Raw genomic sequence first — 405,359 nt, forward strand, 5'->3', positions numbered from 1 at the left:
ACCCGCGAGACCACAGAAACCGCCCGACAGGACGAAGGTCAGCAAGCGCGTCAGGGTGACGTCATAGCCCGATGCGCGGGCACGCATCTCGTTCTCCCGCACCGCTTCAATGACGGCACCGAAGGGCGAGGCAAGAATACGCGACATCACGAAGAATGCGGCGATCACAAAAGCCGCGATGACGTAATACCGGATCATCGGATTGATGAAATCGATCCGCAAGCCGAACAAATCGATGGTGCGGACATTGATGCCGCGGAGGCCATTCTCGCCGCCGGTCAAATCAACCGCCTGATAGAACAGGTAATAGACACACTGCGACAGAGCCATTGTGACCATGGCGAAGTAGATGCCGCGGGTCCTGATCGCGAGCACGCCGATCAACAGTGCCATGAGCAGGCCACCGGCGATCCCGGCCGCAATCGCCGCGTACCACGGCCAACCGAAGTGCACGATGGCGATGCCGCAGAGATAGGCACCGGTTCCGAACAGCGCCGCATGCCCGAACGACAAGAGACCCAGATAACCAAACACGAGGTTGAATCCGAGGGCGTACAGGCCATAGATCAGAATGTTCACGGCGAGCGCCGTGAACGGCATCACCAACGGGAAGATCAGGATGACCGCCGCAACAATGCTGGCGCGATGTCGCGTTGCGAACTCGTACCAGCCACCCGCCGTGGCACGAGGCTGTTTGATCGATTGAGTGGTTTCGGTCATGGCGGGCTCAGCTCATCAATCCGGCGCGGCCGAAAAAGCCCTGAGGACGGACAATGAGGACGATCGCCATCAGGGCAAAGATCGAGACCTTGGCCATCTCGGGGGCAAACAGCGAGGTCATGCTGACCACCACACCGACCAGGAGGCCCGCCAGTACGGCGCCGCCGATCGACCCCATCCCTCCAACGACCGTCACCACGAACGCCTCGGCGAGAATCGTGCCGCCCATCTCCGGAATGACGCCCTGAAGCGGGGCCGCCAACAGGCCGGCGAAGCCCGCAATCGCGGTGCCTATCCCGAACACGATCAACCAGACCCTGGAAACATCGACCCCAAGAATGCGAACAATCTGGGGATCGCGCGCACCTGCGCGGATGATCAACCCGAAGCTGGTCTTTTCCAGAAACAGCCACAACGCCAGCAGGACGACGGCCGTCGCGGCTATCACGAACAGACGGTAGAGCGGGAAATAGCCGACACCGATGTCGACGGCGCCCTGCAAAACCTCGGGCGTATCGAAGGGATAGCCGGTCTTGCCAAAGGCAATGCGCACGCATTCGACCATCACGTAGCTGAGCCCGAAGGTCAGCAACAACGGATAGTCGATACCGCGGCCGTAAAGCGGCCGGATCAGCACGCGCTCGACGACAAGGCCGAACAGTCCGATCGCGATCGGCACAGCCACGAGGCAAATCCAGAAATTGCCCCCGATCGAGATCAGATAGAGTCCGACATAGGCGCCGACCATGTAGAAGGCGCCATGGGCGAAGTTGACGACCGTCAACATCCCGAAGATCAGCGAGAGGCCGATCGCAAACAGCACGTAGATTGCGCCGAGCGCCAACCCGGCAAACAGCTGCAGCGCAATCAGGTCAAAGCTCAGGCCCGCCATTTGTCCCCCTCGGCACGACGCGCAGCGCCTTGCAGCGCGCGCCGGCGCATGGCTCAGCTCTTGTGACCGAGCGCCTCGCAGGCGCGCACGTACTTCTCGTTAGGTTCTTCGGTCGACAGGACCTCGAACACGTCGGACTCGTTCTTCATGTCCTTGGACTTCGACTTGATCACGAGCACCGACTGCACCGACTGGTGATCGCATTTGCGGTAGTATTGCGGTCCCTTGTAGTAGTCGTACTTCAGGGCTTCCAATGCCGCGACAACCTTGTCGGTCTCGACGCTGCCCGCGCCCTTGACCGCCTCGAGCGCGGTCCGCACGCCGCCATAGCCGAGCGCACCATAATCGGTGGGCAACTTGCCGTCATACATCTTGCGGAATGCGTCGTTGAACGCCTTGGTCGAGGCGAACTCGTCTTCAATGCCCCAGTAGAACGAGCAGCCGCCGACAACGCCTTCGAATGCCTGGGGGCCCGCGGCGACGCGGCTGGCATGCGAGAGCAGTGGCGCAATGATCTGGATCGATTTCTTGATGCCGAAGTCGGTTGCCTGCTTCAGCGCGATCTGCTGGTCGCGGCCGAAATTGCTGATGCAGAGGATGTCGGGCTTCAGCGCCTGGAGACGGGGCAGCAGGGTCGAGAAATCAGTCGTCCCGAGCGGATGGCGGATGTCGCCGAGGTTCTCGATGTTGAATTCCTTACCGACCTCGAGGAAGCCGCGAACCATCTCGTGACCATAGGCGTAGTCCGCCGTGAGGAACGCAACCTTCTTGCCGAACTTGGCGAAGGCATAGCGGCCGACGGCGCCTGAGGTCATGTGCGGGTTCAGCGCTTCGTGGAAGGTGTACTTGCTGAAGTCCGCCGCCTCATTGATGGCATCCGACTGGCTGATCGAATTGAAGATGACGCCGCGTTCCTTGGTCACGTTGTTGATCGCGAGCTGAACCGCCGCCGACAGACTGCCGACGACGAAATTCACCTTCTCCTTCTCGACCAGTTCCAACGTCCGCGTCGCGGCCTCTCCGGGATTGAGCTTGTCGTCGCGCACGACGAGTTCGGCCTTGCGGCCGTTGAGGCCGCCGGCGTCATTGAATTGGGCGATGGCCAGCTGACCGGCCCGCACCTGATCCTGGGCCTCAGCGCCATACGGTCCAGTCAGAGGAACAGGGAAGCCGATCTTGATCGGCGCTTCCTCGGCCTGCAGCAGATTGATGCGAAACGGCGAGACGGCGAGAGCGGCGCCGGCGCTTGCCGTCGTCAGCAGACGACGCCGCGATATCGATCCCGCTTTGGTGACCTTCTTCGTCATGACTATCCTCCCCAAGAACTGTCCGTGTTTTGCTTATCGCCCTGTCTTTGCCCGGAACGTCTCCACCTCAGATTCGTCCCAAGGAAGTCAGGATAACCTGAGGCGTGAGCGGAATCTCGGTAATTGTTGCGCCGAACGGCCGCAGCGCATCATTGACCGCGTTCGCAACCGCAGCTGCCGCACCGGCCGTGCCCGCCTCGCCCGCCCCCTTGGCTCCCAGCTCCGACTCCTGCGTCGGAGACACCACGTGCCCGATCTCGATGTCCGGCATTTCGCCGGACATCGGGACCAAATAGTCCGCCATGTTGGCGTTGGTCAGCTGACCACGCTCGTCGTAGATGCATTTCTCGAACAGCGCCGCGCCGAGCCCCTGCACGACCCCGCCCCGGATCTGCTCGTCGACCAGTTGCGGGTTGATGATGGTGCCGCAATCTTCGACAACCCAGTGCTTCAGCAGCGTCACGAACCCGGTCTCGTTATCGACCTCGAGCCACGAGGCCTGAACCCCGTTGGTGAACGCAAAGGGATACTGGCGCGGCACGAAATGCCGGGTCGCCATCAACTCAGGCCGGATGCCCGGCGGGAGGGTGTCCGGTCGAAAATAGACGATCCGCGCCAGCTCGCTCAGCTCGATCCGCGACACGCTGTCGGCGGCATTGACGATGCGGTTGTCGACGATATCGAGCCCGGCCGGCGTCGATTGCAGGATGGCCGCCGCGACATCCAGAATGTTCCGGCGCAGCGCCTTGGCGGCCTGCAACGCGGCTTCGCCTCCGATGCCGGCGCCGCGCGAGGCCCAGGTGCCGCCGCCGTAGGGTGTATTGTCGGTGTCGCCCAGGGTCACGCGGACCCGGTCCATCGAGACACCAAGCATGCTGCCGACGATCTGGGCCGTCAGCGCCTCCGACCCCTGACCCTGTTCCGTGATGCTGGTCTGGCAGATCACCGAGCCCTGTGCATCGAGCCGAACCGCAACACCATCCTGCGATGAAATCTTCGCGCCGCCGACGCCGTAAAAGGCGGCACTGGGATTAGTGACCTCGATGAAGCTGGCGATTCCGATGCCCCGATAGACGTTCTGGGCTCGCAAGGCTGCCTGCTCGGCACGCAATGCGTCGTAGTCCATCATCTGTAGCAGCTTGGCCAACGAGGAATGATGCGAAAGCTGCTCGAACTTCATGCCCGAGGGGGATGCACAGGGATAGGCGTCGTCGGCGATCAGGTTGCGCCGGCGGATCTCGGCGGGATCCATGCCGATCTTGGCCGCGGCAAGGTCAACCAGGCCTTCGGTGACCGAACAGGCAATCGGGTGTCCGACCGCCCGGTACTGGCACATCACGTTCTTGTTCTGGAATACGACGCGCGCTCGCGCCCGGTAGTTTGGCGTGACATACGGCCCGCCGACCAGATTGACCACCTGATTGGCCTCGATGGCGCTGGTGCGCGGATACATCGAATAAGGACCAATCCCCGTCAGATCGTCGATCTCGAAGGCCGTGATCGTACCGTCCGGCCTGACGCAGATCCGTCCCCGGCATCGATGATCGCGGGCGTGAATGTCCGTGTTGAAGCTTTCGATACGGTCAGCCACGAATTTGACCGGCCGGCGCAACAGCTTCGATAGCGCGTATGTCGCCATTTCGTCGGCATAGATGTGAACCTTGATGCCGAACGAGCCGCCGACATCCTTGCAGACCACCCTGACCTGCGCTTCCCTCAGCCCGAGATGCAGGGCCGCGATGTTCTGCACCATGTGCGGCGCTTGCGTGCCCTGGTAGATCGTGAGCCGCGCCTCAGCCGCATTCCAGTCGGCAACCACTGCACGCGGTTCAAGTGTCACGCCGGTGTGCCGCCCGAATACGAATTCGGCCTCGACGACTTCGGACTCCGACAATGCGTGGTCGACGTCGCCGGCATCGAGTGTCCGTTCAAAGGCAAGATTGTCGCCGAGCGAGGCGTGAATGACAGGGGTCGCGGGATCGAGCGCAGTACGCATGTCGGTGACCGCCGCAAGCTCCTCGTAATCGACGGCAATATGCTCCATTGCATCTTCAGCCGCTGCACGGCTGATCGCGACAATCGCCGCGACCGCTTCACCCTGCCAGCAGACCCGGTCGACTGCGATCGCGTGCTGCGGCGCCGACTTCAATCCCTTCAGATGCGAGAGCACGCCGACCCACGGCGTGATGACAGCCTCGAGCTCCCGACCCGTCACGATGGCAATGACGCCGGACATACGCCGCGCCGTGTCGGCGTCGATCGCCGCGATTCTGGCGTGAGCATGAGGCGACCGCAAGAAAACAACATGCGCCATCCGCGGCAATTCCAGGTCGCTGACGTATTGTCCGCGCCCTTGCAATAACCTGTCGAGGTTGGGCCGCGGCACCGTCTTGCCGATATAGGAATTCGGGCGATCGAGCACCGAAAGTGTCTCTGCAGGCGGATGGGTCACTGTCATGTCCCCCGCTCCGCACGCGTCTTGGCTGTCGCCTCCACAGCGTCCACGATCGCCTGATAGCCGGTGCAGCGGCAATAATTGCCAGAGAGATGCTCGCGGATCGCTTGCCGATCAGGTGCGGGCGAATGCTTCAGCAGATCCTGCGCCGTTATCAGCATCCCCGGCGTGCAGTAACCGCACTGCAACGCATTGCGTTCGCGGAATGCCACCTGGAGATCGGCGATTTCTCCGCTGTCGGACACCCCCTCGATGGTCTCGACCAACGCGCCCTGCGCCTGGACCGTCAGCATCAGGCAGGATCGAACGATCTCGCCGTCAACCCGGACGGTGCAGGCACCGCAAACGCCGTGCTCGCAACCAACATGCGTTCCGGTCAGCTTGAGATTCTCTCGGAGAAAATCGGCGAGATTGAGCCGCGGCAGCACAAAGGCATCGATCGGTTCGCCGTTGACCAGAAGCGAGACCGATACCGGAGCGCTCACTTGGCCACTCCCATTTCCAGCTCGGGCCGCGCGAGCAAAGCGGCCACGCAGCGTCGGAACAAGACGGTCGCGAGGTGTCGGCGCATGGCCGCGGTAGCCTGTTGATCCTCCTGCGGGTCGAGTTCGTTGGTCAGCGCTGTCGCAGCTTCCGCCAGCAATCCGGGATTCACGGATGCATTGATCAGCTTGCCAGCAGCGGCTGCGAGCAGAGGCCGATCGCCAACGGCAAAGAAGCCCAGCCGAAGATCCGAGAACCGGCCAGCAGCAACAACAGCGCGCGCGGCAAGACCAACGACGGCATAGTCGCCGTGCCGCCGGGCATATTCCTGAAAAAAGAACGTCGAGCCTTGGCCTATGACCGGCACCTCGATCGCGACGAGCAATTCGTCCGGCGATAGTGCCGTTTCGTAAATTCCTTTGAAAAATTCGGTCGCAGCAATCCGCCGTTCGCCCGTCGGACCGCGAGCAACGATCGTTGCGTCAAGCGCTACGACACAGGCCGGCAGCTCCGACGCGGGATCGGCGTGAGCGAGGCTACCGCCAATCGTTCCGCGGTTGCGGATTGCGGGATGGGCAACGTGGCTGACGGCATCCCGCAGCAGCGGAGCGTTCAGCGCAATCTCCGGCGATCTGAGCAAGTCGACATGCCGGGTCAGCGCGCCAACGACGAGGACATCTCCTCTCATGGCAATGCCGCGCAACTCGGCGAGGCCGCCGATATCGACCAAAATCTCCGGGGATAGAAGCCTCAGGTTCATCGCCGGCATCAGGCTCTGGCCGCCCGACAGAACCTTCGCCTTGTCGCCATGCACGGCGAGCAACTCCAGCGCATTCACGACGCTGGTCGCGCGGGCGTAGGCGAAAGCCGCAGCTTTCATGTGGGCGTGGCCTCCCGGCCTAATTTTGGTTTGCCAGATTAGAGGGCCGCCCTGTTCAAAGGTCAAGCTTGTTTATCGAGTGATTATTTGTGCGTCAGGGCTTGTCTTCGCCTTGGGAAGGCCGCAGGTTCCTTGCCAACTAAAGTTCAACGAGCAGGGAGGCGGATCATGAAGCTCGGGTTCTTTACGATGCCGATCCATCCTCTCGACAAGGACTGGCGGCAATCGCTGCGGGAGGATCGGGAAGCGTTCCTGCTTGCGGATGAGCTCGGGTTCACGGAGGCGTATGTCGGCGAGCATGTCACCGACAAGGCCGAGAACATCACTTCCAGCATCGCGTTCATTGCCTGGCTCGCAGCGGCAACCAAACAGATCAAGCTTGGGACCGGCACGATCAACATGCCGAACACCCATCCGGCGGCGGTCGCAGCATCTGTCGCCATGCTTGATCACATGCTTGATGGCCGCTTCATATTTGGAATAAGCCCTGGCGGATTGCTGTCCGACGCGGAAATCTTTGGCAATCTCGACGCTGACCGCAATGCCATGTTCCTCGAGGCAATCAATCAGGTCCTCGACGTCTGGGCCGGCAAGCCACCCTATGATCTGCAGGGCAAGTATTGGAATGTATCCGTCAAAAAGACGCTGATCGAGGACATCGGCCAGGGAATTGTCGCGCGCCCGTTGCAAACGCCTCACCCGCCGATCGTTGTGACCGCGGTCGCGCCATTCTCAAAGGGCGTCACGGAGGCCGCTGCGCGCGGCTGGGATCCGATCTCGGCAAACTTCCTGATGCCCGCCTGGGTGAAGAGTCACTGGCCCAAATACGTCGAGGGCTGCGAGCGTGTGAACCGGGCAGTCGACCCCGCTAAATGGCGCGTCGCCAAGAGCGTGTTCGTGGCAAAGGACGCCGCAACGGCGAAGGCCTATGCGACCTCGCCCGACAGCCCCTACGTGTACTATTATCACCAGCTGTTCACGAAGCTGAAGCGCGGCGGCCGGCTCGAGCTGTTCAAGACACGGCGGGACCAGCCCGACGCGGAGGTCACGCTGGAGTCGATCTGCGACAAGCTTATCATCTACGGCACACCCGAAAGCGTGGCTGACCAATTGCTAGCGTTCCAGCAGGAGATCGGCCCCTTCGGAACCTTGCTCTATGCCGGGAAGGACTGGAAGGATCGCGAGCTTGGCCGCCAATCGATGATCCTGATGGCCGAGAAGGTCTTGCCGCGCATCAATGCCGCCAGCGCCGGCTCATCGACGTGAAGGAGTTTCGACGTGGCTTTCACTGATCGTATTCCGTACCAGGCACAGGTCGACCGGCCGAAGCTGACGTTACCTAATGGCAAGAAGCTTGCCGTCTGGGTTATCCTCAATGTCGAGGAATGGCGCATCGGGAATCCGATGCCGCGTACTGTGCTGAGCCCGCCGATGGGCCAGCCGCTGCTGCCCGATGTGCCGAATTGGTCTTGGCATGAATACGGCATGCGTGCCGGCTTCTGGCGGCAGTTCAAGGCACTCACGGACCGAAAGGTACCAGTGACGCTGGCTGCGAATGCCAACGTCTGCAACAGCTATCCGCGCGTCGCGTCGGCGGCGCTCGAGGCCGGTTTCGAATTCATGGGACACGGTTTCGTCCAGGGACCGATGCACAAGGTGGAGAACCAGGCGGATGCAATTAGGCGCGCGGTCGACACCATTGCCGGATTCACCGGAAAGCCGCCGCGATCATGGGAGAGCCCGGGCCTGACCGAAACCGAAGAAACGCTCGACCTCCTGCGCCTCAATGGAATCGAATACGTAGCCGATTGGGTGATTGACGATCTTCCACAGGAGATCGCGACGCCGCACGGAACTGTCACGACAATTCCCTACTCGGTCGAGACCAATGACATTGTCATTCACGCGCTGCAGCACCTTCCGTCGGAACAGTTCCTGACGCGCTGCACCGACCAGTTCGATCGGCTGTATCTCGAAGGCGCGGAGAATGCCCGTATCATGGCGATTTCGGTGCATCCCTACATCACAGGGGTCCCACATCGAATCAAGTACCTTGAAGCCCTGCTCGATTACGTCATCGGCCATGACGGCGTGGCGCTCATGACGGCGAGCGAGATCGGCGACTGGTATCGGGATCAGATGGCGCCGAGGTAGCCCGGCTCAGCCGACGACCTTGATCGGCGCCCGCCGTCGATCGGTCGCGCTCTCCGCCATCCGCTCAAATCCCGCGAGGAAGATGTCCAGCGCGTCACTGATCATCTGCGCCTTGTCCTCGAGAACAGGCGCTTCGTAAATGTATTTGCGTACGCCGTAATAGAAAATGCCGCCGTGAAACACCCAGGCCAGCTCCAGTTCGGCAGCGCTGGGCCGGCTCTGTGTCGCGAGGCCGGCATCGTGGCGGCACTCCCTGAGAATGCGGGTCAGGATCTTGTCCTTGACCATGCCAACATACCAGCGATTGATATCGAGACCCTTCAGGCCTGAGTAAAGGTAGATCCTCAGCCATCTTCGATTGAAGATTGCGTCCGTATAAACTTCGTAGAACTCTTGCAACCGCACGCGGAGCGGACGAGATCGATCGGACAGCAATTTCTCCCAACCGATTTCAAGGGGTTCGAGATAGACCTTGCGGTAGACCTCCTTGATCAGATCGTCCTTGCTCGGAAAATAGCGGTAAAGCAACGGCTGGGTCACACCGAGTCTGCGAGCGAGGGCACGCGTGCCGCCGCCAAACCCCTCCTCCGCAAAGAGCTCGGTCGCCTTGGTGACGAATTCACTGCGACGGTCGTCAGCTGATAGTCGCTTCTGCTTGGTACGAACTCGCTTGACGGGCATCTTTCGATTCATGATGGCTTGTCACCATCGTCAGCCTGGAACCGGCCAAAACCTCCCCGTGAGAACAACAGCGGACTGTTCACGCTGTAGGCATAGGCTTCCACCGCTCCCAGGAAAATGACGTGATCACCGCCGTAGTAGCGGTTGGCGGCACGGCACTGGAAATTTGCGACCACGTCGGCAAGCACTGGAGCGTTCCCGAGGCCTGGGGTCCAGCTCACACCCGCGAACTTGTCACCCGACGATTTGGCAAACTGCATCGCCAACGTCTGCTGTGACGCATCGAGAACATTGACCGTGAAGTGGCTGGCATTCTGGAAGATCGGCAGCCCCTGCGAAAACATCCCCAGGCTCCACAGTACCAGCGGCGGATTGAGCGACACTGACGCAAAGGAATTGCAAGTAATTCCGTACGGCCGTCCTTCGGCCGACATTGCGGTGACGATCGTTACACCGGTGGCAAATGTACCGAGCGCATTGCGGAAGTCACGAGGATCGATCGCCGAACTGTCGCTTGCGAGCTCATTGGCCGGATCCGGTGGATGTTTGGGAGCGTCGGACATCCGGCTAGCCTCAAAGCGTCAGGTTTTCGGACGGCAGCCCAAGCGCTACCCGCCCGTAGTTGGTGCCTGCCGCGTCGAAATTGAAGGCAAGATGCGAGTTCACCGCATGAGCATCGCGGAATTGACGCTGCAACGCACCTGATGTGAACAGGCTGCGCGCCCCGCTCGCCGCGAACAGAAGAGACACCGCTTCAGTGCACAGATTGACCGCGAACGCGCCATCGCGCCGGAGCCTCGTCTTCGCAGCAATGCCCGGGATATCGCCACGCCGAAGCTCCGCAAGCACCTCGACGCAGTTGGTGCGCATGATCAGCCGCGCGGCATCTATCTTCGCCGACGCTTCAGCGATCTTGATTTGTGTGCTCTGCAGGTCCCCGATCTTGGCGCGGTTGTATGTCGAGGCGCGGTATCGCGCGATCTCGACATAATCATCAAGGCAAGCCTGGGCATTTCCCAGGCCAACTCCGGACAATACGTAGGGAAACAACGAGAAAACCGGAAGCATGTAGAGCGCGTTCGGATTGACAACGCTGCCCGGCGTTGCACCACCGGCAAGCTCGCTGACGGCAACCGTCATATGCTCGGGAACGAATGCGTCAGCTACCCGCACATCGTTCGACCCGGTTCCGCGCAAACCAGCCGCATTCCAGGTGTCATCGATGCTGTAGTCCCGCCTGTTCAGCAGGAACAGCCGATACTCGACACCATCGACCTCATCATCGGACGCAACCACGCTCGCGAGCATGTTCCACCCGCACGCTTCTACCCCGGATGAGAACGGCCAATGACCACTCAGCACGTACCCGCCACTCGTCTTCCTGGCGCGACCTGCCGGAAAAACAAAGGAAGACGCGATCAGCGTGGCCGAATCCTCCCCCCATACCGCGCTCTGCGCTTCCGGCGCGAACATACCCAGCATCCAGTGGTGGCTCGCAAGATTGGCAAAGTTCCACGAAACCGAAGCGTCGCCCTGCCCCAGGGCATCAGCGCAGTCGACGAGCGCAACGTAGTCGAGTTCGCTTCCTCCAACGCGCTTCGGCTGCAGGATTCGAAAGAGCCCGCTATCATGCAGATCCCGCTCGGTCTCCGCCGGCAACCGGCGCAGCTCTTCGGTCCGCGCCGCCCGTTCACGCAAGGCCGGCACAAGCCCTCTCGCTCGAGCGACCATCAGCGAGTAAAGATTCCGGTCCGGCCCTGGCGGCACCTTCACGTCGAGCCCGCGGCCAACCTCAACCATGGTCTCTTCCTTTGTTCGATCTCCAAGACATTCGCGCGATCGGGCCGATCGGCTCAGTTTATCGAGCGATCACCAGAGATCAAGACGTGCAAAGCTGCGTCACGCCAGTTCGAGGCACGGAATCGACAACCGCCGGCCGCCCGTTGAGGAAACGCGCGCCTCCGCGCGAGGCAGGTCACTCCAACACTCTCCCGCCGGAATTCGATGTGGGGTCCGAGCTCCGGCTGACAGCCTGGCTTGCCGAAGGAACCGCCTGCGAACCGGAAACGCAAAAAGAGCCCGGCGGCCATTCGACCACCGGGCTCGCTACGTCGCCGAACTGTTGCCCTATCCTCCTCCGAGGATTAGACGAGCTGCTTTCGCCAATACAGCGTGTGGTGCCATGCCCAGGGCGAGACCGGTTCGAAGAGCCTATAGCCCAGCCGGATAAAGTTATTGGCCGAAAAAATGTTATCGGTCGTGTCCGAAACTATCGTTTTGCAGCCGGCACGCCGCGCTCGCGCTTCCAGCGCGCGAGTAAGCCGCACTTGCAGGCCGTGGCCGCAATGCGGCATGGCAACGCCGACACGGCACAGATACCCCGCGTTGGCAACGTGCGTTGAGGGAATGACGCCAGCAAATGCAATTGGCTTCGCTCCGTAGAACGCAATCCACCAATGTCCCTGCTCGAAATCCGGCGCACGGGTCCCGTCGCAGAATATCAGCCGGTGGAGCTCGGCAAGCGAGTCGGCGACCTCTTCATCCTGCGCGTCGACCTCGCAAATCCGGTACATTGCCGCCCTCAAGAATTTCATTGTCGGCCAAGGGCCCAGATCTACGATCTGGGCGCGTCCGCCCGCGCCAGGGGGCGAGGCAAGTTACTTTCCGAGCGTAGCTTTGATGCCCAGCCAAACGGCTCCGAGAAAGCCCGTGGCGATGACAGTAATCACCGCCTTGAAAGTGTAACTCTGCGCCTGCTCGACGCTTCGCCGCCACCGCCGCAGGTGCTGAAAATCGGCGCGCAGCTCGCGTCGATCTCCCTCTTCAAAGCCGAATGAAGTCAGGACTGTGGCAATGGTCTTGACCACGACGGCGTCGATGTCACTTCTGCGCACCCGATCCTGCTCGATCAAGGTTGCCATCACGATTGCTTTGACATCGGGTTCGCGCATCGGGTCACCTTCGTATGATGTGGGCGACATTCTCAAACGTTCGCTTTCCGAAGTAGAAGCCCATGATCATGCCGGCCCAGGTGCTGATATCTCCGGCGAGTTGCGGCGTCGTCCCAAGCCCGAGAACCTTGTCCCAGATCACGCATTTGGCGAAAAAGACCAACGTGACATAAAAGGCCAACTTTTCGGGCTCCCAGGGGTGACCGATCTCGGCGATCTTGAGATGATTTTTCGCCTGTATCTCGGCTGTCTGTGCGGCGATCTCGCTTGCAGCAAGATCGGCAGCGATCTTGCTGTCAATGTTGCCGGCCTTCAGTTTGGCCTGATACGTATCGATCAGACCTTTGACGACAGGACCGCCAAGGAAGGAAAGAATAGCCATCCACATCGATCAAGTCTTTCCCATCGACCTCAACCGCGCAACGATCGTGATCGTCGAGATTCCGATCATGATGTAGGCGAGATATTGAGGATTGTTCTTCAGCGCTTCCATGATTTGGGCCTTGAGGTCCGGATCGCCGAAGGCCGACGCGATCGGGTCAAGCCACTGGAAAGCAGTTCCAATACCGGTCAGGAAGAGGCCCCAGATCACTGTCACCGATCGTCCCGTCAGCGCCCAGGCCTTACCCCAGAACGTATCTGCCTCGGCGTAAAACGACTTGAGGGCAGGAATCGCGTGCAGGATCGGCCGCAGGACGATGAAGTAAGCACAAAGCAGGCCGGGCAAGATGAGGAAGAGCCAGAGCATCGTCATTATTTTCCGAAGAGAGATTTGAAGAGGCCAACAAAAAAGGCTCCGAGGGAGCCTTTGGCAGGAGTGCGAATCGATGGGGTGGCCGGAGGTGGTTTCCGCGGCCGCGCAGGTGGGTTTGTTACGGGGATGATCTTCGCCTCCGAGAAGGTAATGGTCGGGTCGAGTTGCATCATTGCGGCCAACAGTCCGGCGCAGCCCGGCTGCTGATCCACGGCGCTGGCGTCGTAGACCCCGTCCCGAACGTATTTGCCCGAGACGTACTGATCCGTGCCGGACCAGATGTAGGGCGACGGCCGCCCCCGAGCGGCGTAACCGAGCCCGTTGTACTGCTCGAGCATAGTCAGCGTGCCGCCGATCGACCAATCATGGTTACGAGCGGCAAATGGGGCGCAGTTGACTAGCGCATCATAAGCGCCGTCCTCCCACGTCTTGAAAGGGCCCCTTCCCTTCGGCACGTGGACAGAGACGCTTCCGAGCGGGTCACCCTGCCCAAGCTGGGTGTTCCAGTTCTGGGAGGCCTCGCGCTCATGGACGACTGCGATGAAGAACCAGGGGACCCCGATCTTGGCTGATAAGGCTTGATAGCGGTCCTTGGCGTCCGGGTCGATAAGCCTCTTGGCGATACCGGAGAAATTCCGGGTCAGTTTGGCTTTTGTCCAGCGGGCCGTGTTCTCCGCCGTTAGGGCAACGAGGTCAGTCATGGCATCTCCAGCGAAAAGGCCGCCCGAAGGCGGCTTGGCTTGCGCTATTGAGAGTGCGGCCAGTGTGCTTGCGCGACTATCCCAAGAGCGTGCTATAGGTGGCGCATGAAAGCGGCCTACCGACCTGACATCGACGGCTTGAGAGCGGTAGCCGTTTCTGCAGTAGTCCTATTCCACGCATTTCCCGGATCGCTACCTGGCGGATTTGTCGGCGTGGACATCTTCTTTGTCATCTCGGGATATCTCATTACCGGAATTGTGACGTCAGAGCTGCGCGACAAGACATTCAGCCTTGCGACATTCTACCAAAGACGTATTCGGCGAATTTTCCCGGCCCTAATCGTTGTTTTGGCGGCGACCGTTTTTGTTGGGCTCCGCCTTCTCCTTCCAAACGAGTTGCATTCGCTCGGGAAAAACGCAGTCGCGAGCGCTCTGTTCGCTGCCAATCTGATGTTGCTATCCGAGGTCAATTACTTCGACATCGACGCACACCTTAAGCCGCTTCTACACCTCTGGTCTCTCGGCATTGAGGAGCAATTCTATTTGGTATGGCCTCTGATTTTGTGGGCGCTTCCACGACACAGAGCGCCGTGGGCAGCGAGCGTCGGCCTAGTTGCCTCGTTCGCTCTCAATCTGGCATTGGTTGGCGGGCATCCCTCAGCGGCGTTCTTTCTACCGTTTACTCGCGCTTGGGAACTGATGGCCGGCGCACTGTTAACGTTCGTCCCCGCTCCGTCAAAAGCCGTAAAGGAGCTTGCAGCAGTCGTGGGGTTCGTCGCCATCGAGGCGTCATTCTTTCTGTTTACCGACAAGATCACCTTCCCCGGCTGGGCCGCTGCGCTTCCAGTAGTGGGCACGTTCCTACTAATTATGTCCGAGGGCGCAACCGTAAACCGCATTCTTTCGCTTAGACCGTTCGTCGGCATAGGACTTATCAGTTATTCCCTATATCTGTGGCATTGGCCGGTTCTCGTATTCCTCCAAGTCTACCTTTTCAGGCAGCTCAACGACACTTTGGGACTTGTCGCTGTCGTGTTGGCGTCCATCCTCTCGGTGGTGACTTATTTTACGGTGGAGCGGCCATTGCGACGCCAGTCCAGGGTTGTGCCGATAGGCGCCGCCATGGCAGCGGCAGGGTTGTTCGGGCTATATGCCGCCCTGGTGAAGGTGCCGGACCTACCCAGCCAGCTCCAAGCCATGATTAGCGCACCCGATGGGGTGAGCGCGTGGCGTGTGCACGAATGCATATTGCTCGACGGCGAGGACGGCGATTTCCGAAATTGTTCGGAGAGCAAGCGACCATTGATCGCAATTTGGGGGGATTCAACGGCCTCAGCGCTAATTCCCGGATTTAGAAAGCTGCAACAGGACCACGAGTTCGGAATTGCACAGCTGACCGTGAGCTCCTGCCATCCGCTGTTGGTTCTGGCGCACTCTGCCAGCCCATACTGCCTGAAAAAGAACGCCGAGATTGTTCGACGCATTTCGGAGATCAAGCCGGATGTCGTAGTGCTTCACGCCATCTGGGACGTTAACGATAGGACCGGAACCACCAAGCCGACCATCGATGCTCTTCGCGTTGCCGGTGTTCCTCGGATTATTATTCTGGGACCAGTCCCCGTTTGGCGAGGCGGCCTCCCAAATGCCGCTGTGGACTACTATAGGCGAAACCGGCAGATAATTCCCGAGCGGACCTCCCAGTTTGTAGACAGCGACGCAGGTGACAAAGTCATGAGTGCCATAGCCGCTCAGTTAGGTGTCCAATACGTATCCGCAAGAAAAGCTATGTGTCGTGGTGACGAATGCTTGACCCAGGTCAACGGATCAATCACGGCGAGAGACATCATCCATCTTACAAGAGCTGGCTCGGAATTCTTAATTCAACAAATCGCACCACAACTCGGCATCGAGTGACGCGCAGCGCGCATTCTATATGATCCGAATGATGTAGTTGCAGAGAATGGTTGGCTGTAGGATCGCGTGAGCGGCGCTGCCACCCACTGCGGCGTTCGTGAGCGCGATGTTCGAAAGTCGTGAATCCGTCACTACGTTACCGTCAACGCCATTGCTGAGCTGCAAGCCTGCAACAGGAGATTGTGCATTGCCGTTGAACCCGCCGTAGACGCGACCTTGAACAACATGGCTGTGGCCGCTGTCCGACAGAGTATTCGCGTGCGTATGTGACGGGATCTCCGCTACGGTCAGAGTATGGGTTTCACTGCCCCCAATCCCGCCCAAGGCGGTGCTATTCACGGTGGCGCCGGATAGCCGCCCTACCCCACCGTCTGCCGCGGCAGAGACTCGACCGCGTTTGTCTGGGAGGTTGAACGTCGTAGCACCGTCACCGATGCCGAACGTGGTGCCCATCGCAGCGAACAGCGCCGCATAAGTCGCGCGTGAGATCGCCTGACCGATCGGAAAGACAAACGAACTGTTCGGCGCAGTGGGAGCCCAATAGTCCATTCCGGCAGCGAGCGGAACGTTATACGGGTTACCGAAAAAGCCATGCAGGTGCCCGACGTGTCAACCCGTTCTTGCGAGCTGAACGCGATCGGTAAAATATGATGCGTCGGCTTCGACGGTGAGAAACCTCCTTCACCGAAAGTCCGCGCATGATCCCGGAATCGTAGCACGAGCCGGCGCCGATCGCCCTATGCTTGTTGCGATGATGTCAGTGTGCCGCTGAGTTGCCCGACGCGTCAAGCGGATGAGCGGCTCGCAGCGCTTGTATCGACATCAGGGCAGTTTTGGCTCGCGTCAGTTCAACCGACCCGTGCCGCCGTTAGATTGCAGGGAGGGAAGCGCCGATGTATTTCGTTGCTGCCGTGCTCGCGGTCCTGTCCGGCCTGTTCTATGCCGCAGGCCATCATCAGATCGGCTCCATCGGTGCCACCATGTGCCAATATGGCGGCATCTTCTGCGACAGCCCGGTGCTGGTTCTCGTCGGTGCGGGGTTCGCCGCGGCGTGGGGCATGCTCGTCAGCGTGCGCTGATTATCCTACGAACGCCCGCACCTACTGCGGCGCGATCGGATTTGCCGGTTGAGCAGGCTTTGGGCCGGGCGGAGTAGGCTCAATCGGCGCCTTGGGCTCGGTCGGTATCACCTTTGCGCCAGCTGCACGTGCGGCCTCGCCGGTCGTCGAGTAATTGGCGGAAGCGGCCGGCTGCACCTTCGGCTTGCTCCACGGACCGTGGTCGACGACCAGCATGCCCAACACGCCGAGGATCGCAACCACCGCCGCAACCAGCAGCGGCGTGCCGCCATGCCGATTTCGATGCTCAACCGGACGGCTATCCGATATGCCATGCGCTTGCATTGTCATCATCGTCTCCTCCACGGAAACAAGCCGCGACCGGCGCGTAAGTTTCCGGTTCCGCGATGTGAAAGCGAGACATGTTGGTGGAACCAATCCATAGCCACCGAATTTCCACGATATGCGGCCGCTACCGGCCGTTCAAAGCACGCCCGGATTGCCAAAGGTGACGGGACCTGGCCTTCAGTGAAATCGCGGCACGGCACATGAGCTCCGAAATACCCGAGTCCCCTCTTCAGCCCACGCTCGGTGAGCGAGCGATCGACACCGCGACCGACGTTTCGCGAACCATCACGGAGGTGTCTGACGGACTTCGCGCGGCCGCCGATCGCCTCAGCGAGGCGATCGCAAGCTCGCGCCGGCCGGGCGGAGTCCTCGCCACGGTAAGCGCGGTCACGCGCGAAGCGCCGCTCGCAAGTCTGTTCGTTGCGTTTCTGCTCGGCATTGCCGTCGCGCGCCGGCGCTAGGCGTCGATGCGCCGCGACGACTGTCCTAGAACTTGCCCTTCGTGGCGTCCTTGGTTGCGGACATCACGCTTCCGCTGATCTGCCGCATATGTTCGCCGGCATTGGTGAACTGGCTGCGCAGGAATTCCGACTGGATCCGCATCGCCTCCTGCAGATCGGTCGCGTGCACGAGCTTGCGCGCATGCTCGAACGCCGCCTTCATGTTCTGCTCGGTGAACGACAGCGCCTGTTTGGAAATCTCGGTACCGGTGCCCGGCATCGCCGTCATCGACTTGCTTGCGGCATCAAAGAACAGGCTGAAGGCCTGTTCGGCCTGGTCAATGGTCTTTTCCGCGAGATCGCGCAACTCGGCGGGAACTTCAAGCTTCGGTTCAATCATGATCGCGCCCCCTGGAATAAGCGTCGACCAACGTTAGCATAGATTGTGACGGCGTCAGCGCGGTATCGCCAACGATGAGAGATCCCGTTCGCTCCAGTGATCGAGGAAAAATTACCTAGCGGCGACCGGACTGGGCCATCGCCGGATTCCAATCATGTCAGCACTGTGGCATAGTGATTCGGCCTCGTCGTTGGTCGCGTTCTCGTCTCGCGTCTCTTGGGGAATAAGGGGATCCGATGCTGCGCGCCGTTCGTCCGACACCGACCTGCACCCGCTTTAAGACCAGCATAGAGATGCCGTGCATGAAGTGCGGCACACAGATGCGGCTTGCCTTGGTCGAGCCGCGCGACCAAGTCTACGACGTGCTGACCTATCAGTGCGCGCCCTGCAATTCCGGCGAAAGCTTCCTGAACGCGCGCTAGGCTGCCGGCACGTTCAGTCGTTCAGCACCGCGGCTCCCGCTTCCGTCAGCTCGGGCTCGCCGTCATGCAATTCGACCAGACCAAGCTCGGTGAGGATGATCAGATCCTCGTCGCTGACCGGTGACAATTTGAGCCTGCCGGCCTGGATATCCCGGAGAGTCCAGCGCAAGCCGATGGCGCGCTCGAGTGAAAATTCAGCGAATGGATTGTTTGCCATTCGCTTCGACTAGTGCGGGATTTGGATCAGACTTTGTCTTTGCCGCGGCGGCTTCATGGACCGCACACATTGATGACGAGCTGGCGCGATCGGGGCATCCGGCGCCCGATCGCGCCATCGCTCCAGATGTGTCTCGCTGCGGCTTAGTAGCGGTAGGGATCGATATCGAGCAGAGGGAATGCGCTGAACACGCTCGGCAGATTCGTCGGCGTCGCCGGATGCAGATAGGACTTGTCCAGTTCGGCGAAGCTGGTGACACCGAGCAGCCCGAGGCAGCGGATCACCTCGTCCTCCAGCAATTCAAGCATCCGGACGATGCCCGCCTCGCCGGCCGCGGCGAGCGCCCAGCATTGCAGACGGCCGATCCCGACGAGGTCGGCCCCCGAGACGATAGCCTTGACGATATCGGTGCCGCGGCAGATCGAGCCGTCGACCATGATCTTGGCACGGCCGGCGACGGCCTGGACGATCTCAGGCAGGACATGCACGGATCCACGGCCGTGGTCGAGCTGCCGTCCGCCATGATTTGAGACGTAGATCCAGTCGACCCCGTGATCGAGCGCGATCTTCGCGTCTTCGGCGGTAGCTATACCCTTGAGGATCAGCGGAATCTTGAACTTGTCCTTGATCAACTTCACCGTCCGCCATTCCAGCCCCTTCTGGAAATCGCCGCCGGTGGCGCGGATGCGGCTTTCCCGGACGTAGCGCTTGGCGATGTCGCGCTCACGCCGGCTGTAATGGGCGGTGTCCACGGTGAGGCAGAACGCGGCGTAACCGTTGTCGATGCTGCGGCTGACCACATCCTCGACGAAAGCATCGTCGCCGCGCACATAGAGCTGGAAGATGCGCAAGGCATCCGGCGCCGCCTTGGCGGTATTCTCCAGCCCAGGCTCTGACACTGAGCTCAGCATATGCGCCGCCCCGAACGTTCCCGCGCCGCGCGCGACGGCCGCGCCCGCGTCGGGATCGAAGATCTCGAGTGCACCGACCGGCGCGATCATCACGGGAAGCCGGAGCTTGCGGCCGAAGACCTCGGTGGAGGGATCGACATTGATGACGTTGCGCAGGACGCGCGGCCGGAACGCAATCTCGTCGAGCGCCATCCTGTTGCGGCGCATCGTGGTCTCGGTCTCCGAGGCGCCGACGATGTAGTCCCAGGCGTTCTGATTCAGCTTGGCGCGGGCCTTTTGCGCGAATTCGTGCAGGTTCTGGTATTCCTCGCCGCTGGCGCCGAGCTCGACATTGCGCGCCTGCTGGATGGGGGTCCCGTCATTCATGGTGTTTCTTCTCCCGATTTGGCCGGCACATTAGCCGCAGACAAACCGGAAAAGCTACCACCTTGACCCACGAATCCGGCCAGCGAAGGCCAGCTATACGCCTGTGAGATAGATCGGATTTCGACGCGACGCCGCCGCCTCCGGATTGACGTTGCTCGCTACCTGCTAGCTGCCCGAAAACCGGTTTCGGTACTCGGTCGGCGACACGCCGAGATGGCGCAGGAAGGCCCGCCGCATGCGTTCATCATCGCCAAACCCCGCGCGCTTGGCGACCTCGACCACGCCGCCGATCTGGCGGCTTTCGAGCAGCAACCGCGCAGTCTCCACACGCAGCGCCTCGACGCCGCTCGCAGGTGTCATGCCGGTGCGGCTGACATAGGTCCGGGCAAAGGTGCGCGGCGTCATCCCGGCCTTTTCCGCCAGCGTCTCGACCTTGAGGTCGCTGGTGATGTTCTCGATGATCCAGGCATGCAGTGCGCTGAAGCGTCCCTCGACGTCCGACGCCTGGGCCGCAAGGACGGTCGAGAACTGGCTCTGGCCGCCCGGCCGCTTCAGAAACACCACAAGTCTACGAGCGACGTCGAGCGCGATGGTGTGTCCGAAATCCTCCTCGATCATCGCGAGCGCCAGATCGATGCCGGCGCTGACGCCCGCCGACGACCAGACATGTCCGTCCTTGACGAAAATCGCGTTGGGCTCGACGCGGATATTGGGAAAGCTGTCCTGCAAACGAGGACAATACCGCCAGTGCGTTGCAGCACGCTTGCCATCCAGAATTCCGGTCCAGGCCAGCGCGAATGCGCCGAGGCAGACCGATGCGATACGGCGCGCCTTCGGCAGCGCCTTCGCAATCCAGTCCATCAACTCGGCGTCGTTGCGGATCTTCCAGATGCCGGGCCCGCCGGGGATCACCAGCGTGTCGACCTCGGCAGGCGAAACACTGACGATCGGCGCTGTGTCGATCATCATGCCGACATCGGTCGGTACCAAGCCACCAGACGTCGACAGATAGGATAGCGAGTAGTCCGGCCCGGGCAGTTCGATCGCCTCCAGCTCTGCGAACACCTGGGCCGGCCCCGAGATGTCAAGCAAGGTCACGCCCGGAAAGGCAATGATCGCGATCCGCCGCGTCGCTTTCCTGTCGCGCGGCTCAGGCCGGGGCGGTTTGGCAGCTTTCGAGGGCATATTGTCCTTTAAGCCATTCGAGGGCGCCCTGTATAGCTCACGATGGAATTCTGGAGTTCTGCCATGTCGCGACATCTGGGCAGCGGATACGGGGCGATCAAATCGCCTTGGACGGATTACGCGATCTACAGTCTACCGGATGCCTCCCGGGTCGAAGCCTGCGATCGTCAGCCGCTGATGGACGCCATGAACGGCATCATCGCCGTCAACTGGCAGGCCACCGAGCCGCACTGGACCGCAACCTCCTCGCCCTTCGACAAGAAGTACAGCCTGATCCTCGTCTATGACGGCTCAGGCCTCGTGGCCTTCTCGGTCTACCGCATCCTGCAGATGTCGGCCGGACTAGGAATCTATCGCAGCGGCACCGAGGTGCTCCCGGCGCACCAGGGCCGCGGTTTGTACGGCTTCTTCACGGCGGAAGTTCTGAAATGCTCAGGCGCCACTGAACGAGCCGATGGCAACGTGCTCTACGGTTGGCGAACCCGCAACCCGATCGTCTGGGCAGCGAACGCTAAGATTTGCGAAAAAGTGTCTCCATCATTGCTCGATGATGCGCAGGACCTTGCTCTGCAAGCGGCCTGTATCGAGATGTGCACTTCGCTCTATCCGGGCAAGCCGCTCGAACTGCCCGATATGATCATGCGTGGCGCTTACGGCCACATTAAGCACCATCGGCAGGCCTATCATGGCACCGCGTCGCTGGTCGATGCCGCGATGTCGCGAAAGATTCCGAATTCAGCGGATGCCCTTTTCTCTGTGGGTTACGCGAGGGTGTGATGTCGATGCTCGGACAACAAGCCGTTTACGCCCCGACGTCGCGGTTCACCGATCGCGCTTATCTCGCCTGGACAGCCGTGGCGATCGCCTATGCCATCGCATTCCTGCAGCGCGTGTCGCCGCAATCGGTCAGCCTCAGCTTCATGCACGACTTCAAAACCGACGCGGCCGGTGTTGCGATGCTGGCCTCGAGCTACTTCTGGGGCTACACCTTGATGCAGATTCCGGCCGGCCTTCTGGTCGATCGTTACGGCGTCAAGCGCGTCGTGCTCGTCAGCATGGTCGCCTCGTCGCTCGGCAGCGCGGCGTTCGCGCTGGCGCCGAACCTGCTCGACGTCTTTGCCGCACGCCTGATCGTCGCCTGTGGCGATGCGCTGGTCTTTACCGCACTGTTGAAGCTCGTCGCGCAGAGCTTTGCCGATGAGCGGTTCGGCATGATGTCGGGCATTTCACAGGTCTCCGGCTATGTTGGCGGCGTGATCGCGACCACACCGCTCGCAGCCGCCGTCTCGGGGTTCGGCTGGCGGGCCTGCTTCCTGTTCATCGCCTGCATCGGCCTCGCCAACCTCGCCTTCGCCAAGGTCACGCTCAAACCTGATCCGGCCTCGCACAGCAACAAGACGCTGAAGGGCGTCGTGATCGCAGCGCGGCAATCGCTGGCTCATGTCGCGAACTGGGGTTGCGCAATGACGTTTGCGTCGCACTTCGCGGTCGTGACGACGCTGTCGGGCGTCTGGGGCATTCCGATGGTTGCCCACTTCTTCCATATCACCCCAACGGCTGCCGGCACGCCGCTGCTCGCCTTCATGATCGGCAATGCGCTCGGCTCGGTCTTCCTCGGTCACGCCGCCGATCATGCCGCCGCGGCGCTCGACCGCGCGCTGATCGGCATCTGCGCGTTGCGCATGCTGCTGATCGCGCTGCTGCTGCCGCCGGTCGCCCAGACATTCGGTCTCGCCTACGTCACCGTCGTGTTCACGATTTTGGGCCTCGTCGCCGGCGGCACCGTTCCGCTGGTGTTGAAATGCGTCAAGAAGCTCTACACCTCCGACTTGATCGGCGTGGGCGCTTCCGTGAACACCACTGCCGCCGGGATCTTCGCCGGCGTCTCGCAGCCGATCATCGGCTTTGCGATGCTTACCGCCAGCAACGTCTCCGGCACCGACGCAGTGCACAACGCGGCCGCGATCGGTGACGGCGGTTACAGCGCCTTGATCGTCATTCTGCTTCTGATGTCGCTGCCGGGCATTGCCGGGCCGCTGATGATGAGAAGCAAGTTGATAGCTCGTTAGTGTCGTTATGAGTGTAGGGGGTGTTATGGAGCGCTTGTTCTTGAAAAGAGGCGACGTTGCGTCGAACTTTCCGGTCAGCAGCTGGCAGAGCGTGATGTTCTCCGAGTTTGAAGCGCAGATGAGCAGCGAGGCAAGGCCGTTCCCTTGCGTGTTCGGGGTGACCGGACATCGCCAGGATCAGCTCCGCTACCTATTCCTCGATCCGTACGATGTCGCGGTGCTCGGCGAACAACTCGCACAATATGTTTCGGAGGCGCGTTCGTTCGGGCCCAACACCTCGTTGATCGTGTTCACGCGCCCTCGCCCGGTGCAAACGCTCGACGCCTATTATCGCAAGATGTGGCTGACGCTCGACCAGCTCGCGCGCCTGGACAAGAATCCGTGGCCATCAGACATTCCGGAACAGATCGACCACCCGATGTGGGAGTTCTCGTTTGCAGGCGAGCCGATCTTCGTCGTGTGCACGACGCCCGCCCATGTGATGCGCCAAAGCCGCCGATCCAGCGCCTTCATGCTCACGTTCCAGCCGCGCTGGGTGTTCGAGAAGATCCTGGGGACCGAAAAGGCGGCGAACGCCGCATTCGCCGAGGTGCGCAAGCGCCTGATCCCGTACGACAGCGCAAGCCCCTCTCCGCTTCTTGGCCGCTACGGCGCGACCGATGGCCGCGAATATCTGCAGTACTTCCTGCACGACGACAACGCCGCGAGCGGAGGCTGTCCGTTTGCCAAGCTCGCGCAGAACAAAACGCCACCGATCGCGAACAAGGAACAGGCAGCATGACCCAGATCATCGCCGGCACGAAGACTGAATTTGCCATCGATCCGGAGATCCTGAACCTGCTCCCGGCCCAGGGTTCCGTCGAGCTGCAGCACGATGCGGCCGGCAAGGTGCATCACTTCCATACTCATCCGGTCGATGAAATCCTGATGATCATCAGCGGCCGGCTGAACTTCATCTGGGACGACGGCGAGCGGGTCGTCGGTGCCGGCGACACCATCTTTCTGCCGGCCGGTACCCGACATCAATCCGAAGCGCTCGAGGGCGGCGCGATCTACGTAATCGCGACGCAGCCGCCTGCCAGGCCCATGACATTCAGGGAAAACGCGAACACTTCAGGACAGTGAAGGATCGCGCGGCGGGTTTACCGCCAAACGTTCGACCAGCTCGATGACCTCGGAACGCTGGCCGGGCGCAAGTCGAAGGAGAGCCTTCAATAGTCGCAGGCTTTCCAGTGTTTCGCTCGATGGAGCTCCGAGCTTCTTCTGCAGCTCCGCAACATATGTGGGATTTTTCATCTCGCACCTTAAGTGAGGATTACGAATGGCATACCCAGGTAAGCGTGAAGGCTTGGCCCAGAAGGTCGACACCGCAGCTCAAGAGGCCGAACGCCTCGGCCTGACCACGGCAACCTTGATACTCCGGATGGCACGCCTCGAGATCGATCGGGCGGAGCCCGAGGAAGTTGAAAGTATGACAAGGAACAACTTGCGCAGCAAGCCGAACTGAGCTCCCGACACGGGCCGGTTCCGGCTCCACGGGCCGCCGGCCCGCACCCAGGCCGTGAGCGACGTCGGACGAGGCGAGAGGCTTTGCTCTCGCCTGCGGTCAGGTTGTTTTACGTGTATTTGATCTTTGGTGCAGGCTGGCCGGCTAGCCGGTGTTGCCTGCCTTGCCGAACGCGCCCGCCTCGGCCAACGCGGCGATGCGCCGGTCGTCGTAGCCAAGCGTCTTGCTCAGCACATCCCTGGTGTGCTGACCGAGCAGCGGCGCCGCGACGGGATCGACCGTCGGCGTCAGGCTCATGCTGACCGGCGACTCGATGTTCGGAACCGAGCCGGCGGTTGGATGCGCGATCTTGCTGAGGCGATCACGATCGCGCACTTCGGGCGCGTTGAACCCTTCCTCGACCGTGCGCAGATATCCCACCGGGATGTTGGCCTTCTTCATCTTCGCCATCCAGTGCTCAAGCGTGTCGCCCGCGAATACGCTGGCGATGATGCCACGCAGCTTCTCCTTGTTGGCTGACCGCGCCTTGCGGTGAGCAAACTCGGGGTCAGTGACGAGATCCGGGCGTTCAAGCACGTCGGTGACAAGCCGGCGATAGAGCCGGTCGTTGGCACAGGCCATATAGAGCGGACCATCGGACGCCTGGTAGACGCCGACGGTCGGCGAACCGTTCGGAGAGTTGCCGAAACGGCCGGGGTTGTTGCCGTTGATGAGATAGGCCATGCCGTAGAAGCCGGTCATTGACACTGCGGTGTCGATCAGCGCGACCTCGACCTGCTGTCCGCGGCCGAGCCGATCCCGCGCAATCAACGCCAGCAGGATGGCGTTGCAGGCCGACATGCCGGTAGCCATGTCCACAATCGGCGGCCCGGTGCGCACCGGTTCTCCGTCCGGAAAGCCGTTGAGCGACATGAAGCCGCTTTCGGCCTGCGTGATCGGGTCAAAGCCCGGGCGCAGCGCGAAATCGCCTTTGCGGCCGTAGGCGGAGATCGAACAATAGATCAGCCGCGGATTGGTCTCCGCCACCGATGCATAATCGAGACCGAATTTCTTCATGACGCCGCCGGAGAAATTCTCCACCACGACGTCGGCCTTGGCAATCAGCGCGCGCGCGATTTCGAGCGCAGCCGGATTGTTGAAATCGAGCGCGATGCCGCGCTTGTTGCGGTTGAGGCTCAGATAGGCTGCACTCTCGCCGCCGATCTCCGCGTGCTCGTAGGCGCGCGTGTCGTCCCCGCCGTCCGGATTCTCGATCTTGATGACCTCGGCCCCGAAGTCGGCCAGCGTTTGGGTGCAGGCCGGGCCGGCGACGACGCGGGTGAAGTCGACAACCAGCAGGCCATCGAGCGCCGTCGGAACTCCCTCCCCGCGCGGCGCGCGCCCTGGCAATTCTGGTCTGGTCATGATCCGGCGCTTCCTCTGTTATTTTGTCAGGCGAAATACGACGGCCCTCGCCAGGACCGGCACTGCACGCCTTTTAGCGGAAGGCTGTCACCAAGACCAAACCCGGATTTTGCAGGGCGGGACCTTCGCCTGACATGGCTGTCGTCGGCAAACGACGGCCCGCAGTGCGGGCACGGCCGGACGACTTTGAATGTCAAGGAAAGCGGCAGCATACCGGAGCTGGAGGTGCGTCCGGCAAGCGGAAGGGGGAAGAATGTATGTCGGCGGGTAGCAACATTCCGTTGCCACCCGCTTTCGTCATCGAGAACCGCAGCGCTATTCGGCGATCATTTCGCCCGAGCCGCCGAATTCGGCCGGAAAGTCCTTCAGCTTCGGCAGGCCGTCGCGGATCGGCAGCACCGCCTCGGAATAGTTGACGTGAACGCCAGGGCTGAACTTCAGCGTCGGGATCGTCGCGGTGAATACGTCGACGAGCCCAAGCGTCGGGTGGTTGGTCATCAGGTGACCGCCGCACTTGGTGCAATATTTGCGCTGGCTCATCGCGGTCTTCTCGAATGTCGCGATGTGGTCGGCGCCCTTGGTGACCTCGACCGCCTCCGGCTTCCAGAGACTGAACGCATTTACCGGACCGCCGGACCAGGAACGGCATGAGCGGCAATGGCAGTAGCCCATCGCCTCAGGCTCCCCTGTGACCTTGAGCTCGACGGCGCCACAGAAGCAGTTTCCAGTGTGATTCATCGGTCGGTTCTCCTTGGGTGAAGTGATCGGATTCCGCGCCGGCATCGACCCACGTTGCTCGTGGTGTTCGCGATGCAGGATAAGACGTAGGCGGGCGTAGCCGCTGCGAACTCCCTTGTGGACGTACCAGACCATTTCCCACACAAGAGGCAACCGCATTGCACTCGCATGCAGGCAGGTCGTCGACGCCAGCGAAGTTACATGAGAGTCCGCGCTGCTGTCGACCATCTTCCGCCGGGCGCGGCCGAGCACATCGCCATCACCCAAGGATGGCGCTCAGTGTGAGGCAAGGCACAGTGCAGCAAATCTGATGAATCGCTGTCGTGCCGGTTGCCTGCACGGCAACCGGCATGTCAGCACCTCAGCCCGGATCAGCGTTGACGGTCCTTCACGGGAACCCGGCTCGGTGTGACAAGTCCATACGTCAGCGCCAGCCGATCCAGGCACTCCTTGAGGCGCCGCGCGAAATAGTCCTGCCAGCGCTGCGTCCGCAATCCGCGCCGCTGCCCGACCTGCTCCATGGTCATGCCAAGGATCAAGATGTCATGCACAAGCGCCGAGCCATCGGCGCCAAGCTCATGCTCAGCGCGATTCAAGCGCAAGGTCGCCTGCCACTGCCCCTCTGTGATCGGCTCACGCTGCAGTCCGCCGTCAACATATTCGCGCGTCGTATCCACCGCGCGGGGGCCACGCTCGGCCTTCTCCCAGTCATTCTGGAAGGCCCGGCCGCTCCGATATTGTGTGTCGTCGATCTGCCGGTGTGCATGCAGCCGGCCGAGCGGATCGTTGCGTATCGAGCGAAACGCAACGATCTTCTCGCCCGGCTCGATTGCAAGGGGATCGTCGACCTCGACGGTCGCCACTTCGGCATTGTAGGGCAGATCCTGGGAGCGCCGGTCAAGCGTTCCGGCGGGATCGTACGGCTTTCGGCGTTTTGCGCGCGGCATCGGTAACCTCCAAGATGTCTGATGATGGGCGCGCGGAATCTCTCCGCGCGATCGCGGTTGCAGACCGACACCCGTCGGCCGGGAGATGGGCTGTCTCAGATCGCCCCGACGGCTTGAAGCCAGGCGTCGTTCAGGACCGGCCTCGCCGAGGCCGCGGAATCGCGGCTCAAGTGAAAATGCGGGCTGCAGTAGCTCGAGCCCGGCCGGCGCGGATGACCACAGAAGGTCATGGTTTCGCCGTCGGTGTCGCCGCCATAGGGATAGCGGCAGTCTCCGGGTTGGAGATCGAGCAATGAGAGGTGCCGTGGCGCGACCGCCGCGCAGCGAAGTTGGGGCATCTCCACCGGTTCGGTGAAGATCTTGGGACAACGAAGCAAATCGAACTTCGGCTCGGCCTGCCCGTCTCGCAGTCGGCCGATCCGCGAGGACTCCGGCAGGACCGGCTTGGGTGGTTCGAGATGTCCCGGCAGGGACGGCTCGGGCCGATCGAGGCCGGCCATTCCCATGCGCTGCGCGCGGCTGAGCGCCGCGTTGCGCGTATAGGCCGTATTGAAGGTTGCGTTGATCGTGTCAGCTATTTCCGAATAGGACAAGCCGCGGGCGCGCAGGTCCTGCAAGGCAGCCGAATGCTCCGGCAGCCAGTTCATCATTTCCATTCCAAATTCCCATTTTTGTCATTCCGCCGGCGCCTCAAGCAACTTCCGATATTCCGAACAAAAAGGTCAAGCTTGATTTCTGATAATCGTAACGGTAGTAATGTATCCGGGTTTGGAGAGGATGGAACATGCTGGACGCGGCACTGATCGAACGAGCGCTGGAAAAGACAGGGAAGAGCAAAGGCGGGCTGGCCCGCGCAATGGGAGTTCGGGCCGGAGCGGTGTCCGAAATCCTGTCGGGAATACGATTGATCAAGGCATCGGAGATCGCCCCGATCATGGAATATCTGGAGCTGAACTCGGTGCCGATCGTGGGCCGGGTCGGCGCCGGCGCGTCGATTCAGCCGGAGCTCGAGCAGGTGCCGCCGGAGGGGCTCGGAGAGATCGAACTCCCGTTCCCGATGACGGAGGAGACCGTCGCTTTCGAGGTTTCGGGCGATTCGATGCTGCCGAAATATGAGAACGGCGACGTCATCGTGGTCTATCGCGAGCAGCGCTATCCGCTGTCGAGCTTCTACGGAGAGGAAGCTGCGGTCCGGCTGAAGAGCGGTGAGCGCTACCTGAAGACGATCGAGCGCGGCAGTTCTTCCGGAACCGTCAACCTCAAGAGCTTCAACGCCAAGCCGATCAACGGCGTCAAGCTCGAATGGATCGGCGAGATCTGCGTTACCCTGCCCCGCGGCCAGATCGAGCGGCTGCGTGGCAAGACGGCGGCGAAGGGACGCAAATCCGCTCCCAAAGGCGGCCGATCGTCCGAGAAATAGCAACGCTGCTGCCAGGGCCGGCCAGACCGATTCGAATGCCACCGCACCGAATCGGCCTGGGCATGCACGCTCGAATTCCGGTTATCGGCAATTTGTCCTCGACATAATTCCGATTATCAGAAACAATGGTCGAATGACAGTCAACGCATCGAACCACATCAGGCAATGCAGTATTTCGTCGTGATGATCGACTATGGCCGCCGTGGCCGCGAGGCGATCGTCGATCCCGAACTGACGCGACGCGAGGTCGTCTCGCGCGTCGCGTCGGGAGAATATACAAACGTCAGCTTCATTCACGAGATTGCCGGGTGTTCGGTTGAGGATGTTACGGACGATATCCTTTCCGAAGCCGCCCTGCCCGAGATCCCCCTGACCGGAGCCGAGCTGCAAGCCAATACGCTGGACCACGTCCGCGACCGGCGGAAGCACGAGCCTGTCTGACGGCGCTCACGTGATGATTGCGAAAACGTGATCTTTCTTGATCCGACCACTTGGCCGGAACCCGAAACGGACTAGATAGGGTTCACGCAGAGTCTATTCGGACCAGGCGTAGGTTCCCCTTAGATTAGCGAATCGTTTTCTCGGGCCGGCAGATTTCAGCTTCAGATGACTTCGACAACCAACGCCGAGATCGCGAGAGCCGATGGCGATCTCCGGATCGCGCTGCTGCTTGGCATCGCAAACTGGTTTCTATTCCTCGACCATATTCCGCATAACTTCGTCAGCGCTCTGACCATGCGCAATTTCGGCTTTAGCGGCGCCACCGACCTCTTTGTATTCATCGGCGGCTACGCGGTGACGCTCATCTACGCCCAGATGACGCTGGAGCGTGGATTCCTGGTTGCAGCAACCCGCATCTTCAAGCGCGTATGGCAGCTCTATGCCGCCTATATCGTTCTGTTCGTGATCTATGTCGAGTTGATCAGCTATGTCGCCGCGCGCACCGCGGCGCCCGAGATCATCAGCGAATTCAACATCACCGGCTTCATCGACCATCCGGTCCGGACGCTGATCTACGGCTTGTTCCTGCAGGCCAAGCCGCTCAATCTCGACGTGCTGCAACTGATCATCGCCCTGATGGCCTTCCAGCCGATCATCGTCTTCGGACTGCTGTATGTACCGAACGCGACACTTCTCGCGTCCGTGACACTGTACGCCGCCGCCCGCGTGCTCGACTGGAACCTGACATCCTATCCGTATGGAGCCTGGTATCTTAACCCGTTCTGCTGGCAATTGCTGTTCGTGATGGGCGGCTGGCTCGCGCTCATCGGCACGCGCTATGCCCCTGCGATCCGCGCGATGCAGGCCATTCCCGCGCTGCGCGCCACGGCGTTGCTCTATCTGCTGTTCGCGCTGACAATCGTTTCCAGCAACGAAATCCCGGCACTCGCCCAGATGATGCCAAGCGGACTGAGCGATATGCTGCTGCAGAACGACCGCGAGGATGTCGCTCCTCACCGCATCCTGCATTTCCTGACCCTGACATTCCTGTTCACCTGGTTGGTGCCTCGCGACTGGGCATACCTGCGATCGTATGCCTTGCAGCCGGTCATCAAATGCGGCGAGGAGTGGCTGGCCGTGTTCTGTGCCGGCGTGTTCCTCTCCTTCGCTGCGCACCTGATCCTGATCACTGGCCCGTATTCGCTGACAAGGCAGGTCGCGGTCAGCCTCGCCGGTATCGCGGCGATGACGGCCGTTGCCTATTACGTCTCGTGGTCGAAGCAGCAGGACAACAAATCGCCCGTCGGTGCTCATTCCTGAATCGCGCGGTCTCTGGAGCGTTTTCGAGCGAAGTGGACCCCGGTTCGCGCGAAGAAAGCGCGTCAAATAAGACTCTGGAGCTTCGGTTCTGATTCAATCCGAGCCGAAGCTCTAGTCGATCAGCTGTGCGTGCCTCAGCCGCGTCTCGCTGTCGTGCAACATCGTGGTATCGAGCCCGCCCCTCGCCGCTGCATCTGTCGCGCAAGCGAACAGGCGGTAGAACTGCAACCCGTCGTAAGCGACCAGCAAGAGATCGACGCCCGCATTCAACGCCTCCACCGCCGCGATGCAGACATCGTGCTGATAGATCGCGCCCATCACCAGATCATCCGTCATGACGATGCCTTGATAGTTCCAGGTCTTCCGGATCAGCCCGTCGACGACAGCTTTGGAATGCGACGCCGGTCGTCCGGGATCGAGCGCACTCACCGCCACATGCCCGACCATCAGACGCGCGCCGCTCGTTGACAGCACATCGCGGAACGGACGCCAGTCGGTCGCCTCGAGTTCGCCGACCGGCGTATCGAGATCGGCACTGAAGTGGTGCGTGTCGGCGCGCACCCGGCCCAATCCGGGAAAATGCTTCACGGTGGCACCGACGCCCGCGGACTCGAGGCCATGGACATAGGCGCCTGCAATCGCGCTCACCTTGGCCGGATCATCGGAGATCGCACGCTGGTTGGTCAGCGTATTGAAATCGAGCTGATTCTGTTTCGCGTCCGGCCGAAGGTCGAGCACCGGGGCAAAATTGAGATTGATGCCAAGCGACGCCAGCTCGCGGCCATGGATGCGCCCGAACTCCTCGGCCTTTGTCCTTTGCTCGTGCGGCGCCAGTTCCGCCAGTGAGGCAAGCGCGGGCAGCCTCGTCAGCGGCGGCGCGAGGTGCGAGACGATGCCGCCTTCCTGATCCGTCGCGACCATCAGCGGCGGCAGCCCCGCGGCCCGCCGCCTGGCCTGAAGTGCGGCGATTTCCGCCTTCAAGGCGTCAGCCGTCCTGCCGGCGACATTGCGCCGGGTGACATAGATGCCGGCAATGAAGCCCTTCTCCACAAGTGGCGCGACCTCGTCGAACGACCGATAGCCGACGACAAAATGCTGCCCGAGGGACCGGGCGAGCACCGGGTCCGTCTGAAGAACACGATGCCTTCGCACCTCGAACACGCCATGTGCGGCCAGCACTGCAAGCGGCGGTAGGCACCACAGGACGACCAGAAGCCTCCCCGCCCAACTCCGCCTGCGCCAGCCGGCGCGGCGAACCAGCATGAATACGACCGCGATGCTTGCGGTCACGAGGAGAAGGTTGCCGGTTCCGCGCAGCGGGACCAGATACGGATCGTTGTTGTTGATGCCCGCGAAGACGAAGACCAACCCGCCAATCCAGAGCAGGGCAATGCCGATACACTTGCTGACTTGCATGGGACCACGCGCGACTGAAGAGGCCGATCGGCTTCGTCCGTATCAGACGAGATTCGACGGCGCGAGCCGAGAAGTCGCCCCTGCACGCAATCTGCATAAAAATCCTGAACTCCTGCGGGTCGCGTTCTCATCCGCTGCACATGCACGGCTCAACCTCGCCAGGCTGCTGGCAGGACGTTGTCCGCCAGCGATGGACGAACCTGCACGAGCCCCTTCCCGACCGTCATGACGCCGATCCGTTCTTGTCTCCCGCCGCAGTTGCCTTGTAGAACAATTGCATCAAGCGAGAGCGAGGCGCGGCCAGGATGCCGCATTCGGAGATCCTGTTGACCCACCGTATTCTCGTCGTCGACGATGACCCGCATATCCGCGAGGTCATCCGCGTTGCTCTCAGGAAAGCAGGTATGAGCGTGACCGAGGCGCGCGACGGCAAGGACGCGCTGGCCCGCTTTGCCGGCGAACGGCCGGACCTGATCGTGCTCGACATCGGTATGCCGGAGTTCGACGGCCTCGACGTCTGCCGCGAGATCCGCAAAACATCCGACGTGCCGATCCTGTTCCTCTCCGCCCGTGACGAGGAGATCGATCGCGTCCTCGGCCTCGAAATTGGCGGCGACGACTATGTGACCAAGCCGTTCAGTCCGCGCGAACTGGTCGCGCGGATCAACGTCATCCTGCGGCGGCTCGCGCCGCGCGCGGCGGGCGCGATGCCGGAGACGACTGTGCTCTCGCGCGGGCAGCTTTCGATCGATCCCGAGCAGCACGTTGCGACGTTCGCGGGCACCGCGCTTCATCTCACTGCAATCGAATTCGGGATTCTGCGCGCCTTCCTGACGCGCCCCGTCGCGGTGTTCAACCGCGAGCAGATCATGAGCGCGGCCTACCAGCTCAACATCCAGGTGTCCGACCGCACGATCGACAGCCATATCCGCAACATCCGGGCCAAGCTTGCCGCCGCCAGGTGCGACAATGTCATCGAGACCGTGCACGGCGTGGGCTTCAAGCTCGGCCGATGCGAGCCGCAGGCATGACTTCTCACCGCGCCGACCAGAAGTGGCGACCATCGCTCGGTTTCGTGATCTTCACGGTGCTCGCTTTGGTCGCGGTGCTGCCGCTGATGGGGCTGTTCTTCTTCCGTCTCTACGACAACCAGCTGATTCATCAGACCCAGGCCGAACTGATTGCGCAGAGCCGCGTGCTGGCCGCGATCTATGCGCAGGACGTGCAGGCACGGCTCGCCAACGGCATCCCGCTCGGCGCGGCGGTGCCGCCGGAAGCGCTGCCCGACCCCGGCGATACGGTGACGCCGATCCGGCCCGCACTCGATCTCGCCGGCAACGACCTGCTGCGGCGACGGCCCGATGCGCTGCCGGCGGCGAAGCCGGCCGATCCGGCCTATGTCGAGATCGGCGCCCGGCTGATGCCGATCATCCTGGAGACCCAGAAGGTCACGCTGGCGGGTTTCCGCATCCTCGATCCGCAGGGTGTGGTGATCGCCGGACGGCAGGAGGTCGGACAGTCGCTTGCCCATATCGAGGAGGTGGCTGCGGCCCTGCAGGGCCAGTACAGCGCCGCGCTCCGGATCCGCGTGCCGGACAAACCTCCGCCGCCGATCTATTCGATCAGCCGTGGCGTCGGTGTCCATGTCTTTTCCGCGATGCCCGTCATCGTCAACGATCACGTCGCCGGCGTGATCTACACGTCGCGGACACCGAGCAACATCTTCGATCATCTCTATCAGGAGCGCGGCAAATTCCTGCTCGCCACATTGGCCGTGCTGCTGACGACGATTGCGATCGGGCTGACGTTCTCTCGCACGGTCACGCGTCCGATGCGCGAGCTCGTCGATCGCGCCGTGCGGATCGGCCGCGGCGACCGCAATGCGTTTCAGCCGCTACAGCATTATGGTACCCGCGAGCTCGCCCAGCTTTCCGACAGCTTTCTCGACATGGCCCAGCAGCTGTCGCGCCGCTCCGACTACATCGCGACGTTCTCCGCACATTTGACCCACGAACTGAAATCGCCGCTGACATCGATCCGAGGCGCGGCCGAGCTGCTGCAGGATTCGCTTCAAAGCAAGTCCGATACGTTGACGCGATCCGAACAACGGCGCTTCATCTCGAACATCCTCGGCGACGTCAAGCGGCTCGATGCGATGAGCCAGCGGCTACGCGAGCTGGCCCGCGCCGAAAGCGCGCCGCAGAATGAGCAGACCCCGCTCTCGAGCGTCATCGCAAGTTTGAAGAGCCGCTTTCCCGGGCGGACAATCGTGGCGAGCGGCTGCCTCGACCGCTCGATCGGGATGTCCGGCGAGAAGGCGCTGATCGTGCTGGCGCATCTGGCCGACAATGCGTTCCGCCACAACGCCAAGTCTCTGCAGCTCGAAGCGACCGCCGAAGCTGCAGCCATCAGGGCGACGGTGAGCAACGACGGCGACCCGATCTCCGCCGCCAACAGCGACAAGATCTTCGATGCCTTCTTCACCACCCGCCGCGACAGCGGCGGCACCGGCATGGGGCTCGCCATCGCACAAGCCGTCATGGTGACTCACGGCGGCACGATCCGCCTCCTGCCCTCCAGCCAGGGCGTCGTCTTCGAGCTGGCGTTTCCCGCGGTCTGACCGGTCCCGGACCCGAGCGATGATGATCGCGAGCACTGCGCAAAGCCGCCGGCCGCACCCGAGAAATTTCCCGCGCGGTGGACAAAGCAAATCGAGATGCGGGTGCTTCTGCAGGATCAGCCATCATCAAACTGCTGAGCCGAGCCCTGCTTGACGCGCAATTTTGTTTGTGCGCAGCTGCTTAAAACAACAAGGCTACTCAGGGGCAGGACATATGGGCGGGCTTCGACAGGCGTTGGCCGGTTACGGCTTCCTCATCGCATCGATCGATCTGGCGGCAGCGGCGGAACCGATCAAGCTGCGGGTCGCCGACTCCTTTCCGAAGGGACACTATCTCGTCCGTCTCGTGCTGGAGCCCTGGATGGCCGAGGTCCAGAAGCGCACCAACAACGCAGTGACGTTCGAGCACTATTCGGCGCAGCAGCTCGGCAAGGCCGCCGACATGCTGAAGCTGACGCAGACCGGCGTCGCCGATATCGGCTATGTTGCGCCCGCCTATGTCTCCGACAAGATGCCGGTTTCCGAAGTCGCGACGCTTCCCGGGGCGTTCGAGCATTCCTGTCAGGGCACGCTCGCTTATTGGAAGGCCGCGCGGAGCGGCGTGATCGCACAGCAGGATTATACCGCAAACGGCATCCGCCTGTTGCTCGCGGTGAGCCTGCCGCCCTATCGCATCCTGACTGTGAAGCAGCCGGTGAAGGACACAGCCGACATCAATGGACTGAAGCTGCGATCGACCGGCGGCGCGCAGGACCTCACCTTGCGCGCGATCGGCGCGGTGCCGGTGCGCATGGCAGCGCCCGACGCCTATGAGTCGCTGTCGCGCGGCACGATGGACGGCCTGCTGTTTCCGCTCGAGAGCGTCGTCGCCTATGGCGCCGACAAGCTCGTGAAACATTCCACCGATGGCTTCGGCTTTGCGAGCTTCGTGGTCGCCTATTCGATCAGCGAGAACGCCTGGAAGAAACTGTCGCCCGAGATCCAGAAAGCGATGATCGATGTCGCCGAGGAGATCCTGCCGTCCGCCTGCAAGGAGGTGCAGAAGCAGGACAGCGAGACCATGAAGTCGATGGAGGCCGCAGGCGTCCACTTCGATACCCTGCAGCCCGACGTCGTCGCCAAGCTCAAGGACCTGACCAAGGGCGTAGGTAAGGCATGGGCTGACGGGCTCGACGCACGCGGCAAGCACGGCAGCGACGCCTTGACGGAGTTCAGCGCTGCCGTTGCAGCCGTGCCGGCCCAGTGACGCGGACGGAGCCATACGTGATCAAGACAAGTCTGAAAGCTCTGACCGCCATCGAGAAGGTGACCTCGGCAATTGCCGCAGCCCTGATGTTCGCGATCATGATCATCGTCTTCTCCGACGTGGTGATGCGCTACGTCTTCAACCGGCCGTTCTCCTGGGCCTATGACCTGATCTCGCTCTACGTGATGGCCGGCGTCTTCTTTCTTTCGCTCTCAGGCACCTACGCGGTCAACGGCCATATCAGCGTCGATATCCTGCTGCCGCGCTTCTCCGCGATCATCCAGCGCCTTTGCGTCATCATCTCGAACGTCGTTGGCCTCGCGATCTTCGTTCCGATCACCTGGCTCGGTTATCAGCGCGCGCTCGACAATTACGTCTCGGGCGACGTGATGGCCGGTGCGATCCCGTGGCCGACCTGGGCGTCATCGGTTTTCGTGCCGGTCGGCGCGGGAATTCTCGCGCTGCGCCTTGCCATTCATCTCATTGCCAATATCGCAAGCCTCCTGACCGGCGAAAATCTGCTGCCGCTGCCGGCCATCTCCGGCCATTCGGACAAGGCTGCCGGAGGTTTCGAATGATCCCGACCTTCATCCTCGCGCTGCTGTTCTTCCTGCTCGCGATCGGAACTCCGGTCGCGTTCGCGATGGCCTTCTCCGGCGGGCTCGGCCTCTATCTGACCGGCGGCCTGCCGATCCTGCTCGGCGTGCTGCAGACCACGCCGCTGTCGGCCGTCACCTCCTACGAGCTGATCACGATCCCGATGTTCCTCCTGATGGCAGACCTCGTGCTGCTGTCGGGCGTCGCCGACGATCTGTTCAAGACCGCGGCAGCCTGGGTCGGACGCATCCCCGGCGGCCTCGGTATGGCAACCGCGCTTGCCGGCGCGGGCTTCGGCTCGATCTGCGGCACCAGCACGGCCTCGGCCGCGACGCTGTCCTCGACCAGCCTGCCCGCGATGATCCGCCAGGGCTACGAACCCAAGATGGCGGCTGGCGTCGTCGCGATCTCCGGCACGCTCGCGATGCTGCTGCCGACCTCGGTGGCACTGGTGATCTTCGGCCTGCTTGCCGAGGTGAACATCGGAAAGCTCCTGATCAGCGGCATCATTCCGGCGATCTTCGTCACCGTCATCATCATGTCGACAATCTATATCCTGGTGCTGCTCGATCCCTCGCGCGCGCCGACGATCTCGGCGGTGACATGGTCGGAGCGGTTCAGCCTGCTTTGGCAGGTCAGCCCGATGGTGATCCTGTTCTCGATCGTGACAGGCACGATCTACCTCGGAATCGCGACGCCGACCGAAGCCTCCGCCTTCGGCGCGTTCGGCGCCTTCTGCCTCGCCTGCTGGAAGCGCAAGATCAACTTGACCTCGCTCTACACGACGTTACGGCATGCCGCCCAGGGCACCTGCATGATCGTGCTGATCATCATGTGCGCGCATATCTTCGGCTATTTCTTTACCCTGACGCAGGTCACGCAGAACATCGTCGGCTGGGTCGGCGGGCTTGATGTCTCGCGCTGGATCATCATCACGCTGATCCTGTGCGGCTACATCGTGCTCGGCTCGTTCATGGATCAGATCGCGATCCTGGTGCTGACGGTTCCGATCGTGCTGCCGCTGATCAAGTCGCTCGGCTTCGATCCGATCTGGTTCGGCGTCATCAAGATCGTCACCGCCGAGGTCGGCATGATCACGCCGCCGATCGGATTGAATTGCTTCATTGTGGCGCGTTATGCACATCGCCCCGTGGGCGAGGTGTTCCACGGCACATTCCCGCATTTCATCGCGCATCTGATTGCCATCGCCATTTTCGTGGCATTCCCGGAGATCATCCTCTGGCTGCCGAACCACATGCAACATTGAAGAAGCCGTCGGTCGAGACGGCCATTTCTGGGAGACCATGATGAGTATCCATTCCCGTTTGCTCGCCGGCGTCGGCGCAGCCCTGCTCGCCGCTTCCACATCTTCGGCCTTTGCCCAGGAGAAGATCACGCTGCGCCTTGCCGACAGCCTGCCGTCCGGCCACGTGATCCATGAGCTCGTCGGCAAGCCGCTTTCCGAGCTCGTGACCAAGCTGACCAATGGCCAGGTCACCTTCCAGCATTTCCCGGCCGAGCAGCTCGGCAAGGCCAAGGACATGGCGCAGCTCACCGCGCTCGGCGTCGCCGATGTGTCCTACATCGTGCCGTCCTATTCGTCCGACAAGTTTCCGCTGACGGCGGTCGCCGAATTGCCCGGCATCTTCGACAGCGAATGCCAGGGCTCGCTCGCCTTCTACAAGATCTCGCATAATGGCGGCATACTGGAGACCAAGGAATTCGCGCCCAATCAGCTCCGGCCGCTGGTAACGCTTGCGCTGCCCGCCTACCAGGTTCAGCTTGCGACGAGCCGCGACATGAAGACGGCAAAGGACCTTGAAGGCCTGAAGATCCGCACCACCGGCGGCGCGATGGACCTCATGATGCGCTCGATCGGCGGCGTGCCGGTGCGGATGGCCGCGCCCGAGATCTACGAATCGCTGACCCGCGGGACGCTCGACGGGCTGATCTTCTCCTACCAGAGCTCGTCGTCCTACGACTTCGGCAAGATCCTGAAGTCGGGCACCGAGGGGCTGAACTTCGGCACCGCGATCTTCACCTATTCGATCGGCGAGCTGAAGTTCAAGTCGCTGCCCGAGAACGTACGCAAGGCGCTGATCGAGGCCGGGGAGCAGACCACGCGCGAGGCCTGCAAGCGGTTCGAGGACGGCGAGAAGGCCGCGGCCGACAAGATCAAGTCGCAGGGCATGAAGGTCATCAACTTCAGCACCGACGACAAGAAGGTGTTCGATACCGCCTTCAAGTCGGTGGCCCAGGATTGGGTGAAGGATGTCGACAAGCGCGGCAAGCCGGGCACCGACGTCTTCAAGGCCTTCACCGAAGCGCTGGCCGCCACCCATTGAGCCAGGCGCCGACGAGAGACGAACCATCCACGCCAGCGGGCCCGCTCGCCGGCGTCAGGATCATCGACCTCACGAGCGTGATGATGGGGCCCTACGCAACCATGATCCTCGGCGACTACGGCGCCGACGTGATCAAGGTCGAGAGCCCCGATGGCGACGTGATGCGGCACGCCGCCCCGATGCGCCATTCCGGGATGGGCGCGATGTACCTGCAGGGCAACCGCAACAAGCGCTCGATCGTGCTCGACCTGAAGAAGGCCGGCGGCCGCGCGGCGCTGCTGCGGCTTGCGGCGGCCGCCGACGTGTTCGTCCACAACGTCCGTCCTGCGGCAATGGCGCGGTTGAAGCTCGGCGCCGACGATCTCCACGCCGTCAACTCGCGGCTCGTCTATGCCAGCCTGCACGGCTTCGGCGAGACCGGCCCCTATGCGGGCCGGCCCGCCTATGACGACCTGATCCAGGGGCTGACGGCGCTGCCTGCGCTGACCGGCCAGATCACCGGTGAGCCGCGCTACTCGCCGGCGACCATGGCCGACCGCATCGTCGGTCTCAATGCCGTCCACGCCATCCTGGCGGCGCTGTTCCACCGTGAGCGCACCGGCGAAGGCCAGGCGATCGAGATCCCGATGTTCGAGACAATGGCGCAGTTCGTGCTCGGCGATCACATGGCCGGCCGCAGCTTCGAGCCGCCGATCGGACCGCCCGGCTACTCCCGTCTGCTGTCACCCGACCGCCGGCCGTATCAGACCAGCGACGGCTACATCTGCGCGCTGGTCTATTCCGATAAGCAGTGGAACGCGTTCTTCGCCAAGATCGGCCTCGCCAATGAGGCCGACCGCGACCCGCGGCTGAACAGCATCGCAGCCCGAACCCGGAACTACGATTTCGTCTACGACTGGTTTTCGCAGATGATGAAGGCCCGCAGCACCGCCGAATGGATGCGCTTCTTCGAAGAGGCCGACATTCCGCATGCGCCGCTACACGATCTCGACAGCCTGATCGACGATCCGCATCTGGCTGCAGTCGGGCTGATCCAATCGCTGGAGCATCCGACCGAAGGCACGCTGCGGGTCGCCGGCCCGGCTGCAACCTGGAGCCGGACGCCGCCATCGATCCGAACCTATGCGCCGAACCTCGGCGAACATGGCCAGGAGATCCTGCGCGAGGCAGGACTTGCGGATGCGGAGATTGCTGCCCTCATCGCGGAGGGCGCGCTGATCGAGCCCGGCTCCTCCTGACTATTTCCTGCGCGACGCCAGGATCTTCTCGGCAGCGCGCAGATGCGGCTTGTCCAGCATCTTACCGTCCATCTTGGCGACACCGGACGGATTATCGGCGAATGCGGCTATCACCCGCTCCGACCATGCGATCTCCTCGTCGGTCGGCATAAAGGCCGCGTTGACGACATCGACATGCTTGGGATGGATCACGGCCTTGGCCAGGAAGCCGTCCTGCCGTGCGGCGATCGCCTCTGCCTTCAGTGCGTCGAGATCGTTGATGTCGGTCGCGATGGTGTCGATCGCGACCACGCCGGCCGCGGCCGCGCCGATCAGGCAGAGATCGCGGGCGAGAATGAACGGTGAGTGATAGCGGCCGTCGGTGCGGTTGCGGGTTGCGCCAAGCGAAGCCGCGAGATCCTCTGCCCCCCACATCATGCCCCAGAGCCGCGGGCTCATATCTTCGAAATCGAGGATCTTCAGAACCGCGCGCGCCGTCTCGGTTGCGACGGTAACGATCCGTGTGGACCCCTGCTCGATGCCGGAGGCCGCCTCGAACGCGTCGAGATAGAGTGCGAGCTTGTTGACGTCGGCGGCGCCGGCGCATTTCGGCAGCACGATGCCGTCGGGCTTGCCGGGCATTACGGCGGCAATGTCGCCGAGCGTCAGATCGGTGTCGAGGGCGTTGACGCGGATATAGAGCTTCTGCTCCGGATTGCGCGCAGCAAGCATCTGCCGCGTGATCCCGCGCGCAACGACCTTCTGCTCCGGCGCAATCGAGTCCTCGAGGTCGAGGATCAGGGCATCGGCCGCGGTCTTCTTCGCGCTCTCGTATTTCCGGGTGCTGTCGCCGGGAACAAACAGGAACGATCGCATCGTCTACGCCTTCGGCTTGCAGTGCATCAGCCCGGTGCGGCGGCAGCTCGCCACCACCTCCCCGCGCTGGTTGGTCATGGTGTGCTCAAACTCGACGATGCCCTGGGTCGGCCGCGACTTGCTGGCGCGTTTGCCGATGATCTTGGTATGCGCTCTCAAGGTGTCGCCATGAAACACGGGCTTCGGAAACATGACGTCGGTCATGCCGAGATTGCCGACCGTGGTCCCGAGCGTCGTGTCGTACACGCTCATGCCGATCATGATGCCGAGCGTATAGAGGCTGTTGAACAGCCGCTGGCCGAACTCGGTCTTCTCGGAGAAATGCGCGTCGAGATGCAGCGGCTGCGGGTTCATGGTCAGCAGGCTGAACATGGTGTTGTCCATTTCGGTCACGGTCCGGCTGAACTCGTGATGGAATTCCCGCCCGACCTCGAACTCTTCAAAATACAATCCAGCCATTTATCGTCCCTTGTAGTTTGGCGTCCGCTTCTCGACGAACGCGTTCAGCCCTTCCTGGCAATCTTCTGTCGACGCGACCACCACGAAGCTTTCCGCCGTGTTCTCCACCGAACGGCGGAAATCGGCATCGACCGCGCGCATGAAGGCATCGCGACCGATCTTCATCACGATCGGTGATTTCGCGGCGAGCTTCCGCGCGATCTCGCGGGCCCGCTCGAGCGCAGTGCCCTTCGGCACCACCTCGCTGAGCAGGCCCATCCGATGAGCGGTCGCCGCATCGAAGGGCTCGCCGAGGAACAGCGGGCCGAACGCCTGGTGCTTGCCGACCAGCCGTGGCAGCTGCACGAAATGGATCGCCGGAATCAGGCCGACGTCGATCTCGGGATAGCCAAAGGTCGAGCCGTCGCCCGCGATGATCATGTCGCAGGAGATCGCGATCGTCATGCCGCCGGCGCGCACCGCGCCGTCGATCGCCGCAATCGTCGGCTTGCCCATGCGGTATTGCGTATCGTTCAACGCGAAATACAGCCGCTCGAGGAACTTTTTGGTCTCGATCGCGGGCTTGCCCCTGACGATATCGAGATCGAGGCCGGCGCAAAACACTTTGTGGGCACTGCTGACGATGACGGCGCGCACCGCCTCATCATCGCGCGCCTTCGCCAGCGCCGCCAGCAACGCGTCGATCAAGGGAATGCTGAGCGCATTGACTGGCGCACGATCCAGCACAATCTCCGCAATCTGCTCCGTGACCGAGTAACGAACGAGGTCCGTGCTCATATTGTCTAGTCTCCCGTCATCGCTTTGGCTTGCCGCACCGCGCCCGACAGCGAGAAGCCGTCGATTTCGGCGGAACCAAATCCAGCCTCTGTCAGCACGGCGCGGCTATCCTGCCCGATGTCCGGCGCGGGACAAAGATCGTCCTCGGACAAGCTCGCGATCCCCGGCGTCCGCGGCGAATAGACCGCGCCGACACCCGGCGTATCCTGACGTACCGCCGCCCTGGTCGCCTCGACATGAGGATTGCGCAGCCATTCGCCGGGATTGAGGATCCGCTCCGCGATGATATCGGCGGCATGGAGGCGCGTCAGCCAGGCATCCGTCGCCTGGGCCAGGAACTCCTCGCGCAATTGCGGGATCAACGTATCGGCCGCGTCGGCGCGCCGGGCGAAATCGGCAAAGCGCGGATCGGTAGCGAGGTCCTCGCGTTCGATCGCACCGCACAGCCGCTTGTATTGCGGCTCGTTCACCAGCGTCACCATCATCCAGCCGTCCTGCGTCTGGTAGGTGCCGGCCGGCACGTTCAGCGCACGCGGCACACCGCCCTCGAGAATGAACTCGGCGACCTTGTGGCCGAGCAGCGCCGACGTCGACTGGCAGAGATTGACGTCGATCCAGCGGCCGGTGCCGACGGTCGCGCGCGCGAACAGCGTCGTCGCGATGGCCTGGAACGCATAGACGCCGGTGACCACGTCGGAGATCGTGGTGCCGACCCGGTGCGGTACACCATCGGTACCGACATTGACCGAGACCAGCCCCGAGAACGCCTGCGCCACCGAGTCAGAGCCCGGCCGCTTGGCGTAAGGCCCGCTCTGCCCGAAGCCGCTGACCGAGAGATAGACGAGGCCGGGATTGTCTCGCGACAGGCTCTCATAGCCGAGCCCGAGCCGCTCGGCGACACCAGGACGGAATCCTTCAATCAGCACGTCGGCCTCGCGCGCCAGACGCTGCGCGATCGCGATGCCGTCTTTGTGCTTCATGTCGAAGGCAGAGGCTGCGCTTGCCGCGGTTATAGACCGCCGACAGGGTCGTGTGATTGCCATAAGTCGTGCCGAGATAGCGCGACCAGTCGCCCTCAGGGGGCTCCACCTTGATGACGTCGGCGCCATAGACCCCGAGCAGCATCGCGCAATAGGGCGAAGCGATCCCCTGCCCGAAATCGAGCACTTTCAGCCCGCGATACGGCGCTTCGTGCGTCGGCGTCAGCCTGCGTTCGCCCGCCATGTGTCCTCCCCGTTAGTTTCGAAGGGCCCTACAGCGCCAGGTAGCGCTGCCGGATGTTGTCGTTGGCCTTCAGCTCTTCGATGGAGGATGTGTAGACGATCTGTCCCTTGTCGATAACCGTCGCGTGGCTCGCAAGGCCAAGGCAAAAATGCATGTTCTGCTCGGCGATCAATACTGTGGCACCGGTGCCGCGGAGCTGCCGCAGCAGCTCGCCGATGCGTTGCACGATGATCGGCGCCAGTCCCTCGCTCGGCTCGTCCAGCAGTAGCAGCACCGGATTGCCCATCAGCGTACGGGCGATCGCCAGCATCTGCTGTTCGCCGCCGGAGAGCCTCCCTGCGATCCGGTGCCGTAGCGGCTCCAGCAGCGGAAACACGTCATAGACGCGGCGGATCGACCACTCGTCCTCGCCATCGGGCCCCTTCTTCTGTCCGATGACGAGGTTGTCCTCGACCGTATGCTCGGGAAAGATCTGGCGGTCTTCCGGCACGAAGCCGAGCCCGGCGCGCGCGATATGATGCGGCCGCATTCCCGACACGACCCGGCCGCGCAAGCTCACCTTGCCGCGGCGCGCCGGCGCCAGCCCCATGATCGCCTTCATGGTGGTCGACTTGCCGGCGCCGTTGCGGCCGAGCAGCGCCATGGTCTCGCCCTTGCGCACCGACAGGCCGACGCCGAACAGGATCTGGCTGGTGCCGTAATAGACGTCGAGGTCCTCGACCTGCACCACCGGCTGCGCGCTCATGCCACCGCTCCCGCGTGGTCGTCGCTGCCGAGATAGGCCTCGATGACCGCCTCGTTCCTGCGGATCGCCTCCGGCGTTCCGGTCGCGAGAATTCGCCCGTAGCACAGCACGACGATTGCGGGCGCGATCTTGAACACGATATCCATGTCGTGCTCGATGAACACCACGGTGATCTTCTGCTTCTCCCAGAGCTCGCGCACCTTGTCGATCATGCGCCAGCGCTCCTCGGTGCCCATGCCCGCGGTCGGCTCGTCGAGCAGCAGCACCTTCGGCTCGAGCACCAGCGCGAGCGCGATATCGAGCAACTTCTGGTCGCCGTGCGACAGCGTCGCCGCGGTCCTGTTGCGCTTGCCGGCAAGGCCGAGCAGCTCCATCGCATGCTCAGCGCGATCGCGCGTCTCGACCAATGGGAAGCGCCGACGCATCACGCCGGCTCGGCGCTGATCTGCGCCCACCGCCGCAAGCATCGTCTCCTCGACCGTCAGCGACGGGAAGATACTCGCGACCTGGAAGGCGCGGCCGATGCCGTGGCGCACGATCTCCGGCGGCGCCTTGCCCGCCATGTCGACGCCATTAAGCAGGATCTGCCCGGCGTCCGGCCGCAGCGCGCCTGTGATCAGATTGAAGAAGGTGCTCTTGCCGGCGCCGTTAGGGCCGATCACGGCGGTCAGCGAACCATCGGCAAAGTCGAGCGAGACGTTATCGGTCGCCTTGACGCCGCCAAAGGATTTCGAGAGGGCACGAATCTCCAGCATGGCTAGCCGCGCCCTTCGCCGCGACGCTGCGCGAACCATTCGACGACAAAATCCATCAGGCCCTTTCGCAGGCCGATAGCAAAGAACAGGATCACGACGCCGAGCACGATGCCGTGATACTCGGTCAGGCGGGTAACAGTGTCGTTAAGGATCAGCAGCAGCACTGTACCGACCATCGGCCCGAGAAACGTGGTCACGCCGCCGAGCATGTTGATGAAGATGCCCTCGCCCGAGATCGTCCAATAGGCGAATTCGGGATAGGCGCCGGAGACGAACAACGCCATGATCATGCCGCCGGTCGCGGCGAACAGCGCCGCCAGAACGAAGATCACAAGCTTGGCGCGCCAGACGTCGATCCCGATAAAGCTCGCCCGCGTAGCGTTGTCGCGGATCATGCGCAGCGTGTAGCCGAACGGCGACTGTGCGATCTGGCGCATCAGGAGCAGCCCGATCACCAGCAGCGCGCAGCTCGTGATGTAGAGATGCAGATGGTTCGACAGGTCGATGCCGAGGAACGGCGGCCGCGGAATGCCGCCGCGCAGGCCCTGGTCGCCGCCGGTCAGCGACTGCCATGACAGGATCGTCGAATGGATCAGCATCTGGAACGCCAGCGTGACGAAGGCGAAATAGATCTCCTTCAGCCGCACGCAGATCGCGCCGATGATAACGGCGATGACGCAGGTGATCGCCAGGGTGACGAGGAACGCCACCGGGATCGGCACACCGGTCTTCTGCATCATCAGACCGAAGCCATAGGCGCCGAGGCCGAAGAACATGCCGTGACCGAACGAGATCAGTCCGGTGTAACCGACCAGGAGATTGAGCGAGGTTGCGAACAATCCGTAGGCCGCGCAGCGGATCACGAAGTCGAGCAGCTGCTTGCTGCCGAACATCATCGGCAGCAGCGCGAGCACGACAAACGCCGCGAGCGCGATCAGCACATCGCGATAGCGCTGCGGTCTGGCTTCGATCCGGGGAGGCGCCAGGGTTTGCGCGCCCTGACCGGCCCGCAACTCGGTCATGCGACCTCCTTGCCGAACAGGCCGGTCGGCCGCGATACCAGCACGATCACCATGAAGAGATACATCAGTCCCTCGGTGAAGAGCGGGAAGCTGAGCGAACCGAAGGAGCGGATCAGGCCAATCAGGAGCGCGCCGATCAGTGCCCCCAGGATCGAGCCCATGCCGCCGATCACGGTAACGATGAACGACTCGATCAGAACAGAGAAACCCATGCCCGGCGTCAGCGAGCGCACCGGCGCGGCCAGCGCCCCGGCGAGCCCCGCCAGCATGCCGCCGAGCGCGAACACGCCGCCATAGATCAGCCCGGTGTTGATACCGAGCGCCGACACCATCCCCGGATTGTGCGCGGCCGCACGGATCACCTTGCCGATCCTGGAGCGCGCCAGCCCCAGCCCGAGAACCACGGCGGCAGCCAGCGCCACGCCGATCAGCAGCAGATAATATGGCGGCACCACGCCGCCGGCGATGAACAGCGGCGGCACCTGGAACGCAGCCGGCATGCCCATCGACTTGAACTCAGGCCCCCAGATCATGCGGACGACGTCATCGAAGATCAGCACGAAGGCGTAGCAGACCAGGAGCTGCATCAGCACATCGCGGCCGTAGACCCGACTCATGAACAGGCGCTCGAAGGTCAGGCCAAGGATCGCGGTGCCGGCCGCGCCCGCCAGGATCGCCAGCGCAAAGCTGCCGGTGAGCTGATAGGCCGTCATCGCGAAATAGGCGCCGAACATATAGAAGGCGCCGTGACTGAAATTGACCACCTTGAGCACGCCGAAGATCAGCGTCAGTCCGACGGCGACGAGAAACAGCAGCATGCCGATGATCAGACCGCTGGTGGTCTGCGTCACCAGACAGGCAGGGCTGGCGAGGCAACTGGCGAGCGCGTCGAGGTCCACGAGAAATAATCCATTACGGCGGGCCGCAACGCCGGCGCGCGACAAACATCGGATGAAAGGCGGAGACAGCTTGCGGCTTTCTCCGCCTGACATGTGGATCAGGTGTAGCCCTTGCTCTTCTTCCACTCGGCTTCGAGTTCGAAGATGGTCTTCCAGTCACCGGCCTTCACGTCAGGCACATAGGGCTCCTGCGGGATGGTGGTGCCCCAGCCGATCGCGTAGCCGACCAGCGTGCGGTCGTCGGCGCGCATGGTGACGGTGCCGTCGGCGCCGAACGGGCACTTGATGGTGAGCCCGGTGAGGACTTCCGCGACCTTCTTGCCGTCGGTCGAGTTGGCCTTCTTGACGGCTTCGTTGAGGAACATGACCGCCGTCGCGTTCTGCCACGACCAGTTGGTCGGGTACTCGTTGTACTTCGCCTTGTAGGCATCGCCCCAGGCCGCATTCTCCGGCGTGGCCGGGAACGTCTTGATGTAGCGGTCGCCGGAATGGATGCCTTTCGGCAGGTTCTTCACCACGGTGAGCGCGGTATAGTCGGCCATGTTCACCGCGAACACCTCCATCTGGGTGAACAGCGCGTAGATGTTGGCCTGGTCGATATACGACGTGAGATCGCCGCCCCACAGGCACGAATAGAGCGCCTGCGGCTTGGCCTGCAGGATCTTGGTCACGACCTCGGTGTAGTCGGGCTGGAACAGTTTCGGCCAGGACTCGCTGATGATCTCGACATCAGGCGCGAACTTCTTCAAGTACAGCACGAACTCGCCGGTGGTGTCGCGGCCATAGGCATAGTCGGGCGAACAGGTCGCCCATTTCTTCAGCCCCTTGGCCTTGGCGATCCCAGCCGCGTAGCCGGCACCGACGATCGAGTCATGAATGCCTTGCCGCACGCAGCGGAAGGCGTTCGGAATGTGCTGCTTGGGATCGGCGGTCAGCGACGACGCTTCCGAGCAGGTGTGGATGCAGAGCACGCCGAGATCGCGCGCCACCTCGTGAACCGCGAACGATCCCGATGATGCCTCGCCGTCGAGCAGCATCTCGCAGCCGTCGGTGTTGACGAGCTCGCGCGCGATCCGCGCGGCTTCCTGCGGCTGTCCCTTGGAGTCGCGGATCACCATCTCGATCTGCCGCCCGGCAAGGCCGCCGGCGGCATTGACCTTCTCGACTTCCAGCATCACCGCGTTGCGCGAAGATGTGCCGAGCTGCGCGACACGACCCGACAGAATCGTCGGCATGCCGATCTTGATCGTCTTGGCCTCTGCGCGCGCTACCCATGGCGCGGCAAAGGTCACCGCACCGGCGCCCATCAGCGCAAGCGTCGAGCGCCGGCTGATGCCCGGTTTCCGGGTCCTCGTCATACTCCCCTCCCTGTCGGGTTCGCGTTCCCAAAATCCCTTGCGGAGATCGTTCCGTCTCCATGCCCATGATGTTTTCAGAGCAAGGGGGGTGACGTCAAGCCAAATATGAATTATGACTCATAGTTCATCCAGGGAGAAAACGGCGCCGGAATCGGCCCGACGGACGGCAAATGATCAATCTTTCCAGCTTCATCGCATTTCATGCCAAGCGGACGCCGGATCGCTGTGCGCTGAAATATCGCGGCGAAGACGTCTCCTACGCGGATTTTGACCTGCGGATCCGTCAGGTCGGCAGCTGGCTCGCGATGCGCGGGATCGCGCCAGGCGATGTCGTCGCCGTCTTGATGAAGAACAGCACCGCTTTTCTCGAGCTGGTGTTTGCGACCAGTCATATCGGCGCGGTGTTCCTGCCGATCAATTATCGCCTGTCGGCCGATGAGGTCAGCTACATCGTCGGCAATTCCGGCGCGCGTCTGCTCGTCGCCGACGAGGAATTTGCTGCGATCGCAACCGGCGACGTGCCGGTGGTGCTGCTGGGTGAAGTCGCGCAATCCAGCCTCACCAACCTTGCGCCCGACATCGCGCCGGCGCCGATCCATGTGCGCCAGCCGCGCGACCTGATGCGGCTGATGTACACTTCGGGCACGACGGATCGTCCCAAGGGGGTGATGCTCACCTACGAAAACATCTACTGGAAATCCGCCGACCAGACCCTGGTGCTCGGATTGAACGCCGACACGCGGCTGCTCGTGGTCGGCCCGCTCTATCACGTCGGCGCGCTCGATCTGCCCGGCATCGCCGTGCTGTGGCACGGCGGCATGCTGTGCATTCACCGCAGCTTCGAGCCCGAACCGGCGCTCGCGGCGATCGAGCGCGAGAAGCTGAACGCGGCATGGTTCGCGCCGGTCATGACCACGGCCCTCCTCACCTGTCCGAACCGCGAGCGCTACGACGTCTCCAGCCTGCGATGGGCGATCGGTGGCGGCGAGAAGACACCGGAGGTTCGCATCCGCGCCTTCTCTGACTATTTCAGGAACGCGCGCTACATCGATGCCTACGGCCTCACCGAAACCTGCGGCGGCGATACGTTCATGGATGCCGGCCGCGAGATCGAGAAGATCGGCTCGACCGGCCGCGCCATCGCCCATGTCGAGATCGAGATCCGCGACGATACGGGCAAGCGCCTGCCCGCGGGCCAGGATGGCGAGATCTGCCTGCGCGGCCCGAAGGTCACGCAGGGCTACTGGAAGGATCCCGAGAAGACCGCCTCCGCCTTCTTCGGCGACTGGTTCCGCACCGGCGACATCGGCCATCTCGACGACGACGGCTTCCTCTATCTGACCGACCGCAAGAAGGACATGATCATCTCCGGCGGCGAGAACATTGCCACCTCCGAGGTCGAGCGCGTCATCTACGAAATCCCCGGGGTGCGCGAGGTCGCGGTGATCGGCCTCCCGGACGACCGCTGGGGTGAGAAGCCGGTCGCGATCGTGGTGCTGGCCGACGACGCCAAGCTCGACTTGCCTAATCTCACAGAATTCTGCCGCGCCCGGCTCGCCGCCTTCAAGGTGCCGCGGCAACTCATCATCCGCGACAGCCTGCCGCGCAATCCATCCGGCAAGGTGCTCAAACGCGTGCTCCGCGCCGAACTCGAGGACACCGCATGACACAAGCGACACCTGCCAAGGTGACAAAGCTCAACCGAGTCGAGCGCAACGCCTGGACGAAGCAGAAGATCTTCGACGCAGCGACCAAGGTTGTCGGCAGATACGGCTATGCCGAAGCCTCGGTCGCCCGTATCACCGAAGCCGCCGGCGTCGCACAGGGCACCTTCTACAATCATTTCGAGAACCGCCAGGAGCTGCTCGACCAGCTGCTGCCGAAGATCGGCCTCGACATGGTCCGCTTCATCCATGCGCGCACCGGCACCGCCAGCGAGGCCCGGCAGGAGATCGAGCGCTTCAGCGCCTTCTTCGATTTCATCCGCGAGGTGCCGGAGTTTCTGCGCATCCTCAACGAGGCCGAGTTCTTCGCGCCGACCGGCTACCAGAAGCATTTTGACAACATCTCGAACGCTTATGTCCGGATCCTGCAGCGTGCACGCGCTGCCGGCGCCACCAACACCTTCAGCGACGAGGAATTCGAAGCCATCGTTCAGGTCTTGATGGGCGCACGCGGTTATCTCAGCCGCCGCTATTCCTACTCCGAGCACGGCGTCACCGCGGTGCCCGATTATGTGATCACGGCTTACCAAAAGCTGGTCACCCGCGGCCTGTTCAATGCCGGCAACAATGGAAGCAAGTCATGAGCGCTGACGGCACCATCCTCGTCACCGGCGGCAGCCGTGGCATTGGCGCGGCGACCGCAACGCTGCTCGCCGATCAAGGGCACCACGTCGTCATCGTCGACATCGCGCCCGAGCCGCTGGTCGGCACGAACGCCATCCTCTGGCCGGCGCCGTTCGACGTCGCAAGCGAAGCCGCTGTCGTCGCCGGCATTGCCGATATCGAGCAGGCGCACGGTCCGATCACCGGCCTCGTCAACGCGGCCGGTGTTTTCGGCAAGATGCATACGATCGACCGGGTGCGGATGGAGCAATGGGACCGCGAGGTCAATATCGACCTGCGCGGCACCTTCCTGGTCGCGCGCAGCGTCGGCATCGGGATGGCGAAGCGGCGCCACGGCGCGATCGTCAACGTCGCCTCGGTGGCCGGCATGACGTCGGGTCCGATCCACGCCTATACCGCGGCGAAGGCCGGCGTCATCCAGATCACGCAGACGCTTGCCGCCGAATGGGGCCGGACCGGCGTCCGCGTCAATGCGGTGTCGCCCGGCTTCACCCGCACGGCCGCGCTCGAAGCCGGGATCGCGTCGGGCGCCCTGAACAAGGACCTGCTCGCCAGCCCGACGGCGATGAACCGGCTGGTCGAGCCGATGGAAGTGGCGCAGGCGATCGCCTGGCTGCTCTCACCGCGGAGCAGCGGCGTGACCGGTATCAACCTGCCGGTCGATGCCGGCTACATCGCGGGCACCACCTGGGCCGCCTATGGCGGCCTTCCGGAAGCGCCACGCAGCTGAGGACAACGCATGAATATCGAGCTTCCGCGCCAACACCTCCGCCTGTCCTCCGCGATCGCCGAGGGCGACATCCGCGTGCTGCTGATGGTGCTCGTGCACATGACCGGCGACGAGAAATGGCTCGAGCCGCCCTACAAGCCGAAACGCGACGTCCGCCTGATCCCCGATCCGGACGCCGGCGTGCCGAAGGAAATCCAGGACGAGATCCGCGCCGCGGTCCTGAACCTGTTCGCGAACGGGACGCCGAAGCCCGTCATCACCGATCCCGGCGATGAGCTGATGCTGCGGATGATGCGCGCGACGCTCGGCGAGAACGTCGCGCCGGAATACGCTCCGCTGATGCGCGAGGAGATGGGCTTCGTTCCCCGCGAGGCGCGCTGGCGCGAGCGCCCGTCCGGCGAGAAGCTGGCGCAGCAGCATGTGCTGATCGTCGGCGCCGGGGTCTGCGCGATTGCACTCGGCGTTGCGCTCGGGCGGCTCGGCATTCCCTACACCATCGTCGAGAGGCAGGACGAGATCGGCGGCACCTGGTATGTCAACCGCTATCCCGGCTGCGGCGTCGATACGCCGAACCACTCCTATTCGTTCTCCTTCGGCGCCCGCAATCCGTGGACCCGGTATTTCGCACAGCGCCAGGAACTGCTGGATTATCTGCTCAAGGTCGTGCGCGAACACGACATCCGCAGGCACGTCCGCCTCTCGACCGAGCTCGTCGCCTCATACTGGGACGAAGCCAAGCGCCGCTGGATCTCGACGCTGAAGACCGCGAACGGCGAGGAGACCTTCGAGTCCACCGCGCTGGTCAGCGCGATCGGGCAACTCAATGATCCCCTGCCCGCCCGCTTCGACGGCGACGAGGACTTCGAGGGCCTCAAAATTCATTCGGCGCTATGGTCCGACGACATCAAGCTCGACGGCAAGCATGTCGCCGTGATCGGCACTGGCGCGACCGCGATGCAGCTGGTGCCGTCGATCGCCGACCGCGTCGCCTCGGTCACCGTCTACCAGCGCACCGCGCAGTGGGCGCGACCGGTGAAGGGTTATTCCGATCCGATCACCGAGGGCGCGCAGTGGCTTCTGGCGCATCTGCCATTCTACGTGCAGTGGTATCGCTTCAACATGTTCTGGCGCTACGGCGACGGGCTGCTGCCGTTCCTGCGCAAGGATCCGGCCTGGCCACATCCCGAGCGCGCCGTCAACAAGGGCAACGACCGGCATCGCCAGGAGCTGGCTGACTTCATCCTCTCCGAGCTGAAGGATCGTCCCGATTTGATCGAGAAGTGCATGCCGACCTATCCGCCCTACGGCAAGCGCATCCTGCTCGACAACAACTGGTTCAAGACGCTGACCAAGCCGAATGTCGAGCTGGTCACCGAACGGATCGATCATTTCGCGGCAGACGGCATCGTCACGGCCGACGGCATGTCGCGGCAGCACGACGTCATCGTGATCTCGACCGGCTTCAAGGTCTCCGAGATGGCGGCGCGTCTCAACATCACCGGGCGCGAGGGCAAGAACCTGAAGCAGGCGTGGGAGCACGACAATCCGACCGCCTATCTCGGTCTCACCGTGCCTGACTTCCCCAACCTCTTTCTGATGCTTGGACCCAACTCGGGACCTGCGCATGGCGGCAGCGTGATCTTCCAGTCGGAATGTCAGAGCCGCTACATCTCCGCCTGCCTTGTCGAGATGATCGAGAACGACATCGCCGCGATCGACGTCGATCCCGACGCGCATGACGAATACATCCGCAATGTCGATGCCGAGCATGAGCAATTGATCTGGACGCATCCGGGCATGACGACCTATTACCGCAACAGGCGCGGCCGTGTGTTCTCGGCAATGCCGTGGCGGTTCGTCGACTACTGGAAAATGACGCACGACCCGGACTTCACGCAGTACCGAAAGACCAAGGCGCGACAGGAGAGCTGACCTGAAATAACCTGCTCGTTAACTTGACAGCAGGCCATAACTGCCGCAGCATTTCTGTGACTGCACCTGCAGGGGTGCTGGAGCGCCTGCTCCTCGCGTCGCAGGAATTGACGGACGATTATGGGATCGGCCGCCAGGCAGTAGAAGCGGACAGATGTCCGTCGGCCCACCCTTGGAGAGGAGCATGACGCCACCGGCGAAAGCCAGCGACCTTGCTCAGCGGCAAGGTCTCGGTGCACGTGAGGCGAACAGCAGCTGCTAGCTGCGTGCACTGCCGACAATCTGAACATATCCGCAGGACGAGAGCGCAAAGGCCACGCGCTTTTTGGTCCCGAAACACCACTGGTCTACACCAGAGATCCTTCGCTAAAACGAAGTAGCAGGGCCCCGCGATGCTTGGATGCACCGGGGCCCATTCGTTTGCGCGCCGTCTCCCCTTCATCACGTCGCATTGCGCGATCGCACCGGATCGGGAACAATTGTCCTGACGGAGTGAGGAACGCCGATGGAAAAGCCGAAGGTCAGGATCTACACCGACTACAAGTCTCCCTACGCCTATGTCGCCAACAAGCGGCTGTTCGAGCTCGAGGAGACCTGCGGCGTCGAACTGGAATGGCTGCCCTACACGCTGCGCATTCCCGAGTTCATGGGCACGGTCGAAGAGCGCACGCCGCATTTCTGGCGCAAGGTGCGCTATTCCTACATGGATGCGCGGAGGTTCGCCAACGCGCAGGGACTGACCATGAAGGGCCCGCGCCGGATCTACGATGCCTTCTATTCGAGCGCCGGGATGCTATTCGCGCAGCGCCATGGGCTGTTCCGGCCCTATCATGACACGGTATTCCGGAGGTTCTGGAACCATGAGCTGGAGATCGACGAGTTGTCGGAGATTGCCGGCGTGATCTCCGCGATCGGCGGCTCTGCCGGCGCGTTCGAGGCCTATGTCAACGGCCCTGCCCGCACCGAACACGATCGCATCATCGACGAGGCCGAAGCGCTCGGCGTGTTCGGCGTTCCCAGCATGGTGTTCAACGGCGAGCTGTTCTGGGGTGGCGACCGCATCGACCTGCTGATGGGACGGATCAGAAATCCGGAATCGATCGCGCTCGCACTCGGAAGCAGACATCGAACCTAAATTCACGCCGTTTTGAACCCGCTTGCCCTCTCCGATCGATCAGCCGCCATCCAGGATGGCCCAGCATCCGGTGCGCTCCAGCACGGGCTTCAACGCAGTGCGATCGCGGGCACCAAGCGCGACGAACTTCTCGCGCAACTGCTGCAGGCACTTCACCTGATATTTGAACGGCGCCAGCGCATAAGGCAGACCCCAGACGTTGATCTCGAGGCGCTTAAGGCCCTTCGCGAAGGCATCCGCATTGGCGGCGAGGAACGGCAGATAGAGTTCGCCCGCGATCCGCAGCAATGCTTCAGCGAACCCAAGCGCCTGCTCGCGCGGATGCCAGGCGCCCTCGACGCCGGATGCGTCGTCGAGCCGCCGCACCCAGTGATCGGTAAACGGCGCGCGCTCGCGCATGATCCGCATCGGGGTCGGGTCGGTCGCCATCTCGCTGAGTTGTCCGAACCAGGCAAAGTCCGCCAGCGACGGCCGGCTACCGAACAGATAGTTCGTCATGCCAACATGCGGCTCGAATGCCGCCAGCGTCCGCCGATAGCTCTCCTCGAGCAGTGGCCTGTTCTCATCCGTCGCGCCGAGAATGGCCATGCGCGAGATCTGGCGCTTCCGGAACTCCTCGATCTCCTCGCGGCTGCCGGCTTCGGCTTCCGAGGTCGACCATTCCTCACCCGCCCAGCGCGAGACGTAGGCCTGGTCTTCCGGATCCCACCAGCGATAGAGAAACAACGGCTTCACCGCCCATTCATCGGCAAGGTCCTCGAGCAGATCGCAGACGAATGCGACCGCCTTGTCCTTTGGAATCACCGAGCGCCCCTGGTGGCGCGCTTCCAGGTCATAGGCGAGCATCGTGGTCTCGCCGCGATAGCTGCCGTCGGGATATTGCAGCACCGGGATCAGCATCGGCTTCAGATGCGCAGTCGCCGCGCGCAGCGCCTTGGTCATGATGACCCAGTCGTGCGGGATTCGCCGGTAGCGCATCAGCGCGCGCAGCTTGATCGCATAGGGCGACGCGGTCGAACCGATCAGGCGATAGCGGCCCTCCGTCATGATGATGACTCCGAGAACGCTGGATTGCCGTAGGGATAGAACCGCGTGAGGTCGACATTTCTGTAAGGCAGCTTGTCGAGACGCGTGGTGCCGAGGAATGGCTGCTCCGGTTCAACCAGCAGGATCGTCTTGGCAAAGCCATTGTCGTCGAAGCCGCGCCGGAAATGCACCCGCGACTTGATCGCCATCACCTCGAAGCTGCCGATGTCGGGCACCAGCGCCTTCAGCGAAAACGGCTCCATGATCTGCACCAGATAGGTGGAGAGGATCAGCACATTGTTGCGGCCGAAGCGCACGCAGACCCAGAACTGGCCATAGCCCTCGCCGACAGCCGAAATCGTGCCATGGATCCGAACCGGATCGCCCGCCGACTCGTCGGCGAGCCCACCGATCTCCATGTCGAAGGCATCGCCGGCCTTGGCACCGGCCGCCTTCAGGCTTGCCGTCGCTTTGGCATCGGCGATGGTCGCGATCACGGTGTTGGCGAGGTCCTGCGCGATGATCTCGCGCAGCAGCCAGGTCGCCGATCCCGACCGGTCGCTGTGATCGGCGAGCACCACCGGCGTGTTGCGGCCAGGGACAGCCTGCTTCGCCAGCGCGACGCCCTCGGTGATGCTGTGGAGTTTCGTCGATTGCAGCAGGGCTTCGCGCAGCCGCCAGATCGTGCCGGCGAGATCGCGCGCGATCTGCTCGGCGAGCTTCGGGTTGGCGTTGGTCAGGACCTGCACGGTCATGCCGACATCCGGCACATCGGCGAACGGGAAGCCGAAGAAGATGTTGACGTAGACGTCGACCTCGCGGGCCTCCCACACCAGCGCACGCTGCACGAGATCCATCCAGGGACGCGCCCCGGTCCATTGCAGCACGGTGGGCGAGATCACCGGAACCCTGATCGTCCGGTGCACCGGCTGGTAGTCGCCGCGGATCGCCCGCACCAGCATGCGCGCCGCGCGCTCGCCCTGCAGATGCGCATCATAATGCGGGAAATATTTGACGGCGAACGCCATGTCCGCCTGTTCAAGGAACGCCTCGTCCTCGTTGCCGTGAGGATCGAAGGTCGCGGCGATGAACGCCGACCGGCCGACCACCTCGCGAACCTGTCGCGCCAGATCGGCCTCCGGCCGCGGCACGTCGCGCACCGCCATGGCGCCATGCAGGCACAGATAGACGCCGTCGAACGGCCCCTCCTCCTTCAGCCCGGCGATCATCTTGCCGGTGAAGGTGCGATAGGCCTCCTGGGTGATCCAGCCCGATCCGGTGTAGGTCTTCGGCCAGAGCGGCGATTCGATGCCGACCAGTTCGACTTCGGAGAACTCGCGCGCGACCTGCACGAAGCCGCCCATGTAGTTCTTGGGATCGAACTGGAGCAGCGCCTCGCCCTTGGCCGGCGAGCCCGGATAGATGAAGTCGTCGAGGGTGGTCTCGTTCGGCAGGAACGAGACGGTTTCGTGGGAGAAATGCAGGACGGCGATACGTATCTTGCGATCGCTCATTTTGACGCGCCTCGGCTGTTTTCCGCATAGTGGCATCGAAGGCGCCGCGCGCCAATCCGCATTCGGTTTTTGCCCGCCAGACCTGCAAATAAGCTGACGCGTCGCGGCTTGCCGCCGCGCGGATTCTGCTATGTTCCGGGCCAACAATCGGGCCCCGGCCTCGCAGACATCTCAAGGAGAGAACGCCATGAATCCCCCCATCAGCTCGCCCGCGATCAAGGTCGTGAAATCCGTTCGCGAGCAGGTAAGCGCCGAGGAGTGGCAGGCCCGCGTCGATCTGGCTGCCTGCTATCGTCTCACGGCGATGTACGGCATGACCGAGATGATCGCGAACCACATCTCCTGTCGCGTGCCCGGCACGACCAACCAGTTCCTGATCAACGCCTACGGCATGCTGTATGAGGAGATCGACGCCTCCAGCCTGATCAAGGTCGACGTCGAGGGCAACACGCTGCTCAACGCAACCGACTATGACGTCAACGTCGCCGGCTTCGTCATTCACAGCGCCATCCACATGGCCAAGCATGACATGGACTGCGTCGCGCACACCCACACACCGGCCGGCATGGCGGTCTCGGCGATGGAATGCGGCCTGCTGCCGCTGGCGCAGACCTCGATGCGCTTCCTGCACATCGCCTATCACGACTTCGAAGGCATCGCCGACAATGTCGACGAACGCGAGCGGCTGGTCCGCGACCTCGGCGACAACGAAGCGATGATCCTGCGCAATCATGGTCTCTTGGTGGTCGGCCGCACCGTACCCGCCGCCTTCAACGTGCTGTTCCGCCTCGAGCGGGCCTGCCAGACCCAGGTGATGGCGCTGTCCTGCAACACCAAGCTGATCTATCCGCCGCAAAGCATCCTCGAAGACACCTATGAGCGGATGCTGCCCAAGCCGGGCCGTGCCGCCCGCAACGGTGAGCTCGCCTGGCCGGCGCTGCTGCGCAAGCTTGACCGGGCGGATCCGTCGTATCGGGATTGAGGGAGTTGAGTGCGAGGCGCCACCCCCAACACCGGTGTCGTCCCTGCGAAAGCAGGGACCCATACTCCGCAGCAAGCTTTGTAAACGGAGCTCGCCGTTCCGACATCGCTCAACAATAGTCATTCGTGGTTATGGGTCCCTGCTCCCGTGCGCAATTGCGCACTAGGCAGGGACGACAGCGAGTGTGTTGCGCGGCCGGTGGGTCATGCGCCCGTATTTTCGCGACATCGCCGCGCCGGCTCACAGCTCCGCTGCCAGCTGCACCACCTGGTTTCGCAACCAGGCATGAGCCGGGTCGTGATCGTAGGAGGCGTGCCACAGCAACGTCGCCGGCATCTCGTTCAGCTCCACCGGCGGCGGGCTGAGGCTGAGCCCGAGCTCGGCCGAGAAGCGCGTGGCCAGCCGAGCCCCCATGGTGACGATGACGGGCGCCTGCGCCACCAGATGCGGGACGGTGAGGAAACGCGGCGTGGTCAGCGCAACCGTGCGCTGCAGGCCGAGCTTGTCGAGCGCTTCGTCTACGATTCCGCGCACGCTGCGCGCAGGCCGCAGGCTGGTCAGCACGTGCGGTAGCCTTACGTAGTCCTCGAGCGAGACCGGAGGCGTGATACCGGTCTTCTCGGCATTGAACATGCACACGAGCGCTCGGTCAACAGCGTGCGCCGTTTGTGATGGAATTGCCCTTGCGGGAGCAGCCCATGGGCAACGGCGAGATCCAGTTCGTCGGCGTCGAGGTCATCGAGCAGCCGGGACGAATCAACATTGTAAAGCCGGAAGTGAACGCCAGGTGCGATCTGGCGCATGCGCGCCAGCAGAGCGGGCATGATCAGGATCTCCATGCTGTCGGACAGTCCGAGCCTGAACGTCCGCACCGCCGTGGCCGGATCGAACGCCTGATCGCGCAACACCACCGCCTCGACCTGCGCCAGCGCACTCCGCACCGGCTCGCGCAAGGTCGCGGCGCGCGGAGTGAGACGCATGCCGTCGGCCCCACGCGTCAGAAGCTCGTCACCGAACAGCTCGCGTAGGCGGGCGAGGTTGTGGCTCATCGCGGATTGGCCAATCCCGACGCAAGCCGCCGCCTTGGTCACGCTCCGTTCGGTCAGCAGCGCATCGAGATGAACCAGCAGATTCAAGTCGATACGACCTAAATTAGCGACATCGATGGCCATTATCGATCCCATCTGTTTGATCGATGATCATAACCTGACCATGTCCTCAGACAAGGGAGCAGACGGGCCACCGCCCGCCGCCCAAGTCCACCCCAAGCCAACGGAGGATCCCATGTCGATCCGCAGCACAATTCTAGCCGCCGCCTTCAGCCTGGCCTCGCTGGGAGCAGCGCACGCAAGCACGCTCAGGCCGATCGAAGGTCAAAGCGTTCGTCTCGGCGACCTGTCGGGCGTCGTCTACTACACCGTCGAGCCCAACGGATATCGTGTCGTGACCACGCTGGCAGAGGGCGCGGCCGGGACACCGATCCGCTTCGTATCGGTGCTTGCGCCCGGTCAGCGCGCGCTGCTCTCGACGCCGAACCAGGCAGGCGCGCTGGAAATCAGCCGAAACGGCGATGGCCTGACCGTCCGCACGTCAGGCCCAGTCTCCAATTAGTTCCGACACCCTCGCCGTCTTTCCGTCACTCGTGCAGGAACCCCAGATGTCCACGATCCGTCTTCATCGAACGACGAGCCTGACGCCCGAGCAATACGTAGCCGGCCTCACCGACTTCGGCCCGGGCCGCTCCAAAGTCTTTGGCAACAGCGCCGACGCCTATCTCAAGGTGCATGATCGTGGCCCCTCGGACGCCGACGTGACGGAAGGCTCGGGCGGCATCTGGGAGCGCTTGTACTACGATTGGTCCGACCCCGATCACGTCGTCCTGACGACGATCGATTCCAATGTGTGGGGCGGCGCGTCAGGCCATACCTACAACTTCACGCGCCGGCCCGACGGCACCACCGACATCGACGTGATCGTGGTGCGCGACGGCAAGAACTTCAGGGGATGGATCCTCGGCCTCGTGCTTCGCACCGTGGGCAGAGGCGTGCTGGCGAAGGCGTTCGAAAACTCCGTCAAAGCCATCGAGCAGCGACATGCAGATGCGCTTCGGCGAGGCCGGATTGCTGCCTAGAGGCAGAGCAATCGGAGTATTGCACCGAGAACAATGTTTCTATTGTACCGACTATTTGTATCGGATCATATCTAGCTCAATCGACGGATTGCACCGGGGAAAGCCGATGCAATCCAGATGGAGGCAACTGAAATGGACGTGAACTATCTCGATACGTTCCTGGCATTCCTCGGAATGACCTTCGGACTGGTCTCAGCGCTGCCTGGCCTGTTCTTCCAACCCAAGGCAGAGGTGCACAGGGCGACAAGGCCGGCCTCGAGACGCGACTGACCGACACGCGGCCGCGCGTTACGCGCGCCGGGAGACTCCCATCGACGTCACTAGGATTGCTTCATGTCGACGCACAGCGCGCATCCCACCGCCGAGAGGCGACAAGAACCGCAGCCCTACTGCGACTTCTGGCAGGGCCGCGGCCCGACAAGACTGCTACTGTCCTCGATCGATCGAGGCTGGTCGGGCCTGTCGGCCGAGGTGCGGGCGCATGGCAAGAGCGAGATCCCCTGGCGGGGTACGCAATCCGCCACCGAAATCTGTGTCGATGTCCACGGCAATGGATCACCCGTCACCCGGCGGGCCACTGGAGTCTCGGATCGGACCATCACCCGACGCGACACGATCTGGCTCACCCCCGCGGGTTGGAGGGAAGGTTCACTCGATATCGGCGGCGATCTGCCGGGGATCGCGCATATCTATCTTGATCCGAGCCAGTTCTCCCCGGGCAAGCTCGGCGTCGAGGTCGATGCTTCGGCGCTCGGCGCGCTGCGATACGACAGCGCCTTCGAGGATCCGTTGCTGGGCGAAATGACACGCGCCATCGCATCAGAGCTGCAGAGCGAAACCTCCGCCGGCAGGCTGCTGGTCGAGTCGCTGGCGAGCAGCATGGCGATACGGCTTATTCAAAAATACACGAGCAGTCCGGCCGCGCGGCCGGCCGCCGCCTCTGCAAGCGGAGGGCTTGATCGGCGCCGGCTTTCCCGTGTGCTGGACTACATCGAAGCAAATCTGGAAGGCGATCTCTCGCTCGATCGCATGGCGTCGATTGCTTATCTCAGCCGATTTCACTTCGCCCGCGCCTTCAGGCAGGCCGTCGGCCAGCCTCCTCACCGTTACGTCGCCGCGCGGCGCCTCGAGCGCGCGAAGGCCCTGCTGATCCAGGGCGATCGGCCGCTGGTCGATATTGCACTTACGCTCGGCTTCTCCAGCCAGGCCAACTTCACCCGCGCATTCAAGCAGGCAGCCGGCATGGCGCCGGGCCAGTATCGCCGCGGGTCCGGATTGCCGCAGCCGGCGATGTCGCTGGCCGATATCCGGAACGCGATTCCGATCCTGGCATGATGCTGAAGCTCGCGACCTTCAGCAACGAATGACAAGACGACGGCATTCGACGCAAAGCGATCGGCCGCACGGATCGATATCTTGATCGGCAGCAAGCGACGAGGCGCGCGCCCGCGGGAGAGCGGACGCGCCACCGAATTCGCTTGTCGATCAGCAAGAGAGACCAACGTCATGAACCTGACCGACCTTCAAACACTCGCAACCCTTCTCGGACCAGCCTTCGGCTTGGTGCCGCTCATGGCCCACCGGCTGCGGCAGATCGGCGCGCGCAACGCGACAGTAGCGTTCGCAATCCGGCGTCGACAGCAAGCGATGACAACATCGCAGCAATCCGGGCAAAGCCTCAGAGCACCCGACTCTCCATAATTCGAGTCAGGCCGGAAACCCGCCCGGTCCAGCGAATGCCAGGAGTCCAGCATGCCCACCGTTGCACCTGCTCACGAGTTCGATGACCAGACGCTGCTGCGTGCGCTCACGCACCGCGTCCACAGCGACCTCGTCTCGTCGATCGATGCGGTCTCTGCCGCCGTGCTGCGCACAGATAACCCAGCGGTCAAGGTCGCGCTCGCCGGCGTCATCGAACTGCTCGAGCAGCATGCCGGCGTTCATCGCGTGCTGGCGATGCCGGATCACGACGGACTGATCGACGCCGCCGAATCCGTCCGCAAGCTTGCGCTCGGCCTGAGTCGATCGTCGCTGGAGCCGATCGGGATTCGTCTCGCGCTGAGCGCCGACAGCCTGCCGCTCGAAGCAGAACGCTGCTGGCGCCTCGCTCTGGCCGTCCATGAGCTGGTGACAAATGCTGCACGGCACGCGCATTTCGAAGGCCGGGATGGTGCGATCAAGATCAAGCTTTCGCTCGCCGGGACCATCGTCAATTGCATCGTCGCGGACAATGGTTCGCGCTCGGAGCGCTTGCGGCCGGGGCGCGGTCTCCAGATGGTCGGCGATCTGGCCCGTAGCCTCGGCGGCCGGATCGAGTACGGCTTCGGTTCGCAATTCTCGTCGTTCCTCGTCGTGTTTCCGCTCCGCGCACGCGAGCATCGCGCCAACCGGATCGTCGCGTCGCGTCGCCTGCGTAACGCGCGTCGGGCAGCGCCGCCGCGTGTGCGGCCGCAGCCGGCGCGCGCACCTGCTGTTGCCGTGCCGGCCGGCCTGCGCAGCGATGTCCCCGCCACGACGGGAGCTGCGCTGGAGCCGACATGAAGCGCATTTTCAGCCTCACACTGTTCGCGACCGGCGCGCTCGGCTTTGCGATGTTCCTGGCAGCCTTGCGGCCGGAACCCATCGGACGCCCAACACGCGTCGCCAGTGCCTTCACGCGATTTCTCATCTCAATCGAAGCCAACAATGCACCGGGAGAGAGCCATGATCACGAGCACAACTGACGAAATCATTGATCTGCGTCGCCGCCGGCTGCTGGGCACCGCCGCGATGGGGATCGCCGCCGTCGGCGCGGCCACCGTGCTTCCGCCGGGAATCCGCACCGCGGCTGCCAGCGAAGCCGTCCGTCCCTTTCGCATCGATATGCCGGAAGAGCAGCTGGTCGACCTGCGCCGGCGTGTAGCCGCGACGCGATGGCCCGACAGGGAAACCGTCACCGATCCATCCCAGGGCGTGCAGCTCAAGACCGTGCAGCAGCTCGCCCAATACTGGCAGGACGGCTACAGCTGGAGAAAGATCGAGGCGCGGCTCAACAGCCTGCCGCAGTTCATCACCGAGATCGACGGGCTCGACATTCACTTCATTCACGTTCGCTCCAGGCATCCGAACGCGCTGCCGATGATCGTGACGCACGGCTGGCCTGGCTCGATCATCGAGCAGATCAAGATCATCGATCCGCTGACCAACCCGACGGCGCATGGCGGGACCGCTGCGGATGCGTTCGATCTCGTGATTCCGTCGCTGCCGGGTCACGGCTTCTCCGGAAAGCCGACCGCACCCGGCTGGACTCCGGTTCGTATCGCGCGGGCCTGGACCACCCTGATGCGGCGCCTCGGCTACAAGCAGTTCGTGGCGCAGGGTGGCGATTGGGGCAACGCCGTCTCGGAGACGCTGGCGCTGCAGGAGCCGGTCGAGCTGCTCGGCATCCACACCAACATGGCGGCCACCGTCCCGGCCGACATCTCGAGGGCCCTCGCGTTCAATTTGGCGCCGCCGGTCAATCTTGCGGCCGACGAGCGCCGTGCTTGGGATCAGCTGCGCTTCTTCTACGACAAGGGGCTCGGCTACGCCAACGAGATGTCCAATCGCCCGCAGACCCTCTACGGGCTGGTCGATTCGCCGATCGGCCTCGCGGGCTGGATGCTCGATCACGATGCGCGCAGCCAGGAGATGATCGCCCGCGTCTTCGACGGCAAGGCGGAAGGGCTGTTGCGCGATGATGTGCTCGACAACATCTCGCTGTACTGGTTGACCAATACCGCGATCTCTTCAGCGCGGCTCTATTGGGACACCCATCAGGTGTCAACGGGCGGCTTCTTCGATGTGCGCGGCGTCAAGATCCCGGTCGCCGTAAGCGCGTTCGCCGACGAGATCTACACGGCGCCCCGGAGCTGGGCGGAGCAGGCCTATCCGAAGCTGATCCACTACAACAAGCTCGACAAGGGCGGGCACTTCGCGGCGTGGGAGCAGCCCGAACTCTTTGTCGCCGAAATGCGTACGGCGTTCCGCCCGCTTCGCAACGCCTAGTCATGCTGCCGGCGGTGCGCACGAAGATGCGCACCGCCATTACTTCCGGCCTTATGATGAACCAGCCTTCCTCATTCCTGTCGCGAAATTCCGCTTCCGTCTTCACAGTACGGACGTTTGCGGCAGCCATGGTGGCGCTTTCGATCGCGCTCCTGCTCGATATGCCGCGCCCCTACTGGGCGATGGCGTCGGTCTACATCACCTCCAACGAGCTGACGGGGGCGACGTCGTCGAAGGCGGTGTATCGCGTGCTGGGAACGCTGATCGGCGCAACCGGGACGATCGTGCTGATCCCGAATCTCGTCAACGCACCCGAGCTGCTAAGCCTTGCCGTGGCGCTGTGGGCCGGCGTTTTCCTGTATTTTTCGCTGATTGACGGCACCCCGCGCAGCTACGTGTTCCTGCTGTCCGGCTACACTGTCGCCCTGCTCGGCTTCCCGATCCTTTCGACGCCCGAATCGACGTTCGACATCGTCGCTGCCCGCGTGCAGGAAATCCTGCTCGGCATCGCCTGCGCGAGTGTCGCATCAAGGATCGTGCTGCCGCGCACCGTCGCCGGCACAATCGCCGCCCGCGCGGAGGCCTGGCTCGCCAACACGCGCCAGCTCACCGTGGACGTCCTCACCGGCCAGGGCAGCGACCAGGAGCACGATGGCGAACGCATGCGGCTTGCCGCTGCCGCCGCCGAGATCGACCAGCTGAGCCGGCATCTCGGCTTCGAAACCGTGACATCGGCGAATACGGTACGAGGCCTAGAACTGCTTCGGCAACGGATGCTGCTGTTGCACCCTCTGCTCGCATCAATCGAGGCCCGGAAGAACGCGCTCATCTCTCACGGCGGTGTGCCGCCAGCCATCGCCGATGTCAGCCTGCGGATCGCAAGCTGGCTTGCGAACGGCGATCAGGACGAACGGGACGCTGACGGATTGCGCGCAATACTCGATGAAGTCCAGCCGCAGCTTGACACAAATGCGAACTGGACCGAGATATCCGCGGTCGGCCTCGCCGTTCGGCTGCGCAATCTCATCGACGTCATGCGGGATTGCCGCCTGTTGCGCGAGGCAACTGCCGACGGCCGCGACCCGAGCTCGCTTGCGCTTGCCCTGACGCTTGACAGCCCGGTGCCTGGTGCCCGGCACCGTGACCACGGGCTCGCGTCGTGGGCCGCCGCGGCGACAGCACTCTCGGTTCTCGCTTGCTGCGCGTTCTGGATCGCCACCGGCTGGACCGATGGTGCATCGGCTGCGTTGTTCGCCGCACTTGTCGGGTCGTTTCTAGCCGGCCAGGACGATCCGCTGCCGGCATTCCGCAAGTTCTTCGGCGTCATCCTCGTCGTCATCGTGGTCACCGGAATTTGCACGTTCGGCATTTTGCCGCGCGTCACGACGTTCGAGATGCTCGTCGTCGCCCTCGCGCCGACGTTCCTGCTGTTCGGCTGGATGACGGCACGGCCGGCGACCGGATCCACCGGCTCTTGGCTTGCCATCTTCACATCGGTGCAGCTCGCGCTGCAATCATCCTACTCGGCGGACTTCGGTGCCTTCGCCAATTCCAGCATATCGCTCATGGTGGGTGTCGCGCTCACGGCCACAACCTGCGGCATCGTCCGCACGCTGGGCGCAACCTGGATCGCAAACCGCCTGGTGCGGAGCAACTGGCGTACGCTCGCCGCGGTAGCCGGGCGCAGCTCGCCCCAGAATCGCGCCGCTATCGGCAGTCTCATGCAGCATCGCCTGGCTCTGCTTGCCGCGCGCATCGCCGTGGTTCCAGCAGTGGCGCGGAGCGACGCCGCCAATCTTCGCCAGCTTCGAACGGCACTGAACATCGTCGACGTCAGGCACGCGAGCCTCGGTCTGTCACGCGCTGCCACAGCCGGCATCGACGCGCTGTTCGACCGTCTTGCATCGGCTGCCCGGACCCATACCGCCGGGCGGCTGCCGGATGGGCTGATCGGCCGGCTCGACGACGCGATTGCGTCGACGTTGCGGGAGCCCGCGAGCAAGAACCGCAGTGACGCGCTGATCGGCCTTTCCGGAATTCGCGCCGGCCTGTTTCCTGCCGCCGGGTCCTACCAGCCGCGCCCATCAGAGCAAGGGAGCATAGCCCCATGAGATACGAACTTGATCTGTTTGGCGTGATCGTTCCCAGTTTCCTGCTGTGGGGCGGTCGTCGCCTGCATCCTCACGCGCGTGGCCGCCAGGGTGTTGGCGCGGGCCGGCCTTTATCGCCACGTCTGGCACGGCGCGCTGTTCAATTTCGCGCTCTACGTCTGCCTGGTCGCCGGCCTCATCTTTATCTCCAGGGAGTTGGTCTCATGAAATCCGTTCTCAACGCGCTGCGCCGCGTCTCTCTCACCACACTCGTGGTTCTGGTCGCGGTCTGGGCCGGTTACAAGCTCTGGGACTACTACATGAACGAGCCTTGGACCCGCGACGGCCATGTCAGGGCTGACGTCGTTCCGGTTGCGCCCGATGTCTCCGGCTTCGTCACCGACGTGCTCGTCAAGGACAACCAGCCGGTCCAGCGCGGCGACGTGCTGTTCCGGATCGACCGGGCGCGCTACGAGATCGCGCTGAAGCAGGCCGAGGCGGTGCTGCTCGGCAAGGGCGCCCAGCTCGACGAGGCCAACGCGGACCTGAAGCGCTACAGCGCGCTCACGCCCGACGTCGTCGTCTCCAAGCAGCGGCTGGATCAGGTGATCGCGGCCCAGGGCGAGGCGCAGGCTGCCCATGACCAGGCCGTCGCGGACCTCAATCTGGCCAAGCTCAATCTCGAGCGCAGCGAGGTACGTGCCTCCATTAGTGGCGTCGTCACTAACGTGGAGCTGCGGCCAGGGACCTATCTCACCACCGGCAAGGGCGTGATGGCGCTGCTCGATTCCGACACCTGCGCGTCGAGGGCTATTTCGAGGAGACCAAGCTGCCGCGCATCCATCTCGGCGACCGCGTCAGTGTTCGGCTGCTGGGCAGCGACCACGTGCTGCGCGGGAGGGTAGACAGTGTCGCGGCCGGCATCGAGGATCGCGACCGCAGTTCCGGTACGACCTTGCTTGCCAATGTCAATCCGACCTTCAACTGGGTGCGGCTGGCGCAACGCGTTCCGGTCCGGATCGCGCTCGATCCCGCCGCACGAAGCGAGCTCGTTGCCGGCGCCACCGCGACCGTCGACGTGCTCGGATCTTCGTTGCACGGCGACCCGCGCGGGGCGCGGGACGCGCGCGGCGCCTCACACTCAAGCGTATGCCGGGCGGTGCAGGCCGCCCTCCGAGCTCCGCCGCCGTGTGGCTGATCGCACGCCGCGCAAGTGAAATACGGCCGACCTTGTGGCCCCGCACCGTGCCGGTCAGCTGCCAAGTTGAATGGTGCGCTCCAGCGCCGCGGCGAAGCCGTTGAGCGAAACATTGAAGACGACCGGCCCGGTGTTGATGTTCTGCGCGGCGACGGTGAGCGTCTTGGCCTTGCTCATGGTGTCGGTCACAACAGTGGGAAAGGACACCGGAAGCAGACAGCCTTGCACGGTGCAGGTGGAGAAGCGCGTCTGCTCCAGGTCCTTGCCGTCAAGCTTGACGACGGCCCCGGCGTCGAGCTTGAGTCCAAATGGCATCAACATGTTGCCTTCGGCCTTTCCGTTCCCTGGCAGCAGTTCGATGGCGAAGACTTGCTGGTTGGTCTCCTTGGAGGTCTGCGTCTGACTGAGGGTGCACAGCCTTGCGCCGCCGTCGAGCTGACATTTGACGATCCAGTCTCCGTAAGTCTCACTGATCGCGGACGCGCCCTTGGGAAGCTGGACCGGGTGGACCGCGCCATCCATCGCGGATGTCTGGCTCCGCGTGTCGATCGGAACAGAGACGGTCCCTCCGCCGGCGTCCGACATATCGGGCGGCCTGCGCCGAGCCGATGCCGACCATGATTGCGAGCGCGACGATTGCCCGACGTCTGTCTGCTGCACTGACCCTCACCATGCATTCACCCCGTCTCATCACGCCTCGAAGCCGATTTTGCTTTGCGTGGGTAATTTTCCCACGTAGACGAGACACATTTACTTGGAGAACCGCGGACATGCAAGAGATTATCGCCGCCAGCGTGATTATTGCGATTGTTGCATTCTGCGGCGGGTATTTTGGGCAATCGCGCGTGAAGTCAGGGCCTCGAACAGGCAACGGCGGAAATGACGCAGCACGGCTGGAACGCAGTCATGCCCATCCAGCGATTTGCCCGCGGCGTGTTTCTTACAAAGGCGCATGAAATCCGCTTGAACCGTCATCGCGCCTTGGTTTCTCGTTTAGGCATGATCTTTTCGGAAAACCGCTTCGCACTTTTCCGGATCATGCCTTAAGGTCGCCGGATGGACATGCTCGTCAAGCTCTATGCCCTGCCCGATTCCCGGCCCGCCTACGATCGATTGCAGCAGGCCGGAATTGTCATGCGCCGCGCGCTCGCCCCCGAAAAGCACAAGGTTACAGCCTGGGTACGGGAGACCTTCAGCGAGGCATGGGCCAGCGAAACCGAGGTTGCGTTCAGCCGCGAACCGGTCTCCTGCTTCATCGCGATCCAGCACAAGAAAATTGTCGGCTTCGCCTGCCATGACGCAGCCTGCCGCAACTTCTTCGGTCCGACCGGCGTCGCGCCGAAGGCCCAGCAGGGCGGAATCGGCAAGGCGCTGTTGTTCGCCTGTCTCGAGGACATGAAGCACCAGGGCTTCGGCTACGCCATCATCGGTGGCGTCGGGCCGGCAGAATTCTACGCGAAGGCCGTCGGCGCCGTGGCCATCGAAGGCTCCGCGCCAGGAATTTATCGGGGACTGCTGTAGACGGCCGGTTGCGCTTCGCTCGACCGATAGCAGCCTGCCTTCGAACCCTGCCTTGGCGGCTTCACGACGGAACCCGAAATCCGTTCAATCGCAATCGCTTACATACAGGCAAAAGTTGTACTGCGGTCGACGCTACTGCATCGCAGATGCACGCCACGCGCTGCGCTGCCGTGATCCCGCTCCTCGCATCGAGGCGGCACAATTATTTGGTGCCGGTCGCCACCGACACGACATGTGGACCTTGCGCTTGACATGCCGCCGATGGTCAACTCGCTGATCGGAATGTTCCTGCATCGTTGGGGGAAACATGAAGTTCAAGTTGATTGCGATCGCGGCCGGCCTGGGGCTCGCACTCGCCGCCACGGCGGCGGCAGCCCAGACACCGCGCAAGGGCGGGACCATTCGCATGACGGCGCCCTACGGCTCCAGCTTCACCAGCATGGACATCCACACGACACCACGCGCCCAGGACGAGATCTACGCCAAGGCCCTGCACCGGTCGCTCTATATCTGGGACTCCAGCGAGGGCAAGCCGGTTCTGGAACTTGCCAAGGAGGTCGCCGTCTCGGGCGGAGGCCTCATTTACACTTTCAAGCTGCGCGATGACGCCTACTTCCACAACGATCGCAAGATGACGGCGGACGACGTCATCTGGTCCTACAATCGCATCATGGACGGCACCAAGGCCTATCCCGGCGCGCGCTTCGTCCGCATCATCGAGGGTGCGGCCGAGGTCGAGAAGGGCCAGGCCAAGGAGATCTCCGGCCTGAAGAAAATCGACGACCTCACCCTCGAGATGAAGCTGACCGAAAAAGTCGATCCCGCCTTTTACTTCTTCACGGCGCTGACCTCGATCTATCCCGCCGACGAGGGCGCCAAGGAGAGCTTCATCCAGAAGCCGATCGGTCTTGGTCCGTTCAAGTTCGTCGAGCACGTGCCGGGATCGCGTATCGTGCTGGAACGCTGGGACCGGTTCTACAAGCCCGGCAAGCCATACGCCGACAAGCTCGTGATCTCGCTGATGGGCGAAGCCGCCGCACGCGACGTCGCCTTCCGCAACAAGGAGATCGACACCTCGGTGCTGGGGCCGGCGCAGTATGTCGCCTATCAGGTCGACCCCGACCTCAAGGGCACCATCGTCGAAGTCGCCGAGGTCTTCACGCGCTATATGGGGATGAATCCGGCGTTCAAGCCGTTCTCCGACAAGCGGGTTCGCCAGGCCATCAACCACGCCATCGATGCCGATCTGATCATCAACAAGCTGGTCAAGGGCAAGGCCTATCGCGCCACGAGCTGGCTGCCTTTGACCTCGCCTGCCTACGACAAGACGATGAAGCCCTACCCCTATGATCCCGCGAAGGCGAAGCAATTGCTCGCGGACGCGGGTTATCCCTCGGGCTTTGAATTCGAATGGACCACCAGTCAGAACGAAAGCTGGGGCCTGCCGATCGTCGAGGCCGCGATCCCGATGCTGGACAAGGTCGGTATCAAGGTGAAAGTGAAGCAGGTCGAGACCGCGGTGCTGGCGGAGGTCATTCGCAAGGGCGACTTCCAGGCCTTCATCTATTCCCAGGCGACCGGCCCGGATCCACAGGCCGCACTCAAATGCTTCCACTCGGCGACGCCACAATCGGCCTGCAACTACACGAACTTCAAGAACGCCGAGTTCGACAAGGTGATCGATGAAGCCGGGCAGACCGACGACGCCACCAAGCGCGTCCAGCTGCTGCAAAAGGCCAATGCGCTGCTCCATGAGGAAGCACCGGTCTGGTTCTTCAACTACAACAAGGCGGTCATGGCGGTGCAGCCCTGGCTCAAGGGAATTCAGCTGGACGCGACCGAACTGACCCATCAGAATGTCGAGGACCTCTGGGTCGACGAGACCTCGCCCGCGAAGTGACAGGTGCCATGCTCCTCCATCGCGAGAAACGATCGAGGGAGTGACGAAAGCGTCCCATGCTGTCCTTCGCGATCCGTCGAGTCCTGCAAACCATTCCGACCGTGCTGGCCGTCGTGATGCTGATCTTTGTGCTGTTCAGCGTCGTCCCGGGCAGCATCGTATCGAGCATGGGCGACGACGGCCGCGGCCCGACGGACCCGCAGGTCGTGGAACGGATGAAGAAGCAGCTCGGGCTCGACGATCCGGTTTACGTGCGCTTCGGCTCCTATATCGCCAAGCTCGCGACCGGTGATTTCGGCACCTCGTTCCGCACCAGCGAGCCGGTTACGACCATGATCGCCAAACGGATGTGGCCGACGCTGCAATTGATATTCGCTGCCCTGGTATTCGCGGTTGCGGTCGGCGTACCGCTCGGCTTCATCGCCGCGCTGAGGCCGGGCAGCATCGTCGACACGATCTCGATGGTGCTGGCGGTATCTGGCCTCTCGATGGCCAAGTTCTGGCTCGGGCTGCTGCTGATGTATCTGTTCGCATTGAAGCTCGGCTGGCTGCCGAGTTTCGGCTATGGCGATGGCGGGCTCAAATATCTGCTGCTGCCCGCCGTGACGCTCGGCGTCTCGCCGATGGCGCTGCTGGCGCGGACGACGCGTGCGGCGGTGCTCGAGATCATGACCGCGGATTTTGTCCGCACCGCGCGCTCGAAGGGCATGAGCGAGACCCGGGTCGTGACCTGGCACGTGATGCGCAATGCCCTCGTCATCATTCTCACGGCGATCGGCCTGCAATTCGGCGTCGTGATGGGCCAGGCGGTGGTCGTCGAGAAACTGTTCTCCTGGCCGGGCATCGGCTCGTTGCTGGTCGACAGCGTCCTGCAGCGCGACATTCCGGCCGTGCAGGGCACCATTCTCGTGGTGGTGCTGTTCTTTCTCGCCGTCAATACACTGGTCGACCTGCTCTACGGCGTGATCGATCCAAGGATCAGATACGCATGAGGGTCCGTCGGTCTCACCACACCTGTGCACGATGGACCGTCCAGCCCGTGACGGCGGAGCGGCCACGATGAAGCTTGGCACCAGCGCGATCATCGGCGGGATGCTGTTCGCGCTTGCGATCTTCGTCGGCCTGTTCGCGCCCTGGCTGGCCCATACCGATCCGGTCATGGGTGCCAACCTCGTGAATGCGGAAGAACCGCCGAGCTGGATCTGGTGGTTCGGCACCGATGCGCAGGGCCGCGATATCTATTCCCGCGTCGTGCACGGCGCGCGCATCTCGCTGACGGTCGGCATCGTCTCGCAGCTCGTCAACAGCGTCATCGGCGTGACGCTGGGCTTGACCGCGGGCTATTGGGGCGGCTGGTGGGACGATGTCGTCAACGGGCTGACCAATGTCATGCTCGCAATCCCTTCGCTGATTTTCGCACTCGCCATCATGGCGGTGCTTGGACCCGGCCTGACCAGCCTGCTGATCGCGCTCGGATTGACCAACTGGTCCTTCACCTGCCGGATCGCGCGGGCCTCGACACTGTCGCTCAAGAGCCAAGGCTATGTGCAAGCTGCGAGAGTGCTGGGCTACGGAGATCTGCGCATCATGATCACGCAATTGCTGCCGAACATGATCGGTCCCATTATCGTCATCGGCACGCTCGGCATGGGCGGTGCGGTGCTGGCCGAAGCCTCGCTCTCGTTCCTCGGCCTCGGCATCCGTCCACCCTATCCCAGCTGGGGCAGCATGCTGTCGGAGGCGCGCGACCAGATCACCACGGCGCCATGGCTGTCGGTCTTCCCCGGCCTTGCGATATTCCTGACGGTGCTCGGCCTCAATTTGCTCGGCGACGGCTTGCGCGACGTGCTCGATCCCCAATCGCGGAGCCGGCGCACATGACAGCCGCTCCGCTGATCGAAGTCGAGGGCTTGCGCATCGATCTCGCCGACGGTGCCAGGCATGTTGCAGCGGTCGAGGGCGTTTCATTCCGCATCGATCGTGGCGAGACCTTCGGCCTTGTCGGCGAGTCCGGCTGCGGCAAGAGCATTACGGCCCTTGCCCTGATCGGTTTGCTGCGCCGGCCGCTCTCGATCGCCGCCGGCGCCATCCGCTTCGAAGGCCGCGAGATCCAGGGACTTTCCGCGGCCGAGCAACGCGCGCTGCGCGGCAACCGGATCGCCATGATCTTCCAGGAGCCGATGACGGCGCTTAATCCGGTCTCGCCGGTGGGTCGGCAGATCGCGGAAATGTTTGTGCTGCACAAAGGCAAGAGCTGGCGCGAGGCAAACCAGCTCGCCGTCGAGGCGCTGGCGAATGTCCGAGTCCCCGCGCCGGAGCGGCGGGTGAAGGATTATCCGCACCAGCTTTCGGGCGGCATGCGCCAGCGCGTGATGATCGCCATCGCGCTGGCATGCGATCCGGATCTTCTGATCGCCGACGAGCCGACCACCGCGCTCGACGTGACGGTGCAGGCGGAGATCATCGAGCTGATGCGCAATCTGTGCGCCGAGCGAGGCACTGCGATCCTGATGATCAGCCACGATCTCGGTTTGGTCGCCAATGTCTGCAGCCGCGTCGGCGTGATGTATGCCGGCCGCATCGTCGAGGAACGCGGCTCGGACGACATCTTCCGCGCCGGCGCGCATCCTTACACGCAAGGTCTGGTCGACTCGCTGCCACGGCTGGGGAGCCGCGCCGCGCTTGGCCGGTCGCGGCTCAGGGAGATCGCCGGCGTCGTACCCGCGATCGCGGATTTCCCAAGCGGCTGCCGATTCAATCCGCGTTGCGCGCAGGCGACCGAGATCTGCCGGACCACCGTACCGGAGACGACATGGCTCGGTGCAGGCGGCCTCGTCCGGTGCCACCATCATGCTTGACCCCGCGGTGAGGCCTGACGACGACGTCATCCTCAGCGTGGAGGATCTCGCGGTGCATTTTCCGCTTGGCGGCGGCCTGCTCGGCGGCGGCCATCGGCTGCTGCGCGCGGTCGACGGCATCGATCTCGAGCTGAAGCGCGGCGAGTGCCTCGGCCTCGTCGGCGAATCCGGTTGCGGCAAGTCGACCGTCGCCCTTTCGCTGCTAGGGCTGCTGACGCCGACGCGAGGCAGGATCGTGCTGGACGGGCACGTCGTGACGGAGCGGCGGTCGGTCGATCGAAAGCGATTGGCCCGCATCGCCCAGATGGTGTTTCAGGATCCCTACGCCTCGCTCAATCCACGCCAGACCGTTCGCCGCACGCTTGAGGATCCGCTGCGCCTGCATGGCGTGACGGCCCGGAGCGAGATCGACGGACGCATCGCCGAGATGCTCAGGCATGTCGGTCTGCGCCCCGAACAGGCCGGCCGCTACCCGCATGAATTCTCGGGCGGCCAGCGCCAGCGCATCGGCATCGCCCGTGCACTGATCCTCAATCCGAAGATCGTCATCTGCGACGAACCGGTATCGGCGCTCGACGTCTCGATCCGCGCCCAGATCATCAACCTGCTGCTGGAATTGAAGGAGAGCCTCGGCCTCTCCTACATCATGATCAGCCACGACCTCGGCGTGGTCGAGCACATGAGCGACAGGGTCGCGGTGATGTATCTCGGCCGCATCGTGGAGACGGGCGGCTGGCGCGACATCTTCGAACGGCCGGCGCACCCCTATACGCAAACCCTGATCGCCGCGATTCCCGATCCGCTACGCCGCGCGCCGCTGGCGACGGCAAGGGGCGAGCTTCCCAATCCGCTCGATCCGCCGGATGGATGCGCATTCAGTCCGCGCTGTCGTTACGCCGAAGCGGTGTGTCGTCGCGAACCCGGGCCTTCGCTTGAAACGCGTCCGGACGGGCACGCGGTGCGGTGCTGGCGAGCCGACGAGATTGCCGGTCAGCTTCCAAGCTGAATAGTGCGCTCGAGCGCCGCATTTGCCTGCGGGGCGCGTTTTCCACTAAGGTCGCCGGATGGTGACAGGCGGGTTGAAGATCACGACCGGCATCATTGCCGCAGTACTGGTCACTGCGGCGGTGGCTCAGTCGCGCAGCGTGCTGGCCCCGCTTGCGGCCGCGCTGTTCATCATTGCGATCGTCTGGCCCGTTCAGGAACGGCTGCAGTCGTGGCTGCCGAAACTCTTCGCGCTCGCCATCACCGTCGTCGTTACGACCACCGTCTGCATCGCATTTGCCTCGCTCGCGGCGTGGGGATTCGGTCGTGTCGGGCGCTCCTTGCTTGCGGATGCGGCGCGATATCAAGCCTTCTACGACGCCGCGGTGATATGGCTGGACGGCCATGGCATCTCGTTTGCAGGCCTTTGGGCGGAGCATTTCAACGTAGGCTGGCTGCTGCGCGTCACGCAATACGTCACCGGCCGCGTCAACACCACGTTGAGTTTCTGGCTCATCGTGCTGGTCTATGTCGTGCTGGGGCTTCTCGAGGTCGAAGACGCCGGTCGACGAATCCAGCGACTGGAGAATCGCACAGCCGCGAGCGTCTTGCTCAAGGGCAGCAAGGCCACGGCCGCCAAGTTTCGCAAATATATGCTGGTGCGGACGCAGATGAGCGCGGTCACGGGTCTCCTGGTCGGCCTGTTCGCTGCCGTGACCGGACTGCCATTCGCGTTTGAATGGGGCGTCATCGCCTTTGTCCTCAACTACATTCCTTTCATCGGCCCCTTCATCGCGACATTGTTCCCCACGCTGCTGGCCATGACGCAGTTCGAGAGTTGGCCAGCCGTGTTTGGTGTGTTCGCCTGTCTCAACGTCATCCAGTTCGTGGTCGGCAGCTATATCGAACCGCGGGTGGCCGGCTCGACGTTGTCGATCTCGCCGTTCCTGGTGCTGTTTGCGATCTTCTTCTGGAGCTCGCTTTGGGGCCTGTTCGGGACTTTCATCGGCGTGCCGATCACGCTCGCCATTCTGACCTTCTGTGCCGAGAGTCCGTCGGCCGCATGGATCGCTGATTTGTTCGGCGGAACGCAGGAAGAAAGGCCGGAAACGTCTTAGCTTCCGGCAATTTCCACCCGCTCGGGCTCGGCGAGGCAGAGCTTCCTGTCCGGCCCGACCACCATTCTGTGGATATAGAAATAGGTGACCGCATCATCGGCCGCCGCCATCACCGGCGACGGGGCCGAGACGATCTTCGACGCACCGCATGTACCGATCCAATCGATATGCCGGTGACCGTGCATCACGACCGAGCGATCGGAAAACTTTTGCAACCTGCGTACAAACCAACTGCCGTTGATCAGGGCCGTCCCGATGCGTTCGGCAAACGTCTTGACCGGCATCGGATACTCCATCAAGTGATGATGCAGCGCGATGATCCAGCATGCCGTCGGGAAATGACGGATTGCAGCCTCCAATCGCCGCGTTTGCGCTTCCGAAACCAAACCGAGCGCGTTGGTGAAGGAAAAGTGGGTTTCTGCGTTGGAGTTGAGAATGGCGACTCCGAGGCCGCCATCCCGGTCCGGCGGCAGGATCATCGGGAATTGGTCATCGAACAAGCCGCGGACCGCCACAGCACGGCGCACACCCCCGTGCTGCGCAAATTGCACTATCCGGTCTTGGTAAGGTGCCAGCGCCTGGTTCAGCGTAGCCGACGGTTTGCCGGAATCGTCGATGACACGCACGCGATCGCCCTGGACGGCCGCAATCGCCGACAAGGTACGCATCTGCCGTAGCCGCTTGCCTGGGCTGAACGGCAGGTCGAGGCGCGCCGGATTGGCGCGATCCACGACATTAACGTCATGATTGCCCGGAAGCATGATGATGCGTGCTGCAAGCTCAGGGTGACCTGCCAATGCATCGAGAAATTCCGCCCATTCGCCGGGCCGGCCGGCATCCGTCATATCGCCGCTGATCAACACATGGTCGAGTGGATCGACGGCGTGAATTTCGGCGAGGCGAGCCAGCACGCGATGGAAGCGCTGGTTTCCCCGCGGACCGGCCGTCCCGCTTTCGATGCGGAAGCCGTATCGCTCGCCGACCACGTGAATATCCGACAAATGCGCAAGGCGCCAACAGCGGCCTCCGAGCGGCGTCGCGTCGAAGGCGGCAAGGTCGGCCGGTTGATCCATGCTGGCGTCGGCCACACTCCAGGCCAGTGATGCGACCGCAAGATAGCTGGACACCAGCACCACGGCGTTCGCGAATGTCGGCACCACAAGACGATGGATCAGAACAAGGTCATTGACGGTCGCAGTCCATTGCGAAGCAGGCCAAGACAGGACCGCGATCAATGCTGCACCTGCAGAGAGCAGCATGCCGGCGCCGATCGAACAATTGCGGCGCAGCCTTATGCGAGAAGCAGGAGTTGCGCCGGTTCGCCAGAGCAGTTCCGCCAGATGGCCCAGCGCCTCACGCGTGAAGGTGTAGCTCGGTTGCACCGCGAGCGCGTTCAATGACCAGAAGTTTGTTTCTGCGATTTGAAACAGCGGTCGCCCGCCGAGCCACCCTAACGCTACGATCACAACCAACGCCAGCACGGCCCCCACTTCGGACAGCGCCAGAACTTGTTGCGAAAGGCTCGAGATCCAGGCGGACGCGACCAGCGGCGCAAGGCCGAGCAGCAGGCCCGGAAGCAGAAGTGAAACCGTCCAGGCGAATAACAGCTTCGCCGGGCTTATCTCAACCAGAAGGCTGCCCACGATCGCGAACAACGAACGCTGTTCGGGACTGGCGGCATTGTCCTCGAAGTCGCCATCGCGGGGATCAAGCAGCACGCCGACGTTCCTCCGTTGCGCAGCGCATTGACACAAACGCAGCTAGCGCAGCTTCCCGAAAAACTCCCGCACCTCGCCAACGAACAGCTCGGGCTGCTCGAACGCGGAGAAGTGCCCGCCCTTCGGCATCTCGCTCCAGTGCTGGATGTTGGTGAAATTGGTCTCCATCCATTTGCGGACCGGCGTGACGATCTCCTTGGGAAACACGGCAACGCCGGTCGGCACATTGACCTTGTGCGGGGTTCGCTTGCCCGGCCCGAAGCTCTCCCAATAGAGCCGCGCAGACGATGCGGCCGTCTCGGTGACCCAGTACAGCATGACATTATCGAGCAGTTCGTCGCGGCCGAGGATGTTTTCCGGATGCCCGTCGCAGTCGGTCCAGGCCCAGAACTTTTCAAGGATCCAGGCCGCCTGCCCGCTCGGTGAATCCGTCAGGGCATAGCCGAGCGTCTGCGGCCGGGTCGACTGCTGCTTGGAATAGCCGGAGTCCCAGTCGGCGTAGTATTTGATGCCGTTGAGCGCGCGGGTTTCCTCCGGCGTCGGCTGGCCCTCGACATTGGGCCGGGTCGACATCGCAAGCGTGATGTGGATGCCGGCACAATGCGCCGGATCCTGCCCGCCGATCGCGGTCGTGACCGCGGAGCCCCAATCGCCGCCTTGCGCGAAATAGCTGGCATAGCCCAGCCGCTCCATCAGGACGGCCCAGGCCTTCGCGATCCGGTCGACACCCCAGCCCGTCGCGATAGGCTTGGCCGAGAAGCCGAAGCCCGGCAATGACGGGCACACCACATGGAATGCATCGGCGGCGCTGCCGCCATGCGCGGTCGGATCGGTCAGCGGTTCGATCACCTTGTGGAATTCGACCACCGATCCCGGCCAGCCATGGGTGATGACCAATGGCCGCGCCTCCGGATGTTTTGAGCGGACATGGATGAAGTGGATGTCGAGCCCGTCGATCTCGGTGGTGAACTGGCTGAAGCGGTTGAGCCGCGCCTCGCGCTGCCGCCAATCATACGTCTCGGCCCAATACTGGCAGATGTCCTTGATCCATTTCAGCGGCGCACCTTGGCTCCAATCGTCGACCAGCTCAGCTTCCGGCCAGCGGGTCCGGCGCAACCGGGTGCGGAGATCCTCAAGGACATCGTCGCTGACGGCGATGCGAAACGGAGTGATGGCGGTAGTCATGGCGTCTCCCCGGTGTGCTGAGCTTTCCGGGGAAGATAGGGACGGACCGTCAGCCGATCAAACCGTTGCGCGAGGCTATTTGCCGATCGCCGTCTCCAGCAGCGCCTGGGCCTGCCTGGTGGCTGCGGCGAATTCCGGCTGCTCCGGGGCGTGCTGAACGAAGCAGCGCTTGAAGGCGTCCTCGCCCTGCTGGCGCAGGTCGCCGAGCTTGTCATAGGCCGCTTTGGAAATCTGCTTGCGCTCGAGCTTCTCGGCCGCTGCGTCGGCCTTCTTGTTGTAGTCGGCGCGGATCGCGGTGCAGGCCGGCACCTGCACGGTGGGCTCGATCTCGCCATAGGCGATGTAGAACTTGCCGTTGGCGAGCGCTGCGACAAACACCTCGTCGGCCGCCTCTGGAAACGAATCCTGGGTACGGCCGGCCAGAAAACCGTAGGTCAGCGTGGCCGACGCCGGCTTGGCGACCGGCAGCTCATTGAAGTTGATCACGGCCGCATCGGTCGATATCGCCTGGGTGTAGAGGCCCTCGAACTTCAGCGCCGGTTCTATCTGCTGTGGCACGTTCTTGCTGCCCTTGTCCCACCAGGCCTTGTGCTCGTGCAGCCAGCGGGTGAACAGGGCTTCGGATGTGACGATGATGTGGGCCTTCGGCTCGACGAAACTGCCGTCGGCACGCTTCTCGCCGATCTTGCCGCCGTCCCTGCCGGTGTCGGCATCGAAGCGCAGGCCGTCGAGCATGCCGAACCCCATGTCGCCCTTATATAGAGTGTCGAGATTGAGCTGGGCGGGCGCAAAGCCCGGCCGGGCCGGCTGCGCCAGGATTGCGGCCAACTGGCCCGTGAGCTCGTCGCGCGCGGCCGCCTCGGCCCTGTCGACGGTCTCGTTGATCTTATTGTCGTTCGACAGCTTGGCAAATTTGGCAATCGCGGCGTCACGCGTCGCGATGTAGCGGTCTTCTGGTGACCCGGCACGGACCGGTGACAGGATCAGGATCGGGGACAGGACGAGGGCAAGGCGGAAGATAAAATGCATGCCCTATGGTCGCCCGCAGGGCATGCAAGGTTCAAGGTCACGGGTACTACCAGCATATCCGTCGCCGACAGGCCCTCTGCCGGCGACGAATCTCGTTAGGACGGACCGCTCAGGCCGGCCTTGTCGGCTACCTTGGTCAGCCCGCGCCCCTGTCAGGCCGCCTTGGATTTCGCCACGTGGGTCGCGATCGCGTCCATCAGCGCCGGCGACAGGCAATCATACGGCTCGAGTCCGAGCTCCTTCAGCCGCGACCTGATCCCCGCCATCTCGGCCGGCTTGACGCCGGACTCGATCACCGACGACACGAACGCGGCAAATCCCGGAGCCGCCGAGCCGGACTCCTGGAACAGCTCGGGATGGATGAAGTCGAGGCCATAGAACGGATGGCCCTTGTTCTCGATCCGGCCGTACATGTGGGTGCCGCATCCGGTGCAGGCATGGCGCTGGATCACCGCGGCGGCATCTACGATCTTCAGCTTGTCGCCGTTCTCCAGCACGGTGACGTTCTCGCGCGGGACCACCGCGACCACCGAGAAGATGGCGCCCGAGGGCTTCCAGCACTTGGTGCAGCCGCAGGCGTGGTTGTGGGCGACATCGCCCTTGACCCCGACCTTGACCTTCTTGTCCGCGCATTTGCAGACGAGCGTGCCGCCGGCAAAATTGCCGGAGCCTTGTTTGACGCCATTGTCGACCGACGGGTGGATATGAACAGTCATTGGTCTATCCTCCTAGTGCTTGGTGTTTTGATTTCAGAATACGACGACCGAACGGATCGATTTGCCCTCGTGCATCAGGTCGAAGCCCTTGTTGATCTCGTCGAGCTTCAGCACATGGGTGATCATCGGATCGATCTGGATCTTTCCGTTCATGTACCAGTCGACGATCTTCGGCACGTCGGTGCGGCCGCGCGCGCCGCCGAACGCGGTGCCCTTCCACACCCGCCCGGTGACGAGCTGGAATGGCCGGGTTGCGATCTCCTTGCCGGATTCCGCGACGCCGATCACGACCGAGACGCCCCAGCCGCGGTGACAGGCTTCCAGCGCCTGGCGCATCACGTTGGTGTTGCCGGTGCAGTCGAAGGTGTAGTCGGCGCCGCCGTCGGTCAGGCCCACCAGGTGCTGAACAATATCGCCGCTCACCTTGGTCGGGTTGACGAAATGCGTCATGCCGAACTGCTTGCCCCACGCTTCCTTGGAGTCGTTGATATCGACGCCGATGATCTTGTCGGCGCCGACCATCTTGGCGCCCTGGATCACGTTGAGGCCGATGCCGCCGAGGCCGAACACGACGACGTTGGCGCCCGGCGTCACCTTGGCGGTGTTGACGACCGCACCGACGCCGGTGGTGACGCCGCAGCCGATGTAGCAGCTCTTGTCGAACGGCGCGTCCTCGCGAATCTTGGCGACCGCGATCTCGGGCAGCACGGTGAAGTTCGAGAAGGTCGAGCAGCCCATGTAATGGAAGACCGTCTTGCCCTTGTAGCTGAAGCGCGAGGTGCCGTCGGGCATCACGCCCTTGCCCTGGGTCGCGCGGATCGCCGTGCAGAGATTGGTCTTCTGGCTCAGGCAGCTTTTGCACTGGCGGCATTCGGGCGTGTAGAGCGGGATCACATGATCGCCCGGCTTCACCGACGTCACGCCGGCGCCGACCTCGCGAACGATGCCAGCGCCTTCATGCCCGAGGATCGAGGGGAAGATGCCTTCGCTGTCGAAGCCGTCGAGTGTGTAGGCGTCGGTGTGGCAGATGCCCGTCGCCTTGATCTCGACAAGGACCTCGCCGGCCTTGGGGCTTTCCAGGTCGAGCTCGACGATCTCAAGCGGCTTCTTTGCTTCGAATGCGACTGCGGCGCGGGTCTTCATCTTGGTCTCCACAAAACATCAAACAGGTTTGTCATTCGCGCCGGTCACGCTCACTTCTTGTCGTTGTGGCCCATGCAGGCATCTTCCGCCTTACCGTAGGCTTCCGACTTGTCTTCGTGCTTGGCCGGCCGTACGCGCTCAACTGCATCATTGGAACGAGCGCGCAGGTACACATAGAGGTCGTCCATGTAGCAAGCAACGTTCGGATTGTCGCCGAACGCCGGCATGACGTTCTCCTGCGACGTCGAGACGTTCTTGCGTCCGCTCGCGACCACGCCGAGAAAATCGGCATAGTTCATGCTCTTCAGCGAGTCCTTCAGCGCAGGCGCGTACGTCGAACCCATACCGTCGGGCCCGTGGCAAACGTGGCATTCCGAATGGTATCGGCGATATCCGGAATAGGTGTACCAATCCACGGTCCCATCAGGTGCAACCTTGTAGGTCGGGTTACCGTCCTTATCGAGATACTTGCCGTCCTCGGATTTGACCGCAGTCGGGTCGCCGGGAGCTTCGGCAGAGGCAACTCCTCCCATTGCCACGACGAAGATCGCAGCAGTCACAAACCAGATCTTACGCAAAAGCATATCCTCGCGTGCGGATTGAAGACGGACCGGCGCATGGAGATCGCCCCATGCGCCGGAACGAGGCTTGCTCAGCTCACTGCTGCGGCAGCGAGAACACGGTGAGCGTTCCACCAAGCGCGGTGTAGTTGCTCAGCGCCGCATAGCCGCCGACTGCGCCAAGACCGGCGGTCGGATCAGTCAGACCGGCCGCGAGGCCGATGCCTGCCCAACCACCAACACCCGACAGAACCGCGACGTACTGCTTGCCGCCATTTTCATAGGTGGTGACGTTACCGATGATGCCGGACGGAGTCTTGAACTTGTAGAGCTCCTTGCCCGTCTTCGCGTCGACTGCCTTTAGGTAGCCTTCCAGCGTGCCGTAGAACACCACGCCGCCGGCCGTTGCGAGCGCGCCCGACCAGACCGAGAACTGCTCCTTGTTCGACCACACGATCTTGCCGGTCTTTCCGTCCCAGGCGATGAAATTGCCCATGTTGGTCTCACCGGGAGGCGGATACATCGACAGCGTCGCGCCGACATAGGGCTGACCTGCGGTATAGCTCACCTTGAACGGCTCGTAGTCCATGCAGACGTGGTTGGTCGGCACGTAGAACAGTTGCGTGTCGGGCGAGTAGGCCGCCGGCTGCTCGTCCTTCGAACCCAGCGCCGCCGGGCAGATGCCCTTGACGTTGTGGTCTTCGCCGGCCTTGTCGGTCGACGCTGCATCGAGAACCTTCGGACGACCATAGGTCGGCGAGCTCTTGTTCATGTCGACGCCGGAGGTCCAGTTCACCTTCGGATCATACTTGTCGGCGACCAGCAGTTCGCCGGTGGCGCGATCGAGCGTATAGCCGAGGCCGTTGCGATCGAAGTGCGTCAGCAGTTTGCGCGGCTTGCCGTCGATCGACTGATCCGAGAGGATCATCTCGTTGACGCCGTCATAGTCCCATTCGTCATGGGGCGTCATCTGGTAGACCCACTTGGCGACGCCGGTATCCGGGTTGCGTGCCCAGATCGTCATCGACCACTTGTTGTCGCCGGGACGCTGCTTCGGATTCCAGGTCGAGGGATTGCCCGATCCGTAGTACACGAGATTCAGTTCGGGATCGTAGGAGATCCAGCCCCAGGTCGCGCCGCCGCCGATCTTCCATTGATCGCCTTGCCACGTCTTCAGGCTGGAGTCCTTGCCGATCGGCTTTCCTAGCTCGGTGGTCTTGTCGTCGACCAGGATCTGGTCATCCGGACCTTCCGAGAAGCCGCGCCAGACCAGCTTGCCGGTCTTGAGGTCGTAGGCCGTCATGTGGGCCTGGACACCGAACTCGCCGCCGGAGATGCCGACCAGGACCTTGTCCTTGATGACCATCGGCGCCGAGGTACCGGTCGATCCCTTGCTCGGATCGCCGTTCTTGACGCTCCACTCAACCTTGCCGGTCTTCGCATCGAGCGCGACCAGCGTGGTGTCGGCCTGATGCAGGATGATCTTGCCGTCGCCATAGGCAACGCCGCGATTGACGGTGTCGCAGCACATCACCGGAATGACGTTCGGGTCCTGCTTCGGCTCGTACTTCCAGACGATCTGATTGTCCTTGGAAAGGTCAATAGCGTAGACCTTGTTCGGGAACGGGGTGTGCACGTACATCATGTCGCCGATGATCAGCGGTCCGCCTTCGTGACCGCGCAGCACGCCGGTCGAAAACGTCCAGGCGACCTGCAACTTTCCGACGTTCTGGGCGTTGATCTGATTCAGCTTCGAGTAACGCTGATTGTTGTAGTCGCCGGTCGGCATCACCCAGTCTTTCGGGTTCTGCGACATCTTGTGGAGTTCGTCATTGGCGCTGGCAGCTCCGACGGCAAACACCGCCATTGCCCCAAGGCCAGTCGCGTAAAGCATCTTGCGCATCGTGGATTTCCTCCCAGGTTCAAGAGCTCAAGGGTTTCCGCCGAAACGGCCCCACTTCTTCCATTTTGGTGTCCCAGTCGTAGTCCGATCGAACCCCGCTGACTTGCCCAATAGAGAAGAGCCGTTTGCTCAAAAGCGAAGCTGCGACAGATTTTTCAGGGTCCGCCCCGAATGGGTGGCAAAGTTTGCTTCATGCTGCAGGGCATCAATCGCGGCCGGCGCATTCGAAGCGCCAGGTTGACGCGTTCTAAGGTTGCGCTTGACGAGGCCAGAACTAAGTCGGAGGATCACCCGACATTAACCGGGAAGAAATCCCGCCACCTCCCTAAGCTGTTCAGAATCAGGGAGAAGGCGCATCATCCCGGGCCAGATTGAGCTCGGTGAGCAGTCGCGTTGGGGATCGAATCGGTGGCTGGAAAGATGTCCGATACAGTCCATTCACTCAGCACGAACGGATTGACGCCCAAGCGGCAAATCCAGCGCTGGTCGGATGCGCTCACTGACCTCTGTGGTCAGTTCGACGTCGATGCGCTGGAAGGATCCTCGCTCGAGGGCCGCATCAACTTCACGACGGTCTCGCGATTGAAGCTGTGCCAGATCGAGGCAAGCCAGCACCGGATCGCGCATACCATCTCGCGCATCAAGCTGAGCGAGCATCCGTACATCAAGATCGTCTTCCAGACCCACGGCGTCTCGCATTTCGAGCAGGACGGTCTGCACTTCGACATCATGCCGGGCGACTGCTTCGCCTACGACGTGTCTTGTCCGCATACGATCATCAGCCCGTCCCTGACCCGTCACGAGGTCGTCATCGTGCCGAAGGACCTGCTCAAGGAGCGCGGCTTCCAGCTCTCGAAGATGGCGCCGTGCAAGCTCTCGGCGCGCAACGGCACCGGCCGCATCGCCTATGATTTCGTGCACGCCGCGTTCGGCGAGGCGCCGACGCTGACCCCGGTCAATGCGGTCGGCGTCGCCGATGCGCTCATCGATTTGCTGCTGCTGCCGCTGCGCGAAACCGGCGTCATGTTCGACCGCGGCAGCGCCGAAGCGACCTATGTGCGGGCCCAGGGCTTCATCCGCGAGCACCTGCGCGATCCCGATCTCTGCATCGACCGCATCTCCGCGGCGCTCGGCTGCTCGAAACGGTATCTGCACATGCTGTTCAGCGATCGCGGCATGACAGTCAGCGACTACATCTGGAAGGCCCGGCTACAGAATTGCCGGCAGGAGCTGGAATCCCAGAACGGCAAGACCATCACCGATGTCGCCTTCTCCTGGGGCTTCTCGAGCTCTTCGCATTTCAGCCGCGTATTCCGGAAATATTTCGGCATCGCGCCATCGTCCGTCCACAAGGGTCTGCACAGCGGCATGCCGGTCGACGTGGTGCTGGAGTAGCGTTTCCGTCTGGCGTGCAGGCGTCACGCCATGCTGTCGACCTTCAAACCCTCATCAATCAAGCTGTCCTCAATCAAGGCTTGGGCCCGCAATCTCAAGCGGGACAGTGTTGCGCTGTATCTCGCTTCGCGTGACCCGCGCGTACCATGGTACGCCAAGGCCGTGGCGATCGCGGTGGCGGCCTATGCGCTGTCTCCGATCGATCTGATTCCGGATTTCATCCCGGTGCTCGGCTATCTCGACGATCTGATCCTGCTGCCGCTTGGAATCTGGCTCGCGATCGCGCTCGTTCCGGACGAGGTGATGGCGGAATGCCGCGCCGAGGCCAGCGCGGTATTGCAACGACCGATCAGCCGCGCCGGGATGATCGCAATCATCGTGCTCTGGATCGCCGGTGCACTGGCGCTGATGTGGGCCGCTTTCAGATACTGGCCGCGGTAGTAGCCTTCGGCACCAGCGCTTCGACCGTCACCCCGTCATCGGAGGAGTCGATTTTGAGCGTGCCGCCGAGCGCGAGGATCCGTTCCTGCATGCCGGTCAAGCCGCGGCCAAACCTGTGATCGGCGAGCATGCCGCGGCCATTGTCGCGAACCCGCACCAGCGCGCCGCGGCGGCTTCCGCGCAGGCCGGCCTGCCGCTCGACAGGCTCGATCGTGATAGCGACTGCCGTCGCGCCGGCGTGGCGGAACACGTTGGTGAGCGCTTCCTGGACGATGCGGTAGATCGTCAAATCGGCCATCTCTCCGCTATCGCCGAGATCAGGCGACACGTTACTCTCGATCTCCACCTCCGGGTGCGTCTCGCTCCACAGCCGCACCAGCGCGCCGAGTGCTTCCGCAAGCCCGAGCTCGGCCAGTCCCACCGGCCGCAATCGCTCCAGGATGCGGCGAGTGAACTGCTGGAGCGCATTGACCTGCTCGAGGATGGCGTTGCCGTGCTTGCGCAATGCCGCAGGGTCCGCCCTGTCCATCTCCGACAGCCGGGTCAGCGCACCGGCATGCGCGCGCAGCGCAAACAGATAGGGCCCGAACTCGTCGTGCAGTTCGCGCGCGATCTCCTTGCGTTCGGAATCCTGCAGCGAGACCGCGCGTTCGGCGAGTTGCCGCTTGCTGTCGACAGCCTCGCCAAGCGTCGCCGCCAAATGGTTCAGTTTGGCACAGATCGCAGCCAATTCAGGCGATCCGCCGGGTTCGACCCGTGCCTCGTAATCCCCCGCCTCGATGCCGGTCATGGCCTGCGAGAGCGCCTCGAGCGGCGCCAGTGCACGACCGACCACCAGCATGGTCACCAGCAGCAGCGCCACCGCGATCGCGGAGCCGATCTCGAGCTGGGTAACGATGCCGTCCCAGATCTCGGCGATCTCGTCGTCGGGATGCGAGGTGATGACAAGCGATTGCGGCTTGCCGTGAACCGAGATCGGCACCCGCACCGAGGTCTGCTCGGGATGGACCAGCGCGACGAACCACTCCGGCGGGGCGCGCGGATCGCCGGCGTCCTGCGGACGCTCGGGGGATATTGCGGCCGCGTCATCCTGCCGCGTGATGCTGACATGGCGCAGCCGGCTCAGATCCTCGACGATCTGATCGAGCCGCGCATCGGGATCCGGCGCCTCGTCGAGACCGGCCACGATCGCAGCAACAAACTCGCGCGCGAGCCGGATAACACTTTGATCTTCTGCGTGAACGCGAGGTCCCGCCTCGAACGCCAGCCGCGCGATATTGATGCCTAATCCAAGCGCGAGTATCAGCGCCAGCAACAGGTTGATACGTGCGCGCAAGGATAGCTTTTGCCACATGACGTTGCCCCCGACCGCGATCCCTCCTCCGAGAGGATCGTTGACAGCCAAATTTGCCCGGCTATCTAATCGCACCCTATCGCAATCCCGTGCGAGGTGCACAACCGGTCGGAACCGAGGTGTTCTTCGCGCAAGCCGATGTGATGACGCGTGAATCGATGAGGTCGCCGGAACAGCACCATGCGCATTCTGATCGTTGACGATCATCCCATCGTTGCCTCCGGTTGTCGCACCGTGTTCGCCGACGATCCCGAGATCACCCTGCTCGAAGCCGCGGATGCCGAAAGCGGTGAGCGGGCTTTCGTCGCGGAGAAGCCCGATCTCTGCGTGATCGACATCAACCTGCCGACCGTCTCCGGCTTCGAGCTGGCCCGGCGCATCCTGACCCGTGATGCATCCGCGCGCCTCATCATGTTCAGCATGAACGACGACCCGGTGTTCGCCGCCCGCGCCATCGACATCGGGGCCAAGGGCTACGTCTCGAAGACCGGCGATCCCAACGATCTGGTGGAGGCGGTGCGCGAGGTCGGCAATGGCGGCGTCTATCTGCCGCCGGCGATCGCACGCAACGTCGCCTTTGCGCGGCCGGGCTTTGCGCAGAATCCGCTTTCCAAGCTGACCTCGCGCGAGATGGAGATCCTGCGCCTGCTCAGTTCCGGCAAGAGCCTGTCGGAGATCGCCTGGCTGGTCCATTCGTCCTACAAGACGGTCGCGAACACGTCATCGATCATGCGCCAGAAGCTTGGCGTGCGCACTTCGGCCGAGCTGGTGCGCCTGGCGATCGAGAGCGGCGTCGGCTGACGCCGCGCACCAACACAGAGGAATACGACGATGCAGACGGTTTCCCAGAACAAGTCGCATGGCGGCACGCAGGGCGTCTACCGCCATCCCAGCCGCGAGACCAAGACCGACATGACCTTCTCGGTGTTTGTCCCGGAGCATGCGGCCGGCGCCAAATTGCCTGTCGTCACCTACCTGTCGGGCTTGACCTGCACGCACGCCAACGTCACCGAGAAGGGTGAATTCCGCCAGGCCTGCGCCGAGTTCGGCCTGATCTTCGTCGCACCGGATACCAGCCCACGCGGCGAAGGCGTCCCCGGTGATCCCGCCAATTCCTACGATTTTGGCCTCGGCGCCGGTTTCTATGTTGATGCGACGGAGCAGCCGTTCGCGACCAACTACCGGATGTGGAGCTACGTCACCGAGGAATTGCCGAAGCTGATCGCCGAGCAATTCCCGGTCGATACGACGCGGCAATCGATCCTCGGTCACTCCATGGGCGGTCATGGCGCGCTGACCGCGGCGTTGCGCCATCCCGATCGCTATCGCGCGGCAAGTGCGTTTGCACCGATCGTGGCGCCGTCGCAGGTGCCGTGGGGCAACAAGGCGCTCGGCGGCTATCTCGGCAGCAACAAGCAGGCGTGGCGCAAACACGACGCGGTGGCGCTGATCGAGGACGGCGCCCGCTTCTCCGATCTGCTGGTCGATTACGGCGACGCCGACGGCTTCCTCACCGAACAGCTGCGGCCCGAGCTGTTGAAGGCCGCCTGCGAGAAGGCCGACATCCCCCTCAACTTGCGGCGTCAGCCGGGCTACGACCACAGCTACTACTTCATCTCGACCTTCATGGCCGATCATCTGCACTGGCACGCCGCGCGGCTGAAAGCGTGATACTTCCCGCGCGAAAGCGGCGTGATACCAAAATGTCGAAAACAACCCCATGCAAAGTAGCCGGTTCCGGCGTTCGACCAGACGGCTTGACACGTCGGGCAACTCAGGCGTAAGTTTCTAATATTCAGAAATCATCCAAGCAACCGTCGCTCATCGTGCCTGCGGGGCGCCGTAGTTCGGCGCAAGCAGGCGGTTGCGCACGAGGTAGTCGGTGGCGCGCGACCAGGATTCGTCGGTGTTGCCGCGCATGTCGGCGCTTGCTGCGGCCACCAATTGCCCGGTGTGCACGTCGCGCAGATAGAGATTGATGTTGAGGATCAGGTTGGAGACCTTCTGCACCACGCCCGTCATCGCAAGGTCGGCGCCGAGCTCGCCGGCCAGTTTCACGTCGCATCCGCCGCAGGCCTGAAGATTGCTGCCGTGCGCCGCAGCATTGACGGGCGCGATGTCGATCACGCGGAACTTGCCGGAGTCCGCGAGCTGCTTGCGCACCTGATCGCCGGTGCGGAGCAGTCGCGCCTGTTCGTCGGTCCGCGGCCCGTTCATCTCCCCTTGCAGGCTGGTGTCGATCATCTCGAGGTCGAACACCGCGAGCTTCGGCGGCTCGGCGCGCGCGGCCGCAGACATCACCAGCAGGGATACGACAAAGGCAGATGCTGATCTCATCATTGCGAACCAATCGAAATTTGTAACCTCGCAACGACGAAAAGCGGGGTTGCAAGCCAGGCCAATTTCGTCATCTTGCATCTCAACGCATGGCCCGACAATGCCATGCCCGGTGAAGAAAGATTGCGGGAGGAGTTATGTTCCGATGGCTGATCGGCACGATCGCGCTCAGCATGGTGGCGACCGGCGCATTGGCGGCTGATCCAGTCGTGATCCATATCGGCTATCTCGGCCATGCCGGCATCAAATCGACGCTCTCGCTGGTCGAACAGCCGGCCGACAATGACGGCATCGCCGGCGCGCGCCTCGCGATCGAGGACAACAACACGACCGGGAAATTCCTCAACCAGCGCTTCGCGCTCGACGAGGTCAAGGTCAAGGACAGCGACGATGTCGCCAAGGTCGCGACCGATCTCGCCGGCCACAACGACTACATCATCACCGACCTGCCCGCCGACGCCCTGCTCAGGGTCGCCGACGCGCTGCGCGACCGCGGCACCGTTCTGCTGAACGCGGGCGCGATCGACGACCGGCTGCGCGAGCAGGACTGCCGCGGCAACGTCATCCATGTCGCGCCGACCCGCTCGATGCTGGCGGACGCGCTCGGCCAGTACCTGGTGTGGAAGCAGTGGAAGCGCTGGCTGCTGGTGACTGGTTCGCACGATCAGGACAAGCTCTATGCCGACGCGTTGCGCCGCGCCGCCACGCGCTTCGGCGCCAAGATCGTCCAGGAACGGACCTTCGAGGACACCGGCGGCGCGCGCCGCACCGACTCTGGCGTGACGCTGATCCAGCGTCAAATGCCGGTGTTCACGCAGCAGGCGCCGGCGTACGACGTGCTGGTCGCCGCCGACGAGAGTGAGGTGTTCGCGAACTATCTGCCCTACCGGACCTGGGACCCGCGGCCAGTCGCCGGGTCGGCGGGCCTGGTGCCGACCAGCTGGGACGCGGCGCATGACCAATGGGGCGCCGTCCAGATCCAGAACCGCTTCGTCAAGCTGAACATGCGCCGCATGACCGCGCTCGACATGCAGTCCTGGACCGCCGCGCGCATGATCGGGGAAGCCACGTCCCGCACCAATTCGGGGGACCCAAAAAAGGTCATCGCCTTCCTCAAGGGCAAGGATTTCTCGATCGCGGCCTTCAAGGGCACGCGACTGACCCTGCGAGACTGGAATCTGCAGCTCCGCCAGCCGATCCTGCTGGCCGATGGTCGTATGGTCGTTTCGGTCTCGCCGCAGGAAGGTTTCCTGCATCAGGTCTCCGAGCTCGACACGCTCGGAGTTGACCGGCCTGAAACGAAGTGCAAGCTGCAGTGAGGGAGATGAAACGTATGTGGCGCCGCTGTCTGTTGACCGGGATGCTGGTTTGGCTTGCCGCGACACCGGCGTCCGCCTTCGTTGCCTATGTCTCCAACGAAAAGGGCAACACCGTCACGGTGATCGACACCGATAGCTGGACGGTGACGAAAACCATCAAGGTCGGCCAGCGGCCGCGCGGCATCGAGTTCTCGCGCGACGGCAAGTTCGTGATGGTCGCGGTCGGCGACGACGACACGATCCAGGTGATCGACACCAAGACCCAGGAGATCGTCGACACCCTGCCCTCCGGTCCCGATCCGGAATTGTTCACCCAGGATGCCGCCGGCAAGACCATGTATGTCGCCAATGAGAACGACAACACGGTCACCGTGATCGATCTCGAGAAGCGCGCCCGGCTTGGCGACATCCAGGTCGGCGTCGAGCCCGAGGGCATGACGATCAGCCCGGACGGCAAGATCCTGATCAACACATCCGAAACCACCAACATGGCGCATTTCATCGACACCACGACGCGCCAGATCGTCGGCAATGTGCTGGTCGATTCGCGGCCGCGCTTCGCCCAGTTCAAGCGCGACGGCTCCGAATTGTGGGTCTCCTCGGAGATCGGCGGCACGGTGTCGATCATCGATCCGGTCAAGCGCGAGGTGACGGGCAAGATCACCTTCGAAATCCCGGGCCTGCGCAACGAGGCGATCCAGCCAGTCGGCATCGGCATGACCAAGGACGGCAAGACCGCGTTCATTGCGCTCGGCCCCGCCAACCGCGTCGCGGTGGTCGACGGTGCGACCCACAAGGTGCTCAAATATCTGCTGGTCGGCCAGCGCGTCTGGCACATGGATTTCACCCCCGACGAGAAATATCTGATGGTCACCAACGGCGTTTCGAACGACGTCTCGGTGATCGACGTCGCGGCCCAGAAGGTGATCAAGACCATTCAGGTCGGCGAATTGCCCTGGGGGATCACGATCGCGCAGCCATGACCGCAACCGACGCCCATATTGCGAGCCAGCCCTCGCCGGATGCAAGTCCTGCAGCAACCGCGCAGCCGGCGCTGTCGATCGGCAATGTCAGCCACAGCTACGGTCCACGGCGCGCCTTGATTGATGTCAATTTCACGGTCGCACCGGCGAGCTTCACCGCGCTGCTGGGCCTCAATGGCGCCGGCAAGAGCACGATGTTTTCGCTGGTGACGCGGCTGTTCGGCATCCAGAACGGCCAGATCAAGATCTTCGGCCACGACATCAGCCGAACGCCGGGTGAAGCGTTACGGCTGATGGGCGTCGTGTTCCAGCCGCGCACGCTCGATCTTGATCTGTCGCTGACGCAGAATCTGCTCTATCACGCCGCGCTGCACGGCATCTCACGGCGCGAGGCGCGGCTGCGCAGTGGTGAGGTGCTCACGCGCATCGGCCTTGCCGACCGCGCAACCAGTAAGGTGCGCGATCTCTCGGGCGGTCAGATGCGGCGGCTCGAGATCGCCCGCGCGCTGCTGCATCGCCCGCGGCTGCTGCTGCTCGACGAGGCCACCGTCGGGCTCGACGTCAAGGCGCGCGCCGACATTCTCGACCATGTCCGCCAGCTCGTCACCGAACAGGGCATCGGCGTGCTCTGGGCGACGCATCTGTTCGACGAGATCGTGCCGGGCGACGACCTCGTGGTGCTGCATCAGGGGCGGATGCTGGCGCACGGCCCGATGTCGCGCGTGATCGCGGACGCGGGCGCCCAGGACGTCAACACCGCGTTCATGCGCCTGACCGGAACGGCAACCCTCACCGGAAAACCGCCAACATGAGCAGCACGACGGTCACAACTGAGCGAAGCGGCTTCTCGGTGTCGGAATACATCGTCTGCCTGAACGGCATTGTCTGGCGCGAGGCGCTGCGCTTCCTGCATCAGCGCGAGCGCTTCGTCTCGGCATTGGTCAGGCCGCTGGTCTGGCTGTTCATCTTCGCGGCCGGCTTCCGTCAGGTGCTCGGCATCTCGATCATCCCGCCCTATGAGACCTACATTCTCTACGAGGTCTATATCGCGCCCGGCCTGATGGCGATGATCCAGCTGTTCAACGGCATGCAATCCTCGCTGTCGATGGTCTACGACCGCGAGATGGGCAACATGCGCACGCTGCTGGTCAGCCCGCTGCCGCGCGGCTATCTGTTGTTCTGCAAGCTGCTCGCCGGCACCGCGGTGTCGCTGCTGCAGGTCTACACCTTCCTGCTGATCGCGTGGTTCTGGGACATCACGCCGCCGACCATCGGCTACCTCACCGTGCTTCCGGCGCTGATGCTGTCGGGCCTGATGCTCGGCGCGCTTGGCATGCTGATCTCGGCCAGCATCAAGCAGCTCGAGAATTTCGCCGGCGTGATGAACTTTGTCATCTTCCCGATGTTCTTTGCCTCGTCGGCCCTCTACCCGCTCTGGCGGGTGCAGGAAGGCAGCCCGATGCTGTATTATGTCTGCCAGTGCAACCCATTCACGTACGTGGTGGAGCTGATCCGGTTTGCGCTCTATGGCAAGATGAACTGGGTTTCGCTCGCGGTGGTCGGCGGCTGCACGGTGGTGTTCATGATCGGCGCGATCCTGGCTTACGATCCATCGCGCGGCCTGGTGCGCCGCGGACCCGGCGGAGGCGAGGCATGACACGCTGGCGAACGGGACTTGGCGCGCTGCTCGCGATGGTGCTGTCGAGCCAGGTCGCATCGGCCGCGGACCCGCGCTATCCGGACTGGCCCTGCCAACAGGCCAAGGTGCCCGAGATCTCGCTGGCCGCGGTCTGGGCCGGGCCGCCGCTCGGCGATGCCGAGACCAAATGGAGGGACGATCCGAAGATCAGTGCACTCGCGACCAAGCTCGCGGCGCGCCGCGTCCCGCTCGAGGATGCGCAGAAGCAGATCACCGAGTTCCTGCAGGCCGCCGCGGCGGACAAGGCCAATGCGGGAAAATTGCTGTTCGCGGGCCTGTTCGATACGCTCAACGGGCAGCGCGCCTCGGTCATGAACGGGCTCGAGCGCGTGATGCGCAAGCAGCGCGAGGCCGCGGAGAAGATCCGCGACGATACGGTCAAGCTGCAGGCGCTGCAGGATGCCACCCCGCCGGACCAGGCCAAGGTCGACGAACTCGGCAACCAGCTGGTCTGGGAGACGCGGATCTTCGAGGACCGCGGGCGGGTGGTGAAATTCGTCTGCGAGGTGCCGACCACCATCGATCAGCGCCTGTTCGCGCTCAGCCGCACCATCCAGCAGGAACTGGATTGAGGCCTGCGACCGATCGCGCCGGCGAACATTAAACCTGCCGCCTCAGTGCCTCCTTTGGGCCGCACCGACCCGGAACCAACCGCGCTCCCCGTTCGTTGTCTCCAACTATATCTGAATTTGGGAGACCTCGATGAGAGCAGCCAAGATCGTCATGACCAGCCTCGCCGCTGCGAGCCTGATCACCTCAGCGGCTTTGGCCCAGCAATCCATGTCGGGAATGGTCACCAAGATTGACCGACTGCGCAGCACCATCTCGATCCAGCAGACGCAGAGCGGCACGGTGGGCGCGACCGGCGCTGCGATTCAGGAATACAAGGTGCCCAAGGGACAGTCGCTCGAAGCCTTCCACGCCGGTGACAAGGTGACGTTCACCGCGTCGGACAGCGACGGCGGCAAGACCATCGACAAGCTCGACAGGGAGAAATAACGCGCTGGAGCGTATGCGCTGGAACGTTTTCCTGGCCGTGCCGAGGACGGCGTCACTGCTCGCCCTCGCGCGGCTCGGGCTCCGCATCCGCCAGCGGCAGCTTGGCCCGTTCCCATCCGTCGGTTCCCTCCGGATACCACGCCACGTTGCGGTAGCCGTAGGAGAGCAAGCGCTTGGCCGCATTCCACGACATCCAGCAACTCTCCTGGCAGTAGATCACAAGCAACTTTGCTCTGTCGTCCCCGGAGGCACGCGCCAAGCCGCGCCGCAGATAGTCCTCGGTTGACGCGGCAAGCCTGCCGTAGCCGGTGTCAGGCAGCCAGATGCTGCCGGGGATGTCGCGATGCGGCCGCTCGCGCCACACCGTGCCGACCGGCAGTTTAGGCTTCGGCGCGCGTGGCAGCACATCGACGAAGGCACCGGACCTGTCGCGCCAGATCGCTGCCGCTTCCTCCGTCGTGAGCACGCGTGCGCCGGCAAGCGTGGCCGGCACCGGTGCGCGGTAATCCTCGGTGCGGTACCCCTCAGGCTCTGCGGGCTGGTCCTGCGCGCAGACAGGCGAAGCGGCGACCACCAACACCGCCACCATGACCGCGAGTCTGATCATGGCGACTTGGTTGCGGTCTCCGGCCCGATCGGACGGTCGTTCTCGTCAAGCAGTGGAACGCCGAAGTCGAGCAAGATCTTGTTGATCGCTGGCTGGTTCTCCTGGATCAGGCGGTTGAGCTGCCGCTTCCAGTTCTGGTCGGACCCGCGCACGCCCATGCCGATGCGATACACCAGCTTTGGTCCCGTGGTCTCCTTGACCAGCGGCGTGATATGCAGCGGCGGGTTCGCCTTCTTGGCATAGAAGCCCGCCATCGGCCCCCACAGGATGCCGGCATCGATCTCGCCCTTTTCGAGATCGTTCATCATCGCCTCGGCCGAGGAATCGTAGCGCGTATCGATCATCAGCGGATAAGGCTTCGCATTGCCCATCAGCCCGTTGATGGCCATGTTGGTCGCCGGCGGCGTTCCGGCGACGATGCCGATATGCTTGCCCTTCAGCCGCTCATCCTCGAGCGTCGTGACCTCGTCCAATCCGCTGCCCGGCTTGGCGACGATCGCATAGGCCGTACGGTAATACGGATTGGTGCCTTGCGCGAGGTCGTCGCCCTGCGGAAATCCCATGATCACGTCGCAGCGATGCGAGCCGAGGGTGACCCGCACGAAGCCGGTCGCCTGCGGGAAATACATGTAATCCAGCTTCTTCTGCAGCTTCTCAGCGAACAGCTCGCCGATCTTGTTCTCAAAACCCTCGCCCTTGTCGTTCGAGAACGGCAGGTTGCGCGGATCGGCACAGATGCGGAGCACTTTGGGATCGACCAGCTCGATGGAGAGTTCGCCCTGCTCATTGACCTGCGCACGCGCGATGTCGCGGCCGGCGAGACAGGCGATAAAGCCGACAAGCGCGAACAGGACTGAACGGCATCCGACAACTCTCATTACGCGGTCTCCTCTTGAGCGGACAGGTCACCGTCATCAAGCAATTGCCCGGCAAAGCATGACGTGCAACAGGGATAATGATCGCGACGGCGCCGCGTTGCTTGTTGCAGCGCAAACGGACGTGAGACGACATCGTTCGCGCGTCCCGGAGAAACTGAGGCGGAAACATGGCTCATGGCGGTTCGGTGCTTGCGCTGCTCCTGATGCTTTGGGCGCCGACCATAGCGCGGGCGCAAGAGGCGGAATTGCCTGTGAGCGAAGTCGCCCCCGGAATCTTCGTTCACACCGGCGTCACTGCATTGATGACGCGCGAGAACGAAGGCGCCATCGCCAATGTGGGCTTCGTGATCGGCGACAGTGCCGTTGCCGTCATCGACACCGGCGGCAGCCTCCGCGAAGGGCGGCAACTGCGCGCCGCGGTGCGCAGCCATAGCGACAAGCCGATCCGCTACGTGATCAACACCCACGCGCATCCGGACCACAGCTTCGGCAACGCGGCGTTCGTCGGCGACGGGACCAGCTTTGTCGGCCACAAGGCCTTGCCCCGCGCGCTGGCAGCGCGCGGGCAATTCTATCTCGACGGATTTCGGCGGACCATGGGCGATGCCTTGATCGACGAGGTGCGGATCATTCCACCGACCGTGCTGGTCGAGGACACGCTGAAGCTCGACCTCGGCAGACGGAGCCTCACTCTGAAAGCCTGGCCGCCCGCCCACAGCGACAACGACCTCACCGTCTTCGATGAGCGCAGCGGGACCCTGTTCGCCGGCGACATGGTATTCCTCGAGCATATTCCCGTGGTCGACGGCAGCCTCAAGGGCTGGCTGCGCGCACTCGATCAACTCGCGGCGATTCCCGCCGAGCGCGTGGTTCCCGGTCACGGACCCGTGAGCGCATGGCCTGCGGCGCTCGCCGACGAACGGCGTTATCTCGAGACGCTGGCCACGGATGTGCGCGCGCTGGTCAAAAGCGGCAAGCCGATCACGGCTGCGGCGGAGCATGCCGGGGCAGCTGAGCGGCCGCGCTGGCAATTGTTCGATGACTACAACGCCCGCAACGCAACTGCAGCATTCTCGGAAATTGAATGGGAGTAGCTGTTGGTCCTATGATAATGCGACTGCATAGGATCTCGTGAACATGACCGGACACCGCGCCCGCCTGCTCTGCATCGCCAGCCTGCTTGCGATCGTGCTGGGCACACCGGCCGCGCCCGCGGCCGAGACCTATGATCCCTGGCCGGGCCTCGTCCAGGACATCTTCAGCAATCGTCCGATGAATGACGGCAACGATGTCATCGGCATCGAGATGCCGGCGCGCGCGGAGGACGCGGCGATCGTTCCGGTAACGCTGCGCACCAAGCTGCAACCTAGCGACAGCCGCCGCGTCGTCGCCATCACCCTTGTTATCGACGAAAATCCCGCACCGATGGCCGCGAAATTCACGCTCGGGCCGGACGCCAACGTCACCGAGATCTCGACCCGCGTCCGCGTCAACAATTACACCAACGTGCACGCCGTCGCGGAGCTCAGCGACGGCAAGCTCTATGTGAGCAAGGTCTACGTCAAGGCATCCGGCGGCTGCTCGGCACCGGCCGGCAAGAACGTCGAGGAAGCCAAGAATCACCTCGGCCAGATGCGCTACCGGCAATTCACAAAGTCCGAACAGGGGCCGGCGACCAGCACGCGGGAAGCCCAGATCATGATCGGGCATCCGAACAATTCAGGCCTGCAGATGGACCAGGTCACGCAGCTCTATATCCCGGCCTTCTTCGTCAACGAGCTGCACATCTGGCAGGACGACAGTCCGGTGCTGGCCATGGAGGGCGGAATCTCGATTTCCGAGGACCCCAACATCCGCTTCACCTACGTCTCGAACGGCGCCAAGCACTTCCGTGCTGAGGCCAAGGATACCGACGGGCACGTCTTCGAGCACGAATGGAAGGTCGAGAATCCCGGGACCTGAAGGGCGACCTCGCGATCAACACTAGAAGCACCTGACTTCGGCTTCGGCCTGGGCGCGCCTGAGGTCGTTGAGCGCGTTCGCGGCCTGCTCGGACGAGCGGAACTGGCCGCCCAGATTGCCGCGCACCTGCGCCATGCTCAGCACGGTCTCGGCTGTGACGTACCGATCATAGGGGATGATCGAGGCGACGACGTCGATCGAGCAGGAGCACTGCTCGATCGACTGCCGGGATTCGCCATTGGCCTTCATGCAGCCGAACACATACTCCGCCCGCGCCGAGGTCGGATAGTCGTTGATCTCCTGAGCCCGCGCGTCGATCGTCGTCCCGGCGAGCACGGCCAGGAAAACCGCCAGGACGGCGACAATCGGTCGTAGCATGCCAGCTCCTGCCATGGTCGTGCTTCCTCTTCTCTTCCCGCAAGCTATGCTATGGGTGTTGATCAGAAAAGAAAACATTCGGGGAAGTGGCTCAATAAACGATGATCATGTCTGTACGCACGGTGTTGGCTGCGGCAGTTCTGGCGGTCATGCAGTTCGGCACCTCGTGCAACGCGGAGACCATCCGCGTTGCAGCGCAGAAGACCGGAACGCTGGCCTGGGAACTGGCTGTTATTCGCTCCCATGGTCTCGACAAGAAGGCCAATCTGTCGATCGATGTCGTCGAGCTCGCCAGCCCCGAGGCCGGCAAGATCGCGCTGCGTTCCGGCACGGCGGACGTCATGGTGTCCGACTGGCCCTGGGTGTCGCGCGAGCGTTCGCTCGGTGCCAAGCTGCAATTCTATCCCTATTCGAGCGCGCTGGGCGCCGTGATGGTCCCGGCCGCCTCGCCGGTCAAAACGCTCGCCGATCTCAAGGGGCGTAAGCTTGCCGTCGCCGGCGGCGCCATCGACAAGAACTGGCTATTGCTGCAAGCCGCCTTGAAGCAGGACGGCGTCGACCTGAAGTCGCAGGCAACCATCGTCTATGGCGCGCCGCCACTGCTCGCCGCCAAGACGCTGGGCGGCGAGATGGACGCGACGCTCAACTACTGGAATTTCTGCGCTGCCCTCGAGGCCAAGGGCTTTCGCCGTCTCGCCGGCATGGAAGAGATCCTGCAAAAGCTCGGCAGCAAGGGCCGCATCGCGATGATCGGCTATGTCTTCGACGAGGCTTGGGCTGGCGCCAACAAGGACCTGGTGGCCCGCTTCATTGCCGTGACGCGCGCCGCGAAGGAGATTCTGGCGACCTCGGACGCCGAATGGGAAGCAATCGCGCCGCTCACCGGCGCGCAGGATCCGGCGACGCTGCAGGCCTATCGCGATCGCTACCGGGAAGGCATCCCGCGCCGTCCGATCGCTGACGAAGAGGCGGACGCACGCATACTCTACCGGGTGTTGGCGCAGCTCGGCGGCCGCGACCTCGTCGGCACGGCAACCGAGCTCGATCCCGGCACATTCTACCAAGCGATCCCGGGAGACTAGCGGTGCTGCGCCTCCTGTCATTCGCGCTGTTCATCGCAACCTGGTGGATCGCCTCGCTCGTGATCGGCGATGCCAAGCTGCCGGCTCCGCCGGCGGTGCTGGCGGTGCTCATCGCCGAGGCACGATCGGGGGCGCTGTTCGTCAACCTCGGCGCAACGCTGGCGCGCGTCGCGCTGGCTTTCACGCTTGCAATGGCGATCGGCTCGGCGATCGGCTACCTGATGGGCCGCGTCTCGCTCGCCAATCGCCTTGGCGATCCCTGGCTGATCCTGCTGCTCAATTTGCCGGCGCTGGTCGTCATCGTGATGGCCTATATCTGGGCCGGGCTGACCGAGGTCGCGGCGATCGCGGCCATCGCCATCAACAAGCTGCCGACTGCCGTGGTCACGCTGCGCGAGGGTGCCCGCGCGCTCGACCCTGCGCTCGACGAGATGGCAACGGCGTTTGCCTTGCCGCGCGGCCGCGCGTTCCGGCATGTGATCCTGCCGCAGCTTGCGCCCTACATCGCGGCTGCGGCGCGCTCCGGGCTCTCGCTGGTCTGGAAGATCGTGCTGGTCGCCGAGTATCTCGGCAGGCCGAACGGTGTCGGCTTCGAGATCGGCGTCGCCTTCCAGCTGTTCGACATTCCGCTGCTGCTCGCCTACTCGCTGAGCTTCGCCGGCGTCGTGCTGGTCATCGAGACCCTGATGGTGCAGCCGTTTGAAACCAGGCTAACGCGGTGGCGGCTCCGTGCAGCTTGAGGTCAAGATCACAGGCAAGAGTTTTGCGAGCGTGGCCGGGAAGCGCCACGACGTGCTCGACAACGTCACCTTCACATTGAACGCCGGCGAAGTCGGCGTGCTGTTCGGACCGTCGGGCTGCGGCAAGAGCACCCTGCTCAAGATTCTCGCCGGGCTCGACGGCAACTATCAGGGCCACGTCACGCGCTCGCCCGGCATGCGCCTTGGCATGGTGTTCCAAGAGCCGCGGCTGTTGCCCTGGCGCACAGTCGAGGAGAACGTGCGGCTCGCCGCACCTGACGTCGACGACGGCACCTTGGCGGCGCTGTTCGAGGTGCTCGAACTGAGCGCGCATCGCAACCACTTTCCCGGCGAGTTGTCGCTCGGCCTCGCCCGCCGCGTCGCCCTCGCCCGCGCCTTCGCCATCGAGCCCGATTTCCTCATCCTCGACGAACCGCTGACCTCGCTCGACAATGCCCTCGCGGGCAGGCTGCGCGACCAGGTCGCGACGCTGGTGGCCAGCCGGAAGATGATGACGCTCCTGGTCACCCACGATCTCGACGACGCCGTCCGCCTCGGTGACCGCCTGTTCTTCCTGTCGCCGCGGCCGGCCCGAATCCTTCACGTCGAAACCATCGCCAAGCCGCGCGCGACGCGCAGCGAGCCGGAGATCGATGAACTCAAGCGGCAGCTCTCGCAGTTGGACCTTGCAAATATGTGAGACGCCGTCATCCTTGGACAAAGCGTTAGGGAGAAGTCGGATGTCGCGTTCGTCGATTGCCGTTGGAGTTGCCTTGCTCGTGCTGCCGGCCGCAGTGCTCGCCCAAAGCAAGGGCAAGGGCATCCGGTTGTGGAATCTGACCAGCGCCACGATTTCGAGCTTCGAGCTGTCGCCGGCGGGCAAGAATGAATGGGGTCCCAACCAGACGCTGAACGACAAGGACAAGGAAGTCGACCACGACGAGCGCTTGCGTATCACCGGCGTCGAGCCCGGCCGCTACGATGCCAAGGTCGGCTATAGCGGGGGCAAGCAGTGCTTGGCCCGCGACATCGAGATCAAGGCCGACGCGGTGTTTTCGGTGTCCGACAAGGACCTGAAGGACTGCAACAAATAGAGCGCTAGCCCGCGGGCGGCTTGCCGTCCGCGCTCGCGCGATCATTGGTGTGCGGATATTCGCACCGCCATCGCACCGCGGTCCATTTGGGATGTTCGCCGACCCACTGCGCGATGTAGGGCGGCGCGGCCATGACGCATTGCTGCAGCGAGCCGCTCCAGTTGAACACCAGATGCTGCTCCTCGCAGGTGGCGGGCGACAGCACGGCACATACAGTGACGATCAGATCAATCGGGTTCATGCATGAGACCTCGCGGGCGCCGTCAAAAAGATAACATAAGCGCTACGCCCACAGCAGCCGGAAGTTTCATATTCGCGCGAGATCAAGCGGAACCCGGCGGTCGCGGCCCCGCAAGCAGGCCGGCGTGACCCGAGCCAACAACCGTGAAACCGACGCCTTGCCGCCGGTTGATTTCGTCAATAAGCTGGTTCCCACAACTGCTAACAGGCTGATGGCTCTTACGGAAACCTCCCGGCGCGGCGTCGCGGTCGCCATATGCTTGCTGGCGCTCGCCGCCGGCGCTTGGGCTGTCACGGGTCAGGTTCGGCGCGCAGCGGCGGAGTTGCAGCCGGACAAGCCGGATTCGAGCCGCACCGAGCCCTCCCGCACCGCAAACAGCGACCAGGCACCGGTCAAGCTGACGCCCAGCCAGCAGGGACAGATCGGGCTCGAAACTTCGGTTCTGGAAGCCGCTCCGCACCCTGAGCAATTCCGCGCATACGGTGCAGTGCTGGACATCTCGCGCATCACGGAGCTCACCAACAGCTACGCCAATGCGCAGGCTCAACTCCAGACAGCGCAGGCCAAGCTCGAAGTCGCGAAGAGCGCATTCGACCGGACCAAGAATCTCGTCGACTCCGCCGCGCTCCCGAGAAAGGAAGCCGAAACCGCGGAGGGAACGCTGCGAACCGACAGGGCCGCGCTTGCCGCGGCAGAATCGCAGCTCAGGACTCTCGCAGCAACAGCACAGCAGGAATGGGGGCCGGTGATCGGCCGCGGAATCGTCGAGCGTTCGCCCACGGTCGTCAGGCTGATCGAGCGCGATCAATTCCTGGTTCAGGTGACGCTGCCGCCCGGCGTGAGTGTCACCGCGACTCCGGGAACGGCCCTCGCACAGGCGCCGACGCGAAATGCGAATATCGATCTGCAGTACATCTCCCCGGCGACACGCACCGACCCCCGGATTCAGGGATTGAGCTATTTCTTCTCCGCGCCTGGCGACAGCGGCCTGCTGCCCGGCATGAACACCACGGTCTATGTGCCGTCGGGCACCACTTACGAAGGCGTATTCATCGAGGATACCGCGATCGTGCGATGGCAGGGCCGATCGTGGGTTTACCTGCGCGTGAGCCCCGACAGCTTCCGACGGCATCCGATCAGCACGGATCAGCCGGTCTCGGATGACGACTACGTCGTCCGAGACATCCCGTCGGGATCCGAAATCGTCATCCGGGGTGCACAGGTCTTGCTGTCCGAGGAGGCCAAGAGCGAGCTTCGCAGCGGCGATGACAATGACTGACGGCACCGGCTCCGACCGTTCAGGACCGCAAGCCGCTCTCGTCGCGTTCGCCATCCGCTTCCGCGGCATCGTGCTCGCGCTTTCGTTCGCGCTGCTGGGCTACGGCCTGTTCGCGCTGGGCGAAGCCAAATACGGCGTCTTCCCCGAATTCGCACCGCCCCAGGTCACGATTCAGACCGAAGCTCCGGGCCTCAGCCCGGAGCATGTCGAGATTTTGGTCACGCAGCCGATCGAAACGTCGATCAACGGCCTAGCCGGCGTCGAAAGCCTGCGCTCGTCGTCGATCCAGGGCCTCTCCGTAGTGACAGTCGTCTTCCAGCCGGGCAGCGATATCTATCGGGCGCGCCAATTGGTGACGGAGCGTCTCTCAGCCGTGGCCGCGCGGCTGCCACAGGGCGTACAGCCGCCCTCGATGACGCCGTTGACTCCGCTGGCCGGCACGGTGCTGGTCATTGGCCTGACGTCCGACCGGCGCTCGCTGATGGAATTGCGCACCGTTGCGGACTGGACCGTGGCAAGACGGCTTCTGGCCGTCACGGGCGTGGCACAAGTATCCACCTACGGCAAAGACGTCAGGTCATTGCAAGTGCAGGTCCGCCCGGACGACCTGATCCGATTCCGGGTCAGCATGAACGATGTGCTGGCCGCCGCGCGCAAGGCCACCGGCGTACGGGGCGCCGGCTTCATCGATACCGCCAATCAGCGCGTCACGCTGCAGACCCAGGGACAGTCCTTGACCCCCGATCAGCTCGCCCGCACCGTTCTTCTGCACGAAGGCGGCGCGAGCGTGGTTCTGGGCGACGTCGCCACCGTCGTGACCGCTCCCGAGCCGCCGATCGGGGCCGCCCTCATCGACGGCGTGCCCGGCATCATGCTGATGGTGAGCCAGCAATACGGCGCGAACACGCGGGAGGTCACCGCGCGGGCGGAAGCCGCCCTGCAGGAGCTGCGACCTGGCCTTGAAGCCGACGGTGTCAAGCTCCATGCGGACATCTTCCGGCCTGCCAATTTCATCGACGCGGCGACCGAGAACGTGCTCAACGCCTTGTTGATCGGCGGGGCGCTCGTGGTCGTTGTCCTGTTTCTGTTTCTGTTCGACTGGCGCACCTCGATCATCAGCTGCACTGCCATTCCCCTCTCGTTGATTGCGGCCGTGCTCGCACTGCAATGGATGGGTGAAACGCTCAACACGATGACGCTGGGCGGCCTTGCGATCGCGATCGGCGAAGTCGTCGATGACGCCGTGATCGGCGTCGAGAATGTGGTACGTCGATTGCGCGAAAACCGCCGGGCGACGGCGCCGAGACCCGAGGCTCGCGTCGTGCTCGATGCCTTCCTCGAAGTGCGTACCGCCGTTGCCTATGCGACATTTGCGGTGCTGCTGGTCTTCTTCCCGATCCTGACGCTTTCCGGCATTGCCGGTCGCCTGTTCGGGCCCCTGGGCATCGCCTACATCCTGGCCGTGCTCGCCTCGCTGGCGGTCGCCCTTACGGTGACGCCGGCGCTCTCCATGCTGCTCCTCGTCGGCAGGACCGGCGGACAGCGCCTGCATGAACCGCCCGCGGTGCGGTGGTCCCGTCGCCACTACCAGTCCTTGCTGCGTCATATCGGCCGTTACCCGAAGCTGGTGATGGCGGCGGCCGCGGCTTTGACGATCGCCGGCGCGGCGATGCTGCCCTTCTTCGGCGGGACCTTCCTGCCGGATCTGCGCGAAGGCCATCTGATTCTGCACGTCTCCGCGATCCCCGGCACCTCGCTCGACGAATCGCTCCGTATCGGCAAGCTGATGACCGATACGCTGCTAAAAATCCCGGGTGTACGGCGGGTGGCGCAGCATGCAGGCCGGGCCGAGGCCGGCATCGACACGGTCGGTCCGCATTCCAGCGAGTTCGAGGTCGACCTGGAGCCCGGGCTCTCAGGCCGGGCGCAATCCGCGGCGGAAGCGCGCATCAGGGCCGCTCTTGCCGGCTTCCCCGGGGTTTCCTTCTCGAGCAAGACCTACCTGACGGAACGCGTCGAGGAGACCGTCTCCGGCTTCACCGCGGCGGTGGTCGTCAACATCTACGGGCCCGATCTCGATTTGCTCGAGCGCGCAGCGCGCGACGTCGCGCGGGAACTGGATGAGGTCGCGGGGGCCGCCGACGTGCAACAACGATCCCCGCCGGGCATGCCGCAGGTCAATGTGACGCTCCGCCCGACGGATCTGCAGCGCTGGGGGCTCGATGCGGTCGAAGTGCTCGAACTCATTCGCACCGCCTATCAGGGCGATGTCGTCGGCCAGGGATATGAAGGCAATGCCGTCTTCAATGTCATCGTGATCCTCGACGCACATGCCCGCGGCCGAGTGACTCAGATCGGCGACCTGCCTGTGCGGACGCCGAGCGGCGCTTACGTTCTGCTGAAGCAGATCGCCGACGTCTACGAGACTTCGGGCCGCTATCAGATCCAGCACCTGAATGCGCAACGCGTTCAGACCGTCACGGCGAACGTCAGCGGCCGCGATCTCGAATCCTTCGTGGCCGCCGCCAAACGCAAGCTGGCCCGCGAAGTCACGCTGCCGCCCGGTGCTCACGTGGAATTTGCCGGTGCCGCCGAGGCCCAGGCCAGGTCGCGGCACGATCTCATCGTCAACTCCTTGCTGGCCGGGACGGGCATCGTCATTCTGCTGGCGATGGTGACCGGTCATTGGCGAAACCTGTTGCTGGTGATGATCAACTTGCCGTTTGCGTTTGTCGGCGGCGTGTTCGCCCTGGCGTTGACCGGCGGCCTGCTCTCGCTCGGGTCAATGGTCGGGTTCGTCACGCTGTTCGGAATCACGCTGCGCAACTCGATCCTGATGATCTCGCATTACGAGCATCTGGTCCTGGTCGACGGTCGCGTGTGGGGACTGGATACCGTGATCGAGGGCGCGGCCGACCGCCTCGTCCCGATCTTGATGACATCTCTGGTGACCGGCCTCGGATTGCTGCCGCTCGCGATCGGCGCAGGAGAACCGGGACGTGAAATCGAGGGCCCGATGGCGATCGTCATCCTTGGCGGCCTGATGACCTCGATGGCACTCAGTCTGCTGGTGCTACCCACCCTCGCGCTTCGATATGCGCGCTTCAAGAACCGCCCGTGAGCACGCGCACGGCGCGTGACGATCTATTCGCCCCACAGACAGGCCGCGGTGCTGGCCAGGCATAGGCGCAGCACAATCCGGCAATGGACGGTTGATATCTTGGGCGGGATCGTCGAAGCCCGTTCAGGTGAGGCTTTGCGCGACGGACCGGAGCGATCATTTCGACCGGCGTCCGGAGATCGACGGACCCGCCGACACTGCCACGGCTCCGACGGGTTGCCATCGAAGCCGCGGCAGGTCGTCAGGTGGGACTTACTTGCGCGCTGCGCAGGCGTACATGTTGATTTCCATGCCGACCGGCACTTCGACGATCTTCGGTGTTTTCCAGGCCATTTCCTTCTCCCAAGTATAAGTTGGCGCAAGCCTCGCGCCGCGCGGCAAGCTAGGGCTGGCTTTTCCAGGGCGCAAGCCGGGCGGGTAAGGACCCGACTTCGCTGCTGGACATGCCGAAACGGACGACGGCTCGCAAGCGTCCGCCCGGTTTTGAAACGGCTGGGAAATTCCGACACTGATCTGTCAGGCATTTTCCGGCTGCCGAGCGGCGACGCACGCAGAAGCAAACCCGATTGCGCCGGCCGCGTCTTGCCCAAGAGCGAAATCGCAACTTTTTTTGTTATGCGCGGAATCCAGTGTTAATATCCGGAATCCGCCCGGCACAATTCGCGGACCCGCGACTATTTGAGCAGGCGCAGCAGCGCCCGGCCGGCACGCGACCTCAGCTCTTTCGTATCGATCGTTCCGTCATTGTCGGGATCGGCGGCCTTGAAACGCTGCTCGACGACCGCGAGGTATTCGTCGAGCGTCAGGGTGCCGTCGTGGTCCGGATCCGCCATCTTGAGCTCTTTCGCGGTCAGACGTCCGCGCAATTCGCGCACGTCGAGCGTGCCGTCGTGGTCGGAATCGAGCTTCGCGAACAGGTCGGCGGCAGCCTTCTTGGCTTCGGCAAGGTCGACGGTGCCGTCATTGTCGGGGTCGAGCATCTTGAGCGCGTTGCGACCACCGGATGCGGCCAGAGCGGGCCCTGACAGGACGGCAGCAGCCAAAGTCAAAGCAAGCGATCGGCGCGAGATCATCGTTCATCTCCCTTGATGCCGCTCCGGCGCGAGGTACGGAGCAGGTCCGCAATCGAAGTTCACCATAGCAGCTTCGGCGAAGCTTCCACAGCTAGTGCAGCCCCTGTCGGGTTTCGGGTGGAAAGAGACGGTCTGACGCATCATCGATGGCGCTCCGTCGATTGCATTTGCGCCAGGACGTGCGAGGTGACCCCATGAGCGATATTTGCAGGACCATCATGTTGGGCTGCGTCGTTGCGCTCGGTCAGATTGCGCCCGTCTCCGCACAGAACGGGGCCCCTGTCCCTTCGGCCGAGGCGGTTCAGCCGCGGGTGCTCACCGGCAAGGAACGGCTCGGACGCAAATGGACCGACGAGCAGCGCATCGACAATTGCAATGTGCCGCCGGACAAGCGCGGCACCAAGCCGCGGCCAAGTGCCTGCCCTCGTGCACCGTCGAGCTGATCGAGCCGTTCGCGCTGCGGCATAAGTGCGAACTGCGCGGTGGCGTTGTGTATTCCACGCGACGGTAAGCCACGGACGCATCAGCAAAAAACTGACACGTTCGACCGGCCTCCCGCGGTGGCTGGGGTTCGTTCACGTTTTCGTATTGACCCGTTTTGGTTTCAGGCCGATGGTTCCGTCCGCAACGTCAGGAATAGGCGTGCAGCAAAGGTTCATTGGGAGGATAGGATGAGACGCATTGCGCTGGCCGCAAGCCTCGTGATTCTTGCATCATATGGTGCAAGCGCTCAGACCAACGAGCAGTTGGTCAAGGGTGCGACTGATACGTCGAACGTTCTCAATTACGGAATGGGTTACAACCTTCAGCGCTTCTCGACGCTGAACCAGATCAACAAGGACACCGTCAAGAATCTGGTGCCGGTCTGGAATTACAGCCTGAACGACGACCGCAGCGAGGAATCGCAGCCGCTCGTCTACCAGGGCGTCCTCTACGTCACCACGCACAACGCCACGATCGCGATCGACGCCAAGACCGGCAAGCAGATCTGGAAGACCAAGGTCGAATATCCCGCCGAGACGCCGCGCATCGTCTGCTGCGGCATCATCAATCGCGGCGCCGCCCTCTATGACGGCAAGCTGTTCCGCACCACCCTTGACGCCAATGTGATCGCGCTCGATGCCAAGACCGGCAAGGAGCTGTGGCGCGAGAAGGCTGCGGACATCAAGGAAGGCTACTCGATGACGGTGGCGCCGCTGGTCGCCGACGGCGTCGTGATCACCGGCATCTCGGGCGCCGAATTCGGCACCCGCGGCTTCATCGACGGCTGGGATCCCGCGACCGGCAAGAAGCTCTGGCGGACCTACTCGATCCCGACCCCGGACGAGCCCGGTGGCGACACCTGGAAAGGCGATACCTGGAAGCTCGGCGGCGGGTCGACCTGGATCACCGGCTCCTACGATGCCGAATTGAACACGGTGTATTGGGGCATCGGCAATCCCGGACCGTTCAACTCGGCGGTGCGTCCCGGTGACAACCTCTACACCTGCTCGGTGCTCGCGCTCGATCCGAAGACCGGCAAGATCAAGTGGCACTACCAGTTCTCGCCGAACAACCCGTTCGACTACGACTCGGTGGCCGAGATGGTGCTCGCCGACATGAACGTCGAGGGCAAGCCGACCAAGGTGCTGATGGATGCCAACCGCAACGGCTTCTTCTACGTACTCGACCGCACCAACGGAAAGCTGCTCGCGGCCAATCCTTATGTGAACGTCAACTGGGCCACCGGCGTCGACCTGAAGACCGGACGGCCGATCGAGACCGACGTCGCCAAAGATGCACGTGACGGCAAGAAGGTCACGGTCTACCCGTCGATCCTCGGCGGCAAGAACTGGGAGCCGATGTCGTTCAATCCGCAGACCGGCCTCGCCTACGCCAACACCCTCGCCTTCGGCGGCAAGTACAAGGCCGAGCCGGTGACGTTCAAGCAGGGCGAATGGTATCTCGGCATGGATCTCACCGACCCCTGGGAATGGGGCACCGGACCGCGCGGCCATCTCAAGGCGATCGATCCGATGACCGGCAAGGCGAAGTGGGAAGCGCCGAGTGATATTCCGCGCTTTTCCGGCGTGCTCTCCACCGCCGGCGGCGTGGTGTTCTCCGGTCAGCTGACCGGCGAATTCGAGGCGTTCGACGCCGACACCGGCAAGAAGCTCTGGCAGTTCCAGACCGGCTCGGGCATCGAGGGACAACCCATCACCTGGCAGCAGGACGGCGTGCAGTACGTCGCCGTCAACTCGGGCTATGGCGGCGTCTATTCGCTGTTCTCGGGCGACGAGCGGTTGGCCAAGGTGCCGCCCGGCGGCTCGCTGTGGGTTTTCGCGGTCAAGAACTGAGCGCGGAGCACACGTGACTGAAAGAGTAACCCTGTTGACGGCGGCGATCTTCGCCGCCGTCGCGGCGGCCTTGATCACCTTGATCCCGGCAGCCGCACAGCAAGCCGGTGCAATCGACCTTGAAGGTCAGGCCGACCAAGGCAAGGTCACCTACGCCAAGAACTGCTCGCATTGCCATGGGCCCAACATGGTCAACTCCGGCACCATCACGCCGGACCTGCGCGCATTTGCCGGCGACAAGACCCGCTTCGTGACCACCGTGAAGCAAGGCAAGAACGGCAAGATGCCGCCCTGGGCCGATATCCTGAGCGAGCAGGAGATCGCCGACGTCTGGGCCTTCCTGTCGAGCCGGAGGCCCCAATGAGGGCCCTGCTTGCCGGCGTTGCGACGGCCCTGCTTGTCGGCATGACGGCGGCAGCGCATGCCGCCGACGCGCCGCTCAAGGTCTGCCTCGACGAGGATCTGCCGCCCCTGTCGGCGCATCATCGCGGCAAGCCGGATGCCGGCTTCGACGTGGCACTTGCGCAGGTGATTGCCGAGCGGCTCGGACGTCCGCTCAAGATCCAGTGGTTCGAGAGCAAGCTCGACGAGGATTCGAGCCCGGCGCTGGAAGCCAATGCCCTGCTGTCGGACGGACGCTGCTCGCTGGTGGGCGGCTATGCGCTCACCACGGATTCATTGAAGGCGCCCGGCGTCACGACGGCCAAGCTGCCGGACTTCGACGGCGCCACCCGCGACGATCGCCGCCGCCGGATCCCGATCGGGGTGCTGGTGCCGAGCCAGCCTTACATCTATTCGCCGATGACCGTCGTGCTCGGCCCGAAGGCCAAGGACAAGATCAAGGACAGCAAGATCACCGATATCGGCGACCTCGCCGGCCTTCGCCTGACGATCGAAAGCGGCACGCTGGGCGATGCCATCCTGATGACCTTCGACAAGGGCAAGCTGATCGAGGACATCACCCACCTCGTTCCCGGACGCAGCGACCTGCTGGGAGAGCTCGAGCGCGGCGAATTCGATGCGACGCTGCTCGACCTGCGCCGCTTCGACGCCTACCGCGCGAGCCATCCGGATACCAAGATCACGGCGTCGGGCTATTATTATCCGATCGGCGCCAATCGCGGTTACGTTGCGCTCGAAACCGACAAGGCGCTGCTGGAGGCCGTCAACAAGGTGCTGGCCGATCTGCAAGCCAAGGGCACCATCGCAGAGCTCGGCAAGGCCGCAGGCCTCACCTGGCTGCCTCCCCGCGAGCCGATCATCCTCGGCGATGTCTGGCTGAAGATCCTGAACCGCTGATGCCGGCGACGGCCGGCTATCTCAGATAGCTCGCCAGGTTCATGCTCTGGATCTTGGAGATCGCCGAATAGGACGCCGTCAGCTGCGCCTGATAGGTCGAAAGCTGCGCCGTCACCGCAGCGACGTCGACGCTGGTCAGGTTGGTCGACAGGGTCTTGGCAAAATTCTGGTAGTCGCTCTGGTCGGTGCTGGCGGTCTCGATCTGCGACGCCGCGGTCGAAAGCTTTGCCTGCACCGTGGACGTTGCATCCAGCGCAGCGCTGGCGAGGTCGAGCGCCTGCGAGATATCGCTCGACGTCAACGTCGTGCTGTGGCCGACGTATTTCAACAGCCGCATGACCTGCTCGAAGGCCGGATTGTCGGCGGTGACGCCGTAGGAGATCGACTGGCTGTCCGAGACGCGCACCGACGCGATCTCGCTGTCACCCTTGTAGTAGCTGGTATCCGACGTCGTCAGCGAGCCGGTACCGGTGTCGAAGCTCGACAGATCCGCGGGCGCCGTGTCGGTACGGGCGCCGCTGAAGACATATTCGCCGTCATACTGGGTGTTGAGCAGCCCCTGCATCTGCGACATGGCCTGCTGGGCGTAGTTGATCACCGATGCCGTCGCCGTGCTGCTGCCGGTGGTGGCCGCGCTGAGCTGGGTTCGCAGCTGCGTGATAATATCGGTCACCGAGCCGACCGCCGAATACATCGTCTGCACCTTGTTGTCGGCGAGATTGCTGGCATCGATATAGGACTGAGCCCGCGTCACCGAGACCTGCAGATTGATCACGCGGCCGGCGCCGGAACCGTAACCGCCGAAATCCTCGGATTGCAGCCCGGAGGATTCCTGCACCTGCTCCTTGGCCATCGCCGCCTGCAGGCACAGCGCGCTTGATATCATCTGATCCGACTGCGCGAAGGTGGCAACACGCATCAACATGACGACGACCTCATGCCTAGCCTGAGCTCATCGCGGTCATCAACGCCGAGAACATGGCGTTGATGGCCGTAACGATCTGGGACGCGGCGGCGTATTTGTTCTGCAACGCGCTAAGATTCGCGCTCTCCTGGTCAATGTTGACCCCGGATTGCGACGACAGTGAACTCGCATAGGTCGATTGCGCGGTCTGCTTGGCGGTGTAGGTCGCCGACGCCTGGGTCGCCTTGCCGGCGACGTTGGCGACGATCGCGGCCGCATAGTCGGTGAAGGAGCCGGTGGTGGCGCCGAGCCCGCCCGCCATGGCGAAATTGGTCGACCCCGTCAGCGCGCTCGAGAGCGCGTTCACGACCGTCGCCGAGCCCGCCGACAGCACCGAGTTTCCGACCGTCAAGGTCGACGACGCGTCGAGCGTCGACGTCGGCAACGCCGCCGTGCCGCTGAGGATATCACTGCGAACCGCAATGGTGGACGCGCTGATCCCCGTGATCAGGTCGTTGAGTCCGAAGTAATCCGAGAAGCCCTCGCCCGAACTGCCGACCGAGCTCGTCATCTCGTTGATCGCGATGCCGTTGCCGGAACCGGTGGCAGAGATCGTCAAATGTCCGTTGGCATCGACCGACGCAGATACGCCCGAAATCCCGTTGATCGCGGTGGCGAGAGCACCGACCGTCGTGTAGGACGCCAGATTGAGGTCCTGGTAGGATACGAGATTGCCGCTCTTGTCCGCGACCGCGATCCGCACCGTTCCCGTTGCCGACAGCGGTGTCGTGCTGCTCACGGTGGCAGTTCCGGTCAGGCTGGCCGGCGGCGGCACCGATGTGCCCTGGTTCGATACGGCGTTGACGCTCGCGGTAAACTGCTGGGCAAGCTCGTCGAGCTGCGATTGTGCGGCTGGCAACGTCTGGTCCCGCAGGGCGATCAGCGCGCTGACCTTGCCGGAGGTGATCTGCGAGGTGATGTCGACCCCGTTGACGGTGACGCCGCTGAAACCGCTCGTCGCCGATCCCGCGATATACGTCGTCGATGCCGTGACACTGGACGTCGGCGTGTAGCTCAACGGGTGCGCCGTACTGTCGACCAGCGCCTGGCCCGAGCCGCTATAGACCTGCAGATCGCCGCTCGACGTGGTGAAATAGCTCACATTCATTTGCGACGCGAGGTCCTGCAGCGCGCTGTTGCGCTGGTCCTCGAGATCGGCGGTCGGCTGGCCCGCGGCCGCTTCCTGCTTGATCTGCTTGTTGAGATCGGAGATCTGCTGCAGGTCAGTGTTGATGTCGCTGACCGACGAGGCGATGTCCTGGTCGGCATCGGCGCGCAGCTTCTGGATGCCGCTCGAGGTCTGCTGCAGCTGCGCCGTGACCGCGTTGAGCGCGCTGACGGCGTTCGACTGCAGCGACGCACTGCTCGGCGTGCTCGCCAGCGACGACAGCGCCGATTCGAATGCCGCCAGCGTATTGGCCAGCGAGGTGCCCGTCGTCGAGCTGTCCCCGTTCGATGTGCTGCCATAGAGCTGCTGGAGCTCGGTCAGATAGCTGTTGTTGGTGTCCGCGGCGCCAAGATCGGAATCGGCTCCGACCAGCGACTTCAGCAGCAGCTTGTCGACCGAGCTGCTGATCCCGGTGATCGTGACGCCGGTGCCGACGCCGGAGGTGACGCTGCTGCTCTGGTTGGCGGTCTTCTCGGTATAGCCCTTGGTGTCGGCATTGGAGATGTTGGCCGAAGCGATGCTGATCTGCACCTGGGTGGCTGACAGCCCGCTGAATGCGATGCTTCGTGCAATATCGAGCGACGACACGTCTCACTCCCTTCGGCGTCGGCCCGATCAGGCTCGCACGTTGGTGCCATACGACATCGCGGGCGTGACGCGACGGCCGCCGGCCCCATAAGGCGATACGTTGGCGATCTGCTCGCGGATCGCCTGCATGATCGCCTCGATCCTGCGGTTGCTGGCATCGATCGCCGCGCGCAGCCGCAACACATTCTCGTCCATCGCGACCCGGAGCTTCAGGATCCGATCCAACAGCTGCTCGCGCAGCACGCGATCCTGGACGTTGAGGTTTGCGGTCTTGCCGACCGCTTCGGCCACGCACTGCTCGAACAGGGTGGCAAGCCGGTTCTTCTCGTCGACCTGCTTCAGCCGCGAGGCCGGCAGGCCCCTGGCGAGCTCGACATTCTCCTCGTTCACGATCGCGATCAGATTGTCGATCAGCGCGATCAGCGACCTGGCGCGCTCGTCATTGCCCGCGGGATTGATCTTGATGTTGCGTTCCGGTGTCATGTCATCGCTCCCGTTCAAGCTAGTGTCCGCGACGCAGGGCGCGAACCGATTGTGCGCTGCGCCCATACGCGGCGATTGCCGTTACCCGGGCCGAAGCCCGGTTGAATTCCTGGTCGAGCCGCGCGCATTCGCGCATCAGCAGGTCTCGCAAGGTCCCGATGTCGTCGAGCAACGCGACGAGCTGCGCCCGATCGCCGGGCTTGACGGTGGCGGCTCGCGCGGTCAGGCGCCGCAACTTCCGCAACAGGGCATCCTCGCGGCTTGCGTTTGCCATCATCGCGACACCGCCGAGATCAGCGTATCGAACATCTTATTGACGGTGGTGATCACCTGCGACGCCGCCGAATAGGCCTGCTGCGCCGAGATCATGTTGGAGAACTGGCCGCTGGTATCGGTGGTGCTCGATTCCAGTTCGCTGCCGTAGATCGTGCCGGCGCCGTTGGTTCCGGAGGTCTGCAGCGTGGCGCTGCCGGAGGCCGCCGTCGCGGAATACAAGCCGTCGCTCGCGGCGTTCAATCCGTTCGGGTCGCTAAAGGTCGCAACCGCAATCTTGTAGATCGCGATGGTCTGCCCGTTGGAGTAGGTCGCATCGACCACGCCGCCCTTTCCGATCGCGATGCTGCTCAGCTTGCCGTACGGAAGGCCATCGGGCGTGATGCCGGTGAGATTGACTTGCGGCGTCGTCTCGCCCGACGCGTATTGGGTCAGGCCGTCGGTCTTGCCGACGGTACCGAGATTGAGCGCGATGCTGCTGTTGGCGGCTCCGTCGGTCCAGCCGGTCACCGAGATGGTAGGCGGGCTCGGATTCGTTGAGGCGAGCGAGCCGTCGCTGTTGAAGGTGATCGCCACGGTGCCGCTGCTCGTCGTTCCCGTCGTGGTGCTCGAATTCGAAGCAAGCGTCGGGTTTCCAAAACTCGCGGTCCATGCATTGGCGCCGGTCTTGGTCCAGGTGATCTGGATCGAATTCGCGGTTCCGAGCGAGTCGTAAGCGGTCATCGAGCTGGTGAAGGTGGCGCCGGTCGCGGCATCCGAGGGCAGGTTCGCTGCGATCGTGGCCTTTGTGGTGGCACTGCCGCTGGTCGAGGCGACCTGCGTGTTGATGGGCCCGAGACTCGCGGCCGAGGCGTTGCCGATGATGTTGCCTTGCGCGTCGGTGCGCCAGCCCTCGAGGTAATTGCCGTTGTTGACGAGGTAGCCCTGATTGTCGGTGGTGAACGCACCGTTGCGCGTATACGAGGTGGTGCCGCCGGCCGTAGCGTTGGTGGTGACGAAGAAGCCGCTGCCCTGGATCGCGACGTCTGTCGCATTGGTGGTCGCGGACAACAAGCCTTGCTGGGCGATGTTGGCGCGGCCGGACACCGTGACGCCGCCGGACGTGTACGAGGTTGCGGTGTTCGACGCCGTCACCAGGTCTTCGAACATCGCCGACGTGGTCTTGTAACCCGTGGTGTCGGCGTTGGAGATGTTGTCGGAAATTATTGCAAGCGACTGGCTCTGCGAATTGAGCGCCGAGATCGCCGAGGAAAGTGCTCCAGTAAGACTCATGATAATACTCCGGTAACAATCAGGACGTGACGCCGATGATGTTGGCGGCGCTGACCGGGACGCCGTTCACAAGCAGCGAGGGCGTCGAGCCGGAGGCATCGATCCCGGTCACCGTTCCCGTCATCGAGGTGTAGCTGAGCAGTGAGTTTCCGGCGGCGTCGGTCGCAGTCACCTGAATCGTGTACTGGCCGCCATTGCTGAGCTGGGTGCCGCTCGTGGTCTGGCCATTCCAGGTGAAGGTGTTGGAGCCGGCGTTTCCGGTCCCCTTGCCGCTCCACACCGTGTTGCCCGACGAATCCTGGATCGTGATCGCGACGTTGGAAGCTGCCGAGGTGAGCGAGTAGCCGAAGGTCGCCGAGCCGTTGGTCAGCTCCGCCGTGTTCGTCTTCGCCTCGACGGTGTGGCCGATATAGTTGACCGAGTTGAGCGTCACGAGGCTCGAGAACGAGCTCGCGAGCGACGTCATGCTGGCGTTGGTCGACTGCTGTTCGGTGAAGTTGGCGTAGGAGGTGAGCTGGTTGATGAAGTCGGTCGTGCTGGTGGCGTTCAGCGGATCCTGGTTCTGCAGCTCGCTGACCAGCAGGTTGAGGAAATCGGTCGAGCTCATCCCCATCGACGCGCTCGTTGACGAACTCGACGACGAGCTCGAGGCGGCGGAGGTTGCAGCAGAGATTGCCGAGGAGACGGTCATGACAAGGCTCTCTTCGCCGCGGGCTAAGGCGACGGAACGCGTTGGAACATCGGGATCGTGAAGTCGTTCGCAGATAAAACGGATGACGCGCCGATTTCAGGCGCGGATTCATCCGCGCGGAATCATTTGATTAATCGGCAGAATTTGCCGATCGGCCGCGGCCTCGACGCGCGCAGGCAACCCGGCGCGAGAACGCACGGCGTGTCATGAAGGGATGCGGAGAGCTTAGAGCGAGAGGCTGATCGGCAGATCCGGTTCGCCGGGCATCAATGCCGGCGGCGCCAGCGCGGGCAACAGGCACAGCGCCAGCAACAAGGCCGGCAGCACCTTTCCTTGCTGGGCGGACTCAGTCGGGCCTTGCGCATCTTTGGGCTGAGCCTCGGGCGAAGCCGGCTCAGAGGCCTGCGCTTGCGGCAGTCCCTCTTGGGGCAGTTTCTCTTGGGGCAGTTTCTCTCGCGGGAGTTTCGCCGCCGCGGTCACGATGCGGTCGGCAAGGCCCTTGGGGGCACGAACCGGCGGCGCCACGAGCGCCCGGCGCACCGCGCTGGCCTGCTCATGGAGCGTCCGCGCCTCGGCCGAGGCGGCGAGCAGCTGCGCGGCGGCAAGACGTTGATCGTCGGGCCAGCGGGACAGGTCCTCCCCCAGTCGGTCGATCAGGTCTTCGAATGTCGCAACGTCCATCCCGCGCGCAGATCCAGCCTCGTCGCCAAGGCCGTCATAAAGCATTCGCGGGACGGCGGAAATCAATTTCCGCCGCCGGCGCGTCAAGTCCAGCATGTGCGCACCGGGCGGCCATTTTCCGCACCAGGACGCCTGCCCGGGCGCCCTGCCCTCACCCGAAGAAGCCGCTTCGCCGGGTGATTCGCCTTCCCGCGCGCGCTCAGCGGCCGGCGGCTGATTCGGGCGTCTTGGCGGGTGTCTTGTCGAGCGTCCTGGCCTTGCCGGCGGTTGCCTCGACGTACTTCCAGGCATCGCGGAGTTCCGTCAGGCTGGCGATGATGCGCCGGAAATTCTCCTTGGCCTGCGGCCGGCCGTAGGAGCGCAGGCACGCAATGATCAGGGCGTTGTAGGTCCGGAACAGCCGATCGGCCATCGCGCCGCCGCGGGTGATGTCGAGATGGTGGCTCAGTCCGCGCAGGATCGCGGTCGCCCGCGTGAGATGGGCGTGCCCTTCCTCGAAACGCCTCGCCTCCTGCGCATCCAGCGCCTTCTGCAAAAACGTGATGGCGCCGTCGCACAGCATCACCACCGCCTTCAGCGGCGGCACCGCCACCGCGGCGGATCGGTAGGCATTGTTGGCATGGTAGGCGGTCGCGTTCTGGGTCATTATTTACTCGATGATGCGTTCAGGAGGGCGCTCAGGTAGCCCAGCGTGTTGTTCGCGCTTTCGATGGCGGCCTGGTAATTAGCGTATTGGAGCTGCAGCTGCGCCTTGAACGTCGCCGCATTGCTCTGGATGTCGCTGACCTGGGACTGCAGGTCGGTGTCGCGCGACTGCAAATTGGTGATCAGCGTCTGCAGCTGGCCGGTGGTCCCGGCACTGGTGTGCGCGAGCTGGTAGATCTGCGAGGCAAGACCCGATGTCGACGACACGGTGATCGATTGCGAGGTCGAGCCGGTGTAGGTGAACGCCATGCCAGCGTAGATCGTGCCCGAGTTGCCGATAATGGTGTTGCCGACCACCGAAAAGCCGGAACTGTCGCCGCCAACGGACGCGCCGCTCAACGCGCCGGTCGAATCCACCGCGACGTCAAGCGTGAAGGATTGCGGCGAGGTGCCGGTGTTGACGACGTTGAGCTGGCTCGACGACGTCGTGGTCTGCGCCGACAGCAGCTTGGTGACGCCGGTCAGATTCTGCGTCAGCACGGTCGACAGCGTGCCGGTGTCGAGCTGCAGCTCGTTGTTCTCATTGAACGACAGGCCGAGATCGGCCATCGTCATGCCGTTGACCGATCCGCTCAGCACCTGCTGGAGCTGGGTCATGATGTCGCGCATCGTGCTGTCGCCGAACAGCACCGCGCTCGATGCCGCCGTGCCGTCGGAATTCTGCGCAGACTGGGCGATCACTTGGTCGCGAAACGCGTTGTAGTTGGTGACGAAGGTCTGCAGTGCTGACGTGATTTGGCTGGTGTCGGTTTGGATGCTGATGTTCAGGCTGGTTCCGCTCGGCGTCGGCTGCAGCAGATCGAAGGTGACGCCCGACAGCACGTCGGAAATATCGTTTGTGTTGCGGGTAAGCGCGATGCCGTCGAGCGTGAATTGCGCGGACTGCGCCTTCTGCAGCACGTCGGTGAAGGCTCCCGTCGTGTCGGTGACGCCGAGCTTGTTCAGGATGTTGTCGCCCGAGGTCGACGAATAGGTGATGTTGGCGGCGTCCTGGGTCCCCGTCAGCACCATCTCGTAGGATCCGCTCGACACCTGGACGATCGAAGCCTGGACATTGGTGGTCGAGGTCTGGGCATTGATGGTGTCGACGACATCCTGCATCGACATGCCGCTGGTGATCGAGATCGCCGTGCTGCTGCCGCCGGCCAGCCCGAGCGAGAACGTGCCGGCGAGGCCCAGCGCCGTCGACGTGCTCGACTGGGCGGAGCCGATCACCTTCTGCGCGGTCGCGAGCTGGTAGATCTGGAGCGTGTGATCGCCGGTCGCCGAGCCGCTGTTGACGCTCATGTTGAGCGCCGAAGACGCGCTGACGTCGCCGGTGGAGGAAATCGTTGCCGAACGCGTGGCGAACGCGTTGGTGGCGATCGAATTGATGATCGAGCTGCTGAGCGACGACAGCCCGGTCGCCAGCGTCGAGAGCTCGGTCTGCAGGGATTGGTAGGCTGTGATCTTGGCCTGGTTGGCGGTGATCGACGTGGTGATCGTGGTCGCCGCGGCCAGCTTGGCGTTGACCTCGGCGTCGATCAGAGCAGTCCAGTCGATACTCGCCGAATTGGTGGTGCCGGTGGTGGTCACCGTGCTGGCGGAGCTCGCTGACATCGTGCTTGATGTGCTCGAGGTGCCCGAGGTGGCGCTGCTAACCGTCATATCGACACTTCCGCCGCAGTAGAAATCGGGCCGGCATCATGCCGGCCCGATTTGTTGTCCGTCGAATTAGCCGAGCAGCTTCAGCAGGTACTGCGGCATCTGGTTCGCCGCCGTTTCCGCCGAAACCGCGGCCTGGGTCTTCACTTCGGCCGAGGACAGCGTCGCCTGTTCGGAGGCGATATCGACGTCCTTGATCGCCGAATTGGCGGACTGCAGGTTCTGGGTCTGGGTCGAGATCGAGTCGGCGCTGAAGTTGAAGCGGGACTCCTGCGCACCGATCTCGGCGCGGGCGGACGACACGGTGTCGATCGCGCTGTCGAGGGCTGACATCGCGCTGGTGGCGCTCGACAGGCTGGAGACGTCGAGCGAGGTCACGCCGAGCGAGGACGCCGTCAGGCTGGTCAGGGTGATCGTGATGGTGTCGGCCGAGGTCGAGCCGACCAGCACGGAGACGCCCGAAGAGAACACGCTCGAACCATCAAGCAGGCTCTGGCTGCTGTAGCGGGTGCCGGAAGCGATGGAGTCGATTTCGCCCTTGAGCTGCGTGAATTCCGAGTTGATGTAGGCGCGGCTGGAGTCGGCGACGGTGCCGGAGGCGGACTCGGAGGCCAGCGACTTCATGCGGGCCAGGATGTCCGAGATGTTGGAGGCGCCACCGTCGGCGGTCTGCAGGATCGAGGTCGCCTGCGCGGCGTTGGTGGCAGCCTGCTGCAGCGTCGTGATGTCGGAGGAAATGCGGGTCGAGATCGCGAGGCCGGCGGCGTCGTCGGATGCCGAGGTGATGCGCGAGCCGCTCGACAGCTTCGACAGCGCGCTGGTTTCCTGCTGCGAGTTGATGTTGAGGTAACGCACCGCGGAGTTGGCGGCGGTGTTGGTGGAAATTGCCGGCATGAGTAGCTCCTGTGCTGATGGGGCATGACATGCCGCATCGTGAAAAGTGAGGTGACGCGGTTCCAGCCCCCGTCCGCCCGATCAAACGGGTCGGCCGCCGGTGGTCAGGCGCGAAATCTTCAGAAGCCGAAATTTATGGTTAGCAGTCGGTAAACGCGCCGCGCAGGTCACGTTCGTGCCGCTTGAGCATCTCGCGCAGCTGTTGCCGCCCGCGCTTCAAGAGCGACTCCACTGCGGCCACGGTCGTGTCCATCACCTCGGCGATCTCGCCGTTGCTCATGTTCTCGTGATACGAGAGGATCACCGCGACGCGCTGCTGCTCAGGCAGCCGCTGCATCGCGACCTCCAGCAGATTGCCGATCTCGTTGCGCTCGATGACGGTGCTTGCGTCGAGCTGCGTGTCTGCGACCTCCGGCACGACGTCAACATTCTCGGTGCGCGGCTTGCGGCGCAGATCGATGCAGCGGTTGCTGACGACGCGATAGAGCCAGGTCGAGAACTTGGCGCGGCCATGCTGCCAGCGACCGCGATGCGTCCACACCTTCAGCATGGTGTCCTGCACCACGTCTTCGGCATCTGCGGCGTTGCCGACGATGCGCAGCGCGATCGCGTACGCGCGATCGACATGGCGTTCGACGAGCGCACGAAACGCCGCCTCGTCGCCGGCGGCGAGGCGGTCGAGCAGTTCCTTGTCCTCGTCCTGGATCTCGACGGTGTCGAGTGGGCCCGCGTCGGCAACCGTGGGGACGCTGCTCCAGGGAGCAGCCGCTTCGACCGGCGCAGTCGCGGCCGCCGTGGCCTCCATCTCGACTGCCGCCATCACATCAAGCGCGTAACTCATCCGCCGCTCTCCAACCAACGCCGCAGGCACACATCCCATGCGGCTTCTGAGCGTTGAACGGAGGGCCCGAGCAAACCAGGCGAACTTTTTTCTTTATTTTTCAAATGCTTAGCTGGATTTTTTTGCCGACTGCCCGGCAAAAGCTGCCGCTCCGCGGAGGCGCAGCCAGCAATTCTACGGAGAATGGAGCAGTCGTTCAGCATCGCCTCGCATGCCCGCGGAAAAGTTCGTCGCGCCGGAAATCGCTGTTGTCACATCAACTAACGCCACGCGAACACATGCATGCGCGGAGCATGCGAGTGATCCATCGCCGTTGGTCGCCATCTTGCATTCGACGATTGCGACTAGGCAATTTTTTCCGAATCACCATTTCGACGTTATCGGATTTTTTGACTCTGTCAGTCGCGAAGCGCGCGTTTTCGAATCCCGCATCAACTTTTTTGAATCATCGCGCCTGATTTGTCTCACGCAGGCGTTCAACGCATGAGGACTGGCGGGAATTTCGCGCATGACGATCATGACGATCATGACGGTCGACGCAACGCGTCGAGCGCAGAATGTTTCTGCATGTTCATTCGATGTTTTCGATACATTTCTGTTGCGCGCCTGCACGACGCCGGATGGCGTATTCGAAAGGGTTTTTCAACTTTCGCGCATTGCTGAAAAATTTCCGAACATGTCCGGCAGTTTCGTTCAGCATCGAATCCAGGCGGAGGCGCGTGCGCGCAAGCTGGCGCTGGAGCGCAGCGGCTCCACCGAAGTGCGCATCGCCGACATCTATAAGTACTTTCCGTTCAGGCTGTTCGGCCTGAGCCGCGATGCGTTGCAGGATCTCGCGCAGATCGAATTCGAAGCCGAGCTCGAGCTGTGCCGCGTCAATCCGGAAATGCTCGAGCAATACATGGACATGAAGCGCGGCGGTTTCCGCACCGGTTTCATCTCCGACACCTACTGGAGCACCGACCAGCTCGCGCAGCTGCTGCGGTCCTGCAGCCCTGGACTGAGCTGGGATTTCCTCTACGCATCCTGCGATCACGGCAGCAGCAAGAGCGAAGCGCTGTTCGAGGCCTATCTCGCCGAGCAGGGCGTCGATGCGGCGAGATCGTTCCACATCGGCGACAATCACAACGCCGACATCAAGGGCGCGCGCCGCCACGGCATCCGTCCGCGCTACTATCCGCAGGCCGGCGCGGCGCTGGCATCGAAGCTCCAGCGCGAAACATCGATGTTCGAATTGCTGTGTCCCGATCAGCCGTCGCGGCTCGATTGCGGCGCGCGCACGCTGCGGCGCGTGGTGACGGCACGGAGCGCAGAGCATTCTCCGGCCTTCAATCTCGGCGTGACCGTGCTCGGTCCTGTCATGGCATCGTTCGACGCCTTCATCGAAGCGCGGCGGGCGGCGCTGGCGCGCGAGGGCGCGCGCGTCGCGGTCGGATTCCTCGGCCGTGACGGTCTGCTGCCGTATCGTGTCTGGCAGGCGAGCCATGGCGAGACCGGCGCCTATGTCGAGATCAATCGTCGTGTCAGCCTGGTCGGCTCCGCCGATACGCTCGAGCCTCTCAGTGAGCTCTTGAGCCGCGTCGTCAAGATCGACGCGCCGACCTTCATCGACATCGTCAAGGTGCAGCCACCTGCCGTGATGAATTTCTTCGCGCAATATCCCGACGGCATTGCGAGCGGCCGCGAGCTCGCCGACGCCCTGCCCGATCTGATGGACCCGTGCGAAATCACCGATATCGCCGCCGGTGTCCGCGAGCGCCTGCTCGCCTATCTTCGCGCCAAGATCGCGGATTTCGACGGCTGCACCGACCTGATCCTGGTCGATCTCGGCTACTCTGCAAGCGTGCAGAAGTCGCTGCGGCGCATCTTCGATCGCGAGGGCATTCGCATCCGCCTGCATGGCGCCTATCTGCTGACACTCGACGATGCCTTCGACGACATCGCCGATGACGACACCGCGGAAGGCCTGATCTCGGATCGGATCGTCACTCCGCACGTCAAGCGCATGCTGATCCGCAACGTCGCGTTGCTGGAGCAGCTTTGCTGCTCCGATCAGGGATCGGCGCGCGACTATCGCGGCGGCGAGGTATTGCGCGAAGGCGACCAGCGCCCGGTCGCTCAGCTCGCGCTGGCAAATGAGGTGCAGTCCGGGACGCTCGCCTATGCATCGCGCGCCCGCGAGCTGGCACCACGCTACGCATTGCAACCTGACGCGGACCTCTCAGTTGCGGCGCGCTGGGCCGCCGCCGTGCTCGGCCGCCTGCTGCTGCTGCCCGATGATGATGAGCTCGTGCTGCTCGGCGGCATCAAGCACGACGTCAACCTCGGCACGCAGGCGCTGGCACCGCTGCTCGACGCCGGCTTCATCAATGACTGCATCATCGCCCGCGGCCTCTCGACGGCATGCACGGCCCCGGCCCCGCCGATGTGGCTGGCCGGGAGCTTTGCTGCGCTGTCGCCGTCGCACGCCTATCTCTACACGTTGTTCGGCCCCAATCGCCTGCCCGCGAACGTGTTCGGCGAGGCGCAATGCGGGACCTTGCAGGTCGGCCTGTTCGGGCGCGACGGCCAGGCATCGCTGGAATCCGTCAGCGTCTATCATACCGGGCTCGGCGACCTCCGCCTGCGGATTCCGCTGTCGCGCCGCATGACGGTCGCGACCATCGCGCTGCCGTTGGCAAAACTCACCCGTCACGGAATGCTCCACGGCATCACGGTGCAGTACGGCGAGAGCGCCGCGAAGGCTGCTGAGAATTCCAACCTGAAGACGATCGCGGAGGGACGGCTCATGGACACCGGCCTCGAGAGGTTCGGTCGTCAGTTCCGCGCGGCCAGTGAGGACGGCATGCTGCTGATCCCGGTCGACGGCTTCGAAGACGATGTTGCGATCTACACAATCGCGCTGACCGCGCTTGACCATGACCGCATCCTTGCGATCGAGAACCGTGACGGCAACGGAGCCCCCTCGGCCACGCTGTCCTGGCGCGCGGGCAACGGCGCGCAGACAACCAATGGCAGCTGATTTGTCCGCCTGATCTGGCCGCCCCGCCCGTAGAAGGTTAACGAGGGGTAGCGCGGGCATGATTTCGGCTGACACGGTGCAAGCGGACGGCTTGCAGACGAAGTTCGATCAATTACTGGCGGCGGACGGCATCCGGATGAGCGCTGCACAGCGCCGGCGGCTCGCCTGGCTGTCCGAGCGTCTCGGAGACGCGACCGTCCATCGGGCAGGCTCGGTGCCGGGGCGAGACCATGGCGTCATCATCGTCGCTGAGCCGCCGAGCGGCCCGGCCGCCGAATGGCTCTACCGGTCGCTCCGCACCGATTGCGCGGTCGTTGTCCCGTTCGGCGAAAATCCGGCGTTCGATTTCCTGAAGTCCAAGCTCACCGACTTCGGGACGATCGGGCCGAGCTTCGACGGCCCGCACGAGATGTGGTGGGGCGGCCTGAACTGGCGCCCGATCGCGCCGGCGGAAGGCGCCCGATCCGAAGCAGCGCTGCGCGTGGTCTCCTGCTATCCGCGCGCCCGCGGCGACGATCATGCCCGCGCGCTCCGGGAGAAGCTGGCCGAATTCGAGATCGCCTGCGACATCGTGCCGATCGACACCGCCGATGGCGCGCACATGCGCCCATCCGAGAAGTCCGGCTTCATGCTGCGGATGTGGCAAGAGCACCGCGAGCCGCTGCTCTTCATCGAGGCCGATGCAACGCTCAGCGAGCCGCCGGTGCTGCCGTCATTCCTCGATTGCGACATCGCGCTCCACAAGTGGAACCGGTGGGAGATGTCGGCGCGCACCCTCTATCTCGGCCGCACCCCGGCCGCCGAAGCGCTGCTGCGCAACTGGCATCACATCGCGACCGCCTATCCCGCGGTCTGGGAGGGCTACCTGCTCGACCAGGCCTGGAGCCTGACGTCGTCGCAGATGGCGCTCGACACCGTCTGGCTGCCGCGCTCGTACCATGCTCCGACTGAGGACGCGGGCACGCCTCGCCACACCACGATCGTTCACAACCTGCCCACCGACAACAGCGATCTCGGACCAGACACCGAATTCGGCGTCGCAATGCGCCCCGCCCGGCGCGCCAGCCGCCGCGGCGGCCGCGACGCCATGATCGTGATCAAGTCGCGGGCGGCCTCGAATGACGCAATCACCGTGATCATGCGCGACATCGCAACCAGCGACGCGCGCGAGATGGCTGCCAGCATCGAGGCGGTCACCGGCGCGTTCGCCGCCGATTGCGGCGGGTTCGGCCGGCTCGAGCTGGCGCTCTGCCCGTGGCAGGACGATATCCGCGCGGCGAAATCGGCAGCCACCAACGCGAACAACCGGATCATCGAGATCGCGCCGTGGCAGACCTTGCCGGCCGACTTATTCCGCACCGTCGGCCAATCCCGCGATGCCGGCAGCGTCGTCGTCATGGCCGGGCAGCGCGGCTTAAATCAGAATAAGAGCGAGAGAAGGACATCGACATCATGAAGACCATCATCCTTCTCACCGGCGTCGCCAGTCAGCAATTCGCACTCACCGAGCTGTTGAAGGCTCACAATCCGGCGCTGTCGTTCCGCTGCGCGGTGTCGGCCGAGGAGCTTGCGGCGATCGAGCCCGAGGTGTTGCGCGAGGCACGCCTGCTGGCATTCACCACCAGCGTCATCGTGCCTGAGAGCATCCTGGCGGCGCTCGGCCACGGCGCCTATAATTTCCACCCCGGCCCGCCGCAATATCCCGGCTGGGCGCCGGCGCATTTCGCGCTCTATGACGGCGCACGCACGTTCGGCGCGACGGCCCATGTGATGGCCGCACGCGTCGATTCCGGTCCCATCGTCGGGGTCGAGTCCTTCATCATTCCCGACAAGATCGGCGTGCGCGGGCTCGAGCAAATCGCCTATGTGCGGCTTGCCCATCTGTTCTGGCGGATGTCTCGCGAACTCGCCCGTGATCCCTCGCCGCTGGCCGAGTTGGAGATCGCCTGGTGCGGCATCAAGAGCACCCGGCAGATGTACCGCGACATGTGCGAGCTTCCCGCCGGCATCAGCCCGGCCGAGCTGGCCCGCCGGATCCGCGCCTTCCACGACGACTTCCGCGCCATCCCGCTGACCGTCTCCGTGCACGGCATCCGCTTCCAGCTGGCGACGACCGCCACGCAGGCCCCCGAGACGCCGCAGGTGGTCTCGCCGCCGCTCGCCGCGGCTTCTTAGCCGCGCCAGAAAATCTCACCGGGAATCGGCGAGCATTCCATTCAGAAGCGCTTCGGCCCGCTGCAGCAGCGGCTTCGCGCCACTGTCCGATGCAATCGCGATCGCCGTGCGCAACTGATGGAGAACCAGGTTCCTCTCGTTCTCGTTCGTGGCTGGCGATATCGTTGCCTCGCTGAACAGAGCCTCGGCTTCCAGACCTGAAAAGCCCTGCTGCCGCGCGGTGTTGCGCACCTCGCGCACCATATTTAGCGCAGCCTGCACATCGCCGACCCGGCTCAGCGCGACGGCCTCAGCGATCGAAGTGCGCAGCACGATCGACGTATAGCCGACGGACCTGGCCTCCTCATGCGCTCCGGCGAGCGTCAGCCGCGCTTCATCGAGCCGCCCCTGCTCGAGATACGCGATGCCGAGATGGCACTCGACCACCGGCAAGAAGAGGCGGATTCCATATTTCTGCCCGAGCGCGAAAGCCTCCTCCAGGATGTCAGCGGCTCCCCCAGGGTTGCCCTGCCCGAGCATCAGGAAGCCGCCGCTATATCCCGCCGCAACGCGATCAAATGGCCGGTTGCTCTCATCGGCGATCGCCGCTGCACGCTGGTGAAATTCGATGCCGGTGTCGATCTCTCCCAGCGTCGTGTGGGTTACGCTCTTCATCATGCAACACAGCAACAGAAGTGTTCTCGGCGTCGTCCCGGGTGGCGCGCTGGCATCCGGCCCGGAAAGCTGGACGCAGGCTTGTCCCAGCATCTGCTCGGCCTCGCGAAACCGGCCGGCGATGAAGTAGGCTTGGCCAAGGGTGTATTGGGCGAGGTTGAGCCAGCCCGAATTCCCCCACTGCCCGGCCAGGCGCACGACCTTCTCGCCTGTCGCGATCGCTTCGACCGGCGTGCTGTAGAAGTTCTGCGTGCCCGATCTGACGGTCATGGCCGCGACCTTGCGTCCAATGTCCCCGATCGCATCGGCACGGCGCTCGGCTTCTCTGCCGAGATCGAATGATTCCGCGACCTTGCCCGACCACATGAACGCGACGCGCGCCTCGATCCGCAGATCGACCGCATCCGCTTCTCGCAACGTCGAGAACGGCATCTTGTCGAGCGCCGTCATCGCGGTCTCGAAGTAGCTGGCCGCACCGGCGAAGGCCGACCGTGTCAGGCTTCTTCTTGCGGCGGCGCGTCCGTAGGTAAACGCCTGCGGCCAATCCTTGGCACGCGTTGCATGATCACAAAGCCGGTTGGGTTCATCGTGCCAGCGTCCGCTGCTCTCCAGCGTCGCAAGAATTCGCGCATGGACGCTCTCTCGCAGCTTTTCGACCATCGAGTCGTAGGTCACCTGGCGAACCATCTCGTGCGGGAATTCGAGCAAGCCGTCCTGCTCGACATCGATCCTCACGAGAAATTCGACACGATCGAGCGCCGTCAGGCAGCGCTGAAAGGCCTCTTGCGGCAGGCCGGACACCTCACGCAGCAAGGATTCCGTCGACGACGGTCCCAACGCCGCCGCAATCTGCAACAGCGCGCGCTCCTCCTTCGATATGCGATCCAGACGCGTGGCGATGACGCCTTGGATGCTGCTCGGAATCCCGAGATCACCGACCGGACGCGCAAGCGCCAGTTCACCCCAATGGCCCCGGAGAATCCCGCTGTCCTTGAGGTTGCGACAAACCTCTTCAATGAACAGCGGCACGCTCGCCGTATGAAGAACGACGCGGTTCTTCAGGTCAGCCATGTCCGCCGATGAGCCCAGGATGTCGTCCAGCATCTCGCGTCCGGCATCCTCATCGAGTGAACGCAACGCCGTGATTTCAGCGTTGCTGCGCGCGACCCAATCCGGAATTCCGTTGGGCCTGCTGGTCAGCAGCACCAGAAGTCCGGGCGCCTTCAGCGAAGCGAGTGCGGCCATCACGGTCTCGCTGGCGCGATCGATCCAGTGCAGATCCTCGATGAGGATCACCGCGCGTCGGCGAACGACCAGGCCTTCGACAATCGCACAGCATGCTTCGCTGATCGCGCGGCCGCGTGCGTGCGGCTCGAGCTCGCCCCATTCCGGATCCGATATCGGGCGGTCAAGCACGGCATCGATGGCTGAGCGATGAATCGCGGTCAGATTGGTCAAGCCGTCCGCGTCCGCCGCAGCTCCCTCCAAAATCGAGAGCAACAGGGCCTTGAGTGTGCTGAACGGCGCGCCTTGAAGATTCGGGCTGCATTCGGCGTGGATGGGAAGCCACCCTTCCCGGGTGAGCTGGTCTACGAACTCATGCACCAGCCGCGATTTTCCGATGCCGGGATCGCCGATCAAGAGTGCCGTTTGCCGGTCCGGGTCGGTATCGTGCGCCAACTGCCTGAGCCGCGCCGTTTCCTTCAACCGGTTGACGAACCGCGCAACGCTTCGTGCCCTGCGGACCCGCCAGCTGGAGACATCCGTCGCACCGGCAACGCGGTAGATCGGTAAGGGTTCGCTAAATCCCTTGAGCTGCTTCCGTCCCAGATATTCAAACTGAACGTTGCCCTCGGCAAGGTTCTGACAGGCTTCGGACGCGTAGATCTGGTTCGGTTCGGCGACCGCTTCAAGCCGCGCCGCAAGATGCTGCGCCGCCCCGCCGATCTCGTAAACCTTGGAGTACTCGCTGGCGACCATGTAGGCCACCACGCGCCCCGAATGGAGCCCGACCCGAACCTGCAGCCCCGGATCGCCCAAACCGGCGACCCGTCGGACCAGTTCGATCGCCGCATGACAGGCCAGCGGCGCGTGGTTGTCGTCAGCGATCGGCGCGCCAAACACCGCGGCCAGGCCGTCGCCGAGCTCCTTGCTGACGATGCCGCCAAACTGGCGTACGGCCGCGCGCATAGCGGCCAAGGCCGGCTCCAGACGGGAGACCGCCTCCTCGGGCTCCAGCTCCGCAACGAGCCCTGTCGAGTCGACCACGTCGGCCCGCAGAATCGTGACGAACCTTCGTTCGCTATCGGGATCCGGGCGTTGCTGCGTGGCAGCTCCGCATTTCGAGCACCAACTATCGCCCTCTTCGATCGTCGACTGGCACGCGAAGCAATGCATTCCCTCGTTCTCAATGCCCAGCGTGTCCCGCCGGCCCAGCATTCCCGAGCCGCCCCAAGGTAATTTTACCTATCCGGACCAGCTTATCAATCGCGGGCTCGCGCATGCCCCTGCCCCGAATTCCCCAAGAGGTTGTTTTTCTGGACGGACCACAGGCTTGAGTGGTAGGTCGATTCCGCGCGAAAATGGACCCTTGCGGTCGGAATTCGTGAGACGTGCTTTTCTAAACCGACGACCTTTTGCAGAAGCGTCACCTTTCCAAGGCAAACTAAGTCATACTGAAGGGAAAATACGATGAGCGGACGAGTCTTCAATAATCAGCAATTCAAAGATCATATCAACGCGCACTACTATCCTTTGCAGAACATGATCAAGAGCGTCGCTATACTTAAAGCGTCGGAGCACATCGACATTGAAACGCTGGAATATGGCCAATACCAGCCGATCCTGTCGCCCCGGGACCAATGGCCGGGCGGAAGCGGCAAGCGATGGCAGCGGGAGATGGGCAAGGCGCGCCTGGACCTCGCCACGCAGGCAAGCACCGCTGCCCTCTCCAAGGACGAGCCCGGTGTCGTCCCGCTGACGAAGTGCGCACTGCTGGATGCCAGCGTCCGCAAGTGTTTCAACTCCGAACCGCCGATCCCGATCAAGATCGACGTCAAGGAGCAGGACAAGAATGCGCCGAACGCCGATCGGCACGACATCCTGCTGGTCTGGGAGCACGCCAACGGCGACGATGAGCCGCCGACGCTTCTGCTACTGACGATGGTCTGCCCGGCCTAGCTCCTGATCGCGGGCGCACCTCCTTACAATCGGCATTGCACCAACGGCGGCTGCCTGATGGCAGCCGTGCTGGCGTGCCCGCCACGATCATCTACCTCGCTTCAATCCACTTTCAGGTGCCGGCGCGCGGCGCTGATCTCGATGACGCCGAGCGGCGCTGCAAATGCGCCCTCACCGCACGCTCCGCGGCGCGCGCGGAGCCGAAATGGCCGCCGTCGAGGCCGTCAAAGGCGCGGTCGGAGGAAAAGAAGCAGAAGCCGCTGCTATCGGCGACCACGATACCCGCGGTGCGATCCGAGATTTCGATAATGTAGGCTTGGGACATGCGTGCTCACGCGCCGAATGACGGCGTTCCTGTCTGATTGTCGGGTGCTCTGGATTTTTGAAGCGATCAACAACAGACGCCGGTCGCCGCCGAGACACAGCGATGCTGCATGCGGCTTCGCATGTCGCACATCAAGCTGCGGTGGTTATGTCTCATGGCGGTGACCTTCAACACGGATATCGCGGATCAATATCCGGCCGAACCGCGCGGCGGTCAATGAAATGGCAGCCCAAAGATGACGGTCCGGCGCGATAGCGCATTCGCGACGGCCTGGAAAACAGCACAGATTTGGTGTGCGGCCGCTGAATTGCGACGCCGGCCGGGCACCCTTCGTCCTGGTGCCCGGCCGCGATCGTTCAGGGCAGGATCGGCGGGTGATAGGTGAAGGTCGCCATCAGGATCGCCGCCAGCAGCATCACGATCGGGAAGTGGATGAAGAACTGCACCGAAGTGTAGCCGATCAGATCCTTCGACTTCAGGCCGAGAATCCCGAGCAGCGGCAGCATCCAGAACGGGTTGATGAAGTTCGGCAGCGTCTCGGCGATGTTGTAGACCATGACAGTCCAGCCCAGATGCGCGCCGATATCGTTGGCCGCCTTCATGATGTAGGGCGCCTCGATGATCCACTTGCCGCCGGCCGACGGCACGAAGAAGCCGAGCAGCGCCGAATAGATGCCGACCAGGAACGAGAACACGGTGGAATTGCTGGAGGCACCGACGAACCAGTGCGCAATCGTGTCCGACAGCGTGGTGCCGCTGCTGTTCGGCACCTTGGTCAGGATCTGCGCGATGCCGGCGTAGAACGGAAACTGCAGCAGCACGCCGGAGACGCTCGGCATCGCCTTGGAAAAGGACTCGATCAGGCTGCGCGGCCGCCAGTGCAGCACGATGCCGAGAATGAGGAAGACGAAATTGTAGGTGTTGAGCCCCGACAGCGTGATCAGCGGATTGCCCGACTGGAACGTCTGCCACAGCCAGCCGGCGGCAAGCAGCGCGATCAGGATCGTCAGCAGAGGACTGAACTCCAGCCAGTCGCCCGGACGCGCCGGCTTCCTGGCCTCGATGCGATCATCGTCGAGCGCAACGCCGAGGTCTTCCGCCGTCTTCGCCTGCTCCGCCGCCGGCGTCGTGAAGTAGCAGATCGCCGCCGACACGACGCTCACCATCACGACCGTGACCATGTTCTGCCAGGTCAGGATGGTCTCCGAGAAGCCGATCACGCCGGTGATCGGCAGAAGCGACGCCGGAATGCTGCCGGCATTGGCCTGCAGCTGCGCGGCCGATGACGTGATGCCGAGGGTGAAGCCGCAGCCGAGCCCGAGATAGCCGGCCGCGCCGGCTGCCCGGTAGTCGAGCCGGATATCCGTGCGCCGCGCGATCTCCCGCACCAGGAGACCAGAGAAGATCAGGCTGAGGCCCCAGTTCAGCAGCGAGAGAAAGATACTGAGCATCCCGACGAAGACCACCGCGCCACGCCCGGTCTTCGGCACGCCCGCAAGCCGCGCCAGCACGGCCGCCACCGGCGGCGACATCGCCACGACATAGCCGCCGATCGCAACCAGGGCCATCTGCATCGTGAAGGGAATCAGATTCCAGAACCCGTCACCAAACGCGCGGCTGACGGCGAGCGGCGAACCGCCATGCAGGATCGCGCCCGCGGCAACCGCAATCACGGCGATCAGGACGAAGACATACGCATCCGGAAACCAGCGCTCGGCGAACGCCACCAGGGCTCGCGAAAATCGCGCCATGATGTTGTCCGCGGCAGGTTTTCGCAGGCTCACGGTGTGGTCGTGCGTTGCATTCGTCATTAATCTGATCCCCTTCCGGTGATGCGGTTCGTCGTCAATCCTGATTGGTCATTCAAAGTGCGAGCGTGAGATCGGTGAGCGGCACGGCCTGGCAGGCGAGGCATTGGCCCGCGCTGCCATCGACCGGACCGAGATGGGTGAATTCCCCATCGACCACCTCGACCGCGCAGCTTTCGCACTGCCCGACACGGCAGCCGCTCGGCAGCGCGACGCCCGCCGCACTCGCCGCATCGAGCAGCGTGCCCTGCTCCGGTCCCCACGAAAAGCTCTGCTTGCTGCTCGCAACCCGGATGGTGCGTGGCGCGAGGTCGCTCGGCACTGATGGCGGCGACACGAAGCTTTCAGCGAAAATGTCGAACCGCGGGATGCCGAGCGCCGCTGCGGCCTCGATTTGTGCCGTGACGAACTCCGGCGAGCCGCAGATGTAGACCAGCGGCCGGCGCGCCAGCAACGGCTTGACTTGCGCGAGATCGATCCGGCCCTTGCGCAACCAACGCGAGTCGACCGGGTCCTGCGCTGATGGCGCCGAGTAGAAGGTCACGCGCGTCAGCTCCGGCATGGCGGCTTCCAGCTCCACGAGCCGCTGCGCGAACGGATGCTCGCGGCTGCTCCGGCAGCCGTGGAGCAGCAGGACATCGGCGACGCGATCCTGCGGCGCTGCGTGTTGCAGCGTCTCGAGATGGCTGATGAACGGCGTAATGCCGATACCCGCCGCAAGGAAGACCAGCGGCCGCGGACCTTTCAATGGCGGGGTGAAGATGCCGCCGGGCGGCTCCAGCAGAACCTCATCTCCGACGGCAAGCCCATGCAGACGATCCGGCATGAAGAACGGCGCGTCGCCGACCTTGGCTTCGTCGAAGAAGCGTCCCTTCACCGCAATCGACAACGCCTGCGGCAGATCGCCCGATCCGGTCAACGAATAGGCCCGCGCCTCGGTCGCACCGGGCAGCGCGGTCATCACGTGCTGTCCCGGCAGGAAGTCGGGCAGCGGACCGCCGTCAAGCGGCAGCAGGCTGAGGGCAATGACGTTATCGGCCTCGGCCCGGCGCGCGCCGACCACGAACCGCCGCTGGCCGCTCCAGACGCCGCGGCTGGCCACGCCGTCGCGCCTGATATCGCAAACAATTGCGCGCAGCGGCACGGAGCCGCTGACCGGATCGCGCGCGTCGTCATGCAGGACCGCGTTGATGTTGCGCGTGAGCGCGCCTGCCGCGGCCGAGCGATCGCGGCCGAGCGGCGGGCAATCCTCCCACCAGCCGAATTCGGCGACGACGACCCGCGCGTCGAGCGCCGCATTGAGCCGCACCTTTAGGCGCACGGTACCGCCCTGTGTTTCCACCGCGGCCCAATCGCCTTCCACAAGCCCGCGCTGCGCGGCGAGTTGCGGGCTGATCTCGACGGCCGGATCGGGCGACTTCCGCCGCAGCGAGGCGACATGCCGCCAGGAGGAGTGAATGAACCAGCCGCTCTTGGCGGTGGAGAGCACGAACGGAAAGCGTTCGTCCGCGGCCGCCGTGAGCGGGCTGCCGACCGGTTCGACATGATCGGGCAACGGATCGTATCCGTGTCCCAGCATCAGCTCCGAATAGATCTCGACGCGGCGCGTCGGCGTCGCAAAGCCCGCCGCCGTGCCGTCCTCGCGCGTGACGGCGTATTTCTCATCGCGGAAGATCTGCGGGAAGCGCCGCCCTTCCGGATGCTCGCGCAGATCCTCGACACCAACGCCGAGCGGTGCCAGCTGATAATTCCAGCCGGCCTTGATGTCGCCACCGAAGAACAGCTCATCCATGCCAAGCTTCAGTGCCAGCTCCGCTGCGATTTCATAGTCGGCCTTCACCGCGCCGACCGGCTCAACCATGCGCGGGCGAAACTGCACGGTCTCGACGGCTTGTTGCGTGATCTCGAACCCGATCTTGAGCGCGTCGCGCTCCCACGGCGTGCTCGCAGGCAGAACGAAATCGGCGCTCTCCGCGGTCGGGTTCATGAACATGTCGATATGAACCTGGAATTCCAGCGCGTTCAGCGCGGCCTTGTTGCGCTCGGAATGTCCCTGCGAGACGACGAAGTTGGTGCCGAACGCGACCAGTGCGCGCACCCGGTAAGGTTCGCCCTCGAGCACCGCCTTGCTGAAATCGCGCGCCGTGATCCAGCCCTTCGCGGGCGGGCCGAGCGGCAATTCGGCAAGGCCGAGCGCCTTGGCCTGCTGCTCCGGCGGCAGGATGTTGTAGTCGTTGAGCGGACGTGTCGGCGGCGGCACCGGCCAGCGATTGCCGCCGGGCCGGTCGCAGGCGCCAGTCAGCGCATAGAGCGACGCGATCGCACGCTCGATCGAAGTTGCATTGGTGTGCTGCCCGACGCCGGTCCAGGAATGATAGGCGAGCCGCGGCCGCGTAGCGAGCAGCGCGTTGAACGCCTCGATGTCCGCGACATCAAGCCATGTCAGTTCAGCCACCCGTTCCGATGTGTAAGGCGCAGCGCGCTCGGCGAGCAATTCGAACGCGGTTGCCGCCGAGATCATCCGGCCATCGCGTGCGCGGATCGACAGCGCGCCGCGCAGCTGGCCGCCGCGCTCCGGCGCATGGCGCGTGTCGCAAGGCACGGGCGAACCCGACGCATCGAGGCGAACGAAAGCCTCAGCCGCGCCATCGGGCCACAACGCGTCGGCGCGCAGGAAACGCCCGGTCTCGCGATCGACCAGCAGCGATCCATTGGTCCACGCGTCGACGAAATCCGTATCGAAGCCGCCGGTCGCGATCAGATGGCGGATCGCCCCCATCGCGAGCGCGCCATCCGCGCCCGGACGGATGCGCAGCCAGAGATCGGCCTGCTGACCTGAGCCGTTCGGCTTGGGATCGATGACGACGACCTTGGCGCCGCGCCGCCGCGCGTCGGCGATCCGCGTCGCCTGGGCGAGCCAGGTGCGCGCCGGATTGTGGCCCCAAAGGATGATCGCATCGGCATTGTCGTAATCGGGAAAGCCGATGCCGCGGCCGAAGGTCAGCGCGTGCGCAAAGTCCTTGTGCCAGCCGCAGATCTCGACTGCGTAGATCAAATTTGGGCTGCCAAAGCCGCGGATGAAGCGCTCGACCCATTCGAAGCTGTCGACCATCGGCGTGCCGCTCGGCGTCGTCACACCGAACGCCACCGCCTCGGCGCCGCTCTCGGCGCGAATCGCGCGGAGCCGGTCGGCGATTTCGGTCAACGCCTCGTCCCAGGACACCTCGACCCAACTCGGATCGGCGGCGTCGCGCGGGCGGGTTCGCTTGAGCGGGACGGTTAGACGGCGCGGGCTGGCGACAATTTCAGGGGCGGCCCGGCCCTTGGCGCAGAGCGCGCCTCCGGTCGGATGGTTATTTAATACCTCCACGCCGACAAGGCGCCCGTCCTCGACCACGGTGACAGCACCGCAGCGCGAGCGACAAAGCGTGCAATAGCCCGGTAGCCGCTGTTTCACCGCCGTCTCACCGTCAAGTCAACCCATGTGACGCATTTTTGTAATGCGTTACACATTTACGTCATACGCTACCGGTCTCGTCAAGGCTAAGTAATAATCGGGGACGAATCGGAGTTCCCGGCGAGAGGCGGCTGCGACCACCCATGGACCAGAATTTGCGCGAACAGGTGCTGCAGCGGGTGCGCGCCGAGATCATTTCGGGGCAGAGCCTTCCCGGCACGATGTATTCGGTGCCGAGCCTCGCGGCGAGCCTCGGCGTCTCCTCCACGCCGGTGCGCGAGGCGTTGCTCGAGCTCAGCCGCGGCGGCCTGGTCGAGCCGATGCGCAACCGCGGCTTCAAGGTGGTGGAGCCGACGCTGACCGAGCTGCGCAATCTGTTCGACATGCGCGAGGTGCTCGAGCTGCACGCCGCGGTGCTGGTCGCCGCCAATCCGCCGAAGGATCTACCGGCCGTACGCCGCTGGGCCGATGAGATCGCAAGGGCCGTCGAGACCGACGACGTCCAGCTCTATCTGGAGGCCGACCGCGCCTATCATCGCGAGTTCATCGCCGCCGCCGGCAACGAGCTGCTGACCGAGATGGTGATGGGCCTGCGCGACAAGATGCGGCTCTACGGCATCAGCTCACGCGCCGGCCACGAGCGGCAGCAGGCCTCGGTGCCCGAGCACTACCGGCTGATCGAACTCGCGCTCGCCGGCGAGACCGAGGCGCTGCCGACCCTGCTGCGCAGCCACATCCGCTCCTGGGAGCCGATCTTCGTCGATGCATTGATGCGGTCCAAGGAGCACGCGCGCGAGCCGCTGCGGCAAGCGCGCGCTTGACGCGCGACCGGAGCTAGATCGTCTGCGGCCGCGCCCCGGCTAGTCCAGAATGCTCTTGTAGTGCTCCGAGAAGACATCGCGGCCGATGATCAGCCGCATCACTTCCGAGCTTCCCGCCAGGATCCGGTTGACGCGCGCGTCGGTGAACATCCGGCTGATCGGATATTCATCCATATAGCCCGCACCGCCGTGCAGCTGCACGCCGAGGTCGAGCATCTTCCACTCGACTTCCGACGACATCATCTTGGCCTTGGCGCCCATATTGCTGGTCAGGCGTCCTGCGTTGTGCTCGGACACGCAGTGATCGACATAGACCTGCACGAGATCGATCTCGGCATCCATCTCCGCCATGCGGAACTGGGTGTTCTGCTGTTCGGCCAGCGGCTTGCCGAACAGCTTGCGATCCATCACGTAAGCACGCGTGATGTCGAACGCCCTGCGGCCATTGGCGATCGATCCGACCGCGGAGATCAGCCGCTCCTCGGCAAGGCCTTCCATGAGGTAGTAGAAGCCCCTGCCCGGTTCTCCCAGCACGTTGGCCTTCGGCACCTTCACGTTCTGGAAGAACAGCTCGGCGGTGTCCTGCGCCGGCATGCCCATCTTCTTGAGATTGCGGCCGCGCTCAAAACCTTCCATGCCGCGCTCGACGATCAAAAGCACCATGGCGTGCTTCTTCTCGGCACCAGCGAGCTTGGCCGCCACGATCACAACGTCGGAATTGATGCCGTTGGAGATGTACGTCTTGGAGCCGTTGAGCAGGAAATGATCGCCCTTGTCTTCCGCGGTGGTCCGCATGCCGGCAAGGTCCGAGCCCGCGCCGGGCTCGGTCATCGCGATCGCCAGGATGGTCTCGCCACTGACGCATTTCGGCAGGAAGCGGTCGCGCTGCTCCTCGGTGCCGAAGCGCTTGAAGTAAGAACCAACCAGGCGGCTGTGCAGCGTATTGAACCAGCCCTTGCAGCCGGAGCGCGCGGTCTCCTCGATGATGATCTGCTCGTAGCGGAAGTCCTCATCGCCCATTCCGCCGTATTTTTCCTCAGGCCAGATCATCAGGAAGCCGAGATCGCCGGCTTTCTTGAACGCACTGCGGTCGACGATGCCGGCCTCCCGCCACGCCTCCATATGCGGCGCGATCTCGCTGGCGAGGAACTTGCGGTAGGAGTCGCGGAAGATGACCTGGTCTTCGGTAAAGCTGCGCATCATTCACCTAACAGCGCTCTCAAGCGGCGCGGAAGCCGGCCGGCGCATGGCGCGGCACGTGCAAAAAAACGGAGCGCCGGTTCTGCTGCAATCAAAACCGGCGCTCCCTGATCGAAACAGTCGCGGCCCTACTTGCCCTTCCAGTTCGGCGCGCGCTTTTCTGCAAAGGCAGCCGCGCCCTCGCGGGCATCCTCGGACACGAAGACAGGACCGACGATCTCCTGCTGCTTCTTCCACATCTGATCTTCCGGCCAGAGCCTGGATTCGACGATCACCTGCTTGGAGGCCTTGACGGCGAGCGGGCCGTTGGCGCCGATCGCGGCCGCAAGCTCGAGCGCGGCGTCGAGTGCCGGGCCGTCGGTGACGCGGTTGATGATGCCGAGTTGATAGGCGCGCTCGGCGCCGAAGAACTCGCCCGTCAGTGCGAACTCCATCGCCACACGGATCGGCATCTGCCGCGGCATGCGGATCAGCCCGCCGGCCGCAGCCGCCAGCCCGCGCTTCACCTCGGGGATTCCGAACTTGGCGTTGCGGTTGGCGACGATCATGTCGCACGACAGCGCGATCTCCATCCCGCCGGCGAGCGCGTAGCCGTCGACGGCCGCGATCAGCGGCTTCTTCGGCGGCGCCTCGGTGAGGCCGGCGAAACCGCGGCCCGGGATCGACGGCCGCTCGCCCTTCAGGAACCCCTTGAGGTCCATGCCCGAGCAGAACGTGCCGCCGGCGCCGGTGATGATGCCGACGCTGAGCGCATCGTCGGCATCGAGCCGGTCGATCGCCGCGGCCACGCCCTTGGAGAGGGCGAGGTTGGCGGCGTTCTTGGCTTCCGGCCGGTTCAGCGTGATGATCAGGATCGGTCCGCGGACTTCAGTGAGGACCGGAGTTTCTTCGGACATCGCTTTCTCCTGTTGCCGTGGCGATTGCCTAGCGCGGGGCCATGCGGATCGCGCCGTCGAGGCGGACGTCCTCACCGTTGAAGTAGCCGTTGGTGATCATGGTCAGCGCCAGCTGCGCATATTCCTCCGGCATGCCGAGGCGCTTCGGGAACGGCACCGACGCGCTGAGCGCGGCCTTGACGTTCTCCGGGGCGCCCTGCAGCAGCGGCGTGTTGAAGATGCCCGGCAGGATGGTGTTGACGCGGATGCCCTCGGCCATCAGGTCGCGGGCGATCGGCAGGGTCATGCCGACGACGCCGGCCTTCGAAGCCGAATAGGCCGCCTGCCCCATCTGACCGTCCTCGGCCGCGACGGAAGCGGTGTTCACAACCGCGCCGCGCTCGCCGTGCTCCAGCGGAGACAGCGACAGCATGCCCTGCGCCGACTTGGCGATGCAGCGGAAGGTGCCGACGAGGTTGATCTGGATGATGCGGTTGAAGGCATCGATCGGGAAGTGCGTGGGCTCGCCGGTCTTCTTGTCGCGACCGGCGGTCTTCACGGCGTTGCCGGTACCTGCGCAGTTCACCAGGATACGCTCCTGGCCGTGCGCCGCGCGGGCCTTGGCAAAGCCAGCGTCGACCAGTTCGTCGGAGGTGACATCGACCTTGCAGAACACGCCGCCGATTTCCTTGGCGATGGCTTCGCCCTTCTCTTCGTTGAAGTCGAAGATCGCGACCTTCACGCCCTGCGCGGCGAGCGCGCGCGAGGTCGCTGCGCCGAGGCCGGAAGCGCCGCCGGTGACGACCGCGGCGACCGATGAATCGAGTTTCATTGCGTTGTCCCTTCGCGATCAGAGGCGTTCGATGATGATGGCCGGCGCCATGCCGCCGGCGGCGCACATGGTGACGAGACCATAACGACCGCCGCTGCGCTCGAGCTCGTCGAGTGCGGTGCCGATCAGGATCGATCCGGTCGCGCCGATCGGGTGACCGAGCGCGATTGAGCCGCCATTGATGTTGACCTTCTCACGATCGAGCTCGAGGTCGCGGATGAACTTCTCGGCGACCACCGCGAAAGCCTCGTTGATCTCCCAGACGTCGATGTCGTTCTTGGTCAGGCCCGCCTTGGCGAGAACCTTCTTGGCGGCAGGCACCGGCGCGTTGAGCATCAAGGTCGGATCATCGCCCTGGTTGGCATAGGCCACGATGCGGCCGCGCGGCTTGAGGCCGTGCTTCTCGGCATATTGCTTCGACGTGATCAGGACAGCGGCGGCGCCGTCCACCACGCCCGAGCTGTTGCCGGCATGATGCACGCCCTTCCACTCGAGGCCCGGGTAACGACGCTGGATCTGCTTCTTGAAGGTCACGCCGTTGCCGAGATCGAAATCGGCAAGCTGCTCGAAGCTCGGCTTCAGCGAAGCGAGGCCTTCGGCGGTGGTCTCTGGGCGCGGAAACTCTTCACGACCGAGCGCAACGCTGCCGTCGTCGTTGAGGACGGGGATCACCGACTTGGCGAAGCGGCCTTCATCGATCGCCCGCTTGGCGCGCTGCTGGCTCGTCAGCGCCAGGGCATCGCAGGCCTCGCGGCTGATCCCCTCGCGCGTCGCGATGGCATCGCCGCAAACGCCCTGGTGCGACTGCGGATGAATCTCGTCGAGCGCCGGATTGCCCGAACCCATCATCCGGGCCGGCTGTCCGGCCTTGGAGCGTTCGGCTGCGAGGGTCTGCTGATAGCTCATCATCTCGGTACCACCGGCGATGACGCAATCCTCCATGCCCGACATCACCGACGCTGCCGCGAGATTCACCGAGGTGATGCCGCCGCCGCAGAAGCGATCCAGCGTCGTGCCGCTGGCATTGATGTCGTAGCCGGCTGCGAGCGCCGACATGCGTCCGAGATCGCCGCCCTGCTTGCCTTCCTGGGTCGACGTCGACCAGATGATGTCATCGACGGTCGAGGTATCGAGCTTGTTGCGCTCCTTGAGCGCAGCGAGCACCGTTGCCGCCAGATGCTGCGGATGCAGGTGCGACAGCGCGCCCTTGCCCGGCTTGCCGATGCCGCGCGGCGTGCGGACCGCGTCGATGATGTATGCTTCAGACATGCGTTTCCCTCTGCTTTGGATGTTTCTTGACTGTGGGCTCGCGCCGATTGGGCCCGACCGTTTCCGCTGAGTCTTTTACCCCGGAACAGGCCGAGGCGTCAGCGGTGTGGCGTCACCGCAAGCGGTGCGGCAACCGGATTGCGCTGATCTTCGAAGTAGCGCGAGTTGATCAACATGGACGGTTGCGCCGTCTCCCGCTCGTCGGCGCAGGCGGGTTTGTCGCCCCCTTCCGCAAACAGCGGGACGCTCGGCGCGGCGGCGTGCGGACCGAGAGCATATTTCTGCTCTTGCGGCAGGTAGATCAGCTGGCCGATCTGGGTGAGGGTCAGTGTGAGACGGGAGACCGTCGAGCGCGGAAGACCGCACCGGTCGGCGATTTCCCGATTGCCGAGGCGTATGCTTCGGCCTTCGAAGCAACGCACGATGTCGAATGCGCGTGATACCACCTGGATCACGCGCCGGTTGTCCGTGCCGGCGGCCTCTTGCGCCATCAGTACCTCAGATCGACGTCCCATCGTTTACGCCTCACTCCTCATTTTGTGTTCGGGTGAATGAACTCGCCCTGGTTCGGGCAGGACGTGCCGATCCGCGACAGCGCTGTCGCGCGCGCAACACCGCGCGGCGCTCGCGCGAGCGGACCTGCATCAAGGATCTGACCGCAGGCGCCCGGTCTTCCAGCCCTGGAAGCCGCGACCGCGGGGGTGGGCAGCTTCGAATATCGATGGCCGGCCGGCATCAGGCGGATTCTTTCCCTAGGGTTTCAGACCTTAATTAATTGATTAATTAGTCAGGTGATTAAAGTGGGCGCTCTCCCCTGTCAACTGCGGTTGCCGCAGGGCGCCCCGCGCGGATCGCACCGCGCTCGAACCGCTCGGGCCAGTTCGTCGGAAACAGCGTCGCCGCCGCGTCGCGACGACCTTCAAGCCATGATCGAACGGAACGCACCGACGGCGTCACCGGTCAGCGCGGCAATTGCCGGACGCGGCGAGATGAGCTGCAAGCAGACGGGATCGAAGATCAGGAGATTTCGTGAGAAGCGAACCGGGCAGCCGGATGGTCCGAAACGACGCGACTGCCGGTTGGGATGACCGTTACGAGGGCTAAACCTAAGCTTTGAAAGCTTGGTGGGCGCACCAGGGCTCGAACCTGGGACCCGCTGATTAAGAGTCAGCTGCTCTACCAACTGAGCTATGCGCCCGGAACTTGTCCGGAAATGACCCTCGCAAGAGAGGCCGTCGTTTAGCAAAGCGATTCCGCGATGTCCAGCAAGCTCGCGCAAGTTTTCCCGACTTTTGCGAACCATCGTGACAGCCGAAAGACCGCCGGATTCCGGCGACCTTTCATAGGCTTGGCGAGGATGCCGGCGGGCGGCGCTCAAAGCCTGCCCGAGCGCTCCTGATCCGACCCGTCGTCGCGGTCGAAATGGTGGTCGCGGCCGCCACGCTCCCAGCGGTCCATGTCGCGCTCGAGCCGATGGCGGCGCCAGCCCTCGGCGCCGAAGCCGCGGCCTTCCATGTGGGTGAGCATGGTCAGCCGTCGCTTCTGGTTGTCGTCGAGCGTCTTGTAGAGCGGATCGGCGGCATCGGCGATCTTCTTCAGCGAGGTTGCGGTCGCCGCCATGTTGTCGGCGCGCTCGCGCAGGCGCGCGACCGGATCATCCGGCTTCTCAGCCTTGTCCGCATCGGTCTTCTCCGCGGCCATCCGCGCATTGGCGCGATCGAGCCGCATCTTGGCGAAGTCGCGCACCGCGGCTTCGACCGGCGGCCACAGCTTCTCCTGATCGGCGGTCAGCTTCAGCCCGGCATGCACAGCTGCGATGCGCGCGTCGAGGAAGGCGGCGCGATCCTCGGGGCTCATCTGCGTATGGCCATGGAACCAGGGGCGATGCTGGGCATAGACCGCGGTCGAACCGGCTATCGTGAGCGCCGCGATGCCGGCGAGCAGAACGTTCTTCATGCAAACCTCCTTCAAGGGTTGCTTGAGGATGATGCCGCCCGCGACAGCCTTCAACTTACGGATTAGACAGAGAGACCTCTCTTACCAAGATGTAATCCGCTTCATTGCCGGGTCAGAAATATCCAAGGCGCGAGATCGCGCCTTGGATTTCTCGTTATCGCTAGATCATTCCCAACAGTCGCGGCAGCCACAGCGATATCTCCGGCACGTAGGTGATCAGGCCGAGGAACACCAGCATCGCGCACAGCCACGGCAGCACCGAGATCGTGATCTCAGAGATGCCCATCTTGGCGATACTGCTCGCGATGTAGAGATTGAGGCCGACAGGCGGATGGCAAAGCCCGACCTCGGTGTTGACGATCATCAGGATGCCGAGATGCACCGGATGCACGCCGAGCTTGGTCGCCAGCGGAAACAGGATCGGCGCCATGATCAAGAGGATCGACGACGGATCCATCACGTTGCCGGCGAGCAGCAGGATGACGTTGACGACCAGCAGGAACATCCACACCGAGAAGTTTTTGTCGATGATCCAGGCCGCCATCTCCTGCGGGATCTGCTCATGCGTCATCAGGAACGAGAACAGCACCGCGTTGGTGATGATGTAGAGCAGCATCGAGCTCATGCTCGCCGCCTGCAACAGCACCTTCGGCACCTCGGAGAGCTTCAGCTCCTTGTAGACGAACACGGTGATGAAGAAGGCGTAGGTCGCGGCGACCGCGGCCGCTTCGGTCGGCGTGAAGATGCCGCCATAGATGCCGCCGAGCACGATCGCGATCAGCAAGAGGCCCCAGATGCTTTCGCGGAACGCCGTGAACTGCTGGCCGATGGTCGCCCGCGGCATCTTCGGATAACCGTTGCGCTGGGCGACGAAGAAAGTCACCGCGGCCAGCATCAGCGCGAGCAGCACGCCCGGCACGATGCCGGCCATGAACAGCGCACCGATCGAGGTGTTGGTGGAGACGCCGTACAGCACCAGGATGATCGATGGCGGCACCAGGATGCCGAGCGCGCCCGAGGTCGAGATCACGCCGACGCCGAACCGCTTCGGATAGCCGTGATCGACCATCGCCGGCATCATGATAGAGCCGATCGCGACCACGGTGGCAACGCTCGAGCCCGAGATCGCCGCGAACATCGCGCAGGCCGCAACGCCGGCCAAGCCGAGGCCGCCGGGCAGATGGCCGACCAACGAGGTCGTGAACGCGATCATGCGCCGCGCGACGCCGCCGCGGGTCAGGAACGTGCCCGCCAGGATGAAGAACGGGATCGCCATGATGCCGAAATTGTCGAGGCCCGAAAACAGCTTCAGGCCGACGCTCTCGATCGGCACCTCGGTCATCGTGAACAGGAAGGTGAGCACGGTCAGGCCGAGCGAAATCGAGATCGGCATGCCCGTCAGCATCAGGGCAAACAGCAGTCCGAAAATAAGTGCGGCGCTCATCACGCTTCTCCAAGCGCGACGGGCGCGGTCTTGCTGGTCTCGACGCCGTCGACATGGGAGGCGTCATGGTGCGGCAGCTCGTCGGTCCACCAGTAATTCCAGCACACCTGCAGGAAGCGGAAGCACATCAGATAGGAGCCGAGCGGGATGCACGCATAGACGATCCAGCTCGGGATCTCCATGTCCGGCGAGACCTGATCGGTGTGCATCAATTCGAACACGAACTTGGCGCCCATGGTGCCGACGATCGCGGTGAACAACGCGCCCCCGAGCAGGCCGAAGGTGATGGTGCGCTTGCGCCAGGTGTCATTGAGGCGGTTGATCAGGACGTCGACGCCGACATGGATGCCGGTGCGCACGCCATAGGCGGCGCCGAACTTCGCCATCCAGATAAACATGTAGATGCAGAGTTCCTGCGACCAGGCGAGGTTGATGCCGAACAAATACGGATAGAGCACGGGAACGTCGACCAGAAAGCGGTGCACGACCGTGACGAAGGTCAGGAGCGTCGCCGCACCCATCAGGCTCGCGATGATGATTTCCTCGAGCCGGTCCAGAATCTTCAGCAGCATAAATCTCCCCTGTCATGGCCTGATGCGGCAACCGGCCACGGCACCCAGGCCGCGGCCTCACGCGGCCGCGGCGTTCGTTCAATTACCTGACGGTTCTCGGTCGAGAGACCGATCCGCAAACTCCTTCACCTCTCCCGCTTGGGGGAGAGGTCGTATCGCATCGGATATGGGTGGGGGCTCTCTCCAACTGAATGACTCGTGGAGAGAGCCCCCACCCCAACCCTCCCCCGCAAGCGGGAGAGGGAGCGCACCGCCTTCCCGGCGGCCATGAAGCGATCCGCCTTAGTTCATCGGGCTGCGACCCGTTTCCTTCAGGAATTCGTCGATCAGCGGCTGGCCAACGCGCGAGGCCACGTCCTTGTAGACCGGCAGCATCGCCTTGCGCATCGCCTCGTCCTGCTCCGGCGTCAAGGTCACGATCTCGGTCTTGCCGGCCTTCTTGATCTCGGCGAGGGCGTCGTCGTTCTCCTTGGCCGACTGGCTGTTGCCGAACTCGGTGGCTTCCTTCATCGCCTTGGAGAGCTCGTCGCGGACATCGCCCGGCAGGCCGTCCCAGAACTTCTTGTTCACGACCACGACGTAGCCGATGTAGCCGTGGTTGGTGACGGTGGCGTACTTCTGCACCTCATGCATTTTCTGGGTGTAGATGTTCGACCAGGTGTTCTCCTGGCCGTCGACCACGCCGGTCTGCAGCGCCTGGTAGACGTCGGAGAACGCCATCACCTGCGGAATCGAACCGAGCGCGCGGAACTGGGCCTCCAGCACCTTCGACGACTGGATGCGGAACTTGAGCCCCTTGTAATCGGACGGCGCGACCAGCTTCTTGTTCGCGCTCATCTGCTTGAAGCCGTTGTCCCAATAAGCGAGACCGGTCATGCCCTTGGCATCCAGCTTCTTGAGCAGCTGGGCGCCGAGCGGACCGTCGGTCACCTTGCGCAGCGATTTCAGGTCGGGGAGGATGTAGGGCAGATCGAAGACTTCGAATTCCTTGATGCCGATCGGGCCGAACTTCGAGTTCGACGGCGCCAGCATCTGCACCGCGCCGAGCTGCAGCGCCTCGAGCTCTTCCTTGTCCTTGTAAAGCGTCGAGTTCGGATAGACTTCGACCTTCACCTTGCCATTGGTGTACTTCTCGGCGAGCTCCTTGAACTTGTCGGCCGCCTTGCCCTTCGGCGTATCCGAGGCCACCACGTGGCTGAATTTGAGGACGATCGGCGACTGCGCCGAGGCCGGTCCGACAAAGGTCAAGGCCGCGATCGACGCCGCGACCAAAATGAGTTTACGCATGTTTCCTCCCGCGTAATTGCGGAGCACGAATACCGGCCCCGAGACATCCGGCCGCACCATTACAGAGAAGCAACGATGATTGCCATTGCCCCTTTAGCAGGGGCTGATCGCACCATTGCTGCACTGCAAAATCCGATACGGCGGTATCCCTTTCGGCTCTTGCGACCGTTCAATGACATCGCCCGAACGCTGTGCCCGGCTACGCCCGCAGGGTCAATGCGAGGTTTGGCAATGTCGAGTTCGCCGGGCGCGAATGCTGCGCGCGCTCTACTCTCATTGCGACGTTGCCTTCACCCTCCCCCTCCAGGGGAGGATGAAGCGAACTCGCGGAGAATGTTTCGATTCATCTGTCGAGCTACCGATCGGCAACATTTCTGAAGCAGCGCGGCCCGTGGCACGACCATACGAGCAAGATGGTATGCGCGATCTCAATGCCCGCTCAGCACCAGCGTCTTGACCGGCAGCAGCAAGGCCTGGATACGCAGCAGAAGCGCGTGCACGAGCCCCGTCGCGTCGACGACGTGCAAGGCGAATCCCTTGAGCGCGCCGGTTTTCGGATCGGCGATCACATCGTGGTTGCTGGTGTAGGCGTTGACGATGCAGCTGGAGCCCGGCGTGACGCCTTCCAGCCCACCCGCGTAGAGCGGCTCCAGGAAAGTGAGGATCGAGCCCGGCTGGCGCAGGGCCTGCGGGTCGACCAGCTGCTCGCCTGAACGGAATTGACCGGCCGCGATGTAGTCCTGCACGCCGGTCACGACGAGCGGGATGATCACCCAGGGTTTCGAGATGCAGGTCGCCTCCGCGATCATACCGGGCCGCATGACCTGGGCCTCAATCTGGCCAAAGCCGGCCTGCAACACGCTGCGGCCTGCGTCATCGGGAATCAATACGCCGGCCGGACGCATCATCTGGTTGACGACGTCGCCGGCCCGCAACAGGAACTGCTCGACCCGTCCGTCGACGCCGGCGCGGATATAGGTCTTGTCGAGATCGATCTGCGCTTCAGCCATCGATGCCTCCGCGCTCTCCTTCTCGGCGGGCAGCAGCGTGGAGACGCGCAAGCCCGCAGTCTCCCGCGCCGCGTTCGCGGCATCGATGCCGGCCTGTCTCTGATCGACGGCGACCTGCAGCTTCTCGATGTCGCGCTGCGGCACGATGCCCGGATTGCGGCGCTGCAGTTCGCTCTTGCTATCCAGCTCGTCCTTGGCCTGCTGCCAGGACGCCTTGGCCTCGCCGACCTGGGCTTCGGCCTTGACGATATCGGCCTGCGCACTGGCCAGCGACGCATCGACCTCCGCAACCTTGCGCTTCGCCGTTTCCAGCGCGGCCTGCTGCTTCGTATTATCGAGCCTGAACAGAACATCGCCCTTCTTCACGGCGGCGCTGTAGCCGACATTCACCTCGGCAACCCGGCCGGCCACTTCGGGGAGGATCGGCACGGTGCGGAAATAGATTGCCGCCGAGGTGGTGGAGGGATGGTAGTAGAAGATCATCGTGATCAGCGCGATCGTCAGCATCAGGCAGCCGGTGATGCCCCATCTGAGCTCGTGCCAGACCGAAAAGAACGTGATCTCCTTGCCGAAGCGCTTGCCCTGCCGGTAGCGGCGATAGAGATAGTCCGGGAGGATGGTGACGAGGGAGCACAGCAGGAGCTCAAGCATGGCCCTGTCCCTCCTCTGCGGCGGCAACTTCATCCGGCTCCGGTGGCGGCACGGGCCTCGGCGGCGTGGCGTCGGCAATCCGCTCCACCGATCCAGCGATGGTGCGCAGCGGCGTGCTGAAGTCCGGCAGGTCGATCATCGCAAGCAGCAGGCCGGCGATCCAGAAGATGTGCATGTGGGTGAACAGCGAGATCAGGCCGAGGACCGCGACGATCTCGAACTGCAGCTTCTGCGACTTGTGCGCCATCCGCTCCGGCAGGCTGTGCAGCTTCCAGTACAGCGTTCCCACGTACAGGACGGTCACGACCAGGAAGATCCCCATCACCACCATCAAGGTGTCGTCGCCATCGGGACCAGGAACGAAGAACGGCAGATGGTGAGGTGCTGCCGGGTGCATTTGTCCGTTCACGATCGTCCCTCCAACCCGAAGAGCGAGGGCCATGCGTCGGCCCGTGCAGCCATGGTTCCCTAATGCTGGCGTTTTATCAAGGACCGTAGTTCCACGGGTAGGTCAGCCGCAATCTTGGGTTGAGGTTACCGCCCGGCCTCGGCCGCGGCGGCTGACCTCTGTGTCAAGGGACCAAGCGACGCCACCATCACAACTGCCAACGACAAGGCGCTCCGTGTGGACGCAGCGAATTTGCTGCGCCCATGGATGCTAACGCGTCTCGCCTGTCCTCAGCGCGACGCCGTGCTGATGTTCTCGCCGAAGAACTTCCAGGTCTTGCCGTCGAACTTCGCGAGCTTGAACGTGTCGAAGGTGGAATAGTTGGTCGGTGACACCGACACCGTGATGCCGGGAAGCAGCAGCGGCAGCGAGACCTTGCTGATGTTGGTGGCCTGCTTCAGCAGGTTCTCGCGGGTCAGCTCGTCGCCGCAGTTCTTCAGGATGATGGCCGTGAACTGCGCGGAGAGATAGCCGATCTGGTTGCTGCCATCGATCGGATTGCCCTCGGGATACCACTGCTTCATGAAGGCGAGATAGTCCTGCACGCCCTTGTCGGAATCCCAGGCCGGGTCGCCCACCACCTTGGTGGCGAGCGCCGTCATCAGCCCGGTGGATGCTTCGAGGCCGGCGGGCTCGAGCACACCGCCGATCGAACTTGAGACCGACACGATGAAGTGCGTCGGCTTCCAGCCGAGATCGGCAACCTTGCGGATCGCCTGCGCGCCGAATTTCGGCGTCGTGATCGTCATCAGCACGTCGGCGCCCGAGGCCTTCAGATTGACGATCTGGGAATCGATCGTGGGATCGGTCACCTCGTAGCTGAGCTCCTTGACGATGAGACCGGCCTTGTCGCCGAGCGCCTCCTTGAAACCCCTGAGATAGTCCTTGCCGAAGTCGTCATTCTGATAGATCACGCCGATCTTCGCGCTCGGCAATTCCTTGAGGATATACTTGCCGTAGATCTTCGCTTCCTGCGCATAGGGCGGATAGAACGGCGTGGTCCACGGAAACTCCTTCGGATCGTTCCACTTCGAGGCGCCGGTCGAGATCAGAAGATGCGGGATCTTCTTGCCGTTCAGATATTTTTGAATCGACGAATTGGTCGGCGTGCCGAGCGAGCCGATATTGGCGAGGATCTCATCCTGCTCCACAAGCTTGCGCGTCTGCTCCACCGTCTTCGGCGGGCTATAGCCGTCGTCCATGCTGAGCAGCGTGATTTTGCGGCCGTTGATGCCGCCCTGGCTGTTGATCATCTTCCAGTACGCGGATTCCGCCCTGCCCTGCGTGCCATAGGCCGAAGCCGGACCACTGTAGGGCATGGTCTGCCCGATCTTGATTTCGGTATCGCTGGCGCCGGGATCGTATTTCTTGTCGGCACCAAGAACCGCCGACGTGGAAGCAAGGCTGAGTGCGGCGATCGCCGCGAGCGTGATGCAACGCATCTTGTTCTCCCCATTCGCGTCGCTGTTTGCCGCGACGTCCGGCGAGATAATGATCATGCCCGCGCGAGATGTCGTCGACCCCTCATGCCAAGCCATCAACCCGCAATGGAGTCGAAGGTCACAGCCCGATCCAGCTCATCACGGCTCCGAACGATGCCCAGAGCGTCCATCCGAGCCCGAGCAGGCAAATCAGCGCCGCCGCCATCGCAACGGTGAGCAGCAGACCGTCCTCCTGCAGATAGGCGATCGCGATCAGCACGACCACCATTCCGGGAATCACGTTGACCAACGGCAGCGGCCAGCCTGCCGAGAAGGCCAGCAGAAACACCACCAGGCCGACGAGGCGATCGATCACGTCGCGACGCGCATCCCACCGCGGCCGGCTGATGCGTTCGATCGCCTGCAGCATCGGGCGGACAAAGACGGTGAACCGCTTGAAGCGCTTGAAGTCGAACTGCCGCTTCGAGAGGAATCGCGGAAACGCCGGCGCGCTGCGGCCGAGCATCATCTCGACCGCGGGAAACAGCAGCGCCAGCGTCGCGATCGTCGCGACGCCGGGAATGATCACCAATAGCCCCAAAAGCAGCAGGAGCAGGCCGAACGACCGCTTGTCCAGGTTGCTGAGGAGCCATTCGAGATCGACGGGGCCATCCGGTGCTTGAGCGACGAGTTGCTCAAGAAGCTGGGACGTGTGCGTGGCGGCCAATGGGGCTCCGGACGAGGGGGACATGCCTGCAAAGTGGTCAGACTCGGCGTCGATTGCAACTGCTGCCGAAGCGGACTAGGAAGCATAGGTGACCAACGATTCCGATCAGGCATGGGACCGCCATGCGCCGACAAGCCCGATTCCTGCCGCTCGCCGCCGCTGGCCGTGGTTCCTGCTGGTGGTCGTCGTCGCCTGCGCAGGCGCCGGGGGCGTCTACGCCTGGCCCCAGATCGCACCACTGGTTCCGTCCCTCGGCAACGCGGCAGCCAGCGACAAGGCGGCCGCAGGCGACAAGGAAACATTGCCGGACCTGCTCGCGACCCAGCAGAAGCTCGAGGATGACATCGGCGGGCTCAGCAAGTCGATGGCCGACCAGCAGGACCAGTTGAAGACCATCGTCGACCAGCTGGCGGCCCTTACCTCGAAGGTCGACGCGCTACAGCGCCCCGCTCCGGCTTCGATGCCGGCACCGGCGGTCGCCGAGCAGCCGCATGCACCGGTCGCGCAGGCCGCCCCGAAGCCGCGAAAGCCGCCGGTTCGGGCGCCCAAACCATCAGGTCCGATTTCGACCGGCGGTGCGCCGCTTAGCGTCGCACCCAGCGATCGCTGAGTCGCAGCGACGCCGTTTCGCGATATGTAGACGGCGTCGCGGCCACGTTTGCGACGGCAATTATTCGCGAGGCCGCTCCATGCCTGCCCGCCTGATGGCCGTGAGCAAGAGAGAGGTATCCGAGGAAAGGAAATCGATCAGACGCCCGGCCGCTTCAGGCGCGGTGGAGTCGCTGACGACAGCGGCCGTGAAGGTCTGGACAAGCTGAAGATCCGGAGGCAGCAGACCCGCGACGTCGATGCCGGTCTCCTGCACCAACTCACTGGTCGGCCCGATCGAGAGATTCGCCTTGCCCTCTCGCAGTGCTGCGGCCGCCTCGGTGCCGCGCGCCTCCAGGGTGAGCGTCACCGTGTCCGGCAGGTTCAGCTTCGGGAAGACCTTGTCGCGGACGAACTGCCCGCTGGTGCTGCTTGGCGCCACCACCTGTCCTGCGTCGATCAGGGCCTTCCTGAGCGCGGCAGCGCTGCCGATGTCAGGCTTGGGCGAACCCGCCCGAACCGCGGCGGCGAGAGGCGCTGTCGCCAGGCCAGATTCGGATCCCGCGCGAATCCGGCCGTCTTCGTTCAACCCTCGAAGTCCTTCGCGCGACAGGATCACCACGTCCGCTTAGGCGCCGTGCGCAAGCTGATGCCGGATGGTTTTCGGGCCGGTGCCCTCCGACGCTCCGGATCCGGTTTCCACCTTGATGCCGCTGCTGCGCTCGAATTCGGGCAGCACCTCGCGGTAGACCGCGGCGAAGCCGCCCGAAATGATGACCTTGATCATATGGGCGGCCGGTCCGCTTATTTCTGCAGGTTCGCGGCGAACAGCTTGGCTGCCTCGGCCTTGGATTCCTGATCGGCCTTGGCGTCGTATCGGAGCGGCAGGTTGAACTTCTTGCCGAGCTCGGTGGATTCGGGGTTCGTGAACGCGTGCACGGCGCCGGGATACTCGATGATCCGGTAATCGGCCTTCGCCGCGTCGAAATCCTTCTTCAGCGCGTCGTACTGCTCGCGCTTCACGAACGGGTCATCCGCGCCGTTGAGAATCAGGATCTTCGCCTTGACGGTGCCCGGCGCCGGTGCCGGCGTGTTGAGACCGAGCGTTGCGTGGAAGCCTGCAACGGCGACAAGATCGGCGCCGGTGCGGGCCATGTTCAGCACGACCGCGCCGCCGAAGCAGTAACCGGCTGCGCCGATCCGCTGCGGATTGACGGAAGGCTGCTTGGCGAGTTGCTCGCGCGCCGCGTTGAAGCGCTGCTCCATCACCTTCGGGTTCTTCATCACCGCCCCGGAGAGCGCGCCGGCGTCCTTCGGGTTGTCGGCGGTCTTGCCGTCGCCATACATGTCCGCGATGAAGGCGACATAGCCCTGCTCCGCGAACTTGCGCGCCTCATTGTGCATGTGCTGGGTGATGCCCCACCATTCGGGCACCATCACGATGCCGGGCCGCTTGGCCTGGGTGGCGTCGTCATAGACCACGAAGCCCTTCATCGTGGTCTCGCCGTCGGAGTAGGTGACCGGCTCTTCCTTCACCGCAGCTTGCGCGCTCGCGACCATTGCGATGGCGCAAAGTGCTCCCACGATGATCGTTCGCATGCTGACCTCCCGCAGTTTTGGCCGACCAAGACAGGGCGGCGTATTCACATTCCGTGCCGGACGGCTATTCCGCCGCCGTCCGGATATCGATCTTCTCGGCGCGGACCGCGCAGAACTTGAACTCCGGAATCTTGCCGAACGGATCGAGCGCTGGATTGGTCAAGAGGTTCGCCGCCGCTTCCGCGTAGCAGAACGGCATGAAGACCATGTTCTCGGGCACGTCGCGGTCGGCGCGCACCTTGACCTCGACCGCGCCGCGGCGGGTCTCGAGCCGGATGAAGTCGCCGGGCGCGAGCCCCTTCTTTCGCATGTCCTTCGGCGTCATGAACGCGACCGCCTCGGGCTCGATCTGGTCGAGCACCTGGGCGCGACGCGTCATCGATCCGGTGTGCCAATGTTCCAGCACGCGGCCGGTCGACAGCACCATCGGATATTCGTCGTCGGGCAGTTCGTCCGGCGGGATCACCTTCGCCGGCACGATCTTGCCGCGGCCGCTCTCGGTCGGGAAACCTGTCGTGAAGATGATCTCGTTGCCCGGCTTGTCGGGATCGTCGACCGGATAGGTCACAGCACCCTCGCGCACCAGCCGCTCCCAGGTGATGTTCTTCAGCGACGGCATCAGCTCGGCCATCTCGGTGAAGACTTCGCCCGGCCCGGAATAATTCCAGGGCAATCCCATCCGCTTGCCGATCTCCTGGATGATCCAGAGATCCTGCCGCGCATCGCCCGGCGGCTTGATCACCTCGCGCGCCAGTTGGACGCGGCGGTCGGTGTTGGTGAAGGAGCCGGATTTTTCGGCGAACGCCGAGGCCGGCAGGATGACGTCGGCGTGGAACGCGGTCTCGGTGACGAACAGATCCTGCACGACGAGATGGTCGAGCTTGGCCAGCGCCTCGCGCGCGTGCTGCAAGTCGGGATCGGACATCGCGGGATTTTCACCCTCGACATACATGCCGTGGATCTCGCCGGCGTGGATCGCGTTCATGATCTCGACCACGGTCAGCCCGCGCACCGGATCGAGCTCCTGGCCCCACAGCTTTTCGAAGGCGCCGCGCATGTCGTCGCGGCCGACCGGCTGATAGTCGGGCAGGAACATCGGGATCAGGCCGGCGTCGGAGGCGCCCTGCACGTTGTTCTGCCCGCGCAGCGGATGCAGCCCGGTGCCGGGACGGCCGACCTGGCCGGTGATCAGCGCCAGCGCAATCAGGCAGCGCGCATTGTCGGTGCCGTGAACATGCTGGCTGATGCCCATGCCCCAGAAGATGATCGACGACTTGGCGCCGGCGTAGGCGCGCGCGACCTCGCGCAGCGTCTCGGCGGGAATGCCGCAGATCGGCGACATGCGCTCCGGCGTGAACTCCTGGATCTTGGCCTTCAGCTCGTCATAGCCCTCGGTATAGCCCGCGATGTATTGCTCGTCGGTCAGGCCTTCGGTGATGATGGTGTGGATCATCGCGTTCAGCATCGCGACGTCGCTGCCGGGCTTGAAGGCGAGGTGCTGCGTGGCATGGCGCGACAGTGTCTGCCGGCGCGGGTCCATCACGTAGAGCTTGGCGCCGCGCTTGGCGGCGTTCTTGATGTAGGTCGCAGCGACCGGATGGTTAATGGTCGGATTGGCGCCGATCACCCAGATCACTTCCGCATCGGCCGCGGCCGAAAACGGCGCCGACACCGCACCCGAACTCAATCCTTCGAACAGCGCCGCCACCGACGAGGCGTGGCACAGCCGCGTGCAGTGATCGACATTGTTGGAGCCGAAGCCGGTGCGCACCAGCTTCTGGAACAGATAGGCTTCCTCGTTGGAGCCCTTGGCCGAGCCGAACCCGGCGAGCGCCTTGGCGCCCTTTTCATCGCGGATTTTCGTCAGGCCCTTCGCGGCGAGATCGAGCGCCTCCTCCCACGTCGCTTCGCGGAAATGCGTGTAGGGATTGGCCGGATCGACCTGGTCGTTGGCGTCCTTCTTGACGCCGGGCAGCCGTACCAGCGGCTTGGTCAGGCGATTGGGGTGATGGATGTAGTCGAAGCCGAAGCGGCCCTTGACGCAGAGCCGGTTGTGATTGGCGGGACCATCGCGGCCCTCCGCGTAGATCACCTTCTCGTCCTTGACCTCGTAGGTGACCTGGCAGCCGACGCCGCAATACGGGCACAGCGAATCCACCTTCCGATCGGGCCAGGTGACCCGGGTCTGCTTGTCGTCGAGCATCACGGCCGGCATCAGCGCGCCGGTCGGGCAGGCCTGCACGCATTCGCCGCAGGCCACGCACGTCGACTCGCCCATCGGGTCGTCGAAGTCGAACACGATTTTCGAGTCGTGATTACGATAGGCCATGCCGATCACGTCGTTGACCTGCACCTCGCGGCACGCCCGCACGCACAGGCCGCACTGGATGCAGGCGTCGAGATTGACGCGCATCGCCGGATGGCTGGTGTCGGCATGCCAACGCTCGGCCGCGGGGAAGCGGCTTTCGGTGACGCCGGTCTTCTCGGCCCAGTGCCAGAATTTCGAGTCCGGATCGTGCGACGTCTCGCGCGCCGGCTGGTCCGCGACGAGCAGCTCCATCACCATCTTCTGCGCCGCGACGGCGCGCTGGCTCGCCGACTTCACCTTCATGCCGACCGTCGGCGTCCGCTTGCAGGATGCCGCCAGCACGCGCTCGCCTTCGATCTCGACCATGCAGGCGCGGCAATTGCCGTCCGGCCGATAGTCCGGCGCGGGCGAATAGCAGAGATGCGGGATCTCGGTGCCCTGCCGCTTGGCGACCTGCCAGATGGTTTCGCCGGCCCGCGCCTCGACCTGGTGGCCGTCGAGTTCGAACTGAATGATCTGGCCGGAGTTCTGATGGTTGCTCATTCGAATCCTCGTCGAAATTCGCCCTGCTCGCGCCGCCTATTCGGCGGCTTGCTGCGGATGAAAGCCGTCCGGAAAATACTTGATCACCGAGGTCAGCGGATTGGAGGCCGCCTGCCCGAGGCCACAGATCGACGCGTCGCGCATCGCCTGGCTCAATTGGTCGAGCAGTTCCTTGTTCCAGACCGGCTGCTGCATCAACAGCGCCGCCTTCTCGGTTCCGGCGCGGCAGGGCGTGCATTGCCCGCAGCTCTCGTCCTCGAAGAACTTCATCAGGTTCAGCGCGGCCTCCCTGACGTCATCGGCCTGCGAGAGCACGACCACGGCGGCGGAGCCGATGAAGCAGCCGTATTTCTCCAGCGTGCCGAAATCGAGCGGGATGTCGTCCATCGAGGCCGGCAGGATGCCGCCGGATGCGCCGCCCGGCAGGTAGGCCTGCAGGGTGTGCCCGTCAGCCATGCCGCCGCAGAACTCGTCGATCAGTTCGCGCAAGGTAATGCCGGCCGGCGCGAGCTTGACGCCGGGATCCTTGACGCGGCCCGACACCGAGAAGCTGCGCAGACCGTGGCGTTCGTTGCGGCCGTGGCTCTTCCACCAGTCGGCGCCCTTCTCGACGATGTCGCGCACCCACCACAACGTCTCGATGTTGTTGATCAGCGTCGGCAGGCCGAACAGCCCGACCTGGAACGGATATGGCGGCTTGTGCCGCGGCAGGCCGCGCTTGCCCTCGAGCGATTCCAGCAGCGAGGATTCCTCGCCGCAGATATAGGCGCCGGCGCCGCGCCGCATGTGCAGCACAGGACCGCCCGGCGGCAGCTTGGCGATCTCGCGCGCGAGGATCTCGCGGCAGGCCGGGTATTCGTCGCGGATGTAGATGTAGATTTCGGGCGCCTCGACCACGTGCGCGCCGATCAGCATGCCCTCGAGGAAGCGATGCGGATCGGTCTCGAGATAATACCGGTCCTTGAACGTGCCGGGCTCGCCCTCGTCGCCGTTGACCGCCATCAGCCGCGGACCGGATTCGCCGAGCACGGCGCGCCATTTGCGGCCGGTCGGGAAACCGGCGCCGCCGAGACCACGCAGCGAGGCATCGTCGAGCGCCTTCAGCAGGTCTTCGCGCGGCAACTCGCCGGAGCGCAGCCGCGTCAACAGTTTGTAGCCGCCGCCGGCGACATAGGCGTCGTAGTCGACGTAAGGCGACAGATGCACATGGGTGTCGCCGCTCTTCGCCGCCGCGAGCACATTGGTGACGGTCGCATGGTCGACGAAGTTGTGGCCGACCTCCGCTGCGGGCGCGGTGTCGCAGCGGCCGACGCACGGCGCCCGCACCACGCGGATGCCGGGACCGGCGCCGTCCTGGAGGTCCTTCAAAAGCTTCTCGCCGCCGAGCATCGCGCAGGTCAGAGAATCGCAGACGCGCACAGTGAGCGGCGCGATGTCGGGCTCGCCCTCCTTCACGATATCGAAATGCGCGTAGAAGGTGGCGGTTTCGAACACTTCGGCGAATGAGAGCTTCATCTCGTCGGCGAGTGCCGCAAGATGCGCCGCCGAGATCTGATGGTACGTGTCCTGGATCAGGTGAAGGTACTCAATCAGCAGGTCGCGCCGCCGCGGCCGGTCGGCGAGCAGCGCCTCGATCTCATGCGCGGCCACGGGGTCGACCTGGCGTCCCTTCGGGGTGGCCTTCGCCCGCTTCCTCCCCTGTCCGGGATGCTCGAACGCGCGGACCTTGTGAACGTCGCCTTGGCTCATGAATCCTCGCCTTGAAACCTCGTTCTGGAACCCAGCTTCGCGCGATTTGCGTTGGTTCAACCCAACTCTATTCTCTGGCATGCCACAGGCAAGCATATTTAGAACGCCTCTAGCAGCGTCGAGTTGCCACGCAGGCCGTTGTTAATGTTTGCCTATCGGGCGATCTGTCTTTCAAATCGCGCGTGGGCAGCTAGGGCTCGGCTCGCGCGATCGCGACCGCGAGTCCCTGCTCTCACAGCAGGTCGGCGTAGCCGAGAAAGCCGACGGCATCGCCCGGTTCGACCCGCACGATGGTTTCGCCGAGTTCGATCAGTCCATCCGTCTCGACCAGCGACGACAGCAGGCCGGCTCCTTCGCGGGGGAACTTGGTCGCCTCCAGCGCACAGTCCGCCGCCCGTCGCAGCGAGGCGCGGACATATTCGCGCCGGCCGCTCTTCTTCTTGTAGCTGAAGGCCGCCCGCACCGGCATCGGCAGCAGCGGAGACGGCACGGCACCCGCGAGCGCCAGCACGGTCGGCCGCACCACGTGCACGAAGGTGACGAAGCTCGCCACGGGATTGCCGGGCAAGCCGATCAGCGGCGTGCCGTCGATGATTCCCATCGCCACCGGACGGCCCGGCTTGATCGCCATCCGCCACAGCACCAGCGAGCCGGCCTGCTCGATGCCCGCCTTGACGTGGTCCTCCTCGCCGGTCGAGACGCCGCCGGTGGTCAGGATCAGGTCGTAGCTGCGTGCGACCTGTTTGAGCGCCGCGGCAAGCCCGGCCCGCTCGTCGCGCAGGATGCCGAGATCGCCGACCTCGCAGCCGAGCCTGCGCAACATCGCCATCAGCATGAAGCGGTTGGAATCGAACAGCTGCGCCTCGGCACGCGCGCTCCCCGGCGCGGCCAGCTCGTCGCCGGTCGAGAACACCCCGACGCGAAGCCGCCGCACCACGTCGAGCGTCGTGAGTCCGAACGCCGCGGCGACGGCGATGTCCTGCGGGCGCAGGCGCCGGCCCGACGCCAATGTGACATGGCCGCGTGCAATATCCTCGCCGGCCGGCCGCACATTGGCGCCGGCCTTCAGACCGGGCGGCAGGACCACGTTGCCGGAATCGTCGATCCGCACGTCTTCCTGCATGAACACGGTGTCGGTGCAACCGGGCATCGGCGCACCAGTGAAGATCCGCACCGCGTGGCCGGGCCGCGCGGGCTGCGCCGGCGCACCCGCCTGCACGCGTCCGGCGATAGGGAACGCGCGTTCGGCGCCTGCCGGCAGGTCCTTGGCTGACACCGCATAGCCGTCGACGGCGGAATTCATGAAGGGCGGCAGCGGCAGCGGCGCGGCGATGTCGCCGGCCAGGATGCGTCCGTCCGCGTCCACCAACGCAACGGCCTCGGTCTCGCCGACCGGCTTGACGCGCGCGGCGATGATCGCGACGGCCTCGTCGACCGACATCATCGGCCCGCCGAATGCGAAGCAGTCGTCCGAAAGCTGCGCCATTGTCTCTCTCAGTGCTCGGCCATCGACAAGATGTGTTCGACCCGGATCGCGAACTGCGGCGTTACTCCAAAGCCGGACCATCCGTGGCAGTTCCGGCGAAGCGGCGGAGAGTGGCCAGTCCATCTCCGATCGTGCTTATATCCCCAGCTCCATTGCCATGTGAACCCATTGGGACTGCGACCTGTGACCGCGAAAACCACCGCTCCCATCATTGTTCCAGACCCGGACGATCTGCGGCTGACGGAGCGCGTGGTCGGCGTCGACCAGACCGGCGCGCGGACCGAGATCAAGGTACCGGTCGAGCGGCCGTTGACGCTGTATCTCAACGCGCAGGAGATCGTCACGATGATGACGATCAACGACTATCCCGAATACCTCGCGCTCGGTTACCTGCTCAACCAGAACATGCTCAAATACGACGACGTCGTCACCGAGGTCGAATATGACGACGATCTCGAGGTCGTCGTGGTGCGCACCGCACACCACACCAATTTCGAGGCGAAGCTGAAGAAGCGCACGCAGACCTCGGGCTGCGCCCAGGGCACGGCGTTCGGCGACCTGCTCGAGGCCGTCGAGAAAGTCGCGCTGCCGAAGGCCGAATTGCGCACCTCCTGGCTCTACCAGATGACGCACACCATCAACACGATGCCGTCGCTCTATCTGGAAGCGGGCGCGATCCACGGCTGCGTGTTGTGCAAGGAGAGCACGCCGGTGTGCTACACCGAGGATGTCGGCCGCCACAACGCCGTCGACAAGATCGCGGGCTGGATCTATCGCCACAATGTCGATCCTTCCGACAAGATCCTCTACACCACCGGGCGGCTGACCTCCGAGATGGTGATCAAGACGGTGCGGATGGGCATCCCCATCCTGGTCTCGCGCTCCGGATTCACCGCATGGGGCGTCGATCTGGCGCGGCAGGTCGGATTGACGCTGGTCGGGCGCGCCCGCGGCAAGCGCTTCATCGCGCTGTCGGGCCAGGAGCGCATCGTCTACGACCAGAACCTCGACTATGTCGAAGAAGAATCGATGCGCCACAAACGCAAGGGCGAGACCGACCATGACTGACATTCCCGGCGTGCTGCTGGCCGGCGGGCTCGCGCGGCGGATGGGCGGCGGCGACAAGCCGATGCGCCAGATCGCGGGCCGCACCATCCTGCAACGGGTGATCGACCGGCTCGCGCCGCAATGCAGCGGGCTGATCATCAACGCCAATGGCGACCCGGCGCGGTTCGCCACGTTCGGCCTTCCCGTCGTCGCCGACGATGTCGCCGATTTTCCCGGTCCCCTCGCCGGCATCCTGGCCGCGCTCGACTGGACCGCGGCCAACCGGCCTGACGCAAAATGGGTGCTGAGCGCGGCGGGCGACTGTCCGTTTCTCCCGCGCGATCTCGTCGCACGCCTGGAACAGGCGCGGGTAGCCGAGAATGCCGAGCTCGCGGTCGCCTCATCCGGCGGGCAGACGCATCCGGTCATCGGCCTCTGGAGCGTGCGCCTGCGCGGCGAATTGCGCCACGCGCTGGTCGAGGAGGATGTGCGCAAGATCGATCGCTGGACCGCGCGCTATCCGCTCGCCACGGTCGAATGGCCGACCGAGCCGCTGGATCCGTTCTTCAATGCGAATACCGTCGAAGACATCGCAGAAGCCGATCGTCTCGCCGCGCTTGACGGCGGATGAGGCGCCTAGCCGACTCGCCCGCCCCGGTCCGTTTCAACCGCGCGCAGATAGTCCAGCATCAGGCGGCCGGTTGCGGACAGATGCGCGGCGTCGCGGACCACGATCTTCAGCTCGCGCCGTCCCCAATCGTCACGCAACGGGATCGCGCGCAGGCCCATGCCGGCGCCGACGACCGCGAAGGCGCGGTCGGGGATCAGGCCGAGCCCCATATTGGCCTGCACCATGCGGCAGACGGCGTCGAAGCCGGGCACGTTGATACGCAGTCGCATCGTCTTGCCTGCTTGGGTCGCCGCATATTGCGAGCGCAGATAGATCGAGCTCGCGGTGTGCAGCCCGATGTGGTCGAAATCGAGCGTCTCGGTGAACAGCAGTCTCTCGCGGCCGGCCAGCGGATGGTCCGGCCGCATCACGACCACCAGATTATCGTAGCGGTAGTGGAAGGCTTCGAGCGCGCGGCTGTCGGCCTCGGCCGCGCAGATACCGATCTCGGCTGCCCCCTCCTCGATGCCGCGCACCACCTGCCCGCTCGGCCGCTCCTGCAGATCGACGCGGAGCAGCTCATGTGCCGCGAAGAAGGCGGAGAGGTCCTCGGGCAGATACTGCACGATCGCCGAGAGGTTGGCGAGCATGCGGACATGCCCGCGCACGCCCTGCGAATATTCCGACAGCTCGACCGCGATCTTCTCGACATTCAGCAGCGTGACCCGAGCGTGATGCAGCAGCGCCTCGCCGGCCGGCGTCAGCGCCATGCCCTTGGCGAGCCGCTTGAACAGCGTGACGCCGAACGCCAGCTCGAAATCGTTCATCCGCTTCGACACCGCCGAGGCCGCGATCCCCTCGCGCTGCGCGGCGCGGGTGAGGTTCTGCTCGTCGCAGACCGCGACGAACAGGCGAAGCGTGGTGAGGTCGACGCGGCGGGTCAGCGCGGTCTCGGCCGGCGTTGGACTGCGTTGCGTGTCGACATTGAGGGAAGCGAGCGGCATCGGCGGCGTCCTTGCGCGAGCGACGCCAACAGGTTAGCGCCGGCGGTTGCGCAAAAAATCCCAAACCGCTCCGGAGACAGTCGGATTGTTGGGAACAGATTCCAACAGCGCCCCTTCAAGGGCAAACTTTATTCCAATCGAGCCATTCTCTTCAGCGATCAGATGACGCAGCTGCCGCCAAAATCTGGTACACTAGAGCTTTCGGGTGCCCCGATTAGCGTCAGCAATTGACAGGGCCCTGTTCCGACACGGACGCAGTACGCCCATCGGGCAGCCCTGATTTTTTGGATCAGGAGAGCATCATGCGTGACGAAGCCAAAATTAAGTTACGTGAAAATTTGCGCGGCGCGGTCATCGCGCCCGGCGAAATCGATTACGACGAAGCTCGCGCACTCTTTAACGCAATGATCGACAAGCGGCCATCGCTCATCGCACGATGTGTCGATGTCGCCGACGTCATCGCCGCGGTGAAGTTCGGCGGCGAGAACGACCTACGCATCGCAATTCGCGGCGGCGGTCATAATGGACCCGGTCTCGGCAGCGTGGATGACGGGCTGGTCATCGACCTGTCGGCCATGAGGGGCGTGCGCGTCGATCCGGTTGCCCGCACGGCGCGGGTCGGCGCGGGATGCACCCAGGGCGATGTCGACCATGCCACCCACGCGTTCGGCCTCGCCGTCCCGGCGGGCATCATCTCGACCACCGGGATCGCCGGCCTGACATTGAGCGGCGGCCATGGCTATCTCACCCGCAAATATGGCCTCACGATCGACAATCTGCTCGAAGCCGACGTCGTGCTCGCCGACGGCAGCTTTGCCGTCGCCAGCAAGAACGAGAACGCCGACCTGCTCTGGGCGCTGCGCGGCGGCGGGGGCAATTTCGGCATCGTCACGTCCTTCCTGTTCAAGCTCCATCCGGTCAATGCGGTGTTTGCCGGGCCGATCGCCTGGGATCAGCAGCACGCGCGCACCATCATGCAGCACTATCGCGACTTCCTGCCGACCGCGCCGGAGGAGCTCAGCGTCTTCCTCGGACTCAAGACGATCCCGTCAAGTCCGCCGTTTCCGCAAGAGCATTGGGGAAAGCGCATCTGCCTGTTGATGTGCTGCTACGACGGCGCCGAGGACAACGGCAAAGGAGCGTTGGCACCGCTGCTCGATGCCTTGCCGGCGCCATTGTTCAACTGGATGGGGACGATGCCCTATCCTGCCGTGCAGAGCATGTTTGACGGGTTCTACCCCAAGGGCATGCAGTGGTATTGGCGTGGTGACTTCGTCAAGACGTTGCCGGACGCTGCGATCGACGCCCATCTCGAGCAGGCCGCAAAGACCCCGAGCGAATTGTCGCTGATGCATCTCTACCCGATCGACGGCGCCGTCCACCGCGTCGGCAGCGGCGAGACGGCGTGGAATTGCCGCGACGCGACCTGGTCGATGGTGATCGCCGGAATCGATCCGAATCCGCAGAAGGCAGGGCCGATCACACGATGGACCAAGGCCTACTGGGAAGCCGTTCACCCGTTCGACCTCGGCGGCGCCTACCCGAATTTCATGATGGATGATGAGGGCGAAGCTCGCCTCAAAGCTACATACGGATCGAACTATGCGCGACTGGCTGAGGTGAAGCGCAAATATGATTCGGCCAATCTGTTCCGGGTCAACCAGAACATCAGGCCGGCCGCTTGACGCCGACTCACTAAGACGGCGCGAAGACGGCGCGCCTGGCAAATGAAAAACGCGGCGCCGAGGCGCCGCGTTTCGGAATGCTTTGAGCGACCGATCCGTCAGCCCGCGACCTTGGCCGCGGGGACGTCGCGCTGGCGCTTCATCACGATCTTGTTCAGCGCGCCGAGATAGGCCTTTGCGGACGCGACCAGCGTGTCCGGATCGGCGGCGCGCGCGGTCATGGAGCGGCCTTCATGCGCCAGACGCACCGAGACCTCGGCCTGCGCGTCGGTGCCCTCGGTCACCGCATGGACCTGATACAATTCGAGCTTGGCCTCGTGCGGCACCAGGCGCTTGATGCAGTTGAACACGGCATCGACCGGGCCGTTGCCCTCGGCTTCCTCGATCTTGATCTGGCCGTCGACGTCGAGCTTCATGGTCGCGCGCTGCGGACCGTGGGTGCCGGCGATCACGGTCAGCGAGGTCAGCTTGATGCGGTCGTGGGCGGCCGCCATCTCCTGGTCGACCAGCGCCTCGATATCTTCGTCGTAGATATCCTTCTTGCGGTCGGCCAAGGCCTTCATCCGCGTAAAGGCATCCTCCAGCTGGTTGGCGCCGAGCTTGTAACCCATCTCCTCCAGCTTGTGCACGAAGGCGTGACGGCCGGAATGCTTGCCCAGCACCAGCGAGGACTGCTTCAGGCCGACCATCTCGGGCCGCATGATCTCGTAGGTCGAGGCGTCCTTCAGCACGCCGTCCTGGTGGATGCCGCTCTCATGGGCGAACGCGTTACGGCCGACGATCGCCTTGTTGTACTGCACCGGGAACGAGGTCGCGGCCGACACCACCTTGGAGGCGCGGGTCAGCTGCGTGGTGTCGATCTTGTTCCAGTACGGAAACTTGTCGTTTCGTACATTGATCGCCATCACGATCTCTTCCAGCGCGGCATTGCCGGCGCGCTCGCCGATGCCGTTGACGGTGCATTCGACCTGCCGCGCGCCGCCGACGATGCCGGCCAGCGAATTCGCGACCGCCATGCCGAGGTCGTTATGGCAGTGCACCGAGAAGATCGCCTTGTCGGAGTTCGGCACCCGCTCGATCAAGGTCCTCATGAAGTGGGTATATTCCTCCGGCACCGTGTAGCCGACGGTGTCGGGGATGTTGACCGTAGTGGCGCCGGCCTTGATTACGGCTTCCACGATCCGGCACAGATAGTCCATCTCGCTGCGGGTGCCGTCCTCGGCCGACCATTCGACGTCGTCGATCTGGTTGCGGGCGCGGGCGACCATGGCGACCGAGGTCTCGATGACTTCCTCGGGGGTCTTGTTCAACTTCACGCGCATATGTAGCGGCGAAGTCGCGATCACGGTGTGGACGCGGCCGCGGCGCGCGAACTTGACGGCTTCGGCGCAGCGGTCGATGTCGGCCGGATGGGCGCGCGACAGGCCCGCGATGACCGAGTTCTTGGAGCGGCGGGCGATCTCGCTGACCGCCTGGAAGTCGCCTTCCGAAGTGATCGGGAAGCCGGCCTCGATGACGTCGACGCCCATATCGTCCAGCAGTTCGGCGACCTCGAGCTTCTCCTCGAAGGTCATGGTGGCGCCGGGGCACTGCTCGCCGTCGCGCAGAGTGGTGTCAAAAATGATGACGCGGTCCTTCTCGGACTTATCAGCGGTGGCCATGTCAGAAATTCCTTTAAGCTTTGCGCCCGTCATGTTTGCTCCTTGAGCAACTACTTGGGCGATTATCAGGGTCCGGTGATCTCGTACAAACCCCTGAGTGCCCAGGCGCAGACGCCCAGCCGGCCCTCAGGGGCAGGTAAGAAGCAGGCCGCCAATAAGGAGGGCGGGCGTTGCGGCCGGGATCGTGGCGGTAGCCTCAGCCACCTCCCCCGAAATCCCATCAATTTGGCCGCGAATCAGCATTGCCGGACCCTGTTGAGCGCCAAAACCCTCGGTCAAAACCATTGACGGTTGGTTTCCGGGACGCGCTTTGCGCCGACGTTCTAGACGATTATGGCGCGCCGCCGCAATGGGTAAAGATGGTCAGGGCAGTTGACCTATTGCGGCGAGACAGCTTGGCGCATCAGGGACGCACAAGCACTGGGGTCTCCTCCCCCCTTGCGGGACTGCCGCAGCCGCCGCGCCGCCAAATATCGCAAACAACCCCATGCAAAGGAGCTGGCGGCTGCCGGCGTTTCGGCAAGGCAACTTGACGCGTCGGGCAACTCAGCGGTACATTTCCAATATTCCGAAATCGTTCGAGCGCCTCGCGTCCGACCCGGCAAGGGGAAGCGAGCCCGCCCCATGGGCTCACCTCGCATCGGCTGACGATGCAGCTACCTCGCCCAGCGCTCGCCCCCTCACCTGCGCCCGCGCGAAGACGCGCGCAGGCTCGACGGCGAGCGGCCGTAGAGGTCGGCGAAGGCGGCGTTGAAGCGGCGGACGCTGCCGAAGCCGGCGCGGAAGGCGATCTCGGTCATCGCATCGTCTGTCGTGTCGATCAGGCGCTTGGCGCGCTGGACCCGGCGGGTGGTTGCGACCTGCTGCGGGCTCGCGCCGACATGGCGCTCGAACAGCCGCCCGAGGTGACGCGAGGTGATGCCGAGCCGGTCGGCCAGCGCGGCAACCGAGCCGCGCTCGAGCGCGCCGCCGTCGATCAGCTTCAGCGCGCGCGCAACCGTGGAGCGGGTGCCGTTCCACGCCGGGCAGAACGGTGCGGTTTCGGGACGGCAGCGCAGGCAAGGCCGATAGCCCGCCGCCTCGGCCGCGGCGGCAGTCGGGTAGTAGGTGACATTGCGCGGCAACGGATGCTTCACCGGACAGACCGGGCGGCAATAGATCCGCGTGGTCTTCACCGCGGTGAAGAAGCGGCCGTCATAGCGCGCGTCGCGCCGCAGCCGCGCAGCGTTGCAGACCTCGAAGCTGAGCATGGCTCGACACTAGCGCATCGCGCGATCGAGGAAAGGGGCCGGCGGTGATGAGGTCCGATTCCGGCCAGCAGGTCCCGCCGCGCCGGCCTAGATCGAGCCGACCGATCAACCCCGGAGACCTCGCAATGACCAGCCCGACCAACAAGGACATCGTCCTCGACGCCTGGCAGACCTTCAGGACCCGCGACGCCAAGCTGATTGCCGCCGCGTTCACACCGGATGCCGAATGGATCGCGCCGGCCCGCAACGCCACGGCGGTCGCGCTCGATCACACCGATCACATGATCGGCGCGGAGGCGATCGCCCGCTTCATCTCGACCGAGATGCACCGCCTGTTCACCGAGATCGACATCGCGTTCCACGCGGTTCATGCCGACGGCGACAGCGTGATCGTCGAGGAGCGCATGCGCGCGACGCTGCCGGGCGGCCGGCCCTACGACAATGACTATTGCTTCGTGTTCGTGGTCGAGGCAGGCCGCATCAAGCAGGTGCGCGAATACATGGACACGCGCAAGGGCTGGCAGATGGTGTTCGGAGAAGCTGCAGCGTGACGCGTGCGCGCGGCGCCGTCGCTCCGGCGCAGTTACGCACTCATGTAGGGACGCACCAACGGAAGGGTTCCCTCCCCCCTTGCGGGGGAGGGTTAGGGCGAGGGGTGGCCACACGACGAGCTCTGTCACTGAGCGTCTCGGCAACCAAGACTGCCATAGCTCCGCTTATCACGATGATCTCGCCTGGGGCTTACCCCTCTCCCCACCCTCCCCCGCAAGGGGGGAGGGAGCCGAACAGAGTGCTCACCTCACATCACGTGCTTTCACTATCCTGATCGATGCTCGGAACAGCGGCAAATCCGCTCACAGCTAAACCTCTCCTACACCATGACATCATGCGTGACGCTGACGGAGACAACCGTCGCCCGTGCGCGGCCGCTGAAGTCAATCTTTGCTCAACAGGTTGCATCTAGGGTGCGGACGGCGGCCGGGTGTTAAGGGCGCGATCTTGTTTGGTTAAGGAGATATGGGGATCATGCCCGCGACGAACGTGGCCGAAGGGCCCAATCAGCGACAAGCTGGCTTCAATCTCTTCCTCGTCGGATTCCTGATCCTGTTCCTCGAACTGGCCTGCATCCGCTGGTTCTCGGCCAAGGTCGTCTTCCTGCAATTCTTCACCAACATCGTGCTGCTGGCGGCCTTCCTCGGCATGTCCTGCGGCTGCCTTGCCGCGCGGCGGACCACCAACTGGCTTGCGCTGTTTCCCGGGCTCGCGCTCGTGACCTTCGCGGCGGTCGCCACGATCATGGTGCTGTATTTCCAATGGGGCGAGTTCGCGGTCGACGTCGGCCATCAGGCCTCGCCGCAGGAGGTGTTTTTCGGCACCGAGTATCGCAACCCGGATCTTGCCAAATTCGTCGTGCCGATCGAGGTGATCGCCGGGCTGTTCTTCGTGCTGATCGCACTGATGTTCGTCGGCCTTGGCCAGACGCTCGGCCGCGCCTTCGACGCCTACCCGAACCGCGTCGCCGGCTATTCGTTGAATATCGGCGGCAGCCTCGCGGGCATCGTGGGATTCTCGCTGCTGTCGTTCGCGCAGGCGCCGCCGGTGGTCTGGTTCGGCATCAGCTGCGCCGGCATCGTCTATCTGCTCTACCAGGACAAGGCGCTGTCGATGCTGCGCCTCGTGACGATCGTCTTCGTGGTGGGATTCACCGGATTCTACGCCGATCGTTCCGGCAACCATGACATCCGCTGGTCGCCCTATTACGCCGTCGACCTCAACAAGAAGAGCGGCGAGATCACCGTCAACAGCATCGGCCATCAGGAAATGATGCCGTTCAGCGAACGCGGCTCGTCCTATTCGCTGATCCATTTGCTGCAGAAACACAGCGGCGGCGCGCCGTTCAAGGACGTCATGATCATCGGCGCCGGCTCCGGCAACGACCTTGCGCACGCATTGCGCTTCGGCGTCGAGCACGTCGATGCGGTCGAGATCGATCCCGCGATCCAGGACATCGGCATCCACAACCATCCCGACAAGCCGTACCAGGATCCACGGGTAGTGCCGCATCTCGACGACGGCCGGCATTTCCTGCGCACCACGGACCGCAAATATGATCTCGTGGTGTATGCGCTGGTCGACTCGCTGATCCTGCACAGCGGCTACGCCAACATCCGTCTCGAAAGCTATCTGTTCACCGAACAGGCATTCCAGGACGTCCGCCGCGTGCTGAAGCAGGACGGCATCTTCGTGATGTACAATTACTATCGCCAGGGCTGGATCGTGCAGCGCGTCGCCGAGATGGCCAAGCAGGTGTTCGGCTGCGACCCGCTGGTGCTGCCGCTGCCCTACAAGGAAACGCTGACGTCGTCGGAACCGGTCGGCTTCACCACCATCATCGCGGGCTGCAATCCGCGCATCTCCACCGCATTCCGCGACCGCGGCAAGTTCTGGCTGAACAGCCTTCCGCCGGAGAACCTCTCGGTCGACGGCTTCGACAGGCCGCAAGACAAGCAGGACAAGGCGGCGCCCCAGCGCGGCGACTGGGTGCCGCTGGCGCCGGCCAAACTGGTGGTCGACAATGAAGGCGCCAAGCAATCGACCAGCGACGACTGGCCGTTCCTCTATGTCAGCGGACGGCTGATCCCCGACCTCACGGTTCGTTCGATGATCCTGCTCGGCGTGCTCGGGCTCGGCCTCATCTACCTGTTCAAGCCGAAGGGTGCCTGGCGGCCGAACAACCGGATGTTCTTCCTCGGCGCGGCCTTCATGCTGCTCGAGACCAAGGCCGTCGTGCAGATGGCGCTGCTGTTCGGCAGCACCTGGCTGGTCAACTCCGCGGTGTTCTTCACCGCGCTGCTGTTGATCCTCGCCGCCAATCTGTACGTGATCAAGGCGCCGTCGACCCGGCTGGTGCGGCACTATGCCGGGCTGCTGGCGCTGCTGGCGGTCTCGGTGCTGGTGCCGCTCGACACGTTCCTCAGCGGCGGCATCGTCTGGCGCTACGTGATTCCCTGCGCGCTGGCGCTCGGCCCGATGTTCTTCGCCGGCGTGATCTTCGCGCGCTCGTTCCGCGACGAAGCCAATCCCGATCAGGCGTTCGGCTCCAACATCGCGGGGTCTGTCATCGGCGGGCTCGCCGAGTCGTGCTCCACCCTGCTCGGCTTCCGCTATCTGCTCATCGTCGCGATCGGCTTCTACGTGCTGTCCGCCTGGATGCCGTCGCGCAAGGGTTAGCGGCCATAGCGATGTAAGGGACGCACCAGCGGACGGGTTCCCTCCCCCCTTGCGGGGGAGGGTTAGGGAGAGGGGCACCACACGGGGACTCTCTCGATTTAACTTCGACAACGCGCGATCGAGATTGCGAACGCAACGCTTCGCCTCGGTGATCTCGCCCGGGGCTTACCCCTCTCCCCACCCTCCCCCGCAAGGGGGGAGGGAGCCTGACCAACGTGCTCACCTTACGTCATCAGGCACGACCGCCAGCAACACGCCGCTACTTCTTCGCGGCCTCCTTCTTCGCCGCCATCTCCATCGCACCGCCCTTGCCTTCCGCTTCCAGCGCGGCGCGGACGCGCTTGAATTCGCTGAGGTCCGCCTTGTCGACCTCGGGGAATTTCAGATCGAGCCGATCGAGCGCATTGACGATGGTCGAACCGATCACGACGCGGGCAAACCATTTGTGGTCGGCGGGCACGATGTGCCAGGGCGCGTCCCTGGTCGCGGTGTGGTGGATCATGTCCTGATAGGCCGCCTGGTACTTGGCCCATAGCTGCCGTTCGGAAATGTCGGCCATGGAAAACTTCCAGTTCTTGGCCGGCTCCTCGAGCCGGTCGAGGAAGCGCTGGCGCTGCTCCTCCTTGGAGACGTGCAGGAAGAATTTCAGGATCATGGTGCCGTTGCGCGACAGATAGCGCTCGATCGCGGAGATGTCCTCGAAGCGTTCGCGCCAAATGTTCTTCGTCACCAGCTTCTTCGGGAGCTTCTGCTTGCCGAGCACCTCGGGATGCACCCGCACCACCAGGCACTCCTCGTAATAGGAGCGGTTGAAGATGCCGATGCGGCCGCGCTCCGGCAGCGCGATCATCGCGCGCCACATATAGTCGTGGTCGAGCTCCCGGCTCGACGGCTGCTTGAAGGAGGAGACCTCGCAGCCCTGCGGATTGACGCCCTCGAACACGCTCTTGATCGCACTGTCCTTGCCGGCCGCGTCCATGCCCTGGAAGATCAGCAGCAGCGACCAGCGATCCTGGGCGTAGAGCTTCTCCTGGAAGTCGTTGAGCCGCTTGCGGTTGGCCTCGATGATCTTGCCGCCGGCGTCCTTGTCGATGCCGCCCTTCTCGGCGGTCGGATACGACTTGAGGTGGAATTCGCCACTCCCGTCGAAGCGGAACGGCGCGACGTAGGGTTTCAGTTCATCGGCGAGCGATGGGGACGGTTTGCTGCTCATGGCCTCTCGACGGCTTGCGTGGCGATTTGATCCGGTCGATCACGCTACCAAGAATGCCCTTGGGCAGGAAGATGATGAAGAGCACCAGCAATATGCCGTAGACCAGGTTGTCCCAGCCGACCGCCTTGGTGCCGAACGAGATGCGCAGCACCTCCGCCAGCACGATGGTGATGACGGCGCCGACCGTCGGCCCCAGCGCGACATAGACGCCGCCGACGATCGCCGCGAACACCATCTGCAAGGAGACCGCGATGCCGCTCACGGTGTCCGGCGAGATGAACATCTGGTACTGGCAATACAGCGCGCCGGACAGCGCGGTCATCAGCGCGCTGATCAGGGTGATCTTGAGCTTCTCGGCGGTAACGTTGACGCCGGCCGCAGCCGCGGCGTCCTCGTCCTCCGAGATCGCCTCCATGGCATGGCGGATCATGCTGCGGTCGATCGCGCGCCAGATCACGAGCCCTGCGACCCAGACCGCGAGCGCGATCAGATACCAGGTGGTCTTGTCGTCGAATTGCAGCGCAAACAGCCCCTTGCCGCTTTGGGCGCGCTGCGGCGTGTAGCCGAGCGAGCCGCCGGTATAGTCGCGGGTCGCGGTGATGACCTGCAGCACGATGCCGGACAGCGCCAAGGTCACCAGCACGAAATAGTGCCCGGTGATGCGGAAGCGGAAGCAGGGATAGGCCACGATCAGCGCGAGCACGCCTGCGGTCGCCATGCTCAAGGGAATGCCGATCCAGGGCGACACGCCGAGGTGATTCCACAGCAGCGCGGTGACATAGGCGCCGATCCCCATGAAGCCGCCATGGCCGAGCGAGACCAGGCCGAAGCGGCCCATGATCGACCATGACGTGTAGGCGAACGACCAGATCAGGATCAGCACCAGCACGTGCAGGTGATAGGGATCGCGGTGCACGAATGGCAGCGCGACGAGCGCGAGCAGCGCAATGATCCAGCCGGCAGCATGCCTGTTCACGAGCGCCTCGCCAGGAGGCCCGCGGGCCGGATGAACATCATGACGATGAAGAAGGCGAACGCCAGCACGTAGCCCCATTCAAGATCGGAGAACAGGCCGCCGAGCGAGATGATCTCGGCGAACACGAAAGCGGCGATGAAGCCGCCGATGAAGTTGCCGAGGCCGCCGAGCACGCAGATCAGGAAGGTGATCGGTCCGAACGACAGGCCGACGAACGGATGCACGTCATATTGCAGCACCAGCAGGCACGCGGCGAGGCCGGCGAGCCCACCGCCGATCGCCGAGGTGACGAGATAGATGCGTTTGGGATCGACGCCCATCAGCGGCATGATCTGGCGGTCCTGCGCGATGGCGCGGATCGCGGTGCCGGTGAAGGTGCGGGTCAGGAACAGGTAGACGCCGACCATGCCGACCAGCGCGGCCGCGAACGACAGCAACCGCGCGTAACTGAAGTTCATCTCGCCGAGCGCAAGCACCGGCAGGCGGATGCCGAGATTGCGGAAATCGATCCCGAAGGCGACGGTGGCGAAGCTTTGCAGGATGAACAGCACGCCGCCGGTGGCGAGCAGCTGGTTGATCGGCGGTGCGGTCAGCAAGGGCGCGATGACGAAGAAGTGCAGCGCGGCACCCAGCAGCGCCACCAGCAGGATAACGAGCGGCGCGGCGGCCCAGTATGGCAGATGGAAGACCTGCACCAGATAGTACATGCCGTACATGCCGATCATCACCAGCTCGGCGTAGCAGATCCAGGTGACGTCGATGACGCCGAAGATCAGATTGAGCCCGAGCGCCAGCAGCGCCAGCACGCCGCCGAGCAGGATGCCGTTGATGACGGCTTCCAGCAGGTAGATGTCGAAGATGTCGAGGAAGGATTGCATGGCAGCCTCTCTCTTACCTCTCCCCGTCCGGGAGAGGTCGGCGCGTAGCGCCGGGTGAGGGCAACAGGTCCCACGAGAGAGCGTAACCCCTCACCCGGATCGCATCTAGCGATGCGATCCGACCTCTCCCACAAGGGGAGACGTGAACCGCCGATGCCGCAACACTTTCCGATATCGTCATCATCCCCTACACCCCCAAATACGCCTGCTTGATGGTGTCGCTGGCCGCGAGTTCCGCTGCCGTGCCGGCGGCGCGGATGCTGCCGGCTTCCAGCAGATAGGCACGATCGACCACGCGCAGCACCTGCTGCACGTTCTGCTCGACGATCAACACCGTCAGCCCTGAGGCGCGGATGCGCTTGACCAGCTCAAACACCTGCTGCACCACGACCGGCGCGAGCCCGGCCGAGGGCTCATCGAGCAGCAGCAGTTTCGGGTTCGACATCAGCGCGCGGCCGATCGCGCACATCTGCTGCTCGCCGCCCGACATGGTGCCGGCCATCTGCTGCAGGCGCTCCTTGAGCCGTGGAAACAGCTCGAACACGAACTCCAGCCGTTCGGCATAGTGCGCGCGGGCACCCGGCATGTAGGCGCCCATCTTCAGATTGTCCGCCACGGTGAGCCGCGGAAACAGCCGGCGATTTTCCGGCACATGCGCGATCCCGAGACTGACGATGCGATGCGCCGGCGTCGCGACGACATCGGTGCCTTCCATCGCGATGGTGCCTCTGATCGGGCGGATCAAGCCGGAGATAATGCGCATCAAGGTGGTCTTGCCGGCGCCGTTCGGGCCGATCACGCCGACCGCCTCGCCCGCCTTGACGTCGAGGCTGACGTCGAACAGCGCCTGGAAGCTGCCATAACCCGCATCGATCGATTTCAGCTCCAGCATGCCGCTCATGCCCCGATCCGGCGGCGCGCCTGCGCCGCGGCCGCCGCCGCCAGGCTCGCGTCCGCGTCGGTGCCGAGATAGACCTCGATCACCCGGGCATCGCCGGCAACATCGGCCGGCAAGCCCTCGGCGATCTTCTCGCCGTGATCGAGCACCATCACGCGATCGACCACGCGCATCAAGACGCCCATGATGTGCTCAACCCAGATGATGGTGATGCCGAGCTCGTCGCGGATCCGGCGGAGCATGTCGGCGGCCTGGTCCATCTCGGCCTCGTCGAGCCCGCCGAGGCTTTCATCCGCGAGCAGAAGCCTTGGACCGGTGGCGAGCGCCTTGGCCAGCTCCAGCTTCTTCAAGCCGGCGGCGCCCAGGCCCTCGACGCTGGCATGGCGATCGGTCGGCAGCCCGACCATCGCCAGCGCACGCTCGGCCGCCTCCTCGGCCTTGGCGCGGCTGTGACGGCCCTGCCCGTAGAAGCCGGCGAGCACGACATTCTCGAAAATGCTGAGCCGATGGAACGGCCGCGGGATCTGGAAGGTGCGGCCGATGCCGCCGACAATGATCCGGTGCGGCGCAAGCCCCGCGATCTCGCGGCCATCAAACAGGATCGAGCCCTCGGTCGGCGGCAAGGTGCCCGACAGCATGTTGAAGATCGTGCTCTTGCCCGAGCCGTTCGGCCCGATCAGGCCGAGGATCTCGCCCTGCTCGACGCGGAACGACACGTTGTTGACGGCGCGAAAGCCGCCAAACCGCTTGACCAGGCCTTCTACGGCGAGCACGGCATCCCTTTCGCAGCGCTAGAGCAGGACGGAGTCAGATGGAATCAGCTTGGCCGCGGACTCGCTGCACCTCTCCCGCTTGCGGGGGAGGTCGGAGCGCATCGAAGATGCGATCCGGGTGGGGGCTCTCTCCACGATACGATTCGTGGAGAGAGCCCCCACCCCAACCCTCCCCCGCAAACGGGAGAGGGAGCGCAGTTCCTTCGCGGCTGCTGTTCGACCTGATCTCATCTGGCTTGAACTATTTGTAGCTATAGGTGGTGCCGGCCGGCAGCGGCAGCACGGTCTCGCGCTGCATCTGGCTCTTCGGCCACACCACATAGGATTTGTCGTCGATATATTGCAGCACCACCGGGAACGAGCGCGCATTCTGCCCGGCATACTGCTCGCCCTCGCCGTAGAACTTCACGCCGTAGCCGAGCATGGTGCCGCCCTCGGGTATGTCGGTGTCAAGCGCGGCCTTGCGCAGCGCGTCGGGATCGACGCCGCCGTATTTCTTGATCGCGCGCGGCAGCACGTCGTCGAGGAAGACATAGGCGTTGGCCGCGCCGATGCCGACATGGGCGGAGCGGATCGGCACGCCCGGTTTGAGCTTGTCGAACTCCTCGCCGACCATCTTGATGACCGGCGGCAGCTTCGGGTCCATGGTCTTCTGGTTGGCGAGCCAGATCGAGATCGGATCGGTGTTGAAGAGATAGTTGGCATCGGCGCCGAGACCTTCCTTCAGCTTCTCGTAGACGCCATAGCCGGCGCCGTGGCCGACGATGGCGCCGAATTTCAGCCCCTGCTCGCGGGCCTGGCGGAACAGCAAGGTAATGTCCGGATTGTAGCCGGTGTGGAAGATCACGTCGGGCTTGGCGCGCTTCAGCTTGGTCACCAGCGCCGACAGATCGGGCGCGGTCGCCGAATAGCCCTCCTTGAGCACGATGTTGAAACCGGCTTTCTTGGCGCCGGCCTCGTTGCCCTTGGCGACGTCGACGCCATAGGCGCCGTCCTCATGGATGATCGCAACCCGCAGGTCCTTCGGCTCCTTGCCGAACTTCGACAGCGAATATTGCGCGATGAAGTCGGTCGTCATCATGCCGTACTGGTTGCCGGCGGCCTGCGGGCGGAACACGTATTTGTAGTTCTTGCCGTCGAACACACCCGAGGAGATGCAGGTGGTGATCCACATGAACTTCTTCATCTGGTCGACCCGGGCCGCCACCGGCACGCATTGCGCCGAGGAGAAGAAGCCCATCACCATGTCGACCTTCTCCTGCTCGAGCAGGCGGACGGCCTCGTTGATGGCGATGTCGGGCTTGCTCTGCGCGTCGGCATAAACAGCCTCGACCTTGTACCCCTCGACGCCGGTCTTGGCGTAATGGTCGAGCATGATCTTGACGCCGGTATATTGCAGCTCGGAGCCACCGCCGGCCAGCGGGCCGGTCAAATCGAAGATCACGCCGATCTTGATCTTCTTGTCCTGCGCCTGCGCGGCGCCAGCCACGCCGAACGCCGCGAGCGCGACAGACAGACCCGCGAGCCAGCGGGTGACCCTCCTGATCGGCATGCATCCCTCCCCAGAGATTGTGCACTGCATTTTTTGTTATCGTGCCACCCTATCACAGGGGGAGCGGCCGATGATGTCAAGCGCGATGGCTGCGTCGCCGCGGCGCAGGCTTGCGCAAAGTTTCGGCGGCACGGTGCCGACGACTTTTCGGACCGGAGAACTACGGAAGGCAGCTTCGCTGTTTCTGCCTTATCCTGAGGGCTGCGAAGTAATTGTCATTGGAGGCGACACATGACTCACATGCTTTGCAGAGCGAGACTCATTTCGTGGTTGGGTGCGTGCGTGCTTGGATTGGGAGCGTGGATTGCCGCTCCGTCGGGTGCGGTGGCGCAGAATTCACCGTCCGCCGAGGCCAGGCTGAAGGAGTTGAACATCACGCTGCCGGCCGTTCCGACACCGGTCGCCAACTACGTCGATGCGGTCCGGGTCGGCAATCTGCTCTTCCTCGCAGGGAACACTCCGGCCGCAGACTGGAACTACAAGGGCAAGGTGGGCAAGGACCTCACCGTGCAGGAAGGTTATGACACGGCCCGCCAGGTCGGCCTGATCATGTTGGCGAAGGTGCGCGTCGCACTTGGAAGCCTCGATCGCGTCAAGCGCGTGGTCAAGGTCTTCGGGATGGTCAATTCGGCCGACGGCTTTGGCGAGCAGCCGAAAGTCGTGAACGGATTCTCCGACTTGATGGTGGAGGTCTTCGGCGAGGCGGCCGGCAAACACGCGCGATCTGCGGTCGGGATGGCGGGTCTTCCGTTCAACAATGCCGTGGAGGTCGAGATGATCGTTGAAGTGGCCGAATGATCCGCCGCTACTCTGGCAGTGGATCGGCAATTTCATCAGCCAGCAGGTCCCCGGTATCAAGCGGCGTATGTGCCGACACAAACCACTCCTCGCGCGCCGCGGCCCTCCGGCGTGCGCGCTCGCTGATCGGCAGCCTTAACAGCTCGATGAGATGACACATCTCCTGTTGAGCCAATCGGTGCGACCGATCCGGGCGCTCACCGAGGATTGCTTCGTCCAGTGCATCGAGGACGGTGAGCCCGGAAGCGGAGAACTGGCGATACACGTTTCGCTCGGAACAACCGCCGAGATGCCTGAACGCCAGCCTTGTTCCTGCTTCGGCAAGGCTCCGCCGCACCAGCCGGCGCGCCGACGAGCGGTTGTGGATGACGACCCAATCGGCATGGCTCCGGTCGAATTGGAGGCGTCGCCTGCGGGCGTCGCAGACCAACTCCGCATAGTGACCGGTTCCCGTCATTTCGTGCGTGATGGGATCGGTTGAGGCCAGCGAGCCGAGGTCAAGAAAGCTGTCGGTGACGGGCGTTAGCAGCGTATCCGCCACGAGGTGGGCAAGACGCATCAGGTAAGTATCCGTTGAAGGGGTATCGATCACCAGGAAATCGAGAGATCCCTTGAGGCTGGAGACCGCCTCCCCGAAAGCCGCCAATTCGGCGGCTTCATTGTCGTCCAGCTTCGCGCCCTCCGCACGCCCGACGTAACGATGCAACGGAATTTCGAGTTTGATCCGTCGGTGGTTGGCCCAGATGCGCCGGTTTTCGATGTAGCGCGTCAGAGCCCTTTGATTGCTGTCCAGATCGATGGTGCCGACCCGCTGACCCTGCTTCAGAAGCGCGACAGCCAGATGCATCGCGATCGTCGTCTTTCCTGAGCCACCCTTCTCATTCCCGATGACGATCACGTGTGGCGCCCCCGGCACTGCGATCGGTGCCGTGTACAGCATCACGAGCCTGGCAAGTCTACAATTACCACTGAGAAATGAATGCGATAAACGGCGCCCGGTTCCAATGACGCGGCGGCAAAAATTCCGAAATGACGCGCGAACAGATTCGAACTCGTGATCCGGTTCGTCTGGCTCGGGTCATTAGCGTCGATTGGGACGTGCTCCCGCGATGTCCAGCCTGTCTCCAGCAGAAGAGGCCAAATCTACTCCGGCAGCTGCGTTTCGATGAACGCGGTGACGAAGCGTGGCATGGCCGGGGTGAGATCGGCGCGGCTGCGCACCAGATGGATGCCGGCGAGCTCGGGATTTTCCTGCCGCGCAAGGTTGGCCTCGATCTTTGCACGCAGCGCGTCGGCTTGCATGTCGACGCGCAGGATCTGCATCATCGCGAGCGCGACGCCAGTGTAGATGCAGTGCCAGTCGGCATCGCCGCGGCAATCCGATGGCTTGAGCCCGGTCTCCTCCTCGAGCTCGCGCATCACGCTGCCGGCGATGTCGACCGTCTCGCCCCTGATGTCGTCGAGATCGGGCGTGCCGGAGGGAAAATAGATTCGTCCGGCATTCGCGGTCTGCTCGCCCATCACGCCGCACACGAAGGCGCCGTCGCTCGAGAGCAGCGCGCCCATGCCGAAGCCGTTGAAGACCTCCTTGTCCGGAAAGCCCCAATCACGCCAGGCCAGAAAGCTTGCGAAATCGGTCTCGAAATAGCTCGCACTGAGCCGGGCATCGGCAAACACCGGATCGCGCCCGAGCAGGACGCGGCCGTTCCACAGGTTCGGGTTCAGCCGCTGCTGTTCGGCGAAATGCGCGTCGATCTCGGCGCGCCGCTGGTCGGCGAACGGCCAGGGACGCCGCGCCAATGCGAGGTCGAGCGCAGTGACGCGGCAAATGAGTGGAGACTCCATGTCGTCCGTGCGCGTTTACTTTGCGTTTCCGGTCGTCTTCTTGACCTGATCGACGAATTTGTTGGTGTAGGTCTTGGTGACGTCGATGCCGGCCTTCGCGACCTCGGGCGAGCCCTCGCTGAACACCGCGAGCACCGCCTCGGCGCCCTTGGGGTCCATCTTGCCGGTTTCCGAGAACATCGGGATCGTGTTCTTCAATGCGGCGAGATAGAGGTCCTTGTTCTTGCCGACGATCTCCTCCGGCATCTTGGCCATGATGTCTTCGGCGGAATGCGAATGGATCCAGGCGAGCGTCGCCATGATCGCATTGGTCAGCGCCTGCACTTCCTTCTCATGGCCGCTGACCCAGGCGGTGGTCGAATAGAGCGCGCCGCCCGGATATTCGCCGCCGAACACCGCGAGCGTGTCGTGCTGGGTGCGGGTGTCGCTGAGGATCTTGAGGTCCTTGTGGCTGCCTTGCAGCACGGTGACGGAGGGATCGAGCATCACGGCGGCATCGATCTGGCCCTGCTCCATCGCGGCCACCGCGGTGGCGCCGAGCCCGACGCCGATCACGGCGGTGCCGGCCGGATCGAGGCCGTTCTTCTTCAGCAGATATTTCAGGAAGAAGTCGGTCGAGGAGCCGGACGCGCTGACGCCGACCTTCTTGCCGGCGAGGTCCTTGACCGAGTTGATCTCGCCGGTGTGCTTCGGCGAGACCACCAGCACCAGGCCGGGATAGCGGTCATAGACTACGAAGGCCTGCAGCTCCTGCTTCTTGGCCGCGAGGTTGACGCAGTGGTCGAAATAGCCGGAGACGACGTCGGCGCTGCCGCCGAGCACGGCCTTGAGCGCGTCCGAGCCGCCCTTGAGATCGACCAGTTCGACCGCAAGCCCGGCCTTGTCATATTCACCGAGCTGCTTGGCCAGCACGGTGGGCAGATAGCACAGGCAGGCGCCGCCCCCGACCGCGATGGTGATCTTGCTTTGCGCCGCGGCAAGGCCCGTGGACAGGGTCAGCGCCAGCAGCGTTCCGGCAAGCTTGCCAAGCCATTTGTTCATGACGTTCTCCGTTCGACTGGCCGGCAAGATAGAGGAGCGGGCCTGCCTTGAGAAGGCGACTTTCCGGTATCTGGTCAAGCCTGCGGCCACGGCATAGCATCGTGGACGCAGGAAAACGCCGAAGAAGCACCAAAAGCCGAAGAAGCACCAAAAATAGAACCATCAAGAATACTTCAAGGGAAACACCAAGGGAGCCCTTCATGAATCGGGCTGCAACCGCTCTGTCGATTGCCGCGGCGTTCGCCGCCGGCTGCGGCGTCACCCATCTGCTGCGGCCGGCACTCGCGGCCGAGAGCATCACCGCGCAGGTCATCCACACCGGCGAGATGGAGGGCGACAAGCTCGGCGACGCCAACAAGACAGGCTTCCGCTCCAAGACGTTCGTCTCCGCCGACGGCGCCACCGTCTCGATCCAGGACGGCAACGTGCCGAAGCACATGCATCCCAACACCAACGAAATGCAGTTCATCCTCGAGGGCACCGGCACGGTGTGGCTCGGCGACAAGGAAGTGCCGGTGAAGCCGGGCGACCTGATCGTGATCCCGAAGGGCACGCCGCATGGCGGCACCAAGCCGAACGGCCGCCCGTTCAAGGCGATCGCGATCAAGACGCCGCCGCAGGCGCCCGATGATACCAAGCTGCTGGATTGAGGATGGCCACCTAAACGTCTTTGCGGGGAACGCATTTCCCACCAAACTTGTCACCGTCACCCTGAGGAGGCCGCGGAGCGGCCGTCTCGAAGGGGCGACGGCCCGACTGTGGCCGTCCATCCTCGCTCCGCTCGCACCTCAGGATGACGGAACTAACTCCGTTGGCCGTCACCCGTGGATTTGCACCTCTGTCCTCTTCCGGGATGTGCCCATTACATGACGATAGACATATAAATTGCTTGCTCCGCGTCCTGCCGCTCAATAATATGACGAACGTAATTTCATGGAGAGCAGGACCATGAGCCTCGACGATCACCCCACGGTCAGGGCTGTGCGGGCACGCAGCAGTCAGCCGGTCCACGACGTCCCGGTTTCGTCGGAGCTGATCAAGGAGATTGCGCGGAACTGCGGCGCCGATGACGTCGGCATCATCGAGTTCGAGCGTGCCGCCATCGCGCCGCAGCGCGACTTCATCCGAAAAGTCTATGGCCGGACGCGTTCCCTGCTGGCGATCGCCTGCCACATGAACCGCGAGCCGGTGCGCTCGCCGTCGCGTTCGGTCGCGAACGAGGAATTCCACGGCACCTACGACCACGTCAACGAGACCGCACGCGCCATCGTTCGCGCGCTCGACGAGCGCGGCATCCCGGCCTGCAACTCGGTCGCCGCCTTCCCGATGGAGATGGACCTGCCGAGGATCATGATGGTCCAGCACAAGCCGATCGCGGTCGAAGCCGGTCTCGGCCGGATGGGTATCCATCGCAGCGTGATCCACCCGAAATTCGGCAGCTTCGTCCTGCTCGGTACCGTCCTGCTCGGATGCGAGGTCGATGCCCACGACCATCCGATCGACTACAATCCCTGCCTGGAGTGCAAATTGTGTGTCGCCGCCTGCCCGGTCGGCGCCATCAAGCCGGACGGCGGCTTCGATTTCCTGTCATGCCACACCCACAACTATCACGACTTTCTCGGCAACTTCACGCAATGGGTCGAGAAGGTTGCGGATTCGAAGGACGCCAGGGATTATCGCGCCCGCGTGCCCCGCACCGAGACGCTGAACATCTGGCAATCGCTGTCGTTCAAGCCGGGCTACAAGGCAGCCTATTGCATCTCGGCGTGCCCCGCCGGCGAAGACGTGATCGGCCCGTTCCTCAGCGATCGCGACGCGCATTTCACCGAGGTGGTGCAGCCGCTGATCGACAAGGACGAGTTCGTCTACGTGCTCCCGGATACCGACGCCGAGGACACGGTGACGCGGCGCTTTCCGCACAAGAAGGTGCAGCGCGTTACGTCCGGCCGGCATACCGGCAGCCTGCAGGCCTACATCTTCTCGCTGTCGCTCGGATTTCAGCGCGGCCGGGCGCGTGGCCTGGATTTCGTCACGCATCTGCGCTTCACCGGGGCGAGCGCGCTCGACATGACGGTCGCGATCAAGGGCCGTGATCTGCAAGTGGTGCCGGGGCGCCTTGTCGGAGATGCGGCCCTGACCATCACCGCCGACACCCAGGCATGGCTGCGCGTGCAGAACCGCGACCTCGATCTTGCCGACGCGATTGCCTCAGAGCTGGTGAGCCATAACGACGAGAAGCTGTTCGCGGCCTACATGCGGTGTTTTCCACTTTAAGCAAGCTGCGTAGGGTGGGTTAGGCGAAGCCGTAACCCGCCATCTTCACTGCGGAACCTCGGCGGATTACGCTTGCGCTAATCCGCCCTACGATCTCTGAGCGCGCCCCTCACACCAACAGACCACCGCCATCCACGGCAAGCGTCTGTCCGGTGACGTAGCCGTTCAGCATGACATAGAGATAAGCCGTGGCCGCCTCCTCCGGCGAGGCCGCACGCGGCAACGGCAAGCCTGCCACATAGCCGCGCACCCGCTCTTCCGGCATCTGCCTGACGCGCTCAGTGAGAATGAGTCCCGGGCACACCGCGTTGACGCGGACCGGCGCGAGATCGACGGCAAGGCCGCGGGCCAGGCTCTCCATCGCGCCCGCAGCCGCGGTCACGAACGGCATGCCTTTTTGCGGACGATGCGCCAGCAGGCCGCCGGTCAGCGTGATCGATCCGTTCGGCGCGATCGCGCGGCTGGCGTGCTTGACCGCCGCGAGCGAGCCCCAGAAGCGGAGGGTAAGCGCCTCGCGTGCGACGCCAAGATCGAGATCGCGCACCGCGCCGAATGCCGGGAGGCCCTGATCGCCCGCCGTGATCGCGAGGTGATCGAAGCCGCCGACCTGTTCGAAGAAGCGCGACACGCCGGCTTCATCGCGCAGATCGACGGTCCGGCCCGAGGATCCCGGCAGCCGCGCGACGGCCGCATCGACATTGGCGGTGTTGCTGGACGCGATCACCACGTCAGCGCCCTGCTCGCGCGCCAGCGCCGCGACGGCAAAGCCGATCCCCGACGATCCCCCGATTGCGATCACGCGCTTGCCCTTGAGCGACATCATGGCGTCTGTCATGGCCCGTTCTCCGCCGCGCCTTACGCGAAATAAGCAGGGTGATCGATGTCGGCGAGCAGGCCCACCTGCTGCGGCTGCCAGTCGAGCCGCGACCGCGTCCGCGCGCTCGAAGCCGGCACGTCGGCGCCGGCAAACCTGCCGAGGAAGCCGAAATGCTCCAGCGCCTCCTCCGGCGACTTCGACACCAGCGGAATATTCAAACGTCGCGCGATCACCTCGGCGATCGCCCTGAACGGCACGCCCTCATCGGCGATGGCATGGAACGGGCCGCCTTCGACGCCGCGTTCGAGCGCGAGACGATAGAGCCGCGCCGCATCGAGACGATGCACGCCCGGCCAGCGATTGAGTCCTTCGCCGACATAGGCGGAGACGCCCTTCTCACGCGCGATGGTGATGAGGCGCGGCACGAAGCCGTGATCGCCATGGCCGTGCACCGACGGCGCAAGCCGGACGACACCTGCACGCACGCCGCGCGCAGCTACCGCTGAAGTGGCCGCTTCGGTCATGCGCGGCAAGGCCGGCGAAGGCGGATGCGGCGCATCCTCCTCAGTGGCGACGCGGCCCTGCGCCATGGTCGCGACGCCCGACGTGGTGATCAGCGGCCGGTTCGATCCTGCGAGCACGGCGCCGAACACCTCGATGGCGCGCCGGTCATCCTCGGAGTTCTGCGCGAACTTCGAAAAGTCGTGGTTGAACGCGCAATGGATCACCGCATCCGCCTGCGCGGCGCCGCTGCGCAAGCTGTCGAGATCCTCCAGCGTTCCGTAGTGAACCGCGGCACCGGCGGCGGCGAGCGCTTCCGCGCCCTTGTCGGAACGGGTCATGCCGAGCACCTTGTGGCCGGCAGCAATCAGATCATTGGTAACGGCCGAGCCGACCCAACCGGTCGCTCCAGTGACAAACACGCGCATCAGCAAGTCTCCAGGTTTTGCTGGAGACAAATCTGGGCCGCCGCGCTATCGTGGTAAAGTAGTGACCTTATCATGGTATAATGGCTAACAGGATGAGCGAACCGCTCGCGCATGAGAACTTGCTCGGCGCCTACCTGAAAGACCGCCGCAGCAAGCTCGATCCGGCAACCTTCGGCTTTCCGCCGGAGCGGCGGCGCACGCCGGGCCTGCGCCGCGAGGAAGTGGCGCAGCGCGCCAACATCAGCGCGACCTGGTACACCTGGCTCGAACAGGGCCGCGGCGGCGCGCCGTCGGCCGACGTGCTCGACCGCATCGCGCGGGCGCTGATGCTGACCGACGTCGAACGCGAGCATCTGTTCCTGCTCGGCCTCGGCCGCACGCCCGAGGTGCGCTACCAGAAGAATGAAGGCGTGACGCCGCGACTGCAACGCGTGCTCGATGCGCTGGAGCCGCGCCCCGCGGTGGTCAGAACCGCGACCTGGGACATCGTCGCCTGGAACCGGGCGGCGACCGTGATGCTGACGGATTACGGATCGCTGCCGCCGCGCGAACGCAACGTGCTGCGCTTCATGTTCCTCGATCCGCGCGTCCGCGCTGCGCAACACGACTGGGCCAGCGTGGCGCGCTTCGTCGTCGGCGCCTTCAGGGTTGACGCGATGCGCGCCGGCGCGGCTGCGGAGGTGCAACCCTTCGTCGACGAACTCTGCCGGCTCAGCCCGGAATTCGCGGCGCTGTGGCGCGACAACGACGTGCGCACCCATGGCGAGGGCGTCAAACAGCTCCGGCACCCGATCCTCGGCCCGGTCAAGTTCGAATATTCGGCCTTCGCCGTCGACGGCCGGTCCGATCTCAGCATGATCGTCTACAATCCGATCGACCCCGAGGTGACGGAGAAGATCCGCGGGCTGATGGAGGCTGCGCCGGCGAAGACCTAGTCCCGCGCCGCCGCCGTCGGCCGCCACACCAGCAGCCGCTTCTCCACCATCGTCACGCCCATGTCGATCAGGATCACGAACGCCGACAGCACGAACATGCCGGCGAACACGCCCGCGACGTCGAACACGCCTTCGGCCTGCTGGATCAGATAGCCGAGGCCGGCCGCAGATCCCAGATATTCGCCGACCACGGCGCCGACCACGGCAAAGCCGACCGAGGTGTGCAGCGAGGAGAACATCCAGGACAGCGCCGAGGGCCAGTAGACGTGCCGCATCAGCTGGCGCTCGTTCATGCCGAGCATGCGGCCGTTGTCGAGCACCGTGGTCGGCACTTCCTTGACGCCCTGATAGACGTTGAAGAACACGATGAAGAACACCAGGGTCACGCCGAGCGCGACCTTGGACCAGACGCCGAGCCCGAACCACAGCGCGAAGATCGGCGCCAGCACCACGCGCGGCAGCGCGTTGACCATCTTCACATAGGGATCGAACACCGCGGCAACGCGCGGCTGCCGTGCGAACCAGAAGCCGACCAGGATGCCGCCGGCCGAGCCGATCACGAAGGCGAGGATCGATTCCCACAGCGTGATCGCAAGATGCTTCCAGATCACCCCTGTCGAGAACCACTTTACAATCTGGCTGAAGACGTCGACCGGGTTGGAGAAGAAGAACGGCGGCAGCAGCACCTTGCCGAACAGCGGCACGGTGGAAAAGACCTGCCACAACGCCAGCGTGACGACGGCGACCAGGACCTGCAGGGCCAGCAAAGTCACGCGCGACATCAGGCGGCTCCCGCCTGCGTCGATTGCACGTAGCCCTTCATCACCTCGTCCTTCAGCACGCCCCAGATCTCGCGGTGCAGGGCATGGAAGTCCTTCTCCATCCTGACCTCGGCGATGTCGCGCGGCCGCGGCAGCGTGATGCGCCAGTCGCCAATGATGCGCGCCGAAGGGCCGGCCGACATGATCACGACGCGGTCGGCCAGCGCGATCGCCTCCTCGAGATCGTGGGTGACGAACAGCACCGCCTTGCGGTCGGCGGTCCACAATTCCAGCAGCAGATTGCCCATGATCTGCCGGGTCTGGGCATCGAGCGGGCCGAACGGCTCGTCCATCAAGAGGATCTTCGGATCGCGGATCAGGACCTGCGCCAGCGCCACGCGCTTGCGCTGGCCGCCCGACAGCATGTGCGGATAGCGGCCCGCGAAGGCGCCGAGCCCAACCGAGGTCAGCCATTTCTGCGCGCGCGCGAGCGCCTCAGCGCGCGGCGTGCCCCGGATCTCGAGCCCGATCGCGACGTTGTCGATCGCGGTCTTCCAAGGGAATAGCGCATCGGCCTGGAACAGGTAGCCGGCATCGCGGTTAAGGCCGTTCAGCAGCTTGTCGAAAATCCGCACCGTTCCTGCGGCGGGCTTCAACAGTCCCGCGGTGACGTTGAGCAGCGTCGACTTTCCGCATCCGGTCGGGCCGACAATGGCGACGAACTCGCCGTGATCGACCGCAAGATTGGCCTGCTCGACCGCGGTATAGACGCGTCCATCCGCCAACCGAAACGCCACCGTCGCACCGTCAAGCGCGACCGCCGTCGGCTCCGTCATCGCCACGATTCCTCCCGAAATTTTCGGAGATGGCTTACCGGTTCGGGCCAGCAAGTTCAACGCATGAAGATGGCGCAGGCCGTGGTCACGCGGTTTTCAGGCAAATCGGGTTGCGCATTGCAACAACATCGTCGAGGCTGCGGACCAACACGGTAGACAAGGAGATCATCATGCGGATCGCAGTGGTAGGCGCCGGAGGTGTCGGTGGCGGCTTTGGTGCGGCGCTGGCGCATGCCGGAGCCGACGTCACCTTTATCGCGCGCGGCGCCCACCTCGCGGCCATGCGCAGCGAGGGCCTGCAGGTTCAGGGCGGCCGCGGAGAATCCCATCTGGTCCCGACCCAGGCGACCGACGACCCCGCAAGCGTCGGGCCGGTCGATATCGTGCTGTTCTGCGTCAAGCTGTGGGACGTCGAAAGCGCCGGCGCGCACATCAAGCCGATGGTCGGTCCTGATACTGCCGTGATCCCGCTGCAGAACGGCATCGACGCGCCCGACCGGCTGATCCCGATCCTCGGCCGCAACGCCGTAATGGGCGGCGTGGCGCAGATCTCGGCCTCGATCATCAAGCCCGGCGTGATCAATCAGGTCGGCACCTTCATGCGCATGATCTTCGGCGAGCTCGACGGCCGCATCACGCCGCGCGGCAAGGCGCTGCTCGAGCTCTGCCTGAAGGCCGGGTTCGATGCGACGCTGAGCGAGCGGATCAACACCGAGCTCTGGATGAAGTTCGTAGGCCTCGCCACCAATGCCGGGATGACCGCGGTCACCCGCCAGCCGATCGGCAGGCTGCGCGACGATCCCGACCTGCGCCCGCTGTTCGTGTCGGCCTGCGAGGAGATCATCGCCATTGCCAATGCCAGCGGCATCAAGCTGCCGCCGGACCCGCTTGCGAAGGTGCTCGACTTCATCGGACACGCGCCGCCGGCGATGAAGGCGTCGATGGCGCTCGATCTCGAGCGCGGCAACCGGCTCGAGCTGCCCTGGCTGAACGGCAAGGTGGTCGAGCTCGGCCGCAAGCTCGGCGTGCCGACCCCGACGCACGATTTCCTTTATGCGGTGCTGAAGCCCTATACGATGGGCACACCTGCGTAGGCAGGCGGCTGCGGCCTGCAGCCGCAGCCTGCTCACGCATGTTGCGGCGGGGCGAGCGTTGCGACCTGATCGGGATGCACCGTGATGGCCGTGCCGCCATGTCCATCGCTCGCGGCGACGAAGGTGGATGCCATGTAGTTTCCGAGCAAGGCGATGCTGGCGGCGTGGACGCCGTCCGAGACCGCAATTGATCCGCCTGCGCCGTTGCCGGCGAAGCCAACGGTCTGCCCGGCCGCAAAATTGATGTTGGCGAAATCGATCGTGTCGGCTCCCGTCATGCCGGCGACGGTGCCGGAGAAGCTGGCGGGGTCATCGAGCCTGAGCGTTCCGGAGTCTGCCGCAAAGGAGATCTGAGCCGAGCTCGCTGATGGAAGCTCGAGGGTCTGTCCGGCTGCAATGATCGAGGGATCGCTGATCGTGAAGGCGCTGGACCAGGCGCCCCAGACGGTCCCGTCATTGGCCTTGATCCAGAGCGTGTCGGTGCCCGATCCGACGTGATAGGCAAGCTGGGAGAGCTGCGAGGCCGAGACGATGTTGTCCTGATTTGCGCCGAGCGTGACACCGTTCAGCGTGAAGTAGCCGTTCCCGCCGCCACTATTCCAGACATCATACGATGTCGCGGAACTGCCAAACGGATCCGAATAGCTGAAGAGCGAGGACACCGCGAAGGTCTGGCCTTGAACGGACAGCGCGCTTGAATTGGTCGGCGTCACGACCGGACCGCTATCGATCGGCGCGGTCACGGTGAAGGCACTCGACCACGCTCCCCAGACGGTGCCGTCGTTGGCGCGGACCCACAGCGTGTCCGCTCCCGAACCGGATTGATAGCTCAGCGACGCGAGCTGGGCAGCCGTGACGTAATTGTCCTGGTTGGTCGACAGCGCCACTCCGTTCAGAATGAAGTGCCCGCCACCTGCGCCCGTGTCCCAGACATCATATTGGGTCGCAGCGCTATTGAACGGATCGCTGTAGGTGAACAGCGACGAGGCCGCATAGTTCTGGCCGTGAGCCGCAACAATGTTCGACACCGCCTCGACGGGCCCGCTGTCGAGCGGCGCGGACACGGTGAAGGCTCTCGACCATGCTCCCCAGACGGTGCCGTCGTTCGCGCGGACCCACAGCGTGTCGATGCCGGAGCCGGATTGATAGCTGAGCGAGGCGAGCTGGGCAGCCGTGACGTAATTGTCCTGGTTGGTCGACAGCGCCGCGCCGTTGAGAACGAAGTGCCCGCCTCCCGTGCCCGTGTTCCAGACGTCGTATTGGGTCGCGGCGCTGTTGAACGGATCACTGTAGGTGAACAGCGACGAGACCGCGTAGCTCTGGCCGTGCGGCGCGACGATGTTCGATACCGTCTCGACGGGGCCGTTGTCGACCGGAGCATTGACGGTGAAGGGGCTCGACCACGCCCCCCACACGGTGCCGTCATTGGCGCGGATCCAGAGCGTGTCGATGCCGGAGCCGGATTGATAGCTCAGCGACGCCAGCTGTGCGGCCGTGATGTAATTATCCTGATTGGCCGACAGCACCACTCCGTTCAGAACGAAGTGCCCGCCGACGGTGCCGCTGTCCCAGACGTCGTACTCGACGGCCGGGCTGTTGAACGGATCGCTGTAGGTGAACAGCGACGAGCCCGCATAGCTCTGGCCGTGCGGCGCGACGATGTTCGACACCGTCTCAACGGGCCCGCTGTCAATAGGGGCGCTGACGGTGAAGGGATTCGACCATGCGCCCCACACCGTGCCGTCATTGGCCCGGATCCAGAGCGTGTCGGCGCCGGAGCCGGATTGATAGCTCAGCGACGTCAGCTGGGCGGACGTGATGTAGTTGTCCTGGTTGATCGACAGCGCCACCCCGTTCAGGACGAAGTGTCCGCCACCTGTTCCCTTGTCCCAAACGTCATATAGCGTTGCAGGACTGCTGAACGGGTCGCTGTAGGTGAACAGAGACGTGGCCGCATAACTCTGGCCGTGAGCCGCAACGATGTTCGACACCATCGCGACGGGACCGCTGTCGACCGGAGCAGTGACGGTAAAGGCGTTCGACCACTGTCCCCATACCGTCGAGTCGTTGGCCCGGATCCAGAGCGTGTCTGCGCCCGAACCGGACTGATAGGTCAATGACGACAGCTGCGCAGCCGTGATGTAGTTGTCCTGATTGGCGGCAAGCACCACCCCGTTCAGAACGAAGTGGCCGCCGCCGGTGCCGGCGTCCCAGACGTCGTATTCGCTGGCTGCGAGGCCGAACGGGTCATAATAGGTGAACAGCGACGACGCGGCAAAGCTCTGGCCGTGCGATGCCGTCATATTTGCGACCGTCACCACGGGCCCTTCCGGGACTGCCGTGAATTGGGCCCAGGTGCTCCAGAATACGCCATTGAACGCCCGCACCCACAGCTGGTCGCTCGCGGGACCGAACTGATAGGCAATGTTGGACCACTGTGAGGCCGCGACGTCGATCTCGACCCCGTTTGCCTGCGCCACTCCGCCCACGGTGAAGTGGCCGTTGCCGGTGGAGTCCCAAAGCGCATACTCGGTCACCGGCAGGCCGCCGCTCGTCACATAGAAGATGGACGATGCTGCAAGCGAGGTTTGCACGCGGCCGGTGATGTTGGATACGACCACGGTCGGCGCGACATCGACGGCGCCGGAATTGTCGATGACGAAGTCGCCGTCCTCGCTGGCGATCTGGGTGAGCGATACTTCGAATTGCACATCCCAGTTCTGGCCGGGATAGCTGTTGCCCCATGGATTGCGAACGATGAAATTGCCCGTCGCGCTGTCATAGCCGACGACTCCGAACGCGTGATCCGGGACCAGCTGGATATTTCCGGCGCTGTCATAGGTGTACGGCGACGTCGAGGGAATCTCGAGGATGACGTCATCGTAGCTGGCGAGCGCAGCGATATAGACGGACTTGTTGCTATACCAATCGGACGCGCTGCTCATGTAATAGTTGACGCTGGTCGCGTCGGTCAGATTCTCCAGGACGTTGGTCGGAGGATCCGCGGAGATGTTGTTGTAGCCGTTGACCGCCGGGTGCCCGATCTGCCCCGTTGCGCTGAGCTGCGCGTACGCCTTCTCCACCAATGCAACCCACATCGCAGTGGGTTGCTCATTGTAGTTGTGGGCATAGTCGAGTTCGGTCCCACTGACGACCGGAAACACGCTGTTGACGGTTTCCCATGTCTCCTGACCATTGACATAGAAGCGCACGCCATAGGTGCCGTTTCCGTTGTCCACGATCATGGAACTCATGACCTGGGGATGAAAGACGACGGCGTCGATCAATCCCGACATCAATTCGCAATCGCCGTCGGCTCCCTGACAGATGTCGTTGACGGTGGCTGCGCCCGCCGAGGAATACAACGGTCCGACAACCGCGCTGTAGCCCTGCAATGTCCAGCCGTTCGCATCCGGCGGCAAGGTCGGATCCGGAAGATCGGTTCCCAAGAACCACTTTCCGATCAGCTCGGACATCTGCGTCGACGTCGTGCCGACCTGCAGATTGCCTAGCGTGACATGTACCGTACTGCCCCCCGTCCAGGTGGCGTTCGCCGGATTCCCGTCAACGAGCTGGAGGAAAAGATGGGAGACATAGTCCGACGTGGAAAGACCGCTGTTCAGATTGGCCGCGATCACCTGCAGCGAGTTCAGCTCATTGGCGGTCACGCTGCCGCGATTGGCGACGTCGGCCAGCAAGTTATAGGCTTCGGCGTAGGTGAAAACCCCGTCCGCAGCAAAGTTGAGCATGTCGGACTTGATGCCGCTGTCGACCAGGGAATAGACCCAGCTTGCAGTCATGGAATTCCTTCGCAAGTCTTGACGCGATCTGATTGCTGCCGACCAGGCCGATCCTGGCGAGGGTGCGTGCGTCCCGTCGAGACGAATCCAGCAATGGAATACGTAACTATCGCGTTAGTTGTGGCCGAATTCGAGGCGTGTGTCGATCTTGCCGAACGCGGCCCTCAACCAAGGGAACCCGCATTATCGTCAGGATTCGTTAATGTCTGCCTGATACGGCGCCGCGGCCCGCGATGGCGGCTGGGTGCAGCTTCCCCGAGGCGCGGGCCTTGCGGCTGGTGTTCGACGCGCGAGACGGCCCCGCGTCAGCGCGCGTGATGCCGTCCGCGGTATGCCCGGCGTTTCGGGGGCGGCGGCGCGAAAAAGGGATTCTCCGAGCAGATCGCGCTCCGGCCCGAGGCGGTGGCCTGGCACTGCGGGATCGAGGTGAAGCTGCAATTGATGTAGTTTCCGCCCTGCCGGCCCTCATAAACATGCATGCACACTGGATAGTTCGGATCGTAGGCCTGCCCGGCGGCAGGTCCGGCCAGGGCGACCGCTGCTGCGGCGATCGCGAACAGTTTCAGGCGCATCGGTGCCTCCTTGTCGTGGCAGGAGGTTCCTCACAACTGCCGGAGTTAGTCAACATCAGGGGCGGCGCGACCGCCATGCGGACCAGCGCACGCTGACGACGTGCCGATGCGCGAGCGCGCTAGTTGGCAGGTTGACGGTGTCGCTTGACGCGCTCCCTGGGCTGCGGTCTCGGGCCCTTGTAGAAAGGATTGACCGAGCATTTCGCCGATCGTCCCGAGGCCGTTGCCTGGCATTGCGGAAGCGACGTGAAGCTGCAATCGATGTATTCGGGCGTCAGCCGGCCGCCATAGACTTCCATGCACACCGGATAATTCGGATCGTACATTTGCGCGGCGGCGGGCCCGGCGATGCCGACGCCGATGGCGGCGAGCATGGTGAGTTTCAAGCGCATCGCGTGCTCCTCCAGCTTGGTGCGGACCGGCGAGCGCCCGGCTAACGTTGCTCGCCGGCCGGCTTGCCATCGTCTTCCCCCAGACAGCGGATCATGAAGGCCGTCGTGTCCCGCGGCAGCACCTGCGCGGCACGCGCCTTGAGACGGCATTCGAGCTGCGCGATCTGCCGCGCCCGCTGCCGCTCCGAGGGTAGCGTCGATTGCCGCAACCGGCGCAGGGTCATCGGCGAGCCGTCCGACTCGAAGCTGAGATCGTACTTCCTGCCATTCTGGTCGGTGGCAGCGCAGGTGATGGTCGACACCTGCCGCGTGACGAAGCTTCCGACCTGGCGGCAGGAGCCTGTCGACATCTCGACCAGCGGCACCGGCAGTCCATCGACACGCGGACGGTCGCTCGACTTCAGCAACATGCGATCGACTGCAAGCTCGAACAGATTGTCCTGGGTGCGCTCGGTACTCTCGCCGGAGAACGAGACGATGTGGCTCTTGTCGGCGGGATCGTCGAGCACCACGGTGAATTCGGAACGGCCGCGCAGGGTGTGGAAATAGGCCACCGCCTTGCAGGTATAGTTGCGGCCGGCGACGGTGACGTTGCGGCAGGTGCCGGACATCAATGCATACAGGTCGACGTCGTAGACCGGGCCGGCGGCCACCGCGAGCGCAGGCCAGCAGACGACGGCAACCGCAATCAATTGAGCGAAACGGGAGATCATGCTGAAACGGTCGCGAACACGGTCGTTGGAGAAGTCCATGGCGCAAGGTCGCCGATTTCCACGGACTGTGCAACGAAGAAGCAGGCCTAAATGTGGAAGCCGCGCAATCGACCGGGGAACGCAGGGCAAGCCGTGCTGAAAGGCCGCGGCCCTCGCGCCTTGCGTCAGATTTGCGGGCCGGACAGAGTGACCTCGCGCTCCGCACGGAACACGTTGCTGTAGAGGTTCGCAATCCACTGACGGCCGCTTGCCGTCATGTTCAGGCAGTTGATGGCGCCCTGGATGTGCGGCGCAACCATATTCCAGTAGAATTGCGGATAACGGTCGACGATGTCCGCCGGCGATTCATAGCCGAGCTGACGGTTGATGCCGACTTCCTCGAACTCGTGATAGAGCGCGTTGGCTTTCCTGATGTAGTTGGGATCGCCGAGTTGCCCGATGAAATCGGCCGCCCGCACGATCGCCGCCTCGTCATCATATTGCTGGCCTTCGGGCGATGGAAACCGCGTGCCCTCGATGTTGCGCGCGACGCGCTCGCGATCGAGCGGCAGCACGGCCTCGAGCCTGTCCAGCACATAGAGCTTCGAGCGATCGACGTGATACGGCATCAGGCCGGCATCCGACGAGCCGCGCGGCAGCACGACCTTGTTGCCGGCGGCATCGATGACGTAGCCATCGGGTCCATCGCCCTTCAGCAGGCCGCGCACATAGCCGATGTCGTGCGTCAGGCAGGCGATGATGGTGTGGGTGTAATCCTCCGCGGTGACGTGGGTATGCAGCGCGCGGCCGCGGATGATGTCATGCCCGGCCAGCGTGACCAGCATCGTATGCTCGACATTGTGGTAGAGCGCATCGCTGTTGCCGATGCATTCCAGCGCGATGCGCGCGGCAGCCGGCAGGAGTTCGCCAAAGCGCGCCTGCGAGGCCCCGAAGGTGCGGCTGACGTGCGTGGCGAGAAACTTCTCCAAAGCACCTGCCGCCAACTCAGGTAACGTCATCATCGATGCAGCCCCCGACCGCGCAACGTTCCTCACTCGCCCCGATCTCACGTCGTAGTTGGGGAGCAATTATAGCGTATCTGCGGGCGTGCGGCTACGCGTTGGCGGGCACGTGATTCGTTCAGCCGTACCTTCCCGGTCTTGCCGGCTGCGACACCAAAGTCGCTGATAATGGCATGAACCGTGCATGATTCGGTTCAGACCGGGTTAATCCTACGGATAAACACCATCATGCTCGTTACGCTCGTCGCCATCCTCTGCAATGCTCAGCTCTGCATGGAAAAGGTCGTCACCAACAGCGACCAATCCGGCATCACCATGGGCGCCTGCGCCGTGAGTGCCCAAATCGGCATCGCCGACTGGCTCGCCAAGGGGCCGTATCACGATTGGCGCTTGCAGAGCTATAAGTGCATCATGGGCAAATACGTACCCAAGAACGAAGTGTGATGTGTGCTCACAGCCCCCGAGGGGGCTGACCCGCTTCGCTTGCCCAACTGGAACAGCCTGCGAAACCGCGTGATGCAGGCGCGTGCACCTCAAGTCAAAGTCCATTTTATGGGCTATCACTGTCGTTCACGATAGTGAGAGACCGGAGGTCCTCCAGGAATGGCTAGAGAATGCCCGCAACGCCGCTGATCGCCTACGCGCATGTCGGCAAGAGTTTTGACAATGGTCGCGTGGTGGCGGTCGACGACGTCTCGCTTGACGTCGCCGAGGGTGAATTTCTGGCTATCGTCGGCGGCTCGGGCTCCGGTAAGACGACGCTGCTCAGGCTGGCCAACCGCCTGATCGAAGCCGACCGCGGCCAGATCGCCGTCGAGGGCGAAGACGTCAGCCGCGTCGATCCGATCCTGCTGCGGCGCCGCATCGGGTATGTCTTCCAGAGCGGCGGGCTGTTTCCGCATCTCACCGTCGCCGGCAATATCGGCATCACGCCAAGGCTGCTCGGCTGGCCGCAGCCGGAGATCTCCGCGCGGGTCGACGAACTGCTCGATCTCGCGCGGCTCGACCGCGCCCAACATCGCGACCGCCTGCCGCACGAACTCTCCGGCGGCCAACGCCAACGCGTCGGCGTCGCGCGTGCGCTGGCTGCGAAGCCGCGCATCGTGCTGATGGACGAGCCGTTCGGCGCGCTCGATCCGCTGACCCGCGACGCGCTCGGTGACGACTATCGCACGCTGCACCGTAAGCTCGGCCTGACCACGGTCATGATCACCCACGACATGACCGAGGCGCTGCTGCTGGCCGACCGGGTCGCGGTGATGCGCGGCGGCAGGCTGCTCGCCTTGGGCACCGCCGCGGAGCTTGCGCGCAACACCGACGCCTATGTCGGCGAACTCCTGCGGACACCGCGGCGACACGCCGAGCGCCTCGGCGCATTGCTGCCGCGGGACGCCTCGGCATGAGCGATCCACGCTGGAGCGAAGCGCTTGCGCACCTGCCTGATTACCTCGGCAATCATGTCCGGGTCAGCGTCGCCGCGCTGGCGCTCGGGCTTCTGATCAGCCTGCCGCTTGCGATCATCGCCCGCAACCGGCCGGTGCTGCGCGGCGCGCTGCTCGGACTTGCCAGCATCGTGCAGACGGTGCCCGGTCTGGCGCTGCTCGCGCTGTTCTATCCGCTGCTGCTGGCGCTCACTGCCGTGACCGCGGCGTGGCTCGGCTTCAGCTTCTCCGCCTTCGGCTTCCTGCCCGCAGTGCTGGCGCTCGCGCTCTATTCGATGCTTCCGGTGTTGCGCAACACCATCACCGGCCTGTCGGGCGTCGATCCGGCGGTGCTGGAGGCCGCCGAGGGCGTCGGGATGACACCACGGCAATCGCTCACCATGGTCGAGCTGCCGCTGGCGCTGCCGGTGATGATGGCGGGGATTCGCACCGCCGCGGTGTGGGTGATCGGCACCGCGACGCTGTCGACGCCGATCGGCCAGACCAGCCTCGGCAATTACATCTTCGCGGGGCTGCAGACCCAGAACTGGGTGTTCGTGCTGTTCGGCTGCTTCGCCGCCGCCGTGCTTGCGCTGGTCGTCGACCAGTTGCTGGCGCTGATCGAGAACGGCTTGCGCAATCGCAGCCGCATCCGCGCCGCGCTCGGCGGGCTCGGTATTGCCGCGCTGATCGCGGCGACGCTGGTTCCGGCGCTCGCACGTCCGCAGGCGCGCTACGTGGTCGGCGCCAAGACCTTCACCGAGCAATATGTGCTGTTGGCGCTGATGGCGCAGCGGCTGCAAGCGGCCGGGCTGCCGACGACGACCCGCGCCGGCCTCGGCTCCAACGTGATCTTCGATGCGCTCGCAGCCGGCGATATCGACGTCTATGTCGATTATTCCGGCACGCTGTGGGCCAACCAGTTCCATCACAGCGACATCTGGCCCCGCGCCGAACTGCTGAGCGAGCTGAAGTCGACGCTGGAGAAGCAGGACATCACTTTGTTCGGCGAGCTCGGCTTCGAGAATGCCTATGCGCTTGTGATGCCGAAGACGCGCGCCGATCAGCTCGGCATCCATTCGATCGCCGACCTCGCCTCACACGCCGCGACGATGTCGATCGCCGGCGACTACGAATTCTTCTCGCGGCCGGAATGGGCCGGGATCCAGAAGGCCTATGGGCTGGCGTTCCGCGCCCAACGGACGATGCAGCCGGATTTCATGTATGCCGCGGTCGCCTCCGGCGAGGTTGACGTCATCGCGGGCTATACCAGCGACGGGCTGATCGCGAAATACGACCTCGTCGCGCTCGCGGACGACAGGCACGCGATCCCGCCCTATGACGCGATCGTGCTGCTGTCACCGAAGCGGCGTGACGACGAAGCGCTCAAGGCAGCGCTGCGGCCGCTGCTCGGCAAGATCGGTATCGCCGAGATGCGCGAGGCAAACCTGCGCGCGTCGGGCAATGACGCATCATCGTCGCCCGACGCCGTGGCGCGCTGGCTGTGGGAGAAGGTCGGGGGAAAATAATACACCCGCCGTCATTGCGAGCGAAGCGAAGCAATCCACCTCTCCGCATGCGAGGAGAGATGGATTGCTTCGTCGCTACGCTCCTCGCAATGACGGTGGAGAACGCGTGTGCGCCTTACAGTCCCTTGATGATCCCCGCGTCGATCAACAGGCGGTTGAAGCGGCGCGCTTCTGCGCCGTCCCTGCAGGAATAGAACGCGCCGTTGCAGCGAAGCATGATCGCCTTCTGCTCCTCGAACGAGGGATCGAGCGGAATGCCCGCGGCTTCCTGAATCACCAGCGGCAGATAGGCCGCATCGATGGTGTCCATCACCGCCGGGCTCTTCACCGGCTCGAAGTTGACGGCATCGATCGCGTAGTATGTCGCGTAGTAGCGCGGGTCGTAATCCATCAGCTTCTTGCCGATGCCGGCCTCGTCGAGTTCGGGATCGAGCAACTGCGGCGAGAACTCCGGCTGGTGATCGCCGTAGCGCACGATCAGGAACGGCTGCGCCGGGAATTTCTTCTTCAGCGCCGCGACGAAGCCGGCATAGTCGTTGGCGCTCATGCTCTGCCGGCGCAGATATTCGTCGACCGACGGCGTGTTGCCCGGCCGCTTCCATGCCGGCAGCAGCTCGGGACGGAATTTCGTCTCCCACGGGAAATGATTGGCGGCGAGATAGACGAAGGTGAACAGCGGCGCATTGAGTGTCTTCTGCTCGGCCATCAGCTTCAGCGCCTTGTCGTAGAAGAAGCTGTCGGGCTCGACGTCCTTCGCATGCAGATCATGCGCGTCGTAGAAATGCTGGATGCCGGTCGTGGTCTGGAAGCTGCGCGCACTCATGAAGGCGCCGAACGCCGGATACAGCGACAGCGTGTCGTAGCCGCAGCGGCGCAGCGCCAGCGGCAAGCCACGCTCGACCCGGCCTGACGCGATGCGGGTGACGAAATAGGCGAACCGGCCGAACGAGCGCGAGGACAATCCCGCAAGCACGTTGTACTCGGTGAACCAACTCGGCCCGCCATTGCTTTCGGCGAGGAATTTGCGCTCGACGCCGTCATAGGATTTGAAGTGGCTGCCATATCCGGGCGGGACCTTGACGCCGGGTGCGGTACGGATGTCGAAGCTCGATTCATCATGGATCATGATGATGTTCGGCCGCCGCCCGGCGGGATGGCAGGCTTCCACCAGCGGCATCTTGAGCTGATCACTCGCCGAGGGATCCGACTCCATGAAGCCATAGGCGACGAAGTCCGACACCGCCGTCACGCCGGAGCGCGCGAACTTCGACAGATAGCCGTCGTCATAGTAGCCGCGCCAGGCTTCATCCGGCCAGGCGAAGGCGTAAGCTGAGAGCGCTGCGGTGCAGGCAAGGCAGGCAGCCGCGGCCGGCAGGCGGCGGATGCGGAACGGATCGAGCCACCACAGCGCGTACATCAAGGGCAGCGTGACAAGGCCGGCGCCGATGATCGACCAGCGCAGGTTCGGAAAGATCGTGAGCAGGAACGCGGCGGTGTCGCGATCGATCACCATCAGGTCGACGAAGTTCGCGGTCATCTGCACCACGTCGTGCTTGAACCGCGACAGCAGCACCAGCACCACGACCAGCGTCAGCGACAGCGCGCCCGACAACGCGGGCCGGCGCAGCAGCGCGATGAACAGGAAGTTGAGGATTCCCCAGGTCAGCAGGAAGCAGAGCCGCGAGCCGAAATCGGTCTCGGTCCGCAACATCAGGATCAACGCGCCGAGATGCGGCGCGGCGACCGCCGTCAACCGCCAGATGCCGATCGCGGCAAGACCGCCGGCCAGTGCGGCGACGGAAGAGTTTTGCTGAGGCGCGGGCGCCATGGGCGGGACGCAATACTACCCGGCGCAATGCCACGGCCTTGACTGGCAAAGGCCAGGAGGCACACCGCACAGCCGGTGTCTGCGCCGTGTCATAAAATCGTAATTGAATCGTCATGAACGCGCAATGAATTTGCCCGCCCCGAAGTCCTCTTCGGCCAACGCGGTGCTTAGAATTGGGAGGTACGCCTTTTGATGCCCGCGATGAAGAGGTCGACGACATCGGCCGCCATCCGCTCGACCTCGGCTTCACCGACGCCCCAGCGCGGCATATGGCCGTCGATGTGCATCCGCGCAAAACCGTAGACCAGCGCGCGGCCGGCGATCTGGACCTGCTTCAGGTCGCGCGCGCCGAGCTGGCCGGCCGCAAATGCCTCCGCCAGCGTGCGCTCGGTCAGGCCGATCAACTCGGCATTGTCACTGGAGACCCCGGCCGAGCGGTCGTGGTCGAAGAAGCGGCGGCTGGAGATGATCTCGAAATGGGTCGGGTTCTTCATAGCCCAGCGCAGATAGGCGATCCCGAGGCAACGGAAGCGGCCGAGCGGATCGCCCGGCGGCGCATCGGCCAGCGCCGCCTCGATCTCGGCGCGGAAGCGGCGCTGCGCCTCCTCGGCCGCCGCATTCATCAGGGCATCGCGGCTCGGGAAATGCCGGAACGGGGCCCCCGGCGAAACCCCGGCGCGGCGCGCGGCCTCGCGCACGCTGACCGCCTCCGGCCCGCCTTCGCCGACCAGTTGCATGGCCGCATCGATCAGGACACGGCGCAGGTCACCGTGATGATACGGCTTGGCCGCCGGCGCCCGCGCCGCGATGGACGGACGCGGCTTGGCGGGTCGGCCTCCGGCAGGCGGGCTCTTGGCGGGACGGCGCATCTCACTTTGGCTCTTTGTTTGAGCATGATCTCCGCGCAAACGCTTCGCGTTTGTCGCGAGGGAAAACCGCTTCGCACTTTTCCGGATCATGCCCCTAGCATCACCCGCTTGTGAATGTAAGCACCGATTACACGGATTGACCGCACGCGATCGCGAAATGTAATTGGTGATTACATCAACATCAGGAGGCAGGACATGACGACACGTCGGAACTGGTTCGAGGGCTGGCGGCTGTTCGGCCTGCTCACGCTGACCCTGATCGGGCTTTCGATCTGGATCGCCGCGATGCGCCAATTCGAGGTCGAGGGCGTGCGGATGGTGATCCGTTTCACGGCGCGAACCTCGCTGCTGTTGTTCTGCCTCGCCTTCTCCGCCGCAGCGCTGGCGCGGCTCTGGCCGAGCGCCTGGACCCACTGGCAGCGCCGCAATCGCCGTTACCTTGGCGTCACCTTCGCCGCGTCGCACGCCATCCATGCGGTCGCGATCACTGCGTTCGCAATGCTCGATCCAGCCGGCTTCGCGGCCGCGACCTCCGCCGTCTCCTACATTTTCGGCGGCATCGGCTATCTCGTCATCATCGCGCTGACCGCGACGTCGTTCGACCGCACGGCTGCGCTGCTCGGTTCAGGCGCCTGGCGCAGGCTGCATCTGATCGGCGGCTACTATCTGCTGCTGCAGTTCACGGTCTCGTTCGGCAAGCGGATCCCGGAGATGCCGCTCTACGCGCTATTTCTCGTGCCGCTCGCCGCGGTGTTCGCGCTCAGGATGATCAGCATGGCCGCGCGGCCCGCGCCACGCGAGGCGCAGGCGGGCTAAGATCGGGCCACCTCACACCAAATGAAACTTGCGGCCGAGCCGGCGATGAACCGACAGCACCGCACGGTCGACGTCGCTGATCAGGCTGTCGCCGAGCACGACGTTCGGAATCTCCCAGTTGCGCCCGATCTGCGCGTCAGGGAGCGCTGTGACCGCCGGCACGCGCGCGGTCTCACAGCCGGGCTGGGCGCGCAGCGCCTCCTCCGCAAGCTGGGTCAATTCGTGCTGGCTCTTTCCGTCGGTCATGACCGCGGTCCTGACTCCGGAAGATGGCTCACTGATGGCCGAGATTCTCCAGTTCCTTGGCGCGGGCTTCTGTCATGCTGCGCATGCATTCGCCGGCATCGAGCCGGGCGATGGTGCCCTCGCCGAGGTCGTAATACAGGCAGTTGGCGTCGCGGTACTGGATCCATAGCCGCTGCGCGGTGCGCAGCTGCTCGCGCTGCTTGTCGCCGGCGGCATCCTTGAGCGCCTGCTGATAGCCGGCGTTCATCCGCTTGTCCCATTGCGCAGTCTTGGCCTTCAGGCACTCGACCATCTGGTAGGTGCTGCCGTCGCAGGACTGCTCGCCATCGCCCTGATCGCCGGCGAAGGCCGAGGAAGCGGCGATGATGAAAGCGGCCGCAACCAGGGCCCTCTGCCCGCGCGCGCCTGTTGTGAGAACCGATGTCATGCCCGACTTCCCTTTCCAATTGGTCCTGCAGCCGGACCATATATGAGTGCGCCTACGATGCATCCCGTTCACGTCAGGCCGCACCCCGGCTGGCCTTCCCGATCCGCGCGGGATATTTCATGGGCGTGGAGGAATCATGCGGCGCATCGTGACGCCTGTGATCATTCTGGTCGTGCTCGGCCTGCTCGTCGGCGGGCTGTTTCGCTATGCCTTCGATCGGCCCAACGAGGCTTCGGTCTCGAACTACGGGCGCAGCGCCATTGAGGGCGCCGCCATCACCCTGATTGTCTGGGCCACGCACCTCTATCTGGCCGCGCGTGGTGGCTGGCTGCGGCAACGGCCGCTCATCGTCGAGCTGCTTGCCCGCTCCGTTATCCTCGCCGTCACCGTCGCGGTTGCCGCGATCGTGCTGGAGGTCGTGCTCAACGAGCACGGGATCGACGCGAAATTTTTCCGCGAAACCTTCCTGAAGATCATCGGCGTCTCGCTGCTGCTGTCGATCCCGATCACAGCGATCTACGAGCTGGTGCGGATGATCGGCGGACGGACGCTGCTCAACGTCGTGCTCGGACGCTATCGCCAGCCGGTGCGCGAGGAGCGCGTGCTGCTGTTTCTCGATCTGGTCGGCTCGACGACGCTGGCAGAACAGATGGGCGAGTTGCGCGTGCAGGAGCTGTTGACGCGCTTCTTCTCCGACATCGACGCGCCGATCGTGGCGCATGGCGGCGAGGTGCACGCCTATGTCGGCGACGAGGTCATCGTGACCTGGCCGGTCGACGCCGGTCAGCCGCTGCGCTGGCTCGGCTGCGTGTTCGCGATCGCCGATCGCCTCGCCAAGCGAGCCGACTATTATCGCAAGCAGTTCGGCGTGGCGCCCGCGTTCCGTGCCGGAATGCATGCCGGTCCGGTGGTCGTCGCCGAATGCGGGGACTCGCGGCGGCAGATTGCCTATTTCGGCGACACCGTGAACGTCACGGCGCGGTTGCAGGCGCATTGCAAGGAGGCTGACCGGCCGCTGCTGATCTCTGGCGAACTGCTTCGCCTGCTGCCGTCGGAGCTGGATTTTGTGGTCGAGCCGCTCGGCGCGACGCAATTGCGCGGCCGCGCCGCGTCGATCGAGGTCTTCGCGGTCGCGCGGCGCGCAACGTCCTAAACAATCCCTTAAAGCGCACCCGCCTCGGCGGCTGCATCGAAAGCGCGAATTGAATCGTATCCGGTCGCGGCCCGTTAAGGATGGCAATGCACCCCGTATTTGCACCGGGTTCCACCTTAACGCAGGTGTAAGACCGCGCCGTGCATGGTGCCCGGACAGGTGTCAACAAAAACAAGGTTGCCCATCGATGGCGCAACAGGCGTCACAATCGATTATTGCCGAACTCGAGGATGCGGTCCGGGACGGAACATCGGCCAAGCGCGTGCAGACGCTGCGGCAGGTCACCGATCTGTTCCTGAACGACGGCGACCGCCTCAACGATGAACAGGTCAAGGTGTTCGACGACGTGCTCTGCCTCCTGGTGGCGCGCGTCGAGACGCGGGCACGGGCCGAACTCAGCAAGCGGCTCGCGCCGCTCGACTACGCGCCGTTTGATGTGATTCATCACCTTGCCTGGGACGACGATATCGGCGTCGCCGGCGAAGTGCTGACCCACTCCAGCCGCCTCTCAAACGCCGCACTGCGCGAGATTGCCAGCAGCAAGGGACAGGACCATCTGTTCGCGATCTCCGCGCGGGAAAACCTGCCCGCATTCGTCACCGACGTGATCATCGATCGCGGCGAGGACAGGGTGATCCGGCGCCTCGCCAAGAACGCCGGTGCGGAGTTCTCCGACAAGGGCTATTCCACGATCGTCGCCCGCGCCGAAGGCGACGACGAGCTGGTCGAGATCCTCGGACTGCGCATCGATATTCCGGCCAAGCTGCTGCGCGACCTGCTGCTGCGCGCCAAGGAGACGGTGCGCGCCCGCCTGCTCGCGATCGCCTCGCCTCGGGCGCGCGAGGAGATCAGCCAGGTGCTGAACGACATCGCCCAGGAAGAGGCCGCCGCTCCGCGCCGCAACTACGGCATCGCCGAAGAGCTGGTCAAGCTGATGAAGCAGCTGAACGAGCTCGATGATGTAGCGGTCTACAAATTCGCTGAGCAAGGCAAGTTCGACGAGGTCACGGTCGCGCTCGCCGTGCTCAACGACATGCCGATCGCGATGATCGAACGGCTGATGCTCGGGCTGCGCTCTGACCTGCTGTTGATCCCGTGCCGCTCGGCAAAGCTGAACTGGCCGACGGTGGAAACCATCCTGCGCAAGCGGCCGCTGCCGCATGCCATCGACCACGCGACGATCGAGATCGCGCAACGCGATTACCGGCGGCTGTCGCTGGAAACCGCCCAGCGCACCGTGCGGTTCTGGCAACTGCACAACAGGATCGAGAAGCAGCCGATGGCGGCGGGATAATCGCCGCCAGCGTCTTCGCAACAAAGAAAAAGGGTGGGCAATGCGCCCACCCTTTTTTTGTATCACCGTGTCATTCCGGGGCGCCTCGAAGAGGCGAACCCGGAATCTCGAGATTCCGGGTTCGGTCCGCGGACCGCCCCGGAATGACAGGCTTCGCCTGTCAGTTCTTGCTCTTGTCGACCAGCGCGCCCTTCTTGATCCAGGGCATCATGTCGCGCAGCTTGGCGCCGACTTCCTCGATCGGATGGGCGGCGAGCTTGGCGCGGGTCGCCTTGAACGAGGTCTGGTTGACCTTGTTCTCCAGCATCCAGTCGCGGGCGAACTTGCCGCCCTGGATGTCGGCGAGGACGCGCTTCATCTCCGCCTTGGTCTCGGCCGTGACGATGCGCGGACCGGTGACATACTCGCCGTATTCGGCGGTGTTGGAGATCGAGTAGTTCATGTTGGCGATGCCGCCTTCGTAGATCAGGTCGACGATCAGCTTCACTTCGTGCAGGCACTCGAAATAGGCCATCTCGGGCGCGTAGCCGGCCTCGACCAGCGTCTCGTAGCCGCCCTTGATCAGCTCGACCAGGCCGCCGCAGAGCACGACCTGCTCGCCGAACAGGTCGGTCTCGCACTCTTCCTTGAAGGTGGTCTCGATGATGCCGGCGCGGCCACCGCCGATCGCCGATGCATAGCTGAGGCCGAGGTCATGGGCGTTGCCCGAGGAATCCTTGGCGATCGCGATCAGGCAGGGCACGCCGCCGCCGCGCTGATATTCCGAGCGCACGGTGTGGCCGGGGCCCTTCGGCGCGATCATCAGCACGTCGAGGTCGGCGCGCGGATCGAGCAGGTTGAAGTGCACGTTGAGGCCGTGGGCGAACACGAGCGCCGCGCCGTTCTTCATGTTGTCGTGCAGATGCTCGCGATAGATGTCGCCCTGCAGCTCGTCCGGGGTCAGCATCATGACGAGGTCGGCCCACTTGGCGGCTTCAGCGACTTCCATCACCTTGAAGCCGGCGTTCTCGGCCTTCTTGGCCGAGGCCGAACCCTTGCGCAGCGCGATCGCCACGTCCTTGACGCCGGAATCCTTCAGGTTCAGCGCATGGGCGTGGCCCTGGCTGCCGTAGCCGACGATGGCGACCTTTTTGCCCTTGATCAGGTTCAGGTCGGCATCGCGATCGTAGTAAACTCGCATCGTGGTTTCCTCGTTTGAAGGGGGCCAAAATCGGCCGATGAATCAGGCTTTCGGAAGGTCAGAACCGCCGGGCGCCCGCGAATTTCCGGCGTTGTCTAGAGCATTTTCCCGCTCAGGGGAAACCCTCATCTCGCATGGCGCGGTGCGGCATCATGCGTCCATGAAGACCGGGTAGAGCGAGGCCAGCAGCAGGATGGCCATCACCACGTTGAAGGCGCGGATCGCCCGGGGTGAGGTTAGGACCGGCCGCAGCGCGGTGCCGAACAGCGCCCAGACGATGCAGGATACCGTCCCCAGGATCAGGCTGAGGCCGACCTGGATCGCGATGTTCCAGGGGAAGGCGGCAATCGCCGCATAGGCCGTGATGGTGCCGATCACCATCACCCAGCCCTTGGCATTGATCCACTGGAACATGGCCGCGCCCCAGAAGGTCATCGGGCCGCGGCCGGGCCTGTCGCCCTTGTCGGCCGAGGGCGGCTCGGCCATGGCGATGACCGCTGCGAGATACACCAGATAGGCGACGCCGCCATATTTGAGGATCGTCTGCAGCACCGGATAGGCGATGAAGACGGCCCCGAGCCCGACGCCGACCGCGCCGACCATGAAGGCGAAACCGACCGTGATGCCGGCGATGTGGGGCACCGTGCGGCGGAAGCCATAGGTCAGCCCCGACGACAGCAGCATGATGTTGTTGGGGCCCGGGGTGAAGAACATCACGACGGCAAACACGACAAAGGCGAACAGCAGCGAGCTCGACATGGTGCCCTCACGCAACTTTCGGCAGCGCTTTTGGCCGCTTCGACAGCAGCATCACGGCGATGCCGCCGATGACCGTGACCATGCCGGCGAGCCGCAGCGGCCCGAATGTCTCGCCGAACACGATGCTGGAGGCGGCCGAGCCGACGAACGGCACCAGCAGCGCGAACGGCACCACCTGTGCCGCCGGATAATCCCTGAGCAGCCGGCCCCACAGCCAATAGGCGATGCTGGTCGAGATGCCGCCGAGGCAGAGCACGCAGACGAACCCGGTCAGCGACATGTGGCTCAGCGCCTGCCAGGTCGGCTGCGGCCCGTTGCTGATCAGGGTCAGCACCGCGAGCGGCACCGCAGCGCACAGGCACAGCCAGGCGAACAGGTCGAACATCGGCGCTGTGTGCGCCTGCCGCAGCAGGAGATTGCCGATCGCAAAACTGACCGGACAGATCATCAGAATCGCAAAGGCTGTGACGCTGAAGTCATAGCCGACGGTGCCGCAGATCATCAACAGGCCGAGCGCGGCGATCGCGACGCCGATCGCCTGCGGCCGCGTCGGCATCTCGCCGAAGGCGATCGCGGCGAACGCGATGGTGAACAGCGCCTGGCTCTGCACCACCACGCTGGAAAGTCCGACCGGGACGCCGTGCGCGATCGCGAAGGCCTGCGCGAGGAACTGGCCGAGGAACAGCGTGGAGCTGATCGCGATCAATAGCGGCCAGGGGACATCAGGCTTGCGCAGGAACAGGCAGGGCAACGCGGCAATAGCGAAGCGCAGCGTCGTCATGAGCTCCGGCGAGAACTCATTGAGCGCGATCCGGCTTGCGACGAACGCAAGCCCCCAGATCACCGCAACCATGACGGCGATGCCAACATCGGCCGGCTTCATTGTTCTTCTTTTGCTTCCGTTTCGGTCGGGATCTAGATCTGTTCGTCCGGCTTCGGTTTGCGCAGCAGATAGGTGCCGTGCAGCGGCGCGTGGTAGTCGGCGGCGACCATCGTGAAGCCGGTCTCGGTCAGCATACGCTCCATCACCCAGCCGAAGGTCGAGTATTCGTCGCGCATATGGGTCATCACGCTTTCGCGCTCGAAACCGTGGTTCTTGATCGAGAAATCGGCCCAGCCCTCGACATCGCGATCGACACCGTCGGGCATGCTGACGAACACCATGTCGCGCAGATAGAAATTCGCGCCGGGCTTCAGCGCATTGAATATCCGCGACAGCGCCACCGCCTTCCAGAAGTCCGGCAGATGATGCAGCGTGAACTCGCTGACGATGAGGTCGTAGGAATTCGGCTGATAGGCAAAGGACAACAGCCCGGCCGGCTGGGTCCGGATCTTCGCCTTGCGGTCGCGCGCGTAGATTTCGGCGAGCCCGATCATCGCCGGCGAGATGTCGATGGCGTCGACCTCGGCGCCCATCAGCGCCGCCTCGGTCGCCAGCACGCCGTTGCCGCAGCCGATATCGGCGATCCGCCAGCTCGGCTTGACGCCGAGCATGGTCAGCGCCTGGCGGGCACGGACATCGCTGTCCTCGCTGACGTCATAGATCGAGGCAACCGCGGTATCGAGACCGACCTGCCGCCGTTGCGTGTAGTACCAGTCGCGCGCCAACATGACTCACATCCCTTCCGGCCCACGCGTGATCGCGGCCACCCCGGTTCGTGACACCTCGACCAGGCCCAAGGGGCGCATCAGGTCGATGAACTGACTGATCTTGGACGAATTGCCCGTGATCTCGAATACGAAGCTCTCGGTCGTGGCATCGATCACCCGGGCGCGGAACGCATCCGCGAGCCGCAGCGCCTCGACGCGGTGATCGCCACCGCCCCGCACCTTGACCATCGCAAGCTCGCGCTCGATCGAACTGCCGGTCAGCGTCATGTCGACGACGCGGTAGACCGGGATCATGCGGTCGAGCTGATGCTTGATCTGCTGGATCACCATCGGCGTGCCCGTGGTGACGATCGTGATCCGCGAGAGATGTTTCTGGCTCTCGGTCTCCGAGACGGTGAGACTTTCGATGTTGTAGCCGCGGCCGGAGAACAGGCCGATCACGCGGGCGAGCACGCCGGGCTCGTTCTGCACGAGCACGGACAGGGTGTGCGTCTCGTTCGGATCGTGACGCTCTTCGAGGAAGTAGGCGGATGCGGGCTGGTTCATGGTCGTCCCCTTACATTCTGTTCACGCCACCGCCCGCTGGGCGGCCGGCGCAGCATCCGTCCCGATCCAGGTCCGGAACAGATCGAAATCGATATTGCCGCCGCTCAGGATCAGGCCTACGCGCTTGCCGGCGAGCTTGCTCTTTTCCTGCAGCGCGGCCGCGAGCGCCGCGGCGCCCGCGCCCTCGGCGAGATTGTGGGTGTCGGTCCAGTAAGCGCGGATCGCCTGGCCGACTTCATCGTCGCTGACCTGCACGATACGGGATGCGCCCTTCTGGATCAGGGCGAACGCGTCCGCATCGGGAATCCGCGTCGCCATGCCGTCGGCGAGCGTATTGCTGGTCTCGGTGGTCACGATCCTTCCGGCTGCGAACGACAGCGCGTAGGACGGCGCCTCGGTCGACTGCACGCCGACGATCTCGGTCTTCAGCCCGAGCAGGTCGCGCGCTATGATGCAGCCGGAGATGCCGGAGCCCTGCCCGATCGGCACATAGAGAATGTCGAGGTCGAGCGCCGAGCGGAACAGCTCGAGCGCGTAGGTCGCAACGCCCAGCACCAGGTCGGTGTGGAACGACGGCACCATGTGCAGGCCGGCGAACTGGGCGCGGCGCTCGGCCTCTTCGCGCGCGGCCTGAAAGTCCTCGCCATGCTCGACAAGCTCGGCGCCGAACGCATGCATAGCGCGGTTCTTCTCGACCGAGTTGCCGCGCGGCACATAGATCACCGCCGGCACGCCGTGACGCCCCGCGGCAAACGCCAGGCTCTGGCCATGATTGCCGCGCGTCGCCGAGATGATGCCGGGCACATCGGGCCGCTCGCGCTTCAGCCGCTCGAGATAGACCAGGCCGCCGCGCACCTTGAAGGCGCCGGTCGGCGTGTGGTTCTCATGCTTGACCACGACCTCGGTACCGAGCCGCTCAGCCAGCAATGGCCAGGCATACGCCGGCGTCGCCGGCACTGCGGTGCCGACGATCCTGTGCGCGCGCTCGAGTTCGTTCAAGTCGAACATGGTAGCCCCGCTTGCGGTCTGCTCCCTCGCCCCGCTTGCGGGGCCGAGACGAGCTTTGCTCGCTCTGAGAGGGTTGGGGTGAGGGGGACTCTCCGCGGACACGGTGAGAGTTGGATTCGCGGAGACTCCCCCTCACCCGGATTGCGCTTGCGCGCAATCCGACCTCTCCCCGCAAGCGGGGCGAGGTGAAGAGAGAGTGCCTGCCGCGAACTCGACATCGTCACACCAGCGCCTTGCCGCCGGAGAAGGCCTTCGCGGTGGCCTCATCGGTGGCTTCTTCGGGCAGCAGCATCTCGTTGTGCGCCTTGCCCGACGGGATCATCGGGAAGCAGTTCTCCAGCGCGGCGACGCGGCAGTCGAACAGCACCGGGCGCTTGATCGAGATCATGTCCTTGATCGCGCCGTCGAGATCGGACGGCTTGGTCGCCTGCAGGCCGACGCAGCCATAGGCGTCGGCGAGCTTGACGAAGTCCGGCAGCGCCTCGGAGTACGAATGCGACAGGCGGTTGCCGTGCAGCAGCTGCTGCCACTGCCGCACCATGCCCATGTACTGGTTGTTCAGGATGAATATCTTGATCGGCAGCTCGAACTGAACCGCCGTCGACATTTCCTGGATCGTCATCTGCACCGAGGCATCGCCGGCGATGTCGATCACCAGGCTGTCCGGATGCGCCACCTGCACGCCGACCGCGGCCGGCAGGCCGTAGCCCATGGTGCCGAGACCGCCCGATGTCATCCAGCGGTGCGGTTCCTCGAAGCCGAAGAATTGCGCGGCCCACATCTGGTGCTGACCGACTTCGGTCGTGATGTAGGTGTCCTTGCCGCGGGTCAGCTCGAACAGGCGCTGGATCGCGTATTGCGGCAGGATGACATCGTTGTTCTTGCGGTAGGACAGCGAGTTGCGCGCGCGCCATTGCGCGATCTGCTGCCACCACGCCTTGATGTCGGGCTTCTTCGCCTCCGCCTTGAACACCTGAAGCAGGTCGCCGAGCACGTTGCCGCAGTCGCCGATGATCGGCACGTCGACGCGGATGTTCTTGTTGATCGAGGACGGGTCGATGTCGATGTGGATCTTCTTCGAGCCCGGCGAGAACGCATCGGTGCGGCCGGTGATGCGGTCGTCGAAGCGCGCGCCGACGCACAGCATGACGTCGCAATCATGCATCGTCATGTTGGCCTCGTAGGTGCCGTGCATGCCGAGCATGCCGAGCCAGTTGGCACCGGACGCCGGATAGGCGCCCAGCCCCATCAAGGTCGAGGTGATCGGGAAGCCGGTCGCCTCCACCAGCTGGCGCAGCAGCTGCGAGGCCTCGGGGCCGGAATTGATCACGCCGCCGCCGGAATAGATCACCGGGCGTTTCGCGTTGGCGAGCATCGCCACCGCCTTGCGGATCTGGGTCGCATCGCCCTTGACGCGCGGCGTATAGGAGATGTGCACGTCCGACTTGCGCGGCGGATGATAGGTGCCGGTGGCGAACTGCACGTCCTTCGGCACGTCGACCAGCACCGGACCGGGCCGGCCGGTGGTGGCGACATAGAAGGCCTCGTGCAGCACCTTGGCGAGGTCGTTGATGTCACGCACCAGCCAATTGTGCTTGGTGGCGGGCCGGGTGATGCCGACGGTGTCGCATTCCTGGAAGGCGTCGTTGCCGATCAGATGGGTCGGCACCTGGCCGGTGATGCAGACCAGCGGGATCGAATCCATCAGCGCGTCGGTCAGCGGCGTCACCATGTTGGTGGCGCCCGGGCCCGAGGTCACCAGCACGACGCCGGGCTTGCCGGTCGAGCGGGCATAGCCTTCCGCGGCATGGCCGGCGCCCTGCTCGTGGCGGACCAAGATATGCTCGACCTCGCTCTGCTGGAAAATCTCGTCATAGATCGGAAGCACCGCACCGCCGGGATAGCCGAAGACATGCTGCACGCCGTGATCGATGAGTGCGCGCACGATCATCGCGGCGCCGGTCATCTGATTGGGATCGTGGCTCTTGTCGGTCATGGTTCGCTCCGGATGCGCTTGTTTTTGCGCGGCTTTTGTCGGTTCTCGTCAGTTCGGCTTCGGGCAATAAAAAGGGGCCCCAGAGGCCCCATGCACACCGCCCGAATTTGGATGGCAGCTAGCCATCCCCGGCGGTGTGCCTGGGTACGACGGCGATAAGCAGTTTGGTAATAATGTTGCGCACGAGACGACCCAGTCTTCCCAAAGGTTGCGCGAACATAGCGGCCAAAGCCTGAATGTCAAGGCAAGGCAAGCACTTTCGCGATTTACGTACTCTACCGGGGTTCCGCTCGTTCGGCGAGTGTTTTTGCGGCAGCGAACGCGCATGGCTGACGGGCGTGCGGGCCGTCCGTAGCCCGGATGGAGCGGAGCGAAATCCGGGACCAGCGCGTCCTGGGGCGAGATTCGCGGATTGCGCTGCGCTCGATCCGGGCTACGGAATGCGGCTCTCCAGCCACGCCGTCGCCGCCTCCGGCGCCACCCATTCGAATTCCGGAAGCTGGTGGCGAAACCAGGTGAACTGGCGCTTGGCGTAGTGACGGGTGTCGGCACGGCCGATCTCGGCGGCCTCCTCCCTGCTGATTTCGCCGTTGATGTGCCGGATCAGCGCCGGCACGCCATGGGCCTTCATCGCCGGCAGCAGCGGATCGAGCCCGCGCGCCGCAAGCTGCCCGACCTCGTCGAGCGCGCCGGCGTCGAGCATCGCGCCGAACCGGGCGTCGATCCGCGCATAGAGCTTTTCCCGATCAGGCGCGAGAAACAGCGCGTGGAATTCGCCCTGCGGCAGCAGCGGCGGCAGCCCGTCGCGATGCCAGTCCGGCAGTGGGCGGCCGGTGGCCTCGACGACCTCGAGCGCCCGCGCGATGCGGGTCCGATCGCGCGGCTTCAGCCGTTCGGCCGACACCGGATCGCGCTGCGCCAGTTCGGCATGCAGCGCCTGGACGCCGTGCTGCTCCAGCCTTGCGCGAACAGCGTCGCGCACATCAGAGGGGATCGGCGGCACCGCCGAGAGGCCGCGCGTCAGCGCCTTGAAATAGAGGCCCGAGCCGCCGATGAAGATCGGCAACTGTCGCTGCGCGCGCGCCTCGCCGAGCACCCTCGCCGCGTCAGTCACCCAGGCGCCGGCGGAGAAATTCACGCCGGCGTCGACATGGCCGTAGAGCCGGTGCGGAACCTGCGCCTCCTCACTGGTCGTCGGCCGCGCGGTGATGATCCGGAGGTCGCGATAGACCTGCATGGAATCGGTATTGATGACGGCCCCGCCGGTCCGCTGCGCAAGCGCGAGCGCCAGGGCCGACTTGCCGCTAGCGGTCGGCCCTGCGATAAGCACTGCCTTGTCCAACAATCCCGAATGCGCCTGCATGTCCCTCGTTGCCACGCTGATCTGCAATCCTGCAAGCCCCGCGCTCGATTCCACCATCGTCGACGGGGCGCGGGCCGTGCTGCCCTCACCCGGCCCGGCGCAGTGGCTGTTCAACGAGGTCGCCGTCGACATTCCCTTTGAACATTCGGACGCCAGCAGGGATGACATCAAGGCGTTCGAGGAGCGCCTCCGCCAGGCCCGCGGCGACCTGCCGATCGACATCGTCGTGCAGCCTCGGATCGGCCGGCGCAAGAAGCTTTTTCTGGCCGACATGGATTCGACCATGATCGGCCAGGAATGCATCGACGAGCTCGCCGACTTCGCCGGGCTGAAGGCCCATGTCGCTGATATCACCGAGCGCGCGATGCGCGGCGAGATCGAGTTCGAATCGGCGCTGCGCGAGCGCGTGGCGCTGCTCAAGGGCCTGCCGGTCAGCGTGGTCGACGAGGTGCTGGACAAGCGCATCACGCTGACGCCGGGCGGCCGCGAGCTGGTCATGACCATGCGCGCGCAGGGCGCCTACACCTGCCTGATCTCGGGCGGCTTCACCCTGTTCACCAAGGTGGTCGCCGAGAAGGTCGGCTTCCAGGAGAACCGCGCCAACCAGTTGCAGGTCGAGAACGGCGAGCTGACCGGCGAAGTGATCGAGCCGATCCTCGGCCGCGCCACCAAGCTCGCCACCCTGGTCGAGCTGACCGAGTCCTTCGATCTCGACGACATCGACACGCTGGTGGTGGGCGACGGCGCCAACGATCTCGGCATGATCCAGGCCGCTGGCCTCGGGGTTGCCTATCACGCCAAGCCGGCCGTCGCGGCCGCAGCCGCAGCCCGGATCGATCACGGCGATCTTACCGCGCTGCTGTATGCGCAGGGCTATCGGCGGGATGAGTTTGCGGAGGGGTGAGGTCACAGTCATTCCGGGGCGATGCGAAGCATCGAACCCGGAATCTCGAGATTCCGGGTTCGGTCCTGCGGACCGCCCCGGAATGACGTCGGCAAATATTACTGCACGCCGAGCGCCACAAACCGCAGTTCGCCGTCGCCGTTGGAGACCAGCAGCAGCACGGACTTCTTGCCGTCCTTCTTGAGCTGGTCGACGCGCTTCTTGATGTCGCCGGCATTGGCCACCGCCTCCTGCGCCACCTCGACGATGACGTCGCCGGCCGACAACCGCTTCTCGGCGGCATCGGAGGCGTTGTCGACGCCGGTGACGACGACGCCCTTCACGCTGTCCTTGATCTTGTACTTGGTGCGCAGATCCTTGCTCAGCGCCGCGAGGTCGAGACCGAGCGCCTTCTGGGTCACCGGTTTCTCGGCGGTGTCATCCTTCGGCTTGGCGTTGGCCTGCTGAACCTTGTCATTGTCCTCGAGCCGGCCGAGCGTGACCTTGCGGGTCTCCTCATTGCCCTTGCGGATGATGACGACGTCGACTTCCTTGCCGACCGCGGTATCGGCGACGACGCGCGACAGATCCTTCGGGTCCTTGACGTCCTTGCCGTCAAACTTGACGACGACGTCGCCGGGCTCGATGCCGGCCGGCTTGGCCGGGCCCTTGTCGTCGACGCCGGCAACCAGCGCGCCGCGCGCCGGCTTGATGTTGAGGCTGTCGGCGATCTCGTCGGTGACCTGCTGGATGCGCACGCCGAGCCAGCCGCGGCGCAGCTCGCCGAATTTCTGCAACTGGTCGACGACGCCGGCCACCGTCTTCGACGGCACGGCGAAACCGAGGCCGATCGAGCCGCCGGTCGGGGAAATGATCAGCGTATTGACGCCGATCACCTCGCCCTCGAGGTTGAATAGCGGACCGCCCGAATTGCCGCGATTGATGGCGGCGTCGGTCTGGATGTAGCTGTCATACGGACCCTGGCTGATGTCGCGGTTCTTGGCCGAGACGATGCCAGCGGTGACCGTGCCGCCGAGGCTGAACGGGTTGCCGATCGCGACCACCCAGTCGCCGAGGCGGATCTTGTCGCTGTCGCCGAACTTGACCGCGGTGAGCGGCTTCGGCGGCTTGAACTTCAGCACCGCAAGGTCGGTCTTCTTGTCGACGCCGACCAGCTCGGCCTTGATCTTGGTGCCGTCGTTGAGGATCACGTTGATCTCGTCGGCGTCAGCGATGACGTGGTTGTTGGTGACCACGATCCCCGCGGTGTCGACGATGAAGCCCGAGCCGAGCGAGTTGGTCTTGCGCGGCTGGAACTCGCCGCTCTTGTCGCCGCCCTTGCCGGGCGGCCCGCGGCGGTTCTTGAAGAAGTCGTCGAAGAATTCCTCGAACGGCGAGCCCGGCGGCAGCTGCGGCATCGTCCGGTCCTTGGCCTCGATGGTCTGCGAGGTCGAGATATTGACGACGGCGTCGATCACCTTCTCGGCGATGTCGGCGATGCCCTCGGGACCGCGCGCGAACGCCGGCGCGGAGCTCAGCATGCTCGCAGCACCGATCGAGATCGCGGCCCCCATCATGCGGAGGCGACGGCTCAGGGCTGGTCTGGCAGCGATCATGTCGGAATTTCTCCAGGCAAACGGGTTCAAATTAGCTGGTCGCAGGTGTACGCCCGAGGTCGCAGGTGTGCGCCCGTGGTCAGAGAGTGCGCCCGAACGGGCATTTGGCGCAAGCATCACCCGGGCATTTCGGCGAAAAACCGGCTGGGGAAGGCTCACGATTGTGTTCAGTCTTGTTTGTCATTCCGGGATGGTCCGAAGGACCAGACCTCAGGGGCGTAATTGCGCCCCGGGGAATCTCGAAGTTCCCTCGGGCGCAATTGCGCCCTTGAGGTTCGTGCTTCGCATGCTCCGGAACGACAGGTTAGCTCAGCGGCGCACCGCCCAGATCAGGACAAGCCCCGCGACCGCCGAACCGATGCCGACGATGCGCAGGATGTTGTCGGGCGTGGCCAGCGCGCTCTTCATCGCCCGGCGCATCCAGGCGGGGCTTGCCGCGAACAGGATGCCTTCGAGCACGAACAGGATTCCCAGACCGATGAGGAAGTCGCCGAACGCTATTGACCTCATCGGATGGCAACCTCCCGCGCGATGATTGTTGTTCTTCAAGTGACGGCGGCGCGTTGTCCGCGCCGCCGTCGCGTCGTGAATTTACTGTTTCGGCGCAGCCGCCGCCTCGGCCGGCTTGCCGTTGGCACTGCCGAAGTATCTGAAGAATTCCGAGTCCGGCCGCAACAGGAAACGCGTGTCGCTGGACTTGAGGCCGTTCTCATAGGCCGTCATCGAGCGGTAGAACGCGAAGAAGTCCTTGTCCTTGCCATAGGCCTCGGCGAACAGGCGGTTACGTTCGGCATCGCCCGCACCGCGGGTCTGATCCGCGGCGGAGTTCGCCTCGGCGACGATCACGGTTGCTTCGCGATCGGCCTTGGAGCGGATCTCCAGCGCCTTCTGGTCGCCCTGCGCGCGGAACTCGGCCGCCTCGCGCTCGCGCTCGGTCTTCATCCGGTTGTAGACCGCCTGGCTGTTCTGCTCCGGCAGGTCGGCACGGCGGATCCTGACGTCGACGACCTCGATGCCGTAGCCGTCGGCCTCCCTGTCGAGCTGCTCGCGAATCCGCGACATCAGCTTCTCGCGGTCGTCACGCACCACCGTGATGAAGCTGACCTCGCCGAGCACGCGGCGCAAAGCCGCGTTCAGCAGCGTGGTCAACTGCAAATTGGCAGCCTGGATCGAGCCGACGCTGGTGTAGTAGCGCAGCGCATTCTTGATGCGGTAGCGCGCGAAGGCATCGACCACGAGCCGCTTCTGGTCGGAAGCGATCACTTCCTGCGACGGGTTCTCCAGATCGAGGATGCGCTTGTCGACATTGATCACCGAATTCCACGGCGCCTTGAAGTGCAGGCCGGGCTCGGTGACGATGTCGACCGGCTCGCCGAACCGCAGGACGATGGTCTGCTCGGTCTGCTGCACGGTGAACACCGAGCTGTAGCCGACGGCGAGAACGATGAAGAGAACGATCAGGGCCAGAATGCCGGTGACAGGGGACCTCATCGGGTGGCTCCCTGCTGCTGGCCGGTGGTGGCCGGCGCTGCCGACGGCGGACGCCGCGGCGTCAATTCGCCGAGCGGAAGGTAGGGCACGATGTTCTGGCCCTGGCCGTCGAAAACCAGCTTCTCGGAGCCGCCGAGCACGCGTTCCATGGTCTCCAGATAGATGCGCTCGCGCGTCACGTCGGGTGCCTTCTTGTACTCTTCATAAACCTTGAGGAAGCGCGCGCTCTGGCCCTTGGCCTCGGCGACCGCCTGCTCCTTGTAGCCCTCGGCGGCCTGCTGGATCTGCGCGGCACGGCCGCGTGCTCCCGGCACGATGCTGTTGGCGTAGGTCTGCGCCTCGTTCTGCTTGCGCTCGAGGTCGGCGCGCGCTGCCTGCACGTCGCGGAACGCGTCGATCACCTGCGCCGGCGGATCGACCTTCTGCATCTGCACCTGGGTGATCTGGATGCCCGCATTGTAGGTGTCGAGCGTCCTCTGCATCAGCTCCTGCACGTTCTGCTCGGTGACGTTGCGCGCTCCGGTCAGGATCGGCTGGATCTGCGAGCGGCCGATCACCTCGCGCATTGCGCTTTCGGCAACCGCCTTCACGGTGCCCTCGGGATTCTGGATGTTGAACAGATAGGCGCCGGCCCCGCCCGGCTTGATGCGCCACAACACGGTGAAGTCGACGTCGACGATGTTTTCGTCGCCGGTCAGCATCAGGCTCTCTTCCGGCACGTCACGCATCGAGCGGCCGCGCCGCGCGGGATCGTCGATCAGGGTCATGCCGATCGAGATCGTGTTGACGCGCAGCGCCTTCGGCAGCAGCACTGTCTCGATCGGATACGGCAGATGATAGCGCAGGCCCGGCTGCGCATCGCGGTCATACTTGCCGAAGCGCAGAACGACGCCGAGCTCTTCGGACTGGACGCGGAAGATTCCGGTCGCGAACCAGATCGCCAGCGCGGCGACCAGCACCAGCGCGATACCCATGCCGCTGAAATGGCCGCCGGGCAGCCACTGCTGCAGCCGGTCCTGGCCGCGCCGCAGCAGATCCTCAAGATCCGGCGGCCTTGGCCCGGCCGACTGCGGACCAGTGCCCCATGGCCCTTTCGGACCCGAGCCCCATGGCCCCCCGCCTTGATTTTTCCACGGCATCAAACATCTCCTCGGCAAGCCCGGACGGGACGCCCGGGCTCGAATGTCCGGCCCGGTTATAGGGGACCGCTGGGGCCCTTACAACGCAAGCTTCCTGAGCGGACGAGCTATGCGCCGGGCCATAATTGTCAATGCAAACATTGGTTAACGTTGGCCGCGCCGACGATATGTCACATAGGAGAAGTCGACGCTGTCATCCGGACCTGCCGGATTCCGGACGCGCGCGACCTCCTCCCACTCCTTCGCATCGATGTTTTCGAACCGCGTGTCGCCGTCCGGCCGGGCGTGGACCTCGGTAATCTCAAGACGATCGGCGATGCCCATCCACTGCGCGTAGATCTCGGCGCCACCGATGATTGCAATTTCAGTGGCGAAACGCCGCAGCGCGTCACCAAGCGCAATTGCGCGGGCGTTTTCGAGCGACGTCGTGACGATAGCTCCGCGCGCGCGGTAGTTCGCATCGCGCGTCACCACGATGTTGGTGCGCCCCGGCAGCGGCCGGCGCAGGGACTCAAACGTCTTGCGCCCCATCACGATGGGCTTGTTCAGCGTCATCGCCTTGAGGCGCTGCTGGTCGGATTTCAGCCGCCACGGAATTGCGTTACCGCTGCCGATCACGCCGTTCTCGGCGACCGCAACGAGGAGCACGATCTCCATCAGCGCGCTCCTTCCGCGAGTGCCGACAACGCCTCGCCGGAAACGCGACAGATCGTCCATTCGTCCATCATCTCGGCACCGAGCGATTTGTAGAATGCGATCGACGGCGCGTTCCAGTCGAGCACCGCCCATTGCAGGCGCGACCAGCCATTGGCGAGGCAGTGCCGCGCCAGATGCACCAGCAGCGCCTTGCCGATGCCCTTGCCGCGCAGCGCCGGGCGCACGAAGAGGTCTTCGAGGTAGATGCCGTGTCGGCCGGCGAAGGTCGAGAAGTTGACGAACCAGACCGCGAAGCCGGCCGGCTCGCCGTTCCATTCCGCGATGTCGCAAAACAGCCGCGGGCTTTCGCCGAACAGCGCTTCGGCGATGTCGGCCTCGCTGGCATGGACCTCGTGCAACAGCTTTTCGTAGTCAGCGAGCTCGCGGACCAGCGAGAACACCAGTCCGGCCTCATCGGGCCGCGCGCGGCGGATCAGGAGCGACATCAGACCGCGACTTCGGCCTTGATGTGCGGATGCGGGTCGTAGCCTTCGAGTTTGAAATCCTCGTAGCGGAACGCGAAGATATCCTTCACGTCGGGATTGATCGCCATCGTCGGCAACGGCCGCGTCGGCCGCGTCAGTTGCAGCCGCGCCTGCTCGAGATGGTTCGAATAGAGATGCGCATCGCCGAGCGAGTGCACGAAATCGCCGGGCTTCAGGCCGGTCACCTGCGCGACCATCATGGTCAAGAGCGCGTAGGAGGCGATGTTGAAGGGCACGCCGAGAAAGACGTCGCCGGAGCGCTGATAGAGCTGGCAGGACAATTTGCCGTTCGCGACGTAGAACTGGAACAGGCAGTGGCACGGCGGCAGCGCCATCTTGTCGACCTCGGCCGGATTCCAGGCGCTGACGATCAGCCGCCGCGAGTCCGGATTGCGCCTGATCATTTCGATGACGTTGCTGATCTGGTCGATGCTGCGGCCATCGGGCGCGGGCCAGGACCGCCACTGCGAGCCGTAGACCGGGCCGAGATCGCCATTGGCGTCGGCCCATTCGTCCCAGATCGTGACGCCGTTGTCGTTGAGATATTTGATGTTGGTGTCGCCGGCGAGGAACCAGAGCAGCTCGTGCACGATCGCCTTCAGCGGCAGCCGCTTGGTGGTCAGCATCGGGAAGCCCGCCGAGAGGTTGAAGCGCATCTGGTGGCCGAAGATCGACAGCGTGCCGGTGCCGGTGCGGTCGTGCTTCTCGGCGCCGTCGGCGAGGATGCGTTCGAGCAGGTCGTGATACTGGTTCATGACGGTCTTTTCGGAGCTTCGAGAGAACGGCGAACTTAGCGGCCGAGGCCGCCGGCCGACACGCCGATTCGGCTGAACGCACGGATTATACCCTGAAAAATGAGCACTCCCCCGGCAAACGACAAGGGCGGAACCCGCGTTCCGCCCCTCGCCTATCCAATTGATCGCGCTGGATTAACTTGCCGGCTTGAGCACCGGCGTCCATTTCGCGATCTCGTTCTTCACGAGCATCGCCAGGGCCTCCGGGGTGCGGTTGGCGGGCGCCGGGATCACACTGCCCAGTTCGAGCAGGCGCTTGCGGACGTTGTCATCGTCGAGCGCCTTGATCGCCGCCGCGTTCAGCGTGGCGATGATGGCGGGCGAAGTTCCCTTCGGTGCGAAGATCGCATTCCAGGCCTGAGCCTGGAAGGCCGGGAGGCCGGCTTCGGTCGTGGTCGGCACGTCAGGCAGCGACGGGTTGCGCTCGGGGGTTGCGACCGCATAGGCCTTGATGGTGCCGGCCTTGATCTGCGGCACCGCGTTGACGATCTGGTCGCACATGTAATCGACCTGGCCAGCGACCAGCGCATTCATGGCAGGGCCGGTGCCGTTGAAGGGCACGCCGACCGGCTTGACGTCGAGGATCGAATTCAGGAGTTCGCAGGAGGCGTGCGAGACCGAACCGATGCCGGCATGCGCGGCGTTGACCTTCTCGGCGTTGGCTTTCACGTAAGCGACGAACTCCTTCAGATCCCTCGGCGGGAAATCCTTGCGGGCGAGGATCAGGATCGGCGTGCCCGCGAGCAGCGCGACGGGCTCGAAATCCTTCTCCGGATGATAGGCGAGTTTCGGATAGAGCGGCACGGACGCGGCGTGCGTGCCCATGTGCCCTGTAATCAGCGTGTAGCCGTCATTGGCGGCGCGCGCGGCACGCGTCGTCGCCGTGGTGCCGCCGGCGCCGACCACGTTCTCGATCACGATGCTCTGTCCGAGCGTCTGCGCCATGTGCGCGGTGACGATGCGCGCGATGACGTCGGTCGGACCGCCGGCTGCGAACGGCACGATCATGGTGATGGTGCGAGTGGGATAGGTCTGCGCAGCCGCCGGTACGGCGAATGCGCCGAGCGCGGCAAATGCCGAAAGGCATGCGCCCGCAAGCGAGCGAATGGATCATCTCAATTCCTCCCGGGAACGTTTTGACCAAAAAAAATGCCGGCCAAATCGGCCGGCATTTTCATTTCATGAGACGACAGCGCGAGTCGATTCGACTTCCGCCTGCGGCGCGCCGACGCAGGGTTGGCGCTCCTTGTTTGAGCATGATCTATCCGGAAAACCGCTTCACACTTTTCCGGATCATGCTCTAGCCCTCCGACTCCACGAACACTTCGTCGCGCTTCGCACGCAAGGTCGGCAGCACGGCAAGCACCAACAGACCTGCCGCGATCGCGAGCAGCACCGCCGACAGCGGCCGCGACAGGAATACGCTCCAGTCGCCGCGCGAGATCAAGAGTGCACGGCGCAGGTTCTCCTCCATCAGCGGGCCCAGCACCATGCCGAGCAGCAGCGGCGCCGGCTCGAAATCGTGCTTGATCAGCCAGTAGCCGACGAGGCCGAACGCACCTGCGAGCACGACGTCGACCGGCGCGTTGTTCACCGAGTAGATGCCGATCGCGCAGAACACCACGATCGAGGGGAACATCAGGCGGTACGGCACGCGCAGCAGACGGACCCAGATGCCGACCAGCGGCAGGTTGATGATGATCAGCATCAGGTTGCCGATCCACATCGAGGCGATCATGCCCCAGACCAGGTCCGGCTGCTTCTGCATCACCTGCGGACCCGGCACGATGCCATGAATGGTCATCGCACCGACCATCAGCGCCATCACCGCATTCGGCGGGATGCCGAGCGTGAGCAGCGGGATGAACGAGGTCTGCGCCGCGGCGTTGTTGGCGCTTTCCGGCGAAGCTACGCCTTCGATCGCGCCGCGGCCGAACCGCGACGGATCCTTCGCCAGCTTCTTCTCCAGCGTATAGGCCGCGAACGACGCGATCACGGCACCGCCGCCCGGCAGGATGCCGAGGATCGAGCCGAGCACGGTGCCGCGCAGGATCGCCGGCGTGGAGTCGACGAGGTCCTTCCTGGTCGGCATCAGGCCGGTGATCTTCTGCTGCACCAAATTGCGGTCCATCTCCGCGCCATGGTCGAGATTGCGGATGATCTCGGCGAAGCCGAACACGCCCATCGCCACGGTGGCAAAGCCGAGGCCGTCGGCAAGCTCGGGGATGTTGAAGGCCATGCGCGAGGCGCCGGTCTCGATATCGGAGCCGACCATCGACAGCAACAGGCCGAACACGATCATCGCGATCGCCTTCAGCACCGAGCCCTTGGCGAGCACCACGGCGAAGATCAGGCCCAGCACCATCAGCGAGAAATATTCGGCCGGGCCGAACGCCAGCGCGAGCTTGGTCAGCGGCGCACCGAGCACGGCGATTAGCACGGTGGCGACGCAGCCGGCAAAGAACGAGCCGATCGCGGCGATCGCGAGCGCCGGACCGGCGCGGCCCTGCTTGGCCATCTGGTGGCCGTCGAGCGCGGTCACGACGGAGGTCGCCTCACCCGGAATATTGACCAGGATCGAGGTGGTCGAACCGCCATACTGCGCACCGTAATAGATGCCGGCCAGCATGATCAGCGCACCGACCGGCGGCAGGCCGAAAGTGATCGGCAGCAGCATGGCGACGGTGGCGATGGTGCCGATGCCCGGCAAGACGCCGACCAGCGTGCCGACCAGCGCACCGATCAGGCACATCAGAAGGTTGATCGGCGAGAATGCGACCGCGAAACCGTGGGCAAGATTGGCAAACAGTTCCATCACGCCCTCACTGAATCAGGAAACGCGGGAACATCGGCATCGGAAGTCCCAGCACATAAGGAAACAGAAGCGCGCAGCCGAGTGTCAGGCAGGCGCCGACGATGATGGCTTCGATCCATCTCGTCTCGTGCGAGCCCATCGCCGCGATCAGAAAGGCGGCAAAGGCGGAGACGACGAGCCCGAGCGGGCGGATCGCCAATGCGAAAAACACGATTGCCGCTGACACGAACAACGGGCCGCGCCAGGAATACGCCGCGATGTGCGGACCGTCCTTCAGAACTCCCATCAGCGCGACAGCGCCGCCGAGCAACAGCAGCAGCACGGCGAACATGCGCGGCGCGGTTCCGGCGCCGAACGAAAATCCGTGCATACCCTGCAAATCGCTGGAGGCCCACAAGGCAAACAGCGCAACCGCCACCATGGCGAGCCCGCCGACAAAGTCCTGCGGGCCGCGCACCCATTTCGGCAAGATCGATTTGACCGGCGCCTCGCTCGGCGTATCGCTCATGACTTCGCTTCCCCCCGTCAGGGCTGTCCCGCCCGTATTGATTGAATGGCTTGGCTTGTGGTGCGTTGACCGAAAGCCTTGCTAGCGATTTTCGTCAGACAACGCCAGCAAAACCCAAGAGACCTCCGGCAAGCAACATCCACAAAGGATTGATCCGCGTCGCAAAGGCAAGCGCGGCTGCGACAATGGTGATCAGGACCGCGATCCAACTTTGGTCTGATGTCTGTGCCACGATCAGGCCCGAGGCGGCCATCAGGCCGATCGACAGCGGAACCAATGCCGCCTGGATGATCGCCGGCCAGCGCGCATCGCGCGAACGATCGAGGAAACGGCTGACATAATAGGCAAGCAGCGCGGTCGGTCCGCACATCGCAACCGTCGCAGCCAGTGCTCCGGCAACGCCTGCGACAGAATAGCCTATCAGCGTCACAATCAGCACGTTCGGTCCCGGCGAGAGCTGCGAGATCGCGAATACGTCGGCGAACTGCTTGTCGGTCAGCCAGTGATGCACGTCGACGGCAGCGCGATGCATTTCGGGGATCGCCGAATTGGCGCCGCCGACCGCAAACAGCGACATCAGGCCGAAGGTCCAGAGCAGCGCCGCGATCGGGTTGGACTCCGAGTTCATGCCTTCACCATGCGGCGGGTCAGGATCGTGATCGCGAGGCTGAGCGGGATCGCCACCAGCAGCACGATCTGCAGCGGCCATCGGATCAGCCCGATCGCGACGAAAACCGCGGCCAGGATGACGAGGCCTGTGACATCACGCCGCTTCAGGAGCGGCAGCATCATCTTGAGGACGACGGCGAACAGCAGCCCGACCGCGGCACAGGCCACGCCGGCAAGCGTCCGGCGCAGCACGTCGATGTCGCCATAGCGGGCGTAGAGCGCGGCAAGGATGGTTGCGATCACCATCGGCGGCCCGACCAGCCCGGCAAAGGCCGCCAGCCCACCCGCGATGCCGCGAAAGCGCGAGCCGAAAACGACCGACAGGTTGACGATGTTCGGACCTGGCAGGAAATGGCACAGCGCGAAGGTCTCGTTGAACTCCTCCGCCGTCATCCAGCGGTGCTGTTCGACGATCCCCCGCCGGGCCCAGACCAGGACCCCGCCAAAGCCGGCCAGCGACATCTTGGCAAAGGCCAGGAACAGCTCGAGCAGGCCGGGCTGCAGGGGTGGCGACGGTGCGGAGGCATCCGGCGCCGGGGCGGCAACCGGCGGGGATTCCGGGGGCATGGCCAAAATCTAGAACGGCGTCAGGATGCCGGCCAACCCAAATCGGCGTGTTTTCACAGCAGAAAGGGTCTGAATCGGCTCTGTTTTTCTATCGCTTTGCCGCTATATTGGGGGTGCCGGTTCGCCGGCTATGGAAATAAATGACCGTCGCAATAAACCATTCGGACCCGGGGGCGGTACCCGGCGCCTCCACCAAAACCCATCTTGGGACCACCCTTCGGTGGCTTTTGGCGGGGGCGAAATAGGATCGACGAGGGCGTAAAGGGCGTGTTTTTTCTCGGTATGGTTCCGCCGACATCGGGCCAATGCAATAGTTGCCAACGACAACTTTGCTCCGGTTGCTCAGGCTGCGTAACGCAGTTTGAAAGACCATCTTAAAGTCCTAACGGGTTAAGCTCCGTTAGGCGGGGTTCGGAGGCACCTGGCAACAGAAGCCTCCACTTTATTTCCGATCGGGCGTCCGCCCCCTATTTCAGCTGCCAGCCCTGCTGATTTCCGGCTCCCGGCGAGGTAGCATGGGGCCAAAGCGGGCGAGTCGGATCATCCGGCGAGCCTCACCGGCTATTTTCGAAGCGACAGGATCACCATGGCGACCGATCACATCCGATATGACGTGCTGGCGCGCGACGCGCTGCGCGGGGTGCTGCGCCGGGTCCTGTCGGACGCGGCCGAACATGGCCTGCCGGGTGAGCATCATTTCTACATCACCTTCCTCTCGCACGGCGACGGCGTGAAGCTGTCGCCGCGGCTGCTCGCGCAGTATCCGGAGGAGATGACCATCATCCTGCAGCACCAGTTCTGGGATCTGGTGGTGACCGAGGACCGCTTCGAGGTCGGCCTGTCGTTCGGCGGGATTCCCGAGCGGCTCAACGTGCCGTTCGCCGCCGTGACGCGTTTCCTCGATCCGTCGGCACCGTTCGACCTGCGGTTCGACGTCTCGGACGCACTGTCGGAGGAAGCTCCTCCCGCGACGGCACCGGCCGCACCCCTCCCCGCACCGGCTGCCCGGGCGGCGGTCGAGCCCGAAACGGCCGAGACCGAGCAGGAGCCCGCGAAGCCCAGCGAAGGCGCCGAGGTCGTGCGGCTGGACCGCTTCCGCAAGAAATAATCTAAACGCAGATCGATCCTCGACCTTGTAGGATGCGCGCAGGAGCGGGATGACAGATCGTCATCCCGGACTATCTTTTGCATGAACGTGTCTTCGCGCGGCCGCTTTGGCGTTGCCGCGGCGGACAGCCGGCACCATGCCGGATCACGTGCTGATGACGCAACGGAGAGCATTCATGGCTCAATCGACGACACCATCCAACGCCGCCACCCGTAGCGAGACCGACAGCTTCGGTCCGATCGACGTCGCCGCCGATCGCTACTGGGGCGCGCAGACCGAGCGCTCGCGGCAGAATTTCAAGATCGGCCACGACCGGATGCCGATCGCGATCATTCATGCACTCGCCATCGTCAAGCTCGCGGCGGCCGAGACCAATCGCGAACTCGGCCAGCTCGATGCACGCCGCGCCGACGCCATCATCAGCGCCGCCAGGGAAGTGATCGAGGGCAAGCTCGACGATCATTTTCCGCTGGTCGTGTATCAGACCGGCTCGGGCACGCAGACCAACATGAACGTGAACGAGGTGATCGCCAACCGCGCCAACCAGATGCTCGGCGGCGAGCTCGGCGCCAAGCAGCCGATCCATCCGAACGATCACGTCAACATGAGCCAGTCGTCGAACGACTCGTTTCCGACTGCGATGCACATCGCTGCAGCGGACCGCATCATCGCCGACCTGATCCCCGCCCTCACCGAGTTGCATCAAGCGTTGCACCAGAAGCAGGAGGCGTTCGCCAAGATCGTGAAGATCGGACGCACGCACACCCAGGACGCGACACCGCTGACGCTCGGCCAGGAATTCTCCGGCTACGCCGCGCAGGTCGAGAGCGGCATCGCGCGGCTGCACACCGCCGTGAAGGAGCTGTTTCCGCTCGCGCAAGGCGGCACTGCTGTTGGCACCGGCCTCAACTCGAAGCCGGAATTCGCCAGCGCCTTCGCCAAGCATGTCGCCGCGATTACCAAGCTGCCGTTCACGAGTGCCGCGAACAAGTTCGAGGCGCTGGCTTCCAACGACGCCTATGTGCTGGTGCATGGCGCGATCAATTCGGTGGCGACCGGCCTGTTCAAGATCGCCAACGACATTCGCTTCCTCGGCTCGGGCCCGCGCTCCGGTCTCGGCGAGTTGATCCTGCCCGAGAACGAGCCGGGCTCCTCGATCATGCCGGGCAAGGTCAATCCGACCCAGTGCGAAGCCATGACCATGGTCTGCTGCCAGGTGTTCGGCAATCAGACCACGATCACCGTCGCCGGCAGCCAGGGCCATTTCGAGCTCAACGTGTACAAGCCCGTGTTGGCATATTGTATGATAAATTCCATTCAGTTGCTGTCTGATGTTGTCCGCTCATTTACTGAGCATTGCGTTGTCGGCATACGCGCCGACGAAAAGCGCATCAACGAGCTGATGCAGCGCTCGCTGATGCTGGTGACCGCGCTCGCGCCGAAGATCGGCTACGACAACGCGGCGAAGGTCGCGAAGTCCGCGCATGCGCACGGAACGACGTTGAAGGAAGAGGCTTTGCGGCTCGGATTTGTGTCCGCGGATGAATTTGATCGCCTCGTGCAGCCGGACAAAATGACACACCCCGGCTGAGCGGACGACGCGCAATGTCCGGATAATTACGGTCAGCGCGCGTGATATAATTATGGATCATAACGCCTAAAGACTAAGGCGAGCTGCCTATCAGCTCTGCGCCGGCGCATGGTACAGACGTCTAGTTTTCGCAGAGCGAAACGGATTCTTTGATGCTATCACAAGCATCAAACGGGGATTCGGGATGGGTATCGAGCCGGGCGCGCAGCGCGATCGCTCTTGCTTTCGTCACGATGCATCACCAATTCCGCTTTGGGGACGATGAGGACGACGAGCATGGGCGACGTGGTCAACTTGAAACGATTCAAGAAGCGCGGTGAGCGCGAACAAGCAGCGAAGCAGGCCGAAGCCAATCGTGCGCTATTCGGTCGCACCAAATCTGAACGAGCGCGTGACGAATTTCTCGGCGAGCGCAGCGCGCGTGCGCTCGATCAGCACCTCCTGGACCCGAAGCGTATCGACAGTGGAGACGCATCATGAAGTCTCCCGTCGTCAAGCGTTCGATCGTCGTTGCCGGTCACAAGACCAGCGTCAGCCTCGAGGAAGCCTTCTGGAACGGCATGAAGGAGATTTCCGGTTTGCGGAACATGACGCTGTCTGAATTGGTCGGCGAGATCGACAGCAACCGTCAGCAGGGCAATTTGTCCTCAGCTATCCGGCTTTTCGTGCTCGACTATTTCCGCTCGCGCGCCACTCCGGCGGTGCCGACGGATGTCAGGCCCCAGCAGGTCGACACGCGCCAGCAGGCCTGACGGCCCTCACCGACCGTCGCTGCAACAGACGGTCGTTCCACGGCGCGGACTTCAGCATGAAGGTCAACCGCATTGTCGCGAACGTTGCCGCATCTGACATCGCGGCAGCGCGGTCGTTCTATCGGGACATCCTTGGCCTCGAGCCGCTGATGGATTTCGGTTGGGTTGCGACTTACGGCTCATCCGAAACGATGCAGGTTCAGATCAGCTTCGCTTCCGAAGGTGGCTCCGGCACGCCGGTGCCTGATCTCTCGATCGAGGTCGACGACCTCGACGAGGCCCTGCGCCGAATGAAGGCAGCCCGCATCGCGATCGAATACGGACCGGCAAACGAGCCCTGGGGCGTGCGGCGCTTCTTCGTCCGCGATCCCTTCGGCCGGCTGATCAATATTCTCCAGCACCAATCGTGAGCCGGCGCGTCGTTTGACGCGTTTCTTCAAACGAACCGGCGCCTACTTCGCTTGAAAGCGCGTTTCTAGTTCTGCATCGCCGGTCGCGGCGGCGGATTGGCGACCTGTGGCGTCAGCGACAATGGCGGTCGCAGCGGTCTCGACCTGGCCGCGCCGGGCACCGGCTTGACCTCGATCGGCGGCGGCAACGGCGCCAGCTGCGGCTGGCTTACAACCGGCGCAGGCGGCGCAATGACGGGCGCGGCGGCGACCGGCGGGACAGCCGGCGGCCGCGGCGCAACGATCTTCGGCTTCGGCGGCACGCGGCGCGGATCGGGGCCGGGCGCCGGCAAGGTGGCGGAAGGCACTCCGGCCGAATTCGAGTTGGCCCCATCAGGCGCCGGCGCGGCGGGGGGCGGAAGGGCCGCCGGGGTCGGCGGCGGCGTGGGCTCGCCGCGTTCGATCGCATCGAGCCGCTTGGTCTCCCGGTCGATCGCGCGCACCGCGAGCCACGACGACAACGCCGCAATGTCGATGCTGCGCGACAATCCGTCGGGCGTGCCCACGGCGAGCAGCTGGATTTCCGGACGGCTGTTTGCGGTGCCGACCTGCGTCGATGCCAGTGCGGCGCGGATGTCGGCCTGGTCGGCCGGAATATCGTAGCCGCCGGACAGGATGACGTTGGCACCATCAGCCGCGAGCGTGGTGGCGCCGACCCGGATGCGGCCGTCGCGGATGTTGAAGGGAATTTGCGCCGAGGCGACCGACAGCGGACCTGCTGCGAGCGCCGGTTCGACGATCTGCCTCAACCGCGTATCGTCGGTCGCCTGCCCGGAATCGCTGGCGCGGATCGCGACGTCGAACGCGCGCGGATCGAGGCCAGGAAGGTTCAGCCCCTCGAGCGTCACGGCGCCGCTGCCGGACAACGCGCCGATCAACGCCGACGCGCTGCGGCCCTGCGTCAACAACGTCATCTGCATCGCGGCACGTCCCTTGGGCATCGCCAGACTACGGTAGCGCAAGGCTGAAGCGTCGACGCCCGACAGCTGCACATTGGCATTCAGCGCGAGTCCATTGACGCCCTGTCGCGCGTCGATGGAGGCGATCGCCTCGCCACCGCCGATCTTGCCCTTGATGCCGTCGAAGGTCAGCGACTGCCCGTCCGACCTGATGGTGCCGCTGACCGGCTGCAGTTCGACGCCGCCCGGCAGCAGTCCGTGCAGCGCTTCGAACGTCACCTTGCCGCGCCAGGCGCTCGTCAGCCCCTGGCCGAGCGGCTCCGTCGCATCGTGCCCAGCCGCGCCGATCGCAGCAACGAAGATCGGCGCGAGCGAGATCTGGTCGAGGCCGACTTCACCGTCGACGCTTTTCTGATCGCCGAGCGTCAGCGCCAGGCGGCCGCGTAGCCGCGAACCGGCGACGATGCTGTCGAGATCGTCGAAGGTCAGCTTGTCGCCCGCGAGCGTCAGCTTCGACGACAGGCGGATGTTCGCGGCGGAATCGGATGATTTCAGATTGAGCAGCGGACTGATGTCGGCGCTGCGGACGCGGAGGCTGACGCTCGATTTGCTCTCGCTGGCGCCGTCCTTGGTCCACGGTTCGGCAGTCCCTTCCGCATCCGCGTCAAGCCCCGCGCCCCAGAGCCTCGCCTTCAACCGCAGCGGCGCGTGCCACGCACCGGCCACGGTGCCCTCGAACTGCGTAGCGCCCGCGCCGGCTGCGACCGCATGGTCGAGCCCAAGCAGCGCCAGCAGCGCATTGCCCTCACCGGCCGAGAATTTCGCTTCGGCTGTCACGTCGCTGCGGCGAAGTTCGTCGAAATCCAGCGCGCGGATCGCAGCGACCGGCGGCGTCGCCGAGATCACCGTGTTGCCCTTGAGCTGCGGCGTATCGAGATCCAGCGTCGCGCGCGCGCTGACGCGATCCGCGATCTTGCCCTTGCCGAGGTCGAGTGCAAGCTTGGCGCGGACCGGACCGGCATCCGCGCGCAGCACGCCGAGCCGCGCGGCAAGCGCCGGCGCAAAGGGCTGAACGACGGCGGTCAGCCGGGCGAGCGAGGCGGCGGTCGCGTCGACCGCGAGCTTGCCGGTGGAATTGGCACGGTCGAAATTGCCGCTGCCATCCAGCGTGACGTTGTCGGGCTGACCGATCTTCACGCGCTCGAGCCCGATGCTCTTCGGGCTGTAGGCGATCTTCGCCAGCAGCGGCCGCAATTCCTGCCCCGAGGAGATTGCGCGACCGACGTCGAGCGACAGCTGCGCCTCGTCAGGCCATTCGGCTTGCGGACCAGCCAGCGAGCGGATGAAGGCCGCGGTCGCATCGAGATCGAGCCGTTCCGCCTTCAACTGTGCCTCGACCTTCGATCCGCTCGTCACCTCGCGATGCGCGACTGCGATGCGGCCCTCGAGCGCGCCGCCCTCGATCTCCGCCTTCATGGCGTCGATCGAAAAGCCTGATGGTGACACCGTGACGTCGCCGCGCAACCGCAACGGCTTCTGGCTGCGGTAGGCGATGTCGCCCCGCCCTTGCAGCCAGGTCATCAGCGTATCGGGATCGGACGATTCGATGTTGAGCGCGGTCTTGAAGCTGTTCGCGACCCCGGCTTGCGCGCTGGCGCCGCTCATCGAGACCCGCGTGGATCCCGGCGCGCGAAACTCCAGCCGGCGCACGGTCCATGATTTCGCATCCGATTGCAGCTCGGCCGAGATGTCCTGTAACGGACGGCCGCCGAGCATGACCTGCTCGGACGTGAACTCGACCTGCACCGGTATCGGGCTTTGCGGAAGACCCGACAACACCGCGCGCATGGCCGGCAGCACGCGCACCGGCTCGACATTGCCGTTGCCGCTGTCCTTGCCGCCGTCTTTGGCCGCGAACCTGTCGCCATCGAGCTGCCGCGCCGTGAGTGAGGCGCGCAGCAGCGGCGACGTGCCGAACCGCAGATCGCCATTGCCCGCGAGCTTCAGTGCGCGGTCCTCGGCGCCATAGCTCACCTCGACCTGGTCGAGACGTGCCGCCGAATAGTCCGACTTGACCTTGGCGGCGATCCGCCAGGACGGCATGTCGTTGCCGCCGCGCTGGCCCGGCGTGCCCGCCAGCGTCACGGTGCCCTCGAACCGCGGCGCGCGGGCTTCGAAGGTCAGGATGCCGTCGAGATCGGCCGACACCGGCCGCTGACCGGGATCGATGTTGAAGTGCAGGCGGGTGCCGCTGCCATCGGCGCTTTGCCCCGACGAGATCCGAAACGGGTAGCGGTTGCCGTCGAACATGAAATTGCCGTCGCCGCGGATCGCGCCGGCCAGCGAGCGGACATCGCCGCTGAAGGCAATGTCGTTCAGCTCGAGCGTGCTGCGGCTCGCGGCATCGTGCAGCGCGACGCGGCCGGTCAGATTGAGACGGTCGATCGCCAGCGACGCCAGATTGAAGGTCCCGCTCGATGGCGACCAGTCGATACGCCCCTTCGGGTCGAGCCCGAGATCGAGCGACAGGCCATTGATGGTGAGCTCGTTGGCGCGCACTTCGCCGCGCATCAGGGAGCTCAGGCTGAACTCGACGTCGAGATTGGCGGCCCGGACCTTGCCCATGTCGTTGGCGCCGCCGACGGTGACGGTTTTCAACCGCAGCGAGGGCGCGGGCAGCAGGCGCGCGTCGAGATTGCCGGCGACGCGAACCGGCGCGCCGATGATCTTGGACGCCTCCGCTTCGAACTGCGGCCTGAACTGGTTCCAGTCTACGAAATACGGACCGACCAGCGCAGCGACCAGTGCCAGAATGAAGGCGATTGCCAGGCCGAGCAGCGTCGTCTGCACGGTGTCTCCCTTTGAGCCCGCTCCGCGGCAGCCTCCTTATGCTGAACCCTTTGCCAACCCTTGGCCGGAGCAACCCAAATATAGAGACAAGTATGGCGAAGTCACAGCGGCTTTACCGCTGCGACGTCAACTGGAACGTGGATTTCCGTTCAAGCGTGCGTGCGCGCCGGCCGCAGCGGCAGGGATCGCCGCCCTGCCGCTGATCCTGGATGTCACCAGCTCGCGGGGAGCCGCTTCAGCCCGCGCAGCACGAAGGTCGGCCGCCACTCCGGATTTTCCGCGTCATCCAGCCGCAGGTCGGGGATCCGGCGCAGCAGCGTCGAGATCGCGATCTCGGCCTCGATCCGCGCCAGCTGGGCGCCGAGGCAGAAATGGATGCCGCCGCCAAACGACAGCGGCTTCACGTTCGGCCGCTGGATGTCGAGCTTTTCGGGATGGTCGGGATAGACCGCCTCGTCGTGATTGGCCGAGCCGAGCAGGCACAGCACGCTTTCGCCCTTCGGGATGCGCTTGCCGCCGAGATCCTCGATATCCTCCAGCGCGACGCGGCCGGTCAGCTGCACCGAGGAATCGTAACGCAGGAACTCCTCGATCGCGTTGGTGATCAGGCCCGGATTGGCCTTCAGCAGCGCGAGCTGGTCCGGGTTGCGGAACAGCGCGAGCAGGCCGTTGCCGATCAGGTTCACGGTCGTCTCATGACCGGCGCCGAACAGCAGGATGATGTTGGCGGTCAGTTCCTCGTTGGTCAGCTTCTGGCCGTTCTCCTCGGCCTGCACCAGCTGCGTGGTGAGGTCGTCACCGGGTTGCTTGCGGCGCAGCTCGAACAGCTGGTGGAAGTACATCGCGGCCATCGCATTGCCGGCATTGCCCTGCTTGATTTCCTCCGCCGAGAGCGGCACCGGCTCGAGCAGGCGGCCGCCGTCGCGCGAGCCGTTGTAGAAGGCCTCGCGATGCTCCTCCGGGATGCCGAGCATGTCGCAGATGATGGTCACCGGCAGGCGGAACGCGAAGTCCTCGATCAGGTCCATCTTCCCCTGCGGAATGATGCGGTCGAGCGTCTCGTCGACGACGTGCTGGATGCGCGGACGCATGTCCTCGACCCGGCGCGCAGTGAACGCTTTCACGACGAGGCCGCGCAGCCTTGTGTGATCCGGCGGATCCTGCTGCAGCATCCAGTGGCTCATGCTGCGGATCACCGGCTCGTCCATGATCTTGGGGCCGTAGCGACGGATCGAGCGCTCGACGTAATCCTTGCCGAACCGCTTGTCGCGCAGCACGAGGCTCGCCTCCGCGTGGCGGCTGGCGACGAAGGCGCCATGCGCGTTGACATGCATCGGGTCGAGGCGGCGCAGCCGCTCGTAATACGGATAGGGATTGCGAATGAATTCGGGTGCCAGTGGATTGAAAAGCGGATCGCCGCTGGCCGGCTGAACTTGCTCGTTCATGGTGACCTCGTTCGCTCGCTGCACCAGTGCATGTAGCGTGGTGCGCCTTGGTGTCATCCTCAAGACCGCACCACAAAATGTGCGGCTGTTCTGGTTTTGCAACTCGATACACTCTTGTATCGAGTTGCATTCTGCCCTAAAATGCGCCGATGTCAAGGGTTCGAACCAGACCGACACGGGACGACACCTGCGAAAAGCTGTTCGAAGCGGCGGCGCGGGTGTTCGAGGAACAGGGCATCGGCGGCGCCAGCATCGAGGCGATCGCGGCCGCGGCCGGCTTTAGCCGCGGCGCCTTCTATTCGAACTTCAAGAGCAAGGACGAGCTGATCTTCGCGATGCTCGAGGATCACGTCGAGCAATCGATCCGGCGTAATCTCGATCTGCTCGCCAAGCACAGCGACCTCGCCGACTTCCTGGAGGCACTGCGCACCGTGGATCGCAGCCGGCAGGATCCGCTCGGGCGCTCGCCTCTGCTGCATATGGAGATGATCCTGTTCGTGGCGCGCGCCGAGAAGCGCCGCCCCGAACTCGCCAAGCGTTTGCGCGCGCGGCGCAAGCTAATCGCGGACATCGTCGAGACCGCGCAGAAGAACAGCGGCAGGAACGCCAGACTCAATCCGGACTGGACCGGCGCGATCGTGCTGGCGCTGGAAGACGGCTTCCGCCTGCACCGCCTGATCGATCCGGAGACCACACCCGCCGACAGCTGCCTGCGCGCGATCACCGATCTGCGGCGGGCGATCGGCGTGTCATCTGCCTGATCTCTTAAAGCGCGATGAGATTGGATTGATCATCATCGGGCTTTAGCTCGTTGTCTAAGCATGATCTTTTCGGAAAACCGCTTCGCACTTTTCCGGATCATGCTTTAGGCCGCGCTGGCGACCTTGTGCATTTGCCCGGCGACGGCACGGACCTTGCGGGGCGAAGCCTGCCAGATCGCGAGCGCCGACAGCAGGCTGACGGCAATGCCGAGCAGGAACGCGCTGGTATAGCTGCCCGAGATATCATAGAGCTGTCCCGTGATCCACGGGCCTGCGGCGCCGCCGGCGAGCGCGGCCAGCATCACGGTGCCGAAGATGCTGCCGTAATGCTTGCCCTGGAAGATCTCGAGCACCACCGGTCCCATCACCGAAGTCAGGCCGTAGCCGAGCGCGCCCTGCGTGAAGACCATGAGATAGATCAGCGCCATGCTCGGCCAGTATTTCAGCGCTGCCAGCGCGGCAAAGCAGATCACGAAGCCGAAACACGAGATCGCCCACACCCATTCACGGCCGATGCGATCGGACAAATGCCCGAGCCAGATCTGGCCGGGAATGCCGAGCAGGCTGACGACGCCAAGCGCCCAGACGCCGACATTGGAGCTGAAGCCGATGTCGAGCAGGAATTTGGTCTGGTGCACCTGCACCGCGTACCAGATGTACAGGCCGCAGAAATAGCCGATCGCGATCCACCAGAACCGCGCGGTGCGCAGCGCACGCGGCAGCGTCCAATCGGTGCCGGCCCACTCCGGATCGACGACGTTCGATGCCGGCCTGGCCGACGTCGCGGTCGGCGCGGCATCGCCGTCCGGCCGCAAGCCGATGTCCTCCGGCCGCTTGTGCAGCAGCAGGTTGATCGGCGCGAGCACGACCAGCACCACGATCCCCATCGCGGTGCAGGCGGTGCGCCAGCCGGTGTGCTCGATCATGTGCTGCACCCATGGCAGCAGCGTCACCGAGCCGATGCCGACGCCGGCAAAGGCGAGTCCGATCGCCAGCCCGCGGCGGCGGATGAACCAGTTCGGCACGAACAGCGATTGCCCGGAATAACCGAGGCAGACGCTGCCCGAGCCGACCAGCACGCCGATGGTGAGATAGAGATGCCAGGGCTGCGTGGTCAGCGGCGCCAGCAGCAGGCCCGAGCCCATCAGCAGCACGCCGAGCTCCATCACCGCGCGCGGACCGCGGCGGTCCATCAACCGTCCGATCAGCGGGCTCGCGATCGCGGAGGCGACAAACCCGAACGAGAATGCGCCGGCTGTGACGCCGCGCTCCCAGCCGAACTCGGAGATGATCGGCGGATAGAACAGCGAGAACGCCGTGCGTGCGTTGACGCCGATCGCCATGGTGACGAAGGTCACCGCGACGATGATCCAGCCGTAGAAGGAAAGTCGCATGGGGGTCTTCGTTGCCGGGGTCAGAGGACGAATACCTGTTTCAGCCCGCGACCGGCGACGGTCAAGCCCCATGGACCGACTAGGTGGCTTCAGGGGCGGGTATTCCACCAGACCGCGTCAAATTCGCTCAATCAAGGGTCCGTATTGTGTGAAGCAATTCATAGACAGTCAGGCCGGACGCGGCAGACTTGCGCGCAATGTCGAACGCCTTCGCCATCTCAGCTGACCTTCCGTTGCCCGCGGGAATTCCGATCGCCCTCCATCGAACGACTGGCAGCGCCGGACGCGACGATGATGATCGCCCCAGCGGTAACGCCACGCTCCCAGCCAAACTTGCCGATCATTGTCGGCAAGAAACGAGAACACCGTTTCCTGCATTGACGCGGATCAATGGTGACGAGTTTTCGCCGCGAGATGATCCGGCCATGAAGTCAATGGACGCATCTGCGTTGCATCCGCAAGGCGCGAATGCCTGCTTGGCCCGCACCGTTCCGCCCGTTGGAGTATCGCGATTGCGCATCCACGAACACTCTCGCAGAGATTGCAAACACTGTGCTGTACCAACCGGTTCGGTTGGCACACTCTGCACACCCTGCCGGATGAAGCCTTCCTTTATGATCTTGATGACGATATTGTTTTCGCATTGGTGTCTTGTTGCTTGTGCCGGATTTTAGTCGCGTATCAGTAAAATTTTGCAGAAGTATCAATAATATGATGATGACCCCATCGGTCCCGGAAGTTCGCCGACGTCTTGCGGCAATCCTCGCGGCAGACGTGGTCGGATATACGCGCTTGATGGAGGCGCACGAGGAAAACACCCATACCCGGCTGATGCAATTGCGGTCGCAAGTACTCGATCCGGGCGTCACGGCGCAGAACGGAAGGATCGTCAAGAATACCGGCGACGGCTTCCTTGCAACATTCGATACCGCGCACGATGCAACGCGATGTGCGCTCTCCTTGCAGGAAAAGGTCGCGCTGAATACGGCAGGGATGCCCGCCGACGAGCGCATCAGCTTTCGCATAGGATTGAATGCTGCGGACATCATCGTTGAAGAAGACGACGTCTATGGCGAGGGCGTGAATATTGCGGCACGCCTGCAGAATTATGCGCCAGCCGGCGGCATTGTCGTTTCGGGCGCCGTCGCGGAGCAGATCGGCCAGGATTTCGGCGTCAGCGTGATTGATCTTGGCGATCTGCACCTTCGCAATATGGGCCGCCCCGTCCGCGTGTATGCACTCCACCCATCCATGCAACCCGCCAAGCTTGTCGGCGAGGCCTTGGTGGGCTCCGAACCTCGCCCCTCGATTGCAGTTCTGCCGTTCCGGATGAACCTGACCACTCCGGACGAGGGCTACTTCGCGGATGGTATCGTTGACGACATCATTCGCGGCCTTGCCGGGCTCAAGGAGCTCTTTGTCGTCTCACGCGGGTCCAGCCTTGGCTTTGGCGGCCGCAATATCGACGTGCGTGAGATCGGGCGTCAGCTCGGAGTTCGCTACGTCCTCTACGGAGGCGTGCAGAGGACGATGACCTCGGTCCGTATCGTGACCGAACTCAGCGACGCCGAGTCGGGCGAAGTCATTCGTTCGGATTTGCACGAAGGCGACCTTCGCGAGTTGTTTGCGCTTCAGGATCGGATCGCCATCAATGTCGTAAGACAAATCGCGCCGCAGGTTCGCGAGCGCGAACTCATGCGATCGATGCGCAAGCATCCGCAGAACCTGACCGCCTACGATCTCGTGTTGCAGGCGCTCGATTTGCTGTACCGGATGGACTACGATTCCTTTTCCAAGGCGCGTGGCCTGCTCGAGCAAGCCATTTCATACGACCCTAATTTTGCGTTGGCCTATTCCTACGTCGCGCTGTGGTATGTGTTCCGGATCGGGGAAATCGGATCGCCGGATCCCGAGGGTGATGTCATCGCCGGTGCCAGATATGCCAAGGAGGCTATCGATCGAGGCGGTGACGATGCGTTCGCGTTGGCGGTGTATGGTCACGTCCAGTCGTTTTTGCTGCATGACTTTCAAAGCGCAAGGATCGCTCTCGACCGAGCTATTGCCGCCGGCCCGAGTTCAGCCATGGCCTGGACCATGGCGAGCGCAACATCCGGCTTTCTTGGTGATGGCCCTGCCGCCCTGCGCCAGGGTGAGCAGGGCGTCCGGCTCTCGCCGCTCGATGCGCGCTCGTTCTGGCACGAGGGATTGTTCGGCCAGGCTCACTACGTGAATGGCGACTATGAACAGGCATTGGAGTGGGTGCGCGGCGCACTGAACCGCAACGGACTTATTCGCTTCAATCATCGCCTGTTCATCGTCACGCTCGGTGCCCTCGGCCGTCGTGAAGAAGCAGCGGAGGCTGCACGCCGCTACCTGGAAATCCAACCCGGATTCCGCATTTCATCCTATGCACCACACTGCCCGTTTCGCGGCGATGCATTGAAAACCTGGCTAGGCCACCTGCGATCGGCGGGGCTTCCTGATTGACTGCTATTGCTGACGACAACTGCCGAATGAGGGAGAGACGTCAATGACCGGCAACACAGGTAACACGGGCAATACGGGCAATACCGGAAACACCGGCAATACCGGAAATACCGGCAACGTTGGAGGGGGTGGTTGGTTTATTTCGGACCGCGTCGACTTGCCGTTCGTCACACGGCTCGACCCCTCGGGCACAGACGAGCTCGGCAGCCTGCGGCGGACGCCGCCGGCGCACTTTGGCAGCCGACAATGGTCTGCAGACTGGTACGCGTGGCGTGTCTTGCATCAGTTCATCGCCAACGTCTCCACCTGGGCCGCAACCATCGATGCTGACGCCACCCTCATCCAGATTCGGACCGACCTGGTTACCAACTACACCGCCCAAATAGACAACCTTGTGCTCGCTGCGCGCGATGAACGGCCGAATGCCATGGGCCTGATCCTTTCGCAGGACGTTGAATTTTTCACGGATTTCCTGGCTGTGCTGACCGCCAGGCCAGGCTCGCATACGCAAACCTGGCGCCTGTTGAATATCGCGAGTTTGATTGGGTCCTTTGCGGCATTGTATTTCAAGGACAGGTACGATTTGCCTCGGCCGTCGCAGATCTGTCCCGCATTGCTGCCGCCGATCCAGGTCCCCGGCCACGCATCCTGGCCGAGCGGACATTCCACCCAGGCGCATTTCATGAAGAACTGCATGCTCCGGGCGTTCGCCGCGACGGCGATGTCCGGGGCCGATCAGGCCGTATGGAAATCCGACCTGTCGATCCTGGCGGATTCGATCGCCCGAAACCGCGAGATTGCCGGCGTGCACTATCCGAAGGATTCGGAAGGCGGCGCCAGAATCGCCGATTTGCTGGACACTGTCATTCTGACTCCAGGCACCGTGCCGATGTTTGATAGCGCAATCGCGGCTGCCGCAGGCGAATGGCAATGAGCATCCGGGACGGGCGGAGCCCGACATACGACGCCGAAGGCCTCAAGCGGGCCATCAAGAATTCGACGACCAGCGTTCTTCCTCCCACCGGATTTCGCACCCTGGTCGCGTCGCAGGACGAACTGAGGGCGCTCGGTTTTCCAAGACGACCGGACCCGGCGCTTCAGCCGGCCGAGTATGCATTCTGGCAGAAGATGTTTAGCCCGACGGTGGCGTTCGAGGCCTTCGATTTCCAAGTGCTTTCCCCCGTCACGGCGGGCCGGCGCCGATCTTTCAATCAATCGCCGCAGCGGGAAAGCAGCCTCAACTGGTCCGGCGCCTACATCACGCCGCGGGATGGAACGATATTCTCGTCGGTCTGGGGGAAGTTTCAGGTGCCGACGCCAACCCAGCCGGCGAGCGGCCGGGCGACCGAGACATACCACAGTTCGACATGGGTCGGCCTTGATGGACAACGTCAGTATTACAGATCGACGCTGCCGCAAATTGGCACCGCGCAGAACATCGACCCTGCCACGGGCGCGGGCAGCCCGACGACATCGTTCTTCGCGTGGTGGCAATGGTGGGTAAGGGGCGACCCGGCCCAAGCGCATCCCATAATGCTTGTGTCGCCAAAGATTCATGCCGGCGATCTGATCATGTGCCTCATGCAGGTGTCGCCGGATCGCACCGGGGTGTCGTTCGTGATCGCGAACCTTACGACCAGTCGCTCCGTGCAGTTCTTTCAAACCGCACCGCTGACTCAGCTGGGGCAGCCCTTCAAGATTCCCGGCGCAACGGCGGAATGGGTGATGGAGAGGTCGGCCGCTCCGGGGAATCCAACCCCGCTGCAGCTCCCGGACTACGGTACGGTGGTCTTCCATGACTGCGGCGCGTCAGCGATCAACATGGATACCGGCGCGACGGTGGAGCGCAATCTCTCCGGCGCGAAGCTCGTCGACATGTACGTCGTGAAGGAGGAGAATCCGGAAAGGACCGAGAAGCCCTCCATTGCGAAGCCGATCGATTCGACGGAGTTCCTTACCTACTTCCGCTAGGCCGAAGAGGTTGGAACGCTTCCACTACGCGAGAGCGTGACTCTCATGGCCGAAATAGGCGCGCTCGAGCCGGTGCGCGAGGTCGCTCTCGCCGGTCACGGCCTCCAGCGCGATCGCACCCTGGACCAGCGCGTAGACCCGATCGGCACAGGCCAACGCCTTCTCGAGCAGTTGTTCGACCAGCAGCACGGAGGTGCCCTGCTCGCGCAACCGGCCGATGACGTTGAGGACCCGATCGACCAGCACCGGTGACAATCCCGCCGAGGGCTCGTCGAGCATCAGGAGCCGCGGACGGCGGACCAGCCCCTGCGCCACCGTCAGCATCTGTTGCTGCCCGCCCGACAGCGCGCCGCCGCGCTCATGCCGTTTCTCGGCGATCTCGGGAAAGAATGACAATGCCTCCTCGACGCGCACGGCACGTTCGGCGCGCGGCAGGTCGTAGCCGGCAAGCAGCAAATTGTCGGTCACGGAGATCTGCGTGAACACGCGATGGCCTTCGATCACGTGCACCAGCCCGGCGCGCGCGGCATCGCGCGGCGTGGCGTTGGTCATGTCGTGGCCGCCGAACCGGACCTGCCCGGCCGTGACGGGCAACAGACCCGACATCGCACGGAGCAGCGTGGTCTTGCCGGCACCATTGGGACCGAGCAGCGCCACGACCTCGCCGGCGGCGATCGTCATGTCGATGCCGTGCAGCACGCGGATCTTGCCGTAGCCGGACTCCAGCGCGCTCACTTTGAGCAGAGGTTCAGCCGCCGAGGTAAGCACTGACGACCTCCTTGTGGACGCGGATCTCCGCCGGCGTTCCCGCCGCCAGGGTGCGGCCCAGGTTGAGCACGGTGACCTGGTGGCAGATGTCGAAGATCAGATCGGCATGATGTTCGACCAGCAGCACGCCGGTGCCGCGGCCGCAGACCGCCTTGATCAGGCTGGCGAGCCGCTCGATCTCGTCGTTGGAGAGGCCCGCCGCGGGTTCGTCGAGCAGCAGGAAATCCGGATCGAGCATCAGCGCGCGTGCAATCTCGATGAACCGCAACTCGCTGTGCTGCAGGCGGTCGGCGCGCACATCGGCGAGTGCCTCGAGACCGACGACGCCGAGCAGCGCCCGGGCCTTGGCGGCCAGCACACGCTCGTCGGCGCCGTTGCGCGGCAATGCGAGCATCGCCTCGACGAAATTGGCCCTCCCCTCGATCGAGCCGCCGATCATAACGTTCTCCAGCACCGAGGCTTCGCCGATCACGCGCGGAGTCTGGAAGGTGCGCGCGATGCCGCAAGCCGCGCGTCTGACCGGCTGGCCCGCGGGCAGCGTCTCGTCCCCGAGCGTCATGGTGCCGGCCTTGGCGGCGTAATAGCCCGAGATCACGTTCAAGGTGGTGGTCTTGCCGCTGCCATTCGGTCCGATCAGGCCATGGATCTGGCCGGGCGCGACATCGAGATCGAGGCCGTCGATCGCCTTCACATTGCCGAAGCTCAGCGCGATGCCGCGCAGCTGCAGCGTCTTGCCGCCGTCGCGCCGGCGCACGATGTCGACGAGCGCCGCCGGGCGCGGGACAATGGCGCGGTTGCTGGCGAGCGGACGGCGGTTGCGGAAATCGAGCAGCGCCGCAATGCCGCCGGGCATCACCAGCACGATCAGGAGCAGCAGCACCGCGTAGAGGAACGTCGACCATGAAGCGAGTGGCGCGGCGATCTCGGGCAGGATGGTCAGAATGATGGTGCCGAGCATCGGCCCGAGGATCGAACCGCGGCCGCCGATCAGGATCGCGATGAAGAACAGCACCGACAGATCGAAGGTGAAGGCATCGGGCGTGATGTAGGTTTGCAGCGTCGCGAACAACCCGCCGGCGATCGCCGCCAGCGCACCCGCGAACAGGAAGATCGCGATCAGCATGTTCGGCTTGGAGATGCCGCTGGCCTCGGCGGCGACTTCGGCATCGCGCACCGCGATCAAAGCGCGGCCGAAGCGGCTGCGTGCGACGTTGGCGCTCATCCAGGTGGTGAACGCGGCAAACGCGATGCAGAGGGCGTAGAAGCCCCACGGCGTGTTGAACGGCGCCGGGAATTCCGGCCCGGAAATGCCGATGCCGCCGCCGGTCACGCTCTGCCAGGCCAGCGCGATCTGTGTCACGATGGTCGCAAAACCCAATGTGGACATGGCGAAGTAGAAGGTGCGCAGGCGCAAGGCGGGCAGGCCGACGATCACACCGAAGATCGCGCCGATCAGGCCTGCGACCGGCAGGGCGGCGAACACCGGGATGGCGGGCATCACATTGCCGGCGACCAGCACGCTGGTCGTGTAGGCGCCAAGCGTCAGCAGCGCGACATAGCCGATCGCGAGGTGACCGGCAAAGCCGACCACGAGATTGAGGCCGGACACCAGCACCCAATAGATCGCCATCCGGGTGCCGATCAGCACCCAGTAATCATTGCTGACGAACGGCAGCAGCACCGCTGCCGCCAGAATGCCGAGGAACGGCAGGATATGCGGCAGCGCGGCGCGCCAGGCGCCGCTGTCGGTTCGGGGCGGAACGGCTGCGACCGAGGTCATCACACCCTCCGCGCGGTCGACGCGCCGAACAGCCCTTGGGGAGCAGCGAGCAACACCACGATGAACAGCGTGAACACCGCGACCGAGGAGAAGATGCCGCCGACCAGGAAGTTCGCCGCCTGCTGGAACAGACCGAGCGCCAGCCCGCCGATGATCGCGCCGCGGTTGTTGCCGAGCCCGCCCAGCGCCACCGGCACGAAGCCGTAGAAATTGAGCAGCGCGCCATTGGCGAAGAAGGCGAGCAGCAGCTGCCCGCCGGAAAATCCGGCGATGCCGCCGACCATTCCGGCGAGCGCGTAGCTTGCGACGCGCAGATTGCGCTCGGGCAGGCCGAGCGCGCGTGCCGCGAAATTGTCCTCCGCAATGGCCAGGAAGGCGCGGCCGACTAGTGTGCGGCGGTAGAGATATTCGAGGCCGATGATGGTGACGGCGCAGGCAACGACCGGCAGCCAGAACTTCTCATCCAGCACGCCCTCGCCGAATCCCGCGATGCGCGGGAACGGCTGCGGCTCGGTGCCCCATTTGATCGCGGTGACCTGCTGGATCATCAGCGCGACCGCCAAGGTCGAGAGCACATAGAGATGCTGGTCGAGGCTCTTGAGCACCGGCCGCACCGCGACGAATTCGGTGACGATCCCGATCACCGCGCAGCAGAGCAAGGTCAGCACAAAGCCGACAGCGATCGGCAGGCCGAGCTTCAACGTGAACATCGAGCCGAACACGCCGCCGAGCATCGCAAGCTGGCCGGCGGTGAAGCTCATCACCCGCGAGGTGGAGAACATCGTGTTGTAGGTAACGCCGACCAGCGCGTAGATCGCGCCCGCCGCGAGACCGGATGCAAGAATCGAGGCCAGCATCGGCTGCGCCCTCGCCCTTTTATGTGTATCCCGGCGCCAGCGCGAACGTGCCGTTCTTGGCGGTGCTCGATTCCGACATCACGATCTCTTCGGTCAGATAGCCGTTATGCTCGGTCGGCGAGAAGCGGTAATTGCCGAAATAGCCGGGATAGGTCGACAGCGAATTCCAGTACTTGATGATCCCGGCGCTGTCGGTCGAGCCGCTTTCCGCGACTGCCTTCGCGATCAGCTCGATGCAATCGATGCCGCCGGCGACCCACCACAGCAGCGTATCGTTCAGTGCGACATTGGCCTTCGCCAGCCGCGCGACCAGGTCTTCGCTCTTCGGCGGCAGTTTGCCGGCGCTGTCATAGCTGCAGCTCTTGTAGCCGATCGCGTAGACCTTCTTCCAGTTCTCCGGCTTGGCGACCAGGCTCGCAAGTTCGCCCGACGCCATCGAGGGGTGGCCGACGAAGGGAACGTCCCAGTTCATCGCAGCGCGGGTGTTGAACATGCGCGCCTCCATGCCCGTCGAGACGCTCCACACCACGATCGCCTCGGCGCCAGCATTCTTGGCCCGCAGCATGTCCGGCGTCATGTCGGGCTGCGTGGCATCGACATTGGCCTGATAGACCACCTCTGCGCCGTCCTTCTTGAAAGCCGCAACGGAGGCGCCGACCGCGGTGACGCCGTAGCCGGTGGTGTCGCCGATCACCGCGACCTTCTTCACCTTGAAGATCTTGAGGCAATAATTGCGCACGGCGTCGTCCCATTGATTGTTCGACGGCGCGATGCGGAACGCATTGGGGTACTTGACCGGGTCGATCAGGGTCTCGACAACGCAGGGGTGCAGGTCCGGCATCTTGGCGCGCGCCATGATCGGCGTCGTCGCCAGCGCCTCGCCGGAATTCAGCGGCCCCCAGATCGCGTGCACCTTGGCCTGGCTGATCAGCTCCTGCGTGGCGTTCACGGCCTTGGTCGGATCGCCCTGGGTGTCGCGCATGACCAGCTCGATCTTGCGGCCCTTGACCCCGCCGGCGCCGTTGATGGCGTCGACAGCGAAATTGACGCCGCGGTTGAAGCCGACGGTCGGCGCCGAGCTCGGCCCGGTGATTGCTGCAAGGCAGCCGATCCTGATCGGTTCCGATTGTGCGATGGCGGGAGCCGGGAAGGAGAATGATGCGGCGCCCAGTGCGCCGGCGCTGCCCAGCAAGACGTCACGGCGTGAAATGGCCATGTGATGCACTCCCTGTTTCCCTCTCGGCGCCCGTCGTTTGTTGCGGGACGTCCGTTGATTGCTTGTCCGCGCGCTCAGCGGCCGCGTTTACGGGCGCAAGTTTGGGCTGGATGCGAAGCTCTTGTCCAGCCCCGCGGACGGCATTGCGCCTTGTTGAACTTTCATAGCCGCGGCCGCCGCGTCCAGCGCTCGGCATTGACGGCGCCGACAGGGATCTCGCCGGCGACGATCTTCGCCACCTGGCGCACGGTCTCCGAGGATTGATGCTCGATCGCCTGCGGCGTCAGGCCGCCGACATGCGGCGTTGCGATCACATTGGGCAGCTTCGCGAGCTCCGGCGTCGGCATCTGGTCGTGGGCGCGGCCGACATCCATCGCCGCGCCGGCAATGCGGCCATCGCGCAGTGCGGCCGCCAGCGCCGCCTCGTCGACGAGGTTGCCGCGCGATAGGTTGATGAAGAACGCATGCTGCTGCATCCGCGCCAATGCAGCCTGCCCGATCAGGTTCTCGGTCTGTGCGTTGGCGACCGCGAGGCAGACGACGTAGTCGGCGCGCGCCAGCAGGTCGTCGAGCGGCAGATGCGCGATCGCGGCGTCTTCGACCGCCGCGAAGGGATCGGCGACCAGCACGTTCATGTCGAGCACCCTGGCGATCCTGGCAAGATAGCGCCCGATGCTGCCATAGCCGATGATGCCGATCGTGCTTCCCGCAAGCTGGCGGCCCATCACGACCTCGGGCGCCCTGCCCGCGTGATAGTCGGCTGTCGCGCGGGAGACGCCGCGCGACAGGTCAACCATGAAGCCGAGCGCGAGCTCGGCAACCGACTGGACGAAGCCGGCGCTCGCCTGCGTCACCAGCACGCCGGCGGCGGACGCCGCGGCCACGTCGATGTTGCGGATATCGACCGCACAGCGCACGAAGGCACGCAGCTTTGGCAGAAGCGGAAAGATGTCGCCGGGTCCCTGGGTCATGCGATCGGCGACGATGATGTCGACGTCGGCGGCGGCTTCGACCAGTGCCGCCGCCTCGAGCGCCTCGTCCCCCTCGTGCAGCCTGACGTCGGCGACCGCGCGCAGGCCGCTCAGGCTGCGCTCGCCATAATAGTCGCGGCGCATCTGCGGTGTATGGGCGAGCAGCACCTTCATGAGTGTCTCCCCCTAATAGCCAAGCGCATGCGGCAGCGCCGTGCTGATCGCCGGCACGAACGCGATCACCAGGAGGCACAGCAGCAGCAGGCCGAGATAACCCGCGATCGGCTTGATGGTCTGCTCGATCGGCACATTGCCGATCAGGCAGGCGCCGTACAGCCCGAGACCAAGTGGTGGCGCAAAGAGCCCGAGCCCCATCGCGATGACGAGGACGACGCCGAAATGCAGCGGATCGATGCCGAGCTTGACCGCGACCGGCAGCAGCAGCGGGCCGAAGATGATCAGCGCCGCGGCGCCCTCGAGCACCGAGCCCATCACCACCAGCACCAGGATCGACAGCAGCATGAACAGCCAGACGCCGTGGCTGCCCGAGATCGCCAGCATGAGCTCGCCGACAGCGTGCGGCACCTGCTGCAACGTCAGGATGAAGGCGAGCGATTGAGCGGCGGCAACGATGAACAGCACCAGTCCCGAGCGGACAGCCGATTGCACGAAGCAGTGCGCGAGGCTCTTCACGCCGAGCTCGCGGAACAGCAGGCTGCCGACCGCGATGGCGTACACCGCGGCAAAGGCCGAGATCTCGGTCGCCGTGGCAAAGCCGCTCTTGAAGCCGAAGAAGATCATGAAGATCAGCCCGATTGAGGCGATCGCGCCGCTCCACAGGCCCGACACCGCGGCGCGTGGCTCGGCTTCCGCGTTCGAGGCAGGACGCTTGCCGAAGATGATCGACACCGCAATCAGGGCCAGCGCCATCAGCGCGGCCGGCAGCATGCCCGCGACGAACAGGCCGCCGATCGAGAGATTGGCGACGAAGCCGAGGATGATGAGGTTGATGCAGGGCGGAATGGTTTCCGCCATCACGGCGGAGGCGGCGAGCAGCGCCACGGCGCCGCCCGGATTCTGCCGCGAGCGGCGCGCCGCCGGGATCAGCACCGAGCCGACCGCTGCGACATCGGCCATCTTGGAGCCCGAGATGCCGGAGAACAGCACCATCGACATCACCATCACGACGTTGAGCCCGCCGCGCATCCGCCCGACCGCGCGCTGCAACAGCTCGATCAGCCGGACCGACATGCCGTTGGCTTCCATCAGATAGCCGACCAGGATGAAGAACGGGATCGCCAGCAGCACGAAATTGTCGATGCCGCGCGCCATCTGCTGGGCGAAGATCACGCCGGGCAGCGTGCCCTCGACCCAGATGAAGATCAGCGCCGCCAGCGCCAGCGCAAAGCCGATCGGCAGCCCGCCGAACAGTGTGAGGAAGAAGCCGATCAGCATCAGCGTCTGCGACGACGGCACCGACGACGGCGCAAATGCGTCCCAGGCCAGATAGAGACCGACGATGACCGCCGTCGTGATGATGCCGGCCACCATATCGCGCAACGGCCGGCTACAGAACGTCTCGAACGCGAACACCGTCATGAACGCGGCGCCGACGCCCATCGGATAGAACGTCCACTCCAGCGGCAAGCCGGAGCCGGAGGTCTGGCCGGTGGTCAGCCAGCCCATCTTGATGGCGTTGAACGCGACATAGGCGGCAATGACGGCGACAAGCAGCGCGCCGACCGCGTCGACGACCCGCCGCACGGCCGGCGGCAGCATGTCGACGAAGAAGGCGACGCCGAGATTCTCGCTGCGTGCGAGTGCGCTGGCCGCGCCGAAGAAGCTCGAGCCGACCATCAGGCCGCGGGCGACGTCGTCGGACCATTCGACCGGCGCATTGAACAGGAAGCGGGCCAGCACTGAGATGCAGACCACGACGAGATCGGCGGCGAGCAGGATCGCGGCGATCGCGTCACTGATGGCGAGCAGCGGCGCCGTGATCCGTTCACCGCTGCCTCTCGTCGCGACTGCGGCGACTGACATGCCGACCTCAGGCCTGGGTGGAACGGATCAGATCGACGACGGCCTTCGCCTCGGGCCGCGCCTTAATGAAATTGTCGGTCTGCGGCAGCACGCGCTTGCGGAACGCCTCCTTGTCGCATTCGACCACCGTCACGCCCTTCTCCGCCAGCGACGCCAGCGCCTCCTTCTCCACCGCGAGGCCGTGCGCGCGGGTCTCGGCCGCGGCCGTCTTCGCGGCATCAAGGAACCCCTCGCGCAGCTTGGGATCCATGCGGTTGAAGGTGGTGTCGCTGAAATAGACCGCGAGCGGCGAGAAGATATGCTGGGTCAGCGCGTAATTCTTCGACGTCTCGTAGAATTTGCTGGCGAGGATGGTCGGCGGATCATGCTCGAGACCGTCGAGCACACCGGCCTGCAGCGCCGTGTAGATCTCGCCGAACGCCAGCGGCGTCGCCGCCGCGCCCATCAGGCGCAGGCATTCGGTGATGATCGGGTTGGGCAGGGTGCGGATCTTCAGGCCGGCGAGATCTTCCGGTGTCTTCACCGGCTTCTTCGCCAGCACGCTGCGCGCGCCGAAATTATAGGCCCAGGCGATGATGCGGATATTGCCGCCTTTGAGCAGTGCATCCTCGATCGGCTTGGCGGCGCCGGCATCGAACGCCTTGGTCTGCTGCTGGTAGCTTGTGAAGAGGTAGCCGAGGTCGAACGTGCCGACCAGCGGCACGAGGTTCGCCGAGATCGACGAGCCCGAGACCATCAGGTCGATCACCCCGAGCTTCACCGAGTTGATGACGTCGATTTCCTGGCCGAGCTGGTTGTCGGGGAAGAAGGTGACCTCGATCTGCTCGCCGAGCCCGTTCGCCTTCAGGCTCTTGACCAGATTGTCGTAATAGACGCGGCCGTTGGCGTATTTGGCGTCGTTGGGAAGCGACGACGAGCACCGCATCTTCATGGTCGCAGCCTGCGCGCGGCCGATGATGGCGGGCGCTGCGGCAAGCCACGCCGCAGCAGTGACCGATGACCGCAAGACAATACGGCGGCTCACGCGCATCGACGTCATGATGATGCTCCTCCCCAGGAACGGATCGTTGTTGTGGCTGCGACGCTGGCTGGCGCGAGCTTGGCAGACTATTTGTCATAATGTATGACAAATGAAATGCGGTTGTGCAAGAGCGCGGCTCGGCGGCGGCGCAGGCACCAACCCCAGCGAGGCTTCCGATGTTCCAGACATCCAACGCGTTGCGCCGGAGCGTGCACAGCCAGGTCACCGACCGGGTCGGCAGCAGCATCGTGCGCGGCGAGATCGGCGTCGGCGAGACGCTGCCGCCGGAAATGCAGATCTGCGAGATGATGGATGTCAGCCGCACCGTGGTGCGCGAGGCGATCCGCACCCTGACCGGCAAGGGCCTGATCGAGTCGCGGCCCAAGAGCGGCACACGGGTGCGGCCGCCCGAGCAATGGAATCAGCTCGATCCGGACGTACTGCGCTGGCACCTCGAGACCGCGGAGATCGATCGCTACCTGGCCAAACTGTTCCAGCTGCGCTCCGCGGTCGAGCCGGCGGCGGCGGCGCTCGCGGCGATCCACGCCGGGGAACACGACATCGCGCGCATCCGCGCCGGCTGCGACGGCATGGACGCCGCCGCGACCAACGAGGACTTCGTCGCCGCCGACATCGCGTTCCACCAGGCGATCTATTTCGCGACCCGCAACGAGTTCTTCTGGCCGATCGCGCAAATGTTCGAGATCACCCTGCGCCAGAGTTTTACGATCGCCGCCCCCGGCTCGCACCGCCCGCGCGCGCTGCGCGAGCACCGCGCGGTGCTGGATGCGATCGTCGCCGGCGATGCCGAAGCGGCGCGCGAAGCGACGGTGGTGCTGTTGGCGCATTCCGCCGACGATCTGGTGCGGATTCGGGGGCGGGAATTCGAGACGCCGGCGGCGCGGGATAAGCGGAAGCGGTGATAAGCGCACCTGTCTCTCCACATCGTCGTCCCGGCGAAAGCCAGGCCCCCTACGCCGCGGCGGATGTTGCCGGTGGGACTCGTCGTTCCAGCATCGCGCAACTAGCAGCATTTGGGGTCATGGGTCCCGGCCTTCGCCGGGACGACAGTGAGGAGGGCTCTCGACTCAACATGTCAAACAACCGGTGTCATCACCGGCGAAAGCGGGTGATCCAGTATTCCAGAGACGGCAGTGCTTGAGCCGAGAGGCCTCGGCGTACTGGATCGCCCGGTCAAGCCGGGCGATGACAGTTGTGGTGTGGACGCAGGTTCGCACTCGACCGCGTCATTAGCTCTTCAGGACCTGCCAAACTTCCGGCCGACCAAAACGTGGGCGCCTTCGGCCTCGATCCACTCATCGTGCAATTCGCCCTCGGCAACGGAAAATACCTGCCCCGAGCGATAGGCGACGGGTTCGCCGGCTTGCCTGACAACGAAGGTTCCGGAGATCACCAGGCCGCGGATCTCGAAATGATGCCGGTGCCGTCCCTTGCCGGGCCGCGGATCAAGCTTCTGATGTTCGATGTCCTGGAAACCGTCGGTCTTCAATTGGCTTTCGAAATCGTGCTCGTTCATGCAGCTCTCCCGTGGATCGGCCGCGCAATCCGCGAACGATAGCGCCATTTTCCGCGAGCTGGCAAACCTTGGCCGCCTTTCACGCGCGGCGCCGTCGTGCCGTTCCCGCCGGTGCGCCGGACACGGGCCTGTGACCATAGTTGAAGGCTTTAGCGACGAAACTTCTGGATTGTTGGCGGCGTAGACGCCAAGACAGAACGGTTATTCTGCGAAGGTCCCTTGATGCACGACGTCTCGATACCGGCCGCCTTGATCGCCGGCCTAGTCAGCTTCCTGTCGCCCTGCGTGCTGCCGCTGGTGCCGCCCTATCTGATCTACCTGACCGGTGCGACCATCGAGCAGGTCAACCAGGACGGCGACACCGCCGCCTCCAAGCGCGCGGTGATGACGGCGGCGCTGATGTTCGTGCTCGGCTTCTCCACCGTGTTCGTCGCGCTCGGCGCCAGTGCGTCGTTTGTCGGCGGGCTGGTGCGGGCCTGGTCGGCCGAGCTCTCCATCCTCGCCGGCATCGTCATCATCATCATGGGCCTGCACTTCCTCGGCATCACCCGGATCGGCCTGTTGATGCGCGAGGGACGACTCACGGCGCCCAAGCCGGTCGGGCTGTGGGGCGCCTATGTCATGGGCCTCGCGTTCGCGTTCGGCTGGACGCCCTGCATCGGCCCGATCCTCGCCGCGATCCTTTCGATCGCAGCCGCGGAGGCCACCGTGACCAAGGGCGCAGGCCTGCTCGCGGTCTATTCCGCCGGGCTCGGCATCCCCTTCCTGCTCGCCGCCTTCATGGTCAAGCAGTTCTCTTCGCTGTTCGCACGGATGAAGCGCCATCTCGACACGGTCGAGCGCGTGATGGGCGTGCTGATGGTGGTCACCGGCATCGGCTTCCTGACCGGCGCGGTGTCCGGCGTCAGCGTCTGGCTGCTGGAGACCTTCCCGGCGCTGCAGAATATCGGCTGACTCTTCGCGCCTGCACACCCGCGTCCGCTGGCTTTTGGCCACGCGATGGCCGACTATTCCGGTCCCTTCGCCGCCAGATGAGTCGGAGACCGATGGCCCACCCCCCCGCGACGCGCGCCAGCTGGCCGATCTTCCGCTCGCTGGCCGGCTTTCAGCCGAGCAATTTGCCCGGAGATTTGATCGCAGGGCTGACCCTCGCCGCGATCGCGATCCCCGAGCAGATGGCGACCGCGCGGCTCGGCGGCTTCTCGCCGCAGATTGGCTTCTTCGCCTTCATGGCCGGCTCGCTCGGCTTTGCGATGCTCGGTGCCAACCGTTTCCTGTCCTGCGGCGCCGATTCCACCATCACGCCGATCTTCGCGGCCGGCCTGGCCCTGATGGCGACCGCAGGCTCGCCCGACTATCAGTCGCTGGCGATGGCCCTGGCGCTGATGGTCGGCGCGATCATGATCGCCGGCGGCCTGTTCAAGCTCGGCTGGATCGCCAATCTGCTGTCGACGCCGGTCACGGTCGGTTTCCTCGCCGGCATTTCCGTCCACATCCTGGTCTCGCAATTGCCCGGCGTGCTCGGCCTGACCACGCCGGACGGGCCGACGCTCTACAAGCTCGGGGTCCTCACCGAAAACATCGGCCAGACCAATGCCTACACGCTGGCGATCGGCCTTGGCGTATTGGCGCTGGTTGCCGGATCGGAGAAGATCAGCGCGCGGATTCCGGGCGCACTGATCGGCCTTGTCGTCGCCACCATCGCTGTCATCGCCGGCCATCTCGAAAGCAAGGGCGTCAAGGTGGTCGGCATCGTGCCCGGGTCGCTGCCAAAGCCATCGCTTCCGGACATCGCGCCGGAGCGATGGATCAAATTGCTGTCGCTGGCGATCCTGATCGCCATCGTCGTCATGGTGCAGACCGCGGCGACGACGCGCTCGTTTCTGTCAGATCCGGACAAGCCGGCCGATGTCGATCGCGACTTCCTCGGCGCCGGTGCCGGCAGCCTGCTCGCCGGCCTGTTCGGCGCTTTCCCCGTCAATGCCAGTCCGCCGCGGACCGGCATCGTGTCCGAAACCGGCGGACGCACGCAGCTCTCGGGACTGTTTGCTGCGGCCATCGTGCTCGCGCTGCTCGCCTTCGGCGCGACGCTGCTGCAGCACGTGCCCGACGCGGCGCTCGGCGGCGTGCTGCTGTTCGTGGCGTTGCGCATCATCCGCGTGAAGCAGATCATCACGATCTTCCGCCAGTCGTTCTATGAGTTCCTGCTGGTGGTGGCGACGGCAGCCGCGATCATCGTGCTGCCGATCGAGCAAGGCGTCGCCGTCGGCATCGCGCTGTCGCTGCTGCACGGCATCTGGACCACGACGCGGGGCCAGCTGGTGGAATTCGTCCATGTGCCCGGCACCACGATCTGGTGGCCGACGGGTCCGCACGTCGCCGGCGAGCGCAAGCCCGGAATTGCCGTCGTCGGCCTGCAGGCGCCGTTGTCATTCCTCAATGCGGAAGGGTTTCACGGCGGCGTGCTCAAGACCATCGGCCACGCAACGCCCAAGCCGAAACTGCTGGTGATCGAGGCCAGCGGCATGATCGAGATCGATTTCACGGCGGCACAGGCGCTGCGCGACCTGTTTCGCGAATGCCGCGACGACGGCGTGACGGTGGCGGTGGCGCGGCTCGAATCCTCCCGCGCGCAGGACGCATTCGAGCGGTTTGATCTCTACGATGTCCTGCAGAGGGACCACGTCTTCCGCAGCGTCGATGAAGCCGTCCGCACGCTGGGCCAGGGCTAGAGACTGACGAGGCCAGCGGTGCGTAGCCCGGATGAAGCGAAGCGTAATCCGGGACAGTCTATCAACACGCGATAGAACCCCGGATTGCGCTGCGCTCCATCCGGGCTACGGACCCCTCATCCCGCCTCTTGCTCCAGCGTCGGATGCTCCTTCAGCACCTCCGCCTTGATCGAGCCCGCATGGATGGCGCGGAACAGCGCCCGCCCCGTCTTGATGTTGTTGGCCTTCATGCACAGACTGACGATCTCGCGCACGGCGGAATCGCGCACCAGCTCGTCGGAGATCTTCATCGCGGTCTCCATCGCGACCTTGGCGGCGCGCTCGTAGCGATCGCGTTCGATCTGCTGGTTCTTCGCTGAACGCTTGTCGGGTGAGCCGACCGCCTCGGCGCAGCCGGCGGCATCGCGGCAGATCGCGCGGATCCTCTGCGCGGCCTCAATGTCGCCGAGCGGCTGCGCGACCGGAACGTCCCAGATATCCTTCCGCCTGGTCTTGTTGAACAACCACATCGCAAGGTCCGTGGCAGGAATATCCGACTGGTTAGACGGCGGGAACGATCTTTCCGGGATTGAAAATGTTCTGCGGATCGAGCGCCTGCTTCAGCGCCCGCATCGCGTCGAGCGCCTCGGGGCCGAGCTCGGCCTTCAGATATTTCTGCTTGCCCTGGCCGATGCCGTGCTCGCCGGTGCAGGTGCCGTCCATCGACTGCGCGCGCTCGACCAGGCGGTGCATGAACTCCTCGCCGCGCGCCATCTCGTCCTTGTCGTTGACGTCGCAGAGCAGCGAGCAGTGGAAATTGCCGTCGCCGACATGGCCGACGATCGGCGACAGCAGATTGAGCCGCTGCAGATCCTCTTCGGTCTCGGTCACGCAGTCGGCAAGCCGCGAGATCGGCACGCAGACGTCGGTGGCGACGACACCGATGCTGTCGCCGGGGCGCAGCGCCTTGACGGACCAGTAGGCGTCATGCCGGGCCTGCCACAGCTTGGTGCGGTCTTCCGGCTTGGTGGTCCAGGTGAAGTCGCCGCCGCCGCATTCGGCGGCGATGTCGCGGAAGTTCTTCGACTGCTCGGCGACCTCGACCTCGCTGCCATGGAATTCCAAGAGCAGCAGCGGCGTCTCCGGCAGCGACAGCTTGGAATAGCTGTTGCAGGCCTTGACCTGCGCGGCATTGAGCAGCTCAATCCGGGCGACCGGGATGCCGGTCTGGATCGCGAGGATCGTGGCCTGGCAGGCGCCGCGCACCGTGTCGAACGAGCAGGCGGCGGCCGCGATCGTGTCGGGAATGCCGCGCAGGCGGATGGTCAGTTCGGAAATGATGCCGAGCGTCCCCTCGGCGCCGACGAACAGATGCGTCAGATCGTAGCCGGCCGACGACTTCTTGGCGCGGGTGCCCGTCGTGATGATCTCGCCGTCGCCGCGCACCACTTTCAGCGCCAGCACGTTCTCGCGCATGGTGCCGTAGCGCACCGCGTTGGTGCCGGAGGCGCGGGTCGAGGTCATGCCGCCGAGCGAGGCATCGGCGCCGGGATCGATCGGGAAGAACAGGCCCTGGTCGCGCAGATGCTCGTTCAGCGCCTTCCGCGTTACGCCGGGCTGGATCACACAGTCGAGGTCCTCGGCATGCACCTCCAGCACCTTGTTCATGTCGCGCAGATCAATGCAGACGCCGCCCGCCGGCGCGTTGACCTGGCCCTCGAGCGAGGTTCCGGTCCCGAACGCGATGACGGGCACGCGGTTTGCCGCGCAAATCCGCACCACGTCCTGGATGTCGGCGGTTTCCTGCGCCATCACGACCGCGTCCGGCGGCTGGTTCGGCAGCCATGTGGTGGTATGGGCGTGCTGCTCGCGCACCGCCTGCGATGTGACGAGCCGGTTGCCGAACCGCGCCGCCAGCGCGTCGATCGCGCGCTTCAGGGCCTTCGGCTCAGGTCGCGTCACATTGCTCGAAATCGTTGTCGCCACGTCAATTTTCCTCCCGGCTTTAGCCGACCGTGGCAAAGCTTGTATAAGGGGTCAAGAGAGCCTGACTTGAAAAAGTGGTCGCGGGAGCCACAGAAAAGTTCATGCTCGCACGCCAACGAACCGGGGATGGAAGATGACGTCAGCGACTGCCACGAACGAGATGCCGCTTCCACCAGCCCCGTTCAAATCTTCCGTGATGCAGATCGACCCGCAATGGATTGACTATAACGGCCACCTCAACATGGCCTACTACAATGTGATGTTCGACCGCGCCATCGACGAGATGTGGCTGCAGCTCGGCATCGGGCCAGCCTACATGAAGGCGCGGCACTGCTCGACCTTTACTGCCGAGTGCCACGTCCGCTACATCAGGGAAATTCACCTCGGCGATCCCGTGCAGGTCTCGGTGTTCCTGCTCGGCGCCGACGAGAAGCGGCTGCATACATTCGAGGAGCTGCGCCATGCCACCGAGGGCTGGCTGTCCGCGACCTCGGAGAACCTCACGCTGCACATCGACATGGAGGCGCGCAAGGTGGCGCCGTTTCCGCCTGACATCCGCGCCCGCACCCGCGCCATCTTGGAAGGCTATGCGGGTGTGCCGCGTCCCGAGGGCATCGGCCGCAACGTGGCGATGCCCTCGAAGAAGTAACATTTCCAGCGAAGTGGCCGCCGGATCGCGTGAAGAAAACGCGTCAGAAGAAAGCCGCCTCGCTAGACCCTTGTGCGGCCGCGCACCAATCCGACCACCGCCGACACCAGGAACAGGATGATGGCGATGAAGAAGATCGCCTTGGCGATTTCGATCGAGGCGCCGGCGATGCCGCCAAAGCCCAAAATGCCCGCGATCAGGGCGATGACCAGGAATGTGACGACCCAGCTCAACATGATCAAACCTCTGCTTGGTTTCCTCGCGCCGCCTCTCGCCCGGCGCCATAGCTTGAGGAAACAAACCAGCAGCGAAACGCTGGTTCCTGAGCCCGAAACCGCGAAATTTTCGCCGATTTCAGGAACCAAGCTCGCGGTTGACTGCTGCCAAAACCGTTCCCGCCGCGCGGGATAAAACCTGTCAAAACGGCCGATCAGGTCCTATATGGCCTTCAATCCCTGTTAAGAAGGCTCCCCTTCACCGTCCCGCGGTGCCATCGTGGGGCCGAGACGATTCGCCAATGACCGAGCCGAGCAAATTGCCCCATCACGGCGTTCCCGAGCACCAGCCCGCGGCTGGCGGCATCGCCGCGCGTGCGCGGGCGGCCGCCGGTCCGCAATATCTCAACGGCCTCAACCCCGAGCAGCGCGAGGCGGTCGAGACGCTCGATGGTCCCGTGCTGGTGCTCGCCGGCGCCGGCACCGGCAAGACGCGGGTGCTGACCACGCGCATCGCGCATATCCTGAGCCAGGGCCGCGCGCGCCCGCAGGAAATCCTGTCGGTGACGTTCACCAACAAGGCGGCGCGCGAGATGAAGCTGCGGCTCGGCCAGATGCTGGGACAAGCGGTCGAGGGCATGCCGTGGCTCGGCACCTTCCACTCGATCGGCGGCCGCATCCTGCGCATCCATGCCGAGCTGGTGCAGCTCAAATCCAATTTCACGGTGCTCGACGTCGACGACCAGGTGCGGCTCTTGAAGCAGCTGCTGCAGGCCGAGAACATCGACGACAAGCGCTGGCCGGCGCGAATGCTGGCCGGACTGATCGACAGCTGGAAGAACCGCGGCCTGTCGCCCTCGCAGGTGCCGGCGGGCGAGGCCGCCTCGTTCGGCAACGGCAAGGGCGGCAAGATCTACGCGACCTATCAGGAGCGGCTGAAGATCCTCAACGCCGCCGATTTCGGCGACCTGCTGCTCGAGAACATCAGACTGTTCCGCGAAAATCCCGACGTGCTGCGGCAATACCAGAGCCGCTTCAAGTTCATCCTGGTCGACGAATATCAGGACACCAACGTCGCGCAGTATCTGTGGCTGCGGCTCTTGTCGCAGGCGCCGTCGCGGCCGGGCCGCGCGCTCGCCGACGTCATTCCGGGGCCAATCGACTCTCGCGTCATTCCGGGGCGCATCGAAGATGCGAACCCGGAATCCAGAGGTAAAGAGGACTCATCTCGAGATTCCGGGTTCGCGCCAAGCAGCGCGCCCCGGAATGACGGTGAACCTCAGGCTCCGCGAAACATCTGCTGCGTCGGCGACGACGACCAGTCGATCTATGGCTGGCGCGGCGCCGAGGTCGACAACATCCTGCGCTTCGAGCACGATTTCCCCGGAGCCAAGGTGATCCGCCTCGAGCGCAATTACCGCTCCACCGGTCACATCCTGGCCGCGGCCTCGCATCTGATCGCGCACAATGAGGGCCGGCTCGGCAAGACGCTGCGCACCGAGGATGTCGACGGCGAGAAAGTCACCGTCACCGGCTCCTGGGATTCGGAAGAGGAAGCGCGCGCGATCGGCGAGGAGCTCGAGGAGCTGCAGCGCGCCGGCGAGAACCTCAACGACGTCGCAATCCTGGTCCGCGCCTCGTTCCAGATGCGCGAGTTCGAAGACCGCTTCGTCACGCTCGGCCTGCCCTACCGCGTGATCGGCGGCCCCCGATTCTACGAGCGCGCCGAAATCCGCGATGCGCTGGCTTATTTGCGCACCATCAACTCGCCGGCCGACGATCTCGCCTTCGAGCGGATCGTCAACGTGCCGAAGCGCGGCCTTGGCGATGCCACCGTGCAGCTGCTGCACGACCATGCCCGCAAGCGCCGCATTCCGCTGTTCGAGGCGGCGCGCGCCGTGGTCGAGACCGACGAGCTGAAGCCGAAGGCACGCGGAAGCTTGCGCGATCTCGTGATGCAATTCGACCGCTGGCGTGCCCAGCGCGAGGTTACCTCTCACACCGAGCTCGCCGAGATCGTGCTCGACGAGAGCGGCTACACCGAGATGTGGCAAAAGGACCGCTCGGCCGACGCCGCGGGCCGGCTCGACAACCTCAAGGAACTGGTGCGGTCGATGGAGGAATTCGAGAACCTGCAAGGGTTTCTCGAGCATATCTCGCTGGTGATGGACCGCGATGGCGAGGCCGGCGACGAAGCCGTGTCGCTGATGACGCTGCATTCGGCGAAGGGCCTCGAATTCGACAACGTGTTCCTGCCGGGCTGGGAGGAAGGCCTGTTCCCGAGCCAGCGCACGCTGGACGAACAGGGTCGCGCCGGGCTCGAGGAAGAGCGCCGCCTCGCCCATGTCGGGCTGACCCGTGCCCGCCGCCGCGCCAAGATCTATTTCGCGACCAACCGTCGCATCCATGGCACCTGGTCGACCACGATTCCGTCGCGCTTCCTCGACGAGCTGCCGGCGCACAATGTCGAGATCACCGAATCCAAGGGCGGATCGGGCTGGGGCGGCAGCGGCGGCTACGGCGCCTCGCGCTTCGACAACCTCGAATCATTCGGCTCGAGCTATTCGACCCCCGGCTGGCAGCGCGCCCAGGCCAACCGCGGCCGCGGTGGCGGTGGCGGTGGCCGTAGCGGCGGCTTCGAGGAGCGGCAATCCTCCTTTTCGTCCGAAGGCTTCAGTCGCGCCAAGCGCGGTCCCATGGTGATCGAGGGCGAGCTGGTGGCGAAATCCACCGGCACGACGTCGGAATTTTCGCTGGACGATCGGGTGTTTCACCAGAAATTCGGCTACGGCCATGTGGTGAAGATCGACGGCAACAAGCTGACCATCGCCTTTGAAAAGGCCGGCGAGAAGAAGGTGGTCGACAGCTTTGTGGAGCGCGCGTGACAGAACAGCCTTCTCTGTTCGTAGCCCTTGACCCCAGTTGAATTCATGGGTTGAGATGGCTCCATGGTCCGGGGTGGGTTTTTCCTTTTTGTCGTCGCGCTCACTGCGCCGTCGCTGGCGGTCGCGGAGACGATCAGCTTTGGCGATTCCGCAGCGCAGCTCGCCAAGGCCTGCGGCGCCGACATCACCGCCAATTGCCGCGGCGTCAACCTCGACTCCAACCGTCTCAAGGAGTGCCTGTCGCGCAACCGCGACGTGATCTCGCCGCAGTGCAAGGAGAGCTACTTCTCCACCCTCGATGCGATCCAGAAGCGGATCGCGGCGCGCGTGACGGTTGCCAACGCATGCACCCGCGAGATCGTCAAGGTGTGCGGCGGCTCGACCAAGGAGACCAGCAAATCGGTGCCCTGCCTTGTCAGCGCCAAGGGCCTCAGCCGCAATTGCGCCCAGGCGATCAATGACGCGGGGTATCAATGATGCGCCGAGGCTTGCGCGATCTTGGCCTGCTCGGCACGCTGGCCCTGGTGGCGATGCCGCTCGCGCCGGCGCATGCGCAGACCGCCGTCACGCGCGATGACGTCATCGCCAAGTTGAACCATTTCGACACGGCCGCCGAGATCGACGTACCGGCGTTACGCCAGCAGGTTGCCGAACGATCGAAGTCGCGCTCGAAGAACGAGCCGCCTCCCTCGAAGCGGCCGCCGATCGCGCCCGACCTGAACAACCTGCCGGCGTTCAATGCCGACATCCAGTTCGACGTCGACACGCCGATCGTGCTGCCGGACTCCTACCAGACCGTCGGGCGCATCGCCGATGCGCTGACCCACTCCTCGCTGCTGCCGTACACCTTCCTGATCGTCGGTCACATCGAATCGACGGGCCGGCGCGAGAACAACGTGATCCTGAGCCAGCGGCGCGCCGACGCGATCCGCGACATCCTGGTCAACACCTTCAAGATTGCGCCCAAGCGCCTGCAGTCGGTCGGGCTCGGCGAGGAGCAGTTGCTCGACCCCGCCCGCCCCAACGCGCCGGCCAACAACCAGGTGCAGATCCTGCTGGTCGCGAAGGTCGCCGACGAGCCGCCCGCGCACTCCGCCCCGGCGGCGGCGGCCAAGAAGCCGACGAAACCGGCGAAGCGGCATTAGCGCGGCCTTTCCGCCACACCGCAGAACGATTTTTCTGCCCCGGCGGGTGATTGCAGAACGGAATATGCGTTCTTATCTGGGCTGAACCCGCATCACGCCCTCGCCCGGGCTCAAATCCGCGCGCGCCCTTCCCTCACGCTTCCGATCCCCGATGTCGCCGATCATTTCCGTATCCAATCTTTCAAAGACCTATGGCTCCGGCTTCAAGGCGCTGAAGGGCATCAATCTCGATATCGTCAAAGGCGAGATTTTCGCACTGCTCGGACCGAACGGCGCCGGCAAGACCACGCTTATCAGCATCATCTGCGGCATCGCCAATCCGAGCGAGGGCCGCATTTCGATCGGCGGGCACGACATCATCAGGGATTATCGCGCGGCGCGGTCGATGATCGGGCTGGTTCCGCAGGAACTGCACACCGACGCGTTCGAGTCGGTCTGGGCGACCGTCAGCTTCAGCCGCGGCCTGTTCGGCAAGCCGAAGAACCCCGACCACATCGAGAAGGTGCTGAAGGACCTGTCGCTGTGGGACAAGAAGGACAACAAGATCATCACCCTGTCCGGCGGCATGAAGCGCCGCGTGATGATCGCGAAAGCGCTGTCGCATGAGCCGCAGATCCTGTTCCTCGACGAGCCCACTGCCGGCGTCGACGTCGAGTTGCGCAAGGGCATGTGGGAAGTGGTCCGCACGCTGCAGGCGTCCGGCGTCACCATCATCCTGACCACGCACTACATCGAGGAAGCCGAGGAGATGGCCGACCGCATCGGCGTCATCAACAAGGGCGAGATCATCCTGATCGAGGATAAGGCGACCTTGATGCAGAAGCTCGGCAAGAAGGAATTGACGCTGCAGCTGCAGAACAAGCTCGACGCCATTCCCGAGGTTCTCGCTACCTACAATCTTGAACTGTCCGGCGACGGCCGCACCGTGACCTACGACTACGACACCAAGGGCGATCGTACCGGCATCACCAGCCTGCTCAATGATCTCCGCAACGCAGGCATCCGCATCTCCGATCTCGATACGAGGCAAAGCTCCCTCGAAGACATCTTCGTCAGCCTGGTGCGGCAAGTTTGAAGTTCCTATCAGTTTTGCCGCACCCTCTTCATAGGAACTTCAAACTCTAATGCCGCACCAGAATCATAAATTTTCTAGCGCTCCCTTGATTTCGAAGTTCGCATCGGGGGCTCCGCGAATGTATGCGAACTTCGAAATCAGAGCGCTAGTGAGGGCGCCATGAACTACCGCGCAATCCAGGCGATCTATCTGTTCGAAATGGCGCGCACCTGGCGCACGCTGCTGCAGAGCATCGTCTCGCCTGTGGTCTCGACCTCGCTGTATTTCGTGGTGTTCGGCGCCGCGATCGGCTCTCGCATCACCGAGGTCGAGGGCGTCAGCTACGGCACCTTCATCGTGCCGGGCCTCGTGATGCTGTCGGTCTTGACCCAGAGCATCTCGAATGCCTCGTTCGGCATCTACTTTCCGAAATTCGCCGGCACGATCTACGAGATCCTGTCGGCGCCGATCTCCTATTTCGAGATCGTCATCGGCTATGTCGGCGCCGCCGCCACCAAGTCGATCATTCTCGGCCTGATCATCCTGGCGACCGCCGGACTTTTTGTACCTTTGCACATCGCCCATCCGGTGTGGATGCTGACCTTCCTGGTGCTGACGGCGGTCACCTTCAGCCTGTTCGGCTTCATCATCGGCATCTGGGCCGACGGCTTCGAGAAGCTGCAGATGATCCCGATGCTGGTGGTGACGCCGCTCACCTTCCTCGGCGGCAGCTTCTATTCGGTGAACATGCTGCCGTCGGGCTGGCGCACCATCACACTGTTCAACCCGGTGGTCTATCTGATCTCCGGCTTCCGCTGGAGCTTCTACGAGATCGCCGACGTCAGCGTCGGGCTCAGCCTCGGCATGACCGCGGCCTTTCTGGTCGCCTGCATGGTGATCGTGGCGTGGATATTCCGGACGGGATATCGGCTGAAGAACTGAATAGGCTTCAGTAGCCCGGATGGAGCGAAGCGCAATCCGGGACCTTTATCGCCAGGCCTGCAGAACCCGGATTTCGCTGCGCTCCATCCGGGCTGCGTGCTCCCAACAATCAATAGCAGTGGAAATGGCCGTGGCGATAATAACCGCGGCAGCGGTGGCCCCGGCGATAGCCGCGATCCGGGATGCCGAACACGCCTTTGACCGCGCCCATGGCGCCACCGACCCCGGCACCGACGGCACCGCCAACGACGCCGCCCACCGGACCCGCGACCCGGTTGCCCTCATAGGCACCCTCATGGGCCCCGCGGACGATGCCTTGGGCATGGCCGGCATGGGGCACTGCGACCAGCGTCAATGCGAGGGCTGCGGCCGCAAGCAGGAACCGCGCGGAGAGGCCGGCGGGAGCGACGGCCGCGATCTTAACCTTGGTGTTGTTCATCTGGATTCCTTGATGCGCGACGCGAACGCGCCGCTGGGCGGGATTGTGAAACGCTCATGCGGCCAAATAGTTGCGCGTCGGCGACCAATTGGGGCCGTGGTCGCGGCTGCTCGCGAAAATGTCAGCCTGTCGTGACGGGCAGGCCTGCCTTCGGCCTTGTTTGCGCCGTGCGCGGGATTAACGATGCACCGGACCCTCACTGGAACCAAATTCGGATTCCATGCATATTGGTTGCCGGGGACGGAGAGCCGCTACTGCGACAGGCCTGGAGACCAAAGGTAAAATGCGTTCGTTCCTCATTGCGTTCACTTCCGTGATGCTTTTCACGGCCGGCGCCGCGCAGGCCAAGGTCGATATCACCATCGACAAGGACAACCAGCAGATGACCGTCGCCGTCGACGGTGTCGCGCGCTATCACTGGCCGGTCTCGACCGGGATCCCATCGCGCGAAACGCCGAACGGCAGCTTCCGCGCCTTCCGGATGGAAGAGGATCACTACTCCAAGGAATTCGACGACGCGCCGATGCCGCATTCGATCTTCTTCACCAAGATCGGGCACGCGATTCACGGCACCGACTCGGTGAACCGCTTGGGCTCGCCGGCCTCGCATGGTTGCGTGCGGCTGTCGCGCGACAACGCAACGACGCTCTACGCGCTGGTCCAGAAGGAAGGCGTGCTCAACACCACCGTGACGTTGACCGGCTCGTCCCAGGTCGCGCTGGCGCGCAATCCGCGCGGGCGCAACGGCACCGCGGTCGCCCGCCGCGCGCCGCAGCAGGAAGACGAGCAGTACGGCACCGCCGCCGCCGGCGATCCCGTCGTCCTGACACCGCAGCCGCGCGAATATCCGGCGCAGGCCCGCGTCGACGATGGCTACATCTATCCGGCCGACGGCAGCTCGACCGCGCAGCGCTACCCGGCGCCGCCGTCAAGCCGCCGCGTCTACGACGCGCAGGCCTACGGCCAGCAGCAGTACTACGGCAACCAGGGCTACGCCGCGGCGCCGCAAGGCTATTACCAGCCGCGGCCGTACTACCCGCGGCAGCGCGACTTCTACGGCAACAACTATCAGGATTGAGGCGCGCGCCTGAGCCGCCGGCGGTGCCATCATCGCGCGCCGCCAGGTCCCGAAGCCTCCTCACCCGCTTGTGACCGCCTCGAAGGGCACGCGACGTCCTGCGCCGTGGCCCGTCGTCGCGCTGTCATCTGATTGTAAAATTAGCCCGATATTCGGCGGCAATAGCGCCCGCCTTGGCCCCGGACGGCCGATCCAAGCGGAATGCCCGGTGAAATCAGGGCGAGAAGCGCGGGTCACGTAGGCAGTATCAGAGGTCAAAATGAAACGGGGCTTCGTTGTCCTTTGCCTGTGCATCGTGGCGATGGCCGGCTATTTCACGACGGACCGATGGGCCATCAGCCACACCACGCTGACGTTCCATGACGTGCTGCGCGACGACCGCAACGTCACGGTCGAGGTGGCGGTTCGCCGCGACCGGCAAATGCAGGCGATGGCCGAGATGATCGAGCTGCCGGTCGCGATCCTGAGCCACGGCAACACCGTCAAGAATACCGAGTACTCGTTCCTCACCAACGTGTTCGCGTCACGCGGCTACCTCGTGGTCAGCATTCAGCACGATCTCGACACCGATTCGCCGATGGTGACCAAGGTGGGCGAGGAATATGTCGGACGCCGCATGCAGTACAATCGCGGCGTCTTCAACATCATGTATGCGATCGACGAGCTCAAGAAGCTCTATCCGAATGCAAACTATCGCGCGCTGACGCTGATCGGTCATTCCAACGGCGGCGACATCTCGATGTTCTTCGCCAAGCAGCATCCCGACCTGGTCAAGAAGGTCGTGACGCTGGACAATCTGCGCGTCCCCTTCATCACCGACAGCAAGATCAAGATCCTCTCGTTCCGTTCCAGGGACCCGGTGTTCAAGGCCGATCCGGGCGTCGTGCCTGACGAGGAGACCTGCGCCAGGCTCGGCATCAAGGTGGTCCGAACCGAATTCCATCACAACGACCTCAGCGATCGCGGCCCCGAGAGCGCGAAGTCGTCGATCCAGGCGGGCGTGGAGCAGTTCCTCGACGAGGACGGCGGCGAGAGCACGCCGACGATGCCGCTGCTCGCCGCGTCGACACCCGCCTCCGCGGCGGCGGCACCGGAGAAAAAATAGCGATCGCGTAGACGCCGACGCGCGTTCTCCGGTGCTGCCGGGCAGCACTTACGCACGCGCGCTGCGATGAGCGCTGGCAACGAGCCAGATCGCCGAAAGCAGGAAATAGAACGCGCCGAATCCCGCATAGGGAGCGACGTCCAGAATTGTCGGCGCGACGGTGCCGATCGATCGGCTGATCATGTAGCCGCCGGCCAGCGCCGACTGCGCGCCGCTCAGGATCATCGCCCATTGCGCGCCGTAGTCGCGCCAGCGCCTGGCGCCGGTGACCAATTGCAGCACGCCCGAGAGGATCGCCCAAATTCCGAATACGGCGAGTACGGCATAGCTGCTGTGGCCGACCGCCACGATCACGGCGAGCGCGGTAATCGCGCTGACTACGGCATTCAAGGTCTGGGATGGATTGGCGATCAGCCCGCCATTGACCCGGGCGTCAGCCAGATTGGCGACGCCGTCCCATGCCGGGTAGATCACGAGCAGAAACGCGGCGGGGCCAGCTTGCGCGCTGAACAGGACGGCGGCGGCGACCCAGGCGATCGAGAAGACGGCGCGCCCGAAATAGTAGGATTGCAGCCAGCTGGATTGGGCTGAAAGTCGGCTTTGCATTGGGTGACTCCTGTGATTATCTACCTACTAGTAGGTAGATAATCGTTTCAGGTCAATCAGGCGGCGGGACACCTTCTTGTGTCGAGCAGAGGCGCTACCCCGCCTTGACAACTTACCTACCGGAAGGTAGGCGCGCGCACATGAACTCAATGATTTCGACTTCAGAGCGGATCCTCGATGTCGCGCAGTCTCTCATCGTCGCGGGAGGCTATAACGGGTTCAGCTATGCCGACATTTCCGATGCGATCGGCATCAGGAAAGCGAGCATCCACCATCACTTCCCGACCAAGGCCGAGCTGGTTTCGGCGCTGATTGATCGCTACAGGCAGCAGACTGAGCAGGGCCTGAAGTCGCTTCGAGAGCGGTCCGCGAGCCCGGCCGACCAACTGCAGTCCTACGTGAACTTCTGGCAGACGTGCATTCGAGACGGGTCACTGCCCTTCTGCGTCTGTGCGATGCTTGCCGGCGAGATGCCGATGTTGCCGGAACAAGTCGCCTCACGCGTCCGCGCCCATTTCCATCATCTCGCGGCATGGCTCACCTCGGTGCTGCAGGTCGGCGCAGAACAGCGCCTGCTCCGGCTGGACAAGCGGCCGGAAGAGGAGGCCCAGATGCTGATGGCATCGGTCCATGGCGCGATGCTCTCCGCGCGGGCGTTCGACGATCCCGCAGTGTTTGCCGCAATCGTCAAGCCGCAGATCGCAAAGCTGCTATTATCGGACAGCTAGCAACCAATCAGATCTGCAATCTCCGGAGGAGTCTTGACGTTGTTCCCGATTTGTTCTATTCTACGATCTCCCTTTTGTTGGTGTTGCTTTTGATGTCCGGTTCGTTTCCTCAAGCGCTGCGCGCTGCATGTCTCGTCGCTTGCCTGACAGTGTTTGTGCCGCCGGCTTCAGCAGACCCTGCGAATGCACAGGAAAGCCGTCAGTCGCCGCCCCCCACACCCGTTCCGACATTTGAATCGCTGCCTCACACCGCATTACCGAAGGTGCGCTTCCACGGCTGGTGTGGCCGGAATGACCGATATCTTCTCGACGAGAACGGACAACTGAATGCCTATGAGGCCGGTACCAAGGTCGCGGGAGTGGCCATTTCGCCCGATCGCTCATGGCAGTGTAGCCGCGACGGACGGCAACTGATCTACATCAGCATACCGCATGTTTTCCTGGTTGATATCGCAAGCGGCGACAGTCGATGGATTGCGTCATATGACGAACGGCCAAGTGAGGTGGCGTTCTCGCCAGATTTTGAGAGCGTCGCAAGCTCCAGTCCACTGGAACTAAAGCCGCAGGCGCCCCAGCTCAAGGTCATTCTGGTCAAAGAGAAGAAGACAAAAGGCAAGACGGAACGGCCTGAGTGGATCAAATGGAGCGAGAATGGCGCGGAGATAGCCGTGGTCTATCCAACATCCGTCGAAATTCTGGACCGCAACGGCGCCACTATCGTCTCTATGACGAAACCAAACACTGGATGGGTCAAGGACGGTTGGTTCGAAAAAGATCAACGCGCGCTGACGCTTTTTATGGAGACAGAGCAGCCTCCAGGATCAGTTCTCAAATGTAGCCTCGCCGGAAAAAGGTGCTTCCGCCGCCCGCGAATTGAGTCGATCTCGATCGGTGGGCGGGGAACGGTGGGCACCGTAATTCCCTTGGGCAAGCCTCCGGTGCGGGAAGACGACTCGATCCTCATCTCGGAGAAATACGCTGCCGAGATCAGAGACACCAATTCCAGACTTCTCGTACGTCAGGTGTTTTCAACCAGGACCGGCCTTTGGTCGTTTCACATTGCGGTGTCCCCTTCCGGAAAGTGGTCGATCCTGACGTGGGACAACGAGCACCAACCAGGATGCGTATCCAGAGAGGGCACCGCCAGCGTTTACAAATGCAGGCAGGGAATGCTCGTGGATTTAACCAAGGTGATTAAATGACCGATCGATATCGTCCCTACGTTCCTCCAAAGCCGACTCGCCCATTCGCACGAAGCTCCGGTTACGTGCCGAGAATACATCCCGTACTGCACAAGGAGAGATTCCATGCGGGCGTCGATTACGCTGCGCCTCAAGGAACACCCATTCCAGCTCAGGCCCCCGGCGAGATCGTTTATTCGGGCTTCAACGAAGGTTACGGAAACACGGTCATCGTGAAGACGACGAACGGCTACGGACTTTATGCACACATGGACGGGCCGCCTCAGGCGCGCATGGGCGACCGCATCTGGCCGGGTGACATTATTGGTCACGTCGGCAACACCGGCATATTTTCGAAGGGAAACCACTTGCACTATTCGACTATTCCGTCGCTGAGCAAGGAGGAGCAGGAAGCACTCAAAAAGAGTGGAGGCACCGGGAAGATTGGGTTCAATGTCGACAAACCGCATACGGAAAACCCGGACACGTTCGATACGGCGATCCACTATCCGAACGAGACGCTTGCGGCAGGCCGCGCAACGTTCGGACCGAATGATACGAATGACGCGCTGGCGTTCGGAAACCACCGTGGTCCGCTGATATCAGCTTCTCCGCTCCATCAGTTCGGATTGTCTCAACCGGATCGCGGGACGTCGTTTGCCGAGCGCTTCGGCGACAGGTCGGAGATTCGACGATTGTCGTCTCGGTGGGACTAGAGATCGACCAGCCCTACTGCTCGCCGTCGCGCAGGCGCCGGTAGACCGCCCCCAGCACGTTCGAATAATCGTCGGTCCAGACCCGCTGCTTCTCGTTGGCATCGGTCTCGATCCAGACGTCTGAGGACGCGAGCTTGCCGACATCTGCGTCCTCGCGGGCGGAGACCACGACCGAGGTCGAGAAGATGTACTCGTTGTCGCGGCCGGAATCCTCGCTGTAGACCCAGCTCTTCATGTCGTTGGCGTCCGCAATGCCGACCACGACGCTGGCAAGCTCGAGATGGCGGTTGGAGACGTGCATCACGACCGCACCGTGCGGCGCCAGCTTCTCCTTGTAGATCGCCATCGCCTCCTTGGTTGCGAGATGGATCGGGATCGCGTCCGACGAATAGGCGTCGACGATGATGAGATCGTAGGCGCCGTCCGGCTCCTTGGCGAGGGTCAGCCGCGCGTCGCCGATCACAGGCTTCAGGTTCGGCTCGCAGCTCTGGATGTAGGTGAAATATTTCGGATCGCGCGCGGTATCGACCATCGACTGGTCGATCTCGAAGAATCGCCAGTCCTCGCCGGGCGCTGAGGCGCAGGTCAGCGTCCCCGAGCCGAGCCCGATCACAGCCACTTTCAGCGGCGCGCCCTTGCGCGCGCGGATTGCGGTGATCGCCCGCCCGATGCCGCCGTCCTTGTAATAGTAGCTGATCGGCTCGGGCTTTCCGGTGACCGGGGTGCCGTCGTCGTTCTTGAATTTCTCGGCGCCATGGATCGTGGTGCCGTGCATCAGCACGTGATACTGGCCGTTCGGGGTCACCACGATCTTGTGCACGCCGAAGAAGCTGCGCACGGTTTCGACGCGGCCATCGTCGGACGGATAGGCGCGCAGCACCACCAGCGCGACGACGACGGTGGCGAAGATCTTCCAGCGATTGGCATTCAGTGCGAGCGCGAGCAGCGCCGAGAGCACGCCGACGGCGCCGATCACCCACACCCGGTGGTCGTCGAACCAGTTGAAGATGTCGCCGGCCGAATAGCTCGGCGCGATCAGCGCTACCGCCAGCACCGCAAAGAACGGCCAGTACCAGGCGCTCCAGCGCGGAAGCCGCTCCGCGCCGCCCGGCGGACGGCACAGCGCCGCCAGCGCCAGCAGGATCGGATATTCGGCGATCCATGAGAAGGTGAACGGCGCGATCAGGCCTGCAAACAGGCCGCCGACCATGCCGCCGAACGACAGTGCGACGTAGAAGCCGGTGAGGTATTTCGCGGCGGGGCGGGTGCGCGCGAGCTCGCCATGGCAGGCCATCGCGATGACGAAGAAGCAGAGCTGATGGCCGCCGAGCGTCAGCAGCAGGTTCTGCTCGCCGCCGAACGCCAGCAGGATCACGACGCCGGCGATCGCCAGCGGCTGCGCCAGCAGCATCCATTTGTGCGGCAGCAGCGGCCGCGACTGGAACACCAGCACCCAGGTCAACAGATACAGCGACAGCGGCAGCACCCACAGCAAGGGTGCGGCCGCGACGTCGGTCGAGATATGCGCCGTCACCGCGACCAAAAAGCCGGACGGCACCGCAGCGAGGAAGATCCAGCGCGCCCGCAGCGACCCGGACGGCGCCGCCGCGCTGGCGTCATCGACCGGCAGATTGAGCGCGCCAGCATTGGCCGGCGAACGCAACAGCAACACACCGCAACCTGCGATCAGCACAATCAGCACGCCATAGCCACAGGTCCAGATCAGGTTCTGGGTGCGCAATGTGAACATCGGCTCGAGCAGCACCGGATAAGACAGCAGCGCCAGGAAACTGCCGATGTTCGACGACGCATAGAGGAAGTACGGATCGGGCCCGCTGGGATGGCCGGTGCGCACGAACCAGGCCTGCAGCAGCGGATTGTTGGCGGCGAGCGCGAAGAACGGCAGGCCGATCGAGACCGCGAACAGGGCGAGCAGCCAGACCGCATAGCCCGAGGTCGGCGGCTCGCCCCAGCCGCTCCTGATCGTCAGCGGCAAGGTCAGCAGCGCGACGACGAGCAACGCCAGATGCACCATGACCGGAACGACGCGGCTGCTCAGCTTCATCAACAGATGCGCATAGGCGTAGCCGCCGAGCAGCAGCGACTGGAAGAACACCATCGCCACCGACCACACCGCCGGCGAGCCGCCGAGCCGCGGCAGCACCATCTTGGTGAACAGCGGCTGCACCGAGAACAGCAACAGCGCGCTGACGAAGATCGCCGCGGTGTAGACAACCAGCACCAGCCGGTTTCGCGATGCGGACGGCTCAGACGTCATAATTACTCCCGGTCACGATCCGGCAGATCAACACCGGGCACAGCATTGCATTGAATCATAGCGCCAGGCAGCGGGCAACACGCGCACCGGGTTGCTTGAACCGTTCACGTCATCCTGATGTCGCCGGCCTCGTGTTCCGCACTCGCGGCCGATGCGGATGTTTCCATTTGTGGCCGGAACGGCGTCCGCCCCATCCATGGCTGCAGCTCGATGTGCTGCAACCAATCCTTGACCGAGGGAATCCAGCCGAGATCGTCCTTGACGTGCTGCTCGCCGACCGTCCGCACCGGCACCTGCTTGCCGGCGCTGTTCGTCAGCGTGGCGCCGAAGATGGCCTCGCACAGGAAGATACCTTCGCTGTGGTGGCGCAGCGCGCGGTGACGCACGTCGGCGAGATGCGCCTTGCTCTCGTCGAACCAGTCGTGGATCGCGAGATAGTCCTCGGGCGTTCCGCCGAACAGGCGCGCGGAACGGACCGCATGATGATAGGGATGCGCCATCGCAGGCTACCTCGCGATCTCTCTGTTTCGGGTGACCGGATCCGCGCCGGGGTCGTCAACCACGGTGCCGGCATCGAAATCGACCGTGAACGCGCCGTAGAGGACATGTTCGCCGGTGCCGTAACCGCTACCGAGCAGCATGGCCGCAAACTCAGTGCACAGCCAGTCGTGCATGAAGGAGGCGACCTGCTTGTGCTCGCTCATGGCGTCGTACCGGCGCGTCACGCCGCGGGCGATCAGTCGATCGAGCAGCTTGTGCGCGACGAGTTGCTCGACCAGCGCCTCGCGATCGATGCGCGTACCGTCGCGAAGCGTGGCGCTGTCGAGCCAGGCAAATCCCTCGTCATTGCCGCCGTCATAGCGGCAGTAGAGTTGTCGGACGCCAAGCTCGCCGAGTGCCGGCACTGCCGCCGCGAGCAGACGCTGCCGAACAAAGGCGGCGTGCGCGGTGCGCGCGTCATGCCAGGCTGCGACTGCCGGTGCCCGTTGCGTAGCCGAAGGCTTTCGGCCTCGCAGGCGGTCCCACAGGCTCGGCCGCGGAAACGGCACGCTCTCGGGAGCCGGCGGTTCGGGTGGGACGTCCAGCGAAAAACGAACGGGCTCGTGTTGTCCGCCATATTCCGGCGCCGGCAGGTAGACGAACTGGTCGGCGCGCGGCTGCGGGTCGGAACCGTCGTCGGGCCACTCGATTTCAGATTGATCAAAAACAAACGGCATCGGCACCTCACTGCTCGGCCGCTTTCAGTGAACGAGACGCTGCGCTCGCCCTGCTGGCGGCTCACGGCCCGCACAATCGCGGCCGGACTATCGTATCCGGATCGGTACGGATTTGTGACCCGCCGCAGCCGGCAGTGGTGAGATGCGGACATTCGGCCTATAGAAGCGCCATGTCCAATCATGAAGTTGATGCCGTCATCATCGGTGCGGGGCACAACGGCCTCACTTGCGCGGCCTATCTTGCGATGGCCGGATTGAAGGTCAGGATCGTCGAGCGCCGCAAGGTGGTCGGCGGCGCCGCCGTCACCGAGGAGTTTTGTCCGGGCTTCCGCAATTCGGTCGCCGCCTACACGGTGAGCCTGCTCAACCCGCAGATCATCGCGGACCTGAAACTTGCCGACCACGGCCTCAAGGTCGTCGAGCGCCGCGCGCAGAACTTCCTTCCCGCGCCCGACGGCAGCTACCTCTTGACCGGCGAAGGCCGCACCCAGCAGTCGGTCGCAAAGCTCAGCCAGCAGGACGCGGCCACCATCGGCGCGTTCTCGGGGGAACTCGAAGCCATCGCCGACGTGCTGCGGCAATTCGTGCTGCGCGCACCGCCGAACCTCGTCGAGGGCTTTGGCATCGGCGCAATCAGCGAGGCCTTCAACGCGCTCGGCACCGCCAACATCCTGCGGCGGCTGTCGCTCGAGCAGCAGCGCAACCTGCTCGACCTGTTCACGCGCTCGGCCGGCGAGATGCTCGACGAGCGTTTCGAGAACGATCTCGTCAAGGCGCTGTTCGGCTTCGACGCCATCGTCGGCAATTATGCGAGCCCCTACGCCGCCGGCTCGGCCTATGTGATGCTGCATCATGCGTTTGGCGAGGTGAACGGCAAGAAGGGTGTCTGGGGCCACGCGATCGGCGGCATGGGCGCGATCACCCAGGCGATGGCGCGCGCCGCGCGCAGCCATGGCGTCGAGATCGAAACCGATGCGCCCGTCCGCGAGGTGATCATCGAAAAGGATCGCGCCACTGGGGTCATCCTCGACAATGGCGCGACGGTCCGCGCCAAATACGTCGTCTCCAACGTCAACCCGAAACTGCTGTACACGCGCCTGGTGCCGGCCGGCGCATTGGCGGGCGAATTCCGCACGCGCATCTCGCGATGGCAGAACGGGTCCGGCACCTTCAGGATGAACGTGGCGCTGAGCGCCCTGCCTTCGTTCACCGCGCTGCCGGGCCCCGGCGATCATCTCACCGCGGGCATCATCATCGCGCCCAGCCTCGGCTACATGGATCGCGCCTGGCATGATGCGCGCGACTTCGGCTGGAGCCGCGCGCCCATCGTCGAGGTGCTGATCCCCTCGACGCTCGACGACAGTTTGAGCCCGCCGGGCCGGCACGTCGCGAGCCTGTTCTGCCAGCATGTCGCGCCGCAATTGCCCGGCGGCAAATCGTGGGACGACCATCGCGAGGACGTCGCCGACCTGATGATCGCAACCGTCGACGGCTATGCGCCCGGCTTTGCGGGCTCCGTGATCGGCCGCCAGATCCTGTCGCCGCTCGACCTCGAGCGGGAATTCGGCCTGCTTGGAGGCGACATCTTTCACGGCGCGCTGACGCTGAACCAGTTGTTCTCGGCACGCCCGATGCTCGGCCATGCCGATTATCGCGGACCGCTCCGCGGTCTCTACCATTGCGGTTCCGGCGCCCATCCCGGCGGCGGCGTCACCGGTGCGCCCGGCCACAACGCCGCGCGGGCCGTCCTGGCCGACCATCGCGCGCTGTTCGCCTGACGCGGAGCGCGCATCAGCGGCAGGTGTGGACAGGCCTGTTGAGAAGCTGTGGGTCGACCGTGGTCAGACCTGGTGTCCCGTCGTGGGAAAAGCCGGTGAACATCCCGGTGGACTGCCTGTGGAGCAGAGGCCGACAACCCCGGGGACAACGCGGTTGATCGCTGGTTGACAAGCTGCGCAGAGCTCTGTGGACAACCAGTCAAAAAGAAAACACCGGGCGTCGTTGCCCGGTGCTTGCTTGAGAACGCAGTCGGCGAATTTACCTGAGGGAGCCGGCGATCGTGCTGAACGTGCCGCTCAGGTTCGTGCCGACGCCGTTCACCGCGGCGATGATGGCGATGGCGATGCCGGTCGCGATCAGTCCGTATTCGATAGCGGTTGCGCCGGATTCATCCCGCAAAAACCTAACGAAAAAAGCCTTCATTGCAGCCCTGCCCTTGGTTGTGATGCCTTGGAACGAAGGGAATTCCCCAGTTCCGCCTCCGTACTAGTACGGCGGTATCTAAGGTTGTCTGAATCAGGAACCTATCAGTTCGCACGAAATTCGATTGAATCCGGGTTGAACTTTTAACAAAAATCGCGCTAACGGCCTCCGATGACCCCGTCCACACACCGCGCCAGCCTCACCCTGCCCGACGAAACGACCGCAAAACGCGTGGTCGACGCGCTTTCCGAGCTGTTCTTCGAGGACCAGGCGGCTTTTGCGGCCTTTGAGCGGCCGGACGGCCGCTGGGACGTCACCGTCCATTTTGCCGAGCCGCCCGATCAGGCCTTGCTGCGCGAGCTGGTCGGCCAGGTGGTGGGGCAGGATGTCGCATCGACTTTGGTATTTGACACCATCGAGGCCAAGGATTGGGTCAAAGCGAGCCTGGAGGACCTGGTCCCGGTCGCAGCGGGCCGCTTTGTCGTCCACGGCCAGCATGACCGACACAGGATCCCCGCAAACAAGCTCGGGATCGAGATCGAGGCGGCGCTCGCCTTCGGCACCGGCCATCACGGCACCACGCGCGGCTGCCTCTTGCTGCTCGACCACGTCCTGAAGGCGTATCAGCCCCGGCGGGTGCTCGATCTCGGCACCGGGACCGGCGTGCTCGGGATTGCCGCCGCCAAGGCGCTGCATGGCAAGGTGCTGGCAAGCGACATCGACCCGCCCTCAGTGCGGGTCGCCGAGGAAAACGCCTGGCTGAACGGCGCAGGACATCTGGTGGACGTGATACGCGCCACGGGCTTTGCCGCGCCGCGCTTTGCCGCGGACGGGCCGTTCGATCTGGTGCTCGCCAACATCCTCGCCAATCCGCTGCGCCAGCTGGCGGGACCGATGACACGGCACCTCGCGTCATCAGCGCAGGTCATTCTCTCGGGCCTGCTGACCCACCAGGCGCCGGCCGTGATTGCCGCCTATCGCGCCCGCGGGCTGGTGCCGCTGCGGCATCTGAAGATCGAGGGCTGGAGCAGCCTGCTGCTGCGCTCGGTCAGGTGACATGACCGCGACCGGCAGACAGTGCGGCGACTGCACGCTCTGCTGCAAGGTGATGGCGATCGAGGAACTGGCGAAGCCGGCCAGCGCATGGTGTCCGCATTGCGCGCCCGGGCGCGGCTGCCGGATCTATCCGGACCGGCCGGCGGAATGCCGCACGTTCAGCTGCGTCTGGCTGGTCAACGAGCTACTGGAGGAGCACTGGAAGCCCTCGCGATCGAAGCTTGTGCTCACCACCTCCGAAGACGGTCTCGAGGTCCGCTGCGATCCGGGCTTCCCCGACGCCTGGCGCCGGGAGCCATTTCGGGGCGAGCTCAGGGAATGGGCGATATCCGGCGAGACGCTCGACATGACCGTCGTCGTCATCGTCGGCCAGCGCATGACGCTGCTGACGCCGGAGCGCGAATTCGACCTCGGTATCGTCGGCCCCGATGAGCGGATCGTGCGCGAGCTCGTCGGCACAAGGGTCGTCAACGCGACCGTGACGAAGGCCTCCGACCTCGAACGGTAAGTGCGATCTGCGGACTGGTTAGTCGGGCGCGACGGAATCGCGGCCGGCTGTCTCGACCTTGTCCTGAGCGGCTGCACGCCTGGCACGCGCCTCGACAAAGCGATCGAGCATTTGGACGATGACACCGCGCGGCTTCTGCTCGACCGGCGCGATCGGGCCGGGGGGCGCCGGCGGCGAGATCTTCTCAAACGTGAATGCAGGCATCGTGCATCTCCTCACCGTTGAGTTGAGACACTCCCGGCACGCTTTGACCGACGACGGTGGACATCGCCGGGTCACTTCCACTATGCCATGGTTCAAGCATAAGTGATGCCAAAAATGTGGTCATGCTGCTTGCGCTTGCGCGAAGATCATGCCGCATCCGACGAGAGTGCGAAGGCGATGTTCGAAGCCCATTTTCAGACGTTCGAAGAGCCCGAAGGCGGCGTCGCGCTGACCGCGCGCTTAAGCGCGCTGCGCGAGGAACTGGCGCGGCGCAAGCTGACCGGGTTTGTGGTTCCGCGCGCCGATCAGCAGCAGAACGAATATGTTGCGGCGTCCGAAGAGCGGCTCGCCTGGCTGACCGGCTTCACCGGATCGGCCGGGCTCGCGATCGTGCTGGGCCGGGAGGCCGCCCTGTTCGTCGACGGGCGCTACACGCTGCAGGCCGGCAAGCAGGTCGACGCTAAGGCCTGGCAGGTCGAGCCGCTGGTCGAGCCGCCGCCGGAGCACTGGCTGACCCGGCACCTGGCAGCCGGCGACCGCCTAGGATTTGACCCCTGGCTGCACACTTCTGCGGCAGCCGAACGGCTGGCGGCGGCCTGCGCCAAGGCCGGTGCCGAGCTGGTCGCCGTTGACGGCAACCCGGTCGATGCGATCTGGCACGAGCGGCCGGCACCACCGCTCGGCCGGGTTTCGATCCACGGCGCGCAGTTTTCCGGCGAGATCGAGGCCGAGAAGCTGAAGCGGATCCGGCTCGAGATCAACAAGCTCGGCGTCGATGCGCTGGTGCTCTCGGACAGCCACGCGGTGGCCTGGACCTTCAACATCCGCGGCGCCGACGTCTCGCATACGCCGCTGCCGCTGTCCTACGCGCTGGTGCCGAAGCACGGCCGGCCGCTGGTGTTCATCGATCACCGCAAGCTGTCCAACTCCGCGCGCGACCATCTCGAGCAATCCGCCGATGTCGAGGAGCCGGCGGCGCTGACCGGCAAGCTCACCGAGCTCGCCAAGCGCGGCGCCTCGATTGCGCTTGACAGCGCGACCGCGGCAGATGCCCTCAGCCGCCTGATCGCGGGCGCCGGCGGCAAGCCGGTGCGCGGCAACGATCCGGTCAGCCTGCTGAAGGCGGTCAAGAACCTCACCGAGATCGAGGGCACGCGCACCGCGCATCAGCGCGACGCGGTGGCGTTGACGCGCTTCCTCGCCTGGATCGACCGCGAGGCGCCCTCCGGCCACCTCACCGAGATCGACACCGTCGAGGCGCTGGAGACGTTCCGCCGCCAGACCGGCGCGCTGAAGGACGTCTCGTTCCCGACCATCGCCGGCACCGGGCCGAACGGCGCCATCGTGCATTATCGCGTGACGCGCAAGAGCAACCGCCGCATCACCCCCGGCGATCTGCTGCTGATCGATTCCGGCGCGCAGTATGAAGACGGCACCACCGACGTCACCCGCACCATCGCGATCGGCAAGCCGACCGACGAGATGCGCGACCGCTTCACCCGCGTGCTGCGCGGCCATATCGCGATTGCTCGCGCGATCTTCCCGGACGGCACCACCGGCGCGCAGCTCGACAGCTTCGCGCGGCAATATCTCTGGCAGGCCGGGATCGATTTCGAGCACGGCACCGGTCACGGCGTCGGCAGCTATCTCAGTGTCCATGAAGGGCCGGCGCGGATCTCGAAGCTCGGCACCACGCCGCTGAAGCGCGGCATGATCCTGTCCAACGAGCCCGGCTACTACAAGACCGACGCCTACGGCATAAGGATCGAGAACCTCGAGATCGTGATCGGCACCGACATCGCCGGCGCCGAGAAGCCGGTCAACGCATTCGAGACGCTGACCCTGGCGCCGATCGATCGGCGCCTGATCGAGGTGAGCATGCTGAGCGCTGACGAGCTGAGCTGGCTCAATGATTACCACGCCCGCGTTGCGCGCGTGGTGCGTCCGCATCTCGACGACAACGCTACCAAGCTGTGGCTCGACGAGGCGACGGCGGCGCTGAAGTAGCGGCGTCGGGTTTACGTTCACCCTCTCCTCACACTCGGTGTCATCCCCCGCAACCCGTCTTCGCCAAGGCTTCGCCGGGGTAAAGGCATTGGGCTCGCCGTAGCTTTAGCGAAGGCGGCAAGCGGGGGATCCAGTACGCCGCGGCCCATCGGCTCAACAACGACGGCCTCTGGAATACTGGGTCCCCCGCTTTCGCGGAGGACGACAGCGGAATGTATGGGGACGTCGCCTGCCTTATTGCGCGAGGCGAAACATCACTGCGGCGTCTCCCGAAATCGCATGGGCGTATGCCGAAACACCCGTATTCCGCGCGGACGGGCGCGCTACAGTCGTTCCACAATGCTGGATCGGACCTGAATGCACGGCGTGATGGGCAAGCCGCCCGGCGCGGCTAGAGACAACATCGCGACATCGAAGGTCATGCTGCTGATGCTCGTCGTGATGACGGGCGTCGCGCCGATCTCGCTCTACATGCTGGTTCCGGCACTGCCGGTGCTGGCGACCGATTTCGGCCGCGACATTTCCATCGCGCAGATGACCGTGTCGCTCTACATGGTCGGCATCGCGCTGTCGCAGCTGATCATGGGACCGCTGTCCGACAAGTTCGGCCGCCGCCCGGTGCTGCTCTCGGGCCTCGGCCTGATGGTGGTGGCCGGCATCGGCTCCGTGTTTGCCGAGACCCTGCCGCAACTGATCGCGGCGCGCTTCTTCCAGGCGCTCGGCGGCGCCAGCGGCATGGTGATCAGCCGCGCCATCATCCGCGATCTCTATCCGCGCGAGCGGGTCGGCGCCATGATCAGCCTGGTCGTGGCCGCGCTGATGATCGCGCAGATGGTGAGCCCGCTGACCGGCGGCCTGCTGGAGACCACGTTCGGCTGGCGTGCGATCCTCTATCTCATCACCGCAGCGTCGCTGATCACCACGATCTTCATCGCGCTGGCGCTGCCCGAAACCCGCCGCGACCGCACCGACAGCTCCAGCTTCCGCGGCGACCTCGGCAAGCTGATCCGAAGCCGCGCGTTCGTCGGCTATCTGTTGTGCCAGGTGCTGGCGTCGCAGATCATCTTCGCCTTCGCCGGCGGCGGCCCCTATATCGTGGTGACCCAGATGGGCCGCAGCAGCGCCGAATACGGCGCGTGGTTCGCGATGACGGGGTTCGGCTACTTCATCGGCAATCTCTTGTGCGTGCGCTTCGCGCCGCGGCACTCGCTGGAGAAACTGATCTGGTTCGGCCTCGCGCTGCAGCTCGGCGGCAGCCTGTTGAACCTGATCTGGAGCTTTGCCGGGCTGAACCAGGCGCCGCTCTGGCTGTTCGGCACCCAGATGATCGTGATGGTCGCCAATGCCTTCGTGATGGCCAATTCCGCCGCCGGCGCCATCAGCATCCGCCCCGAAGCCGCCGGCACCGCTTCGGGCGCGATGGGCTTCCTGCAGCAGGGCATCGGCTCGCTGATTTCGCAATTCGGCGCCTATCTCGGCGGCCACTCTACCACCACATTGCCGCTGACATCGGCGATCTTCGCGATCTCGATCGCCTGCGCCTGCACCATGATCTTCGTGGTGCCGCGGCGGAACGTGGTGGTGAGCGAGGAGCTGATCACGCAGGCCGAGGAGGATGAGCAGGGGATGATGTGACTTGCTTCGTCATTCCGGGGCGATGCGAAGCATCGAACCCTCAGGTGCGCAATTGCGCACCGAGAATCTCGAGATTCCGGGTTCGCCTCTTCGAGGCGCCCCGGAATGACGGACAACCTATTCCCCGATCAGCTTCAGCCACTCGTCTTCGGTCAATACCTGCACGCCGTGCTTCTGCGCTTCGGCAAGCTTCGAGCCGGCGCCCGGCCCCGCGACGACATAGTCGGTCTTCTTCGACACCGAACCCGCGGCCTTGGCCCCTAACCGCTCGGCGGTCGCCTTGGCCTCGTCGCGCGTCATCTTCTCGAGCGAACCGGTGAACACCACGGTCTTGCCGGCCACCACCGAATTGCTCTTCGGCTTCTCGGCGTCAACGATCTCGTCGAGCTCGGTGGTCAACCGCTCGACGATGCCGCGATTGTGGCTCTCGCCGAAATAGTCCGCGATGCTCTTGATCACAGTGTCGCCGATCTGGTCGAGCGCATCCATCTCGGCGATCGCATCTTCGTCGCCCTTGGCGACCCTCAGACAGGCCTCGTGGAATGCCTCCCACGAGCCGTAGCCGCGCGCCAGCGCCAGCGCCGTGGTCTCGCCGACATGACGCATGCCGAGCGCATAGATGAAGCGCTCCAGCCCGATCCTGCGCCGGCTGTCGATCGCGGCGAACAGATTGCGCACCGAGGTTTCGCCATAGCCCTCGATGTCCTCGAGCTTCAGCTTTGCGTTACGCTTCGGCAGCGTGAAGATGTCGGCGGGCTCCTTGACCCAACCCTTGTCGAAGAAATATTGCAGCTGCTTCACGCCGAGGCCGTCGATGTCGAACGCCCGTCGCGACACGAACAGGATGAGGTGCTCGATCTTCTGGAACGGACAGGCGAACTCGCCACTGCAGCGCAGCCGCGAGCCCTCCTCGCCGGTCGCGGTCTCCTCGCGCACCACGTCGGTGTGCAGCGGGCACGGGCATTTCTTCGGGAAATGGAACTCCTTGGCGCTCTTCGGCCGCTTGTCGATCACGACGTCGACGACCTGCGGGATCACGTCGCCGGCGCGCTGGATCACCACGGTGTCGCCGATCCTGATGTCGCGCCCCTCGCGCAGCACCTCGCCCTTGTTGCCGATGCCCTTGATGTAATCCTCGTTGTGCAGCGTGACGTTCTGCACGATCACGCCGCCGACGCCGACCGGCTCGAGCTTGCCGACCGGGGTGAACGAGCCGGTGCGTCCGACCTGGATCTCGATGTCGCGCAGCACGGTCATGGCGCGCTCGGCCGGGAATTTGTGCGCGATCGCCCAGCGCGGCGTGCGCGACACGAAGCCGAGCCGTTCCTGCCAGTCGATGCGGTCGACCTTGTAGACGACGCCGTCGATATCGTAGTCGAGCTCGGCGCGCTGCTCCTCGATCTTGCGATGGAAGGCGATCAGCTCCTCGACCGAGCGGCACAATTTGGTCAGCGGATTGGTCTTGAAGCCGCAGCGCTCGAACCAGTGGATCATGCCGGTCTGGGTCTCCTCCGGCATCGCACTCATCTCGCCCCAGGCATAGGCAAAGAAGCCGAGCGGCCGCGAGGCGGTGATACCGGGATCCTTCTGCCGCAGCGAGCCAGCCGCCGAGTTGCGCGGATTGGCGAAGATGGTGTCGCCCGCGGCCTTCTGTCGCTCGTTGAGCGCGAGGAACGCCTTCTTGGTCATGTAGACCTCGCCGCGCACCTCGCAGATCTCGGGCACGTTGCGCCCCTTCAGCTTCTGCGGCACATCCTCCAGCGTGCGGATGTTCGCGGTGACGTCCTCGCCTTCGGCGCCGTCGCCGCGGGTCGCTGCGGTGACGAGCTCGCCGCCCTCGTAGCGCAGCGACATCGAGAGACCGTCGATCTTCGGCTCGGCCGAGAAATCGATCTTGTCGTCCGGCAATTTCAGGAAGCGCGTGATGCGTCCAACGAAGTCGATCACGTCGGCTTCCGCAAACGCGTTGTCGAGCGACAGCATCGGCACCGAATGGCGGACCTTTTTGAAGCGCCCGGACGGCGCGGCACCGACCTTCTGCGACGGCGATTCTGCGGTGACGAATTCCGGGAAGCGCTTCTCGATCGCGTTGTAGCGCTGCCGCAGCGCATCGTACTCGGCGTCGGTGACGCTCGGCGCATCGTCCTGATAGTAGCGCTTGTCGTGCCCCTCGAGCTCGAGCGCAAGGCGCATCAACTCGACCTTGGCCTGGGCCTTGGTGAGCTTGTCGACGTCAGGAAATGATTTCTCTTTTGCTGCTTTGGCCATGCAAGGAGCGCGCTATAGTTCTTCGTCATTCCGGGGCGGTCCGTCAGGACCGAACCCGGAATCTCGAGATTCCGGCTTCGATGCTTCGCATCGCCTCGGAATGACGATGTAGGGAATGGGGCTCATGTCGTACTACGTCTACATTCTAGCAAGTCGACGAGACGGAGCAATCTATGTTGGGATCACCAACGATCTCGTGCGCCGGGTCTACGAACACCGAATGAAGGCCGTCCGAAGCTTTACATCCAAATACAACATCACGCAGCTTGTTTGGTTCGAAATCTACGACGATCCGATCTCCGCGATCTCTCGGGAGAAGGAGCTAAAGAAGTGGAAGAGAAGCTGGAAGACCCAGTTAATCGAGGCGACCAACCCGGAATGGAATGACTTGTATGAGTCGATCTGCGTCTGAGGTTGTCATTCCGGGATGGTCCGAAGGACCAGACCCGGAATCTCGAGATTCCGGGTTCGATGCTTCGCATCGCCCCGGAATGACAATGAGAAATTAACTCGCCGCCCGGAGCAGGCGTTCCGCCGCGGCCCTCGCCTCCGCGGTGATCTCGGCGCCGGCCAGCATGCGCGCGATCTCCTCGCGGCGATGGTCGGCGGCGAGCGCGTTGACGCGGGTGGCGACCCGCTTGCCCTTGTCGAGCGCGTCCTTGGAGATCAGAAGATGCTGGCTGGCGCGGGCTGCGACCTGCGGCGCATGGGTCACCGCCATCACCTGCACCTTGCCGGCGAGGCGCGCCAGCCGCGAGCCGATGGCGTCGGCCACCGCGCCGCCGACGCCGGTGTCGATTTCATCGAACACCAAAGTCGGCGCCGAGCCGCGATCGGCCAGCACGACCTTCAGCGCCAGCAGGAAGCGTGACAGCTCGCCGCCGGAGGCGACCTTCATCATCGGCCCCGGCTTGGTGCCCGGGTTGGTCTGGACCCAGAACTCGACACGGTCGATACCCTGCGGCCCCGGCGCGGCCGCGTTGGCCTCGACCTGGGTCATGAATTTCGCGCGCTCGAGCTTGAGCGGCGCGAGCTCGGCATTGACCGCCTTGTTGAGCTTCTCGGCCGCCTTGATGCGCGCCGCCGACAGTTTTGCGGCCGCAGCCGCATAACGCTTGTCGGCCTCAGTGGCGGCCGCTTCCAGCTTCTTGAGCTGATCGGCGCCGGCATCGATCAGCGCGACGTCGCCAGCGTATTGCGCCGCCAGCGCGGCCAGCAAATCCACCGGCGTCGAATATTTGCGTGAGGCGGCGCGCAGCGCGAACAGCCGCTCCTCGATCCGCTCGAGCTCGGCCGGATCGAAATCGGTCGCAGCCAGCGCCGCGCTGAGATGCTGATCGGCCTCTTCCAGCGCATTGATCGCGATATCGATCGCCTTCACCGCCGGCTCGATCAGCGCCGGCGCATTGGCGGCGCGCCGCTCCAGCCGCCGCACCGCGGCCGACAGCGCCGACACCGGCGAATGCGAGCCGCCGATCGCCTCCTGCGCCTCGCGCAGATCGGTCGCGACCTTCTCGCCCTGCATCATCGTGGTGCGGCGGTTGGCGAGTTCGGTCTCCTCGCCGTCCTTCGGCGCCAGCGTCTTCAATTCCTGCGAGGCATGGCGCAGATAGTCGGCCTCGCGCGCGGCACGCTCCATGCCGGCGCGATGCTCGTCGAGCGCGGTGCCCGCGGTCCGCCTGATTTCCCACAGCGCTTCCAGCGCCGTGACGTCCTTCTCGTGGCCGGCGAAGGCGTCGAGCAGCTGGCGGTGGGTGGAGGCGTCGACCAGCGCGCGCTCGTCATGCTGGCCGTGGATTTCGACAAGAACGGCGCCGACCGCCTTCAGGGTCTGCACGCTGATTGCCTGGTCGTTGATGAAGGCACGGGTGCGGCCGTCGGCGAGCTGCACACGGCGCAGGATCATCTCTCCGGTGTCGTCGAGGCCGTTCTCGGCAAGTATCCTCGCCGCCGGATGCCCCTTGGGGACATCGAACATCGCGGTGACCTGCCCCTGCTCGGTACCGTGGCGCACGAGGCCGGCATCGCCGCGGCCGCCGAGCGCCAGCGCAAAGGCATCGAGCAGAATCGATTTGCCGGCGCCGGTTTCGCCGGTCAGCACCGCCAAGCCACGGGAAAATTCGATATCAAGCCGTTCGATCAGGACGATGTCACGGATCGACAGACGGGCCAGCATGCGAGGACAATTCCTAGCCGAGACCTATCTTCTTGAAGGTCCTGCTGATCCAGGATCCCTGATTCTCGCTCGGCTCGAGACCGCCGGACTTTACTAGATTATACGCGTCCTTGTACCAGCGGCTGTCCGGAAAATTGTGGCCGAGCACTGCGGCCGCGGTCTGCGCCTCGCCGACGATGCCGATCGCCATATAGGCCTCGGTGAGCCGGTAGAGCGCCTCTTCGACGTGGCGGGTGGTCTGGTACTGCGTGACCACGGTCTTGAAGCGGTTGATCGCGGCGGTGAAGTCGCGCTTCTCGATGTAGTAGCGCCCGACCGCCATTTCCTTGCCGGCGAGCTGGTCGCGCGCCGCCTGGATCTTGTTCTTGGCCTGGGTGGCGTATTCCGAAGTCGGATATTTGCGCACCACCTCTTCGAGCGCCGCGATCGCCTTCTCGGTGCGGCCCTGGTCGCGCGAGATGTCCGGGATCTGATCGAAATGCGATGCTGCGATCAGGTACTGGGCGTAAGCAGCGTCCGGGCTGCCGGGATGCAGCGTGACGTAGCGGGTGGCGGAGCCGATGCAGCTGTCGTAGTCGCCGGCCTGGTAATACGAATAGGCCGACATCAGCAGCGACTTGCGCGCCCAATCCGAATACGGGTGCTGACGATCGACTTCCTCGAACTTCTTCGAGGCGGCCTTCAGGTCCTTCTTCTCGTTCATCATGTACAAGCCCTCATTGTAGAGCTTGTCCGCGGGCTCATCGACGAACGTATCGTCCTTGGCCATGAACTTGTCCCACAGCGCGCCGGTGCCGCAGCCTGAGAGCGGCAGTGCGAGCACGATCATGCCCGCCGCAAAACGCAGCGTGCGCGCGGCCTTGGTCAGGCCGGAGACGTCAGAAGAGGAGCGTGGTTCGAGCGCCATACGCATTGCCGACATGAATTGTAAAACCTGACGCCTTTGATGCGGTTAACGGCGACCCCACTCCACCCATGAACCGCGATCATGGATGCAATCTCTCTCGTGCCGTTGGCGCCATATCAAGGCAACCGCGGGCCTGTTTAACCGAAAAATGACCGTCGACCAACCGAATACGGAGCCAATCCGCCGGGAATAAGGCGACCCCGCGAAGCGCACAGCCTGCTGTGGTTATTACGGAAATTGGGACCTGACCGCCTGCGGCGATCAGGACACGTCCGGACCGTAGGCCGGGGCGACGAGACCGCCCACGGTGCCTGCGCCGGCTTCGACATGGCCGCGGACCGGCCGCCGGGCCGTCTCCGATTCGACCACCCGCCAAGCGCTGCGGTCAGCCAGCAGCGCCTTCAGCACCGCATTGTTGAGCTTGTGACCGCCCCGCTTCGAGCGATAGATGCCGAGCAGCGGCAGGCCGGCCAGCGAGAGATCGCCGATCACGTCCAGGACCTTGTGGCGAACGCATTCGTCGCTGTAGCGCAGGCCTTCGGTGTTGAGCAGCCGGGTATCGTCGAACACCACCGTGTTGTCGAACGACGCGCCGAGCGCGAAACCGGCGCTCCAGAGCCGCGCGGTGTCGCTGATGCAGCCGAAGGTCCGGGCCCGCGCGATATCGCGACGGAAGCTTTCCGGGGACAGATCGAAGGAGAAGCTCTGGCGGCCGATCACCGCATTGGCGAAGTCGATCTCGACCTCGGCACGGAATCCACCAGCAAACGGACGCAACTCACCGACCGATTGGCCGATCTTCACCTGTACCGGCTTCAACACCTGGATGAAGCGGCGCACGGCGGGTTGGGTGACGATACCGGCCTGCTCGATGGCGGCAACGAAGGCAGCCGAGCTGCCGTCCATGATCGGAACTTCGGGTCCATCGACTTCGACGGTGGCGTTGTCGATCCCCATGCCGCGCAGCGCCGCGAGCACATGTTCTGCGGTCGAAACCAGCGGCCCTTCGCGGTCACCGAGCACCGTCGAAAATTCGGTGGCGATCACGGCATCGGCGTCGGCGTGGATTTCGCGGTCGGCACCGTCGAGACCGGTGCGGACAAAAATATAACCTGCATCAACAGGTGCAGGTCCCAACGTGAGACTGGCAGGAAGTCCGGAATGAACGCCTACGCCAGTCACGGTGGCTTGCGACCGAAGCGTTGTTTGACGGCTGAACTTCATTCGATATTGCCCACTACCCGACTTCGCTCAATTCAAGTGGCCAAACTTCCCCAAGGCCGACTCGCTTGAGCTCCCCAAGTCACGGCAGACCATAGTGATTTCCTAAACCGCGCCAACTCACGCTTCTTTACCGATTGTTACCCCATCTCCGCCGCATTCACGCCCAAGGTTAACCAAATTGCGGCAGCGAAAACGGCCCTCGGCGGGTGGCCATCTGACCACCGAAAGAATAATTAATCATTTAAAATCAGTTGCTTGTTCGCAGAGCACAACTGCATGCCCGTCTAAGGCAGAAGGCCCCGGCGGTTCCCCGCCGAGGCCTTCTTCATCGCCAAGGTTGTAACAAACTTCAGTTTGCCTGCCGGCGCAGGAAGGCCGGGATATCAAGATGGTCGTCGCCCTGTGGCGCCGGGGCAACAGGGGCCTGACGGCCATGAGCGTCCAATCCCTGCGGGGCTGGGCGTTTTGCATATTCCGATACCGGCTGCTCGTTCGCCGAGATCTGCTGGGCGACGCTGCGGGCCGGCTTGCGCTCGGGCAGCGGCGGCATCGTCGGCATCGCAGGACCCGAGGCACGGGCCGCAATCGGCGGCTCGGTCTCTTCGTCGCGACGGCCGAGGCCGACATTGGCGAGCCGCTGCAGCAGCGACAGCCGGGTCTTCTGCGGATGTTCCGCCTCACCATCACCGCTGGCCTGACGAATCTCGGCCTGCGCCGGCATCGGCAGATCCTCGAACTTCGGCATCCGCGGGGCACGGACCGGCGACCGCTCTGCCGCCTGCGGGATGAAGGTCTCGGGCGGCATCGGCTCGTGCTGCTCGGCCCGGGCCGCTTCGTGATCCGGGAACAGTGTGGGCTTCTGGGCGATCGGCCGCACGGTGACGTCACCATAGGAGGCCGGTTGCATCGGCGCCTGAGCGGTCGGTGCGCTGTCCGGGGCAACCGCGGCGGCGATCGCCGCGAGTGCAGCGCGCTCGACTGCCGGACGCTGCTGGGGCGCCGCAGCCTGAGCCGCAATCGGAGCAACCGTCACGCCGGTCGGCGGCTCCAGCTTCTGGGCACGCTCGGCCATGCGCTGATTGTCGGCACGCAGGCGGGCGGTCAGGTCGGCCAGCCGGCTCTCCGGCGAGCCGCCCGGCTGCTGCGCGGGAGCCTGGGCACGGGAGGCGATCGCGGCCTGCTCGATACCGGTCGCGACCACCGAGACACGAATGATGCCGTCGAGCGATTCGTCGAAGGTGGCGCCGACGATGATGTTGGCGTCGGCATCGACTTCCTCGCGAATGCGGGTTGCGGCTTCGTCGACCTCGAACAGGGTGAGATCCTTGCCGCCCGTGATCGAGATCAACAGGCCGCGGGCGCCCTTCATCGAGCTATCGTCGATCAGCGGGTTGGCGATCGCAGCTTCGGCGGCAGTCAGCGCGCGCTTCTCGCCGGTTGCCTCACCGGTGCCCATCATCGCCTTGCCCATTTCGCGCATCACGGCACGGACGTCGGCGAAGTCGAGGTTGATCAGGCCTTCCTTGACCATCAGGTCGGTGATGCAGGCAACGCCCGAGTACAGCACCTGGTCGGCCATCGCGAACGCGTCGGCGAAGGTGGTCTTCTCGTTGGCGACCCGGAACAGGTTCTGGTTCGGAATGATCAGCAGGGTGTCGACCACCTTGTGGAGCTCGGAAATACCGTGCTCGGCGGTGCGCATCCGGCGCTGACCTTCGAAGTGGAACGGCTTCGTCACCACGCCGACGGTGAGGATCCCCATCTCGCGGGCAGCCTTGGCGATCACGGGCGCAGCGCCCGTGCCGGTGCCGCCGCCCATGCCGGCGGTGACGAACACCATGTTGGCGCCGGTGAGATGATCGCGAAGCTCGTCCATGACTTCCTGCGCGGCCGCGGCACCGACATCGGGCTGCGAACCGGCGCCGAGGCCCTGGGTGACCTGGGTGCCCATCTGGATGATGCGCTGCGCCTTCGACATGGTCAGCGCCTGCGCGTCGGTGTTGGCGACGACGAAGTCGACGCCCTGCAACCCGGCGGTGATCATGTTGTTGACGGCATTACCACCCGCGCCGCCGACGCCGAAGACGGTGATCCGCGGTTTCAGCTCGCTGATGTCAGGGGGTGTCAGATTGAGTGCCATGGTTGCCTCTCTCGATTATGCGCGCGTTGGTTCGTCCCGGCCGCTGGCCGCAGGAGCTGGTGAAAATGCAATGAGCCGGGGTGCGGTCATCAGAAGCCCTCGCGAAGCCATCGTCCGACCTTTCCGAAGTAACCGTCTGTCCCTGTCCTGAGCTGCCGCGTGCGCCGCGGTTCGACATGTTCAAGATGAGCGTATTGCGGATAGACCAGGAGGCCCGTCGGCACCGAGAACGAGGCGCCCTTCGCCTCGTTCGGCAGCCGGCCGAAGCCGAGCGGCCGGCCGATGCGGACCTGGCGGTTCAGGATGCGGGTGGCAAGCTCGACGGTCCCGGTCAGCTGCGACGCGCCGCCGCTGAGCACGACGCGCGCCCGCGGCTCTGCCGCAAAGGGGGAATCCGCGAGCCGGTCACGGACCATTTCGAAAATCTCCTCGGCGCGATGCCGGACAATGTTCGCAATCGTGGCGCGAGATACGATTTGCGGGGTCTCCCGATCATCGCCTGCAGTGGGAACGGACATCAGCTCGCGCGAGTCCGAACCGCCGGTCAGCACCGTGCCGTATAAAGTCTTGATTCGCTCGGCATCCGCAATGCACGCGCCGATGCCGCGCGCAAGATCCATCGTGATGTGTTGCCCGCCGAGCGCAAACCCGGATGCGTGCACGAGGCGGCCGCCGGAATAGGTCGCGATCGTCGTCGAGCCCGCGCCCATCTCGACGACGGCAGCGCCGAGGTCGGCTTCGTCATCGGTCAAGACCGACAGGCCCGCGACATAGGGGCTCGACGCCATAGCTTCGACGTTGAGATGGCAGCGCTCGACCACCAGCATCAGGTTCTTGGCAACCGTCGCATCCGACGTCACCACGTTCATGTCGACGCCGAACTGGCGCGCCACCATGCCCCTGGGATCGCGGATGCCCTTGACGCCATCGAGCGCGTAGCCGACCGGCAGCGCGTGCAGCACGGTGCGGCCGGCGCCGGCGGCGTGACGCATGCCGGCCGAAGTGACGCGGCTGATGTCGTCAGCGGTCACCGAGCCGCCGCGGATATCGGCCGCGGCCTCGACCAGCTGGCCGTGCTGCCTGCCGCCGGAGACCGACAGCAGGACGGATTCGACGCGGACCTTGGCCATGCGCTCGGCCAGCGCCACGGCATGGCGCACCGCCTTCTCGCATTCGGCGAGATCGACGACCGAGCCGGCCTTGACGCCGCGCGACTGGATCTGGCTGTAGCCGATCAATTCGACCGCATGGGTGCGGCCGCGCAGCGCCTCGTTCGGCGGCGACGGCTTGAGCCGCGCGATCATGCAGGCGATCTTGCTGGAGCCGACGTCGAGCGAGGCCACCATCGCGGTGCGCTTCTGCATCGGGCGGGTCTTCGGGGTCAGATTGCGATCGAGGCCGGTCATGCGGAGTCACCCGGCTTCTTCTTGGACTTCTTGTCCTTGAACAGCTCGTCGCGCGCCTTGCCGGCTTCCTCCGACAATTGCACGATCAACCGATCGGGCAGCCGCATGTCGACGGCGACAATGTCGCGCGAGAACAGCTTCTCGTCCTTGTCGAGCCTGGAGAGCGCGGCCAGCGCGTTGCCGACATCGTTCTCCGGCAGGCGGACGTCGAGGCCGTCCTTGAGGCGCAGGTTCCAGCGCCGCTCGCCGACGAAGATCGCCGCCTTGGTCACCGAACGCACCTGCGGATAACGGTCGAGCAGCGCCAGGAAGTCCTGGGCGCGGGTGTCAGCCCCCTTGCCCACCACCAGCGGCAGATTGAGGAAGCGGCGCGTGACGTAAGGCTCGAGCACCGCGCCGTCGGAGGCGATCACCGACAGGCGGCCGTTCTGCTGCCACAACGCGAAGGCGGTGCGCTCGACGATGTCGATCTGCAGCCGGCCGGGATAGAGCTTGAGGATCGTGGCATCCGCGATCCAGGGATTGGCCTTCAGCTTGGCGCGCACGGTATCGGCGTCGAGGAACAGCAGCGAGGAGCGGCCATTGACGCCACCGATCGCAAGCACCTCGTCCTGGCTCAGCTGCTTGCGGCCGTTGATGCCGACGGTGGTGATGCGGAAGCCCGCGGAATTGGCCAGCGCGTTGCGGGTGTCGCTCAGCGCGGTGGTGAATTCCTCGACATGACCGCCCCGGACGATGCCGAAGCCCAGGCTGCCGAACAGGATCGCGAGCGTCGCGACCAGCCCGATGCGGCGCGGCAGATAGCGTTCGACCATCTGGATGTAGCGATTCGGCGGCTCGCGATCGATCACCTGCGGCCGCTTGGCGGGACGCTGCCGGCGGCGAGCGAGATGGGCGCCGATATACTCGCGCAGCAGCACCGCCGCTCCAATAGCGGCTGCTCTCAGGTCAGCTTGAGGCCCCAGCGATCGCAGCGATCGGGTGAGGCGTCCTGCACCATCCATTGCACGAGCTCGTCACATGTTGTGCCCGCAAACCCCGCGGGTCCCGGCACAAATCACGTCTCGGCTAGACCGGTGGGATTAGAGTGGCCCCCTGTTCCCTGGTTGCGATCCTCGAAGCGGTAAATCCGCGACAGCTCACGCCCCGGCAGCCAAGCGCTACATGCGCCGCCAGCGTTAACCTTCGGGCTTCCTGGTAAACAAACGGTAAATGAGTTCGGCCCGGAGTGCATTTTGATCAACGCTTTGAGTACTTTGCCGCGAACCCGTTAGCATTTTAGCAACAGCGCCGGGTTCCATCCGGCCGAGTCGGGCGGGTTCCCCGTCTTGATGGCCTTAACTCCTGGCGCGGCGGCGGCCGAGCTCGATCTGGTCGCCCAGGAAGTCGGCAAAGGCGATCCCCTGTGCTTTCAAGGCCTTAGGGTACAGTGACGCTGCCGTGAGCCCGGGCAGCGTGTTGGTTTCGAGGTAGACCGGGCCATTGGCCGACACGATGAAATCGCTGCGCGAGTAGCCGGTGCAGGACAATGCGCGGTGCGCCCGCAACGCATGGTCCATGATCGCGGCACTGACCTCGGGCGCGAAACGGCCGGGGCAGATCTCCTGGGTCGATTTCAGGAGGTATTTGGCTGTGTAGTCGAAGCCCCCCTCCGCCGGCACGATCTCGATCGGCGGCAGCGCGAACACACTGCCATCGGATTGCTCGAGCACGCCGCAGGTCGCCTCCACGCCCGAGACGAACGGCTCGATTAGGTAGTCTTCATGCTTCGCGGCATTGCGGACGGCGACGAGGTCCTGCTTGGCGTTGACGAAGATCAGCCCGTAGCTCGATCCGTCCTTGGCGGGCTTTGCGATCAGCTTGCCGTATTGAGCGAAGGCGTCGTCGATCTGTTCGACGCTGATGCCCTGCGGCGCGTTGATACCTGCGATCGCGGCGAAGCGCTTCGCCGACGGCTTGTCGAAGGCCAGATGCGACGACGCCGAGCCGGAGCCGGTGAATGCGACGCCGCGCATTTCGCACATCGCCTGCAATTCGCCATTCTCGGCACGGCCGCCGTGCAGACCGAGCACCAGCACGCGCTGCTCGGCGCCTGCCTTGTCGAGCGCCTGGTCGAGCGCGATGCCGCGCCCCTCCGGCCTGAAATCGATCTCGAACGGCCGCGTGTGACCGAGCAGCTGTTCGGACGTCACCGCATGCACGGTGTCGTCGACGTCCCAGAACCAGAGCTCCGCGTCGGGCAGCGCGCGGTGTAGCGCCTGCGCGCTCGCAACTGAAACCAGCCGCTCCTTGTTGGTGCCGCCGAACAGAATGGTCACCTGCATCAGCTCTACTCTATCCTGTCATTCCGGGATGGTCCGAAGGACCAGACCCGGAATCTCGTTTCATTACCTCTGGATTCCGGGTTCGCGCTGCGCGCGCCCCGGAATGACGACTACGATGAATTCCCGATCCGCTTGATTTCCCAGTGCAGCTCAATTCCACTGTCCTGCTTGACCCGCTCGCGCACCGTCTCACCGAGGCTCTCGATGTCATGGCCGGTGGCATTGCCCGTGTTGATCAGGAAATTGCAGTGCATCTCCGACACCTGCGCGCCGCCGACCTTGAGGCCGCGGCAACCGGCGGCGTCGATCAGCTTCCAGGCGCTGTTGCCGGGCGGATTCTTGAAGGTCGAGCCGCCGGTCTTTTCGCGGATCGGCTGCGCGGTCTCGCGATGAGTCTGCACCTCGTTCATGCGGGCGCGGATCGCATCCGCATCGGTGATCCTGCCGCGGAAGCGCGCCGAGGTGAAGATAACGGACGGATCGACGCCGCTGTTGCGATAGACGAACTTCATGTCGGCATTGGAGAACGTATGCCTGGTGCCATCGCGGCCGATGCCGGTCGCCTCCACCAGCACATCCTTGGTCTCGCCGCCATTGGCGCCGGCATTCATGCGCAGCGCGCCGCCGACCGTACCGGGAATGCCGAAGAAGAATTCCATGCCGCCAATGTTTGCAGCCGCTGCCGTCTCCGCAACGCGCTTGTCGAGCGCGGCGGCGCCGGCGGTGACGACATCACCCGCCGCACTCGTCTCGCCAAAGGCGCGCGGCGCCAGCCGGATCACGACGCCGGGCATGCCGCCGTCGCGCACGATCAGATTGGAGCCGACGCCGACGACATAGACCGGCAACTCCTGCGGCAGGCGCTTCAGGAAATAAGCGAGATCGTCTTCATCGGCCGGCGTGAACAGCACCTGCGCCGGGCCGCCGACACGAAACCAGGTCAGCTCCGCCAGCGACTGATTGGCCAGCAGCCGCCCGCGCAGCTCCGGCATCGCGGCTTTCAGATCGGGCGTGATGTCGGGGAAGGTCACGTTCACCCCAGCGCCTTCAATTCGGCGGGCAGTGCGTAGGCCCATTGCGTGATGTTGCCGGCGCCGAGGCAGACGACAAGGTCGCCGGACTTGGCAAGGCCGTGAACGATCTTGGCAAGCTCACTTGCGTTCGGCAGCGGCACCACGTTGCGATGACCGTGGGCGCGCAGGCCGGCAGCAAAATGATCGCGATCGATGCCTGCGATCGGCGCCTCGCCGGCCGGATAGACCTCGGCAACCACGACCGCATCGGCGTCGTTGAAGCAGGTGCAGAATTCCTCGAACAGCGACTGCAGCCGGGTGTAGCGATGCGGCTGCACCACGGCGACGATCTTGCCGCTGGTGGATTCCCGCGCCGCCTTCAGCACGGCTGCGATCTCGACCGGATGATGGCCGTAGTCGTCGATCACGGTGATGCCATTGGTCTCGCCGGTCTTGCTGAAGCGCCGCTTGACGCCACCGAAGCCGGCCATGGCCTGGCGGATGACGTCGTCGGACACGCCGAGCTGATGCGCGACCGCGATCGCCGCCGTCGCATTCGACGCGTTGTGGCGCCCCGGCATCGGCAGCATGATGTCAGCGATCTCATGCGTCGCGCCGGTCTTGCGATCGCGGATCGCGACCTTGAATTTCGAGCCGCCGCCCATCGGGGTCAGATCCAGAAGCTGCGCATCGGCCTGCGGATTCTGTCCGTAGGTGATGATGCGGCGATCCTCGATCTTGCCGACCAGCGTCTGCACCACCGGATGATCGGTGCACATCACCGCGAAGCCGTAGAACGGAACGTTCTCGACGAAATTGCGGAATGCATCCTGGATCGCCTCGAAGGTCTTGAAGTGATCGAGATGCTCGGGGTCGATATTGGTGACGATGACGACGTCGGACGGCAGCTTCAGGAAGGTACCATCGCTCTCGTCGGCCTCGACCACCATCCAGTCGCCGGCGCCGAGCCGCGCATTGGAGCCATAGGCATTGATGATGCCGCCATTGATCACGGTCGGGTCGAGCCCGCCGGCATCGAGCAAGGTCGCCACCATCGTGGTCGTGGTGGTCTTGCCATGGGTGCCGGCGATCGCAACGCAACTCTTCAGCCGCATCAATTCGGCCAGCATCTCGGCGCGCCGCACCACCGGGATGCGCCGCTCACGCGCCGCCATCAGCTCGGGGTTGTCGCGCTTGATCGCGGTCGAGACCACGACGACATCGGCGCCGTCGACATTCTCGGCGGCGTGGCCGACCGAGATTTTTGCGCCCTTCTTGCGCAGCCGGTCGAGATTGTAATTATCAGACGCGTCCGAGCCCTGCACGGTGTAGCCGAGATTGATCAGCACCTCGGCGATGCCGCTCATGCCGATGCCGCCGATCCCGACGAAGTGAATGGGTCCGATCTCGCGCGGCAGTCTCATGATCCGGTTCCTGATATCGTCATCCGCCCCATGCGAACTGCGCTGCGGGGCGGCTGATTTAGCTTCGCTGTGCGCCTCACGTCGCTGGCGCAGACCACTGGATGCCCCGCTTTTCCCCTGCGTGACAAGGGCTTTTTCCACCCCGCGGCCGTGGAAATGTCGCTGTTGTCAGCTACCGGCCGGTGCTGGTGATCTGACGTCACGGATTTCTCCATGTTGGCCCCGGCGGCTACGCCGCTCCCGATCGCGCAGCGCGCGCGGCAATCTCGTCCTGCATCTCGATCACGCGAAGATAATTGCGCAGCCGGTTGGTCTCGAGCGCGCGCAGCAGCTTGTTCTGGTGATAGGGCAGCATGAGCTCGGCGAGTTGTGCGCTCCAGCCAGCGTTCATGTCGAACAGCACCCCTAAGCCGAACACGGCGGGGATCTCGGCGAAGCCGAACTCCCTGCCCTGCGCAAGCTCCTCCGCCAGGAAGTCATCGATCGCGGTCATCACGCCGTTGCGCGCGCCACCGGCCACACTTGCGAATGCCGCAAGGCCCGCGCCGCGAAATCCATGACCTTCGACCAGCGCCGGGCGATCCAGCGTGGCGCCGGCGTCGTAGCTGTGCGGATGGCGATACGCGGCGGGAATCTTGCCCGGCGCGTAATACATGTCGCGCCGCCCGCAGGGCCAGCCGACATCATGGAGAAACGCCAGCACGGGCTTGCCGGCGCGGCGGCTGATCGCCTCGATCTGCCTGAGCTCGTGATAGACCGTGTACCAATTGTGGTCGCCATCGACGATCCATGCGTCGGCGGCATCCAATTCGCCGAACGCATCAATACTAGTCTTCGCGACGTGACGCACATCCGGATTGGCATTGACCCAATCGAGGAATTCGCGCTTCGGCGCCGGATCGATGCTGGTGAGTTGACCGCCGCGGGCGCGGCAGTGACCGGCGAGCAACGCCGACATGCCGCCATATTCTGCGCCGATCTCGACGACATCGCGCGCATCCGCGATGCGCAGCGCTTCCAGGATCAGGTCCGAGAATTCCGAGACGGAGTGGATCAAAAGACCCGTCATCATCAAGTCTCCCCCGGCCTGCTGCTGGATTGGCGCATCAAATCCCGGCTACCTTGGCCACCAGATCAGCGAGCCGCTCGGCGGCATCGAGCCTGCCGACACTGCGCGCGGCTTGCGCCATCGCAGTCAATTTTTGAGGCTCGGCGGCGAAGGCCGAGACCTCGGCCGCGAGCCGTTGCGGCGTGAAGTCGTTCTGCGTGATGCGCAGCGCACCGTTCGCCTGCGACAGCACGCCGGCATTGGCGAACTGGTCCTGATCGATCGCGCCCGGCAGCGGCACCAGGACCGAAGGCCGGCCGATCGCGGCAAGCTCGGCGATGGTGCCGGCGCCGGAACGCGAGATCACGAGCTGGCTTGAGGCCAGCCTCGCCGGCAGGTCGGCGAAGAACGGCGCGAGCTCGGCGTTGATCTTGAGCCGGTCGTAGACCGCGCGGACCCGGTCCATGTCCTCTTCGCGCACCTGCTGGGTGATGATCAGGCGGCTCCACAACGCGGGATCGAGTTGCTCGATCGCCGGCGGCACGATATCGCTCATCACCCGCGCGCCCTGGCTGCCGCCGACGACGAGCAGGCGCAGCGGCCCGTTCACCTCGGGCGGCGTGTATTTCACCGCGGCCGCCGCGAGGATCGCCGGACGCATCGGCGTGCCGACGGTGGTGGCCTTGCCGGCGAGCGCGGGATCACGATCGAGCACGCCGGGCAGCGAGGTCGCGATCGCGTTGACGCGGCCGGAGAGGAACCGGTTGGCGCGGCCGAGCACCGCATTGGCATCGTGGATGATGCCGGGAACGCCGAGCATCCGCGCCGCCACCAGCGGCGGCAAGGTCGGGTAGCCGCCGAAACCGACCACGGCCGCAGGCTTCAGCCGGCGCACCACATTGGCGGCAACCAGCGTGCCGTAGCCGAGCATCAGCACGGTTCGCGCCAGCGAGATCGGGTTGCGGCCGCGCACGGTCGCGCTCGGTACGAGTTCGATGCTCTCTTTGCCGAACAGGCCGGAGTAGCGCAGCGCGCGGCCGTCGGTCGCAAGCCGCACCCGCAGGCCACGCCTGATCAATTCCACGGCGAGCGCTTCGGCCGGGAACAGATGGCCGCCGGTACCGCCGGCCGCCAGCAGAATCAGGGGCGGGTTGTCCATAGCTTCCAGATAACCGAGGCCGCAGTCACAGTCACCTACGCGTAGGCGCGCTGCGCGCTCGCTCCTTCCATCGATTCGATCTCGGTCCGCGGCCGCTGCCGCGTCAGCGCCAGCATCATGCCGACGCCGTAGGCGAGCGAGACGAACGAGGAACCGCCATAGGAGATGAACGGCAGCGTCATGCCCTTGGCCGGGATCAGTTGCAGATTGACCGCCATGTTGATCGTCGCCTGCACGCCGAACAGGATCGCAAGCCCCGATGCCGCAAAGCGCGAGAACATGTCCTCGGTGGCATAGGCGCGCGTCAGCGTGCGGATCACGATGAAGCCGAACAGCGCGACCAGCATCAAACAGAGGATGATGCCGAATTCCTCCGCCGCCACCGCAAACACGAAGTCGGTATGGCTGTCCGGCAGGCTGCGCTTGGCGATGCCCTCGCCCGGACCGAGCCCGAACCAGCCGCCGTTCCAGAACGCTTCCATCGCGGTGTCGACCTGGAAGGTGTCACCGGAGGCGGGATTCATGAAGCGCTTGATGCGGCCGGCGACGTGCGGCACCAGCAGATAGGCGCCGAACAGTCCGGCGCCGGCGGCGCCGGCGAGCCCGAACACCCAGATCATCCGCATGCCCGCGATGAAGAACAGCGCGCCCCACACAGTGAGGATCAGCATGGTCTGGCCGAAGTCGGGCTCCATCACCAGCAGCGTCACCAGCATCATCAAGAGTACCAGCGCCATCGAGGTCGCAGGCATCTCCGGCCGCTTGGTGGATTCCGCAAACAGCCAGGCCGCGACGATCACGAAGGAGGGCTTGGCGGCTTCGGAGGCCTGAATGTTGACGCCGAGCAGCGTGATCCAGCGTCGCGAGCCCTTGACCTCGGGCCCGACCAAGAGCGTCAGCACGATCAGCGCAATCGACACCGCGAACACGATCAGCGCCGTGCGCCGGATCTGCCGCGGCGTCATGAACGACACCCCGATCAGCACGATCAGCGACGGCACCAGGAACATGACGTGGCGATTGAAGAAATGAAACGGATCGAGCCCGATCCTGGTCGCAACCGGCGGGCTCGCCGCCAGCGACAGGATGACGCCGGCCAGCATCAACGCGGCGATCGCGACAAGCAGCAACTTGTCGACGGTCCACCACCAGTCCGAGAACGGGGTGCGTTGGTCACGGGCGAGCATGGGCGTCCCCAGATGGCAGAGATAACGTCCATTCGTGGCGCAGGATGGTTTCCAAGGGGTTAACGGGACGGGTAACTTTTGAGGGAGGCGGGTCGGTGCTCGCGGCGCGCTCGGTCGCCATCCGGACATGCGGGCGCCACACAATCGTCGTCCTGGCGAAAGCCAGGACCCATAACCGCCGCATTCGATATGAGCCGATCGTGGCCCTAGCCTCACGCAACAATCCGCGGCTCAACTCGCGCGCTGAACGGCGGATTACGCTGGCGCTAGTCCGCCCTACGGTCTCTGCTCACACCACCGGCGTGACGCCGGGCAGCGCCTGGACGATGTCGCGGAAGGCGGTGCCGCGGATTTCGAAATTGCGGTACTGGTCGAACGAGGCGCAGGCCGGCGACAGCAGCACCACGGCTTCCGCGAGTCCCGAAGCCTCCGCATCGCGCGCGGCACTCGATATCGCGACGTCGAGCGTGCCGGACATCTCGTGCGCCACGCGGTCGCCGAGCGTGCCGGAGAATTCGGCCGCGGCCTCGCCGATCAGATAGGCCTTGCGGATGCGCGGAAAGTATTCGGTCAGGCTGGTGATGCCGCCGGCCTTCGGCTTGCCGCCCGCGATCCAGTAGATGTCGGCGAAGGACGACAGCGCGTGCGCGGCCGCATCCGCGTTGGTGCCCTTGGAGTCGTTGACGAACAGCACGTTGCCGCGACGGCCGACCTGCTCCATCCGGTGCGCCAGACCCGGGAAACTGCGCAGGCCATTTTGCAGCACGTCGGTCGAGACGCCGATCGCCAGCGCGCAGGCCGAGGCGCAGGCGGCGTTCTGCGCATTATGCAGGCCGCGCAGCGAGCCGATGCCCCCTAACCGCGCGATCTCGCTGCGCGCCGCACCCGACGCACGCACGATGGTCTCGTGCTCGACATAGAGGCCGTCGGGCAGCGGGTTCCTCACCGAGATGCGCACCACGCGCTTGCCGGCGCGATCGAGCCGGTCGGCGATGTTGCGGCACCAGATGTCATCGACGCCGGCGATCGCGGTGCCGCCCTGCTGCACGCCCGCGACGAGGCGTTCCTTGACCGCGGCGTAATGCTCCAGCGTGCCGTGGCGGTCGATGTGGTCCTCGCTGATGTTGATCAGGATACCGACCGAGGGATCGAGCGACGGCGCGAGATCGATCTGATAGGACGACATCTCGATGACATGGACACGGCCCATCCGCGGCGGCTCCAGCGACAGGATCGCGGTGCCGATATTGCCACCCATCTGGGTGTCGTAGCCGGCGACCTTCATCAGATGCGCAATCAGCGCGGTGGTGGTCGATTTGCCGTTGGTGCCGGTGATGGCGACGAACGGCGCGTTCGGCGCATGACGGCGCCGCTCACGGCAGAACAATTCGACATCGCCGATCACCTCGACACCGGCCTCGCGCGCCTTCAGCACGCTCCAGTGCGGCGCCGGATGGGTCAGCGGCGCGCCGGGGGTCAGGATCAGCGCGGCGAAATTCGCCCACGACACGGCGCGCAGATCGGCGGTGGTGAAGCCGGCCTGCGCCGCCCTTGCAACGTTGTCGGCATTGTCGTCGGCCGCGATCACCTCGGCGCCGCCGGCCTTCAGCGCGTGGCAGCTCGCAAGGCCCGAGCCGCCGAGCCCGAACACCGCGACCGTCTTGCCTGCGAAAGAGGTGACCGGGATCATGATGCGACCTCCGTCATTCCGGGGCGATGCGACAGCATCGAACCCGGAATCTCGAGGTTCCGGGTTCGTGCTTCGCACGCCCCCGAACGACAGCTGTTTGGCTGCGACCTCATCAGCGCAGCTTGAGGGTGGAGAGGCCGGCCAGCGCCAGCATCACCGAGATGATCCAGAACCGGATCACGATCTGCGGCTCGGTCCAGCCCTTCTGCTCGAAATGATGGTGCAGCGGCGCCATCCGGAACACGCGTTTTCCCGTGAGCTTGAACGAGGTGACCTGCACGATCACAGAGACCGCCTCCAGCACGAACAAACCACCGATCACCGCGAGCACGATCTCGTGCTTCACCGCGACCGCGGTGGCCCCCAACATGCCGCCGAGCGCGAGCGAGCCGGTGTCACCCATGAAGATCGAGGCGGGCGGCGCGTTGAACCAGAGGAAGCCCAGGCCCGCGCCCAACACCGCGCCGCATAGCACCGCCAGTTCGCCGGTGCCGGCGACGTAATTGATCTGCAGATATTCCGAGAACACCGCGTTGCCGGTGAGATACGAGATCATGCCGAAGCTTGCCGCCGCGATCATGACCGGCACGATGGCAAGCCCGTCGAGGCCGTCGGTCAGGTTCACCGCATTGCCGGCGCCGACCATGACGAAGGCGCCGAAGATCACGAAGAACCAGCCGAAGTTGATCACGAGGTCCTTGAAGAAGGGAATCACGAGCGAGGTCGAGGACACGTCGCGCCCGAGCCGGACCAGCGCATAGGTGGCGGCGAGCCCGATCACTGCCTCGATCAACAGGCGGAGCTTGCCGGCGAAGCCGCTGTGTGACTGCTTTGTGACCTTCAAATAATCGTCATAGAAGCCGACGAAGCCGAACCCGAGCGTCACCGCGAGCACGATCCAGACATAGGGGTTGAGCGGGTTGGCCCACAGCAGCGTCGACACCACGAGCCCCGACAGGATCATCAGCCCGCCCATGGTGGGCGTGCCCTTCTTGGAGATCAGATGCGACTGCGGCCCGTCGGTGCGGATCGGCTGGCCCTTGCCCTGCCGCAACCTCAAGTGATCGATGATCCAGGGCCCGAACAGGAACACGAACAGCGCACCGGTCACCATCGCGCCGCCGGTGCGGAAGGTGATGTAGCGGAACACGTTCAGGGCGCTACGGAATGCCCCAAACCCCGGAACGGTGTTGGACAGTTCGATCAACCAGTAGAACATTCAAAGGGTCCTATACCGCTTCTTCGTGCGCGGCCTTGTCGGGGAAGCGCTTTTCCAGCGCGCTGACAATGAGCTTCATCTTCGATCCCAGCGAGCCCTTCACCATGATCACGTCACCGGCACGGACCGCGGCGACTGCCTGCGCCTCGAGCGCCGCCGAACTCTCGGCATAGCCTCCCCGCTTGCCGGTGGAAAGGGCATCCCACAAATTCCGCATCAGCGGACCACAACAATATACGAGGTCGATGCGGTTGGCGGCCACGGCCTCATTGAGGCTGCGGTGCAGCTCGGGCCCGGTCGGTCCGAGTTCGAGCATGTCGCCGAGCACGGCGATGCGCCGGCCGTGCGCCCCGGTCGGGGCCTGGCCGAGCACGTTGAGCGCGGCCCCCATGGAGGCCGGGTTGGCGTTGTAGCTCTCGTCGATCAGCGTCGCCTCGCCATGACCGACCTCGAGCGTGCGGCGAAAGCCGCGGCCGGTCGGCGCCTCGAGCTGCGACAGCGACAGCGCCGCGCGCGCGATATCGGCGCCGAGCAGCGATGCCCCCGCGAGCACCGCGAGCGAGTTCATCGCCATGTGGCGGCCGGGCATGCCGATCTTGTAGGTGATGTCGTGGTCCAGAATATCCGCATGCACCGCCGAGCAGGTCGCGTGCAGCGAGAGGTCGAGCAGCCGCGCTTCGGCGCGCTTGTCGCTGCCGAACGAGACGATGCGCGAGATGCCGGCCTTCTTGGCCTGCTTCTGCAGCCGCGCGAATTGCCCGTTGTCGCGGTTGAGCACGACCGCGCCATCGGGTTCGAGGCCCGCGAAGATCTCCGCCTTGGCGTCGGCGATCGCCTCGATGCCGGCGAAGAATTCCAGATGCACCGGCTCGATCGTGGTGATGATTGCGACGTGCGGCCGCACCATCTTCACCAGCGGCATGATCTCGCCGGCATGGTTCATGCCGATCTCGAACACCGCAAAGCGCGCGCTCGCGGGGCAGCGCGCCAGCGACAGCGGCACGCCCCAGTGATTGTTGAATGACGCGACCGAGGCATGGGTCTCGCCCTGCGCCGACAGCACGCGGCGCAGCGCCTCCTTGGTCGAGGTCTTGCCGACCGAACCGGTCACCGCGATGATTTTCGCGTTGAGCCGTTCGCGCGCGGCATGCGCGAGCTCGACGAGGCCGGCGAGCACGTCGTCGACCACCAGCAGCGGCGCATCAGCGGGAAATTTGTCGCGCTGCGCGGCCTCGACCACGGCGAGCCCGGCACCGGCCTTCAGCGCTGCCGCGACGAAGGCGTGGCCGTCATGGACGTCGCCCTTGATCGCGAAATACGCCTCGCCCGGGGCGATGGTGCGGCTGTCGATCGAAAGACCGGTGACGCCGTCCGGCAGCGCGCCTTGCGTCGTGGCGCGCATCGCCGTCGCCATCGCATCCGAGGTCCACAATAGCGTGCTCATGCGCCCTCCCCGGCCAATGCATTCGCGACGGCTTCATGATCGCTGAACGGCAACGTCGTGCCGCCGACGATCTGCCCGACCTCGTGGCCCTTGCCGGCCACGACCAGCGCATCGCCCGGCTCGAGGCCGGCGATGCCGGCGCGGATCGCTTCGGCGCGGTCGCCGATCTCGCGCGCGCCCTTTGCGGTCGCCATGATCGCGGCGCGGATCGCCTCGGGCTTCTCGCTGCGCGGATTGTCGTCGGTGACGATAATTTGATCGGCGTTCTCGGCCGCGATCGCGCCCATGATCGGACGCTTGCCGGCGTCGCGATCGCCGCCGGCGCCGAAGATCACGACCAGCTTGCGCTTCGCATAGGGCCGCAGCGCCTGCAGCGCCTTGGCGAGCGCATCGGGCTTGTGCGCATAATCGACAAAGATCGGCGCGCCATTGTGCTCGCCGACGAATTCCAGCCGGCCCTTGGCGCCTTCGAGATGTTCGAGCGTGCCGAACACGGCATCGGCCGCGCTGCCGGTGCCGATCGCAAGACCCGCCGCGACCAGCGCGTTCTCGATCTGGAATTCGCCGACCAGCGGCAGCCGGATCGCGTAGCTGCGCCCGCGATGCTCGATCATCAGCTTCTGGGCGAAACCCTCGATAGCGGCGTCAGTGAGCTTGATGCCCTCGCCTGCGTCGGCGTTGCGGCCGACCGTGATGATGCGCAAGGCCCGCGCGCGCGCCGCCTCGATCACCTCGACCGAACAGTCGTGATCGGCCGAGATCACCGCCGCGCCGCCGTCGGCGACGAGATCGCGGAACAGCCGCAGCTTGGCGTTCAGGTAGTGCGCGACATCGGGATGATAATCCATGTGGTCGCGCGACAGATTGGTGAAGCCGCCGGCCGCGATGCGCACGCCGTCGAGGCGATACTGGTCGAGGCCGTGCGAGGAGGCCTCGAACGCCAGATGCGTGACACCGTCGCGCGCGATTTCGTCGAGCTGGCGATGCAGCGCGATCGGATCGGGCGTCGTCAGCGAGCCGTAGACGGTGCGCTTGTCGGAGACGAGACCGATGGTGCCGATGCTCGCAGAGGAATGACCGAGCCGCTGCCAGATCTGGCGCGTGAAGGCGGCGACCGAGGTCTTGCCGCTGGTGCCGGTCACCGCGGCAATCGTCGCCGGCTGCCGGGAAAAGAATTTGGCCGCGGCAAGCGCCAGCGCGCGGCGCGGATGTGGCGTTGCGACAAACGGAACGCGAAGCGGCACATGCGGCGGATGGTCGCCGGCAATCGCAACCGCGCCCGCAGCGATCGCCGCATCGACGAAACGCGCGCCGTCGGTCTTGCTGCCGGCCAGCGCGAAGAACAGATCGCCCGGCTTCACCGCACGGCTGTCGACCGCAAGCCCTCCGACCATGACAGCGTCCGCACTTGGATCGATCCCTCGATCGATCGTGGCATCGGCGCTGAAGAGGTCGCGAAGTCTCATGATCTTCCAGTCTGGCCGGCGCCGTTCTGGCACCGCTATTTGAGCATGACCTGATCGGAAATCCGCTTCGCACTTTTCGCTAACGCGGCGGTTCCGGTCCGGATCATGCTGTGACTATACGCCTTACTGGGTTGTTCTGGATGCCGCAAGAATAAGGCGGTCGGACGGCGGCAGGTCGAAGCGCGGCTCGACGCCCAAAAGCGGCGCAATTCGGGCGATCACATTGCCGCCGGTCGGCACCGCATTAAAGCCCGAGGTGATGAAACCATAGGTTTCCTTCAGGGGCTGCGGCTCGTCGAGCATGATCAGGAGCTGATATTGCGGATCGTCGGCGGGCAGGATCGCGGTGAAGGAGTTGAGCACTCGCTTCTTGGCGTAGCGGCCGTTGATGACTTTCTCGGATGTGCCGGTCTTGCCGCCGATATAGTAGCCCTTGACGTCGGCCTTCTTCGCGGTGCCGATCTCGGCGTTGAGCCGCATCAGATAACGCATCTTGTCCGAGGTCTCCGGCTTGATCACGCGCTTGGCCAGCGCCATCGCCTCCTGCTCGGTGCGCTTCAGGAAGGTCGGCGGAATCAAATAGCCGCCATTGACCAGCGCGTCGATGCCCATCACCGCTTGCAGCGGCGCCACCGACAGGCCCTGGCCAAATGCGATGGTCACCGTGTTCAGGTCGCCCCAGCGGCGCGGCACCAGCGGAGCCGCGCTCTCAGGCAACTCGGTGCGCAGCCGGGTCAACTGGCCCATCTTAGCGAGAAACGCCTTGTGGGCCTCGACACCCTGGCTGAGCGCGATCCGCGCGGCACCGATATTGGACGAGTAGGTGAACACTTCCTTGGTGTTGATAAAGCGTCCGAGCGCATGGCTGTCGTGAATTGTGAACTTGCCGTAGTGCAGGTTTCCCCGCGCATCCCACGACGAGTTCAGGTTGATCTTGCCGCTATCCAGCGCCATCGCCAGCGTGAACGCCTTGAAGGTCGAGCCCATCTCGTAGACGCCTGTGGTCAGGCGGTTGATGCGATCGGGATCGTGCGCCTCCTTCGGATTGTTCGGATCGAAATCCGGCAGCGACACCATCGCCACAATCTCGCCGGTGCGCACGTTGGAGACGAGGCCCGAGGCGGCCTTGGCCTTGAACTTCTCTTTCGCCTTGATCAGCTCGTCGCGCAACGCATGCTCGACGCGCAGGTCGATCGACAGCTCGACCGGCTTCTGCAGCCGGTCGGTGGCGAAGCCCGCGCGGTGCAGATCGGCCAGACCGTTATTGTCCAGCCACTTCTCCATGCCGGCGATGCCCTGGTTGTCGATGTTGACGAGGCCGATCAGGTGGGCGACCTCGTTGCCGGTCGGATAGACGCGCTTGTTCTCACGCAGGAAGCCGACGCCGGGAAGGCCGAGGCGATGGATGTCGAGCTGCTGCTTCGGCGTGATCTCGCGCTTCAGCCAGACGAAGCCCTTGCGCGACGACAGGCGGTCGCGCACCTCTGAGGTGTCGAGATCGGGCAAGGCCCCGGTCAAGAGCTCGATCGCCTCGTCCTTGTCGATCAGGCGGCGCGGCTCGGCGAACAGGCTCGGCGCCTTGACGTCGGTCGCAAGAATTTCGCCGTTGCGATCGGTGATGTCGGGCCTGGCGGTTGCGATCGCGTCCTGCGAGGCGGTGCGCCGCGCGCCATGGCTGTCGGCGCCGACGGCGAACAGCACGAGCCGTCCGGCCAGCACGCAATAGACCGCGGCGAAAGCGAGGATCGCAAGACCGACGCGCGCACGCGCCTTGGCCGCACGGTCGACATTGCTTCCGTACAACAGCGAGCGGATCAGCCGCTGGCGCAGCGGCTCGGCGGATTTCGCCGTCGGTTTATTGGCGGGCGCCGGATTGCTCATGGCAGGTCCCGTCATTGCTGGTCTCCCCCGCCCTGTCCGGAATCGTCGGACACGGGCTGGTCGGCGGCGGGCTGGTCGGTCGCCGGCTTGTCGATCGATCCGGTCGTGCTGTCAGGCGCGGCGGCGGCCTCGATGGTGTCGATCATCGCGCCGATCGGATCGCGCGAACCGGGCCGCGTGAAGCTCGGCGGCCGCTCCGGCAGGTTCTTCAGGGAATCATACTGATTGGCGTTGAGCGGCTTCAGCGGCAGATGGCGTTCGGCCAGCCCCTGCAGCCGCAGCGGCGCATCGAGCTTGGCCCATTCGGCGCGCAATGTAGCGATCGCATTGCGCTGCTCGCGGATCTCGGCATTGAGCTGCAGCACGCGTTCGACGCGCGCGGTCGATTCCATCTTGATGCGGTAGACATAGGACGCCGCGAAGATCAGCATGCCGATGACGAGGAGATGGAGAAGGCGCATCGTCACCCTCCCCGCTTCAGATCGGACAGCCGCGGCCAGGACGGCAAGTCATCGTCCGCATGCGCGGGCGCGGCGGTGCGTTCGGCCGCGCGCAGTTTTGCGGAGCGCGCGCGCGGATTCGCTGCGATCTCCGCATCGGATGGCACAACCGGCCGCTTGGTCAGGATCTGAAAGCTCGGCGCCGCCTGCGCGACCTCGGGCAGATGCCGCGACCCGGCAGAGAGCTTGCCGCGCTCGCTGAGGAAATTCTTGACGATACGGTCTTCCAGCGAATGGAACGAGACCACGGCGAGCCGGCCGCCCGGCTTCAACACGCGTTCGGCCGCCGCGAGCGCCCGATGCAGCTCGTCGAGCTCTTCATTGACGAAGATGCGCAGCGCCTGAAACGTCCGCGTCGCCGGATGGATCTCGTTCGGCTTGGCGCGCACGACTTTCGCGACGATGTCGGCGAGCGCCTCGGTCGTCGTGATCGGCGCATCCTTGCGGGCGGCGACGATGGCGCGCGCAACGCCGCGCGAATGGCGCTCCTCGCCGAAGATGTAGATGATGTCGGCGAGCTGTTTCTCGGACGCGGTCGCCACCACATCGGCCGCGGTCGGGCCGCTCTGCGCCATCCGCATGTCGAGCGGACCGCTCAGGCGGAAGGAGAATCCGCGCTCGGCCTGGTCGAGCTGCATCGAGGAGACGCCGACATCCATCACGACGCCGTCGACCGCATCCACGCCCTGCGCGGCGCAGACCTCGGCGAGTTCAGAGAAGCGATCCTCGACCAGCGTCAGGCGGCCGCCCGCGCCGTCGACCAAATCGAAGCCGCCTGTGATCGCGGTGCGGTCGCGGTCGATACCGATCACGCGGGTATCGGCGACGTCGAGAATCATGCGGCTATAGCCACCGGCGCCGAAGGTCGCGTCGACATAGATGCCGCCGGCGCGCGGTTCGAGATAGGCGACCGCCTCGCGGCCCAGCACCGAAATGTGACGCGGCGCACGCTCGCTCATGCGCGGTCCCCGGACAGGGCCGCGTAACTGGCATGCAAGCTGGTTGCGCGCCGATCCATTGCGTCTCGAATCCCCGCGGGAGCCCTTTCCGTTCCGATCGGATCGGAACGGGGCTCCAGATTCTTGTCTTGACGCGTTTTCTTCACGCGAACCGGTATCCACTTCGCTCGAAAACGCTCTTGCCCGACCGTTCCGGCAAAAAAGCCGCCGCGTGAAGCCAGCGCCAACTCCCGTCCTCGGCCGCAAATCCTGATATCCGACCGGAATTGGGAGGGTTTCCATGGGATTTCGCGCAAACAGCGGGGCTCAACGTCCTTGGGCCGTCCCCCGAAACCGGTTCGGCACTTACCCTCTCAGTAACGGCACTTAACGTTAAGAAAACGTTGATGATCGGTTAGCGGAATCGCGCGAGTTTGATCCGCATTCGAGTGATGCCCTCGGCGCCCACTCCGGTCATAATGCACGCACCTGGAACCCGAGAGGCCGATTGCGCGCCCTGCACGGTAAAGGAATAGTAAACGCCTATTTGTTTATCCATATGTCAAAATGCGTACTCTTGGTTTGGGTTTGAGTGATTCGTATGGCTTCTGGTTCGTCCTCGTCCGGCAACGCTGATCCGAAGCGTCAGCGCGTCCTTCCTGTTCCGAAGGGCGTGGCCGACGTGGAGACGTTCACGCCGGATTCCTCGATCGCCTCCGACGTCATCCCGTCGGTGAATTTCGGCGACCGCGCGGGCGACCGGCAGCCCGACATGATCCTGCTGCACTACACCGGCATGCCCGATGTCGAGGGCGCGATCGCCCAGCTCTGCACCGCCGGCACCGAGGTCTCCGCGCATTACATCGTGCTCGAGGACGGCCGCATCGTGCAATGCGTGCCGGAGAGCAAGCGCGCCTGGCACGCCGGCGTCTCCGCCTGGGCCGGCGAGGAGGACATCAATTCCTGCTCGATCGGCGTCGAGATCGTCAATCGTGGCCACGATTGGGGTTATCCCGACTTCCCGCTGCGCCAGATCGCGGCCGTGATCGCGCTGTGTCGCGGCATCATGCTTCGCCGCAACGTGGTCTCGCATCGCGTGCTCGGCCATTCCGACGTAGCGCCGGGGCGCAAGAAGGATCCCGGCGAGAAATTCCCGTGGCACTCGCTGGCCAATTCCGGCGTCGGGCATTGGGTGCAGCCGGCGCCGATCGTGCGCGGCGACGCGCTGCAGCTCGGTGCGATCAGCGATGCCGTCTCCAACATGCAGGCCGCGTTCCGCCGCTACGGCTACAACATTCCGACCAACGGCAAGTTCGACGGCCCGACCATGGAAGTCGTCACCGCGTTCCAGCGTCATTTCCGCCCCGAGCGCGTCGACGGAATCGCCGACCGCTCCACCATGGCGACGCTGTATGCGCTGCTCGAGAGCCTGCCGCCGGATGCTGCGACGGCGATTGTGGCGAAGGCCAACTAGCGCCGCTTTTTTCCTGCCAAATGCGCGTGCGCAAATGGAACTTTTGACCACGTGCCGCCTTTTTTAGCTGGGGCGGTCTGAGTGGAGATTCGTCCATGTTCAAAGCACTGATCGCGGGAGCTGTCGCCGTTGGCCTGATCGCCGCTCCGGCAGCCGCTATGACGTCCCAAGGCAAGTCCACGTCGACTATGCACAAGACCCACAAAGTCCATCATGCGCAGAAGAAGATGGCACCTGGCACCACGACCGGCATGTCGACTGGAAAGACGACGACCGACAAGTCGACCGGCGGCGCCACCGGCGACACCAAGGCGAAGACCGGGTACTGAGCACGTTCAACACCGAACGGCACGCTGACGATCGCTGATTGGAGAGGCGTGCCGTCGCAGGCCGCGCACGAGATGAGGTGAGTTGCTCACCCCATCTCAGCGATCCTGCGTGCGTAGAGCCGCCGCAGCGGCTCGAGCTGCGTCGCGGCGGTTGCGGCGAGATAGGCCTGTCGTGCTTCGTCCTTGCGGCCGAGGCGGCGCAGCAGATCGGCGCGCACCGCGGGCAGCTGGTCGTATCCCTTCAGGGTGCCGCGCGCATCCAGCGCATCGATCAGATCGAGCGCGCGCGCCGGTCCGTCGACCATCGACACTGCAGCTGCGTGATTGAGCTCGATCACCGGCGACGGGCTGATGCGCAGCAACACCTCATAGAGACCGGCGATCTGCGGCCAGTCGGTATCCTTATAGCTCGGCGCCCGCGCATGCAGCGCGGCGATCGCGGCCTGCACGGCATAGGATTGCGGCCGGCCCGGCATCTGCAGCGCCTGCTCGACCAGCCTCACACCTTCCGCGATCTGCCTGACATCCCATAGCGAACGGTCCTGCTCCTCGAGCAGCACGATGTCGCCGCCGGCGGTCTGGCGGCCGGCGCGGCGCGCATCGTGCAGCAGCATCAGCGCGAGCAGGCCCTTGATCTCGCCGCGAGCCGGAATCAACCCATCGAGCAGCCGCGCCAACCGGATCGCCTCGCGCGCAAGATCGGGCCGCATCAAATCCTCGCCGGCGGTTGCAGCATAGCCTTCGGTGAAGACGAGATAGATCACCGCGAGCACGCCGGTGAGGCGCGGCTCAAGCGCCTCCCGCTCCGGCACCTCATAGGGGATGCCGGCGAGCTTGATCTTCTGCTTGGCGCGCAACAGGCGCTGCGCCATCGTGTCCTCGCTCACCAGGAAGGCGCGTGCGACCTGCGCCGTCGTCAGCCCGCACACCGTGCGCAGGGTCAGCGCCACCTGCACCTCGGCGGCAAAGGACGGATGGCAGCAGGTGAAGATCAGCCGCAGCATGTCGTCGTCGAGCGTTGCATCGGCGGGCTCCGGCGATGCGTCCGCGTCGAGCAAGATTTGATGCGTCAGCTCCTGCTGCTTGCCGCGAAAGCTGGAGGCACGGCGGACGCGGTCGATCGCCTTGTTGCGCCCGACATTGACGAGCCAGGCGCGCGGATTGGCGGGGAATTCACCGATCGGCCAGCGTTGCAGCGCGATCGCAAAGGCATCCTGAAGCGCATCTTCGGCCAGATCGAAATCGCCGACGAGGCGGATCAACGTGGCAAGCGCCCGGCCCGCCTCGTCGCGAAACACTTTTTCGATCTGGCTCGGGGTCATGACCATCGACCGTTGCTTAGCGGCCGCGCCGGGCGACGCGACCGCTGTGTCCATCGGAGATGACGGCGCTATCTCGGGTTATCGTAGATCATCACCGGCCTGACTTCGATCGAGCCGGTCTTGGCGCCGGGAATCCGTGCCGCGAGGCCGAGCGCGGTGTCGAGATCCTTGGCCTCGACCAGATAGTAGCCGCCGAGCTGCTCACGGGTTTCGGCGAATGGCCCGTCGGTCGTGAGCGTCTTGCCGTCACGGACCCGCACCGTGGTCGCCGTCGACACGGGCTGCAGCCCGTCGCCGGCCTTGAAGTGCCCGCTCTGGATGATGGACTGGGTGTAGGCTCCGTACTCCGCCGTCACCGCCTTGCGGTCGTCGGCATTCATGCGGCCATATTCCGCGTCGCTCCGATAGATCAGCAACAGGTACTGCATCTCATCTCTCCTCTTGATCGGCTGGATCGCCGACACCCAGTCGAACGGGCGGCAGGCGGGACGACATCTTCAGGATAAATTATTTTGGCGGCCTTGGCGGGGCTAATCCGCTTGACGGGACCGCCCGAAACGCCCATGGCATGGGCGTCAGTCGGCCGGACGGCCGCTCCCGCTGGTGCCGAAAGGCCGCGGGAGAGGAAAGTCCGGGCTCCATCGACATGCGGTGCCGGATAACGTCCGGCGGGGGCGACCCCAGGGAAAGTGCCACAGAGAACGAACCGCTTGCCCGCCCGAAAGGGAGGAGCGAGTAAGGGTGAAAAGGTGCGGTAAGAGCGCACCGCGTTTCCGGCAACGGAGACGGCTTGGCAAACCACACCGGGAGCAAAACCGAATAGGGACGGCAACGCGGTTAGTTCGCGCATGCGCGATAACACCGCAGGGCGATGTCAGGCCCGCTGTCCGGGTAGGTTGCTCGAGGCAAGGTGCAAACCTTGTCCCAGAGGAATGGCCGTCGCGTACCATTCGCGAGAATGGTGCCCTACAGAACCCGGCTTACAGGCCGGCTGATATTTTGGAGTATGAGGGGCTCGGCGGAACACGCCGGGCCCCTCGCCATATCGGACACCACAATCGCGCCTTATCTGCTAGATTACCTGCTTCGCGGAGGATCGCAGATGGATCTTCAGAAGATCATGGCGAAGGCCCGAGACGTCGCCAAGAGCAGCGGCACGATCACGACGGAGCAACTCAACGGGATGTGTCCCAACAATATGGAGCCCGAAGATATCGCGGCTCTCTTTGCGGCTTTACGGACTGAGGGGATTCGCCTCAAGGACGACGAAGCAGGAAGGTAACGACCACTCGCTGGAGCTGGACGTGTCCTTCTGCCCGAGATTTGAGCAATCAAACGGAGGAATGGTAATGTCGGTCGCCTGCAAGTTCGAGCGCAGCATTCTCAGCCACGAGGAATACGAAGCCATCCGCCCGACGCATCACCCCGCTATCTACAGCGTCGAGGTGGCTGAGCTCGAGGCCATGCGACCGCGCTTGCGCAAGATGCGCGACAAGGAGCGGACGGTTGGTCGCCACAAGCAGCGCGAGAGCCGCGGAAAGGGCGAAGCTCGCGGGACGAGCTTTCCGGGAACCGCCAAGCATGCATCGGAACGGAAGCAGGTGTTCGCCGCGGCGCTGAAGCGGGTCAACACGGAGCTCCGGCGCCAGCACAATCTGGCGGCCCGGACCGCGCATGTCGAAGCAGCACGAAAGGCCCTCGCGCTGCACCGGGCCGCGAACTTCACGACACGTCCCCCGGCCGGAGCCACCGCGAGCGAAGGCATGGCGCCGAAGCCGAGCGAACGCCGACGAAAGATCATTGCAGGCGCGAAGATCGGACGGGTGTCGCAGGCGACGAAAGTCGCTCAAGCCGTGCGCGACGCGCGCGGTGCATGAACACGTACACCTGATTGGTCCTGGCACGATGCTTGGCATCGCCCCAGAGTGACAGCCCGTCAGGAAACGATCTCCTGCAGCATCGCCATCAGCGCCTCGGGCGCGGTGACGTCCGCGAGTGGCTGGCGTCGATCTCGAAGACGCGTCAGCGGTCGCCGTCCTGCGTCGCCTGTCGCATTTGCGCGGCGGCCGGCTAAAACGACCCGAACGCAGTGCCGATTGCGATCACCGCGGTTAGCGCGATGACGGAATTCATGATCCCGACCATGACGATGTCGAGATAGCTGTCGCGATGCGTGAGGCCGCAGATCGCGAGCAGGCTGACAACCGCGCCATTGTGCGGCAGGATGTCCAGAGTTCCGGAGCCGATCACCGCCACGCGGTGCAAAAGGCCGGGATCGATGCCCGCCTGCGCGGCAAGGCCCATATACGTCGGCCCGAGCGCATCGAGTGCGATCGTCAAGCCGCCCGAGGCCGACCCCGTCAGCGCGGCAAGCATGTTCGTCGCCACGGCAAGTGACACCAGCGGGCCGCCTTCGATGCTCAGCACCCAGTCGCGCACCGCGCCGAAGGCGGGGAGCGACGCGATGACCGCGCCGAAACCAACCAGGCTCGCAACGCTCAACGCCGGCAGCACCGACGCATTGGCGCCTGCGTCCATGGTTCGCCGCAGCGCGGTCAGTCTCGTCCGGTTGCACAGGATGACGGTCGCGATCGCGGCCCCCAGCGCGACGACCACCGACCAGACGCCGGCGACCGCCGGCAGCGACGTGCTTCCCCAGCGCTGCTCGGCCAGGAATGCGAAATCAAGCCGCGGCAGGACGAGAAGCGACATCGCCAGGTTGACGGCGACGACGACGATCAGGGGCAGCACGGCGCTGAAGATCGGAACAGCGGCTTCGCTGCGATGTCCGTGGCGGATCTCCGCCGGGTCGAACTCCCGCGCCGTCGTCGCCCGCTCGCGCACCAGCTCATCGTCGGCTGCGTCGCTGGACGCCGGCGGCGGCTCGGCGCCATAGCCCTCGTTTGCGCGGCGCGCCGCCGTCTCCGCCCGCAGCAACCACCACAGCCCGATGCCAAGCATGACGATCGCGGCGATGATGCCGAGGCCGGGCGCCGCGAACGGCGTCGTGCCGAAGAACGGCATGGGAATCGCATTCTGGATCGACGGCGTGCCCGGCAGCGCCGACATCGTGAAGGTCGAGGTTCCGAGGATGACCGCCGCCGGCACCAGGCGGCGTGGAATCCCCGCCGTGCGAAACAGCGATTGAGCCATCGGCACGATAACGAAGAACGCAACGAACAGGCTGACGCCGCCATAGGTGACCAATGCACCGGCGAGCACGACCGCAAGGATGACACGGCGCTCGCCCAACCGCTCGGTCATGAAACGCGCGACCGCCGCCACGGCGCCGCTATCATCCATCAGCTTGCCGAACACGGCCCCGAGCAGAAAAATTGGAAAGAACTGCGCGAGAAATTCCGCCGCGCTGGTCATAAAGGTCTGCGTCCAGCTCGCGAGCAAGGGCTGACTGCCGAACGCCGCGGCAACCAGCCCGCAGAGCGGCGCCAGCAACAGGACACTCCAGCCGCGGAACGCGAGACCGACCAATAGGCCGAGTCCGACGAGAATGCCGAGCAGCCCCATCGCCTCAGCACTCCGTCAGCAAGATGTCGAGATCGGCAGTCGAACGCTGGCCGATATCCGCGCCGTGCGCGTCGAGAAATTCGCCGGCGGCGCGCCGTCCCTCCTCCTGCAGCTTGGCGACGAAGGCCCATTCGGCGTTGAGCTTGGATGACGAACCGAACGTCGCGAGCAAGTCGCTCTTGATCCGATGCGTCTTCATCTGCGACCAGCGGGCCCCCTCGCCGGTACCGGGATCGGCGACCTGACGGAGCAGCGCGATCATCCGCAGCTCCTTTGCCAGCGGCGAATTGAACGAGATTTCGTTGAGGCGGTTGAGGATATCAGCGGCGGAGCGCGGCTCCTCTGGCCGCTCGGTCGGATTGATCTGGACGATGACAGTGTCCTGGGCGTCGGTCTCACGGACCAGCGGCGTGATCGTTGGGTTTCCGGCATAGCCGCCGTCCCAATACGGCTCGCCGTCGATCTCGACGGCGCGAAACATCGTCGGCAGGCAGGCCGATGCGAGCAGGACATCGGCGGTAATCTCCGCATTGCGGAAGATCCGTCCGCGCCCGGTCCGCACGCGCGTGGCGGTCACGAACAGCTTGATCGGCGCCCGCGCGAGGCGCTCGAAATCGATGCTCTCTGCCAGGACCCGGCGTAGCGGATTGAAACCAAGAGGATTGAGGTCGTACGGCGAGAGCACCCGCGACATCAAATCAGTGAAGAAGTAGGCCGGAGAACTGTCGAGCGACCATCGTCCCATCAGGCGGTCGAATGGTGAGCGTTGCAGCGGACTGAATGCGGCGGCACGCGAAACGCTGCGCCAGTATTTTTCGAGGGCCTCGCGCGCGCCGGCAGCGCCGGCCGCGGCCCAGCCATCCGCCAGCACGGCGGCATTCATTGCGCCGGCCGACGTTCCGGAAATGCCCGCGATCTGAAACCACGGCTCTTCAAGCAGCCGGTCCAGGACGCCCCACGTGAACGCGCCATGCGATCCGCCACCTTGAAGCGCCAAGTCTACGAGTACGGGGCTTCGGTTCATCGGTCCACGCCCACATCGCGCCACGCCGCGCTCGGATTATGTCGCAGATCGGCTGAACAAGCGAGATCAAGTTGCCGTCACCGTTGATGTCAAAGGATGGCTCGTGACCGCAACGTTGCCGACATTGTTCAAAAACGACGCATGCATGCGGTGTAGCCATACCTGCTGCTATGCAGCTCAGGCCGTGATCTCCTGCAGCATTGCCATCAGCGCCTCGGGCGCGGTGACGTTCGGCGAATGGCTGGCATCGATCTCGAAGTAACGCCAGCCGGCTTCATTCTTCGTGCGTTTTGCAAACTGGCCGAACGTGTCGGCCTGCGTGGCGCGGGTGGCGTAGATGTAGCTGCGCGGCAGGCTGGTCTCGCCGTGTTGCAGCCTCAGTTTCTGCTCGAAGCATTTGATCGGCATGTCGACGCGGCGCGCGGTCAGCCATTCGAGGTCTGCCGGAGATGTGTCGGGCGGCGTCGGCATCGGCGGAATACGCCAGCCATCGCCATCGCTCGCGAGCTCACGCATGGTCTCGATGGCCGACTGGTTGAGATCGAACAGCGACTGGCCGTCACGCGGCACGAAGGCGTCGATATAGATCATTTGCGCGATGCGCTCGCGCACCCGGTCGGCGACGCCGGTCGCGACCATGCCGCCATAGGAATGGCCGATCAGTACGATGTCGCGCAGGTCCTCATAGGAAATGACGTTGAGCATGTCCTGGATATGCGCTTCGAGGTCGAGCCCCTGATGCGCAAGGTGCGCGCGCTCGCCGAGCCCGGTGTAACTCGGCGTCACGAGCCGGTGCCCTGCGGCCTGCATCAGGGGATGCATCTTCTTCCACGCCCATCCCGCCGACCAGGCGCCGTGACAGACCAAAAAGGTTTTTCGCGAGTTCGCAGTCATGGGCACGCCTCGATTCCGATTATCGTTGATGAGCAGTGATTTCGAATAGTACCTGCGATGCGCGTTGTGTAAACGTGGCGCCAAACACCACCGTCATTCCGGGATGGTCCGAAGGACCAGACCCGGAATCTCGAGATTCCGGGTTCGACGCTTCGCATCGCCCCGGAATGACGACAGAAGGACAATGATGAACCCGGCGAGCTACGCCATTCTGTTCTTCGGCGCGCTTGCCGGCGGTTTCGTCTCCGGCCTCGCCGGCTTCGGCACTGCGCTGATGGCGCTCGGCATCTGGCTTTATGTGCTGCCGCCGACGCTTGCGGTGCCGCTGGTGCTGGTCTGCTCGGTCATCGCGCAGGTTTCGACGCTGCCGTCGATCTGGAAGACGATCGATTTCCGCCTGGTCTGGCCATTCGTCATTTGCGGCCTCCTGGGTGTGCCGATCGGCATCCTGCTGATCGCGCGGGCCGACCCCGCAGTCTTCAAACTGACGGTCGGCGTGTTCCTGCTGGTGTTTCCGACCTTGCTGTTCCTGCAACGCAAACCGATGTCGATTTCGTTCGGTGGCAAATGGGCTGACGGCGCGATCGGATTTGCCGGCGGCATTCTCGGCGGCCTCGCCGGACTGTCCGGCCCGCTGCCGATCCTGTGGGCGAGCGTGCGCGGCTGGGGCAAGCAACAGCGGCGCGGCGTGTTCCAGATATTCAACTTCACCATTCTGGCCGCCGCGCTCCTGGTCCAGATCGCAAGCGGCCTGGTGAAGCCCGAACTGATCTGGCTCGTGGCTTGCGCGTTTCCGGGAACGCTGCTCGGCGCCTGGATCGGCGCCCGGCTCTATCACGCGCTCAGCGACCGCAATTTCTCCGACGTCGTGCTGGCGCTGCTGTTCCTGTCCGGCGTGGCGCTGGTGTGGAACGGGCTGGCGCCGCGATGATCAGCCGCCGTCGCACATCGGCTGAGCCGGTCATCCGACCGGCTCGAGACCAACGCGCTCCGCAGTAGCCTCCCGCGCCGGCGGCGCAAGACGCCTGCTGAATTCGCGACGCAGCAACCACAAGCTCAGATCAGCCTGCAGCCACGTCGACACGATCGACAGGTACCACACATGCTCGATCCGGAAGCCGGGCCGCGTCGAGAGCCAGATCACCGGCACCGCATAGGCGAAGAGGCGCACGAACGAGCTCAGCAGCACCGGCCGGGTGTTGCCGAGGCCCTGGAACATGCTGTTGCAGGTAAAGACCAGACCCTGTGCCACCAGATTCATGGAGACGAAGTGCAGGAACTGGGCGGCGACCGCCATGGTCTCGCGATCGTTCGAGAAGCCGTCGAGCAACAGCCCCGGCTTCCACTGCGCGAGGATCGTGATCGCGATCATGACGACGGTGCCAATCGACACCGCCTTGATGAAGGTCTCCCGCACGCGCCCAGCATTGCCGGCACCGAAATTCTGACCGGCGATCGGGCCGGCGGCGAGCGCGACCGCCAATGCCGGCATCTGGATCAGGCCGAGCACGCGCGTCCCGATGCCGAAGCCGGCCTGGGCCGCCGGGCCGAAATCGCGCAGCACGTAATAGATCATGCCCATCCAGGCAAAGATCAGCGCGAACTCGCCACCCGCAGGCAGGCCGACATTGAAGATGCGCGTCCACTGGCGCAGCTGCGGACGCCACTGCGCGGGATCGAACCCGACATAACGCTCCAGCTTGCGGAAATACACGAACAACATGAGCACGCCGATGAGGACGGCGATCGAACTTGCCAGACCCGCCCCGGCAACGCCGAACGCATGACCGGTGCCCCAGCCCGCGATCAGCACCGGCGCCAGTGCGATGTTGATGATGACCGCGACCGCCTGCACCAGCATGCTGGGCCGCACGATGCCGGTCGCCCGCAGCGCTGACGCCATCACCTGAATGAGGAATTGCAGCGCCAGCGCCGGCATGAACCACAACAGATAGGTGGTGCCCGCGTCAACCGTGGCCTGGTCGGCCGCGACCGAGCGCATGTAAGGGCGCGACAGCACGGCCCCTGCGCCCAGCGTCAACAGCCCGCACAGAACCGACAACAGGATCGACTGGTTGAACACAAGGTTGGCATCGGCGCGATCGGTGCGCCCCACCGCATGCGCGATCAGCGCGACGGTGCCGACGCCCAGCACCTGCATCAGCGCGTTGACGAGAAAGCCGGCATTGCCGGCGGCAGCCACTCCGGCGACGGCGGCCTCGCCGAGACCGGCGACAAAATACAAGTCGACCAATTGGCAGATCATGATCGTGATCATGCCGACCACGATCGGGGGAGCCATGGTCAATATGTGGCTCACGATGGAGCCGCGCGTAAGGTCCTTCATATCAATTCCATTCTCAAAATCGATTGTCGTATCGATTCCGGCGCGTGGCTGGCGGGCACTGCCCATCAGCCACGCGTCGTCGCTCTACTCGGCCGCCGCTTCCTGACCGAACTCGGTCGCCTGCCGCTCGAACAGGCCGCGGTAGATGCCGCCGGGACGCGCGGCAAGCACCTCGTGCGTGCCCTGCTCGACGATCTCGCCACGATCGAACACCAGAATGCGATCCATGCTGCGCACGGTCGACAGCCGGTGCGCGATCACGATCGAGGTGCGGCCCTTCATCAGCCGCTCCATCGCCTGCTGGATCAGCGCCTCGGATTCCGAATCCAGGCTCGAGGTCGCCTCGTCCAGGATCAGGATCGGCGCATCCGCCAGGAAGGCGCGCGCCAGCGCCACGCGCTGCCGCTCGCCGCCCGACAGCTTGACGCCGCGCTCGCCCACCAGCGTGCCGTAATCCTTCGGCAGACGCATGATGAAGTCGTGCGCATTGGCAAGCCGCGCCGCCTGCTCGATCGCCGCCATGCTGGCGCCGGGCCGGCCATAGGCGATGTTCTCAGCCAGCGTGCGGTGAAACAGGATCGGCTCCTGCTGCACGATCGCGATCTGACTGCGCAGCGATTGCTGCGTCGCCTTGGCGATATCCTGACCGTCGATCAGGATCTTGCCACCGGAGACATCGTAGAGCCGCTGCACCAGCTTGACGAAGGTCGTCTTGCCGGAGCCGGAGCGCCCGACAAGGCCGACGCGCTCGCCAGCATCGATGTCGATCGACAGTCCGTCATAGAGCGGCCGGCGATGGCCACCATAGTGGAACGTGACGTCGTCGAACACGATGCGGCCGCCCTGGATGTCGATCGTCCCGGCATCATCGGCATCGATGATGCCCAGCGGCTCGCCATGGATCTGCACCAGCTCCTCCATGTCGTTCACCGAACGTTGCAGGTTGTTGATGTGCATGCCGACATCCCGCAAATACGCGTGGATGATGTAGTAGCTGGTGAGCACGTAGGTGACGTCGCCCGGCGTGGCGGCGCCCTGCGCCCACAGCAGGATCGCGCCGCCGACCACCGAGGCGCGGAAGCACAACAGCACCAGCAGCTGCGCCGTCGAGGTGCGGTTGTAGCGGAGCCAGGTCCGCCGCACCCGCCGGCCCCAGCGGCTGATGACGCCGTCCAGCCGCATGTCCTCGCGCGTTTCGGCACCGAACGACTTCACCACCGCGTTGCAGGTCAAGGCGTCGGCCAGCGTGCCGCCGACTTTGGTGTCCCACGCATTGGAGACGCGCGCGGCCGGCGCGACGTAGCGCACCTGGAACACCATGGTCATCGCGACATAGATCACCGAGCCGACGGCAATCACCGCGCCGAGCTGCGGCCAGTGCAGCCCGAGCAGGATCATCGAGCCGACCAGCACGACGAGCGACGGCAACAGCGCCATCAGGATGGTGTCGTTCAACAAATCGAGCGCCCACATGCCGCGCGTGATCTTGCGCACGGTGGAGCCGGCGAACGAATTGGCGTGCCAGTCGGTCGAGAAGCGCTGCACGCGCATGAAGGCCTGCTGCCCGATATCGGACATCATCTTCAGCGTGAACGGCACGATGGTCTCGATACCGATCAGCCGCAGCAGCACCGACAGCGCGCCGAGACCGACGATCGCGCCGAACGCCAGCATCGCCGCATGGCGCGCGGCGGCGTCGGTGGCGCCCGCGGTCAGCGCGTCGACCAGATGGCCGGAATATACCGGCATGAACAGGTCGGCCGCGGTCGCGCCGAGGAAGCCCGCCGTCACGATGGACGCGCGGAACGGCTGCTCCAGCCAATGGCGAAACACGAAGGGAAGCACGATCCGGATCGCGGCCGGTCGCTTGGTCGTCAGAGAGCTCATGGTGCATCCCGGCCACGCACACGCTGCGCCGGCCGGCTCCATCTGAGGCAACGCGCGGACGGAATCCGGCCGCAGACGTCGCTGAAAACAATCGGTAAGGTGTTGGGAAGTTTGGATGATCGGGCATCAAGCCCAATCAGCGCTGGGACCTAATGCGCGAGAGCGCCCAGCAGCAACGAACGCGGGCGCACGGTCTGCGAAACAAACGACATCATGTGCATCTCCCCGGTTCGTGAAACGATGGCGCTGCTTATAAATGCATCACGCGCGATTGGCAAGATGACATCCGCGTGAGTGCGTCAATGTGTCGATCATGCAACGCTATTCACGCGACCGGGCGCACGCCGCGTGCGACACCGATGCGCTCAATGCGCGTCGCCGCCGCCTGCGGTCATCGACGGCGGCTTGTTGACGAACAGCACGAGGAGGCTGAGGCCGACATAGAACAGCGACAGCATGAAGAAGGCGTCGCCATAGCTCATCACCTGCGCCTGGCGATGCACGAGCTGCGAAAGCTGCTTCATCGCCATGGTGGTGGCATCGCCCATGCCCTGCAGGCGCTGGGCGAAATTGTTGAGGGTCTCGACCGCTGTCGCATTGCCCCAGGTGACGCGATCCTGCAGCCGCGAGATGTGCAGATCGGTGCGGTCGTTGAGCGCTTCGTTGATCAGGGCGAGCCCGACCGCGCCGCCGAGATTGCGCATCAGGTTGAACAGGCCGGAGGCGTTCTTGACGCGGTCCGGCGGCAGCGTCGCCAGCGCGATGTTGTTGGTCGGCACCATCGCGCACATCATGCCGATGCCGCGCAGGATCTGCGGCACCAGGAGCTCGTAGAAATCGTACTCGCGGGTGATCCAGGTCATCTGCCAGGAGCCGAGCGCAAAGGTGACGAGGCCGAAGGCGATGATGTAGCGCAGATCGACCTTCTGCATCAGCCGGCCGACCACCGGCGCCATGAGGAACATCGTCATGCCGGAGATGAACATGGTCTCGCCGATCATCAGCGCGCTGTAGCCGCGGATCTCGGCGAGATAGCGCGGATAGACGTAGGTCAGGCCGTACAGCCCGATACCGATGCAGAACTGCAGCACGCAGCCGACCGCGAAGTTACGGTTGGAGAAGGCATAGAGGTCGACGATCGGCTCCTCCGCGGTCAGCACCCGCCAGAAGAAGGCGATCGCCGAGACGAAGCAGATCGCGGCGCAGATCGCCACCGACGTGTCCTGCAGCCATTCATATTGCGGGCCTTCCTCGAGCACATATTCGAGCGAGCCGAGGAAGCCGCCCATGAAGATCAGGCCCCACCAGTCGAACCGATCGAGCAGCGCGAAATTCGGCTGGTCGAAATCGATCAGCCACAGCACGCCGACGGTGATGATGATTCCGGGCACGATGTTGATGAAGAACAGCCAGTGCCACGACATCAGATCGGTGATGTAGCCGCCGACGGTCGGGCCAACGGTCGGCGCTAGCGTAGCGACCAGGCCGATGATCGGCGCCACGATGTAGAACTTGGAGCGCGGGAAGATGGTGTAGGCCGAGGCGAACACCGTCGGGATCATGCCGGCGCCGAGGAAGCCCTGCAGCGCGCGCCACACGATCATCTGCTCGATCGAGGAGGCGAAGCCGCAGAGCAGGCTGGACGCCGTGAAGCCGAACGCCGAGATCGCAAACAGCAGCCTTGTGCCGAGCGCGCGCGACAGGAAGCCGGACAGCGGGATCGCGATCACCTCGGCGATCAGATAGGCGGTCTGCACCCATGACACTTCGGTCGACGACGCCGACAGGCCGGCCTGGATCTCGGTGAGCGATGCCGAGACGATCTGGATGTCCAGGATCGACATGAACATGCCGAACACCATGATGATGAAGGCGACCACCCGCTTGGGCTGGAGCCGCTCGGACTCCGAAGCGCCGGTCATCATCGAGGGCGAGGCAGTGGTCGCGTCGGCCATGGGCTCATCAGGCTCCGAGCCTCGGACCGCGTCCGAGGCTGCAAGACATCACTGCGGATGAATCATCATCGGCGAGTCGAGGTCGGTATCGGCGTCGGCATCGGCCGCGCCTTCGCGGGTGTCGACCGTGGTGTAGACCGACATGCCGGCACGCAGCAGGCCCTGCTTGGCGACGCTGTTCGGCACCCGGATGCGGACCGGCAGGCGCTGCACGATCTTGGTGAAGTTGCCGGTGGCGTTGTCGGGCGGCAGCAGCGTGAACACCGAGCCCGCCGCCGGCGAAATGCTGTCGACGATGCCGGTGAACTTGCGGAAGCCGTAGGCATCGACCTTGATCGTCACCCGCTGCCCGGTGCGGATGCGCTTGAGCTGGGTCTCTTTATAGTTGGCGTCGATGAAGACGCCGTCGAGCGGCACCACATTGCCGAGCCGCTGGCCGACATTGATGTAATCGCCGGTGTTGACCAGGCGGTTGGAGAAGGTGCCGTCGACCGGCGCGCGCACCTGGGTGAAATCGAGATCGCGCTCGGCCTTGGCGAGTTGGGTCTGCAATTCGGCGAGTTGGGCGCGGGCCTCGGCCTGCTGCGCCTTGGTCACCTCGACATTGTCCTTGGCAGCATCATAGGCCGCCTGCGCCGAGCGCACCGCCGCCGCACCCTGGTCGCGGCCGGCTTCGGACACCTCGAAGGTGGCACGCGAGGCAAAGCCCTTGGTGCTCAGCGCCTGCTGGCGATCGTAATCGAGATCGGCGCGCTTCAGGCCGGCCTGCGCGGACACCAGCTGCGCCTGCGCCTGCTCGACCGAGCTCACCGCGGCCGCAACCTGGCGGCCGATCCGCTCGATGGTCGCCTGCTGCGTCCCGATCCTGGTGCGGGCGGCGTCGACCGCGATGCGATAATCGCCGTCATCGATCCGGAAGATCACTTCGCCCGCGCGCACCAGCGCGTTGTCGCTGGGCAGGATCGCCGCGATATGGCCCGCGACGCGCGCGCCGAGCATGGTGTTGTTGGCGCGGACATAGGCGTCGTCGGTCGAGATGTAGAAGCGCCCGACCATCAGGTAATAGGCGGCGTAGCTCGCAGCCGCGATCGCGAGCAGGCCGACAATGCCCATCAACACGAATCTGCGCTTGCCGGATTTCGGCGCAGCGGCGGCGGGCGAAGCCGCCGGCTGCTCGGGCGCCGAAGCGGGCGGCGCTTCGGCGGGGCGCTTATCGGAGGGCGCCTTGGCTTCAAGCCCCTTGGCTTCGTCAGCCCGCGCCTGCTCGCCGGGATCGGCCGATGCGTCGCGCGCGATCGCGTCCCCGGCCATCTCAGGCCCGGAACGAACAATGCGTGCAGCCTGATCCCGTGCTGCGGCCATAGCCGAGGCTCCCCACAATTAATGTTGATGTCCGCCATGGCTGAAAAAGGGCCACGCGGCGCATCGTCACTCCCTCTAATACCATTGACCGAACGGTTCGGTCAATCTATATTCCCGCCACATGAATTATAATGGTTCGATTCTCCCATTGGCTCATTCTGGGTTGAGTTCTTTCGCGAGAAGCTAAATCAATGGTTGCAGCCCCCCGAACCTCCCTCCAGGCCGTCGGCGAGGAGGAATCCTCGAAACGCCGCCAGATCCTGGACGGCGCCCGCAAGGTGTTCCTGGAACTCGGCTTCGACGGCGCCAGCATGGGCGAGATCGCCCGCGCCGCCGCCGTCTCCAAGGGCACGCTCTACGTGTATTTCCCCGACAAGGCCGGGCTGTTCGCGGCGATCGTCGAGGAGGAGAAGCTCGAACAGGGCAAGGTCGCCTTCAATTTCGATCCGGCGCGCGACGTCGACACCACCCTCCCCGAATTCGGCCGCGCCTATGTCGCCTTGCTGTGCCGGCCCGGCGGCGGCTCGGCGATCCGCACCGTGATGGCGATCGCCGAGCGGATGCCCGAGCTCGGCAGCCGGTTCTATACTCACGTGATCGCCCACACCGTCGACCGCTTCGCCGCCTATCTGGAGGCGCGCGCCGCGCTCGGTGAACTCGTGATGGACGACACCCAGCTCGCGGCCTGGCAGTTCATGCAGATGTGCCAGGCGACGCTGTTCCAGGCGTTCATCTTCCAGGCCAACCCGTCGCCCTCGCCGGAGCGGATCGCAACCGTCGTCGACAGCGCGACGCGGGTGTTCTTCGCGGCGTACCGGCCGAAGGTCGGGTGAGATCGGCGCTCTTTTCGCGGACCACCGCACTCTTGGTCCCGTCATGCTGAGGTGCTCGCGTAGCGAGCCTCGAAGCATGCGCGGCCCGGCTGGTGGCCGTCGTGCTTCGAGACGGCCGCTGCGCGGCCTCCTCAGCATGACGGATGCCGGATTCCTCAGTCTGCCACCAGGGTCTTGTTCTTGCTCCGTTGATATGCACGATCGATAACTCCGGCGCGACGAGACTATTGGCCATGAGCGAGTTCATCATCCGCACGATGCGACCCGACGAGATCGTACTTGCGGTCGATTGGGCGGCGGCAGAGGGCTGGAATCCCGGCCTCGCTGACGCGCCGTGCTTTGCCGCCGAAGACCCGCAGGGCTTCTTCCTCGGCGAGCTGGAGGGCAAGCCCGCCGCGGTGATCTCCTGCGTCAACTACGGCACGCAATTTTCCTTCCTCGGCTTCTACATCGTGCGCCCGGATCTGCGCGGCCAAGGCTACGGCCTGAAGATATGGGACGCCGCAATCGCGCATGCTGACCGACGCGTGATCGGCCTCGATGGTGTGGTGGCGCAACAGGCGAACTACCAAAAGTCCGGCTTCGCGCTCGCTTACGCCAATGTGCGCTATGGCGGCACGGTCGCAGCCCCCCCGGCACCGAGCGGGCGTATCGTTGCGCTGACCGACGTGCCGATGGCGCTGGTCGAGGCCGATGACGCCACCGTGTTTCCGGCTCCCCGCCCGGCATTCCTGCGCGCCTGGATCGGCACACCAGGGCATATCGGGCGCGCGCTGCTGCGCGACGGCAGGCTGATCGGCTGGGGCGTGATCCGTCCGTGCCGCTCCGGCCGCAAGATCGGTCCGCTCGTTGCTGATGATCGCGCGAGCGCAGAGATCATCCTCTCGGCGCTGCTGGCGAGCGCAGGCGGCGGCGACATCTTCCTCGATGTCCCCGCGGTCAACCACGACGCCGTTGCGCTGGCGCAGGGCCTCGGGCTTTCACCGGTGTTCGAGACCGCGCGGATGTACACCGGCGCGATCCCGCCAATGCGGATCGATCGCGTGTTCGGCGTCACGACGTTCGAGCTCGGCTAGCGCCCTGGCGTGCGCCTGCGTGATTTCGGAATATTGGAAAATACCCCTGAGTTGCCCGACGTGTCAAGTAACCGGGTCGGACGCCGGCCGCCGGCTCCTTTGCATGGGGTTGTTTTCGATATTTTGGCAACGCGCCTCCCCCGCGAGCGGGAGAGGGAGCGCACCGCATTTGCTGCTGCCGGACTCCGGACCTAGTTCGCGGCCGCGTTGACCTTCGGCGCGGCGACGTTGTCCTGCTCCAGCTCCTCGGGCAGTCCCGCGAAGCGGCGCAGCGCCTTCGCCATCTTCACGCGGCCGGCGACGCCGGTGATGATGACATCGACCATCACGAACGACGAGTGGAAGTGGCCGTTGCCCTTGAGCTGCTCGACCTTGACGCCGGCCTTCGCGAGCGCGTCGCCATAGGCACTGCCCTCGTCGCGCAGCGGATCGAACTCCGCCGTCGCAATGAATGCCGGTGGCAGGCCTTCGAGCTTGCCGCGCAGCGGCGCAACCCGCGGATCGGTGCGGTCGGCCGGCGAGCAGTACAGGTCCCAGAACCAGAACATCAGGCCACGCGTCAGGAAATAGCCGGCCGCGTTGTCGACGTAGGATGGCCGGTCGAAGGTCGAGTCGGTGACCGGGCAGATCAGGAGCTGGCCTGCGATCTCGGGCCCGCCGCGGTCGCGCGCCAGCTGGCAGGTGACGGCCGCGATGTTGCCGCCGGCGCTCCAGCCCGCGACCAGCACCGGCCCTGCTTTGCCGCCGAGCTCGGCGGTGTGGGCGGCGATCCAGCGCGTTGCCGCATAGCCGTCCTCGGCCGCGGCCGGGAAGCGATGCTCGGGCGCGTGGCGGTAGCCGACGCTGACGATAATCATGCCGGTGCGCCGGCACAGATCGCGGCAGAACGGATCGTCCGACAGCTCGTCGCCGAGCACCCAGCCGCCGCCGTGGAAATACACCACGACCGGATGCGGCCCCGGCGTCGCCGGCCGATAAAGCTTGTAAGGCAGCGGCCCGTCCGCGCCCTGCAACAGGCCGGTGCCGACCTCGCCGACCGGTCGTCCCGCAGGACGGCCCTTGTTGAACTCGGTGAGGAAGTCACGCGCGCCCTGCGCGCCCATCGTTTCGAGCGGCGGCAGGTTCATCTCCGCCAGCATGCCGAGCACCAGCCGCACGTCCGGTTGCAGCCGCACCACCTCGCCGTCATTGCACTGCTCGGCAACGCCGGGACCCGAAAGCCTGAAGCCGAGCATGCCGCGGCCGACCACCTCGTTGCAGATGCTCCGATACGGACCGACGCCGCCCGTGTAAGGCATCACGCCCTGCGGCTTGCCGGGCACGTTGGCGCCCGTGTACCAGGTGTTGGCGAGCCGGTGCAGTGTCAGCATCGCGCAGTCGGCCATGTGGCGTTCCCAGCCGGCCTGCGCAGTGTCGGTTGCCTCCATCGTGGTGAAGCCGGCGTCGCGCAGCGCGGCGATGCGCTCGACCACCCAGTCGACATGCTGCTCGATCGAGACAGCCATGTTCGACAGCACCGACGGGCTGCCGGGTCCGGTGATCATGAACAGGTTGGGGAAGCCCGCGACAGTGACGCCGAGATAGGTCTGCGGTCCGTGCGCCCAGACATCCGACAGCGACTTGCCGCCGCGGCCGGAGATCGGATGCACCGCCATGATTGCGCCGGTCATCGCGTCGAAGCCGGTGGCAAACACGATGACGTCGACATCGAAGCTGCGTCCGCTGGTCGAGATGCCGCTGGCCGTGATCGCCTTGATCGGCTCCTGCCGCAGATTCACCAGCGTCACGTTCGGGCGGTTATAGGTCGCATAGTAATTGGTATCGAGGCAGGGCCGCTTGGCGCCGAACGGATGATCGTGCGGGGCCAGCGCGGCGGCGGTCTCCGGATCCTTGACCACGGCGCCGATCTTCTCGCGGATCAGGTCGGCGACGAGCTTGTTGCCGTCGACATCGACCGCCTGGTCGGCCCAGAGCTGGGTCAGGATGTGCACGAGGTCGCCGGCCGCCCACGCCTTCTCGAACCGCTCGCGACGCTCGGCATCGCTCAATTGCCAGCTCACCACGGTCTGCTGCGGATACGGCACGCCGGCCATCGACCAGCGCGCCTGCTCGCGATAGGCGGCGCGGTCGGTTTCGAAATAGGTCTTGCGATCCTCCGGCGCCGGACCGTTGCCGGCAGGCAATGCGAAGTTCGGCGTGCGCTGGAACACGGTGAGTTGCGCGGCCTGTTCGGCGATCAACGGGATCGACTGGATGCCCGACGATCCTGTGCCGATCACGGCGACGCGCTTGCCCTTGAGATCGACGCCCTGATGCGGCCAGCGGCCGGTGAAATAGATCTCGCCCTTGAAGTCCTTGACGCCGTCGATCTCCGGCGGCTTCGGCGATGACAGGCAGCCGGTCGCCATGATGTAGTAGCGGCCGGAGACGCTGGCGCCGTTGTTGGTCGAGATCTGCCAGCGCGCGGTCGCGTCGTCCCAGGTCGCCTGCGTGACCTTGGTGCCGAACCTGATATCGCGGCGCAGATCGTAGCGGTCGGCGACGAAGCCGAGATAGCGCAGGATCTCCGGCTGGGTCGCGTATTTCTCCGACCAGGTCCACGCCTGATCGAGCTCCGGATCGAACGTGTAGCTGTAATCGATGGTCTGGATGTCGCAACGCGCGCCGGGATATCTATTCCAGTACCAGGTGCCGCCGACATCCGCGCCCTCTTCGAGCGCGACTGCCGAGAAGCCCGCCTTGCGCAGCCGATGCAGCAGATAGAGACCGGCGAAACCGGCGCCGACGACCGCGACGTCGACTTGCTGCGTGGTTCCGCCGTGCGTGGAGTCCGAAGCGCGTGCTGCAACTGCTGCGTCTGGCATGCCATTCCTCCCGTATGTTTTGATTTTGCGGAAGGCTAGCCCTGTGCTTTCAGTTTGTCATCACGACAAACGCAATCTGAGGTCGCCGCAATTGTGACGTGCGCGGCCTGGAACGCGAAACGCAGCGCGTAGACGCAAGTGAGGGCGAGGGTCGTGGGGACGCAACGAACGGTGCCACGCACTTCAACGTGGTCCCGGCGAAAGCCGGGACCCATACTCCGCGGCGGATATTGTGGCGGGCCTCGTCATTCCACCGACGCGCAACAATGACCATCGGTGGTTATGGGTCCCGGCTTTCGCCGGGACGACATCGAACATTTGGTGCCGCTCGTGAACCACAGACTCACTCGCTCCGAGGATGGCGGTTCTACAAGTTCGATCAAATCGACCGCATCAGGCCGCCATCGACGCGGATGTTCTGGCCGGTGATGTAACCCGCGCCGTCGGAGACCAGGAAGGCGATGGTTGCGGCGATCTCCTCCGCCTTGCCGTAACGCTTCATCGGCACGCTGTCGCGGCGCTCGTCGGTTGCCGGCAGGCTGTCGATCCAGCCCGGCAGCACATTGTTCATGCGGACGTTGCTGGCAGCGTAGCTGTCAGTGAAGAGCTTGGTGAACGCGGCGAGCCCGGCGCGGAACACCGCTGAGGTCGGAAACATCGCGCTCGGCTCGAACGCCCAGGCGGTGGAGATGTTGACGATCGCGCCGGACTTCTGCGCTTGCATGTGAGGTGCGACCAGACGCGTCGGGCGGATCACGTTCATCAGATAGACGTCGAGACCGGTATGCCATTGCTCATCAGTCAATTCGAGCACGCCCGCACGCGGGCCGTGGCCGGCGCTGTTGACCAGCGCGTCGATGCGGCCCCAGCGCGCCATCACGCCGTCGACGGCGCGCTTCAAATCGTCGTTCGAACGGTTCGAGCCGGTGAAGCCGAGGCCGCCGAGCTCGCCGGCCAGCGCTTCGCCCTTGCCCGACGACGACAGGATCGCGACACGAAATCCATCTGCGGCCAACCGCCGCGCCGCTGCCGCGCCCATGCCGCTGCCGCCCGCGGTGACGAGTGCGACCTTCTCCAAAGCCATGACCGTTGATCCCATCTAAATGACGAAGCTGGCGCTAGGTCTACCATCAGGGAACGCGCGGCGCGACACCTTGGGTGTGGGCTCGCAACCGGTCATGACGAGGTTGATGAACCTGTTGGCAAGGTCGGTGCTCACGGCGAGGTCGCGGCAAGCGCGATCAAGACGGCAAAGACGCCAAGCGGTACGAGGTGCGAGAAGTCGCGGTGGCGTAGAACAGTGAAAATCGCAGCCACAATGATGGCCGCCCCGAGCGCCATGCCGACAATGCGGCTGACGGGAAGCGCAATCAGAATGGCGCAGATGATCTCCAGTCCACCGGTCATGATTCCCCACCAGCGCGGGTAACCCCACCGGGCGAAATCGCTTTGCGTCGCGGACGTGCTGATCGCGTTGAGGACGCCGGCGCCAAAGAAGCCGGCAACGAGCAGCCAGACTGAAATAGCATGCATCATCTCAGGCCACTCCCAAGATCAATGGGATGGCGGCAAGGATCATGACCACCGCCGTGAGACCGTGCATCCCGAAGGCGCTCTTGGCGGAGCCTTTCGCGGCGAGAATGAGCAGCATGTCGCCGACCGGGATGATGGCTTCAACAAGCAGGATGAGGCCGACATCTCTCGGCGTGCCGAATGCCATGAACGCCAGCACGACCAATCCCGCGACGATGTCGCGCACCCCTTTGAGGCGAAGCCACCAGGCGATGTTGCTGCCGCTTTCGGGAAGCGGAAGGCCGAAACTGCGTGTCATGGTCCTCGGGCTCGCGGCGTAGCCGATGCCGATCGCGATAATTCCCACGGCGACGAACAGTCCCGTCCCGGGCGAAAGCCAATGCATCACTCCGTACTCCTTCTAGCTGAAGAATATCTAGCATTGCTAGATAAATAGCATTGCTAAGTTGTCAAGCATCGGTATATTATTGAAATAGCTGAACCTTCCAGATTCGGGAGATCGAGGATTGGGTACCGCTGAGCGAAAAGGCAGGGACCGGGCTGCGCGCGAGCATCGCATTGTCGCGGCCGCGCAGGCGATCGCAGAGCGCGAAGGATGGGATGCCGTTACGGTCCGCCGCCTCGCCGACGAGATCGAATACAGCCAGCCCGTCCTCTACTCACATTTCAAGAACCGGGATGCGATTGTCGCGGCAGTTGCAGTCGAGGGCTTCAAGGAGCTCACGGCTGCACTTCGCGAAGCGGCGAGCGGATCGACAGGACGAAACGCACTCAAGAACGTCGCTCAGGCCTATCTCGCCTTTGCGCTGGATCGTCCCGCGCTTTACGACGCCATGTTTGTGCTGCCAACGGATTTGCGGTTCGCCGAAGCCGGCACCAGACCCGAACTACGGGCCGGTTTCGAAGCACTTGCGGCGGTCGTCACGCCGTTTTGCGTCGAGGTCGCGGACGTGACCGAGACTTTTTGGGCAGCCCTTCATGGGGTCGCCACACTCGAACGTTCAGGCAGAATTCGCCCCAGCGCGCGCAATGAGCGCATCGCGCTTGTTGTGCGAGCGATCGTCGTTTCAGGAAAGGGCCCGCGTGCTGGCGGCTGAAACCGTTCGCGCGACGGACTGCTTCGGCGCATTGGGATGACGGATGTGCGCTGATGACCCTACGCGCTGATCTGCCGCGCCGCGTTCCGCTACTTCCTGAACACCTGCTTCGACGCGGCGTCGAACCTGGCGACGGGCCGATCCAACTGCCACAGCTCGATATCGTGGTGGTCGACAAGACGGCCGGCCGATGCAATGGCCTGATCGTCATCGGTGCAATCCATGTTGACCACCCCGATGGATCGGCTGTGCGGTCCGACGATATAGGCACGATAGGTCGTCATCTTCATTCTCCGGCTGCTGCCCGAAGATGAAGCGTGAGGGCGTATGAATTCGAGAAGTATCGCGACGGCATCTTATAAAGACGGAATAAGCGCCCGCCGCGAACGGGCCACCACACGCGTCAGGTCGTTCGAAACAGCCGTCAGGCCGGCGCGCCGTTCTTCAGCAGCTTTGCCACCGCCGCAACCAGTTCATCGGGCGAGAACGGCTTGTTCAGCAACACGCTGTCGGGCACGCCCCTGGTCGGCCATTCGTCGCCGCCACCGCCGGTGATGTAGAGCACCGGGAACGACGGATCGATCTCGCGGGCGCCGCGTGCGACGCGCCAGCCGTCGAGCCGGCCGAGCAGGCGAATGTCGGTGACCAGTGCACTGTACTTGGTGCGGAACGCCTTCAGTAGCGTCAGGGCTTCCTCGCCCGAGCCTGCGATCGCCGGCTCATAGCCGCCATCCCTCAGGGCGTCCTCCACCATCATCTGAAGATCACGATCGTCTTCGATGACGAGAATGATCGGAGCGTCTTGCAAAGCTATCCCCCAGAAATCAGCCGGGTGCGCTCCCGGCTCCGAAGCATATGCAGAATAAAAGTGGCTACCGTTTGCACGGTGTCACCCAGTAAAAATACGGGTATCAGACGCGTCCCTATTCGTCGGCGAATTCGTCTTCTTCGTTGACCCCCGCCTTACCCCGCGAGGCCGGCTTTCTGCCGCCAAGCGATCCTGTGACATAAGGTTCGCGCGTTGCATAGGGGCTACGGCCGCCGGCGCGCGCCGCGACCTCTTCGCCGGAGACAGCGGCGGGCTGGCAGATCAGGCGCCGGCTAGCCCGGCGCATCAGGTCCACATGAATATGGTCGTAATGGTAGACGTTGGATCCCGGCGCCAGCACCGTGGTGAATTGCTGGCAGGCGGCGGCCTGAACGTCGCGCAGGAAGCCCTGCTCCTCCGGCAGACCCTTCCAGCCATCCTTCACCGAGATGCGGCGGCCGTCAGACAGCGTGAAGGCCGCGATATCGAGCGCGTTGCCGAAGGCGTGTTCGGAAATATGCGCGTGCGAATTGCCGTTCATGCCGCGGCACGAATAGGCCGAGATCTGCTTGATCTCGACGACGCGCGCGCCGAACCAGCGCTGTGCCGCCGGCTGCACGGAATCGGCGAGCCAGCGCTCGAGCACCGAGACGATCGGGCACGCCAGCGTCGCCGCTGGCTTCACCGCGACCGGACCGACCGTCCCCACCGGGTTGCCGCTCGACGGACCGAGCCGCGGCGGCGGCGCGTCCTGACGCTGCTGCGAATACGGCGCCGGCGAGTAAGGCGCGGCCGCGCCCTCGCGCTGCGGGTTGGACGGCAGGCCAGGATAATAAGGTCGCTCGCCGCTTGCAGCGGGCGAGCCTTCCGGCGGCAGGTCGATCTCGCCCTGTTGTGGCGGCACGCCGGGCGCCGACAGCGACACCGGTCCGTTCGGCTGGCGACCATAGCTCGGCTGGCTGACGGCCTGATCGGAATACGGCGCCTGCGCGGGCGGCGGGCTGGGCTGACGATTGATCGGCCAACGCGGCTGGTTGCCGACCGATGCCGGCGGACGCAGGCTGTCATCGGCAAATCCGTAAGCCGAGCTGGCTTCGCCGAGGGCTGCAACCTTGAGCGGGAACTCGGCACCGCAGACACCCGGGCCGGAAATCGGATCGATGCGGACGAGGTCGGGCCCTTCCTTGACCGCGCCTGATTTCAGGCAAGCAGCCTCGGCCTCGGCCCGCCACGGTTCGCGCTCGGCAGTCTGAAACAGACCGCGGCCGCAACCAGCAAGCGACACAAGGACAAGGGAGCCGACGAGATACAAACGTACTCCACGCGTCATGGCGCGGAGGTTCTGCGAATTTGATTAAAAGACTCTTCAACGCAATCGACGGGATGATTTCAGGCGGTCTTAACCATGCAGTGGAACCCGGCAACGCAACGCGCGCACCCTTGCCACACAGTGCATGTAGCGACGGCAACTGACGAACGCGCCGCATCACGCGACGAAGATGCGAGGAGATCTCCTCTAGTGTCGTGAGGGTGAATGCATTGGCATTCGAAATCCGTGCCGGGTTAAATAGAGGCTCATCTGGAGATAGCAGCTTCTATCACCACAACCGATAGTGGGACGTGAGGGACGGTATCCGGTACTGGTGACACGTACGTCCAGCGCAATCCCCCGGAATAAATTTGTGGTCGCTTCAACGCCTTGATTCAGCGTCTGTTTGAGCCACGCGCTGCAATGCGGCATCGCGCGGGAACACCGGGCCGGACAGCACCGCTGACTTTATCGGCCGGGAACCAGTTGCTAGCTTTTGCGTTAATGCGGGCAGCGTTGTGAACCGAGGGAGTTTCCCAATGGATTTCGCGAGTCCTCTGCTGAGCAAGCTGAGCATTGTGGCCGCGTACATCGCGTTAGCCTTTGTCGGCGCCATCATTCTCGGCGTGTTCTAGAACATTCGACAGGCAGTGAGTTCAGCGCCCGGCGGCCGCCCCCGCCGGGCGCTTTGCTGTTTTGTCGATGCTAACTCACGCGTCATCCTGAGGTGCGAGCGGAGCGATCCTCGAAGGATGCACGGCCACAGTCGGGCCATGCATCCTTCGAGACGGTGCTACGCGCCTCCTCCCGGTTACAAATTGGACACTTGCGCAGTCAGGAGCGGGGCTCGAGCCGGAGCTGCCCCTGCGTGATCACCCGCGCCCGCGAATGCGACACGCGGACCCAGTCGGCGCCGGTGCAATAGAAGCGGCCGAGCACGCAGGATTCGACGCGCAGCTTGTCCGCGCCCGTCAACGCGATCGTGCCGTAACGAATGCTGCCGCTGTCCCGGCTGTAGACGCCACCGGTCCAGCGCGCGTCCTGCTTCGGCTTCATGTTGATCAGCACCGCTTCACCGAGATCGCGCGTGGTCCTGTCGAGCGCATACCCGCACAGCGCGTTGCCGCAGAGACGAACGCGCACCAGGTTGTTGGCTTCGGTCTGCCAGTCGCCGACCGGGCCGTCGTCCGGCTCGTCCGCCTCGCGCGAGACGCGGGTCACCGGCGACGCTGGACGCACGGGCGCTGCAGGCACCGCGGCCCGAGGCGGAGGCAGAGCTGCGACAACCGGCGGCGGCTGGAGCGTCATCACGTGCGGCGGCGGTGGTGGCGCGGCAGCCGGCGGCGCCGCCGGAGCGGGCTTGTACACAATGACCGGCGACGGCGCGGGTGGTGCAGCCGGTGGCGGCGGCGGGCTTGCGGCCGGTGTGACGGGGATCGCTGCGGGTGCGGGCACCGGCTTCAGCGTGCGGCCATTGTCCTCGTCGCGTCTCGATCTATCCGACACCGAGACGCAGGAGAGCGAGCGGCACCGCGTCGAATCGAGATGGACGCGGTGACCGCCGATCGAAAACGAGATGCCATCGCCGGCATGGGCGAACGGCGCAATCAGCATCAGCGCGACGAGCAGGCAGGTGCGCTTCATCGAAACCTCCAGAACATCCGATGACGCTTAAGCAGGCGATGCTCATGGCGCAGTGACCTGCGTCACCGTGGCGATCGCTCGTGACGATCCTTCGGCTGCGTCCGCCGGCGTGATGCAGATCACAGAAGCTGGCCCTGCGGTCGCGTAGCGTCCGGACCAATCGATCCATCCCCTCCCAACGCCACGGAGACCCAGATGAAGAAGCTCGTTGCGATCGCCGCGTTGCTGATGGCCACCACGTCAGCGCATGCCGGCGGCACCGGCATCACCTTTGAGATCGACGGCCAGCGCGTCCATGTCGAGGCGCCGCGCAATTGCAGCGCGCTGTCCTGCATCCGCATCTCGGCGCCGGGCTATAACGGCACGATCGGCGGCATCAGCAAGACTCTCGGCTCGAAGTCCGACGATGATGACGTCGCCGCGACGAGCTCGCCGCCACCCGCGCCGCCGCAGGCGCCCGCCCCCGCACCGGTTCAGGCCGCCGCGCCGCAGCCGGCCGCGCCGGTCGCCGCTACTGTCCCGCCGCCTCCTCCGCCCCCTGCGCCACCGGCAAATGTTGCGACGGTGGCCCCCGCGCCGGTCGACGCCGCACCCGCTGCGCCTGCACCGGCTCCGGTTGCCACACGGCTTCCGCCGCAACCGCAGGCCGCGACAGTTGCCGCAGCGCCGGCAGCGGCACCGACCGGGCCGATCGGCGTCTGGGCCACCGAGGAGAACAAGGGCAACGTCCGCGTCGAAGCCTGCGGCGCCAATCTCTGCGGCTATTCCGAGAAGAGCAACGAACGCATCCTGATCAACATGAAGCCCGACGGCAGCAAGTGGAGCGGCCGCATCCACGATCCCGACTCCGGCCGCAACTACGACTCGACGATCGCGATGAAGGGTCCGAATGCGATGCGCGTGCAGGGCTGCGCCTTCGGCGGCATGTTCTGCGGCGGCCAGACCTGGAAGCGGGTCAGCTAGCACGTCACATTTTTCGGATCGCCTTGATGTCCGCAGCCGTGCAAACGGCGAGCGGACATCGGTTGTCTTGCCCGTTCGGCACCTCAGATGACGGTTCGTAGCGGCCCGGCGGTCGCTTCATGTCGATCGCCAGACGAGCTATAAGCGTCGCAGTGTCGAGGTTGATTTGAACCTGCGGGCGGCTTGCGATGGCGATGACGGCTCTTGAACTCGGTCTCCGCGGCGCGGTGGTCGCGCTGTTCCTGGTGGTTTGCGCGGTGCTGCTGCTGCGCTACGCGGCGGTGCATCGCGCCGCGCATCTCGGTGCCGCGATGGGCGCAGCCGGCGCGGCCTACGCGATTTCCACCGCGCCGTTCTTTCCCGCATCGTCATTCGGCTGGAGCTCTCCGTTCATCGCCTTCGCGATGGGTTCGCCGGTGATCTTCTGGCTGTGGGCGCGCGCGATGTTCGACGAACGGTTTGCACTGCGGCCCTGGCACGCGGCGGTGTGGACGCTGCTCGCCGGTCTTGGCGTTATCAGCCACAATTGCTGGACGATCTGGCCCGATCTCGCCGGGCCGTGCGGCCGCGCCCTGGCGCTGGCGACGATCGCCTTCGCCGCGCTCGGCATCGCGCAAATTCCGAAGGGATGGCGCACCGTCGCGGCGACGGCGCGCGGCCGGATCCTGATCGCGCTGATGATCGGCATCGGCCTGCAGATGATGTTCGCCGCGTCGGCTGGCATCGCCGCAATTCCAACCCGGTCGATCAACCTTAGCGCCGCGCTCGCCCTTGCCGCATTCGCGCTGATCGCGATCTGGATGATGCTGTTCGATCCGCCCGAGAGCCAGCCGGCCGTCGCCGGCGGCGGCAACGGCCAGGCCGCGCGAGAGGCACGCGCGCTCGCGCCTGCCGGCCCGCCGGCATCCAGCCAGGCCGCGCTCAATCGCCTACGGCACCTGATGGCGACCGAGCGGACCTATCGGCAGGAGGGGCTGACCATCGGCGTGCTCGCGGTCAAGCTCGGCATGCCGGAATACCGGTTGCGCAGCCTGATCAATGACGGGCTCGGCCACCGGAACTTCAATGCTTTCCTCAACCGCTATCGGCTCGACGAGGCCAAGGCGGCGCTCGCCGATGCCAGCCAGGCCGAGGTGCCGGTGCTGACGATTGCGCTCGATGCCGGGTTCCAGTCGCTGGCGCCGTTCAACCGCGCCTTCAAGGCGGACACCGGTCTGACCCCCACCGAGTTTCGCCGCCAGGCGATGGCCGGGCAAACCGCGGATGCGGTGGAAATCGCCCGGTCGGAGTGAGAATTCGCTCCTCGATTTCAGAAATCGATAGGCTTGCAGCCCCACAATCTGCCTAGCTGCGCCGACGCAGGCGCCGCGTCGCGGCAAGGCGTGATCAGGCGTGACAAAGGCAAGCGGAGCGCAACGGCCTATGAAGCATTTCCTCACCGCGGCAAGGCTGCTGGCCCTCGACCTGGCCTCGACCCTCGTCTTTCTTGTTCTGTTCCTGCTGACGCACAACACGGCGCTCTCGGTCGGCCTCGGCATCGCGTTCGGCGTCGTGCAGATCGGCCTCCAGATCATGCGCGGCAAGCGGATCGACACCATGGAATGGCTGAGCCTGTTCCTGGTGGTCACCGCGGGCACCGCGACGCTCCTCACCAATGACCCGCGCTTCGTGCTGTTCAAGCCGAGCGTGATCTACGCCATCGTCGGCGTCGTGATGCTGAAGCCCGGCTGGCTCAACCGCTATCTGCCCGCGATCGCGCAGAAAGTGGTACCCGATGTCGCCGTCAAGGTCGGCTACGTCTGGTCGGGGCTGATGTTCGTCTCCGCCGCGGTGAACGCCTTCGTCGCGCTCACCTGCGAGATCACGACCTGGGCCGTTGTGATGCCGATCTTCGGCATCGTCAGCAAGATCGTGGTGTTCCTCGGCGGCTTTGCCGCGCTCCGCCTCACCGCAAGGCGCCGCATCCGCGCCATGCCCGAAGCCGAGCGCGAAGCCGTGCTCGCGCTCGAGGGGGCTCCGGCGGCCCGCGGTGCCGTAACGGCGGATCTCACGCCGTCCGCGAGTGGTTAACGAAACAAACCGGCGCACGACGAAACCATTTTGCCGGACGCACGAAGAATCGCTGAAACCAAGTCTCCCTAGTGATGCGTTCGACGACGCGCTGCATCGGCGCGATCACCACAAGGGGGACATGATGGCTTTCACCGCTTCCGCGCTTCGTCACGGCAAACTGCTGGCGGCAACCGCGTTTACGCTCGGTCTGTTGACCTCGGCGTCCTATGCCTACACCGATGAGCAGCAGCAGATGTGCACCGGCGATGCGATGAGGCTGTGCGGCTCGGAAATCCCCGATGTCGATCGCGTCACCGCCTGCATGGTTCGCCAGCGCGCGCTGCTCAGCGACGGCTGCAAGGCCGTATTCCACTACGTGCCGCCCGCCACCGCCGCGCAGCCCGCGAGCTATTCGCCCGCAGCCAAGCCGGCGAAGCCGCTCAACATCACCCCGCACAAGCGCGGCTGATCCAACCCCTTCCCGACCAACGAATGAGCACCGCCTCCCGGAGGGAGCGCGGTGCTTGATCGTTCCGGTCCGCCATGACAACAAGGCAGGACCGTTCATTCGGCATTCAGCCTGACGCGGCTCAATTGCCGGTCCCCAATGCCTCCCCCGGGAATCGATGGTGATGCGCCGCACCTTTTTCTTTGCGCTTCTGCTGGGTGCCGGCGTCACCATGGGTTGGCATACAATGGCCAATGCCGCGCCGGACCTGACGCAACTCGCGCAAGCGCAGCCCGCACCTACGGCCGCCCCGGCGCCGGCTGCAACACCGGCTGCTCCCGCGACACCTGTGCCTGCAACTCCGGCGCCAGGTACGAGTGCGCAACCCACTGCGCCCGAGCCGATCGGCAACGTCGCGACGCTGACCGGAACCGCGACCGTCACGCGCAACAACACCACGACGCCGCTGCAGATCCGCGACGACATCTTTGCCAATGACGATGTCGCTACGTCGGCGACCTCCTCGCTCGGCATCACCTTCAACGACGGCACCACCTTCAACCTGCGCGCCAACGCCAGGATCACGATCGACAACTACGTCTACGAGGATGGCGGCCAGCAGAACGCCGCGCTGTTCAACGTCGCCAAGGGAACGGCGGCCTTTGTCGCCGCTGCTGTCGCCAAGACCGGCGACATGAAGATCTCGACGCCGACCGCAACCCTCGGCATCCGCGGCACCACCGGCCTTGTCGAAGTGCCCGAAGGCGCGAATGCGACCAGCAACAATGTCGGCATCAAGCTGTATCCCGACGCCGACGGGCATGTCGGCCGCATCGAAGTCAACGATCGCGCAGGCGCCTCGCTCGGCGTACTGACGCGCGGCGCGAGCGGTTTTGCGATTCGTCCCGGCAGCGGCGGCGCTCGCTTCGCCGCGGTGCCGCTGACGATCTCGCCGCAACAGATGACGCGCGACCAGGGTTTCGTGCGCGCGGTGCATTCCGCGCAGACGCTGGGCCGCCAGGTCGTGACCGAGCAGCGCGACTTCCGCAGAGCCAATCCGGACTTCCGCAGGACCAATCCGGCCGCGCCCTATCCGAACCGCGGCCAGCCGGTGCAGCCGAACCCGCAGCGCCAGAACGGCCTGCCGGGCCAGAACCGCAACGCTCCGCAGCAGCCGGGTCAGCAGAATCGTCCGGGCCGGTTGCAGCAGCCCGGTCAGCAAAACCGTCCGGGCCAGCCGCAGCAACCCGGCACGCCCGGCCGGCAAGGTGCGCAACAGCCAGGCTCGAAGCAGCCGGGTACGCAGCAACAAGGCGGCGCGCAGCACGCGCTGCCCGGCCAACCCGGCGGCACCACGCTGCCGCACGCGCCCGGCGTCCGGACACCGGCCGGACAGCAGCCTGCGGGACAACAGCCCGCACGTCAGGGCGGCGCGACGCAGCCCGGCGGACAACAGTCGCCGGCACGTCAAGGCGGCCTGCAGCCCGGACGCACACAGCCGCCGGGCGGCGTGCGCCAGCCAGGACAGCCAGCGGCTCAACCCGGCGTGCCGCGACAAGGCGCAGCGCAGCCTGCACCGCAGGCACCGGGCCAGACGCGGCCGGGCATTCAGCAGGCTGCACCGGGCGTCCGCCCCGGCATGCAACGGCCCGCCGTGCAGGCACGCCCAGCCTTCCAGCAACGACGTGCACCGCCGCCGCGTGCGGCGAGGCCGCAGCCCAAGGACAGGCGCCATAACTGATGTGGCAGCGCGCGGCGTCAGGCCGCGCGGCGCAGCCAGTCGCGCACGCGTTCGATCAGGTTTTTGCGCGGGATCGGCTGAACGGCCGTGGCAACGGGTTCGATCTCGCGCGCAGATGGGAGCGGCTGCTCGGATGCAGCCACCTCTGTCACGGCATGTTCGGTCTCGACCGCTTCGCCGGCATTCGCGGCTAGATCGTCCAACACCACGGTCGGCTGATCCGGTTTGACATTCAACGCCGGCGTCTCCACGACATCGGACGCTTCAGCCATCACTTGCACCTCAACAGGCAGAGGTGCGTCAACGACGCTCGAAGTTTCGGCGGCCACTGCCGCTTCATCAACCACGGACCTATCACTGCCCGCAGGCATCTCAGCGGCAACGGGCTCCACAGCGATCGCGGGCTGATCGACGATGGGCTCTTCCGCGGCAAGGCGCGCACGCCGGCGCTCTGCGGCCGCAACGCGCAAGCGCGCGCGCCGCTCGCGCGCCGCATTCGCCGCGGCCTGCAACGCGATCGGGCCGACATTCTCCAGGAACGCGCGTTCATAGCCGCGTGACAGCCGCTCCAGCGCCGCATCGAGCGGCAGCCAGTCGACTTCCCTGATGTCGCTCATCAATTCCCGCACCGGCTTGCCGCCGGCATCCATGCGCCAGTAATGCACCACCTTCGAGCGCCCGCCGGAATCATAGACCAGCGTACCCAGGAACTCGTGCACGTCGACGTCGTGACCGGTTTCCTCGAGCACCTCGCGCTCGGCGGCGGCGCGCGCCGTCTCGCCATCGTCGAGCTTGCCCTTCGGCAGCACCCATTCATTGCGCTTGCGCAGGCGCACGACGGCAAAGCGCGGCGGCGCCTCCCGCCGCAGCACAATGCCTCCCGCCGCCAGAACAGGCGTCCGCGCCATCTCGTATCCCAAAGGTTTGCGATTTAGGATCGTCGCACGACGATCGCAGCCATTCTAAAGCATGATCCGGAAAAGTGGAAACCGCTTTTCCAAGCAGAACATGCTCAAACAATGACGTGCGAAGGAGAAAGCGACATCAAAATTCCCATTTGACGCGCTTTCTTCACGTGAACCGGTGCCCACTTCGCTCGAAAGCGCTATGAGGGTTTTCGCATCAAAGGTTCGCCGCATTTGATCCGCGTTCCCTCGGCGACATTGTCGCAGAACTCGAAATTGTCAGGCGCGAGCACGATAATGGTCGAGCCGTGCTCGAACCAACCGAGTTCATCGCCTTTCTTCACATGCGCGTCACATGGGAAATCCACCGGGCCGCGCGACTGCGCATTCAGCGTGACGTCGAGGAAATGCAGGCGAAGGCTGGCGACCAGGATCGCTGCGACCGGAACCAGCGTCAGCGCCTCGCCGGTCGGGAGTTTTGTGCGCAGCACCGCGCGCTCATTCTTGCAGAACAGCCGCTCGATCCGCTTCAACGCGATCGGATTGACGTTCCAGACATCGCCATGGATGAACGTCACCTTGTCGATGGCAAGATCATACGGCGCGTGGAAGCGGTGATACATGCTCGAGGTCAGCCGCAGCGTGACGAAGCGGCCGTTGCGATGCTGCTCGACCAGCGCGGGATCGCCGAGCAGGTCGAGCAGCGAATAGGGCGCGCCCTTGACCTGGAACAATTGCCCGTCCTCGATCCGGCCATGCGCGCCGACGATCGCATCCGACGGGCTCGCGATGATGGCGGGATCGGCCGCCGCCGGGCGCAGGCCGGGCTTCAGCTCACGGGTAAAGCAATCGTGCAAACTCTTGAATTCGGTCTTCTTTGCTTCCGACAGATCGAGGTCGGAGAATAGCTTCCAGCAGGCGATCGAGGCATCGCGCACCAGCGGGTTCTCGATCTTGGAGAACCAGCCCATGAAGCGGGTCAGCGCGGCCCGTGGAATCCGGTTGGTGAGCAGGAAATTGAGGTCTTCCTGCTGGGTGAATGCCGAGATCAGGCCCTTGACTGTCATGAATTTGTTAGGTGCTGAGGCTAGCGCTTCTGTCATGGAAACATCCCTTCCGATTCTCTCGCTGTCCGCCGCCGCACTTGCCGGCGCCGCCGCAGCTTTCCCCAAAATTCAGGCCCGCATCGCGCTGTCGCGCGCCAAGCACCGCTCGCTGACCGGACATTCCAAGATGTCCAAGATGGTGGCGCGAATGGTGCCGCACTACGAATTCGACATCGACCAGTTCTTCTGCTCCGACGGAGCGCCGAAGGACATCGCGATCCAGCGCCAGGACGGCTTCTTCCGCCTCGCCGGCCTCTACCAGGATCGCTACCCCAAGGGCCGCGCGCTGACCGCCGAGGTGACGGAGCGGATCTCCGACCTGCAGTTCACCGAAAGCTACCGCGTGCCGTTCCAGTACAGCCGCCTGGTGCGCGAGCATCTCGGCACCTCGGCCTTCGTCGAGGCCTCCCGCGGCGTCACCGTCACCGACCTCGACGGCAACGTGTCCTACGACCTGACCGGCTCCTACGGCGTCAACATCTTCGGCAACGACTTCTACAAGGAGTGCATCGCCGAGGGTGAGAAGCGCGCCCATGCGCTGGGTCCGGTGCTCGGCCCCTACCACCCGATCATTGCCGACAATGTGAAGCGGCTCTGCGAGATCTCCGGTCTCGACGAGGTCTCGTTCCACATGTCGGGCACCGAGGCCGTGATGCAGGCGGTGCGGCTCGCGCGCTACCACACCAAGCGCACGCATCTGGTGCGCTTCGCCGGCGCCTATCACGGCTGGTGGGGCGAGGTGCAGCCCGGCGTCGGCAATCCGGTGTCGCCGCACGAGACCTACACGCTCGCCGACATGTCGGAGAAGACGCTGCACGTGCTGCGCACCCGCAAGGACATCGCCTGCGTGCTGGTCAATCCGCTGCAGGCGCTGCATCCGAACGGCAACGCGCCCGGCGATTCCGCGCTGGTCGATTCCTCGCGCTCTTCCCGGTACGACCGCGCCGCCTACACCGAATGGCTGAAGAAGCTGCGCGAGGTCTGCACCGAGCGCGGCATCGTGCTGATCTTCGACGAGGTGTTCGTCGGCTTCCGCCTCGCCGCCGGCGGCGCCCAGGAATATTTCGGCGTCAAAGCCGACATGGCGACCTACGGCAAGAGCCTTGCCGGCGGACTTCCGGTCGGCGTGGTGTGCGGCCGCAAGGACCTGATGCGCCGCTTCCGCGACGACCGTCCGGCCGACATCTGCTTCGCCCGCGGCACCTTCAACTCGCACCCTTACGTGATGACGGCGATGGACGAGTTCCTGAGCCGGCTCGCCAGCCCGAACTTCCGCTCGATCTATAACGGGCTGGACGAAACCTGGAACGGCCGCGCCAAGTCGCTCAACGACCGGCTCGAAGCACAAGGCTTGCCGGTTCGCGTCGGCAACATCTCGTCGATCTGGACCGTCTATTACACCGAGCCGTCCCGCTATAACTGGATGCTGCAATACTACCTGCGCGCCGAGGGACTGGCGCTGAGCTGGGTCGGCACCGGCCGCCTGATCTTCAGCCTGAACTACACCGACGCTGATTTCGCGGAGGTCAGCGACCGCTTCGTCGCGGCTTGCGACAAGATGAAGCGCGACGGCTGGTGGTGGCACCAGGAAGGTCTCACCAACAAGAACATCAAGCGGCAGATCCTGAAAGAGATGGTCGCTGTGAGGCTTGGGCGCTGACGGCTGCCCCTGCTCTCTCCCCCCCTCGCCCCGCTCTTGCCCTTCCTTCACCTCTCCCGCTTGCGGGGGAGGCCGGGTCGCATCGGCAGATGCGATCCGGGTGGGGGTTCTCTCCTCACAATGAGTGCCGCAAGCGGCGACACCCCCACCCCAACCCTCCCCCGCAAGCGGGAGAGGGAGCGCAGTCCCGTTGTGGCCAGCAGCGCGGCGTAAGATCTTCACGAGAGCCCTAAGAACGGTGATGCCCGGGACAAGCCCGGGCATGACGCAATTTGAAGACGCTGGGAGCAACGATCAGGCGTGCTTGACGTGCTTCTCGAGACCCGGATCGATCAGCTCGCCTTTCATCAGGAACAGCGGCGCCTTGTGATAGAGCTTCAGGTCGTGGAACGGATCGGTGACGATCTTGGTCATCCAGACGAGGCCGGTCTCGACGTCGCGGATGAAGAACAGGTGGATGGTGCGGAACAGCAGGCCGCCGACGCCGACCGCAAGCCAGATCTTGGCGACCTGACGGGTGAAGTCGCCCATCGTGACCCAGGGCTTGAACAGGCCGAACAGGGTCGGATCGAAGTACAGCACCATCGGCGACAGCGCCCAGATCGCCATCAGCACGACCTTGCGCTGCAGGTTGTAGCCGACCTTGATGTCTTCCTTGTGCTCGTGGGTCGCCTGGTTGACGTGGTCATACCCCTTCGGCTCGAAGAAGAAGTGACCGGCCTGGCGCGAGGTCATCGAGACCAGCCAGCCGACCAGCGCCGACACGACCGGATCGAAGAACAGCATCACATAGGCGAACAGGAAGCTCAGCGCGCTGACGAAGTGCAGGCTCTGGTTGATCCGGCTGTGGTGGTAGAAGCGATGGTCATCCCAGCGCTGGGTACGCAGCTCTTGCAGAAAATTCTTGATCATTGGTTCCCCCAACATCTTTCGGAACAGGATTTACAGGGATTCGATGTATCGCGTGTGACATCATCATAATGACATATGACAACGCGGAGCGACGCCTTGACGCGACTGGAGAAGGGTCTCGCCTCATCCCGGAGATTTGCGGGGATGAGGCAGAGGAGATCGTAGCCTTCCGGTTTGCGGCGCACTGTGCGCCGCCTCACCCGGAAGGACCGGCGGGCTGAGCCGCCTCAGGCAGCGCTTCAGGCCGCCGCTTTAAGCCGCCTTGGCGACGTCGGCCTTGCGGAAGCGGACCAGCGAGAAATGGCCGAGCGGCGGGATCAGGCGGCGTTCCGCGAGCTCCATGCCGTGCGCGCCAGAGAGCCACTTGGTGTAGCGCGACCAGGCGAATTCAGCGGTGCGGAACCCGAGCGGGCGCACCACCGGCTGCAGCGTCTGCTCGATGAAGCGGCGGACGCCGGCGTCGGCGCTGACCCGGGTCAGGATGATCAATTCGCCGCCCGGCCGCACCACGCGCGCGAACTCGTCCATCGCGGCTTCCGGGTTCGGCACTGCCGAGAGCACGTACTGCGCCATCACCACATCGAACGAATTGTCGGGGAATTCGAGCTTCTCGGCATCCATCACCGCAAGGCCCTCGACATTCTTCAGGCCCTGCTCGGCGACGCGCTTCTTGGCCTTCTCGAGCATCGCCTCGGAAATGTCGGTGCCGAAGATGCGAACGTTCTGGCCATAGAGCGGCAACGAGATGCCGGTGCCGACGCCGACTTCGAGCACGCGGCCGCCGATCTTGTTGGTGGCCTGGATCGCGGCCTGCCGGCCCTTGCTGAACACGCCGCCAAACACGAGGTCGTAGATCGGCGCCCAGCGGTCATAGGCCTGCTCGACCGTTTCGCGGTCGAAGTCCAGGGAACGGTCTGCGCCCAGCTTGATAATTTCAGCCATAGATAGTCTCTCGTCTTTCGTTCGATTGAGCTGTTAATTCGGAACCGCACTGCGGCCGGCAACGCGGCGGGCGGGCCGCGGCGCGCGGCTCGGCTGCAACGTGGCCAGATTGCCGATGAACTGACGCGCACTGTTTTCCCAGGAACGCTCCAACGCAAAATTGCGGCAGTCTGCGCGCGACATGTTCAGCGCGCGCAGGCAGGCGGCGCGCAGATCATTGTCGATCGCGCCGATCGGATGATCCGCGATGACGTCCTTCGGCCCGGTGACCGGGAACGCCGCGACCGGCGTGCCGCAGGCCAGCGCCTCGAGCTGCACGACGCCGAAGGTGTCGGTCAGGCTCGGGAACACGAAGACGTCGGCGGCGGCGAGGTGCGAGGTCAAATCCTGGCCCTTCTTCTCGCCAAGGAAAATCGCGTCGGGATATTTCTGTTCCAGCGCCGCCCGTTGCGGGCCATCGCCGACCACGACCTTGGAGCCCGGCAGGTCCAGCGCCAGGAAGGCGTCGAGGTTCTTCTCCACCGCGACGCGGCCCATCGTCATGAAGATCGGCCGCGGCAGGTCGAGCACCGCCGGTTGGTCGGGATTGAAGATCCTGGTGTCGACGCCGCGGGTCCAGAAGCCGAGCCTGCGGAAGCCGCGCTCGGCAAGCTCGGACCGCAGCGAGTCGGTCGCGACCATGGTCATCGAGCCTGCCGCATGGAAGTGGCGAAGCACGGCGTAGCCGACGCTGTCGGGAATTCCGGTGCGCACCGAAACATATTCCGGGAAGCGCGTTGTATATGACGTGGTGAAGGCGAGCTTGTTGCGCTGGCAAAAGCCGCGCACTGCCCAGCCGATCGGACCTTCGGTTGCGATGTGGATCGCCTCGGGTGCGGCCTCCTCGATCCGGCGCGCGATCTCGCGCCGGTTCGGCAGCGCCATCCGCAGCCCCGGATAGGTCGGCACGCCGACCGAACGGAAGCCGTCGGGAGTGAGGAATTCGATCTCGGCGCCGAGGGCCGCTGCGCTGCGCGCAAGCGACGTCAGCGTCCGGACCACGCCGTTGACTTGCGGATGCCAGGCATCGGTCGCAACGAGTATGCGCATCGCAGGAGACCCAAATCGTTAATCTTGATTCTGCTCGCACGACGTTCTGACATGGATGTTTCAAACGTATGACGTCATCGAAATGTTAGGTTGTTTTTCACGGCAAACGGCCGGTTTTTCGTGTAACATGACAGACAGATGTCAGAGCAGAGCGAACATCCCGGCACCACGCGCCGCAGGCTCAGACGGCGAAACTCGTCGCTCCTGATCCTCGCGGTCGGCATCCTTGTGTTTGGCGCCGCCGCCGGCGCGCTGTCATATGCGCTGCGTCCAGTGACGCTGACGATCGCCGTCGGCCCGACCGGCAGCGACGACGTCAAGCTCATCCAGGGCTTCGCGCAGGCGTTTGCGCGCGACGGGAGTGCGGTGCGGTTGAAGCCGGTCCCGACGCAAGGCGCCGCCGAAAGCATCGCGCTGTTCACCGCCAACAAGGTCGATCTCGCGGTGGTGCGCGGCGATCTCAGCCTACCGGCGAGCGCCGAGTCGGTTGCGGTCCTGCGCAAGAACGTCGTCGTGCTGTGGGCGCCGTCGGGCGGCAAGGGCAAGCAGCGGCCTGCGAAGATCAAGAGCATCGACGATCTTGCCGGTCACCAGGTCGGCGTGATCGGCAGCACCCAGGCCAATGTCACGCTGCTGCGCGTGATCCTGACCGAGTCCGGCGTCAATCCGGACAAGGTCGCGGTCAGCCAGTTCGCCGTCAACAAGGTCGCCGACCTCGCGCGCGATCCATCGCTCGACGCCTACATGACCGTCGGCCCGCTCGACAGCAAGGTGACGGCGGATGCGATCGCCGCGACGGCGGCCGCGCGCGGCGAGCCGAAATTCATTCCCATCGAGGTCTCTGAAGCGATCGCGCAGAAGCATCCGCTTTACGAATCGGAAGAGATCGCCGGCAGCATCTTCTCCTCGTCGCCGGCACGCCCCGAAGACAAGGTCGAGACCGTCAGCGTCAATCACCTGATCATCGCGCAGCACAGCCTGCACGAGTCGACCGTCGGCGCGCTGGACCGGCAGCTGTTTACGCAGCGCCTCCAGGTCGCGCGCGATCTGCCGGCGGCGGCCAAGATCGAGAAGCCGGACACCGACAAGGACGCCTCATTGCCGGCGCACCAAGGCGCCGCAGCCTATATCGACGGCACCGAGCGCACCTTCCTCGAAAAATACTCCGATTACATCTGGGGCGGCATCCTGCTGATCTCCGGCCTCGGCTCGGCCGGCGCCTGGCTGCGCCACCACATGAAGCGCGACGAGCGCGAGCAATACATCACCCATCGCGACAATCTGCTGACGCTGATCTCGCGAGTACGCAGTGCCGAGACGCCGGAGCAGCTCGCGGCGATGCAGAGCGATGCCGACGCATTGCTGCGCGAGGCGCTCGATTGCTACGACGACGGCGCGATCGAGGAAGGCGACCTGTCGGCGATCGGGCTGACGCTCGAGCAATTCCATCACGCCGTCTCCGATCGCCGTTCCGTGATCAACGGCGACCGGCCGGGCCTGCCGAGGATGCGCACCGGCTAGAGCGCCACGCCGATTGCACCGAGAGCAATGTGCACCGAGAGCAATGTTTGGATTGCGCGTGCAGGCGCGCGTGGCCATGTATGAGCACGACCACAACGCGCCGCGCGACACCATGATCACGTCCATCATTGCTGACCTGCCCGCGCCGTTCGTGCTCGCGGTCGCGCTCGCCGGCGTCTTCCTGATCGCCTTCATGAAGGGTGCGTTCGGCGGCGGCTTTGCCATCGTCGGCATCCCGCTGCTCTCGTTGGCGATGGATCCAATCGCGGCCGGCGCGCTGCTCGCGCCGCTGTTCGTCGTGATGGACATCACGGCGCTGCGGTTCTGGCGGCCCAATACCTGGTCGCGCACCGACCTTGCGATGCTGCTGCCCGCGCTCGTCGTCGGCATCGGCCTTGGTTATTTCGTGCTGCGCGATCTCGACCGGCATGCCGTCGAGATCGTAATGGGCGTGGTAACGCTGGTGTTCGCCGCGCTGTGGTTCATCGGCGGCGGCGAGATCAAGCCGCGTCCGCGCTCGACGATCAAGGCCACGTTCGCCGGGCTCTCCTCCGGCGTCACCACGATGGTCGCGCATTCCGGCGGGCCGCCGCTTGCGATCTATCTGCTGCCGCTCGGCATGTCGAAGGCGCTTTACGCCGGCACCACCAGCCTGTTCTTCACGGTCGGCAACCTGCTGAAGGCAGGTCCCTGGCTGGTGCTCGCCACGCCGTCGCGGAGCCTGTGGGTGCTGATGGCGCTGTGCGTGCCGGCCGTGCCGGTCGGCGTCTGGGCCGGCTGGCGGCTGCACGAACGCCTCGACCAGCGCGCGCTGTACCGCGCCTGCTACGCCATTCTCGTCGTCACCGCGGCCAAGCTGCTGTGGGACGGACTGGCCGGCTACATTCACCTCTGAGTGCCGCCGGCGCTGTTGCTTCTCGTCAGGAAGATCGCGCGCTCACGCTGACCGCAAGCGGCCCGATCCCCTCGAGCGGTTTGACCTTCTCGTCCGGCTCGAGCCGCTTGCGCGCCACGAAGGAGAAATGGCGGCGCAGCTTCAGGATCGGCTTCTCGATGCAGTGCCAGGAGAACGCCGCGAACGCCGTGATCAGCACCAGCGCGACGGCGAACTGGACAATCAGCGACGCATTCGGCAGCCACACTTTCACCACCTGCTGCATCGGAAAGCCGTACAGATAGATGCCGTAGGAGTAGTCGCCCTTCGAAAACAGCGGCAGCCGCGGCAGATTGGAGACGCCGAGGAACACGGTGATATAGATCAGCGCCGGCGCGATGATGGCATTGAGGACCGGCTGGGTCATCCAGGCCGCCGGCCCAAGCAGTGCTGCGCCGAGGCAGAGCGCACAGCAGGCGGCGAGAATCCGCCCGTCATAGGGAATGCGGTCGCGGTAGAGGTAGACCACGATGGCGAGCAGACAGGCGACCGGCAATTTCGCACCGCGTCCGAGAAACAGCGCCGTGCTGAAGATCTTGTCGTACAGCGTGCCCGCAACGCCGGGAGGGAGTTGCGACGGATTGGCGGTATGCCCTGTGATCTGCACGGCAAAGCCGATGCCGACCAGAATGACGACGCCAAGCACGATCAGCAGCGGCTTGCGCAGCAGCCCCAACATCATGATGACCGCCATCACAGCGTAGCAGCCGTATTCGAACGGCACGGTCCACAGCGAACTGTTGACCTCCGGCGCGGGATTGCCGCTGAACACGCCCGGCAGCGTGTAATTCACCAGGCCGACGACGTTCGTAAAGTATTTCCAGGTGCCGGCGCTGGTGAAATAGTCCGAGAGCGGCAGCGTCGTGAAGATCGGCCCGAGGATCAACGCCGACAGCACGATCTCGACCGCAAGCGCCGGAATGATCCGCAAGCCGCGATTGATCAGGAATTCCTTAACGCTGAGCCGCAGCCCGCTCGCGGCGATCAGAAACCCGCTCAGCGCGAAAAACATCACGAGGATCGCAAATTGCGGAAACCAGAGGATCCACGTCGGATCGGAATCGCCGCGACCGGTGGCAACATAGGGCGTATGCCCTGCGACCACCGCGATCGCGAGCGCAACGCGGAGAAAATCGAACCCGGGACCAAAGCCTTTCTGCCGATCCAGCATGCTCCCGATCGAAGGCGCTGGCATGATTTCCACTCCATTCCGAACCACGCCTTCGGATGGCAAGGGCCATGCCAGGAAAAATGTCTTGGGACGGGACACCTCCCGGCAACCCGCCCTTAACCGTTCGACGAAACACGGACGAAACAAACCCCTAACGGCACGAAACCATTTTGGCGATTTCGTGCAAACGTCCTGAAACGCCTCACCTGTACTGGTTTGACCCAACGACGCGCCGGAACTGGCGCGCAGGGCGCAAACAACAGGGGTCGACAATGTTCAATTCCATCAAGCTGAACGCACGTCTCGCTGCCGCCGCCTTCGGTGCGCTGGCGATTGGCACCGTTGCCTTCTCGAATTCCGCCGCGGCCGCGCCGCTGCCGATCTTTCCCTTCATCCTGACGCCGCCGACCGAGGCCGTGCAGCCGCCGGTGCAGTCGATGCCACAGGCGCAGGAAGAAGACCGCTCCGTCGAGCTGCCCGCCCGGCTCCGCCGCCAGGTCGTCGCCTATCCGACGCGCGAGGCGCCCGGCACCATCATCATCGACACCCCGCACACCTATCTCTATCTCGTGATGGGCAATGGCCAGGCGATGCGCTACGGCATCGGCGTCGGCCGCGACGGCTTCACCTGGTCGGGCACCCAGACCATCACCAAGAAGGCAGAATGGCCGGATTGGACCCCGCCGCCGGAAATGATCGCCCGCCAGCCCTATCTGCCGCGCCACATGGCCGGCGGCCCCGGCAACCCGCTCGGCGCCCGCGCCATGTATCTCGGCGGCACCGTGTACCGAATCCACGGCACCAACGCGCCGGAGACGATCGGCACCCACGTCTCCTCCGGCTGCCTGCGCCTCACCAATGAGGACGTCACCGACCTCTATTCGCGGGTCAGCGTCGGCACCAAGGTGATCGTGCTGCCGATGACCGACCGCCGCGCCGATCTCGGCTCGGCCGTCCGCTAAACCCGACATATTCAGACATCGACGACGGCTCCGGCATCATGCCGGGGCCGTTGTCGCGTTCACAATCGTTAACGCAGGGATCGTTAACGTCTGGGTGATCGCGGGCGGGCGGCGGGCTTCCGCCCCTGAAGCAGCTTGATCCCGCCACACTGGCGCCCTCGTCGGCGGGCCTGTACAACCCGTCAAAGTTGATTTTCATCCGGGGGGACGATGCGTCTACCGATGCATCCAAGGACAATCGCGCTCGGGCTCACGGTGGTGCTGGTCTCGTTCGCGATCAGCCTCAAGGCCATGGACTGGCTCGCGCCGAGCGTCACCGTGCAGACGCCGCCGCTGGTGCAACTGCCGCCGCTGCCGCAGGCGCCGCGCTCCTCGACGGTCGTGGCGCAGGTCTCGGTCGCGCTGTCGGCGATCCGCGATGCCGCCGAACGCGGCGCGCCGAAGACCTTCGGCGGCAAGGCCGACAACCCGGTCCAGCAAATCCTGCAAAATGCCGACATCGGCTGGACCGCGTCGCGCGGACCGATCGCGGCCACCGGCGCGCAGGACGTGCTGACGCTGACGACCCCGATCAACGGCACGCTCAAGGTCACCGGCTCGCTGTCGGATAAGGCGACCGGCGCCGTGACCAACGCGCTCGGTAACCTGCTCGGCGGCAATGTCGCCAAGCAGATCGGCGCCGTGAACATCAAGAACATCAACGCCAATGCCGACATCAAGGGCAGCGTCACGCTGACCGCGCGGCCGAAGCTCGGTGCGTCCTGGCGGATCGAGCCGAACCTGCAGGCGCAGGTCAATCTCGGCGACACCGGCCTGTCGGCCGCCGGCGTCCGCATCAGCGTACCGGCCCAGGTCAAGCCCGTCATCGACAAGGCGGTCGCCGACCAGATCTCCGTGGTCGAGGCGCGGTTGCACAACGACCCGGTGTTCCAGAATACCGCCCGCACGCAATGGGCCAAGGCCTGTCGCTCGATCCCGCTGCAGGGCACCGGCGGCACCGCGTCGATGCCGCCGATGTGGCTCGAGCTGCGGCCGACCCGCGCGATCGCCGCGCAGCCGAAGGTCGATGCGTCCTCGCTGATCCTGACCATGGGGATCGAGGCCGAGACCCGGATCACGGAGGCGCAGACCACGCCGAACTGCCCGTTCCCCGACAAGCTCGCGATCGTGCCGCCGATGCCGAGCCAGGTCTCGGTCGGCCTGCCGGTCGACATGTCCTTCACCACGCTGACGCAACTCGTCGAGGCGCAGTTGAAGGGCAAGACCTTCCCCGAGGACGGCTCCGGCCCGGTCGACGTCACCGTCAAGAGCGCGAGCATCGCCGCCTCCGGCGACCGGCTTCTGATCTCGCTTCTGGTGCACGCCAAGGAGAAGAAGAGCTTCTTCGGCCTCGGCGCCGAGGCGACCGTGCACATCTGGGGCCGGCCGCGGCTCGACCAGGCGGCCCAAACGCTGCGGCTCGCCGATGTCGAGCTGGCGGTCGAGTCCGAGGCCGCGTTCGGCCTGCTCGGCGCCGCCGCGCGCGCGGCGATCCCGCACATGCAGCAGGCGCTCGCCGACCGCCTGGTGGTCGACCTCAAGCCATTCGCGAGCAACGCGCAGCGCAAGATCGCCGCCGCCATCGCCGACCTGCAGAAGAACGAGGAAGGCATCCGGGTCGACGCCGACGTCAACAGCATCCGCCTTGCCGGCATCGCGTTCGATTCGAAGACGCTCCGGGTGGTCGTGGAAACCGACGGCACCATCAAGGCCGCCGTCACCGCGCTACCGGCGCTGTAGCTAGATTGTCACGCGAGTTGGATGGCAGCCGCGACAGCGGTTGAGCCCCCTCTCCCGCTTGCGGGGGAGGGTTGGGGTGGGGGCTCTCTCCGCGAGTCATATTGTGGAGACGACCCCCACCCGGCGCTACGCGCCGACCTCCCCCGCAAGCGGGAGAGGTGCACTAAAGCCGTCGCTCGACCCAGCTCATCCAACTCGTCCCGCGCCCCTCGCCGATCCCGGCGTTCCATCCGCTGCATGCCCAAAAAGTCGTCTTTGCGACAGGTTGCCGCACCGGATAGAAGGTGCCCCGTGGAAGCAATCTTCGACGAAAAATCAGGGAGAGAAACACGATGAAATCGCTCTTGGCCGCAGCGGCGGCCAGCCTCGCGCTTGCGGCCTCCGGCACCGCAGCCAACGCCCAGATCTCCGACGACGTCGTCAAGCTCGGCGTGCTCACCGACATGTCGAGCCTCTATGCGGACGCCACCGGCAAGGGCTCGGTCGCCGCGGTCGAGATGGCGGTCGCCGATTACGGCGGCAAGGTGAAGGGCAAGCCGATCCAGGTCGTCGTGGCCGATCACCAGAACAAGCCCGACGTCGGCGTCAGCATCGCGCGCAACTGGTACGACAACGACAAGGTCGATGCGATCCTCGACGTGCCGACCTCGTCGGTCGCGCTGCCGATCTCGGCGCTGACGCGCGAGAAGAACAAGATCCACATCAATTCCGGCGGCGGCTCCTCCGATATCACCGGCACCGCCTGCTCGCCCAACACCGTACACTGGACCTACGACACCTACGCGCTGTCGAACGTCGCCGGCAAGGCGATGGTCAAGCGCGGCGAGGACACCTGGTTCTTCGTCACCGCCGACTACGCCTTCGGCATGGCGCTGGAGCGCGACGCCGCCAACGTCGTCAAGGAGACCGGCGGCAAGGTGCTGGGCGACGTGCGCCATCCGCTCAACTCGTCGGACTTCTCGTCCTTCCTGCTGCAGGCGCAGGCCTCCAAGGCCAAGGTCGTGGCGCTGGCCAATGCCGGCGGCGACACCACCACCGCGCTGAAGCAGGCCGCCGAGTTCGGCCTGACCCAGGGCGGCCAGAAGCTGATCGCGCTGTTGATGGAGATCACCGACACCCATGCGCTGGGCCTGAAGGCGACGCAGGGCCTGATCGTCACCGACGCCTTCTACTGGGACATGAACGACGAGACCCGCGCCTTTTCGAAGCGCTTCAACGAGAAGGTCGGCCACATGCCGACCATGATCCAGGCCGGCCTCTACTCGGCGACCATGCATTACCTGAAGGCGATCGAGGCGATCGGCACCGACGAGGCGCCGAAGGTGATGGAGCAGATGCGCAAGACGCCGATCAACGACTTCTTCGCCAAGAACGGCCATATCCGCGTCGACGGCCGCATGGTGCACGACATGTACCTGTTCGAGACCAAGAAGCCCGAGGAATCCAAGAACGAGTGGGATCTCTACAAGCTGATCGCCACCGTGCCCGGCGACGAAGCCTTCCGCCCGCTCGACAAGGGCGGCTGCCCGCTGGTGAAGTCGAACTGACGACGCGCCGCTGCGGGCGATCGGCTCGCCCGAGCCTCGCGCCTGATGACTGCGAACAAGAAAACGCGCCCGGCCACACCGGGCGCGTTTTTCTTTGCGCAACAGGCTTCGATCACCGCCTCGTCAGCCGCGATCGCGTTTAGTCGCCGTTCGCCCCCGGGATCATCCAGGTCGAATAGGTCTGCCAGACGCCATCGCCGAGATTGCGTTGATAGGCGATGAAATCCGCGTGGTCGCCGTGCACGAGCTCAAAGCGATAGAACCTTGAGAGGTCGTCGGTCTGCTTGGTCATGGAACGTCTCCGTCGTGAGGAAAGTCTCTGTAGTTCGACGTAGTCGGCGCGCGCCCGTGGTCAATAGCATGTTGATTATCATTCAATCACAGGCGCGCGAGCGTTAGCGGCCGGCGCGATACCCGCGGGTGCGGGGCCCGCGAACGATGCCGATGCCGCTCTCCTCCGCCTGAAGCCTCTGCAGCACCGCCGGCGGCTCCAGCACGAGTTTGGCCGCGGGCGTCGGCGCGCCGTTGTTGAGCACGTCGCGATACGGATAGAGCGCCTGGAAGGCGGCCGGCTCGGAGATCGCGGCCTGGGCCGACGCAGCCGTCGCCGCGATGGCCGACAGCGCCGCAGCCAGCGCGATAGTCTTGAACGAAATCCTGGTGATCATGGTAACGCTCCCGCGATTTACATCGCATACGATTAATTCGCTCGCGCCTGATAAAGGCATGACGCGGCCAAGCTTCAAGTATCCCGATTTAATCGGATGCGATTTATTCGAGCGCGGGGCTTCAACTATCCGTGTGATCGGCGCGGCCATGCGCAGCCGGCAAGGCCGGTTTGTTCGCATCGCACCGCTCGCGCCGCCGGCGCATCAAACCGGTGATCGCAAGCGTAGATCGATATGGAACATTGAAGCGTGATGGCAGCACCGAATGCGCGCGCGGTTGAACCGGACAGATTCGGGCAAGATTGGACAAGCGGCCGAGGTTGGCAGGATTTAACATCCACGCCATAGTGAATGACTATCCTGGTCATGAGCCAATGTGGGGTCAGCTATGGACGTGTCACCTTCTGGTAGCGAGAGCCAAAGCACGCCGCAGCCGCCACAAGCAACGCCCCAGGAGAATGCACACGCCGCAACGCGCATGCCGGCGATCATCGTCGGCGTCGTTGCCACCATCATCGTCGCGCTGTCTGCCTATTATCTGCTGCGGCCCGAGCCGCTGCTGGTGCAGGGCGAGGTCGATGCGACGCGGCTCGACATCGCCGCGCGCGTCGACGGTCGCGTCAAGGACATCCCGGTCGAGCGCGGACAGAACGTGACGGCGGGCGCCGTCCTGGTGCAGATCGACAACCCGGAGACGCTTGCCAAGCAGGACCAGATGCGAGCGGCAAAGGCCGTCGCCGATGCGCAACTCGCCAACGTGCTGGTCGGCACGCGGGTCGAGACCATCGCCGCTCGGAAGGCGGAGATGGAGCGCGCCGAGGCCGCGCAGGTGCTGGCCCAGAAGACCTTCGATCGCGCCAAAACGTTGACCGAGCAAGGCAACGCGCCGCAGGCCCGCCTCGACCAGACCACCGACGCATTGCACGAGGCCGAGCGCGGGCTCGATCAGGCCAAATCGGCCTATGAGCAGGCGGTCAACGGCTACACCAAAGAGGAGCGCGCGATCGCGAAGGCCAATGTCGAGAAGGCCGAAGCCGACATCCAGAGCGTCCAATCGGTGATCGACCAGCTTGCGGTCTACGCGCCGGTCGCGGCGCAAGTCTATCAGCGCAACGTCGAGCCGGGCGAATTTGTCTCGCCGGGCGTGCCGCTGGTCACCCTGATCAATCTCGCCGATCTGTGGATTCACTTCGATCTGCGCGAGGATCTGGTCAAGGGCCTCAAGGTCGGCGACAAGTTCGACGTCCGCATTCCCGCGCTCGACGACCGTCATGTCACGGTCGAAGTCAAGCTGATCGCGACCAAGGGCGAATATGCGAGCTGGCGGGCGACGCGCGCCACCGGCGATTTCGACCTGCGGACCTTCTCGATCCGCGCCTATCCGGTCCAGCCGGTGCCCGAGCTGCGGCCGGGCATGAGCGCCTATCTCGACTGGCGGTCGCGCCAATGAGGCTCGCCTCAAAGCCCGGATTCTGGCAGGTCGCACAGCGCGAGTGCCGGTGGCTGTTCCGCGACCGCGTGGCACTGCTGCTGATCTTCGGCGTGCCGCTGTTTGCCTTCGTCGTGCTCACCACCGTGTTCAGCCAGCCGGTGATCCGCGGCCTCGGCGTCACCATCGTCGACACCGACAAGTCGGATACCTCGCGCGCGCTGACGCAGCACGTGGCCGCATCTCCGAGCCTGAAAATCGTCGACGACTCCGGCTCGCTGTCCACCGCCGTGCAGGACATCCGCTCCGGCAAGGCGATTTCGGCGATCTTCATTCCGCCGAACTTCGAACGCGACCTGAAGGCCGATCGCCGCCCGCAGGTCGTGGGCTTCTACAACCAGCAATTCCTCACGGCGGCCGGCATCGCATCGTCGGGGCTGAACGATGCGCTGACGGCAGCGGCGAACGCGGCCGCGCCCGCCGGCCGCGCCGCACCGGCGCCGGCGTCGATCGGAACGCTGAGCGCGGAGACCATCGCCTTGGTCAATCCGCAAAAGAACTACGCGCAATTCCTGCTGCGCGCGCTGCTGCCGACCATCATCCATGTCGTGATCACGCTGGCCGCGGGCTACTCGGTCGGCTCCGAATTCCGCCGCCGCAGCGGGCGGGAGTGGCTCGCAAGCGCAGGCGGCGATCCGGTCGCAGCGCTGGCCGGCAAGCTGGCGCCGCTGTTCTGCATCTTCGTCGTGATCATGCTGGCGGTGACCCTCGTGCTGGAGGGCGCACTGCAGATCCCGTTCAAGGGCGACATCCTGCTGATGATCGCCGCCGGCTCGCTGCTCATCATCGCCTATCTGTCGATCGGTGCGCTGTTGCAGCTCGTGGTCGGCGACCTCGCGACGGGACTGGGACTTGCCGGCCTGATCGCCTCCCCCGCGTTCGGCTATGCGGGTGTCGGTTTTCCGACCATCGGCATGAACACGTTTGCGCAGGTCTGGAGCGCGATCCTGCCGCTGCGCTGGTACATGGCGGTGCTGATGGGACAGGCGGCGCGCGGATTGCCGGTCTCGGAATCCGCAACTCCCTTCGCTGCGCTCGCCGGGCTCACACTGCTGTTTGCCGCTCTTGCATGGCTGCGCATGGCAGGCCTCACGCGCAAGGGCTTCTTCGAGACGGCTCGGCCTGCCGAAGCGCCGGAGCGCGGCCCGACGCCGCCCGGCATCGGCGGCGCCTTCCTGACGGAGTGGCGGCGCGTGCTCGGAACGCGCAGTGCCTTCACCTTGCTGTTCCTGGCGCCCCTGATCTACGGCATCTATTATCCGCAACCCTATCTGAACCAGATCCTGCGCAAGCTCCCGATCGCGGTCGTCGACAATGATCTCAGCGATCTGTCTCGCCAGGTCGTCGAAACGCTCGATGCCAGCGGGGCATTGAGCGTGACGGTCCGCGCCCGCACGCTTGCGGAGGCGCGGAGCGCGATCGATCGCGGCGAAGCGTTTGCCGCGGTGCAGATCCCGCCCGGCACCGAGCGCGACGTGCTCAAGGGCATCACCGCCCACATCCCGGTCTACGCCGATGCCACCTATCTGTTCATCTTCCGCTCGACCGCCGGCGCCGTCGCCACCGCGATCGGCACGCTGACATCCGAGCTGGTGTCGCGCGGCGCCCGCTCCGACGGCAGCCTTGTCAAGGCGAAGCTGGCGAGCCTCAGCCCGGCCAATGTCCTGCTGCAACCGATCTTCAATCCGGTCGGCGGCTACGCCAGCTACATCGTCCCGGCGGCGTTCATCCTGATCCTACAACAAACGCTGCTGATCGGCGCGGCAATGCTCACCGGCACGGCGCTGGCGAACTCCCGCAACACCGTTGCCGGCGTGTTCGGGCGCGGCATCGCCCACCTGACCATCTATTTGCCGGCGCTCGCGCTCTATCTGATCGTGCTGCCGCGGGTCTACGGTTTCTCGACGCTCGGGCATCTGCCGCAGGTCTTCGCGCTGGCGACCGTCTTCCTGCTGGCGACAAGCTTCCTGGGACAGGCGATCGGCGCCTGGTTCACGCGGCCGGAGAATGCCACCATCCTGCTGCTGGCGACCAGCCTGCCGCAATTCTTCACCGCCGGCTTCGCATGGCCGCGCGAGGCGATTCCCGATGCGGCCACCGCGCTCGGCCGGCTGTTCCCGGCCGACTCGGCGATCGACGGCCTCGTGCGCATCAACCAGCTCGGCGCAAGCATCTGGGAGGTCTCGCACGACTGGTTCAGATTGTGGTGTCTGGCACTGGGCTATTTCGTGCTCGCGGTGATCTCCGCGCTGGTGTTCAAGAGAGGACAGCAACATGCCCAACACTAGGCGCGTCGCCATGGCAGCGATCCCGCTGGTGCTCGTCGCGGGCGCGCTGGTCTACGCCGGGAGCCGCGCGACGCCGGCCCCCGCGATCGTCGGCGTGGTCCGCTCGACCGAAGTCAGGATCGAGCCGGAGGTGAACGGCCAGCTGGTGTCGATCGCGGTCGAGAAAGGCGCCCAGGTGCACGCCGGCGACGTCCTCGCCAGGCTCTCCGCCGTTGAACTGACCGCGCAGGCGGACCAGGCGCGGGCGGCGCTCGCCTCCGCGGTCGCGAGCCGCAACAACGTCTATGCCGGCGTGCGCCGCGAGCAGGTCGATTCACTCAAGGCAGCAATCTCCAAGGCCAATTCGCGACTCGACTATGTCGAGGCCCAGCTCAAGCGGATCAGCACGCTGGCGGGACAGAATTTCGAAACCCAGCAGGCGCTCGACCAGGCCGAGAATGATGTTGCCGCGGCCCGCGCCGGTGTGGCGGCGGCCCAGGCGAATTACGACGCCGCGGTGGCGGGGCCGACCAAGGAGGAGCGCGCCATCGCCGATGCGCAGGTGCAGGCTGCCACGGCCGCCGTCGCGGTGCTCGAGCGCCGGCTCGACAAGATGGTGCTGCGCGCGCCGGTCGACGGCGTGGTCAGCGTGATCGCCGCGGAACTGGGCGAGAACGTTCGTGCGGGTCAGACGATCATGGCGGTCGCGGCGGCCGGTCAGCAATGGCTCTCGTTCAACGTGCGCGAGGACCATCTCAACGGTCTTGCGATCGGAAACACCGTGAACGTGACACGAAGCGCCGCCAATGGCGCGACCAAGGCCCTCGTCACCGAGTTGCGGCCGCTCGGGGTGTTCGCCACCTGGCAGGCCGAGCGCGTGATCGGCGATCACGACCGCAATACGCTGCGGCTGCGCCTCGATCCCGCGGGCGCTGCGGAAGGTCTCGAACCCGGCATGGGCGTCCGGATCGAGCGTTGAAGCAAACGACCCCCGGCCGTCATCGGACTGTCAGGAGCTTGAGACTAAGAAGGCAGCCGGACCGGCCCTGTCCGGCTCTGCCCTTGCGGCATTCGACCCGATACCGCACAAAAGATGGAGCGTTGGCCGTGAAGCAGATTCGTTCACGACGGAAGATACATGTTGGAGCGATGCTGCTCGGTGCGGCGGCCCTGGCGGTGCTGCTGCCGTCGATGGCGTCGGCGCAAACCGGTTCGGCGCCATCAGGCGCCAAACCCTTCCTCACCGTGGACGGCAAGCAGCCGCTCGTGATCGGACATCGCGGCGTGCCGGGCCTGGTGCCCGAGGAGACCGAAGCATCGTATGAGCTGGCCGCCGACCTCGGAACGGACTCGCTCGAGGAGGACCTGCATCTGACCAAGGATTGCGTGCTGGTGGCGCGGCACAATCCATGGCTCGGCGACAACACCAATGTCGCCGAGGTGGCCAAGACCAACGCCGAGGTTGCGGCTCGCAAGCGCACGGCGCCGGGCGTTCCCGTCAAGGTGAAATGGCCGCAAACCCCCACCAGCGGACCGGCCGAGTATCCGACCGATCTCATCGATCCAGCCGATCCCAAATCGGTGCTGAAAGCCCTGATCGTCGACGGCGATGACCACACCAATGACTGGTCGATCACCGATTTCACCATGGCCGAGCTGAGGCAGTGGATCGCCGGCACCACCTATGATGCGGCCAACGAACGGCCAAAACTGTTCAACGGCAAATTCCCGATCATCAGCTTCCAGGACATCATCGACATCGCCAAGGCCAAGAGCAAGGCGACGGGGCGCTCAATCTCGGTCTATCCGGAAACCAAGAATCCAACCTGGAACAATGCCCAGGCGATCGCCAATGGCTGCGGCGTGCCCGGCAGCCATCCGCTCGAGGATGCCCTGATCAAGATCATCAAGGAGAACGGCCTCAATTCGAAGGACGCGCCCATCATCGTGCAGAGCTTCGAGCCCGGCAGCCTGAAATACATGCGCAGTCACGGTCTGGAGACGCGGCAGGTCCAGCTGATCGACGGCAACGGCGTCGACTTCAAGACCGGCAAGGTGCTGCTCAACAACATCGCCAATTCCCGCCCCTACGACTGGACGGTTGCGGGTGACAGCCGCACCTTCGATGCGATGCTGACGCCGGATGGCCTCGCGGAGATCAAGACCTATGCCGACGGTATCGGTCCGTGGAAGGCCTATATTGTTCCCTACAAGATCGCGCCCTGGAAGGACGCTGGCGCTGACGGGAAGCCCTACAAGGGATCGACGGCGGAGGCCTCGACGCAGGATGCGACCAGCGTGATTGCCGACGCGCACAAGCTCGGCCTGTTCGTGCACGTCTTCACGTTCCGGAACGAGAAGAAATATCTGGCTAGCGATTATCGCAACGATCCAAGCCTCGAGTATCTGAAGTTCTTCCGTCTCGGCGTCGATGGGGTATTCACCGATTTCACCCACACCGGCGTTGCCGCCCGCGCGGCCTACTTGCGCGAACTGGGCTGGTGAGGCCAGCAGCCGAGCGCAGGTTTGTGGCGCAACAAGACGCGCCCGGCATCACCGGGCGCGCTTGTCTTTCATATGATGCGATCCGCGTTATTCGGTCGAATATTTGAACTCCGGCATCGCCTTCAGCTCATCCTTGGTCGCATTGAACACCGCGTGGTCCGGATACCAGGGATTGGGCTTTGACGCCGTCGCGGGCGCTGCCGGCGCAGTACCCGTGGTGCTTGTCGGCGACATCTTGTTGCTGCTGCCGCCGCCGGTGTTCGAGGCGCCGGTATAGGCGATCGGCTCGTCGACGAACTTCACCTTGTCGAGCGGCACGGCGACCAGATGCTCGCCGACGCCAAGGAAGCCGCCGACACCGATCACGACCGCCTTGATGGTACCGCCCTTCTCCATCAAGAGATCATTGATCGAGCCGACGCTTTCGTTCTTGTCGTTGTACACGCTCAGGCCGACGACCTTCGACGCGCGCCAGTTGCCCTTGAACTCGGTCGACGTGGCTGACGTCGATGCCGCAGGAGCCGGCGACGCCGCGGGAGACTTGTCGCCCTTGTCGGTGGGCGTCTGCGCAAAGGCGACGGTTGCGAGCAGCGCGGTGCCGGCGGCGCCGGCGATGATGGATTTGACCAACATGATGGCTCTCCTCATTTCGCAAAATCGATGCATGGAGAACCCGTCATCTCCACAACCGTTCCTAACGGAACTGCGGTCAAACGCCGCTTCGGTCTGTGGCAGCGCCGAACATGCGATGCAGCAGGCTTGGCGCGTGGACTTTCCGGCGCACGCAGCGTCGCGGTCCCTTGACGAAAGTAATCGTCGCCTCTCAAGTAAGCCGCGGTTGAGCCTCACGACTGCGCCGGATGCAGTCCCCGATGTGACGATGTTCGGCGCACTAAGTTGTCCCGGCGAACCGCGCTGCGCAAGCGGACACGCGCCCCCGCAGCCGCATCATCGATCGACACGCGTCGATCATGCGCACATCTGACCCCGCGCTCAGAAGCCGCCCCAATAGGGCGGCACGCCGTAGAAGCGATGCAGCTCGACCTCCTGCGAACGGTCGCCCCAATCGAAATCCTTGTCGGCGCGGAATGACGGCGCGCGCTTCAGCTCATCATCCTCGATATCGAGCTCGTAGGCCTCGAACTTCGGGTTGTAGTGCAGCCGGCCCCACGGCAGCGGAATCAGATTGGTTCCGATCCCGAGGAAGCCCCCGAAGCTCAGTACTGCGTACGACACCTTGCCCGAGATCTTGTCGATCATCAGCCGCTCGATATGGCCGATCATGTCGCCATTGGCCCGGCGCACCGCCGTCCCCTCGACGCGATCGCTTGCAATGAGCTGATGCGGCCTTGTCCTGACCTCGACAGCCATCTCATCCTCCCTGACCTGAAAGGGAAACAACGCATCGCCGGGGGAGCGGGTTCCGGCCCTGGATATGACAGCCGCCCTTCCCTTTTCCGGGCCGGCACGGCGGCTCGGAGCGGAGCCCGGCCTGGGAGAGATCCACTCGTATTTCAACGCATTAGGCTTGATGACGGAACGATAACTTTTCTCCGCACCGCCGACCTGCTAACTCGTTCTGCCGGGCAAGATTTCAGACATACACTGAAACAAAATTCCTGAGCCGCTTTCCCCGAATCACGGACAAAAGATCGGTATGACCCAGGCTGCGCCCAACATCCTCGTCGTCGAGGACGACCGCGAAACGCGGTCCCTCATCGCAAAATACCTCCGCACCAATTCCTGCCATGTCACGACCGCCTCCGACGGCCGCGAAATGGCCAAGGCCATGACCGATCACCGGGTGGATCTCCTGGTGCTCGACGTCATGCTGCCCGGCGAGGACGGCCTCAGCCTGTGCCGCAAGGTGCGGGCCGAGTCGCAGACTCCGATCATCATGCTGACCGCGCGCGGCGAGGATGTCGACCGCATCCTCGGCCTCGAGATGGGCGCCGACGATTACCTGGCCAAGCCGTTCAACCCGCGCGAGCTGCTGGCCCGGATCAATGCGGTGCTGCGCCGGCAGGCCGCCGCGCGCAATGCCAGCGCGATCGAGGGGGCAACCATGCTGACCTTCCTCGGCTGGCGCATCGACATCCGCCTGCGCGAGCTGCGCAACCCCGAAGGCGCGCGCGTCGCCATGACCAGCGCCGAGTTCGACCTGCTGCGCACCTTCTGCGAGCGGCCCGGCCGCGTGCTGTCGCGCGACAGCCTGCTCGACTTGACGCAGGGCCGCAGCGCCGGCTCGTTCGAGCGTTCGATCGACGTGCTGGTCAGCCGCATCCGTCGCAAGATCGAGCCCGATCCGCAGGAAGCTACCATGATCAAGACGGTGCGGTCCGGCGGCTATGTGTTCACGCCGAGGGTGGAGGCGGTTGCCGCCACGAGCAACTGACCATGAAGCTGTTGCGTGTGCTGAGTCTGCGGGGGATCGGCGCCCAGATGGCGGCGCTGGTCGTCGTCTCGATCGTCGCGCTGCACCTGATCATCACCGCCACCTTCCTGATCCATCGCCCTGATAGGCCGGAGCCGTCCGATCGCTGGCACACCCAGCTCGCCGCCGCCGCGCAATTGCTCGGGCATGCTCCGGCATCGGAGCGGCCGCGGCTGCAGGCCGACATCATCAGAGCCTTCCCGCAGCTTGCGATCGGCGACTTCACGTCCGATGCCGGCGGTCTCACCGAGACCGCCCCGCCGAGCCTGCATGCGCTGCGCCGGCTCGGCGCCGGCTATCATGTCTACTCCCTACCCCGCGAGGCGGGCAGCACGCCACGCGACGCCGAGATCCGCCGCGTCGCGATCCGCTTGCCTGACGGCGCCATGTTCGCCGCCAACCTGATGCCGGACCAGCACATGCGGCCGTTCTGGGGCGGGCCCTGGATGATGACGGTGCTGTTCGCCGTCATCAGCGTCACCCTGCTCGGCCTGTGGGCGGCATGGGCGCTGACCGCGCCGCTGTCGTCCTTCGTCAAGGCCGCCGAGACCTTCAGCCTGAACGGCGCCGCCGCGCCGCTGCCGGAGCGCGGCCCCGAGGAGATCCGCTCGCTGGCCAAGGCGCTGAACCGGATGCGCGAGCGCATCACGGCATTGATCGACGACCGCACCAAGATGCTGGCCGCCATCAGCCACGACCTGCGCACGCCGATCACGCGGATGCGGCTGCGCGCCGAGTTCATCGAGGACGAGACCCATCGCCACCGCATGCTGCGCGACCTCGACCAGATGCGCTCGATGCTGGAGTCCGTGCTGTCGTTCCTGCGCAACGACCGCAAGCTCGAGGAGATGACGCTGGTCGACATCGCCAGCACGCTGCACCTCGTCACCGACCAGTTCGCCGACATGGGACACAAGGTCAGCTACGAGGGTCCGCAGCACGCGATGGCGACCGCGCGGCCCGCCGACCTGCATCGCAGCATCACCAATCTGGTGGACAATGCCGTGCGCTTCGGCGGCGAAGTCGCCGTCCGCCTGGACGTCAAGCCGGATCGCCTCGTCATCGACATCGAGGACGACGGCCCCGGCATTTCGGATGCGCACAAGGCGAGCGTGCTGGAGCCGTTCGTGCGCGGCGACCAGGCGCGCAACATGGATGAGGCCGAGGGCTTCGGCCTCGGCCTGTCGATCGCCAACGCCATCGTGCTCGCGCATGGCGGCACGCTGTCGCTGCACGATCGCAAGCCGCACGGGCTCGTGGTCCGGATCGAATTGCCGGCGCGGCAGCAGATGCAGTTGCCGCGGAAGTCCGCGGCCTGATCAGGCTGATCTGATCGGCGATGACGCTGACCGGTAACGACGCTGACCGATAATTAAGCCATCAGGCGGCGAGCGGCGTGAGCTGCGCCGTGTCGTAGATCGCGATCGCCTCGAAGCGGTAATCGCAGGCGCGGCAATGCCACAGGAACGACGTGCGCCCCTCGCTGTGCTCCACCCAATCGGGGCGGGCAATCGGCTTGCCGCATTGCGCGCAGGGATTTTCGCGAGGCATATAGCCTGTGTCCTGACGGACCATGGCGCATCTCCCGAGTGATGTTTGTTTTTTGCGTGCTTTGGACTGGACAGATGTGCTGACTGAACGCGCCCACTCTGTCGTGAGACGAAGTGTAAACCTTCGCTCCGTCGTTTGCACGAAAAACTGTTGTGGATCGCGTGCGGCAAAATCGATCGAGAAAATTAGCGGCGAAAATTTAGCCGATGACAATTTTCAGTCGAGACGATTGATGCGAACAATTTGAAGCATGCGTGTTGCGATCGCATGCTCCGGTCACCTGCATCCGGATAATCACGGACGCACAACGTTCGCCGATGCGAAGGTTTTGCCACATTCCTGCCCGCTCGCCGTACCAATGAGACCGCAGAACCGACGCGCGTTTGATCACCCCGAGCGACCCGAGATGAAGACCCTTCAGAGCCTTAGCTACCTTGCCGCCGCCATCGCGGTGCTGGCGTTCTGCGGAAGCGCAAGTGCACAATCGCGTGCGCAATACGAGGCGATGGTGGCTGCCGAGGCCCAAGCCAATCTGGTGCCGGTGGAGCTGGTGCATCGCGTCATCGTGCGCGAGAGCAAGTACCATCCGCAGCTGATCGGGCGCGGCGGCACCATCGGGCTGATGCAGATCAAGCTCGGCACCGCGCGCGGCCTCGGCTACACCGGTACCGCCGAGGGTCTGCGCGACCCCGGCACCAACCTCAAATACGGCGTGAAGTACCTCGCCGGCGCCTATCGCGCCGCCAATGGCGATCACGACCGAGCCGTGCGTTATTTCGCGGGCGGGTATTACTACGTCGCAAAGCGGCAGCGCGGCGGTCACCTCAAGGAGGCGAAGCATGGCGGCGCGGGTGCGCCGCCGAAGGAGCTCGCCAAGCAGGAGCAGATGCCGGCCGATAGCGCCGAGCCGCAGCCGGAACAGGCTTCCAAATAAGTGCTTTCATGTCCCGGACGCGGTGCAACGCGCAGCGTTGCTCCACGGAGCCGGGACCCATGTTCGACGAGCGGTAGACCCCGGCTCAGCAGGGCACCGCTGTCGCGCTGCGCTGCGTCCGGGGCACGCGCGCTTTGCGTACGGCGCGTTCCCAACCCTGGCATACAAGTTGACACATCCGCCCATCCGCCTACATTAGGGGCGTTCCGAGGGGTGCTCCGAAGGAGGAGCTGAGATACCGCAAGCTTGGACTGGCCAGTAGGCGAACAGTCCGGGACCGCGGTGACCCTTTGAACCTGATCCGGGTCATGCCGGCGAAGGGACAGGGATGTATCAGACGTCAAGACCGCGGGGGGATTCCCCCGTCACCATCATCGGCGCAGGCATAACCGGCGCCTGGCATGCGCTATTGCTCGCAGAGGCCGGACGTGCCGTCACCCTGCATGAGCGCAGTGACGCTGCGATGACGGAATCCACAAGCCACTGGGCCGGCGGAATGCTGGCGCCCTGGTGCGAGGAGGAGGCCGCCGAGCCCGTCATCACGCGGCTCGGCATCCGGTCGCTCGCGCTGTGGCGACAGCATCTCCCGGAAGCGGCGTTCAACGGCTCGCTGGTGGTGGCGCATCCGCGCGACCGCGCCGATTTCGAGCGCTTTGCCCGCCTCACGTCAGGCCATCGCCGGCTCGATGCCGAGGGCGTTCGCGCGCTCGAGCCGGCGCTCGAGGGCCGCTTCGGCGCCGGCCTGTTCTATCCTGAGGAAGGTCATGTCGAGCCGCGCCGCGTGCTGCCGCGGCTGCATGCCGCGATCGCCAAGGCCGGCGGCGCCATCAAGTTCGGCAGCGATGCCGAGGCTGATGATCTCGACGGCCTCGTGATCGACTGCCGGGGACTAGCCGCACGCGACCGCGAGCCGAGCCTGCGCGGCGTCAAGGGCGAGATGATCGTCATCGAGACCGCGGAGGTCGAGCTGTTGCGTCCGGTGCGGTTGATCCATCCGCGCTGGCCGCTTTACGTGATCCCGCGCGGCGACGGCCGCTTCATGCTGGGTGCGACCTCGATCGAGGCCGAGGACAACGGCGTCAGCGTGCGCTCGGCGCTGGAGCTTCTGGGCGCCGCCTATGTGGTGCATCCGGCGTTCGGCGAGGCCCGCATCGTCGAGTTCGGCGCCGGGCTCAGGCCCGCCTTCCCCGACAATCTGCCGAAAATCAGGATCGAGCAGGAACGCATCACGGTGAACGGACTCTACCGTCATGGCTTCCTGCTGGCGCCCGCGCTGGCCGAGCTGACGCTCGCCTATCTTGCGCGCGGCGAAATCGACAACGAGGTGATGCAATGCGCGTGATCGTCCAATGCGTGTAATTGTTAACGGCGAGCAGCGGGAGATCAATGCAGCCAGCGTCGACGCGCTCTTGGCCGAGCTCGACTACGAGGGCAGCCATTTCGCGATCGCAGTGAATTACGACGTGGTGCCGAAAGGCCGCTGGGCCGAGACGGCGCTCAAGGCCGGCGACGAGATCGAGATCATCACGCCGCGGCAGGGAGGGTGATGATGATGAATATGCGCATTCCAAATACTCCGGTGTCATCGCCCGGCTTGACCGGGCGATCCAGTACACCGCGGCTTCTCCGTATCACAGCGCGGCCTCTGGAATACTGGATCCCCGCTTTCGCGGGGATGACGAGTTGTATGCGCGGCAGCGAACACGACCACGAGGGATAGACGACATGGTCACCTTCTACGGCAAAACCTTCCCCTCCCGCCTGCTGATCGGCACCGCGCTGTATGCATCGCCTGCGATCATGCAGAACGCGATCCGGGCCTCCGGCGCCAGCATCGTCACCGTATCGCTCCGCCGCGAAGCCGCGGGCGGCAAGACCGGCGATGCGTTCTGGTCGTTGATCCGCGAGCTCGGCGTCACCGTGCTGCCGAACACCGCCGGCTGCCGCAGCGTGCGCGAGGCAGTCACCACAGCCAAGCTCGCGCGCGAATTGTTCGGCACGCCCTGGATCAAGCTCGAGGTGATCGCCGACAACGACACGCTGCAGCCCGACGTGGTCGGCCTGGTCGAGGCCGCCAGCATCCTGATCAAGGACGGTTTTGAAGTGTTCCCCTATTGCACCGAGGATTTCTCGGTCGCTTCGCGGCTGGTCGAGGCCGGCTGCAAGGTGGTGATGCCGTGGGCTGCACCGATCGGAAGTGCCAAAGGCATCACCAATCGCGACGCGCTAAAACTGCTGCGCGACCGCCTGCCCGACATCACGCTGGTGGTCGATGCCGGCTTGGGCGCGCCGTCGCATGCGGCGCAGGCGCTCGAGCTCGGCTATGACGCCGTGCTGCTCAACACCGCCGTGGCCAAGGCCGCCGATCCCGTCGCCATGGCCAACGCCTTCCGCCTCGGCGTCGAGGCCGGCCGCACCGCCTATGAAGCCGGGCTGATGGAAGCCCGCGACTTCGCCTCCCCCTCCACCCCTGTCGTTGGGACCCCGTTCTGGCATGCCGTATCCTGATCCGTTCTATCCCGTCGTCGACAGCGTCAAGTGGGTCGAGCGACTGACAAAGCTCGGCGTCGGCACCATCCAGCTGCGCGCCAAGGAGCTCGACGATGCCGAGGCGCTGCAGATCGTCAGCGACGCGCTGGCGGTGACGAAGGGCACGGGCACAAAGCTCGTCGTCAACGACTACTGGCGCGCGGCGATCGTCGCCGGCGCCGAGCATCTGCATCTCGGCCAGGAAGATCTGGCTGGCGCCGACCTCGGCGAGATCCGTAAAGCGCGGCTGACGCTTGGCGTCTCCACCCATGACGATGCCGAGCTTGCCACCGCGCTCGCCGCCAAGCCCGACTATGTCGCGCTCGGCCCGATCTTCTTCACCACGCTGAAGTCGATGCGGTTCGAGCCGCAGGGCATTCCGAAGATCACCGAGTGGAAGAAGCGGATCGGCTCAATCCCCCTTGTCGCGATCGGCGGCATCAAGTTCGAGCACGCCGCCGAGATCTTCGCCGCAGGCGCAGATTCGATCGCCGTCGTCAGTGACGTCACCCAGAACGCCGACCCCGACGCGCGGGTGCGGCAGTGGCTCGGCCTCCGTGCGGAGGCTGCGTGATGCAAACTCTCGTTCCACACACCCTGCCGTCATCGCCCGGCTTGACCGGGCGATCCAGTACGCCGCGGCTTCTCCGTATCCCATCGCGGCCTCTGGAATACTGGATCCCCGCTTTCGCGGGGATGACAGCGGTAATTGTTTCTCGCGCAGCAATGCCAACGAATTGAAGTAAGGAGGATCCCTCATGAACATCCGCTCCAACCCCGACACCACCCGTCCCGCCGTCACGACAGGCTCGCTGCCTGCCTCACGCAAGATCTTCGCGACGCCGGCGAGCGCGCCGGACGTCCGGGTGCCGCTGCGCGAGATCATCCTGTCGGAAGGCGCCGGCGAGCCGAACCTGCCGGTCTATGACACCTCGGGCCCCTACACCGATCCCAACGTCACGATCGACGTCAACAGCGGCCTGCCGCGCAATCGCCTCGCCTGGGTCAAGGAGCGCGGCGGCGTCGAGGAATATGAGGGCCGCACCATCAAGCCGGAGGACAATGGCAATGTCGGCGCATCCCACGCCGCCAAGGCGTTCACCGCGCATCACAAGCCGCTGCGCGGCCTCGACGGCCACAAGATCACCCAGCTCGAATTCGCGCGCGCCGGCATCATCACCAAGGAGATGATCTACGTCGCCGAGCGCGAGAATCTCGGCCGCAAGCAGCAGCTCGAGCGCGCGGAAGCAGCCCTTGCCGACGGCGAAAGCTTCGGCGCCTCGGTGCCGGCCTTCATCACCCCGGAATTCGTCCGCGACGAGATCGCGCGCGGCCGCGCCATCATCCCCTCCAACATGAACCATGCCGAGCTCGAGCCGATGATCATCGGCCGCAACTTCCTGACCAAGATCAACGCCAATATCGGCAACTCGGCGGTGACTTCGTCAGTGGAAGAAGAGGTCGACAAGATGGTGTGGGCGATCCGCTGGGGCGCCGACACCGTGATGGACCTCTCGACCGGGCGCAACATCCACACCACGCGCGAATGGATCCTGCGCAACTCGCCGGTGCCGATCGGCACCGTGCCGATCTACCAGGCGCTGGAGAAGTGCGACGGCGATCCCGTCAAGCTGACCTGGGAGCTCTACAAGGACACCTTGATCGAGCAGTGCGAACAGGGCGTCGACTATTTCACGATCCACGCCGGCGTGCGGCTGCCCTACATCCACCTCACCGCCAACCGCGTCACCGGCATCGTGTCGCGCGGCGGCTCGATCATGGCGAAGTGGTGCCTGGCGCATCACAAGGAGAGCTTCCTCTACACCCATTTCGACGAGATCTGCGACCTCATGCGCAAGTATGACGTCTCGTTCTCGCTCGGCGACGGCCTGCGTCCCGGCTCGATCGCGGATGCCAACGACCGCGCCCAGTTCGCCGAGCTCGAGACGCTCGGCGAACTGACGAAGATCGCGTGGGACAAGGGCTGCCAGGTCATGATCGAGGGCCCCGGCCACGTGCCGATGCACAAGATCAAGATCAACATGGACAAGCAGCTCAAGGAATGCGGCGAGGCGCCGTTCTACACGCTCGGGCCGCTGACGACCGACATCGCACCGGGCTATGACCACATCACCTCGGGCATTGGCGCGGCGATGATCGGCTGGTTCGGCTGCGCGATGCTCTGCTACGTCACGCCGAAGGAGCATCTCGGCCTGCCTGACCGCAACGACGTCAAGGTCGGCGTCATCACCTACAAGATCGCGGCCCACGCAGCCGACCTCGCCAAGGGCCATCCTGCGGCGCAGCTCCGCGACGACGCGCTCAGCCGCGCCCGCTTCGACTTCCGCTGGCAGGACCAGTTCAACCTCGGCCTCGACCCCGAGACCGCGAAGAACTTCCACGACGAGACCCTGCCGAAGGAAGCCCACAAGGTCGCGCATTTCTGCTCGATGTGCGGCCCGAAGTTCTGCTCGATGAAGATCACCCAGGACGTCCGCGACTACGCCGCGACGCTCAACGACCCGACGGGCGTCGGCGCATCGATGTCAGGCACCATCGAGGACGGCATGGCGACGATGAGCGCCAAGTTCAAGGAGATGGGCGAGAACCTGTATCTCGACGCGGACAAGGTGAAGGAGAGCAATCGGGTGTTGTGAGGATGCGCCCTCTCCGCTCGTCATACGTGGCCTTGACCGGGCATCCGTCAAGAACGAAGAGGCCGGGCGAAAGCCCGGCCCTTTTTACTTCTAGGCTTTGTACTCACATTGCGCGTACAAACTGGTCATTCCGCAAGGTCCAACCATCCTGCGGACTCCGGACGATTGTCAGCGAAGCCCGATGCAGTCGCCGATTTCCAATATCTCAAATCGCTCAGCGTAGATTCGTATGACGCTAGCTGTCGAAGACGTCTCCAGCCGGTAGCAGCGCAGCATATCCAGCGGCACACCGAGCGGCCTCCAGCGATCTCGAATCGAGATCAGACCTTGATCATCTTCGATCAACGAAGCGCCTGCGATTCGCTCTTCTGCGATGACGCCGAAGTTCATCTCAGCCTTCATGCCATAACAGTCGCGGAATAACAAAGCTGCTTGACGACCATCAGGCCAGACTACTTGAAGCCGAACCTCATCCCGTGCTCCAGGACTGCGTCGATCTATCGACAGTTCCTGCAACTCGGCATCGTGCCACGGCAAAGAGTTAAAGCTATCGTTCATAGTCCAGCCCCGGATCCATTTCTTCGCAGTACGCGTAGTGCGCAGGGAACCATCCTACTACATGACGTTCCCCTAGCCGATTAGGAAAGTGATTGCGCTGACTTTAATCCAGCAAGCGTAACCCGAATGAGCGGAGCGACATCCGGGGTTAGCATCAGTTCCGCATATCGCTCCGCTCATGCAGGCTACGGGCTTGCTGCTATGTCCGCTTCGCGTGCCACGCCTTGTGCACGAACTCAAGACGGTTGCCGTCGAAGTCGGCGACGTTCGCGGCGTAGTAGCCGGGGGCGAAGTAGGTGCGATCTGCCGGTTTCCCCTCGTCGGTGCCGCCGGCCTTGATTGCAGCTGCGTAGGCGGCGTCGACGAGCTCATTGCTGGCGCAGACGATCCCGAGGTACAGGCCGGTCTCGCCAGGCTTGCGTTGACGTAGCCAGATGCTTGACCCGACCGCCTTGCCGCTGCCGTAGGCGTCGTCAACAATGCCGTAGAGATCAGGGACATCCTCCGGGCCAGAACGGGAGTCGTAATTGCCAAAGACCTTCCAGCCGAGCTGCTTCAGGGCTTCGGCGTAGAAGGCCAGTGACTTCTCGATGTTATTGACGGAAATGTAAACGTGATCGATCATTGGGCCGCCTTCCTGATGGACGGCATGCTTGTATTTTGCGTTAGCGAATTCGACAAGTCAGCGGCTGCCGCATGCACACCGCTTCGCGCCACCGCCCCAAACTCAATCTCCCGATACCCCTCCTCCGCCACGCCGTTGATGATCCCCAAGAACTTCGGCGTGCCGCCGTTGTAAACGAAGTAGCGCACCGTCCCCTCTTCGTGGCCGGGGACGTTGGAGTTGTAGCCGGTAAACCAGCCCTTGGCTTTGCGCATCAGCATGATCTCGTACATCTTGACGACATGCGCGGTCCAACGCTCTTGCGCTTCGAGCGTGGCGTCGGCGCGGGTCAGACCGCGGTCCCACATGTATTGCAGGAGGTTGGTGCACCAGTTGACGCCGTTCTCGATGCCGCGCGGGAAGTTCGTGGATGCGGACGCGCTTTGCGGGCCGGTCGGCATCAACAGGTTGGGGAAGCCGTGCACGAGCATGCCGAGGAAGGTCGACGGCGCCCGCTTCCATTTGTCGGCGAGCTTCTCGCCGCCGATGCCCCGGATGTCGATCAGATCATAGGCGCCGGTGATGGCGTCGAAGCCGGTGGCGTAGACGATGATGTCGAAGTCATAGTCGCGCGCCGTGGTGCGCAGGCCGGTCTCGGTGATCCGCACCAGCGGCGTCTCGCTGAGATCGACGAGATGGACGTTGTCACGGTTGTAGGCCTCGAAATACCGGGTCTCCAGCGGCAGGCGCTGCACGCCGAAGCCGTGATCCCTGGGGATCAGCTTTTCGGCGACCTTCGGATCGTTGACGCGCTGGCGAATGCGGCCGGCGATATATTCGGACAGCTCCGCGTTGGCGGCTTCATCCATGAAAATCTCGCGGAAATTCGCGAGCCAGATGCCGAAGCCGGGCTCGTCGTAGAGCTTGTCCCAGGTCTTGAGCCGCTCCTCGCGGCTCACCTCGTAGAAGCCGCGCTTGTCGGGGCCATGGACAAAGCTGCCCGGCGTCAGCGCGCAGGCGGCGAAAATCTCGTCATAGCGCGCGCGGATGTCGGCCATTTCAGCGTCCGATATCTCGCTGTTGTTGAGCGGCGCGCTCCAGTTCGGCCGGCGCTGGAACACCGTGAGCTCGCCGACCTTGTCGGCAATCTCGCCGATCAATTGGATGCCGGTGGCGCCGGTGCCGATCACCGCGACCTTTTTGCCGGCGAGATCGACCGGCTCGTGCGGCCAATAGTAGGTGTGGAAAGAAAGTCCCTTGAAGTCGTCGATCCCGGGCACCCGCGGCATGGTCGGCGCCGAGAGCAGCCCGATCCCCAGCACCACAAAGCGGCAGGTCAGCGTGCGGCCGTCACTGATCCCAAGCTGCCAGAGATCGCGCGCCTCGTCGAACTGCATGGCCTCGACCTTGCAATTGAACTGCATGTGCCGGCGCAGGTCGAACTTGTCGGCGACGTAATTGAGGTAGCGCAGATTCTCCGGCTGGCCGGAAAAGCGCTCCTTCCAGTGCCACTCGTCGAGCAGCTCGCGCGAGAACGAGAAGCCGTAGGTGTAGCTCTCCGAGTCGAAGCGGCAGCCGGGATAGCGGTTCCAGTACCAGGTGCCGCCGAGATCGGGCGCCGCTTCGAGCACGGTGGCGTCGATGCCGAGATCGGCGAGCCGCTTGATCTGGTAGATGCCGGCGACGCCGGCGCCGACCACGATCACCTCGTAATGGGTTTTCGCCTCTCCCGTCATTGTCAGCTCCCAAAATTCTTCTTGATCTGTTGGGCTGGATTACAGACCCTTTTGCCTGATCAGGCAACCGGGGCGCGGCGCGCGCGACTTGCGTTGAGGCGCTGCCTGCACCACATCGATCACTGCATTTCAACGCGCGGAAATCTGGACGACCACCATGACCGACAATCTCACCGGCGTCTGGGACGGCAGCTATATGCAGCCGAGCGGCATGGTCACGTTCCTGGCGACGCTGATCGACGCCGGCGGCGCGCTGGGCGGCAGCGTGACCGAACCTTGCGTGATGCCGGGCTGCCCGCTCAGCACCCACAATGCCTCGCTTGCCGGTCACCGCTCCGGCAGCGCGGTCACCTTCGTCAAACGCTACGAGCCGCCGGGCTATGGCTATGACACCGTCCACTATGAAGGCGCGGTCAACGCCGACGCGACCGAGATCGACGGCCGCTGGAGCATCCGAGGCTCACGGTTTTCGGGAACGTTCTTGATGGTGCGTTCGACGGGACCGACACAAGCGGTGGCAGCCGAGGAAGAGGTTAAGGAGCCGGTGCGGTAGAATAAGAGGCCTGCTTCACCTCGCCCCGCGTGCGGGGAGAGGTCAGATCGCATCGGAGATGCGATCTGGGTGAGGGGGAGCCTCCGCAAGCGCAGCTATCACCGGATACGCGGAGACAGCCCCTCACCCCAACCCTCTCCCCGTAAGAACGGGGCGAGGGAGCGCAGCGCCGTCGCGATCGCTATCCGACCTCATCTCATCACGCCTTGGGCCAGTCTCGCGCAGCCGCGCGAGCTCAGCCCAGCGACGCCAATTCACGCGCGAGGTTGGCGCGGGCGCGGCGGTCGTAGGTCGCGGCGAAACCGGGATCGGGGAAGATCACCGGGCGCTCGGCGAAGTGGCGAAGCACCTTGGCACGGCCGGCGCGGTAGTCGGCATCGCCGACATGGATGAACTCCTGCCGGATCGCAGCCGCATAGGCATCGTAGCGCGCGGGCTCGGCGCCGAGGATGCAGAGGTCGATCGAGATCAGGATCGCACCGAGGCGATCGCCGGCCTGCACATCGTGCGTCTTCGTCAACCGGATCAGGCGGCCGACCTCACGGCTGATCTCGGCGCGGACATGCCGTTCGGCGAGCTGCGCGCTGAGCTCTTCATTGTCGGGCCGGGTCGGATCGTAGACGACATCGTGCCACCAGATCGCCTCCGAGAGGATCTCGCGCTCGGCCGCCGAGAGGCCGTCGACGCGCGCGAGCGCCGCGAGGCAGTCCTCGATATGCGCGAGGTTGTGATAGTGGCGGCCCGCCGCCGTGTAGGCGGCGACCAATTCGTCGCGGTTCATCGCCGAATGATAGAACGACAGCGGCGGAAATGGTAGGCAGGAGACCGGATGAGCGACTTGCGCGACACCAACCTTCACCGCCTCCCCGACCAGCTCCGCGCCAATCTGCGCCTTGTCTTTGTCGGCACCGCCGCGAGCACGCGCTCGGCAGCCGTCGGGCACTACTATGCGCATCCCGGCAACCGCTTCTGGCGTGCCTTGCACGAGACCGGCATCACGCCGCAGCGCTATCGGCCCGACCAGTTCGCAGCGCTGCTCGCACTCGGCATCGGCTTCACTGATCTCTCCAAGACCGGCGTCGGGATGGATCATGAGATCGCGCAGGGCTCGTTCGATGTGATCGGCTTCAAGGCAAAGATCGAGACGTTCCAGCCGAAGACAATCGCCTTCACCAGCAAGAAAGCGGCGAGCCTGTTCTACAGCAGGCCGACCAGCGCGCTTGCGCTGGGGCGACAGCCATCAACGAGCGGTTGCCCTGACGTATTCGTGCTGCCGTCGCCATCAGGCGCGGCTTCCAGGCATTGGAGTCTGCAGCCGTGGCGTGAGCTGGCCGATTGGATCACGAAAACGTAGGGCAACCGTGCCTATTCATCGCGTTGCCGTTCCTTCCCCGCAAGCGCAAGGCAATCGCATATGGCTACGGCCACGTCCCATCGCGCGCGGAGATGGCACACCTGAAAAATTTCCGAATAATAGAATTATGCCGCTGATTTGCCCGACATGTCAAGTTGCCGTGTCGAACGTCGGCACGCCGCCGGCTACTTTGCATGGGGTTGTTTTCGAGATTTTGGCAGTGCGCCCTGCGGAGGCTATATGCGATGGCCTTGCCTCAGGCGGGGGGTGAAGAGAACCCCCACCTACTCCTTCAACGTGATCGCGAGCCCGCTGAGGTCGACATTGGCCATCAGCCCGATCTGCTTGCCGCTCAGTTCGAGCACCGCGCCGTTCTGGTTGGTCAATAGGATGCCGCGCACGCCGGCGCCGAGCGCAACGCCCATGCCCGCCGCTGCGTAGACGCCGGCGATGTCCTGGGCGCGGCGGATATTGCGCACCCGGCCCTGCAACGTGGTCTGGGAGCCGCCGAACACGAGGCCGTAGTCCAGCCCGCCGGCGGTGAGGCCGTAGGTCTGGCCATGGAAGGTCAGCACGCCCTTGCCGGCCGAGCCGCCGAAGATCCAGCCGCCCTTGAAGATCACGAGCGTCACCGCGCCCTCGTCAGCCAGGGCGGCGGACGATCCGGTGAGCAGCGCCAGTGCGAACAGCACGGCGCGGGCGGCGGATGACAGTCTCATGGGGGTTCTCCGGACGAAGTGAGGGCGAGACGCGAATCGCGGCAATCCAGCCGACGGGCAGGCATCGTTGAAACGCCTGCGAAACATGCGGGATTGCGCTTGTTCCTGATCCCGCGAAGTCTATCATCGGCCGTGCAGCCGCGCGACGTTGGCGCATGCGCGCGGACCGCTTTGCCGGATCGCTGAGGAGTTTGCGCAACAGGGATCTGCACAGATGCACGATTTCACCCCAATTTCCGGCTTCGCCGGCGGCGCGCTGATCGGCCTCGCCGCGGCGCTGCTGATGCTGCTGACCGGACGAATCGCAGGGGTCACCGGCATCGTCGGCGGCCTGCTCCAGCCCGATACCGCCGACCGCTCTTGGCGCATCGCGTTCATCTTGGGGCTGATCGCGGCGCCCTTGATTGCAGCGCTGTTCGGTGCCCCGCTGCCGCGGCCGGCGATGAACGGAAGCCTCGTCGTGATCGCGATCGCGGGCCTTCTGGTCGGGTTCGGCACCCGCATGGGCAATGGCTGCACGTCGGGCCACGGCGTCTGCGGCTTCGCCCGGCTGTCCGGCCGCTCGATCGTGGCGACGTTCATCTTCATGACGGCGGCGATCGCGACGGTTGCGATCGCAAGACACGTGATCGGAGGCTAGCGATGCCCGTTCTCGCAAGCTTCATCTGCGGCCTGATCTTCGGCGCGGGCCTTTTGATCTCCGGCATGACCGATCCGCAGAAGGTGCTCGGCTTCCTCGATCTGTTCGGCGCCTGGGACGCGACGCTCGCCTTCGTGATGGCGGGCGCCGTCGCGGTCGCGGCGTCAGGCTTTGCGATCGCGCAGCGCCGCGCTGCGCCCACCTTCTCGGCACGCTTCCTGTGGCCCGACCGCAACGACATCGATGCGCCGCTGGTCGGTGGCGCCATCCTGTTCGGCATCGGCTGGGGCCTCGCCGGCATCTGCCCCGGCCCCGCGCTGGTCAATCTCGCCGGCCTTTCGTTGCCGATCGTGGTGTTCGTCGTCGCGATGCTGGCGGGCATGATCGGCCAGAACCTGTTCGGCAAGAATCTCTGGCGCCCGCGCACAATGGCGCCGGGCGCCGCCGAAACCGCTTCCCTTCCATCTCGCGCAGACGGGTGACACATGACAGCGATCAAGCACTTCCCACCTCCGCCCGGCATCCAGGCGCCGCCGCTCTCGTTCGGCGCCCGCGTCGGCGATCTCTTGTTCATCTCGGGCATTCCCGGCTTCGACGCCAACCGCGAATTACCCGACGGTTTCGAGGCGCAGTTCGCCAATGTCGTGACCAATATCAAGCGCGTGCTGAATGAGGCGGGCGCGACGATGCGCGATCTCGTCAAGGTCAACGTGCTGCTGACGCGCGCCAGCGACGTCGCCGCGATGAACGCGCTCTATGCCGGCGCGTTCGGCCCCGCGCCCTATCCCGCACGCACCACCTGCGTCGTGGTGGCGCTGCCCAATCCGAAGATGCTGATCGAGATCGAGGGCGTGGCGTCAGTGAAGGGGTGACAGAGAGGCGAGAACGACGATGTGGAGAAACATAGGCCGATATCTCACCGCGCATTACGCGGCTTCAGCCGGCCGCTAGAACAACGACCCCTGCCCGTCATCCTCGCGCGGCGTCACCTTGCGCGGTGCTACCTTCTTCGCCGCCGGCGCATCCTCCGCCGCGATCTCTTCCGCGGTCATCGGCAGCAGCAATTGCGCATCGTCATTGGCGACGGCATTGACGCGCATCGTCACCTGGTGCCAGGCGAACTCGCCGGCATCGGGCCCTTTCAGCATCGGCATCACGTCGTCGACATCGTTGGGCAGGCAGTCGAGCCAGCGCGCGAACTGCTCGGGCCGGATCGTGACGGGCACGCGGTGATGCAGTTGCGCAAGATCGGGGCTCGCCGGCGCGGTGACGATAGCGACCGTGTCCTGCTCTTCGCCGTTCGGCCCCATCCAGGTCTCGGCGAGCGCGGCGAAGGCGAGCGGGTGGCCGTCGCGGCGATGGATGAAGAACGGCCGCTTGCGGCCGCCGGCATCCTGCCATTCGTAATAGCCGTCGGCCGGGATCAGCGCGCGGCGCCGCTTGATCGCGTTCTTGAAGGCGGGCTTTTCCCGCACCGTCTCGGAGCGCGCGTTGATCAGCAGCGAGAACGTGCGGGGGTCCTTGACCCAGGACGGGATCAGGCCCCAGCGCATCAATTGAAAATGCCGGCCGCCATTCTGCAGCAGCACCACCGGGATCGGCTGGGTCGGCGCAACATTATACTGCGGCGGAAAATTCGGCTGCTCGATGTAGCCGAACATTTCGCGCAAAGCCGCCGGCGGCGAGGTAATGACAAAGCGTCCGCACATATCCCGTCCAGAGTGGTATCCGTTTATTCAGCCTTAACTTGGACCGTTAAAGACTGCGACCAATGACCTCAACGGCCGCCATAGCGGGCTCTTCCCCGCGACCGACGTACCCCGACGAGGCGCGGGCGGCTTTGTTGCGCGCCGCCAACATCAATCCCCGCACCGGGCTTGCGACCGACTACCTCAATCACTTCAACGAAGCCATCATGTTGCTGGAGATGGTCCCGGACCTGCCGGAATGCGCCGACGATTTCCTGGAATGGCAGCCGCTGTCCTATGCCGAGCATTTCACCGCGTCCAATTTCAAGGCGCGTGATCTGGCGATCGAGTCCTATGAGACCGCGGATGCCGGGATCCGGGCCGAATTCGACCAGCTGACCGACAGCATGACCAGGATCCTGACCGAGGTCGGCGCGGCGATGCGGCAATTGCGGCAGGACAAGAGCCGAGTCGCGCTCGCCGAGCAGGCCATCGTCTGGGTCAAGCCGCTGGTGATGCAGACCGCCGGTATCATCAACGGCGCCGCCGAGGCCGATGTCGACAGCATCATGGCAAGCGCCTGATTTATCGGGCAGGATGATGGTCTTGAAACCGGTGCCCTGACTGCCTTGACCTCACCCGAACCTCCGATCCGCCCGCAGCTCGCCGTATCAGGCGTGATCTTCCGCGACGGCCGTGTGCTGCTGGTCCGCCGCGCCCGCTCGCCCGGCAAGGGCTTCTATTCGCTGCCCGGCGGCCGGGTCGAGTTCGGCGAGACGCTGCACACCGCCCTGCACCGGGAGATCGACGAGGAGACCGGCCTTCGGGTCGAGATCCTGGGCCTCGCCGGCTGGCGCGAGGTGCTGCCGACCGGTCCCGGCACCGGCCATTACCTGATCATGACGTTCGCGGCGCGCTGGGCCTCCCGCGAGCCCGTGCTGAACGACGAGCACGACGATTTCAAATGGCTGGCGCCGGAGGAGATCGGCGACCTCAAGGTCACCGGCGGCCTCCACGAGGTCATTGCGGCCGCCCGGCGGCTGGTTTGAGGCCTGTTTAAGGGGCGATATTGCAGGTGCCTTGCGCCTTGCCTCGGGCGCATTGAGGGGGCATACCACGGCCATTCCGGAACCCCTGATGATCAGAGCCTTTCTCGCCGTTGTGATCCTGATGTCGGCATGCCTTGCGACGCCCGCCCGGGCGCAGGACGCGGCTGCGCCGTTCGACGGCGATTTGCAGCGGCTGGCCGAGATCCTCGGCGCCCTCCACTACCTGCGCGGCATCTGCGGCTCCAACGAGGGCGCCAAATGGCGCAACGAGATGCAGGCGCTGATCGACGCCGAGACCCCCTCCGGCGACCGCCGCGCCCGCATGGTTGCCGGCTTCAACCGTGGCTACAACGGCTTCCAGCAGACCTACCGGACCTGCACGCCGGCAGCCACGGTGGCGATCCGCCGCTACATCGAGGAAGGCTCGAAGATCTCCCGCGACCTGACGGCCCGCTATGCCAACTGAACGGGCGATCTTCTTCGATCTCGACGGCACCCTGACCGACCCGAAGCCCGGCATCACCGGCTCGATCCAGTATGCGCTGGCAAAGCTCGGCCGTCCGGTTCCCTCGCAGGACGAGCTGACCTGGTGCATCGGGCCGCCGCTCAGGGCGAGCTTTGCGATGCTGCTCGGCGGCGAGGAGCTCGCCGACCACGCCGTCGAGCTCTACCGCGAGCGGTTCGGCGACGTCGGTCTGTTCGAGAACAGCGTCTATCCCGATATCGCTGAGGTGCTGGCCGAGCTGCGCGGACGGCCTGGCCGGATCTTCGTGGCGACCTCGAAGCCGCACGTATTCGCGACCCGGATCGTCGCGCATTTCCGCCTCAACGGGTATTTCGACCACGTGTTCGGCTCCGAGCTCGACGGAACCCGGGTCAACAAGGTCGACCTGCTGGCCTATGCGCTCGAGCAGACCGGGGCCGATCCGGCCAAGGCCGTGATGATCGGCGACCGCAGCCATGACGTGATCGGGGCGAATCGCAACGGCATCCGCGCCGTCGGCGTCACGTATGGTTACGGCACGGCGCAGGAGCTGACCGAGGCCGGCGCCAGCCATCTCTGCGCCTCGCCGCGCGCGGTGCTGGACCATATCCACAGCTCATTCGGCCGATCGGGGCCACGATATCCGGAATACCCGTTTAAATGCCGTGGCGGCCGTTAACCTTTTCGAAAGAAGTGGGCTAGGCGGTACCCGCATGCGTGATACATCTCGCGGGTCGCAGTGGTTCGCTCCTCGAACCGCGCGCATCCATTTTGCAGAGTTTCATGCGCCATCCAGCGTCCTTCCATCACCAAGACGATCCGCGTCCCGATCACGAGCAGAAGCAGGCCGCGCTGAGCTATCTGAACGAGGCGTGGGCGGAAGCTCGTCACGATGGCGTCGACGGCGACTGCCTCGCGCAGGCGAGCCTGTTCGCGGCGCTCGCCGAACTCGTGAACACCTATGGCGAGGACGCGGTGGCGAAGTTCGCCGAGGGCCTCGCCGCGCGCGTGCGCAACGGCGAGTTCTCGCTGGCATTGGCGCGGCAGTAACCGCCGCGATCCTTACGCCTTCAGCGTCTCGAGGAACCGGACCGGTTCGCCGGTCGACGGCGTGGTAACCTCGCCCTGCCACATCACCCGCCTGCCACGCACGAAGGTGCCGACCGGCCAGCCCTGCACCCGCACGCCATCGTACGGCGTCCAGGCCGCGCGCGAGGCGATCCATTCGTTGGTGATGGTCTCGCTGCGCTTCAGATCGACGACGGTGAAGTCGGCATCATAGCCCGCCGCAATACGGCCCTTGCAGGCCATGTTGAACAGCCGCGCGGGGCCTGCGCTGGTGAGATCGACGAACCGCGCCAGCGACAGCCGCCCGGCGTTGACGTGATCGAGCATCAACGGCACCAGCGTCTGCACGCCGGTCATACCCGAGGGCGAAGCCGGATAGGTCTTCGCCTTCTCCTCCAGCGTATGCGGCGCGTGGTCCGAGCCGAGCACGTCGATGATGCCCTGATCGATGCCGTACCAGATGCCGGCGCGGTGATCGGCCGAGCGCACCGGCGGGTTCATCTGCGCCAGCGTGCCGAGCCGCTCATAGCATTCGGGCGCGGCCATCGTCAGGTGATGCGGCGTCGCCTCGCAGGACGCGACATCCTTGTGGTCGCGCAGATAGAGGATCTCTTCCTTGGTCGAGATGTGCAGAACGTGGATGCGCTTGCCGGTCTCGCGCGCGAGATTGACCAGCCGCTCGGTCGCCATCAGGGCGGCGGTCTCGTCGCGCCACACCGGATGCGAGCGCGGATCGCCCTCGATCCGCAGCGGCTTGCGCTCGTTGAGGCGGTATTCGTCCTCGGCGTGGAACGCGGCGCGGCGCCGGATCACCTTAAAAATCCGCCGCAGGCTCTCGTCGTCCTCGACCAGCAGCGCGCCGGTGGAGGAGCCGATGAACACCTTGACGCCGGCACAGCCCGGCGCGCGCTCGAGCTCCGGCAGGTCCTGCACGTTCTCGCGGGTGCCGCCGATGAAGAACGCGAAATCGCAATGCATGCGATGGTGGCCGCGCTTGATCTTGTCGGTGAATGCTTCCTCGGTGACGGTCAGCGGGTTGGTGTTCGGCATCTCGAACACAGCGGTGACGCCGCCCATCACGGCGCTGCGCGAGCCGGTCTCGAGATCTTCCTTCTGCGTCAACCCCGGCTCGCGGAAATGCACCTGGGTGTCCATCACACCGGGCAGGATGTGCAGGCCCTTGCAGTCGATCACCTCGCCGGCCGAGGCCTGACCGAGCGATCCGATCGCGGCGATGCGGCCATTCGTGATGCCGATATCGCGCACGCCCTCGCCGTCCTGATTGACCACGGTGCCGGATTTTAGAATGGTGTCAAAATGCTGATTCATCGGTCCTCGGCGCCCGCTTTCGGCTGTCGCGCGGGCCTTGTTCGGCGCACTCTAGCGCCTTAGCTTGGCAGGGGATATCCGCGAGGACCGCGTTTCCCAAGGAACTTGGAAAAAGAGCCAATTTTGCGAATGAAAGCAGCGTTTCTTCCAGATCGGGGCGTGGTCAAAGTCTCTGGCGAGGACGCCCGCAACTTCCTCAACGGCCTCATCACGACCGATGTCGAGCAGCTGGCCCCGGGCCAGGCCCGGTTCGGCGCGCTCTTGACGCCGCAGGGCAAGATCATCGTCGATTTCCTGATCACCGAGGTGCCCGCAGGTCATGGCGGCGGCTTCCTGATCGACGCGCCGCGCGCGCTCGCCAAGGGGCTTGCCGACAAGCTCGGCTTCTACAAGCTGCGCGCCAAGGTCGTGGTGGAAAACCTCTCCGACAGCCTCGGCGTGCTGGCGGCCTGGGATGGCGAGCCGGCGGCGACGCCCGATCTCGCTTTCGCCGATCCACGCAACCCAGCGCTCGGCTGGCGCATCCTGATCCCGGAAGATTTGACGCAGAAACTCGCCGATGTGATCGGCGCCGATGTCGTCGACTCCAGCGCCTATGAGGCGCATCGGATCGCGACCGGCGTGCCGCGCGGCGGGCTCGACTTCATGTATGGCGACGCCTTCCCGCACGAGACCAACATGGACCGCCTCAACGGCGTCGATTTCGACAAGGGCTGCTATGTCGGCCAGGAGGTGGTGTCGCGCATGCAGCACCGCGGCACGGCGCGCACCCGCACCGTGAAGATCATTCTCGACGGTCCCTCGCCCGAAGCCGGCGCAACCATCCTCGCAGGCGACAAGCAGGTCGGCACCATCGGCTCGACCGCCGGCGAGAAAGGCCTCGCGCTGGTGCGCATCGACCGCGTCGCCGACGCGCTCGATGCCGGCCTGGCGCTGACCGCGGGCGGGCTGTCGCTGCATCTAGCCGAACCGGACGCTGTCCGCATCCCACCAAAGCAGACCGTCGCATGAGCCGTACCGCGCAACTGCATCCCGACGGCAAGACGCGTTGCCCCTGGCCGGGCGAGGATGCGTTCTATGTCGCCTATCACGACAATGAATGGGGCGTGCCGGAATATGACGATCGCGCGCTCTATGAAAAGCTGATCCTCGACGGCTTCCAGGCCGGATTGTCCTGGATCACGATCCTGCGCAAGCGCGACAATTTCCGCAAAGCCTTCGACGATTTCCAGCCCGAGAAGATCGCGCGCTACACCGACAAGAAGGTGCATGCGCTGATGAACGACGCCGGTATCGTCCGCAACCGTGCCAAGATCGAAGGCGCGGTGGCGAGCGCGAAGGGCTATCTGGAGATCATGGAGAAAGGTCCCGGCTTCTCGAAATTCCTGTGGGACTTCGTCGACGGCAAGCCGAAGGTCAATCAGTTCAAGACCACCGCGAGCGTGCCGGCCTCGACGCCGGTCTCGATCAAGGTCTCCAAGGAGCTCGGCGCGCGCGGCTTCAAATTCGTCGGCCCCACCATCGTCTACGCCTTCATGCAGGCGACCGGCATGGTCAACGATCACCTCGTCACCTGCTTCTGCCACGAGTCTTGCAGCGGCAAGCTCCGCACGCTGCGGCTCAAGAAGAAATGACGGCGCGCAGATCGACCGAGACAACCCGCGCCTGGCAGCGGATGTTGTCGGGACGCCGGCTCGACCTGCTCGACCCGTCGCCGCTCGATATCGAGATCGTCGACATCGCGCATGGGCTGGCGCGCGTTGCGCGCTGGAATGGTCAGACCTCGGGCGCGCACATCTTCTCGGTGGCGCAGCACACGCTGCTGGTCGAAGCCGTGATGCGCCAGCAGACGCCGCGGGTCGACATCAGCCATCGTCTCGCCGCGCTGCTGCATGACGCACCGGAATATGTCATCGGCGACATGATCTCGCCGTTCAAGGCGGTGCTGGCGGGCGAATACAAGATCGTGGAAAAGCGGCTGCTGTCCGCGATCCATATCCGCTTCGGCCTGCCTGCCGTGCTGGCGGATGAGATCACCCAGCAGATCAAGGCCGCCGATCGCGGCGCCGCCTATCTCGAGGCGACGCATCTGGCGGGATTCTCGCAAGCCGAAGCCAAGCGGCTGTTCGGCCGCGATCCGGAATTGCCCGAAGCGACCGAGCGCGACTATCTGACGCCATGGACCGCAGCGCGGGCCGAGAAGCAGTTCCTCGAACGCTTCGGGGCATTGCACGCGTCGTAGGCGCGGCATCGCGAGCCGTGCCGCCGGTTGCGCCGCAAAACGAACAAATGGGCACGGCTCCGCCGCCTTTGCCCACCCGGCAGCAGCCGTTATAATCGGGCACACCCAATACCCAAGGACCATCATGCTTCACGTCTGCTCGCTCGCCGCGCTCTCCGACACGGTTCGTGCCACCGGCGCCAGCCATGTGCTGACCGTGATGGCCAATGTCGACCAGGTGCAGCGGCCGCCCTCCGTGCTTCCGGCCAATCATCTGAAAGTGTCGATGGACGACATCGTCGAACAGATGGACGGCTTCGTTGCGCCCAACGAGACGCATATCGAGCGGGTGCTGAGCTTCGTGCGCGGCTGGGATCGCCGTGCACCGATGGTGGTGCATTGCTACGCCGGCATCAGCCGCTCGACCGCGAGCGCATTCGCCACCGTCTGCGCGCTCAATCCGCACCGCGACGAAATGTCCATCGCCCGGCTGATCCGCGAGGCCTCGCCGATCGCGGCGCCCAACCGGCTGATCGTCAGCCTCGCCGACAAGGCGCTGGGGCGCGAGGGCCGGATGCTGCGCGCACTCGATGCGATGGGCCCCGGCAGCATGAGCGTCGAAGGCCGACCCTTCCACATCGATCTGGAATAGCAAGGCCTGCGCGCCCGGATCGCTTGAACTTCCAGTCCCCTCGACTGCACTACTAGGTTGCGACGGACGGCCGGCCAGCCGATGGTCCGGCGCGTCCCGCCGGAGGCCCAATGTTCGATTCGCCGTTCGATTTCCTCACGCTCGTCATCGCCATTGTCGCGATCATTTTCTCGCGCAAGGCGCTGGGCCAGATCGCGGTGCTGCAGCGCCGGCTGGATGCGATCGAAGCGGCGGGCACGGCCGCCGCGCGCGCAGCCATGCCGTCTCCGCTGGCCCCGCAGGAGTTCAAACAGACGCTTCCGACGGCGCCTCCCATCGCGCCGCCACCGCTCCCCGAAGCGATCGCAAGCGAGCCGGATACGCATGCAGCGCCAGCCACAGACGCGCCAGCCGCCGCCCCACCGCCGCTGCCCGAACCGCCCGCCCCGCCGCAGCCGGCGCCGGGCTTCGAGGAGACGCTCGGCACGCGCTGGGTGGTGTGGATCGGCGGCCTGACGCTCGCGCTCGGCGGCTTCTTCATGGTGCGCTATTCGATCGAGGCCGGACTGCTCGGGCCCGGCGTGCGCACGATGCTCGGCGGATTGTTTGCGCTGGCGCTGCTCGGCGCCGGCGAATGGACGCGGCGCAAGGAGAGCATCTCCAACATCGCGGCACTGCCGATCGCCAACATTCCGGCGATCCTCACTGCCGCCGGTACCGCGGTGGCGTTCGCCACCGTCTACGCCGCCTATGCGCTGTACGACTTCCTCGCGCCGGCAACCGCCTTCATCCTGCTCGGCATGGTCGCGCTCGGCACGCTCGCGGCCGCGCTGCTGCACGGGCCTGCGCTGGCCGGGCTCGGCATCGTCAGCGCCTTCGTCACGCCGATCCTGGTGTCCTCGGACAAGCCGGACTTCTGGTCACTCTACATTTATCTCGCAATCGTCACGGCGGCGGCGTTCGGCCTCGCGCGCATCCGGCTCTGGCGCTGGCTCGCGGTCACGACAATCGCATTCGCGCTGCTATGGACCTTCCCCTGCCTGCAATGCGGGCCCGAGATGATCGCGCCGCACGTCTTCCACGTCATCGCGGGCTTCGTGCTGGCGGCGCTGCTGGTGGTCTGCGGCTTCATGTTCGGCCCCGACGGCGATGGCGAGGAGATCGAGCCGATCTCGTCCGGTTCGCTCGCCGCCTATCTGTTCGGCGCGATGCTGATCGTGCTCAACAGCGCCCACGCCGACACCGCGATGATCGGCTTCGCACTGCTGACGGCCGCGAGCCTTGCCGTGGCCTGGCGCGCACCTGCCGCGACCGGCGTGATCGCCGCCGCCTCGGTCTTCGTCTTCATCGTGTTCGGCGAATGGGCCGTCCGCCGCAACGTCGACATGCTGGTGCTGCCGGGCGGTGCGATCCCCGGGATCGGGCCGTCCGCGACCGACGGATCGGTGTCGCTGCATCTCGTCACGGCTGCACTGTTCGCGGCTGCGTTCGGCATCTCGGGCTTCCTCGCGCAATTCCGTTTTGCCACCACGAAGGTCACGGTGAGCTGGGCCGCGGCTGCCGTGTTCACACCGGTCGCGCTGCTGGTCGCGCTCTACGCGCGCATTGCGCATCTCGATCGTTCGATCCCGTTCGCGGTTCTCGCCATGCTGCTGGCCGCAGCCTACGCCGCCGCGACCGAAGCACTGACCCGGCGCGGCGAGCGGCCCGAGCTGTCGCCCTCGATCGCGCTCTCGGCCACCGGCGCTCTCGCCGCGCTGGCGCTGGCGCTGACCTTCGCGCTCGACAAGGGCTGGCTCACCATCGCGCTGGCGCTGGTGTCGATGGGCACTGCATGGCTGTCGGTGCAGCGGCCGATCCCGTTCCTGCGCTGGCTTGCCGCGATCTTCGCCGGCATTGTGGTGCTGCGCATCGGATATGAGCCGCGGATCGCGGGCGATGTCGTCGGCACCACGCCGATCTTCAACTGGCTGCTGTGGGGCTATGGCGTTCCGGCGCTGTCATTCTGGACCGGAAGCCATTTCCTGCGCCGCAACGGCGACGACGTGCCGCTGCGCATGGTCGAATCCGCGGCAATCCTGTTCACAGTGCTGCTGGCCTTCATGGAGATCCGCCACTCGGTCAATGGCGGCGATGTCTATTACGCCAGCGCCGGACTGACCGAGGTCGCCTTGCAGGTCGGCGTGGCGCTTGCGATGGCGATCGGGCTGGAGCGGCTGCGCCTGCGCAGCGGCAGCATCGTCCACAATGTCGGCGCGGTGCTGCTGACCGCGTTCGCCGGGCTTGCCAGCCTGTTCGGACTGCTGGGGCTGGAGAACCCGATGCTGTGGTGGCAGGACGTCGGCGGCAGCTTCATCAATCTGCTGTTGCTCGGCTATGCATTGCCGGCCGTGCTGGCGCTGCTGCTGTCCTACGCGGTAGCGGGTCATCGTCCCGCTTCCTACGCCAACACGATTGCGGCCGGCGCGCTGGTGCTAGCACTCGCTTATGTCACCTTCGAAATCCGCAGGCTCTACCATGGACCGGTGCTGACGCACGGAGAGACCACGGGCGCGGAGCAATATACCTATTCGATCGCGTGGCTGATGTTCGGCGTCGCGCTGCTCGGCATCGGCATCGTGGTCAACTCGGAGCGCGCGCGGCTCGCCTCCGCCGCGGTGATCGGGCTGACGATCCTGAAGGCGTTCCTGGTCGACATGTCGACGCTTACCGGGGTCTACCGGGCGCTGTCGTTCATGTGCCTCGGCATCGTGCTGGTCGCGATCGGCTGGCTGTACCAGCGGATCCTGTTCCGCAGGCGCGCGGCTCCGCCTGTGCCGCAGACCGAGGCTTGAAGCTGATGGTCCTGAACGGCGAGAGCCTCAGTCGACGGATTCAGCAACCAGGCGAATCCGAAACACCGGCTTTCTGCCCTCGTCGAGCAGCTCCATGTGCCACTCACTGTTCTGCTTCATGTTGCGCGAAATGCTGCCGAGGAAATTACCGCAGACCTTGGTCATCTCGGCCCAGGCCACGTCGCGGCTCTCGAACTCGGTCGCGTGATCGGATGCACCAGCGTAATCGCCATCGCTGATGCGGAAAAAATACTGCGCCATATGACTACTCAAATCGGTGTCCCCACCATCTCGCCTCTCGGCGATGAACGCTAGGTATTGAGTAGCTATCAACGCGTGGCGACCGCCATCCGTATGACTACGGCTCGGAGCGTATTCCCGCTAGCGCGCAGATGAGAAAGTTAGAGCGTTTTCGAGCGAAGCCTGTCCCGCACTCGATGCGGGATGGATACCGGTTCACGTGAAGAAAACGCGTCAAAACAAGAATCTGGAGCCTCGTTCCGATTCAATCGGAACGAACGGGCTCTAGTCGGTGGAGCGGCGCAATTCCGGTGCGCTCTCGACCTTTGCCGGCTCGGCCTTGGCAGGCTCGAGCTTCGCGCTTCCGACCTGCGGCGTCTCAACGCGCGACACTTCGGTCGGCGTCGCATCGGCGGACCGGGTGCGCGGGTGCAGCGTGCGCGGACGCGCCGCCGCGCGCGCCATCAGCATCTGCTGGCCGCCCTGGTGATGGAAATCGCAATAGGCGAAGCCCATGCCGGAGACCGAGCCGCGGAACGAGCGGTCGTCCTGCTTGTCGAGATTGAAGCAAGGTTCGAACGGAATGCCCTTCAGGGACGCGCAAACGCTCTGACCGCGGATTTGCAGCGTATTACCGGGCAGGCGCACGTGGCGGATCGGGCCGGAGCCGGAGAACTGGATCGAGCCTGCCGCGCCGAGATCGTCGAGGATGCGGCCGGCGCCACGGGTGCCATCGAAACAGGTGAACGCGAATACCTTGCCGGCGACAAATCTGCGGGCCTCATCGGCATTCATGCTGCCTGCGAATGCCGGCACGACCATCGCTCCGGCCGTGACGGCCCCCAACACCAAACGCGCAAGCATGAGCTACTCCACTTACGAGCGCGGGCACCCGCTCCTTGTTGAGCATGATCCCGCTACCGACGCTTCTCGGCGTCTGCGCGAGGACACCCGGCCCCCCGGGATCATGCTGCAAGCCTCTTTACCCGCTGCTTACCATACCAACAGTGGCAACATTGGAGCAGCTTCGTTGGTAAAGTCTGAACGTCCTCAGACTATTTTTACCACGATCCGCCCGCGGACCTGGCCACCGAGGATCTTCGCGCCATAGGACATGACCTCGTCCAAGGCGATTTCATGAGTGATATCAGCCAGTTTTGCCTTGTCCAGATCGCGGGCAAGGCGCTGCCAGGCGGTCCTGCGGAGCTCGATCGGGCACATCACGGAATCGATGCCGAGAAGGCACACACCCCGCAAAATGAAAGGCGCGACCGACGACGGCAGGTCCATGCCGGCCGCCAGGCCGCAGGCCGCGATGGCGCCGCCGTATCTAGTCATCGAAAGCAGATTGGCGAGCGTGGTCGATCCGACGCTGTCGACACCGCCGGCCCAGCGCTCCTTCGCGAGCGCCTTCGGCGCACCCGACAACTCGGCGCGGTCGATCACCTCGGTGGCGCCGAGCCCCTTGAGATAGTCGGCCTCCGACATCCGGCCGGTCGAGGCGATGACGTGGTAGCCGAGCTTCGACAGCACGGCGATCGCGACGGAGCCGACGCCGCCGGCCGCGCCCGTCACCACGATCGGGCCGCTCTTCGGGGTCAGACCGTGCTTCTCCAGCGCCAGCACCGACAGCATCGCGGTATAGCCGGCCGTGCCGACCGCCATCGCGTCGCGGGCCGAGATGCCGTCAGGCAGCCGGACCAGCCAGTCGCCCTTGACGCGGGCCTTTTCGGCATAGGCACCGAGATGGGTCTCGCCCATGCCCCAGCCGTTGCAGACGACCTTGTCGCCCGCCTTCCAGTCGGGATGGCTGGATTGCTCGACCGTGCCGGCGAAATCGATACCGGCGATCATCGGGAAGCGACGCACCACCGGCGCCTTGCCGGTCAGCGCCAGGCCGTCCTTGTAGTTCAACGTCGACCATTCGACGCGGACGGTGACGTCGCCGTCCATCAATTCCGCGTCGTCGAATTGGGTCAGTGCGGCGGTGGTACCCTTGTCCGCCTTGTCGATCCTGATTGCCTTGAACGTCGCCACGATGAGCACTCCCCGTAATCTTGGTTTCGGGGAGTGTTTAGAGCATGATCCGGAAAAGTGGAAACCGGTTTTCCGGACAGATCATGCTCACTTGAAAGAGCATCAGGCAGGCTGCGCAACCGGGCGGGCGACCGGCGCCTCGACGATCGGCAGGTTGATCAGCGCCGACAGCACGCCGAACAGCACCGAGAGCCACCAGATCGGGGCGTAGGAACCGAACTGCTCGAACACGACACCGCCGAGCCAGACCCCGAGGAAGCCGCCGACCTGATGGCTGACGAAGGCGAAGCCGTACAGCGTGGAAAACCAGCGGGTGCCGAACATCAGCGCGACCAGCGCCGAGGTCGGGGGCACGCTCGACAGCCACAGCAGCCCTGAGACCGCGCCGAATGCAATCGCCGAGAACGGCGTGACCGGGAACGAGATGAAAGCGACCGTCGCCAGCGCGCGCGACAGGTAGATCACCGAGAGCAAATAGCGCTTCGGAAAGAAGTTCTGCAGCCAGCCGACGCTGAGCGAGCCGACAATATTGAACAGCCCGATCGCCGCGACCACCCAACCGCCTGTTGTCGCCGGAACGCCGCGATCCGCCAGATAGGCGGGCAGATGGATGGTGATGAAGGCGAGCTGAAAGCCGCAGGTGAAGAAGCCGAGCACCAGCAGGACGTAGGAGCGATGGCCGAAGGCCTCCGCCAGCGCAGTCTTGAACGATTGCTGATCGGCGGGCGCCACATCCTTGGTCGCCGCGGGCGGCGTCGCCAGCGCGAGCGAGAGCGGCAGGATCAGCAGCATCAGCGCGCTGAACACGACCAGCGCAGTCTGCCAGCCGAAATTGTCGATCATGGCGACGCCGAACGGCGCAAACAGGAACTGGCCGAACGAGCCGGCGGCCGTGCCCGCGCCAAGCGCGATGCCGCGCCGCTCGGGCGGCAACAGCTTGCTGAAGGCCGCCAAGACGAGATTGAACGACGACCCCGACAGGCCGAACCCGATCAGCACGCCGGCGCTGATGTCGAGCGACACTGAGGTGGTCGAGTAACGCATCAGCAGCAGGCCGGCGGCGTACAGCAAGGCGCCGACGATCATGACGCGCAGCAGCCCGAAGCGGTCGGCAATGGCGCCCGCGATCGGCTGACCGAGACCCCACAGCAGGTTCTGTAGCGCGATGGCAAGGCCGAACACGTCGCGACCCCAGGCGAATTCGCGGCCCATCGGCTGCACGAAGAAACCGAGGCTGGAGCGCGGGCCAAAGCTCAGCAGCGCGATCGCGCAGCCGCAGACGATGATGACGAGCGGCGTGCGCCAGGTGCCGGACGCCGGCCGAAGATCTCCGGTGGTAACAGCCATCTTGCCTTCCCCCGCGACTGGCGGGGGAACCGCCCCGCAAACGTTACGGGGAGTTAATGCAGCTGCATGCAAATCCCAAGAGGCGCCGGAGAAAAATATTCGCCTGCAGGGCTGCCCTGCAGAATCCGAGAGGATGATGAGCGTCATTCCGGGGCATGGCGAACCCGGAACTGGGAAGTGACCGGCTATCGCTTGGCGCTGGCCTGCTCGGCCGAGCTCTGGGCGGCCTCGGCGAGCTGCGCCGAGATCTTGGCGGTCTCGGCCGCGCTGCCCCAGCTCGGCGCGTCGCTGCCGTCGCCCCAGGCGCGCGGGCGATAGAAGGTATGGACGCCGAACTTGTACATCTTCTTCATTTCGCTGACCCAGGACGGCCGCACCCAATAGGCGTGGTAGTGGGTCGAGCGGTCGACTTCCGGCAGCCACAATTTGCCGTCGAGCATCGCCTTCGCGATCTTTTTCGCGCGGTCCCACATGTCGGGCTCGCGGACGACGTCGGGGATGTTGTCGCAGGCGAAGGTGAACTGGCAGGCGTAGTGGCGGTTCTTGTTCTGATAGACCACGCCGCACACCGTCTCAGGATACTTGCCCGAGAAGGCGCGATTCAGCACCACCTGGGCGACTGCGATCTGGCCGCGCACCGCCTCGCCGCGCGCTTCGAAGTAGACCGCCTCGGCGAGGCACTTCTCCGACTTGGCGCGCGACTTGTCGTCGAACAGGCCGAGCCGTTCCGCCGGCGTCTTGCTGTGCTGGTCGTCGGCGTTGACCTCGCCCTTCGGCGCGATGCTCTCGCCCATCTCGCCGGCCTTGACGGGACCGTCGGCATCGACCGGCAATGACGCCATCACCTTCATGTCGGGATCGGGCTGAACGGCCGGCATCACGACGACCGGCGCCTCGCCGGGCTGCCAGCGCTCGAGATTCTCGGGCGTGCCGAGCGACGAGCCGAAGAACAGGCTGGCCGTCTTGAATGCGAACGGGTCGCGCTCATGCGTTGCATCGACAGGCGGCGCAGCGGCAGGCTTCGCGGGCACAGGCTTCATATCGTCGAGCGGGTTGGCCTCGAGCGACATCGATACGTCGTATTGCTGCGGCGACGGCTTGGCATATTGCGGCAGCGGCGGCGCACGCAGCGCCTCCTGCAATTCGGGATCGAGCGGCGCGTTGTCTGCCGGTGCGGTCGCCGTCTTCATGCCCTTGACCGACGAATTCGACGTCGCGGGATCCTCGTTCGCCGGCGCCGGGTTTGCGGGCTGCGCGGGATCGACCTGGTCCGGCCGCCGGACGACGAGACGATCGCCCTTCAATGTGCGATCGACCTTGGGAAAATCGGATGCCGCATAGCGCGGCGGTGGCGTGGTGATCGGATTGCGCGTCACGGCGCCGGTGATGTCGGTGCTCGGACTGTCCAGCCTTGCGAGCAGGATTTGCGGATCCTGCGGCGCCGAGGTTCCGATCGGACGGCCGAAGCTATAGGTCGCGACCTGGATGGAGCCGACTGCGGATGCGAAGACGCGCTTCTGCCAGCGCTCGGCCACGCCCGGCTGTCGGGCCAGGAGCGAGGCAATATCCTGATATCCGAGCTCGGTCGGCATCAGTGCGAAGATGCAAAGACCGAGACCGAAGAGCGCGAGCCGTGCGCCCTTCGGCTGGTTACGCGACACAAACATCGTACGCTCACGCAACGCTTACTGAGTGCAATCGAACGCGGTACATCCGCGCAATTCGACCTTTCCCGTTGCTAACTTGTTTAGGTTGCCGCGGAGTTAATCGGCGTTGCCCGCGCGCTACACTCAAGCGATCACGCACATGTCGCGCGCTGCATCGCGCGCCTTGGTAAATGCGCGGCGCATGAAAGTCGTAAACATCTGGTCAACGCAGATGATGAACGAAGTGTTACCCATCCTTCAGTCGTCATTGCGAGGAGCGAAGCGACGAAGCAATCCATCGCTTCGCACATGCGGTGAGATGGATTGCTTCGCTCCGCTCGCAATGACGCTGTTTGCTGACTGCCTCAACAAAACAAAAATGGCCGGGACGTGGTCCCGGCCATTGCACATTCTGAACCTGCGCGATCGCTCACGCCTGGCTGGCGATCTCCTTGCCGAGCGCGGCCTGCGCGGCCGCGAGGCGCGCGATCGGCACGCGATAGGGCGAGCACGAGACGTAGTCGAGCCCGACCTCGTGGCAGAACGCGACCGACGCGGGGTCGCCACCATGCTCGCCGCAGATGCCGACCTTGAGGCTCGGCCGGGTCTTGCGGCCGCGGATGACGCCGATCTTGACCAGCTCGCCGACGCCGTCGCGATCGACCGAGATGAACGGATCGATCTCGAGGATGCCCTTGGCGACATAGGTGCCGAGGAAGCTCGCGGCGTCGTCGCGGCTGATGCCGTAGGTGGTCTGCGTCAGGTCGTTGGTGCCGAAGGAGAAGAACTCCGCGGTCTCTGCCACCTCGCCGGCCATCAGGCAGGCGCGCGGCAGCTCGATCATGGTGCCGACCTGGTAGGTCAGCTTGGCGCCGGTTTCCTTCATCACCGCGCCCGCGGTCGCATCGATCCGCGCCTTGACCAGATCGAACTCGGCCTTGGTCGCGATCAGCGGCACCATCACCTCGAGTCCGACCGGCTTGCCGGTGCGCTTGCCGGCTTCGACGGCGGCCTCGAAGATCGCGCGTGCCTGCATCTCGGCGATCTCGGGATAGGCGATCGCAAGACGGCAGCCGCGGAAGCCAAGCATGGGGTTGAACTCGGACAGTTCGCGGGCACGGTCGGCGAGCTTGCGCGGATCGGTGTTCATGGCACGCGCCACTTCCTCGATCTCGGCCTGGGTATGCGGCAGGAACTCGTGCAGCGGCGGGTCGAGCAAGCGGATCGTGACCGGCAAGCCCTTCATGATCTCGAACAGCTCGACGAAGTCGGCGCGCTGCATCGGCAGCAGCTTCGACAGCGCGGCGCGGCGCGACTGCTCGTCTTCGGAGAGGATCATCTCGCGCACGGTGCGGATGCGGGTCTCCTCGAAGAACATGTGCTCGGTGCGGCAGAGGCCGATGCCTTCGGCGCCGAACTTCACCGCGGTGCGCGCGTCATCGGGCGTATCGCCATTGACGCGGACGCCGAGCTTGCGGACCTCGTCGGCCCAGCCCATCAGCGTACCGAACTCGCCGGACAGCTCCGGCTCGATCATCGGCATGCGGCCGGCCAGCACCTGCCCGACCGAGCCGTCGATGGTGATGACGTCGCCGGTCTTGAAGGTGCGCTGACCCACGCTCATGGTGCCGCGGCCGTAATCGACACGAATGGTGCCGCAGCCGGAGACACAGGGCTTGCCCATGCCGCGCGCGACCACCGCCGCATGCGAGGTCATGCCGCCGCGGGTGGTGAGGATGCCTTCGGCGGCGTGCATGCCGTGGATGTCCTCCGGGCTCGTCTCGATGCGGACCAGGATCACCTTGCGGCCGTCGGCCTGCAGCTTGGCGGCTTCGTCCGACGAGAACACGATCTCGCCGGAGGCAGCACCGGGCGATGCCGGCAGGCCGGTCGCGATCACGTCGCGCTTGGCGGCCGGATCGATGGTCGGGTGCAGCAGCTGGTCCAGCGACGCCGGATCGATCCGCGTCACCGCGTCCTTGCGCGAGATCAGGCCTTCATTGGCGAGTTCGACCGCGATGCGCAGCGCCGCCTTCGCGGTGCGCTTGCCGCCGCGGGTCTGCAGCATCCACAGCTTGCCCTGCTCGACCGTGAACTCCATGTCCTGCATGTCGCGGTAGTGCTTCTCGAGCAGCGTGTAGATCCGCGTCAATTCCTTGAACGCGGCCGGCATCGCGGCTTCCATCGACAGCTTGTCGGAGCCGCTCTCCTGTCGCGCCTCTTCGGTGATGTCCTGCGGCGTGCGGATGCCGGCGACGACGTCCTCGCCCTGCGCGTTGATCAGGAACTCGCCGTACAGCTTGCTCTCGCCGGTCGAGGGGTTGCGGGTGAACGCAACGCCGGTCGCCGACGTCTCGCCCATGTTGCCGAACACCATCGCCTGCACGTTGACGGCGGTGCCCCACGACTCCGGGATGTCATGCAGCTTGCGGTAGGTCACCGCGCGCGCGTTCATCCAGGATGAGAACACCGCGCCGATCGCGCCCCACAGCTGGTCATGCGGATCCTGCGGGAAGTCGTGGCCGGTCTCCTTGGCGACCGCCTCCTTGTACTTGCCGACCAGCTCGACCCAGTCGTCGCCGGTGAGATCGGTGTCGAGCGAATAGCCCTGGCCGTCCTTGAAGGTGTCGAGGATGTCCTCGAAGTGATGATGCTCGAAGCCGAGCACCACGTCCGAATACATCGTGATGAAACGGCGATAGCTGTCATAGGCGAAGCGGCGGTCGCCGGAGAGTTCGGCGAGTGCTTCGACGGTGCGGTCGTTGAGGCCGAGATTGAGCACGGTGTCCATCATGCCCGGCATCGAGGCGCGCGCGCCCGAGCGCACCGAGACCAGCAGCGGGTTCTTGGCGTCGCCGAAGGTCTTGCCGGTCAGCTTGCCGACATAGTCGAGCGCCTTCTCAACCTGTGCTTTCAATTCCTTCGGATACGTCTTGTCGTGGTCGTAGAAATAGGTGCAGACCGAGGTCGGAATGGTGAAGCCGGGAGGCACCGGCAGGCCGAGATTGGCCATTTCCGCGAGGTTGGCGCCCTTGCCGCCGAGCAGATCGCGCAGGGTCGCCTGGCCCTCGGCCTTGCCGTCGCCGAACGTATAGACCCACTTGCCGGCCTTGATCGCCGGCGGAGCCGCCTTCTTCGCAACGGCCTTCGCCGGCGCCTTGCTGGCAGGCTTTGCGGCCGGCTTCACAGCAGCTTTCGGCGCCGCTTTCGGGGCGCTCTTCTTCAATGCCTTGCGCGCCGCAGCGGCCTTGCGGGCCGCGGCGGAGGGCTTTGATTTCGCTGCAGTTTTCGCGGCAGTTTTCACAGCAGGTTTCTTGGACTTCGCGACGGCTTTGGCCATGTCAGACAACAATCCGGAAGGAGGGGTCGAAGATGCGCGCCTTACACCATTTTGAGGGGTTCCGCGCAAGCCGCGAAACCCCGCTTTCCCGCTACAGGTGCAGCCAGCGCAGCAGGCCCATTCCCACGAGGCCGACGAAGATCAGGTAGATCGCGACGATGTAGTTGAGGAGCCGCGGCATGATCAGGATCAGGACGCCTGCAGCCAGCGCCACGATGGCAGGCAGATGCCCAGCGGTGATGGTCATTGAAGTTTTCTCCGGCAGTTTTTGGAGGTGCGAATCGAGCGGCAGTTTATCCGCTGAGGAGGTTCCCACATCAAGACGCCTGCACGGCCTGAGAGTTCCCGTCACTCACGAAAATTGCTCCAAATTGCCGCGTATGTGGCAGTGGTTTTTCCGGAACATCACCACGTCAGATGCATTGGCCCGACGTGCGCTTCGGCGATGGCCGGCGCGCGCCATAAAGAATGGAGCGAGCCATGCGAAACAGAATACTTGCCGTTGCAGCCGTTGCTGCTGCGATCACGGTGCCGGCTGTTGCCGCACAGGCCCAGACCGTTGGCGTTGTCCGCGGTGGCCCGCCGGTTGCAGTCGAGGAGGATGGCGGGATTGCAGTCGATCAGCGACCCGCCTTCCGCGAATACATCGTGCGCGAGCGCGTACCGAATTACACCATTCCAGATCGCGTCGTGGTCGGCACCGTGCTGCCGGACGCCGGCGTGACCTATTACGACGTGCCGCAACGGTTCGGCGCGACGCCGTATCGCTACACCGTCGTGAATGGTGAGACCGTTCTGGTGGAGCCGCGTTCGCGACGGATCGTTCAGGTGGTCGACTAGAGCAAACGTCAGCGCGATAGCCTGAACGAACAGTCCGGGCGCCGCGCAAGCGGATCTGCGCGAAGATCGACCGGACCAGAAAGCCCCGCCCGGCCTTCCCACCGGGCGGGGCTTTTCTGTCGTGGTGGAATGTCGCGCCGGCTTACGATTTCAGGATCGAGAGCAGCGTCGAGGTCGACTTGTAGCTCTTGATCGCAGCGTCCTGGAAATCCTGCGTCCAGTTGGCCGCCCGGCGTTCCTCCGCGCTCATCGATGAATACTGCTTGAGGATGCCGAGTGAGAACTGGCGCGGATCGCCGGCCGACTGGCTCTGCTTCAGCGCATCGAGCACCGCAAGCCGCGTCCGCGTGTTGAGTTCCTGCTTGGCCGCGAAGATCTCCTCGGCGGAAAACTTCTTGTCCTGGTTCAGCGAGATCGCCGACAACGAGCGGTTGTCGAGCGAGGACAAGTCGGCGAGCTGTCCGGTCTTGCGCCTGGCATCGTAGACCAGTTCCTTGCCGCTCTTCGCCGCATCGCTCTTCTGCCGATCGAGGAAGGCGCGCACGTCGCTTGCCACGCTAGAGAAGTCGCGCGTGTTGCCGGTCGTGGGCGGGGTGGTCCCGGCCAGCGCGGCGGCGATCGGATCGCCCGTGATCCCACTTGGCGCCTTGTTCGGATCCTGCTGCGTCGCCTGATAACCCTTGAGCACGGCGGCGCGCTGGCTGGCCCAGGTCGCGGTGGCCTTCTCCTCGTCGCTGGCATCATCGAGCCAGTCGAGCGCCGCCTTGTAGCTGACGCTGTAGTCGCCGGTCAGACGCGTGGTCGCCAGCGACGGCGCCAAGGCCTTGTCGAAGCGCTGCTTCAGTTCGCTCGCGGCAACCGCCTGCTCGTCCGGCGTGAACTTGCCGCCATTGTTGGTCGAGATCGCAAACAGCGAGCGACGATCCAGGGTCGAGAGATCGATCGTGGTCTTGCCGTCGACGATCGGCTTCTTCACTCCCGCGACGGTGTAGAGCCGGTCGAGCGTTGTGCGCGCATCATTGGTGACAGTCGCAAAGTCCGGCAGCGGCGCCTTGGCGAGTTGCGCGCGGGCGGCGTCCGACAGCGTGAGGTTGGTTGCCGCGCTCGGTGTCGAGGACGCCGAGAGGTCGCCGGCCGTGCCGTCGCCCGACAAGGTCGCCGCCAGCGAAGGCGTCGCAGCGGCCCGCGCATAGGCCGAGCCATATTGGGCGTAGGGATTGGGCGAGGTGCCGATCGAGGTCATCGGGCAGGTCCCTGCATTGGCGCGAGGGGCGATTTCTTAAGAAATCGTTGATCCGGCGCGACCTTTCGCAGGGCGTGGTTAACAAATTGCAAATTGTGTCTAAACATTTCCCGGCCGGAACGAGCGCGCCCCGATCCGTCAGATGTCCGCCGCCCAGCCGTGGCGGCGCTCCTTGTGGATCACGACGGAAGGTGCCGGAAAATCCGGGTCCGCGAATGCACCGACCGCAACCGCAACGAGGTCGGGCATCCGCGCCGGCTCCCAATAGACCGACGACCCGCAATTCGGGCAGAAATGGAACACCACGGAGGAACCGCTGTCGCCAGGCCTGGTGTATTGCTGCGCCTCGCCCTGCGGCTCGACATCAGCGCGCGGAAAGAACGCGGCGACGCCATAGCTGCTACCGGTTCGCTTCTGACATTCCAGGCAATGGCACAGCGCGACCGTCGCCGGTTCGCCCTGACAGGTCGCGCGAAGCTGTCCGCAGGCACATGTCGCAAGCCGCGTCATCGTCACCTCCTCTTGCTGGCGACCAGACGGTGAATGATCTTGCCGGAGGACGCGCTGACGACCTCCGTATCGAGCAGCAATTTAGCCGGAGCCAGCTCAGCCCGCACCAGCGCCGCGTCGAACGCCGCATAGAGCCGGCCGTGCGCATCGCGCGCATCGTCGCCTCTGGTGACGCGCCAGCTCAGGTAGAAGATGCCGCCGGGCTTCACGAGGTCGAACATACGGCGCACCGACGGCGCGATCAACGCGGGATCGAGGTGCATGATCACAGTCTCGCACAGCACATTGTCGAAGCTATCGGCCGCGATCCCTGAGAGTTCCGGCAGCTCGGCGAGCACAAAGCGCAACGCCGGATAGCGCGCGCGGGCCTCCGCGAGCAGGCCCTCGGAGGCATCAAAACCTTCGGCCGGAAAACCATTGGCACTCAGCCAGGCGACCTCGCGCCCGCTGCCGCAGCCGATATCGGCGGTCGCACCGCCCTTGATGAAGAATTGCCCGACGATCTCCTGCAGATCGGTTGGCGCCGGCTGCTCGTGCCAGTCCTGCGCAAACGCCGCCGCCTCCTTGTCGTAAGCGGCGAGCGTTGCGCGGTCCATCGGTCAGCCTTCGATCCTGGAGAAATCCGCCACCGCACGCGTCGCGGCGCGGATCTCGTTGAGCAGCTTCAGGCGGTTTTCGCGCACCTTGGGATCGTCGTCGTTGACCTTGACCTTGTCGAAGAACGCATCGACCGCCGGGCGCAGCTTGGCCATCGCGCTCATCGCGGCGGCGAAGTCTTCCTTGGCAACCGCAGCGGAGGCCTCGGCCTTCACCTGGTCGATCGCCGCAGCCAGCGCCTTCTCTTCGCCGAGCTTGTACAGCGCGGCATCAGGCGCGCCATCAAACGTACGCTTGTCCTTCTTCTCCTCGATGCTGAGGATATTGCTGGCGCGTTTGGTGCCCGCGAGCAGGTTCTTGCCGTCGTCGCTGTCGAGGAACTTGCCGAGCGCCTCTACGCGGCGGACCACGAGCAGCAGATCGTCTTGGCCGCCGAGCGAGAACACGGCATCCACGAGATCGTGACGGGCACCCTGGTCGCGGAGCTGGACCTTGAGGCGGTCGGCGAGGAAGGCGCCAAGGTCCGTGGCCAGGCGGTCCATTCCAAGCTTTGCAAAAGGTTCGCTTTGCAGTTGCTGCCGGGCGTTAGAAACAGCGGACTTAGTCCGCGCTGGCTCGAGAGGGGCATCCTCAAACATGAAGTGAACTGCGACTAGTTCAAGATGCTTCAGCCTACGTTCAAATTCAGCGTAGGCAGAAGCCCTTGCATCGTACGCTTCTCGATCGTCATCGCCGCCCAGATCAGGATTTCCCATCTGCTCCATCCCAATTTCTTCGAGATGGCGAGCGATAAACCCATCGCTATCGAGCAAGGCCAAATATCGAGCGTCGTTCCACTCAGACTTGCCGTCCTCCACCTGCGGGCTCCATCGCCGCGCTAGCTGCGGATATCCAAGATCAGGACGGAAACTGAAGTACAACAGCAACGTCAGAGCAGACGAGAATAGAGTTCCTAGCTGAAGGCGCGACTCGTTAGTCAATATGAGTCTGATTACGCCTAGCGCCGCACGGCGCAGTGCGTAAGGGTCCTTCGACCCCGTTGGCTTCTCGTCGATCGCCCAGAACCCCACCAGCGTGTCCAGCTTGTCCGCCAACGCCACCGCAACGCTCACCGGATCGCTCGGCACGCGATCGGTCGGCCCCTGCGGCTTCCAGTGCTCCTCGCTCGCGGCGGCGACCGACGCATCCTCGCCCTGCGCCAGTGCGTAATACTTGCCCATCAGGCCCTGCAGCTCGGGGAATTCGCCGACGACTTCGGTCAGCAAATCCGCTTTCGCGAGGCGCGCGGCACGTTTTGTCTTCTCAACGTCAGCACCGACCAGCGGCGCGATTTCGGCGGCGAGCCGCTCGATCCGTTTGATGCGCGCGGCCTGGGTGCCGAGCTTCTCGTGGAACACGATCTGCTCGAACTTCGGCAGCCGGTCTTCAAGCTTGGTCTTCAGGTCGGTCTCGTAGAAGAACTTTGCGTCGCTCAACCGCGGGCGGATCACGCGCTCATTGCCGGCGATGATGGTCTTGCCGCCGTCGGGCGCCTCGATGTTCGCGGTCAGCACGAACTTGTTGGTCAGCTTGCCCGTCTTGGGATCCCTGACCACGAAGCACTTCTGGTTGTTGCGGATGGTGGCGCGGATCACCTCATCCGGGATCGACAAAAATTCCTTCTCGAACGATCCCATCATCACCACAGGCCATTCGACAAGGCCGGAGACCTCGTCGACCAGCACCTGATCCTCGACCAGTTCGAGGCCCTGCGCGAACGCCAGCTCCTTGGCGTCCTCGACGATGATGTCCTTGCGCGCCTGCGGATCGAGGATCACTTTCGCGGCCTTCAGCTTGGCCCCGTAGTCCTCGAAGCGGCGCACCGAGATCGCGCTAGGTGCCATGAAGCGATGGCCGTAGGTGGTCTGCCCGGCCTCGATGCCGTCGACCGAGAATTTCACGACATCGGGCTCCTCGGTCTCCAGACCGAAGGTCGCGGTGATGGCGTGCAGCGGGCGCACCCAGGTGAGCGAGCCCGACTTGGCCGAGCGCGCGCCCCAGCGCATCGATTTCGGCCAGGGGAAGGTGCGGATGATGACCGGCAGGATCTCGGCGATGACGTCGATCGCAGCGCTGCCCGGCTTTTCGATCAGCGCGATGTAGAAGTCGCCCTTCGCATCCTTCTGGATCTTCGCTTCATCCAGCGACTTGAGACCGGTCGCTTTCAGAAAGCCCTGCACCGCCGCATCGGGGGCGCCGATCTTCGGGCCGCGACGCTCCGTCTTCAGGTCGGGCTGGCGTGCAGGGATGCCGTGCACGGTCAGCGCCAGGCGCCGCGGGGTCGCGAACGCCTTGGCGCCCTCATAGACGAGGCCTTCGGCGACGAGCTTGTCGGTCACCATGCGGCGCAGATCATCCGCCGCCTTCGCCTGCATGCGCGCGGGAATTTCTTCGGAGAACAGTTCGAGGAGAAGATCGGGCATCAGACCGCCCTGCCCGTTTCAGTGTGGATCCATGCCTCGCCGCAGGCCTTCGCCAGATCGCGGACGCGGGCGATGTAGCTCTGCCGCTCGGTCACCGAGATGACGCCGCGGGCGTCGAGCAGGTTGAAGACATGGCTCGCCTTGATGCACTGGTCGTAGGCCGGCAAGGCCATCAGATGTTCCTTACTGTTGCTCCCCTCGCGCCAGCCGGCGGCGAGATACTTGCGGCAAGCCTCTTCCGCCATCCTGAACTGCTCGAACAGCATCGTGGTGTCAGCGTACTCGAAATTGTGCCGCGAATATTCCTGCTCGGCCTGCAGGAAGACGTCGCCATAGGTCACCTTCTCGGCGCCCTCGCGGCCGTTGAAGTTGAGGTCGTAGACGCGGTCGACGCCCTGCACATACATCGCGAGCCGCTCGAGCCCGTAGGTGAGCTCGCCCGCAACCGGCGCGCATTCGACGCCCGCGACCTGCTGGAAGTAGGTGAATTGCGAGACTTCCATGCCGTCGCACCAGCATTCCCACCCCAAGCCCCAGGCGCCGAGCGTCGGGCTCTCCCAATCGTCCTCGACGAAGCGGATGTCGTGGATGGCCGAATCGATGCCGATCGCGGCCAACGACTTCAGGTACAGTTCCTGAAGGTTCGGCGGCGACGGCTTCATGATCACCTGGAACTGGTAGTAGTGCTGCAGCCGGTTGGGATTTTCGCCGTAGCGGCCGTCCTTGGGCCGCCGCGAGGGCTGCACATAGGCCGCGTTCCAGGGCTTCGGCCCCAGCGCGCGCAGCGTGGTCGCGGGATGGAAGGTGCCGGCGCCCATTTCCATGTCGTAGGGCTGCAGGATGACGCAACCCTGCTCGGCCCAGAATCGCTGGAGGGCCAGGATGAAGCCCTGGAACGAACGTTCCGGGCGCATGTGGTCAGGCAGGGCGTCCATCGTTGGAATCGATCTCGCGAGGGGGTGGGAAAACGCGCGGGACCGTATCGGCGGCGGCCAATGGAATCAAGGCGATGGGGTCGCGTTCGTCATTCCGGGATGGTCCGAAGGACCAGACCCGGAATCTCGAGATTCCGGGTTCGATGCTGAAGCATCGCCCCGGAATGACATGAGTGGCTAGCCCGGGCGATACGCCCCGGTCACGGGGTCGCGGCGCAGGGTCTTGATTTCGCTCGCACGCGAGGCCTCGGCCACGCGGGACAATCGCGCCTCTTCCAGTTCCTGGTTGATCCGGACGGCCGTCTTGTATGCCCAGCGGACCACGGCCAGGCCACCCAGGACGCCTGCGAATGCAATCAGCGGCGGCATCGGTCGATCCTTGTCGTTCACGTCTGTCAGGCCCCCAATACCCTCATTGTCGCGCAAGGCGGCCTGCGCCGCAATCGCGGTTTTGGGGCTAAATGGCGCGCTCAAATCCCCGTGTTCACAGCCCGAATCTGGCCCAAATCGCCCGTGTTTCCACCGCCGAGATCAGATCGTCCGGCAGGCCAGCGATCCCGTCCAGCGCCGCCATCGAGCCCGCCCCGGGCGCCCTGCGGCCGAGCAGGCCGGACAGCATGCCGCTGGCGGGCGCGATCACCGGGGTCAGCACCTTCTCGCCATAGCGGGCCCGCAGCGTGGCGCGGAGGTCGCCGATGCCGTCGGCAAGCCCGAGGCCAACAGCGGTCTCGCCCGCCCAGTATTCGCCGGTGAACAACTCGTCGTCGGGTCCGTTCAGGCGGCTGCCGCGGCTCTGCTTCACCAGGTTGATGAAGATCGCGTGGATCTCGCGCTGGATCGACTTCAGCCGGGCGACGTCGTCGGGGTTTTCGGGGAGGAACGGATCGAGCATCGCCTTGTGCGCGCCCGCCGTATAGAGCCGCCGCTCGACCCCGATCTTCTTGATCAACCCTTCGAGGCCGAAGCTGCCGCCGACCACGCCGATCGAGCCCAGGATCGAGGACGGGTCGCAATAGATCTCGTCACCCGCGCAGGCGATCATGTAGCCGCCGGAGGCCGCGACGTCCTCGACGAACACCAGCACCGGCAGCTTCTTCTCGGCCGCCAGCTGGCGGATGCGCAGATAGATCTGGCGCGACTGCACCGGCGAGCCGCCCGGCGAATTGATCACCAGCGCCACCGCCTTGGCATTACGCGTGCCAAACGCGCGCTCCAGCATCTTGGCAACGCCGGAGAGCGTCATGCCGGGCCGCAGCGGCGTCACCGCGCCGATCACGCCCGACAGCCGCACCACCGGCACGACCGCCGTGCCGCGCCGGAAACGTGCCGGCAACATTCCCTGCACGCGATCGAACACTGCCGAACGTCCTCCAGAATGGCCTTGGCGATCACTTATTTGTTCACTCATGCCGTTACCTCGGATTAACCACTTTTTATCACGCCACTGTCATTGGATTCCGTGGAACGCGTTTTGCATTTTGTCCTTGGAGTTGCAATTCGCGGCGGAGAGGGGACTCATGAAGATCTATCTGCTGATTATGCTGATCGGTACGCTCCTGACGGCGATCCGCTTCACATCAAGGCCGGAACGCCAGTCGGAAACGGCTTCGCAGTGATTTAGTGCCCGTGACGCGGGCAGTTCGCCTGCCCGTCAGCGCCGCGCCAGCGGCAATTCTCCTTTCCCAGCCAAAACCTCCTGCACCCATTTATTGGGCACACCTGACTCTTCATTGAGCAGCAGCGCGGCATGGAGTCGTGTCGGCGCCCGGCCACCCTTGGTGGCCCGCACCAGGATTCGGATCGCCGGCGAGGTCCCGTCACCATGAACCGGCAGCAGTTCGAGGCTGCCGAAGCCGCGGTCCAGCGCGGCCAGCACGTCGGCAATCCCGTCGGCCCGCCAGATCATCGCAAGCTGTCCGTTCGACTTGAGAATCCGCCGGGCCGCATGGACCCAGGCCGCAAGCGTGGTCGCGGTCGCGACATGGGCGCGCTGGCGGACGCCGTCCGGCGAGGCGCGGTGCCGCGACGGATCGTTGAACGGCGGGTTCATCAGCACGACATCGGCGCTGTCGGGCGCGAGGCCGGCATGGTCGAAGGCTGCGGCGCCGGCCTCGACATCGAGCACGATCACGTCGGCCATGATCGCGTTGGCGCCGGCATTATTCCGGGCCAGCTCGGCCATCGTGGGGTCGATTTCGACCAGGACGAGGTCGATCCCCCTTACCCGCCACGCCACCGCAAGCCCGGCGGCGCCGACGCCGGCGCCGAGATCGACCACGCGGTCGCCTGACCGAGCCGGCGTCGCCGCGGCGAGCAGGATCGCGTCATGGCCGGCACGGTGGCCGCCGCGGGGCTGCCGCAGCCGCAACTGCCCGCCGAGGAATCCGTCCTCGGTCATCTCAGCGGCCGGCGACTGCTTTTTTGACGCGTTTTCTTCACGCGAACCGGGGCCCACTTCGCCTGAAAACGCTCTAGTCATCGGCCCGCAATTCGTGGCCGAGGCCGGCATCGGTCAGGAGCTGGCGGGCCTCGTGGTTGTCGTCCTCGTGCACCAGGATCCGCCGCGGCAACATGCCGAGTGAGCCCTCGACGACGCTCATGTTCTGGTCCAGCACCAAATGGTGGATGTTAGCGCTGTCGAGCAGCGCGCCGATGGCGGAGACCAGCACCATGTCATTGGTCCGTACCAATTCCCGCAAAATACGCTCTCCTGTCGCCCCGGCAGTGCAGCGAATGCGTCATATGTCAACAGCTTCGAGGCCTTGCCGCTGCACCGCGCAGTTTCTATTGTTATAGCTGAGCATAATGCGTATTCGGCAAAATTGGAGACCAGCGTGGCGGTTATTGTACCCTTCGAAAGCCCGTCCAATGCTTCGATCGACGGGCTGGTGGGACTTGTCGCCGCCGACATGGAGCGCGTCAACGCGACCATCATTTCGCGGACCGGCTCCGAGGTCACCATGATCCCCGAGGTCGCCAATCATCTGATCTCCTCCGGGGGCAAGCGGCTGCGCCCGATGCTGACCCTGGCGATGGCCCAGCTGTCGGAATACTCCGGCGACGGCCATATCAAGCTCGCCGCCGCGGTCGAGTTCATGCACACCGCGACCCTGCTGCACGACGACGTGGTCGACGAGAGCGAGCTGCGCCGCGGCAAATTGTCCGCGCGGATGCTGTGGGGCAACGAAGCCAGCGTGCTGGTCGGCGACTTCCTGCTCGGCCAGGCGTTCCGGATGATGGTCGAGGTCGGCTCGCTGCGCGCGCTCGACATTCTCTCGGCGGCCGCAGCCACCATCGCCGAGGGCGAGGTGATGCAACTTGCCGCCGCCAAGAACACCGCGACCACCGAGGACGAATATCTCGCCGTGATCCGCGGCAAGACCGCGGAGCTGTTCGCCGCGGCCTGCGAGGTCGGCCCGGTGATCGCCAACCGGCCCAAGGCCGAGCAGACCGCCTGCCGCTCGGTCGGCATGAATCTCGGCATCGCGTTCCAGCTCGTCGACGACGTGCTCGACTATGGCGGCAAGTCCGCAAAACTCGGCAAGAATGTCGGCGACGATTTCCGCGAGGGCAAGATCACGCTGCCGGTGGTGCTCGCCTTCCGCCGCGGCAACGACACCGAGCGCAAGTTCTGGATCCGCGCGCTCGAGCGCGGCGAGATCGGAGAAGCCGACCTCGATCACGCGATCGGCCTGATGACCAAGCACCGCGCCCTCGAGGACACGATCAGCCGCGCCCAGCACTACGGCGCGATGGCGGTCGACGCGCTGGCGCTGTTCCCGCCCTCGCCGATGAAGACGGCGCTGGAAGAGGTCGTGGCGTTCTGCCTCGCACGCACGCACTGATCAAGGCAATTTCGCGCATCAAAGACGG

389 protein-coding genes, 1 tRNA gene, 2 other RNA genes, 5 pseudogenes and 1 riboswitch (1 of these 398 only partly in view) are annotated in these 405,359 nt (G+C 64.5%); of the genes and pseudogenes, 169 read left to right on the forward strand and 228 right to left on the reverse strand.

Going from position 1 to position 405,359, the window contains the following annotated elements; translation table 11 throughout:
* The 6 genes from QDT69_RS12120 to QDT69_RS12145 all read right to left on the reverse strand — a co-directional run.
* Positions 1-720 carry the 5' portion of a branched-chain amino acid ABC transporter permease gene (locus QDT69_RS12120; protein WP_279706775.1) on the reverse strand. 267 nt of this gene lie to the left of the window's left edge, so 720 of the gene's 987 nt are visible here — the first part of the coding sequence; its start codon is at positions 718-720; its stop codon lies off the left edge, out of view.
* Positions 721-727: 7 nt separating this feature from the next.
* Complete coding sequence (locus QDT69_RS12125; RefSeq protein WP_279706776.1) at positions 728-1,612, reverse strand: branched-chain amino acid ABC transporter permease; 885 nt, start codon at positions 1,610-1,612, stop codon at positions 728-730.
* 53 nt (positions 1,613-1,665) lie between these two features.
* A complete protein-coding gene (locus QDT69_RS12130; RefSeq protein WP_279706778.1) occupies positions 1,666-2,919 on the reverse strand; it encodes an ABC transporter substrate-binding protein in 1,254 nt (417 codons plus the stop codon).
* A gap of 67 nt (positions 2,920-2,986) precedes the next feature.
* Positions 2,987-5,377 (reverse strand): xanthine dehydrogenase family protein molybdopterin-binding subunit, encoded by a 2,391-nt coding sequence (locus QDT69_RS12135; RefSeq protein WP_279706780.1) that lies wholly within the window; start codon positions 5,375-5,377, stop codon positions 2,987-2,989.
* Complete coding sequence (locus QDT69_RS12140; RefSeq protein WP_279706781.1) at positions 5,374-5,859, reverse strand: 2Fe-2S iron-sulfur cluster-binding protein; 486 nt, start codon at positions 5,857-5,859, stop codon at positions 5,374-5,376. Before QDT69_RS12140 ends, QDT69_RS12135 begins: the two co-directional genes overlap by 4 nt.
* Entirely contained in the window at positions 5,856-6,737 is an 882-nt protein-coding gene (locus tag QDT69_RS12145) for a xanthine dehydrogenase family protein subunit M (protein ID WP_279706782.1), read from the reverse strand. The genes QDT69_RS12140 and QDT69_RS12145 overlap by 4 nt, the downstream gene beginning before the upstream one ends.
* Before the next feature lie 168 nt (positions 6,738-6,905).
* On the opposite strand from QDT69_RS12145, the gene QDT69_RS12150 reads away from it, so the two are divergent.
* Positions 6,906-8,003, forward strand: a complete 1,098-nt coding sequence (locus tag QDT69_RS12150) for an LLM class flavin-dependent oxidoreductase (protein WP_279706783.1) — start codon at positions 6,906-6,908, stop codon at positions 8,001-8,003.
* Positions 8,004-8,015: 12 nt separating this feature from the next.
* A complete protein-coding gene (locus QDT69_RS12155; protein WP_279706784.1) occupies positions 8,016-8,891 on the forward strand; it encodes a polysaccharide deacetylase family protein in 876 nt (291 codons plus the stop codon).
* A gap of 6 nt (positions 8,892-8,897) precedes the next feature.
* Here the strand turns inward: QDT69_RS12155 and QDT69_RS12160 are convergent, their stop codons facing one another.
* From QDT69_RS12160 to QDT69_RS12195, 8 genes are all read right to left on the reverse strand, one after another.
* The gene (locus QDT69_RS12160) at positions 8,898-9,572 is read right to left on the reverse strand and encodes a TetR/AcrR family transcriptional regulator (RefSeq protein WP_279706785.1); all 675 of its coding nucleotides are present in this window, start codon (positions 9,570-9,572) and stop codon (positions 8,898-8,900) included.
* 8 nt (positions 9,573-9,580) lie between these two features.
* On the reverse strand, positions 9,581-10,135 hold the full coding sequence (locus tag QDT69_RS12165) for a flavin reductase family protein (RefSeq protein ID WP_279706786.1): 555 nt from the start codon (positions 10,133-10,135) through the stop codon (positions 9,581-9,583).
* Positions 10,136-10,145: 10 nt separating this feature from the next.
* Entirely contained in the window at positions 10,146-11,372 is a 1,227-nt protein-coding gene (locus QDT69_RS12170) for an acyl-CoA dehydrogenase family protein (RefSeq protein WP_279706787.1), read from the reverse strand.
* Positions 11,373-11,716: 344 nt separating this feature from the next.
* The gene (locus QDT69_RS12175; protein ID WP_279706788.1) at positions 11,717-12,145 is read right to left on the reverse strand and encodes a GNAT family N-acetyltransferase; all 429 of its coding nucleotides are present in this window, start codon (positions 12,143-12,145) and stop codon (positions 11,717-11,719) included.
* A gap of 84 nt (positions 12,146-12,229) precedes the next feature.
* Positions 12,230-12,523, reverse strand: a complete 294-nt coding sequence (locus QDT69_RS12180) for a hypothetical protein (RefSeq protein ID WP_279706789.1) — start codon at positions 12,521-12,523, stop codon at positions 12,230-12,232.
* Positions 12,524-12,527: 4 nt separating this feature from the next.
* Positions 12,528-12,905 carry a hypothetical protein gene (locus tag QDT69_RS12185; RefSeq protein ID WP_347952035.1) on the reverse strand — a complete coding sequence of 126 codons (378 nt, stop codon included), beginning with the start codon at positions 12,903-12,905 and terminating at the stop codon, positions 12,528-12,530.
* A 9-nt stretch (positions 12,906-12,914) separates the two neighbouring features.
* Positions 12,915-13,277, reverse strand: coding sequence for a hypothetical protein (locus QDT69_RS12190; protein WP_279706791.1), 363 nt, complete (start codon positions 13,275-13,277; stop codon positions 12,915-12,917).
* The gene (locus QDT69_RS12195) at positions 13,277-13,978 is read right to left on the reverse strand and encodes a hypothetical protein (protein ID WP_279706792.1); all 702 of its coding nucleotides are present in this window, start codon (positions 13,976-13,978) and stop codon (positions 13,277-13,279) included. Before QDT69_RS12195 ends, QDT69_RS12190 begins: the two co-directional genes overlap by 1 nt.
* 105 nt (positions 13,979-14,083) lie before the next feature.
* On the opposite strand from QDT69_RS12195, the gene QDT69_RS12200 reads away from it, so the two are divergent.
* Complete coding sequence (locus QDT69_RS12200) at positions 14,084-15,892, forward strand: acyltransferase family protein (protein ID WP_279706793.1); 1,809 nt, start codon at positions 14,084-14,086, stop codon at positions 15,890-15,892.
* 15 nt (positions 15,893-15,907) lie between these two features.
* Here the strand turns inward: QDT69_RS12200 and QDT69_RS12205 are convergent, their stop codons facing one another.
* The gene (locus QDT69_RS12205; RefSeq protein WP_279706794.1) at positions 15,908-16,441 is read right to left on the reverse strand and encodes a tail fiber protein; all 534 of its coding nucleotides are present in this window, start codon (positions 16,439-16,441) and stop codon (positions 15,908-15,910) included.
* A gap of 344 nt (positions 16,442-16,785) precedes the next feature.
* On the opposite strand from QDT69_RS12205, the gene QDT69_RS12210 reads away from it, so the two are divergent.
* Positions 16,786-16,971, forward strand: a complete 186-nt coding sequence (locus QDT69_RS12210) for a hypothetical protein (RefSeq protein WP_074125408.1) — start codon at positions 16,786-16,788, stop codon at positions 16,969-16,971.
* Between the two features lie 21 nt (positions 16,972-16,992).
* Here the strand turns inward: QDT69_RS12210 and QDT69_RS12215 are convergent, their stop codons facing one another.
* Entirely contained in the window at positions 16,993-17,301 is a 309-nt protein-coding gene (locus QDT69_RS12215; protein ID WP_347952036.1) for a hypothetical protein, read from the reverse strand.
* A 197-nt stretch (positions 17,302-17,498) separates the two neighbouring features.
* Here QDT69_RS12215 and QDT69_RS12220 point away from each other — a divergent pair, with 197 nt between their 5' ends.
* A complete protein-coding gene (locus QDT69_RS12220; protein WP_279706795.1) occupies positions 17,499-17,759 on the forward strand; it encodes a hypothetical protein in 261 nt (86 codons plus the stop codon).
* A gap of 25 nt (positions 17,760-17,784) precedes the next feature.
* On the opposite strand, the gene QDT69_RS12225 is transcribed toward QDT69_RS12220, so the two are convergent.
* From QDT69_RS12225 to QDT69_RS12240, 4 genes are all read right to left on the reverse strand, one after another.
* Entirely contained in the window at positions 17,785-18,138 is a 354-nt protein-coding gene (locus QDT69_RS12225) for a phasin (protein ID WP_021080362.1), read from the reverse strand.
* Between the two features lie 435 nt (positions 18,139-18,573).
* Entirely contained in the window at positions 18,574-18,777 is a 204-nt protein-coding gene (locus QDT69_RS12230) for a hypothetical protein (protein ID WP_279706796.1), read from the reverse strand.
* Positions 18,778-18,920: 143 nt separating this feature from the next.
* A complete protein-coding gene (locus tag QDT69_RS12235) occupies positions 18,921-20,054 on the reverse strand; it encodes an alpha-hydroxy acid oxidase (protein ID WP_279706797.1) in 1,134 nt (377 codons plus the stop codon).
* A 165-nt stretch (positions 20,055-20,219) separates the two neighbouring features.
* Positions 20,220-21,239, reverse strand: a complete 1,020-nt coding sequence (locus tag QDT69_RS12240; protein WP_279706798.1) for an AraC family transcriptional regulator — start codon at positions 21,237-21,239, stop codon at positions 20,220-20,222.
* A 63-nt stretch (positions 21,240-21,302) separates the two neighbouring features.
* Between QDT69_RS12240 and QDT69_RS12245 the strand changes: the two genes are divergently transcribed.
* From QDT69_RS12245 to QDT69_RS12260, 4 genes are read left to right on the forward strand one after another with little or no spacing between them, the layout of a single operon-like run.
* On the forward strand, positions 21,303-22,016 hold the full coding sequence (locus QDT69_RS12245; RefSeq protein WP_279706799.1) for a hypothetical protein: 714 nt from the start codon (positions 21,303-21,305) through the stop codon (positions 22,014-22,016).
* A complete protein-coding gene (locus tag QDT69_RS12250; RefSeq protein ID WP_279706800.1) occupies positions 22,016-23,308 on the forward strand; it encodes an MFS transporter in 1,293 nt (430 codons plus the stop codon). The genes QDT69_RS12245 and QDT69_RS12250 overlap by 1 nt, the downstream gene beginning before the upstream one ends.
* Before the next feature lie 40 nt (positions 23,309-23,348).
* Positions 23,349-24,089: a YqcI/YcgG family protein gene (locus tag QDT69_RS12255; RefSeq protein WP_279706801.1), complete on the forward strand. Its 741-nt coding sequence runs from the start codon at positions 23,349-23,351 to the stop codon at positions 24,087-24,089.
* Complete coding sequence (locus tag QDT69_RS12260) at positions 24,086-24,433, forward strand: cupin domain-containing protein (RefSeq protein ID WP_279706802.1); 348 nt, start codon at positions 24,086-24,088, stop codon at positions 24,431-24,433. The genes QDT69_RS12255 and QDT69_RS12260 overlap by 4 nt, the downstream gene beginning before the upstream one ends.
* On the opposite strand, the gene QDT69_RS12265 is transcribed toward QDT69_RS12260, so the two are convergent.
* On the reverse strand, positions 24,422-24,604 hold the full coding sequence (locus QDT69_RS12265) for a hypothetical protein (RefSeq protein ID WP_279706803.1): 183 nt from the start codon (positions 24,602-24,604) through the stop codon (positions 24,422-24,424). The two genes, QDT69_RS12260 and QDT69_RS12265, sit on opposite strands and share 12 nt — an antisense overlap.
* Before the next feature lie 25 nt (positions 24,605-24,629).
* Here QDT69_RS12265 and QDT69_RS12270 point away from each other — a divergent pair, with 25 nt between their 5' ends.
* On the forward strand, positions 24,630-24,815 hold the full coding sequence (locus tag QDT69_RS12270; protein ID WP_279706804.1) for a hypothetical protein: 186 nt from the start codon (positions 24,630-24,632) through the stop codon (positions 24,813-24,815).
* Between the two features lie 144 nt (positions 24,816-24,959).
* Here QDT69_RS12270 and QDT69_RS12275 read toward each other — a convergent pair whose 3' ends face one another.
* The 4 genes from QDT69_RS12275 to QDT69_RS12290 all read right to left on the reverse strand — a co-directional run bounded on the left by QDT69_RS12275 (position 24,960) and on the right by QDT69_RS12290 (position 28,554).
* Positions 24,960-26,222 carry a CoA transferase gene (locus QDT69_RS12275; protein WP_279707113.1) on the reverse strand — a complete coding sequence of 421 codons (1,263 nt, stop codon included), beginning with the start codon at positions 26,220-26,222 and terminating at the stop codon, positions 24,960-24,962.
* A gap of 312 nt (positions 26,223-26,534) precedes the next feature.
* On the reverse strand, positions 26,535-26,957 hold the full coding sequence (locus QDT69_RS12280; RefSeq protein ID WP_024582032.1) for a GFA family protein: 423 nt from the start codon (positions 26,955-26,957) through the stop codon (positions 26,535-26,537).
* A 371-nt stretch (positions 26,958-27,328) separates the two neighbouring features.
* Positions 27,329-27,904, reverse strand: a complete 576-nt coding sequence (locus tag QDT69_RS12285) for a DUF6456 domain-containing protein (protein WP_279706805.1) — start codon at positions 27,902-27,904, stop codon at positions 27,329-27,331.
* A 95-nt stretch (positions 27,905-27,999) separates the two neighbouring features.
* On the reverse strand, positions 28,000-28,554 hold the full coding sequence (locus tag QDT69_RS12290; protein WP_279706806.1) for a GcrA family cell cycle regulator: 555 nt from the start codon (positions 28,552-28,554) through the stop codon (positions 28,000-28,002).
* A gap of 134 nt (positions 28,555-28,688) precedes the next feature.
* Here QDT69_RS12290 and QDT69_RS12295 point away from each other — a divergent pair, with 134 nt between their 5' ends.
* The 3 genes from QDT69_RS12295 to QDT69_RS12305 all read left to right on the forward strand — a co-directional run bounded on the left by QDT69_RS12295 (position 28,689) and on the right by QDT69_RS12305 (position 31,085).
* Positions 28,689-29,324 carry an XRE family transcriptional regulator gene (locus tag QDT69_RS12295; RefSeq protein ID WP_050419158.1) on the forward strand — a complete coding sequence of 212 codons (636 nt, stop codon included), beginning with the start codon at positions 28,689-28,691 and terminating at the stop codon, positions 29,322-29,324.
* Positions 29,325-29,489: 165 nt separating this feature from the next.
* Positions 29,490-29,765 (forward strand): hypothetical protein, encoded by a 276-nt coding sequence (locus QDT69_RS12300; RefSeq protein WP_279706807.1) that lies wholly within the window; start codon positions 29,490-29,492, stop codon positions 29,763-29,765.
* Between the two features lie 165 nt (positions 29,766-29,930).
* Positions 29,931-31,085: an OpgC domain-containing protein gene (locus QDT69_RS12305; protein WP_279706808.1), complete on the forward strand. Its 1,155-nt coding sequence runs from the start codon at positions 29,931-29,933 to the stop codon at positions 31,083-31,085.
* A 111-nt stretch (positions 31,086-31,196) separates the two neighbouring features.
* On the opposite strand, the gene QDT69_RS12310 is transcribed toward QDT69_RS12305, so the two are convergent.
* Positions 31,197-32,501, reverse strand: a complete 1,305-nt coding sequence (locus QDT69_RS12310) for a glycoside hydrolase family 3 N-terminal domain-containing protein (protein ID WP_279706809.1) — start codon at positions 32,499-32,501, stop codon at positions 31,197-31,199.
* Between the two features lie 326 nt (positions 32,502-32,827).
* Here QDT69_RS12310 and QDT69_RS12315 point away from each other — a divergent pair, with 326 nt between their 5' ends.
* The 7 genes from QDT69_RS12315 (at position 32,828) to QDT69_RS12345 (ending at position 40,547) form a co-directional block, all read left to right on the forward strand.
* Positions 32,828-33,532: a response regulator transcription factor gene (locus QDT69_RS12315; RefSeq protein ID WP_279706810.1), complete on the forward strand. Its 705-nt coding sequence runs from the start codon at positions 32,828-32,830 to the stop codon at positions 33,530-33,532.
* On the forward strand, positions 33,529-35,121 hold the full coding sequence (locus tag QDT69_RS12320) for an ATP-binding protein (RefSeq protein ID WP_279706811.1): 1,593 nt from the start codon (positions 33,529-33,531) through the stop codon (positions 35,119-35,121). The genes QDT69_RS12315 and QDT69_RS12320 overlap by 4 nt, the downstream gene beginning before the upstream one ends.
* A gap of 214 nt (positions 35,122-35,335) precedes the next feature.
* On the forward strand, positions 35,336-36,367 hold the full coding sequence (gene dctP / locus QDT69_RS12325; protein ID WP_279706812.1) for a TRAP transporter substrate-binding protein DctP: 1,032 nt from the start codon (positions 35,336-35,338) through the stop codon (positions 36,365-36,367).
* Between the two features lie 17 nt (positions 36,368-36,384).
* Complete coding sequence (locus tag QDT69_RS12330; protein ID WP_279706813.1) at positions 36,385-36,945, forward strand: TRAP transporter small permease; 561 nt, start codon at positions 36,385-36,387, stop codon at positions 36,943-36,945.
* On the forward strand, positions 36,942-38,231 hold the full coding sequence (locus QDT69_RS12335) for a TRAP transporter large permease (protein WP_074125386.1): 1,290 nt from the start codon (positions 36,942-36,944) through the stop codon (positions 38,229-38,231). The genes QDT69_RS12330 and QDT69_RS12335 overlap by 4 nt, the downstream gene beginning before the upstream one ends.
* Positions 38,232-38,271: 40 nt before the next feature.
* Positions 38,272-39,309 (forward strand): TRAP transporter substrate-binding protein DctP, encoded by a 1,038-nt coding sequence (gene dctP / locus QDT69_RS12340; protein ID WP_279706814.1) that lies wholly within the window; start codon positions 38,272-38,274, stop codon positions 39,307-39,309.
* Positions 39,306-40,547 (forward strand): CoA transferase, encoded by a 1,242-nt coding sequence (locus QDT69_RS12345; RefSeq protein WP_279706815.1) that lies wholly within the window; start codon positions 39,306-39,308, stop codon positions 40,545-40,547. The genes dctP (QDT69_RS12340) and QDT69_RS12345 overlap by 4 nt, the downstream gene beginning before the upstream one ends.
* On the opposite strand, the gene QDT69_RS12350 is transcribed toward QDT69_RS12345, so the two are convergent.
* The 10 genes from QDT69_RS12350 to QDT69_RS12395 form a co-directional block, all read right to left on the reverse strand.
* Positions 40,548-41,402, reverse strand: a complete 855-nt coding sequence (locus QDT69_RS12350) for a CoA ester lyase (RefSeq protein ID WP_279706816.1) — start codon at positions 41,400-41,402, stop codon at positions 40,548-40,550. It abuts the gene before it with no gap.
* Positions 41,403-41,405: 3 nt separating this feature from the next.
* Positions 41,406-41,861, reverse strand: coding sequence for a MaoC family dehydratase (locus QDT69_RS12355; RefSeq protein ID WP_279706817.1), 456 nt, complete (start codon positions 41,859-41,861; stop codon positions 41,406-41,408).
* Positions 41,862-42,638 carry an enoyl-CoA hydratase/isomerase family protein gene (locus QDT69_RS12360; RefSeq protein WP_279706818.1) on the reverse strand — a complete coding sequence of 259 codons (777 nt, stop codon included), beginning with the start codon at positions 42,636-42,638 and terminating at the stop codon, positions 41,862-41,864.
* A gap of 5 nt (positions 42,639-42,643) precedes the next feature.
* Positions 42,644-43,618, reverse strand: a complete 975-nt coding sequence (locus QDT69_RS12365) for a CaiB/BaiF CoA-transferase family protein (RefSeq protein ID WP_279706819.1) — start codon at positions 43,616-43,618, stop codon at positions 42,644-42,646.
* Positions 43,554-43,862, reverse strand: coding sequence for a CoA transferase (locus QDT69_RS12370; RefSeq protein ID WP_279706820.1), 309 nt, complete (start codon positions 43,860-43,862; stop codon positions 43,554-43,556). Before QDT69_RS12370 ends, QDT69_RS12365 begins: the two co-directional genes overlap by 65 nt.
* Positions 43,863-43,890: 28 nt before the next feature.
* Positions 43,891-44,607: an ABC transporter ATP-binding protein gene (locus QDT69_RS12375; protein WP_279706821.1), complete on the reverse strand. Its 717-nt coding sequence runs from the start codon at positions 44,605-44,607 to the stop codon at positions 43,891-43,893.
* Positions 44,604-45,362: an ABC transporter ATP-binding protein gene (locus QDT69_RS12380; RefSeq protein WP_279706822.1), complete on the reverse strand. Its 759-nt coding sequence runs from the start codon at positions 45,360-45,362 to the stop codon at positions 44,604-44,606. Before QDT69_RS12380 ends, QDT69_RS12375 begins: the two co-directional genes overlap by 4 nt.
* Positions 45,363-45,364: 2 nt before the next feature.
* Positions 45,365-46,384: a branched-chain amino acid ABC transporter permease gene (locus tag QDT69_RS12385; protein WP_279706823.1), complete on the reverse strand. Its 1,020-nt coding sequence runs from the start codon at positions 46,382-46,384 to the stop codon at positions 45,365-45,367.
* The gene (locus tag QDT69_RS12390; protein WP_279706824.1) at positions 46,381-47,283 is read right to left on the reverse strand and encodes a branched-chain amino acid ABC transporter permease; all 903 of its coding nucleotides are present in this window, start codon (positions 47,281-47,283) and stop codon (positions 46,381-46,383) included. The genes QDT69_RS12385 and QDT69_RS12390 overlap by 4 nt, the downstream gene beginning before the upstream one ends.
* 98 nt (positions 47,284-47,381) lie before the next feature.
* Positions 47,382-48,641 carry an ABC transporter substrate-binding protein gene (locus QDT69_RS12395; protein WP_279706825.1) on the reverse strand — a complete coding sequence of 420 codons (1,260 nt, stop codon included), beginning with the start codon at positions 48,639-48,641 and terminating at the stop codon, positions 47,382-47,384.
* Positions 48,642-48,811: 170 nt separating this feature from the next.
* Between QDT69_RS12395 and QDT69_RS12400 the strand changes: the two genes are divergently transcribed.
* The 5 genes from QDT69_RS12400 to QDT69_RS12420 all read left to right on the forward strand — a co-directional run bounded on the left by QDT69_RS12400 (position 48,812) and on the right by QDT69_RS12420 (position 54,786).
* Positions 48,812-50,308, forward strand: coding sequence for an AMP-binding protein (locus QDT69_RS12400; protein WP_279706826.1), 1,497 nt, complete (start codon positions 48,812-48,814; stop codon positions 50,306-50,308).
* Positions 50,305-50,949, forward strand: a complete 645-nt coding sequence (locus QDT69_RS12405; RefSeq protein ID WP_279706827.1) for a TetR/AcrR family transcriptional regulator — start codon at positions 50,305-50,307, stop codon at positions 50,947-50,949. Before QDT69_RS12400 ends, QDT69_RS12405 begins: the two co-directional genes overlap by 4 nt.
* Positions 50,946-51,719 carry an SDR family NAD(P)-dependent oxidoreductase gene (locus QDT69_RS12410; protein WP_279706828.1) on the forward strand — a complete coding sequence of 258 codons (774 nt, stop codon included), beginning with the start codon at positions 50,946-50,948 and terminating at the stop codon, positions 51,717-51,719. The genes QDT69_RS12405 and QDT69_RS12410 overlap by 4 nt, the downstream gene beginning before the upstream one ends.
* 9 nt (positions 51,720-51,728) lie before the next feature.
* The gene (locus tag QDT69_RS12415) at positions 51,729-53,651 is read left to right on the forward strand and encodes an NAD(P)/FAD-dependent oxidoreductase (protein WP_279706829.1); all 1,923 of its coding nucleotides are present in this window, start codon (positions 51,729-51,731) and stop codon (positions 53,649-53,651) included.
* A 505-nt stretch (positions 53,652-54,156) separates the two neighbouring features.
* On the forward strand, positions 54,157-54,786 hold the full coding sequence (locus tag QDT69_RS12420) for a DsbA family protein (protein WP_279706830.1): 630 nt from the start codon (positions 54,157-54,159) through the stop codon (positions 54,784-54,786).
* Between the two features lie 39 nt (positions 54,787-54,825).
* Here the strand turns inward: QDT69_RS12420 and QDT69_RS12425 are convergent, their stop codons facing one another.
* Complete coding sequence (locus tag QDT69_RS12425) at positions 54,826-55,833, reverse strand: glutathione S-transferase N-terminal domain-containing protein (RefSeq protein ID WP_279706832.1); 1,008 nt, start codon at positions 55,831-55,833, stop codon at positions 54,826-54,828.
* The gene (locus QDT69_RS12430) at positions 55,830-57,326 is read right to left on the reverse strand and encodes a M81 family metallopeptidase (protein WP_279706833.1); all 1,497 of its coding nucleotides are present in this window, start codon (positions 57,324-57,326) and stop codon (positions 55,830-55,832) included. The genes QDT69_RS12425 and QDT69_RS12430 overlap by 4 nt, the downstream gene beginning before the upstream one ends.
* A 187-nt stretch (positions 57,327-57,513) precedes the next feature.
* On the opposite strand from QDT69_RS12430, the gene QDT69_RS12435 reads away from it, so the two are divergent.
* Positions 57,514-58,308, forward strand: a complete 795-nt coding sequence (locus QDT69_RS12435) for a class II aldolase/adducin family protein (RefSeq protein ID WP_279706834.1) — start codon at positions 57,514-57,516, stop codon at positions 58,306-58,308.
* A gap of 240 nt (positions 58,309-58,548) precedes the next feature.
* On the opposite strand, the pseudogene QDT69_RS12440 reads toward QDT69_RS12435, so the two are convergent.
* Positions 58,549-59,492 (reverse strand): annotated as a pseudogene (locus tag QDT69_RS12440) (LysR family transcriptional regulator).
* Positions 59,493-59,592: 100 nt separating this feature from the next.
* Between QDT69_RS12440 and QDT69_RS12445 the strand changes: the two are divergent.
* From QDT69_RS12445 to QDT69_RS12490, 10 genes and pseudogenes are all read left to right on the forward strand, one after another.
* Positions 59,593-59,919 carry a hypothetical protein gene (locus QDT69_RS12445; protein ID WP_279706835.1) on the forward strand — a complete coding sequence of 109 codons (327 nt, stop codon included), beginning with the start codon at positions 59,593-59,595 and terminating at the stop codon, positions 59,917-59,919.
* A gap of 46 nt (positions 59,920-59,965) precedes the next feature.
* Positions 59,966-60,439 (forward strand): hypothetical protein, encoded by a 474-nt coding sequence (locus QDT69_RS12450; protein ID WP_279706836.1) that lies wholly within the window; start codon positions 59,966-59,968, stop codon positions 60,437-60,439.
* Positions 60,440-60,571: 132 nt separating this feature from the next.
* Entirely contained in the window at positions 60,572-60,709 is a 138-nt protein-coding gene (locus QDT69_RS12455; RefSeq protein WP_279706837.1) for a hypothetical protein, read from the forward strand.
* 63 nt (positions 60,710-60,772) lie between these two features.
* Positions 60,773-61,774 (forward strand): AraC family transcriptional regulator, encoded by a 1,002-nt coding sequence (locus QDT69_RS12460; protein WP_279706838.1) that lies wholly within the window; start codon positions 60,773-60,775, stop codon positions 61,772-61,774.
* 417 nt (positions 61,775-62,191) lie between these two features.
* Positions 62,192-62,980 (forward strand): sensor histidine kinase, encoded by a 789-nt coding sequence (locus QDT69_RS12465; RefSeq protein WP_279706839.1) that lies wholly within the window; start codon positions 62,192-62,194, stop codon positions 62,978-62,980.
* Positions 62,977-63,162: a hypothetical protein gene (locus QDT69_RS12470; RefSeq protein ID WP_279706840.1), complete on the forward strand. Its 186-nt coding sequence runs from the start codon at positions 62,977-62,979 to the stop codon at positions 63,160-63,162. Before QDT69_RS12465 ends, QDT69_RS12470 begins: the two co-directional genes overlap by 4 nt.
* A gap of 46 nt (positions 63,163-63,208) precedes the next feature.
* A complete protein-coding gene (locus tag QDT69_RS12475) occupies positions 63,209-64,465 on the forward strand; it encodes an epoxide hydrolase family protein (protein ID WP_279707114.1) in 1,257 nt (418 codons plus the stop codon).
* Positions 64,466-64,521: 56 nt separating this feature from the next.
* Positions 64,522-66,576 carry an FUSC family protein gene (locus tag QDT69_RS12480; RefSeq protein ID WP_279707115.1) on the forward strand — a complete coding sequence of 685 codons (2,055 nt, stop codon included), beginning with the start codon at positions 64,522-64,524 and terminating at the stop codon, positions 66,574-66,576.
* Positions 66,577-66,654: 78 nt separating this feature from the next.
* Positions 66,655-66,783 carry a DUF1656 domain-containing protein gene (locus QDT69_RS37210; protein WP_347952037.1) on the forward strand — a complete coding sequence of 43 codons (129 nt, stop codon included), beginning with the start codon at positions 66,655-66,657 and terminating at the stop codon, positions 66,781-66,783.
* Positions 66,780-67,753 (forward strand): annotated as a pseudogene (locus QDT69_RS12490) (HlyD family secretion protein). Before QDT69_RS37210 ends, QDT69_RS12490 begins: the two are co-directional and overlap by 4 nt.
* 54 nt (positions 67,754-67,807) lie before the next feature.
* Here the strand turns inward: QDT69_RS12490 and QDT69_RS12495 are convergent.
* The gene (locus tag QDT69_RS12495; RefSeq protein ID WP_279706841.1) at positions 67,808-68,338 is read right to left on the reverse strand and encodes an invasion associated locus B family protein; all 531 of its coding nucleotides are present in this window, start codon (positions 68,336-68,338) and stop codon (positions 67,808-67,810) included.
* A 294-nt stretch (positions 68,339-68,632) separates the two neighbouring features.
* On the opposite strand from QDT69_RS12495, the gene QDT69_RS12500 reads away from it, so the two are divergent.
* The 8 genes from QDT69_RS12500 to QDT69_RS12535 all read left to right on the forward strand — a co-directional run bounded on the left by QDT69_RS12500 (position 68,633) and on the right by QDT69_RS12535 (position 76,134).
* On the forward strand, positions 68,633-68,800 hold the full coding sequence (locus QDT69_RS12500; RefSeq protein ID WP_279706842.1) for a hypothetical protein: 168 nt from the start codon (positions 68,633-68,635) through the stop codon (positions 68,798-68,800).
* A 9-nt stretch (positions 68,801-68,809) separates the two neighbouring features.
* Positions 68,810-69,274 carry a GNAT family N-acetyltransferase gene (locus QDT69_RS12505; RefSeq protein ID WP_279706843.1) on the forward strand — a complete coding sequence of 155 codons (465 nt, stop codon included), beginning with the start codon at positions 68,810-68,812 and terminating at the stop codon, positions 69,272-69,274.
* Between the two features lie 307 nt (positions 69,275-69,581).
* Complete coding sequence (locus tag QDT69_RS12510; RefSeq protein ID WP_279706844.1) at positions 69,582-71,174, forward strand: ABC transporter substrate-binding protein; 1,593 nt, start codon at positions 69,582-69,584, stop codon at positions 71,172-71,174.
* A 56-nt stretch (positions 71,175-71,230) separates the two neighbouring features.
* On the forward strand, positions 71,231-72,166 hold the full coding sequence (locus QDT69_RS12515; RefSeq protein WP_279706845.1) for an ABC transporter permease: 936 nt from the start codon (positions 71,231-71,233) through the stop codon (positions 72,164-72,166).
* Positions 72,167-72,233: 67 nt separating this feature from the next.
* The gene (locus tag QDT69_RS12520; RefSeq protein WP_279706846.1) at positions 72,234-73,055 is read left to right on the forward strand and encodes an ABC transporter permease; all 822 of its coding nucleotides are present in this window, start codon (positions 72,234-72,236) and stop codon (positions 73,053-73,055) included.
* Positions 73,052-74,032, forward strand: coding sequence for an ABC transporter ATP-binding protein (locus QDT69_RS12525; protein ID WP_279706847.1), 981 nt, complete (start codon positions 73,052-73,054; stop codon positions 74,030-74,032). Before QDT69_RS12520 ends, QDT69_RS12525 begins: the two co-directional genes overlap by 4 nt.
* Positions 74,025-75,038, forward strand: coding sequence for an oligopeptide/dipeptide ABC transporter ATP-binding protein (locus QDT69_RS12530; protein ID WP_279706848.1), 1,014 nt, complete (start codon positions 74,025-74,027; stop codon positions 75,036-75,038). The genes QDT69_RS12525 and QDT69_RS12530 overlap by 8 nt, the downstream gene beginning before the upstream one ends.
* Before the next feature lie 58 nt (positions 75,039-75,096).
* Positions 75,097-76,134: an AI-2E family transporter gene (locus QDT69_RS12535; protein WP_279706849.1), complete on the forward strand. Its 1,038-nt coding sequence runs from the start codon at positions 75,097-75,099 to the stop codon at positions 76,132-76,134.
* Here the strand turns inward: QDT69_RS12535 and QDT69_RS12540 are convergent.
* From QDT69_RS12540 to xoxF5, 7 genes are all read right to left on the reverse strand, one after another.
* Complete coding sequence (locus QDT69_RS12540) at positions 76,131-77,852, reverse strand: metallophosphoesterase (RefSeq protein ID WP_279706850.1); 1,722 nt, start codon at positions 77,850-77,852, stop codon at positions 76,131-76,133. The two genes, QDT69_RS12535 and QDT69_RS12540, sit on opposite strands and share 4 nt — an antisense overlap.
* A 42-nt stretch (positions 77,853-77,894) precedes the next feature.
* Positions 77,895-79,037 carry an epoxide hydrolase gene (locus tag QDT69_RS12545; protein WP_279706851.1) on the reverse strand — a complete coding sequence of 381 codons (1,143 nt, stop codon included), beginning with the start codon at positions 79,035-79,037 and terminating at the stop codon, positions 77,895-77,897.
* A gap of 75 nt (positions 79,038-79,112) precedes the next feature.
* On the reverse strand, positions 79,113-80,066 hold the full coding sequence (locus QDT69_RS12550; protein WP_279706852.1) for a hypothetical protein: 954 nt from the start codon (positions 80,064-80,066) through the stop codon (positions 79,113-79,115).
* Between the two features lie 152 nt (positions 80,067-80,218).
* Positions 80,219-80,782, reverse strand: a complete 564-nt coding sequence (gene gfa / locus QDT69_RS12555; protein ID WP_279706853.1) for an S-(hydroxymethyl)glutathione synthase — start codon at positions 80,780-80,782, stop codon at positions 80,219-80,221.
* Positions 80,783-80,815: 33 nt separating this feature from the next.
* Positions 80,816-81,925, reverse strand: coding sequence for an S-(hydroxymethyl)glutathione dehydrogenase/class III alcohol dehydrogenase (locus QDT69_RS12560; RefSeq protein WP_279706854.1), 1,110 nt, complete (start codon positions 81,923-81,925; stop codon positions 80,816-80,818).
* 50 nt (positions 81,926-81,975) lie between these two features.
* Positions 81,976-82,458, reverse strand: coding sequence for a c-type cytochrome, methanol metabolism-related (locus QDT69_RS12565; protein ID WP_050419327.1), 483 nt, complete (start codon positions 82,456-82,458; stop codon positions 81,976-81,978).
* Between the two features lie 124 nt (positions 82,459-82,582).
* Positions 82,583-84,388, reverse strand: coding sequence for a lanthanide-dependent methanol dehydrogenase XoxF5 (xoxF5, locus tag QDT69_RS12570; protein WP_279706855.1), 1,806 nt, complete (start codon positions 84,386-84,388; stop codon positions 82,583-82,585).
* A gap of 420 nt (positions 84,389-84,808) precedes the next feature.
* Between xoxF5 and QDT69_RS12575 the strand changes: the two genes are divergently transcribed.
* Together QDT69_RS12575 and QDT69_RS12580 are read left to right on the forward strand one after the other, a co-directional pair.
* Positions 84,809-85,783, forward strand: a complete 975-nt coding sequence (locus QDT69_RS12575) for a helix-turn-helix domain-containing protein (RefSeq protein WP_279706856.1) — start codon at positions 84,809-84,811, stop codon at positions 85,781-85,783.
* 30 nt (positions 85,784-85,813) lie between these two features.
* Positions 85,814-86,224 (forward strand): YkvA family protein, encoded by a 411-nt coding sequence (locus tag QDT69_RS12580; RefSeq protein ID WP_279706857.1) that lies wholly within the window; start codon positions 85,814-85,816, stop codon positions 86,222-86,224.
* On the opposite strand, the gene QDT69_RS12585 is transcribed toward QDT69_RS12580, so the two are convergent.
* On the reverse strand, positions 86,205-87,578 hold the full coding sequence (locus QDT69_RS12585) for a histidine kinase (protein WP_279706858.1): 1,374 nt from the start codon (positions 87,576-87,578) through the stop codon (positions 86,205-86,207). The genes QDT69_RS12580 and QDT69_RS12585 overlap by 20 nt on opposite strands.
* Positions 87,579-87,758: 180 nt before the next feature.
* On the opposite strand from QDT69_RS12585, the gene QDT69_RS12590 reads away from it, so the two are divergent.
* Both QDT69_RS12590 and fghA read left to right on the forward strand, forming a co-directional pair.
* Positions 87,759-88,379, forward strand: coding sequence for a response regulator transcription factor (locus QDT69_RS12590; RefSeq protein ID WP_074125352.1), 621 nt, complete (start codon positions 87,759-87,761; stop codon positions 88,377-88,379).
* A gap of 30 nt (positions 88,380-88,409) precedes the next feature.
* A complete protein-coding gene (fghA, locus tag QDT69_RS12595; RefSeq protein ID WP_279706859.1) occupies positions 88,410-89,249 on the forward strand; it encodes an S-formylglutathione hydrolase in 840 nt (279 codons plus the stop codon).
* A gap of 150 nt (positions 89,250-89,399) precedes the next feature.
* Here fghA and QDT69_RS12600 read toward each other — a convergent pair whose 3' ends face one another.
* Positions 89,400-89,915, reverse strand: a complete 516-nt coding sequence (locus QDT69_RS12600; RefSeq protein WP_279706860.1) for a DUF3280 domain-containing protein — start codon at positions 89,913-89,915, stop codon at positions 89,400-89,402.
* A 137-nt stretch (positions 89,916-90,052) separates the two neighbouring features.
* Between QDT69_RS12600 and QDT69_RS12605 the strand changes: the two genes are divergently transcribed.
* The 6 genes from QDT69_RS12605 (at position 90,053) to QDT69_RS12630 (ending at position 94,915) form a co-directional block, all read left to right on the forward strand.
* The gene (locus QDT69_RS12605; protein WP_279706861.1) at positions 90,053-91,234 is read left to right on the forward strand and encodes an ABC transporter substrate-binding protein; all 1,182 of its coding nucleotides are present in this window, start codon (positions 90,053-90,055) and stop codon (positions 91,232-91,234) included.
* 5 nt (positions 91,235-91,239) lie between these two features.
* Positions 91,240-92,217: a YVTN family beta-propeller repeat protein gene (locus QDT69_RS12610; protein ID WP_279706862.1), complete on the forward strand. Its 978-nt coding sequence runs from the start codon at positions 91,240-91,242 to the stop codon at positions 92,215-92,217.
* Positions 92,214-93,029: an ABC transporter ATP-binding protein gene (locus QDT69_RS12615; RefSeq protein ID WP_279706863.1), complete on the forward strand. Its 816-nt coding sequence runs from the start codon at positions 92,214-92,216 to the stop codon at positions 93,027-93,029. Before QDT69_RS12610 ends, QDT69_RS12615 begins: the two co-directional genes overlap by 4 nt.
* Positions 93,026-93,874: an ABC transporter permease gene (locus QDT69_RS12620; protein WP_279706864.1), complete on the forward strand. Its 849-nt coding sequence runs from the start codon at positions 93,026-93,028 to the stop codon at positions 93,872-93,874. Before QDT69_RS12615 ends, QDT69_RS12620 begins: the two co-directional genes overlap by 4 nt.
* Positions 93,871-94,488, forward strand: a complete 618-nt coding sequence (locus QDT69_RS12625) for a hypothetical protein (RefSeq protein ID WP_279706865.1) — start codon at positions 93,871-93,873, stop codon at positions 94,486-94,488. Before QDT69_RS12620 ends, QDT69_RS12625 begins: the two co-directional genes overlap by 4 nt.
* Positions 94,489-94,618: 130 nt before the next feature.
* Positions 94,619-94,915, forward strand: a complete 297-nt coding sequence (locus QDT69_RS12630) for a copper-binding protein (RefSeq protein WP_279706866.1) — start codon at positions 94,619-94,621, stop codon at positions 94,913-94,915.
* Between the two features lie 52 nt (positions 94,916-94,967).
* Here the strand turns inward: QDT69_RS12630 and QDT69_RS12635 are convergent, their stop codons facing one another.
* Together QDT69_RS12635 and QDT69_RS12640 are read right to left on the reverse strand one after the other, a co-directional pair.
* Positions 94,968-95,504 (reverse strand): PQQ-dependent catabolism-associated CXXCW motif protein, encoded by a 537-nt coding sequence (locus tag QDT69_RS12635; protein ID WP_279707116.1) that lies wholly within the window; start codon positions 95,502-95,504, stop codon positions 94,968-94,970.
* A 14-nt stretch (positions 95,505-95,518) separates the two neighbouring features.
* Positions 95,519-96,400: a substrate-binding domain-containing protein gene (locus tag QDT69_RS12640; protein ID WP_279706867.1), complete on the reverse strand. Its 882-nt coding sequence runs from the start codon at positions 96,398-96,400 to the stop codon at positions 95,519-95,521.
* A gap of 167 nt (positions 96,401-96,567) precedes the next feature.
* Between QDT69_RS12640 and QDT69_RS12645 the strand changes: the two genes are divergently transcribed.
* Both QDT69_RS12645 and QDT69_RS12650 read left to right on the forward strand, forming a co-directional pair.
* Positions 96,568-97,494, forward strand: a complete 927-nt coding sequence (locus QDT69_RS12645; RefSeq protein WP_279706868.1) for a quinoprotein relay system zinc metallohydrolase 2 — start codon at positions 96,568-96,570, stop codon at positions 97,492-97,494.
* A gap of 43 nt (positions 97,495-97,537) precedes the next feature.
* Positions 97,538-98,362 carry a quinoprotein dehydrogenase-associated SoxYZ-like carrier gene (locus QDT69_RS12650; RefSeq protein WP_279706869.1) on the forward strand — a complete coding sequence of 275 codons (825 nt, stop codon included), beginning with the start codon at positions 97,538-97,540 and terminating at the stop codon, positions 98,360-98,362.
* Between the two features lie 21 nt (positions 98,363-98,383).
* Here the strand turns inward: QDT69_RS12650 and QDT69_RS12655 are convergent, their stop codons facing one another.
* Positions 98,384-98,755 carry a hypothetical protein gene (locus QDT69_RS12655; RefSeq protein ID WP_279706870.1) on the reverse strand — a complete coding sequence of 124 codons (372 nt, stop codon included), beginning with the start codon at positions 98,753-98,755 and terminating at the stop codon, positions 98,384-98,386.
* 134 nt (positions 98,756-98,889) lie between these two features.
* On the opposite strand from QDT69_RS12655, the gene QDT69_RS12660 reads away from it, so the two are divergent.
* Genes QDT69_RS12660 through QDT69_RS12675 form a run of 4 tightly spaced genes read left to right on the forward strand, consistent with a single transcriptional unit; the run spans position 98,890 to position 101,656 of the window.
* Entirely contained in the window at positions 98,890-99,822 is a 933-nt protein-coding gene (locus QDT69_RS12660) for an ABC transporter substrate-binding protein (protein WP_279707117.1), read from the forward strand.
* A 2-nt stretch (positions 99,823-99,824) separates the two neighbouring features.
* Entirely contained in the window at positions 99,825-100,562 is a 738-nt protein-coding gene (locus tag QDT69_RS12665; protein WP_279706871.1) for an ABC transporter permease subunit, read from the forward strand.
* A complete protein-coding gene (locus QDT69_RS12670; RefSeq protein WP_279706872.1) occupies positions 100,552-101,262 on the forward strand; it encodes an ABC transporter ATP-binding protein in 711 nt (236 codons plus the stop codon). Before QDT69_RS12665 ends, QDT69_RS12670 begins: the two co-directional genes overlap by 11 nt.
* Positions 101,263-101,302: 40 nt before the next feature.
* Entirely contained in the window at positions 101,303-101,656 is a 354-nt protein-coding gene (locus QDT69_RS12675) for a hypothetical protein (protein WP_279706873.1), read from the forward strand.
* A gap of 4 nt (positions 101,657-101,660) precedes the next feature.
* On the opposite strand, the gene QDT69_RS12680 is transcribed toward QDT69_RS12675, so the two are convergent.
* Complete coding sequence (locus tag QDT69_RS12680) at positions 101,661-101,897, reverse strand: hypothetical protein (RefSeq protein WP_279706874.1); 237 nt, start codon at positions 101,895-101,897, stop codon at positions 101,661-101,663.
* A 124-nt stretch (positions 101,898-102,021) separates the two neighbouring features.
* Here QDT69_RS12680 and QDT69_RS12685 point away from each other — a divergent pair, with 124 nt between their 5' ends.
* Positions 102,022-103,176: an efflux RND transporter periplasmic adaptor subunit gene (locus QDT69_RS12685; RefSeq protein ID WP_279706875.1), complete on the forward strand. Its 1,155-nt coding sequence runs from the start codon at positions 102,022-102,024 to the stop codon at positions 103,174-103,176.
* The gene (locus QDT69_RS12690; RefSeq protein ID WP_279706876.1) at positions 103,169-106,297 is read left to right on the forward strand and encodes an efflux RND transporter permease subunit; all 3,129 of its coding nucleotides are present in this window, start codon (positions 103,169-103,171) and stop codon (positions 106,295-106,297) included. Before QDT69_RS12685 ends, QDT69_RS12690 begins: the two co-directional genes overlap by 8 nt.
* Positions 106,298-106,549: 252 nt before the next feature.
* On the opposite strand, the gene pqqA is transcribed toward QDT69_RS12690, so the two are convergent.
* The gene (gene pqqA, locus QDT69_RS12695; RefSeq protein WP_009031067.1) at positions 106,550-106,630 is read right to left on the reverse strand and encodes a pyrroloquinoline quinone precursor peptide PqqA; all 81 of its coding nucleotides are present in this window, start codon (positions 106,628-106,630) and stop codon (positions 106,550-106,552) included.
* 341 nt (positions 106,631-106,971) lie between these two features.
* A complete protein-coding gene (locus QDT69_RS12700; protein ID WP_279706877.1) occupies positions 106,972-107,370 on the reverse strand; it encodes an EF-hand domain-containing protein in 399 nt (132 codons plus the stop codon).
* 194 nt (positions 107,371-107,564) lie between these two features.
* On the opposite strand from QDT69_RS12700, the gene QDT69_RS12705 reads away from it, so the two are divergent.
* From QDT69_RS12705 to QDT69_RS12720, 4 genes are all read left to right on the forward strand, one after another.
* Positions 107,565-107,813, forward strand: a complete 249-nt coding sequence (locus QDT69_RS12705) for a hypothetical protein (protein WP_279706878.1) — start codon at positions 107,565-107,567, stop codon at positions 107,811-107,813.
* Between the two features lie 228 nt (positions 107,814-108,041).
* Positions 108,042-109,706 (forward strand): methanol/ethanol family PQQ-dependent dehydrogenase, encoded by a 1,665-nt coding sequence (locus QDT69_RS12710; protein ID WP_279706879.1) that lies wholly within the window; start codon positions 108,042-108,044, stop codon positions 109,704-109,706.
* 70 nt (positions 109,707-109,776) lie between these two features.
* Positions 109,777-110,070, forward strand: a complete 294-nt coding sequence (locus tag QDT69_RS12715) for a cytochrome c (protein WP_245321019.1) — start codon at positions 109,777-109,779, stop codon at positions 110,068-110,070.
* A complete protein-coding gene (locus QDT69_RS12720) occupies positions 110,067-111,005 on the forward strand; it encodes a transporter substrate-binding domain-containing protein (protein WP_279706880.1) in 939 nt (312 codons plus the stop codon). The genes QDT69_RS12715 and QDT69_RS12720 overlap by 4 nt, the downstream gene beginning before the upstream one ends.
* A 16-nt stretch (positions 111,006-111,021) precedes the next feature.
* Here QDT69_RS12720 and QDT69_RS12725 read toward each other — a convergent pair whose 3' ends face one another.
* From QDT69_RS12725 to QDT69_RS12775, 11 genes are all read right to left on the reverse strand, one after another.
* Positions 111,022-111,930, reverse strand: coding sequence for a flagellin (locus QDT69_RS12725; protein ID WP_279706881.1), 909 nt, complete (start codon positions 111,928-111,930; stop codon positions 111,022-111,024).
* A 16-nt stretch (positions 111,931-111,946) separates the two neighbouring features.
* Positions 111,947-113,725, reverse strand: a complete 1,779-nt coding sequence (gene flgK / locus QDT69_RS12730) for a flagellar hook-associated protein FlgK (RefSeq protein WP_279706882.1) — start codon at positions 113,723-113,725, stop codon at positions 111,947-111,949.
* Positions 113,726-113,752: 27 nt separating this feature from the next.
* Complete coding sequence (locus tag QDT69_RS12735; protein WP_279706883.1) at positions 113,753-114,208, reverse strand: flagellar protein FlgN; 456 nt, start codon at positions 114,206-114,208, stop codon at positions 113,753-113,755.
* Positions 114,209-114,227: 19 nt separating this feature from the next.
* On the reverse strand, positions 114,228-114,482 hold the full coding sequence (locus QDT69_RS12740; RefSeq protein ID WP_279706884.1) for a hypothetical protein: 255 nt from the start codon (positions 114,480-114,482) through the stop codon (positions 114,228-114,230).
* Positions 114,482-115,753 carry a flagellar hook protein FlgE gene (gene flgE / locus QDT69_RS12745; protein ID WP_279706885.1) on the reverse strand — a complete coding sequence of 424 codons (1,272 nt, stop codon included), beginning with the start codon at positions 115,751-115,753 and terminating at the stop codon, positions 114,482-114,484. Before flgE ends, QDT69_RS12740 begins: the two co-directional genes overlap by 1 nt.
* 19 nt (positions 115,754-115,772) lie before the next feature.
* Complete coding sequence (locus tag QDT69_RS12750; protein ID WP_279706886.1) at positions 115,773-116,444, reverse strand: flagellar hook capping FlgD N-terminal domain-containing protein; 672 nt, start codon at positions 116,442-116,444, stop codon at positions 115,773-115,775.
* Between the two features lie 225 nt (positions 116,445-116,669).
* A complete protein-coding gene (locus tag QDT69_RS37215) occupies positions 116,670-117,221 on the reverse strand; it encodes a hypothetical protein (RefSeq protein ID WP_347952038.1) in 552 nt (183 codons plus the stop codon).
* Between the two features lie 103 nt (positions 117,222-117,324).
* Positions 117,325-117,771 (reverse strand): flagellar protein FliS, encoded by a 447-nt coding sequence (locus QDT69_RS12760; protein ID WP_279706887.1) that lies wholly within the window; start codon positions 117,769-117,771, stop codon positions 117,325-117,327.
* Entirely contained in the window at positions 117,771-119,477 is a 1,707-nt protein-coding gene (fliD, locus tag QDT69_RS12765; protein WP_279706888.1) for a flagellar filament capping protein FliD, read from the reverse strand. The genes QDT69_RS12760 and fliD overlap by 1 nt, the downstream gene beginning before the upstream one ends.
* A 66-nt stretch (positions 119,478-119,543) precedes the next feature.
* Positions 119,544-120,368, reverse strand: coding sequence for a flagellin (locus QDT69_RS12770; RefSeq protein ID WP_029080085.1), 825 nt, complete (start codon positions 120,366-120,368; stop codon positions 119,544-119,546).
* A 139-nt stretch (positions 120,369-120,507) separates the two neighbouring features.
* On the reverse strand, positions 120,508-121,209 hold the full coding sequence (locus QDT69_RS12775) for an RNA polymerase sigma factor (RefSeq protein WP_279706889.1): 702 nt from the start codon (positions 121,207-121,209) through the stop codon (positions 120,508-120,510).
* Positions 121,210-121,885: 676 nt separating this feature from the next.
* On the opposite strand from QDT69_RS12775, the gene QDT69_RS12780 reads away from it, so the two are divergent.
* Genes QDT69_RS12780 through QDT69_RS12790 form a run of 3 tightly spaced genes read left to right on the forward strand, consistent with a single transcriptional unit; the run spans position 121,886 to position 126,406 of the window.
* Complete coding sequence (locus QDT69_RS12780; RefSeq protein WP_347952039.1) at positions 121,886-124,231, forward strand: hypothetical protein; 2,346 nt, start codon at positions 121,886-121,888, stop codon at positions 124,229-124,231.
* Positions 124,232-124,289: 58 nt separating this feature from the next.
* Positions 124,290-125,687 carry a hypothetical protein gene (locus QDT69_RS12785; RefSeq protein ID WP_279706890.1) on the forward strand — a complete coding sequence of 466 codons (1,398 nt, stop codon included), beginning with the start codon at positions 124,290-124,292 and terminating at the stop codon, positions 125,685-125,687.
* Positions 125,681-126,406, forward strand: a complete 726-nt coding sequence (locus tag QDT69_RS12790) for a formyltransferase family protein (protein ID WP_279707120.1) — start codon at positions 125,681-125,683, stop codon at positions 126,404-126,406. Before QDT69_RS12785 ends, QDT69_RS12790 begins: the two co-directional genes overlap by 7 nt.
* Positions 126,407-126,421: 15 nt before the next feature.
* Here QDT69_RS12790 and QDT69_RS12795 read toward each other — a convergent pair whose 3' ends face one another.
* The gene (locus QDT69_RS12795) at positions 126,422-129,457 is read right to left on the reverse strand and encodes an adenylate/guanylate cyclase domain-containing protein (protein WP_279707121.1); all 3,036 of its coding nucleotides are present in this window, start codon (positions 129,455-129,457) and stop codon (positions 126,422-126,424) included.
* 294 nt (positions 129,458-129,751) lie between these two features.
* On the opposite strand from QDT69_RS12795, the gene QDT69_RS12800 reads away from it, so the two are divergent.
* Positions 129,752-130,240, forward strand: a complete 489-nt coding sequence (locus QDT69_RS12800) for a hypothetical protein (RefSeq protein WP_279706891.1) — start codon at positions 129,752-129,754, stop codon at positions 130,238-130,240.
* 112 nt (positions 130,241-130,352) lie between these two features.
* Here QDT69_RS12800 and QDT69_RS12805 read toward each other — a convergent pair whose 3' ends face one another.
* The 3 genes from QDT69_RS12805 to QDT69_RS12815 form a co-directional block, all read right to left on the reverse strand.
* On the reverse strand, positions 130,353-130,565 hold the full coding sequence (locus QDT69_RS12805; protein WP_279706892.1) for a hypothetical protein: 213 nt from the start codon (positions 130,563-130,565) through the stop codon (positions 130,353-130,355).
* A 356-nt stretch (positions 130,566-130,921) separates the two neighbouring features.
* Positions 130,922-132,376, reverse strand: a complete 1,455-nt coding sequence (locus QDT69_RS12810) for a TIGR00366 family protein (RefSeq protein WP_279706893.1) — start codon at positions 132,374-132,376, stop codon at positions 130,922-130,924.
* Between the two features lie 52 nt (positions 132,377-132,428).
* Positions 132,429-135,830: a molybdopterin-dependent oxidoreductase gene (locus QDT69_RS12815; RefSeq protein ID WP_279706894.1), complete on the reverse strand. Its 3,402-nt coding sequence runs from the start codon at positions 135,828-135,830 to the stop codon at positions 132,429-132,431.
* Positions 135,831-135,973: 143 nt separating this feature from the next.
* Here QDT69_RS12815 and QDT69_RS12820 point away from each other — a divergent pair, with 143 nt between their 5' ends.
* Positions 135,974-136,651: a GntR family transcriptional regulator gene (locus tag QDT69_RS12820; RefSeq protein WP_279706895.1), complete on the forward strand. Its 678-nt coding sequence runs from the start codon at positions 135,974-135,976 to the stop codon at positions 136,649-136,651.
* 39 nt (positions 136,652-136,690) lie between these two features.
* Here the strand turns inward: QDT69_RS12820 and QDT69_RS12825 are convergent, their stop codons facing one another.
* The 14 genes and pseudogenes from QDT69_RS12825 to QDT69_RS12890 all read right to left on the reverse strand — a co-directional run bounded on the left by QDT69_RS12825 (position 136,691) and on the right by QDT69_RS12890 (position 150,343).
* Entirely contained in the window at positions 136,691-137,851 is a 1,161-nt protein-coding gene (locus QDT69_RS12825) for an acyl-CoA dehydrogenase family protein (protein WP_279706896.1), read from the reverse strand.
* A gap of 128 nt (positions 137,852-137,979) precedes the next feature.
* Positions 137,980-138,747 (reverse strand): crotonase/enoyl-CoA hydratase family protein, encoded by a 768-nt coding sequence (locus tag QDT69_RS12830; protein ID WP_279706897.1) that lies wholly within the window; start codon positions 138,745-138,747, stop codon positions 137,980-137,982.
* A 28-nt stretch (positions 138,748-138,775) separates the two neighbouring features.
* Positions 138,776-139,558, reverse strand: a complete 783-nt coding sequence (locus QDT69_RS12835; protein WP_163156503.1) for an SDR family NAD(P)-dependent oxidoreductase — start codon at positions 139,556-139,558, stop codon at positions 138,776-138,778.
* A gap of 18 nt (positions 139,559-139,576) precedes the next feature.
* The gene (locus tag QDT69_RS12840; RefSeq protein ID WP_279706898.1) at positions 139,577-140,827 is read right to left on the reverse strand and encodes an acetyl-CoA C-acetyltransferase; all 1,251 of its coding nucleotides are present in this window, start codon (positions 140,825-140,827) and stop codon (positions 139,577-139,579) included.
* 245 nt (positions 140,828-141,072) lie between these two features.
* Positions 141,073-141,342, reverse strand: a pseudogene (locus QDT69_RS12845) (helix-turn-helix domain-containing protein); the annotation flags it as partial.
* Between the two features lie 607 nt (positions 141,343-141,949).
* A tRNA-Lys gene (locus QDT69_RS12850) sits at positions 141,950-142,025 on the reverse strand.
* Positions 142,026-142,201: 176 nt separating this feature from the next.
* Positions 142,202-142,783 carry a Spy/CpxP family protein refolding chaperone gene (locus tag QDT69_RS12855; RefSeq protein ID WP_279706899.1) on the reverse strand — a complete coding sequence of 194 codons (582 nt, stop codon included), beginning with the start codon at positions 142,781-142,783 and terminating at the stop codon, positions 142,202-142,204.
* Between the two features lie 160 nt (positions 142,784-142,943).
* A complete protein-coding gene (locus tag QDT69_RS12860) occupies positions 142,944-144,227 on the reverse strand; it encodes a TRAP transporter large permease subunit (RefSeq protein ID WP_095735788.1) in 1,284 nt (427 codons plus the stop codon).
* Entirely contained in the window at positions 144,227-144,799 is a 573-nt protein-coding gene (locus tag QDT69_RS12865) for a TRAP transporter small permease (RefSeq protein WP_279706900.1), read from the reverse strand. The genes QDT69_RS12860 and QDT69_RS12865 overlap by 1 nt, the downstream gene beginning before the upstream one ends.
* Positions 144,800-145,081: 282 nt before the next feature.
* On the reverse strand, positions 145,082-146,086 hold the full coding sequence (locus QDT69_RS12870) for a TRAP transporter substrate-binding protein (protein WP_279706901.1): 1,005 nt from the start codon (positions 146,084-146,086) through the stop codon (positions 145,082-145,084).
* A gap of 428 nt (positions 146,087-146,514) precedes the next feature.
* On the reverse strand, positions 146,515-147,747 hold the full coding sequence (locus QDT69_RS12875) for an HlyD family secretion protein (protein ID WP_279706902.1): 1,233 nt from the start codon (positions 147,745-147,747) through the stop codon (positions 146,515-146,517).
* Positions 147,740-148,156, reverse strand: coding sequence for a hypothetical protein (locus QDT69_RS12880; protein ID WP_128970367.1), 417 nt, complete (start codon positions 148,154-148,156; stop codon positions 147,740-147,742). Before QDT69_RS12880 ends, QDT69_RS12875 begins: the two co-directional genes overlap by 8 nt.
* 269 nt (positions 148,157-148,425) lie before the next feature.
* Complete coding sequence (locus QDT69_RS12885) at positions 148,426-149,637, reverse strand: ABC transporter substrate-binding protein (protein ID WP_279706903.1); 1,212 nt, start codon at positions 149,635-149,637, stop codon at positions 148,426-148,428.
* Positions 149,638-149,755: 118 nt separating this feature from the next.
* On the reverse strand, positions 149,756-150,343 hold the full coding sequence (locus tag QDT69_RS12890) for an exopolysaccharide biosynthesis protein (protein WP_279706904.1): 588 nt from the start codon (positions 150,341-150,343) through the stop codon (positions 149,756-149,758).
* Between the two features lie 88 nt (positions 150,344-150,431).
* On the opposite strand from QDT69_RS12890, the gene QDT69_RS12895 reads away from it, so the two are divergent.
* Positions 150,432-150,953 carry a hypothetical protein gene (locus QDT69_RS12895; RefSeq protein ID WP_279706905.1) on the forward strand — a complete coding sequence of 174 codons (522 nt, stop codon included), beginning with the start codon at positions 150,432-150,434 and terminating at the stop codon, positions 150,951-150,953.
* Between the two features lie 60 nt (positions 150,954-151,013).
* On the opposite strand, the gene QDT69_RS12900 is transcribed toward QDT69_RS12895, so the two are convergent.
* The 6 genes from QDT69_RS12900 to glp all read right to left on the reverse strand — a co-directional run bounded on the left by QDT69_RS12900 (position 151,014) and on the right by glp (position 158,616).
* Positions 151,014-151,553: a substrate-binding domain-containing protein gene (locus QDT69_RS12900; RefSeq protein ID WP_347952040.1), complete on the reverse strand. Its 540-nt coding sequence runs from the start codon at positions 151,551-151,553 to the stop codon at positions 151,014-151,016.
* Positions 151,554-151,559: 6 nt separating this feature from the next.
* Positions 151,560-151,718 (reverse strand): hypothetical protein, encoded by a 159-nt coding sequence (locus tag QDT69_RS12905; RefSeq protein ID WP_279706907.1) that lies wholly within the window; start codon positions 151,716-151,718, stop codon positions 151,560-151,562.
* 17 nt (positions 151,719-151,735) lie between these two features.
* Entirely contained in the window at positions 151,736-152,530 is a 795-nt protein-coding gene (locus QDT69_RS12910; protein WP_279706908.1) for a dienelactone hydrolase family protein, read from the reverse strand.
* Between the two features lie 64 nt (positions 152,531-152,594).
* Positions 152,595-155,381, reverse strand: a complete 2,787-nt coding sequence (gene fdhF / locus QDT69_RS12915; protein ID WP_279706909.1) for a formate dehydrogenase subunit alpha — start codon at positions 155,379-155,381, stop codon at positions 152,595-152,597.
* Between the two features lie 36 nt (positions 155,382-155,417).
* Positions 155,418-157,130, reverse strand: coding sequence for an NADH-ubiquinone oxidoreductase-F iron-sulfur binding region domain-containing protein (locus tag QDT69_RS12920; protein WP_279706910.1), 1,713 nt, complete (start codon positions 157,128-157,130; stop codon positions 155,418-155,420).
* Between the two features lie 232 nt (positions 157,131-157,362).
* Positions 157,363-158,616 (reverse strand): gephyrin-like molybdotransferase Glp, encoded by a 1,254-nt coding sequence (gene glp / locus QDT69_RS12925; protein WP_279706911.1) that lies wholly within the window; start codon positions 158,614-158,616, stop codon positions 157,363-157,365.
* Between the two features lie 183 nt (positions 158,617-158,799).
* On the opposite strand from glp, the gene QDT69_RS12930 reads away from it, so the two are divergent.
* Positions 158,800-159,684 (forward strand): formate dehydrogenase accessory sulfurtransferase FdhD, encoded by an 885-nt coding sequence (locus tag QDT69_RS12930; RefSeq protein ID WP_279706912.1) that lies wholly within the window; start codon positions 158,800-158,802, stop codon positions 159,682-159,684.
* The gene (gene mobA, locus QDT69_RS12935; protein ID WP_279706913.1) at positions 159,677-160,294 is read left to right on the forward strand and encodes a molybdenum cofactor guanylyltransferase MobA; all 618 of its coding nucleotides are present in this window, start codon (positions 159,677-159,679) and stop codon (positions 160,292-160,294) included. Before QDT69_RS12930 ends, mobA begins: the two co-directional genes overlap by 8 nt.
* 5 nt (positions 160,295-160,299) lie before the next feature.
* On the opposite strand, the gene QDT69_RS12940 is transcribed toward mobA, so the two are convergent.
* The gene (locus QDT69_RS12940; RefSeq protein ID WP_279706914.1) at positions 160,300-161,277 is read right to left on the reverse strand and encodes a LysR substrate-binding domain-containing protein; all 978 of its coding nucleotides are present in this window, start codon (positions 161,275-161,277) and stop codon (positions 160,300-160,302) included.
* A 302-nt stretch (positions 161,278-161,579) separates the two neighbouring features.
* On the opposite strand from QDT69_RS12940, the gene QDT69_RS12945 reads away from it, so the two are divergent.
* Complete coding sequence (locus QDT69_RS12945; protein ID WP_279706915.1) at positions 161,580-162,962, forward strand: FAD-binding oxidoreductase; 1,383 nt, start codon at positions 161,580-161,582, stop codon at positions 162,960-162,962.
* 98 nt (positions 162,963-163,060) lie between these two features.
* Here QDT69_RS12945 and QDT69_RS12950 read toward each other — a convergent pair whose 3' ends face one another.
* Together QDT69_RS12950 and QDT69_RS12955 are read right to left on the reverse strand one after the other, a co-directional pair.
* Positions 163,061-164,623, reverse strand: coding sequence for a 2-isopropylmalate synthase (locus QDT69_RS12950; RefSeq protein ID WP_279706916.1), 1,563 nt, complete (start codon positions 164,621-164,623; stop codon positions 163,061-163,063).
* 680 nt (positions 164,624-165,303) lie between these two features.
* On the reverse strand, positions 165,304-165,873 hold the full coding sequence (locus tag QDT69_RS12955) for an Ada metal-binding domain-containing protein (protein WP_279706917.1): 570 nt from the start codon (positions 165,871-165,873) through the stop codon (positions 165,304-165,306).
* Between the two features lie 125 nt (positions 165,874-165,998).
* Between QDT69_RS12955 and QDT69_RS12960 the strand changes: the two genes are divergently transcribed.
* A complete protein-coding gene (locus tag QDT69_RS12960; RefSeq protein ID WP_279706918.1) occupies positions 165,999-166,424 on the forward strand; it encodes a nuclear transport factor 2 family protein in 426 nt (141 codons plus the stop codon).
* Between the two features lie 475 nt (positions 166,425-166,899).
* Positions 166,900-169,104, forward strand: a complete 2,205-nt coding sequence (locus QDT69_RS12965; protein ID WP_279706919.1) for a hypothetical protein — start codon at positions 166,900-166,902, stop codon at positions 169,102-169,104.
* Between the two features lie 259 nt (positions 169,105-169,363).
* On the opposite strand, the gene QDT69_RS12970 is transcribed toward QDT69_RS12965, so the two are convergent.
* The 6 genes from QDT69_RS12970 to QDT69_RS12995 form a co-directional block, all read right to left on the reverse strand.
* Complete coding sequence (locus tag QDT69_RS12970; RefSeq protein WP_279706920.1) at positions 169,364-170,317, reverse strand: polyphosphate kinase 2 family protein; 954 nt, start codon at positions 170,315-170,317, stop codon at positions 169,364-169,366.
* Complete coding sequence (locus tag QDT69_RS12975; RefSeq protein WP_279706921.1) at positions 170,283-171,293, reverse strand: branched-chain amino acid ABC transporter permease; 1,011 nt, start codon at positions 171,291-171,293, stop codon at positions 170,283-170,285. The genes QDT69_RS12970 and QDT69_RS12975 overlap by 35 nt, the downstream gene beginning before the upstream one ends.
* Positions 171,290-172,171 carry a branched-chain amino acid ABC transporter permease gene (locus tag QDT69_RS12980; protein ID WP_074125711.1) on the reverse strand — a complete coding sequence of 294 codons (882 nt, stop codon included), beginning with the start codon at positions 172,169-172,171 and terminating at the stop codon, positions 171,290-171,292. The genes QDT69_RS12975 and QDT69_RS12980 overlap by 4 nt, the downstream gene beginning before the upstream one ends.
* Before the next feature lie 187 nt (positions 172,172-172,358).
* On the reverse strand, positions 172,359-173,063 hold the full coding sequence (locus tag QDT69_RS12985; RefSeq protein ID WP_279707122.1) for an ABC transporter ATP-binding protein: 705 nt from the start codon (positions 173,061-173,063) through the stop codon (positions 172,359-172,361).
* A 5-nt stretch (positions 173,064-173,068) separates the two neighbouring features.
* On the reverse strand, positions 173,069-173,842 hold the full coding sequence (locus QDT69_RS12990; protein ID WP_279706922.1) for an ABC transporter ATP-binding protein: 774 nt from the start codon (positions 173,840-173,842) through the stop codon (positions 173,069-173,071).
* Positions 173,843-174,083: 241 nt separating this feature from the next.
* Positions 174,084-175,394 (reverse strand): ABC transporter substrate-binding protein, encoded by a 1,311-nt coding sequence (locus QDT69_RS12995; RefSeq protein ID WP_279706923.1) that lies wholly within the window; start codon positions 175,392-175,394, stop codon positions 174,084-174,086.
* A gap of 231 nt (positions 175,395-175,625) precedes the next feature.
* Here QDT69_RS12995 and QDT69_RS13000 point away from each other — a divergent pair, with 231 nt between their 5' ends.
* On the forward strand, positions 175,626-176,192 hold the full coding sequence (locus QDT69_RS13000; protein ID WP_279706924.1) for a RidA family protein: 567 nt from the start codon (positions 175,626-175,628) through the stop codon (positions 176,190-176,192).
* 7 nt (positions 176,193-176,199) lie between these two features.
* On the opposite strand, the gene QDT69_RS13005 is transcribed toward QDT69_RS13000, so the two are convergent.
* From QDT69_RS13005 to QDT69_RS13015, 3 genes are all read right to left on the reverse strand, one after another.
* Complete coding sequence (locus QDT69_RS13005; RefSeq protein WP_279706925.1) at positions 176,200-177,132, reverse strand: division plane positioning ATPase MipZ; 933 nt, start codon at positions 177,130-177,132, stop codon at positions 176,200-176,202.
* Between the two features lie 203 nt (positions 177,133-177,335).
* Entirely contained in the window at positions 177,336-178,037 is a 702-nt protein-coding gene (locus tag QDT69_RS13010; RefSeq protein WP_279706926.1) for an NUDIX hydrolase, read from the reverse strand.
* A gap of 15 nt (positions 178,038-178,052) precedes the next feature.
* Positions 178,053-179,078 (reverse strand): ABC transporter substrate-binding protein, encoded by a 1,026-nt coding sequence (locus QDT69_RS13015; protein ID WP_279706927.1) that lies wholly within the window; start codon positions 179,076-179,078, stop codon positions 178,053-178,055.
* 200 nt (positions 179,079-179,278) lie between these two features.
* Here QDT69_RS13015 and QDT69_RS13020 point away from each other — a divergent pair, with 200 nt between their 5' ends.
* Both QDT69_RS13020 and QDT69_RS13025 read left to right on the forward strand, forming a co-directional pair.
* Complete coding sequence (locus QDT69_RS13020) at positions 179,279-179,728, forward strand: cupin domain-containing protein (protein WP_279706928.1); 450 nt, start codon at positions 179,279-179,281, stop codon at positions 179,726-179,728.
* Positions 179,729-180,026: 298 nt separating this feature from the next.
* Positions 180,027-181,352 carry a 4Fe-4S binding protein gene (locus QDT69_RS13025; protein ID WP_279706929.1) on the forward strand — a complete coding sequence of 442 codons (1,326 nt, stop codon included), beginning with the start codon at positions 180,027-180,029 and terminating at the stop codon, positions 181,350-181,352.
* 109 nt (positions 181,353-181,461) lie between these two features.
* On the opposite strand, the gene QDT69_RS13030 is transcribed toward QDT69_RS13025, so the two are convergent.
* Together QDT69_RS13030 and QDT69_RS13035 are read right to left on the reverse strand one after the other, a co-directional pair.
* The gene (locus QDT69_RS13030; RefSeq protein ID WP_279706930.1) at positions 181,462-182,187 is read right to left on the reverse strand and encodes an SDR family oxidoreductase; all 726 of its coding nucleotides are present in this window, start codon (positions 182,185-182,187) and stop codon (positions 181,462-181,464) included.
* Positions 182,188-182,207: 20 nt separating this feature from the next.
* The gene (locus QDT69_RS13035; RefSeq protein ID WP_279706931.1) at positions 182,208-183,098 is read right to left on the reverse strand and encodes an SDR family oxidoreductase; all 891 of its coding nucleotides are present in this window, start codon (positions 183,096-183,098) and stop codon (positions 182,208-182,210) included.
* Positions 183,099-183,190: 92 nt separating this feature from the next.
* Between QDT69_RS13035 and QDT69_RS13040 the strand changes: the two genes are divergently transcribed.
* Entirely contained in the window at positions 183,191-184,033 is an 843-nt protein-coding gene (locus QDT69_RS13040) for a helix-turn-helix transcriptional regulator (protein ID WP_279706932.1), read from the forward strand.
* Here QDT69_RS13040 and QDT69_RS13045 read toward each other — a convergent pair.
* Both QDT69_RS13045 and QDT69_RS13050 read right to left on the reverse strand, forming a co-directional pair.
* On the reverse strand, positions 184,030-184,815 hold the full coding sequence (locus tag QDT69_RS13045; RefSeq protein WP_279706933.1) for an ABC transporter permease: 786 nt from the start codon (positions 184,813-184,815) through the stop codon (positions 184,030-184,032). The genes QDT69_RS13040 and QDT69_RS13045 overlap by 4 nt on opposite strands.
* Positions 184,815-185,630 (reverse strand): ABC transporter ATP-binding protein, encoded by an 816-nt coding sequence (locus QDT69_RS13050; protein WP_279706934.1) that lies wholly within the window; start codon positions 185,628-185,630, stop codon positions 184,815-184,817. The genes QDT69_RS13045 and QDT69_RS13050 overlap by 1 nt, the downstream gene beginning before the upstream one ends.
* Positions 185,631-185,800: 170 nt before the next feature.
* Here QDT69_RS13050 and QDT69_RS13055 point away from each other — a divergent pair, with 170 nt between their 5' ends.
* On the forward strand, positions 185,801-186,724 hold the full coding sequence (locus tag QDT69_RS13055; protein ID WP_279706935.1) for a 2-dehydropantoate 2-reductase: 924 nt from the start codon (positions 185,801-185,803) through the stop codon (positions 186,722-186,724).
* A 32-nt stretch (positions 186,725-186,756) separates the two neighbouring features.
* Here QDT69_RS13055 and QDT69_RS13060 read toward each other — a convergent pair whose 3' ends face one another.
* From QDT69_RS13060 to QDT69_RS13080, 5 genes are all read right to left on the reverse strand, one after another.
* Positions 186,757-190,524, reverse strand: a complete 3,768-nt coding sequence (locus QDT69_RS13060) for a C2 family cysteine protease (RefSeq protein ID WP_279706936.1) — start codon at positions 190,522-190,524, stop codon at positions 186,757-186,759.
* A 305-nt stretch (positions 190,525-190,829) separates the two neighbouring features.
* Complete coding sequence (locus tag QDT69_RS13065; RefSeq protein WP_279706937.1) at positions 190,830-191,096, reverse strand: DUF3551 domain-containing protein; 267 nt, start codon at positions 191,094-191,096, stop codon at positions 190,830-190,832.
* Positions 191,097-191,215: 119 nt separating this feature from the next.
* Complete coding sequence (locus QDT69_RS13070; RefSeq protein WP_279706938.1) at positions 191,216-191,488, reverse strand: DUF3551 domain-containing protein; 273 nt, start codon at positions 191,486-191,488, stop codon at positions 191,216-191,218.
* Between the two features lie 41 nt (positions 191,489-191,529).
* Positions 191,530-192,240 (reverse strand): hypothetical protein, encoded by a 711-nt coding sequence (locus tag QDT69_RS13075; RefSeq protein ID WP_279706939.1) that lies wholly within the window; start codon positions 192,238-192,240, stop codon positions 191,530-191,532.
* Positions 192,241-192,365: 125 nt separating this feature from the next.
* Entirely contained in the window at positions 192,366-193,202 is an 837-nt protein-coding gene (locus QDT69_RS13080) for a hypothetical protein (RefSeq protein ID WP_050628434.1), read from the reverse strand.
* Between the two features lie 228 nt (positions 193,203-193,430).
* Here QDT69_RS13080 and QDT69_RS13085 point away from each other — a divergent pair, with 228 nt between their 5' ends.
* The 3 genes from QDT69_RS13085 to QDT69_RS13095 all read left to right on the forward strand — a co-directional run bounded on the left by QDT69_RS13085 (position 193,431) and on the right by QDT69_RS13095 (position 196,152).
* On the forward strand, positions 193,431-193,646 hold the full coding sequence (locus QDT69_RS13085) for a hypothetical protein (protein ID WP_074131807.1): 216 nt from the start codon (positions 193,431-193,433) through the stop codon (positions 193,644-193,646).
* Positions 193,647-193,816: 170 nt separating this feature from the next.
* Entirely contained in the window at positions 193,817-194,605 is a 789-nt protein-coding gene (locus tag QDT69_RS13090; RefSeq protein WP_279706940.1) for an ATP-binding cassette domain-containing protein, read from the forward strand.
* Positions 194,602-196,152: an ABC transporter permease/substrate-binding protein gene (locus tag QDT69_RS13095; protein ID WP_279706941.1), complete on the forward strand. Its 1,551-nt coding sequence runs from the start codon at positions 194,602-194,604 to the stop codon at positions 196,150-196,152. Before QDT69_RS13090 ends, QDT69_RS13095 begins: the two co-directional genes overlap by 4 nt.
* A gap of 115 nt (positions 196,153-196,267) precedes the next feature.
* Here the strand turns inward: QDT69_RS13095 and QDT69_RS13100 are convergent, their stop codons facing one another.
* Together QDT69_RS13100 and QDT69_RS13105 are read right to left on the reverse strand one after the other, a co-directional pair.
* Entirely contained in the window at positions 196,268-197,980 is a 1,713-nt protein-coding gene (locus QDT69_RS13100; protein WP_279706942.1) for a sulfatase-like hydrolase/transferase, read from the reverse strand.
* Positions 197,981-198,147: 167 nt separating this feature from the next.
* Positions 198,148-198,849: a TetR/AcrR family transcriptional regulator gene (locus QDT69_RS13105; protein WP_279706943.1), complete on the reverse strand. Its 702-nt coding sequence runs from the start codon at positions 198,847-198,849 to the stop codon at positions 198,148-198,150.
* A gap of 195 nt (positions 198,850-199,044) precedes the next feature.
* Between QDT69_RS13105 and QDT69_RS13110 the strand changes: the two genes are divergently transcribed.
* On the forward strand, positions 199,045-199,665 hold the full coding sequence (locus QDT69_RS13110; RefSeq protein ID WP_279706944.1) for a hypothetical protein: 621 nt from the start codon (positions 199,045-199,047) through the stop codon (positions 199,663-199,665).
* 12 nt (positions 199,666-199,677) lie between these two features.
* Here QDT69_RS13110 and QDT69_RS13115 read toward each other — a convergent pair whose 3' ends face one another.
* Positions 199,678-199,911 (reverse strand): hypothetical protein, encoded by a 234-nt coding sequence (locus QDT69_RS13115; RefSeq protein WP_279706945.1) that lies wholly within the window; start codon positions 199,909-199,911, stop codon positions 199,678-199,680.
* 28 nt (positions 199,912-199,939) lie between these two features.
* Positions 199,940-200,338 carry a lysozyme inhibitor LprI family protein gene (locus QDT69_RS13120; RefSeq protein WP_279706946.1) on the reverse strand — a complete coding sequence of 133 codons (399 nt, stop codon included), beginning with the start codon at positions 200,336-200,338 and terminating at the stop codon, positions 199,940-199,942.
* A 136-nt stretch (positions 200,339-200,474) separates the two neighbouring features.
* Between QDT69_RS13120 and QDT69_RS13125 the strand changes: the two genes are divergently transcribed.
* The gene (locus QDT69_RS13125) at positions 200,475-201,491 is read left to right on the forward strand and encodes an adenylate/guanylate cyclase domain-containing protein (protein ID WP_279706947.1); all 1,017 of its coding nucleotides are present in this window, start codon (positions 200,475-200,477) and stop codon (positions 201,489-201,491) included.
* Between the two features lie 49 nt (positions 201,492-201,540).
* Positions 201,541-202,785, forward strand: coding sequence for a DUF2336 domain-containing protein (locus QDT69_RS13130; RefSeq protein ID WP_279706948.1), 1,245 nt, complete (start codon positions 201,541-201,543; stop codon positions 202,783-202,785).
* Positions 202,786-202,945: 160 nt separating this feature from the next.
* On the opposite strand, the gene ilvC is transcribed toward QDT69_RS13130, so the two are convergent.
* The 8 genes from ilvC to miaA all read right to left on the reverse strand — a co-directional run bounded on the left by ilvC (position 202,946) and on the right by miaA (position 211,248).
* Positions 202,946-203,965 (reverse strand): ketol-acid reductoisomerase, encoded by a 1,020-nt coding sequence (gene ilvC, locus QDT69_RS13135; RefSeq protein ID WP_279706949.1) that lies wholly within the window; start codon positions 203,963-203,965, stop codon positions 202,946-202,948.
* 150 nt (positions 203,966-204,115) lie between these two features.
* Positions 204,116-204,724 (reverse strand): LysE family translocator, encoded by a 609-nt coding sequence (locus tag QDT69_RS13140; RefSeq protein ID WP_279706950.1) that lies wholly within the window; start codon positions 204,722-204,724, stop codon positions 204,116-204,118.
* Between the two features lie 7 nt (positions 204,725-204,731).
* The gene (locus tag QDT69_RS13145; protein WP_279706951.1) at positions 204,732-205,607 is read right to left on the reverse strand and encodes an EamA family transporter; all 876 of its coding nucleotides are present in this window, start codon (positions 205,605-205,607) and stop codon (positions 204,732-204,734) included.
* Between the two features lie 32 nt (positions 205,608-205,639).
* A complete protein-coding gene (locus tag QDT69_RS13150; RefSeq protein ID WP_279706952.1) occupies positions 205,640-206,335 on the reverse strand; it encodes a class I SAM-dependent methyltransferase in 696 nt (231 codons plus the stop codon).
* 3 nt (positions 206,336-206,338) lie between these two features.
* Positions 206,339-206,881: an acetolactate synthase small subunit gene (gene ilvN, locus QDT69_RS13155; protein WP_016841057.1), complete on the reverse strand. Its 543-nt coding sequence runs from the start codon at positions 206,879-206,881 to the stop codon at positions 206,339-206,341.
* Positions 206,882-206,902: 21 nt separating this feature from the next.
* The gene (locus tag QDT69_RS13160) at positions 206,903-207,889 is read right to left on the reverse strand and encodes a threonine dehydratase (RefSeq protein ID WP_279706953.1); all 987 of its coding nucleotides are present in this window, start codon (positions 207,887-207,889) and stop codon (positions 206,903-206,905) included.
* Between the two features lie 220 nt (positions 207,890-208,109).
* Positions 208,110-209,885 carry an acetolactate synthase 3 large subunit gene (locus QDT69_RS13165; RefSeq protein ID WP_279706954.1) on the reverse strand — a complete coding sequence of 592 codons (1,776 nt, stop codon included), beginning with the start codon at positions 209,883-209,885 and terminating at the stop codon, positions 208,110-208,112.
* Between the two features lie 433 nt (positions 209,886-210,318).
* Positions 210,319-211,248 (reverse strand): tRNA (adenosine(37)-N6)-dimethylallyltransferase MiaA, encoded by a 930-nt coding sequence (miaA, locus tag QDT69_RS13170; protein WP_279706955.1) that lies wholly within the window; start codon positions 211,246-211,248, stop codon positions 210,319-210,321.
* Here miaA and serB point away from each other — a divergent pair.
* Positions 211,247-212,152 carry a phosphoserine phosphatase SerB gene (gene serB / locus QDT69_RS13175; protein WP_279706956.1) on the forward strand — a complete coding sequence of 302 codons (906 nt, stop codon included), beginning with the start codon at positions 211,247-211,249 and terminating at the stop codon, positions 212,150-212,152. The genes miaA and serB overlap by 2 nt on opposite strands.
* 98 nt (positions 212,153-212,250) lie before the next feature.
* Here serB and QDT69_RS13180 read toward each other — a convergent pair whose 3' ends face one another.
* The 12 genes from QDT69_RS13180 to QDT69_RS13235 form a co-directional block, all read right to left on the reverse strand.
* Positions 212,251-213,747, reverse strand: coding sequence for a Do family serine endopeptidase (locus QDT69_RS13180; RefSeq protein WP_279706957.1), 1,497 nt, complete (start codon positions 213,745-213,747; stop codon positions 212,251-212,253).
* A gap of 309 nt (positions 213,748-214,056) precedes the next feature.
* Positions 214,057-214,257 (reverse strand): DUF2065 domain-containing protein, encoded by a 201-nt coding sequence (locus QDT69_RS13185; RefSeq protein ID WP_050421088.1) that lies wholly within the window; start codon positions 214,255-214,257, stop codon positions 214,057-214,059.
* An 81-nt stretch (positions 214,258-214,338) separates the two neighbouring features.
* Entirely contained in the window at positions 214,339-215,238 is a 900-nt protein-coding gene (locus QDT69_RS13190) for a protease modulator HflC (RefSeq protein WP_279706958.1), read from the reverse strand.
* The gene (hflK, locus tag QDT69_RS13195) at positions 215,235-216,377 is read right to left on the reverse strand and encodes an FtsH protease activity modulator HflK (protein WP_279706959.1); all 1,143 of its coding nucleotides are present in this window, start codon (positions 216,375-216,377) and stop codon (positions 215,235-215,237) included. Before hflK ends, QDT69_RS13190 begins: the two co-directional genes overlap by 4 nt.
* A gap of 144 nt (positions 216,378-216,521) precedes the next feature.
* On the reverse strand, positions 216,522-217,034 hold the full coding sequence (locus QDT69_RS13200) for a dihydrofolate reductase (RefSeq protein WP_279706960.1): 513 nt from the start codon (positions 217,032-217,034) through the stop codon (positions 216,522-216,524).
* Complete coding sequence (locus QDT69_RS13205) at positions 217,034-217,519, reverse strand: GNAT family N-acetyltransferase (RefSeq protein WP_279706961.1); 486 nt, start codon at positions 217,517-217,519, stop codon at positions 217,034-217,036. Before QDT69_RS13205 ends, QDT69_RS13200 begins: the two co-directional genes overlap by 1 nt.
* Positions 217,519-218,313 carry a thymidylate synthase gene (locus tag QDT69_RS13210; protein ID WP_279706962.1) on the reverse strand — a complete coding sequence of 265 codons (795 nt, stop codon included), beginning with the start codon at positions 218,311-218,313 and terminating at the stop codon, positions 217,519-217,521. Before QDT69_RS13210 ends, QDT69_RS13205 begins: the two co-directional genes overlap by 1 nt.
* Positions 218,314-218,487: 174 nt before the next feature.
* Positions 218,488-219,459, reverse strand: coding sequence for a tripartite tricarboxylate transporter substrate-binding protein (locus QDT69_RS13215; protein ID WP_279707123.1), 972 nt, complete (start codon positions 219,457-219,459; stop codon positions 218,488-218,490).
* Positions 219,460-219,652: 193 nt separating this feature from the next.
* Positions 219,653-221,167, reverse strand: a complete 1,515-nt coding sequence (locus QDT69_RS13220) for a tripartite tricarboxylate transporter permease (RefSeq protein WP_279706963.1) — start codon at positions 221,165-221,167, stop codon at positions 219,653-219,655.
* 7 nt (positions 221,168-221,174) lie between these two features.
* Positions 221,175-221,675, reverse strand: coding sequence for a tripartite tricarboxylate transporter TctB family protein (locus QDT69_RS13225; protein ID WP_279706964.1), 501 nt, complete (start codon positions 221,673-221,675; stop codon positions 221,175-221,177).
* 94 nt (positions 221,676-221,769) lie between these two features.
* Positions 221,770-222,303, reverse strand: a complete 534-nt coding sequence (locus QDT69_RS13230) for a chromate transporter (protein ID WP_279706965.1) — start codon at positions 222,301-222,303, stop codon at positions 221,770-221,772.
* Positions 222,300-222,911 (reverse strand): chromate transporter, encoded by a 612-nt coding sequence (locus QDT69_RS13235; RefSeq protein WP_279706966.1) that lies wholly within the window; start codon positions 222,909-222,911, stop codon positions 222,300-222,302. Before QDT69_RS13235 ends, QDT69_RS13230 begins: the two co-directional genes overlap by 4 nt.
* 76 nt (positions 222,912-222,987) lie before the next feature.
* Here QDT69_RS13235 and ssrA point away from each other — a divergent pair.
* The 6 genes from ssrA to QDT69_RS13265 all read left to right on the forward strand — a co-directional run bounded on the left by ssrA (position 222,988) and on the right by QDT69_RS13265 (position 226,772).
* Positions 222,988-223,353: a transfer-messenger RNA gene (gene ssrA / locus QDT69_RS13240) on the forward strand.
* A gap of 144 nt (positions 223,354-223,497) precedes the next feature.
* Positions 223,498-224,019 carry a ClpXP protease specificity-enhancing factor SspB gene (locus QDT69_RS13245; protein ID WP_279706967.1) on the forward strand — a complete coding sequence of 174 codons (522 nt, stop codon included), beginning with the start codon at positions 223,498-223,500 and terminating at the stop codon, positions 224,017-224,019.
* 175 nt (positions 224,020-224,194) lie between these two features.
* On the forward strand, positions 224,195-225,610 hold the full coding sequence (gene fumC / locus QDT69_RS13250) for a class II fumarate hydratase (protein ID WP_279706968.1): 1,416 nt from the start codon (positions 224,195-224,197) through the stop codon (positions 225,608-225,610).
* Between the two features lie 276 nt (positions 225,611-225,886).
* Positions 225,887-226,090, forward strand: a complete 204-nt coding sequence (locus QDT69_RS13255) for a DUF4169 family protein (protein WP_074128041.1) — start codon at positions 225,887-225,889, stop codon at positions 226,088-226,090.
* Positions 226,087-226,362, forward strand: coding sequence for a ribbon-helix-helix domain-containing protein (locus QDT69_RS13260; RefSeq protein ID WP_021077181.1), 276 nt, complete (start codon positions 226,087-226,089; stop codon positions 226,360-226,362). The genes QDT69_RS13255 and QDT69_RS13260 overlap by 4 nt, the downstream gene beginning before the upstream one ends.
* A gap of 56 nt (positions 226,363-226,418) precedes the next feature.
* Positions 226,419-226,772 (forward strand): VOC family protein, encoded by a 354-nt coding sequence (locus tag QDT69_RS13265; RefSeq protein ID WP_279706969.1) that lies wholly within the window; start codon positions 226,419-226,421, stop codon positions 226,770-226,772.
* A 65-nt stretch (positions 226,773-226,837) separates the two neighbouring features.
* On the opposite strand, the gene QDT69_RS13270 is transcribed toward QDT69_RS13265, so the two are convergent.
* Both QDT69_RS13270 and QDT69_RS13275 read right to left on the reverse strand, forming a co-directional pair.
* Positions 226,838-230,560, reverse strand: a complete 3,723-nt coding sequence (locus tag QDT69_RS13270; protein ID WP_279706970.1) for an AsmA family protein — start codon at positions 230,558-230,560, stop codon at positions 226,838-226,840.
* Between the two features lie 212 nt (positions 230,561-230,772).
* On the reverse strand, positions 230,773-232,005 hold the full coding sequence (locus tag QDT69_RS13275) for a cytochrome P450 (protein WP_050421122.1): 1,233 nt from the start codon (positions 232,003-232,005) through the stop codon (positions 230,773-230,775).
* A 149-nt stretch (positions 232,006-232,154) separates the two neighbouring features.
* Here QDT69_RS13275 and QDT69_RS13280 point away from each other — a divergent pair, with 149 nt between their 5' ends.
* Positions 232,155-232,766 (forward strand): TetR/AcrR family transcriptional regulator, encoded by a 612-nt coding sequence (locus tag QDT69_RS13280; RefSeq protein ID WP_279706971.1) that lies wholly within the window; start codon positions 232,155-232,157, stop codon positions 232,764-232,766.
* Positions 232,767-232,870: 104 nt separating this feature from the next.
* On the opposite strand, the gene QDT69_RS13285 is transcribed toward QDT69_RS13280, so the two are convergent.
* Positions 232,871-234,160: an MFS transporter gene (locus QDT69_RS13285; protein WP_279706972.1), complete on the reverse strand. Its 1,290-nt coding sequence runs from the start codon at positions 234,158-234,160 to the stop codon at positions 232,871-232,873.
* Between the two features lie 711 nt (positions 234,161-234,871).
* On the opposite strand from QDT69_RS13285, the gene QDT69_RS13290 reads away from it, so the two are divergent.
* From QDT69_RS13290 to QDT69_RS13300, 3 genes are read left to right on the forward strand one after another with little or no spacing between them, the layout of a single operon-like run.
* A complete protein-coding gene (locus QDT69_RS13290; RefSeq protein WP_279706973.1) occupies positions 234,872-236,647 on the forward strand; it encodes an adenylate/guanylate cyclase domain-containing protein in 1,776 nt (591 codons plus the stop codon).
* 43 nt (positions 236,648-236,690) lie between these two features.
* Positions 236,691-237,581 (forward strand): hypothetical protein, encoded by an 891-nt coding sequence (locus tag QDT69_RS13295; protein ID WP_279706974.1) that lies wholly within the window; start codon positions 236,691-236,693, stop codon positions 237,579-237,581.
* Positions 237,578-238,618: a G1 family glutamic endopeptidase gene (locus QDT69_RS13300; RefSeq protein WP_279706975.1), complete on the forward strand. Its 1,041-nt coding sequence runs from the start codon at positions 237,578-237,580 to the stop codon at positions 238,616-238,618. The genes QDT69_RS13295 and QDT69_RS13300 overlap by 4 nt, the downstream gene beginning before the upstream one ends.
* A gap of 24 nt (positions 238,619-238,642) precedes the next feature.
* Here the strand turns inward: QDT69_RS13300 and QDT69_RS13305 are convergent, their stop codons facing one another.
* The 7 genes from QDT69_RS13305 to QDT69_RS13335 form a co-directional block, all read right to left on the reverse strand.
* Positions 238,643-239,386 carry an ABC transporter ATP-binding protein gene (locus QDT69_RS13305; protein ID WP_279706977.1) on the reverse strand — a complete coding sequence of 248 codons (744 nt, stop codon included), beginning with the start codon at positions 239,384-239,386 and terminating at the stop codon, positions 238,643-238,645.
* Entirely contained in the window at positions 239,367-241,166 is a 1,800-nt protein-coding gene (locus QDT69_RS13310) for a branched-chain amino acid ABC transporter ATP-binding protein/permease (RefSeq protein ID WP_279706978.1), read from the reverse strand. Before QDT69_RS13310 ends, QDT69_RS13305 begins: the two co-directional genes overlap by 20 nt.
* Positions 241,166-242,023: a branched-chain amino acid ABC transporter permease gene (locus QDT69_RS13315; RefSeq protein ID WP_279706979.1), complete on the reverse strand. Its 858-nt coding sequence runs from the start codon at positions 242,021-242,023 to the stop codon at positions 241,166-241,168. Before QDT69_RS13315 ends, QDT69_RS13310 begins: the two co-directional genes overlap by 1 nt.
* 19 nt (positions 242,024-242,042) lie before the next feature.
* The gene (locus QDT69_RS13320; protein WP_279706980.1) at positions 242,043-243,239 is read right to left on the reverse strand and encodes an ABC transporter substrate-binding protein; all 1,197 of its coding nucleotides are present in this window, start codon (positions 243,237-243,239) and stop codon (positions 242,043-242,045) included.
* A gap of 161 nt (positions 243,240-243,400) precedes the next feature.
* Positions 243,401-244,384: an NAD(P)-dependent oxidoreductase gene (locus QDT69_RS13325; RefSeq protein ID WP_279706981.1), complete on the reverse strand. Its 984-nt coding sequence runs from the start codon at positions 244,382-244,384 to the stop codon at positions 243,401-243,403.
* 12 nt (positions 244,385-244,396) lie between these two features.
* Positions 244,397-246,253: a TRAP transporter large permease subunit gene (locus QDT69_RS13330; protein WP_279706982.1), complete on the reverse strand. Its 1,857-nt coding sequence runs from the start codon at positions 246,251-246,253 to the stop codon at positions 244,397-244,399.
* Between the two features lie 7 nt (positions 246,254-246,260).
* A complete protein-coding gene (locus tag QDT69_RS13335; protein ID WP_279706983.1) occupies positions 246,261-247,292 on the reverse strand; it encodes a TRAP transporter substrate-binding protein in 1,032 nt (343 codons plus the stop codon).
* A gap of 158 nt (positions 247,293-247,450) precedes the next feature.
* On the opposite strand from QDT69_RS13335, the gene QDT69_RS13340 reads away from it, so the two are divergent.
* On the forward strand, positions 247,451-248,197 hold the full coding sequence (locus tag QDT69_RS13340) for a FadR/GntR family transcriptional regulator (protein WP_279706984.1): 747 nt from the start codon (positions 247,451-247,453) through the stop codon (positions 248,195-248,197).
* 335 nt (positions 248,198-248,532) lie between these two features.
* Here the strand turns inward: QDT69_RS13340 and QDT69_RS13345 are convergent, their stop codons facing one another.
* The gene (locus QDT69_RS13345; protein ID WP_279706985.1) at positions 248,533-248,811 is read right to left on the reverse strand and encodes a hypothetical protein; all 279 of its coding nucleotides are present in this window, start codon (positions 248,809-248,811) and stop codon (positions 248,533-248,535) included.
* A gap of 222 nt (positions 248,812-249,033) precedes the next feature.
* Between QDT69_RS13345 and QDT69_RS13350 the strand changes: the two genes are divergently transcribed.
* Both QDT69_RS13350 and QDT69_RS13355 read left to right on the forward strand, forming a co-directional pair.
* Positions 249,034-249,765 carry a cytochrome c biogenesis protein CcdA gene (locus tag QDT69_RS13350; RefSeq protein WP_279706986.1) on the forward strand — a complete coding sequence of 244 codons (732 nt, stop codon included), beginning with the start codon at positions 249,034-249,036 and terminating at the stop codon, positions 249,763-249,765.
* A gap of 92 nt (positions 249,766-249,857) precedes the next feature.
* The gene (locus QDT69_RS13355; RefSeq protein WP_279706987.1) at positions 249,858-251,543 is read left to right on the forward strand and encodes a SulP family inorganic anion transporter; all 1,686 of its coding nucleotides are present in this window, start codon (positions 249,858-249,860) and stop codon (positions 251,541-251,543) included.
* A 116-nt stretch (positions 251,544-251,659) separates the two neighbouring features.
* Here the strand turns inward: QDT69_RS13355 and QDT69_RS13360 are convergent, their stop codons facing one another.
* Together QDT69_RS13360 and QDT69_RS13365 are read right to left on the reverse strand one after the other, a co-directional pair.
* Complete coding sequence (locus tag QDT69_RS13360; RefSeq protein ID WP_279706988.1) at positions 251,660-252,052, reverse strand: hypothetical protein; 393 nt, start codon at positions 252,050-252,052, stop codon at positions 251,660-251,662.
* A 31-nt stretch (positions 252,053-252,083) separates the two neighbouring features.
* Positions 252,084-253,508, reverse strand: coding sequence for an FAD-linked oxidase C-terminal domain-containing protein (locus tag QDT69_RS13365; protein ID WP_279706989.1), 1,425 nt, complete (start codon positions 253,506-253,508; stop codon positions 252,084-252,086).
* A 160-nt stretch (positions 253,509-253,668) separates the two neighbouring features.
* On the opposite strand from QDT69_RS13365, the gene QDT69_RS13370 reads away from it, so the two are divergent.
* Positions 253,669-254,157, forward strand: coding sequence for a thioesterase family protein (locus QDT69_RS13370; protein ID WP_279707124.1), 489 nt, complete (start codon positions 253,669-253,671; stop codon positions 254,155-254,157).
* A 62-nt stretch (positions 254,158-254,219) separates the two neighbouring features.
* Here QDT69_RS13370 and QDT69_RS13375 read toward each other — a convergent pair whose 3' ends face one another.
* Positions 254,220-254,393 carry a DUF1328 domain-containing protein gene (locus QDT69_RS13375; protein WP_279706990.1) on the reverse strand — a complete coding sequence of 58 codons (174 nt, stop codon included), beginning with the start codon at positions 254,391-254,393 and terminating at the stop codon, positions 254,220-254,222.
* A gap of 281 nt (positions 254,394-254,674) precedes the next feature.
* Here QDT69_RS13375 and QDT69_RS13380 point away from each other — a divergent pair, with 281 nt between their 5' ends.
* From QDT69_RS13380 to QDT69_RS13400, 5 genes are all read left to right on the forward strand, one after another.
* On the forward strand, positions 254,675-257,257 hold the full coding sequence (locus QDT69_RS13380) for a UvrD-helicase domain-containing protein (protein ID WP_279706991.1): 2,583 nt from the start codon (positions 254,675-254,677) through the stop codon (positions 257,255-257,257).
* Positions 257,258-257,320: 63 nt separating this feature from the next.
* On the forward strand, positions 257,321-257,734 hold the full coding sequence (locus QDT69_RS13385; protein ID WP_279706992.1) for a hypothetical protein: 414 nt from the start codon (positions 257,321-257,323) through the stop codon (positions 257,732-257,734).
* Entirely contained in the window at positions 257,731-258,402 is a 672-nt protein-coding gene (locus tag QDT69_RS13390; RefSeq protein ID WP_279706993.1) for an OmpA family protein, read from the forward strand. Before QDT69_RS13385 ends, QDT69_RS13390 begins: the two co-directional genes overlap by 4 nt.
* A 151-nt stretch (positions 258,403-258,553) precedes the next feature.
* Positions 258,554-259,477 (forward strand): ABC transporter ATP-binding protein, encoded by a 924-nt coding sequence (locus QDT69_RS13395; protein ID WP_279706994.1) that lies wholly within the window; start codon positions 258,554-258,556, stop codon positions 259,475-259,477.
* Between the two features lie 159 nt (positions 259,478-259,636).
* Positions 259,637-260,398 (forward strand): ABC transporter permease, encoded by a 762-nt coding sequence (locus tag QDT69_RS13400; protein ID WP_279706995.1) that lies wholly within the window; start codon positions 259,637-259,639, stop codon positions 260,396-260,398.
* A gap of 109 nt (positions 260,399-260,507) precedes the next feature.
* On the opposite strand, the gene QDT69_RS13405 is transcribed toward QDT69_RS13400, so the two are convergent.
* Positions 260,508-260,837, reverse strand: a complete 330-nt coding sequence (locus tag QDT69_RS13405; protein WP_279706996.1) for a hypothetical protein — start codon at positions 260,835-260,837, stop codon at positions 260,508-260,510.
* Between the two features lie 283 nt (positions 260,838-261,120).
* On the opposite strand from QDT69_RS13405, the gene QDT69_RS13410 reads away from it, so the two are divergent.
* Positions 261,121-261,915: a L,D-transpeptidase gene (locus QDT69_RS13410; RefSeq protein WP_279706997.1), complete on the forward strand. Its 795-nt coding sequence runs from the start codon at positions 261,121-261,123 to the stop codon at positions 261,913-261,915.
* A 259-nt stretch (positions 261,916-262,174) separates the two neighbouring features.
* On the forward strand, positions 262,175-263,020 hold the full coding sequence (locus QDT69_RS13415) for an alpha/beta hydrolase (RefSeq protein WP_279706998.1): 846 nt from the start codon (positions 262,175-262,177) through the stop codon (positions 263,018-263,020).
* Positions 263,021-263,068: 48 nt separating this feature from the next.
* On the opposite strand, the gene QDT69_RS13420 is transcribed toward QDT69_RS13415, so the two are convergent.
* Complete coding sequence (locus tag QDT69_RS13420) at positions 263,069-263,626, reverse strand: DUF308 domain-containing protein (protein ID WP_279706999.1); 558 nt, start codon at positions 263,624-263,626, stop codon at positions 263,069-263,071.
* Between the two features lie 140 nt (positions 263,627-263,766).
* Here QDT69_RS13420 and QDT69_RS13425 point away from each other — a divergent pair, with 140 nt between their 5' ends.
* From QDT69_RS13425 to QDT69_RS13435, 3 genes are all read left to right on the forward strand, one after another.
* Positions 263,767-264,354, forward strand: a complete 588-nt coding sequence (locus QDT69_RS13425) for a TetR/AcrR family transcriptional regulator (protein WP_279707000.1) — start codon at positions 263,767-263,769, stop codon at positions 264,352-264,354.
* Positions 264,355-264,446: 92 nt separating this feature from the next.
* Entirely contained in the window at positions 264,447-265,556 is a 1,110-nt protein-coding gene (locus tag QDT69_RS13430) for a hypothetical protein (protein ID WP_279707001.1), read from the forward strand.
* Positions 265,553-266,251, forward strand: a complete 699-nt coding sequence (locus QDT69_RS13435; protein ID WP_279707002.1) for a M23 family metallopeptidase — start codon at positions 265,553-265,555, stop codon at positions 266,249-266,251. Before QDT69_RS13430 ends, QDT69_RS13435 begins: the two co-directional genes overlap by 4 nt.
* Before the next feature lie 13 nt (positions 266,252-266,264).
* Here the strand turns inward: QDT69_RS13435 and QDT69_RS13440 are convergent, their stop codons facing one another.
* The 3 genes from QDT69_RS13440 to QDT69_RS13450 all read right to left on the reverse strand — a co-directional run bounded on the left by QDT69_RS13440 (position 266,265) and on the right by QDT69_RS13450 (position 269,746).
* Positions 266,265-268,529 (reverse strand): fused MFS/spermidine synthase, encoded by a 2,265-nt coding sequence (locus QDT69_RS13440; protein WP_279707003.1) that lies wholly within the window; start codon positions 268,527-268,529, stop codon positions 266,265-266,267.
* Positions 268,530-268,633: 104 nt separating this feature from the next.
* Positions 268,634-269,029, reverse strand: a complete 396-nt coding sequence (locus tag QDT69_RS13445) for a hypothetical protein (RefSeq protein ID WP_146990610.1) — start codon at positions 269,027-269,029, stop codon at positions 268,634-268,636.
* Positions 269,030-269,035: 6 nt separating this feature from the next.
* A complete protein-coding gene (locus QDT69_RS13450) occupies positions 269,036-269,746 on the reverse strand; it encodes a hypothetical protein (RefSeq protein WP_279707004.1) in 711 nt (236 codons plus the stop codon).
* Between the two features lie 170 nt (positions 269,747-269,916).
* On the opposite strand from QDT69_RS13450, the gene QDT69_RS13455 reads away from it, so the two are divergent.
* On the forward strand, positions 269,917-271,524 hold the full coding sequence (locus QDT69_RS13455; RefSeq protein ID WP_279707005.1) for an NAD(P)/FAD-dependent oxidoreductase: 1,608 nt from the start codon (positions 269,917-269,919) through the stop codon (positions 271,522-271,524).
* Between the two features lie 259 nt (positions 271,525-271,783).
* On the opposite strand, the gene QDT69_RS13460 is transcribed toward QDT69_RS13455, so the two are convergent.
* A complete protein-coding gene (locus QDT69_RS13460) occupies positions 271,784-271,948 on the reverse strand; it encodes a Flp family type IVb pilin (RefSeq protein ID WP_279707006.1) in 165 nt (54 codons plus the stop codon).
* 171 nt (positions 271,949-272,119) lie between these two features.
* Here QDT69_RS13460 and QDT69_RS13465 point away from each other — a divergent pair, with 171 nt between their 5' ends.
* Positions 272,120-273,004, forward strand: a complete 885-nt coding sequence (locus QDT69_RS13465; RefSeq protein WP_279707007.1) for a 50S ribosomal protein L11 methyltransferase — start codon at positions 272,120-272,122, stop codon at positions 273,002-273,004.
* 1 nt (position 273,005) lies between these two features.
* Positions 273,006-273,512, forward strand: a complete 507-nt coding sequence (locus QDT69_RS13470) for a hypothetical protein (protein ID WP_279707008.1) — start codon at positions 273,006-273,008, stop codon at positions 273,510-273,512.
* A gap of 18 nt (positions 273,513-273,530) precedes the next feature.
* Here the strand turns inward: QDT69_RS13470 and QDT69_RS13475 are convergent, their stop codons facing one another.
* Entirely contained in the window at positions 273,531-273,716 is a 186-nt protein-coding gene (locus tag QDT69_RS13475) for a hypothetical protein (RefSeq protein ID WP_279707009.1), read from the reverse strand.
* 177 nt (positions 273,717-273,893) lie between these two features.
* On the opposite strand from QDT69_RS13475, the gene QDT69_RS13480 reads away from it, so the two are divergent.
* Both QDT69_RS13480 and QDT69_RS13485 read left to right on the forward strand, forming a co-directional pair.
* Positions 273,894-275,723: an aminopeptidase P family protein gene (locus QDT69_RS13480; RefSeq protein ID WP_279707010.1), complete on the forward strand. Its 1,830-nt coding sequence runs from the start codon at positions 273,894-273,896 to the stop codon at positions 275,721-275,723.
* A gap of 357 nt (positions 275,724-276,080) precedes the next feature.
* Positions 276,081-277,358 carry a multidrug effflux MFS transporter gene (locus QDT69_RS13485; protein ID WP_279707011.1) on the forward strand — a complete coding sequence of 426 codons (1,278 nt, stop codon included), beginning with the start codon at positions 276,081-276,083 and terminating at the stop codon, positions 277,356-277,358.
* Between the two features lie 117 nt (positions 277,359-277,475).
* Here QDT69_RS13485 and ligA read toward each other — a convergent pair whose 3' ends face one another.
* Positions 277,476-279,626 (reverse strand): NAD-dependent DNA ligase LigA, encoded by a 2,151-nt coding sequence (gene ligA, locus QDT69_RS13490; RefSeq protein WP_279707012.1) that lies wholly within the window; start codon positions 279,624-279,626, stop codon positions 277,476-277,478.
* A gap of 124 nt (positions 279,627-279,750) precedes the next feature.
* Between ligA and QDT69_RS13495 the strand changes: the two genes are divergently transcribed.
* Complete coding sequence (locus tag QDT69_RS13495) at positions 279,751-280,038, forward strand: GIY-YIG nuclease family protein (RefSeq protein ID WP_279707013.1); 288 nt, start codon at positions 279,751-279,753, stop codon at positions 280,036-280,038.
* 93 nt (positions 280,039-280,131) lie between these two features.
* Here QDT69_RS13495 and recN read toward each other — a convergent pair whose 3' ends face one another.
* From recN to rsmH, 20 genes and pseudogenes are all read right to left on the reverse strand, one after another.
* On the reverse strand, positions 280,132-281,802 hold the full coding sequence (gene recN, locus QDT69_RS13500; RefSeq protein ID WP_279707014.1) for a DNA repair protein RecN: 1,671 nt from the start codon (positions 281,800-281,802) through the stop codon (positions 280,132-280,134).
* A 13-nt stretch (positions 281,803-281,815) separates the two neighbouring features.
* Positions 281,816-282,709: an outer membrane protein assembly factor BamD gene (locus QDT69_RS13505; RefSeq protein WP_279707125.1), complete on the reverse strand. Its 894-nt coding sequence runs from the start codon at positions 282,707-282,709 to the stop codon at positions 281,816-281,818.
* A 261-nt stretch (positions 282,710-282,970) separates the two neighbouring features.
* Positions 282,971-283,933, reverse strand: coding sequence for a UDP-3-O-acyl-N-acetylglucosamine deacetylase (lpxC, locus tag QDT69_RS13510; RefSeq protein ID WP_279707015.1), 963 nt, complete (start codon positions 283,931-283,933; stop codon positions 282,971-282,973).
* A gap of 349 nt (positions 283,934-284,282) precedes the next feature.
* The gene (ftsZ, locus tag QDT69_RS13515) at positions 284,283-286,073 is read right to left on the reverse strand and encodes a cell division protein FtsZ (RefSeq protein WP_279707016.1); all 1,791 of its coding nucleotides are present in this window, start codon (positions 286,071-286,073) and stop codon (positions 284,283-284,285) included.
* Positions 286,074-286,162: 89 nt separating this feature from the next.
* Entirely contained in the window at positions 286,163-287,479 is a 1,317-nt protein-coding gene (gene ftsA / locus QDT69_RS13520) for a cell division protein FtsA (protein WP_074131536.1), read from the reverse strand.
* On the reverse strand, positions 287,476-288,483 hold the full coding sequence (locus QDT69_RS13525; protein WP_279707017.1) for a cell division protein FtsQ/DivIB: 1,008 nt from the start codon (positions 288,481-288,483) through the stop codon (positions 287,476-287,478). Before QDT69_RS13525 ends, ftsA begins: the two co-directional genes overlap by 4 nt.
* Positions 288,423-288,691 (reverse strand): annotated as a pseudogene (locus tag QDT69_RS13530) (hypothetical protein); the annotation flags it as partial. The pseudogene QDT69_RS13530 and the gene QDT69_RS13525, both read right to left, overlap by 61 nt.
* 125 nt (positions 288,692-288,816) lie before the next feature.
* The gene (locus QDT69_RS13535) at positions 288,817-289,803 is read right to left on the reverse strand and encodes a D-alanine--D-alanine ligase (protein ID WP_279707018.1); all 987 of its coding nucleotides are present in this window, start codon (positions 289,801-289,803) and stop codon (positions 288,817-288,819) included.
* 110 nt (positions 289,804-289,913) lie between these two features.
* Positions 289,914-290,834, reverse strand: coding sequence for a UDP-N-acetylmuramate dehydrogenase (murB, locus tag QDT69_RS13540; RefSeq protein WP_279707126.1), 921 nt, complete (start codon positions 290,832-290,834; stop codon positions 289,914-289,916).
* A 2-nt stretch (positions 290,835-290,836) separates the two neighbouring features.
* A complete protein-coding gene (gene murC / locus QDT69_RS13545; RefSeq protein WP_279707019.1) occupies positions 290,837-292,240 on the reverse strand; it encodes a UDP-N-acetylmuramate--L-alanine ligase in 1,404 nt (467 codons plus the stop codon).
* A 229-nt stretch (positions 292,241-292,469) separates the two neighbouring features.
* Positions 292,470-293,309 (reverse strand): class I SAM-dependent methyltransferase, encoded by an 840-nt coding sequence (locus QDT69_RS13550; RefSeq protein WP_279707020.1) that lies wholly within the window; start codon positions 293,307-293,309, stop codon positions 292,470-292,472.
* A gap of 37 nt (positions 293,310-293,346) precedes the next feature.
* Complete coding sequence (murG, locus tag QDT69_RS13555) at positions 293,347-294,447, reverse strand: undecaprenyldiphospho-muramoylpentapeptide beta-N-acetylglucosaminyltransferase (RefSeq protein ID WP_279707021.1); 1,101 nt, start codon at positions 294,445-294,447, stop codon at positions 293,347-293,349.
* 35 nt (positions 294,448-294,482) lie between these two features.
* On the reverse strand, positions 294,483-295,634 hold the full coding sequence (gene ftsW / locus QDT69_RS13560) for a putative lipid II flippase FtsW (protein ID WP_212022077.1): 1,152 nt from the start codon (positions 295,632-295,634) through the stop codon (positions 294,483-294,485).
* 289 nt (positions 295,635-295,923) lie between these two features.
* Positions 295,924-297,324, reverse strand: coding sequence for a UDP-N-acetylmuramoyl-L-alanine--D-glutamate ligase (gene murD, locus QDT69_RS13565; RefSeq protein WP_279707022.1), 1,401 nt, complete (start codon positions 297,322-297,324; stop codon positions 295,924-295,926).
* Between the two features lie 112 nt (positions 297,325-297,436).
* Positions 297,437-298,543, reverse strand: coding sequence for a phospho-N-acetylmuramoyl-pentapeptide-transferase (mraY, locus tag QDT69_RS13570; protein WP_021077241.1), 1,107 nt, complete (start codon positions 298,541-298,543; stop codon positions 297,437-297,439).
* 10 nt (positions 298,544-298,553) lie between these two features.
* On the reverse strand, positions 298,554-299,987 hold the full coding sequence (locus tag QDT69_RS13575) for a UDP-N-acetylmuramoylalanyl-D-glutamyl-2,6-diaminopimelate--D-alanyl-D-alanine ligase (RefSeq protein WP_279707023.1): 1,434 nt from the start codon (positions 299,985-299,987) through the stop codon (positions 298,554-298,556).
* A complete protein-coding gene (locus QDT69_RS13580; protein WP_279707024.1) occupies positions 299,984-301,453 on the reverse strand; it encodes a UDP-N-acetylmuramoyl-L-alanyl-D-glutamate--2,6-diaminopimelate ligase in 1,470 nt (489 codons plus the stop codon). Before QDT69_RS13580 ends, QDT69_RS13575 begins: the two co-directional genes overlap by 4 nt.
* A 123-nt stretch (positions 301,454-301,576) precedes the next feature.
* Positions 301,577-303,334: a penicillin-binding protein 2 gene (locus QDT69_RS13585; protein ID WP_279707127.1), complete on the reverse strand. Its 1,758-nt coding sequence runs from the start codon at positions 303,332-303,334 to the stop codon at positions 301,577-301,579.
* Between the two features lie 11 nt (positions 303,335-303,345).
* Positions 303,346-303,795 carry a hypothetical protein gene (locus QDT69_RS13590; protein ID WP_279707025.1) on the reverse strand — a complete coding sequence of 150 codons (450 nt, stop codon included), beginning with the start codon at positions 303,793-303,795 and terminating at the stop codon, positions 303,346-303,348.
* 2 nt (positions 303,796-303,797) lie between these two features.
* Positions 303,798-304,793 (reverse strand): 16S rRNA (cytosine(1402)-N(4))-methyltransferase RsmH, encoded by a 996-nt coding sequence (gene rsmH, locus QDT69_RS13595; protein ID WP_279707026.1) that lies wholly within the window; start codon positions 304,791-304,793, stop codon positions 303,798-303,800.
* Between the two features lie 580 nt (positions 304,794-305,373).
* Here rsmH and QDT69_RS13600 point away from each other — a divergent pair.
* Together QDT69_RS13600 and QDT69_RS13605 are read left to right on the forward strand one after the other, a co-directional pair.
* Positions 305,374-306,246 carry an N-acetylmuramoyl-L-alanine amidase gene (locus QDT69_RS13600; protein WP_279707027.1) on the forward strand — a complete coding sequence of 291 codons (873 nt, stop codon included), beginning with the start codon at positions 305,374-305,376 and terminating at the stop codon, positions 306,244-306,246.
* 95 nt (positions 306,247-306,341) lie between these two features.
* Positions 306,342-306,575: a hypothetical protein gene (locus QDT69_RS13605; RefSeq protein ID WP_279707028.1), complete on the forward strand. Its 234-nt coding sequence runs from the start codon at positions 306,342-306,344 to the stop codon at positions 306,573-306,575.
* Positions 306,576-306,661: 86 nt separating this feature from the next.
* Here the strand turns inward: QDT69_RS13605 and QDT69_RS13610 are convergent, their stop codons facing one another.
* Positions 306,662-307,897, reverse strand: coding sequence for an RNA polymerase sigma factor (locus tag QDT69_RS13610; protein WP_279707128.1), 1,236 nt, complete (start codon positions 307,895-307,897; stop codon positions 306,662-306,664).
* A 68-nt stretch (positions 307,898-307,965) separates the two neighbouring features.
* Entirely contained in the window at positions 307,966-308,325 is a 360-nt protein-coding gene (locus tag QDT69_RS13615; RefSeq protein ID WP_021077249.1) for a YciI family protein, read from the reverse strand.
* A 147-nt stretch (positions 308,326-308,472) separates the two neighbouring features.
* Between QDT69_RS13615 and rnpB the strand changes: the two genes are divergently transcribed.
* The 3 genes from rnpB to QDT69_RS13630 all read left to right on the forward strand — a co-directional run bounded on the left by rnpB (position 308,473) and on the right by QDT69_RS13630 (position 309,774).
* An RNA gene (gene rnpB / locus QDT69_RS13620) (RNase P RNA component class A) lies at positions 308,473-308,896 on the forward strand.
* 103 nt (positions 308,897-308,999) lie between these two features.
* Complete coding sequence (locus QDT69_RS13625; RefSeq protein WP_279707029.1) at positions 309,000-309,179, forward strand: hypothetical protein; 180 nt, start codon at positions 309,000-309,002, stop codon at positions 309,177-309,179.
* Between the two features lie 67 nt (positions 309,180-309,246).
* A complete protein-coding gene (locus QDT69_RS13630) occupies positions 309,247-309,774 on the forward strand; it encodes a hypothetical protein (RefSeq protein WP_279707030.1) in 528 nt (175 codons plus the stop codon).
* Between the two features lie 193 nt (positions 309,775-309,967).
* Here QDT69_RS13630 and QDT69_RS13635 read toward each other — a convergent pair whose 3' ends face one another.
* The 3 genes from QDT69_RS13635 to QDT69_RS13645 form a co-directional block, all read right to left on the reverse strand.
* Positions 309,968-311,422, reverse strand: coding sequence for a GntP family permease (locus tag QDT69_RS13635; RefSeq protein WP_279707031.1), 1,455 nt, complete (start codon positions 311,420-311,422; stop codon positions 309,968-309,970).
* Positions 311,423-311,426: 4 nt separating this feature from the next.
* Positions 311,427-312,446 (reverse strand): patatin-like phospholipase family protein, encoded by a 1,020-nt coding sequence (locus tag QDT69_RS13640; protein ID WP_279707032.1) that lies wholly within the window; start codon positions 312,444-312,446, stop codon positions 311,427-311,429.
* 177 nt (positions 312,447-312,623) lie between these two features.
* Positions 312,624-313,340, reverse strand: a complete 717-nt coding sequence (locus tag QDT69_RS13645; protein ID WP_279707033.1) for an alpha/beta hydrolase — start codon at positions 313,338-313,340, stop codon at positions 312,624-312,626.
* Between the two features lie 187 nt (positions 313,341-313,527).
* On the opposite strand from QDT69_RS13645, the gene QDT69_RS13650 reads away from it, so the two are divergent.
* Entirely contained in the window at positions 313,528-314,271 is a 744-nt protein-coding gene (locus QDT69_RS13650; protein WP_279707034.1) for a sulfite exporter TauE/SafE family protein, read from the forward strand.
* Positions 314,272-314,301: 30 nt separating this feature from the next.
* Here the strand turns inward: QDT69_RS13650 and QDT69_RS13655 are convergent, their stop codons facing one another.
* The 4 genes from QDT69_RS13655 to QDT69_RS13670 form a co-directional block, all read right to left on the reverse strand.
* A complete protein-coding gene (locus QDT69_RS13655; RefSeq protein ID WP_279707035.1) occupies positions 314,302-315,687 on the reverse strand; it encodes an MATE family efflux transporter in 1,386 nt (461 codons plus the stop codon).
* 84 nt (positions 315,688-315,771) lie between these two features.
* Entirely contained in the window at positions 315,772-317,574 is a 1,803-nt protein-coding gene (locus QDT69_RS13660; protein ID WP_279707036.1) for an ABC transporter ATP-binding protein, read from the reverse strand.
* A 365-nt stretch (positions 317,575-317,939) separates the two neighbouring features.
* A complete protein-coding gene (locus QDT69_RS13665; protein ID WP_279707037.1) occupies positions 317,940-319,529 on the reverse strand; it encodes a DHA2 family efflux MFS transporter permease subunit in 1,590 nt (529 codons plus the stop codon).
* A gap of 48 nt (positions 319,530-319,577) precedes the next feature.
* Positions 319,578-320,891 (reverse strand): HlyD family secretion protein, encoded by a 1,314-nt coding sequence (locus QDT69_RS13670; RefSeq protein WP_279707038.1) that lies wholly within the window; start codon positions 320,889-320,891, stop codon positions 319,578-319,580.
* A gap of 191 nt (positions 320,892-321,082) precedes the next feature.
* Between QDT69_RS13670 and QDT69_RS13675 the strand changes: the two genes are divergently transcribed.
* Both QDT69_RS13675 and QDT69_RS13680 read left to right on the forward strand, forming a co-directional pair.
* Complete coding sequence (locus QDT69_RS13675) at positions 321,083-321,724, forward strand: TetR/AcrR family transcriptional regulator (protein ID WP_050425589.1); 642 nt, start codon at positions 321,083-321,085, stop codon at positions 321,722-321,724.
* 233 nt (positions 321,725-321,957) lie between these two features.
* Positions 321,958-322,800, forward strand: coding sequence for a GNAT family N-acetyltransferase (locus tag QDT69_RS13680; protein ID WP_279707039.1), 843 nt, complete (start codon positions 321,958-321,960; stop codon positions 322,798-322,800).
* A gap of 191 nt (positions 322,801-322,991) precedes the next feature.
* Here QDT69_RS13680 and QDT69_RS13685 read toward each other — a convergent pair whose 3' ends face one another.
* From QDT69_RS13685 to QDT69_RS13700, 4 genes are all read right to left on the reverse strand, one after another.
* On the reverse strand, positions 322,992-325,664 hold the full coding sequence (locus QDT69_RS13685; protein ID WP_279707040.1) for an alpha/beta hydrolase fold domain-containing protein: 2,673 nt from the start codon (positions 325,662-325,664) through the stop codon (positions 322,992-322,994).
* A 379-nt stretch (positions 325,665-326,043) separates the two neighbouring features.
* The gene (locus QDT69_RS13690; protein WP_279707041.1) at positions 326,044-326,748 is read right to left on the reverse strand and encodes an SDR family oxidoreductase; all 705 of its coding nucleotides are present in this window, start codon (positions 326,746-326,748) and stop codon (positions 326,044-326,046) included.
* A gap of 131 nt (positions 326,749-326,879) precedes the next feature.
* Positions 326,880-327,200, reverse strand: a complete 321-nt coding sequence (locus QDT69_RS13695; protein WP_279707042.1) for a DoxX family protein — start codon at positions 327,198-327,200, stop codon at positions 326,880-326,882.
* 1 nt (position 327,201) lies between these two features.
* Positions 327,202-327,582: a DUF4267 domain-containing protein gene (locus QDT69_RS13700; RefSeq protein ID WP_279707043.1), complete on the reverse strand. Its 381-nt coding sequence runs from the start codon at positions 327,580-327,582 to the stop codon at positions 327,202-327,204.
* 121 nt (positions 327,583-327,703) lie between these two features.
* Here QDT69_RS13700 and QDT69_RS13705 point away from each other — a divergent pair, with 121 nt between their 5' ends.
* Positions 327,704-328,294, forward strand: a complete 591-nt coding sequence (locus QDT69_RS13705) for a TetR/AcrR family transcriptional regulator (protein ID WP_279707044.1) — start codon at positions 327,704-327,706, stop codon at positions 328,292-328,294.
* An 89-nt stretch (positions 328,295-328,383) separates the two neighbouring features.
* On the opposite strand, the gene QDT69_RS13710 is transcribed toward QDT69_RS13705, so the two are convergent.
* The 4 genes from QDT69_RS13710 to QDT69_RS13725 form a co-directional block, all read right to left on the reverse strand.
* Positions 328,384-328,578 carry a hypothetical protein gene (locus tag QDT69_RS13710; RefSeq protein WP_279707045.1) on the reverse strand — a complete coding sequence of 65 codons (195 nt, stop codon included), beginning with the start codon at positions 328,576-328,578 and terminating at the stop codon, positions 328,384-328,386.
* A gap of 140 nt (positions 328,579-328,718) precedes the next feature.
* The gene (locus tag QDT69_RS13715; RefSeq protein WP_050425581.1) at positions 328,719-329,102 is read right to left on the reverse strand and encodes a response regulator; all 384 of its coding nucleotides are present in this window, start codon (positions 329,100-329,102) and stop codon (positions 328,719-328,721) included.
* A gap of 115 nt (positions 329,103-329,217) precedes the next feature.
* A complete protein-coding gene (locus tag QDT69_RS13720) occupies positions 329,218-330,432 on the reverse strand; it encodes an extensin family protein (RefSeq protein ID WP_279707046.1) in 1,215 nt (404 codons plus the stop codon).
* 813 nt (positions 330,433-331,245) lie between these two features.
* Entirely contained in the window at positions 331,246-332,055 is an 810-nt protein-coding gene (locus QDT69_RS13725) for a DUF2147 domain-containing protein (RefSeq protein ID WP_279707047.1), read from the reverse strand.
* A gap of 195 nt (positions 332,056-332,250) precedes the next feature.
* Here QDT69_RS13725 and QDT69_RS13730 point away from each other — a divergent pair, with 195 nt between their 5' ends.
* The 5 genes from QDT69_RS13730 (at position 332,251) to QDT69_RS13750 (ending at position 337,259) form a co-directional block, all read left to right on the forward strand.
* On the forward strand, positions 332,251-333,018 hold the full coding sequence (locus tag QDT69_RS13730) for a DUF2147 domain-containing protein (protein ID WP_279707048.1): 768 nt from the start codon (positions 332,251-332,253) through the stop codon (positions 333,016-333,018).
* Positions 333,019-333,206: 188 nt separating this feature from the next.
* Entirely contained in the window at positions 333,207-334,310 is a 1,104-nt protein-coding gene (locus tag QDT69_RS13735; RefSeq protein WP_279707049.1) for a helix-turn-helix domain-containing protein, read from the forward strand.
* A 130-nt stretch (positions 334,311-334,440) separates the two neighbouring features.
* Positions 334,441-335,088 carry a septation protein IspZ gene (locus QDT69_RS13740; RefSeq protein ID WP_279707050.1) on the forward strand — a complete coding sequence of 216 codons (648 nt, stop codon included), beginning with the start codon at positions 334,441-334,443 and terminating at the stop codon, positions 335,086-335,088.
* A 124-nt stretch (positions 335,089-335,212) separates the two neighbouring features.
* Positions 335,213-335,539: a hypothetical protein gene (locus QDT69_RS13745; protein ID WP_279707051.1), complete on the forward strand. Its 327-nt coding sequence runs from the start codon at positions 335,213-335,215 to the stop codon at positions 335,537-335,539.
* Between the two features lie 163 nt (positions 335,540-335,702).
* Complete coding sequence (locus tag QDT69_RS13750) at positions 335,703-337,259, forward strand: FecR domain-containing protein (protein ID WP_347952041.1); 1,557 nt, start codon at positions 335,703-335,705, stop codon at positions 337,257-337,259.
* A 500-nt stretch (positions 337,260-337,759) separates the two neighbouring features.
* On the opposite strand, the pseudogene QDT69_RS37220 reads toward QDT69_RS13750, so the two are convergent.
* Both QDT69_RS37220 and asd read right to left on the reverse strand, forming a co-directional pair.
* Positions 337,760-338,167: pseudogene (locus QDT69_RS37220) on the reverse strand (NUDIX hydrolase); the annotation flags it as partial.
* Between the two features lie 197 nt (positions 338,168-338,364).
* The gene (gene asd / locus QDT69_RS13760; RefSeq protein WP_279707129.1) at positions 338,365-339,231 is read right to left on the reverse strand and encodes an archaetidylserine decarboxylase; all 867 of its coding nucleotides are present in this window, start codon (positions 339,229-339,231) and stop codon (positions 338,365-338,367) included.
* A 34-nt stretch (positions 339,232-339,265) separates the two neighbouring features.
* Between asd and QDT69_RS13765 the strand changes: the two genes are divergently transcribed.
* A complete protein-coding gene (locus QDT69_RS13765; protein WP_279707054.1) occupies positions 339,266-340,930 on the forward strand; it encodes an aminotransferase class III-fold pyridoxal phosphate-dependent enzyme in 1,665 nt (554 codons plus the stop codon).
* Positions 340,931-341,224: 294 nt separating this feature from the next.
* Here QDT69_RS13765 and QDT69_RS13770 read toward each other — a convergent pair whose 3' ends face one another.
* The 3 genes from QDT69_RS13770 to QDT69_RS13780 all read right to left on the reverse strand — a co-directional run bounded on the left by QDT69_RS13770 (position 341,225) and on the right by QDT69_RS13780 (position 343,873).
* On the reverse strand, positions 341,225-341,842 hold the full coding sequence (locus QDT69_RS13770; RefSeq protein ID WP_074130485.1) for a hypothetical protein: 618 nt from the start codon (positions 341,840-341,842) through the stop codon (positions 341,225-341,227).
* A 252-nt stretch (positions 341,843-342,094) separates the two neighbouring features.
* Positions 342,095-342,784 (reverse strand): methyltransferase domain-containing protein, encoded by a 690-nt coding sequence (locus QDT69_RS13775; protein WP_279707055.1) that lies wholly within the window; start codon positions 342,782-342,784, stop codon positions 342,095-342,097.
* 33 nt (positions 342,785-342,817) lie between these two features.
* A complete protein-coding gene (locus QDT69_RS13780; protein ID WP_279707056.1) occupies positions 342,818-343,873 on the reverse strand; it encodes a glycosyltransferase family 1 protein in 1,056 nt (351 codons plus the stop codon).
* A gap of 138 nt (positions 343,874-344,011) precedes the next feature.
* Between QDT69_RS13780 and QDT69_RS13785 the strand changes: the two genes are divergently transcribed.
* Both QDT69_RS13785 and QDT69_RS13790 read left to right on the forward strand, forming a co-directional pair.
* Complete coding sequence (locus QDT69_RS13785; protein WP_279707057.1) at positions 344,012-345,394, forward strand: TAXI family TRAP transporter solute-binding subunit; 1,383 nt, start codon at positions 344,012-344,014, stop codon at positions 345,392-345,394.
* A 112-nt stretch (positions 345,395-345,506) separates the two neighbouring features.
* On the forward strand, positions 345,507-346,289 hold the full coding sequence (locus QDT69_RS13790) for a sulfite exporter TauE/SafE family protein (protein WP_279707130.1): 783 nt from the start codon (positions 345,507-345,509) through the stop codon (positions 346,287-346,289).
* 25 nt (positions 346,290-346,314) lie between these two features.
* On the opposite strand, the gene QDT69_RS13795 is transcribed toward QDT69_RS13790, so the two are convergent.
* Complete coding sequence (locus QDT69_RS13795) at positions 346,315-347,523, reverse strand: acyltransferase (RefSeq protein WP_279707058.1); 1,209 nt, start codon at positions 347,521-347,523, stop codon at positions 346,315-346,317.
* Between the two features lie 248 nt (positions 347,524-347,771).
* On the opposite strand from QDT69_RS13795, the gene QDT69_RS13800 reads away from it, so the two are divergent.
* The 3 genes from QDT69_RS13800 (at position 347,772) to QDT69_RS13810 (ending at position 351,787) form a co-directional block, all read left to right on the forward strand.
* Positions 347,772-348,461, forward strand: coding sequence for a L,D-transpeptidase (locus tag QDT69_RS13800; RefSeq protein ID WP_279707059.1), 690 nt, complete (start codon positions 347,772-347,774; stop codon positions 348,459-348,461).
* 210 nt (positions 348,462-348,671) lie between these two features.
* Positions 348,672-350,240, forward strand: a complete 1,569-nt coding sequence (locus tag QDT69_RS13805; protein ID WP_279707060.1) for a DUF4403 family protein — start codon at positions 348,672-348,674, stop codon at positions 350,238-350,240.
* 332 nt (positions 350,241-350,572) lie between these two features.
* Positions 350,573-351,787, forward strand: a complete 1,215-nt coding sequence (locus tag QDT69_RS13810) for an ABC transporter substrate-binding protein (protein ID WP_279707061.1) — start codon at positions 350,573-350,575, stop codon at positions 351,785-351,787.
* A gap of 139 nt (positions 351,788-351,926) precedes the next feature.
* Here the strand turns inward: QDT69_RS13810 and QDT69_RS13815 are convergent, their stop codons facing one another.
* The gene (locus QDT69_RS13815) at positions 351,927-352,079 is read right to left on the reverse strand and encodes a hypothetical protein (RefSeq protein ID WP_279707062.1); all 153 of its coding nucleotides are present in this window, start codon (positions 352,077-352,079) and stop codon (positions 351,927-351,929) included.
* 103 nt (positions 352,080-352,182) lie between these two features.
* The gene (locus QDT69_RS13820; protein WP_279707063.1) at positions 352,183-352,455 is read right to left on the reverse strand and encodes a hypothetical protein; all 273 of its coding nucleotides are present in this window, start codon (positions 352,453-352,455) and stop codon (positions 352,183-352,185) included.
* Between QDT69_RS13820 and QDT69_RS13825 the strand changes: the two genes are divergently transcribed.
* The 5 genes from QDT69_RS13825 (at position 352,448) to QDT69_RS13845 (ending at position 358,716) form a co-directional block, all read left to right on the forward strand.
* A complete protein-coding gene (locus tag QDT69_RS13825) occupies positions 352,448-352,708 on the forward strand; it encodes a hypothetical protein (protein WP_279707064.1) in 261 nt (86 codons plus the stop codon). The two genes, QDT69_RS13820 and QDT69_RS13825, sit on opposite strands and share 8 nt — an antisense overlap.
* A 225-nt stretch (positions 352,709-352,933) precedes the next feature.
* Positions 352,934-353,905 (forward strand): HlyD family secretion protein, encoded by a 972-nt coding sequence (locus QDT69_RS13830; RefSeq protein ID WP_279707065.1) that lies wholly within the window; start codon positions 352,934-352,936, stop codon positions 353,903-353,905.
* Entirely contained in the window at positions 353,902-356,232 is a 2,331-nt protein-coding gene (locus QDT69_RS13835; RefSeq protein ID WP_279707066.1) for an ABC transporter permease, read from the forward strand. The genes QDT69_RS13830 and QDT69_RS13835 overlap by 4 nt, the downstream gene beginning before the upstream one ends.
* Complete coding sequence (locus QDT69_RS13840) at positions 356,219-357,190, forward strand: efflux RND transporter periplasmic adaptor subunit (RefSeq protein WP_279707067.1); 972 nt, start codon at positions 356,219-356,221, stop codon at positions 357,188-357,190. Before QDT69_RS13835 ends, QDT69_RS13840 begins: the two co-directional genes overlap by 14 nt.
* Before the next feature lie 128 nt (positions 357,191-357,318).
* Positions 357,319-358,716, forward strand: coding sequence for a glycerophosphodiester phosphodiesterase family protein (locus QDT69_RS13845; RefSeq protein WP_279707068.1), 1,398 nt, complete (start codon positions 357,319-357,321; stop codon positions 358,714-358,716).
* A gap of 87 nt (positions 358,717-358,803) precedes the next feature.
* Here QDT69_RS13845 and QDT69_RS13850 read toward each other — a convergent pair whose 3' ends face one another.
* Both QDT69_RS13850 and QDT69_RS13855 read right to left on the reverse strand, forming a co-directional pair.
* Positions 358,804-359,349: a PRC-barrel domain-containing protein gene (locus QDT69_RS13850; protein ID WP_279707069.1), complete on the reverse strand. Its 546-nt coding sequence runs from the start codon at positions 359,347-359,349 to the stop codon at positions 358,804-358,806.
* A gap of 360 nt (positions 359,350-359,709) precedes the next feature.
* Positions 359,710-360,087 carry a PRC-barrel domain-containing protein gene (locus tag QDT69_RS13855; RefSeq protein WP_021079972.1) on the reverse strand — a complete coding sequence of 126 codons (378 nt, stop codon included), beginning with the start codon at positions 360,085-360,087 and terminating at the stop codon, positions 359,710-359,712.
* A 286-nt stretch (positions 360,088-360,373) separates the two neighbouring features.
* On the opposite strand from QDT69_RS13855, the gene QDT69_RS13860 reads away from it, so the two are divergent.
* Both QDT69_RS13860 and QDT69_RS13865 read left to right on the forward strand, forming a co-directional pair.
* Positions 360,374-361,111, forward strand: a complete 738-nt coding sequence (locus QDT69_RS13860) for a response regulator (protein WP_279707070.1) — start codon at positions 360,374-360,376, stop codon at positions 361,109-361,111.
* Positions 361,112-361,113: 2 nt separating this feature from the next.
* The gene (locus tag QDT69_RS13865; RefSeq protein ID WP_279707071.1) at positions 361,114-362,469 is read left to right on the forward strand and encodes an ATP-binding protein; all 1,356 of its coding nucleotides are present in this window, start codon (positions 361,114-361,116) and stop codon (positions 362,467-362,469) included.
* A 61-nt stretch (positions 362,470-362,530) separates the two neighbouring features.
* On the opposite strand, the gene QDT69_RS13870 is transcribed toward QDT69_RS13865, so the two are convergent.
* Complete coding sequence (locus QDT69_RS13870; protein ID WP_050424367.1) at positions 362,531-362,725, reverse strand: hypothetical protein; 195 nt, start codon at positions 362,723-362,725, stop codon at positions 362,531-362,533.
* 382 nt (positions 362,726-363,107) lie between these two features.
* On the opposite strand from QDT69_RS13870, the gene QDT69_RS13875 reads away from it, so the two are divergent.
* The 6 genes from QDT69_RS13875 to thiC all read left to right on the forward strand — a co-directional run bounded on the left by QDT69_RS13875 (position 363,108) and on the right by thiC (position 368,821).
* On the forward strand, positions 363,108-363,635 hold the full coding sequence (locus QDT69_RS13875) for a lytic transglycosylase domain-containing protein (protein ID WP_279707072.1): 528 nt from the start codon (positions 363,108-363,110) through the stop codon (positions 363,633-363,635).
* A gap of 199 nt (positions 363,636-363,834) precedes the next feature.
* Positions 363,835-363,976, forward strand: a riboswitch (TPP riboswitch).
* Positions 363,964-364,977, forward strand: a complete 1,014-nt coding sequence (locus tag QDT69_RS13880) for an FAD-dependent oxidoreductase (protein WP_279707073.1) — start codon at positions 363,964-363,966, stop codon at positions 364,975-364,977. (Overlaps the previous riboswitch by 13 nt.)
* Positions 364,978-364,984: 7 nt before the next feature.
* Entirely contained in the window at positions 364,985-365,182 is a 198-nt protein-coding gene (thiS, locus tag QDT69_RS13885; protein ID WP_279707074.1) for a sulfur carrier protein ThiS, read from the forward strand.
* A 178-nt stretch (positions 365,183-365,360) separates the two neighbouring features.
* A complete protein-coding gene (locus QDT69_RS13890; RefSeq protein ID WP_279707075.1) occupies positions 365,361-366,143 on the forward strand; it encodes a thiazole synthase in 783 nt (260 codons plus the stop codon).
* Entirely contained in the window at positions 366,130-366,738 is a 609-nt protein-coding gene (locus tag QDT69_RS13895) for a thiamine phosphate synthase (protein ID WP_279707076.1), read from the forward strand. The genes QDT69_RS13890 and QDT69_RS13895 overlap by 14 nt, the downstream gene beginning before the upstream one ends.
* A 184-nt stretch (positions 366,739-366,922) precedes the next feature.
* Positions 366,923-368,821: a phosphomethylpyrimidine synthase ThiC gene (thiC, locus tag QDT69_RS13900; RefSeq protein WP_279707077.1), complete on the forward strand. Its 1,899-nt coding sequence runs from the start codon at positions 366,923-366,925 to the stop codon at positions 368,819-368,821.
* Positions 368,822-368,989: 168 nt separating this feature from the next.
* Here the strand turns inward: thiC and QDT69_RS13905 are convergent, their stop codons facing one another.
* The 3 genes from QDT69_RS13905 to QDT69_RS13915 all read right to left on the reverse strand — a co-directional run bounded on the left by QDT69_RS13905 (position 368,990) and on the right by QDT69_RS13915 (position 371,719).
* A complete protein-coding gene (locus QDT69_RS13905) occupies positions 368,990-369,379 on the reverse strand; it encodes a hypothetical protein (RefSeq protein WP_279707078.1) in 390 nt (129 codons plus the stop codon).
* Positions 369,380-369,578: 199 nt separating this feature from the next.
* On the reverse strand, positions 369,579-370,004 hold the full coding sequence (locus tag QDT69_RS13910; protein ID WP_279707079.1) for a VOC family protein: 426 nt from the start codon (positions 370,002-370,004) through the stop codon (positions 369,579-369,581).
* Positions 370,001-371,719 carry an NAD(P)/FAD-dependent oxidoreductase gene (locus QDT69_RS13915; RefSeq protein ID WP_279707080.1) on the reverse strand — a complete coding sequence of 573 codons (1,719 nt, stop codon included), beginning with the start codon at positions 371,717-371,719 and terminating at the stop codon, positions 370,001-370,003. Before QDT69_RS13915 ends, QDT69_RS13910 begins: the two co-directional genes overlap by 4 nt.
* 157 nt (positions 371,720-371,876) lie before the next feature.
* Here QDT69_RS13915 and QDT69_RS13920 point away from each other — a divergent pair, with 157 nt between their 5' ends.
* Positions 371,877-372,272 (forward strand): hypothetical protein, encoded by a 396-nt coding sequence (locus QDT69_RS13920; protein WP_279707081.1) that lies wholly within the window; start codon positions 371,877-371,879, stop codon positions 372,270-372,272.
* Positions 372,273-372,507: 235 nt separating this feature from the next.
* Here QDT69_RS13920 and QDT69_RS13925 read toward each other — a convergent pair whose 3' ends face one another.
* Entirely contained in the window at positions 372,508-373,053 is a 546-nt protein-coding gene (locus QDT69_RS13925) for a phosphohydrolase (protein WP_279707082.1), read from the reverse strand.
* Positions 373,054-373,101: 48 nt separating this feature from the next.
* On the opposite strand from QDT69_RS13925, the gene QDT69_RS13930 reads away from it, so the two are divergent.
* Positions 373,102-373,626 (forward strand): mismatch-specific DNA-glycosylase, encoded by a 525-nt coding sequence (locus tag QDT69_RS13930; protein ID WP_279707083.1) that lies wholly within the window; start codon positions 373,102-373,104, stop codon positions 373,624-373,626.
* A 284-nt stretch (positions 373,627-373,910) separates the two neighbouring features.
* On the opposite strand, the gene QDT69_RS13935 is transcribed toward QDT69_RS13930, so the two are convergent.
* Entirely contained in the window at positions 373,911-374,345 is a 435-nt protein-coding gene (locus tag QDT69_RS13935; RefSeq protein WP_050403182.1) for a hypothetical protein, read from the reverse strand.
* Between the two features lie 214 nt (positions 374,346-374,559).
* On the opposite strand from QDT69_RS13935, the gene QDT69_RS13940 reads away from it, so the two are divergent.
* Genes QDT69_RS13940 through QDT69_RS13950 form a run of 3 tightly spaced genes read left to right on the forward strand, consistent with a single transcriptional unit; the run spans position 374,560 to position 375,857 of the window.
* Positions 374,560-374,985 carry a YeeE/YedE thiosulfate transporter family protein gene (locus QDT69_RS13940; RefSeq protein WP_279707084.1) on the forward strand — a complete coding sequence of 142 codons (426 nt, stop codon included), beginning with the start codon at positions 374,560-374,562 and terminating at the stop codon, positions 374,983-374,985.
* A gap of 2 nt (positions 374,986-374,987) precedes the next feature.
* Complete coding sequence (locus tag QDT69_RS13945) at positions 374,988-375,467, forward strand: DUF6691 family protein (RefSeq protein WP_279707085.1); 480 nt, start codon at positions 374,988-374,990, stop codon at positions 375,465-375,467.
* 3 nt (positions 375,468-375,470) lie between these two features.
* On the forward strand, positions 375,471-375,857 hold the full coding sequence (locus QDT69_RS13950; protein WP_279707086.1) for a RidA family protein: 387 nt from the start codon (positions 375,471-375,473) through the stop codon (positions 375,855-375,857).
* A gap of 75 nt (positions 375,858-375,932) precedes the next feature.
* Here QDT69_RS13950 and QDT69_RS13955 read toward each other — a convergent pair whose 3' ends face one another.
* Positions 375,933-376,694: an SOS response-associated peptidase gene (locus tag QDT69_RS13955; RefSeq protein ID WP_279707087.1), complete on the reverse strand. Its 762-nt coding sequence runs from the start codon at positions 376,692-376,694 to the stop codon at positions 375,933-375,935.
* A 62-nt stretch (positions 376,695-376,756) separates the two neighbouring features.
* Here QDT69_RS13955 and QDT69_RS13960 point away from each other — a divergent pair, with 62 nt between their 5' ends.
* From QDT69_RS13960 to QDT69_RS13980, 5 genes are all read left to right on the forward strand, one after another.
* The gene (locus QDT69_RS13960) at positions 376,757-377,257 is read left to right on the forward strand and encodes a hypothetical protein (protein WP_279707088.1); all 501 of its coding nucleotides are present in this window, start codon (positions 376,757-376,759) and stop codon (positions 377,255-377,257) included.
* Positions 377,258-377,302: 45 nt separating this feature from the next.
* Entirely contained in the window at positions 377,303-377,722 is a 420-nt protein-coding gene (locus tag QDT69_RS13965) for an NUDIX hydrolase (RefSeq protein WP_279707089.1), read from the forward strand.
* Between the two features lie 88 nt (positions 377,723-377,810).
* The gene (locus QDT69_RS13970) at positions 377,811-378,188 is read left to right on the forward strand and encodes a TIGR02301 family protein (RefSeq protein WP_176529752.1); all 378 of its coding nucleotides are present in this window, start codon (positions 377,811-377,813) and stop codon (positions 378,186-378,188) included.
* The gene (locus tag QDT69_RS13975) at positions 378,178-378,885 is read left to right on the forward strand and encodes an HAD family hydrolase (protein WP_279707090.1); all 708 of its coding nucleotides are present in this window, start codon (positions 378,178-378,180) and stop codon (positions 378,883-378,885) included. The genes QDT69_RS13970 and QDT69_RS13975 overlap by 11 nt, the downstream gene beginning before the upstream one ends.
* A 104-nt stretch (positions 378,886-378,989) precedes the next feature.
* Positions 378,990-379,256 (forward strand): hypothetical protein, encoded by a 267-nt coding sequence (locus QDT69_RS13980; RefSeq protein ID WP_050424350.1) that lies wholly within the window; start codon positions 378,990-378,992, stop codon positions 379,254-379,256.
* Between the two features lie 12 nt (positions 379,257-379,268).
* Here QDT69_RS13980 and QDT69_RS13985 read toward each other — a convergent pair whose 3' ends face one another.
* Positions 379,269-380,603, reverse strand: coding sequence for a dihydroorotase (locus QDT69_RS13985; RefSeq protein ID WP_279707091.1), 1,335 nt, complete (start codon positions 380,601-380,603; stop codon positions 379,269-379,271).
* A gap of 129 nt (positions 380,604-380,732) precedes the next feature.
* Here QDT69_RS13985 and QDT69_RS13990 point away from each other — a divergent pair, with 129 nt between their 5' ends.
* From QDT69_RS13990 to QDT69_RS14010, 5 genes are all read left to right on the forward strand, one after another.
* On the forward strand, positions 380,733-381,614 hold the full coding sequence (locus QDT69_RS13990) for a folate-binding protein YgfZ (protein WP_279707092.1): 882 nt from the start codon (positions 380,733-380,735) through the stop codon (positions 381,612-381,614).
* The gene (locus QDT69_RS13995; protein ID WP_279707093.1) at positions 381,611-382,237 is read left to right on the forward strand and encodes a DNA-3-methyladenine glycosylase I; all 627 of its coding nucleotides are present in this window, start codon (positions 381,611-381,613) and stop codon (positions 382,235-382,237) included. The genes QDT69_RS13990 and QDT69_RS13995 overlap by 4 nt, the downstream gene beginning before the upstream one ends.
* Positions 382,234-382,845 (forward strand): HD family hydrolase, encoded by a 612-nt coding sequence (locus QDT69_RS14000; protein ID WP_279707094.1) that lies wholly within the window; start codon positions 382,234-382,236, stop codon positions 382,843-382,845. Before QDT69_RS13995 ends, QDT69_RS14000 begins: the two co-directional genes overlap by 4 nt.
* A 124-nt stretch (positions 382,846-382,969) precedes the next feature.
* Complete coding sequence (locus QDT69_RS14005) at positions 382,970-383,476, forward strand: protein-tyrosine phosphatase family protein (protein ID WP_050424345.1); 507 nt, start codon at positions 382,970-382,972, stop codon at positions 383,474-383,476.
* A 110-nt stretch (positions 383,477-383,586) separates the two neighbouring features.
* A complete protein-coding gene (locus QDT69_RS14010; RefSeq protein ID WP_279707095.1) occupies positions 383,587-386,289 on the forward strand; it encodes a DUF2339 domain-containing protein in 2,703 nt (900 codons plus the stop codon).
* A 27-nt stretch (positions 386,290-386,316) separates the two neighbouring features.
* Here the strand turns inward: QDT69_RS14010 and QDT69_RS14015 are convergent, their stop codons facing one another.
* From QDT69_RS14015 to QDT69_RS14045, 7 genes are all read right to left on the reverse strand, one after another.
* Positions 386,317-386,550, reverse strand: coding sequence for a hypothetical protein (locus QDT69_RS14015; protein WP_024579958.1), 234 nt, complete (start codon positions 386,548-386,550; stop codon positions 386,317-386,319).
* Positions 386,551-386,814: 264 nt separating this feature from the next.
* On the reverse strand, positions 386,815-387,393 hold the full coding sequence (locus QDT69_RS14020; RefSeq protein WP_279707096.1) for a hypothetical protein: 579 nt from the start codon (positions 387,391-387,393) through the stop codon (positions 386,815-386,817).
* A 186-nt stretch (positions 387,394-387,579) separates the two neighbouring features.
* Positions 387,580-388,566, reverse strand: a complete 987-nt coding sequence (locus QDT69_RS14025; RefSeq protein WP_279707097.1) for an oxidoreductase — start codon at positions 388,564-388,566, stop codon at positions 387,580-387,582.
* Between the two features lie 102 nt (positions 388,567-388,668).
* A complete protein-coding gene (locus QDT69_RS14030) occupies positions 388,669-389,913 on the reverse strand; it encodes an MFS transporter (RefSeq protein WP_279707098.1) in 1,245 nt (414 codons plus the stop codon).
* Between the two features lie 185 nt (positions 389,914-390,098).
* Complete coding sequence (locus QDT69_RS14035) at positions 390,099-391,580, reverse strand: cell wall hydrolase (protein ID WP_279707099.1); 1,482 nt, start codon at positions 391,578-391,580, stop codon at positions 390,099-390,101.
* A gap of 409 nt (positions 391,581-391,989) precedes the next feature.
* Entirely contained in the window at positions 391,990-394,899 is a 2,910-nt protein-coding gene (gene ppdK, locus QDT69_RS14040) for a pyruvate, phosphate dikinase (RefSeq protein WP_279707100.1), read from the reverse strand.
* Positions 394,900-394,990: 91 nt separating this feature from the next.
* The gene (locus QDT69_RS14045) at positions 394,991-395,146 is read right to left on the reverse strand and encodes a DUF3096 domain-containing protein (RefSeq protein ID WP_021080009.1); all 156 of its coding nucleotides are present in this window, start codon (positions 395,144-395,146) and stop codon (positions 394,991-394,993) included.
* Positions 395,147-395,379: 233 nt separating this feature from the next.
* Between QDT69_RS14045 and QDT69_RS14050 the strand changes: the two genes are divergently transcribed.
* Positions 395,380-395,739: a DUF1236 domain-containing protein gene (locus QDT69_RS14050; RefSeq protein WP_146990778.1), complete on the forward strand. Its 360-nt coding sequence runs from the start codon at positions 395,380-395,382 to the stop codon at positions 395,737-395,739.
* A 142-nt stretch (positions 395,740-395,881) separates the two neighbouring features.
* Here the strand turns inward: QDT69_RS14050 and QDT69_RS14055 are convergent, their stop codons facing one another.
* The 9 genes from QDT69_RS14055 to QDT69_RS14095 form a co-directional block, all read right to left on the reverse strand.
* Positions 395,882-396,982, reverse strand: a complete 1,101-nt coding sequence (locus QDT69_RS14055; RefSeq protein ID WP_279707101.1) for a hypothetical protein — start codon at positions 396,980-396,982, stop codon at positions 395,882-395,884.
* A 138-nt stretch (positions 396,983-397,120) separates the two neighbouring features.
* The gene (locus QDT69_RS14060; protein WP_279707102.1) at positions 397,121-397,492 is read right to left on the reverse strand and encodes a GFA family protein; all 372 of its coding nucleotides are present in this window, start codon (positions 397,490-397,492) and stop codon (positions 397,121-397,123) included.
* A 2-nt stretch (positions 397,493-397,494) separates the two neighbouring features.
* Entirely contained in the window at positions 397,495-398,088 is a 594-nt protein-coding gene (locus QDT69_RS14065) for a class I SAM-dependent methyltransferase (RefSeq protein ID WP_279707103.1), read from the reverse strand.
* A gap of 3 nt (positions 398,089-398,091) precedes the next feature.
* Positions 398,092-400,551 carry a glycine--tRNA ligase subunit beta gene (gene glyS / locus QDT69_RS14070; protein WP_279707104.1) on the reverse strand — a complete coding sequence of 820 codons (2,460 nt, stop codon included), beginning with the start codon at positions 400,549-400,551 and terminating at the stop codon, positions 398,092-398,094.
* Positions 400,551-401,486 carry a glycine--tRNA ligase subunit alpha gene (locus tag QDT69_RS14075; RefSeq protein ID WP_279707105.1) on the reverse strand — a complete coding sequence of 312 codons (936 nt, stop codon included), beginning with the start codon at positions 401,484-401,486 and terminating at the stop codon, positions 400,551-400,553. The genes glyS and QDT69_RS14075 overlap by 1 nt, the downstream gene beginning before the upstream one ends.
* A 177-nt stretch (positions 401,487-401,663) precedes the next feature.
* The gene (locus QDT69_RS14080) at positions 401,664-401,855 is read right to left on the reverse strand and encodes a hypothetical protein (protein WP_021080015.1); all 192 of its coding nucleotides are present in this window, start codon (positions 401,853-401,855) and stop codon (positions 401,664-401,666) included.
* A gap of 115 nt (positions 401,856-401,970) precedes the next feature.
* The gene (locus QDT69_RS14085; protein WP_279707106.1) at positions 401,971-402,894 is read right to left on the reverse strand and encodes a S49 family peptidase; all 924 of its coding nucleotides are present in this window, start codon (positions 402,892-402,894) and stop codon (positions 401,971-401,973) included.
* A 243-nt stretch (positions 402,895-403,137) separates the two neighbouring features.
* On the reverse strand, positions 403,138-403,884 hold the full coding sequence (locus tag QDT69_RS14090) for a methyltransferase (RefSeq protein ID WP_279707107.1): 747 nt from the start codon (positions 403,882-403,884) through the stop codon (positions 403,138-403,140).
* Positions 403,885-403,957: 73 nt separating this feature from the next.
* On the reverse strand, positions 403,958-404,185 hold the full coding sequence (locus tag QDT69_RS14095; RefSeq protein ID WP_279707108.1) for a DUF2007 domain-containing protein: 228 nt from the start codon (positions 404,183-404,185) through the stop codon (positions 403,958-403,960).
* Between the two features lie 135 nt (positions 404,186-404,320).
* Here QDT69_RS14095 and QDT69_RS14100 point away from each other — a divergent pair, with 135 nt between their 5' ends.
* Positions 404,321-405,331: a polyprenyl synthetase family protein gene (locus tag QDT69_RS14100; RefSeq protein WP_279707109.1), complete on the forward strand. Its 1,011-nt coding sequence runs from the start codon at positions 404,321-404,323 to the stop codon at positions 405,329-405,331.
* The last annotated feature ends 28 nt before the right edge of the window (positions 405,332-405,359 follow it).

The organism is Bradyrhizobium sp. CER78 (assembly GCF_029846235.1).
Taxonomy (GTDB): domain Bacteria; phylum Pseudomonadota; class Alphaproteobacteria; order Rhizobiales; family Xanthobacteraceae; genus Bradyrhizobium.

Excerpts from the sequence above, each read along its gene's own strand:
- QDT69_RS12125 (WP_279706776.1), bottom strand. The coding sequence starts at position 1,612 with ATGGCGGGCCTGAGCTTTGACCTGATTGCGCTGCAGCTGTTTGCCGGG.
- QDT69_RS12130 (WP_279706778.1), bottom strand. The coding sequence starts at position 2,919 with ATGACGAAGAAGGTCACCAAAGCGGGATCGATATCGCGGCGTCGTCTG.
- QDT69_RS12135 (WP_279706780.1), bottom strand. The coding sequence starts at position 5,377 with ATGACAGTGACCCATCCGCCTGCAGAGACACTTTCGGTGCTCGATCGC.
- QDT69_RS12145 (WP_279706782.1), bottom strand. The coding sequence starts at position 6,737 with ATGAAAGCTGCGGCTTTCGCCTACGCCCGCGCGACCAGCGTCGTGAAT.
- QDT69_RS12150 (WP_279706783.1), top strand. The coding sequence starts at position 6,906 with ATGAAGCTCGGGTTCTTTACGATGCCGATCCATCCTCTCGACAAGGAC.
- QDT69_RS12160 (WP_279706785.1), bottom strand. The coding sequence starts at position 9,572 with ATGCCCGTCAAGCGAGTTCGTACCAAGCAGAAGCGACTATCAGCTGAC.
- QDT69_RS12165 (WP_279706786.1), bottom strand. The coding sequence starts at position 10,135 with ATGTCCGACGCTCCCAAACATCCACCGGATCCGGCCAATGAGCTCGCA.
- QDT69_RS12170 (WP_279706787.1), bottom strand. The coding sequence starts at position 11,372 with ATGGTTGAGGTTGGCCGCGGGCTCGACGTGAAGGTGCCGCCAGGGCCG.
- QDT69_RS12175 (WP_279706788.1), bottom strand. The coding sequence starts at position 12,145 with ATGTACCGGATTTGCGAGGTCGACGCGCAGGATGAAGAGGTCGCCGAC.
- QDT69_RS12180 (WP_279706789.1), bottom strand. The coding sequence starts at position 12,523 with ATGCGCGAACCCGATGTCAAAGCAATCGTGATGGCAACCTTGATCGAG.
- QDT69_RS12185 (WP_347952035.1), bottom strand. The coding sequence starts at position 12,905 with ATGGCTATTCTTTCCTTCCTTGGCGGTCCTGTCGTCAAAGGTCTGATC.
- QDT69_RS12190 (WP_279706791.1), bottom strand. The coding sequence starts at position 13,277 with ATGACGATGCTCTGGCTCTTCCTCATCTTGCCCGGCCTGCTTTGTGCT.
- QDT69_RS12195 (WP_279706792.1), bottom strand. The coding sequence starts at position 13,978 with ATGACTGACCTCGTTGCCCTAACGGCGGAGAACACGGCCCGCTGGACA.
- QDT69_RS12200 (WP_279706793.1), top strand. The coding sequence starts at position 14,084 with ATGAAAGCGGCCTACCGACCTGACATCGACGGCTTGAGAGCGGTAGCC.
- QDT69_RS12205 (WP_279706794.1), bottom strand. The coding sequence starts at position 16,441 with ATGGACTATTGGGCTCCCACTGCGCCGAACAGTTCGTTTGTCTTTCCG.
- QDT69_RS12210 (WP_074125408.1), top strand. The coding sequence starts at position 16,786 with ATGTATTTCGTTGCTGCCGTGCTCGCGGTCCTGTCCGGCCTGTTCTAT.
- QDT69_RS12215 (WP_347952036.1), bottom strand. The coding sequence starts at position 17,301 with ATGACAATGCAAGCGCATGGCATATCGGATAGCCGTCCGGTTGAGCAT.
- QDT69_RS12220 (WP_279706795.1), top strand. The coding sequence starts at position 17,499 with ATGAGCTCCGAAATACCCGAGTCCCCTCTTCAGCCCACGCTCGGTGAG.
- QDT69_RS12225 (WP_021080362.1), bottom strand. The coding sequence starts at position 18,138 with ATGATTGAACCGAAGCTTGAAGTTCCCGCCGAGTTGCGCGATCTCGCG.
- QDT69_RS12230 (WP_279706796.1), bottom strand. The coding sequence starts at position 18,777 with ATGGCAAACAATCCATTCGCTGAATTTTCACTCGAGCGCGCCATCGGC.
- QDT69_RS12235 (WP_279706797.1), bottom strand. The coding sequence starts at position 20,054 with ATGAATGACGGGACCCCCATCCAGCAGGCGCGCAATGTCGAGCTCGGC.
- QDT69_RS12240 (WP_279706798.1), bottom strand. The coding sequence starts at position 21,239 with ATGCCCTCGAAAGCTGCCAAACCGCCCCGGCCTGAGCCGCGCGACAGG.
- QDT69_RS12245 (WP_279706799.1), top strand. The coding sequence starts at position 21,303 with ATGTCGCGACATCTGGGCAGCGGATACGGGGCGATCAAATCGCCTTGG.
- QDT69_RS12250 (WP_279706800.1), top strand. The coding sequence starts at position 22,016 with ATGTCGATGCTCGGACAACAAGCCGTTTACGCCCCGACGTCGCGGTTC.
- QDT69_RS12260 (WP_279706802.1), top strand. The coding sequence starts at position 24,086 with ATGACCCAGATCATCGCCGGCACGAAGACTGAATTTGCCATCGATCCG.
- QDT69_RS12265 (WP_279706803.1), bottom strand. The coding sequence starts at position 24,604 with ATGAAAAATCCCACATATGTTGCGGAGCTGCAGAAGAAGCTCGGAGCT.
- QDT69_RS12270 (WP_279706804.1), top strand. The coding sequence starts at position 24,630 with ATGGCATACCCAGGTAAGCGTGAAGGCTTGGCCCAGAAGGTCGACACC.
- QDT69_RS12280 (WP_024582032.1), bottom strand. The coding sequence starts at position 26,957 with ATGAATCACACTGGAAACTGCTTCTGTGGCGCCGTCGAGCTCAAGGTC.
- QDT69_RS12285 (WP_279706805.1), bottom strand. The coding sequence starts at position 27,904 with ATGCCGCGCGCAAAACGCCGAAAGCCGTACGATCCCGCCGGAACGCTT.
- QDT69_RS12290 (WP_279706806.1), bottom strand. The coding sequence starts at position 28,554 with ATGATGAACTGGCTGCCGGAGCATTCGGCTGCCTTGCAGGACCTGCGC.
- QDT69_RS12295 (WP_050419158.1), top strand. The coding sequence starts at position 28,689 with ATGCTGGACGCGGCACTGATCGAACGAGCGCTGGAAAAGACAGGGAAG.
- QDT69_RS12300 (WP_279706807.1), top strand. The coding sequence starts at position 29,490 with ATGCAGTATTTCGTCGTGATGATCGACTATGGCCGCCGTGGCCGCGAG.
- QDT69_RS12305 (WP_279706808.1), top strand. The coding sequence starts at position 29,931 with ATGACTTCGACAACCAACGCCGAGATCGCGAGAGCCGATGGCGATCTC.
- QDT69_RS12310 (WP_279706809.1), bottom strand. The coding sequence starts at position 32,501 with ATGCAAGTCAGCAAGTGTATCGGCATTGCCCTGCTCTGGATTGGCGGG.
- QDT69_RS12320 (WP_279706811.1), top strand. The coding sequence starts at position 33,529 with ATGACTTCTCACCGCGCCGACCAGAAGTGGCGACCATCGCTCGGTTTC.
- dctP (WP_279706812.1), top strand. The coding sequence starts at position 35,336 with ATGGGCGGGCTTCGACAGGCGTTGGCCGGTTACGGCTTCCTCATCGCA.
- QDT69_RS12335 (WP_074125386.1), top strand. The coding sequence starts at position 36,942 with ATGATCCCGACCTTCATCCTCGCGCTGCTGTTCTTCCTGCTCGCGATC.
- dctP (WP_279706814.1), top strand. The coding sequence starts at position 38,272 with ATGAGTATCCATTCCCGTTTGCTCGCCGGCGTCGGCGCAGCCCTGCTC.
- QDT69_RS12350 (WP_279706816.1), bottom strand. The coding sequence starts at position 41,402 with ATGCGATCGTTCCTGTTTGTTCCCGGCGACAGCACCCGGAAATACGAG.
- QDT69_RS12355 (WP_279706817.1), bottom strand. The coding sequence starts at position 41,861 with ATGGCTGGATTGTATTTTGAAGAGTTCGAGGTCGGGCGGGAATTCCAT.
- QDT69_RS12360 (WP_279706818.1), bottom strand. The coding sequence starts at position 42,638 with ATGAGCACGGACCTCGTTCGTTACTCGGTCACGGAGCAGATTGCGGAG.
- QDT69_RS12365 (WP_279706819.1), bottom strand. The coding sequence starts at position 43,618 with ATGAAGCACAAAGACGGCATCGCGATCGCGCAGCGTCTGGCGCGCGAG.
- QDT69_RS12370 (WP_279706820.1), bottom strand. The coding sequence starts at position 43,862 with ATGGCGGGCGAACGCAGGCTGACGCCGACGCACGAAGCGCCGTATCGC.
- QDT69_RS12375 (WP_279706821.1), bottom strand. The coding sequence starts at position 44,607 with ATGAGCGCGCAGCCGGTGGTGCAGGTCGAGGACCTCGACGTCTATTAC.
- QDT69_RS12380 (WP_279706822.1), bottom strand. The coding sequence starts at position 45,362 with ATGCTGGAGATTCGTGCCCTCTCGAAATCCTTTGGCGGCGTCAAGGCG.
- QDT69_RS12385 (WP_279706823.1), bottom strand. The coding sequence starts at position 46,384 with ATGACCGAGTTGCGGGCCGGTCAGGGCGCGCAAACCCTGGCGCCTCCC.
- QDT69_RS12395 (WP_279706825.1), bottom strand. The coding sequence starts at position 48,641 with ATGACGAGGACCCGGAAACCGGGCATCAGCCGGCGCTCGACGCTTGCG.
- QDT69_RS12400 (WP_279706826.1), top strand. The coding sequence starts at position 48,812 with ATGATCAATCTTTCCAGCTTCATCGCATTTCATGCCAAGCGGACGCCG.
- QDT69_RS12405 (WP_279706827.1), top strand. The coding sequence starts at position 50,305 with ATGACACAAGCGACACCTGCCAAGGTGACAAAGCTCAACCGAGTCGAG.
- QDT69_RS12410 (WP_279706828.1), top strand. The coding sequence starts at position 50,946 with ATGAGCGCTGACGGCACCATCCTCGTCACCGGCGGCAGCCGTGGCATT.
- QDT69_RS12415 (WP_279706829.1), top strand. The coding sequence starts at position 51,729 with ATGAATATCGAGCTTCCGCGCCAACACCTCCGCCTGTCCTCCGCGATC.
- QDT69_RS12420 (WP_279706830.1), top strand. The coding sequence starts at position 54,157 with ATGGAAAAGCCGAAGGTCAGGATCTACACCGACTACAAGTCTCCCTAC.
- QDT69_RS12425 (WP_279706832.1), bottom strand. The coding sequence starts at position 55,833 with ATGACGGAGGGCCGCTATCGCCTGATCGGTTCGACCGCGTCGCCCTAT.
- QDT69_RS12430 (WP_279706833.1), bottom strand. The coding sequence starts at position 57,326 with ATGAGCGATCGCAAGATACGTATCGCCGTCCTGCATTTCTCCCACGAA.
- QDT69_RS12435 (WP_279706834.1), top strand. The coding sequence starts at position 57,514 with ATGAATCCCCCCATCAGCTCGCCCGCGATCAAGGTCGTGAAATCCGTT.
- QDT69_RS12445 (WP_279706835.1), top strand. The coding sequence starts at position 59,593 with ATGTCGATCCGCAGCACAATTCTAGCCGCCGCCTTCAGCCTGGCCTCG.
- QDT69_RS12450 (WP_279706836.1), top strand. The coding sequence starts at position 59,966 with ATGTCCACGATCCGTCTTCATCGAACGACGAGCCTGACGCCCGAGCAA.
- QDT69_RS12455 (WP_279706837.1), top strand. The coding sequence starts at position 60,572 with ATGGACGTGAACTATCTCGATACGTTCCTGGCATTCCTCGGAATGACC.
- QDT69_RS12460 (WP_279706838.1), top strand. The coding sequence starts at position 60,773 with ATGTCGACGCACAGCGCGCATCCCACCGCCGAGAGGCGACAAGAACCG.
- QDT69_RS12465 (WP_279706839.1), top strand. The coding sequence starts at position 62,192 with ATGCCCACCGTTGCACCTGCTCACGAGTTCGATGACCAGACGCTGCTG.
- QDT69_RS12470 (WP_279706840.1), top strand. The coding sequence starts at position 62,977 with ATGAAGCGCATTTTCAGCCTCACACTGTTCGCGACCGGCGCGCTCGGC.
- QDT69_RS12475 (WP_279707114.1), top strand. The coding sequence starts at position 63,209 with ATGGGGATCGCCGCCGTCGGCGCGGCCACCGTGCTTCCGCCGGGAATC.
- QDT69_RS12480 (WP_279707115.1), top strand. The coding sequence starts at position 64,522 with ATGAACCAGCCTTCCTCATTCCTGTCGCGAAATTCCGCTTCCGTCTTC.
- QDT69_RS12495 (WP_279706841.1), bottom strand. The coding sequence starts at position 68,338 with ATGTCGGACGCCGGCGGAGGGACCGTCTCTGTTCCGATCGACACGCGG.
- QDT69_RS12500 (WP_279706842.1), top strand. The coding sequence starts at position 68,633 with ATGACGCAGCACGGCTGGAACGCAGTCATGCCCATCCAGCGATTTGCC.
- QDT69_RS12505 (WP_279706843.1), top strand. The coding sequence starts at position 68,810 with ATGGACATGCTCGTCAAGCTCTATGCCCTGCCCGATTCCCGGCCCGCC.
- QDT69_RS12510 (WP_279706844.1), top strand. The coding sequence starts at position 69,582 with ATGAAGTTCAAGTTGATTGCGATCGCGGCCGGCCTGGGGCTCGCACTC.
- QDT69_RS12515 (WP_279706845.1), top strand. The coding sequence starts at position 71,231 with ATGCTGTCCTTCGCGATCCGTCGAGTCCTGCAAACCATTCCGACCGTG.
- QDT69_RS12520 (WP_279706846.1), top strand. The coding sequence starts at position 72,234 with ATGAAGCTTGGCACCAGCGCGATCATCGGCGGGATGCTGTTCGCGCTT.
- QDT69_RS12525 (WP_279706847.1), top strand. The coding sequence starts at position 73,052 with ATGACAGCCGCTCCGCTGATCGAAGTCGAGGGCTTGCGCATCGATCTC.
- QDT69_RS12530 (WP_279706848.1), top strand. The coding sequence starts at position 74,025 with ATGCTTGACCCCGCGGTGAGGCCTGACGACGACGTCATCCTCAGCGTG.
- QDT69_RS12535 (WP_279706849.1), top strand. The coding sequence starts at position 75,097 with ATGGTGACAGGCGGGTTGAAGATCACGACCGGCATCATTGCCGCAGTA.
- QDT69_RS12545 (WP_279706851.1), bottom strand. The coding sequence starts at position 79,037 with ATGACTACCGCCATCACTCCGTTTCGCATCGCCGTCAGCGACGATGTC.
- QDT69_RS12550 (WP_279706852.1), bottom strand. The coding sequence starts at position 80,066 with ATGCATTTTATCTTCCGCCTTGCCCTCGTCCTGTCCCCGATCCTGATC.
- gfa (WP_279706853.1), bottom strand. The coding sequence starts at position 80,782 with ATGACTGTTCATATCCACCCGTCGGTCGACAATGGCGTCAAACAAGGC.
- QDT69_RS12560 (WP_279706854.1), bottom strand. The coding sequence starts at position 81,925 with ATGAAGACCCGCGCCGCAGTCGCATTCGAAGCAAAGAAGCCGCTTGAG.
- QDT69_RS12565 (WP_050419327.1), bottom strand. The coding sequence starts at position 82,458 with ATGGGAGGAGTTGCCTCTGCCGAAGCTCCCGGCGACCCGACTGCGGTC.
- xoxF5 (WP_279706855.1), bottom strand. The coding sequence starts at position 84,388 with ATGCGCAAGATGCTTTACGCGACTGGCCTTGGGGCAATGGCGGTGTTT.
- QDT69_RS12575 (WP_279706856.1), top strand. The coding sequence starts at position 84,809 with ATGTCCGATACAGTCCATTCACTCAGCACGAACGGATTGACGCCCAAG.
- QDT69_RS12580 (WP_279706857.1), top strand. The coding sequence starts at position 85,814 with ATGCTGTCGACCTTCAAACCCTCATCAATCAAGCTGTCCTCAATCAAG.
- QDT69_RS12585 (WP_279706858.1), bottom strand. The coding sequence starts at position 87,578 with ATGTGGCAAAAGCTATCCTTGCGCGCACGTATCAACCTGTTGCTGGCG.
- QDT69_RS12590 (WP_074125352.1), top strand. The coding sequence starts at position 87,759 with ATGCGCATTCTGATCGTTGACGATCATCCCATCGTTGCCTCCGGTTGT.
- fghA (WP_279706859.1), top strand. The coding sequence starts at position 88,410 with ATGCAGACGGTTTCCCAGAACAAGTCGCATGGCGGCACGCAGGGCGTC.
- QDT69_RS12600 (WP_279706860.1), bottom strand. The coding sequence starts at position 89,915 with ATGAGATCAGCATCTGCCTTTGTCGTATCCCTGCTGGTGATGTCTGCG.
- QDT69_RS12605 (WP_279706861.1), top strand. The coding sequence starts at position 90,053 with ATGTTCCGATGGCTGATCGGCACGATCGCGCTCAGCATGGTGGCGACC.
- QDT69_RS12610 (WP_279706862.1), top strand. The coding sequence starts at position 91,240 with ATGAAACGTATGTGGCGCCGCTGTCTGTTGACCGGGATGCTGGTTTGG.
- QDT69_RS12615 (WP_279706863.1), top strand. The coding sequence starts at position 92,214 with ATGACCGCAACCGACGCCCATATTGCGAGCCAGCCCTCGCCGGATGCA.
- QDT69_RS12620 (WP_279706864.1), top strand. The coding sequence starts at position 93,026 with ATGAGCAGCACGACGGTCACAACTGAGCGAAGCGGCTTCTCGGTGTCG.
- QDT69_RS12625 (WP_279706865.1), top strand. The coding sequence starts at position 93,871 with ATGACACGCTGGCGAACGGGACTTGGCGCGCTGCTCGCGATGGTGCTG.
- QDT69_RS12630 (WP_279706866.1), top strand. The coding sequence starts at position 94,619 with ATGAGAGCAGCCAAGATCGTCATGACCAGCCTCGCCGCTGCGAGCCTG.
- QDT69_RS12635 (WP_279707116.1), bottom strand. The coding sequence starts at position 95,504 with ATGGTGGCGGTGTTGGTGGTCGCCGCTTCGCCTGTCTGCGCGCAGGAC.
- QDT69_RS12640 (WP_279706867.1), bottom strand. The coding sequence starts at position 96,400 with ATGAGAGTTGTCGGATGCCGTTCAGTCCTGTTCGCGCTTGTCGGCTTT.
- QDT69_RS12645 (WP_279706868.1), top strand. The coding sequence starts at position 96,568 with ATGGCTCATGGCGGTTCGGTGCTTGCGCTGCTCCTGATGCTTTGGGCG.
- QDT69_RS12650 (WP_279706869.1), top strand. The coding sequence starts at position 97,538 with ATGACCGGACACCGCGCCCGCCTGCTCTGCATCGCCAGCCTGCTTGCG.
- QDT69_RS12655 (WP_279706870.1), bottom strand. The coding sequence starts at position 98,755 with ATGGCAGGAGCTGGCATGCTACGACCGATTGTCGCCGTCCTGGCGGTT.
- QDT69_RS12660 (WP_279707117.1), top strand. The coding sequence starts at position 98,890 with ATGCAGTTCGGCACCTCGTGCAACGCGGAGACCATCCGCGTTGCAGCG.
- QDT69_RS12675 (WP_279706873.1), top strand. The coding sequence starts at position 101,303 with ATGTCGCGTTCGTCGATTGCCGTTGGAGTTGCCTTGCTCGTGCTGCCG.
- QDT69_RS12680 (WP_279706874.1), bottom strand. The coding sequence starts at position 101,897 with ATGAACCCGATTGATCTGATCGTCACTGTATGTGCCGTGCTGTCGCCC.
- QDT69_RS12690 (WP_279706876.1), top strand. The coding sequence starts at position 103,169 with ATGACTGACGGCACCGGCTCCGACCGTTCAGGACCGCAAGCCGCTCTC.
- pqqA (WP_009031067.1), bottom strand. The coding sequence starts at position 106,630 with ATGGCCTGGAAAACACCGAAGATCGTCGAAGTGCCGGTCGGCATGGAA.
- QDT69_RS12700 (WP_279706877.1), bottom strand. The coding sequence starts at position 107,370 with ATGATCTCGCGCCGATCGCTTGCTTTGACTTTGGCTGCTGCCGTCCTG.
- QDT69_RS12705 (WP_279706878.1), top strand. The coding sequence starts at position 107,565 with ATGAGCGATATTTGCAGGACCATCATGTTGGGCTGCGTCGTTGCGCTC.
- QDT69_RS12710 (WP_279706879.1), top strand. The coding sequence starts at position 108,042 with ATGAGACGCATTGCGCTGGCCGCAAGCCTCGTGATTCTTGCATCATAT.
- QDT69_RS12720 (WP_279706880.1), top strand. The coding sequence starts at position 110,067 with ATGAGGGCCCTGCTTGCCGGCGTTGCGACGGCCCTGCTTGTCGGCATG.
- QDT69_RS12725 (WP_279706881.1), bottom strand. The coding sequence starts at position 111,930 with ATGTTGATGCGTGTTGCCACCTTCGCGCAGTCGGATCAGATGATATCA.
- QDT69_RS12735 (WP_279706883.1), bottom strand. The coding sequence starts at position 114,208 with ATGACACCGGAACGCAACATCAAGATCAATCCCGCGGGCAATGACGAG.
- QDT69_RS12740 (WP_279706884.1), bottom strand. The coding sequence starts at position 114,482 with ATGGCAAACGCAAGCCGCGAGGATGCCCTGTTGCGGAAGTTGCGGCGC.
- flgE (WP_279706885.1), bottom strand. The coding sequence starts at position 115,753 with ATGAGTCTTACTGGAGCACTTTCCTCGGCGATCTCGGCGCTCAATTCG.
- QDT69_RS12750 (WP_279706886.1), bottom strand. The coding sequence starts at position 116,444 with ATGACCGTCTCCTCGGCAATCTCTGCTGCAACCTCCGCCGCCTCGAGC.
- QDT69_RS37215 (WP_347952038.1), bottom strand. The coding sequence starts at position 117,221 with ATGCTGGACTTGACGCGCCGGCGGCGGAAATTGATTTCCGCCGTCCCG.
- QDT69_RS12760 (WP_279706887.1), bottom strand. The coding sequence starts at position 117,771 with ATGACCCAGAACGCGACCGCCTACCATGCCAACAATGCCTACCGATCC.
- fliD (WP_279706888.1), bottom strand. The coding sequence starts at position 119,477 with ATGACGGTTAGCAGCGCCACCTCGGGCACCTCGAGCACATCAAGCACG.
- QDT69_RS12770 (WP_029080085.1), bottom strand. The coding sequence starts at position 120,368 with ATGCCGGCAATTTCCACCAACACCGCCGCCAACTCCGCGGTGCGTTAC.
- QDT69_RS12775 (WP_279706889.1), bottom strand. The coding sequence starts at position 121,209 with ATGAGTTACGCGCTTGATGTGATGGCGGCAGTCGAGATGGAGGCCACG.
- QDT69_RS12780 (WP_347952039.1), top strand. The coding sequence starts at position 121,886 with ATGTCCGGCAGTTTCGTTCAGCATCGAATCCAGGCGGAGGCGCGTGCG.
- QDT69_RS12785 (WP_279706890.1), top strand. The coding sequence starts at position 124,290 with ATGATTTCGGCTGACACGGTGCAAGCGGACGGCTTGCAGACGAAGTTC.
- QDT69_RS12795 (WP_279707121.1), bottom strand. The coding sequence starts at position 129,457 with ATGCATTGCTTCGCGTGCCAGTCGACGATCGAAGAGGGCGATAGTTGG.
- QDT69_RS12800 (WP_279706891.1), top strand. The coding sequence starts at position 129,752 with ATGAGCGGACGAGTCTTCAATAATCAGCAATTCAAAGATCATATCAAC.
- QDT69_RS12805 (WP_279706892.1), bottom strand. The coding sequence starts at position 130,565 with ATGTCCCAAGCCTACATTATCGAAATCTCGGATCGCACCGCGGGTATC.
- QDT69_RS12810 (WP_279706893.1), bottom strand. The coding sequence starts at position 132,376 with ATGACGAATGCAACGCACGACCACACCGTGAGCCTGCGAAAACCTGCC.
- QDT69_RS12820 (WP_279706895.1), top strand. The coding sequence starts at position 135,974 with ATGGACCAGAATTTGCGCGAACAGGTGCTGCAGCGGGTGCGCGCCGAG.
- QDT69_RS12825 (WP_279706896.1), bottom strand. The coding sequence starts at position 137,851 with ATGCGCAGCTTTACCGAAGACCAGGTCATCTTCCGCGACTCCTACCGC.
- QDT69_RS12830 (WP_279706897.1), bottom strand. The coding sequence starts at position 138,747 with ATGTCCGAAGAAACTCCGGTCCTCACTGAAGTCCGCGGACCGATCCTG.
- QDT69_RS12835 (WP_163156503.1), bottom strand. The coding sequence starts at position 139,558 with ATGAAACTCGATTCATCGGTCGCCGCGGTCGTCACCGGCGGCGCTTCC.
- QDT69_RS12840 (WP_279706898.1), bottom strand. The coding sequence starts at position 140,827 with ATGTCTGAAGCATACATCATCGACGCGGTCCGCACGCCGCGCGGCATC.
- QDT69_RS12855 (WP_279706899.1), bottom strand. The coding sequence starts at position 142,783 with ATGAAGAACGTTCTGCTCGCCGGCATCGCGGCGCTCACGATAGCCGGT.
- QDT69_RS12860 (WP_095735788.1), bottom strand. The coding sequence starts at position 144,227 with ATGAGCGCCGCACTTATTTTCGGACTGCTGTTTGCCCTGATGCTGACG.
- QDT69_RS12865 (WP_279706900.1), bottom strand. The coding sequence starts at position 144,799 with ATGCTGCTGAAGATTCTGGACCGGCTCGAGGAAATCATCATCGCGAGC.
- QDT69_RS12870 (WP_279706901.1), bottom strand. The coding sequence starts at position 146,086 with ATGCGTAAACTCATTTTGGTCGCGGCGTCGATCGCGGCCTTGACCTTT.
- QDT69_RS12875 (WP_279706902.1), bottom strand. The coding sequence starts at position 147,747 with ATGCTTGAGCTCCTGCTGTGCTCCCTCGTCACCATCCTCCCGGACTAT.
- QDT69_RS12885 (WP_279706903.1), bottom strand. The coding sequence starts at position 149,637 with ATGCGTTGCATCACGCTCGCGGCGATCGCCGCACTCAGCCTTGCTTCC.
- QDT69_RS12905 (WP_279706907.1), bottom strand. The coding sequence starts at position 151,718 with ATGATCAAGGTCATCATTTCGGGCGGCTTCGCCGCGGTCTACCGCGAG.
- QDT69_RS12910 (WP_279706908.1), bottom strand. The coding sequence starts at position 152,530 with ATGCGAACGATCATCGTGGGAGCACTTTGCGCCATCGCAATGGTCGCG.
- fdhF (WP_279706909.1), bottom strand. The coding sequence starts at position 155,381 with ATGAGCAACCATCAGAACTCCGGCCAGATCATTCAGTTCGAACTCGAC.
- QDT69_RS12920 (WP_279706910.1), bottom strand. The coding sequence starts at position 157,130 with ATGAGCCAAGGCGACGTTCACAAGGTCCGCGCGTTCGAGCATCCCGGA.
- glp (WP_279706911.1), bottom strand. The coding sequence starts at position 158,616 with ATGGCGCAGCTTTCGGACGACTGCTTCGCATTCGGCGGGCCGATGATG.
- mobA (WP_279706913.1), top strand. The coding sequence starts at position 159,677 with ATGACTGACATTCCCGGCGTGCTGCTGGCCGGCGGGCTCGCGCGGCGG.
- QDT69_RS12940 (WP_279706914.1), bottom strand. The coding sequence starts at position 161,277 with ATGCCGCTCGCTTCCCTCAATGTCGACACGCAACGCAGTCCAACGCCG.
- QDT69_RS12945 (WP_279706915.1), top strand. The coding sequence starts at position 161,580 with ATGCGTGACGAAGCCAAAATTAAGTTACGTGAAAATTTGCGCGGCGCG.
- QDT69_RS12950 (WP_279706916.1), bottom strand. The coding sequence starts at position 164,623 with ATGGCCACCGCTGATAAGTCCGAGAAGGACCGCGTCATCATTTTTGAC.
- QDT69_RS12955 (WP_279706917.1), bottom strand. The coding sequence starts at position 165,873 with ATGCTCAGCTTCGAGGTCTGCAACGCTGCGCGGCTGCGGCGCGACGCG.
- QDT69_RS12960 (WP_279706918.1), top strand. The coding sequence starts at position 165,999 with ATGACCAGCCCGACCAACAAGGACATCGTCCTCGACGCCTGGCAGACC.
- QDT69_RS12965 (WP_279706919.1), top strand. The coding sequence starts at position 166,900 with ATGCCCGCGACGAACGTGGCCGAAGGGCCCAATCAGCGACAAGCTGGC.
- QDT69_RS12970 (WP_279706920.1), bottom strand. The coding sequence starts at position 170,317 with ATGAGCAGCAAACCGTCCCCATCGCTCGCCGATGAACTGAAACCCTAC.
- QDT69_RS12980 (WP_074125711.1), bottom strand. The coding sequence starts at position 172,171 with ATGCAATCCTTCCTCGACATCTTCGACATCTACCTGCTGGAAGCCGTC.
- QDT69_RS12985 (WP_279707122.1), bottom strand. The coding sequence starts at position 173,063 with ATGCTGGAGCTGAAATCGATCGATGCGGGTTATGGCAGCTTCCAGGCG.
- QDT69_RS12995 (WP_279706923.1), bottom strand. The coding sequence starts at position 175,394 with ATGCCGATCAGGAGGGTCACCCGCTGGCTCGCGGGTCTGTCTGTCGCG.
- QDT69_RS13000 (WP_279706924.1), top strand. The coding sequence starts at position 175,626 with ATGACTCACATGCTTTGCAGAGCGAGACTCATTTCGTGGTTGGGTGCG.
- QDT69_RS13005 (WP_279706925.1), bottom strand. The coding sequence starts at position 177,132 with ATGCTGTACACGGCACCGATCGCAGTGCCGGGGGCGCCACACGTGATC.
- QDT69_RS13010 (WP_279706926.1), bottom strand. The coding sequence starts at position 178,037 with ATGGAGTCTCCACTCATTTGCCGCGTCACTGCGCTCGACCTCGCATTG.
- QDT69_RS13015 (WP_279706927.1), bottom strand. The coding sequence starts at position 179,078 with ATGAACAAATGGCTTGGCAAGCTTGCCGGAACGCTGCTGGCGCTGACC.
- QDT69_RS13020 (WP_279706928.1), top strand. The coding sequence starts at position 179,279 with ATGAATCGGGCTGCAACCGCTCTGTCGATTGCCGCGGCGTTCGCCGCC.
- QDT69_RS13025 (WP_279706929.1), top strand. The coding sequence starts at position 180,027 with ATGAGCCTCGACGATCACCCCACGGTCAGGGCTGTGCGGGCACGCAGC.
- QDT69_RS13030 (WP_279706930.1), bottom strand. The coding sequence starts at position 182,187 with ATGACAGACGCCATGATGTCGCTCAAGGGCAAGCGCGTGATCGCAATC.
- QDT69_RS13035 (WP_279706931.1), bottom strand. The coding sequence starts at position 183,098 with ATGCGCGTGTTTGTCACTGGAGCGACCGGTTGGGTCGGCTCGGCCGTT.
- QDT69_RS13040 (WP_279706932.1), top strand. The coding sequence starts at position 183,191 with ATGAGCGAACCGCTCGCGCATGAGAACTTGCTCGGCGCCTACCTGAAA.
- QDT69_RS13045 (WP_279706933.1), bottom strand. The coding sequence starts at position 184,815 with ATGTCGCGCGTGACTTTGCTGGCCCTGCAGGTCCTGGTCGCCGTCGTC.
- QDT69_RS13050 (WP_279706934.1), bottom strand. The coding sequence starts at position 185,630 with ATGACGGAGCCGACGGCGGTCGCGCTTGACGGTGCGACGGTGGCGTTT.
- QDT69_RS13055 (WP_279706935.1), top strand. The coding sequence starts at position 185,801 with ATGCGGATCGCAGTGGTAGGCGCCGGAGGTGTCGGTGGCGGCTTTGGT.
- QDT69_RS13060 (WP_279706936.1), bottom strand. The coding sequence starts at position 190,524 with ATGACTGCAAGCTGGGTCTATTCCCTGGTCGACAGCGGCATCAAGTCC.
- QDT69_RS13065 (WP_279706937.1), bottom strand. The coding sequence starts at position 191,096 with ATGCGCCTGAAACTGTTCGCGATCGCCGCAGCAGCGGTCGCCCTGGCC.
- QDT69_RS13070 (WP_279706938.1), bottom strand. The coding sequence starts at position 191,488 with ATGCGCTTGAAACTCACCATGCTCGCCGCCATCGGCGTCGGCATCGCC.
- QDT69_RS13075 (WP_279706939.1), bottom strand. The coding sequence starts at position 192,240 with ATGGACTTCTCCAACGACCGTGTTCGCGACCGTTTCAGCATGATCTCC.
- QDT69_RS13080 (WP_050628434.1), bottom strand. The coding sequence starts at position 193,202 with ATGATGACGTTACCTGAGTTGGCGGCAGGTGCTTTGGAGAAGTTTCTC.
- QDT69_RS13085 (WP_074131807.1), top strand. The coding sequence starts at position 193,431 with ATGCTCGTTACGCTCGTCGCCATCCTCTGCAATGCTCAGCTCTGCATG.
- QDT69_RS13090 (WP_279706940.1), top strand. The coding sequence starts at position 193,817 with ATGCCCGCAACGCCGCTGATCGCCTACGCGCATGTCGGCAAGAGTTTT.
- QDT69_RS13095 (WP_279706941.1), top strand. The coding sequence starts at position 194,602 with ATGAGCGATCCACGCTGGAGCGAAGCGCTTGCGCACCTGCCTGATTAC.
- QDT69_RS13100 (WP_279706942.1), bottom strand. The coding sequence starts at position 197,980 with ATGGCGCCCGCGCCTCAGCAAAACTCTTCCGTCGCCGCACTGGCCGGC.
- QDT69_RS13105 (WP_279706943.1), bottom strand. The coding sequence starts at position 198,849 with ATGCGCCGTCCCGCCAAGAGCCCGCCTGCCGGAGGCCGACCCGCCAAG.
- QDT69_RS13110 (WP_279706944.1), top strand. The coding sequence starts at position 199,045 with ATGACGACACGTCGGAACTGGTTCGAGGGCTGGCGGCTGTTCGGCCTG.
- QDT69_RS13115 (WP_279706945.1), bottom strand. The coding sequence starts at position 199,911 with ATGACCGACGGAAAGAGCCAGCACGAATTGACCCAGCTTGCGGAGGAG.
- QDT69_RS13120 (WP_279706946.1), bottom strand. The coding sequence starts at position 200,338 with ATGACATCGGTTCTCACAACAGGCGCGCGCGGGCAGAGGGCCCTGGTT.
- QDT69_RS13125 (WP_279706947.1), top strand. The coding sequence starts at position 200,475 with ATGCGGCGCATCGTGACGCCTGTGATCATTCTGGTCGTGCTCGGCCTG.
- ilvC (WP_279706949.1), bottom strand. The coding sequence starts at position 203,965 with ATGCGAGTTTACTACGATCGCGATGCCGACCTGAACCTGATCAAGGGC.
- QDT69_RS13140 (WP_279706950.1), bottom strand. The coding sequence starts at position 204,724 with ATGTCGAGCTCGCTGCTGTTCGCCTTTGTCGTGTTTGCCGTCGTGATG.
- QDT69_RS13145 (WP_279706951.1), bottom strand. The coding sequence starts at position 205,607 with ATGAAGCCGGCCGATGTTGGCATCGCCGTCATGGTTGCGGTGATCTGG.
- QDT69_RS13150 (WP_279706952.1), bottom strand. The coding sequence starts at position 206,335 with ATGTTGGCGCGCGACTGGTACTACACGCAACGGCGGCAGGTCGGTCTC.
- ilvN (WP_016841057.1), bottom strand. The coding sequence starts at position 206,881 with ATGAACCAGCCCGCATCCGCCTACTTCCTCGAAGAGCGTCACGATCCG.
- QDT69_RS13160 (WP_279706953.1), bottom strand. The coding sequence starts at position 207,889 with ATGTTCGACTTGAACGAACTCGAGCGCGCGCACAGGATCGTCGGCACC.
- QDT69_RS13165 (WP_279706954.1), bottom strand. The coding sequence starts at position 209,885 with ATGACCGACAAGAGCCACGATCCCAATCAGATGACCGGCGCCGCGATG.
- serB (WP_279706956.1), top strand. The coding sequence starts at position 211,247 with ATGTCCCTCGTTGCCACGCTGATCTGCAATCCTGCAAGCCCCGCGCTC.
- miaA (WP_279706955.1), bottom strand. The coding sequence starts at position 211,248 with ATGCAGGCGCATTCGGGATTGTTGGACAAGGCAGTGCTTATCGCAGGG.
- QDT69_RS13180 (WP_279706957.1), bottom strand. The coding sequence starts at position 213,747 with ATGATCGCTGCCAGACCAGCCCTGAGCCGTCGCCTCCGCATGATGGGG.
- QDT69_RS13185 (WP_050421088.1), bottom strand. The coding sequence starts at position 214,257 with ATGAGGTCAATAGCGTTCGGCGACTTCCTCATCGGTCTGGGAATCCTG.
- QDT69_RS13190 (WP_279706958.1), bottom strand. The coding sequence starts at position 215,238 with ATGAGGTCCCCTGTCACCGGCATTCTGGCCCTGATCGTTCTCTTCATC.
- hflK (WP_279706959.1), bottom strand. The coding sequence starts at position 216,377 with ATGCCGTGGAAAAATCAAGGCGGGGGGCCATGGGGCTCGGGTCCGAAA.
- QDT69_RS13200 (WP_279706960.1), bottom strand. The coding sequence starts at position 217,034 with ATGGAGATCGTGCTCCTCGTTGCGGTCGCCGAGAACGGCGTGATCGGC.
- QDT69_RS13205 (WP_279706961.1), bottom strand. The coding sequence starts at position 217,519 with ATGTCGCTCCTGATCCGCCGCGCGCGGCCCGATGAGGCCGGACTGGTG.
- QDT69_RS13210 (WP_279706962.1), bottom strand. The coding sequence starts at position 218,313 with ATGAACCAGTATCACGACCTGCTCGAACGCATCCTCGCCGACGGCGCC.
- QDT69_RS13220 (WP_279706963.1), bottom strand. The coding sequence starts at position 221,167 with ATGGAACTGTTTGCCAATCTTGCCCACGGTTTCGCGGTCGCATTCTCG.
- QDT69_RS13225 (WP_279706964.1), bottom strand. The coding sequence starts at position 221,675 with ATGAGCGATACGCCGAGCGAGGCGCCGGTCAAATCGATCTTGCCGAAA.
- QDT69_RS13230 (WP_279706965.1), bottom strand. The coding sequence starts at position 222,303 with ATGAACTCGGAGTCCAACCCGATCGCGGCGCTGCTCTGGACCTTCGGC.
- QDT69_RS13235 (WP_279706966.1), bottom strand. The coding sequence starts at position 222,911 with ATGCCCCCGGAATCCCCGCCGGTTGCCGCCCCGGCGCCGGATGCCTCC.
- QDT69_RS13245 (WP_279706967.1), top strand. The coding sequence starts at position 223,498 with ATGGCGACCGATCACATCCGATATGACGTGCTGGCGCGCGACGCGCTG.
- fumC (WP_279706968.1), top strand. The coding sequence starts at position 224,195 with ATGGCTCAATCGACGACACCATCCAACGCCGCCACCCGTAGCGAGACC.
- QDT69_RS13255 (WP_074128041.1), top strand. The coding sequence starts at position 225,887 with ATGGGCGACGTGGTCAACTTGAAACGATTCAAGAAGCGCGGTGAGCGC.
- QDT69_RS13260 (WP_021077181.1), top strand. The coding sequence starts at position 226,087 with ATGAAGTCTCCCGTCGTCAAGCGTTCGATCGTCGTTGCCGGTCACAAG.
- QDT69_RS13265 (WP_279706969.1), top strand. The coding sequence starts at position 226,419 with ATGAAGGTCAACCGCATTGTCGCGAACGTTGCCGCATCTGACATCGCG.
- QDT69_RS13275 (WP_050421122.1), bottom strand. The coding sequence starts at position 232,005 with ATGAACGAGCAAGTTCAGCCGGCCAGCGGCGATCCGCTTTTCAATCCA.
- QDT69_RS13280 (WP_279706971.1), top strand. The coding sequence starts at position 232,155 with ATGTCAAGGGTTCGAACCAGACCGACACGGGACGACACCTGCGAAAAG.
- QDT69_RS13285 (WP_279706972.1), bottom strand. The coding sequence starts at position 234,160 with ATGCGACTTTCCTTCTACGGCTGGATCATCGTCGCGGTGACCTTCGTC.
- QDT69_RS13290 (WP_279706973.1), top strand. The coding sequence starts at position 234,872 with ATGATGATGACCCCATCGGTCCCGGAAGTTCGCCGACGTCTTGCGGCA.
- QDT69_RS13295 (WP_279706974.1), top strand. The coding sequence starts at position 236,691 with ATGACCGGCAACACAGGTAACACGGGCAATACGGGCAATACCGGAAAC.
- QDT69_RS13300 (WP_279706975.1), top strand. The coding sequence starts at position 237,578 with ATGAGCATCCGGGACGGGCGGAGCCCGACATACGACGCCGAAGGCCTC.
- QDT69_RS13310 (WP_279706978.1), bottom strand. The coding sequence starts at position 241,166 with ATGACCTCGGTCGCAGCCGTTCCGCCCCGAACCGACAGCGGCGCCTGG.
- QDT69_RS13315 (WP_279706979.1), bottom strand. The coding sequence starts at position 242,023 with ATGCTGGCCTCGATTCTTGCATCCGGTCTCGCGGCGGGCGCGATCTAC.
- QDT69_RS13320 (WP_279706980.1), bottom strand. The coding sequence starts at position 243,239 with ATGGCCATTTCACGCCGTGACGTCTTGCTGGGCAGCGCCGGCGCACTG.
- QDT69_RS13325 (WP_279706981.1), bottom strand. The coding sequence starts at position 244,384 with ATGAAGGTGCTGCTCGCCCATACACCGCAGATGCGCCGCGACTATTAT.
- QDT69_RS13330 (WP_279706982.1), bottom strand. The coding sequence starts at position 246,253 with ATGTCAGTCGCCGCAGTCGCGACGAGAGGCAGCGGTGAACGGATCACG.
- QDT69_RS13335 (WP_279706983.1), bottom strand. The coding sequence starts at position 247,292 with ATGACGTCGATGCGCGTGAGCCGCCGTATTGTCTTGCGGTCATCGGTC.
- QDT69_RS13340 (WP_279706984.1), top strand. The coding sequence starts at position 247,451 with ATGTTCCAGACATCCAACGCGTTGCGCCGGAGCGTGCACAGCCAGGTC.
- QDT69_RS13345 (WP_279706985.1), bottom strand. The coding sequence starts at position 248,811 with ATGAACGAGCACGATTTCGAAAGCCAATTGAAGACCGACGGTTTCCAG.
- QDT69_RS13350 (WP_279706986.1), top strand. The coding sequence starts at position 249,034 with ATGCACGACGTCTCGATACCGGCCGCCTTGATCGCCGGCCTAGTCAGC.
- QDT69_RS13355 (WP_279706987.1), top strand. The coding sequence starts at position 249,858 with ATGGCCCACCCCCCCGCGACGCGCGCCAGCTGGCCGATCTTCCGCTCG.
- QDT69_RS13360 (WP_279706988.1), bottom strand. The coding sequence starts at position 252,052 with ATGTGGTTGTTCAACAAGACCAGGCGGAAGGATATCTGGGACGTTCCG.
- QDT69_RS13370 (WP_279707124.1), top strand. The coding sequence starts at position 253,669 with ATGCCGCTTCCACCAGCCCCGTTCAAATCTTCCGTGATGCAGATCGAC.
- QDT69_RS13375 (WP_279706990.1), bottom strand. The coding sequence starts at position 254,393 with ATGTTGAGCTGGGTCGTCACATTCCTGGTCATCGCCCTGATCGCGGGC.
- QDT69_RS13380 (WP_279706991.1), top strand. The coding sequence starts at position 254,675 with ATGACCGAGCCGAGCAAATTGCCCCATCACGGCGTTCCCGAGCACCAG.
- QDT69_RS13385 (WP_279706992.1), top strand. The coding sequence starts at position 257,321 with ATGGTCCGGGGTGGGTTTTTCCTTTTTGTCGTCGCGCTCACTGCGCCG.
- QDT69_RS13390 (WP_279706993.1), top strand. The coding sequence starts at position 257,731 with ATGATGCGCCGAGGCTTGCGCGATCTTGGCCTGCTCGGCACGCTGGCC.
- QDT69_RS13395 (WP_279706994.1), top strand. The coding sequence starts at position 258,554 with ATGTCGCCGATCATTTCCGTATCCAATCTTTCAAAGACCTATGGCTCC.
- QDT69_RS13400 (WP_279706995.1), top strand. The coding sequence starts at position 259,637 with ATGAACTACCGCGCAATCCAGGCGATCTATCTGTTCGAAATGGCGCGC.
- QDT69_RS13405 (WP_279706996.1), bottom strand. The coding sequence starts at position 260,837 with ATGAACAACACCAAGGTTAAGATCGCGGCCGTCGCTCCCGCCGGCCTC.
- QDT69_RS13410 (WP_279706997.1), top strand. The coding sequence starts at position 261,121 with ATGCGTTCGTTCCTCATTGCGTTCACTTCCGTGATGCTTTTCACGGCC.
- QDT69_RS13415 (WP_279706998.1), top strand. The coding sequence starts at position 262,175 with ATGAAACGGGGCTTCGTTGTCCTTTGCCTGTGCATCGTGGCGATGGCC.
- QDT69_RS13420 (WP_279706999.1), bottom strand. The coding sequence starts at position 263,626 with ATGCAAAGCCGACTTTCAGCCCAATCCAGCTGGCTGCAATCCTACTAT.
- QDT69_RS13425 (WP_279707000.1), top strand. The coding sequence starts at position 263,767 with ATGAACTCAATGATTTCGACTTCAGAGCGGATCCTCGATGTCGCGCAG.
- QDT69_RS13430 (WP_279707001.1), top strand. The coding sequence starts at position 264,447 with ATGTCCGGTTCGTTTCCTCAAGCGCTGCGCGCTGCATGTCTCGTCGCT.
- QDT69_RS13435 (WP_279707002.1), top strand. The coding sequence starts at position 265,553 with ATGACCGATCGATATCGTCCCTACGTTCCTCCAAAGCCGACTCGCCCA.
- QDT69_RS13440 (WP_279707003.1), bottom strand. The coding sequence starts at position 268,529 with ATGACGTCTGAGCCGTCCGCATCGCGAAACCGGCTGGTGCTGGTTGTC.
- QDT69_RS13445 (WP_146990610.1), bottom strand. The coding sequence starts at position 269,029 with ATGGCGCATCCCTATCATCATGCGGTCCGTTCCGCGCGCCTGTTCGGC.
- QDT69_RS13450 (WP_279707004.1), bottom strand. The coding sequence starts at position 269,746 with ATGCCGTTTGTTTTTGATCAATCTGAAATCGAGTGGCCCGACGACGGT.
- QDT69_RS13455 (WP_279707005.1), top strand. The coding sequence starts at position 269,917 with ATGTCCAATCATGAAGTTGATGCCGTCATCATCGGTGCGGGGCACAAC.
- QDT69_RS13460 (WP_279707006.1), bottom strand. The coding sequence starts at position 271,948 with ATGAAGGCTTTTTTCGTTAGGTTTTTGCGGGATGAATCCGGCGCAACC.
- QDT69_RS13465 (WP_279707007.1), top strand. The coding sequence starts at position 272,120 with ATGACCCCGTCCACACACCGCGCCAGCCTCACCCTGCCCGACGAAACG.
- QDT69_RS13470 (WP_279707008.1), top strand. The coding sequence starts at position 273,006 with ATGACCGCGACCGGCAGACAGTGCGGCGACTGCACGCTCTGCTGCAAG.
- QDT69_RS13475 (WP_279707009.1), bottom strand. The coding sequence starts at position 273,716 with ATGCCTGCATTCACGTTTGAGAAGATCTCGCCGCCGGCGCCCCCCGGC.
- QDT69_RS13480 (WP_279707010.1), top strand. The coding sequence starts at position 273,894 with ATGTTCGAAGCCCATTTTCAGACGTTCGAAGAGCCCGAAGGCGGCGTC.
- QDT69_RS13485 (WP_279707011.1), top strand. The coding sequence starts at position 276,081 with ATGCACGGCGTGATGGGCAAGCCGCCCGGCGCGGCTAGAGACAACATC.
- ligA (WP_279707012.1), bottom strand. The coding sequence starts at position 279,626 with ATGGCCAAAGCAGCAAAAGAGAAATCATTTCCTGACGTCGACAAGCTC.
- QDT69_RS13495 (WP_279707013.1), top strand. The coding sequence starts at position 279,751 with ATGTCGTACTACGTCTACATTCTAGCAAGTCGACGAGACGGAGCAATC.
- recN (WP_279707014.1), bottom strand. The coding sequence starts at position 281,802 with ATGCTGGCCCGTCTGTCGATCCGTGACATCGTCCTGATCGAACGGCTT.
- QDT69_RS13505 (WP_279707125.1), bottom strand. The coding sequence starts at position 282,709 with ATGGCGCTCGAACCACGCTCCTCTTCTGACGTCTCCGGCCTGACCAAG.
- lpxC (WP_279707015.1), bottom strand. The coding sequence starts at position 283,933 with ATGAAGTTCAGCCGTCAAACAACGCTTCGGTCGCAAGCCACCGTGACT.
- ftsZ (WP_279707016.1), bottom strand. The coding sequence starts at position 286,073 with ATGGCACTCAATCTGACACCCCCTGACATCAGCGAGCTGAAACCGCGG.
- ftsA (WP_074131536.1), bottom strand. The coding sequence starts at position 287,479 with ATGACCGGCCTCGATCGCAATCTGACCCCGAAGACCCGCCCGATGCAG.
- QDT69_RS13525 (WP_279707017.1), bottom strand. The coding sequence starts at position 288,483 with ATGGATGGTGCAGGACGCCTCACCCGATCGCTGCGATCGCTGGGGCCT.
- QDT69_RS13535 (WP_279707018.1), bottom strand. The coding sequence starts at position 289,803 with ATGCAGGTGACCATTCTGTTCGGCGGCACCAACAAGGAGCGGCTGGTT.
- murC (WP_279707019.1), bottom strand. The coding sequence starts at position 292,240 with ATGAGACTGCCGCGCGAGATCGGACCCATTCACTTCGTCGGGATCGGC.
- QDT69_RS13550 (WP_279707020.1), bottom strand. The coding sequence starts at position 293,309 with ATGACGGGTCTTTTGATCCACTCCGTCTCGGAATTCTCGGACCTGATC.
- murG (WP_279707021.1), bottom strand. The coding sequence starts at position 294,447 with ATGGACAACCCGCCCCTGATTCTGCTGGCGGCCGGCGGTACCGGCGGC.
- ftsW (WP_212022077.1), bottom strand. The coding sequence starts at position 295,634 with ATGCTCGCCCGTGACCAACGCACCCCGTTCTCGGACTGGTGGTGGACC.
- murD (WP_279707022.1), bottom strand. The coding sequence starts at position 297,324 with ATGATCCCGGTCACCTCTTTCGCAGGCAAGACGGTCGCGGTGTTCGGG.
- mraY (WP_021077241.1), bottom strand. The coding sequence starts at position 298,543 with ATGTTCTACTGGTTGATCGAACTGTCCAACACCGTTCCGGGGTTTGGG.
- QDT69_RS13575 (WP_279707023.1), bottom strand. The coding sequence starts at position 299,987 with ATGAGCACGCTATTGTGGACCTCGGATGCGATGGCGACGGCGATGCGC.
- QDT69_RS13580 (WP_279707024.1), bottom strand. The coding sequence starts at position 301,453 with ATGAGACTTCGCGACCTCTTCAGCGCCGATGCCACGATCGATCGAGGG.
- QDT69_RS13585 (WP_279707127.1), bottom strand. The coding sequence starts at position 303,334 with ATGAGCAATCCGGCGCCCGCCAATAAACCGACGGCGAAATCCGCCGAG.
- QDT69_RS13590 (WP_279707025.1), bottom strand. The coding sequence starts at position 303,795 with ATGCGCCTTCTCCATCTCCTCGTCATCGGCATGCTGATCTTCGCGGCG.
- rsmH (WP_279707026.1), bottom strand. The coding sequence starts at position 304,793 with ATGAGCGAGCGTGCGCCGCGTCACATTTCGGTGCTGGGCCGCGAGGCG.
- QDT69_RS13600 (WP_279707027.1), top strand. The coding sequence starts at position 305,374 with ATGGCTTCTGGTTCGTCCTCGTCCGGCAACGCTGATCCGAAGCGTCAG.
- QDT69_RS13605 (WP_279707028.1), top strand. The coding sequence starts at position 306,342 with ATGTTCAAAGCACTGATCGCGGGAGCTGTCGCCGTTGGCCTGATCGCC.
- QDT69_RS13610 (WP_279707128.1), bottom strand. The coding sequence starts at position 307,897 with ATGACCCCGAGCCAGATCGAAAAAGTGTTTCGCGACGAGGCGGGCCGG.
- QDT69_RS13615 (WP_021077249.1), bottom strand. The coding sequence starts at position 308,325 with ATGCAGTACCTGTTGCTGATCTATCGGAGCGACGCGGAATATGGCCGC.
- QDT69_RS13625 (WP_279707029.1), top strand. The coding sequence starts at position 309,000 with ATGGATCTTCAGAAGATCATGGCGAAGGCCCGAGACGTCGCCAAGAGC.
- QDT69_RS13630 (WP_279707030.1), top strand. The coding sequence starts at position 309,247 with ATGTCGGTCGCCTGCAAGTTCGAGCGCAGCATTCTCAGCCACGAGGAA.
- QDT69_RS13635 (WP_279707031.1), bottom strand. The coding sequence starts at position 311,422 with ATGGGGCTGCTCGGCATTCTCGTCGGACTCGGCCTATTGGTCGGTCTC.
- QDT69_RS13640 (WP_279707032.1), bottom strand. The coding sequence starts at position 312,446 with ATGAACCGAAGCCCCGTACTCGTAGACTTGGCGCTTCAAGGTGGCGGA.
- QDT69_RS13645 (WP_279707033.1), bottom strand. The coding sequence starts at position 313,340 with ATGACTGCGAACTCGCGAAAAACCTTTTTGGTCTGTCACGGCGCCTGG.
- QDT69_RS13650 (WP_279707034.1), top strand. The coding sequence starts at position 313,528 with ATGAACCCGGCGAGCTACGCCATTCTGTTCTTCGGCGCGCTTGCCGGC.
- QDT69_RS13655 (WP_279707035.1), bottom strand. The coding sequence starts at position 315,687 with ATGAAGGACCTTACGCGCGGCTCCATCGTGAGCCACATATTGACCATG.
- QDT69_RS13660 (WP_279707036.1), bottom strand. The coding sequence starts at position 317,574 with ATGAGCTCTCTGACGACCAAGCGACCGGCCGCGATCCGGATCGTGCTT.
- QDT69_RS13665 (WP_279707037.1), bottom strand. The coding sequence starts at position 319,529 with ATGGCCGACGCGACCACTGCCTCGCCCTCGATGATGACCGGCGCTTCG.
- QDT69_RS13670 (WP_279707038.1), bottom strand. The coding sequence starts at position 320,891 with ATGGCCGCAGCACGGGATCAGGCTGCACGCATTGTTCGTTCCGGGCCT.
- QDT69_RS13675 (WP_050425589.1), top strand. The coding sequence starts at position 321,083 with ATGGTTGCAGCCCCCCGAACCTCCCTCCAGGCCGTCGGCGAGGAGGAA.
- QDT69_RS13680 (WP_279707039.1), top strand. The coding sequence starts at position 321,958 with ATGAGCGAGTTCATCATCCGCACGATGCGACCCGACGAGATCGTACTT.
- QDT69_RS13685 (WP_279707040.1), bottom strand. The coding sequence starts at position 325,664 with ATGCCAGACGCAGCAGTTGCAGCACGCGCTTCGGACTCCACGCACGGC.
- QDT69_RS13690 (WP_279707041.1), bottom strand. The coding sequence starts at position 326,748 with ATGGCTTTGGAGAAGGTCGCACTCGTCACCGCGGGCGGCAGCGGCATG.
- QDT69_RS13695 (WP_279707042.1), bottom strand. The coding sequence starts at position 327,200 with ATGATGCATGCTATTTCAGTCTGGCTGCTCGTTGCCGGCTTCTTTGGC.
- QDT69_RS13700 (WP_279707043.1), bottom strand. The coding sequence starts at position 327,582 with ATGCATTGGCTTTCGCCCGGGACGGGACTGTTCGTCGCCGTGGGAATT.
- QDT69_RS13710 (WP_279707045.1), bottom strand. The coding sequence starts at position 328,578 with ATGACGACCTATCGTGCCTATATCGTCGGACCGCACAGCCGATCCATC.
- QDT69_RS13720 (WP_279707046.1), bottom strand. The coding sequence starts at position 330,432 with ATGACGCGTGGAGTACGTTTGTATCTCGTCGGCTCCCTTGTCCTTGTG.
- QDT69_RS13725 (WP_279707047.1), bottom strand. The coding sequence starts at position 332,055 with ATGAAGCGCACCTGCCTGCTCGTCGCGCTGATGCTGATTGCGCCGTTC.
- QDT69_RS13730 (WP_279707048.1), top strand. The coding sequence starts at position 332,251 with ATGAAGAAGCTCGTTGCGATCGCCGCGTTGCTGATGGCCACCACGTCA.
- QDT69_RS13735 (WP_279707049.1), top strand. The coding sequence starts at position 333,207 with ATGGCGATGACGGCTCTTGAACTCGGTCTCCGCGGCGCGGTGGTCGCG.
- QDT69_RS13740 (WP_279707050.1), top strand. The coding sequence starts at position 334,441 with ATGAAGCATTTCCTCACCGCGGCAAGGCTGCTGGCCCTCGACCTGGCC.
- QDT69_RS13745 (WP_279707051.1), top strand. The coding sequence starts at position 335,213 with ATGGCTTTCACCGCTTCCGCGCTTCGTCACGGCAAACTGCTGGCGGCA.
- QDT69_RS13750 (WP_347952041.1), top strand. The coding sequence starts at position 335,703 with ATGCGCCGCACCTTTTTCTTTGCGCTTCTGCTGGGTGCCGGCGTCACC.
- asd (WP_279707129.1), bottom strand. The coding sequence starts at position 339,231 with ATGACAGTCAAGGGCCTGATCTCGGCATTCACCCAGCAGGAAGACCTC.
- QDT69_RS13765 (WP_279707054.1), top strand. The coding sequence starts at position 339,266 with ATGGAAACATCCCTTCCGATTCTCTCGCTGTCCGCCGCCGCACTTGCC.
- QDT69_RS13770 (WP_074130485.1), bottom strand. The coding sequence starts at position 341,842 with ATGATCAAGAATTTTCTGCAAGAGCTGCGTACCCAGCGCTGGGATGAC.
- QDT69_RS13775 (WP_279707055.1), bottom strand. The coding sequence starts at position 342,784 with ATGGCTGAAATTATCAAGCTGGGCGCAGACCGTTCCCTGGACTTCGAC.
- QDT69_RS13780 (WP_279707056.1), bottom strand. The coding sequence starts at position 343,873 with ATGCGCATACTCGTTGCGACCGATGCCTGGCATCCGCAAGTCAACGGC.
- QDT69_RS13785 (WP_279707057.1), top strand. The coding sequence starts at position 344,012 with ATGTCAGAGCAGAGCGAACATCCCGGCACCACGCGCCGCAGGCTCAGA.
- QDT69_RS13790 (WP_279707130.1), top strand. The coding sequence starts at position 345,507 with ATGATCACGTCCATCATTGCTGACCTGCCCGCGCCGTTCGTGCTCGCG.
- QDT69_RS13795 (WP_279707058.1), bottom strand. The coding sequence starts at position 347,523 with ATGCCAGCGCCTTCGATCGGGAGCATGCTGGATCGGCAGAAAGGCTTT.
- QDT69_RS13800 (WP_279707059.1), top strand. The coding sequence starts at position 347,772 with ATGTTCAATTCCATCAAGCTGAACGCACGTCTCGCTGCCGCCGCCTTC.
- QDT69_RS13805 (WP_279707060.1), top strand. The coding sequence starts at position 348,672 with ATGCGTCTACCGATGCATCCAAGGACAATCGCGCTCGGGCTCACGGTG.
- QDT69_RS13810 (WP_279707061.1), top strand. The coding sequence starts at position 350,573 with ATGAAATCGCTCTTGGCCGCAGCGGCGGCCAGCCTCGCGCTTGCGGCC.
- QDT69_RS13815 (WP_279707062.1), bottom strand. The coding sequence starts at position 352,079 with ATGACCAAGCAGACCGACGACCTCTCAAGGTTCTATCGCTTTGAGCTC.
- QDT69_RS13820 (WP_279707063.1), bottom strand. The coding sequence starts at position 352,455 with ATGATCACCAGGATTTCGTTCAAGACTATCGCGCTGGCTGCGGCGCTG.
- QDT69_RS13830 (WP_279707065.1), top strand. The coding sequence starts at position 352,934 with ATGCCGGCGATCATCGTCGGCGTCGTTGCCACCATCATCGTCGCGCTG.
- QDT69_RS13835 (WP_279707066.1), top strand. The coding sequence starts at position 353,902 with ATGAGGCTCGCCTCAAAGCCCGGATTCTGGCAGGTCGCACAGCGCGAG.
- QDT69_RS13840 (WP_279707067.1), top strand. The coding sequence starts at position 356,219 with ATGCCCAACACTAGGCGCGTCGCCATGGCAGCGATCCCGCTGGTGCTC.
- QDT69_RS13850 (WP_279707069.1), bottom strand. The coding sequence starts at position 359,349 with ATGTTGGTCAAATCCATCATCGCCGGCGCCGCCGGCACCGCGCTGCTC.
- QDT69_RS13855 (WP_021079972.1), bottom strand. The coding sequence starts at position 360,087 with ATGGCTGTCGAGGTCAGGACAAGGCCGCATCAGCTCATTGCAAGCGAT.
- QDT69_RS13860 (WP_279707070.1), top strand. The coding sequence starts at position 360,374 with ATGACCCAGGCTGCGCCCAACATCCTCGTCGTCGAGGACGACCGCGAA.
- QDT69_RS13865 (WP_279707071.1), top strand. The coding sequence starts at position 361,114 with ATGAAGCTGTTGCGTGTGCTGAGTCTGCGGGGGATCGGCGCCCAGATG.
- QDT69_RS13870 (WP_050424367.1), bottom strand. The coding sequence starts at position 362,725 with ATGGTCCGTCAGGACACAGGCTATATGCCTCGCGAAAATCCCTGCGCG.
- QDT69_RS13875 (WP_279707072.1), top strand. The coding sequence starts at position 363,108 with ATGAAGACCCTTCAGAGCCTTAGCTACCTTGCCGCCGCCATCGCGGTG.
- QDT69_RS13880 (WP_279707073.1), top strand. The coding sequence starts at position 363,964 with ATGTATCAGACGTCAAGACCGCGGGGGGATTCCCCCGTCACCATCATC.
- thiS (WP_279707074.1), top strand. The coding sequence starts at position 364,985 with ATGCGTGTAATTGTTAACGGCGAGCAGCGGGAGATCAATGCAGCCAGC.
- QDT69_RS13890 (WP_279707075.1), top strand. The coding sequence starts at position 365,361 with ATGGTCACCTTCTACGGCAAAACCTTCCCCTCCCGCCTGCTGATCGGC.
- QDT69_RS13895 (WP_279707076.1), top strand. The coding sequence starts at position 366,130 with ATGCCGTATCCTGATCCGTTCTATCCCGTCGTCGACAGCGTCAAGTGG.
- thiC (WP_279707077.1), top strand. The coding sequence starts at position 366,923 with ATGAACATCCGCTCCAACCCCGACACCACCCGTCCCGCCGTCACGACA.
- QDT69_RS13905 (WP_279707078.1), bottom strand. The coding sequence starts at position 369,379 with ATGAACGATAGCTTTAACTCTTTGCCGTGGCACGATGCCGAGTTGCAG.
- QDT69_RS13910 (WP_279707079.1), bottom strand. The coding sequence starts at position 370,004 with ATGATCGATCACGTTTACATTTCCGTCAATAACATCGAGAAGTCACTG.
- QDT69_RS13915 (WP_279707080.1), bottom strand. The coding sequence starts at position 371,719 with ATGACGGGAGAGGCGAAAACCCATTACGAGGTGATCGTGGTCGGCGCC.
- QDT69_RS13920 (WP_279707081.1), top strand. The coding sequence starts at position 371,877 with ATGACCGACAATCTCACCGGCGTCTGGGACGGCAGCTATATGCAGCCG.
- QDT69_RS13925 (WP_279707082.1), bottom strand. The coding sequence starts at position 373,053 with ATGAACCGCGACGAATTGGTCGCCGCCTACACGGCGGCGGGCCGCCAC.
- QDT69_RS13930 (WP_279707083.1), top strand. The coding sequence starts at position 373,102 with ATGAGCGACTTGCGCGACACCAACCTTCACCGCCTCCCCGACCAGCTC.
- QDT69_RS13935 (WP_050403182.1), bottom strand. The coding sequence starts at position 374,345 with ATGAGACTGTCATCCGCCGCCCGCGCCGTGCTGTTCGCACTGGCGCTG.
- QDT69_RS13940 (WP_279707084.1), top strand. The coding sequence starts at position 374,560 with ATGCACGATTTCACCCCAATTTCCGGCTTCGCCGGCGGCGCGCTGATC.
- QDT69_RS13945 (WP_279707085.1), top strand. The coding sequence starts at position 374,988 with ATGCCCGTTCTCGCAAGCTTCATCTGCGGCCTGATCTTCGGCGCGGGC.
- QDT69_RS13950 (WP_279707086.1), top strand. The coding sequence starts at position 375,471 with ATGACAGCGATCAAGCACTTCCCACCTCCGCCCGGCATCCAGGCGCCG.
- QDT69_RS13955 (WP_279707087.1), bottom strand. The coding sequence starts at position 376,694 with ATGTGCGGACGCTTTGTCATTACCTCGCCGCCGGCGGCTTTGCGCGAA.
- QDT69_RS13960 (WP_279707088.1), top strand. The coding sequence starts at position 376,757 with ATGACCTCAACGGCCGCCATAGCGGGCTCTTCCCCGCGACCGACGTAC.
- QDT69_RS13970 (WP_176529752.1), top strand. The coding sequence starts at position 377,811 with ATGATCAGAGCCTTTCTCGCCGTTGTGATCCTGATGTCGGCATGCCTT.
- QDT69_RS13975 (WP_279707090.1), top strand. The coding sequence starts at position 378,178 with ATGCCAACTGAACGGGCGATCTTCTTCGATCTCGACGGCACCCTGACC.
- QDT69_RS13980 (WP_050424350.1), top strand. The coding sequence starts at position 378,990 with ATGCGCCATCCAGCGTCCTTCCATCACCAAGACGATCCGCGTCCCGAT.
- QDT69_RS13985 (WP_279707091.1), bottom strand. The coding sequence starts at position 380,603 with ATGAATCAGCATTTTGACACCATTCTAAAATCCGGCACCGTGGTCAAT.
- QDT69_RS13990 (WP_279707092.1), top strand. The coding sequence starts at position 380,733 with ATGAAAGCAGCGTTTCTTCCAGATCGGGGCGTGGTCAAAGTCTCTGGC.
- QDT69_RS13995 (WP_279707093.1), top strand. The coding sequence starts at position 381,611 with ATGAGCCGTACCGCGCAACTGCATCCCGACGGCAAGACGCGTTGCCCC.
- QDT69_RS14000 (WP_279707094.1), top strand. The coding sequence starts at position 382,234 with ATGACGGCGCGCAGATCGACCGAGACAACCCGCGCCTGGCAGCGGATG.
- QDT69_RS14005 (WP_050424345.1), top strand. The coding sequence starts at position 382,970 with ATGCTTCACGTCTGCTCGCTCGCCGCGCTCTCCGACACGGTTCGTGCC.
- QDT69_RS14010 (WP_279707095.1), top strand. The coding sequence starts at position 383,587 with ATGTTCGATTCGCCGTTCGATTTCCTCACGCTCGTCATCGCCATTGTC.
- QDT69_RS14015 (WP_024579958.1), bottom strand. The coding sequence starts at position 386,550 with ATGGCGCAGTATTTTTTCCGCATCAGCGATGGCGATTACGCTGGTGCA.
- QDT69_RS14020 (WP_279707096.1), bottom strand. The coding sequence starts at position 387,393 with ATGCTTGCGCGTTTGGTGTTGGGGGCCGTCACGGCCGGAGCGATGGTC.
- QDT69_RS14030 (WP_279707098.1), bottom strand. The coding sequence starts at position 389,913 with ATGGCTGTTACCACCGGAGATCTTCGGCCGGCGTCCGGCACCTGGCGC.
- QDT69_RS14035 (WP_279707099.1), bottom strand. The coding sequence starts at position 391,580 with ATGTTTGTGTCGCGTAACCAGCCGAAGGGCGCACGGCTCGCGCTCTTC.
- ppdK (WP_279707100.1), bottom strand. The coding sequence starts at position 394,899 with ATGGCCAAAGCCGTCGCGAAGTCCAAGAAACCTGCTGTGAAAACTGCC.
- QDT69_RS14045 (WP_021080009.1), bottom strand. The coding sequence starts at position 395,146 with ATGACCATCACCGCTGGGCATCTGCCTGCCATCGTGGCGCTGGCTGCA.
- QDT69_RS14050 (WP_146990778.1), top strand. The coding sequence starts at position 395,380 with ATGCGAAACAGAATACTTGCCGTTGCAGCCGTTGCTGCTGCGATCACG.
- QDT69_RS14055 (WP_279707101.1), bottom strand. The coding sequence starts at position 396,982 with ATGACCTCGATCGGCACCTCGCCCAATCCCTACGCCCAATATGGCTCG.
- QDT69_RS14060 (WP_279707102.1), bottom strand. The coding sequence starts at position 397,492 with ATGACGCGGCTTGCGACATGTGCCTGCGGACAGCTTCGCGCGACCTGT.
- QDT69_RS14065 (WP_279707103.1), bottom strand. The coding sequence starts at position 398,088 with ATGGACCGCGCAACGCTCGCCGCTTACGACAAGGAGGCGGCGGCGTTT.
- glyS (WP_279707104.1), bottom strand. The coding sequence starts at position 400,551 with ATGCCCGATCTTCTCCTCGAACTGTTCTCCGAAGAAATTCCCGCGCGC.
- QDT69_RS14075 (WP_279707105.1), bottom strand. The coding sequence starts at position 401,486 with ATGGACGCCCTGCCTGACCACATGCGCCCGGAACGTTCGTTCCAGGGC.
- QDT69_RS14080 (WP_021080015.1), bottom strand. The coding sequence starts at position 401,855 with ATGCCGCCGCTGATTGCATTCGCAGGCGTCCTGGGTGGCCTGGCCGTG.
- QDT69_RS14085 (WP_279707106.1), bottom strand. The coding sequence starts at position 402,894 with ATGAGTGAACAAATAAGTGATCGCCAAGGCCATTCTGGAGGACGTTCG.
- QDT69_RS14090 (WP_279707107.1), bottom strand. The coding sequence starts at position 403,884 with ATGACCGAGGACGGATTCCTCGGCGGGCAGTTGCGGCTGCGGCAGCCC.